General features: G+C 67.3%; 380 protein-coding genes, 4 tRNA genes and 30 pseudogenes (2 of these 414 only partly in view). 213 read left to right on the top strand and 201 right to left on the bottom strand.

All coding sequences use genetic code 11. The annotated features are described in order from the left end of the window. A protein-coding gene (locus DK389_RS09620; RefSeq protein ID WP_472436460.1) for an MYG1 family protein crosses the window boundary here: on the top strand, positions 1-504 show its 3' portion. The gene continues 216 nt to the left of window position 1, outside the view; the window shows 504 of its 720 coding nt (coding positions 217-720); the start codon falls outside the window, past its left edge; the stop codon is at positions 502-504. A 67-nt stretch (positions 505-571) separates the two neighbouring features. Here DK389_RS09620 and DK389_RS09615 read toward each other — a convergent pair whose 3' ends face one another. The 3 genes from DK389_RS09615 to DK389_RS09605 form a co-directional block, all read right to left on the bottom strand. Then, complete coding sequence (locus DK389_RS09615) at positions 572-823, bottom strand: hypothetical protein (RefSeq protein WP_109889142.1); 252 nt, start codon at positions 821-823, stop codon at positions 572-574. A 210-nt stretch (positions 824-1,033) separates the two neighbouring features. Continuing rightward, on the bottom strand, positions 1,034-1,612 hold the full coding sequence (locus tag DK389_RS09610) for a carboxymuconolactone decarboxylase family protein (protein WP_109889140.1): 579 nt from the start codon (positions 1,610-1,612) through the stop codon (positions 1,034-1,036). Then, positions 1,612-2,832, bottom strand: coding sequence for a YbfB/YjiJ family MFS transporter (locus DK389_RS09605; RefSeq protein WP_109889138.1), 1,221 nt, complete (start codon positions 2,830-2,832; stop codon positions 1,612-1,614). The genes DK389_RS09610 and DK389_RS09605 overlap by 1 nt, the downstream gene beginning before the upstream one ends. A gap of 77 nt (positions 2,833-2,909) precedes the next feature. Between DK389_RS09605 and DK389_RS09600 the strand changes: the two genes are divergently transcribed. From DK389_RS09600 to DK389_RS09590, 3 genes are all read left to right on the top strand, one after another. Next, positions 2,910-3,788, top strand: a complete 879-nt coding sequence (locus DK389_RS09600; protein ID WP_210206747.1) for a LysR family transcriptional regulator — start codon at positions 2,910-2,912, stop codon at positions 3,786-3,788. Positions 3,789-3,879: 91 nt separating this feature from the next. Continuing rightward, a complete protein-coding gene (locus DK389_RS09595; protein WP_109889134.1) occupies positions 3,880-4,071 on the top strand; it encodes a ComEA family DNA-binding protein in 192 nt (63 codons plus the stop codon). A 40-nt stretch (positions 4,072-4,111) separates the two neighbouring features. Continuing rightward, a complete protein-coding gene (locus DK389_RS09590; protein ID WP_109889132.1) occupies positions 4,112-4,603 on the top strand; it encodes a hypothetical protein in 492 nt (163 codons plus the stop codon). A gap of 96 nt (positions 4,604-4,699) precedes the next feature. Here the strand turns inward: DK389_RS09590 and groL (DK389_RS09585) are convergent, their stop codons facing one another. After that, a complete protein-coding gene (groL, locus tag DK389_RS09585) occupies positions 4,700-6,340 on the bottom strand; it encodes a chaperonin GroEL (protein ID WP_109889130.1) in 1,641 nt (546 codons plus the stop codon). A gap of 46 nt (positions 6,341-6,386) precedes the next feature. After that, on the bottom strand, positions 6,387-6,701 hold the full coding sequence (gene groES / locus DK389_RS09580; RefSeq protein ID WP_109889128.1) for a co-chaperone GroES: 315 nt from the start codon (positions 6,699-6,701) through the stop codon (positions 6,387-6,389). Positions 6,702-6,993: 292 nt separating this feature from the next. Between groES (DK389_RS09580) and DK389_RS09575 the strand changes: the two genes are divergently transcribed. From DK389_RS09575 to DK389_RS09560, 4 genes and pseudogenes are all read left to right on the top strand, one after another. After that, positions 6,994-7,266 carry an usg protein gene (locus DK389_RS09575; protein WP_109889126.1) on the top strand — a complete coding sequence of 91 codons (273 nt, stop codon included), beginning with the start codon at positions 6,994-6,996 and terminating at the stop codon, positions 7,264-7,266. Between the two features lie 295 nt (positions 7,267-7,561). Continuing rightward, positions 7,562-7,927 carry a hypothetical protein gene (locus DK389_RS09570; protein ID WP_109889124.1) on the top strand — a complete coding sequence of 122 codons (366 nt, stop codon included), beginning with the start codon at positions 7,562-7,564 and terminating at the stop codon, positions 7,925-7,927. Between the two features lie 170 nt (positions 7,928-8,097). Further along, positions 8,098-9,470 (top strand): annotated as a pseudogene (locus DK389_RS09565) (transposase). A gap of 639 nt (positions 9,471-10,109) precedes the next feature. Further along, a complete protein-coding gene (locus DK389_RS09560; RefSeq protein ID WP_109889122.1) occupies positions 10,110-11,393 on the top strand; it encodes a cation:proton antiporter in 1,284 nt (427 codons plus the stop codon). A gap of 160 nt (positions 11,394-11,553) precedes the next feature. Here the strand turns inward: DK389_RS09560 and DK389_RS09555 are convergent. Beyond that, positions 11,554-12,593: pseudogene (locus DK389_RS09555) on the bottom strand (YihY/virulence factor BrkB family protein). Between the two features lie 198 nt (positions 12,594-12,791). After that, complete coding sequence (locus tag DK389_RS09550; RefSeq protein ID WP_109889120.1) at positions 12,792-13,910, bottom strand: site-2 protease family protein; 1,119 nt, start codon at positions 13,908-13,910, stop codon at positions 12,792-12,794. Positions 13,911-14,232: 322 nt separating this feature from the next. Between DK389_RS09550 and DK389_RS09545 the strand changes: the two genes are divergently transcribed. The 5 genes from DK389_RS09545 (at position 14,233) to DK389_RS09525 (ending at position 18,835) form a co-directional block, all read left to right on the top strand. Beyond that, positions 14,233-14,676, top strand: a complete 444-nt coding sequence (locus DK389_RS09545; protein WP_109889118.1) for a low affinity iron permease family protein — start codon at positions 14,233-14,235, stop codon at positions 14,674-14,676. Between the two features lie 39 nt (positions 14,677-14,715). After that, entirely contained in the window at positions 14,716-15,573 is an 858-nt protein-coding gene (locus DK389_RS09540; protein WP_109896207.1) for a lipase/acyltransferase domain-containing protein, read from the top strand. Further along, positions 15,570-15,728: a hypothetical protein gene (locus DK389_RS32245; RefSeq protein WP_162560589.1), complete on the top strand. Its 159-nt coding sequence runs from the start codon at positions 15,570-15,572 to the stop codon at positions 15,726-15,728. Before DK389_RS09540 ends, DK389_RS32245 begins: the two co-directional genes overlap by 4 nt. A gap of 329 nt (positions 15,729-16,057) precedes the next feature. Beyond that, the gene (locus tag DK389_RS09535) at positions 16,058-17,209 is read left to right on the top strand and encodes a YihY/virulence factor BrkB family protein (protein WP_109889116.1); all 1,152 of its coding nucleotides are present in this window, start codon (positions 16,058-16,060) and stop codon (positions 17,207-17,209) included. 633 nt (positions 17,210-17,842) lie between these two features. After that, entirely contained in the window at positions 17,843-18,835 is a 993-nt protein-coding gene (locus DK389_RS09525; protein WP_109896205.1) for an NAD(P)/FAD-dependent oxidoreductase, read from the top strand. A gap of 79 nt (positions 18,836-18,914) precedes the next feature. Here DK389_RS09525 and DK389_RS09520 read toward each other — a convergent pair whose 3' ends face one another. The 3 genes from DK389_RS09520 to DK389_RS09510 form a co-directional block, all read right to left on the bottom strand. Beyond that, positions 18,915-19,730: an inositol monophosphatase family protein gene (locus tag DK389_RS09520; protein ID WP_162560588.1), complete on the bottom strand. Its 816-nt coding sequence runs from the start codon at positions 19,728-19,730 to the stop codon at positions 18,915-18,917. A 209-nt stretch (positions 19,731-19,939) separates the two neighbouring features. Further along, complete coding sequence (locus DK389_RS35220; protein ID WP_162560587.1) at positions 19,940-20,263, bottom strand: MmcQ/YjbR family DNA-binding protein; 324 nt, start codon at positions 20,261-20,263, stop codon at positions 19,940-19,942. 167 nt (positions 20,264-20,430) lie between these two features. Then, the gene (locus DK389_RS09510) at positions 20,431-20,997 is read right to left on the bottom strand and encodes a DUF1003 domain-containing protein (RefSeq protein WP_109889110.1); all 567 of its coding nucleotides are present in this window, start codon (positions 20,995-20,997) and stop codon (positions 20,431-20,433) included. 229 nt (positions 20,998-21,226) lie between these two features. Here DK389_RS09510 and DK389_RS09505 point away from each other — a divergent pair, with 229 nt between their 5' ends. From DK389_RS09505 to DK389_RS09490, 4 genes are all read left to right on the top strand, one after another. Further along, the gene (locus DK389_RS09505) at positions 21,227-22,090 is read left to right on the top strand and encodes an alpha/beta fold hydrolase (RefSeq protein WP_109889108.1); all 864 of its coding nucleotides are present in this window, start codon (positions 21,227-21,229) and stop codon (positions 22,088-22,090) included. A gap of 210 nt (positions 22,091-22,300) precedes the next feature. Further along, positions 22,301-22,912, top strand: a complete 612-nt coding sequence (locus DK389_RS09500; RefSeq protein ID WP_109889106.1) for a cysteine hydrolase family protein — start codon at positions 22,301-22,303, stop codon at positions 22,910-22,912. Between the two features lie 141 nt (positions 22,913-23,053). Continuing rightward, positions 23,054-23,485, top strand: a complete 432-nt coding sequence (locus DK389_RS34115; RefSeq protein WP_236960770.1) for an SGNH/GDSL hydrolase family protein — start codon at positions 23,054-23,056, stop codon at positions 23,483-23,485. Further along, a protein-coding gene (locus DK389_RS09490) for an IS5 family transposase (protein ID WP_109889104.1) occupies positions 23,424-24,229 on the top strand; the annotation gives its coding sequence in 2 pieces (ribosomal slippage) (positions 23,424-23,754 and positions 23,754-24,229; 807 coding nt in all). Before DK389_RS34115 ends, DK389_RS09490 begins: the two co-directional genes overlap by 62 nt. A gap of 102 nt (positions 24,230-24,331) precedes the next feature. On the opposite strand, the gene DK389_RS09485 is transcribed toward DK389_RS09490, so the two are convergent. Next, positions 24,332-25,585 carry an IS701 family transposase gene (locus DK389_RS09485; protein ID WP_109889102.1) on the bottom strand — a complete coding sequence of 418 codons (1,254 nt, stop codon included), beginning with the start codon at positions 25,583-25,585 and terminating at the stop codon, positions 24,332-24,334. Positions 25,586-25,637: 52 nt separating this feature from the next. On the opposite strand from DK389_RS09485, the gene DK389_RS09480 reads away from it, so the two are divergent. Next, entirely contained in the window at positions 25,638-25,961 is a 324-nt protein-coding gene (locus tag DK389_RS09480; RefSeq protein WP_236960769.1) for a hypothetical protein, read from the top strand. 63 nt (positions 25,962-26,024) lie between these two features. Further along, complete coding sequence (locus DK389_RS09475; RefSeq protein ID WP_418292019.1) at positions 26,025-26,324, top strand: hypothetical protein; 300 nt, start codon at positions 26,025-26,027, stop codon at positions 26,322-26,324. An 846-nt stretch (positions 26,325-27,170) separates the two neighbouring features. Here DK389_RS09475 and DK389_RS09470 read toward each other — a convergent pair. Then, entirely contained in the window at positions 27,171-28,067 is an 897-nt protein-coding gene (locus tag DK389_RS09470) for an NAD(P)H-hydrate dehydratase (RefSeq protein WP_109889098.1), read from the bottom strand. Continuing rightward, positions 28,064-28,828 carry a histidine phosphatase family protein gene (locus DK389_RS09465; RefSeq protein ID WP_109889097.1) on the bottom strand — a complete coding sequence of 255 codons (765 nt, stop codon included), beginning with the start codon at positions 28,826-28,828 and terminating at the stop codon, positions 28,064-28,066. The genes DK389_RS09470 and DK389_RS09465 overlap by 4 nt, the downstream gene beginning before the upstream one ends. Before the next feature lie 388 nt (positions 28,829-29,216). Here DK389_RS09465 and DK389_RS09460 point away from each other — a divergent pair. After that, positions 29,217-31,174, top strand: a pseudogene (locus DK389_RS09460) (AI-2E family transporter). Between the two features lie 102 nt (positions 31,175-31,276). Here DK389_RS09460 and DK389_RS09455 read toward each other — a convergent pair. From DK389_RS09455 to DK389_RS09445, 3 genes are read right to left on the bottom strand one after another with little or no spacing between them, the layout of a single operon-like run. After that, a complete protein-coding gene (locus DK389_RS09455; protein ID WP_162560400.1) occupies positions 31,277-31,687 on the bottom strand; it encodes a hypothetical protein in 411 nt (136 codons plus the stop codon). A gap of 5 nt (positions 31,688-31,692) precedes the next feature. Continuing rightward, positions 31,693-32,088 (bottom strand): phage holin family protein, encoded by a 396-nt coding sequence (locus DK389_RS09450; protein WP_109889093.1) that lies wholly within the window; start codon positions 32,086-32,088, stop codon positions 31,693-31,695. An 8-nt stretch (positions 32,089-32,096) separates the two neighbouring features. After that, positions 32,097-32,540, bottom strand: a complete 444-nt coding sequence (locus tag DK389_RS09445) for a hypothetical protein (protein ID WP_236960279.1) — start codon at positions 32,538-32,540, stop codon at positions 32,097-32,099. A 169-nt stretch (positions 32,541-32,709) separates the two neighbouring features. Here DK389_RS09445 and DK389_RS09440 point away from each other — a divergent pair, with 169 nt between their 5' ends. Then, the gene (locus tag DK389_RS09440) at positions 32,710-32,916 is read left to right on the top strand and encodes a DUF6582 domain-containing protein (RefSeq protein ID WP_109889090.1); all 207 of its coding nucleotides are present in this window, start codon (positions 32,710-32,712) and stop codon (positions 32,914-32,916) included. Between the two features lie 112 nt (positions 32,917-33,028). After that, entirely contained in the window at positions 33,029-33,487 is a 459-nt protein-coding gene (locus DK389_RS09435) for a Ros/MucR family transcriptional regulator (protein ID WP_109889088.1), read from the top strand. Between the two features lie 54 nt (positions 33,488-33,541). Here DK389_RS09435 and DK389_RS09430 read toward each other — a convergent pair whose 3' ends face one another. Both DK389_RS09430 and DK389_RS09425 read right to left on the bottom strand, forming a co-directional pair. Then, a complete protein-coding gene (locus DK389_RS09430; protein WP_109889086.1) occupies positions 33,542-33,823 on the bottom strand; it encodes a DUF2312 domain-containing protein in 282 nt (93 codons plus the stop codon). A gap of 86 nt (positions 33,824-33,909) precedes the next feature. Further along, positions 33,910-35,055 (bottom strand): competence protein CoiA family protein, encoded by a 1,146-nt coding sequence (locus DK389_RS09425; protein ID WP_109889085.1) that lies wholly within the window; start codon positions 35,053-35,055, stop codon positions 33,910-33,912. Positions 35,056-35,231: 176 nt separating this feature from the next. Here DK389_RS09425 and DK389_RS09420 point away from each other — a divergent pair, with 176 nt between their 5' ends. Next, positions 35,232-35,417 carry a hypothetical protein gene (locus tag DK389_RS09420; protein ID WP_109889083.1) on the top strand — a complete coding sequence of 62 codons (186 nt, stop codon included), beginning with the start codon at positions 35,232-35,234 and terminating at the stop codon, positions 35,415-35,417. A gap of 249 nt (positions 35,418-35,666) precedes the next feature. On the opposite strand, the gene DK389_RS09415 is transcribed toward DK389_RS09420, so the two are convergent. Next, positions 35,667-36,614, bottom strand: coding sequence for an alpha/beta hydrolase (locus DK389_RS09415; protein ID WP_236960767.1), 948 nt, complete (start codon positions 36,612-36,614; stop codon positions 35,667-35,669). An 805-nt stretch (positions 36,615-37,419) separates the two neighbouring features. On the opposite strand from DK389_RS09415, the gene DK389_RS09410 reads away from it, so the two are divergent. Next, entirely contained in the window at positions 37,420-37,809 is a 390-nt protein-coding gene (locus DK389_RS09410) for a hypothetical protein (RefSeq protein WP_109889081.1), read from the top strand. 704 nt (positions 37,810-38,513) lie between these two features. Then, positions 38,514-38,816 carry a hypothetical protein gene (locus DK389_RS09405; protein WP_162560586.1) on the top strand — a complete coding sequence of 101 codons (303 nt, stop codon included), beginning with the start codon at positions 38,514-38,516 and terminating at the stop codon, positions 38,814-38,816. 24 nt (positions 38,817-38,840) lie between these two features. Here the strand turns inward: DK389_RS09405 and DK389_RS09400 are convergent, their stop codons facing one another. Further along, complete coding sequence (locus DK389_RS09400; RefSeq protein WP_109889077.1) at positions 38,841-39,059, bottom strand: hypothetical protein; 219 nt, start codon at positions 39,057-39,059, stop codon at positions 38,841-38,843. 1,361 nt (positions 39,060-40,420) lie between these two features. Here DK389_RS09400 and DK389_RS09395 point away from each other — a divergent pair. Beyond that, positions 40,421-40,960, top strand: coding sequence for a hypothetical protein (locus DK389_RS09395; protein WP_109889075.1), 540 nt, complete (start codon positions 40,421-40,423; stop codon positions 40,958-40,960). A 105-nt stretch (positions 40,961-41,065) separates the two neighbouring features. On the opposite strand, the gene DK389_RS09390 is transcribed toward DK389_RS09395, so the two are convergent. Continuing rightward, positions 41,066-42,274 carry an IS256 family transposase gene (locus DK389_RS09390; protein WP_109896011.1) on the bottom strand — a complete coding sequence of 403 codons (1,209 nt, stop codon included), beginning with the start codon at positions 42,272-42,274 and terminating at the stop codon, positions 41,066-41,068. A 357-nt stretch (positions 42,275-42,631) separates the two neighbouring features. Further along, positions 42,632-42,973: pseudogene (locus DK389_RS09385) on the bottom strand (sigma factor-like helix-turn-helix DNA-binding protein); the annotation flags it as partial. Between the two features lie 64 nt (positions 42,974-43,037). Here DK389_RS09385 and DK389_RS09380 point away from each other — a divergent pair. Further along, a protein-coding gene (locus DK389_RS09380) for an IS3 family transposase (RefSeq protein WP_418291960.1) occupies positions 43,038-44,296 on the top strand; the annotation gives its coding sequence in 2 pieces (ribosomal slippage) (positions 43,038-43,380 and positions 43,380-44,296; 1,260 coding nt in all). 12 nt (positions 44,297-44,308) lie between these two features. Here DK389_RS09380 and DK389_RS09375 read toward each other — a convergent pair. Continuing rightward, positions 44,309-44,530: pseudogene (locus DK389_RS09375) on the bottom strand (sigma factor); the annotation flags it as partial. 52 nt (positions 44,531-44,582) lie between these two features. Between DK389_RS09375 and DK389_RS09370 the strand changes: the two are divergent. The 3 genes from DK389_RS09370 (at position 44,583) to DK389_RS09360 (ending at position 47,465) form a co-directional block, all read left to right on the top strand. Then, positions 44,583-45,392, top strand: coding sequence for an IS5 family transposase (locus tag DK389_RS09370; protein ID WP_109895009.1), 810 nt, complete (start codon positions 44,583-44,585; stop codon positions 45,390-45,392). A gap of 683 nt (positions 45,393-46,075) precedes the next feature. Beyond that, on the top strand, positions 46,076-46,336 hold the full coding sequence (locus DK389_RS09365) for a hypothetical protein (RefSeq protein ID WP_109889068.1): 261 nt from the start codon (positions 46,076-46,078) through the stop codon (positions 46,334-46,336). A 346-nt stretch (positions 46,337-46,682) separates the two neighbouring features. Continuing rightward, entirely contained in the window at positions 46,683-47,465 is a 783-nt protein-coding gene (locus DK389_RS09360) for a PAS domain-containing protein (protein WP_236960765.1), read from the top strand. 49 nt (positions 47,466-47,514) lie between these two features. Here the strand turns inward: DK389_RS09360 and DK389_RS09355 are convergent, their stop codons facing one another. Further along, on the bottom strand, positions 47,515-48,840 hold the full coding sequence (locus DK389_RS09355) for a polyhydroxyalkanoate depolymerase (protein ID WP_109889066.1): 1,326 nt from the start codon (positions 48,838-48,840) through the stop codon (positions 47,515-47,517). A gap of 918 nt (positions 48,841-49,758) precedes the next feature. On the opposite strand from DK389_RS09355, the gene DK389_RS09350 reads away from it, so the two are divergent. From DK389_RS09350 to DK389_RS09330, 5 genes are all read left to right on the top strand, one after another. Continuing rightward, positions 49,759-49,959, top strand: coding sequence for a transcriptional regulator (locus DK389_RS09350; protein WP_109889064.1), 201 nt, complete (start codon positions 49,759-49,761; stop codon positions 49,957-49,959). A 300-nt stretch (positions 49,960-50,259) separates the two neighbouring features. Beyond that, positions 50,260-50,565, top strand: a complete 306-nt coding sequence (locus DK389_RS35575; RefSeq protein WP_109889062.1) for a bifunctional DNA primase/polymerase — start codon at positions 50,260-50,262, stop codon at positions 50,563-50,565. Between the two features lie 258 nt (positions 50,566-50,823). Next, on the top strand, positions 50,824-51,399 hold the full coding sequence (locus DK389_RS09340) for a hypothetical protein (RefSeq protein ID WP_162560585.1): 576 nt from the start codon (positions 50,824-50,826) through the stop codon (positions 51,397-51,399). Then, positions 51,396-52,700, top strand: a complete 1,305-nt coding sequence (locus tag DK389_RS09335) for a DUF927 domain-containing protein (protein ID WP_162560584.1) — start codon at positions 51,396-51,398, stop codon at positions 52,698-52,700. The genes DK389_RS09340 and DK389_RS09335 overlap by 4 nt, the downstream gene beginning before the upstream one ends. Then, positions 52,679-53,173: a hypothetical protein gene (locus DK389_RS09330; RefSeq protein WP_109889057.1), complete on the top strand. Its 495-nt coding sequence runs from the start codon at positions 52,679-52,681 to the stop codon at positions 53,171-53,173. The genes DK389_RS09335 and DK389_RS09330 overlap by 22 nt, the downstream gene beginning before the upstream one ends. Positions 53,174-53,539: 366 nt before the next feature. On the opposite strand, the gene DK389_RS09325 is transcribed toward DK389_RS09330, so the two are convergent. From DK389_RS09325 to DK389_RS09315, 3 genes are all read right to left on the bottom strand, one after another. After that, positions 53,540-53,615 (bottom strand) — tRNA-Lys (locus tag DK389_RS09325). Positions 53,616-53,721: 106 nt separating this feature from the next. Further along, entirely contained in the window at positions 53,722-55,287 is a 1,566-nt protein-coding gene (locus tag DK389_RS09320; protein WP_109889055.1) for a 2-isopropylmalate synthase, read from the bottom strand. A 352-nt stretch (positions 55,288-55,639) separates the two neighbouring features. Beyond that, entirely contained in the window at positions 55,640-56,353 is a 714-nt protein-coding gene (locus DK389_RS09315; RefSeq protein ID WP_109889053.1) for a spermidine synthase, read from the bottom strand. A gap of 342 nt (positions 56,354-56,695) precedes the next feature. On the opposite strand from DK389_RS09315, the pseudogene DK389_RS09310 reads away from it, so the two are divergent. Both DK389_RS09310 and DK389_RS09305 read left to right on the top strand, forming a co-directional pair. Continuing rightward, a pseudogene (locus DK389_RS09310) lies at positions 56,696-57,174 on the top strand (SRPBCC family protein). 112 nt (positions 57,175-57,286) lie between these two features. Next, positions 57,287-57,622, top strand: a complete 336-nt coding sequence (locus tag DK389_RS09305) for a hypothetical protein (RefSeq protein WP_109889051.1) — start codon at positions 57,287-57,289, stop codon at positions 57,620-57,622. On the opposite strand, the gene DK389_RS09300 is transcribed toward DK389_RS09305, so the two are convergent. Together DK389_RS09300 and DK389_RS09295 are read right to left on the bottom strand one after the other, a co-directional pair. Further along, a complete protein-coding gene (locus tag DK389_RS09300; protein ID WP_109889049.1) occupies positions 57,613-58,335 on the bottom strand; it encodes an NUDIX hydrolase in 723 nt (240 codons plus the stop codon). The two genes, DK389_RS09305 and DK389_RS09300, sit on opposite strands and share 10 nt — an antisense overlap. Next, a pseudogene (locus DK389_RS09295) lies at positions 58,328-59,232 on the bottom strand (PhzF family phenazine biosynthesis protein). Before DK389_RS09295 ends, DK389_RS09300 begins: the two are co-directional and overlap by 8 nt. 195 nt (positions 59,233-59,427) lie before the next feature. On the opposite strand from DK389_RS09295, the gene DK389_RS09290 reads away from it, so the two are divergent. Then, the gene (locus DK389_RS09290) at positions 59,428-59,844 is read left to right on the top strand and encodes an EVE domain-containing protein (protein ID WP_109889047.1); all 417 of its coding nucleotides are present in this window, start codon (positions 59,428-59,430) and stop codon (positions 59,842-59,844) included. An 89-nt stretch (positions 59,845-59,933) separates the two neighbouring features. Beyond that, on the top strand, positions 59,934-60,548 hold the full coding sequence (locus DK389_RS09285) for a ParB-like protein (RefSeq protein WP_109889045.1): 615 nt from the start codon (positions 59,934-59,936) through the stop codon (positions 60,546-60,548). A gap of 6 nt (positions 60,549-60,554) precedes the next feature. Here DK389_RS09285 and DK389_RS09280 read toward each other — a convergent pair whose 3' ends face one another. After that, entirely contained in the window at positions 60,555-60,932 is a 378-nt protein-coding gene (locus DK389_RS09280; RefSeq protein ID WP_109889043.1) for a PRC-barrel domain-containing protein, read from the bottom strand. Between the two features lie 113 nt (positions 60,933-61,045). On the opposite strand from DK389_RS09280, the gene mepA reads away from it, so the two are divergent. Next, positions 61,046-61,978, top strand: a complete 933-nt coding sequence (mepA, locus tag DK389_RS09275; RefSeq protein WP_109889041.1) for a penicillin-insensitive murein endopeptidase — start codon at positions 61,046-61,048, stop codon at positions 61,976-61,978. A gap of 8 nt (positions 61,979-61,986) precedes the next feature. On the opposite strand, the gene DK389_RS09270 is transcribed toward mepA, so the two are convergent. Further along, positions 61,987-62,490: a TIGR00645 family protein gene (locus DK389_RS09270; protein WP_109889039.1), complete on the bottom strand. Its 504-nt coding sequence runs from the start codon at positions 62,488-62,490 to the stop codon at positions 61,987-61,989. 86 nt (positions 62,491-62,576) lie between these two features. Beyond that, positions 62,577-63,233, bottom strand: coding sequence for a peptide-methionine (S)-S-oxide reductase MsrA (gene msrA / locus DK389_RS09265; protein ID WP_109896197.1), 657 nt, complete (start codon positions 63,231-63,233; stop codon positions 62,577-62,579). Between the two features lie 308 nt (positions 63,234-63,541). Here msrA and DK389_RS09260 point away from each other — a divergent pair, with 308 nt between their 5' ends. Together DK389_RS09260 and DK389_RS09255 are read left to right on the top strand one after the other, a co-directional pair. After that, complete coding sequence (locus DK389_RS09260) at positions 63,542-64,636, top strand: histidine kinase dimerization/phosphoacceptor domain -containing protein (RefSeq protein ID WP_109889038.1); 1,095 nt, start codon at positions 63,542-63,544, stop codon at positions 64,634-64,636. Next, positions 64,633-65,154 (top strand): response regulator, encoded by a 522-nt coding sequence (locus tag DK389_RS09255; protein WP_109889036.1) that lies wholly within the window; start codon positions 64,633-64,635, stop codon positions 65,152-65,154. The genes DK389_RS09260 and DK389_RS09255 overlap by 4 nt, the downstream gene beginning before the upstream one ends. A gap of 3 nt (positions 65,155-65,157) precedes the next feature. Here the strand turns inward: DK389_RS09255 and DK389_RS09250 are convergent, their stop codons facing one another. Genes DK389_RS09250 through DK389_RS09230 form a run of 5 tightly spaced genes read right to left on the bottom strand, consistent with a single transcriptional unit; the run spans position 65,158 to position 72,410 of the window. Further along, positions 65,158-66,021 carry an efflux RND transporter periplasmic adaptor subunit gene (locus tag DK389_RS09250; RefSeq protein ID WP_109889034.1) on the bottom strand — a complete coding sequence of 288 codons (864 nt, stop codon included), beginning with the start codon at positions 66,019-66,021 and terminating at the stop codon, positions 65,158-65,160. A 10-nt stretch (positions 66,022-66,031) separates the two neighbouring features. Continuing rightward, on the bottom strand, positions 66,032-68,062 hold the full coding sequence (locus DK389_RS09245) for a preprotein translocase subunit SecA (RefSeq protein ID WP_109889032.1): 2,031 nt from the start codon (positions 68,060-68,062) through the stop codon (positions 66,032-66,034). Further along, positions 68,055-70,202, bottom strand: a complete 2,148-nt coding sequence (locus DK389_RS09240; RefSeq protein WP_109889030.1) for a PqqD family peptide modification chaperone — start codon at positions 70,200-70,202, stop codon at positions 68,055-68,057. The genes DK389_RS09245 and DK389_RS09240 overlap by 8 nt, the downstream gene beginning before the upstream one ends. Positions 70,203-70,209: 7 nt before the next feature. After that, positions 70,210-72,057: an efflux RND transporter periplasmic adaptor subunit gene (locus tag DK389_RS09235; protein ID WP_109889028.1), complete on the bottom strand. Its 1,848-nt coding sequence runs from the start codon at positions 72,055-72,057 to the stop codon at positions 70,210-70,212. Between the two features lie 44 nt (positions 72,058-72,101). Next, positions 72,102-72,410 carry a DUF3467 domain-containing protein gene (locus tag DK389_RS09230; protein WP_236960763.1) on the bottom strand — a complete coding sequence of 103 codons (309 nt, stop codon included), beginning with the start codon at positions 72,408-72,410 and terminating at the stop codon, positions 72,102-72,104. A 299-nt stretch (positions 72,411-72,709) separates the two neighbouring features. Between DK389_RS09230 and DK389_RS34110 the strand changes: the two genes are divergently transcribed. The 13 genes from DK389_RS34110 (at position 72,710) to DK389_RS09185 (ending at position 127,524) form a co-directional block, all read left to right on the top strand. Continuing rightward, positions 72,710-72,859 (top strand): hypothetical protein, encoded by a 150-nt coding sequence (locus DK389_RS34110; protein ID WP_236960761.1) that lies wholly within the window; start codon positions 72,710-72,712, stop codon positions 72,857-72,859. After that, on the top strand, positions 72,856-73,767 hold the full coding sequence (locus DK389_RS09225) for a methyltransferase (protein WP_236960760.1): 912 nt from the start codon (positions 72,856-72,858) through the stop codon (positions 73,765-73,767). Before DK389_RS34110 ends, DK389_RS09225 begins: the two co-directional genes overlap by 4 nt. Beyond that, positions 73,764-74,414, top strand: a complete 651-nt coding sequence (locus DK389_RS09220) for an AAA family ATPase (protein WP_109889026.1) — start codon at positions 73,764-73,766, stop codon at positions 74,412-74,414. Before DK389_RS09225 ends, DK389_RS09220 begins: the two co-directional genes overlap by 4 nt. Then, positions 74,411-76,825 (top strand): tryptophan 7-halogenase, encoded by a 2,415-nt coding sequence (locus DK389_RS09215; protein WP_109889024.1) that lies wholly within the window; start codon positions 74,411-74,413, stop codon positions 76,823-76,825. Before DK389_RS09220 ends, DK389_RS09215 begins: the two co-directional genes overlap by 4 nt. Beyond that, on the top strand, positions 76,822-77,694 hold the full coding sequence (locus DK389_RS09210; protein WP_109889022.1) for a hypothetical protein: 873 nt from the start codon (positions 76,822-76,824) through the stop codon (positions 77,692-77,694). Before DK389_RS09215 ends, DK389_RS09210 begins: the two co-directional genes overlap by 4 nt. An 8-nt stretch (positions 77,695-77,702) precedes the next feature. Further along, a complete protein-coding gene (locus tag DK389_RS09205; protein WP_109889020.1) occupies positions 77,703-78,620 on the top strand; it encodes a radical SAM protein in 918 nt (305 codons plus the stop codon). A gap of 490 nt (positions 78,621-79,110) precedes the next feature. Further along, the gene (locus DK389_RS09200) at positions 79,111-79,908 is read left to right on the top strand and encodes a SapC family protein (protein WP_109889018.1); all 798 of its coding nucleotides are present in this window, start codon (positions 79,111-79,113) and stop codon (positions 79,906-79,908) included. 191 nt (positions 79,909-80,099) lie between these two features. Beyond that, entirely contained in the window at positions 80,100-86,147 is a 6,048-nt protein-coding gene (locus tag DK389_RS34105; protein ID WP_236960759.1) for an LEPR-XLL domain-containing protein, read from the top strand. Continuing rightward, the gene (locus DK389_RS34100; RefSeq protein ID WP_236960758.1) at positions 86,144-98,515 is read left to right on the top strand and encodes a beta strand repeat-containing protein; all 12,372 of its coding nucleotides are present in this window, start codon (positions 86,144-86,146) and stop codon (positions 98,513-98,515) included. The genes DK389_RS34105 and DK389_RS34100 overlap by 4 nt, the downstream gene beginning before the upstream one ends. A 119-nt stretch (positions 98,516-98,634) precedes the next feature. Further along, complete coding sequence (locus DK389_RS34095; RefSeq protein ID WP_236960757.1) at positions 98,635-114,786, top strand: beta strand repeat-containing protein; 16,152 nt, start codon at positions 98,635-98,637, stop codon at positions 114,784-114,786. Beyond that, entirely contained in the window at positions 114,786-122,909 is an 8,124-nt protein-coding gene (locus DK389_RS34090) for a beta strand repeat-containing protein (protein WP_236960944.1), read from the top strand. Before DK389_RS34095 ends, DK389_RS34090 begins: the two co-directional genes overlap by 1 nt. 576 nt (positions 122,910-123,485) lie before the next feature. Next, positions 123,486-125,822, top strand: coding sequence for a TonB-dependent siderophore receptor (locus DK389_RS09190; RefSeq protein WP_109889017.1), 2,337 nt, complete (start codon positions 123,486-123,488; stop codon positions 125,820-125,822). A 10-nt stretch (positions 125,823-125,832) separates the two neighbouring features. Further along, positions 125,833-127,524 carry a PepSY-associated TM helix domain-containing protein gene (locus DK389_RS09185; RefSeq protein ID WP_109889015.1) on the top strand — a complete coding sequence of 564 codons (1,692 nt, stop codon included), beginning with the start codon at positions 125,833-125,835 and terminating at the stop codon, positions 127,522-127,524. Here the strand turns inward: DK389_RS09185 and DK389_RS09180 are convergent. Then, entirely contained in the window at positions 127,458-128,846 is a 1,389-nt protein-coding gene (locus DK389_RS09180; protein ID WP_109889013.1) for an aminotransferase-like domain-containing protein, read from the bottom strand. The genes DK389_RS09185 and DK389_RS09180 overlap by 67 nt on opposite strands. A gap of 197 nt (positions 128,847-129,043) precedes the next feature. Here DK389_RS09180 and DK389_RS09175 point away from each other — a divergent pair, with 197 nt between their 5' ends. The 5 genes from DK389_RS09175 (at position 129,044) to DK389_RS09160 (ending at position 132,256) form a co-directional block, all read left to right on the top strand. Next, positions 129,044-129,439, top strand: coding sequence for a DUF983 domain-containing protein (locus DK389_RS09175; RefSeq protein WP_109896193.1), 396 nt, complete (start codon positions 129,044-129,046; stop codon positions 129,437-129,439). A 113-nt stretch (positions 129,440-129,552) separates the two neighbouring features. Further along, positions 129,553-129,687, top strand: coding sequence for a hypothetical protein (locus tag DK389_RS34950; RefSeq protein ID WP_257791937.1), 135 nt, complete (start codon positions 129,553-129,555; stop codon positions 129,685-129,687). A gap of 81 nt (positions 129,688-129,768) precedes the next feature. After that, positions 129,769-130,932: an acyl-CoA dehydrogenase family protein gene (locus tag DK389_RS09170; RefSeq protein ID WP_109889011.1), complete on the top strand. Its 1,164-nt coding sequence runs from the start codon at positions 129,769-129,771 to the stop codon at positions 130,930-130,932. Beyond that, positions 130,932-131,669, top strand: coding sequence for a PIG-L deacetylase family protein (locus DK389_RS09165; protein WP_109889009.1), 738 nt, complete (start codon positions 130,932-130,934; stop codon positions 131,667-131,669). Before DK389_RS09170 ends, DK389_RS09165 begins: the two co-directional genes overlap by 1 nt. Next, entirely contained in the window at positions 131,666-132,256 is a 591-nt protein-coding gene (locus DK389_RS09160) for an SAM-dependent methyltransferase (protein ID WP_109889007.1), read from the top strand. The genes DK389_RS09165 and DK389_RS09160 overlap by 4 nt, the downstream gene beginning before the upstream one ends. On the opposite strand, the gene DK389_RS09155 is transcribed toward DK389_RS09160, so the two are convergent. Further along, complete coding sequence (locus DK389_RS09155) at positions 132,165-133,322, bottom strand: glycosyltransferase family 2 protein (protein WP_109889005.1); 1,158 nt, start codon at positions 133,320-133,322, stop codon at positions 132,165-132,167. The genes DK389_RS09160 and DK389_RS09155 overlap by 92 nt on opposite strands. A 478-nt stretch (positions 133,323-133,800) precedes the next feature. Here DK389_RS09155 and DK389_RS09150 point away from each other — a divergent pair, with 478 nt between their 5' ends. Continuing rightward, complete coding sequence (locus DK389_RS09150) at positions 133,801-134,019, top strand: DUF6894 family protein (protein ID WP_109889003.1); 219 nt, start codon at positions 133,801-133,803, stop codon at positions 134,017-134,019. A gap of 192 nt (positions 134,020-134,211) precedes the next feature. Here the strand turns inward: DK389_RS09150 and DK389_RS09145 are convergent. Together DK389_RS09145 and DK389_RS09140 are read right to left on the bottom strand one after the other, a co-directional pair. Next, a tRNA-Pro gene (locus DK389_RS09145) sits at positions 134,212-134,288 on the bottom strand. Between the two features lie 98 nt (positions 134,289-134,386). Continuing rightward, positions 134,387-135,130, bottom strand: a complete 744-nt coding sequence (locus DK389_RS09140) for a 4'-phosphopantetheinyl transferase family protein (RefSeq protein ID WP_236960756.1) — start codon at positions 135,128-135,130, stop codon at positions 134,387-134,389. Between the two features lie 163 nt (positions 135,131-135,293). On the opposite strand from DK389_RS09140, the gene DK389_RS09135 reads away from it, so the two are divergent. Further along, positions 135,294-136,604 (top strand): MFS transporter, encoded by a 1,311-nt coding sequence (locus tag DK389_RS09135; protein WP_109889001.1) that lies wholly within the window; start codon positions 135,294-135,296, stop codon positions 136,602-136,604. Between the two features lie 5 nt (positions 136,605-136,609). Here DK389_RS09135 and DK389_RS09130 read toward each other — a convergent pair whose 3' ends face one another. From DK389_RS09130 to DK389_RS09095, 8 genes and pseudogenes are all read right to left on the bottom strand, one after another. Continuing rightward, positions 136,610-136,837, bottom strand: coding sequence for a hypothetical protein (locus tag DK389_RS09130; protein WP_109888999.1), 228 nt, complete (start codon positions 136,835-136,837; stop codon positions 136,610-136,612). Between the two features lie 238 nt (positions 136,838-137,075). Next, positions 137,076-137,951 carry an RNA polymerase factor sigma-32 gene (locus DK389_RS09125; protein WP_109888997.1) on the bottom strand — a complete coding sequence of 292 codons (876 nt, stop codon included), beginning with the start codon at positions 137,949-137,951 and terminating at the stop codon, positions 137,076-137,078. Positions 137,952-138,386: 435 nt separating this feature from the next. Beyond that, entirely contained in the window at positions 138,387-138,983 is a 597-nt protein-coding gene (locus DK389_RS09120) for a CarD family transcriptional regulator (RefSeq protein ID WP_109888995.1), read from the bottom strand. Positions 138,984-139,457: 474 nt separating this feature from the next. Further along, positions 139,458-139,796: a ferredoxin FdxA gene (gene fdxA / locus DK389_RS09115; protein WP_109888993.1), complete on the bottom strand. Its 339-nt coding sequence runs from the start codon at positions 139,794-139,796 to the stop codon at positions 139,458-139,460. 269 nt (positions 139,797-140,065) lie between these two features. Then, positions 140,066-140,350 (bottom strand): RNA-binding S4 domain-containing protein, encoded by a 285-nt coding sequence (locus tag DK389_RS09110; protein ID WP_109888991.1) that lies wholly within the window; start codon positions 140,348-140,350, stop codon positions 140,066-140,068. Between the two features lie 22 nt (positions 140,351-140,372). Further along, positions 140,373-143,809 (bottom strand): annotated as a pseudogene (locus tag DK389_RS09105) (helicase-related protein). A gap of 75 nt (positions 143,810-143,884) precedes the next feature. Beyond that, positions 143,885-144,229: a hypothetical protein gene (locus DK389_RS09100; protein ID WP_109888989.1), complete on the bottom strand. Its 345-nt coding sequence runs from the start codon at positions 144,227-144,229 to the stop codon at positions 143,885-143,887. 11 nt (positions 144,230-144,240) lie between these two features. Then, the gene (locus tag DK389_RS09095) at positions 144,241-145,113 is read right to left on the bottom strand and encodes a DUF3108 domain-containing protein (RefSeq protein WP_109896189.1); all 873 of its coding nucleotides are present in this window, start codon (positions 145,111-145,113) and stop codon (positions 144,241-144,243) included. Between the two features lie 324 nt (positions 145,114-145,437). Here DK389_RS09095 and rpmB point away from each other — a divergent pair, with 324 nt between their 5' ends. From rpmB to DK389_RS09080, 3 genes are all read left to right on the top strand, one after another. Further along, on the top strand, positions 145,438-145,743 hold the full coding sequence (rpmB, locus tag DK389_RS09090) for a 50S ribosomal protein L28 (protein WP_109888987.1): 306 nt from the start codon (positions 145,438-145,440) through the stop codon (positions 145,741-145,743). Between the two features lie 352 nt (positions 145,744-146,095). Further along, positions 146,096-146,569, top strand: a complete 474-nt coding sequence (locus DK389_RS09085) for a nuclear transport factor 2 family protein (protein ID WP_109896187.1) — start codon at positions 146,096-146,098, stop codon at positions 146,567-146,569. 14 nt (positions 146,570-146,583) lie between these two features. Then, a complete protein-coding gene (locus tag DK389_RS09080) occupies positions 146,584-147,150 on the top strand; it encodes a TetR/AcrR family transcriptional regulator (protein WP_109888985.1) in 567 nt (188 codons plus the stop codon). On the opposite strand, the gene cobT is transcribed toward DK389_RS09080, so the two are convergent. From cobT to DK389_RS09060, 4 genes are all read right to left on the bottom strand, one after another. After that, complete coding sequence (gene cobT, locus DK389_RS09075; RefSeq protein WP_109888983.1) at positions 147,147-149,051, bottom strand: cobaltochelatase subunit CobT; 1,905 nt, start codon at positions 149,049-149,051, stop codon at positions 147,147-147,149. The genes DK389_RS09080 and cobT overlap by 4 nt on opposite strands. Positions 149,052-149,055: 4 nt before the next feature. Next, positions 149,056-149,550: a DUF29 domain-containing protein gene (locus DK389_RS09070; protein ID WP_109896185.1), complete on the bottom strand. Its 495-nt coding sequence runs from the start codon at positions 149,548-149,550 to the stop codon at positions 149,056-149,058. Between the two features lie 18 nt (positions 149,551-149,568). Further along, positions 149,569-150,552 (bottom strand): cobaltochelatase subunit CobS, encoded by a 984-nt coding sequence (gene cobS / locus DK389_RS09065; RefSeq protein ID WP_109888981.1) that lies wholly within the window; start codon positions 150,550-150,552, stop codon positions 149,569-149,571. Positions 150,553-150,796: 244 nt separating this feature from the next. Further along, positions 150,797-151,423: a DnaJ domain-containing protein gene (locus DK389_RS09060; RefSeq protein ID WP_109888979.1), complete on the bottom strand. Its 627-nt coding sequence runs from the start codon at positions 151,421-151,423 to the stop codon at positions 150,797-150,799. Positions 151,424-151,546: 123 nt separating this feature from the next. Here DK389_RS09060 and DK389_RS09055 point away from each other — a divergent pair, with 123 nt between their 5' ends. Together DK389_RS09055 and arfB are read left to right on the top strand one after the other, a co-directional pair. After that, positions 151,547-151,831: a BolA family protein gene (locus DK389_RS09055; protein ID WP_109888977.1), complete on the top strand. Its 285-nt coding sequence runs from the start codon at positions 151,547-151,549 to the stop codon at positions 151,829-151,831. A gap of 35 nt (positions 151,832-151,866) precedes the next feature. Further along, positions 151,867-152,288: pseudogene (gene arfB, locus DK389_RS09050) on the top strand (alternative ribosome rescue aminoacyl-tRNA hydrolase ArfB). 4 nt (positions 152,289-152,292) lie between these two features. Here the strand turns inward: arfB and DK389_RS09045 are convergent. Beyond that, a complete protein-coding gene (locus DK389_RS09045; protein WP_109888973.1) occupies positions 152,293-153,048 on the bottom strand; it encodes a YoaK family protein in 756 nt (251 codons plus the stop codon). Between the two features lie 111 nt (positions 153,049-153,159). After that, the gene (locus DK389_RS09040; protein WP_109888971.1) at positions 153,160-154,107 is read right to left on the bottom strand and encodes a class I SAM-dependent DNA methyltransferase; all 948 of its coding nucleotides are present in this window, start codon (positions 154,105-154,107) and stop codon (positions 153,160-153,162) included. Positions 154,108-154,151: 44 nt separating this feature from the next. Here DK389_RS09040 and DK389_RS09035 point away from each other — a divergent pair, with 44 nt between their 5' ends. From DK389_RS09035 to DK389_RS32240, 5 genes are all read left to right on the top strand, one after another. Beyond that, the gene (locus DK389_RS09035) at positions 154,152-155,195 is read left to right on the top strand and encodes a ligase-associated DNA damage response exonuclease (RefSeq protein WP_109888969.1); all 1,044 of its coding nucleotides are present in this window, start codon (positions 154,152-154,154) and stop codon (positions 155,193-155,195) included. Next, positions 155,192-157,045 carry a cisplatin damage response ATP-dependent DNA ligase gene (locus DK389_RS09030; protein WP_109888967.1) on the top strand — a complete coding sequence of 618 codons (1,854 nt, stop codon included), beginning with the start codon at positions 155,192-155,194 and terminating at the stop codon, positions 157,043-157,045. The genes DK389_RS09035 and DK389_RS09030 overlap by 4 nt, the downstream gene beginning before the upstream one ends. After that, a complete protein-coding gene (locus DK389_RS09025; RefSeq protein ID WP_109888965.1) occupies positions 157,042-157,509 on the top strand; it encodes a secondary thiamine-phosphate synthase enzyme YjbQ in 468 nt (155 codons plus the stop codon). Before DK389_RS09030 ends, DK389_RS09025 begins: the two co-directional genes overlap by 4 nt. Positions 157,510-157,813: 304 nt before the next feature. Then, positions 157,814-157,993 (top strand): hypothetical protein, encoded by a 180-nt coding sequence (locus tag DK389_RS09020; RefSeq protein WP_162560583.1) that lies wholly within the window; start codon positions 157,814-157,816, stop codon positions 157,991-157,993. Positions 157,994-158,079: 86 nt separating this feature from the next. Then, positions 158,080-158,238 carry a hypothetical protein gene (locus DK389_RS32240; RefSeq protein ID WP_162560582.1) on the top strand — a complete coding sequence of 53 codons (159 nt, stop codon included), beginning with the start codon at positions 158,080-158,082 and terminating at the stop codon, positions 158,236-158,238. A 121-nt stretch (positions 158,239-158,359) separates the two neighbouring features. Here DK389_RS32240 and DK389_RS09015 read toward each other — a convergent pair whose 3' ends face one another. Together DK389_RS09015 and DK389_RS09010 are read right to left on the bottom strand one after the other, a co-directional pair. Continuing rightward, the gene (locus DK389_RS09015; RefSeq protein WP_109888961.1) at positions 158,360-158,587 is read right to left on the bottom strand and encodes a hypothetical protein; all 228 of its coding nucleotides are present in this window, start codon (positions 158,585-158,587) and stop codon (positions 158,360-158,362) included. 175 nt (positions 158,588-158,762) lie between these two features. Beyond that, positions 158,763-159,209: a DMT family transporter gene (locus DK389_RS09010; protein WP_109888959.1), complete on the bottom strand. Its 447-nt coding sequence runs from the start codon at positions 159,207-159,209 to the stop codon at positions 158,763-158,765. A gap of 123 nt (positions 159,210-159,332) precedes the next feature. Here DK389_RS09010 and DK389_RS09005 point away from each other — a divergent pair, with 123 nt between their 5' ends. Next, positions 159,333-160,229, top strand: coding sequence for a LysR family transcriptional regulator (locus tag DK389_RS09005; RefSeq protein ID WP_109888958.1), 897 nt, complete (start codon positions 159,333-159,335; stop codon positions 160,227-160,229). 14 nt (positions 160,230-160,243) lie between these two features. Here the strand turns inward: DK389_RS09005 and DK389_RS09000 are convergent, their stop codons facing one another. Beyond that, positions 160,244-160,888, bottom strand: a complete 645-nt coding sequence (locus DK389_RS09000) for a DJ-1/PfpI family protein (RefSeq protein WP_418292049.1) — start codon at positions 160,886-160,888, stop codon at positions 160,244-160,246. A gap of 274 nt (positions 160,889-161,162) precedes the next feature. Here DK389_RS09000 and DK389_RS08995 point away from each other — a divergent pair, with 274 nt between their 5' ends. The 6 genes and pseudogenes from DK389_RS08995 (at position 161,163) to DK389_RS34070 (ending at position 166,873) form a co-directional block, all read left to right on the top strand. Then, complete coding sequence (locus tag DK389_RS08995) at positions 161,163-162,152, top strand: CobW family GTP-binding protein (protein WP_109888956.1); 990 nt, start codon at positions 161,163-161,165, stop codon at positions 162,150-162,152. Between the two features lie 115 nt (positions 162,153-162,267). Continuing rightward, positions 162,268-163,568 (top strand): annotated as a pseudogene (locus DK389_RS08990) (O-antigen ligase family protein). Positions 163,569-163,625: 57 nt separating this feature from the next. Beyond that, positions 163,626-164,552, top strand: a complete 927-nt coding sequence (locus DK389_RS34085) for a GAF domain-containing protein (RefSeq protein ID WP_236960754.1) — start codon at positions 163,626-163,628, stop codon at positions 164,550-164,552. Positions 164,553-164,870: 318 nt separating this feature from the next. Then, a complete protein-coding gene (locus DK389_RS34080; RefSeq protein WP_335645535.1) occupies positions 164,871-166,301 on the top strand; it encodes a PAS domain-containing hybrid sensor histidine kinase/response regulator in 1,431 nt (476 codons plus the stop codon). Then, positions 166,205-166,438, top strand: a pseudogene (locus tag DK389_RS34075) (response regulator); the annotation flags it as partial. The gene DK389_RS34080 and the pseudogene DK389_RS34075, both read left to right, overlap by 97 nt. 6 nt (positions 166,439-166,444) lie before the next feature. Beyond that, positions 166,445-166,873: an Hpt domain-containing protein gene (locus DK389_RS34070; protein WP_236960942.1), complete on the top strand. Its 429-nt coding sequence runs from the start codon at positions 166,445-166,447 to the stop codon at positions 166,871-166,873. A gap of 52 nt (positions 166,874-166,925) precedes the next feature. Here the strand turns inward: DK389_RS34070 and DK389_RS08980 are convergent, their stop codons facing one another. The 4 genes from DK389_RS08980 to maiA form a co-directional block, all read right to left on the bottom strand. Next, on the bottom strand, positions 166,926-167,252 hold the full coding sequence (locus DK389_RS08980) for a hypothetical protein (protein WP_109888954.1): 327 nt from the start codon (positions 167,250-167,252) through the stop codon (positions 166,926-166,928). A gap of 8 nt (positions 167,253-167,260) precedes the next feature. Then, a complete protein-coding gene (locus DK389_RS08975) occupies positions 167,261-167,572 on the bottom strand; it encodes an EthD family reductase (RefSeq protein ID WP_109888953.1) in 312 nt (103 codons plus the stop codon). Between the two features lie 81 nt (positions 167,573-167,653). Further along, positions 167,654-168,985 (bottom strand): NAD(P)/FAD-dependent oxidoreductase, encoded by a 1,332-nt coding sequence (locus DK389_RS08970; protein WP_109888951.1) that lies wholly within the window; start codon positions 168,983-168,985, stop codon positions 167,654-167,656. 103 nt (positions 168,986-169,088) lie between these two features. Beyond that, entirely contained in the window at positions 169,089-169,733 is a 645-nt protein-coding gene (gene maiA, locus DK389_RS08965) for a maleylacetoacetate isomerase (RefSeq protein WP_109888949.1), read from the bottom strand. A gap of 218 nt (positions 169,734-169,951) precedes the next feature. Between maiA and dgcN the strand changes: the two genes are divergently transcribed. The 3 genes from dgcN to DK389_RS08950 are packed head-to-tail and all read left to right on the top strand — an operon-like array spanning position 169,952 to position 172,337. After that, on the top strand, positions 169,952-170,977 hold the full coding sequence (gene dgcN, locus DK389_RS08960; RefSeq protein ID WP_109888947.1) for an N-acetyltransferase DgcN: 1,026 nt from the start codon (positions 169,952-169,954) through the stop codon (positions 170,975-170,977). Next, positions 170,974-171,969, top strand: a complete 996-nt coding sequence (dgcA, locus tag DK389_RS08955; protein ID WP_109888945.1) for an N-acetyl-D-Glu racemase DgcA — start codon at positions 170,974-170,976, stop codon at positions 171,967-171,969. The genes dgcN and dgcA overlap by 4 nt, the downstream gene beginning before the upstream one ends. 56 nt (positions 171,970-172,025) lie before the next feature. Then, complete coding sequence (locus tag DK389_RS08950) at positions 172,026-172,337, top strand: BrnA antitoxin family protein (RefSeq protein WP_109888943.1); 312 nt, start codon at positions 172,026-172,028, stop codon at positions 172,335-172,337. 67 nt (positions 172,338-172,404) lie between these two features. On the opposite strand, the gene DK389_RS08945 is transcribed toward DK389_RS08950, so the two are convergent. The 3 genes and pseudogenes from DK389_RS08945 to DK389_RS08935 form a co-directional block, all read right to left on the bottom strand. Next, positions 172,405-172,746: a DUF1491 family protein gene (locus tag DK389_RS08945; RefSeq protein ID WP_109888941.1), complete on the bottom strand. Its 342-nt coding sequence runs from the start codon at positions 172,744-172,746 to the stop codon at positions 172,405-172,407. An 89-nt stretch (positions 172,747-172,835) separates the two neighbouring features. Continuing rightward, on the bottom strand, positions 172,836-173,525 hold the full coding sequence (locus DK389_RS08940; protein ID WP_109888940.1) for a peptidoglycan-binding domain-containing protein: 690 nt from the start codon (positions 173,523-173,525) through the stop codon (positions 172,836-172,838). An 18-nt stretch (positions 173,526-173,543) separates the two neighbouring features. Beyond that, positions 173,544-175,471: pseudogene (locus DK389_RS08935) on the bottom strand (sensor histidine kinase). Positions 175,472-175,767: 296 nt separating this feature from the next. Between DK389_RS08935 and DK389_RS08930 the strand changes: the two are divergent. The 3 genes from DK389_RS08930 (at position 175,768) to DK389_RS34945 (ending at position 177,305) form a co-directional block, all read left to right on the top strand. Next, positions 175,768-176,058, top strand: coding sequence for a hypothetical protein (locus tag DK389_RS08930; protein WP_109896181.1), 291 nt, complete (start codon positions 175,768-175,770; stop codon positions 176,056-176,058). 81 nt (positions 176,059-176,139) lie between these two features. Continuing rightward, positions 176,140-177,186, top strand: a complete 1,047-nt coding sequence (gene cydB / locus DK389_RS08925) for a cytochrome d ubiquinol oxidase subunit II (RefSeq protein ID WP_109896179.1) — start codon at positions 176,140-176,142, stop codon at positions 177,184-177,186. Next, the gene (locus DK389_RS34945) at positions 177,183-177,305 is read left to right on the top strand and encodes a hypothetical protein (RefSeq protein ID WP_257791936.1); all 123 of its coding nucleotides are present in this window, start codon (positions 177,183-177,185) and stop codon (positions 177,303-177,305) included. Before cydB ends, DK389_RS34945 begins: the two co-directional genes overlap by 4 nt. A 4-nt stretch (positions 177,306-177,309) precedes the next feature. Here the strand turns inward: DK389_RS34945 and DK389_RS08920 are convergent, their stop codons facing one another. Then, positions 177,310-178,431 carry a DUF2336 domain-containing protein gene (locus DK389_RS08920; protein WP_109888938.1) on the bottom strand — a complete coding sequence of 374 codons (1,122 nt, stop codon included), beginning with the start codon at positions 178,429-178,431 and terminating at the stop codon, positions 177,310-177,312. A gap of 112 nt (positions 178,432-178,543) precedes the next feature. Further along, on the bottom strand, positions 178,544-180,175 hold the full coding sequence (locus tag DK389_RS08915; protein WP_109888936.1) for a heme biosynthesis protein HemY: 1,632 nt from the start codon (positions 180,173-180,175) through the stop codon (positions 178,544-178,546). Positions 180,176-181,585: 1,410 nt separating this feature from the next. Here DK389_RS08915 and DK389_RS35570 point away from each other — a divergent pair. Continuing rightward, positions 181,586-182,536, top strand: a complete 951-nt coding sequence (locus DK389_RS35570; protein WP_418292048.1) for a pentapeptide repeat-containing protein — start codon at positions 181,586-181,588, stop codon at positions 182,534-182,536. A 359-nt stretch (positions 182,537-182,895) separates the two neighbouring features. Here the strand turns inward: DK389_RS35570 and DK389_RS35565 are convergent. The 3 genes and pseudogenes from DK389_RS35565 to DK389_RS08895 all read right to left on the bottom strand — a co-directional run. Next, a pseudogene (locus tag DK389_RS35565) lies at positions 182,896-183,411 on the bottom strand (uroporphyrinogen-III synthase); the annotation flags it as partial. A 107-nt stretch (positions 183,412-183,518) separates the two neighbouring features. After that, complete coding sequence (locus DK389_RS08900) at positions 183,519-184,403, bottom strand: aldose 1-epimerase family protein (RefSeq protein WP_109888934.1); 885 nt, start codon at positions 184,401-184,403, stop codon at positions 183,519-183,521. Between the two features lie 83 nt (positions 184,404-184,486). Then, positions 184,487-184,786, bottom strand: a complete 300-nt coding sequence (locus DK389_RS08895; protein WP_109888932.1) for a hypothetical protein — start codon at positions 184,784-184,786, stop codon at positions 184,487-184,489. Between the two features lie 124 nt (positions 184,787-184,910). Between DK389_RS08895 and DK389_RS08890 the strand changes: the two genes are divergently transcribed. Further along, positions 184,911-185,291 carry a hypothetical protein gene (locus tag DK389_RS08890; RefSeq protein ID WP_109888931.1) on the top strand — a complete coding sequence of 127 codons (381 nt, stop codon included), beginning with the start codon at positions 184,911-184,913 and terminating at the stop codon, positions 185,289-185,291. Between the two features lie 127 nt (positions 185,292-185,418). Here DK389_RS08890 and DK389_RS34065 read toward each other — a convergent pair whose 3' ends face one another. Then, positions 185,419-185,742 carry a hypothetical protein gene (locus DK389_RS34065; RefSeq protein ID WP_236960753.1) on the bottom strand — a complete coding sequence of 108 codons (324 nt, stop codon included), beginning with the start codon at positions 185,740-185,742 and terminating at the stop codon, positions 185,419-185,421. Positions 185,743-185,849: 107 nt separating this feature from the next. On the opposite strand from DK389_RS34065, the gene DK389_RS08885 reads away from it, so the two are divergent. From DK389_RS08885 to DK389_RS08860, 5 genes and pseudogenes are all read left to right on the top strand, one after another. Beyond that, positions 185,850-186,878: an efflux RND transporter periplasmic adaptor subunit gene (locus tag DK389_RS08885; protein WP_236960752.1), complete on the top strand. Its 1,029-nt coding sequence runs from the start codon at positions 185,850-185,852 to the stop codon at positions 186,876-186,878. Between the two features lie 12 nt (positions 186,879-186,890). Then, positions 186,891-190,126: pseudogene (locus DK389_RS08880) on the top strand (efflux RND transporter permease subunit). Positions 190,127-190,178: 52 nt separating this feature from the next. Continuing rightward, the gene (locus tag DK389_RS08875; protein ID WP_109888929.1) at positions 190,179-190,391 is read left to right on the top strand and encodes a dodecin; all 213 of its coding nucleotides are present in this window, start codon (positions 190,179-190,181) and stop codon (positions 190,389-190,391) included. 302 nt (positions 190,392-190,693) lie between these two features. Then, positions 190,694-192,379 (top strand): methyl-accepting chemotaxis protein, encoded by a 1,686-nt coding sequence (locus tag DK389_RS08870; RefSeq protein ID WP_109888928.1) that lies wholly within the window; start codon positions 190,694-190,696, stop codon positions 192,377-192,379. Between the two features lie 252 nt (positions 192,380-192,631). Next, a complete protein-coding gene (locus tag DK389_RS08860; protein WP_109888926.1) occupies positions 192,632-192,850 on the top strand; it encodes a hypothetical protein in 219 nt (72 codons plus the stop codon). Positions 192,851-192,863: 13 nt separating this feature from the next. On the opposite strand, the gene DK389_RS08855 is transcribed toward DK389_RS08860, so the two are convergent. Beyond that, on the bottom strand, positions 192,864-193,799 hold the full coding sequence (locus DK389_RS08855; protein WP_109888924.1) for an alginate O-acetyltransferase AlgX-related protein: 936 nt from the start codon (positions 193,797-193,799) through the stop codon (positions 192,864-192,866). A gap of 75 nt (positions 193,800-193,874) precedes the next feature. Here DK389_RS08855 and DK389_RS08850 point away from each other — a divergent pair, with 75 nt between their 5' ends. The 4 genes from DK389_RS08850 to DK389_RS08835 all read left to right on the top strand — a co-directional run bounded on the left by DK389_RS08850 (position 193,875) and on the right by DK389_RS08835 (position 197,830). Beyond that, positions 193,875-194,999, top strand: a complete 1,125-nt coding sequence (locus DK389_RS08850) for an SPL family radical SAM protein (protein ID WP_109888922.1) — start codon at positions 193,875-193,877, stop codon at positions 194,997-194,999. A gap of 53 nt (positions 195,000-195,052) precedes the next feature. After that, on the top strand, positions 195,053-195,583 hold the full coding sequence (locus DK389_RS08845) for a 2'-5' RNA ligase family protein (protein WP_109888920.1): 531 nt from the start codon (positions 195,053-195,055) through the stop codon (positions 195,581-195,583). A 40-nt stretch (positions 195,584-195,623) separates the two neighbouring features. After that, positions 195,624-196,382 carry a phosphatase PAP2 family protein gene (locus DK389_RS08840; protein WP_109888918.1) on the top strand — a complete coding sequence of 253 codons (759 nt, stop codon included), beginning with the start codon at positions 195,624-195,626 and terminating at the stop codon, positions 196,380-196,382. Between the two features lie 128 nt (positions 196,383-196,510). Next, positions 196,511-197,830 carry a Gfo/Idh/MocA family protein gene (locus tag DK389_RS08835; RefSeq protein ID WP_109888916.1) on the top strand — a complete coding sequence of 440 codons (1,320 nt, stop codon included), beginning with the start codon at positions 196,511-196,513 and terminating at the stop codon, positions 197,828-197,830. A 74-nt stretch (positions 197,831-197,904) separates the two neighbouring features. On the opposite strand, the gene DK389_RS08830 is transcribed toward DK389_RS08835, so the two are convergent. Then, positions 197,905-198,891, bottom strand: a complete 987-nt coding sequence (locus tag DK389_RS08830) for a GlxA family transcriptional regulator (protein ID WP_109896177.1) — start codon at positions 198,889-198,891, stop codon at positions 197,905-197,907. A gap of 57 nt (positions 198,892-198,948) precedes the next feature. Between DK389_RS08830 and DK389_RS08825 the strand changes: the two genes are divergently transcribed. Then, on the top strand, positions 198,949-199,668 hold the full coding sequence (locus tag DK389_RS08825) for a DJ-1/PfpI family protein (RefSeq protein ID WP_109888914.1): 720 nt from the start codon (positions 198,949-198,951) through the stop codon (positions 199,666-199,668). A gap of 20 nt (positions 199,669-199,688) precedes the next feature. Here the strand turns inward: DK389_RS08825 and DK389_RS08820 are convergent, their stop codons facing one another. The 3 genes and pseudogenes from DK389_RS08820 to DK389_RS08810 all read right to left on the bottom strand — a co-directional run bounded on the left by DK389_RS08820 (position 199,689) and on the right by DK389_RS08810 (position 203,257). Further along, positions 199,689-201,089 (bottom strand): sensor histidine kinase, encoded by a 1,401-nt coding sequence (locus tag DK389_RS08820; protein ID WP_162560581.1) that lies wholly within the window; start codon positions 201,087-201,089, stop codon positions 199,689-199,691. A 93-nt stretch (positions 201,090-201,182) separates the two neighbouring features. After that, positions 201,183-201,596, bottom strand: a complete 414-nt coding sequence (locus tag DK389_RS08815; protein ID WP_162560986.1) for a response regulator — start codon at positions 201,594-201,596, stop codon at positions 201,183-201,185. A gap of 255 nt (positions 201,597-201,851) precedes the next feature. Beyond that, positions 201,852-203,257 (bottom strand): annotated as a pseudogene (locus DK389_RS08810) (TAXI family TRAP transporter solute-binding subunit). 152 nt (positions 203,258-203,409) lie between these two features. Between DK389_RS08810 and DK389_RS08805 the strand changes: the two are divergent. The 4 genes from DK389_RS08805 (at position 203,410) to DK389_RS08790 (ending at position 207,455) form a co-directional block, all read left to right on the top strand. Then, the gene (locus DK389_RS08805) at positions 203,410-204,060 is read left to right on the top strand and encodes a RecX family transcriptional regulator (protein ID WP_236960751.1); all 651 of its coding nucleotides are present in this window, start codon (positions 203,410-203,412) and stop codon (positions 204,058-204,060) included. After that, the gene (locus DK389_RS08800; protein ID WP_109888909.1) at positions 204,057-204,488 is read left to right on the top strand and encodes an OsmC family protein; all 432 of its coding nucleotides are present in this window, start codon (positions 204,057-204,059) and stop codon (positions 204,486-204,488) included. Before DK389_RS08805 ends, DK389_RS08800 begins: the two co-directional genes overlap by 4 nt. Positions 204,489-204,697: 209 nt before the next feature. Continuing rightward, positions 204,698-205,909 (top strand): putative DNA modification/repair radical SAM protein, encoded by a 1,212-nt coding sequence (locus DK389_RS08795; RefSeq protein WP_109888907.1) that lies wholly within the window; start codon positions 204,698-204,700, stop codon positions 205,907-205,909. 97 nt (positions 205,910-206,006) lie between these two features. After that, positions 206,007-207,455: a UdgX family uracil-DNA binding protein gene (locus tag DK389_RS08790; protein ID WP_236960941.1), complete on the top strand. Its 1,449-nt coding sequence runs from the start codon at positions 206,007-206,009 to the stop codon at positions 207,453-207,455. A gap of 201 nt (positions 207,456-207,656) precedes the next feature. Here the strand turns inward: DK389_RS08790 and DK389_RS35855 are convergent. Then, a pseudogene (locus DK389_RS35855) lies at positions 207,657-209,479 on the bottom strand (monovalent cation:proton antiporter-2 (CPA2) family protein). Between the two features lie 375 nt (positions 209,480-209,854). On the opposite strand from DK389_RS35855, the gene DK389_RS08780 reads away from it, so the two are divergent. Next, positions 209,855-211,015 carry a YihY/virulence factor BrkB family protein gene (locus tag DK389_RS08780; RefSeq protein ID WP_109888903.1) on the top strand — a complete coding sequence of 387 codons (1,161 nt, stop codon included), beginning with the start codon at positions 209,855-209,857 and terminating at the stop codon, positions 211,013-211,015. A 395-nt stretch (positions 211,016-211,410) separates the two neighbouring features. Here the strand turns inward: DK389_RS08780 and DK389_RS08775 are convergent, their stop codons facing one another. The 3 genes from DK389_RS08775 to cas1 all read right to left on the bottom strand — a co-directional run bounded on the left by DK389_RS08775 (position 211,411) and on the right by cas1 (position 218,953). Continuing rightward, positions 211,411-216,231, bottom strand: coding sequence for a beta strand repeat-containing protein (locus tag DK389_RS08775; protein WP_109888901.1), 4,821 nt, complete (start codon positions 216,229-216,231; stop codon positions 211,411-211,413). A gap of 802 nt (positions 216,232-217,033) precedes the next feature. After that, positions 217,034-217,615 carry a helix-turn-helix transcriptional regulator gene (locus tag DK389_RS32235; RefSeq protein ID WP_162560580.1) on the bottom strand — a complete coding sequence of 194 codons (582 nt, stop codon included), beginning with the start codon at positions 217,613-217,615 and terminating at the stop codon, positions 217,034-217,036. 270 nt (positions 217,616-217,885) lie between these two features. After that, on the bottom strand, positions 217,886-218,953 hold the full coding sequence (cas1, locus tag DK389_RS08765) for a CRISPR-associated endonuclease Cas1 (RefSeq protein WP_162560579.1): 1,068 nt from the start codon (positions 218,951-218,953) through the stop codon (positions 217,886-217,888). A 252-nt stretch (positions 218,954-219,205) separates the two neighbouring features. Here cas1 and DK389_RS32230 point away from each other — a divergent pair, with 252 nt between their 5' ends. Both DK389_RS32230 and DK389_RS08760 read left to right on the top strand, forming a co-directional pair. Beyond that, entirely contained in the window at positions 219,206-219,808 is a 603-nt protein-coding gene (locus DK389_RS32230; protein WP_162560578.1) for a hypothetical protein, read from the top strand. A 117-nt stretch (positions 219,809-219,925) separates the two neighbouring features. Then, entirely contained in the window at positions 219,926-220,483 is a 558-nt protein-coding gene (locus DK389_RS08760) for a hypothetical protein (protein WP_162560577.1), read from the top strand. Positions 220,484-220,499: 16 nt separating this feature from the next. Here the strand turns inward: DK389_RS08760 and DK389_RS08755 are convergent. After that, a protein-coding gene (locus tag DK389_RS08755; protein ID WP_109887384.1) for an IS630 family transposase occupies positions 220,500-221,560 on the bottom strand; the annotation gives its coding sequence in 2 pieces (ribosomal slippage) (positions 220,500-221,074 and positions 221,074-221,560; 1,062 coding nt in all). Between the two features lie 67 nt (positions 221,561-221,627). Continuing rightward, the gene (locus tag DK389_RS08750; protein ID WP_109888893.1) at positions 221,628-222,005 is read right to left on the bottom strand and encodes a hypothetical protein; all 378 of its coding nucleotides are present in this window, start codon (positions 222,003-222,005) and stop codon (positions 221,628-221,630) included. A 26-nt stretch (positions 222,006-222,031) separates the two neighbouring features. Between DK389_RS08750 and DK389_RS32225 the strand changes: the two genes are divergently transcribed. Continuing rightward, positions 222,032-222,184, top strand: a complete 153-nt coding sequence (locus DK389_RS32225; RefSeq protein ID WP_162560576.1) for a hypothetical protein — start codon at positions 222,032-222,034, stop codon at positions 222,182-222,184. A gap of 52 nt (positions 222,185-222,236) precedes the next feature. Here the strand turns inward: DK389_RS32225 and DK389_RS08745 are convergent. Together DK389_RS08745 and DK389_RS08740 are read right to left on the bottom strand one after the other, a co-directional pair. Beyond that, positions 222,237-223,588 (bottom strand): IS3 family transposase gene (locus DK389_RS08745; RefSeq protein ID WP_109889188.1). Its coding sequence is split into 2 segments (ribosomal slippage): positions 222,237-223,250 and positions 223,253-223,588, totalling 1,350 coding nucleotides; the frame shifts between segments, so codons are not numbered across the junction. Between the two features lie 126 nt (positions 223,589-223,714). Then, the gene (locus tag DK389_RS08740; protein ID WP_162560575.1) at positions 223,715-225,934 is read right to left on the bottom strand and encodes a TM0106 family RecB-like putative nuclease; all 2,220 of its coding nucleotides are present in this window, start codon (positions 225,932-225,934) and stop codon (positions 223,715-223,717) included. A 681-nt stretch (positions 225,935-226,615) separates the two neighbouring features. Here DK389_RS08740 and polA point away from each other — a divergent pair. Together polA and DK389_RS08730 are read left to right on the top strand one after the other, a co-directional pair. Continuing rightward, positions 226,616-229,756 carry a DNA polymerase I gene (polA, locus tag DK389_RS08735; RefSeq protein ID WP_109888889.1) on the top strand — a complete coding sequence of 1,047 codons (3,141 nt, stop codon included), beginning with the start codon at positions 226,616-226,618 and terminating at the stop codon, positions 229,754-229,756. A gap of 249 nt (positions 229,757-230,005) precedes the next feature. Beyond that, on the top strand, positions 230,006-230,809 hold the full coding sequence (locus DK389_RS08730; RefSeq protein ID WP_109888887.1) for a hypothetical protein: 804 nt from the start codon (positions 230,006-230,008) through the stop codon (positions 230,807-230,809). Between the two features lie 221 nt (positions 230,810-231,030). Here DK389_RS08730 and DK389_RS08725 read toward each other — a convergent pair. Beyond that, positions 231,031-231,627, bottom strand: a pseudogene (locus DK389_RS08725) (transposase); the annotation flags it as partial. A 207-nt stretch (positions 231,628-231,834) separates the two neighbouring features. Between DK389_RS08725 and trhO the strand changes: the two are divergent. Then, positions 231,835-232,587 (top strand): oxygen-dependent tRNA uridine(34) hydroxylase TrhO, encoded by a 753-nt coding sequence (trhO, locus tag DK389_RS08720; RefSeq protein ID WP_109888885.1) that lies wholly within the window; start codon positions 231,835-231,837, stop codon positions 232,585-232,587. Continuing rightward, positions 232,584-232,796 (top strand): SlyX family protein, encoded by a 213-nt coding sequence (locus DK389_RS08715; protein ID WP_109888883.1) that lies wholly within the window; start codon positions 232,584-232,586, stop codon positions 232,794-232,796. Before trhO ends, DK389_RS08715 begins: the two co-directional genes overlap by 4 nt. Positions 232,797-233,320: 524 nt before the next feature. Here the strand turns inward: DK389_RS08715 and DK389_RS08710 are convergent. Both DK389_RS08710 and DK389_RS08705 read right to left on the bottom strand, forming a co-directional pair. Beyond that, complete coding sequence (locus DK389_RS08710; RefSeq protein ID WP_109888881.1) at positions 233,321-234,760, bottom strand: NAD-dependent succinate-semialdehyde dehydrogenase; 1,440 nt, start codon at positions 234,758-234,760, stop codon at positions 233,321-233,323. Between the two features lie 116 nt (positions 234,761-234,876). Beyond that, on the bottom strand, positions 234,877-235,656 hold the full coding sequence (locus DK389_RS08705) for a class II glutamine amidotransferase (protein ID WP_109896173.1): 780 nt from the start codon (positions 235,654-235,656) through the stop codon (positions 234,877-234,879). A gap of 377 nt (positions 235,657-236,033) precedes the next feature. Between DK389_RS08705 and DK389_RS08700 the strand changes: the two genes are divergently transcribed. After that, positions 236,034-236,426: a response regulator gene (locus DK389_RS08700; protein WP_109888879.1), complete on the top strand. Its 393-nt coding sequence runs from the start codon at positions 236,034-236,036 to the stop codon at positions 236,424-236,426. A gap of 120 nt (positions 236,427-236,546) precedes the next feature. Here the strand turns inward: DK389_RS08700 and rpsU are convergent, their stop codons facing one another. Continuing rightward, a complete protein-coding gene (gene rpsU / locus DK389_RS08695) occupies positions 236,547-236,864 on the bottom strand; it encodes a 30S ribosomal protein S21 (protein ID WP_109888877.1) in 318 nt (105 codons plus the stop codon). A 251-nt stretch (positions 236,865-237,115) separates the two neighbouring features. Beyond that, a complete protein-coding gene (locus DK389_RS08690) occupies positions 237,116-238,330 on the bottom strand; it encodes a polyhydroxyalkanoate depolymerase (protein WP_109888875.1) in 1,215 nt (404 codons plus the stop codon). A 364-nt stretch (positions 238,331-238,694) separates the two neighbouring features. Here DK389_RS08690 and DK389_RS08685 point away from each other — a divergent pair, with 364 nt between their 5' ends. Further along, on the top strand, positions 238,695-239,351 hold the full coding sequence (locus tag DK389_RS08685; RefSeq protein ID WP_109888873.1) for a glutathione S-transferase family protein: 657 nt from the start codon (positions 238,695-238,697) through the stop codon (positions 239,349-239,351). Between the two features lie 51 nt (positions 239,352-239,402). Here the strand turns inward: DK389_RS08685 and DK389_RS08680 are convergent, their stop codons facing one another. Further along, positions 239,403-240,812 (bottom strand): ATP-binding protein, encoded by a 1,410-nt coding sequence (locus DK389_RS08680; protein ID WP_109888871.1) that lies wholly within the window; start codon positions 240,810-240,812, stop codon positions 239,403-239,405. Continuing rightward, entirely contained in the window at positions 240,809-241,531 is a 723-nt protein-coding gene (locus DK389_RS08675; RefSeq protein WP_109888869.1) for a response regulator, read from the bottom strand. Before DK389_RS08675 ends, DK389_RS08680 begins: the two co-directional genes overlap by 4 nt. A gap of 280 nt (positions 241,532-241,811) precedes the next feature. On the opposite strand from DK389_RS08675, the gene DK389_RS08670 reads away from it, so the two are divergent. The 5 genes from DK389_RS08670 (at position 241,812) to DK389_RS08650 (ending at position 245,213) form a co-directional block, all read left to right on the top strand. Then, complete coding sequence (locus DK389_RS08670; protein ID WP_109888867.1) at positions 241,812-242,090, top strand: accessory factor UbiK family protein; 279 nt, start codon at positions 241,812-241,814, stop codon at positions 242,088-242,090. Positions 242,091-242,413: 323 nt separating this feature from the next. Next, positions 242,414-242,923 (top strand): type III secretion system chaperone family protein, encoded by a 510-nt coding sequence (locus DK389_RS08665; RefSeq protein WP_109888865.1) that lies wholly within the window; start codon positions 242,414-242,416, stop codon positions 242,921-242,923. A gap of 12 nt (positions 242,924-242,935) precedes the next feature. Beyond that, entirely contained in the window at positions 242,936-243,757 is an 822-nt protein-coding gene (gene proC, locus DK389_RS08660) for a pyrroline-5-carboxylate reductase (RefSeq protein ID WP_109888863.1), read from the top strand. A gap of 96 nt (positions 243,758-243,853) precedes the next feature. Then, entirely contained in the window at positions 243,854-244,624 is a 771-nt protein-coding gene (locus tag DK389_RS08655) for a TetR/AcrR family transcriptional regulator (protein WP_194075178.1), read from the top strand. Between the two features lie 28 nt (positions 244,625-244,652). Continuing rightward, positions 244,653-245,213 (top strand): cytochrome b, encoded by a 561-nt coding sequence (locus DK389_RS08650; protein WP_109888861.1) that lies wholly within the window; start codon positions 244,653-244,655, stop codon positions 245,211-245,213. A 28-nt stretch (positions 245,214-245,241) separates the two neighbouring features. On the opposite strand, the gene DK389_RS08645 is transcribed toward DK389_RS08650, so the two are convergent. Next, positions 245,242-246,030, bottom strand: a complete 789-nt coding sequence (locus DK389_RS08645) for an AprI/Inh family metalloprotease inhibitor (protein WP_236960750.1) — start codon at positions 246,028-246,030, stop codon at positions 245,242-245,244. Next, positions 246,027-246,956, bottom strand: a complete 930-nt coding sequence (locus DK389_RS08640; RefSeq protein WP_109896169.1) for a 2-hydroxyacid dehydrogenase — start codon at positions 246,954-246,956, stop codon at positions 246,027-246,029. The genes DK389_RS08645 and DK389_RS08640 overlap by 4 nt, the downstream gene beginning before the upstream one ends. Positions 246,957-247,226: 270 nt before the next feature. On the opposite strand from DK389_RS08640, the pseudogene leuC reads away from it, so the two are divergent. The 5 genes and pseudogenes from leuC to istB all read left to right on the top strand — a co-directional run bounded on the left by leuC (position 247,227) and on the right by istB (position 251,878). Next, a pseudogene (gene leuC, locus DK389_RS08635) lies at positions 247,227-248,638 on the top strand (3-isopropylmalate dehydratase large subunit). A gap of 86 nt (positions 248,639-248,724) precedes the next feature. Continuing rightward, positions 248,725-248,809: transfer RNA gene (locus tag DK389_RS08630), tRNA-Leu, on the top strand. A gap of 110 nt (positions 248,810-248,919) precedes the next feature. Then, entirely contained in the window at positions 248,920-249,447 is a 528-nt protein-coding gene (locus DK389_RS08625) for a DUF6538 domain-containing protein (RefSeq protein ID WP_194075177.1), read from the top strand. A gap of 92 nt (positions 249,448-249,539) precedes the next feature. Then, entirely contained in the window at positions 249,540-251,039 is a 1,500-nt protein-coding gene (gene istA / locus DK389_RS08620; RefSeq protein WP_109888857.1) for an IS21 family transposase, read from the top strand. Continuing rightward, complete coding sequence (gene istB / locus DK389_RS08615; protein ID WP_109888855.1) at positions 251,036-251,878, top strand: IS21-like element helper ATPase IstB; 843 nt, start codon at positions 251,036-251,038, stop codon at positions 251,876-251,878. The genes istA and istB overlap by 4 nt, the downstream gene beginning before the upstream one ends. Positions 251,879-252,166: 288 nt before the next feature. Here the strand turns inward: istB and DK389_RS08610 are convergent, their stop codons facing one another. From DK389_RS08610 to DK389_RS33370, 7 genes and pseudogenes are all read right to left on the bottom strand, one after another. Then, complete coding sequence (locus DK389_RS08610) at positions 252,167-252,757, bottom strand: hypothetical protein (RefSeq protein WP_109888853.1); 591 nt, start codon at positions 252,755-252,757, stop codon at positions 252,167-252,169. 141 nt (positions 252,758-252,898) lie between these two features. Next, entirely contained in the window at positions 252,899-253,150 is a 252-nt protein-coding gene (locus DK389_RS35560) for a PilZ domain-containing protein (protein ID WP_109888851.1), read from the bottom strand. A 115-nt stretch (positions 253,151-253,265) separates the two neighbouring features. After that, positions 253,266-253,742: a Ros/MucR family transcriptional regulator gene (locus DK389_RS08600; protein ID WP_109888849.1), complete on the bottom strand. Its 477-nt coding sequence runs from the start codon at positions 253,740-253,742 to the stop codon at positions 253,266-253,268. A 137-nt stretch (positions 253,743-253,879) separates the two neighbouring features. Continuing rightward, positions 253,880-254,169 (bottom strand): annotated as a pseudogene (locus DK389_RS08595) (SOS response-associated peptidase family protein); the annotation flags it as partial. A gap of 32 nt (positions 254,170-254,201) precedes the next feature. Further along, positions 254,202-254,477 (bottom strand): hypothetical protein, encoded by a 276-nt coding sequence (locus DK389_RS08590; RefSeq protein ID WP_162560574.1) that lies wholly within the window; start codon positions 254,475-254,477, stop codon positions 254,202-254,204. 117 nt (positions 254,478-254,594) lie between these two features. Then, positions 254,595-254,717, bottom strand: coding sequence for a hypothetical protein (locus tag DK389_RS34940; protein ID WP_257791935.1), 123 nt, complete (start codon positions 254,715-254,717; stop codon positions 254,595-254,597). Between the two features lie 938 nt (positions 254,718-255,655). Then, entirely contained in the window at positions 255,656-255,823 is a 168-nt protein-coding gene (locus DK389_RS33370) for a hypothetical protein (RefSeq protein ID WP_194075176.1), read from the bottom strand. Positions 255,824-255,936: 113 nt separating this feature from the next. Here DK389_RS33370 and DK389_RS32220 point away from each other — a divergent pair, with 113 nt between their 5' ends. Both DK389_RS32220 and DK389_RS08570 read left to right on the top strand, forming a co-directional pair. Then, complete coding sequence (locus tag DK389_RS32220) at positions 255,937-256,365, top strand: hypothetical protein (protein ID WP_162560573.1); 429 nt, start codon at positions 255,937-255,939, stop codon at positions 256,363-256,365. 155 nt (positions 256,366-256,520) lie between these two features. Then, complete coding sequence (locus DK389_RS08570; RefSeq protein ID WP_109888839.1) at positions 256,521-256,736, top strand: hypothetical protein; 216 nt, start codon at positions 256,521-256,523, stop codon at positions 256,734-256,736. A gap of 43 nt (positions 256,737-256,779) precedes the next feature. Here the strand turns inward: DK389_RS08570 and DK389_RS08565 are convergent, their stop codons facing one another. Both DK389_RS08565 and DK389_RS08560 read right to left on the bottom strand, forming a co-directional pair. Further along, positions 256,780-257,142, bottom strand: a complete 363-nt coding sequence (locus DK389_RS08565) for a hypothetical protein (RefSeq protein ID WP_109888837.1) — start codon at positions 257,140-257,142, stop codon at positions 256,780-256,782. A 310-nt stretch (positions 257,143-257,452) separates the two neighbouring features. Further along, a complete protein-coding gene (locus DK389_RS08560; RefSeq protein ID WP_109888836.1) occupies positions 257,453-258,679 on the bottom strand; it encodes an IS701 family transposase in 1,227 nt (408 codons plus the stop codon). A 74-nt stretch (positions 258,680-258,753) separates the two neighbouring features. On the opposite strand from DK389_RS08560, the gene DK389_RS08555 reads away from it, so the two are divergent. Continuing rightward, positions 258,754-259,937, top strand: a protein-coding gene (locus tag DK389_RS08555) for an IS3 family transposase (protein ID WP_418291967.1) whose coding sequence is annotated in 2 segments (ribosomal slippage) — positions 258,754-259,048 and positions 259,048-259,937 — 1,185 coding nt in all. Because the reading frame shifts where the segments join, the coding sequence is not laid out codon by codon here. 114 nt (positions 259,938-260,051) lie between these two features. Here the strand turns inward: DK389_RS08555 and DK389_RS08550 are convergent. Then, positions 260,052-260,857, bottom strand: a protein-coding gene (locus DK389_RS08550) for an IS5 family transposase (protein WP_109888834.1) whose coding sequence is annotated in 2 segments (ribosomal slippage) — positions 260,052-260,527 and positions 260,527-260,857 — 807 coding nt in all. Because the reading frame shifts where the segments join, the coding sequence is not laid out codon by codon here. A gap of 1,559 nt (positions 260,858-262,416) precedes the next feature. Between DK389_RS08550 and DK389_RS08530 the strand changes: the two genes are divergently transcribed. The 4 genes and pseudogenes from DK389_RS08530 to DK389_RS08510 all read left to right on the top strand — a co-directional run. Then, on the top strand, positions 262,417-262,803 hold the full coding sequence (locus DK389_RS08530; protein ID WP_109888828.1) for a hypothetical protein: 387 nt from the start codon (positions 262,417-262,419) through the stop codon (positions 262,801-262,803). 116 nt (positions 262,804-262,919) lie between these two features. Continuing rightward, a complete protein-coding gene (locus tag DK389_RS08525; RefSeq protein WP_109888826.1) occupies positions 262,920-263,684 on the top strand; it encodes a Crp/Fnr family transcriptional regulator in 765 nt (254 codons plus the stop codon). A gap of 136 nt (positions 263,685-263,820) precedes the next feature. Further along, positions 263,821-264,063 (top strand): DUF6894 family protein, encoded by a 243-nt coding sequence (locus tag DK389_RS08520; protein WP_109888824.1) that lies wholly within the window; start codon positions 263,821-263,823, stop codon positions 264,061-264,063. A gap of 346 nt (positions 264,064-264,409) precedes the next feature. Then, a pseudogene (locus tag DK389_RS08510) lies at positions 264,410-264,598 on the top strand (integrase core domain-containing protein); the annotation flags it as partial. Positions 264,599-264,799: 201 nt separating this feature from the next. Here DK389_RS08510 and DK389_RS08505 read toward each other — a convergent pair. From DK389_RS08505 to DK389_RS08465, 9 genes are all read right to left on the bottom strand, one after another. Continuing rightward, positions 264,800-265,660, bottom strand: coding sequence for a transglutaminase family protein (locus DK389_RS08505; RefSeq protein WP_109896167.1), 861 nt, complete (start codon positions 265,658-265,660; stop codon positions 264,800-264,802). A gap of 10 nt (positions 265,661-265,670) precedes the next feature. Beyond that, entirely contained in the window at positions 265,671-266,624 is a 954-nt protein-coding gene (locus tag DK389_RS08500; protein WP_236960747.1) for an extracellular catalytic domain type 1 short-chain-length polyhydroxyalkanoate depolymerase, read from the bottom strand. Between the two features lie 43 nt (positions 266,625-266,667). Continuing rightward, the gene (locus tag DK389_RS08495; protein WP_109888820.1) at positions 266,668-267,021 is read right to left on the bottom strand and encodes a hypothetical protein; all 354 of its coding nucleotides are present in this window, start codon (positions 267,019-267,021) and stop codon (positions 266,668-266,670) included. A gap of 295 nt (positions 267,022-267,316) precedes the next feature. Next, positions 267,317-268,237 (bottom strand): fatty acid desaturase, encoded by a 921-nt coding sequence (locus DK389_RS08490; RefSeq protein ID WP_236960746.1) that lies wholly within the window; start codon positions 268,235-268,237, stop codon positions 267,317-267,319. Between the two features lie 176 nt (positions 268,238-268,413). Next, a complete protein-coding gene (locus DK389_RS08485; RefSeq protein ID WP_109888816.1) occupies positions 268,414-269,088 on the bottom strand; it encodes an HAD family hydrolase in 675 nt (224 codons plus the stop codon). Positions 269,089-269,099: 11 nt separating this feature from the next. After that, a complete protein-coding gene (locus DK389_RS08480; protein ID WP_109888814.1) occupies positions 269,100-270,074 on the bottom strand; it encodes an alpha/beta fold hydrolase in 975 nt (324 codons plus the stop codon). Positions 270,075-270,144: 70 nt separating this feature from the next. After that, positions 270,145-270,390, bottom strand: coding sequence for a hypothetical protein (locus tag DK389_RS08475; protein WP_109888812.1), 246 nt, complete (start codon positions 270,388-270,390; stop codon positions 270,145-270,147). Positions 270,391-270,520: 130 nt separating this feature from the next. Next, positions 270,521-271,120, bottom strand: coding sequence for a phasin family protein (locus DK389_RS08470; RefSeq protein WP_109888810.1), 600 nt, complete (start codon positions 271,118-271,120; stop codon positions 270,521-270,523). Positions 271,121-271,639: 519 nt separating this feature from the next. Continuing rightward, complete coding sequence (locus tag DK389_RS08465) at positions 271,640-272,140, bottom strand: response regulator (RefSeq protein ID WP_109888808.1); 501 nt, start codon at positions 272,138-272,140, stop codon at positions 271,640-271,642. A gap of 988 nt (positions 272,141-273,128) precedes the next feature. Between DK389_RS08465 and DK389_RS08460 the strand changes: the two genes are divergently transcribed. The 6 genes from DK389_RS08460 (at position 273,129) to DK389_RS08435 (ending at position 276,112) form a co-directional block, all read left to right on the top strand. Next, positions 273,129-273,338, top strand: coding sequence for a cold-shock protein (locus DK389_RS08460; protein ID WP_109888806.1), 210 nt, complete (start codon positions 273,129-273,131; stop codon positions 273,336-273,338). A 95-nt stretch (positions 273,339-273,433) separates the two neighbouring features. Further along, positions 273,434-273,802: a DUF6481 family protein gene (locus tag DK389_RS34040; protein WP_109888804.1), complete on the top strand. Its 369-nt coding sequence runs from the start codon at positions 273,434-273,436 to the stop codon at positions 273,800-273,802. A 43-nt stretch (positions 273,803-273,845) separates the two neighbouring features. After that, positions 273,846-274,046, top strand: a complete 201-nt coding sequence (locus DK389_RS08450) for a hypothetical protein (protein ID WP_109888802.1) — start codon at positions 273,846-273,848, stop codon at positions 274,044-274,046. An 85-nt stretch (positions 274,047-274,131) separates the two neighbouring features. Then, on the top strand, positions 274,132-274,380 hold the full coding sequence (locus DK389_RS08445) for a hypothetical protein (protein WP_236960745.1): 249 nt from the start codon (positions 274,132-274,134) through the stop codon (positions 274,378-274,380). A 204-nt stretch (positions 274,381-274,584) separates the two neighbouring features. Further along, the gene (locus DK389_RS08440; protein WP_109888800.1) at positions 274,585-275,868 is read left to right on the top strand and encodes a sensor histidine kinase; all 1,284 of its coding nucleotides are present in this window, start codon (positions 274,585-274,587) and stop codon (positions 275,866-275,868) included. Beyond that, positions 275,849-276,112 (top strand): hypothetical protein, encoded by a 264-nt coding sequence (locus DK389_RS08435; protein WP_109888798.1) that lies wholly within the window; start codon positions 275,849-275,851, stop codon positions 276,110-276,112. Before DK389_RS08440 ends, DK389_RS08435 begins: the two co-directional genes overlap by 20 nt. A 274-nt stretch (positions 276,113-276,386) precedes the next feature. Here the strand turns inward: DK389_RS08435 and DK389_RS32210 are convergent, their stop codons facing one another. Beyond that, positions 276,387-276,599, bottom strand: a complete 213-nt coding sequence (locus DK389_RS32210) for a hypothetical protein (protein ID WP_162560571.1) — start codon at positions 276,597-276,599, stop codon at positions 276,387-276,389. Between the two features lie 805 nt (positions 276,600-277,404). Between DK389_RS32210 and DK389_RS08430 the strand changes: the two genes are divergently transcribed. From DK389_RS08430 to DK389_RS35555, 3 genes are all read left to right on the top strand, one after another. Further along, positions 277,405-278,697, top strand: coding sequence for a polysaccharide biosynthesis/export family protein (locus DK389_RS08430; protein WP_109888796.1), 1,293 nt, complete (start codon positions 277,405-277,407; stop codon positions 278,695-278,697). A gap of 61 nt (positions 278,698-278,758) precedes the next feature. Next, on the top strand, positions 278,759-281,044 hold the full coding sequence (locus tag DK389_RS08425) for a polysaccharide biosynthesis tyrosine autokinase (protein WP_109888794.1): 2,286 nt from the start codon (positions 278,759-278,761) through the stop codon (positions 281,042-281,044). Positions 281,045-281,438: 394 nt separating this feature from the next. Next, positions 281,439-281,972, top strand: coding sequence for a methyltransferase domain-containing protein (locus tag DK389_RS35555; RefSeq protein ID WP_162560570.1), 534 nt, complete (start codon positions 281,439-281,441; stop codon positions 281,970-281,972). On the opposite strand, the gene asnB is transcribed toward DK389_RS35555, so the two are convergent. From asnB to DK389_RS32205, 9 genes are all read right to left on the bottom strand, one after another. Next, on the bottom strand, positions 281,918-283,840 hold the full coding sequence (gene asnB / locus DK389_RS08415; RefSeq protein ID WP_109888790.1) for an asparagine synthase (glutamine-hydrolyzing): 1,923 nt from the start codon (positions 283,838-283,840) through the stop codon (positions 281,918-281,920). The genes DK389_RS35555 and asnB overlap by 55 nt on opposite strands. Beyond that, positions 283,840-284,322: a glycosyltransferase gene (locus DK389_RS08410; RefSeq protein ID WP_109888788.1), complete on the bottom strand. Its 483-nt coding sequence runs from the start codon at positions 284,320-284,322 to the stop codon at positions 283,840-283,842. The genes asnB and DK389_RS08410 overlap by 1 nt, the downstream gene beginning before the upstream one ends. Beyond that, positions 284,319-285,557, bottom strand: a complete 1,239-nt coding sequence (locus DK389_RS08405) for an O-antigen ligase family protein (RefSeq protein WP_162560569.1) — start codon at positions 285,555-285,557, stop codon at positions 284,319-284,321. The genes DK389_RS08410 and DK389_RS08405 overlap by 4 nt, the downstream gene beginning before the upstream one ends. 13 nt (positions 285,558-285,570) lie before the next feature. Continuing rightward, positions 285,571-286,650, bottom strand: a complete 1,080-nt coding sequence (locus DK389_RS08400; protein ID WP_109888784.1) for a glycosyltransferase — start codon at positions 286,648-286,650, stop codon at positions 285,571-285,573. Next, complete coding sequence (locus tag DK389_RS08395) at positions 286,647-287,771, bottom strand: glycosyltransferase family 4 protein (RefSeq protein ID WP_109888782.1); 1,125 nt, start codon at positions 287,769-287,771, stop codon at positions 286,647-286,649. The genes DK389_RS08400 and DK389_RS08395 overlap by 4 nt, the downstream gene beginning before the upstream one ends. Before the next feature lie 3 nt (positions 287,772-287,774). Beyond that, positions 287,775-289,112, bottom strand: a complete 1,338-nt coding sequence (locus DK389_RS08390) for an oligosaccharide flippase family protein (protein WP_109888780.1) — start codon at positions 289,110-289,112, stop codon at positions 287,775-287,777. A gap of 367 nt (positions 289,113-289,479) precedes the next feature. Then, entirely contained in the window at positions 289,480-290,208 is a 729-nt protein-coding gene (locus DK389_RS08385; protein ID WP_109888779.1) for a sugar phosphate nucleotidyltransferase, read from the bottom strand. A gap of 381 nt (positions 290,209-290,589) precedes the next feature. After that, entirely contained in the window at positions 290,590-291,432 is an 843-nt protein-coding gene (locus DK389_RS08380) for a class I SAM-dependent methyltransferase (protein ID WP_162560568.1), read from the bottom strand. 269 nt (positions 291,433-291,701) lie between these two features. Further along, positions 291,702-292,787, bottom strand: a complete 1,086-nt coding sequence (locus tag DK389_RS32205; RefSeq protein ID WP_162560567.1) for a hypothetical protein — start codon at positions 292,785-292,787, stop codon at positions 291,702-291,704. 490 nt (positions 292,788-293,277) lie between these two features. Here DK389_RS32205 and DK389_RS08375 point away from each other — a divergent pair, with 490 nt between their 5' ends. From DK389_RS08375 to DK389_RS08360, 4 genes are all read left to right on the top strand, one after another. Beyond that, positions 293,278-294,063 carry a metallophosphoesterase family protein gene (locus tag DK389_RS08375; protein WP_162560566.1) on the top strand — a complete coding sequence of 262 codons (786 nt, stop codon included), beginning with the start codon at positions 293,278-293,280 and terminating at the stop codon, positions 294,061-294,063. Beyond that, entirely contained in the window at positions 294,054-295,043 is a 990-nt protein-coding gene (locus DK389_RS08370; protein WP_236960744.1) for a CDP-diacylglycerol diphosphatase, read from the top strand. The genes DK389_RS08375 and DK389_RS08370 overlap by 10 nt, the downstream gene beginning before the upstream one ends. Before the next feature lie 546 nt (positions 295,044-295,589). Beyond that, positions 295,590-297,359, top strand: coding sequence for a right-handed parallel beta-helix repeat-containing protein (locus DK389_RS35100; RefSeq protein WP_109888771.1), 1,770 nt, complete (start codon positions 295,590-295,592; stop codon positions 297,357-297,359). Positions 297,360-297,869: 510 nt separating this feature from the next. Continuing rightward, positions 297,870-298,103 carry a DUF6894 family protein gene (locus DK389_RS08360; protein ID WP_418292018.1) on the top strand — a complete coding sequence of 78 codons (234 nt, stop codon included), beginning with the start codon at positions 297,870-297,872 and terminating at the stop codon, positions 298,101-298,103. Between the two features lie 285 nt (positions 298,104-298,388). Here DK389_RS08360 and DK389_RS08355 read toward each other — a convergent pair whose 3' ends face one another. Next, entirely contained in the window at positions 298,389-299,402 is a 1,014-nt protein-coding gene (locus DK389_RS08355; protein ID WP_109888769.1) for an NAD-dependent epimerase/dehydratase family protein, read from the bottom strand. Positions 299,403-299,751: 349 nt separating this feature from the next. Between DK389_RS08355 and DK389_RS08350 the strand changes: the two genes are divergently transcribed. Next, positions 299,752-301,062 carry an NAD-dependent epimerase/dehydratase family protein gene (locus DK389_RS08350; protein ID WP_162560565.1) on the top strand — a complete coding sequence of 437 codons (1,311 nt, stop codon included), beginning with the start codon at positions 299,752-299,754 and terminating at the stop codon, positions 301,060-301,062. 116 nt (positions 301,063-301,178) lie between these two features. Here DK389_RS08350 and DK389_RS08345 read toward each other — a convergent pair whose 3' ends face one another. Then, complete coding sequence (locus DK389_RS08345; protein ID WP_210206744.1) at positions 301,179-302,315, bottom strand: polysaccharide deacetylase family protein; 1,137 nt, start codon at positions 302,313-302,315, stop codon at positions 301,179-301,181. Between the two features lie 288 nt (positions 302,316-302,603). Beyond that, positions 302,604-304,193, bottom strand: coding sequence for a glycosyltransferase family 4 protein (locus tag DK389_RS08340; RefSeq protein ID WP_109888763.1), 1,590 nt, complete (start codon positions 304,191-304,193; stop codon positions 302,604-302,606). A 286-nt stretch (positions 304,194-304,479) separates the two neighbouring features. Here DK389_RS08340 and DK389_RS08335 point away from each other — a divergent pair, with 286 nt between their 5' ends. The 3 genes from DK389_RS08335 to DK389_RS08325 all read left to right on the top strand — a co-directional run bounded on the left by DK389_RS08335 (position 304,480) and on the right by DK389_RS08325 (position 307,182). Then, a complete protein-coding gene (locus DK389_RS08335; RefSeq protein ID WP_109888761.1) occupies positions 304,480-305,220 on the top strand; it encodes a sugar phosphate nucleotidyltransferase in 741 nt (246 codons plus the stop codon). Between the two features lie 83 nt (positions 305,221-305,303). Beyond that, on the top strand, positions 305,304-306,446 hold the full coding sequence (locus DK389_RS08330) for a DegT/DnrJ/EryC1/StrS family aminotransferase (RefSeq protein WP_109888759.1): 1,143 nt from the start codon (positions 305,304-305,306) through the stop codon (positions 306,444-306,446). Then, entirely contained in the window at positions 306,427-307,182 is a 756-nt protein-coding gene (locus DK389_RS08325; protein WP_109888757.1) for a sugar transferase, read from the top strand. The genes DK389_RS08330 and DK389_RS08325 overlap by 20 nt, the downstream gene beginning before the upstream one ends. 203 nt (positions 307,183-307,385) lie before the next feature. Here the strand turns inward: DK389_RS08325 and DK389_RS08320 are convergent, their stop codons facing one another. Both DK389_RS08320 and DK389_RS08315 read right to left on the bottom strand, forming a co-directional pair. Beyond that, the gene (locus DK389_RS08320; RefSeq protein WP_109888755.1) at positions 307,386-308,759 is read right to left on the bottom strand and encodes a nucleotide sugar dehydrogenase; all 1,374 of its coding nucleotides are present in this window, start codon (positions 308,757-308,759) and stop codon (positions 307,386-307,388) included. Between the two features lie 439 nt (positions 308,760-309,198). Continuing rightward, complete coding sequence (locus tag DK389_RS08315) at positions 309,199-309,981, bottom strand: trypsin-like peptidase domain-containing protein (protein ID WP_236960740.1); 783 nt, start codon at positions 309,979-309,981, stop codon at positions 309,199-309,201. A gap of 422 nt (positions 309,982-310,403) precedes the next feature. On the opposite strand from DK389_RS08315, the pseudogene DK389_RS08310 reads away from it, so the two are divergent. The 14 genes and pseudogenes from DK389_RS08310 to DK389_RS08245 all read left to right on the top strand — a co-directional run bounded on the left by DK389_RS08310 (position 310,404) and on the right by DK389_RS08245 (position 322,516). Beyond that, a pseudogene (locus DK389_RS08310) lies at positions 310,404-312,286 on the top strand (methanol/ethanol family PQQ-dependent dehydrogenase). 140 nt (positions 312,287-312,426) lie between these two features. Next, positions 312,427-313,341, top strand: a complete 915-nt coding sequence (gene moxJ, locus DK389_RS08305) for a methanol oxidation system protein MoxJ (RefSeq protein ID WP_109888751.1) — start codon at positions 312,427-312,429, stop codon at positions 313,339-313,341. 45 nt (positions 313,342-313,386) lie between these two features. Continuing rightward, a complete protein-coding gene (moxG, locus tag DK389_RS08300; protein WP_109888749.1) occupies positions 313,387-313,980 on the top strand; it encodes a cytochrome c(L), periplasmic in 594 nt (197 codons plus the stop codon). 84 nt (positions 313,981-314,064) lie between these two features. Beyond that, complete coding sequence (locus DK389_RS08295; protein ID WP_109888747.1) at positions 314,065-314,355, top strand: methanol dehydrogenase [cytochrome c] subunit; 291 nt, start codon at positions 314,065-314,067, stop codon at positions 314,353-314,355. Between the two features lie 62 nt (positions 314,356-314,417). After that, positions 314,418-315,452: an AAA family ATPase gene (locus tag DK389_RS08290; RefSeq protein ID WP_109888746.1), complete on the top strand. Its 1,035-nt coding sequence runs from the start codon at positions 314,418-314,420 to the stop codon at positions 315,450-315,452. Positions 315,453-315,462: 10 nt separating this feature from the next. Continuing rightward, positions 315,463-316,305 (top strand): DUF58 domain-containing protein, encoded by an 843-nt coding sequence (locus DK389_RS08285; RefSeq protein WP_109888744.1) that lies wholly within the window; start codon positions 315,463-315,465, stop codon positions 316,303-316,305. A 6-nt stretch (positions 316,306-316,311) separates the two neighbouring features. Further along, entirely contained in the window at positions 316,312-317,217 is a 906-nt protein-coding gene (locus DK389_RS08280) for a nonribosomal peptide synthetase MxaA (protein ID WP_109888742.1), read from the top strand. Further along, positions 317,214-318,266 carry a vWA domain-containing protein gene (locus DK389_RS08275; RefSeq protein WP_236960739.1) on the top strand — a complete coding sequence of 351 codons (1,053 nt, stop codon included), beginning with the start codon at positions 317,214-317,216 and terminating at the stop codon, positions 318,264-318,266. Before DK389_RS08280 ends, DK389_RS08275 begins: the two co-directional genes overlap by 4 nt. Then, positions 318,263-318,852, top strand: a pseudogene (locus DK389_RS08270) (MxaK protein). The gene DK389_RS08275 and the pseudogene DK389_RS08270 overlap by 4 nt, the downstream one beginning before the upstream one ends. Next, positions 318,849-319,837 (top strand): annotated as a pseudogene (locus DK389_RS08265) (vWA domain-containing protein). The pseudogenes DK389_RS08270 and DK389_RS08265 overlap by 4 nt, the downstream one beginning before the upstream one ends. 6 nt (positions 319,838-319,843) lie before the next feature. After that, positions 319,844-320,377, top strand: a complete 534-nt coding sequence (locus DK389_RS08260; protein WP_109888738.1) for an SRPBCC family protein — start codon at positions 319,844-319,846, stop codon at positions 320,375-320,377. Next, positions 320,374-321,333 carry a YncE family protein gene (locus tag DK389_RS08255; protein ID WP_109888736.1) on the top strand — a complete coding sequence of 320 codons (960 nt, stop codon included), beginning with the start codon at positions 320,374-320,376 and terminating at the stop codon, positions 321,331-321,333. The genes DK389_RS08260 and DK389_RS08255 overlap by 4 nt, the downstream gene beginning before the upstream one ends. A gap of 5 nt (positions 321,334-321,338) precedes the next feature. Then, positions 321,339-321,854 carry a hypothetical protein gene (locus DK389_RS08250; RefSeq protein ID WP_236960738.1) on the top strand — a complete coding sequence of 172 codons (516 nt, stop codon included), beginning with the start codon at positions 321,339-321,341 and terminating at the stop codon, positions 321,852-321,854. Then, complete coding sequence (locus DK389_RS08245) at positions 321,851-322,516, top strand: response regulator transcription factor (RefSeq protein ID WP_109888733.1); 666 nt, start codon at positions 321,851-321,853, stop codon at positions 322,514-322,516. Before DK389_RS08250 ends, DK389_RS08245 begins: the two co-directional genes overlap by 4 nt. A gap of 75 nt (positions 322,517-322,591) precedes the next feature. On the opposite strand, the gene DK389_RS08240 is transcribed toward DK389_RS08245, so the two are convergent. Next, a complete protein-coding gene (locus DK389_RS08240; protein ID WP_109888731.1) occupies positions 322,592-322,849 on the bottom strand; it encodes a DUF6894 family protein in 258 nt (85 codons plus the stop codon). Between the two features lie 554 nt (positions 322,850-323,403). Here DK389_RS08240 and DK389_RS08235 point away from each other — a divergent pair. The 3 genes from DK389_RS08235 to DK389_RS08225 all read left to right on the top strand — a co-directional run bounded on the left by DK389_RS08235 (position 323,404) and on the right by DK389_RS08225 (position 326,018). Beyond that, positions 323,404-324,885, top strand: coding sequence for a methyl-accepting chemotaxis protein (locus DK389_RS08235; RefSeq protein WP_109896161.1), 1,482 nt, complete (start codon positions 323,404-323,406; stop codon positions 324,883-324,885). Between the two features lie 73 nt (positions 324,886-324,958). After that, positions 324,959-325,195 (top strand): hypothetical protein, encoded by a 237-nt coding sequence (locus tag DK389_RS08230; RefSeq protein WP_236960737.1) that lies wholly within the window; start codon positions 324,959-324,961, stop codon positions 325,193-325,195. A gap of 454 nt (positions 325,196-325,649) precedes the next feature. Next, complete coding sequence (locus DK389_RS08225; RefSeq protein WP_109888727.1) at positions 325,650-326,018, top strand: ATPase inhibitor subunit zeta; 369 nt, start codon at positions 325,650-325,652, stop codon at positions 326,016-326,018. A gap of 89 nt (positions 326,019-326,107) precedes the next feature. Here DK389_RS08225 and DK389_RS08220 read toward each other — a convergent pair whose 3' ends face one another. Next, a complete protein-coding gene (locus DK389_RS08220) occupies positions 326,108-326,362 on the bottom strand; it encodes a DUF6894 family protein (protein WP_109888725.1) in 255 nt (84 codons plus the stop codon). 1,198 nt (positions 326,363-327,560) lie between these two features. Here DK389_RS08220 and DK389_RS32200 point away from each other — a divergent pair. The 4 genes from DK389_RS32200 (at position 327,561) to DK389_RS08200 (ending at position 333,559) form a co-directional block, all read left to right on the top strand. Next, complete coding sequence (locus DK389_RS32200; protein WP_162560564.1) at positions 327,561-328,313, top strand: hypothetical protein; 753 nt, start codon at positions 327,561-327,563, stop codon at positions 328,311-328,313. A 387-nt stretch (positions 328,314-328,700) separates the two neighbouring features. Next, a complete protein-coding gene (locus DK389_RS08210) occupies positions 328,701-329,432 on the top strand; it encodes a hypothetical protein (RefSeq protein ID WP_162560563.1) in 732 nt (243 codons plus the stop codon). 86 nt (positions 329,433-329,518) lie between these two features. After that, on the top strand, positions 329,519-330,175 hold the full coding sequence (locus DK389_RS08205; RefSeq protein ID WP_109888721.1) for a hypothetical protein: 657 nt from the start codon (positions 329,519-329,521) through the stop codon (positions 330,173-330,175). Positions 330,176-330,187: 12 nt separating this feature from the next. Next, complete coding sequence (locus tag DK389_RS08200; protein WP_109888719.1) at positions 330,188-333,559, top strand: glycosyltransferase; 3,372 nt, start codon at positions 330,188-330,190, stop codon at positions 333,557-333,559. 120 nt (positions 333,560-333,679) lie between these two features. Here DK389_RS08200 and DK389_RS08195 read toward each other — a convergent pair whose 3' ends face one another. Both DK389_RS08195 and DK389_RS08190 read right to left on the bottom strand, forming a co-directional pair. After that, complete coding sequence (locus DK389_RS08195; protein ID WP_109888717.1) at positions 333,680-334,579, bottom strand: hypothetical protein; 900 nt, start codon at positions 334,577-334,579, stop codon at positions 333,680-333,682. A gap of 50 nt (positions 334,580-334,629) precedes the next feature. Then, positions 334,630-334,932: a hypothetical protein gene (locus DK389_RS08190; protein WP_109888715.1), complete on the bottom strand. Its 303-nt coding sequence runs from the start codon at positions 334,930-334,932 to the stop codon at positions 334,630-334,632. Between the two features lie 389 nt (positions 334,933-335,321). Here DK389_RS08190 and DK389_RS08185 point away from each other — a divergent pair, with 389 nt between their 5' ends. The 5 genes from DK389_RS08185 (at position 335,322) to DK389_RS08165 (ending at position 340,416) form a co-directional block, all read left to right on the top strand. After that, the gene (locus tag DK389_RS08185; protein WP_210206742.1) at positions 335,322-336,467 is read left to right on the top strand and encodes a GHMP family kinase ATP-binding protein; all 1,146 of its coding nucleotides are present in this window, start codon (positions 335,322-335,324) and stop codon (positions 336,465-336,467) included. A 237-nt stretch (positions 336,468-336,704) separates the two neighbouring features. Further along, positions 336,705-337,922 (top strand): HAD-IIIA family hydrolase, encoded by a 1,218-nt coding sequence (locus DK389_RS08180; RefSeq protein WP_109888714.1) that lies wholly within the window; start codon positions 336,705-336,707, stop codon positions 337,920-337,922. Positions 337,923-337,943: 21 nt separating this feature from the next. Then, positions 337,944-338,141, top strand: coding sequence for a hypothetical protein (locus DK389_RS08175; protein WP_109888712.1), 198 nt, complete (start codon positions 337,944-337,946; stop codon positions 338,139-338,141). Beyond that, complete coding sequence (locus tag DK389_RS08170; protein WP_236960936.1) at positions 338,117-339,499, top strand: AGE family epimerase/isomerase; 1,383 nt, start codon at positions 338,117-338,119, stop codon at positions 339,497-339,499. Before DK389_RS08175 ends, DK389_RS08170 begins: the two co-directional genes overlap by 25 nt. Positions 339,500-339,582: 83 nt before the next feature. Continuing rightward, the gene (locus tag DK389_RS08165; RefSeq protein WP_236960736.1) at positions 339,583-340,416 is read left to right on the top strand and encodes a hypothetical protein; all 834 of its coding nucleotides are present in this window, start codon (positions 339,583-339,585) and stop codon (positions 340,414-340,416) included. Between the two features lie 122 nt (positions 340,417-340,538). Here DK389_RS08165 and DK389_RS08160 read toward each other — a convergent pair. The 4 genes and pseudogenes from DK389_RS08160 to DK389_RS34025 all read right to left on the bottom strand — a co-directional run. After that, positions 340,539-340,615 (bottom strand) — tRNA-Arg (locus DK389_RS08160). A gap of 239 nt (positions 340,616-340,854) precedes the next feature. Continuing rightward, on the bottom strand, positions 340,855-341,733 hold the full coding sequence (locus DK389_RS32195) for a hypothetical protein (protein WP_162560562.1): 879 nt from the start codon (positions 341,731-341,733) through the stop codon (positions 340,855-340,857). 54 nt (positions 341,734-341,787) lie between these two features. After that, entirely contained in the window at positions 341,788-342,906 is a 1,119-nt protein-coding gene (locus tag DK389_RS34030; protein ID WP_236960735.1) for a 3'-5' exonuclease, read from the bottom strand. 118 nt (positions 342,907-343,024) lie between these two features. Further along, positions 343,025-343,765, bottom strand: a pseudogene (locus DK389_RS34025) (DNA helicase); the annotation flags it as partial. On the opposite strand from DK389_RS34025, the gene DK389_RS32190 reads away from it, so the two are divergent. Next, a complete protein-coding gene (locus tag DK389_RS32190; protein ID WP_162560399.1) occupies positions 343,764-344,006 on the top strand; it encodes a hypothetical protein in 243 nt (80 codons plus the stop codon). The pseudogene DK389_RS34025 and the gene DK389_RS32190 sit on opposite strands and share 2 nt — an antisense overlap. Before the next feature lie 457 nt (positions 344,007-344,463). Here the strand turns inward: DK389_RS32190 and DK389_RS08150 are convergent, their stop codons facing one another. The 5 genes and pseudogenes from DK389_RS08150 to DK389_RS08125 all read right to left on the bottom strand — a co-directional run bounded on the left by DK389_RS08150 (position 344,464) and on the right by DK389_RS08125 (position 354,433). Next, a complete protein-coding gene (locus DK389_RS08150) occupies positions 344,464-347,553 on the bottom strand; it encodes a site-specific DNA-methyltransferase (protein WP_236960734.1) in 3,090 nt (1,029 codons plus the stop codon). 163 nt (positions 347,554-347,716) lie between these two features. After that, a complete protein-coding gene (locus tag DK389_RS08145) occupies positions 347,717-350,755 on the bottom strand; it encodes a BPTD_3080 family restriction endonuclease (RefSeq protein ID WP_109888706.1) in 3,039 nt (1,012 codons plus the stop codon). Between the two features lie 1,280 nt (positions 350,756-352,035). Next, positions 352,036-352,410, bottom strand: a pseudogene (locus DK389_RS08140) (transposase); the annotation flags it as partial. 274 nt (positions 352,411-352,684) lie between these two features. Next, positions 352,685-354,109: pseudogene (locus DK389_RS35550) on the bottom strand (CRISPR-associated endonuclease Cas3''); the annotation flags it as partial. Positions 354,110-354,226: 117 nt separating this feature from the next. After that, positions 354,227-354,433 (bottom strand): DUF6494 family protein, encoded by a 207-nt coding sequence (locus DK389_RS08125; RefSeq protein WP_109888700.1) that lies wholly within the window; start codon positions 354,431-354,433, stop codon positions 354,227-354,229. Between the two features lie 878 nt (positions 354,434-355,311). Between DK389_RS08125 and DK389_RS08120 the strand changes: the two genes are divergently transcribed. Continuing rightward, positions 355,312-356,028 carry a hypothetical protein gene (locus DK389_RS08120; protein ID WP_109888698.1) on the top strand — a complete coding sequence of 239 codons (717 nt, stop codon included), beginning with the start codon at positions 355,312-355,314 and terminating at the stop codon, positions 356,026-356,028. A 91-nt stretch (positions 356,029-356,119) separates the two neighbouring features. Here DK389_RS08120 and DK389_RS08115 read toward each other — a convergent pair whose 3' ends face one another. The 3 genes from DK389_RS08115 to DK389_RS08110 form a co-directional block, all read right to left on the bottom strand. Continuing rightward, positions 356,120-357,103 (bottom strand): integrase, encoded by a 984-nt coding sequence (locus tag DK389_RS08115; RefSeq protein ID WP_194075175.1) that lies wholly within the window; start codon positions 357,101-357,103, stop codon positions 356,120-356,122. Positions 357,104-357,746: 643 nt separating this feature from the next. Continuing rightward, positions 357,747-358,043: a hypothetical protein gene (locus DK389_RS32175; protein ID WP_162560560.1), complete on the bottom strand. Its 297-nt coding sequence runs from the start codon at positions 358,041-358,043 to the stop codon at positions 357,747-357,749. Between the two features lie 361 nt (positions 358,044-358,404). Beyond that, positions 358,405-358,656: a DUF6894 family protein gene (locus tag DK389_RS08110; protein WP_109888697.1), complete on the bottom strand. Its 252-nt coding sequence runs from the start codon at positions 358,654-358,656 to the stop codon at positions 358,405-358,407. A gap of 98 nt (positions 358,657-358,754) precedes the next feature. Between DK389_RS08110 and DK389_RS08105 the strand changes: the two genes are divergently transcribed. Next, complete coding sequence (locus tag DK389_RS08105) at positions 358,755-359,210, top strand: LexA family protein (RefSeq protein WP_109888695.1); 456 nt, start codon at positions 358,755-358,757, stop codon at positions 359,208-359,210. After that, positions 359,207-360,508 carry a Y-family DNA polymerase gene (locus tag DK389_RS08100; RefSeq protein ID WP_109888693.1) on the top strand — a complete coding sequence of 434 codons (1,302 nt, stop codon included), beginning with the start codon at positions 359,207-359,209 and terminating at the stop codon, positions 360,506-360,508. The genes DK389_RS08105 and DK389_RS08100 overlap by 4 nt, the downstream gene beginning before the upstream one ends. 40 nt (positions 360,509-360,548) lie before the next feature. Here DK389_RS08100 and DK389_RS08095 read toward each other — a convergent pair whose 3' ends face one another. After that, positions 360,549-360,755: a hypothetical protein gene (locus DK389_RS08095; protein WP_109888691.1), complete on the bottom strand. Its 207-nt coding sequence runs from the start codon at positions 360,753-360,755 to the stop codon at positions 360,549-360,551. On the opposite strand from DK389_RS08095, the gene DK389_RS08090 reads away from it, so the two are divergent. Further along, positions 360,756-360,944, top strand: coding sequence for a hypothetical protein (locus tag DK389_RS08090; protein WP_109888690.1), 189 nt, complete (start codon positions 360,756-360,758; stop codon positions 360,942-360,944). It abuts the gene before it with no gap. A 65-nt stretch (positions 360,945-361,009) separates the two neighbouring features. On the opposite strand, the gene arsH is transcribed toward DK389_RS08090, so the two are convergent. Together arsH and DK389_RS08080 are read right to left on the bottom strand one after the other, a co-directional pair. After that, positions 361,010-361,771 carry an arsenical resistance protein ArsH gene (gene arsH, locus DK389_RS08085; RefSeq protein WP_109888688.1) on the bottom strand — a complete coding sequence of 254 codons (762 nt, stop codon included), beginning with the start codon at positions 361,769-361,771 and terminating at the stop codon, positions 361,010-361,012. Between the two features lie 60 nt (positions 361,772-361,831). Then, positions 361,832-362,032, bottom strand: a complete 201-nt coding sequence (locus DK389_RS08080; RefSeq protein WP_109896153.1) for a hypothetical protein — start codon at positions 362,030-362,032, stop codon at positions 361,832-361,834. 494 nt (positions 362,033-362,526) lie between these two features. Here DK389_RS08080 and DK389_RS08075 point away from each other — a divergent pair, with 494 nt between their 5' ends. Both DK389_RS08075 and DK389_RS08070 read left to right on the top strand, forming a co-directional pair. Then, positions 362,527-363,363 carry a GIY-YIG nuclease family protein gene (locus tag DK389_RS08075; protein WP_109888686.1) on the top strand — a complete coding sequence of 279 codons (837 nt, stop codon included), beginning with the start codon at positions 362,527-362,529 and terminating at the stop codon, positions 363,361-363,363. A 227-nt stretch (positions 363,364-363,590) separates the two neighbouring features. Beyond that, positions 363,591-364,733: a PDDEXK family nuclease gene (locus DK389_RS08070; protein ID WP_109888684.1), complete on the top strand. Its 1,143-nt coding sequence runs from the start codon at positions 363,591-363,593 to the stop codon at positions 364,731-364,733. Between the two features lie 69 nt (positions 364,734-364,802). On the opposite strand, the gene DK389_RS08065 is transcribed toward DK389_RS08070, so the two are convergent. Continuing rightward, positions 364,803-365,618 (bottom strand): bestrophin-like domain, encoded by an 816-nt coding sequence (locus DK389_RS08065; protein ID WP_109888683.1) that lies wholly within the window; start codon positions 365,616-365,618, stop codon positions 364,803-364,805. Positions 365,619-365,825: 207 nt separating this feature from the next. Between DK389_RS08065 and DK389_RS08060 the strand changes: the two genes are divergently transcribed. Then, a complete protein-coding gene (locus DK389_RS08060) occupies positions 365,826-366,818 on the top strand; it encodes a ribonuclease Z (RefSeq protein ID WP_210206740.1) in 993 nt (330 codons plus the stop codon). 237 nt (positions 366,819-367,055) lie between these two features. Beyond that, a complete protein-coding gene (locus tag DK389_RS08055; RefSeq protein WP_109888681.1) occupies positions 367,056-369,443 on the top strand; it encodes a sensor domain-containing diguanylate cyclase in 2,388 nt (795 codons plus the stop codon). A 114-nt stretch (positions 369,444-369,557) separates the two neighbouring features. On the opposite strand, the gene DK389_RS08050 is transcribed toward DK389_RS08055, so the two are convergent. Continuing rightward, positions 369,558-371,426, bottom strand: coding sequence for a monovalent cation:proton antiporter-2 (CPA2) family protein (locus DK389_RS08050; protein WP_109888679.1), 1,869 nt, complete (start codon positions 371,424-371,426; stop codon positions 369,558-369,560). Between the two features lie 261 nt (positions 371,427-371,687). On the opposite strand from DK389_RS08050, the gene DK389_RS08045 reads away from it, so the two are divergent. The 3 genes from DK389_RS08045 (at position 371,688) to DK389_RS08035 (ending at position 374,917) form a co-directional block, all read left to right on the top strand. Further along, positions 371,688-371,993, top strand: coding sequence for a hypothetical protein (locus DK389_RS08045; protein ID WP_109888677.1), 306 nt, complete (start codon positions 371,688-371,690; stop codon positions 371,991-371,993). A 148-nt stretch (positions 371,994-372,141) separates the two neighbouring features. Next, complete coding sequence (locus DK389_RS08040) at positions 372,142-373,677, top strand: DUF2252 domain-containing protein (protein ID WP_109896149.1); 1,536 nt, start codon at positions 372,142-372,144, stop codon at positions 373,675-373,677. Between the two features lie 76 nt (positions 373,678-373,753). Beyond that, on the top strand, positions 373,754-374,917 hold the full coding sequence (locus DK389_RS08035) for an extracellular catalytic domain type 2 short-chain-length polyhydroxyalkanoate depolymerase (protein ID WP_109888675.1): 1,164 nt from the start codon (positions 373,754-373,756) through the stop codon (positions 374,915-374,917). A 233-nt stretch (positions 374,918-375,150) separates the two neighbouring features. Here the strand turns inward: DK389_RS08035 and minE (DK389_RS08030) are convergent, their stop codons facing one another. The 6 genes from minE (DK389_RS08030) to DK389_RS08010 form a co-directional block, all read right to left on the bottom strand. Next, on the bottom strand, positions 375,151-375,420 hold the full coding sequence (minE, locus tag DK389_RS08030; protein WP_109888673.1) for a cell division topological specificity factor MinE: 270 nt from the start codon (positions 375,418-375,420) through the stop codon (positions 375,151-375,153). Further along, positions 375,417-376,232, bottom strand: a complete 816-nt coding sequence (gene minD, locus DK389_RS08025; RefSeq protein WP_109896147.1) for a septum site-determining protein MinD — start codon at positions 376,230-376,232, stop codon at positions 375,417-375,419. The genes minE (DK389_RS08030) and minD (DK389_RS08025) overlap by 4 nt, the downstream gene beginning before the upstream one ends. 368 nt (positions 376,233-376,600) lie before the next feature. Further along, positions 376,601-376,804: a hypothetical protein gene (locus DK389_RS08020; protein ID WP_109888672.1), complete on the bottom strand. Its 204-nt coding sequence runs from the start codon at positions 376,802-376,804 to the stop codon at positions 376,601-376,603. A gap of 110 nt (positions 376,805-376,914) precedes the next feature. Further along, positions 376,915-377,094: a hypothetical protein gene (locus tag DK389_RS32170; RefSeq protein WP_162560559.1), complete on the bottom strand. Its 180-nt coding sequence runs from the start codon at positions 377,092-377,094 to the stop codon at positions 376,915-376,917. Positions 377,095-377,234: 140 nt separating this feature from the next. Continuing rightward, the gene (locus tag DK389_RS08015; RefSeq protein ID WP_109896145.1) at positions 377,235-377,729 is read right to left on the bottom strand and encodes a DUF3280 domain-containing protein; all 495 of its coding nucleotides are present in this window, start codon (positions 377,727-377,729) and stop codon (positions 377,235-377,237) included. A 69-nt stretch (positions 377,730-377,798) separates the two neighbouring features. After that, positions 377,799-378,859, bottom strand: a protein-coding gene (locus DK389_RS08010) for an IS630 family transposase (protein WP_109887384.1) whose coding sequence is annotated in 2 segments (ribosomal slippage) — positions 377,799-378,373 and positions 378,373-378,859 — 1,062 coding nt in all. Because the reading frame shifts where the segments join, the coding sequence is not laid out codon by codon here. 258 nt (positions 378,860-379,117) lie between these two features. Between DK389_RS08010 and DK389_RS32165 the strand changes: the two genes are divergently transcribed. The 5 genes from DK389_RS32165 (at position 379,118) to DK389_RS35545 (ending at position 382,638) form a co-directional block, all read left to right on the top strand. Continuing rightward, positions 379,118-379,408, top strand: a complete 291-nt coding sequence (locus tag DK389_RS32165) for a hypothetical protein (RefSeq protein WP_162560558.1) — start codon at positions 379,118-379,120, stop codon at positions 379,406-379,408. 420 nt (positions 379,409-379,828) lie between these two features. After that, a complete protein-coding gene (locus DK389_RS08005; protein WP_162560557.1) occupies positions 379,829-380,296 on the top strand; it encodes a hypothetical protein in 468 nt (155 codons plus the stop codon). Continuing rightward, positions 380,268-380,813 carry a DUF6522 family protein gene (locus tag DK389_RS32160; protein ID WP_162560556.1) on the top strand — a complete coding sequence of 182 codons (546 nt, stop codon included), beginning with the start codon at positions 380,268-380,270 and terminating at the stop codon, positions 380,811-380,813. The genes DK389_RS08005 and DK389_RS32160 overlap by 29 nt, the downstream gene beginning before the upstream one ends. A 100-nt stretch (positions 380,814-380,913) precedes the next feature. Next, positions 380,914-382,191, top strand: coding sequence for an IS66 family transposase (tnpC, locus tag DK389_RS07995; protein ID WP_109888666.1), 1,278 nt, complete (start codon positions 380,914-380,916; stop codon positions 382,189-382,191). A gap of 99 nt (positions 382,192-382,290) precedes the next feature. Then, positions 382,291-382,638 (top strand): 4-fold beta flower protein, encoded by a 348-nt coding sequence (locus DK389_RS35545; protein ID WP_418292017.1) that lies wholly within the window; start codon positions 382,291-382,293, stop codon positions 382,636-382,638. A gap of 416 nt (positions 382,639-383,054) precedes the next feature. Here DK389_RS35545 and DK389_RS07990 read toward each other — a convergent pair whose 3' ends face one another. The 4 genes from DK389_RS07990 to DK389_RS07975 form a co-directional block, all read right to left on the bottom strand. Next, positions 383,055-383,900: a universal stress protein gene (locus tag DK389_RS07990; protein ID WP_109888664.1), complete on the bottom strand. Its 846-nt coding sequence runs from the start codon at positions 383,898-383,900 to the stop codon at positions 383,055-383,057. A gap of 57 nt (positions 383,901-383,957) precedes the next feature. Further along, on the bottom strand, positions 383,958-384,176 hold the full coding sequence (locus DK389_RS07985) for a hypothetical protein (RefSeq protein WP_109888662.1): 219 nt from the start codon (positions 384,174-384,176) through the stop codon (positions 383,958-383,960). 1,694 nt (positions 384,177-385,870) lie between these two features. Beyond that, positions 385,871-388,261 carry a caspase family protein gene (locus DK389_RS07980; protein WP_109888660.1) on the bottom strand — a complete coding sequence of 797 codons (2,391 nt, stop codon included), beginning with the start codon at positions 388,259-388,261 and terminating at the stop codon, positions 385,871-385,873. A 143-nt stretch (positions 388,262-388,404) separates the two neighbouring features. Further along, positions 388,405-388,686, bottom strand: coding sequence for a DUF72 domain-containing protein (locus tag DK389_RS07975; protein ID WP_236960730.1), 282 nt, complete (start codon positions 388,684-388,686; stop codon positions 388,405-388,407). Positions 388,687-388,841: 155 nt separating this feature from the next. Here DK389_RS07975 and DK389_RS07970 point away from each other — a divergent pair, with 155 nt between their 5' ends. Beyond that, on the top strand, positions 388,842-390,050 hold the full coding sequence (locus DK389_RS07970) for an IS256 family transposase (RefSeq protein ID WP_109896011.1): 1,209 nt from the start codon (positions 388,842-388,844) through the stop codon (positions 390,048-390,050). On the opposite strand, the gene DK389_RS07965 is transcribed toward DK389_RS07970, so the two are convergent. The 7 genes and pseudogenes from DK389_RS07965 to DK389_RS35540 all read right to left on the bottom strand — a co-directional run. After that, entirely contained in the window at positions 389,966-390,613 is a 648-nt protein-coding gene (locus tag DK389_RS07965) for a DUF72 domain-containing protein (protein ID WP_109888657.1), read from the bottom strand. The two genes, DK389_RS07970 and DK389_RS07965, sit on opposite strands and share 85 nt — an antisense overlap. Before the next feature lie 1,280 nt (positions 390,614-391,893). Continuing rightward, the gene (locus DK389_RS07955; RefSeq protein ID WP_162560555.1) at positions 391,894-392,628 is read right to left on the bottom strand and encodes a DUF7986 domain-containing protein; all 735 of its coding nucleotides are present in this window, start codon (positions 392,626-392,628) and stop codon (positions 391,894-391,896) included. Positions 392,629-392,986: 358 nt separating this feature from the next. Next, on the bottom strand, positions 392,987-393,199 hold the full coding sequence (locus DK389_RS07945) for a DUF6494 family protein (protein WP_109888653.1): 213 nt from the start codon (positions 393,197-393,199) through the stop codon (positions 392,987-392,989). 562 nt (positions 393,200-393,761) lie between these two features. After that, a complete protein-coding gene (locus tag DK389_RS07940) occupies positions 393,762-394,685 on the bottom strand; it encodes a hypothetical protein (protein WP_109888651.1) in 924 nt (307 codons plus the stop codon). 223 nt (positions 394,686-394,908) lie between these two features. Further along, positions 394,909-395,391, bottom strand: a complete 483-nt coding sequence (locus DK389_RS32155; protein ID WP_162560554.1) for a hypothetical protein — start codon at positions 395,389-395,391, stop codon at positions 394,909-394,911. Positions 395,392-395,721: 330 nt separating this feature from the next. Beyond that, complete coding sequence (locus DK389_RS07935; protein ID WP_194075174.1) at positions 395,722-396,705, bottom strand: integrase; 984 nt, start codon at positions 396,703-396,705, stop codon at positions 395,722-395,724. Positions 396,706-397,219: 514 nt separating this feature from the next. Beyond that, positions 397,220-397,432 (bottom strand): annotated as a pseudogene (locus DK389_RS35540) (DUF6894 family protein); the annotation flags it as partial. A 463-nt stretch (positions 397,433-397,895) separates the two neighbouring features. On the opposite strand from DK389_RS35540, the gene DK389_RS32150 reads away from it, so the two are divergent. The 4 genes from DK389_RS32150 (at position 397,896) to DK389_RS07925 (ending at position 400,235) form a co-directional block, all read left to right on the top strand. After that, on the top strand, positions 397,896-398,276 hold the full coding sequence (locus DK389_RS32150; RefSeq protein ID WP_162560553.1) for a hypothetical protein: 381 nt from the start codon (positions 397,896-397,898) through the stop codon (positions 398,274-398,276). Positions 398,277-398,326: 50 nt separating this feature from the next. Then, on the top strand, positions 398,327-398,857 hold the full coding sequence (locus DK389_RS32145) for an SRA domain-containing endonuclease (protein WP_162560552.1): 531 nt from the start codon (positions 398,327-398,329) through the stop codon (positions 398,855-398,857). Between the two features lie 57 nt (positions 398,858-398,914). Next, on the top strand, positions 398,915-399,754 hold the full coding sequence (locus DK389_RS07930; RefSeq protein ID WP_109888649.1) for an HNH endonuclease: 840 nt from the start codon (positions 398,915-398,917) through the stop codon (positions 399,752-399,754). Positions 399,755-399,818: 64 nt separating this feature from the next. Next, positions 399,819-400,235, top strand: coding sequence for a hypothetical protein (locus tag DK389_RS07925; RefSeq protein WP_109888647.1), 417 nt, complete (start codon positions 399,819-399,821; stop codon positions 400,233-400,235). A gap of 65 nt (positions 400,236-400,300) precedes the next feature. On the opposite strand, the pseudogene DK389_RS07920 reads toward DK389_RS07925, so the two are convergent. The 6 genes and pseudogenes from DK389_RS07920 to DK389_RS07895 all read right to left on the bottom strand — a co-directional run. Then, a pseudogene (locus tag DK389_RS07920) lies at positions 400,301-400,528 on the bottom strand (arsenical resistance protein ArsH); the annotation flags it as partial. A gap of 13 nt (positions 400,529-400,541) precedes the next feature. Further along, complete coding sequence (locus tag DK389_RS07915) at positions 400,542-400,742, bottom strand: hypothetical protein (RefSeq protein ID WP_109888645.1); 201 nt, start codon at positions 400,740-400,742, stop codon at positions 400,542-400,544. Positions 400,743-400,754: 12 nt separating this feature from the next. After that, entirely contained in the window at positions 400,755-400,991 is a 237-nt protein-coding gene (locus DK389_RS07910) for a hypothetical protein (RefSeq protein ID WP_109888644.1), read from the bottom strand. 381 nt (positions 400,992-401,372) lie between these two features. Next, a complete protein-coding gene (locus DK389_RS07905; RefSeq protein WP_109888642.1) occupies positions 401,373-402,089 on the bottom strand; it encodes a Crp/Fnr family transcriptional regulator in 717 nt (238 codons plus the stop codon). Positions 402,090-402,108: 19 nt separating this feature from the next. Beyond that, entirely contained in the window at positions 402,109-402,834 is a 726-nt protein-coding gene (locus DK389_RS07900; RefSeq protein ID WP_109888640.1) for a sigma-70 family RNA polymerase sigma factor, read from the bottom strand. Positions 402,835-404,353: 1,519 nt separating this feature from the next. Beyond that, positions 404,354-405,411, bottom strand: a protein-coding gene (locus DK389_RS07895; RefSeq protein ID WP_109888638.1) for an IS630 family transposase whose coding sequence is annotated in 2 segments (ribosomal slippage) — positions 404,354-404,919 and positions 404,919-405,411 — 1,059 coding nt in all. Because the reading frame shifts where the segments join, the coding sequence is not laid out codon by codon here. Positions 405,412-406,228: 817 nt separating this feature from the next. Here DK389_RS07895 and DK389_RS07885 point away from each other — a divergent pair. Beyond that, positions 406,229-406,957: a transporter substrate-binding domain-containing protein gene (locus DK389_RS07885; protein ID WP_109888636.1), complete on the top strand. Its 729-nt coding sequence runs from the start codon at positions 406,229-406,231 to the stop codon at positions 406,955-406,957. A gap of 352 nt (positions 406,958-407,309) precedes the next feature. Here DK389_RS07885 and minE (DK389_RS07880) read toward each other — a convergent pair whose 3' ends face one another. The 7 genes from minE (DK389_RS07880) to DK389_RS07855 form a co-directional block, all read right to left on the bottom strand. Continuing rightward, positions 407,310-407,579, bottom strand: a complete 270-nt coding sequence (gene minE, locus DK389_RS07880; protein WP_109888635.1) for a cell division topological specificity factor MinE — start codon at positions 407,577-407,579, stop codon at positions 407,310-407,312. Continuing rightward, positions 407,576-408,391 (bottom strand): septum site-determining protein MinD, encoded by an 816-nt coding sequence (gene minD, locus DK389_RS07875; RefSeq protein WP_109896139.1) that lies wholly within the window; start codon positions 408,389-408,391, stop codon positions 407,576-407,578. Before minD (DK389_RS07875) ends, minE (DK389_RS07880) begins: the two co-directional genes overlap by 4 nt. A gap of 203 nt (positions 408,392-408,594) precedes the next feature. After that, positions 408,595-409,587 (bottom strand): IS481 family transposase, encoded by a 993-nt coding sequence (locus DK389_RS07870; RefSeq protein WP_109888633.1) that lies wholly within the window; start codon positions 409,585-409,587, stop codon positions 408,595-408,597. A gap of 220 nt (positions 409,588-409,807) precedes the next feature. Continuing rightward, complete coding sequence (locus DK389_RS07865; protein WP_109888631.1) at positions 409,808-410,011, bottom strand: hypothetical protein; 204 nt, start codon at positions 410,009-410,011, stop codon at positions 409,808-409,810. A gap of 110 nt (positions 410,012-410,121) precedes the next feature. Beyond that, positions 410,122-410,301 carry a hypothetical protein gene (locus DK389_RS32140; RefSeq protein WP_162560551.1) on the bottom strand — a complete coding sequence of 60 codons (180 nt, stop codon included), beginning with the start codon at positions 410,299-410,301 and terminating at the stop codon, positions 410,122-410,124. A 140-nt stretch (positions 410,302-410,441) separates the two neighbouring features. Next, positions 410,442-410,936: a DUF3280 domain-containing protein gene (locus DK389_RS07860; RefSeq protein WP_109888630.1), complete on the bottom strand. Its 495-nt coding sequence runs from the start codon at positions 410,934-410,936 to the stop codon at positions 410,442-410,444. A 106-nt stretch (positions 410,937-411,042) separates the two neighbouring features. After that, positions 411,043-411,408, bottom strand: a complete 366-nt coding sequence (locus DK389_RS07855) for a hypothetical protein (RefSeq protein WP_162560550.1) — start codon at positions 411,406-411,408, stop codon at positions 411,043-411,045. Positions 411,409-411,762: 354 nt separating this feature from the next. On the opposite strand from DK389_RS07855, the gene DK389_RS07850 reads away from it, so the two are divergent. The 4 genes from DK389_RS07850 to DK389_RS07830 all read left to right on the top strand — a co-directional run bounded on the left by DK389_RS07850 (position 411,763) and on the right by DK389_RS07830 (position 417,778). Next, positions 411,763-412,890, top strand: a complete 1,128-nt coding sequence (locus DK389_RS07850; protein WP_109888626.1) for an alkene reductase — start codon at positions 411,763-411,765, stop codon at positions 412,888-412,890. A 1,336-nt stretch (positions 412,891-414,226) separates the two neighbouring features. Further along, a complete protein-coding gene (locus DK389_RS35210) occupies positions 414,227-414,532 on the top strand; it encodes a ribbon-helix-helix domain-containing protein (protein ID WP_335645531.1) in 306 nt (101 codons plus the stop codon). Further along, a complete protein-coding gene (locus DK389_RS07835; RefSeq protein ID WP_109888622.1) occupies positions 414,525-416,552 on the top strand; it encodes a GAF domain-containing hybrid sensor histidine kinase/response regulator in 2,028 nt (675 codons plus the stop codon). The genes DK389_RS35210 and DK389_RS07835 overlap by 8 nt, the downstream gene beginning before the upstream one ends. Before the next feature lie 227 nt (positions 416,553-416,779). After that, entirely contained in the window at positions 416,780-417,778 is a 999-nt protein-coding gene (locus DK389_RS07830; RefSeq protein ID WP_109888620.1) for an alpha/beta fold hydrolase, read from the top strand. Positions 417,779-418,370: 592 nt separating this feature from the next. Here the strand turns inward: DK389_RS07830 and DK389_RS07825 are convergent. The 3 genes and pseudogenes from DK389_RS07825 to groES (DK389_RS07815) all read right to left on the bottom strand — a co-directional run bounded on the left by DK389_RS07825 (position 418,371) and on the right by groES (DK389_RS07815) (position 421,321). Continuing rightward, positions 418,371-418,912 (bottom strand): annotated as a pseudogene (locus DK389_RS07825) (hypothetical protein). A 401-nt stretch (positions 418,913-419,313) separates the two neighbouring features. Then, positions 419,314-420,960 (bottom strand): chaperonin GroEL, encoded by a 1,647-nt coding sequence (gene groL / locus DK389_RS07820; protein WP_109888618.1) that lies wholly within the window; start codon positions 420,958-420,960, stop codon positions 419,314-419,316. A gap of 46 nt (positions 420,961-421,006) precedes the next feature. Then, a complete protein-coding gene (gene groES, locus DK389_RS07815; protein WP_109888616.1) occupies positions 421,007-421,321 on the bottom strand; it encodes a co-chaperone GroES in 315 nt (104 codons plus the stop codon). Positions 421,322-421,611: 290 nt separating this feature from the next. Here groES (DK389_RS07815) and DK389_RS07810 point away from each other — a divergent pair, with 290 nt between their 5' ends. The 4 genes from DK389_RS07810 (at position 421,612) to DK389_RS07795 (ending at position 425,945) form a co-directional block, all read left to right on the top strand. After that, positions 421,612-421,884, top strand: coding sequence for an usg protein (locus DK389_RS07810; RefSeq protein ID WP_109888614.1), 273 nt, complete (start codon positions 421,612-421,614; stop codon positions 421,882-421,884). A 440-nt stretch (positions 421,885-422,324) separates the two neighbouring features. Beyond that, the gene (locus tag DK389_RS07805) at positions 422,325-422,744 is read left to right on the top strand and encodes a CopG family transcriptional regulator (RefSeq protein WP_109888613.1); all 420 of its coding nucleotides are present in this window, start codon (positions 422,325-422,327) and stop codon (positions 422,742-422,744) included. Between the two features lie 74 nt (positions 422,745-422,818). Continuing rightward, on the top strand, positions 422,819-424,078 hold the full coding sequence (locus tag DK389_RS07800) for an extracellular catalytic domain type 1 short-chain-length polyhydroxyalkanoate depolymerase (RefSeq protein ID WP_109896135.1): 1,260 nt from the start codon (positions 422,819-422,821) through the stop codon (positions 424,076-424,078). Positions 424,079-424,514: 436 nt separating this feature from the next. After that, complete coding sequence (locus DK389_RS07795) at positions 424,515-425,945, top strand: amidase family protein (protein WP_210206738.1); 1,431 nt, start codon at positions 424,515-424,517, stop codon at positions 425,943-425,945. Positions 425,946-426,194: 249 nt separating this feature from the next. On the opposite strand, the gene DK389_RS32135 is transcribed toward DK389_RS07795, so the two are convergent. The 3 genes from DK389_RS32135 to DK389_RS07780 all read right to left on the bottom strand — a co-directional run bounded on the left by DK389_RS32135 (position 426,195) and on the right by DK389_RS07780 (position 428,649). Continuing rightward, entirely contained in the window at positions 426,195-426,380 is a 186-nt protein-coding gene (locus DK389_RS32135) for a phasin family protein (protein ID WP_162560549.1), read from the bottom strand. A gap of 714 nt (positions 426,381-427,094) precedes the next feature. Beyond that, entirely contained in the window at positions 427,095-427,454 is a 360-nt protein-coding gene (locus tag DK389_RS07785) for a phasin (RefSeq protein ID WP_109888608.1), read from the bottom strand. A 118-nt stretch (positions 427,455-427,572) separates the two neighbouring features. Further along, the gene (locus tag DK389_RS07780) at positions 427,573-428,649 is read right to left on the bottom strand and encodes a DUF2336 domain-containing protein (RefSeq protein WP_109888606.1); all 1,077 of its coding nucleotides are present in this window, start codon (positions 428,647-428,649) and stop codon (positions 427,573-427,575) included. A gap of 165 nt (positions 428,650-428,814) precedes the next feature. On the opposite strand from DK389_RS07780, the gene DK389_RS07775 reads away from it, so the two are divergent. From DK389_RS07775 to DK389_RS07765, 3 genes are all read left to right on the top strand, one after another. After that, positions 428,815-429,216, top strand: coding sequence for a response regulator (locus DK389_RS07775; protein WP_109888604.1), 402 nt, complete (start codon positions 428,815-428,817; stop codon positions 429,214-429,216). A gap of 175 nt (positions 429,217-429,391) precedes the next feature. Continuing rightward, positions 429,392-431,110 carry a putative bifunctional diguanylate cyclase/phosphodiesterase gene (locus DK389_RS07770; RefSeq protein WP_109888602.1) on the top strand — a complete coding sequence of 573 codons (1,719 nt, stop codon included), beginning with the start codon at positions 429,392-429,394 and terminating at the stop codon, positions 431,108-431,110. Positions 431,111-431,148: 38 nt separating this feature from the next. Continuing rightward, on the top strand, positions 431,149-432,075 hold the full coding sequence (locus tag DK389_RS07765; protein WP_109888600.1) for a BLUF domain-containing protein: 927 nt from the start codon (positions 431,149-431,151) through the stop codon (positions 432,073-432,075). 344 nt (positions 432,076-432,419) lie between these two features. Here DK389_RS07765 and nagA read toward each other — a convergent pair whose 3' ends face one another. The 3 genes from nagA to DK389_RS07750 all read right to left on the bottom strand — a co-directional run bounded on the left by nagA (position 432,420) and on the right by DK389_RS07750 (position 436,445). Then, positions 432,420-433,616, bottom strand: coding sequence for an N-acetylglucosamine-6-phosphate deacetylase (gene nagA / locus DK389_RS07760; RefSeq protein WP_236960727.1), 1,197 nt, complete (start codon positions 433,614-433,616; stop codon positions 432,420-432,422). A gap of 47 nt (positions 433,617-433,663) precedes the next feature. After that, complete coding sequence (locus DK389_RS07755) at positions 433,664-434,560, bottom strand: N-acetylmuramic acid 6-phosphate etherase (RefSeq protein ID WP_109888598.1); 897 nt, start codon at positions 434,558-434,560, stop codon at positions 433,664-433,666. 253 nt (positions 434,561-434,813) lie between these two features. Continuing rightward, entirely contained in the window at positions 434,814-436,445 is a 1,632-nt protein-coding gene (locus DK389_RS07750; RefSeq protein ID WP_109888597.1) for an alpha-D-glucose phosphate-specific phosphoglucomutase, read from the bottom strand. A gap of 1,014 nt (positions 436,446-437,459) precedes the next feature. Here DK389_RS07750 and DK389_RS07740 point away from each other — a divergent pair. The 3 genes from DK389_RS07740 to DK389_RS07730 all read left to right on the top strand — a co-directional run bounded on the left by DK389_RS07740 (position 437,460) and on the right by DK389_RS07730 (position 441,509). Beyond that, entirely contained in the window at positions 437,460-438,188 is a 729-nt protein-coding gene (locus tag DK389_RS07740; RefSeq protein ID WP_109888593.1) for a NepR family anti-sigma factor, read from the top strand. 371 nt (positions 438,189-438,559) lie between these two features. Then, positions 438,560-439,564 (top strand): patatin-like phospholipase family protein, encoded by a 1,005-nt coding sequence (locus DK389_RS07735; RefSeq protein ID WP_109888591.1) that lies wholly within the window; start codon positions 438,560-438,562, stop codon positions 439,562-439,564. A gap of 508 nt (positions 439,565-440,072) precedes the next feature. Then, positions 440,073-441,509, top strand: a complete 1,437-nt coding sequence (locus tag DK389_RS07730; protein WP_109888589.1) for a phospholipase D-like domain-containing protein — start codon at positions 440,073-440,075, stop codon at positions 441,507-441,509. Between the two features lie 18 nt (positions 441,510-441,527). On the opposite strand, the gene DK389_RS34930 is transcribed toward DK389_RS07730, so the two are convergent. The 5 genes from DK389_RS34930 to DK389_RS07710 all read right to left on the bottom strand — a co-directional run bounded on the left by DK389_RS34930 (position 441,528) and on the right by DK389_RS07710 (position 446,518). Next, a complete protein-coding gene (locus DK389_RS34930; protein WP_257791933.1) occupies positions 441,528-441,656 on the bottom strand; it encodes a hypothetical protein in 129 nt (42 codons plus the stop codon). Next, entirely contained in the window at positions 441,653-442,891 is a 1,239-nt protein-coding gene (locus tag DK389_RS07725; protein ID WP_109888587.1) for an MFS transporter, read from the bottom strand. Before DK389_RS07725 ends, DK389_RS34930 begins: the two co-directional genes overlap by 4 nt. Positions 442,892-443,111: 220 nt before the next feature. Next, positions 443,112-443,906, bottom strand: coding sequence for a DUF72 domain-containing protein (locus DK389_RS07720; RefSeq protein WP_109888585.1), 795 nt, complete (start codon positions 443,904-443,906; stop codon positions 443,112-443,114). A gap of 196 nt (positions 443,907-444,102) precedes the next feature. Continuing rightward, positions 444,103-445,983, bottom strand: a complete 1,881-nt coding sequence (locus DK389_RS07715) for a CHASE2 domain-containing protein (RefSeq protein ID WP_236960725.1) — start codon at positions 445,981-445,983, stop codon at positions 444,103-444,105. A gap of 7 nt (positions 445,984-445,990) precedes the next feature. Continuing rightward, complete coding sequence (locus DK389_RS07710; RefSeq protein WP_109888583.1) at positions 445,991-446,518, bottom strand: FecR domain-containing protein; 528 nt, start codon at positions 446,516-446,518, stop codon at positions 445,991-445,993. 383 nt (positions 446,519-446,901) lie between these two features. On the opposite strand from DK389_RS07710, the gene DK389_RS07705 reads away from it, so the two are divergent. The 4 genes and pseudogenes from DK389_RS07705 to DK389_RS07690 all read left to right on the top strand — a co-directional run bounded on the left by DK389_RS07705 (position 446,902) and on the right by DK389_RS07690 (position 451,938). Beyond that, positions 446,902-447,186 (top strand): hypothetical protein, encoded by a 285-nt coding sequence (locus DK389_RS07705; protein ID WP_162560548.1) that lies wholly within the window; start codon positions 446,902-446,904, stop codon positions 447,184-447,186. 140 nt (positions 447,187-447,326) lie between these two features. Further along, complete coding sequence (locus DK389_RS07700; protein WP_109888579.1) at positions 447,327-447,953, top strand: L,D-transpeptidase; 627 nt, start codon at positions 447,327-447,329, stop codon at positions 447,951-447,953. Positions 447,954-448,194: 241 nt separating this feature from the next. Continuing rightward, positions 448,195-451,463, top strand: a pseudogene (locus DK389_RS07695) (helicase-related protein). Positions 451,464-451,554: 91 nt separating this feature from the next. Continuing rightward, the gene (locus tag DK389_RS07690; protein ID WP_109888577.1) at positions 451,555-451,938 is read left to right on the top strand and encodes a nuclear transport factor 2 family protein; all 384 of its coding nucleotides are present in this window, start codon (positions 451,555-451,557) and stop codon (positions 451,936-451,938) included. Positions 451,939-451,986: 48 nt separating this feature from the next. Here the strand turns inward: DK389_RS07690 and DK389_RS07685 are convergent, their stop codons facing one another. The 5 genes from DK389_RS07685 to DK389_RS07665 all read right to left on the bottom strand — a co-directional run bounded on the left by DK389_RS07685 (position 451,987) and on the right by DK389_RS07665 (position 456,459). Next, positions 451,987-452,166 carry a hypothetical protein gene (locus DK389_RS07685; RefSeq protein WP_109896129.1) on the bottom strand — a complete coding sequence of 60 codons (180 nt, stop codon included), beginning with the start codon at positions 452,164-452,166 and terminating at the stop codon, positions 451,987-451,989. A gap of 199 nt (positions 452,167-452,365) precedes the next feature. Next, a complete protein-coding gene (locus DK389_RS07680; protein ID WP_109888575.1) occupies positions 452,366-452,923 on the bottom strand; it encodes a dihydrofolate reductase family protein in 558 nt (185 codons plus the stop codon). Between the two features lie 156 nt (positions 452,924-453,079). Next, positions 453,080-454,453 (bottom strand): transposase, encoded by a 1,374-nt coding sequence (locus DK389_RS07675; RefSeq protein WP_109887477.1) that lies wholly within the window; start codon positions 454,451-454,453, stop codon positions 453,080-453,082. Between the two features lie 129 nt (positions 454,454-454,582). Then, a complete protein-coding gene (locus DK389_RS07670) occupies positions 454,583-455,929 on the bottom strand; it encodes a PQQ-dependent sugar dehydrogenase (RefSeq protein ID WP_109896127.1) in 1,347 nt (448 codons plus the stop codon). 98 nt (positions 455,930-456,027) lie between these two features. Further along, positions 456,028-456,459 (bottom strand): hypothetical protein, encoded by a 432-nt coding sequence (locus DK389_RS07665; RefSeq protein ID WP_236960723.1) that lies wholly within the window; start codon positions 456,457-456,459, stop codon positions 456,028-456,030. Between the two features lie 361 nt (positions 456,460-456,820). Between DK389_RS07665 and DK389_RS07660 the strand changes: the two genes are divergently transcribed. Continuing rightward, positions 456,821-457,741, top strand: a complete 921-nt coding sequence (locus tag DK389_RS07660; protein ID WP_109888573.1) for a bestrophin family protein — start codon at positions 456,821-456,823, stop codon at positions 457,739-457,741. Positions 457,742-457,807: 66 nt separating this feature from the next. On the opposite strand, the gene DK389_RS07655 is transcribed toward DK389_RS07660, so the two are convergent. The 4 genes from DK389_RS07655 to DK389_RS07640 form a co-directional block, all read right to left on the bottom strand. Beyond that, positions 457,808-458,848 (bottom strand): alpha/beta fold hydrolase, encoded by a 1,041-nt coding sequence (locus DK389_RS07655; protein ID WP_236960721.1) that lies wholly within the window; start codon positions 458,846-458,848, stop codon positions 457,808-457,810. Positions 458,849-458,936: 88 nt separating this feature from the next. After that, a complete protein-coding gene (locus tag DK389_RS07650) occupies positions 458,937-459,539 on the bottom strand; it encodes an HAD family acid phosphatase (RefSeq protein ID WP_236960720.1) in 603 nt (200 codons plus the stop codon). Between the two features lie 270 nt (positions 459,540-459,809). Next, positions 459,810-461,006, bottom strand: a complete 1,197-nt coding sequence (locus tag DK389_RS07645; RefSeq protein ID WP_109888567.1) for an MFS transporter — start codon at positions 461,004-461,006, stop codon at positions 459,810-459,812. Positions 461,007-461,201: 195 nt separating this feature from the next. Continuing rightward, positions 461,202-461,373: the final stretch of a cytochrome P460 family protein gene (locus DK389_RS07640; protein WP_236960718.1), read on the bottom strand. Its footprint extends 326 nt past the window's final position; only the last 172 of its 498 coding nucleotides appear in the window; its start codon lies off the right edge, out of view — the gene reads right to left on this strand; it ends in the stop codon at positions 461,202-461,204.

Raw genomic sequence — 461,373 nt, 5'->3', positions numbered from 1 at the left:
GACCTGAATCCAGCCTGGGACACGCCCGCATTCGGTGATCGAACAGCCGAGGATACGGCCTTCCTGCAGGCAGCAAATCTGGTGCAAGCTGTTCTCACGCGGCGCATCGAGGCGGTGCGCGCGCGCCTTGCCGCTGAAGCTGCCGTTCTCGACGCTCATGCCCGGTCGACGGATCCGCGCGTGCTGGAGCTCGACCGGAAGATGCCTTGGGAAGGAGCGGTCTTCGCGCATGTGCTCCCCGTTCTCTACGCCGTGTATCCGGTCTCGAACGACAACTGGATGGTGGATGCCATGCCGCCGGAGCCTGGCTCGTTTGCTCAGCGCCTTCCGCTACCGGAGGCTTGGGCCGGCTTGCGCGACGCTGAACTGGCCCTGGCCAGCGGCGTGCCCGACGCCGTGTTCGCCCACTCTCGCCGCTTCGTTGGAGCAGCCCGTTCGCGCAAGGGGGCCTTGATGATGGCCCGCAGAGCCATCGAGATCGGGGGCAAACCGGCGAGCATCTGAGAAAGGGACCGTGGCCATCCCGGTCAAACAGAGAGAAGCGCACTCAGCGCCCGGTTGCAGCCCACCTTCAGCGCAGCTCGTAGCAGTTGACGACGACGCGTTGGCTCCTCGTCACATCGTACAGGGTGGAGCACTGCACGAGGTGCTTCACATCCGTCTTCCGGAACAGGATCAGAGAGGTTCGCACGTCGAGGTTCCCCGCATATCCCGCGATCTCCCAACCGTCACCGAGTAGGCGTTCGATCGTGATCGGCGCCTCAACAGCGGATGCGAGGCCGCCAAATGCGAGAACCATCAGAAGGCCGAGGGAGTACCGCATCGTGACCTCAAACCCTTAGGGATCGCGTCGAGTTTTCCGATGGCGGCGCACGGACAGCATCGAAGCCCTGTTAGCCTGCGCCGAAACCTGTCGGCTCGCCAAGCTGATCAGGTTCGGAGCGCGCGCGCGAACTCGATAACGGCTCGACTCGGCACGCCATCTGGCACTCGTAGATGGTGACGTGGTCTGCCTGCGGAATCAAAAGCTGGATCATGCAGGCCCTGGCGTGCGAGCCACGTTCATCAGCCAACACACCATCACGAAATAGCCGACCAGCGTCAGCAGCTCGACCGTTCCCGCCTCGCCCCAGGTCCGAAGGGCGTCTGCGTAGGTCTCGTCTTTCAAGCGATGCTGGCTGATGAGTTCGGCGGCGATGGTGCGCGCAAGCGCGAGGTCGCCCCGCATGTCGCCCGGTAGCGCCGTACCCCGCTCAATGGCGGCTAGGGCAATTGCGGGCACGCCGGCGGCCTCAGCCAATGGCAGGTGCATGTCCCACTCGAACACGTTGGACACCTCACGCGCCACCACGCAGATCGTCCACTCGCGCAACGCATCGTCGAGCGTCCCCGCGTAGCGCAGCGTCTCGCCGACCTTGGCCACCGCCTGCAGGAGCGGCGGGCGGTGCAATAGCGGCCGAAACGGGCCGTAGACGCCCCGGCGCGGGCCGTTGATCAGCTCGTCAGCAGCGGCCTGCTGGTCTGCATCGAGCGTGTCCGGTGGCCCCAGCCGTTCGGATAGACCAGCTTCCGGAAAGGCCGGGATGGCGGTGGCGGAACGGTTCGGGTTCATCAGACTTCCCTCAGGCTCTTGAACGAAGGTTCGGCATCGCGCCACAGCCACAGTGCAGTCAGCACCAGCAGCACCGTGGCCGCCCCGCCAGTCCAGCCCAGCGCATCCCAGCCAGCCCAGCGACCTGGACCGATCGCGCGGACGACCAGCGGACCTGCGATCTGTCCGGCAGCGAAGGCTGCGGTCATCTGGGCCAGAAGCGGGGTGGGATTGTCGGGCCGCGCTTCACGCGCCAGTAGCAAGCCAGCCATCGTGGCAACCATGAACGTGCCGCCGACCAGGACCGCCGACGCGGCAATTGCCCAGAGGGCCTGCACAGCCAGGGGCAGCGCGGTGCCGAGCGCCATGATGCCCTGGGCCAAGGCCCAGATCCGCTTGCGCGGCCAGGCCGGCAGCCAGCGTGCCACGGCCGCGACCGAGAGGGCAGCAGCCAAGCCGAACAGCGGCCAGGTCAGTCCGAACACGAGGGGATCTGGAGCCAGTTCGCGGGCCATGGCGGGCAGGAAGGTTGCCGGCACGATGTAGCCGAAACCGAAGGTGCCGTAGCACAGCACCAGCGGCAGGTGCCCACCGCGGCTGTCCGGCGCAACCGCCGTCGCCTCACGCGCCTCCATTCGGGGCGTGGCGGTACTCTGCCCCGCTGACTGAGCCCAGACGAGCAGCGCACCTGCCCCGGCGATCAGCCCCAGCTCCAGCCACAGCCAGTCCGCCCGCTGACGTCCGCCGAGCCAAGCCAGCACGCCGGCGAACGCAATGCCGAGGCCGACACCTGTGTAGATCCAGGCTCCCAGTTGCGTAACCTGACGCCTTGCGAGTTCGGCCAAGCACCAGCTGCTCGCGCAGACCAGCGCCCAGGCGCTGAACACGCCGGCCGCTGCGCGCAGCAGGACACCGGCAAAAGCACCGGGAATGGCATCAGCTCCTGCGGTCGCCAGGGTCGTCAGCGCCACGCCTACGAGGCTCAGCAGCAGGCCACGACGCGGGTTACCGGAGAACCAGGAGGCGGTCAGGGCGCCGACAAAGTAGCCGCCGTAGTTGGCAGCCGCCCACTCGGCGCCGGCTGCAGCGCTCAGAGTGCTGTCGCGCATCATCAACGGCATCAGTGGCGTGAAGGCGAAACGCCCGACGCCCATGGCGACGGCGAGAGCGACGATGCCGCTGCCAACGACCGGCCAAGCCGAGCGGGAGTGCGGCGGGAGGAATGGACGTGTGATGCTCATGGGACGAGCCAATCGAACACAGTCCGTTGTTCTTGAAAAATGAATTATTCTGACATATCATTCTCTCGATGAGAATGATGGATTTGGACGACCTCCACATCTTCCGCAGCGTGGTGCGGGAGGGCGGTGTGACGCGTGCGGCGAATCTGCTGCACCGTGTGCCGTCCAACGTGACGACCCGGATCAAGCAGTTCGAGGAGCGGCTGGGTGTAGCGCTGTTCCGCCGCCAAGGGCGAAGCCTGACCCTCACCGAGGCAGGCCGCACGCTTCTGGGCCACGCCGAGAAGCTGCTGCAAATGGCTGACATAGCTGAGCAGGAGATGCGCAGCGGCGTCGTGCGCGGTGTGCTGCGGCTGGGCTCTCTGGAAAGCGCGGCAGGCGCAAGGTTGCCGCCGATCCTGTCAGCCTTTCACGCACGGCACCCCAACGTCACGATCGAGCTGCAGACCGGCACGACCCGCGCGTTGCTGCGCCAGCTCGACCGCTTCGAGGTCGAGGCTGCCTTCGTGTCGGAGCCCTTCGAGAAGGGCAGCCTCTCTGCGCTTCCGGCCTTCGACGAGGAGCTGGTGCTGATCACCGCCAGGGGTGGTCCGACGATCCGCGAAGCTATCGCGCTACGTGGGCAAACACTGGTGGCGTTCCCGCATGGTTGCTCCTATCGCCAGCGCCTCATCGAGTGGCTGGCTGAAGGCGGCGTGTCGCCGGACCGTGTTCTGGAGATGAGTTCGTACCACGCCATCGTGGCGTGCGTGGCGGCTGGCACAGGGGCGGCGATCGTGCCGGCGGAGGTGCTTGATCAGGCTGTGTTGAGCACGGCCGTGAAGCGCCATCCGCTGCCCCCGCATCTGCGGGTCAATCGTACGCACCTCGTATGGTCCGGTGACGCCGGCGCGTCGTTGCAGGCCCTGATGGGGCTTTTGCCCAGCGCGGCCGCCAGTCAGGAGGCGATTGGGTGAAGATGCCAACGCTGCCCGTCCTATGAAGTCAGGACCGGAACGGGAGCAAGCCGCCGGCGTTGCGGTCGGACCATAGCTAGGGACGGGTCCGATGGTCGATCTCAACACGGCAACCGCCGAGGAGCTAGACAGCGTGCCTGCGCTGCAAGGCCACGGCTTTGAGATCGTGCGCTACCGGGAGGAGCGGGGCCAGTTCACCAGTCTGCGACAGCTCGATGAGGTGCCGGGTCTCAGTGGCAAAACAGACGGTACCGCGGATCAGGTCACAGTCTCGGAGAGCTAGGCCGCACACCAAGATACGAAACGGTTGTTGAGGACCGACAATGTTGAAGTCACCGTCGCTGTTGATCTTCGTCGCCGCCATGGCTAGTGCGCCGTCAGCGCAGGCGCTCGACCTGGACGAGATGAGAGTCCGCACAGCCTCCTTCGCGACCGACTACCTCCGGATCTGGTCGTCGGGCAATACGGCCCCAATTACGAGGGTGCCAGACATGTACGCTCGCACCGTTACGTTCTACGGTCGCCGCTATACGCAGGATCAGCTCATTGCGGAGAAGCGCCGAGCGATCCAGCGCTGGCCTTCTCGGCGCTATGTGCATCGTCCCGGCACGATGCAGGTCACCTGCAACCTGCCGGCTCAGAGATGTGTGACCCGCTCCACCATCGATTTCGAGGTTAGCAGTTATCCCCGTCACGCCGCGAAGCGCGGTTCGGCAAGGTTCGACCTTGGCATCAGCTTCGCCGATCGCGGCCCTCGGATTGTTCACGAAGGAGGAGGTAGTTCGAACACGCGGCGGTCTGGCCGAGGTGCCTGATTTGGCATTGGGCTCAGTCGTGCCGGCACATAGGTGCCCGAAAAGCAAAGGGCCGCCCAGAAGGCGGCCCTTGTCGTTGGTAATAGGGTGGGCGGATCAGAAATCCATGCCGCCCATACCGCCGCCTGGCATCGCGGGTGCGGGGCTCTCCTTCTTCGGCGCATCCGCCACCATCGCCTCGGTGGTGACCAGAAGGCCGGCGACCGAGGCCGCACCCTGCAGGGCCGTGCGCACGACCTTGGCCGGGTCGACGATGCCCGCCTGGAGCATGTCCACGTACTCTTCGGTCTGGGCGTTGAAGCCGTAGGTCTCAGAGCCCTCGTTGTCGGTGATCTTGCCGACCACGATGGAGCCCTCGACGCCCGCGTTCTGGGCGATCTGACGGACCGGAGCCTCAAGCGCCTTGAGGACGATCTTGATGCCGGCCGCCACGTCCGCGTTGTCGCTCGAGAGGGCGGAGACCGCCTTCTTGGCGCGCAGCAGCGCGGTGCCGCCGCCGGGGACGATGCCTTCCTCGACCGCGGCGCGGGTGGCATGCAGAGCATCCTCCACCCGGTCCTTCTTCTCCTTGACCTCGACCTCGGTCGAACCACCGACGCGGATGATCGCGACGCCACCCGCGAGCTTGGCCAGACGCTCTTGAAGCTTCTCGCGGTCGTAGTCCGAGGTGGTCTCCTCGATCTGCGCCTTGATCTGCCCGACGCGGGCCTCGATGTCCGACTTCTCGCCGGCGCCGTCGATGATCGTGGTGTTCTCCTTCTCGATGCGCACCCGCTTGGCGCGGCCGAGCATCTCAAGAGTGACGTTCTCAAGCTTGATGCCGAGATCTTCCGAGATGGTTTGTCCCTTAGTCAGGACTGCGATGTCCTCGAGCATGGCCTTGCGGCGATCACCGAAGCCCGGCGCCTTGACGGCCGCGACCTTGAGCCCGCCGCGCAGCTTGTTCACGACGAGGGTGGCCAGCGCCTCGCCCTCGATGTCCTCGGCGATGATGAGGAGCGGCTTGCCCGTCTGCACCACGGCCTCGAGAATAGGGAGGAGTGCTTGGAGTGAGGACAGCTTCTTCTCGTGGATGAGGATGTAGGGGTCATCCAGATCGGCGACCATCTTCTCCGCGTTCGTGATGAAGTAGGGAGAGAGGTAGCCGCGGTCGAACTGCATGCCCTCGACGACGTCGAGCTCGGTCACAGCAGTCTTGGCTTCTTCCGCCGTGATCACGCCCTCGTTGCCCACCTTCTGCATGGCCTCGGCGATCATCTCGCCGATCTCGGTGTCGCCGTTCGCCGAGATCGTGCCGACCTGGGCGATCTCCTCCGAGGAGGCGACCTTCCTGGCACGGCCGGTGATGTCCTTGACCGCAGCCGCAACAGCCTGGTCGATGCCGCGCTTCAGGTCCATCGGGTTCATGCCGGCGGCGACGTACTTGGCGCCCTCACGGACGATCGACGCGGCCAGCACGGTCGCGGTGGTGGTGCCATCGCCCGCCAGATCACTCGATTTCGAAGCCACCTCGCGCACCATCTGCGCGCCCATGTTCTCGAACTTGTCGGCGAGCTCGATCTCCTTGGCGACGGTGACGCCGTCCTTGGTGATGCGGGGAGCGCCGAAGCTCTTCTCGATCACGACGTTGCGGCCCTTCGGGCCGAGCGTCACCTTCACCGCGTCGGCGAGGATGTCGACGCCGCGCAGCATCTTCTCGCGAGCATCCGACGAAAACCGTACGTCCTTGGCAGCCATAATTGTCACTCCTCTCGACACATGACGAAATCGATAGACCCCTGGATCAGGCGGCCTGTTGCAGAGAGCCCCGGGCCTCGATCACGCCCATGATGTCGGATTCCTTGAGGATCAGGAGATCCTGACCGTCGATCTTGATCTCGGTGCCGGACCACTTGCCAAACAGCACGCGGTCGCCGGCCTTCACGTCGAGAGGCGTCACGCGGCCCTGCTCGTCGCGGGCGCCGGGCCCAACAGCAACGACCTCGCCCTCCTGCGGCTTCTCCTTGGCGGTATCCGGGATGATGATGCCGCCCTTCGTCTTCTCCTCCGCGTCGATGCGGCGGACAACAACTCGATCGTGCAACGGACGGAACGTCATACTTGTCTCCAGTGCGAGAGCTACGGGTCGAGAAGTTCGCCAGGCTCTCTGATGAGCTGCCCAGCTACGGCTGACTGGGGCGCGAGAGGCCCTCTGCGTCAGACCGCCGCGCAGGTTTTAGCACTCGTCCCATGAGAGTGCCAGGGCGGACTGATGAAGCTTGGCAGCAGTCAGGTTCCGCGAGCGCTAAGCGTCTGGCTCTGTTTGCGCTTCTCGATTTCTTCTTGGTGGCCGCGGCAACCTTCTTGCTTGTGGCAGCGTATCTGTTCAGACGTTCGAACGAGGTGCCGCGATGAGTGTTTCGACAGACTTTCGTCGCCAGCTCGAAGGCTACAGCCTGACGACCGCCGAGATCCTCTACCACCTGCCAGACCATCCGCACCTGCTGCAGAGCTTCGTCTGGCAGCATCACGATCTGTTCCCGGAGTTTCCCGAACTGCGGCGCTTCCTCGCGTTCTGGCAAGAGACGCTCGATGGGCCGCTCCACTCTGTGAAGGTGGCCCACAGCCGCCTGATCAAGCCCGCCGAGTTGAGAGCGATCGGTGCGGAATTCCACCTGCACTAACCGGGTACGGGCCGTCATTGGCGAGGCGCCGGATTTCTGGGTCATGCCCATGCGGGTGGTGAGCATCGAAGGAACATGCCGCTACGTGTTCGGTGCCGCTGTGTGGTGGTACGACCGATGCCGCATGGAGGGCGGCTCAGGGCCAGGTTCTCTGCGGCAGCGCCACCACGACTGAGGCGATCGGGCACCACGTGCCCTAGATCGAGAGCAGCTGGCACTTGGCCCGAGCGACGGCGAGGTCGTTGCGGATCGACCTCCTGACCGTGATATGCGGAGGGTCAGGAGGCGCGTCGCGATGGGAAGTTACAGGTCGGGCATCGGACGCGCCGTCGTGGCACTATGGCTGCTCACGCCGCAGCCGTCGTCGGCGGCTCCGGGCGAGGACTGCAGCCCCAGCAACATAAAGAAGAAGGAGCGCAGCCATAAGGCTGCCGCCGACGCGCAGTCGGCGATGTCGCGTGAACTCGAGAAGGCGAACAGGAAGGGGAGCGGCGCCGGTCTCTCGCCCGCGTTCTGCGAGGCCGTAAAGCGCCGGATCGCGGCCCTGCAGGCGAATGTGGATCTACTCACGGCGAACCCGGATTGCGTCGTCTCGGGCGATCTGGAGACGACCCGGAAGGAACTGGATCTGGAGCAGAGCACGGCCTCGCTCTGCAGGTAGGCTCCCTCTCGCCTGTTCCGACGGCGGGCCCCTGGCGAGACAGGTTCGCGGAGCGCTACACCGTCGGGAAGCAGACCGTCCGAATAGCGCCGATTGTGTTGAAAAACTCGGGTGTTGCGGCGGTAGTCGTGAGGTGATTCACTTCTGTCGAGAGACGGAGACCGAAGCAGATGATGGGACCTCGGCAAGTCGAGCAGGGTGCCCTGTTCTACGAGTTCTCGCTCGATACACATATCCCAGCCGACCATCTGCTGCGCGCCATCGACCGCTTCGTTGACCTGTCGGGTCTACGCGCGCACCTGCAGCCGTTCTACAGCTCGACGGGCCGGCCCTCGGTCGACCCCGAGTTGATGATCCGCATGCTGCTCATCGGCTACTGCTTCGGCATCCGATCCGAGCGCCGCCTGTGCGACGAGGTCCACCTCAATCTCGCCTATCGCTGGTTCTGCCGGCTCGGGCTCGACGGCCGGGTGCCGGACCATTCGACCTTCTCCAAGAACCGCCATGGCCGCTTCCGCGACAGCGACCTGCTGCGCTGCTTGTTCGAGACCGTGCTCGCCCGCTGCATCGCCGAGGGGCTCGTGGGCGGCGAGGGCTTCGCGGTCGACGCCAGCCTTATCAAGGCTGATGCCAACCGGCAGAAGGGTGTTGAGGGTACGAACGGCCTGCCACCCGAGAGCGTCAGCCGCGCCGCCCGGGAGTACCTGGCTGTGCTCGACGACGCCGCGTTCGGAGCTGCGACGCCGGTCGTGCCTAAGCTCGTTCCCCCGCCGACCCGGCCGCGCGCTGGACGGGTGCGGACGGTGGGCTGGCCTACTTCGCCTACGCGGCCAACTACCTGATCGACCTCGACCACGCGGTCATCGTGGACGTCGAGCCGACCACCGCGATCCGGCAGGCCGAGGTCACGGCCGCCAAGCGCATGATCGTGCGCTCGCGCGAGCGCTTCGACCTCTACCCGGCCCGGCTCGCCGGTGACAGCGGTTACGGCTCGGCCGCGATGCTGGGCTGGCTCGCCCACGAGCAGGGCATCGAGCCGCACATCCCCGTCTTCGATAAGTCCGAGCGCCGCGACGGCACCTTCAGCCGGTCGGCCTTCACCTACGACCCTGGCGCCGACGCCTACACCTGCCCGGCCGGCAAGCACCTGCGGCAACGCCAGAAGGTCTATCGGTCACCGCCCCCGCTCGTCGACGCAGACGGGATGCTGCGCTACCGCGCGAGCAAGTACGACTGCGAAGCTTGCGCGCTGAAGCCACGATGCTGCCCCAACGCATCCGCCCGCAAGATCCCACGCTCGATCCACGAGGGCGCCCGGCAGATGGCGCGCGACATCTGCGCCTCGGAGGCGGGCCGTACCTCGCGGCGTGAGCGCAAGAAGGTCGAGATGCTGTTTGCCCACCTTAAGCGGATCCTGCGGCTGGATCGGCTTCGGTTGCGGGGGCCAGACGGGGCCCGAGACGAGTTCCACCTCGCGGCCGCCGCCCAGAACCTACGGAAGCTGGCCAAGCTGATCCCGCTGGGGCAGCCGAGCCTAGCCTGACCGGCTGGCGGGAGCCCCCCGGCCAAGCACCCGGTCAAATCTCAATCCAGGCCAACCGCGAGTTTTTCAACGAAATCCGCCCATTGCCGTCATTCAGCCCGTCCAGGCGGCTTCTCAAAAGCGGCCATTCGCCGACCGAGCGTTTATGAAGCCTCCGAGTTCATACAGGCTGCGCTGTGCTCCAGCTTATGATGGAGCGGCAGCTAGTTTGGTGAGCACAGGGTCAGCGTGATCGGGCCCTCATGCTTCAGTAGCAGGTAATAGCGCCGCCGATTGACATAGTGTGATCTGAGCGGGGCTGTCCGCCGGGATCTCCGCTGCCAGCGCTGGACTGAGAGGCTCGCGGTAGAGCGGCCAAGCGAGAGAGCCAGATGGATGCAGCCCGCCGGATGCCGCCACCGCATCGGCGTAGTCCAGCATCAAGTCCTCAATCTCCGCCGGTCCGATCATGTTGCCTGCTTCAATCATGTTGCACTGCAATGGGTGAACCGGCCGGGTCAGGGGAGTGTTCCTGAGCCGGCATCATCTCCGACCATCTTTGATGGATGGCAGCATGAGAGAAGGGCGTGGCACGCGTTGGCCGTGCCGCCTCCTCGGCAGAGGCCGGAACGTGCGCAGCGAACCGAGGTTCGCTCTGGTATGAACACCTACGTTCTTATCCTTGCAGGCTTTGGCGCTCTGGTTCTGCTTACGGCTTGGCTGCCGATGGTGCTGCGGCAGATGCCGCTCTCGCTGCCCATCTGCTGCGTGGGCATCGGCGCAGCCCTGTCTGCCTTCCCAGAGATGCTGGGTGCCGTACCGCGGCCGCAGGAGCACCTGCATCTCGTCGAGAAGGTGACGGAGCTGATCGTCATCATCTCGCTCATGGGAGCCGGGCTGAAGCTCGACCGCGTGTTCGGCTGGCGGCCCTGGATGGTGACGTGGCGGCTTCTCGGCATCGCCATGCCGCTCACCATCCTGGCTCTCACTGCGCTCGCCTCAGCTCTGCTCGGCCTAGGCGTAGCCACGGCACTTCTGCTCGCAGCTGCCCTTGCGCCGACAGATCCGGTGCTGGCCAGCGATGTGCAGGTCGGGGCGCCGGGCGAAGGGCAGGAAGACGAGATGCGCTTTGCCCTGACCTCCGAGGCGGGACTGAACGATGGGTTCGCCTTTCCCTTCGTGCACCTCGCATTGGCCATGTCCGCGGCAAGCTTCGGTCTCCCGCAGCTGGGTCAGTGGTTTACCACGGCCGTGCTCTGGAAGATCATCGTGGGTGTCGGACTGGGCGCTCTGATCGGCTGGGCGCTCGGCTGGCTGACCTTCCACCTGCCCAACCCAGCCAAGCTCTCGCGCACCGGCGACGGCTTCGTCGCGCTCGGCATCACCTGCCTGACCTACGGCCTCGTCGAGATGGCGCAGGGCTACGGCTTCTTGGCGGTGTTCGTGGCGGCCGTGGCGCTGCGGGCGACGAAGCGCGGGCACGACTACCATCACAAGCTGCACAGCTTCGCCGAGGAGCTGGAGCGCTTGCTGATGATGGTGCTGCTGGTCGGGTTCGGAGGGGCACTGGCGGGCGGCGGCCTACTACGGGCGCTGTCCTGTGAGAGCGTTGCATTTGCCTTTCTCGCCCTGTTCGTCGTGCGGCCTCTGAGTGGCTGGCTCAGCCTGCTCGGGATGGAGCAGCCGGCCAGCGAGCGGGCGGTGATCAGCTTCTTCGGCATCCGCGGCTTGGGCACGATCTACTATCTGGCCTACGCGCTGGGGCACGCCACCTTCGAGCAGCCAGATCTGCTCTGGAGCACCGTGAGCCTGACGATCCTGATCTCGATCCTGCTGCACGGCGCCACGGTCACACCGGTGCTGCGCTACCTGGACCGCCGCAGTGGACGAGATACGGAGAGCGCTCAGCTCGACCTGTCACTCACGCCGCCAGCCAAGCTGTGATCGCGAGGCCGATCGCCTACGCGAGCGGCACGCCGGGACCGGCAAATCGGTACCTCCCGAACATGGATCGGATGAGCGCTCGTCGAGCGTCACAGGTGCTGCCTCTTCCGGCATGAGGACGAGTAGGCCTTGGCGGCCATGGTAGCATTGCGTCCGCGGCTCAGGACTGCGCGGGCCCAACCGTGTCAGCCGCATACGCCCGCCGAGATCCCAAGGGCTTCGGCCTGCCGGTCGTGCTGTCGCGCGCCGTCTGCCGTTCCATTTCGGCGTTCAGCTCAGCCCCGAGCAGCACGATGACCACCGACAGCCAGATCCAGGTCATGAACCCGACGCCCGCTCCCAGCGAGCCGTAAACTCGATTGTAGCTGTCGAAGCTCGCCACGTACCAGGAGAACAGAACCGAGGCGCAGACCCAGCACAGGGCCGCCGCAGCGCTGCCCCAGCTGACCCAACGCCACTTGGCCTCACGCCGGCTCGGACCGTACCGGTAGATCAGGGACAGCCCGAGGCTGACGATGACGAGCAAGGCCGGCCAGCGCGCAATCCGCAGCAGCGTATCCGTTGCTGAGCCGAAGCCAAGCCGGTCCAACACGACCGGCAGAACGACCACCATGGTGGTCGCGGAAAGCGCGAACAGCACCCCGCCGAGGGTGAACAGGAAGGTGGTCGCGTAGAAGCGGACCAGAGACCGCTTCTCCCGCTCCTTGTAGATGACGTTCAGCGCATCGAAGAGGGCGCTCACGCCCGAGTTGGCGCTCCAGAAAGCGATGAGGAGACTGAGAATCGAGGCGGTGCTGAGGGTGCCGCTGCTCTGGCGGGTGATGCGCACGAGCTGATCGTCCAAGAGTTCCAGCACCCCGTTCGGGAGCACACCCGCGAGCAGGCTGAGGTGCTGACCGATCGCGTTCGGGTCCGAGAACAGAGCGTAGAGCGAGACGATCGTCGCCAGGCCCGGAAAGGTCGCCAGAAGCGCGAAGAAAGCGACCCCGCCCGCTGTGGCAAGCACACGATCTTCGGGCAGGGACAGCACGATACGCCAGAGGATGTCGCGCCAGCCGGGGCCGGGATCTGCTCGGGCCGGACGGCGGTGCGACCTCGGCCGGGTTCATTGGCGCGTGCTTGGGCGAGGCTGATCGTCGTCTCGTCGGGCGTTCGCGTGCTGACGGACCGCCAGTCCTCACCCGCCTCGTCCTGGTTCATGAGGCGCCTCGCGCGATGCGCTGCCGTTTGGGTTCATCTTACGATCGGTGTGTGCAGGCAACGAGCCCCCTCTGCTGCCTTCTACAGCACCCTTCCGGCTCCGCACGCTTAGCGCCTATGCCGCCATTCAGGCGCGACGTTGTCGAGCATGCTGCGCGCGTGGTGTCCGCGCGCACCCTTCAGGTGAGACGCTCCTGATCACGCGGAGGACCGGATCCGTGGCACGATCGGCGAGCGTCGCTCAGGACGTGCGGCCAAGACCATCATCATCTCACCGATGTTCTCAGGCGTGATCAGGCCCACGAGCCGGCCTGTTCCATCTGTCACGCCGACTGCGGGCAGCTGCTTCTCCTGCATCAACCGCAGCGCATCCTCCAGCGGTTGGCGGTCCCGCACCGTCGGGATGTCGGAGCGCATCACCTCAGGCACCGGCGTCTCAGGGCCGCGCTCGCGCAGGGCGCGGATCATGTCATCTTGGGTGAGAACGCCCCGCAACTGCCCCGCACCGTCTACGACCGGAAATTCGTGCTGCGTCGTGGCGATGAGGCAGCGCACGGCATCCTCGACCACGCTGCCGGGCCGCAGGCTCTCGAAGCGCGTGATCATCGCGTCGGCGGCTAGCAGGCCTCGCGAGACCTGCTGCATCTGAACCGCATGTGCCTCGGAGGCGGCGCCAAGATAGACGAACAGCGCGATGAACATCAGCAGCGGATTGCCCCCGAGCAGCCCCCACAGGCCCAAGGCGAAGGCCAACGCCTGCCCCACTCGCGAGGCGATCTGCGTGCCTCGAGCATAGCCGAGACGGTGAGCGAGGATGGCGCGCAACACACGGCCGCCATCCATCGGGAAGGCCGGGATCAGGTTGAACACGACGAGGAAGAGGTTCACCCACAGCAGTCGCTCAAGCAAACTGACGCCGGGGTTGGCCACCTCTGTTCCGGCCTCCGATGCCAAGCCGCCGAGAGCCAGGAAGAGCAGCAGGGCGATGGCGATGTTCACCGCAGGTCCGGCAAGCGCTACGACGAGTTCCTGAGCGGGCTTTTCCGGGACGCGTTCCAGGCGCGCCACCCCGCCGATCGGCAGGAGCGTGATGTCGGGTGTCTGGATGCCGTAGCGGCGGGCCGCGAAGACGTGCCCGAATTCGTGCAGGAGCACACAGAGGAACAGGAGCACGATGTAGACGACGCTCTGCAGAGCGGCACCTTGCCCACCTCGGGCAAAGGCAGCCACGCCAATCCAGACGAGGAAGAGCAGGAACGTGATGTGGACGCGGATGACCGTGCCCTTCACCACGCCTATCGGAAGAGACCAGCCCATAGCGCCTCCTGGAGAGCCCCAACCTGCTCCAACGCGGTCCGACCTTGGAAGCGGAGGCTCAGGTCGAGAGCGAGGGGTCAGGAGTGCAACCGGAGCTGGCGCGTTGAGTTTCAAGGCCGCTACGTCGCAGGGCTCCAGCTGGAGCTGAGGGCAGCTGCTGCTCGACAGGCGTGATGGATCGCAGATCTAGCAGCGTTGGTTCAGGCGCCTGAAGCCGTTGTACCCAGGTAGGCCATCGGCCTTGCCGAGGATCTGATCGTGCAGCCTCGGCGTATATGCGGTGAGCGTCTCCAGCTGACGCCCACAAGCCGGAAGTCTCCTTATGGTCGCGTCACGTGCTTTCACCGCCTTCGCCAGCAAGGTGGCCAAATGGGCAGGGCATCCCGTCGCCTTCGCGCTCGGTGCGGCTACCGTCGTCATTTGGGCCGTGAGCGGACCCTACTTCCACTTCTCCGAGACCTGGCAGCTCGTGATCAACACAGGGACCACCATCGTGACCTTTCTGATGGTGTTCCTGATTCAGAACTCGCAGAACCGTGACGGGGCGGCCATCCAAGCCAAGCTCGACGAGTTGGTCCGAACCAGCGCCGCCCAGAACCGCTATATCGGTATCGAGAGCCTCAGCGAGGAAGAGCTCGACGAGCTGCGCCAGCGCTGCGAGACGCGAGCCCAGGCCGAGCGTCTCGACGACGCCAGGGAAGCCGCGGACGAGGCCGAGGTACGGGCCCGCGAGAAGGCCGCGCAGGCGGCGGAGCGTGTCGCATAGGAGTGGATCTGCAACGGCTTGGAATGCGAGCAGTTCGGTATGATCATCGGCATCCATGGTTTGGAGAACAAGCCGCCGCTCGACGAGAAGATGCATTGGTGGAAGGCGGCTATCCTTGAGGGACTGCGGCGCAACTGCGCGGTTGACCAGACGGAACTCGCATTCGAACTCGTCTACTGGGCCGATCTTCGCTACGACCGCCCTGTTCTTGCTGAGGAGAACAAGGAGCCGTACTTTCCCGACGCAGGGTCGGGGACGTTTCCCAGACAGGACCCGGACGAGGTCCAGCCCATCAACGCTGCCTTGGAGCAGGTCTACGAAGGGCTGGACTGGGTTCAGGCCAAGACGGGCGTCACTCCAGTCGACGACGTCATCCTAAAATTCCGGTTCGACGACCTCTGGCATTACCAATCCGAGACAGGTTTCGCGCAGGAAGTGCGTAAGCGCCTGACCGAGCGGATCAAGGCCGCTTCCGGGCAGCGGCTCCTGCTTGTGGCGCATTCGATGGGCTCGATCGTTGCCTATGATGTTCTGAGGATGCTCGAGCGGAATTCTCCCTCGATCCACATCGACCACTTTGTGACCCTCGGCTCGCCACTCGGGCTCGCTGAAGTGAAACTGAAGATCGCCGAGGAGCACGGATCTGTTCGCGTGCCCAAGAACGTCGGGCAGTGGACGAACCTGGCGGACCGGCGCGACGTGGCCACCGTGGCGGGTGCGCTGGCCCATGACTACGCTCCGCACGAGGGAACTGGCATCCGTGACGTTGCGGTTCTGAACGAGTACAGGCGGCCAAATGGCGAGGCCAATCACCACAAATCGTACGGCTACCTGCGGACGCCAGAACTCTCTGCGATAGCCATGGAGTTCACGACGATGTGCCCTGTCGGCACATGAGCATCGAGCAGGTTTGCCTTATCATCGCCCTCAACCTTCTCGCCGGCACTTTCATCGCGTGGCAGGCGCGCGCTCGTGAGAGGGTCTTGGGAAGTCTCATCCTGCTAGCAACAATCCTTCTCGGTTTCGCGATGCTGTGGCGATCCTTCACCTGACGCACCTGGACTGGTGCAGCAGCCCTCTCCCAGCTGCCGCCCTCTCAGGCCGCAACCTCCTCAGTCTGAGACACGCTGCCGGCCGATCAGGTCGAAGGGACGCGGGCGCTTCGAGAGCACTATCCATTTGCGACATGCGGCTACACCTGCCGGGACGCGGTCCACCCGATGCCGCCGCGGCCCTGCCGACGCTCGGGCTGAGTACGTCTTCGGCTGCAGGTGCCAGGACTTCCGTGGATGTCGGCAAGACTTTCTGGAAACGAATGGAGGGCGCGCACGTTGCCTCGTCGGCCGAGCCTTCCGCTTAGGCACCATCAGCAGGCTGGCGCATGACGGATACTATCAAGTCACCTCCGGATAACTCCTCCCCCGCGGCATCGACGGCCTGGACGATCTTTCTCGGCACTGCCCTGCTCGGTCTGGTGGCGCTACCCCGTCGGCGTACCTCGCTGTCGAGGGCCAGCAGTACGAACCGCCCGGGAGTGGAGGAAGGGCCGAAGACGCACGAGGGCTCTGACGCCGAGCGGGTTGCAGAAGCGGAAGCGGACCGGGGCCGCAAGGCTGAGACCCCGACCGAGATCCCAGCCAAGGGCTGGTGGGACATCGGCAAGCGTGTGCTTCAAGAGTTCGGCAACGACCGCGTGCTGCTGGTCGCAGCCGGCGTTACCTTCTACGCGATCCTCGCTCTCTTCCCGGCCATCGGCGCCCTGGTCTCGATCTACGGCCTCATTGCCGATCCTGAGACCATCAACGCGCAGCTCGCCAACCTCCAGGGCATTTTGCCGAGTGGTGCGCTCGACATCATCGGCGAGCAGGTCAAGCGGATCGCCGCCAAGGGCGGCGGCACCCTCGGCTTCACGGCAGCTTTTGGTATCCTCCTTTCGATCTGGAGTGCCAACGGCGGCATGAAGGCGATCTTCGACGCGCTCAACATCGTCTACGACGAAAAGGAAAAGCGGAACTTCTTCTGGCTGAACCTCCGTTCGCTCACCTTCACCGCCGGTGCGCTTCTGTTCGTGGTCCTAGCCCTTGTTGGCATCGTAGTGGTGCCGGCTGTTCTGAACTTCCTGAATCTCGGCTCGATGGAGTGGGTGATTGCCCTGCTGCGTTGGCCGATTCTGCTGCTGGTCGTGCTCGGAGGTCTTGCGCTGCTCTACCGCTACGGCCCGAGCCGCGATACAGCCCAGTGGCGTTGGGTGACATGGGGGAGCGGCGTGGCGGCCTTCCTCTGGATTGCCGTCTCGGCCCTTTTCTCGTGGTACGTGTCGAGCTTTGGCAAATACAACGAGACCTACGGCTCACTTGGCGCAATCATCGGCTTCATGACCTGGATCTGGATCTCGACCACGATCGTGCTGCTTGGTGCTGAGCTGAACGCCGAGATGGAGCATCAAACAGCCAAGGACACCACCACCGGGAAACCCCAGCCAATCGGCACACGGCGAGCGACGGCGGCTGACACCGTTGCAGCATCTGCCTGAGATAGCCAAGACTTCTCAAATGTTTGAGGCCACAAAGGGCGTGCTGCTCGGCTTGCAACGCCGAAGTGCGATGCACCGGACTCATAGCCGCGCACGTTGGGGCGCACCGTACCTCCGGCCGCAACCGTGGCGACCTGAAGGCCCGCACACGAGCCGAAGGACGAGGTGCCGGAGGCGAACACCGCACGCATGAACTCGACAGCACGCCGCGTCTGCGGCGTTTCCCCGTAGAGGTGGAGCGGTGATCCGGTCAGGAACACGCCGTCGTAGCCTGCCAGCGACGCTCCGGCAGAAAGTCCGGCACCGACATCCGCTGGCTTGATCCGGTCGCACTCCGCACCCGGTGCCAGGCTCAACAGCGTATCGAGGTAGGTCTCCCCCGAAGAGCGGCCGACACTCTCGCGGCGGCTCTCGCGTGCCTCGGGCGGCTCACTCTCGGCCACGAGGAACCGCAACACAGAACTGGAGGGAGGCACGTTCGCTGATCTCTTGCCGTGATGCAGGCGGATGGGGAGGCGCGAACCGGCCGCCACCAGCCGAAGTTCCAGACAGGGGCTCTGCGCCGCAGGGCGCCGGAACCAGCGCAGGTCATGGGCCGTCCTTTCAGGCGGGTGCTTCGGAACGGGTAGGATGATGACAGAGCCGTGGTCCAACGCGGTGGACGGGCCGCTCGACTGCGTGATCGTCGGTGGTGGCCCGGCTGGGCTGACAGCTGCGCTCTACCTGGCTCGCTTCGGGCGCCGCTTCCTCGTGGTGGATGCAGGCGACTCCCGCGCGTCCTGGATACCGACCAGTCACAACATCCCGGTCTTTGCCGAGGGCATCTCCGGGCAGGAGATCCTCAGCCGTCAACGCGAGCACATCGCGCGCTACGGCACCCCGGTCGTCAACGGCACCGTCACGGCGTTGCGCAAGGTCGAGAAAGGTTTTGCCGTCAGCTTCGAAGAAGGAGCGCGGGTTCGTATCTCACGTGAAGTGCGGGCGCGCCGGGTGCTGCTCGCAACGGGCGCGGACGACGTGGAGCCGGATCTGCCTGACCTGCCCGACGCGATCCGACGTGGGCTCGTTCGCTACTGCCCGATCTGTGATGGCTATGAGGCACGCGGCAAGCGCATCGCGGTGATCGGACATGGCGACAGGGGCCTGGGTGAGGCGGTGTTCGTGGCCCGCACCTACTCGCGCGACGTGACGCTGCTGACGCTAGGCCAAGGCATGAACCTCGATGCGGGCGAGCGTGAGCGTGTCGAGAAGCACGGCATCCAGGTTGTCCACGAGCCAGTCAGCAGCCTCGACATCGAGGGCGGCAGGATCACCGTGCTGCGCACGGCTGGCGGCGAGGAACACCGGTTCCAGGTGCTCTACTCAGCCCTCGGGCTGAAGCTTCGCTCCGAACTGGCTCTCGGCTTGGGCGCCAAACACGACGGGACGGGAGCCCTCATCGTCGACGAGCACAACCGCACGACGGTGGCGGGCCTCTACGCTGCTGGCGGCGTGGTGCGGGGGCTCGATCAGGTGGTGGTCGCGATGGGCCATGCGGCCATGGCGGCCACGGACATCCACAACCGCTGTGAGTTGCCGACCGAGGAAGAGGTTGGCGGAGCCGAAGGGCAGCCTGACCCCGTATGATCCGTGTCGCGGAGGGGAAGAGAGCTTGCGACGGGTTACGGCGCACCGATCAGCTTGGCCCGACGCCGGCTGGCCAGCGTCAGTAGGTCTGCGCCTGGTGGCTGAGCAAACCCTCCGGATCCGGAACACCCTCGATGAGCGCCGTCCAAACTTGATCCCAGATCTGTTCGCTCCGTGCGGCCAAGAGACCGAACCGCTTGGCTCCAGGCTGGAACGGATTGCGGTTCAGATACGCGGCATGACCGCCGCTCTCCTGGAGCAGGAGGATCCCGGCCGTGTGATCCCACGGCATGCTTCGCCAGAACAGCACGAAATCCTGCTGCCCCCGGAGGAGGGAGAGGTACTCCGCGCCCGTGCATTTGCAGCCTGGCGTCACCTGGCCGAGGGCGGGAAAGCGCTCCTCGATGGCGTGCCGCAGCCCGTCATCGAAATAGCGCGTCCAGGCCGCGCCGCGGAGATCGCGCAGCGCGGGAGCGGCCGCCGCTGCTCGCCCCACCGAGAGGCCCTCACCGCGGCCCGCGGCTATCAGGACGTCCTGGAGCGGGTCGAGGATCCAAGCCAGGACCGGCGAGCCGCGATACAGAAGCGCCACCATCATGGTGACTGGCTCCCGGCCTTCGACAAAATTCGCCGTGCCGTCGAGCGGGTCGATGAGCCAGGCCCATTCATCACCGAGGTGCATGAGCAGGCGGGGATCGGCCGCCGCCGCCTCCTCGCCGATCACCCGCGAGCTCGGAAAAAGCGTCGTGACGGCCTCAGCCAGCCGGCTCTCAACGTCGCGGTCGATCTGCGTGACGAGCGTGCCGGATGCCTTGCGTGAGACGTCCGCAAGGCCGGAGCCGCGAAAGCTCGGGACGACCAGCGAGCGCGCCGCATCGCGAAGCGCAGATGACACGGCCTCCCGAACGTCCGTCGGGAGCCGAGCGCGCCACGCATCATCTTGCCTGGCTACTGTCGCAAAGCCGGGCTGTCCTGACCTCTCAGCAGATTGGTCCATCTTAAATCCTCGCCCTTGTGTGCGGTTCTCTTGCGCGTTGAGCACACCGGCACCGCAAGCCATACGCACTGTAGCCGCCATCCCGTCTTTGTGGATTTCTGCCACTGCTAGGGACCGGCAGACCGTTGCTGCAGCCGCTTCGGCGCGCGCTCACGCCAAGACTGCCAGAGGATGCGCTGCAGGGTGCGTTCGTCGACATACGCGAGGTGAACCCGAAGCCGGAGGTGGCTTTGCCGACAGCCGGTGTCGGAGAACGTCCTCGGCTCGGCTTCGATCAGCATCTCACGCTCATCAGCGCAGACGCCGACCAGCAGTGAGACCCCGTCCTGATCAAGGCGCGCCAGGAGCTTGCGTCCAACCCGAAACGCAGGACCCTGGGCGGTGATGCGCTCCTCAACGCCAGGGAGTGAGCGTGCGGTGCGGCGCGACACCTCAGACCAGATCGACGGTTTCCTGACCCGGGAGGTCGGGCGCGGCAGCTGCGTTTTGCCTTCGTGATGCAGACCCGGTCGCGGCGCAGCTTGCAGAGGAGAAGTCTCCGCTGCAAGGACCTCAGTGCGTCGGCGGCCACCCGAACGAACAGAGATAGGAGGAAGCCTCACGAGCGGTCATTCCGCTCGATCTCATCGAGCACAGCGCCCGGTGCGACATCCTGCCGAAGGTCCTCAACCTCGTCGTCCGCCTCCGTCTCGATGCCGAGGTGGTCCGTGATCGCCGAGATCATGGTCACCAGCTTGGTCACCTCGTGCTCGGCCAGGAGGCTGATGTGGAGATCGAGATCGGCCCGCTTGTCAGCGGCGGCCGCCATGCGGTTCTGGCTGATCAGCACGAAGGTCGAGAGGAAGATCGCCTCGGCCGAGGCCGAAGTGCCGAGGATCACGAAGGACGCATCCCACTTCGGCAGCAGCGGCAGCAGGCCCGAGTTCACGAGGGTCCAGAAGCCGAACAGCACGACGTGCAGGTAGACGAAGGCCATGCTGCCGGTGAAGCGCGTGATCGCCTCGGCGACGCGCTCCTGCAGCGAGGCCCGTCGCTCCTCATGGCTGCGGCGCTCCTGGAGTGTCTGGATGTTGCGTGCGAGCGCAGGCGACAATCCAACTGGCTGGGGCGGTGGGAAGGTTGGCTTCGACGCGCGGCGCAGGTTCCGCTCAGTCTGAATGGCCATCTCGGTACGACTCGTCAGGGTACTTTTCCGTGCAACGTCCGGACGCGGGAGGTGATCCCATCCCAGGATCTGCCGCACGAGCCTGGTTTGGCGTGGACAGAGGAGATCGCCAGGCGGGGATAGCGCCAACTTGTGGAGATTGCCCAGGACGAGCAGGCGATCAGGGGCAGGATCCAGCCATCCGCCCGGGACGTTCACAAAGATCCTCTCCTGTCCGGCGTGTGCGGCGATGGGGCTTCGAAGCGAACCGAACCTCTCTCTTGTTCGCCTGCCAAACGTGTCCCTCAACGTCGCCTCAGCAGGGCCGAAGGAAGGACCGCTCACCGTCCTGCTGCACGGCTTCCCGGAGTTCTGGTTCGGCTGGCGTCACCAGATCGACGCGCTCGCCCAGGCAGGCTTGCACGTCGTCGCTCCCGACCAGCGCGGCTACAACCTCAGCAGCAAACCGGAGAGCATCAGCGCCTACCAGCTCGATCGCGTCGCTGACGACATCCTCGCCCTGGCCGACAGCTGCGGTGCCGGCTCGTTTCAGCTGGTCGGACATGACTGGGGCGGCATCGTCGGATGGCGGTTGGCTGCGCGATCACCCGAGCGCGTGCGCCGCCTCGTGATTCTGAACGCACCCCATCCAGACGTGCTCGCTGGCTACGCGCGCAGGCATCCGACCCAGGCCCTGCGGGTTCTCTACTTCGGTGCATTCCAAGTGCCCTGGCTGCCCGAGGCGGGGCTGCGGGCCGCCAACTACCTCGTCGTGCGCCAAGCGCTTCGCCTGACCAGTCGGTCGGGAACGTTCAGCACGGCCGAACTCGAGCGCTACCAAGAAGCCTGGGCACAGCCTGGCGCTCTCACGGGCATGCTGAACTGGTACCGCGCGTTGCGGCTGAAGCGTCGCTCGGAACTCGGGCCGATCCGCTCACCCACCTTGATCATCTGGGGCAAGAAGGATCCGGCTCTCAGCCCGCATTTGGCGACCGAGAGCCTTAAGCTGTGCGAGAACGGCCGGATCGAGTTGCTGCCAAGGGCAACACACTGGTTGCATCACGAGGAGCCGGCACAGGTGAACGGTAGCCTCACGGGCTTCCTGTCTCAGTGATGCCTCCACAATTGAAGCTTGACTCGATCAAATCAGAAAACAGGCGTTAGTGTATCTACCGGTATTTATTTGTTGTTCCTACTAAATACTTTGTTTAGGCTGCCATTAGTTCGATACCCGCCAACTTTGATCCATGTTTATCGCGGAACCCGCTCCCGGGGCGCCGGTTGAACATTCCACGGACATGTTTACACCTGGGACGGCCGCCGCATGGCAGGAAGCGACGAACTTCGTTTCGGAACATTGGGCGATAGCTGCGCGCATCTCTGTGTCGACATGCAGCGGATGTTTGCCGAGCACACCGACTGGTGCACGCCTTGGATGCCACGGGTCCTGCCCAAGGTGCAGCAGATCGTCGAGGCTCATCCGCGCCAGACCGTGTTCACCCGTTTCATCCCAGCCCAGGCGCCCGGCCAGGGTGAGGGCACGTGGAAGCGCTACTACGAGCGCTGGGCCTCGATGACGATCGAGCAACTCGGCCCGGATCGGATCGAGCTTGTGCCGGAACTCGCCCGGTTCGTGCCGCCGGCCGAGACGATCGACAAGCATGTCTACTCACCCTGGGTCGAGACAGACCTCCATGAACGCCTGCGGGCACGAGGCGTCGACACGCTTGTGGTCACGGGCGGCGAGACGGATGTCTGCGTGCTCGGCACCGTGCTCGGTGCCGTCGACCGCGGCTACCGCATCGTCATCGTCACGGACGGGCTCTGCAGCTCGTCGGACCAAGCACACGACGCGATGCTCACCCTCTATCACAGCCGCTACGGCCAGCAGGTGGAGACCGTCACGACCGACACCCTGCTCCAAAACTGGGTGTGATGAAGCGCCGTATCGGGAGAGCGGTCGCATGCCGATGCCCGTGCGGAGGGCCACATCTGCCGGCGCGGCCTGCTCGCGACAGGGGTGCTCCTGTCCCCTTCCTGCGTCCGGTCCGGGACGCTCACCGCACAAGGGAGATCCATGCCGCACGTCGTACTTCTCGGCGATTCCGTCTTCGACAATGCCGCCTATGTCGGTGGTGGGCCAGATGTCGTTCAGCAACTGCGGGCGGTGCTGCCAGCCGGCTGGCAGGCGAGCCTTCTCGCGGTCGACGGCAACGTCATCGCGGACGTGCCGCATCAGCTCGCCAGATGCCCCGACGATGCAAGCCATCTCGTGGTCAGCGTCGGCGGCAACGATGCGCTGCGAGCCTCCGCGGTGCTGGAGCGGACTGTCCGATCCGTGGCCGAGGCATTGGCTCTCCTGGTCGAAGTGCGGGATCGCTTCCAGGCCGAGTACGGCGCCATGCTAAGAGCCTCTAACAAAACCGGTTGTGGCGCGTTGAGGAGGGATGGCGAAACCGCTCCTTCCCGACGGCTTATGGGCCGTCATCGCCCCGCTGTTGCCGCCTGAGCCGCCCAAGCCGAAAGGTGGCCGCCCGCGGATGTCCGACCGCGCAGCGCTGACGGGCATCCTGTTTGTGCTGCGCTCGGGCACGCCCTGGGAGTTGCTGCCCCGCGAGATGGGCTGCGGCTCGGGTATGACCTGCTGGCGACGCCTGCGGGACTGGCAGAAGGCGGGGGTGTGGGACCGTCTGCAACAGGCGCTGCTCGACCGGCTGGGACGCCAGAACGGCATCGACTTCAGCCGCGCTTCGCTCGACAGCGCCTCGATTGCAGCCAAAAGGGGGGCTCGGCGACGGGCCCGAACCCGACCGATCGCGGCAAGCCGGGCACGAAGCGCCACGTCCTCACCGATGCGAAGGGCATCCCTCTCGCGCTGAGCCTCACAGGGGCCAACGTGCACGACAGCCGGATGCTGGAGACGGTCGTGGATGCCGTCCCGCCGATCCGCCAGTGCTGGGGGCGGCCGCGCAAACGCCCCGCCCGGCTGTATGCCGACAAGGCCTACGACCACCGCCGCTGCCGTCGGGCTCTTACCCGTCGGCGCATCCAGCACCGCATCGCCCGCCGCGGGATCGAGAGCAGTCAGCGTCTCGGGCGTCACAGGTGGGTGGTCGAGCGCACGCTCGCTTGGTTTGCCCAGTTCCGCCGCCTTGCCATTCGCTACGAGCGGCGGAGCGATATCCATCTCGCCTTCTCCACGCTGGCCGCAGCCCTCATCGTCTGGCGCTTCATCGAACGGTGGTTTTGTTAGACGCTCTAACATTACAGTTGCAGTTTCGTTCTGAGGTGCGCCTGTCGGGCGGCAGCTTGGTGGGCGCGCCGCCAGGCTGACCAAGCGAGCACGAGCGCGGGCTCAATGCGCCGCTGCGCCAGCCGCATCGCCACGCGCCGGATCTCCTGAATGGACCACGGCACCGGCGAGCTTGGCGATGAGCGGCGTTTTTGGGGGCGTTCCGTTGGCCAACCGGCGCACCCGCGCCAACATCGCAAAAGCCAGCATCACCAAGCTGACGTGCCGGTGCCAGCCGTGCCACGAACGGCTCTCGTTGTGGGCCAGCCCGAGCTCCGTCTTGGCGGTCTCGAACGCGTCCTCGATGGCCCAGCGTCGCCCCTCCACGGCCACCAGCGTCTGCACCGGCGTGCCGACCGGGCACCAAGTGGTGAAGTAGGAGAAGCTCCCGTCCGACAGGCTGCGCCGCACGAGCAGGCCGCGCGTCCACACGCTCTGATCAAGAGCGGCGTCGAGCGCATCCGCCGGCAGCGTGGCCAGCGGCAGGTAGGCCCAGTCGAACAGGCGCGGTCCCTTCGTGCCAGATCCGGCCGAGAGCCGGATCCAGTCTGTCTTGGAGAGATCCTTGGCGATCTCCTCGGCGGTGCCCGCGACGTCGAGGTTTTGGTCCCAGGACCAGAACCGATGCTGACCCGTGACACCGAGCACGTAGCCCTTGTACGCACGGCGCAGCGCCAGCTCGATCTCGCCAACCCCGTAGATGCTGTCAGCCGCAACCCACGCAAACGGCACCTCTGCCTTTATCGCCCGCTCGATCATGGCCAGCGCCAGCTGCGGCTTGGTGGCAAAGGTGATGGCCTCCGGCACATGCGCCGTCCGCCTTCGAGCCGGGTCTCCGGCCCAGGCTTTGGGCAGGTACAGCTGACGATCGATGAAGGCGTGGCCCTGATCCGAGACGTAGGCGGCAAACACCCCGATCTGGCAGTTGGTGATCTTGCCAGCTGAGCCTGTGTACTGCCGGCCCACACCGCACGAGGCTCTGCCCTGCTTCAAGAAGCCGGTCTCGTCGATCACCACCACCGCGTCAGGTGAGCCGAGCGTCTCGAGGACGTAGTCACGCACCACGTCCCGCAGCGCCTCCGCGTCCCAGTGCGTGCGACCGAGGACAGCCTGCTGGCGCCAGGGGCCTGGATCACCAGCAGCTTCAGCCCGCATCCAGCCGGTCTTGCGCCGCTCACCCCCAAGCAAGCCCTCCAGGAAGGCGTTGGCGGAGGCGGCGACGCTCGGGGCGGCAAACAGCGGGCGGATGCGCTGCTTGGCCTGCCGCAGTGTCGTCGACCAGAGCTCCAGCGTGGATTCGAGCGAGGTTGAGGACATCGCGCTCTCCCATCCGAAACCACTCAGATAGGAGCCTCACCCTGCAACTGTAATGCTAAGTACGGTGCAGGCGACGGGACGGCCGGCGGCCATCTGCACGATCTACGATCCGCGCTATCCCGACCCACAGCGGCGACGTCTGGCCGGAGCGGCCCTCTCGCTGCTCAACGACATCATCACGCGCGAGGCCTTCGCGCGCGGCCGCCCGCTGATCGACCTGCGCGTGCTCTGCGGCGAGGACGCGGATTTCGCCAACCCCATCGAGCCGTCCGTCGAGGGCGGGCGGAAGATCGCGAAGGCTGTCGCCGCTGCCCTGCAGGTGCGCCCCGAGCGGCCAGGCAGCCAAGTCCCAGGCAGCCAAGTCTTTGCTCACTGAGGAAACGGTAGCGATGCATTCCGACGGTCGCCCCATTCATCAAGCCGCACAATGCCCCAGCACGTGATCCAGATCCTCCTGCCCCTCTCCGACAACGAGGGCCAGCCCTTCTCCAGCTCCGAGTACGCACGCGTGCGGTCGGAACTCACCGAACGGTTCGGAGGCATGACGGCTTTCACCCGCGGGCCGGCGGAGGGCCTCTGGGAAGAGAACGGCAAGACGGCACGCGACGACATCGTGGTGTTCGAGGTCATGACGCGAGAGCTCGATTCTTCGTGGTGGGACCGGTACCGGCGCACCCTGGAAAACCGCTTCAAACAGGACAGCATTGTCGTCCGTGCTCAGGAGATCTTGCTGCTCTGATAGGCGCAGGGAGAACTGAGCGCGGTCCTCAACGCTCCCCTGTCTGACGGCCTGCGTGAAGCGCGGTGGTGGTCCTGGTTGAAGAAGAGCCGGACTTCCAGTCGGCAATGCCGGGTCTGCTGAGACAGGCTGGGTGCTCGGTTACGACGCCGACATCAAGGATCGAACACTGCACGTGCCTCAAGCCTCGGAGGCCTCGGCGCTCGTCACCGATGCGCGTTCCCGGCGAGATCGATGGAGGGGACCAAACAACCGGCGCACAGAACGCGAAGCCTTCGGCCTGAGCTCGCTCTCTTGCTGACGTTCGGGGGCTCGGACCACAGGGCCGATCCACTGCGAATGGCGCAGAATTCATCTACAAGCCAAACGTCGTGCCGAGCCTCGTTCGGGCATCACAGCGCCCCACAAGCACAGCTTGACCAGCGGCCGAGCGGGTCACACTGAGCAGCCGGGACGTGGGTGGCGGGTCAGGCTCCTGCGGGCCTCGCGACCACAACGTCAGCCCGCTTGGGGCGGCGATCACCCCCCGCCAATGCCGGTGATAACCTTTCCGGTGCCGTTGCACTCCGGGCAAGTCTTCGCCTCGAACTGACCAGAGCCCGCGCAGCGTGGGCACAGGTTCTCGCCCGTTCCGGGCGTTCCGGGCTGGGCTTCATCTCCGGGTTTGGTGGGCTGTGAACTCGTCATGTTTGCGCTCCTCGTCCAGGGTGGGGAGAACCGCCCGGTTTCAGCGATGTTCCTAGCGCTCACACCTGACGCGTACCTACCCGCACAACTGCTTCCCCCGTCTACTCAGGAGCTTGCCGCGCGACCGCGGGCCGCTTCCCCAGGCTGCATGGCGCCCTCTCATGGCGACCGGTGCGGCCCTGCTTCGTGGAGGATGGCGGGCACCTCATCGGCGATCTCCCGCGCCAGGAAGCCGACCGGCCCCACGCGCTCGGCCAGCCGCCGCCCCGCTTCTCCGTGCAGGAGAACGCCCCAGAGCGCGGCCGTCATCACTTCGGCTCCGCGCGCGAGAAGACCTGCGAGGATGCCCGACAGGGCGTCGCCAGAGCCAGAGGTCGCCAGCCCGACGCCGCCCCCGTTGTAGAACCACCGTTCGCCGGCGGGGCTCACGATCCAGCTCTTTGCGCCCTTCATGATCACGACGCAGCCCAGCAGGTCCGCTGCTCTGAGCGCCGCCGCCAGTGGATCGGCCTCGACAGCATCCCGGTCGATTCCGAGAAGCTGTGCCATCTCGCCGGCATGGGGCGTGATCACCGCTCGGCCACCGCATGAGCGAACCGCCTCGGCGCGGGCAGCGAGCCCGCAGAGGGCTCCCGCATCGAGCACGAAGGAGGTCGACGGCTCACCCCGCAGGACGGAGGAACAGAGTGCATCTGCGGCCTCGCCTGCGCTCAGACCAGGCCCGACCAGCACCGCTTCGCTGCGCTCCGCGAGCGCACATACGCGCTCCTCGGCCTGAGCCGGATCGATCTCCCCATCCTCCGTTTCAGCCAGCCCGATGACCCTGCCCTCCGGCACCGCGAGGGCCATTGCGAGCGCAGCACTCCGGACCGTTGCGATCCGGAGGCGACCTGCACCGGCCCGAAGTGCGGCGACACCGGCGAGAAGGGCGGCCCCGGGCACCTCGACGGAACCACCGAGCACCAGGACGGTGCCGCGCTGCTCCTTGCTACCCTCTTCCGGCATCGGGAGCGGCAAGGCCCGAAGGCTTTCCAGCGTGAGGTGGTTCTCAGTCATCGGTCTAACACGTTCGCGTCCGGCTCGGCCGTCACAGGGGCCCCGCCCTGTGCGACTGGTGCGACGAAGTTGTAGCGGACGAGCTTGAGCCCTCCGTTGAGGCCCTCCTCCGGTGCTGAGGCATATTCCGTCACGGAGCAGTTCGCGACCTCGGCCTGAGTGTCGATGGCGAGGATCTGCGTCTCGCTCATGTTCTCGAGCAAGTAGCGCAAACAGAGCACCACGACCTGATGGGCGACCAACAGCACTCGTTGTCCGTCATGGTGCAGCGAGATGGTGTCGAGCGCACTACGCAGCCGGAGGATGACGTCGCACCAGCTCTCTCCGGAGGGCGGCCGGTGATAGAACTTGCCGAGCCGAGCGCGCATGGCAGCCTGCTCGGGATACAGCTCCGCGACACCCGCGTGCGTGAGGCGGTCGAGGATCCCGAGTTCCTTCTCCCGCAGGCGCTCGTCGACGACGAACTCGGACGCGCGGTCGGCGAGCCCGCCGGCGTCCCGGATCAGCGCGGCCGTGCCCTGTGCACGCCGGTAAGGCGATGTCAGCACGACCTGCGGGCGCTCGCCGGACGGCATCGCGGCGAACCAGCGCCCGAGTGCCAGGGCCTGCTCTTCGCCGCGCGGACTGAGAGGCACATCGACGTCACGCTCGGCGATGTCGATGCGTGAATGCCCGGCGCCGTGTGCGACATTCCTGGCAACGTTGCCGGCACTCTCGCCATGACGGACGATCCAGATCCGGCTCGGCCAGCGTTGCTGCATCCAGGGTGTCCTCTCGCGGCGCGAGGGGTAACGTTCGCGGCGAGCGCAGGTTCGCTGTTGCCGACGACGTCACCGAACGACAGTCGAGGCGTCCCATCTGGGGGCCTCAACGAGCCGACAAGGACCAATACCCTTTGCAGAAGCGTCCGCTTTCCTTGGCAATCTACCCGAAAGCCGACTTTCTTCTCTCGGCCAGACCCGGCCGGCAGCTACGCGCCCATTGCCGTTATCCAACCGACCCAGGCGGCCTCTCGAAAGCGACAGTTCGAACGCAGATGCCAAGGGATCCAGAGGGATCCGTGGCGCGGCGGAGATGTCACCGAAATGCGGGCCTCCGCGTTGAGGGGAGACCCGGCATGGCCGGCACCCGTCTCAGCCGGATTCCACGATGGCAGCCACATCGACGCCCGCTCCGCGCCAGCCCGCACAGGTGCCGCCCCCGATCACCCCGGGCCTGCGCGGTCTCCTGACGCTCGCGGTCGGCGTCGTGGTCATCGCCGCCCTCTATTTCGGCCGCGAGGTCTTCATCCCCCTCGTGCTCGCCGTCCTCCTGAGCTTCGTCCTCGCGCCCGTCGTCAACATCCTGCGCCGCATCCGCTTCGGCCGGGTGCCCTCCGTCATCGTGGCGGTGCTGCTCGCGCTCAGCGTCATCCTCGGCATCGGGGCCGTCATCGGAACCCAGGTCGCGAGCCTCGCCGGCAACCTGCCGCAATATCAGGCCACGGTGCAGAAGAAGGCGGCCGGCCTCCAGGAGGGCTTCCTCGGGCGCGCCAACGCGCTGCTGCAGCGGATCAACCATCAGGTCCACGACGCGTCCCAGAAGGCGGCCGCCTCCGGCACCACCGCCGCAGCGCCGGCCGGCGGCGAGACGCCGAAGGCGCAGCTCGTGCGGGTGCAGGAGCCGGATCCGTCGCCCCTCACGCTCGCCCACAACATTCTGGGGCCGATCGTCGAGCCGCTGACCACGGTCGGCATCGTGCTCGTGGTGGTGATCTTCCTGCTCATGCAGCGCGAGGACCTGCGCAATCGCCTGATCCGCCTGTTCGGATCGAGCGACCTGCATCGCACGACGGTGGCGATGGACGATGCGGCGAGCAGGCTCGGAACGTACTTCCTGGCGCAGCTCGGCATGAACGCCGCCTTCGGCGTCCTGATCGGGCTCGGGCTCTGGTTCATCGGCGTGCCGAGCCCGATCCTCTGGGGCGTGTTCTCGGCGCTCATGCGCTTCGTGCCCTATATCGGCGCCTTCATCGCCGCCCTCTTCCCCCTCGCTCTGGCCGCCGCCGTCGATCCGGGCTGGTCGATGGTCCTCTGGACGGCCGGCCTGTTCCTGGTCGCCGAGCCGCTGTTCGGCCACGTGATCGAGCCGCTGCTGTACGGTCACTCGACCGGCCTGTCGCCCTTCGCCGTCATCGTCTCGACCCTGTTCTGGGGCTTCCTCTGGGGGCCGATCGGCCTGATCCTGGCCACGCCCTTCACGGTCTGCCTCGTGGTGCTCGGCCGCCATGTCGAGAGCCTGGAATTCTTCGACGTGCTGCTCGGCGACCGCCCGCCGCTGACGCCCGTCGAGAATTTCTACCAGCGGATGCTGGCCGGCGATCCGGACGAGGCGCGGGACCTCGGCGAGACGATGCTGAAGGAGCGCTCCCTCTCGTCCTATTACGACGAGGTCGCGTTGAAGGGCCTGCAGCTTGCCGCCAACGACTATGCGCGGGGCGTGGTGACGCCGGCGCAACTCGAGAACATCAAGACCTCCTGCCAGGGTCTCGTCGAGGATTTCGAGAGCCGACCGGACGCGGAGCCCTCCGCCGACGCCAGGGCGAGGAGCCATTCCGAGGTTCCGTCGCTGGCGGAGCAAGTGCACCCGAAGAACGAGGCCGTGCCGGGCCAAGCGCCGCCGGTCGAGGACCGTCCCGAGATCTGGCGCGGCGACGCTCCGGTGCTGTGCATCGCCGGCCGCGGCCCGCTCGACGAGGCGGCCTCATCCATCCTGGCGCAGCTTCTGCGCAAGCACGGGCTCGGCGCGCGCATCACCCCCACGAAGCGGTGTCCCGCGGGCGCATCCGCGACCTCGACCTGTCCGGGGTGGCGATGATCTGCATCTCCTACCTCGACATCACCGGCAGCCCGGCGCATCTGCGATATCTCCTGGAGCGTCTGCGCCAGCGCAGGCCCGGCATCCCGATCCTGGTCGGCCTCTGGCCGGTGGGGGAGCGCGTCCTGACCGACGCGGCCCTCGGTCGGGAACTCGGGGCGGACATCTACGTGTCGTCGCTGCGGGACGGTGTCGAGGCCTGCCTCAAGGCCGTCCGGGAGGCACCGCGCGAGCCTGCCGCGGCCGCCTGAGGCCAGCGTCGGACCACCCGTCAGCACCTTCATCGAGCTGCACGGTAGGCCGAAGCGCCACCCCCAGGAGTCTCGCTCAACAAGGGGTAATAGGCAGGCGCGCTACTTCGTGATCCTCACCGAGACAGGATCGCTGCCAGGGAAGCTCTCCTCCAGCGCGTCGTCGAGTCGCTCATGCAGCCGGTCCGGATGGTTCTCTGGCAACTCGCCATCGCGATCATGCGGGTGGGCAACCCCGGGCGTCGAGTACAGGCGCCTGCGGTCCGCGACGCGTGTCAGTGCATCGTAGACGAGAAACCCGAGCCCGGCGCCGACGAGGAGCGCAGGAACAGGATTTGCGCGCACGCTGTCGAGCAGGCGTTGACCGCTTTCCGTGAGCCTGATGCTCGTTTCGCGCAGGTCGTCCACGCTTCCGGTCAGGCCAGACGCATGGAGACGCGACTGAAGGTTGCCGAGGGTCTGATCGAGCTTCGTGCGGGTCGTCTCGACCTCGTGCTCCAGTTCGTCGGCCAACTTGCTCATTCGCCCATGCGCTCCGTGATGATGCGGGTGTCCTCGTGCACCTGACGCTCGGTCCGGATCGCCTCCAGGCCTGAGATCGAGGCCTTGCTGCGTCCCCACAGGGCAATGCCGATCGCAATAAGCGCGAATGCGCCCCCGACGATCAGGGCTGCCAGCGCATCCGAACTCAGCAGAACGGCCAAGCCCTTCACCAGAGCAAGGATCAGCACGAGGACGCCTGTCAGGGCGAACACACCGGCCGCGATGAAGAGGGCGAGCCCCAGGCCGAATTTCTCAACGCCCTCGCCCATCTCAGCGCGGAAGAGGGTGATCTCCTTGGAGACGAGCTCCTGCGTCTCGCGGATCGCGTCGCCGACCAGGGCCGGAATAGATTTGAGCCGAGCTTCCGTCATCGACGATCCTAGAGGTCGGGTGTCGGGAAGACGTCGGCCGGCACGACAGCCCGGGAGCGTGGGATCGGCCTGATCTCGGATGCCTTGAAGAAGCGGAAGAGCGCAAACCCGGTCAGGGCCGCCGCCGCGAAGGCAACCGCAGGACGGCGTCGGACGGCCGCCTCGACTTCGTCGTAGAGTTCGCTGACTGTGCGTCGGTTGATGTCCGCGGACAGCCCCTCGACGCCTTCGGCCGCGCTGTCGAAGAACGCTTTGACGTGCGGCGCGCCCTCGAAGCCTGCCCCACTGTTGCGGATGGCGTCCGCCACGTCCGAGACCGCCTTGGCCACGTCCTCCTTGCGCTTTGTGACGTAGCTGGCCGCTTGGCTTCTGACAGTACTGGCGAGATCGGGCTGCTGGTCTGCGTCCGAGTGAGCGGATCCCGGCCCGATCTCTTGCGCAACGTCGTCCATCAATTCACCTCGCGGCGCGCACTATGGTCAGAGCGCGAGAAGGAACGGCATGCGACGAAGGCGGTTCCAGCGGCGAGGAGCTCAGCCTTCGTTACGGGCGACGCGCTCATTCTCTGCCGAACGTCCAGCCAAGCGACGCGTTGACCAGAACTCAACGTCGGAGGCCGTCATGTCGAAGCTCACCAGCGACAAGCGGGAGGATCTGCCGAACAGTAAGTTCGCGCTGCCGGAGGGGCGCAAGTACCCGATCGAAGACAAAGCGCATGCGCGCAACGCCAAGGCGCGCGCCGCGCAGCAGGAAAAGGAAGGGAACCTCTCTGCTGCCGACAAGAAGAAGGTCGATGCGAAGGCTGATCGCGTCCTCAAAGGCAAATAGGCCGCAAAGCCGTTCGCGCCTTGGCAGTTCACGAAGCAAATTCGGTGCTTGATTTGGCTACTCAAATGATGATCTACGCCGCGCGAGGGCGCACGAACTATGGACTTACAACGTGATAGAAGACACTCAGGGGCTTGGCCCCGATTTCGTTGAGCTCGCCGCCGACATCGTCTCGGCCTACGTGTCCAACAATCCTCTGCCGGTCGCCGAACTGCCGGCCCTTCTCACCAGCGTGCACGCGGCGCTGAACGGCCTCGCGAACGGCACGTCTCAGGCCGCTGCCGAAGAGGTCGAGAAGGCCACGTCTTCGCAGATCCGCAAGTCGATCACGCCGGACGCGCTGATCTCGTTCATCGATGGTCGGCCGTACAAGACGCTCAAGCGGCATCTGGCCGGGCATGGCCTCGATCCGCATAGCTACCGCCAACGCTACGGCCTGCCCAACGACTATCCGATGGTGGCGGCCAGCTATGCCGCCCAGCGCTCGGAACTCGCCAAGGCGATCGGCCTCGGGCGCCCCGGCGCGATGGCGGGCGCTGAGAGCGCCCCGCGTCGTCGCAAGGCTGCCTGAGAGGACGTCGCTCGCCCTTCGCGAAGGGCGAGCCACTTACCCATACGCTGACGCTTACGCCGCCTGCGCCACGGGTGCGGGCGTGGGCGCGTCCATGGCACGGAGGTACACCTCGAGCAGGGTCTCGTGCTCGTCGCGCTCGTCCTGGTCGAGCTTCCGAAGCTTGAGGATCTCCTTGAGGATCTTCACGTCAAGACCTTCGCTCTTCGCTTCCAGGAAGATCTCCTTCTTGGCCTCCATGAGGTCCTTGATCTCTTCCTCGACCTTCTCGACGCGCTCGATGATCGAGCGGATGCGATCGCCGGCGACCCCAATGGTATCGGTTGTGTCGGTCATGGTTGCTCCTTCCTCAATCTGGATGGGCAACCTCGCCGAGGAGGGTAAGCGGTCGGTTAAGGTGGGGTCGGCTGATGGTGAAGCGGCTAAGGTTCCGCTTGATCAAGGCCCCGGTGACGGGCCTCCCGAACCTGTTGCAGCGCCTCACGCCGGACGAGCCACTGCTCACGCATCCCGGTGGGCACAAGAATGCCACGGCGTGACAGGATCATCGCCCAGGCTGCAATGGACGCATCTGGAGGCGCAAACGACGGCAGAGCCGCTTGCAGCGCTTCCACCTCGCCGGCCGAGAGCCGGCTGAAACGGGCACGCAGCCAGCCTCTCTCTCGGATCTGCTGCAGGGCTGTCTTGGTAGTGATGAACGTCGAGCCGCCTGTCAGGGCGCGGTCAAGGACGTACCCCAGAATAACAGCCTGCCAGTCATGCGGTGCGACGCGAAAGCAGCCCTGACCGGGAACTTCGACGCCGACCGCATGCGACAGGCCATCAGCCGCAACCCTGTCGTAAGCCAGGCTCCTGCTGCCAATGGTGCCCACTTCGCTACAAGCTGCCAGGTAGGCTCGCTGAAGTGCATGGATGGACCGGGGCAACGTTGACCCGGATGGGTTTGTGGCTGGCTCTGCCGAGCCCGCATAGAACTTCGGATTGTGCAGCCATCTGCGGGGAGCTTCGGTGAGGATGGCGTGCTCAAGCTCCTGGCGCGACCGGCCCATTTCTAGCCCAGACAGGTCGATCTCGACCGCTGCCAGACCTAAGCTCGCGATCTTCTCGATCTTGGCAGCGTCGCAGGCATTCGTGACGCAAAATTCGACCAGCAGGTCGCGATCCCCCCGCCGCGCGATCACGTCCGGGATGATGCTGCCAAGCCGCTGCTCCAGGAGTGCCGTATCGAAGCGGAAGCAGCCACCTGCGTAGCCGGCCTGCCTACCACCATCCGGCTGTAGAGGTGGAAGTACCAGCGCGAGCTGGCGAGCGAGCAGCTCCTTGGCGAACCGGTGCAGGGCTGTCTCGGGTCCGGTCTGGCAGGCACGCTCGTCTGCAGCGCGATGGTGCCCGAAATGGTGGCTGAGATGCTCGCCCTTGCGGGCCACCAGAAGTGCACTGCAGCCTGGACAGCGGCAGCGACAAGCGAGCCCTGAGGGAACCTCGGAGATGTGGGCCAGTGTACCATCGGGACGCTCGCCGAACAGCAGCCCGTCCGAGGTGCGCAGTGGCGTCGCGCACTCTCTCATGCTGCCTCGTCATGCATGAGCGCGCTCTCTGTCAAGCTTTTGCGGCATACGGATTCTGTCGTCACGCCTCTCCAAGCGTGCCGTTGAAGCGGCACAGGCTACGTTGGGCTGGCTCTAGCTCCCGCCTCTAGCTCTGCTTTCACCACTCCTCAACCACGTGGGGCGAGACTGCTCCCATGCTGAGCCTTTCGCCGCCTCGTCTTATGACGTTCCTGCTGTCCGTCGTCCTCATTGGGCTTGCGGTTGCGAGCCTCTACCTGAAGATCTCGACGATCGGACCGACTGTTGTGAAGTACCGGACGTGGTTCTGCATCGGCGCCTACGTTGTGCTGGCGCTCGGTGCGGTCTCACGAAGCTTGTGAGCACCCGATCGCGCGGCTGCCCAGCTGAACAGCGTTGTAGACGACCACGGGCCCGGCAGCGAACGTATGTGATAGCCTGGAAGTCCCCTGCCCTGCTCCGAAGACTAGGGGGCCGGCTTCACGTGTGCCGCCCCGATGGCGTCGGTTAGGTTGGCCTGAGCTCCTTCCTGCTGCAGGATTGAGCCTGGGATCACAACAGCGTCAGAGCAGGACTACCCTTTAACGACGTTTGCTGCACCCTCACCTCAATCAGGTGAGGATGCCGATCCATGAGAGCCACGCGCGGTACATATCAGGCCACATCATCTCGGGTGTGTCGGGCCGTCCCATCCCAAAGCCGTGGCCGCCGATTTTGAACTGGTGGCGCTCGACGGCCACGTCGGCGCTCAGACAGGCCGCCTCCAGAATGCCCGTATGGGCCGGTTTGCAGATCGGATCGTCCTCAGCGTCCACGAGGAACATCGGCGGACACCCCCGGTGCACATGTGTCTGGACCGACCACTCGTCCCGCGCCGCAGGGCTCGGGTGATCGCCGATGAGTTCATGGCAGGTCGACGTGTGATCGAGCGGCGGCCCCAGAGTGACGACCGGATAAATCAAGGCTGCGAAGTCAGGGCGAGCCGAGAACTCGTCGATCCGGTCGCTGGCAAGATACGAGTGGAAGTCCGCCCGCACGGCAGTCATGCCGGCAAGATGCCCTCCGGCTGAGAACCCCAAGGCACCCATGCGCTTGGGATCGAGATGGTACGTGTCAGCCAGGGACCGCATCACCCGCATGGCCCGCTGCGCATCCTGCAGGGGCGCCAGAGGACCGTTGTGCCAACCCTCGCGCGGCAGGCGGTAGATGAGGACGAACGCCGTTACCCCCTGCTCCGTCAGCCACTTTGCTGCGGGATGCGCCTCGTTGGCGGTGTCGATGTAGGTGTAGCCGCCGCCTCCTGCGACGAGCACGGCGGCGCCGTTCGGCGGGCTCGGCGTGGCGATCTCAAGGAAGGGGCTGCTGACGTTCGTGACCGCTCCCTGCGCGCTCACGCGAACGAGGCCGATGGGACCGCCACCACCGGGTGGCTCGCCCGGCCAAAGCTGCACGCGGTTCGGCGGCTCTTGTGCCGAAACCCGGTCGGTCAGCGCGGTAGCCGCCGCAGCCATCAGGAGCGTTCGGCGATCGAGCACGGCGATCTTACCTGTGGCGTGCATCTCACGATGCGAGATCGGCGACGCATGTTCAGACGAGATAACCGCCTCAAGGCGGCCTCGGATCGGGACCGTAGAATCTGAACCAGCGAACAGAACTGTGGGTCGGCAGCCCTGCGCTGAAATGACGGCGAACGAAGCCGCTGGCTCTGGTCGAGGCGGGCGAGGATCGCACGTCGATTGGCCTTGGCTGATGACTGCCTAACCGATTTCGGTTCGCCCGAACCGAGTTCGGCCCCGGCATGGTGATCGTGCCGTACACGCCGTCCGTCGCAACTGACGAACGGAGGGCCCCTCACGGTGCCACACATCACCCGAACCAATTTCCATGAGCTCCGCCTCGCTCTGCTCGCCGAGGAACCCGGCTGCATCTCACCCGCAGTGATCCTACGTGCGACCTGCAGCGTACCCCCGGCCCAGCCATCGTGCGCCGGCAACAGCACACCGCCCGCGGAGCCCCCCTCACGCCACACCCCGATTCGGTCCTTGTCCGGACCGAGCTCGGCATCGGCGTGCGGATCCCACGGTAAAGATCGCTCATCGCCGTCAGACGAGAGGACCGCCGGTGCCTCTCGTCACACGGACCAACTCTCAAGAACTCAGGCCGACCTTGCTGGCCGACGGGCTGGTCTCAGCCTCACCCATACCGCTCTCGGGCAGGATCTGCGCTCGCCGCCTGCAGATTCCGTGGGAGCTCACGGACGCACCGCGGAGATCTAACCGCTCCCCTCGCATCGGTGCGTCCGCATCCACTTTAATCTGCGACCCAACTCTCCCCGACTGCTGTTCAGAAGAGGCAACTGCTCGAATGACGACTAAAACGCAAATCCAGATCATAGATAAGAACCTGCTGCAGTCCGTAGCCGACGTTTATAGCGATGCAATCATGTACTTTGAATTCCGCGCGGAGGATGCTGGCAGAAATCATGAAAAGATGCTCGCAAAGATCGCAGTGAAGGAATTTGCTACCGGAAGAGATATGCTTGATATGCTGATCGACGAAGATGGAGATACCTTCCTAGTGCCCGAAGCGGCGGAAACTGTCACGAAAAGCCTCCTGAACTTCCAGGCGGCGCTCGACGGAAAGGAGTTCCCGCTGCTTTGGTGGCGCGTGACAGACGCAGTCCTCCGGAGCCAGACCGCCCCGTGCCTCTGTGAGAGCGAAGACGATCTCTGCCCTAAGCAAACTCTGCACTAGCAGCCTGCAATAGTCTGCGTGCAACGTCTAAAGCTGGGTAGGCGCCGTGTGCGCCTACGTTAATTCATGACATTCAGGAGCTGCGCAAGCTCAACTGGCGCCCTGATGAGCTTGCGCGAACACTGCTGGTCGGCTGACGCAGAGACCGTCGTGCTGCAAACCCGTCGAGCTGTAACAGTCTTGTCTCTCGACACCCACCCCTTTTGCCAACGGCCGGCTCCCGGGCGCTCGACTTGCGGTGAGGGGGTGTGCCAGTGGTAAAATTAGCTCTTTACGTGAGGAGTAATAAAAATATGGAGTTGCCTCAGTGAGGCATTCGCTTCAGCCGTATAGAACTTCCAATTAGCTATTAGCCTGCAGGTTCTCGGAAGCTGCTCATGGTCCGCATTGTCATCGCACTCACCGGCATCGTTCTTGCCGGGCCGGTCTTCGCCGAAGCTTTGCCCTTTCGTAGGGAGAAGGGGCAGAGCTGCCCGACGGGGTATCACGCCAGCGGGTCGTACTGTGCGCCACTCGCCAACGCTAAACCAGCCGTTCCTCGACGGGACGGGGAGATCTGCCCGACCGGCTGGCACGCATCGGGTAACGCGTGCGTCTCGTCCAGGTGATGCTCTGACGAGAACCGGCGCTGCTGTCGGGGGGACCGGCCACGAAACAAGATAGCGCCCTATGGGAGCCGCCCGCGTGCCAAGGAGAGAGATGCGGTGCGCATGCTCACCCTACCGGCCTCAACCTCGCCATCCACGCTTCTGTTCGTTAAGCTCGGCCGTATCAGCCACGGAGGGAAGCTGTTGCTATTCATCATTAGCGCGAGCACGCAGGACGGTCTCATCGCCTATCAGACCCGATCTCCCGGGACCGCACTGGAGCGGGCCAGGAGCTTGGAAAGTGTGCAGGCGCAGGACGTGCAGGTCAGCGATATGCATGGACGCATCTACGATCCCGATGCCTTCGACCGCTGCTTCGTTCGCTCCCAGGCGACCACCACGGTGGGTGAAGCCGCGTAAGCGGTGAGGCACTATACCGGCGAGTCAGCCCGGTGAGCCGTGGCCCAGCCTCAAGAGCGTTGCGATGCCATCGGCGGCCCAGGATGTTGTGACCGACGCAGCGTCAGAGCCGAAGGCCACGGCAGCGATGTGCATGCCGAGCACGGGCGCAAAAACCAGCAGCATCATGATGACAATGGCGGCGGCGCTGTGGTCGCGTCGCGCAGGCGCTGCCGCGCGCGAAATGTTGTGTGGGAGGGTCATGGCTCACCTTGTCTGACCAGCCGCCAGGGCTGGTCGCGGGCGAGCCGGATCAAACGATCAGGCGCGGATCACGCGGTCAGCCAGTGGCGGCAGGGGCGATCGACTACTGTCGTCGGGCATGGGGTTTGGAGGTTCCTATGGGGCCGCAGGGTCGCGCCGAGGCACGAGCGAACGGAAAGTTCGGATGATGGGGTGCAAGGCCATCTTCGTGACGGCTCAACGCCGGACGGCGCAGATTGGATGCACCGGCACGAAGATGGTCCACAGGACGCTGCGACGAACGTCGCCGAGTAGTGACTCTAGCTTCAGCAACTGGACGTTACGGCAGCGCGCGGCCAGCTGCTCGGGACGGGTGTTTCACAAAAGCAGGATGGGCAACCCACTGCGACTCGGAGGGAGCCGGTCTGAAGTCTCGGGTCAGCATGGGTAAAGGGGTCAGCAGTTCGGATGCTGAAAACGATGTGTAGGGGAAACGCGTGAGTTCGATCTTAAGCCATTAGCGGCAGCAGCGGGCTGCCAAGCTCGAAGAGGTGCGCCGCCTGGAGGAGCAGAGCCCCGAGGAGGCACACCTGATGAACCACGAAGCCAGGACGCATGTCGCACGGCTGCGGGCCTTCATCGCGTAGGGACGGGTGCGAGCGCTGGAGGCGGGCTCACACCCGCACAAGCCATGTGGTGAGCCTCGGTACCCCGGAAGCGATTAGTTGGACGACGAGGCGTCCTCGTCGGCTTCGACATCAACTGCACGGGTCGGTAGCCGAGCGACGTTTGTGCGCTCCGTTGAAGCAGTCCCGGCGTACATCAAGCAGCGAGGCGACTCAGCGGGCCGTTCAGCAGCCGCCGGATCAGCGGGTCGAACTTCGTCGGTAGCGGCTCACCTTCTGGCACTGGAAGCATATCACGCAGCCCAGAGGCGATGCCTTTGACGACACATCCGAGAGCTTGGCGGTCGAGATCAACGACTGGACGCTCGGCTGCGGTCGTCCTCGAACAAGCCGCTGCGCCTGAAGCAGTGTGAAGAGCATACATTACGCGCTCCTTGGGTTGCCCAACCCGGGGTGCAACTGAGCGGCGTCACGTGGAGAGAATGTGGCCAAGGAGCGAGCGGTCGCGCCATAATCGGCGGCGGTCTCGATTTCGGGGCAGTTTGTCAGCATCGGTACGATGCGCCGTTAGAGCAACGATACAAATCGTTCCTGCGGCCGGCAATGGGGCTCTGACGGTGTGCGGCTGGAGGCGGGAACGCAGATCCTGCCCTGGTTCGGCACCATGTCCATTCACATCAAACAGTCGTGAATGCTGCGGGATACTAGCCGAAAGCGCGAGCGTTGATCCTGGGGGCGGCTACAGGATCAGCCACCATGACGGACTTCTACCACATCCTGAATTGGACGCTGAAGCGCGGTTCACACACCTTCCCTGGACCAGAGGGCGGCACCTGCATCAACGAGGCCGCCATCGTGGCGTGCGGCTTCCCTTACCGACCGGTGCGCGCACCCACCGACATGCCGCTGTGCTTCTCGCGCCCGATCTGCCGATTGGCGCTGCATCTGAACGATGAGGCTGGCGACGTCGAGCGGCAGCGCCTCATTCCGTTCGTCACCCGGCTTGCCTGCGCGGACACACCCGAGATCGAGCGGGAACGAGCCGCCTACATCCGGGCACGCATCGACTTGGATGGCCGGCACATGCCGCATGTGTCGATGGATGAGGGTATCCGTGTTCTCGAAGGGGCGCTGGCCATCGGGCGGCAGGCGGACCCGCTTGCTCCTGATGTTGCCGCTGACCGGCTCAATGCTGCACGAGCGGACACAGCACCGGAAGCGAGCAAGCAAGCTTCCATCTCGCAGATGCTCAAGGTCTGGCTCGGCGTGCTAGAGAAAGAGCCTACTACGGTCTGAGATCAAGGTCGTCCCGTGCCGCCGTGTTGGCCCAACACGGTGGCCGGCAGGGGTTACGTCCGTCAATGAGGTGGACTTTCGGGGTGGAATTGGAGCCGCCATCGGTCAGGCAGCCTGTGGTGGAAGTGTCGTGACGCTCTCCTCGATCAACGCCGGAGCAAACCCGGCCATGCCCTCGATCTGCATATAGCGGTGCTGAAGCTGCCACTCGTCGTTGGCCTCCAGAAGCACCGCACCGATCAGGCGTTGGATCGAGTCCGTGTTGGGGAAGATGCCGACCACATCGGCGCGCCGCTTGATCTCCTTGTTGAGGCGTTCCAGCGGGTTCGTGCTGTGAAGCTTGGCCCGATGCTGGAGCGGGAAAGTCAGGTAGGCCAGCACGTCCTCGCACGTGGCCTCGATGAAGACCTTCAGCTTCGGCCAGCGGTTGTGCAGTTGCTCGCCCAGGTGCTGAAGGGCGGCCCGGGCGGCGTCCTGATCGGGCTGCTGGAAGGCGTGGCGCAGGCCGGCAGCCACCATGGTCTGCTGGGTCCGCGGCACGTAGGCCAGCGCGTTCCGGGTCCAGTGAACGCGGCAGCGTTGCCAGGTCGCCTTCAGCACCCGGCGGATGGCCGCCTTGAGCCCCTCGTGGGCATCCGAGATGACGAGCTGCACGCCCGAGAGCCCGCGCTTGACCAAGCTCCGCAGGAAGTCGGTCCAGAACACCTCGGCCTCACTGGGGCCGATGTGCAGGCCGACGATCTCGCGCCGGCCTTCGGTGTCCACCGCGACGGCGACTATGGCAGCGACAGAGACGATGCGACCGCCCTCGCGCACCTTCAGGTAGGTGGCATCGAGCCAGAGATAGGGCCACGCACCCGAGAGAGGGCGCGTCAGGAAGGCGTTCACGCGCTCGTCGATCTCCTTGCACAGCTTCGACACGGAGGACTTGGAGATGCCCGACAGACCCATGGCCTGCACCAAGTCGTCCACGCGCCGGGTCGAGACGCCGGCGATCCACGCCTCCTGGATCACGGCGACCAGCGCCTTCTCGACCGTGCGGCGCGGCTCCAGGAAGCCGGGGAAATAGCTGCCGGTCCGCAGCTTGGGGATCTTGAGGTTGAGTGAGCCGAGCCGTGTGTCGAGGCTGCGCTCGCGATAGCCGTTGCGGTAGGTGCTGCGTTCGCCTGTGCGCTCGTAGCGGCCCGCGCCGATCAGGCCCTCCACGTCGGCCTCCATCAGGATCTGCAGGACCGTCTCGGCCAACGAGCGCAGGAAGTTGCCGTCGTCAGCCTTCTGCAGCGCCTCGATCAGTGCCACTCTGTCGTCGGTCATCGGGTGCTCCCGGCTCAGGTTGAAGTCCGCAAACTCCACCTTAGCCGCCGGCCCGATGGCCACCCCAATCCCCACCGAAACGGTCCCGGAAATTACACCTCGTCCGTGGACGCTACCCCGGCAGGCTCTCGTCTGTCAGTGGGGCAGCGCGGGCATGCCCAGGAAGAAGCACGCGAAGAGCCAGCTAACGCGAACGATCGTGGTGTGCATGGCCGCCAGCCCTCCCTGTAGGATACTGTCCTACAGGAGCGAACATTACCGGAACATGGATGATGGGTAACGCTGCTTTCGAACTTCCGGTTGCGGTCCGTCACCCCTCGCAGGAACTGAGTGGCATCGAGGCGGGTGCAACCCGTATCACGCAGTCACCCTGCTCAAACGGCCATCCGCGAAGCCGAGTGGGTTGGACAGCAAGGCGCGTCCGCGGCTGACACGGCTTTTCACGGTTCCAACTTGGCAGCCAATCACCTCAGCGGCAGCCTCGTAGGTCATGTCATGGATGCTTACGAGGAGCAGGGCCTCGCGCTGGAGTGCAGGCAACTTCGCCACCTTGCCCCAAACATCCTGCAACTCGATCCGGTCCTCCTGATCAGCCAGGGCGGTTAGTCGCTCGGCTGCCGCGCCATCCGCATCCTCCACCTCGCGCTTGTGCTTACGGCACTCCGTGTAGAACTGATTGCGCAAGATCGTGAACATGAAGTAGCCCCCTAAATGACCGGACACGGGCTCACGCTTGTGGAAGTGTGTGCCTATGACCGATCCTATGGTGAGTTTTAACGATCCGCCCCGCGCCGAGCGCGTCGAGGTGATCACCTCCGTCCAGCGCCGGCGGCACTGGACCACGCAGGAGAAGGTGCGCCTCGTCGAGGAGACGTATCTGCCCGGCCAGTCTGTCTCGCTCGTCGCCCGCCGCCACGGGCTGAACGCCAACCAGCTGTTCACGTGGCGTCGGCTGATGGCGCGCGGCGCCCTCACGGCCGCCGGGGCCGGCGAGGAGGTGGTGCCAGCCTCCGAGCTTCGCGCTGCCCTGCAGCAGATCCGCGAGCTACAGCGGCTCCTGGGCAAGAAGACGCTGGAAACCGAGATCTTGCGCGAGGCGATGGAGCGGGTCGCCGCCCCCAAAAAGTTGCCGCTGCGCATGACCTCGTGGCTGGGGGACGGCCGGTGAGCGCGGTGGCTTCGGCTTTGGGCTTATCGCGCCCGCACCTCGCCTCCTCCCGGCAGACGGCCCCCGCCCGGAAGCCCATAGCGCGACGCGGTCGTCCGCCTGCACCCGACGCCGAGCTGCTCGGCGCGATCCAGGCGCTCATCGCGGATCTGCCGACCTACGGCTATCGGCGCGTCCACGCCCTCTTGCGCCGGCAGGCCGAGCGGGACGGCCGGCCTGCGCCGAACGTGAAGCGCGTCTACCGAGTCATGAAGGCGCACGACCTCCTGCTTCAGCGACACGCGGGCGGAGCCGAGACGCGCCGTCATGAGGGCAAGGTGGCGGTGGCCGTCCGCAACACGCGCTGGTGCTCGGACGGGCTAGAGATCGCGGCGGAGAACGGTGAGAGGGTGCGGGTCGCCTTCGCGCTCGACTGCTGTGACCGGGAGGCGATGAGCTACGTGGCAACCACGGCGGGCATCACGGGCGAGGACGTCCGCGACCTGATGGTGGCGGCCGTCGAGCATCGCTTCGGGCCAGTCAACCAGCTGCCGAGCCTGATCGAGTGGCTGACCGACAACGGCAGCTGCTACTTGGCCCGCGACACGCGCCGCTTCGCTCGCGACCTCGGATTGGTGCCGAAAACGACGCCGCTGGAGAGCCCTCAGAGTAATGGCATGGCCGAGGCGTTCGTGCGGACCTTGAAGCGCGACTACGTGCGCGTCTCGATCCTGCCGGATGCTGAAAGCGTGCTGCGCCAGCTTCCCGTTTGGCTGGCGCACTACAACGACCTTCACCCTCATCGCGCGCTGGGCTACCGCTCGCCGCGCGAGTTCATCGCCCGATCAACCCAGGAGACCGTGTCCGGTCTTTAGGGGGCAACAACAGAACAGCCACGCATTGAGGTTCGAACCGGGCACGAAGCGATGTTGGTTCGACCAAGCCTTGAGCAGCACCTCCTGCACGAGATCATCGGCTCGCGCCGCGTTTCCGGCCAGCAACATCGCGTATGACCGCAGAGCCGGAAGGGCAGCCAGGAGGTCATCGCGAAATGCCAGCGCTGCAACTTTCTGAGAGCCTGTTTGAGCACCTCCGCCGGCCGTCCCCATCTGTCTCATGAGCCAACATGAATTCCGCCTGGCGGGGCGGAGTGGAGAGCAGATGTGGACGGACCGACATCGGACGCGTCATGAGTCGCGCCTGAAGGACATGGTGTTGCAGGCTGGCTTGGACGAGGTGGCCTGTTTTCTGAAACGAGCCGATCCGCCGGGCCGTCCAGAAGCGACAGCGGCGCGTCAAGTGCTGGCCGGGATCGCTTGGCACCTGCGGACGGGCGGAGGTTGGCGGGCATTGCCGGCCGGCTTTCCGCCCTGGCGCACGGTCTATGGCTGGTTCCGGCGCTGGATCGAGAAGGGCCTGTTCGAGAGCCTGATGCGGGCTCTGGCGCGCCGTCAGCGGCGGCGTTGCGGACGTCGGCCCGATCCACGGCTGGCGGTCATCGACACGCAAAGCGTCAAGTGCATCGGGGTCCGCGGGCCGCGCGGCTACGATGGTGCCAAGAAGCTGGTCGGGCGCAAACGCGTGGCTCTGGTGGATGCCCAAGGGCACGTCCTGGCGCTGGCTGTCGTGCCCGCCAACGTGCAGGATCGCGACACGCTGCCGGCGCTGGATGCGGGCAAGCAGACGTGGCCCAGCCTGCGTCTGGCTCTCCTCGACGGTGCCTTCACGGCCGAGCGCTGCCAAGAATGGTGCAACCTCCACGGCATGCGCCACCGCGTGGTCGAGAAGCAGCCGGACCAGAAGGGCTTCGTCGTGCTGGAGCGGCGCTGGGTCGTAGAGAGAACCTTCGGCTGGCTCAGCCACTGGGGTGGCCTGCTCCGTGAGCGCGCTGGTCGCCTCGACGTTGCAACGGGACGCCTCGCCTGCGTCGCCAGCCTCATGGCCGCCAACGCCCTCAACAATCCCGCCTGAAAACAAGACCTCAAACAGGCTCTGAGTGCTCAGCGCGGTCTCAAGCTGCTCAATAAGGGCGAGAAGCCGCTGCGGCTGCTGCTCCGTTAGGAGGGTGCCATAGCAGGCCCGAAGCTGATTGCCGAGGTGGGCGCGCAGGGCTGCGGTCAGGCACACTCGCTGGTTCTGGTCTGGGCTGATCATGGGCACCTTTAAACGGCCAAGCTGAGGCTTGACCGTCCAACTCACCGGCAGCGTCGCCGTTCCTGCGGCTGCATACTGAATTCGAACATGGTTGCTGAAACACAGAGAAGCGCTTCAGAATATATAATTGCGCGCCATCTTTTGCTCTAGCCTCATGACCGCTCCGCTTCTGGCACGCGGGATCGAGAGACCCTCGAAAGGCCGCCGGACATCTTCCTGCAGCCATGGACGACTTCGTACATTGACGCTGGCGCGCAGGAATCGTCACGCGCCTGCAACAAAGGTTATAGAGGAACCCATCTCTGGTATACCAGATACACAGACAGTGTGAACACATGCGGCCTCGTCACAAACGTTGGCCTGCATCGTGCCGCAGCGCTGAAATCATCTCGCGCCAAGCAGACATCCCGCACAATGAGGGTGTCTCACCGAACGCTTCAAAGGCAGCCGATTAGTTGCCGCCTTACAGGGAGACGCGCCCCGTGCCAGGAACCACCCAGGTGAACGAGAATCTTCCGCCGCAGATCCAGAAGGCTCTGGCTGAGTGCATTGCTGGCGCTCAGATCGCCGAACGTAAGGCGAGCGACTACCTCAAGCTTTCACAGGGCGAAGCGGACGATTCGATCTACGAGGCATGCCGCTCGATGCACCGGTTCTATAGCTCCATGCACGAGTTCTTCCGCGAGGAGCAGATGGCGATCTCGGCGCTCCTGAAGCCTGATGGCAGAGCCCTACAGCCCCTCATGGCCACGGCTGCATGACGAGGCTGGATTTCCGTGCATTTGACTTATTGCGGTAAGGGTTTCCGCCACTTCACGGGATCAGTGTAGCTACGGCGCGGCTGTGTGAGGTAGGAGAGTCCGTACAAGGCGCGGAAGGAGCGCCTGGGCTGGCGTGAGCCGGTGGTGGTGTCGTGGAGCAACCGCCCCCGGAAGCTTCAAGGCCCAATTCCGCAGAGTTGGACGATCTGGAGTGTGGCGCGTCCCGCACCCCGACGAGCCGAGGCTGCCATTTTATAGGCAGATCCGGCTCCCAAGTTACTCGCGGCAGGGGGCAGCCGGTTGGTTGGTGAGCCTTTGGGCTCCCTGTCGTGGAGAGTTGACGATCGTGCCAGACGATGCCGCGTACGAACTCGATGCGCCGGACCCAGGCTGGGACTACGAGCCGTCGCGGGCTGAGTTGTTCAAGCAGATCACGTTTCCTGCCTACACGACCGACGCGGACGGCTGGCTGACCTACTACAACGAGGCGGCGGCCGATCTCTGGGGTTACCGACCCGAACTCGGCAAGACGCGCTGGTGTGGCTCCTGGCGGATCTTCACGACTGACGGCGCTCACCTGCCGCTCGACCAGTGCCCCATGGCCGTGGCGCTGAAGGAGGGGCGGGCCGTGCGCGGGGTGCAGGCTGTGTTGGAGCGGCCAGACGGGACGCTCATCCCGTTCATGCCGCATCCGACGCCGCTGCGCGACGCCTCAGGCGCGATCGTCGCTGGCTCCAACGTGCTCCTGCCGCTCACCGCGCAGGGCCGCGTACCGCCCCCCTTGGATTCTTCCGGCGACTGCTGGACGGAGGCACTGCCCGCGGATCTTCCCGACGGTCTTGAACTCGACGATCTGACGGGCTGCCTTCAGAGAACCTTGGCTGCGCAGGCTGATGTGGAGTTCGGCTTCCAGATTGACTGCGAGCGCCTGGAGGCATGGTCCGCGTCGGAAGCCGAGAAGGCACGCATCATCCGGCAGCTTGAGACGAAGCGGAAGAGGCAGCGTTTCCTGCTGAACAAGCGGCTCGACCAGCTACAGGAGCGGGCCAAGCGGCTCATGTCGCGGGAGAAGGCCGGCGAGGCAGCAGCCCTGAGGATGATGCCGGAATCTCCAGGCACGATCCACTGACATCGCCGACCGCGTGCACACCGTGACCGGCTGCGCCTCGTCGGCGTATCTACGGCTGCACCTCAGGTGAGGCACTGCTCCGCGACCGGGCTTCGCGCGCGATGAGCGCCGCTACGGGCAGTTCAGCCTGAGCTACGCCCGACCGCGGAGCAGCCACGTCGCCGAGCACAGACTCGCTCACAGTGGATACCGCGCTCGCGTTATGTTGCATGAACGCAGCGATCTTCGGCGCGATCTCGGCCCGGAAGCGCGAGCCGTTGAAGATGCCGTAATGCCCTGCCCCGATCTGGAGGTGGTAGGTCTTCTTCTCGGCCGGCAGGTTCGTGGCGAGATCCAGAGCCGCGCGCGTCTGGCCGATACCGGTGATGTCGTCCTTCTCCCCCTCGATCGCCATCAGGGCGCAGCGGCGGATCGCGCCGAGATCCACAGGCTCGTCCCGGTGCCGCATCAACCCACGCGCCATGGCGTGCTCGATGAAGACCGTCTCGATCGTCTGGAGGTAGAACTCCCCGGTGAGATCCATCACCGCCAGATACTCGTCGTAGAACTCCCGGTGCTTGGCGGCCGAGTCACCGTCGCCCTGCACGAGGTGGTTGAACATGTCCCAATGCGCCGTCTGGTGGCGGTTGAGGTTGATGCTGATGAAGCCGGCCAACTGGAGGAAGCCGGGGTAGACCTTGCGCCCATGGCCCGCGTGCGGCCACGGCACCGCGTGGATGCAGTGCTGCCGGAACCAGTCGATGCTGCGCTCTTGGGGCAGCTTGTTCACGACGGTCGGCGAATGGCGGGTGTCGATGGGGCCGCCGATCAGCACGGCCGATTGCGGCACCAGCGGGTGATCCTCGGCTTCCATGCGGGCGATCGCGGCGAGAACCGGCACGGACGGCTGGCAGACTGCCATGACGTGCAGGTCCGGCCCCAGCGCCTCGAACATGGCGATGCAGTAGTCGATGTAGTCGTCGAGGTCGAAGCGTCCGGCCGACAGCGGCACCTGCTTGGCGTCGGCCCAATCGGTGATGAACACCTGATGCGTGTCGAGGAACGCCGCCACCGTGCCGCGCAGGAGTGTTGCGTAGTGGCCCGACATGGGGGCCACGATCAGCATCTTCGGCTTTGCCGAGGGTGCACCGAAGGCAATGACGCGGCAGAACGGGCGCTCCCACACCACCCGCTCGGACGCGGGTAGGTCGAAGGTGGGTTTGGCGTAGCTGCGGGTGCCCCGCTCGAACAACTCGCAGGAGGCAGCGACGGCGCGGCTGGAGGGCGTGTAGGCGAATGGGCTGAACGGGTTCTGACAGGCTGTCTTGGCGACACCAGCTGCCATGCGTGCTGGCGTGAGCATCAGGTCACAGGCATCACGCATCAGGTACAGCATAAAGGCGTTCCCTTCGGCCCATTCCAGAGCAGACCATTTCTGCGATGGCCAACGCCCTGGAACTATGATGCGTTGCACAGAAGCGAGATGAATCGACCGCCTGCGTAATCAGCCACTATGGTGCACGATAGTTCCGCCTTGGCCATACTAACCTTCCGTTAAGGAAAACGATGGCTGGCGACCTGATGCGATCGCACCACAGCGATCACAGCGTTACTCGCTAATGCGGAGCTTCGGCCGCCAGACTCTCGAACCCGGCAAGGCTTCATGGGTGAACGGGCAGTCGAAAGCACCCACGCATCAGGCGCTTCGGAGAGGCCAGTAATGACCTGCCATCGCTGCATGACAACCTCTAGGCTTATCCCGCTCTGCCGCTCCCCCGCGCGCTCTGAACTGTTCCGGCGGCCTTACTCCAAGCCCGCCTTTTGCGCCTGCCAGTCTATCGTCAGAGCACTTGGGCATCGTGTGCATTTGCTAATTCCTAGGAATCCGACAGCTAATTTCTGTCATATCCAACAAGTAGATACCCGAAAATTCAAATCTAATTTCTGGCGCTGATATAAAGATCGTAACGTATCAAAACATTCGCTTGATCTGATCGTTAGAATGCTCATATTCTGCACTCGCCGTCCACCGGGCTGCCCGTCGTGGTCGACCTGAATGGCGGCCAGCTCGGCGCAGCTATGCCGGGATTAATCTGCCCTACCTAAACCCGGATTTGCCTATTCGGGACAGCATTTTGCACTACTGGTTTTACGAGTCCGGAGACCGGATTAGTTCTTGACTGCAAGAGTCGCTGACGGACCGAGAACAAGCAAAAAGGTTCGGCAGAGTAGCCGCCCGCGCTTCGGTTGTGAGAAGGGGGCGAGAAAGGATCTACGGCACCGGGCGGGTTAATGGTGCCCAGGAGACTCAACGATGAAGAGTTCTGACGTTTACCTTACGGCACGCCAAGTTCGGGAGCGCTACGGCAGCTGTTCAGATATGGCCTTGTGGCGCTGGCTTCAGGACGAAGCAATGCAGTTTCCTCGCCCTCTTGTTATCAGCGGCCGTCGCTTCTGGAAGCTTGTTGACCTCGAACACTTCGAGGAGAGGCAGGCGACCAAGCAGATGGGTTAATGTCGAACTCGGATCACCGCAGTGACGGATGCTCGCTCGTGGTTACTGAGTGAGCTGCGGGAACTGCCCTCGTCTGCACGATCGACATCCTGAAAATATTTCTGCTCCAGGGGCATTCACTGCTCACGGAGTCCTTCGGCCGCAGCGCCGTGCTTGGAGTAGCCGTCGCTGCCAGTGGCTACGCTCGACTTGAGAGATCCACTATGACTGTCAGCAAGCGATTGTCCGAAGCATTGCGCCTCACTGGCTACGGCCTGAGCGTGTTCCCGCTGCAGGGCATGCGGGTCGGCCCCTCCCGGCATGCTGGTTTGCATCTGCGGCTCATCGAAGTGCCTAAGCCCTGGCAAGCACCTGCTGGCCCGCCTCGCACCGAACGGGCTCAAAAACGCAATCACCAGCGAGCACAGTGTGACGAGTTGGTTCGCCCAGGCGCCGCTTGCCAACGTAGGGCTCGCAACGGAGCCTGTTGTGGTTCTCAATGTGGATCCGCGTCACGGCGGTGACGAGAGCCGTTTAAGGCCCTGCGGATTCGGGGGCACGGCTCGCGCAGTACAAGCGCAAGTCCCTCGGCAACCGCCGACAAGCCATTCTTCTAAGTCACCCTGATAAAAAACAGCCCGCACGAGGCCTGCTCGGGCGAGGCTAAAGGACTGCTTGCAATGAAATGTTCTACAGCAAGGCGCCGTTCGCGCCAAGCGCGCTCCTGCGCGCCGCCGCACCCGTCCAACTTGGCTCGCCAGCAGGATCTGCCTGCTCAACCAGCCGCTCGCTCAATTTCCTGGCAAGCTGCTGTCAACCCAGCACACGCGCTCGTACCGTCAGAGCGGCCCAGCCTCTCTCGGGAGACATGCAGTGACTAGCGCGATGACGCCGCAGCGCATCGCCGGCACCTTCGAGACTTGTCGCCCGATGCAGCCGTCTGATGTGAGGTGCCTCGCCAGCCACGGTGTTCGTCCCGAAGTCCTCCATCAGCCGGATGCGCCGTTTCGCAAGGGCTACGTCGCTTGGCTGGCCGAGAAGCGCTTCATCTTCGAGGCACAACTGACAGGCAGCCACGTCAAGGTTGGCGGCGAGCGCGCCCTGCTGATCCTGGTCATCGGGTTTGGCGGTCAGCCCGTCGACATCGCGGCCTGGGATCCCGGCTCGGGGCGCCTCGCCACGTGGTTGGATAAGGCCTGGGCCTTGGGCCAGGACATGCAGTTCCGGCTCCGCTGTCAACCAGCCGAGCCTCTGCCGATCCGGCGCGACGCGCTCAGCTGGCTCAAGGCAGACCGGCACGGGCTCGTGCTGATCCGTTCGCGGCTTGCGACCGAACACCTCCGCGGGGCCGGCCCTCTGCTCGCCGAAGACGTCGCGCATGGCCGCGCTTTGAAGAAGGAGCTCGCCAGCCCCACGCCCACCATCCTCATCCCCATGCCTGCTGCATGGAGCGCGTCATGACCGCGTACATCAACCTCGACGATTTCGGCGACGCTTCGCCAGAGGACGAGTCGGAAACTACGATCCAAGACAGCGGTGTCGTCTGGCCGCCGGGCTACAGCCTAAGGTCCGACGGGCTCTGGTACGAACCCGGCGAGGACAAGAACGCCCTGCAACTCTCCGGCCCTTTCTACGTGCTTGGGCTCGCGCGTGACCCGGACGGGCAGGGCTGGTCCATTGCACTCACCTGGACTGACCCCGATGGGCGCCCGCACCGGGCCTTCGTGCCGCGTGCCGATCTGCTCGGGACCGGCGTCGATGCTCTGCGCCCGCTCGTTGCTTCGGGGCTCATCATCGCGCAGGACCCCGGCCGCATCAGGCTGTTCAAACAGGCACTCGCGCAGCTAGAGTGCCGAGCCCGCGTGCGGCTGGTGAAGAGCGCCGGCTGGCACGGTGCGGCTTTCGTGCTGCCGAACAGGACGATCGGCAGCGCGGCCGACGAAACGATTGTCTTCGACGGGCAGGCCGGCGCCGCGCGCTACGCGACGAACGGCACGCTGCGGGATTGGATCAAACAGGTAGCAGCTCCCGCCACCGCCAACTCGCGCTTGGTGTTGGCGCTCTCGACTGCGTTCGCAGGCCCTCTCAACGATCTCCTCCAGTGGGAGGGTGGCGGCGTACACCTCGTCGGCTCTTCCTCGTCCGGCAAGAGCACAGCCCTGGTCGCTGCAGGCAGCGTCTGGGGTGGCGGAGGGCGGGCCGGGTTCGTCCACACGTGGCGCGCCACCGGCAACGGGCTGGAGAGCATTGCGCGCTCGCATTCGGGCACGCTCTTGGCGCTGGACGAGCTCGGCGAGATCGATCCTCGCGAGGCCGCCAAGACGATCTACATGCTGGGCAATGGGGTCTCGAAGATCCGCGCGACGCGGGAGGCCGACACGCGGCCCCGGGCAGAGTGGCGGGCGATGCTGCTGTCGGCCGGCGAGATCGGGCTGGCCGACAAGATTGTGGAGGCTGGGGGCGGGCGAAGGCCGGGCCACAAGTGCGGCTCGCCGACGTGCCGGCGGATGCTGGGGTCGGTCTCGGCTTGTTCGAGTGCACTCACAGCCTGGAGCCTGCCGAGTTCGCCAAGACCAGCAAGGAATCGGCACTGCAGATCTACGGTACAGCAGGGCCCGCATTCGTTGAGGCTCTCGCCTGCGACCCGGCCGCGGCCGAGCACTCTGCCCGGGCCGATATCAAGGCGATCACGGCGCGCCTGCTGGCAGCCTGCCCCGAGCCTCATGGTGAGATTATCCGAGTGGCCGAGCGCTTCGCCTTGATCGCCGCCGCGGGCGAAATGGCGCGCGAGAAACTCGGCCTTCCCTGGCCAAAGGGCGAGGCAGTGCGCGCTGCAACCGTCTGCTTCAACGGTTGGTGCGCCGCACGCGGCGGCCATGGGTCTGGCGAGGTTCTGGCGGCTCTTCAGGCGATCCGTTCAGCCATTCAGCGGCACGGCGAGGCGCGCTTCCGGGAGGCGAAACGCGATCCGGGGCTGCCGCCGATCCGCGATCTGCTGGGCTACCGGTTCGAGCGTGATGGCGAGCACTTGTACGGCTTCACGACCACTGGCTGGGCCGACACGCTGCAGGGCATCGGGAATCCGCGCATAATCGTTGGGGCCCTGTACGAGCGCGGCTATCTCTTTTGCCGCTCGGACCCAAACCATCGCTTTGTCGTGAAGATCGATGGCCAATCGGTTGCAACTTACGCCGTGCGTTACTCGGTCCTGTTCGACGAGGCCGCGGCCGATTAACAGTGCGCCGTCTCCGTCACGGCGTGAGCATCTGCCTGCTCCAATCCTTGTGACCGGTGTGACTCGTGTGACCGTCGGAATATCAACGGGTTGCCGGTCACGCCATCGCCTCTCCGCATGCGACCCGTGTGACCGATGTCCGCTCAACCCCGGGCGCGGTCACACGGCGGCAGAATGCTCCTGCGGCTCGTGTGACCGTGAAATGTAAACTGGATCAGCCGCATAGCGCGCTCAGTCACACGGTCACACGTATGAGGTGCGGCGAGGAGTCGCCTCCAACGGGCTATAACAGTGCGAAAAGTTACCTGAGACGTTACCTAAAACGTCCGCAAGCCTGCCGCTAACCTGCTAAGTCCTTGAAAAGATTGGTGGGCGCACTAGGGTTCGAACCTAGGACCCGCTGATTAAGAGTCAGCTGCTCTACCAACTGAGCTATGCGCCCTCATCGCTTTGCAGCGATCCGCCGGGGCCACCAGTCCGCGGCGAGGTGGGGCTGATACCAAGGGGGCCGGGGGCTGTCCACCCCCGGCCCGCAAGATTCTTGAGCTCTATTCGGCCGCCGCATGCTGGGCATGCAGGCGCACCGCCGCCGCCGAGAGCTTGTTCAGCGCCGAGAGGTAGGCCTTGGCGGAGGCCACCAGCGTGTCCGGGTCGGCGCCGCGGGCGGTCATGGAGCGCTCGCCCGCCTTGAGGCGCACCGAGACTTCGGCCTGCGCGTCCGTGCCCTCGGTCACGGCGTGGACTTGGTAGAGTTCGAGTTGCGCCTCGTGCGGGACCAGCGCCTTGATGCAGTTGAACACCGCGTCGACCGGGCCGTTGCCGTCCGCCTCCTCGGTGAAGGTGCGCCCGTCCATGTCGATCTTCATGGTGGCGCGCTGCGGCCCGCGGGTGCCGGCGATGACTGAGAGCGAGACGAGGCGGATGCGGTCATGGGCGGTGGCGAGGTTCTCGTCCACCAGCGCCTCGATGTCCTCGTCGTAGACATGCTTCTTGCGGTCGGCGAGCGCCTTGAAGCGATCGAAGACGTCTTGGAACTGGTTCTCGGCCAGATGCAGTCCGAGCTCGTCGAGCTTTGAGCGGAAGGCGGCCCGGCCCGAGTGCTTGCCCATCACCAGCGAGGTCTTGCTGACGCCGACCGAGGCCGGGGTCATGATCTCGTAGGTCTCGGTGTGCTTCAGCATCCCGTCCTGGTGGATGCCGCTCTCGTGGGCGAAGGCGTTCCGGCCGACGATGGCCTTGTTGTACTGCACAGGGAAGTTCGTCGCGTGGGAGACGAGCTTCGAGGCGCGGGTCAGCATCGTCGACTCGACGCCGGTCTCGTAGGGCATCACGTCGCCGCGGGTGCGGATCGCCATGACGATCTCCTCCAGCGCCGCGTTGCCCGCCCGTTCGCCGATGCCGTTGACCGTGCACTCGACCTGCCGCGCGCCGCCCTCGACGCCGGCCAGCGAGTTGGCGATGGCGAGGCCGAGATCGTCGTGGCAATGCACCGAGAAGATGGCCTTGTCGGCATTCGGCACGCGCGAGCGCACCGCCTCGAACATGGCGCGGTATTCGGACGGCGTGGCGTAGCCCACCGTGTCCGGCAGGTTGATCGTGGTGGCGCCCGAGCGGATCGCCGCCTCGACGCAGCGGCAGAGGTAATCGATCGGCGTGCGCGTCGCGTCCATGGCCGACCATTCCACGTCCTCGACGAGGTCGCGCGCCTGGGCCACCGTCTTCAGGATGATCTCCAGCACCTCGTCCTGGCTCTTGCGCATCTGGTGCGCGAGGTGGATCGGCGAGGTGGAGACGAAGGTGTGGATGCGGCCGCGATGCGCGTGGCCGACCGCTTCGCCCGCCCGCGCGATATCGGCCGGGATGGCGCGGGCGAGTCCCGCGATGGTGGCACGCTTCGAGCGGCGGGCGATCTCGGCCACCGCCTCGAAATCGCCGTTCGAGGCGATGGGGAAGCCCGCCTCGATGATGTCGACGCCCATCGCGTCGAGGAGTTCGGCCACCGCGAGCTTCTCGTCGAGCGTCATGGTGGCGCCGGGGCATTGCTCGCCGTCGCGCAGCGTCGTGTCGAAGATGAGAACGCGGTCCTTGGCCGAGCCGGTCTGGGTCGTGGTCATCGGTGTCTCGCTTACCCTGTCGCGGCGCGCCCCGTCTCCAGCGGTCGGCGGCGCCATCAAGCCTGTCGTCGTGGTGCGCATCCCCTGAGAGCCCAGGCGCGCGCCCGGACGGCCCTCAGGGGCGGGTAAGGAGAAGGTGGACGAGACGCGCGCGCGACCGCGACGCTGCACGGGCAGCGCGGATGGTCAGGCACGCGGAGCCGGCTCGGGCCAAGGCTCGTCTCTCCTCGCGGGGCACGACGGGCGGACGCGATTCGCCCGTCAGGGCGGGTACGGTCCGGGGGTTGACGTACGTATCCTTCGCGCGGGTGAAACACAAGCGAGGGTGCAGGCGCGCCGAACGCAGGCCGCTTCAGCGCGCCGCCTTCCGGGCTGGAGGGTTCGCACCCGCCTCCCGGCGCTCCGCGATCCAGAGCACGTGGCGCCGCCCGCTCGTGCCGCCGTTCGCGCGGACGCGGAGCTCGTCGACGGAGAAGCCCGACCGTTGCAGGCGGGATTTGAAGTGTCGGTCCGGGCCGCCCGACCAGACGCCCAGGAGGCCGCCCGGCCGAAGGGCGTAATGGGCGCGCTTGAGGCCCCAGGAATCGTACAGGCGGTCGTTCTCGCGCCTCACCATCCCCTCGGGCCCGTTGTCGACGTCCAGCAGGATCGCGTCGTACTGGCCGGGACCCGACTGGATGAGACGGTTCACGTCCGCCTCCACCAGCTCGACGCGCGGGTCGTCGAGGCTGCCCCCGAACAGGTGCGCGAGCGGGCCGCGCGCCCAGGAGGTCACGGCCGGCACCAGTTCCGCGACGACGACGCGTGCCTCAGGCCCCAGGTCCTTCAGGGCCGCGCGCAGCGTGAAGCCCATGCCCAGGCCGCCGATCAGGATCCTGGCGCGCGGGCGGTCGCGCAGCCGCTCGCAGGTGATCGCAGCGAGCGCCTCCTCCGATCCCCGGAGCCGGTTGTTCATCAGTTCGATCGTCCCGACCACGATCGAGTACTCGTCACCGCGGCGCATGAGGCGCAGCGGGACGCTCTCGCCCGGTATGGCGCCGGTATCGAGATGGACCCATGGGATCACTGACGAACTCCGTTCGACTCGAGAGAAGGCTCGCGCCAAGCACCGGCCGCTTCGGCGCAAGGGGGGACACCTAGCCCGCGCCCGCTCGGCACGCCAGGGCCGGGTTCCGGTCAGCCCGCTCCCGGCCGGCGCTCTCCGGCCCCCGACACGCGGTTCCGAGCGCGTTTCGGGCAATCCCGCTCCGGATCGAGACAGGATCGATCGATCGTGACCGGGTAGGGCCACCTCCGCCATTGCCGAAGCGCCGGCGCCGCCTAGCTTCGCGCCGAACCCGGCAAGGATTCGGCGTTCCTTCGCCCGGCGAGGCCTCGCCCCACCACATCACCTCGGATGGAGACACCCATGACGCGCCACACCCTGCGGCTCGCCCTCGCCGCCCTCGTCGTCGGCACCGCGGCGCCCGCCCTCGCGCTCGACGTGCAGAAGACGACCACGATCGCGGCGCCCCCGCCAAGGTCTGGCAGACGATCGGCGATTTCTGCGGCATCGGCACTTGGCATCCGGCGGTCGAGACCTGCACCCCGTCCGAGAAGGATGGCAAGGCGATCCGCACCCTCAAGCTGAAGGGCGGCGGCGCGATCGTCGAGGAGCAGACCTCGCGAGACGACAAGGTGATGTCCTACAGCTACGCGATCCTGGAGAGCCCGCTGCCCGTCTCCGACTACACGTCGACCCTCGCGGTCGCCCCCGAGGGATCGGGCTCGAAGGTCACCTGGAACGGCAGCTTCTCGGCCAAGGGCGTGCCGGATTCGGTCGCCAAGGATGTGATCGAGGGCATCTACGACGGCGGATTGAAGGGGATCGCCGAGAAGGCGAAGTAGGGGAGCCCGATGCGCGGCGGCGATTGACCGGTCCCGGCGCCTCGGCGCACAACCCCCGGCAGCGCCAAGCTCGGCCGTCCGGGCCCAGCGGCGCGAACCGGGATGCCTCGCCGTGACAGCGTACCGCCTCAGCCACACCCTTCTCGCCGTCGCATTTCTTGGCGGCCTTGCCGGCGCCTGCCAGCCGAAGGCGACGGCGCCCGTCACCGCGACCGCCGCGGCGCCCCCGGCCGTCACCGTGCCGCCGGCCGGGCCGGGCTGCGGACCGAACATCGCCCGGACCCAGGCGGTGGTCGACAGCGACGTCGCCACCGGCAACCTCAATCCGCCGGTCGGCGCCCGCTTCAGCGCCGACCTCGCCCGCGCCTCGGCCGCCTGCGGCGCCGGCCGCGAGAGCGAGGCGCTGAGCCTGCTCGCCGCTGCCAAGACCCGCTACGGCTACCGCTGATCCGCGAAGGCGTCGGCGAGGAAGGCCCGCACGAAGCCCGGCATCCGGGCCCGGTCGACGTCGCCGGGTCCGCGGGCAATGACGATGCGGGCGAGTTCGGGCTCGGCCTCCCCGGCGCGATGGCACTCCATGCGTGCCCGCAGGTCCTCCGCATCCTCCGGGAACGGGACGGGCCGCAGGAAGGCGAACTGCCCCTCGCCCTTGAGCAGGACCCATTCCTCCGCGAGGCCGTCCGGCAGGGAGAGGCCCGTCTCCTCGCGCAGCTCCCGCGCGGCCGAGCCCGCGAGGTCGACGGCCTCGCCCCGCACGTCGTCGCGGTCGGGCGTGCCGCAGGGGAAGTAGATCTGACCGCCATTCGCCGTATGCGGGCCCATCTCGCCGAGGAGCACGGAGCCGTCGCGGGCCACCGGCACGATGGCCGCGAAGGCGTTGGCCACCCGCGCGTCCGGCGAGCCGGCGTCACGGAAGGCGATGAAACGGGAATAACGCGTCTCGAAGAGCTGCGCCTCGCAATGCCCGTCCACGATCGAGAGGCCGCAGGCGAGGAGCACCGGCCCGTCGAACAGGCCGGTCCGTTCAGCGAGGCGCCGCCGCCAATTCTCCGCGATCATCTCTGCATGGTCCTCGGCCCAGGCCCAATCGAAGGGCACGAGGCGGGCCGAGACGCTACGCAGGCGGGAGAGGCGGAAGCCGAGCGGTGCCGCCTCAAGCAAGGAGCATCCCCTCGCTGACGACGATGGCCGCCCCGCCGATCTCGACCGAGCGGAGAGCTCCCTCCGCGACGTCGAGTTGAAGCGCGATCTCGCTCGGGCGGCCCATGGCGAGGCCCTGGCGGATGACGACGTCGTGCTCGCCGGTGCCCAGAGGCTCGAACTGCATCAGCACGCCCGCGAAGGCGGCCGCCGCCGAGCCCGTCGCCGGGTCCTCGGGCACGCCGAGATGGGGGGCGAACATCCGCGCCTGGTAGCGCTGCCCGAGCCCTTCCGGGTCCGGCGCGTAGAGGTAGAGCGCACTCGCCTCGCCGAGGTCGGCCAGCGCGGCGGCCTCGACCCGTGCCGCATCGAGGCGCTCGCGCGAGGCGAGCGGCACGAAGGTGAAGGGTACGCCCGCGTCGTGGCGGCTGGGCAGGTGGGCGGAGAAGCCGATGTCGCCCGCCACGAGGCCGAGGGCGGCGGCGAGGGCGGCGGGCTCCGGCCCGTCGCCGAGGAAGGCCGGCAGGCTCGGCACCTTGAAGCGGGCGCGGCCGCGGCCCTCGCCCGCTTCGACCACGCAGGGCACGATGCCGACGCCCTCCTCAAGCCCGAAGGCCACCGCGTCGGCGAGCGCCGCGGCGGCGCGCCCGTCCTCCAGGGCGAGCAGCACCGCGGTCCCCACGGTCGGGTGCCCGGCGAACGGCAATTCGCGGGTCGGGGTGAAGATGCGCAGGGCGGCCCGGTGGCGCGCCTCTGCCGGGGGCAGCACGAACACCGTCTCCGACAGGTTGAACTCCGGGCGATGCGCTGCATCGCCGCCCCGTCGAGGCCGTCCGCGTCGAGCACGACTGCGAGGGGATTGCCGGCGAAGGGCTCGTGCGTGAACACGTCGAGGGTGACGAACCGGCGTCGGGTCATGGGCTCATGTCCGTGTCTCGAAGGGAGCGGGACGCGAACGCCCAGGCGGCTGCGGACGTTCGCGGACACGGATCCGAAGCGCAAGGTCGGGACGCCTCGAAAACCCGCCGAACGCTCCCCATCCGTCCCGCGCAGCACCCTGTGAGGCTTGGCCGAAAGAATGTAAGCACGCCGCGACCGTCTCGGGGAATCTCCATGGCATACTGGCTCTTCAAATCCGAACCTGCGACCTGGTCCTGGGAGCAGCAGGTCGCGGCGGGGGAGGGCGGCACCTACTGGAACGGCGTGCGCAATCACCTCGCCAAGCAGCAGATGATGGCGATGCAGGTGGGCGAGCGGGGCTTCTTCTACCACTCGAACGACGGCAAGGCGGTGGTCGGCATCGTCGAGGTGATCCGGCCCTATTACCCGGACCACACCGACGCGAGCGGGCGCTTCGGGATGGTGGACGTCCGCGCACTCGAGCCGATGCCGCGTCCTGTCACCCTCGACGCCATCAAGGCGGAGGAGGGGCTCACGGACATGGTTCTCGTCAACAATTCGCGGCTCTCGGTCCAGCCGGTGACGGAAGCCGAGTGGCGGCTCGTGCGCGCGATGGGCGGGCTCGGCTGAACACGCAAGCGTGACCGACACCCGCTTCCGTCGGGGCGCGGGCGGGTGTTTCTGAGGGCCGACCAGTGCAATCAGCCCGAGTGCCCGCCATGGCGATCCGCGAACCGATCCTGAAGCCCGTCCCGATCGCCGAGCTGCGCCCGACGCAGATCACGGTCGGCTACCGGGAGGTCGAGGAGAAGCGCCGGCGCTGGCGCGAGCACGACACGGACAAGAAGGCCGAATTTCTCGGCGCCCACATGATCCCGACCCTGCTCGGCCCGAAGAAGCGCCACTACGTCATCGATCACCACCACCTCGGCCGCGCCCTCCAGCTCGAAGGCGTCGAGACCGTGCTCGTCACCGTGGTGGCCGACCTTCACAAGCTCGACAAGGACGCGTTCTGGACGGTCTGCGACCATCGGGCCTGGTCCCATCCCTACGATGCGGAGGGCGTGCGGGTCGGCTTCGACGACATTCCCAAGACGGTGGCCGATCTCGTCGACGACCCCTATCGCAGCCTCGCGGGCGAGCTGCGACGGGCCGGGGGCTTCGCCAAGGATACGACGCCGTTCAGCGAGTTCCTGTGGGCGGACTTCCTGCGCCGCCGCGTCAAGGCGAAGCGCATCCGAACCGATTTCTCGGCGGCCCTCGAGGAGGCGATGGCCCTCGCGAAATCTCAGGAGGCCGGCTACCTGCCCGGCTGGTGCGGCCCGGTGGAGTAACCCGGCTCACACGCCCCAGTAGGGCGCCGCGTTGTAATAGCGGTGGACGTGCTCCTCCCAGGCGCGATCCTCGGACGGGTCCGTGCCCTCTGGCGTGCGGGGCGGCGCACTGCGGAGCTGCTCCTCCGTCACGTCGACCACGTAAGCGTCGAAATCCGGCACGAAGCGCAGCACGCTCCACGGCAGGGTGTGATAGCCCCCGCCGAGCCCCAGGAACCCGCCGAAGCTCATCACCGCGTAGGCGACGCGCCCCGATGCCTTGTCGAGCATCAGGCGCTCGATGCGGCCGACCCGCTCGCCGTCCGGCCGCCGCACGTCGGTGCCGATCACCCGGTCGCTGGCGATCAGGCTGCGGGGGCCGTCGTCCAAGGTTGCATCGGTCACAGTCTGTTCCTCCCAGTTGAAAACGCCCGAAAAACGCCCTGGGCCGCGGCGACGTTCCGGCGCGACCCGCAGGCCCTCGACGCGGGGCCGCCCGACCGGATAGCTTGCCTCCCATGCCGAAACAGCCGCGCTTGCCCCGCCTCGCCATCGTCCTCGCGATTCTCGCGTCAGCCTCCGCCGCCGCGGCCCAGGACAAGGGCAGCGTGAACCCGAAACCGCTGCCGCCGCTCGCGGATCCCGACGCCCCGACGGTCCCGGCCAAGGAATTGTTCGGCCGCGCGGCGACCCCGGCGCCCGGACCCGCCCGGCCCTACGGCTCCTACGCCAAGGGCTGCTTCTCCGGCGGCGAGGCGCTGCCCGTCGACGGCGCGACGTGGCAGGTGATGCGCCTCTCCCGCAACCGCATGTGGGGCACGCCCCACCTCGTCGATTTCGTGGAGCGGCTCGCCGGCAAGGCGCCGAAGGTCGGCTGGTCCGGCCTTCTCGTTGGCGACATGTCCCAGCCCCGGGGCGGCCCGATGCTGACGGGCCACGCCTCGCACCAGCTCGGCCTCGACGCCGACGTCTGGCTGACGCCGATGCCGGGTCACCGCATGAGCCGGCTGGAGCGCGAGGAGACCTCGGCGACCGACATGGTCCGCTCCGACCGTCTCGACATCGACCCCCAGGTCTGGACGCCGGCCCATATGCGGCTGATCCGCCTCACGGCTCAGCAGCCGGAGGTGGCGCGGATCTTCGTCAACGCGGCGATCAAGAAGGCGCTCTGCCGGGAGGCGGGAGGAGACCGCGGCTGGCTCACCAAGGTGCGCCCGATGTACGGGCACAATTACCACTACCATATCCGCCTCGCCTGCCCGGCGGGCGCGGAGGCTTGCGATGATCAGGCCCCGCCGCCCGGCGGCGACGGCTGCGGCGACGAGCTCGCCTACTGGTTCAGCGACGCGGTGCTCCACCCGAAGCCGCCGAAGGTGAAGCCGAAGCCGAAGCCCCCGATGACGCTCGCCGCCCTCCCGGCGGCCTGCCGCAGCGTCCTCAAGGCGCGCTGAGCCTCGCCCTACTTGTCGTGATGGCCGGCCGCGACCCGGTCGGTCAGCGCCATCAAGAGGCCCGAGACCACGAACACCATGTGGAGGCCGACGAGCCAGCCGAGCTCGCGGTCGGAGCTGGCCTTGATGTCCATGAAGGCCTTGAGGAGCTGGATCGCCGAGATCGCCACGATCGAGGACATCAGCTTGAGCTTCAGCCCCGTGAAGTCGATCGTGCCCATCCACTCGGGCCAGTCCTTATGATCCGAGTGGTCGAACTTCGAGACGAAGTTCTCGTAGCCCGAGAACATCACGATGATCAGGAGCGAGGCGGTGAACGACAGGTCCACCAGCGTCAGCACGCCGAGGATCGTCTGCGACTCGTTCGAGTCGAGGGCGTGCAGGATGAAGTGCGCGAGCTCCTGCAGGAGCTTGACGAGGAGCACGAACAGCCCGATCGCCAGCGCCGCGTAGAACGGGGCGAGCAGCCACCGGCACGCGAAAAGAGCCCGCTCGAACGTCCGCTCCAGCATCTGCGCTTGTCTCCCGCTTCAAAGGTGGCGGGCGGTGTCGCACGGGCGCGCGACACCGGCAAGACGAAGCGTGAGCGGAAGGGGCGTCAGGCGGCGACGCCCGTACCGATGGGGCAGGAGACGCCGGTGCCGCCGAGACCGCAATACCCACCCGGATTCTTGGCGAGGTACTGCTGGTGGTAGCCTTCGGCGAAGTAGAAGCACTCCAGCGGCTGGATCTCGGTGGTCACGTCGCCGTAGCCCTTCGCCTTCAGTGCCTCGGCATAGGCCGCCCGCACACGCTTGGCGATCTCCTCCTGCGCCGGCTCCGTGACGTAGATGCCGGAGCGGTACTGGGTGCCGACGTCGTTGCCCTGACGGTACCCTTGAGTCGGGTCGTGGCTCTCGAAGAAAGTCTTGATCAGGGATTCGAGGGGCAGCACGGCGGGATCGAACACGACGAGCACCACCTCGTTGTGGCCGGTCCGCCCGGTGCAGACCTCCTCGTAGGTCGGGTTCGGCGTGGAGCCGGCGGCATAGCCCACCGCCGTCACGTAGACGCCCTCGGGCAGCTGCCAGAACTTGCGCTCGGCGCCCCAGAAGCAGCCGAGACCGAGGACGATCGATTGCAGGCCCTCGGGATAGGGACCCTTGAGCGGCCGCCCGTTGACGAAATGAGTCTCGGCGGTGGGGATCGGATCGGCCCGGCCGGGCAACGCATCGGCAGGGCTCGGCATCTCGGCGCGCTTGCGGAACAGGAACATCATCACTCCTCTCGGGCCAGGCCTCGCAGGAAATCCTGGTCTGATATGGGGTCGCGGCGAGGCGGGCGGTAGCGGGCGCGACCGCGCGACCACGCAGGTGCGCGGCGCTCGATCTTCGAAGATCGGCTCGGGCCGCTATCATGGTCTTTGCATGATTATCCTTGTTGTTGTCACAGGGATTATCTACAGTTGTATGAATTTAGGCGCCATCGGATAAGTCATGACTTGACTGGTCTGGGGCGTACGTTAGCGTCGACCATCCCGGTGCTGGACCGGCTTCGGGAAGATTGGGATCGGTCGGGGGAGACATGGGGAACGGCGACGTCTCGCACTTCGCGGACCGCACGCGTACGGAATTCGGCGAGATCGATCCGTTCAGCGCGATCATCCGGACGACGCAGTTGCCCATGATCGTCACCGACCCGCGCCGGCACGACAACCCGATCGTCTTCGCGAACCCGGCCTTCCTCCGGATGACGGGCTACGAGCGCTTCGAGGTGACCGGACGCAATTGCCGCTTCCTGCAGGGGCCCGACACCTGCCCGAAGGCGGTCGCCCGGGTGCGCGAGGCGATCCGTGCCGAACGGGCCGTCGAGATCGACCTCCTCAATTATCGCAAGGACGGCACGACCTTCTACAATGCGCTCCACCTGAACCCGGTGCACGCCAAGACCGGCGAGCTGCAGTTCTTCTTCGCCGCCCAGCTCGACGTGACGGAACGGTACCGGCTGGTGCGGGAGCGCGAGACGGCGAACGCGGCGCTCCGCGAGGCGCTCGCCGTGAAGACCACCCTGATCCACGAGATCGACCATCGGGTGAAGAACAACCTGCAGATGATCGCGGCTATGATCGTCCTGCAGAGCCAGCGCATCGCCGACCCGGCCACGCGCGCCTCGATGATGGATACCCTACAGCGGGTCGAGGCGCTCAGCACCGTGCATCGGCGCCTGCACCAATCGGAGAGCGTGTCGCGCTACGACGTCGCCGATTTCGTGCGCGACCTGATCGGCGACCTCGTCGGCGCCAGCGGGCGCGACGATATCGCGGTTCGGCTCGACCTCGTCGCGGTGGTGATCCCGGCCGAGAAGTCCGTGGCCCTCGCCCTGCTGCTCAACGAGATCGTGACCAACATCCTCAAGCACGCCTTCGCCGGCGACCGGCCCGGCACCATCGCGATCCGCATCGCGCGGGACGACGAGATCCGGATCGTCGTAGAGGATGACGGTGTCGGGATGCCGGAGGACGGAGCAGCGAAGGATTCTTTCGGGCAGTCGCTGATGCGCACCCTGGCGCGGCAGCTCGGCGCCCGCCTCGCCGTCGAGCGAGCATCGAACTCCGGCACCCGGGTAATTCTGACGATGCCGGCCGAGGCTTCCACGACCGTGAGCGTCCGTTCCCCATGACGCGCTGCCGGTCTCTACGCATCTTCGTGGTCGAGGACGAGGCACTCATTCTGATGCAGCTGGAGGCGCTGCTCGCAGGGGCTGGCCACCGCGTCGTCGCGACCGCGATGTCCGGCACCGAGGCATTGGGCCTGATCCCGACGCTGGAGGCGGATCTGGCCCTCGTCGATCTGCGCCTGTGCGACGGAGAGACCGGCCTCGCGGTCGGCCGCTCTCTCGCACGGGCCGTGCAGATCCCCGTGATCTTCGTGACGGCGAACGAGCGGCGGGCTCGGTTCGGAGACGATTTCTATGGCGGAGGAACCGGGAACAACGATCGCTGCGCCGAGGACGCGGGCGTCCTCGGCGTGATCGCCAAGCCTTACACGCTGAACGGCCTGCAGGCCGCTCTGGCCTTCCTGGAGGAAGCGCTGCTCGACCCGCCGCCGAGGTTGAGCCCACCGGCGGGCCTGTCGGTCACCCCGGCCTATGCCGCCCGCTGGCAGGCGAAGGTCGGCATCATGGCCCCGACGCGATAGGGCTCACCGCTCGCCGGGCGGCAGCGCCGTTGCCACCGGGCCGCCCGGAGCGAGGGGGAAGGCGACCTTGCAGCGCTGGCCGCCCGGCAGCTTGTGGTCCGGGTTCGGCAGCTCCAGGCGCACGCCGAACGTGCCGCTCGCCGCGTCGAAGACGTGATCGACCACGGTGACCTTGGCCTGGTAGCTGCCGCCGATCGGCTCGTCGAGGTCGACCGTCGCGGCCTGACCGAGCTTGATCTCGCCCCAGCGCGGCACCGGCAGGTAGGCTTCGACGTAGAGCGGGTCGAGCTGCACGAGGGTGTAGATCGCGCTGTCCTGCCGGGCGAATTCGCCCGCCGACATCAGGCGCTCGGTGACGAGGCCGGTGATCGGGCTGCGGATCAGGCGCAGTTCCAGCTGCGCCTGCGCCCGTTGCAGCTCGATGCCGGCGAGGCCGTGCTTGAGGATCTCGGTCTGGAGATCGCGCTTGCCGATCTCGTAATCCGCCTCGACCTGATCGAGCTTCTCCTGCGTGACGATGCCCTTGGCGAGCTGGCTCTGCCGGTCCTGGCGCCGCTTGTAGAGCTCGACGCGGGTGCGCTGCGCCTCGATGCCGGCCGAGGATTCGGCCTGCGCCCGGGCGAGGGCCACGTTCGCCTCCTCCACGCTCGCGTCGAGGCGGGCGATGACGTCGCCGGCCTTGACGGTGTCGCCGCGGTTGACCGGCACGCTCTTCAGGATGCCGACCGTGGCGCTGCCGATCTTCAGCTTCTGGGCCGGCTCGACGACGCAGTCGACCCGGGTGACCTGCGCCTCGGCCGCGCCCGCGGCGGCGATCAGGCCGAGGGCGAGGAGGCCGCGGCGGATCGGCGCGTTCGGTGTGGTCATCGTGCGGTCCTCATTCGGAATGGCCGGCAAAGGCCAGGATGCGGTCCTGCATCTGGTCTGAGCGGAGAAGGTCGGCGCGCATGCGCGCGTGGAGGCGTTCGGTCCGTCCCTGTGCGCCGCGCAGCAGGAGGCTGCCGAGCCGCTCGGCCCGGCGGGCACCGAGGAAGGAGGCGGCGAGCACCAGGGTGGGGCGGAGGAGCCCGCGCGGGATCGCGTCGCCGTCGAGGAGCGGATCGTCGAGGGAGAGGATCGCCTGGAAGCAGCCGGGCTCGCCCTGGCGGCCACTGCGCCCCGCGAGCTGGTCGTCGATCCGGCGGGCGTCCTGGCGCTCGACCATGATCACGTGGAGGCCGCCGGCTTCGGCGACGCCCGGCCCGAGCTTGATGTCGGTGCCGCGCCCGGCCATGTTCGTCGCGATCGTGATGCGGCCGGCCTGGCCGGCTTCGGCGACGATCGCGGCCTCCGCCCCGTCCTGGGCGGCGCTCAGCACCGTGTGGGGCAGGGCCGCCGCCGTCAGATGGGCGCTCGCCCTGGCCGAGGCCGCCACCGAGCGGGTGCCGACGAGCACCGGGCAGCCGCGTGCGTGCAGCTCCGCGATCCGCACCGTGACGTGGCGCCACTTCGCTGCGTCGTCCGGCAGAACCGCGTCCGGCAGATGGCGCCGCTGCACGGGGCGGTGGGTCGGGATCCGGACGACGGGCAGGCGGTAGACGCTCCAGAACTCGGCGACGACGCCCGTCGTCGTGCCGGTCATGCCCGAGAGCCGCCGGTAGCGCCTGAAGAAGCGCTGGTAGGTCATACGGGCGAGCGTCGAGCGGCCTTGCGAGAGGGCGCAGCCCTCCTTGTGCTCGATCATCTGGTGGAGGCCGTCGCTCCAGGCCCGGTCGGGCATGACGCGGCCCGTGTTGGCGTCGACGATGACGACCTTGCCCTCACGCAGGATGTAGTGCTCGTCGCGCAGGAACAGGTGGAGGGCCGAGAGCGCCTGCCGGACCAGTTCCTCGCGAGTGACGCGGCCCCGCCAGGCCGGCCCATCCCCGGCCACCAGATCCGCGGTCCGCGCGCGGCCGGCCTCGGTGAGGAGCACGCGGCGCTCGCTCTGGTCGATCAGGTAGTCGCGCGGGCTGTCGAGGAGCGCGGCCACCGCCATCGCCCGGGACAGGGTTTCGGGACCGAACTGCGTGCCGGCCGCGGCCGAGATGATGAGGGGGGTGCGCGCCTCGTCGATCAGCACGCTGTCGGCCTCATCCACGATCGCGAAGTGCAGGCCGCGCAGGCGCAGTTGCCCGAGGCGCCCGCCGCCGGCATGCAGGCTCTCGAGCTTGAGGCGGACGTCGCTCGCCCGCTGGCCCAGCGCGATGCGGTCCCGCAGGTAATCGAAGGCGAGATCCTTGTTGGTGCAGTAGGTGATGTCGCAGGCATAGGCCGCCGCGCGCTCGGGCAGCTCCTGCTTCTCCTTGACGATCCCGACGCTGAGGCCGAGGGCCGCGTAGAGCGGGCGCATCGTCTCGGCGTCCCGCTCGGCGAGGTAGTCGTTCACGGTGACGACGTGGACGGGAAGGCCCGCCAGAGCCGCTGCACCGGCGGCGAGCGTCGCGGTGAGAGTCTTGCCCTCGCCGGTGGCCATCTGGGCGATGCGCCCGTCGAGGAGGGCCGCCGCCCCCATCAGCTGGACGCCGTAATGGCGCTGGCCGCTGACCCGGCCCGACATCTCGCGGATCAGGGCGAAGGCCCGAGCGATGTCGGCGTCGCGGAAGCGTTCGCGCCCCCGCAAGCGGCCGGCCACGGCCCGGATCTCCCCATCGAGCGCCTCGCGGGAGAGCGAGGCGACGGCCTCCTCCTGGGCCAGCGCGGTGTCCGCGATGCGGGCGTAGCGGCGGGCGCCGACGCGGGAGAGCCCCGCCCGCGCGAGGCCGACGATCCGCGCTACCGCCTGATCGAGGCTCGTCGCCTTCGGGTTCGGGCGCTCGGCATAGGCGCGGGCTCGCGGCAGCGACCGGCCCGCCGGGGCGGATGCGGGCAGGGGCAGGGCGTCAGACACGGAACTGGCTCAGGAAGACCTGCCGCAGGCCGCGCAGCAGGCGCCAGGCGATGGCCTCGTGGCCGTGGTCGAAGCGCACGTAGACGCGCTCCCCGAGGACGTCGAGGGGCAGGCCGCCAGCGAGCTGCACGTCGAAGATGAAGATGCTCTGGAGCGCCACCGGCTTCTGCGGATTGCTCGCATCGACCGCGATGGTGCCGCCGCCCTGCGTTGTCAGGGCGAGGCTCGGGATGTCCTGCTGGGCGGCCGGCACCTCGCGGGCGACGGCGCCGAGGCGAACGGTCTCGGGCGCCTCGGCGAGGCGCGCCGCGACCGCGCGGGTTCGGCTGCGGATGAGGTCGACGTCGGCCTGCGGCACCACCACGCGCACCACGGGATCGTCGGCGGCCAGCACGTAGCCGATGCGCTCGCCGCGGCGCAGGTAGCGGCCCGGTAGGTCGACGGCGCCCGGCACGATCAGGCGTCCCGCATGCTCGGCGCGCACGGTCAGGTCGGCCCGGCGGTCCCGGAACACCCGCAGACTCTCCTGCGTGCTGGCGATCTGCTCTTGGAGGATCTGGGCCTGGACGCGGTCGCCGAGGCGGGCCGCGTCGTAGCGCAGGCGCAGTTCGGCGAGCTGCGCCTCGAGCACGGCGACGCGGCTGTCGAGACTCGGATCCTCCAGCACGGCCACCCCCTCGCCCGGCCCGGTTTCCCGACCGGGTGCCACGAGGAGCTCCGTCAGGATGCCGTCGGTGCGGGCGCGCAGCTGCGTATCGTCCGGCACCCAGACGACGCCCTGCGCCATCGTCGCGTAGGGCAGCGGGATCGCGAAGAGGACGGCGAGGATGGCCGCCGCAGCGCCGCCGGTGACGAGGATCGCGCGGCGCCGGCGCCCGTTGAGCTTCGGGTCGGCCAGGATGAACTTGATCCCCTTCACGAGGGGGTCGATCACGATCCCGGTGACGGCGAGGATCGCCAGGAGCACGCCGAAGATGAAGTACTGCGTCGCCACGAAGGTCGCGATCGCGAGCGAGACGGTGGTGCGGTAGAGGAAGGCGCTCACCGCGTAGAAGGTCATCCAGGCCCGCTCACCGGGAGCCGTCACCGGGCTCTCGGCGCCCTCGATCTTCAGGACGTAGCGCTCGATCAGGTAGAAGACGTAGCGGTTCGCCCGGGACCCCAGATTCGGGATCTCGATGAGGTCGGCGAGGATGTAGTAGCCGTCGAAGCGCAGCAGCGGGTTTCCGTTGAAGACGAGCGTCGAGACGCTGCCGATCACCATCACGTTGAAGGCCGCCGCCCGTACGAGGCCGGGCTCGGCAAGCGACCAGACGATCGCGGCGGCGGCGGCCAGGAACAGCTCCACGAAGATCCCGGCGGAGGCGACCATCATCCGCTGCCACTTGCTGGCGAAGGCGGCCGAGGAGGAGGCGTCGACGTAGGGAGCCGGCAGCAGCACGAGCAGCATGATGCCGACCTCGTGCACCTCGCCGCCCCAGGCCTTGGCCGCGCAGGCGTGGCCGGCCTCGTGCAGGGCCTTGATGACGGGGTAGAGGCACATCATCAGCGCGACGTTCTGCGCCGAGAGCATCTGGTTGGCGACGTCGCCGGTGAGCTGGTTCCAGTTGAGCACGGCCAGGACGGCGCCGCTGATCAGCACCGCGAGCCAGACGCCGAAGCCCCAGGGCGTGAAGAAGGGCCGGTAGAGCGGCGCCAGCCGGTCGAGGGCGGCGTCGGGGTCGAACAGCGGGAAGCGCAGGGCGAGCGGATTCTTCACCCGGGCGATCAGGGTGCGGCGAGCGGTGGATTCCGAGCGGTCGGCCAGTTCGCCCAGATCCGGCGGCAGGTCGCCCTGCAGGAGGTCGGACCCGTGGAGCTGCGAGATCAGGCGGATCGCGTCGTCCTGGGTCGGCGGGTCGTCCTCGTTGCGCCGGGACACCTGCTCCCAGATCTCGTGCAGGGTCCGGCGTCCGTCCATCAGGCAGACGATGAGGTTCGCGGCCGGGGAGAGCCGGTGGAACCGTCCGGTCTGGTGGTCCTGCAGGATGTACCAGACCTCGCCGCGGAAGCGCTGGCGGTGGATCTCGGCATGGCGGCGCAGTCGCGGCTTCAGGCCCGCGACCCGGTACCAGGACTGGCTGAAGAGGGACTGCCCCATCGCCCCCTCACGGCCACCAGTGCCAGAGCGCCAGCCGCGCCCAGTCGACCACCGGGCGCGCCCAGATCCAGGCGAGCAGGCGCCGGTCGACATCGACCTTGGCGATGCCCTCCATCCCCGGCCGCAGGCGGGTCGAGCCGTCCGTGATGCGGCCTTCGACCCGGAACAGGTTGCGGCCGTTCCGCGCCTCCGCCACCGGCGTGATGGTCTGGATGGTCAGGGCCTGCGGCTGGTCGGGCAGCGAGGAGGCGAGCATCTGGCCGGTCTGGCCCTCGCGCAGATCCGCGATCAGGCGCTCGTCGACGCTCAGCACGACGCGGTAGGCGTCGAGCGGCGCGATCTCGAACAGCACCTGCCCGCGGCTGATCGCGCCGCCGATCGCCTGCGAGAGATCGCCCGAGACGATCAGCCCGTCGAAGGGCGCCGTGAATTTCGCCCGCGCCAATTGCTCGTCGATGAGGCGGATCTGCGCGTCCGCCTGGTCGATCTGGCTCTTGACCACGTTGATCGTGGCCGGCTGGCGGGTGGCGAGGGCCTTGTCGTACTCGTAGGTGCGCTGCTGGCGCTCCGTCACCCAGCGCAGGCGCTCCAGGGCGAGGTCGCGGTCCTCCAGCGTCGCGAGGAGGTCCCCTTTCCGCACCGTGTCGCCGGCCCGGACCTGCGCGGCCTTCAGGTAACCGTCGTAGGAGGCGACGACCGAGCGGCGCACCAGCCCCTCGACGCGGGCATCCGCCGTGACGCGGTAATCGGCCTTTATCAGCGAAAGGGCGGCGACGGCGGCGACGAGCGCGGCCAGGCCGAGCTTCAGCCCGGTCCGGTTGGGCCCGACGATCCGGCGCACGAGCCCGGCCGCGGAATCGGCGGCCTTCACCGCGAGCCAGCGGTCGTTCTGGCGCTTCTCCTCCAGAACCGGGCCGATCGCCGCGCAGGTCGCCGCGATCAGCTCGACGGTCTCGGGCAGGAAGGGCTGGTCGCCCGGCCGCTCCAGGGTGACCGCGCCGACGAAGCGGTCGTCGACGAGCAGCGGCACGGTCAGCACGCGCCCGTCATGCTGCAGGCGGGCGAGGTCGGCATGCGCCGTCGTGACGAAGACCTCGCCCGGCGGCGGCGGGAACAGGATCAGGCTGCGCTGGTCCACCGCCTCGTTCATGCAGGCGCCGAGCCGACGCACGAGGTTCATCTCGCGGCCGAACTGGGCCGAGTGCGAGATGCCCGCGACCCGGGCGACGCCCCGCCGCATGAAGCCGATCGCGACGCGCTGGCAGGAGAAGGTGATGGCGAGGTCGGTGACGGCGGCCATGCAGGCGCCGCGGAAGCGCGACTGCTCCAGCACGCCCGCGAGCAGGTCGAGGGCGGCGCGGGAGCGGGCGAGCCCCTGCCGGTCCCGGCGCCCGATCACCTCGCTCTGCTTGGCGACGAGCCAGGCGGCTCCCCATTGCACCTGCCGGATCGCACCGCGCAACTCGTCCCTGTCCCGCGTCTCGACCGCGAAGGCCGCGACCGCGAAGGCCGCTCCGTCCGCCAGGAGGGGCAGCGCGATGGCGGCGCGCGAGGGGCCGTCCTCCGTCTCGTGCACCACGGGACGGTTCTCGCGCAGGGCGGTGGCCGCCGCCTCGCGCAGAAGGCCCTCCGACTCCGCACCCGCGACCGCCAGGGGGGCGAGGTCCTGCGGCGCCAGCACGCAGCCGTCAGAGGCTGCCGGGAGCATCCGGACCTGGAGCGTCAGCCACGCCTGCGTCGCCTCGGCCAGGGTGACGGCCGTCTGGAGGCGCTGCCATAGGGCTGGCTCAAGGATCGACAGCCGGCCGTCCGCCTGGGACGCCGATGGGACCTCCGCCGCCAAACGCTCGCTCATGGCTCGCCGCCCGCCCTGCCGGACCTGTGCTGAGTGGTGTGTGGTCAGCCTTCGAGGTCGAGGCGTCCGTGGCGGGACTCGTACTCGGCGAGCACCCCGCCGAGCACCGAGAGCAGGCGCTTGGCGGCCAGCGGCGTCAGGATGATGCGGTTCGAGAGATCGACCACGACGTTCGCCGTCTCGGCGACGTTCCAGGTCCGGTTCGTGCCGAAGAAGAGATCGACCTGCTCGCGGGTGCCCTGGACGTTGACCACGTTGGCGAAGTGGGTCGCCATCCCGTCCTCGCGCCATTCGATCGCGCGGACTTGATCGGCGGCCTTCGCGTCGGCCCCGGTCCCCATCGTGTCGCTCACGGCGTCCCCCATTCGGAGCGGCGGAACCCGGGGTGCCTCCGGCCCCGCTTCGTGGCGGGACAGTGATGCGCCCAAGTCACCGTCAATGTCTTTCTTGAATAAAAGCGCCCGTCATCGAGCGCCTTGCCTTCGTTGCATATCGACTTCATGTTGCTTTGCAAGTGTCGCAGAGCAACAGGATCAGTGCTATCCCCGTGCTCCGTGCCGACGAATCAGGATTGGAATGTGGCGCGAACGATCAGCGTCGAGGATTTTTTGTTGATCCAGCGTCTCACGCCAGCATTCGCGAATCGGTGTCGATGAACGCGCCGCGTCGGGCGCCCGCGGCGGTGGAGACAGGCTTCCCGCTTGTCGAGCGGTTTCTCGAACACGAGATCGAGGCGCGCGCCCTCGGATTCGCCCTCGATCGCGGCCTGATCGACCGTCTCGCCCGCGGCCCCTCCCGATGATCGCCCTCGCCGATCGCGCAGGGCTCCCGCCGGAGCGGCTCGCCATGCTCGTCGGCCTGCTTGCCGCGTCCGGCGTGCTGGAGGAGCAGGCGGAGGGCGTGACGCTCGCCGCGGATTTCCGGGCGGTGCTGCCGGCCCGCGACCTGATCGAGGCGAAGCTCGCCTTCGCCGCCGCCGCGGCGGAGGATCTGCGCACCCTCTTCCCCGCCTTCGTCGGCGACATGCCGGCCTTCATGGGGCGCTCGCGCACCTTCGAGCTGTTCCGCTACGACCGCTGCTTCGACCTGACGCCGGAGAATCTCGCCGCGACCCGGCGCTGGGTCTCCTACACGACCTGCCTCACCCGCTACGAGGCCGGCCCCTGCCTCGACCGAATCGACCTGACCCGCCATCGGCGCCTGCTCGATCTCGGCGGCAACAGCGGCGAGTTCGCGGCGCACGCCTGTGCCCGGGCCCCTCATCTTTCCGCGACGGTGGTCGACCTGCCCGTGGTCTGCGCGCTCGGCCGGGAGAACCTCGCGGGCCGGGCGGAGGGTGCGCGCACCGCCTTCCACCCTTGCGACATGCGCCGCGATGCCCTGCCGACGGGGCATGATCTGATGACCTTCAAGTCGGTCCTGCACGATTGGCCCCCCGAGGAGGCGCGCGCTCTGCTGATTCGCGCAGGCGCCGTTCTGGAACCGGGCGGCCGCCTCGTGATCTTCGAGCGGGCGCCGCTGCCGAGGCGTGGGCGGAGGGCGGATTTCGCGTCCGCGCCGAACCTCGTCTTCGAGCCCTTCTTCCGCCCGGCCGATCTCTACCGCGAGGTCCTGCAGGGCCTCGGATTTTCGGAGATCACGGCGGGCCTTGTCGCGCTCGAGACGCCCTTCCACCTGATCGAGGCCCGCAAGCCGGGGCCGCGTCCGTGAGCGGGCCGGCCTTCGTCGTCGCCGTCGCCGGACCGCCCGGCAGCGGCAAGACCAGCCTCACCGAGGCGCTGTGCCGCCATCTCGGCGGTGCGCCGATCGTCTCCTACGACGCCTACGAGCGCATCACCGACTGGCCGCCGGACAGGGTCGCCGATTGGCTGCGACGCGGCGCCCCTCTGGCCGAGGTTCCGCTGCCGGGGCTGGCAACCGACCTCGCCGCCCTCAGGCGCGGCGAGGCCGTGCCGGACCGCGCCCGCGGCGGCACCCTGCGCCTCGGGCGCGCGGAGCCCCGGATCGCGCTGTTCGACACGCTGCTCGGGCGTGCTCACGCGGGCACGGGCGCCTTCATCGACCTTCTGATCTGGCTCGACGTGCCCCTCGACGTGGCGCTCGCGCGCAAGCTCCGCAGCTTCACCGCGGAGGCGCTGCGGGATCCGCGGGCGGGACCGCCCCTGCTCACCGCCCTCGACGCCTATCTCGGCCGCTACGAGACCCTGCTGCGGCCGACCTACGCGATCCAGCGGGAGCGCGTGCGCCCGGGCGCGGATCTCGTTCTGCCGGCGGCTCCCCTTGCCGACCTCCTCGCCGCGGCGCTACCCGCCCTGGCCCGCGCCATGCCGCGAGCGGCAGCCGAGATCCCGCGATGATGCGCCCGTCCTCCGACACCTCAGCCCCGCGCGTCGTCGTCGTCGTCGGGGGCGGCCTCACCGGCTGGATGTCCGCGGCCTACCTGCGCCGCGTCCTGCGCCGGCTCGGCTCGCCGGTGACCCTGGTGGCTGGCGCCGGCACGCCGGCGCCCGGTGCCCTCGCGACGCGCCCCGTCTTCACCCGCTTCCTGCGCGGCTTCGCGATCGACGAGGCCATCTTCATGCGCCGCTGCGGCGCGACCTACGCGCTCGCCAACCGCTACGACGACTGGTTCGAGGCGGGCGCCGGCCACTGGCACCCCTACGGCGAGTGCGGGCCGCGCATCGACGGCCTCGACATCTTCCATCCCTGGCTGAAGGAGCGGCTGGAGGGCGGCACGGCGGGGCCTTACGCGGATTACGCCCCGCAGACGCACATGGCGGCGGCAGGCCTGGGACCGGCGCCGGACACGGGCGGCTCGTCGGTGACCGAGGCGGGCAGCTACGGCTATCATCTCGACCGCGCCGCCCTCGTCCGCTTCTTCCGCGAGATCGCGCTGTCGGAAGGGGTGCGCGCGGTGCCGGGCCGCGCGGTCTCGGCCGAGACCGGGCCGCTCGGCGACGTCGCGGCCATCGCGGTCGAGGGCGGCGCGCGGATCGCCGGCGACATCTTCGTCGATTGCACGGGCGAGGCGGCCTTCCTCATCGGCGGCACCCTCGGCGAGGCCTGGATCGAGGATCCGGCGGCAGGGGCCTGCGACCGGCTCGCGAGCGTGTCGCGGCCGCCCGACCCCGCGCGGCCGTCCTTCGCCGCCTATGCCGGCACGCGAGAGGGCTGGACCCAGCGGCTGCCGCTCGCGGGCCGCACCGAGATCGCGCTCGCCTACCGGGCGGAGCTGACGAGCCAGGAGGACGCCGAGGCGGCGCTTCGCGGGCTTGCCGGGGCCGGTCCCGACGGTGCGGTGCGCCACCGCGTCCTGCGGGCCGGCCGCCGCCGGGCGCCCTGGCTGCGCAACGTCGTCGGGATCGGCGGGTCCGTCCGGGAGTCCGGTCCCCTCGGAGGCTTCGAGGTCGACCTGATCCCCTGCGCGCTGGAGGCCTTCGTGGAGCACCTGCCCCGCGGCGAGGGCGTGGCGATCCTGCGCCAGGGCTACGCGCGGCGGATGGCGGATCTCGCCGACGAGGCGTCCGGAGCGGTCGCCCTGCACTTCGCCCTCGGCCGCCGTCCGGAGCCGTTCTGGGCGGCGGCCCGCCGCGCGCCCCTGCCCGACGCCCTCGCCGATCGCCTCGACCTCTACGAGATCGGCGGGCGGGTCGCGGTGCCGGAGGCGCGCCTCTTCGGCGAGAGCGACCATTACCGGCTGCTGGCGGGGGCCGATCTCCTCCCGCGGCGGGCCTTCGCGCCGGTGGACCTTGCGGATCCGCGCGGCCTCGGGACGTTCCTCGCCGGGATCCGGGCCCGGGCCGAGCAGCTGGCCGGGACGATGGCGCCCCACGCGCTCCTGCTGGAGCGGCTGCACGGCCCCGTCGAGACTCCCCGCCCGGACGCCCGCCTCGCGCCCGCGAACCGCGCCGCGACGGGGCCGGCGGCCCTGCGCCGGACGCCGGAGGGCGCCCGCGTCGCCGACCTCGTCGCCGCCCTCGGCCAGCCCTTCGGCTACGAGCGCTCGGTGAAGGCCTCCGCGGGCACGCTCCAGTCCGACCGCTTCCTGATGAGCCTGCACCGGACGAGCCTCGGCCCGGAGCCCGGCCCCGTTCTCAAGGGGCTCGCGGCCAAGCTCGGCCTCGGGCCTGCCGAGCGGGCCGAGGCCGCCGCCCACATCGCGGAGGCCGACCTCCTCCATCTCGGATACGAGGACGGCCCGTCCGGGCCGCTCTACAAGCTCTACGTCGAATGGTCGGCCCGCACGGACGCCGCCTGGGCGCGCGAGGACGAGGGGGAGGGCGAGCCGCTCCTCGTCCACCGCGCCTACAAGTGGGATCCGCTCCGGCCCGGGCCGGCGATCGTCACCCTCTACCACTGGCCGCGGGTGCGCGGCCCCGACGAGATCGCCGCGCGGCTCGCCCGGATCGGCGCCGGCGAGGCGGGCTGGGGCGAGGCCGGCCCCCGCGTGCTCGGCGTGGCGCAGGCCCTCCTCGAGCTGGCGCGGGCGAGCGGGCGCGGCGCGCCCCACTACCTGGAGGCCCGCGAGGCACCGGGGCCGCGGCTCTCCTACGACCTCAACCTCTACGCCTGCGGCCTCACCGTGGGTGCGGCCGAGAATCTGCTGCTTGCGGCCTTCGCCGATCTCGGAGTTCCGGGTGCGGAGGCCGCCGCCATCCTCGCCGAGCGCCGCGACGAGGCCCTCGGGCACGTCGCGGGCGGCGTCGGGCGGGACGGGCGGCCCTTCCTCACGCTCTATTCCGGCGTCGCCGCAGGATCGGAGCGGTGAGGCTTGATCCCGCCCGCGTCGAGCTCGCCGCACCCGGCGACCGCTACGCCGATTACTGCCTGTGGGACTACGAACCCCTGGGGCCGACCACCGGCCGCCTGCGCCAATCGACCCTGCTCTGGCACTCCCTCGCGAGCGCCGGCGCGCATCCGCGCCTCTTCGCCATCTGCGATGCCCTGCGCGACGGCCTCGGGCCCGGGCACAGCGTCTGGGGCGCCAAGCGGCGTGGGGACGTCACCACCTGGGAATTCTACTTCTACGACTATGCTCGGCTCGACCGCGCGGTCTCGATCGCGCGGGTGCTGGCGATCCTCGCACCCTTCGCGAACTCGGATCTCACCGGCCTGGAGGCGCGCCCCTACTTCATGTTCTCGCTCGACCTCGACGAGGCCCTGGCGCGGGGCGAGCGCGACCTCGACCAGATCAATGTCTACGTCGGCAATCCCGGCAGCAGCGTCTCCTCGGGCCTCTCCTACGCCCTGACCCGCGAGGGCCTGCGCTTCGACAACCTCTACAGCTTCTTCGACGCGGCCACCGAGCGCGAGGCGATCCGCGCGAAGACCGCCTGCTCGGCCCATCTCGACCTGCCCGGCCTCGATCTCGACGCGATTCTCTGGCCTGAACTGATGGGCTGCCGCACCGTCGTCGTCGCCAACAAGCGCCTGTGCGAGGGCGTCTACTTCTCGCGGATCGGAATCGACCCGTTGATCCTCGCCCTCGAACGGCTCGCCTACCCGGAAGACCTCGTCGCCTTCCTGCGGGATGAGCGGCGGCGGCTCTCGCACCTGCTCTTCGACGTCGGAATCGACTACGCCGTGGTCGACGGGCGCCCGCGGGTGACGAAGAGCGCCTATTACGGATTGCTGTGAGGCCGCGGATGGGACGCTACGACCACGCGGCCTACGTCTCCCTGACGATGGAGTTCCGCTGCAATCTCAAGTGCGTGCACTGCATGATCGAGGGGACGATGGACCGGCTCGCGCCGGAATCCGATGCCCATTTCGAGGCGGTGCTCGCGCAGAACGCGCGGGAGCGGCGCTGGAACGGCCTGATCCTCACCGGATCCGAGATCACCCTGAGACGGGACCTGCCGGACCTCGCCCGCCGCGCCCGGGCGAGCGGCTTCGAGCACGTGCGCATCCAGACCCACGGCATGCATCTCGGCCAGGCGAGCTTCTGCCGGCGCCTCGTCGAGGCCGGCGTCGATGAGTTCTTCGTCTCGATCGCCGGCTCGGACGCCGAGAGCCACGACGGCCTCACCCTCGTGCCGGGCTCCTTCGAGCGGGCCCTCCGCGGGCTCGAGACCCTCGACGCGATGGAGGGGATCGCGACGCTCACGAATACCGTGGTGACGGCCAGGAGCTACCGCCTCCTGCCCGGGATCGTGGAGCGGCTCGCCCACCTCAAGCGCCTGACCCAGATGGAATTCTGGGTCTACTTCCCGATGGCCGAGCGCGACGAGAAGGATCTCGTGGCCTCCCACGCGGTGCTGCTGCCCTACCTACGCGAGGCCGTCCTGCGCGCCCGCGCCCTCGGCCGGGCCGTCGAGATCAAGAACTTCCCCGAATGCCTTCTCGGCGATCTCGGCGACGCGCTCGTCAACGGCCAGCCGGAACTGCACATCGACCCCGATTTCTGGCGGGAGTTCGAGCGCAACGGCTTCTACCAGTGCGTCCACCGCGACGCCTGCGCCTCGCGGGAATGCCTCGGGCTCAACACGGCCTACATCGCCAAGTTCGGAACGGAGGCGGACCTCCTGCGGCCGATGCGCGGACGGCGCCGGGCCGCGATCTGAGCGAGGCGGCCCGGCGTGCCGCAATCCGCCTGCGGCCGGGCGCCTGCCGGCGGCGCCCCGCGCTGCATCGGTTCCCGGCCGGAAAACCTCCGCACCTGGGGCGCCCCGGTATTCATCCGCAAGGCGGTCGTTTTCAGGTCACGGGGCCGATCGGCGCGTGCTTGGGCGGGTTAAGGACTGGTGGAGATGGCCTGAAAGCCACCAAAATCACGCCTCGCCATTGGCGCGGCCTGAATTCCCGGCCGCGAATACGCTGAAACGAGGCGCGGATCGGCTACGAACCGGCGATCATTTTTCAATGTACTGGCAGACAAAGGCCACGCTTTCGAGCGCCTTTGATTTACCTCAACTGTGCCTTTCAGAATACGACGTCCGGTGTGAGACGCAGGATCAATACGAAACGCACCGACCGCCTCCGCAACGTGCGACCGCCTTGTTATCAAGCGTACGGAACGATGCGGGAATCGCACATCCATCCCCTGGGGGAACCATGACCAAACAACTTCTCATTTACGAGCGCGCGGTGCCGGTGACGCGGCAGCGCCACGGATCCTGGTCCGTCAAGGCCGGCGCCACCTTCGACTTCGCGCGGGGCGTCAATTCCGTGCCGCTGATGGTGGCCGAGTTCGGCAACGCCTCGGCCGAGTACACGATCGTGTTCGGCGGCGCCGCCGACGAGATCATCCCGGTGGCCCTCCTCGGCATCCGCGACAACGAGAACCTCTACGTCAACGACACCGGCGCCTGGGCGGGCAACTACGTTCCGGCCTTCCTGCGCCGCTATCCGTTCGTGTTCTCCAGCGACAACGCGAACGATGCCGACGCCACCTTCACCCTGTGCGTGGACGAGGAGTTCGCCGGCTGCAACGACGAGGGCCGCGGCGAGCGCCTGTTCGACGCCGACGGCGAGCGCACCCAGTACCTCCAGAACGTGCTGGGCTTCCTCCAGGCCTATCAGGTGCAGTTCCAGCGCACGAAGATCTTCGTGAAGCGGCTGCAGGACCTCGACCTCCTGGAGCCGATGCAGGCGCAATTCACCCTGCGCACGGGCCAGCGCTCGACGCTGTCGGGCTTCAGCGTGGTCAACCGCGAGCGCCTGAAGGCGCTGCCGGCCGACCGGCTCGCCGAGCTGATGCAGGCTGACGAGCTGGAGCTGGTCTACCAGCACCTCGCCTCGCTGCGGAACCTGACCCCGATCGCCGAGCGGATCGGGGGCGGAGCCGCCGCCGAAGCGCCCGATACGGCCCCGGCCGCGCCGGCCGACTTCGAGACGTCGGGCAACGCCTGACGCGACTTCGCCCCGGCCGCTCCTCGCGGCCGGGGCGAAGCCTCTCCAGCCAAGGACCGTCGCGCCGGGGGGAGCGACGGACCCGTCATCTGACCTTGTGACCGAGTAACCCCGGCAGCCCTTCGGCGTGCCGGGTTCTTGCGCCTCGTGCACGCCACCGTGGCGCGCGCTCTTCGGCTGGAGAAAGTGGGATGGCTTTTCCGTTCAAGTCGGAAGGCTTCTGGGGGCCGCTGTTTCGCCGCCGCAACCGGCCGAAGCCGGCCGAGGACGCGGCGCGCGCCAAGCGTCCCACCAAGCGCCAGCTCGTCATGCGCCTCAAGGCGAAGACGGACCGGATGCTCTACCGCGACCGGCTGATCTTCGATCCGCTGGAGCCGCGCGTCCTCCTCAACTCGGACATCACCTACACAGTGCCGTCCGACCCGCCGACGCAGGAGCATCAGCTCCTCGTCAAGCTCGTGCAGGAAACCCAGGGCGCGAACCAGTCTGCCACCACGATCCAGCGTATCCAGATTCTCGACTTCACAAACGGCCGAGAGGGTAGCGTCCTCCACACCTTCGGCGACGTCGCCTCGTTCAGCACCTTCACGATCCAGGGCTCGGCCGCGAACAAGGACGTCATCACCGTCGATGTCGCCACCTTCGACGTCCTGCCGGACGGACGCCGCCCGACGCTCGCCGTCAGCGATACCAGCGCCGTCGACGGGGACGGCATTGTCCTGCGCAACGGCACTGGCGCGCGCTTCGCGCTGACGGGCTCCGACGCGGGCACGATCGCGGCCGGCAAGTTCACGGGCAGCTTCTCGGGCGTCGCGAATCTCACCGGCGCCTCGGCTGCCGCCGACACGCTAGCGATCGGCTCAGGCGGCAGCCTCAGCGGCGTCTTCTCGGGCGGCAAGGGGTCCCTGCAGCTCGACCTCTCGGGCATTGTGGCGGGCGACCTCGACGCGACGCTCGCGGCGCGCACCGGCGGCTATACCCTCGGCCAGACGGCCGGCTCCTCGGCCGCGGCCTTCGCGAGCCTCGCCTTCACGGCGCCGACCACGAATTTCGGCGTGCTCCTCGGCGCCGGCAACGACACGCTGCACCTCTCCACCCTGCCGCCCGGCACCAGCTTCAGCCTCAGCGCCGGCGCCGGCAACGACGCCCTCGTGTTCGACACGAACCTCACGGCCACGACGGGCAGCCTCGCGGTGAGCTTCGACGGCGGCACGGGCGACGACCGCATCGATCTCTCGGCCGACGTCAAGGCGCAGGCCGGGGACATCGGGATCACCTTCCGCGGCGGCTCGGGCGATAACAGCCTCGTGGTCGCGCAGGGCAAGACGATCCAGGCGAGCGGCGCGGTCACCCTCGCGACGGATGCGACGGTGAGTCCGGTTCTCGTCACGAGCAACGGCGACCGCGCGGCCAGCGCCGTCGCGCGGATGGGCGTGACGATCAACCAGGGCGCCGTCATCGGGGGCACCTCGGTCTCGATCGCGGTGCGCAGCAGCATCACGGTCGCCGACGCGGCGCCCATCAACACCCAGACGCTCTCCGTCTCGACCACGGGCGGCGCCCGGATCACCCTCGACGGCACGGTCACGGCGCTCGCGGGCGCCGCCGAGCTGACCACCGACGTCGAGAACAGCGTCACGCTCCGCTCGGCGCTCTCCTCGCAGCTCAAGCGCATCACCCCGACGCAGACCAACATCTCGGCCATCGCGGTCGGCGCGACGGGCGCGGTCAACGGCGGCACGATCAAGCTCGCGTCGACCACGCGTGCCACGGTCGACGTCAAGGCGGTCGGCCTCGTCCTGCCCGGCGCCGGCACCTTCATGGACACGGCGAAGCGCACGGGCGACACGCTCAAGGGCATCGTCACCGGCGAGAGCAGCCTGTCGGACGTGTTCACGCCGGCCGAGCTCGCCGTCGAGGGCGTGATCAAGAAGGCCGAGACCACCGTCACCAACACCACGCAGGTCACCGTCGACAAGGATGCGCGCCTCACGCAGACCGGTGCGGCGACGCTGCCGGGCAGCGACCCGGCCGTCGCGGTCCGGCTCGCGGCGACCGACACCACCACCGTGACGACGAAGCTCGTCGCGGCCGACAACGCCAACATCCCGATCCTCAGCGACATCCTCAACCTGTTCGCGCTCACCGGGAACCAGACCGTCACCCGCACGACGAGCGTCGATGTCGGGGTGGCGGCGAACGGCACCCTGCCGACGGCCGCCCCCCTCGCGACCGACCCGGCCGTGATCACGGCGGAGGGCGGCGTCGCGCTCCAGGCGGAGAACCGCGGCAAGCTGCTCGTGAAGATCGGCGCCGCCACCGAGGCGCCCGACGATCCGGTCAACCCGACCAAAGCGCTCGCCGGCGACGGCGAGGACGACGGCTCGCTCGCCGCGCCGGTCAAGGCCGGCGCCGCCCTGATCACCGCCAACGACACCGTGCGCGTCGCCGTGCGCGGCGTCGCCGTCACGGGCGCCTCGCTGCTGGCCGTCGCCACCAACAGCACCGAGATCGAGGCCCGGGCGATCCAGGCGCGCAACCTGCTCACCGGCGCGACCAGCGCGACGGCCGAGAAGGCCCGCCTCTCGGCGGGTGCCGGCAGCATCACCGTCACCGCCATGGACGCCACGGTGGCCCGCGCCATCGCCGTGCCGACCGACATCACGACGCTCGACCAGCAGGTCGATTCGGCCGTCGTCAGCCAGGGCGCGGTCGCGATCGGCCGCGGCTCGGCCATCAACACGGCGGAGCGCGACGTCACCGCCGCCCTCACGGATTCCATCGTGGCCGGCGAGACCGGCGTCACCCTGACGGCCGAGAACGCCCTCGACCTGACCACCACGGCGCAGGCGTCGAGCGCGCCGAGCAAGTTCGGCGTCGCCGGCTCGCTCGCCGCGAACGTCGTGCTCGGCAGCACCACGGCCACGATCACCCGCGGCAGCGTCGCGGCGGCGTCGGGCGACGTCACCGTCAGCGCGGGCGACGTCTCGAAGATCGATTCGCGCGTCGAGACCACCGTCGAGGGCGGTTCGAAGGGCGGCGGCACCGCGATCGGCGGCGCGGCGGCCTTCAACGTCGTCGGCTACGGCCTGACCGGCATCGCGACGAGCGCCATCGCCGACAAGATCGTCGGCACCGCCCTCGACGCAGTGCTCGGCACGGGCTTTTTCACCGTGCTCGCCACGCAGTCGATCGTGGCGCGGATCAGTGCTGCGAACGTCACCGCCTCGGGCGCGGTCGGCGTCAACGCGGCGAGCGCCGGCACCGTCAACGCCACGGTCAGCAACACCGTGACCGTTCGCACGCCGGAGCAGAATGCCGCCGCAGCGATCAAGAACCGGGACAAGGGCGTCGCTATCGACAAGGCGCGGGCGCTTGCCGGCAAGACGCCCCTCAAGACGGTGGCCGGCAGCGGCACCACGACGAGCGCGGGCTCGCGCAGCTTCGGCGGCCTCATCTCGACGAACCGGATGGCGCGCTCGGCGACCGCCGAGATCGTCTCCGCCGCCACCATCACGGCCGGCGGGGAAGTCGGTGCTCGGGCCGCCGACACCTCGACCATCAACGCCAACGTCAAGCTCGTCTCCTCGGGTCAGGCGTCGAGCGACGGCGGCCTCAAGAAGCAGGCCCAGATCCAGTCCGACTACCAGGCGAGCAGCGCGACGCCGGTGGCGATCAAGCTCGGCCAGCGCGTCGCGCTGACCTTCCCGGACGCGATTCCGACCATCCCCGTCCTCGACAAGGTCAAGGGGGCGCTGCCGACCTCGACGACCGCCGCGCAATCCGGCCAAAAGCCCGCCGCCAGCCCCGCGACCCGGGTCATCCAGCCCGGCAGCGTGGTGCTCGTCAGCGAGGGTCATCCCGCCGGCAAGGGCGAGGTCGGCTCCTATTACCGCTACGTCCCCGCCACCGCCTCCGCGGCGCTCAACCTCGCCACCACCGATTTCACGGTCGCGGGCACCTGGCAGAAGATCGGCCCGAAGGACGCGATCTACGCCTGGATGGGCGCGGACAAGACCGTTGCCGATCTCGACCTGCGCAGTGCGAACTACGCCGACCTCGACCTCTGGCGCCGCGTCGGCGACGGCGAGGGCGCCACCAGCGGCACCGGTGCGGCGAAGGCCGGCGGCTCCGGCGCCACGGCGGCCGGCGGCATCGTCGTGCGAAACGAGATCCGGGGCGGGGCGAGCGCGAGCATCACCGGCTCGACCGTGACGGCGGGCAGCGTCGCCGTCTCGGCCGAGCGCGCCGCGACGATCACCGCGAAGGCCGACGCAACCGTCGAGGCCATCGCCACGATCAAGGAGCAGACCGGCACGGCCACGGACGGCACCGCCGGCACCGGCACGGCGAGCACCGTGCCCGGTCAGACCTCGGCCTTCGACAAGCCTGCCGGCGCCACTGCCCAGAACACGCGCGCGACCGCGCTCGCCATCAACGGCGTCATCGCCACCAACACGATCCTGTCGACCGCCGAGGCGCGCATCGCGAACGCGTCCATCACGACGACGGGCGGCGACGGCTCCGTCTCGGTGACGGCGAAGACCGAGGGCTCGATCGAGGCGAAGGTCGCCGCGCAGATCACCGCGGCCTCCCAGGGCGCCGCCGGCGAGTCCGATCCGACCGGCGTCGCCGACGCGGGCGCCACCGACACCGGGACGACGGGTGGCACCGGCACGACGGGCGGCACCGGCACGACGGGCGGAATGGGATCGACTGGCGGCACCGGTCTCGCCACGCCGCCGAGCACCACGGCGCGGGCGGCGGGCATCCAGCTCGCTTTCAACGCGATCGGCTACGAGAGCAGCAACCTCGCCTTCGACACGATCAACGCCCTGGTCGGGACCAATCTCGGCAGCGCCTCGTCGGCCCAGGCCGTCGCCGAGATCACGAACAGCACGGTCGCGGCCTCCGGTGCCATCACCGTCGCAGCGGAGTCCTCCGGCGCCATCGCGGCCGAGCTCGGCAACGAGGTCAGCGCCTCGGCGAAGGCCGCCAGCGCCGACGCGCTCGCCGTCTCCGGCCTCGTCGCGATGAACCGCGTCAGCGGGGCGGCCCGCGCCACGATCGATGCGCAGGGCAGGACCGTCGCCGGGACGGACGTCTCGGTCACGGCGAAGGATACCGTCTCGATCGAGGCCGAGACCACGGTCGGCGCCTCCGCCAAGGCCGTGAAGACAGGCTCCGTCACCGGCGTCGAGCGCAGCGCGGAATCGCTGCTCGCCGAGTACACCTACACCACCGCCTCGGGCTCGCGGGCGATCAAGTTCGGCGAGAAGATCCGCCTCAGTGACACTTGGACCCCGACCGGCACCGGCGTGGGCGAGAAGGGCGCGGTCTACCAGTACATGGGGACCGACAGCGCGACGCCGCTGAACCTCGGCGACACGACGCGCGACTTCTCAGATTTCTCGGTCTGGAAGAAGCTCGACGCGGCCAACGTCGTGCCCGGTGGCACAACGGGCTCGAAGCCCAAGGTCGGCAAGATCGATTCGAAGGGCTTCGGCGCCATCTTCGCGCGCAACGCCGTGCAGGGCCAGGCCGAGGCGAAGATCGTCAACACGGCCATCGAGGCGCGCGGCGACGTCACGGTCTCGGCCGATTCCGCGGCCTCGATCCAGGCGACCGATGCCAGCGAGGTCGAGGGCGGCACCGCGGCCGGCGGCGTCCTCGTCTCGAACAGCGTGCTCAACGGCGCCACCGCCTTCATCGCCGACAGCACCATCGACGGCGGCACGGTCGCGGGCGCGAAGACCGCGTCGGGCGGCGCCGTCACAGTCAGCGCCGTCAATGCCTCCGAGATCGAGGCGACGGCCGAGGGCGCGGTCGCGGGCGAGACCACGGCACTCGGCTTCACGCTCGCCTTCAACACGGTCGGGTTCGCGCAGGACAACCCGCTCTTCATGGCCGTCGACACCATCGTCGGCGACCCGCTGATCGCCACCGCCACGAAGTCCGAGCAGCCGGTGGGCGCGAAGGCCTACATCACCGGCACCACGGTGCTGGCCGAGGGCGACGTCTCGGTCACGGCCGAGAGCGAGGCCAAGATCACGGCCGAGGTCGGCAACGAGGTCGCCCAGGCCGACGCCGAGGATACCGAGCACGCGGCCGAGACCGGCGCGCGCGGCATCTCGGCCGGCGCCGTGCTCGCCTCGAACAAGGTGAGCGGCCGGGCCGAGGCCTATATCGGCGCCCCGACCGAGGCGGCGCAGGCCCGGCCCAGCCCGCCGCGAACGTGACCTCAACGGGGGGCAGCGTCACCGTCTCGGCGACGAACCACGCCGCGATCGAGGCCGACAGCGCGATGATCGGCTCGTCGTCCGTCTCCGGCACCGTGGCAGCGCTCGCCAAGAAGGCCGCCGAGACCGCGCTGACGATCTACGACTACACGACGAAGTCGGGCACCAAGGACCTGAAGACCGGCGACCGGGTGCGGCTGGCCGCCGACTACGCGGTGGGGACCGGCGCGAACGCGGCCATCGCCGGGCGGGTCTACATCTTCATCGGCACGTCGCGCAGCGTGAACCTCGGAACCTCCAATTACGGGGACACGACCCTCTGGTTCGCGGTCGCCGAGGGCGCCAGCGTCGTGACGAAGCCGGCGCCCGCGGGCACCACGGCCACGACGACCAACACCACGACGAACGCGGCCGGCACCGCCGAGACGACGACCGTCACGACGCCGGAGGGCACGACGTCGGTGACGCGCCTCAAGGCGCGCTACTCGTCCCTCGACGGCTACCAGTTCATGCGCACCGGCCAGACGGTGCGTTTCTCCCCGAACGACACCAACACCAAGGGCGTCGCGGGGACGATCTACATCTATCGCGGGCCGGACAACGCCAAGGTCACGCTCCAGGGCGAGGATTACCTCAGCGACAACTGGATCCCGGCCCCGGCCCGGACGGTGCTGCCGGCGCTCGACAAGGTGGCCGACCCGGCTCCCCCGGCGACGCCCGCGACGCCGCCCGCTTCGGGCACCACCGCCCCGACGGCCCGCACGCCCGCCTCCTCCTCGAAGGCGTTCGGCGGCCTCATCGTCTTCAACGAGGTGAATGGCGGCGCCAGCGCCCGCATCACCGACGCCACCGTGACGGCGCACGCCGACCTCTCCGTCCTCGCCAAGGACGCGGCCGACATCGCCGCCACGATCGTCAGCACGGTCACGGCCTCGGGCGGCGCTTCCTTCCAGGCGAAGACCGGCACGGCCGGGACCACCAGCGGCGGCGCGGGCGGCGGGACGCTGATCGCGGCCAACGGCATCGCGGCGACGAACGTCGTGCGCGGCGGCGCGGGCGCGAGCGTGCTGCGCTCGACGATCGAGGCGACCACGGGCGACCTCGCCGTCGAGGCGGAGAACGAGGCGGGCGTGGATGCGCGCCTGCGCGCGGCCTCCACCACCTCCGGCGGAACCGAGGGCGGCGTCTCGGCCGCGGTGACCCTCGCCTTCAACTCGGTGGGCTACGAGACCCAGAATCTGCTGTTCAACACGATCGACGCGCTGATCGGCTCGCCGACCCTCTCGAACGCCTTCGGCGGCGAGGTCGGCTCCGGCGCCAAGGCGACGATCGTGCAATCCTCGGCCAAGGCCGGGGGCGACCTCACGGTCGCGGCGACCTCGTCGGCCAAGATCAACGCCACGATCAGCAACGCGGCCCTGTCCTCGACCGACTCGATGAAGGGCTCGGGCGGCACGGGCTTCGGCCTCGTGCTCTCCTCGAACAAGGTGAGCGGCAGCGCGCTCGCGCGCATCGACAACACCGGCGCGACGGGCCGGACGGTCGAGGCGGGGGGCGCCCTCTCGGTGACGGCGCAGGATGCCGCCGGCATCACCTCGAACGCGCAGATCGTGACGAGCTCCACCGTGGTGAAGACCGATGGCGGCGCGGTCACGAACCAGTCGAAGCTCAACAAGTTCCTGCCGTCCGACTTCTCGACGAACCCGAACGAGACGCAGTCGGCAACGCTGCAATCGAACCTGATCAAGAACCGCAAGGATCTCCTGCCCGCCGAGGTGACGGCGCTGGAGGACAAGATCGCGGCGCAGGTCGAGCGGGTGAAGCAACTCGTCATCGAGGCGCGCTCGCAAGTGGAGCGGGCCACCGCCTCGCTGGAGCGCGCCCAGGCCGAGCTCAAGGCGAAATCCGACGCGGCGACCCAGCTCCGCGCGGTCTACAAGGCTCTCACCGACGCGATGGAGGCGCTGGCGGATCCCGCCAACACCAAGATCCCGGCCAACGACACGACGACGCTGCGAGCCCGCCTGCTCGCGGCGGCCGACGAACTGAAGAAGGTCGCCGCGACGGACATCCTGAAGCCGGAGACCGATGCCCTGCGCGATGCGGCCTACCGCGTCGCCGCCGAGGCCGCGGCCCGCGGCTATCTCGACGACGCGGCGCTCCGCAAGAGCAGCAACGCGGCCCAGAAGGCGGTCGGCGACACGATCGGGCGCGTCGTCGGCATCGAGAAGCTGACGCTGGCCGCCGGCGAGAAGATCGTCGCGCTGAAGGAGGGGCTCGATGCGTTCCTGAAGCCGCTCGGCATCAGCACCGCCGATTTCGTGACCCTGGATTTCACGGCCCTCGGCCAGCCGCCGAAGACCGCCAACCTCCAGACCGTCACCTTCGGCACGCGGGTGCGCATCGCCGACGGCTACGCCAAGCCGACCTACCAGATCACCACCACCGAGCGGGTCACGATCAAGACCGGCGACACGATCCAGACGGCGGACGGCGCGGTCTACAAGTACGTCGCCGCCGCGACCCTGACCGACAAGCAGCCGAGCACCGTCGACGTCATCGCGAAGACCGCCGGCAAGGCGGATTGGGTCAAGATCGCGAGCAAGGCGAGCGACTACAAGGCGGGCGACATCTACGTCTACATGGGCGCGTCGACGAACCCGGACGGCACGCCGGTCAAGATCGACCTCGCCGCCACCGACTTCACCGACAAGCTGCTCTGGAAGCGCGCGCTCGACTCGAACTTCATCCCCGACGGACTGAAGCTGCCGGGCACCACGAGCACCGGCACCGGAACTGGCACGCCCGCCATGCCGGCGGCGCCCGCCGCGGCGACGCCTGCCACCACGACCGACGCGCCGACCGGCGACCCCTCCGCTGCCAATCCGGGCGCCGCGCAGCCGCAATCGGCCGCCGCCCTCGCGATCGGCGGCCTCGTCGTGCTCAACAGCGTGCACGGCGACGCGACCGCGCAGATCGTCGCCACCACCGCGACCTCGGGCACGGGCGCGATCACCGTCTCCGCCAAGGAGACAGCGACCATCACCGCCACCGCCGACAGCGCGGCGACGGTGAAGTCGGCGAGTTCCTACAAGCCGACGAACGGCCAGCCCGCCCCGGCCGCCGGCAGCACGCCCACGGCGGACCCGGCCGCCGGCACGCCGGCGATCGGCACCAAGACGCAGACGAAGAGCCTCGCGCTCGGCGGCGTCATCGCCACGAACAGCGTGCTCGGCGCCGCCGACGCCGCGATCCTCGACAGCACGGTCACGGGCGGCGGCGGCCTCTCCGTCACGGCCGACAACACGGCTACGATCCAGGCGACCAACAAGACCGCGACGTCGAGCGATCAGGGCGCGGTCTCGATCACCCTCGCCTTCAACACGATCGGCTGGAAGGAGCAGAACGTCCTGTTCCGCGCCGCCGACACGATCACCGGCCAGCCGCTGATCGCGCAGGGCCTCAACAACGACGACACGCCGTCCGGGGCCACCGCCCGGGTCCTGCGCACGGGCGTCGCCACGGGCGCGGGGAGCGCGCTCACCGTCTCGGCTACGTCCAGTGCGACGATCGAGGCCAAGATCACCAACAAGGCCAGCGCCGCGAACGCGGTGCTGAAGGACGCAAGCGCCTACGCGGTCGGCGTCGCGCTCACCGGCAACATGGTGAATGCCCGCGCGCTCGCGACCCTCGACAATTCCACGACCGCGAAGACGGTCGATGCCGGCGGCGCGATCACGATCTCGGCGACGGGCGCCGGCAGGATCGACTCGCAGAACAGCCTGTCCTCGCTCGCGAGCCTCACGAAGCCGAGCGTGCTCGAGGACTTCGCCAACAAGATCCTCGACGACTACACCTACACCACCAAGTCGGGCACCAAGACCGTCAAGTTCGGCGACATCGTCTTCGCCAAGGAGAACGGCCAGGAGAAGCGCTACGTCTATTTCGGCGCGACGAAGAGCGTCAATCTCGCGACCGAGATCTTCAGCGAGGCTAATTCCTGGCGCGAGAACAACCTCAAGGAGTTCGTGAAATTCCTGCCGCCGGGCGTTCTCAACCTCGGCGAGAGCAAGGACACGGGCGGCTCCGCGACGGCTCCGGCGCAGGGCTCGACCTCGGCCGGCAGCACCGCGGCCTCGAAGCCCTACGCGGCGGCGGCGAGCGGCATCCTCGTCTCGAACGACGTGCGCAGCACCGCCGCGGCGAGCCTCGTCAACGCGGCGGTGATCCAGGCGGGCGACGTCGCGGTGACGGCCGCGCAGACGGGCTCAATCGGGACGAGCGTGACGAGCAAGGTCGAGTCGAAGCTGAAGCCCGGCACCAAGCCCGGCACCAAGGAATCGGTCGCAATCGGCGCCGTCATCGCGGCGAACGTCGTCACGGGATCGAGCCTCGCGACGATCACCGGCTCGAAGCTCGGCGATGCCGCGACGGGCAAGACGGTCGGCAACGTCACGGTCGAGGCCAGGAACACCGGCAGCATCAAGGCCACCGTCGACAGCACGGTGGAATCGAGCGGCACCGCGGTCGGCGTCACGGCGGCCTTCAACAAGATCGGCACGTCGAGCCAGAACGTGCTTTTCGACCTCTCGGACGCGATCCTCGGCACCGACCTCGGCACCGTGATCCAGGGGGCCAACACCTTCGAGGCGACGGCCTCGATCTCCGGTCAGCCGATCAACGCCACCGGCACGGTGACGGTGGCGGCGCAGTCGAAGGCGACGATCGACGCCCGGATCGAGAACGCCGTCACCACGGTCGGCGCCCAGGTCACGAGCGTCGGCGCGGTCGTGGCGCTGAACTTCGCCCGCCTCTCGACCTCGGCCACCATCGCCGACGTGGCGAGCCTCAGGGCGGCCGGCGGCGTCGCGGTCTCCGCGACGAGCGAGTCGCGCATCGACGCGGTCGTCACGGCTCCCGTGACGGCGGTGGCCTACCGGATGCCGCCGACGGACCCGGCGAGCGGCGGATCCACGGGCGGGACCTCCGGCGGCACGACGGGTGGCACGGGCGGCACCGGCACCGAATCCGGCAAGACGATCGCGGTCGCGCTCAGCGTCGCCCGCAACACCATCGCCGAGGAGGCGCTCGTCGCCGGGATCGACCGGGTCGGCGACCTCACCGCCAGCGCCGGCAACGTGACCGTCGCGGCCAAGAGCGACGCGACCATCAATGCCAAGGCGACGGCGACCGCGATTGCGGTGCTGCTCAGCACCGAGGACGGCAAGAACCTCGGCTTCGCGGGCGGCGGCGCGCTCGGCTTCAACACGATCCTCGGCGGCGTCGACGCGCACATCGCGGACAGCAAGATCACCGCCTCGGGCACCCTGGCTCCGAGCCAGGACGGGACGGGCGGCAGCGGCGGCATCTCCGTGTCCGCGCGCAGCGATTCCGACATCACCGCCGAGACGGCGGCCGCGGCGGCCGCGGTCATCGTCGGCAAGGGCGCCTCGCAGGCGGTCGCCATCGGCGTGACCCTCGCCTTCAACATGATCGGCTTCTACGGCAGCGGCCTGCCGACCGGCGCGAACTTCAAGGACGGCACCGGCCGCTCCCTCGACGTGCGGGCGAGCGTGGCGCGGTCGCGCCTCACGGCCGGCCGCAAGGTCGCGGTCGAGGCGGAATCCGCCGAATCGATCATCGCGAAGACCACGGCGGCGGCTGTGGCGGTCGGCGTCTCGACGGGCGGCGGCAGCGGCGGCACCGATCAGAATCTCGCCCTCTCGGGCGGCGGCCTCTATGTCGGCAACAAGATCGTCACGGCAACCTCGGCGATCATCGACGGCACCGGCAGCACCGACGACGCGGTGAGCTCGGGCGCGGGCGGCGTCACCGTCGCGGCCAAGGACAAGGCGATCATCCGGGCGACCTCGGTGGCGCTCGCGGTCTCGGCCAACCTGTCGGCCGATTCCAGCAATTCGAGCACGAAGCCGACGGTGTCGATCGGCGCCGCGCTCGCCGACAACGAGATCCAGAGCGACGTCACCGCACGCATCACGCAGGTCGCGAACGTCTCGGGCTCCGGCGCCGTCTCGGTCTCCGCCGCGCGCGAGGCCAAGATCTTCGCGCAGACCTTCGCGGCCTCGGTCGCCGCGCAGGTCAGCTCGCAGGGCCAGGGCGTCGCCGTCGCGGGCGGCGGGGCGCTCGCCCTCAACAATGTGGGCGGCTCGACGGTCGCCGAGATCCTCGCCTCCAAGGTCGGCGACGGCACCACCGATGCCGCGAAGGTCGGCAGCCTCACCGTGGCGGCGAGCGACATCGCCGAGATCGCCGCGCTGACCGGCGCGACCTCGATCGCGCTCGCCGGCACCAGCGGCGACAAGGCGACCGGCGTCGCCATCGGCGCCTCCGTCTCGAACAACGTGGTCGGCTCCGCGGCCGCCGTGCGCGCCACGCTCTCCGGCACGCCGGTGCGCGCCGCGGGCGCGGTGAGCGTCAGCGCCACGTCGAAGGAGACCGTCGACGCCACCACCGTCGCCGTCTCGGTCGGCCTGTCGGGCAGCACCAGCGGCAGCGCGACCTCGGTGAGCCTCGGCGGCTCGGTCGCCCGCAACGTCATCGACGTCGCGACCGTCGCCGAGATCGTCAATGCCGGCGTGATCGATGCCGGCAGCCTGTCGGTCACGGCCCTCAACGAGTCCGGCATCAAGGCCAATGTCGGTGCGGCCTCCATCGCGGCCGGCCTTGGCCAGGGCGGGGCGATCACGGTCGCCCTCGCCGCGAGCGTGGCGCTCAACAGCGTCACCGGCAACGTCAGCGCCTCGGTGCAGAACGCGCAGGTGACGACCCGCAGCGGCGGCGTCACCGTGACGGCCGACCGCAAGGGCCGGATCGAGACCCTCGCCGCGGCCGCCAGCGTGGCGGTGGGCGTCAGCAGCGGCGGCAAGGGCGTCGGCGTGTCCGGCGCCGGCGTCGGCGCCGTCAACACGATCAACAGCAGCACGACGGCCTCCGTGCAGGGCGCCTCCATCGATGCGGCCGGCGCGGTGACGGTGGCGGCCTCAAGCCTCGCCACCATCAAGGCGGACGTCGTCGCCGCGGCGGCCTCGGTCGGCGTCAGCGGCGGCGGGTCCGGCGGCGCGGGCGCGCTCGGCATCGCCATCGCCTACAACGAGATCGGCCGCTGGACCGCCTACGATGCGGCCACCAATACGATCAGCGAGACGCCCGCGATGAGCTCGCGCGCCGACGTCTCGGCGACGCTCTCGAACACCTCCGTCGCGGCGACGGGCGCCCTCGCGGTGACGGCCGCGAGCCAGAACACGATCACCGCCAACATCGCGGCGATCGCGGTCGGCGCCACCGTCTCCAGCTCGAATGCCGTCGCCTTCAGCATCGGCGGCACCTTCGCCATGAACAATATCGGCCTCGCCACCGCGGCGCTGGTCGACGGCGACAGGACCGGCACGGGGATCGGCCTGTCGGCCGCGGGCGCGACGGTGACCGCTCAGGACACCTCCGCCATCTCGGCCACCGCCCTCTCGGCGAGCCTCGCCCTCGCAGCCTCGCCCTCGAACGCGGTCTCCATCGCGGTCGGCGGCAGCATCGCCCTCAACAGCATCGCCAACGACGTCTCGGCGGTGGTGCGCAACATCGACCGGACGCTGCAGACGAGCGGCGCCATCCTGGTCAGCGCCAAGTCGGCGGGTTCGATCAAGGCGAACGCGGCCTCGGCGGCGATCAGCATCGGGGCCGGCGCCTCGAACGGCGTCGCGATCAGCGCCGCGATCACCTACGCGCGCAACGTCATCACCACGAGCACCCGCGCCCAGGCCGCCGAGAGCGTGCTCAAGACCACCGGCACCGGCGACGTCTCGGTGAAGGCCGAGGCCTCGGCGACGATCGAGGCGAAGATCCTGGCCGCCGCGCTGGCTGTGGGCGTCGGCGGCTCGAACGGCGTCGGGGTCGGCGTCGGCGCGGCCATCGCCGAGAACCGCATCGGCACCTGGACTCCGTCCGGCACGGACGGCTCGACCTCCTACGCGCTCGCCATAAACGGCGGCACCGTGACCGAGGCCTCGCTCACCCGCGTCGCCGTCGATGCCAAGGGCGCGCTCACCGTCGACGCGCTCTCGAAGAACGCCATCACGGCCGACATCGCCGCGCTCTCGGCGGCGCTCGCGGGCGGCGGCTCGAACGGCGTCGGCGTCAGCGCCGGCGCGACCGCCGTCATCAACGCCATCGGTGTCTCGACCCGCGCCTTCATCGAGGGCAACGGCGTCGTGGGCAGCGCCATCGCCAGCAACGCGATCACGGCCGGCGCCGTCACGGTGCAGGCGCAGGACACGTCGAGCATCGTCGCGAACGCGCTGACCGCGGCGGTCTCCGCCTCGCTCGGCGGCACGGCCGGCGTCTCGGTCTCGATCGGCTTCGCGCTCGCGCTCAACACGATCAACGCCGCCGCCCAGGCCTACATGCAGAACGTCGGCAACGGCGTCGCCGCGGCGGGCGCTCTGCTCGTCAACGCCCGAAATGCGTCCACCATCCGGGCGAACACGACGGCCGCGGCGGTGAGCCTCGGCGGCGGCGGCACGGCCGGCGTCGCGGTGGCGGGCGGCGGCGCCTTCGCCTTCAACACGATCCGCTCGGTGACGAGCGCGATCGTCGATGCGAGCCCGATCACGCAGAGCGGCAGCGTCACCATCACGGCGGCGGGCACGTCGCAGATCGAGGCGCGGGTGCTCGCGGCGAGCGCCGCGGTCGCCCTCGGCGGCTCGGCGGGCGTCGGCGTGGCGCTGGGCGCCTCGGCGGCCGCCAACCAGATCGGCGGCTGGACCTCGACCGGCACGGGCAAGGACCGGGTCGACACGGCGGTGGACGGCCAGGGCTCGCTCGTCGAGGCGCGCCTGCGCAACGGCGGCGTCACGACGGCGGGCGCCCTCAAGGTCGAGGCGACCTCGACCCAGTCCATCACCGCGCAGGTCGCGGCGGCGGCGGCCTCGATCGGCGGCGGCGGCGCGGCGGGCGTCGGCGTCTCGGCGGCGGGCGTCGTGGTGACGAACGCCATCGCGGTCTCGACCCGCGCCACGATCGATGGCGCCGGGACCGGCATCACGGCGGGCTCCATCACGGTCAACGCGGCGGATTCCTCGACGATCGACGCCTTCGCGGGCTCGGCCTCGCTCGCCGGTTCCGGCGGCGGCTCGGCCGGCGTCTCGGTCGCGGTCGGCTTCACCATCGCGCTCAACAGCATCGCGGGCGCGGTCGAGGCGAGCATCGCCAACGCGGCCGCCCTCATCCAGACGAGCGCGGCCGGCATCTCGGTCACCGCCTCGCGGGCGGGCCGGATCAACGCGGCGGCGGCGGCGGCGGCGATCAGCCTCGCGGGCGGCGGCGCGGCGGGCGTCGGCGTCTCGGGCGGCGGCGCCTTCGCCTCGAACAGCATCCGCGGCACGGTCAACGCCACGGTCGATTCGAGCCGCATCACCAGTGCGGCCGGACTCACGGTGACGGCGACCGCCACGTCGCAGATCACGGCGATCGTCTCGGCGGCGGCCGCCTCGGGCGGCGGCGGCGGGGCCGCGGGCGTCGGCGTCGCCCTCGGCGTCGGCGGCGCGGAGAACCGGATCGGCCGCTGGACCACGAGCGGCACGGACGGGAACCGCAAGGACACGCTCGCCGCCGACGCGATGGCGGTCGAGGCCGCGGTCAAGAACGCGACCCTCGACATCGCGGGCGCGCTCGCCGTCGAGGCGACCTCCAACCAGACCATCTCGGCGACCGTCGTCGCGGCCGCGGCCGCGATCCAGGGCGGCGGTGCGGCCGGCGTCTCGGGCAGCGGCGCTGGCGCGGTGACCGCGAATGCGATCGGCGTCGTCACCCGCGCGACGATCGACGGCGACGGCACCGGCGGCATCCAGGCCGGCAGCGTCAGCGTCAAGGCGAGCGACACCTCCGCCATCACGGCGGCGACCGGCGCGGCCGCCCTCTCGGCGGCGGGCGGCGGGGCCGCGGGCGTCTCGGTCGCGGTCGGCTTCGCGCTGGCGCTCAACACCATCGCGGGCACAGTCGAGGCCGCGATCCGCAACGCGGATACCGGCCTGACCACCCGCAGCGGCGGCGTCTCGGTGAGCGCCACCAGCAACGGCCGCATCAAGGCCGTCTCGGCGGCGGCGGCCCTCTCGGTGGGCGGCGGCGGCGCGGCCGGCGTCTCGGTGAGCAGCGGCGGCGCGGGCGCCGCCAACGTCATCACGACGAAGACCAACGCCCTCGTCTCGGGCAGCACGCTCACCGTGCGGGGCGGCGCCTCCAGCGTCACGGCCTCGGCCACCTCGGACATCCAGGCCCTGATCGTCGCGGCGGCCGCCGCGGCGGGCGGCGGCGGGGCGGCCGGCGTCGGCGTCTCGGTCGGCGTCGGCATCGCGGTCAACGTCATCGGCGCGGGCAACGAGGTCCAGGCCTCCCTCGGCACCACGAGCGCCGACGCGGACGGCGCGCTCTCCGTCACCGCCACCGCGCGGCAGACCATCAAGGCGGACGTCGCGGCGGTCTCGGCCTCGGTCCAGGGCGCCGGTGCGGCCGCCGTCAGCGTGGCGGGTGCGGGCGTCGGCGCCAGCAACGTCATCGCGGTCGCGACCCGCGCCACGATCGACGGGGACGGTGCCACGGGCATCCGGGCGAGTGCGGTCTCGGTGACGGCGCAGGACAATTCGGAGATCACCGCCACCGTCGCCGCCGCCGGCATCGCGGGCAGCGGCGCGGGCGTTGCGGCGGTCGGCGTGACGATCGCAGCCTCGAACGCCACCAACACGATCGGCAACGCGGTGGAGGCGACGATCCGCAACGCGGATACCGGCCTCACCGCGACGAGCGGCGACGTCTCGGTCGGCGCGACGAGCGGCGGCTTCATCAAGGCCGTCGCCGCGGCGGCGACGGTGAGCCTCGGCGGCGCCGGCATCGCCAACGTGCAGATCTCCGGCGGCGGCGCCTCGGCGCTCAACATCATCACCACGCGAACCCGCGCGGCGATCGAGAAGGCGACCGGGCAGGGCGCGAACAACAAGGTCACGGGCGCGGCGGCCGTGCGCGTCACCGCGACGAGCACGCAGGCGATCGACGCCAACGTCACCTCCCTCGCCGTCGCGGGCGGCGGCGCGGGCGTGGCCAGCGTCCCCGTGGCGATCGGCCTCGCGGGCGCCCAGAACATCATCGGCGACTGGCAGACGAAGGGCTCGGACGGCAAGAATCTCGCCCAGCCGGCGCTGCGCGCGAACGGCAGCGCCGCCGTCGAGGCCGTGATCTCCGGCACGACGGTCGACGCGCAGGGCAGTGTCGCGGTCGGCGCGACCTCGGCCAGCACCATCAACGCGATCGTCGCGGCGGGTGCCGCCGTGGCGACCGGCGCCACGGTCGGCGTCGGCGTCGCGGGCTCGGGCAGCTACTCGGGCAACGCCATCAGCATCGCCACCAAGGCGTCGATCGAGGGCGCCACGACGCGCGTGACCGCGGGCGACGTCTCGGTTCGCGCCCAGGACCGGGCCGTGATCTCGGTCGATGTCGGCACGGCGGCCATCGCCGCCGCGGGCGGCGCGGTCGGCGTGGGCGGCGCGATCGGCGTCGCCACGGCGCTCAACGTCATCGACAGCGCCCTCACGGCGCAGATCGACTCGGCGGGCGTCACCACCCGCACGGGCGGCATCGCGGTCGAGGCGCTGGTGCCGTCCGACGATTCGGCGACCCCGGGCTTCGAGGGCTCGACCATCAACGCCAAGGTCGCCGCGGCCTCGGCCGCTCTCGCGGGCGGCGGCGTCGGCGTGGCGGTCTCGGGCGGCGGCGCCGTCGCGACGAACCTGATCGGCGGCTCGACCCGGGCGACGCTCAACAATGCCAGCCTCGACGCCAAGACCGACGTTTCGGTGAGTGCGGCCAACAGCAGCCGCATCAACGCCGAGGTCGCCGCGATCGCGGCCGGCGCCAGCATCGGCGGCGTCGCCGTGGCGGCGAGCATCGGCACCGGCGTGGCGATCAACCTGATCGGTACGGGCTCGGGCAGCACCTCGGTGCCGGCGCTGGCCATCGAGGCCCTGTCGACGAACAGCGGGATCAAGGCCGGCGGCAACCTCGCCGTGCAGGCGACCTCCGGCCAGCGCATCGACGCCTCGATCAAGGCCGGCTCGGTGGCCGTCTCCGGCGGCGCGATCGGCGTCAGCCTCGCGGGCTCGGGCGCCGGCACCACGAACCGCGTCGCCGCGCAGGTGAATGCGGGGATCGACGGGGACGGCACCGGCATCTCGGCGGGCGACGTCACTGTCGCGGCGCGCGACACCTCGACGCTCACGGTCGATACCGGCGCGGCCTCGATCGCGGCCTCGTTCGGCATCACGGGGGCGCCTCGGTCTCCGTCGCGGTCGCGGCGGCGAGCAACCTGATCGCCAACGGCGTCGCGGCCTTCATCCGCAACGCCAATGACGGGCTCACGGCCCGCGGCGCGGTCAGCGTCACGGCGACCGAGGCCGCGAGCCTGACGAGCCGGGCGCGCACCGCCGCGATGGCCGCGAACTTCTCGCCCGTCGGCTTCAGCTTCGCGGGCGGCGGTGCCGGCACCGGCGACACGGTTCAGAGCAGCACCAGCGCCACCATCTCCAGCAGCCTCGTCACCGCATCCGGCGACGTCGCCATCCGCGCGACCGACACCACGAATGTCGATTCGCAGGTGCTCGGCATCAGCGTGGCGGGCGGCATCTTCGCGCTCGCGGCGGGCGGCTCCGTCGCCAATGTCAGCGTCCGCCCCGTGGTCAGCGCCACGCTCGTGGGCAGCACGCTCAGCGCCGACGATCTCCTGATCAGCGCGACCGCCACGCCCACCGCCTACGCCAAGGCCACCGGCATCAACGCCGGCACGGCCGCCGTCGGCGCGTCGACCGCCCTGGCGAACGTCGCCGCCCAGGTCAGCGCCTACACCAGGTCGAGCAGCGTGACGGCCAACACCGTCTCGGTCCTGGCCAGCCTCGCCAAGGGCGCGAACCCGACCGCGGAGGCCGACGCGAACGGCTCGGTCGGCGGCCTCATCGGCATCAACGCCACGGTCACCGGCGTGACCAACGAGAGCGCCGTCGCGGCCACCTTCGACACCGGGACGATCCTGAGGATCGCGGGCGCGGTCTCGCTCGCGGCGGCCGCCGCGACGCAGCAGCGCGCGGATTCGAACAGCGCCACCGCCGGCCTCGTGGCCGCGGGCGCCACGGTGTCGCGCGCGCGCTCGGCGACCACCACGAGCGCCACGATCGCCACCACGAACGCGATCAGCGCCGGCTCCCTCTCGGTTTCCGCCAACGGCACCGACGACAACCTCGCCGTCGCCACCGCCGGCTCGGGCGGCCTGATCTCGGGGGCGGCGGCTCTGGCCGACACCCGGACGGAGGGCAGCACCACGGCGACCGTGGGCGCCCGGGCGAACATCGATCTCGTCACGGGCCGCGCCGGCACGGGCCTGTTCTACCTCTCAGCCGACCACACGGCGCGGACGAACGGTCAGGTCCTCACGAACAGCTACGGCGCGCTCGCGGGCAGCGGCGCGGTCGTCACCAACACCGTGTCCCACGCGGCGACCGCCAATTTCGGGGCCGGCGCGAAGGTGCTCGCCTACGACATCACGGCGAATGCCCGGAACGCGGTGCTGAAGCCGCTGCTCGCGGACGCCAACATCTCGGGCAGCACCGGCGGCCTCGTCAGCGGCGCGGGCGCCAGCAGCAGCACGATCCTCGACCTCACGACGGCGGTGAACGTCGCGAGCAACGGCTCCGACCGGACCAAGCTCGAGACGACGGGCTACGCCAACGGCTACGGCGGCATCACCCTGTCGGCCCTCAACGTGGTCGACGTCTCCGACAAGGTGGTGCTCAAGACCGGCGGCGCCCTGTCGGGCGCGGGCGCGACCTCGACGCTGAGCGGCGCCTGGAATGCCGGCCGCGGCACGAACGGGCTCGACGCCCGAGTCACCATCGGCGACAGCGCGGAGCTCCTGACGCTCGGCACCTTCCTCGCCACGGCCAACGCCAAGGTAAGGGGCGCGATCGTCGTCAATTCCGAGACCTACGGCGCGGCGACCGTGGCGGTCGGCGGCACCGACATCAACCTGAAGCCCAACAACGCGGTCACGGTGGGCGGCGGCACGCTGATCCGCGCCTACGGCGACGTGAATCTCGTGGCGGGCGTGCAGGCCGACACGCGCGACGATTCTTACGACCTCTCCGCGCGCACCGACACCTTCGCGGGCAGCGCCATCCCGATCCAGTCGATCGCCTCCAACATCGATCTGCGCCAGACGAACACCGTCACGGTGCGGTCCAGCGCGCTGATCGAGACCGGCGGCGACGCGAACCTCTACACCAACTGGACCGGCGTCGCGGGCACCGATTCCAAGGCCAAGGGCACCAACTGGACGACCGCGGTGGCGGGCGCCGTCGACAATCTGCTCGGCGGCAGCGGCCAGGCGGTCCAGTCGGGCGACGCTCACAGCCAGTCGATCGGCCGCGTCGTCATGGACGGCACGATCCGCACCGGCATCCTCAGCGACCTCAAGATCGTCCTGCACGACCTCTCGAAGACGGACGGGCAGGTCACCGGCAGCTACCAGATCACGCTGCCGAACGGCCAGAAGCAGACGATCATCACCGGGCAGACCCCGGGCACGACGGTGCTGACGGGCACGATCTACGTCGGCGGCAAGGCCATCAAGGCAGACGGCACGCTCGACGAGACGGGCGGCAGCCCGAACACCTTCACCCTGGCGCAGCCAACCGGCGGCAACACCAACTCGCTCACGGCGCCGCGGCTGCCGATCACGATCTCGCTCGGCTTCGAATTGCAGCGGGTCGCCCTGATCGACGCGATGACCGACGCGCAGGCCAAGGCCAACCAGTACAAGAACGATGCGGGCCTGCAGAAATTCTACCGCGACGAGGTGATCCGCATCGCCGGGGTCCTCGAGGCCAAGGGGCTCGCCGAGATCTTCCGGGACGCCCAGGGCAACATCACCGGCGTCGGCGCCGCGCGGCAGCAGGTTCAGATCATCACGATCGGCGCCTTCCAGGCGGGCTCGGGCCGCATCGCGGTCCAGGCCGACGAGCTGACCGGGGCGGGCTCCTTCGAGGCCAAGGCCTCGACCAAGGTCGAGATCGTCAACGAGTCGACCGCGACCCTGCGGATCGGCGGCATCCGGATGCCGGAATCGAGCGGCGGCCTGTTCCTGAACGGCGAGAACGTCTCGCTGAAGAACACCCTCGCCGCGAACCGCGCCGACATCGCCGAGGTCGCCCGGACCAACGCCCAGAAGGACGGCAACACGCCGGTCGCCCCGGGCTTCTCGCGCATCGATTCCGGCGGCGACTTCGCCAACGCGGCGTCGAGCATCATCAACATCACCAACACCCGCGGCACCTACTTCGTCGCGGAGACCAACTTCACGATCCCCGCGCCCGCGATCATCATCAGTGGCGACATCATCGCGCCAAACGCGGAATACTCGCCGAAGACCCAGAGCGGCGGCGACTACTTCCAGGACGCGCGGATCATCGTCCGCAGGAGCAACGTCCAGAGCGGCGGCAGCGCCTCGATCACCGGCGGAATCTCGGACAAGTCGGTCGTCGAGCTGGCGGGCACACCCTACTCGCAGGTCAAGGGCGCCTTCGTCGGCAACGGCTTCCAGGCGTCCGATCCGGCCAGGATCACGGATCTCCTCGACAACAAGTCGTCGACCCCGAGCCTCTACGCCGACCAGATCACGATCAGCGCGCAGTACGTCAACATCAACGGCCTCATCCAGAGCGGCCGGTCCGACTACACGCTGAACGTCGACGCGACGGCGATCGCCGAGATCGAGCGCAAGCTCGCCCGGCCGACCGCCGCGTTCATGCAGATCGACGCCCTGACGAAGGACGGCTTCACGACGCTCCTCGACGTGGCCAACCAGCGCCTCGTCGTGCAGGAACTCTACGCCAACGGCGGCTTCATCTCGGTCACCGGCACGATCCTCAACACCGGCATCGGCACCGGCGAGCTGAAGGCGCTGTCGGGCTACTCGAACATCACGATCAACAACGGCTCGCGGTTCGACATCGTCCTCAACCGCCTGGACAACAGCAGCCGCGGCGCCGGCAAGGTCGAGATCAACGACCTCTCCTATGCCTCGGATGCGGCGGGGATCCGCTACCGGAAGACGATCTACCAGGCGAGCAAGAACGCCCAGAACCAGGATACCGTCGAGACGACGAGCTACACGATCTACAACGACGTGAACCGGGCGCCCGTGGTCGTCAGCCCGACCAGCGCGGCGACCGGCCGCTCCAGCACCTACGACCCGATGGCGAAGTGGCGCTACGCCTACGCGGTCGGGCAGACGGAGCGGGAGATCCAGCGCACGGTCACCGGCACCTCGTCCTGGGCCGGCATCGACGCCCTGGCGAAGGACCCGGCGACCATCACGGGCTTCCAGACGATCTCCATCGGCGAGCCGCGGATGCTGGCGGAGGGCACCTATTACTACCTCGACGTCAGCAACAGCGCCCAGGGCAAGGACTACGTCTTCTCCGGCGTGAAGGTCGTCGACCAGGGCCCGTTTTCCGAGCCGAGGAAGGGCGAGAGCTGGAGCACCAGCACCTGGTACGGCAAGAAGACCTACTACCAGGAGTGGCTGCGCGAGCAGCCGCAGGAGCGGACCGCCTCGGCCAACATCCGCGCCGACCGGACCATCAACGTCAGCTTCTTCGGCGCGGATACCGGAAACATCCTGATCAACTCGACCGGGGCCGGCCGCGTCCTCATCAAGGGCGGGATCGTCAACACCTCCGGCACCACGACGATCCTGTCGAACACCTCGATCGAGCAGATCGCCGACACCGCCTCCGTGCAGGGCGTGAACGTGGTTCTCACCGCGGCCGGCAGCATCGGCACCGGGACCGCGAAGGTCGCGCTCGACGCGAACAAGAACCTCGTCCTGACCCCCGGGGCCGGCGCTCAGGCGCTCACCGTCGTCCTCAACGACCAGAACGGGACCTCGCCCTCGCTGACCGCGACCACGACGAGCGGTTCCGTCTACATCAAGGGCACCGGCTCCGCGGGCCTCGCCGTCGCCTCGGTGACGGCGGGCAACGGGAACGACGTGACCCTCGTCTCGAACGCCGGCATCACGGTGGCCGGCGGCAAGGCGGGCACCATCACGGGCGGCATCCTGACCCTCGTCGCCAAGGGCGGCGACGTCGGCAAGGGCGCGGCCGCGCTCAATCTCGCCGCCGGCCAGACCCTGCGCGACCGGGTCGACATCCAGGCCGACCAGGGCGACGTGTCGATCCGCCAGGGAACCGGGGACCTGCGCCTCAACAGCCTGCGGGCCGCGGGCGACGTGCGCATCGCGGTCACCGGGGGCAGCCTGCTCAACGTCAACAACGTGGTCGTGCGCGACGAGCGCAAGGCGGACGAACTCATCAACGGCGTCTGGAAGGACCTCGCCCTGACCGGGGCCGATGCCGACCGGAAGTACCAGGAGACCCTCGAGGCCTACGAGAGCACCCGCGAGCGCGACTACAACGCCTACTGGTCCTACCGGAACCAGCAGCCGAACCCGGCCGTCTACGATTCCGGCTTCCAGATCAAGCTGAACGAGGCCAGCGGCGAGCTCGCCTACTTCAAGGCCCTGTTCGAGGCGCAGGCGCGCGACGAGGCCGCGAAGGCGGGCCGCACGATCAGCAACGCCGAGGTGACGCAGTACGTCAGCAACGCGGTCGCGGCGACCGAGGTGACGCGCACCCTCCAGTACCACACGTTGCACAACCAGTACGGCACGCTCGGCGACGTCTACTACACCGATCTCGACGCGGCCTACGCGACCTACTGGGCCTTCCGGAGCCAGCAGGGCGGCAGTGCCTATGACGGCGCCTACCAGGTGCAGGCGTCGGCCGGGGACGTGGCCGCGATCACGGCCGCGGTGCGCATCGGCGCCCTCGCGGGCGATGCGATCAACGCCCACGTCGATGCCCAGGTCGCGACCGCCAACGCGACCCGCATCGCGCAGGGCAAGGCCAAGCTCTCGGGCGCCGAGCTGGCCGAGTTCCGGGCGCAAGCCACGATCGACGTCGTCGCGGCCGCGACCCGCACCACCGCGATCGCCAACGACCCGCTCACGGCCTATGTCGACGCCCAGGTCGCGCGGCTCGAAGCGTCCAGGACCGTCGATTACAACAACCTGAAGTTGACGTTTGCCGGCCTCGATCTCACGAAGATCACCGATTTCAGCGCCCAGTACGGGCGCTACTGGGAATTGCGGGATTCCGTCCTCGGTGGCGTGCCGACCCTCAGCGGGCAGCAACTCGCCGCCCTGCGGGCGCAGTTCGTCGCCGACGACACCGGCAAGACGCTGACGGGCGCGGCCCTCGACACCTACGTCGAGACAAGGGTCAAGGCGGTCGCCGACGGCCTCACGACCGAGTACGGCGCCCTCTCGGCGGTCTTCTCCGGCTTCGGCGACCACTACGTCGAGAAGCTTCCGGCCGCCTTCGCGCTCTTCAGCGCCTACCGGGCGGCCGCGGATGCCGGCGGCACGGTGCGCATCACCGGCACCGAGCTGACCGCGCTCCGGGGACAGCTCACCAAGGACGCCCTCTCGCAATCGCTCGGCGAGGCCGCCCTGCGCTCCGCCACCTCCGTCAAGGTCGCCGCGGCCGAGGCGGCGCTGAAGACCGCCTACGCGAGCCTCCATGCCCGCTTCGGCAGCGTTGCCGACGCGAGCCTCGTCGCGGATGGGGACAAGGCGGATTACGAGACCTACTGGAGCTACCGGAACCAGCAGGCCGACCCGTCGGTCTTCAACGCCAGCTTCAGCCCGCGGCTCGCGGGCCAGGCCCTCACCGACGCCGTGGCCAAGGCCCGGATCGAGGCCCAGACCGAGAACGCCACCTCGACGGCGATCACCGCGGCGGTCAACGCGAAGGTCGCGGCCCGCTCCGCCGAGCTCACCGCGCAGTACGCCGCCCTCAACGCCTTCTTCAACGCGCTGCCGGCGGCCGGCACCGGCAAGGTGCTGACGGCGAGCCAGCAGACCAACCCGCACTTCTTCATCGATCAGGCGACGGCCGACGCGATCAACGGCGGCATCAAGCGCTGGACGCAGGCCGAGCTCCTGAACGCCGTCGGCCAGGGCCTCCTGAAGGAGACCACCAGCACGGTCGTCGACATCCAGGACCCGATCATCAAGGGCCGCACCGTCACGATCGAGACCGGCGGCAACGTCGGCTCGATCAGCGACGCGACGCTGGTCGACCTCAGCCTGAAGGCAGCCCTGACGCGCGACCAGCAGATCGACCTCGCCGCCGCCGAGCGCAGCGACATCGTCTTCCTGACGGCCAAGCCGGTGACCGCCGACGTGGTCTTCTCGGGCAACACCGTCACCCGCACGGACGGCAAAGCCTGGGACGCGGGCATCTTCGCCTCGGGCGGCACGCTCTACATCGCGGGCCTGACCGCGAACGCCTCCGCCGAGTCGACGACCGTCTTCAAGATCACCGGCCTGTCCGGCGGCGTGCTCACCGTCGACAACGCCTTCACGGCGGGCGCCGGCCGCGGCCTCAGCTTCGGCGTCAGCGTCGCGGTGAGCGGCGAGGCGCCCCGCGCGACGGCCGACGTGGCCTTCGACCGCCTGAAGGCGGCGCCGACCGCCCTCACCGTCACCTTCTCGAACGACACGGGCGCCAACCAGGGCGTGCTGACCCGGACCGACGGGCAGGCCTGGGGCGCCGCCTACGCGGTTGGCGACACGCTCTACATCGCGGGCGACACGGCCAATACCAGCGCGGCCGCGACCAGCGTCTACCGCATCGCCTCGGTGAGCGGCTCGGTCATTCGGCTCGCGGTGGGGCAGCTCTTCGTGGACGAGACGGCCAAGGCCGTGAATGTCGGCGTGCGCTCGACCACCGCCAGCGGCGTCTCGGTGATCACGCGGGCCGCCGGCAGCTTCCTGCAGGACGGCTTCACGGACGGCATGAAGATCGGGGTCGCGGGTACGTTCGGGGTGCAGACCCTCAACGCCACCAGTGCGACCAGCGGCTACACGATCCGCAGCGCGAGCGCCTCGACCCTCGTGTTCGACGGGCCGGTGCTCAGCACCGAGAGCCAGCGCAGCATCGTCCTGTTCCAGTCGGCGACCGACCCGAACAACCCGTTCTCGAAGATCACCACCCTGCTCATCCAGAAGCGGAAGGCCGTGGTGCTGCAGAGCACCGGCGACCTGAACGTCACGGCGGGCGGCCAGATCTTCGTCACCGCCCCGGGCGCGGTGACCATCGGCAAGGTCGAGTCGACGGCCGGCAAGGAGATCCGCCTCAAGTCGGCGGGCGGCCTCGTCAACGGCGGCACGGCGAGCGCGACCAACATCAAGGGCGGCGACATCGTGCTGGAGGGCGGCGACGGCGCCGTCGGCACCGCGCAGAAGGCGATCGGCATCGACCTGCAGGGCGCGGGCGCACTGACCGTCCGCACGTCCCAGGACGTCTTCGTCACGGAGCGCAGCGGCGACCTCAACCTCGAATCCGCCTTCTCGCAGAGCGGCAACGTCACGCTGGTCGCGACCTCGGGCAGCATCCGCGACGGCGTCGGCACCGACACCAACAAGATCGTGGCTCGGGACGTCACCTTGCGGGCGACGGGGGCGATCGGCACGAAGACCGACGCGATCGAGGTGAAGCTCACCGGGAACATTCGCGCGAGCGCCACCGGCGACGTCGTGCTGACCGAGACCGGCACCAGCCTGAAAGTGCTCGCCATCACGACGCAGGGCGACGTGGTGCTGCGCGCCAACGCCTCGATCCTCGACGCGGGCGATCTGACGAACCCGCGCGACATCGATTCCGGCATCGACGCCGCGGCGGCCGCCCGCGGCAACCCCAACGCCAATGTCAGCGCCCGCTCCGTGACGCTGCTCGCCGGCGACGGGATCGGCACCGCCGACGACACCTTCGAGTTCAACAGCAACGCCGACGCCACCACGACCGGCACCGTCACCCTGAATGCCGGCCTCGGCAACATCTACGCTCTGGAGACCACGGGCGCCCTCTACCTCGCCACGGTCGGCACGGCTAGGGACCGCACCGCCTTCATCGAGACGCGCGCCGGCGACATCCTCAACGGCTCGACCGACTACAACGAGACCACGGGCGGCACCTCGAACCTGAGTTCCGGCAAGGCCTTCCTCGTCTCCTCGGGCAGCATCGGCAGCGCGACGAAGCGCATCGTGGCCAACATGCGCAGCCTCAGCGGCGACGCCTATGGCGGCCTCGAAGGGCGCGCCATCTCGGGCGACATCTGGCTCTGGAACATCGGCGGCCTGCGCGTCGGCGGCGTCACCAACGCCGCCACCGGCCTCCAGGCGGCCGGCAAGATCGGCCTGCGCACCTCGAGCCCGCTCACCATCGACAAGGACATCATCTCGGGCGGCGACATCCTCGAGCAGGCGGGCGAGACCAACGCGACGGGCGACGACCTGACCGTGAAGTCCGGCGTCACGATCTTCTCGACGGGCGGCACCGTCACCCTCAACGCGGGCGACAACCTCACCGTCGAGGCGGGCGCGGTCGTCAAGGCGGCGGGCGCCATCATCCTGCGCGCCGATTACAGCGCCAGCGGCACGCCCGACAACACGGGCGCGACGATCGACCTGAAGGGCACCTTCGTCGGCGCCTCGATCTCGGTCGAGGGCGGCGCCAGCGGCGACACGCTCCGCCTCGACGGCACCTTCCAAACCGGCACGCGCACCATCACCAGCGACGGCACGGCGGCCGGCACCACCGAGGGCACGCTCACCCGCAGCGGCACGCTCACGCTCGACGCCAAGGGCGGCGACAACACCGTGACCCTCGCGGGCACCTACAGCACCGGGGCGATGAGCCTCGGCGCGGGCGCCGGCAAGGATGCCGCGACGCTGGCCGGCAGCTACACGCTCGACAGCCTCACCCTCGACGCGGGCGCGGGCGAGAACGTGCTGAGCCTCGGCGGCACCTACGATGCGGGCGGCGCCATCGCGCTCCGCACCGGCGGGGACAAGGACACGTTCGACCTGCAGGGCAGCTACAAGGCCGGCTCGATGGAGATCACGGCCGGCGCCGGTGCCGGCCGCAACGACCTGACGCTGACCGGCACCTACCGGATCACGAACGCCTTCACGATCACGGGCGGATCCGGCATCGACGTGCTGACCGACGCGAGAGGCCCCCAGCGGGCCGACGTGACGGCGAGGGACCTGACGATCGCCCTCGGCGACGGGGCGAACACCGCGACCCTGTCCGGCACCTACGGCGTCACGGGCCTCCTCGCGCTCCGCACGGGCGCGGGCGACGACACGGTCGATCTGCAGGGCAGCTACGATGCCGGCGCGATGGAGATCGCGGCGGGCGAGGGCGGCAACGGCCTGACGCTGACCGGCCTCTACCGGATCACGAACGCCTTCACGATCAGTGCCGGCTCGGGCGCGGACGTGCTGACCGATTCCCGGACCGTCGCGGGCGTCACCACCCGCGCCACCGTGACGGCGAAGGATCTGACGATCGACCTCGGCGACGGGGTGAATTCTCCGACCCTGTCCGGCAGCTACGACGTCTCGCGGGCGATGAGCCTCAGGACGGGCAGCGGCAACGACGCGATCACCCTCGCGGGCGGGATCAAGGCCGGCTCGTTCACCCTCGATGCGGGCGAGGGCGCGAACACCATCACCCTGTCCGGCAGCTACGACGTGACGGGCCTCCTCGCGATCCGCTCGGGCGCGAGCCGCGACGTGATCGACCTGCAGGGCAGCTACAAGGCCGGCTCGATGGAGATCACGGCCGGCGCCGGCAACAACGACCTGACGCTGACCGGCACCTACCGGATCACGGATGCGTTCACGATCACCGGCACGGCGGGCGACGACGCGCTGACAGACGTGCGCGTCAACGGAGGTGCGTCCGAGCGCGCCGACATCGCGGCGAAGTCCCTGACGGTCGGGCTCGGCGAGGGCGCCAACCGGGCGACGCTCGTCGGCCGGTACCGCGTCACCGACGCCTACACGCTCACCGCGGGCGCCGGCGCCGACGTGCTCACCGACGCCCGCATCGTGGGCGCCACAGTCGCGGATTCCGCCGACGTCGCGGCCGGCTCGATCGCGATCGATCTCGGGAACGGCGCGAACCGCGTCACGCTCGCCGGCAGCCACGCCGCGAGCGGCGCGTTCAGCCTCGCCACGGGCACGGGCGACGACATCGTGACCGACGCCGTGGAGAGCGGCGGCGCCGTTCTGAAGGCGGCGGTCCTCAGCGGCGGCACGCTCAGCCTGAACCTCGGCGCGGGCGAGAACGTCCTGACGCTCCTCGGCACCACCATCGCCGGGACCACCCTTGCGCTGACGAGCCTCGGCGGGCGCGACCGCTTCGCCCTGCGCGGCCGGATGCAGTCGGCCACGACCGAGATCCGTCTCGGCGCCGGCGACGACCGCCTCGACATGGCGCTCGTTTCGATCGCCGGGAACACCGCGATCTACGGCGAGGACGGTGCCGACACGATCGTCGTCGACCGGCTGCCCTCGCTCACCAGCGTGACCGGCACCCGCACCGATACCCTCGACATCGACGGCGGCCAGGACACCGACACGGTCCGCGTCCAGGTGAGCGGCACCTCCCGCTACCGCATCAACGTCCACGATTCGGGCGACGCGGACCGCGGCGTCGACACGCTGACGATCCTCGGCACCGCCGGGAACGACCAGTTCCTGATGCGCCGCAATTTCGTGGCCCTGGTCCATCCGGAAGCCGACGGCAGCTACACGAACACCGCCGTCGAGCGGATCAACTACGACATGAGCGTCAACGGGCGCGTCATCGTCGAGGGCGGCGACGGGAACGACCGCTTCACGATGGACGACAACGCCGCGCTGATGACGATCGACGGCGGGGCCGGCGACGACTTCTTCCAGGTCGGCCAGGTCTTCGGGTCGCTGCGCGACGTGGCGAACGGCCTCCTCGCCGAGGACGCCTTCGAGACGACGAAGCTTGATTTCGGCGGCTACCTGTCGCGCGGCATCTCGATCCCGACCGTGATCTACGGCGGCGTCGGCAACGACACCTTCCAGATCTACTCGAACAGGGCGGACCTGCGCCTCGAGGGCGAGGACGGCGACGACACCTTCATCGTGCGCGCCTTCGCGCTGTCCCGCGAGAACAAGATCAAGCTCAACGCCGGCGCCGGCGACGACAAGATCGAGTACAACATCAACGCGCCACTCGACATCGACGGCGGCGCCGGGTTCAACAAGATCGTCGCACTCGGCACCGAGTTCGCCGACACCTTCGTGGTCACGAGCGACGGCATCTACGGGGCGGGCCTCGCGATCCGCTTCGCCAACGTCCAGGCGATCGAGGTCGACGGCCTGGAGGGCGACGACACCTTCTACGTGCTCTCGACGCCCGCGGGCGTGGTCACCACGCTCATCGGCGGCCTCGGCAGCGACACGTTCAACGTGGCGGGCGACGTCAGCGGCGAGGTGATCGCCCGCGACGCCAAGGGCAACTCGGCCGTCATCAACCACACGGTGAAGAGCGACGACGCGCGCTTCGACGGCCTGTTCGTGCAGGGCATCAACGCGTCCGTCTCGGCCGCGGATTCGGGCGCCGTCAGCGATGGGCCCGGCCTCACGCTGCGCGAGGACAGCGCGGTCACCGCGCCGAACGCGCCCGGCAGCCGCGTCGGCACCTATCAGGTCGTGCCGCCCACGCCGAAATCGACGGCGCTGCGCTCCAGCGACCGGGCCGTGATCACGGTCTCGGCGGCGCAGGCCTCCGCGCAGGCACGCGCGCTCAGGAGCATCGACGGGACGCCCGGCAACGCCGGCACCGTCGAGGTCTCGGCGGACGGGACCACATGGTCCGACATGCTGACGCTGACCTTCACCGCGGTGGCGGATGGCAGCGGCGGCTACGCGTGGAGCCCGCAACAGACGGTCTACGTGCGCGCCAAGTCCGACACCGCGGTCGAGGGCGACCAGCGCGTGGCGGTCGGCCACTCCGTGGTCAGCACCAACGCCGAGGTCAACGGCACCTTCCTGCGCAACGCCCTCGTCACGGTGATCGACGACGACAAGCCGGGCCTGATCATCACCGAGAGCAACGGCAGCACCGCCGTGCTCGAAGGCGACAAGCCCCAGCAGAAGGACAGCTACACCGTCGCCCTCAACAACCAGCCCGAGGCCGGCGAGGAGGTGCGCGTCACGCTCGTCGTGCCGAGCACCGAGCTGGCCTTCGCGGACGCCAACGGCGTCGCGCTGCCGAAGGACGCGCAGGGCTGGGCCTACCTCACCTTCACGGCGGCGAACTGGAACCAGGCGCAGACCGTGCTGGTCTCCTCGCCCGCCGACACGAAGGCCGAGAACCGCTTCGTGGCCGACATCACCCACGTGGTGACGAGCCATGTCGGCGGCGCCAACGGGCCGGAGGGCGTCTTCAAGGCTGCCCTCGTCGGCACGCCGATCGTCCGCGTGCAGGTGACGGACGGGAACACCGCGGGCGTCCTCGTGACGCCGGCCTCGGGCGGCGTCGCCGTGACGCCGAGCCAGGATTCCCACTACGACATGGTCCTGACGACGGCGCCGACGAAGCCCGTCACCGTCACCCTCGTCGGCGACGGCCAGACCCTCACGTCGAGCGCCGATCCGCGCTTCACGGCGGCGAACGGCTCGAACCCGGCCACCGTCACCTTCGACGCTACGAACTACGACCAGCCGATCCGCATCACCGTGAAGCGGAACCCCTCCGCCTCGCAGACGACCTCGGACGTCAAGACCTTCTCGCGCCAGCCGCACGACCTCAGCCGCATCGAGGGTCCGCTGGTGCTGGAGGGCGGCGTCGGCCCCGAGAGCCGCTCGCTGACCCCGGCGATCGTGCTGCCCGGCGAGCTGAGCCCGGCCGTCAAGCGCGAGATCGTCGACGACGGCCTGCCGGACTTCGACAAGGTGACGCTCTACAACGACACGACGCTCGTCGGCGTGTCGGGCACCGTGAGCGCCGACCACATCGACGGCTTCGGCATGTCGCAGAGTGACATCACCGTGGCCGCGAGCGGCAGCAACCCCGCCCGCACCTTCGAGGGCGGCGTCACCTACCGTGGCATGCGCTCAGTGGAGCTGCTCCTCGGTGCCGGCGCCGACACCGTGACCGTCACCGGCACGGCCGTCGCCACGATCACGGCGATGCACGGGGGCGGCGGGGCCGACACCATGACGGTGACCGGCTCGCAGGGCATTCTCGCCCTGTTCGGCGACACCACGGCCGATCGCAGCCGCTACAATTCGAGCCCGACGAACCCGACCGGCCGCGCCTTCGGCTTCCTCGACGAGGGGGCGACCGGGCCGGACGGCCAGCCGGTGAACCTGAACGACCGCATCGACGCCTCGGGCGCGACCGGCCTCGTCATCATCGACGGCGGCGCCGGCAACGACACGCTGATCGGCGGACAGGGCCGCAACATCATCGCGGGCGGCACCGGCAACGACACGATCACGGGCGGCCCCGCGGCCGACATCATCGTCGGCGATTCGAGCTTCAACCTCGACGACGTGCTGCGCATCGTCACGATCGCCGACCCCGCCATCGCGGAGGCCCGGGCGGCCGGCACCGACACGATCGACGCCAAGGGCGGATCGAACATCATCCTGGGCGACCACGGCCAGATCCATCAGGACGGCTCGGCCACCGCGCAGATCGCCCTCGAAGGCAGTCACGTCGTCAGCCGGGTCGTCTCGACCTATACCGGCGTCGGCGGGAACGACGTGATCTCGGCCACCGACGGCGACAACATCATCGTCGGCGGCTTCGGCTCGGACCGGATCACGGCGGGCGCCGGCAACCACGTCATCCTCGGCGACAACGGCGAGGCCCTGTTCACGAACGGCGTCCTGACGAGCCTCAAGAGCATCGCGGGCAGCGTCGGCGGCGACGACACGATCACGGCGGCCGACGGCAGCACCACCGTCATCGGCGGCGCGGGCAAGGACGGCATCAGCGTCGGCGCGGGCACGCAGGTGATCCTCGGCGACACGGGCGAGGCGAGCTTCGTGCCCGGCACGCGCACGATCGGCGGCGTCACCGTCGCCGTGCCCGTGCTGACCGCCATCAAGACGGCGGACGACGAGGCGGCGATCGGCGGCGACGACACGATCACGGTGAAGGACGGCAACGTCACGGTGATCGGCGGCGCCGGCGCCGACACGATCACCCTCGGAGCGGGCACGCAGGTGGTGCTCGGCGATTCCGGCTCGGCCACCTTCGCGAACGGCCAGATCGCGACCGTGACCTCGATCGCGACGAATATCGGCGGCGACGACGTCATCGAAGCCAAGGACGGCGACACCACGATCATCGGCGGTTTCGGCGCCGACACGATCACGGTGGGTGCGGGCAACCACGTCATCCTGGGCGACAACGGCAAGGCCGTGTTCGCCGCGGGCAAGCTCGCGACGATCGAGAGCATCGACCCCGGCATCGGCGGGTCCGACACGATCACCGCGGCGGACGGCAACGTCACCGCCATCGGCGGCGCGGGTGGCGACACGATCAAGCTCGGCAAGGGCCGTCAGGTCGTGCTCGGCGATTCCGGCTCGGCCGCCTTCACGAACGGCGTGATCGACAGCATCACGTCCGTCGCGACGAACATCGGCGGCAACGACACGATCGAGGCGAAGGACGGCGACACCACGATCATCGGCGGCGCGGGAGCCGACACGATCACGGTGGGCGCGGGCAACCACGTCATCCTGGGCGATTCCGGCCAGGCGCTCTTCGCGGCGGGCGTGCTCGCGACGATCGAGAGCATCGACCCCGGCATCGGCGGGTCCGACACGATCATCGCGGCGGACGGCAACGTCACCGCCATCGGCGGCGCGGGCGGTGACACGATCACCCTGGGCAAGGGCACGCAGGTGGTGCTCGGCGATTCCGGCAAGGCCGAATTCACGGCCGGGATCATCGCCAGCATCGTCTCGGTCGCCACCGACATCGGCGGCAACGACACGATCACGGCCAAGGACGGCGACGTCACCATCCTGGGCGGCGCCGGCAGCGATTCCATCACGGTGGGCGCGGGCAACCACGTCATCCTGGGCGATTCCGGCCGGGCCACCTTCCGCAACGGCCGCGCCCAGCGGGTCGAGTCGATCACCCCGGAGATCGGCGGCGACGACGTCATCGAGGGCAAGGACGGCGACGACACCATCATCGGCGGCGCAGGCGCCGACAGGATCACGACGGGGGCGGGCAACCACGTCATCCTCGGCGATTCGGGCGAGGCCGACTTCACCGTCACGGTCGTGGGCGCCACCACGACGAGCCTGCTTGCGCGCATCGCCACGACTGCGCCGAGCATCGGCGGGGCCGATCAGATCAGCTTCGGCTCGGGCACGAACGTCGTGCTCGGGGGGCCGCCGGCGACACCATTACGGGGGCCGACCAGGGCGCCGTGGTGCTCGGCGACAACGGCACCGTCACCTTCGACGCCGCGGGCAAGATCCTGCGCGCGATCTCGACCGACACCACGATCGGCGGCGACGACACCATCACCATCGGCAACGGCGACAACGTCGTCCTCGGCGGCACCGGCTTCGACACGATCACCATCGGCAACGGCACCAACGTCGTGATGGGCGATTCGGGCCAGGCCGATTTCGAGGCGGGCATCATCGTCGAGATCGCGAGCATCAGCCCGGAGGTCGGCGACAAGGACACGATCAAGCTCGGCCGCGGCCGCAACGTGGTCGTCGGCGGCGCCGGCGGCGACGCGATCACGGCGGGCGACGGCGCGAACGTGGTGATCGGCGATGCCGGCCACGCCAAGCTGACGCCGGCCGGCCTGCCGATCCTCGTCGAGACGACCTACGACAACGTCGCGGGCGACGACACGATCACGCTCGGCAACGGCGACAGCGTGGTGCTCGGCGGCTCGGGCAATGACACGATCCAGGCCGGGACGGGCCGCAGCGTGGTGCTCGGCGACAACGGCCGGGCCGATTTCGACGCGGCCGGCCGCGTCACGCAGGCGGTGACCACCGCCCCGAATGCGGGCGGGCGCGACCTGATCACGCTGGGCAGCGGCGGCAGCGTCGTGATCGGCGGCGTGGGAGCCGACGAGATCCGCACGGGCTCGGGCGCGGACGTGATCGTCGGCGACAACGGCAACGCCGTGTTCCTCAACGGCATCCTCACCTTCATCGAGACGCTCGATTCGAGCCTCGGCCTCGCCGACCTGATCGACGCGGGCGAGGGAGCCAACGTCGTGATGGGCGGCGTCGGCGGCGACGACATCACCACGGGCTCGGGCGCGGACGTGATCGTCGGCGACGACGGTCAGGCGAGCTTCACGCTCGGAATCCTCACCCGCATCACCACCAAGAACGAGGGCGTGGCGGGCGACGACGTGATCCGCGCGGGCGACGGCGCCAACGTGGTGCTCGGCGGCTCGGGCAGCGACCGCATCACCACCGGCACCGGCGCGGACGTCGTGTTCGGCGACAACGGAGCGGTCGACTTCGTGAACGGCATCCGCGCGGAGGCTCTGAGCGAGCGCGCCGGCGGGGGCGGGCGCGACACCATCGTGACGGGCTCCGGCGCCGACCTCGTCGTCGGCGGCCTCGGCGCCGATACGATCGACGCGGGCAAGGACGACACCGACGACGACATCGTCTTCGGCGACGACGCCCACATCACCTTCGACGCGCAGGGCCGCGTCAGCCTCGCCGAGACGATCGACCCGACGCTCGGCGGCGACGACGAGATCGAGGTGGGCGCCGGCAACAACATCGTCCTCGGCGGCGCGGGCTCCGACCGGATCGTCTCGGGCGCGGGCGCCGACGTGGTGTTCGGCGACAACGGCGCGGTGACCTTCGCGGGCGGAATCCGTCTCGAGGCGATCAGCGACCGCAACGGCGGCGCGGGCGACACGATCGAGACCGGCGCCGGCGCCGACCTCGTGATCGGCGGCCTCGGCGCGGACACGATCGACGCGGGCGCGACCGACACCGACGCCGACATCGTCTTCGGCGACGACGGCCACGTCACCTTCGACGCCATCGGCCGCGTGAAGCGGGCCGAGAGCATCGATCCGACCTTCGGCGGCGACGACATCATCCGGGTCGGCGGCGGCGACAACGTCGTCATCGCGGGCACCGGAGACGACACCGTGACGGCGCTCGGTGGATCCGACGTGGTGATCGGCGATGCCGGCTACGCGGTCTTCTCCGCGGGCGTGCGGGTCGAGTTCGCCTCGACCGACACCGCGGTCGGCGGCAACGACACGATCGATGCGGGCGACGGCGACAACCTCGTCATCGGCGGCTCGGGCAGCGACACCATCACCACCGGCGCGGGCGCCGACGTGGTGCTCGGCGACAACGGGCTCGCCCTGTTCGAACGCGGCGTGCGGGCCCGCATCACCAGCGACCGCAACGGCGGCGCGCGCGACCGCATCGCCACCGGGGCTGGCGCCGACGTGGTTCTCGGCGGCCTCGGCTCCGACACGATCGATGCCGGCAGGACCGACGCGGATGCCGACATCGTCTTCGGCGACGACGGTAACGTCACGTTCGACGCGCAGGGCCGCGTGAAGCGGGCCGAGAGCCTCGACCCCGGCTTCGGCGGCGACGACGAGATCGAGGTCGGCGGCGGCGACAACGTCGTCATCGCGGGCACCGGCGCCGACATCGTGACCGCGCTCGGCGGGTCCGACGTGGTGATCGGCGACGACGGCTACGCGCTGTTCGAGGCCGGCTTACGCGTCGAGTTCGCCTCGACCGACCCGAACGACGGCGGCAACGACCGGATCGATGCAGGCAACGGCGACAACATCATCATCGGCGGCGTCGGCGCGGACACGCTGATCTCGGGCTCCGGTGCCGACATCGTGCTCGGCGACAACGGCGTCATCCGGTTCGAGGCCGGCCTCGTTCGCGAGGTCTACACGACCGACGAGCGCATCGGCTCGGGCGACGTCATCAAGGCCGGCGACGGGGCGAACATCGTGCTGGGCGGTGCCGGCCGCGACGCGATCACCACCGGCTCCGGCGCGGACGTGATCCTCGGCGACCACGGCGAGGCCGGCTTCACCGGCGGCCGCCTGACCCGGATCGCCTCCCTCTATCCGACCCGCGGCGACGACGACACGATCCTCGCCGGCGACGGCGACAACACGATCATCGGTGGCACCGGCCGCGATGAGATCCGGGCGGGCTCGGGCGCCGACGTGGCGCTCGGCGACAGCGGCCTCGCCACGTTCCAGGCGGACGGCAAGCGCATCCTCGTCCGCTCCACGGACGTCGAGACGGGCGACGCCGACACGATCGACCTCGGCGACGGCGACAACGTCGTGATCGCGGGCGCGGCCGGCGACACGGTGACCACGGGCGCCGGCTCGGACGTGATCCTCGGCGATCACGGCACGATCAGCTACGACGCGGCGGGCCGGATCGCGCAGGTCCTGTCGACCGATACGTCGATCGGCGGCAACGACACGATCAAGGCCGGCGACGGCACGGACGTGGTGGTGGCCGGCTTCGGCGCCGACAGCGTCACGGCGGGCGACGGTGCCAAGATCGTGCTCGGCGACAATGGCCAGATCGACTTCGCGGCGGGCGTGATCACCCTCGCCCAGACCCTCGACGCGCGCATCGGCGACGCCGACGTGATCAAGCTCGGCCATGGCCGCAAGCTGGTGATGGGCGGGGCCGGCTCCGACACGGTCGAGGGCCTGACAGGCGATTCCGTGGTGCTCGGCGATGCCGGCTTCGTCCGGTTCGCGAACGGCAACCCGGTCCGTGCCGAGACCTCGGACGTCGAGGTCGCGGGCAACGACACGGTCACCCTCGGCGACGGCAACGGCCTCGTCATGGGCGGCTCGGGCGCCGACACGATCACGCTCGGCAACGGCCGCTCGGTGGTGCTGGGCGACAACGGCACGGTCGATCTCGACGGAGAGGTGCGCGCCACCGAGATCACCGCGACGGCGCCGGATGTCGGCGGCCGCGACGTGATCGTGGTGGGCGACGGCGGCAGCGTGGTCCTCGGCGGGTTCGGCTCGGACCAGATCACGACCGGCTCGGGCTCGGACATCGTGCTCGGCGACAACGGCGCGGTGACGCTGTCGGCCCTGGTCCCGGTCTACGTCCGCACGACCTCTCCGGCGATCGGCGGGGCCGACGAGATCCGGGCGGGCGCCGGCGACAACGTGGTGCTCGGCGGCGCGGATGCCGACACGATCGTCACGGGGGCGGGCCGCGACGCGGTGCTCGGCGACAACGGCGAGCTGCGCTTCGACGCGCAGGGTCGCTACAGCCGGATCACCACGACGGAATCGGCGATCGGCGGCGACGACCGCATTGAGGCTGGCGACGGCGACAACCTCGTCTTCGGCGGCGCCGCCTCCGACACGGTCACGACCGGCCTCGGCGCCGATCTCATCCTCGGCGACAGCGGCGAGGCGACGTTCACGGAGGGCCGGCTCGTCCTCCTGCGCAGCCTCGACGCGGGCATCGGCGGCAAGGACACGATCCAGGGTGGCGCGGGCGACAACGTCGTCCTCGGCGGAGCGGACGCCGACACGATCACGGTCGGCGGCGGCCGCGACTTGGTGCTCGGCGACAGCGGCCTCGTCCGCTACGACGCGCAGGGCCGCCTCGCGCAGGTGCTCTCGACCGACACCGCGATCGGCGGCGACGACCGGATCGAGGCGGGCGACGGTGCCAACCTCGTCCTCGGCGGCGCGGGCGCGGATTTCGTGACGACGGGCTCCGGGGACGATCTCGTCCTCGGCGACAGCGGCGAGATCGTGTTCGCCGGCGGCGTCATCGCCTCGGCCGTCACCCTCGACGCGGCCTCGGGCGGCGGCGACGTGATCAGCGCGGGCGCGGGCGACAACCTCGTCATGGGCGGCCTCGGCGGCGACCGGATCACCACCGGCGGCGGCGCGGACGCGATCCTCGGCGACCACGGCCGGGCGGTCTTCACCGGCGGTCTCCTCGTCGTCCTCGAGACGATCGATCCGAGCGCGGGCGGCGACGACGAGATCACGGCCGGCGACGGCGACAACCTCGTCTTCGGCGGCGTCGGTGCGGACCGCATCGTCACGGGGGCCGGGGCCGACATGATCCTCGGCGACAACGGGCGCGCCGATCTCGACGTGGCGGATACCCGCTCCGTCCTGCGCCGCGTCCGCACGACCGACCCGCTCCTGGGCGGCAACGACGCGATCGATGCGGGCGAGGGCAACGACTACGCGGCCGGCGGCACCGGCGCCGACGTGATCCTCGGCGGCGGCGGGCACGACGTGCTCTTCGGCGACCACATGCTGTACGACCGGGCCCTGCCGGCGAACCAGCGCGCCGTCTCGATCTTCACCGCGGCCACGGACGGCGGCGGCAACGACCGGATCGAGGGCGGCGCGGGCGACGACTTCCTGTACGGCCAGCAGGGCGACGACGTCCTCCTCGGCGGCGCGGGCGACGACGACATCACCGGCGGCCACAACGTGCTCGGCGGCGCGGACGGCAGCGATACGATCGAGGGCGGCGCGGGCGCCGACGTGGTGCTCGGCGACAACGGCATCATCACCCGCAACGTCCTCGTCGACGACGTGAAGGCCGTGGCCTGGCAGATGAACCCCGGCACCTTCGCCGACACGGTCCGGCGCGACGTGATGCGCTTCGACCTGATCGACTTCGTCGGCGGCAACGACCTGATCGACGGCGGCGCGGGCGACGACCGGCTGTTCGGCCAGATCGGCGACGACCGGATCCTCGGCGGCGACGGTTCCGACGAGATCGTGGGCGGCCTCGGTCGCGACACGATCGACGGCGGCGCCGGGCTCGACATCCTCCTCGGCGACGAGGGCCGGATCGTGCGCGCCTACGCACAGGACGGATCGGCGGTCCTCAATAGCGACGGCACCTGGCACCGGGACGTGGTGCTGGAGGAGATCGGCACGGTCACGGCGAGCATCGCCACCGACTCGCGCGCTCGCGCCGAGACGCCCGGCCTGTCCGACATCCTGACGGCCGCGGATCTCCTGCTCGCGGTCGCCGGCTACGATGCCGCGGGTGGGCGCGTGCTGCACGGGGACAACGGGGCCTGGAGCACGGGCGTGCTCGCCGTCTCCCTGGCGGCAGCCGACGACGATGTGATCGATGGCGGGGCGGGCAACGACATCCTGTTCGGCCAGCGGGGCAACGACACCCTGCGCGGCGGGACGGGCGACGACCTGATCTTCGGCGACCGCGCGTCGAACCTTGCCGAGACGGTCTCCGACCAGCCGGCGATCGTGAACGCCGTCCGGCTGATCGGGGCCGCGGCGGGCACCGGCCTCGTCCTGCCTCTGGGCGGAGAGGTCGTGGTCCCGGCCGCCAACCTCCTGCCCTCGATGCTCGCCGCGGGCGCGCCGCGCATCGAGGTCTATCCCGCCCTCGCGGGCGCGGCGGCCGACATCGCCGGCTCCGGCCCGATCCGGCGCGCGGACGGCACCAGTCTGACCGCGTTCGCCTCGATCGTGCCGAGCCTCCTCAACGCGCGCGGCGTGCTCGCGGGCAACGACACGATCGACGGCGGCGACGGCAACGACGCGATCTACGGCGACAGCGGCGAGACCTACGCTCTCGACGTGACGGCCTACGCCACCCTCAACGGCCGGATCGATGCGGTCTCGGGCGCGATGCAGGACCTGCTGAACGTCTTCCAGGACCTCAGCCGCGGCGTCGACATGCAGAACGCCGCCCTCGGCCGGCCCTCGGCCGCCGAGTTCCGCTACGGCAACGACACCATCACGGGCGGGGCGGGCAGCGACCTCATCGTCGGCGATGCCGGGCGCACGATCGTGCGCGGGACGGGGCCGCTGCGCGACCTCTCGATGGCGGCCGCGACCGCGCTCAACGGGTTCCTCGACGACATGCAGAGGGTGATCGGCGACCTCGCCCTCACCGCCCGCTTCGCCGAGGCGCAGACCGCGGCGACCCTCGAGGTCCTCGCCGGCCAGCCGGCCGGAAGCGTCGCCGCCAACCTGCCCGACCGGATGCGGGTGACCCACCGCATCGCGATCGGCAACGACGTCATCGACGGCGGCGCGGACGGCGACGTGGTGGTGGGCGACAACCTCGTCCTGCTGCAATCCGGCGCGGGCCGGATGCTCGCCAGCCACGATCCGGCTCAGTCGGGCTCCGCCTTCGCGGTCGAGGCCGAGATGAGTCGCCAGTGGATGGAGCAGAACGCGCGGCGCGCGGACCACGCCTACCGCGACCACGGCACGGACCCGCTCACCGCGGCCCTCGGCTGGATCGTGGCCGCGAACGCGCCGAACTGGAGCCTCGAACTCGGCAACGACCGGATCTCGGGCGGCGGCGGCAACGACACCCTCGTCGGCGACACGGCCCTGATCCAGGTGCCCGTCGCGGGTGACCCCGCGACGCCGGCCTCGCTTGCCCTCGACCGCGCCCAGGCGACCGGCCGCATCATGGCGGGGGCCGCGGGCTCGCTCTGGGACGGAAACGCCTACGGCTGGGGTGTCGGCGCCTACGGCGGCGCCTCGAACGCCTACGGCTGGGGCTGGAACGGTTTCGGCTGGAACGCCGGCGCCCAGGCCTGGAACGGTTACGGCTGGGGCGCGGGCGCCTTCGGCTGGAACGGCTACGGGGCGGGCCTCGGCGCCTGGACGGGGGCGGCCTGGACAGGCGCGGCCTGGAACTGGGCGAACGGGAGCGCCGCAGCCGGATTCGGCTGGAACCTCGGCACGAGCACGGTCGGGCGCGACGTCATCGCGGGCGGCGAGGGGGACAACCGGATCTTCGCCTCCACCGCCACGCTGGTGCCCGCCCTCGACGCGGCGGGCCGGGTGATCGGCCCGAACGCGCTCACGGCGCTCCTGCCCGGCGACATCGGCTTGGCGCAGGGCGTGTTCAACCCGGGCCAGTATGCGGCCAGCGTCGGCACGCTCTCGACCGCGGGCGCGCCGAGCTACAGCCTCAACTTCGGCTACGGCGTGCCCTTCGCCGGACGTTGGGGCGGCCCCGCGCTCGCCGCCTACGGCGCGAACTACCTCGCGCCGAACGGCACCGTTCTGCCCTGGGGCTGGGCCGGCTCCTTCGTGCCGGGATACGCCTACGCGGCGCCGGATGCCCGAGCCGCCTACGCTTGGAACGCCGCTTCGCTCGGGGGCGTGTACACCTACCCGTTCTGGCCGGGCTCGCCCGCCCTGTCGCCATACTGGAACGGCGGCTGGTCGATCTGGGGAGCGACGGCGTGGGGCGCGTCGTCCTGGCCCGCGGCCTTCGCCGGCCGGTTCGGCTGGCCGGCCGCCGCGCCGGGCTGGGGTCTGCCCACCCTCCCGGGCCTCCCGAATTCGGGCGGCGACGAGGTCACGGGCGGCAACGGCGCCATCTATGCCGGCGTGCACAAGCGGATTGTGTACTGGACCTTCGATGCGGGCGTGACCCTGCCGGCCCTCGGCGCGGCGACCGCCGACACGCTGACGGCCCAGGCGCGGGCGGGCCGCCCGTCCCTGATCCAGGCGGTCACGCACCGGCCCGTCCTCGCCGACGAGGTGATCCGCTCGATCACGGGCGGCGACATCGTCCTGCGCGCGACCCCGGCGCAGGCCGCCGCCGCGCAGCCCCGCTACCGGACGTGGCTGTTCGACGAGGCGAAGGGCAGCCTGGTCACGCAGACGCCGGAGGAGGACGACATCCTCTTCCTCGCGAGCCGACCGGCGAGCCCGACGGATCGTCCGCGATAGAACCGGACGGAGGCGTGCGCGAGACCGCACGCCTCCTGGAAGGAGGGCCGGGCGTGCGGCGTGAGCCGTAGCGCGCGCGGGAACTCCGCGAACCGATGACGGGCAGCAGGCACGTCCGGGCCGAGCCCGGCCTGTGCGCCGTGCGCGGCAGGCCGTCGGTCATGGCCCGCGCAGGCGCGTCCCGGTGTCGTTCGGGGCGCCGCGCGCCGCCGTGAGAGATGCCGATCGCGGCCCGGGCAGCGGCGCGCGCCGCACCTGTTGCTTCTGGGTGACAATTCACGATCGAAGTTGCTTGGTGCCGACCGTGTCGCCGGGCGCCAAGTGCTGCGGATTCAACCCGTCCGCCCCCGTCATGCGGCCCGCGCGCCAGGGCGTACAATGCCGTTGAGCAGCGATTCCGGGCACAATCAGAAGACGGGCCTAATCCTATCTAGACCAATTCCAAAGCAGTTTAGACGTATTCCATAAGATAACGCTTGGCATATTTTATTCGACCGCTATCAACGCAAGCACATCGCGAGTCTTGCCGCTATCGGCAGAAATATTATGCGATGCGTTTGTGTTGAGGATCGCGAGATGGGTCGGTACAGGCAGGATAGCGCACGGCGCGAGATCAGGCAGTCTTTGCAGGGATCGCTGGCTATTCTGTTGCTCTCGACGACCTGTAGCGTCGTGCCGAGCGCCGTCTCGGCGCAGGTTGCCGCGACGGACGTCGAGCTGGCCGAACTGAACGTCACGGGTCTGGGGGGCGCCCGGAGCCTCGGCGAGGGCCTCTACGGGCCGGGCGGAGCGACCGGTCCGGTGCCCGGCTACTTGGCCAGCCGCAGCACGGTCGGCACCAAGACCGACACCCCGATCCTGGAGACGGCGCAGTCGGTCTCGGTGATCGGCCGCCAGCAGATCGAGGATCAGAACGCCCTCACCATCAACCAGGCCCTGCGCTACACGCCGAGCGTCACCACCGAGCAGCGCGGCGGCGCCGGCTCGACCCGGCTGGAGCAGTTCTACATCCGCGGCTTCACCGCACCGCTCTTCCTCGACGGCCTCGCCCTGCCCGGAAGCCGCGACGCGTTCCCGACCGTCGATCCGTTCCGCCTCGAGCGCGTCGACATCATCAAGGGGCCGGCCTCGGTGCTCTACGGGCAGTCGGGCCCGGGCGGCATCGTCAACCTCGTCTCCAAGGTTCCGCAATTCGTCCGCCACGGCGAGATCTTCATCCAGGGCGGCGGCTTCAGCGAGGTGCGCGGCGGCTTCGACGTCGGTGGGCCGATCCCATCCGACGGCGGGCCTCTAGCCGACCAGTTCGCCTACCGCATCATCGGCCTCGGCTGGAACGGCGACGGGCCGGCCGAGACGACGCGGGTGGAGCGCGCCTTCATCAACCCGAGCCTGACTTGGCGGCCCTCGACCGACACGCAGCTCACCATCATCGGCAATTACCAGCGCGACCCGTTCTCCGGCTTCTACGGCGGCTTCCCGGCGGTGGGCACCGTGTTTCCGCGCAACTTCGGCAACGGCGTGATCGGGCGCCTGCCGGCCGACTTCTACGACGGCGACCGCAATTTCGAGCGCTCGGACCGGACGCAGGGCTCGATCAGCTACCTGTTCGACCACCGCATCAACGAGCACCTGCGCTTCCACTCGGCGGCCCGCTACCTGTACACGCAGGGCGATTATCGCAGCGTCTTCACGGCCTTCAACGACTCGAACGGGCCCTTCACGAGCGGCCCTCTGATCGCCCGCTCCCGCGGCGGCACCAACGTCCAGATCGACGCCTTCACGATCGACAACAATTTCGTCGCCAATTTCGACACCGGCATCTTCGCCCACACCGCGCTCCTCGGCGTCGATCACCGAAGCTTTGAGACGAGGACGCTCTCCGGCCCGTTCCCGGCCGCGCCGCCGCTGAACGCGCTCGCGCCGGACTACAACATGAACATCCCGTTCCCGGCCTTCACCGCGGACGCGCGCATCACCGCCGAGCAGACCGGCGTCTACTTCCAGGACCAGGTGAAGTTCGACCGGCTGGTGCTGACGCTCGGCGGCCGCTACGACATCGCCCGCCAGTTCGGCCCGACCCGGACGCTGGCCACAGGCGCCGTCGCCAACCAGGACGTGCCCGCCGACGCCTTCACCGGCCGGGCGAGCCTGCTCTATCTCTTCGACAGCGGCGTCGCGCCCTACGTCTCCTACAGCGAGGCGTTCGAGCCCATCGTCAACGGGCGCATCTTCGACCCGGCCTTCGGCACGGCCGGGCGCATCCCGACTCCGATCTCCAGCAACCAGTACGAGGCCGGCATCAAGTACCAGCCGCCCGGCACTGACATCCTGCTCACCACCGCCTTCTTCGACATCCGGCGCTCGAACGCCACGAACACCGACCCGGTCAATCCCGGCTTCGTCGTGCAGGCCGGCGAGGTCGGCGTGCAGGGCGTCGAGTTCGAGGCGCGGGCGAACGTGGCGACGGGCCTCACGCTCATCGGCGGCTTCTCGCTCCTCGACATCCGCAACACCCAGGACATCGGCACCACCCTGAACGACCTGACGGGCCGGCAGGTGCCGCTCCTCGGGCGCCGGCCGGTGCAGGTGCCGGACCAGACCGCCTCGCTGTTCGTCGATTACCGCTTCACGGAAGGCCCGCTCATCGGGCTGGGCCTCGGCGGCGGCGTGCGCTATCTCGGCCCCTCCTGGGGCGACCCGGCCAACACCTTCAAGGTTCCGGAGAGCGTGCTCGTCGACGCGGTCGTCTCCTACGACCTGAAGCATCTCGACGCGACGCTGCAAGGCTTCACCATGCAGATTAACGCCCAGAACCTCCTCGACGAGCGCTACGTGACCGGCTGCTTCGCCTATTCCGGCTGCTATCTCGGGCTGCCGCGCACGGTCTACGCGACCCTGCGCTACCGCTGGTAGGAAGCGGCCGATGCGCAAGGGCTTCCGCCAGTCGATGGCGTGGCTGCACGCCTGGTCCGGCCTCGTGGTCGGCTGGGTGCTGTTCGCGGTCTTCGTCACGGGGACCGCGAGCTACTACCGCACCGAGATCTCGGCCTGGATGCGGCCGGAACTGCGCCGCGACGCGGCGTTCGCGCCCGAGGCGATGGCGGCGGCTGAGCGCGGCGTCGCGCATCTGCGGATCCATGCGGGCGAGGCGCGGGCCTGGTTCATCGGCCTGCCGACCACCGAGCGGCCGCTGATCGAGCTGTTCTGGCGGACGGGGCCGGGCCGGCCGCCGGGCCACGTCCTGCTCGACCCCGAGACCGGCGCGCCCTCGGGCGTCCGCGACACGCGGGGCGGCGACTTCCTCTACCGCTTCCACTTCGAGCTCAACATGCCCCCGCTCTGGGGCCGCTGGATCGTCGGCCTCTGCGCCATGATCATGCTGGTGGCGCTCGTCTCCGGCATCGTCACGCACCGGCGCATCTTCGCGGATTTCTTCACCTTCCGGCGGGACAAATCGGCCCAGCGCGGCTGGCTCGACGCGCACAACGTCACCGGCGTGCTGGCGCTGCCCTTCCACCTGATGATCACCTACACCGGCGTCGTCACGCTGATGCTGATGTACGTGCCCTGGGGCGTGAACACGGCCTACAAGGGCGATGCGCAACGCTTCTTCGCCGAGTCCGGCCAGATCACGGCGCCGCGCCAGCCCACCGGCCGGCCCGGCACCCTCGCCCCCGTCGGGCCGATGGTGCTGCGGGCGATGGAGACGGTCCCCGAACCGCTGGAGCGCCTCTCTGTCGTCAACCCGAAGGACGCCAACGCCTCGGTGGTGGCCGTGTTCGAGGAGCCGCACGGCCTCTCGCACGAGCATCCCCAGGTCGCCTTCGACGGCACCACGGGCGAGGTCGTGGAGATCCGCGCCGGCGGCCTGAAGCCCGCCTCGAAGACCTTCACGGCGATGGTGGGCCTGCACGAGGCGCATTTCGCGGGCGCGATCCTGCGGTTGCTGTTCTTCCTGTGCGGACTCGCCGGCTGCGCGATGGTGGCGACGGGGCTCGTGCTCTGGACGGTCGCGCGCGCGCCGAAGACCGGCGCGCGGCCCGGCCTCGGCCTCCGGCTCGTCCAGGGCCTCAACGTCGCGACCGTGGCCGGCCTGCCGGCAGCGGTCGCCGCCTACTTCCTGGCGAACCGCCTCCTGCCGGTCGGGCTCGCGGAGCGGGGGGCCTGGGAGGTCTGGGCCTTCTTCGCCGTCTGGCTCCTCGTCGGCCTCGTCGCCCCTTTCCGGCCGCAAAAGCGGGCGTGGCCCGAGATGCTGAGCGCGGCTGCGATCCTGTACGCGGCCGTCTGCGCCGCGGATGTGGTGCGCATCGTGCGCGAGGGACCCGCACCGGTCGAGACGCTTTTCCTGGCCTTCGACGCCAGCATGCTCGCCCTTTCCGCGCTCCTGCTCGTCGCCGCGCGCAAGGCCGCGCTCTACGACGGGTTGCCTCGGCGCAAGGAGGCGCGCCGCGCCGCGGCCGGGGCGGGACCGCTTCGCGGTGCAGGAGCCCGGAGAGTGAGCGGGTTCGACGGGTCGGAGCAGGCCGTCCCGTCGAACCCGTATCCCGGTCAGACGATGGTGGAGATCGCGCCGGGCGGGTGTGCCAGGAGGTTCGCCAGCAGGCTGAGGCCGTAGCGCAGCGCCTCGCCGTCCGGCGCGGCCCCCAGGGAGACACGGATCGCCTCCGGCGCCGGACCGACCGAGAAGGCGTCGCTGAGGACCACGGACACCCCGAGCTGCCGCGCATGCGCGCCGAACTCCCCACGCCGCCACGGTGCGGGCAGCCGGAGCCAGAGGTGCTGCCCGGCCGGATGGGCCAGGACATCGAGATCGCCCAGCATCTCCCGCGCGATGTCCTGCCGCCGTCCGTTCTCCCGGCGGATTGCCCCGACGACGTCGTCGAGGTCCCCCGCGCGGATCCAATCGGATGCGAGCGCGGCCGCGAGCGGCGAGGCCATCAAACTGATGGCGCGCAACTCCGCCGCGAGCCGGACCGCCTCGTTGGTTCCCGGCGCCGCGACGTAGGCGATGCGCAGGCCGGGACTGGCGCATTTCGACAGGGTTGCGATGTGCCACGTGATCTCGCCGGCGAGCGCCGCCAGGGGGCGCGGCGCGTCGAGGGGGAGCGCGCCGTAGGCATCATCCTCGATGATCGCGACTTGATGGGAGCGCGCGATCTCGACGATCTCGGCGCGCCGGGCGGGCGGCAGCGTCGCGGTCGTCGGGTTGTCGAGCGTCGGCACGACGTACAGGGCGCGGGGCCGGTGGGCACGGCAGGCGTCGAGCAGGGCCTCCGGGACGAGGCCCTCGGCGTCGGACGCAACCGGCACCAGCCGCGCGCCCCGGCGCTCGGCCGCCATGCGCAGGCCCGGATAGGTCAGGGCGGGGACGCAGAGGGCGTCACCGGGCTTCAGCGTGACGGAGAGGATCGCGGCCAGCGCCGCCTGCGCACCCGCCCCCACGAGGACGCGCTGGACCGGCACGGGACCGAGCCGCCGCCCCAGCCATTCCGCGGCCGCGGCCCGGTCGGGCATGGTCCCGGCACTGTCCTGATACTGCATCCGGTCGAGGAAGCCTCGGGCGCCGGTGAGGCGCGCCAGGGCCTCCTCCATCCGCTCCGCGAGCCGCGCCTCCACCGGCTGCGGCGGCATGTTCATGCTGAAATCGACGCTGCCCGACCTCTCCGCCGCGCCCGGATTCCGGGGCGCGGGGGCGGGGCCGCGAACGAAGCTGCCACGGCCTACCGCGGCATCGATCAATCCGGCCCGGCGCGCCTCGTTGAAGGCGCGGGTCACCGTCGTCAGATCGACGTCGAGGAGCTTGGCCAAGGTCCGTTGCGGGGGCAGGCGCGTACCCGGGGCGAGCCGCCCGCTGCGGATGTCGCCGGCCAGCGCCCTCACGATGGCCCGGTATTTCGGCCCGGCCTCCGCCGTGATTGTAGGCACCCAGGATTCCATCGTTGACCCCTGGCAATCCGTCAATGTATGCATACATTGCGCTCGAAAGCAGCCAAAGGCCGCTTTTAGAAGCGGCGACCAGAGAGCTGCTTCAGCGCCTGCACCGCAGATTGTATGGATGTTTAAAACATACATTGATGCGATGCAAGGAGGCCCGCCATCGGGCGGTGCGTTTCCGGGTCGGAGGATAGGGGATGATGCAGAGATCGACGGATCAGTCGCTGATGTCGGTGGGCCTCCGCTGCCGCTGCCCGCGCTGCGGGGAGGGGCGCCTGTTCGACGGGTTCATCACCCTGAAGCCCCGCTGCGAGGCGTGCGGGCTCGATTACGGCTTCGCCGACCCGGCCGACGGGCCCGCCTTCTTCATCATGATGACGATGGCCTTCCCGGTCACCGCCTTTGGGATCTGGCTGGAGCTGACCTACGATCCACCGCTCTGGATCCACGCGGTGATCACGCTGCCACTGCTGCTCCTCGCCTGCGTGCCGATCATCCGGCCGCTGAAGGGGCTCTTCATCGCGAGCCAGTACATCAACAAGGCCGAGGAGGGACGTTTCGCCGTCCCGAGTGCCCGACCGGACAGGCGGGCCTGACCGGGGCCGCGCCCCGGCTTTCCGTCTGACCCGATGTCGCCCTCGGGGCGCGCCCGGGCCGAACCTGGCGCGGTCTCACGCGTTGCGTGTCCGAGTTCTGTTGGAGATGGACGATGGACGCCAAGTGGATGACGCTGCCGGAGATCGCTCTGGAGCGTCGCATCACGCTGCGGGAGGCCGAGGAACTGGTCGCGCAGCGGAAATGCCCGACGGTCTTCAAGACCGACACCACGCTCTACCTCATCTGACGTGAAACGGATCATGTTGCATCTGGCGCCCGCCCGGCCCGGCCGCGGCGGGCTTCGTCCTGTCTGAGCCCGGGAGGCGGCATGCACGGCACGTGGCCGGATCTCACGGAATCGGACGGGACGGCCCGCTCGATCGTCGCGGCGGCACGGCAGGCGGCGGCAGCGGCGGCGGACCGCGCACCCGCGACGGATCGCGACGACGGCTTCCCGGTGGACGATGTCGCGAATCTCGGGCGTCTCGGCCTGCTCGCCGCACCTCTGCCGCGCGCGTCGGGCGGCGTCGGCCTCGGCGAGGCCGAGGCGGCCGCGACCCTGCTGGAGGTGCTGCGCCTCGTCGGCTACGGCAGCCTCGCGCTCGGGCGGATCTACGAGGGGCACGTCAACGCGCTGCAACTCGTCCTGCGCTACGGCACGGCGGACCAGCACGCGCGCCTGTTCGCGGACAGCCGCAACGGCCACCTGTTCGGCGTCTGGAACACGGAAAGCCGCGAGGGCCTCGCCCTCGTCCAGACGGCGGACGGCCGCGCCCTGCGCGGCGGCAAGACCTTCGCCTCGGGCGCCGGCTTCGTGAGCCGCGCCCTCGTCACCGCCTGCCCGGCGCCGGGCGAGCCGCCGCTGATGCTCGTCGTCGCCCTCGACGGGGCGGGGCGCGCCGATCTCTCGGCCTGGCGCGCGCACGGGATGCGGGCCTCGGCGACCGGCACGGTCGACCTGACCGGATTGCCGGTCGCGCAGGCCGACATCCTCGGCGGCCCGGACGATTACCACGCCGAGCCGCATTTCTCCGGCGGCGCCTGGCGCTTCGCGGCCGTGCAGCTCGGCGGGATCGAGGCGGTGCTCGACGCGTGGCGAAATCACCTGCGCCGGACCGGCCGGGGCGAGGATCCCCACCAACTCGCCCGCCTCGGCGCGGGCGCGGGCGCCGCCGAGACGGCGCGGCTCTGGGTCGCCCGGGCCGCGGAGCGCGTCGCGGCGGGGGCGGAGGAGCCGGCACGCACCGTCGCCTACGTCAATCTCGCCCGGCTCGCCGTCGAGCGGGCGGGACTCGACGTGCTGGAGATGGCGCAGCGCTCGGTCGGGCTGCAGGGCTTCCTGCGCGACCACCCGCTGGAGCGGTTGGGGCGGGATCTCGCCACCTACCTTAGGCAGCCCGCGCCCGACCGGGCCCTGACGCTCGCGGCCCGCCACGTGCTCGACGAATCCCGCCCCGCGGGCGATCTCTGGGCCGCGGGGCCCGGCACCTGATGCGGGCCGACGCCTTCCTCGCGGCGGCCGAAGCCCTGCCGTTCGGCCGCTTCGACGATCTCGCGGGTGCCGGCGGCCTCGTCGTCGTGGCGCCCCATCCCGACGACGAGAGCCTCGGCTGCGGCGGCCTCATCGCGGAGGCGCGCGCCGCGGGGCGCGCCCTGCGGCTCATCGTGGTGAGCGACGGCGCCGGGTCCCATCCGAATTCGCGGGCCTACCCCCCGGAAAGTCTCACCGCCCTGCGGGAGCGCGAGACGGTCGAGGCCGCGTCCATCCTGAGGCTCGGACCCGAGCACATCACCTTCCTGCGCCTGCCGGACGGGGCCGTGCCATCCTCCGGTCCCGACGCGGAGAATGCCGCGAGGGCGATCGCCGGGGTGGCGGCGTCGTGTGCGGCGGGCGGGATCGTGGTGACGTGGCGGCACGATCCGCATTGCGACCACGCGGCCTCGGCGGCCATCGTCGCGCTGGCGCGCCCGCTCTGCCCCGGTCTGCGCGTCCACGCCTACCCGGTCTGGGGTTGGTCCCTGCCGCCGGACACCGAGATCGCGGACGAGCCCCGGGGCCTGCGCCTCGACGTCTCCGCCCATCGCGCCGCGAAGGAGCGGGCGATCCGGGCGCATGGCTCGCAGGTGACCGACCTGATCGACGACGATCCGGAGGGGTTCCGATTGCCGCCCGAGATGATTGCCCGCTTCCTGGGCTCCCACGAGATCTTCCTGGAGGTCGCGGCGTGAGCCGCCGCACCGCGTCCCTGCCGCCCGCCTATTTCGAGGCGCTCTACGCGGCCGATCCGGACCCCTGGCGCTTCGCGACGAGCGATTACGAGCGGGATAAATATGCCGCCACCCTCGCCGCACTGCCGCGGCCCCGCTACGCAAGCGCGCTCGAAATCGGCTGCTCGATCGGCGTCCTCACGCGCTCCCTCGGCGAACGCTGCGAGGCGCTGCTCGCCGTCGACGTGGCCCCGAGCGCCCTTGAGGCGGCTCGTGCCGCCTGCGCCGGGCAGCCCCACATCCACGTCGCGCGGTGCCGCGTGCCGGACGAGTGGCCCGACGGCACCTTCGACCTGATCCTCCTCTCGGAGGTGGTCTACTACCTCGATCGGGCGGACCTCGCCGCCTTGGTCGAGCGGGTGCGCGCTGCTCTGGCGCCGGGCGGCGACCTCCTCCTCGTGCACTGGACGGGCGAGACGGACTATCCGCTGACCGGAGACGAGGCGGCCGAGAGCGTCATCCGGTGCTCGGCTGGGTTTGCGCGGGTGCAGCATCAGGAACGGGCGGAGCGATACCGGCTGGACCTGCTGCGGCGCGCAAGCGGCTGACGAGGCGCAGGCCGGCCAGCACGGTGCGGGCGAGGGCGATGTGGCGCGCCAGCGCGTGCGGCCGCAGAGGCCGGGCGGCGAGGCGCGGACTCGCCGCTTCGAACGCGGCCCGGACCTGCCCGAAGCAGGGCAGCGCCGCGATCCGTCCCGCCTCCTCGGGCCGGATGCCCATCGCCTCGGCCCAGCGCCCGATCGAGCCCAGGCGTCCCCCGGCGTGGAGGCGGCGCAGGCGACGGCGCAGGGCGAGGCGCAGGAGGGCGCGCGGCACGGCTTCGAGGCGGTCGTCGCAAGGGGAATCCGGCGCGGCGCAGCGCAGGCGCATCGTGTCGGCAGCGCCTCCCGGTGCGCGTCCGTCGAGACGCCCCGAGGTTTCCACGACGATTCCGGGATCGTGCCGCACCCGGAAGTCCCGCGCCTGCAGGGCCGCGACGAGGGCCCGGTCCTCGCCAAGGGCCAGCGGCGGCAGGCCGCCGACCTGCCGATAGGCCGAGAGCCGCACCGCCAGCGTCGCGCCGGATTCCGTCGCGTGCCGCGGCCAGGGATCGTGCGGCTCCGGGTCGAGCCGCGCCGCGATCTCGGTGAGCAGGGCCTCGTAGGCGCCTTCGAGCCGGCCGCGGGCGTGCAGGCAATCGGGCAGGGCGGCGGCCTCCGCCGGATCGAGGGCGATGCACCCGGCCACCGCGTCGGCCCCGGCCTCGATCCCGTCGCAGCACCGGGCCACCCAGTCCGGGCCGACCCGGCTGTCGGCGTCGGTGGTGAGGATCACGCCTTCACCCTCGCCCTCGGACTCGAGCCACGACGCGGCGGCCTCCATCGCCGCGCGCCGGGCCGAGCCGGCCGTCGCCTGGGCGAGGTCCCGCCGGATCACCCGGAGCGGGAAGGGGAGGGCCGGGCGCAGCGCCTCGACGAGCCTGTCGGTTCCGTCGCGGCAATTGTTGAGGAACAGGAGAACCCCGTAGCCGCCGGCCGTGATCCCCGTCTGGACCGCGAGGGCCTGCAGGCAGGAACCGATCCGCTCGACCTCGTCGCGCGCCGGGATGGCGACGACCGCGCGCAAATTCGTCATCGGATCAGGCGAGGCCCGGCCGTGCGGCGCGAGCGCGAGGGCCGCACGCCGTCGGGTGGGCAGCCGAGGGGCAAGAATACCATCTGTGATTGCTGGTTTCGCTGACACAACCGCGAGGCAACGGAGCACCCCCGGACGATGTTCCCATCCCGGCCGTGCGGCCAAACGGCCGGCAGCGAAAGGGGGGCGCGCCCTTGGACGGGGCGCGCCCGGAGTTGGTTCGCGGTCTCGGGATACGAACTGCGGCTGCCGTAGCGTGACGCGCCGTCATGATCAGTAGCGGCGCGGCCACAGCCGGACGCCGCCGCCTGTCACGCAACCGTCACGGTGCACGCGCGGGCATCGTGTCCTGAGCGCCGCGTGGCGGGTGTGGGCCGCGAGGGTATCCCCGCCCGCCGCCAGGGGCCGGCCTGTTAAGTTTCCGTTAACCTTTGCGGCCCACCAATTGCCCTGGGTGCTTCGCGGCGGATCGGGCAACATGGCTCAGCGCTTCCACTTCGACCTGACGGACGGCTTTCGCACCCTGCACGACAGGGCCGGAACCCTGGCCCCGGACGTCGATCGTGCCCTGGTCCAGGCCCTGATGGCGATCAAGGAATTGCGCGAGAGCGGCGAGCTCGCGACCCTCGGCGACGGCTGGCAGATGATCGTGCGCGACACGAGCGGCACCGTGCGGCAGGTCTTCCTGATCCAATGAGGCGCCGACAGCCGCGGGCATGAGCCTAGTCTCCCGCCGCTCGATCCGCGACCCGAACGGCACCTGCGCGATCCCGAGGCGCCGGATGCGACCCATCCCGACACGACCCGGAAGAGAGAAGGGATTTCCCTTCACCGGCGCGGCATGACCGGCCGCCGATGGGTGCGAGGATGAGGTGAGAGGCGGGAATTTTGGTCGGAGTGGCAGGATTTGAACCTGCGACCCCCACGTCCCGAACGTGGTGCGCTACCAGACTGCGCTACACTCCGAAGGCCGGCGTCTCCGCCAGCGAGCGGGCTTATAGCCGGGGCTCTCCCGGGCCGCAAGCAAATCATTGCCGAGCCTGCACCCGATCACGGGGACGCCGTCAGAGGAGTCGATGCGGCCAGCCGGACGGCAGGGCCCGCAGGTCGAGCATGGCCCCGGCGCCCGCGAGCGCGGCGGCGCCGACCGTGCCGCCGCCGGGCTCGAGATGATGGAGCGACCACGCCTCCGCCGCTCCCGGCTCGCCCGCGAGGCGCAGCAGGGAAGCGGGCGCGGGCGGCAGCGAGACGCTGAAGCGCGCGAGCGGCATGGCGAGCCCGGTGCCAACGGCCTTCACGAAGGCCTCCTTGCGGGTCCAGCAGGCCATGAAGGCGGGCATCAGGTCGGAGGCGGGCAGGGCGGCGAGGGCGGCGACTTCGTCGGGGGCGAAGGTGGTCCGCGCTACACGGCCCGCATCCGGCATCGGGCGCAGGGCCTCGACATCGACGCCGATCCAGCCGCGCGGCGACAGCCCCACGAGCGCCCGCGCGCCCGAGTGGGAGAGGTTGAAATCGAGCCCCGGCCCATCCGCGAGCGCCGGCTTGCCGCCGGGCAGCGCCGTGAAGGCGAGGTCGGCGGGGGCGCGTCCGCAGGCCCGGCCGAGGATCAGGCGCAGAGCCCCATGGCTCGCGACGTAGCGGTCCCGGTCGACCGGCCGCAGGAAGCGGGCCGCCCGCGCCCGCTCCTCCCCGGACAGGATCCCGGCGCAGGCCGCGAGCGCCGCGTCCGACAGGGCGAGATCGACGCACCAGACGGTGGCTGCGCGGAGCGGGCCCGGCTCGGCCGTGATCCAGTCTCCGCCGCTCACGCGCGGTTCCGGCGGCCGCGCGCGCCGTGCCTCATGGCCCGCGGCCTCGGGATCGGGGCATCATGCCGGCGCGGCGTCGGGGGAACGGCATGCGGTGGCTCGGGGAGGGGCGGGGCGCGAGGATCGGCGAACACGCCGCTGCCCGCAAGCGCCGGGGCGCGGCATGAGCGGCGGCACGGCCGCGCGCCCGTCCGGCGCGAAGCTCCGGCTGCCGACACTGCGGGACCGCGGCGCCCGCTACGGCGTGTTCTTCGCCACCTACCTCTACCAGGGGCTCGTGGCGGGCTTCTCCCTGACGGCGCTCGCCAACCATCTCGCCGGGCTCGGCGTGCCCGCCTCCGAGGTCGGCCTCCACTTCGCCGTCGCGGGCCTGCCCTGGACGCTGCAGCCGATCCTGTGGGGGCCGCTGGTCGATCGGGCGATCCGCGCCCGCATGGGCCGGCGCCGGGTCTGGAGCGTCGTCGCGATCCTCGGCGGCCAGGCCTCCCTCGCGGCCCTGCTGCTCCTGCCGGGGCCGGAGGCGCTCGGGGCCCTCGGGATGGTCTTCCTCGTGCACAGCCTGTTCGCGGCGCTCCTCGACACCGCCTGCGACCGTCTCGTCATGGACCACGTGCCCGAGGCGGAGCTCGGCCGGATGAGCGCCTGCACCCGCGGCGGCTTCGTCGTCGGCACGAGCCTCGGCGCCGCCCTGTTCGGCTGGATGCTCGCGGCCCACGGCTTCCCCGCGAGCGTGCGCCTGCTCCTCGTCCTCAGCCTCTGCGCGGCCCTGCCGGCGCTGCTGGTGCGCGAGGTGCCCGGCGACGCGTTCCTGTCGTTCGCCCGGAAGGCGGCCAAGGCGGGCGCGGGGCCCATCCCGCTCCGCCGCTTCCTCCGGCGTCTCGGCCTCGGGCTCGCCCGGAGGCGGGCGCTGCGGCTCCTCGGCTTGTGCTTCGCCTTGGACGGCGCGCTCGCCCTGTTCGAGCTGCGCTTCGGCATCGATCTGGTGCAGGGATACGGCTGGGATGCGGCCGCGCTGTCGCGCCTGCAGGCGGCGCTTGCCCTGGTCGGCGGGACGCTCGGCGCCCTCGCCATCGGCCTGTGGTCGGACCGGGCAGGCCCGCTGCGGGCTCTGCGCAGCCTCTGCCTCGCGAGCGCTGCCGCCTTCCTCCTCGCCGGTGCCCTGATCGCGGCGGGGCTCGCGGGGCCGGCGGGACCGGTCATCCTCGGGCTGACCAACGTGCTGCCCGGCCTGCTCGTCGTCGCCCTGGTGCCGGCCTTGATGCGGGCGAGCCGGGGGCGCGTCGGCGCGGCGACGGAGTTCGAGGTCTACATGGCGACGATGAATCTCGGATCCGTCGCGGGCGCAGCCACCTCAGGCTTCCTCGCGCCGGTGCTGCCGCTCGCCGCCGTGGCGGGCTTCTGCGCCGTCGTGCTGGGGGGATGCGCCCTGCTCGCGGGGCGGCCGCACCTGATCCTGCGGCAGCGGCCCGGCTGAGAGCCTCAGGCCGCCGTCTTTCTCCCGCCCTGCGCCGGTGATCTCCGGCCCGGATCGCGTACGAGGCAGAGGGCGAGATAGGCGAGTTCGGCTGCGGCGACGCCTGCGTAGAACAGGGCGAGCCCCGTGTACCAGGGCAGGCTGTGGCGCAGGGTTGCGACGGCCGCGATCACGGCGACGACGAAGGCCAGGAGGATCAGGGCCGCGAGGGGCCGTGCAGAGGGCTGCAGCATTCCCAATGCTTGGATCGCCACGTTTCCGATGCGACCGAGCATAGCGCGCCACAGGGGCGGAACGTAGACGCCCAGGGTTGCAAATCCGCAGGTTTTGCCGGTTCTGTCCTATTCAGTACAACTTCTGATAAGTTCAGGTCCCGGCGTGGCGAATGCATCACGCCTGCAGCGACCGGCCACAAAAATCTCCGCGACCATTGGCGCGCCGCCGCCCCGCGCCCTGCGCGGGTCGGTGAATTCAACCGGCGTAGACGCTGCTCGCCGTTTGCGGGAACTTCTCCGCCAGGGCCCGGCGCAGCTTCTCCAAGGCGCGGTTCTCGATCTGGCGGACCCGCTCCTTCGAGATCCCGAGCCGGTGCCCCAGTGCCTCCAGCGTCGCCTGATCCTCGGCGAGGCGGCGCTCCTGCAGGATTCGGAGCTCGCGCTCGGACAGCACGGTCAGCGCCTGCTGCAGCCAGATCAGGCGCCGCTCGCCGTCGACGGTCGCCGAGACGGTCTCGTCGGGCAGCGCCGCTCCGTCGACGAGGAAGTCCATCCGCTCGGAGGAGGCTTCGCTCTCCTCGCCGACCGGCGCGTTCAGCGACATGTCGGGGCCGGACAGGCGGGCATCCATCAGCGCCACGTCCTCGCGGGAGACGCCGATGGCGGTGGCGATGCGCCGGTGGATCTCGTCGCCGACGCGCTCCTCTGTCGATTGCATGAGGCGGGCGCGCAGGCGGCGCAGGTTGAAGAACAGAGCCTTCTGGGCCGAGCTGGTGCCGCCGCGGACGATCGACCAGTTGCGCAGGATGTAGTCCTGGATCGAGGCGCGGATCCACCACGTGGCGTAGGTGGAGAAGCGGACCTCCCGCTCCGGCTCGAAGCGGGCTGCGGCCTCCATCAGGCCGACATGACCCTCCTGAACGAGGTCGGCCATGGGCAGGCCGTAATGCCGGAAGCGGCCGGCCAGGGCGATGACGAGGCGCATATGCGCGGAGATCAGGCGGTGCAGGGCGCGCTCGTCGCGCTTATCCTTCCAGCGCAGGGCGAGGCCGCGTTCCTCGTCGCGCGCGAGGAAGGGCGCCTCCATGGCAGTCCGAATGAACTGCCGCCGGATCCCTGCAATTTCCGCCATCCCCGCCTCCGCCTCTTGGTTCGAGTGCTGTTACGGCAGGGGTCGCACCCGAGACGCCGGACGGCGCCTGCAAGGACCCACGCCAGGCAACCGACAACGGAAGCACCGGCGCGAAGGTTCCGTCCCTCGCGATGAAGATGGGCGTGTGGGACCAAATTCCGCTCGCGACGCCGCTCACCCCGGCCGCACGTTCGATCCCGCGCATGATCTAGGGCAGGGATGACGGGACGACGACAGGTCCGTCCGGATATTGCGGGCCGTCCGTCCGATGCGGACGAAGGAACATCCCCAAGAGGCCAGAAGACATGCGGCCGAAACCTGGGGCCAAGAAACCCCGGGGCCAAGAAACCCCGGGGCCAAGAAACCCCGGGGCCAAGAAAAAGGCCCGGTGCGCGCGCACCGGACCTCGAATGCTCCATCCGGGAAGTGGGCGCCTCAGGCGGCCTCTTCCTGCAGGTCGTCACCTTCCGAATCCGCGTCCGATTCCGCCTCGACCTCGTTCTTGGCGCGGCGGGGCGACTTGGCGAGGCTCTGCTCGATGAGCTTGAGGGCCTCGGTCTCGGTGATGCGGTTGACCGAGGAGATCTCGCGCACGACGCGGTCGAGGGCGGCTTCGTAGAGCTGGCGCTCGCTGTAGGATTGCTCGGGCTGCGCGTCGGAGCGGTAGAGGTCGCGCACCACCTCGGTCACCGACAGCAGGTCGCCGGAATTGATCTTGGCCTCGTATTCCTGGGCCCGGCGCGACCACATGGTGCGCTTGATGCGGGCGCGGCCGGTCAGCACGTCGAGGGCCTTCTTGACGACATCCGGCTCGGCGAGCTTGCGCATGCCGACGCTGTTGGCCTTCGCGGTGGGGACGCGCAGGACCATCTTGTCCTTCTCGAACGAGACGACGAACAGCTCCAGCTTGTAGCCGGCGATCTCCTGCTCCTCGATCGCGATGATGCGACCGACACCGTGAGCCGGATACACGACCGCTTCGCCGGTCTTGAAGCCTTGGCGGGCTGCCGTCGTCTTCTTGGCTGTGGTCATGCGAGAAGGGCCTCCAAACAGGGCACGGGCGCGAGAATTGCCGCGCCAAATCGATTCTCCGGGGTGGGACACCCGGCCTGAGCCGCCAACCGCACGACCGCACGGGCCACCGGTTCCCTGGCGCGGCCGAACACACGGACCACGACGAGACCGGCCACCGAAAGCAGGGCGCCTTCAGCGGTCGATCGCATGCAACCCCGTTTCCATGGAACGCCTTGGAACCGCGTCTGGCGGAAGAGGGAGCACGTCAGGCACGAGCGACGGCAGGCCTATTGTGTATCACAATCCGGCCGCCGAATCAAAGGATTGCCGACTGAGGCGCACGAGCGCGCGCTCCCTGCACCGAGTTGTGCACGGAGAGAAGCGAGTGGGCAGGATGCCCTCGGAATGCCTGCTTTGCGTGCGGCGCAGACGTGCCGGCGCGGCCCTTAGCACCGCGCTCGCAACCCGCTCTCGGGCGGGGCGGCCGGCGGCTCAGTCGCCCGTGCCGGGGCTTGCGGAGAAATGCGCCTCGAACTTGTCGGCGATGCCGTCCCATTCCTTGGCGTCGGCGGGCGCATCCTTCTTCTGCGTGATGTTGGGCCAGCGCTTGGCGTAGTCGGCGTTGACCCTGAGCCAGGTCTCGAGGCTCGGCTCGGTGTCGGGCTTGATCGCCTCGGCCGGGCATTCGGGCTCGCAGACGCCGCAGTCGATGCACTCGTCGGGATGGATGACGAGCATGTTCTCACCCTCGTAGAAGCAATCCACGGGGCAGACCTCGACGCAGTCCATGTACTTGCACTTGATGCAATTGTCGGTGACGACGTAGGTCATGGTCCGCTTTTCGTCCTCGATCCGCTTCGGTGGGGCGGGTTGCGGGGCCGCTCGCCCCGTCCGCAGCCTTCGCGCCCGATCCGCGGATGCTTGTGCTGATGCGTTCCGTCCGGAGCCTGGAAACCCCGATTTCGAACGGCTCTAGCCTCTGGGCGGTGTGCTGACAAGCGTGCAGGCGCCGCATCGCACCCAAGGAGCGCCTGTGTCGCCCACCCGCCATAGACCGGCGGCGTCCCACCCATGAATTCCTCGCCGCGGCGACGAAACTCCTAGCCCTGCTCGGGCGGAGCGTCCGCGAGATCGACGTAGAGGCGGCGCGCCTCGGGCGCCGGGCCCCGCCGCTCGCCGAGATCCGCCACACGGACCAGGGCCGTGACATGCGTGGCCGCCACCGTGATCACGTCGCCGACGGCGAGTCCCTTGGCCGGGGCCTCGGCGCGCTTGCCGTTCACACGGACATGGCCCTCGGCCACGAGGCGGGCGGCGAGGGAGCGCGTCTTGGCGAAGCGGGCGAACCACAGCCACTTGTCGAGCCGCTGCCGCTCCGCCTTCATGCCGGGCGCATCCTCCCCGCGTTCAGCGCTTCCCGCTGTCGCCGGATTCGAGCTGCGCCTTCAGGGCGGCGAGCTTGGCGAAGGGCGAATCCGGATCGGGTGCCCGCTCGCGGCGCGGCGGCCGCTGGTCCTCGCGCGGCCCGGCATGCCGGCCTTCGTCGCGACGCTCGGGCCGGCCGCGGCCGCCCTCGAAACGGTCGCGGCGTCCGCCGCCATCGCCGCCGCGGCGACCCTCGCGATCGCCTTGCGGCCGGTTGCGGCCTTCGGCCCCCTGCGCGCGCTGGCGATCCGGTCCGCGGCCGCCGTCCCGACGGCCCTCGCCGTCGGTCCGTCCGGCGCCCTGGCCGGCGCCCTGGCCGGCCTCGCGCCCGCGCCCCTGTTGTCCGCGCGGCCGGTTCTGGCGCTGGTGGGCGGGCCGCTGGTGACGGTGCAGGTGCCACACCTCGATCGTCGCGGGCTCGGCCGCCTCGGCGGCGGGAGCGGGCTCGGCGGACGCCTCGGCGGGAATTTCGGCAGCCAGTTCGGGCTCAGGCGCGGTCTCGGCCGGAGCGGGCCCTGCGCTCGCCGTCTCCTCGGAGGCGGGCTCCCCGGTCCCGGCCGCTTCGACGGGGGCCGCGTCTGCCGCCTCCTCGGGCACCGCGGACTCGGCAACCTCGACGATCTCGGTGGTCTCGACGACGTCGGTGGTCTCGGCGACGTCGGGGCCCGCCGTCGCGGCCGCGGGCTCCGCTTCGCCGTCCGTCGCGGCCGGCTCGGGTTCCGCGGGCGCGGCGTCCGCCGTCTCGGGCGTGCCCTCCGCGGGCGCATTCGCTGCGGCCTCGGCCTCGGAGGCCGGACCCTCGGCCGCGTCGATACTCTCGGCCGCCTCGCTCTCCGCCGCGGCCGCGGCGAGCGTCTCGGCGCCCGGCGCCTCGGACGTCGCCTCGGCCGACTGCGCCGCGACCGGGCGAACCGGCTCGGTCGAGGCGGCCGGCAGGAGCGGCACGGTGATCGCCGGGCCCGGCCGGGTCTCGGCGACGTAGCCGAGCGACTTCAGGATGGAGGCGAAATCCTCGCCCGAGCAGCCGACGAGGGAGGTCATGCCGACGGTGCCGACGAAGCCGTCCCCGTCCGCGGTGCCGGCCGGCGGCTCGCCCGGCGTCGTGCCGGGGCGGTAGGCGATGGCGGGGCGGATCAGGTCGGCGAGCCGCTCCAGGATGTCGACGCGCACGGCGCGCTCGCCGCAGACGCGGAAGCCCGCCGCCCGGTAGAGGCCCTTGGCGATCTCGGCGTTCACCTTGATCGAGGTGCGGCCGGAGCCGGCCAGATGCGCGATCTCGTCGAGGCCGGGCTGCTCGAGGCCGCCGTTGCGCAGGGCCCAAAGCTGCGCCGCGAGGGTCCGCGGGGCGGGCTTCAGGAGGGCCGGCAGGAAGATGTGGTAGGCGCCGAAGCGTACGCCGTGGCGGCGGAGCGTCGCGCGGCCATCCTGGTCGAGGCTGCGCATCTCGTGCGTCACCTTCGCGCGCTCCAGGACGCCGAGCGACTCGACCACTTGGTAGCCGATGCCCTTGGCAAGCCCCGTCAGGTCGGCGGCGGTCTCGATCTCCAGGAGCGGCCCGAGGAGGCGCACCACGTGCGCCTTCAGCCACGCGTTGAGGCGCGCCTCGACCTTGTCGCGGGCGGAGCCCGTGAGCTGCTCGTCGGCGATCAGGCGCAGGCGCGGCTCGAACAGCTTGTCGCCCGGCACGAGCTTCGCCACCGGATCGCCGGTCCAGCGGATCACGCCCTCGTGGCTGAGGACGAGAGAGGAATCGGCCGCGGCCGCGAAGCGCTCGGCGCGCGCCTCGATCTCGCCGCCGAGGGCCTTCTCGGCGGCGCTGCGCAGGGTCTTGGCCTCGTGTCCCTCGGCGCCCGGGTCCGGCACGAACTGGAAGCCGTGAAGATGGCCGACATGCTGTCCCTCGACGGTCACGTCCCCGCCGGGGGAAATCTGGGCTTCCAACATCGTATTCTCTCTCAGGCGCCGCATCAGGACGCTGGTGCGCCTGTCGACGAAGCGGCTCGCGAGGCGCTCGTGCAGGGCGTCGGACAGCCTGTCCTCTACCCGACGCGTCTCGCCCTGCCAATGTTCCGGGTCGACGAGCCAGTCGGGTCTGTTGGCCACGAAGGTCCAGGTCCGCCCCTGGGCGATCCGCTGGGACAGGGCGTCGATGTCCCCGTCCGTCCGGTCGATCATGGCGACGTGGCGGGCGAACCAATCGTTGGGGATGCGCCCCGCCATGCCCCGCATCAGGAACCTGTAGAGCTGCGCCACGAGGTCCGCGTGCGTCTGCGGGTGGACCTTGCGGTAATCGGGCACGCCGCAGACGTCCCAGAGGCGCTGCACGGATTTCGCGCCGGTCGCCATGTCGCGGATGTCGTCCTCGCGCATCAGGATCTCGAGCGCCTGCTGGTCCTCGCCCATCGGCGCGCGGGTGAGCCCGTTCTCGCGCGGGTGCTCGTCGAGGGCCTCGCGCAGGGTGTCGAGGCTGTGGAAGCCGAGATCGGGGTTGCGCCATTGCAGCATCCGCACCGGCTCGAAGCTGTGGGTCTCGATCGCCTCGATCATCTCCGCGTCGAAGGGGGGCATCGACCCGTCGAGCCGAAGGTGCCGTCCGAGAGGTGGCGCCCGGCCCGTCCCGCGATCTGCCCCATCTCGGCGGGCGTGAGCCTGCGGAAGCGGGTGCCGTCGTATTTCCAGTTGGCGGCGAAGGCCACGTGGTCGACGTCGAGGTTGAGCCCCATGCCGACCGCGTCGGTGGCCACGAGGTAATCGACGTCGCCCGACTGGTAGAGCTCGACCTGCGCGTTGCGCGTCCGGGGCGAGAGCGCGCCGAGCACCACCGCCGCGCCGCCGCGCTGGCGCCGGATCAGCTCGGCGATGGCGTAGACCTCCTCGGCCGAGAAGGCGACGATGGCGGTGCGGCGCGGCAGGCGCGAGAGCTTCTTCTCCCCCGCGAAGCTGAGCTGCGAGAGGCGCGGGCGGGTCGTCGTGCGCACGCCCGGAACCAGCGCCTCCACCAGCGGCTGGATGGTCGCGGAGCCGATCAGCAGCGTCTCCTCGCGCCCGCGCTGGTAGAGCAGGCGGTCGGTGAAGACGTGGCCGCGGTCCATGTCGGCGGCGAGCTGGATCTCGTCGATGGCCACGAAGGCGACGTCGAGATCGCGCGGCATCGCCTCGATGGTGGAGATCCAGTAGCGCGGCCGGTCCGGCTTGATCTTCTCCTCGCCGGTGACGAGGGCGACCTTCTCGGGGCCGACGCGGGCGACGACCCGCAGGTAGACCTCGCGGGCGAGGAGCCGCAGCGGCAGGCCGATCATGCCGGTCGGGTGCGCGAGCATCCGCTCGATCGCCAGATGGGTCTTGCCGGTGTTGGTCGGCCCGAGCACCGCCGTGACGCCGCGCGCGCGGGCCTGCGGAGGAAGGGAGCGGCGATTCATCAGGGCGGGGCGGTCCTGCGGCGGGTCGGCCGGTGGTGCGCCGTGGGCGTCGGGAAGGATGTGCGGGATGCCCGCTCAGTAGCCCCGGTGGCGGAGGGCGGGCGGGCGCGCCCCGCGCGGAGGCAGACCTTCATATGGGGCCGTGCCCTGCGATCCGCCACTCCCCTCGGTCCCCGTCTGGCCGTTCCCCGAGAGGCCCGGGACGCCGTAGATCTCGACGTTCACGGACGGGCGCGGGCCCTGCAGGTCGGCGCAGAGCGTGTCGGGCGTCGCCGTGAGCGGGCCGCGGCGCGGGGGCCGCCCCTCGGTCACCTGTGCGGAGGAATAGGCGTTGCCGCCGCAGGAATGGCCCGCCTCGTGCGGCGCGGCCGAGGCGGGCAGCGCCAGCAGCGCCGCCAGCAGGCCGAGGGCGACGCGCATGGCCGAGGGCCCTACGGCTGTGCGCCGAGGCTCGCGACGGCGGCCGTCTCGGCCGGCACCGCGGCGGTGGCGGAGCGCGTCCAGCGCGTCGCCTCGATGATGTTGGTGCCGACCGTGGTGCGCACCGAGATCCGCATCGGCAGCAGGACCCGCGTCCCCTCGACGGGGGCGAGCCAGACCGACATGTCGCGGTTCTCCTCCATGAAGCGCACCCCCGGCCGGTCCGGCCGGTGGCCCGCGATCGCCTGGTAGCGGGCGTTGCAGACGAGGACGGGGCCAGAATAGCCCGGCTTCTCGACCGCGCGGGTCTCAGCGTAGCTCAGCACCACGTTGAAGCGGGTTGCGCCGTCGAAGACCGGCAGTGTGCGGTTGCAATTCTCGGGGTCGGTGAGGTCTCCCTGCGCGCGGGCCGGCATCAGCAGGGCGCTCGCCGGGTCCATCACGCCGCGCCTGTTGGCCGCGGTGACGGGTACCCGGTCGCCCATGTCGACGAGGGGGGGCGTCACCTCGGACTGGGTGACGTTGCCGCGCGAGAGCGCCATGCGCACCGCGATACCGGAATTCGACGTGCGGGTGGCGATCGCGAAGGCGTTCGGCTGCGGGCCGGCGCTGAGGAGCCCGCTGGAGCGGGCCGAGCCCATGCCGCCGGTGATGGCGCCGACGAGGCCGGTCAACGTCGCCGACACGTCCATGCGGTAGCGCTGGCCCTCGATGGCGCCGGAGAGATGCGCGGTGCCGATCGGGAGGCCGGCGAGGTTGACGCCGTAATCGACGGTGACGGTGGCGGGGGCGGATTTCGGCGCGCGCGGGCGCGCCTCGGCGGGCGCGAGGCCCGCGGCGGCGAGGAGGCAGAGGGCGGCCGCAGCGCGGCGGCGGGCCGGCATCGACGGAATGGAGGGCGTGGCGAACATGGTCCGGACTCAGAATCCCCAACGCTCGGGCCGGCGCGGGCTTGACCCTCGGCACGACGGAAGCGTTATCCCTCCCGCATGGTTAACAGAGCGTTCGGCGACCGCCAGTGCCGGGAAGGGCACACGGGGCGCGGCTTTCGCCTTGACGGCGCGCGGCCCGATCGCCTATAGGCTCGCGCCTTCAACAGGACTCCGCTGGACCTGGAATCACGCTTGGGCGAGGCCCGCGGCGAGTGCCGCGCCGGCTGTCACGGTCCGAGTTCTGACCGCCCACGGAACGATACGGGATTGTTTGCTATGTCGCGCCGCTGCGAACTCACGGGCAAGGCCGTGCAGGTCGGTCACCTCGTGAGCCACTCGAACCGCAAGACCAAGTGCCGGTTCCTGCCGAACCTGTGCAACGTCACCCTCACCTCGGACGCCCTCAACCGCCGCGTCCGCCTGCGCGTCACGGCGCACGCCCTGCGCTCGGTCGAGCACCGCGGCGGCCTCGACGGGTTCCTCGTGAAGGCCCGCGAGATCGAGCTGTCGCAGACGGCCCGCCTTCTGAAGCGCGAGATCCAGAAGAAGCTCGCCGAGACCGAGACCCAGGCCGCCGCCTGACCCCGCACCGGCCCGAGGCCGGCAGCACGATCTCCGATTTCTCAGAAGGCCGCCGCACGCGAACCCGTGCGGCGGCCTTCTGCCGTTCCGACGCTTGCCGGACCACCTCTCCCGTTCGGGAGAGGTCGGGTGCGTGAGCGCACCGGGTGAGGGATGCGACCTCTCCGGAGAAACCTGAACCCCTCACCCTGTCCCTCTTGGAACTGGAGGGGACCTGCGCTCGGACCGACGACCGCCCGCCCGCACCCGCACGAAGTCGGCACCGCCAGCCGATCGACATTGACAGCGCGGCCTCGCCACTTTACCGATCGGTACACACCGATCCGATCGGTCAACTTTGGACGAGGCCACCATGTCCGAGACGCGCCCCCCGCTGCCGCCCTTCACGCAGGACAGCGCCATCCAGAAGGTCCGTGCCGCCGAGGACGGCTGGAACGGGCGCAACCCCGAGAAGGTCTCCCTCGCCTACACGATCGACAGCCGCTGGCGGAACCGCTCGGAGATCTTCCAGGGGCGTTCCGCGATCGTCGAGTTCCTGACGCGCAAGTGGGAGCGCGAGCACGAGTACCGGCTGATCAAGGAGATCTGGGCCCATAGCGGCGACCGGATCGCGGTGCGCTTCGCCTACGAGTTCCACGATGCGGCGGGAGACTGGTTCCGAGCCTACGGCAACGAGAACTGGGAGTTCGACGGGAACGGCCTGATGCGGGTGCGCCACGCCAGCATCAACGACCTCGCCATCCGCGATTCCGAGCGCAAGTTCCACTGGGACCGGTCCGGCCCGCGCCCGGCCGACCATCCGGGCCTGACCGACCTCGGCCTCTGACCCCGGGTGGACGCGTGACCCGCACCGTCAACGAGCGCGCCGACGCCGTCGCCGCGCTGGCCGAGATCTTCCGCGAGTTCGGTTACGAGGGCGCGAGCCTGTCGCTGATCGGCGCCCGCACCGGCCTCGGGAAGGGCAGCCTTTACCATTTCTTCCCCGGAGGTAAGGAGGAGATGGCAGCGTCCGTGCTCGCGGAGATTGACGGCTGGTTCGCGCGCGCGGTCTTCGCGCCCCTGCGGGAGGATCCGGATCCGGCGGCCGCGATCCGCCGGATGTTCCGGGAGACGGACGCCTATTTCCGCTCGGGCCGGCGAGTCTGCCTCGTCGGCGCCTTCGCGCTGGGCGACGTGCGCGACCGCTTCGCCGCCCGCATCGCCACCTACTTCGCGGCCTGGCGCGACGCCCTGGCGGATGCGCTGCGCCGGGCGGGCCGCGCTGAGGGGAGCGCGGCGGAGGAGGCCGAGCACGTCGTCTCGGCGATCCAGGGCGCCCTCGTCATGGCCCGGGCGGTCGACGACCCGGCCGTGTTCGTGCGGGCCCTCGCCCGGCTCGAGGCCGGGCTCGGCCTCGCCGAACCCTAGCGGCGACCGCCCGCAGCCCGGATCGGCGCGCGCACGGGCGGCGCGCCGTCCTCCTCGAACAGCTCAGCGAGCTTCTCCGTCATGGCGCCGCCGAGTTCCTCCGCGTCGATGATGGTGACGGCGCGCCGGTAATAGCGCGTGACGTCGTGGCCGATGCCGATGGCGAGGAGTTCCACGGGCGAGCGGGTCTCGATGTCCTCGATCATCCAGCGCAGGTGTCGCTCGAGATAGTTGCCGGCATTGACCGAGAGCGTCGAATCGTCGACCGGGGCGCCGTCCGAGATGACCATCAGGATCTTGCGCTGCTCGGGCCGGCCGAGCAGGCGCTTGTGCGCCCAGTCCAGCGCCTCGCCGTCGATGTTCTCCTTGAGCAGACCCTCGCGCATCATCAGCCCGAGGTTCTTGCGGGCCCGGCGCCAGGGGGCGTCGGCCGACTTGTAGACGATGTGGCGCAGGTCGTTGAGGCGTCCCGGCGAGGCGGGCTTGCCGGCCGCGAGCCACGCCTCGCGCGACTGGCCGCCCTTCCAGGCGCGGGTGGTGAAGCCGAGGATCTCGACCTTCACGCCGCAGCGCTCCAGCGTCCGCGCCAGGATGTCGGCGCAGGTCGCCGCGACCGTGATCGGTCGCCCGCGCATCGAGCCGGAATTGTCGAGGAGCAGGGTCACGACCGTATCGCGGAAGTTCGTGTCCTTCTCCTGCTTGAAGGAGAGGGGCTGGAACGGGTCGATCACGACGCGCACGAGGCGGGCCGGGTCGAGCTGGCCCTCCTCCAGGTCGAAGTCCCAGGCGCGGTTCTGCTTGGCGAGCAGCCGCCGCTGCAGACGGTTGGCGAGGCGCCCGACGACGCCCTGGAGATGGGCGAGCTGCTTGTCGAGATAGGTGCGCAGGCGCGCGAGCTCGTCCGCGTCGCAGAGATCCTCCGCATGGATGATCTCGTCGAAGCGCGGGTTGAACACCTTGTAGTCCGGCCCGCGCGGCTCGTTGGCCTTCTGGCTCGGCGGCCGCCAGGATTCGGAGGCCTCCTCCGACTCGGCGTCCTGCGAATCCTCCGGCAACTCGCCGGACGGCGCGTCGGCGGATTCGGTCGCGCCCTCCTCGATGTCGTCGGAGGCTTCCTCCGTCGACTCGACCTCGGCGCGGTCGCCCTGGCTCTGCTCCTCGGCCTCGCCCTCCTGCGGGCTCTGCTCGTCGTCCTGGGCCTCGTTCTCGTCCTCGTTCTCCTCGTCCTCCGGGTCGAAGGGCGTCTCGTCCGCCATGTCGAGGGAGGAGAGCAGGTCGCGCACGGAGCGGGCGAAGGCGCGCTGGTTCTCCAGCGAGCCGAGCAGGCCGTCGAGGTCCTTGCCGGCCTTGTCCTCGATGTGCGGGCGCCAGAGCTCGACGATCTTGCGGGCGGCGGGCGGGGGCGCCTGTCCGGTCAGGCGCTCGCGCACCATCAGGGCGACGGCGTCCTCCATCGGCGCGTCGGCCCGGTCGGTGATCTGCTCGTACTTGCCGCCGCGGTGATAGCGGTCCTCCAGCATCGCCGTGATGTTGCTGGCCACGCCCGCCATCCGGCGCGAGCCGATCGCCTCGACGCGGGCCTGCTCCACGGCGTCGTAGACGGCGCGCGCCGCGGCGTTCTCGGGTGCCAGGCGGCGGTGGACGGCGGAATCGTGGCAGCCGAGCCGCAGCGCCATCGCGTCCGCGTTGCCGCGCAGGACCGCGACGTCCCCGGCCGAGAGCTTGCGGGGCGGCTCGGGCAGGCGCGCCTTGTCGCCGGTCAGCGCCGGCCGGTCGGTGGCGTAGGTCACCTCGACCTCGGAGCGCCGCGCGATGGCGCGCAGGCACCCGGCGACGGAGCGCTTCAGGGGTTCGGCGACGGGCTCGCGGCGCTCGCCGGGCTTGCGGTTCGAGATGGACATGCGGCTAGCGATCGGCCTCGAACGCGAAGGGGCGGTTCAGGATGTCGTCCCAGGCATAGGGACAATCCGCCGGCAGGGCGGCCGGCGGGCGCCTCATCTGCCGGGCGGCGCCGAGGCGGGCGAGGCGGAAGGCGTCGCGCCGCACCTCGTCGAGGCTCGATTTGAGGCCGGGACTCTTTCGCAAATGGATGAGCGCGCGCTCGCGATGCTCGGCGCTGCTGAGGGCCCAGCTCCGACTGCGCCGCTCGGGCTGGTGATCCCATTTCAGCATGTGAAGGAGGAGGATCTCGACGGCACTCTGGAGCCGGTAATACTCGCTCAAGCCCACGTCGCTCAGCTCCTCGGCGATGTTGTCGAGGTCGAGCGCCTCCACCCGCCCGGAGCGGAGCAGGGCCACCTGTTCTTGGACCCAGGTGTAGTGGTCGTCCCCGTAGCGCGTCCGACCCTCGGCAAGCGGAGTCGCCGGGGCGTCCTCGCGCGTCGGGACCGGGTGCGCCATCGCGTCCTCCATGCGGCCTCAGCTCAGCGCGACGTTGACGGCGCTCTCCGGCAGCTCCTTGCCGAAGGCCCGCTGGTAGAACTCGGCGACGAGTGGCCGCTCCAGCTCGTCGCACTTGTTGAGGAAGGTGACCCGGAAGGCGAAGCCGATGTCGCGGAAGATGTCGGCGTTCTCCGCCCAGGTGATCACCGTGCGGGGGCTCATCACGGTCGAGAGGTCGCCGTTCATGAAGGCGTTGCGGGTGAGGTCCGCCACGCGCACCATGCGGTTGACCGTGTCGCGGCCCTGCTCGCCCTTGTAGTGGACCGCCTTGGAGAGGACGATGTCCACCTCGCGGTCGTGGGGCAGGTAGTTCAGGGTCGTGACGATCGACCAGCGGTCCATCTGGCCCTGGTTGATCTGCTGCGTGCCGTGATAGAGGCCGGACGTGTCGCCGAGGCCGACCGTGTTGGCGGTCGCGAACAGGCGGAAGGCCGGGTGGGGGCGGATCACCCGCTTCTGGTCGAGGAGCGTCAGGCGTCCCGACAGTTCCAGCACGCGCTGGATCACGAACATCACGTCGGGGCGGCCCGCATCGTACTCGTCGAAGACGAGGGCGACGTTGTTCTGCAGCGCCCAGGGCAGGATGCCGTCCTGGAAGGCGGTGACCTGCTTGCCGTCCTGCAGGACGATCGCGTCCTTGCCGACGAGATCGATGCGCGAGACGTGGCTGTCGAGGTTGATCCGGACGCAGGGCCAGTTCAGCCGGGCCGCGACCTGCTCGATATGGGTCGACTTGCCGGTGCCGTGGTAGCCCGTGATCATCACGCGGCGGTTGCGGGCGAAGCCCGCCAGGATCGCCAGCGTGGTCTCGCGGTCGAAGATGTAATCCGCGTCGAGATCGGGCACGTGCTCGTCCATCTCGGAGAAGGCCGGCACCTTGAGGTCGATGTCGATGCCGAAGACCTCGCGCACGGAAACGGTCCGGTCGGGCAGCGAGGCGGGCGTGTCGTCAGAAAGCATACGGGACCTCGTCGGGGCGGGCGCCGGCGGGTGAAGCGCGGAACCTCGCGGATGTCTCACGGCTCGGGCCCGCCGGACTCTCGCGGCAGACGGGCCTCCGGCCTTCCTTAATCATCGGCGCCGCACGGCGCCACTAGGCTTGCGAGCCCCGCATATAGGGTGTCGCGGGCCGTTTGGCGCCTCCCCCGCACGCAGGGCAGGGCTCAGGATCGGTTCGGTGCGTGCATCCTTCGTGCCGGACGGCTCAGCAGAGCCCCGCCGCCCGCAAGGTGTCGTGCGCCCGGATGATGTCGCGCAGGCGCTCCTCGAAGGAGCGGTCGCCGCCGTTGGCGTCCGGGTGGAAGCGCTTCACCAGCACCTTGTACTGAGCCTTGATGGCGGCCGCGTCCGCAGCCTCGTCGAGGCCGAGCACGTCGAGGGCCTTGCGCACGGCGCCCGAGTGGCGCGGGCGCTGCGGCTCCGCCTTGGCCCGCCGCGCGGTCTCGCCGACGCCCTCCGCCCGCAGGATGCCCAGCGGATCGACATAGGCCCAGTCCCGCTGCGGCTCGCCCTTGCGCTTGGTCCCCTCCGCCGCCCCGTTCGCGCCCATCGCCCAGGTCGGGCGATGCCCGATGATCGCGTCCTTCTGGTAGGCCTGGACGGCGGCGTCGTTCATCCCGTCGAAGTAATTGTAGGCGGCGTTGTAGGCCCGCACGTGGTCGATGCAGAAGCGCCAGTACTGGCCCTCGGCCTTGCGGCCCTTGGGCGCCCGGTACAGGCCCGGATGGGTGCAGCCCGGCGTCTCGCAGGCCTGCGCCTGCTCGGCCGTCTTCGGCTCGTCGCAGGACGGCTTGATGCGGATGCTGTCGAACAGGCGCGAGTTGAGATCCATGACAGGGCGATTATGAGGGGGCGGACCGGAGACACAAGGGCGGCGGGCCTGATGACGCATGCGATCATCGGGGCTTGACGCGCCGTCCGGGAAACCGAGTCACCTCCGAAGCGGGAGAGACGGATGCCCGAGGGCGGCACGTTGAAGAACTGGATCGCGGAAACGCTCGCCGCGGAACTCGCGCCGACGCATCTCGACGTGGTCGACGAATCCCACCTTCACGCCGGCCACGCGGGCTGGCGCGAATCGGGCGAGACGCATTTCCGCCTCGACGTTGTCTCGGCGGCCTTCGAGGGGAAGAGCCGGGTCGAGCGCCACCGGCTCGTCAACGGATTGCTGGATGGCGCATTCAAGCGCGGCCTGCACGCGCTGGCAGTGCGGGCGCGCACGCCCGGCGAAGCGGCCTGACCGGACGGGATTCGCATGTCCGGGAGATGGTGATCGTGGCCCTGCAATGCACCCCCACATCGCCATCGACGAGGCGGAGCTGGAGGAGAGCTTCGTGCGCGCCTCCGGGCCCGGCGGCCAGAACGTCAACAAGCTCTCGACCGCGGTGCAATTGCGCTTCGACGTGCGCCGCTCGGCCTCGCTGCCCGACGCGGTGGCGGTGCGCCTGATGCGGATGGCCGGGCGGCGGCTCACGGCCGAGGGCGTGCTCGTCATCGCGGCGCAGCGCTTCCGCACGCAGGAGCGCAACCGGGCCGACGCCCGCGAGCGCCTCGCCGCGATGGTGGCGGAGGCCGCCGTCCCGCCGACGCCGCGCCGGGCGACGCGGCCCACGCTCGCCTCGAAGAAGCGCCGCCTCGAATCGAAGGCGCGCCGCGGCGCCGTGAAGAGCCTGCGCCGGAGCGGCCCGGAGGAGTGAAGGATCAGGCCCGCGTGACGACGTGGAGCGGCTCGGCGCTCGGCGCCGCGTCGGGCGCCGGGGAATTGCCGGCGATCAGGTGACTGCCGGGCCTGGCCAGCGCCACGATGATCGCGATCACGGCGAGCAGGGCCGCGAGCGCCGCCGGGAACAGGAAGGCGCTCTCGCCGTAGCGGATCTGGAGGGCGCCCCCAATCACGGCGCCGGTGCTCAGCGCTCCCCAGAGCGGGGCCTGGATCCAGAAGGACGGGTTCGGCTTGTGCAGGATGAGGTTCGCGAGCCCCGTGCCGAACCGGACGACCGCGCCGGTGACGTAGGTCAGGGCGATGCTGTTGCCGTTGGCGTCCTGCAGGGTCGCGTTCTGAAGTCCCAGGGCCATCACGATCGGGTAGGCGTGCAGCGGGAAGGAGAAGGTGCCCCAGGGGCTGACGAGGCCGATCGCCAGGAGCGCCGCCTCGATCGAGAGCAGCACCGGCAGCCGCCAGGGCCCGACCCAGGCCGCGATCAGGGTGCCGAGGAAGGCGCCGAAGCAGAAGATCAGGATCGTGGTGCAGACGCGGGCGGTGTTCTCCCAGTCGAAGGTCGAGACCGATACGCCGAACCGGGTCGTGTTGCCCGACATGAACGACATGAACAGCTGCGAGTACTCGAGGAAGCCGATCGAGTCCGCGCAGCCCGCAAGGCCGGCCAGCGCGAGGGCGAGCGGAACCCGCGTCTTCGCGCTCGCGGGAAACGACTTGTCCACGGGCTTGTCTGCCATCGATGTCCTCGCGCGCCGACCGCCCTCGGCGGGAGGCCTCCGGAAACGGCTAAGCCGCTTAACCGGCGAGGCTCCGCGAGGTTGCGGCGGCGCAGCGAAATCCGGAAAGCCTCACGCAACCGTGTCCCGGCGCCCGAGCACGACGATGCGGCCCGGCACGCCCCGCCCGTTCTGGCAGCGGATCTCGGCCTCGGTGACGAGGAGGGGCGCGAGGCCCGCGGCCGCGGCGGCGGCGAGCAGGGCCGAATCCGCGTGGGCGTAGCGCCCGTCCTCGCCGATCACGACGCCCGCGCCCGGATGCGACTGGACCGTGAAGGCGGCGAGCCCCGCCGCGGCGAGGGCGTGCGCGGTCGATGCGAGGATCGGCCCGAGGTCACCGAGATAGATGAAGACGTCGGCCGCGACGACGAGGTCGATCGATCCCGGGCCCGCCTCCGCGAGGCAATCGGTCAGGTCCCCCGCGACGAGGCGGTGATAGAGGCCGCGCCGCTCGGCCCGCGCCAGCATCCCGGGCGAGAGGTCGACGCCGGCGAGGTGGTCGAAGCGGCCCGCGAGCGCCGCGCCCATCAGCCCCGTCCCGCAGCCGAGATCGAGCACGCGGGCGAAGTGCCGCCCCGGCCCGGCGACCCGGTCGAGGGCGTCCCGCAGCATCTCGGGGCCGCGATAGCCGAGATCGCCGACGAGGTGGCGCTCGAAGCGCGCGGCGTATCCGTCGAACAGGGCGCGCACGTAGGCCGGGGAGATCGCGGCGAGCCGGTCGCCGTGCCCGAGCTGGGCGAGGTGCAGCCGGCTGCCGAGCCGGTCCTCCGGGTCGAGGTCGAGGGCGGCGGCGTAGGCCCGCAGCGCGCCCTGAAGGTCGCGTTCCGCCCCGCCGCCCCGGTGCAGCGCCTCCCGCGCCCGGCCGAGCAGCAGCCAGGCCGGCGCGTAGCGGGGGGCGAGGTCGAGGGCCTGCTCGGCCATCTCGGCGGCGCCCGCGGCGTCGCCCTCCGCGAGGCAGGCTTCGGCGTAGGCGTAGCGGCGGTCGGCGAGGAGGTCGCCGGAGGAGGTCTGAGGCGGCATGCGTGGTGAGCGTGGCGGATCCGGCGCCCTATATAGCCGGGCCCATGCCGTTACGCGCCAGCGATCTCCTCACCCTCACCCGCGAAGGGCTCTACTGCCCCCTCGGCCGCTTCCACGTCGATCCGACCTGGCCGGTGCCGCGGGCGCTCATCACCCACGGCCACGCCGACCACGCCCGCTCCGGCCACGGCAGCGTGCTGGCGACGCCGGAGACCCTGCGCATCATGGCCGTGCGCTACGGCGAGGATTTCTGCGGCACCCGGCAGGAGGCGCGCCTCGGCGAGGCGATCCGCGTCGGCGCCGTCACCGTGCGCTTCGCGCCCGCCGGCCACGTCCTCGGCTCGGCGCAGATCGCGATCGAGGCCGCGGGCGTGCGGGTCGTCGTCTCGGGCGATTACAAGCGGGCGCGCGACCCGACCTGCCTGCCCTTCGAGCCCGTCCCCTGCGACGTCTTCATCACGGAGGCGACGTTTGGCCTGCCCGTCTTCCGGATGCCGGACACGGGCGAGGAGGTTGCCAAGCTCCTCGCGTCGGTCGCCCTGTTCCCGGAGCGCGCCCACATCGTCGGCGCCTACGCACTGGGCAAGGCGCAGCGCGTCATGGCCCTCCTGCGGGAGGCGGGCTACGACCGGCCGATCTACCTGCACGGCGCCATGGAGAAGCTGACCGAGCTCTACAAGCGCGAGGGCATCGCGCTCGGCGAGACCCCGAAGGTGGTGGCGGCCGAGCGGGCTCAGCTCCACGGTGCCATCGTGCTCTGCCCGCCCTCGGCGATCCAGGACCTCTGGTCGCGCAAGTTCCCGGATCCGGTCACCTCCTTCGCCTCGGGCTGGATGCGGGTGCGGGCCCGCGCCCGCCAGAAGGGCGTCGAGCTGCCCCTCGTCATCTCGGACCATTCGGACTGGCCGGACCTCTGCCGCACGATCCTCGAGACCGGGGCCGAGGAGGTCTGGGTCACCCACGGGCAGGAGGACGCCCTCGTCCACTGGTGCGGGCTTCAGGGCATCCGGGCGAAGCCCCTGCACCTGCTCGGCTACGGCGACGACGAGACCGAGGCGGCGCCAGAGTCCGCGGAGACGGCCGCGTGAACGACTTCGCCCACCTCCTCGACCGCCTCGCCTACGAGCCGCGCCGCAACGCCAAGCTGCGCCTCCTGCAGGATTACTTCGCGAACACGCCCGACCCGGAGCGCGGCTACGCGCTCGCCGCCATGACCGGAGGACTCACCTTCCGCGAGGCGAAGCCCGCCCTCATCCGCGGCCTCGTGGAGGAGCGCGTCGATCCGACCCTGTTCCGCCTCTCGCACAATTACGTGGGCGACCTCGCCGAGACGGCCTCGCTGATCTGGCCGGGGCCGGCAGATGCGGCCGGATCGGCCGCAGGCCACCTCTCCCGTCCGGGAGAGGTCGGTTTCGCGGGACGCGGACCGGGTGAGGGATGCGCCGTATCCGGAGACGCCGCACCCCTCACCCCGGCCCGCTCCCGAACGGGAGAGGGGGGCCGCGGCGAGCCCGGCCCCGGCCACAACAATCCGCCTCCCCACGTGCCGACCCTCGCCGAGGTGGTCGAGACGCTGGCCGCGACCCGCAAGGTCGATCTGCCGCGCCACCTCGCCACCTGGCTCGACGCCCTCGACGAGACCGGGCGCTGGGCCCTCCTCAAGCTCGTGACGGGCAACCTGCGCGTCGGCGTCTCGGCGCGGCTCGCCAAGACGGCCATCGGGGCGCTCGGCGGGCACGAGGCCGACGCCGTCGAGGAGGTCTGGCACGGGCTGGAGCCGCCCTACGAGACGCTGTTCGCCTGGGTCGAGGGGCGGGGGGAGCGGCCCGAGACCCTGAACCCGGCCCCGTTCCGGCCGCCCATGCTCTCGCATCCGATCGAGGAGGAGAGCGATTTCGAAAAGCTGGAGCCGGAGGGCTTCTCGGGCGAGTGGAAGTGGGACGGCATCCGCGTCCAGCTCGTCGGCGGGCGCGACCGGGCGGGCGTCCAGGTCACCCGCATCTATTCCCGCACGGGGGAGGACATCTCCGGCGCCTTCCCCGACCTCACCGAGGCGATCACCTTCACGGGCGCCCTCGACGGCGAGCTGCTGATCCTGCGCGGGGGCCGGGTGCAGAGCTTCAACGTCCTGCAGCAGCGCCTCAACCGCAAGGCGGTGACGGGCAAGCTCCTCGAGGAGTTCCCGGCGCATGTGCGGGCCTACGACCTGCTCGCGGCGGAGGGCGAGGACCTGCGCCCGCTGCCTTTCGCCGAGCGCCGCGCCCGGCTCGAAGCCTTCGTGGCCCGCCTCGACCACGCCCGCATCGACATCTCGCCCCTCGTTCCCTTCGCCACCTGGGAGGACCTCGCCGCCGCTCGCGCCGACCCGGCCTCGGTGGGGGCGGGCGAGGATGCCGACGCCATCGAGGGCGTGATGCTCAAGCGCCGCAACAGCGCCTACCTCCCCGGCCGGCCGAAGGGGCCCTGGTGGAAGTGGAAGCGCGAGCCCCACCTCGTCGACGCGGTGATGATGTACGCCCAGCGCGGCCACGGGAAGCGCTCGTCCTTCTACTCGGACTACACGTTCGGCGTCTGGCGGGAGCGGCCGGAGGGCGGCCAGGAGCTGGTGCCGGTGGGTAAGGCCTATCACGGCTTCACCGACGTGGAGCTCGGCAAGCTCGACCGCTACGTCCGCAACCACACGACGAAGCGCTTCGGCCCGGTCCGGGAGGTCGAGTACGGCCCCGACCGGGGCCTCGTGCTCGAGATCGCCTTCGAGGGGGTGCAGCGCTCGACGCGGCACAAATCCGGAGTGGCCATGCGGTTTCCCCGCGTCAGCCGCATCCGCTGGGACAAGCCGGCCGCCGAGGCCGACCGGATCGAGCTTCTGGAGCGGATCCTGGCGCGCGGCGAGCGCGAGATCGCGCCGGGCGCCACGCTCATCGGGGAGGAGACATGAGGCAGGGCCGCATCGGAGGACTCGCGGATTTCTCGGCCGGAGAGGTCCGGAGGCAGGCGGGCGCGGCGCTCACCATCGCGACGCCGGGCCAGGGCTTCACGGACTTCACCGGGGCGGTGGCCGATTTCCTCTCCCGCAGCGGCGTGACAGAGGGAGTCATGGCAGTGTTCTGCCGCCACACCTCGGCCTCGCTGACGATCCAGGAGAACGCGGACCCGGACGTCCAGGCCGACCTGATGACGGCCCTCGACGGGCTCGCCCCGCGCCACGCCGGCTACGTTCACGGCGCCGAGGGGCCGGACGACATGCCGGCCCATATCCGCACGATGCTGACGGATGCGGCGCTGACGATCCCCGTCCGGGACGGCCGGCTCGTCCTCGGCACGTGGCAGGGGATCTACCTGATCGAGCATCGCGACCGCCCGCATCGGCGCGAGATCCGGCTGCACGTGATCGGTGCGTGACCCGCCCCGGCAATCGCGACGCTTCAGGGTCGCGGCCGGTGCGGGCTCGCGAGATGCGCGGAGGCGCTCGCCGCGATCCCCGGCGGAAGGATCCTGGACGCCAGGTTCCGGCGGCCGTTCATCGGCCGGACAATCCAGCTTGCCGCCGCGCACGCGACACGAGACGCGCCGCGAGAAATTCCCGCCGCGCCTTCACGTCAGCGTGAACCATTTTCGATCTGCGCGATTAGCCTGGGTTAAGAGCAGCCTCCTGCTCCCCCTGTCCGTCATGACGAGGCTCCTGTGGCCCGACACCTGCGAGATCATGATCAAGAGTGACCCTCATCCGCCCTCGCTCGGCTCGGCCTTCGACGCCGTGTTGCACGGCGTCGCGCAGGGCCTCCAGGGCATGTTTCCGCCCGTCGAGCACGCGCGCCCGCCAGCGCTCGACGACGATCAATCGCAGGAGCCCGACGACGTCACGGTCGAGCCCGCGCACGACTGAGAGCCCCGTCGGCAGCCGCACCGCGCTCGCGGCGATGGGATCAAAGGGACCTGCGTCGCCGTTGGGTTCGAACGGAGGATGCCACCATGGAAATCTCACCTTTCGCGCGCCTCGACCGGGTTCGCCTGCCTGACGGACGCGTCGGCGCGGTCGTCGGCGTCTGGAATCTCGGGGAAGCCTACGACGTGCACGTCGGCGACGCCCTTGAGACGTGGTCCGCCGACGATCTGGCGCCGGCCGACTAGGCAAAGGTCCATCCGCCACCTCCCGTTCCGGGCGCCGTCGTGCGCCCGGAACGGGGCGAGGGCATCCCCGCGAGGTTTCCGTCTGATCGAGCGCCGCGGGCGATCGGGGTCTTCAGCCGCGTCAGTTGCTGCCCGGGTAGCGGGGCTCGCCGCACGGCTTGTGCGGGTGGGAGCCGGCCTCCAGCGCCCGCACCCGACCCTGCGCGATGTAGGCGCGCAGGCGCGCCACATGCGCGACGGCCTCGTGCGCCATGCCGCCCGGCCCCTCCGGAGCATGCGCGGCGAGGCGCCGCACCTCCGCCAGCTTAGCGTCCCGCTGCTGCCGCTCGAACTCCAGAATGGCGCTCATCCCTCTCCCTCTCCTGTCGGCCGAACGGGCCGCTCCTGCCGTTTCAAGGGTGCATAGCCGAATACGTTCCTGCTCGCGCTCCGGGCGAACCCTCCGGCGAGCAGCATCCGACGCAATCCACAGCCGCCTTGCCACAGCCGCCTTGCCACAGCCGCCTTGGGCGCCAGGCCAGGCTTCAGCGCCGGATCAGGATCACCCCGCCGATCAGGAGGGCGACGCCGAGGAGCCGCGGCGGATCGAGCGCGCGCTGCGCGAGGCCGAGCCAGCCGAAATGATCGACGGTGACCGAGGCGAGCATCTGCCCGGTGACGAGGAGCGCGATGAACGTCGCGGCCCCGAGCTGCGGCACGAGAAGGATGGCGAGGCCGATGAAGATCGCGCCGAACAGGCCGCCGCTCCAGGCCCACCAGGGGATGCGCGCCGCCACGCTCGCGGAGGGGAGAGGGTCACGCAGGGCGAGCGCCAGCAGCGCCATGCAGGCGACCCCGACGAGGTAGCTCGTGAAGCCCGACCATGCGGCCGAGTTCAGGGCCGTCCGGAGGTTCGCGTTCAGCACCTGCTGCACGACGATGCTGACGCCTGCGAGGATTGCGAGGGCGAGGGAGAGCAGGGTGGGGAGCATCGGGTTCCCTGTCGGGTTGCGTTCGCCGCGGCGCCCGGCACGCGCCGGTCCAGCGCGCCTTGACAAGCATCGCCGGCCCATGCCGTCAAATGCCGCATCGTTCGATCTCCATGCAGATCCGGCATGCTGAGCCCGGCCCATCTCGACCTGTTCCGCGCCGTGCTGCGCCACGGCGGCATGACGCGGGCCGCCGCCGCGCTCGGCATCGGCCAGCCCCATGTCAGCCGCGCGATCGCGCAGCTCGAGGCGGATCTCGGCTTCCGCCTGTTCGTGCGCGGCCACGGCAGCGCCGTGCCGACGCGGGAGGGGGAGGCCTTCGCGCGCGAGGTCGAGCAGACCTATGCCGGGCTCGATCACCTCCGCCACGCGGCCCGTCAGATCCGCGAGCTCGGCACCGGGCCGCTGCGGGTCGCCTGCCAGCCCTCGCTCGCCGCCCGCCTGCTGCCGCGCGCCGTCCGGCGCCTCGGCGCCGAGAGGCCGGGCGTCCGCATCGCCGTCCACGTGCCGAGTCCCGACACGATCTGGTCGTGGGCCGCCTCGGGGCAGTGCGACCTCGGCCTCGTGCGGCCGCGCTCCGGCTACGCGAGCGTGACGGCCGAGCCCTTTCTCACGGTCGATGCGGTCTGCGCGCTGCCGCGGCGGCACCCTTTGGCGGCCAAACGCACGATCACGGTGCAGGATCTCGCGGGCGAGCCGCTGATCGGAGGCACACCAGGCGTGTTTCAGGAGGCGGTCGAGGAGCGGTTCGCGCGGGCCGGGATCGAGCCCCGCTTCGCCCTGACCGCCCAGTACACGGCCGCGCGCTGCGGGCTCGTGGCGGAGGGGCTCGGCCTCGCCATCGTCGATCCGGTGCCGGCCCGCGAACTCGGATCCCTGCCGATCGTGCTGCGCGCGTTCGCGCCGCGCCTGCCGATCGAGACGCTGCTGGTCCGGCCGGCGGGACGGCCGCCCGGGACCCTCGCGGAGCGCCTCGTCGTCCACCTGAACGCGGAGCGCGACGCGCTCCTCTCCGGAGGGTGAGCGGCGGCCCCGCCTCAGGGGCCCGCGACCGCCCGCGCGGCGGCCTCGGACTCCGCCGCGAGGGTGGCGAGGATCGCCGTCGCCGCCCGCGTCACGGCCGGGCCCGCCGCCTCGGGCGTGCCGGACCGGAAGGCGGGGGCGGGCGCGTATTCGGCCACGAGCTGGCTCGTGCGCGCGTAATCCTCCCCCCGCAGGCGCGCCGCGAGGGCGAGGGCGAGGTCGAGCCCGGCCGAGACGCCCGCGGCGGTCACGCGGTCGCGGTCGAACACCACGCGCTCCGCCGCCGGCACGGCGCCGAGCAGCGGCAGCACCCGGTCGCGCACGCACCAATGCGAGGTGGCCCGGTAGCCCCGCAGCAGGCCGGCCGCGCCGAGGATCAGCGAGCCCGTGCACACGCTGGCGACCCAGCGGGCGCGGGCCGCCCGCGCCCGCAGGAAGTCCAGGGTCGCGGCGTCCCGCATCTGGGCCGGGGTGCCGTCGCCGCCCGGCACCAGCAGCACGTCGAGATCCTCGGGGCAGCCGGAGAAGCCGGTCGTGGCCAGGAGGCTGACGCCGGTGTCGCTGGCGACCGGCCCGGCGGACGCGGCGACGAGGTGGAGGCTGCCGGGGGCGAGGCCGGCGAGCAGCGCCTGCGGGCCGATCACGTCGAGGGCGGTCATGCCGGGAAACAGCAGGATCGCGACGCGCACGGGCGCTCCGTCCGGGGCGCGGCGGGCTCGGGCCCGGCGAGGCTCCAGCCCGGCCGCGGGACGAGCAGGCCCCCGGCGGCGAGGAGAGCGGCGGCGGCGTCGCGTCTGCTGATCACGGGCAGGCTCCCTGCGGTGCGGCCCGGCCCGGCACGCCTTCCATCCGGACCGGCTGACACAATATAACAGCTCTGCCCAGCCCGACCCGCGCGTTCGCAGGGCGCGCCTCCTGCACCGAAGAGCTGCCATGTCCGACGTCGCGACCGAGTCCGCCGCCAGCGCCAAGATCCCCGTGACCGTGCTCACCGGCTATCTCGGCGCCGGCAAGACGACCCTCCTCAACCGGATCCTCACGGAGAACCACGGCAAGCGCTACGCCGTCATCGTCAACGAGTTCGGCGAGATCGGCATCGACAACGACCTCGTGGTGGGCGCCGACGAGGAAGTGTTCGAGATGAACAACGGCTGCGTCTGCTGCACCGTCCGGGGCGACCTGATCCGCATCATGGACGGGCTCGTGAAGCGGCGCGGCAAGTTCGACGCGATCATCGTCGAGACCACGGGGCTTGCCGACCCGGCCCCCGTCGCCCAGACCTTCTTCGTCGACCAGGACGTGGGCGACGCCGCCCGCCTCGATGCGGTGGTGACGGTGGCCGACGCCAAATGGCTGTCCGACCGCCTGAAGGACGCGCCCGAGGCCAAGAACCAGATCGCCTTCGCGGACGTGATCCTGCTCAACAAGTCCGACCTCGTCGCGCCCGCCGACCTCGACCGGGTCGAGGGCGAGATCCGCGCCATCAACCCCTATGCCGAACTCCACCGCACCCAGAATTGCGCGGTGCCCCTCGAGGCCGTTCTGGAGCGCAACGCCTTCGACCTTGGCCGCATCCTCGACGTGGAGCCCGAATTCCTAGAGGAGGGCCACCACCATCACCACGATTCCGAGATCCAATCGATCTCGGCGAAGGTCGACGGCCCGGTCGACCCCGAGACGTTCATGCCCTGGATCTCGAACCTGACCCAGGAGCAGGGGCCGGACATCCTGCGCTGCAAGGGCATCGTGGCCTTCCCGAACGAGCCGAAGCGCTTCGTCTTCCAGGGCGTCCACATGATCCTCGACGGCGACGTCCAGGGCGATTGGGGGGCCGACGAGGCCCGCGTCTCACGTGTCGTCTTCATCGGCCGCAACCTCGACGCCGAGGCGATCCGGGAGGGGTTCCTGGCCTGCAGGGCGTGAGCGGCGCGCCCTCCTCCCCGCGGAGAGGGGAGGGCCGTCAGCCGAATATCAACCCTTTCCGGCCAAGCTCCCCTGAGCCGGGCCGGCGTATCGGGCCCGCGGAGTCGCGTGCCCCATGGCGTCCACCCTCGCCCCGCCGGCCGCCGGCGCGATCCTCGCCGGCCCTCCGAGCGCCGGGGCCCTCTCCACCCGCGGCGCCTGGGCGGGCGTGCCTGTCCTCGCCGCCCTGCGGGGTCTCGCGGGCGCCCTGCTCGCAGCCTTCATCTTCTTCGCCTGCTTCGCCTTCTCGGAGACCTCGCCCTACGACGTGGTGGCGATCCCGACCATGCTGCTCTGGGCCTGCCTCGGCCTGCGCCTGCACCGGGGCGTGCTGCCGCTCGCGTCCCTCCTCCTCCTCTATCTCGTCGCCATCGCCGCCGCGCTGATCCCCTATCTCAACGAGCCGGTGCCCCTCACCTGGACGATCCAGCTCGCCTATCTCGTCGCCACCTGCCTGTTCTTCGCGATGCTGTTCGCGGACGAGACGACGGCCCGCATGGAGCTGGCGCTGAAGGCCTACACCGCGAGCTGCGTGTTCTCGGCCTCGCTCGGCATCGTCGGCTACCTCGACCTCCTCGGCATCGAGGACCTGTTCTACAAGTACGGCCGGGCGTCTGGCACCTTCCAGGACCCGAACGTGTTCGGCTCCTTTCTCACCCTCGGCGCCCTCTACCTGATGCACGGCCTGCTCACGGGCAGCGTGCGGCGCCCGGTCGTGGCGCTCGCGGCCCTGCTCGTCGTCCTGGCGGGCATCTTCCTCTCGTTCTCCGCGGCTCCTGGGGCGGCAGCGCGGTCGCGGTCGGCGTCATGGTCGCCTCCGTCTACGCGGGCGCTCCGCGCCTGCGCCGCCGCATCGTCGGCCTGACGCTGCTCACCGCGCTCCTCGGGATCGTGGCGATCCTGGCGCTCCTCTCCGTCGACCACGTGGCGCAGATGTTCGAGACGCGCGCCGCCATGACCCAGTCCTACGACGAGGGCGAGACCGGCCGCTTCGGCAACCAGCTCCGCGGCCTGAACATGCTCGTCGCGATGCCGATGGGGATGGGGCCGATGCACTGGCGCCTGACCTTCGGGCTGGAGCCGCACAATTCCTACATCGGCAGCTTCGCCAACGGCGGCTGGCTCGGCGGCACCGTCTTCATCGGCCTCGTCCTCGCGACGGGCTTCGTGGGGTTCCGGCTGATGCGGCTGGATTCGCCTCACCGGGCCCATGCCCAGATCGTCTGGCCGGCCCTCCTGATGTTCTTCGTCCAGGCCGTCCAGATCGACATCGAGAAGTGGCGCCACGTCTACATGATGCTCGGCATGGTCTGGGCGCTGGAGGCGGCGCGCCTGCGCTGGCACGCGGATCGCGTTTCTCGCGCACGTGTGTGCTGATTTCCGCCGCAGGTCCCGGCACAGGATGCGCGTTCGGAGACCAGAGTGATTCGGGGCGTGAGGGTGGAGACGCGGTTGCACGGCGAGGCGGAGCGCCTCGCGGCCCTGCACGAATTGCAGATCCTCGACACGCCCCCGGAGGCGCATTTCGAGGCCGTCTGCCGCACCGCCGAGCGCCTGTTCGGGGTCAGCGCGGCCTACGTCTCGCTCATCGACGCCGACCGGATGTGGCTGAAGACCGAATGCGATCTGGTCCCGGGCGAGGTGCCCCGCGCCACGAGCGTCTGCCACCACACGATCCAGACCGATGCGGTCCTCGCCGTCCCGGATCTGCAGGGCGATCCGCGCTTTCGCGACAACCGGCTGATCCGCGAGAGAAACCTGCGCTTCTACGCCGGCGCGCCCCTGATCCTCTCCGAGGGCATCCGGGTCGGCGCTCTCTGTATCCTCGATCCGGAGCCCCGGGACTTCCCGGACGCGGATGCCGCCGCGCTCGCCGACCTCGCCGCGATCGTCGTGGCGCATCTGCGCCTGCACGGGACGAATGCCCGACACCGCGCGGAGGTCGAGGCCCGCCTCGCCCACGAGGCGCTGATCGCCGAGCAGGCCGGCGAGATCGCGCGGCGCGAGCAGGTGCAGGCCAACGCGAACCGGCTCCTGACCATGGCCGAGCAACTCGCCAATATCGGCCATTGGCGGGTCGATCTGCCCGACGGCCAGCCCGTCTGGTCGGAGGGGCTCTACCGCATCACCGGCCGCGACCCGGGCAGCGCGCCGCCCCATCTCTCGGTCTTCGCCGAACTCTATCACCCGGACGAGCGGGCTCGCCTCGTCGCCCTGGTGGAGGGCGCCATCGCGCGGGGGAGGATTTCGCGTTCGAGGCGCGGATCCGGCGACCGGACGGGACCTGCCGCAACGTGGTCGTGCGCGGCACCTGCCGGGCGGACGCCACCGGCGCCACCGAGAGCCTGTTCGGCATCCTGATCGACGTCACCGAGCGGCGCCGCGCGGAAGCCGAGCTGCGCCGGAGCGACACCCGCTACCGCAGCCTCGCCGACACGCTGCCGCTCCTCGTCTGGACGATGCGCTCGGCGGACGGGGAGGCGACCTACGCCAATCCCTGCTTCGAGGCCTATTACGGCCCCCTCGGCACGGCCCGCACCGACCGGATCGCCCGCAACCACCCGGAGGACGCGTCGGCCATGGAGGCCGCGTGGCGCCGCGCCGTCGCCACGGGGAGGGGTTCTCGGGCAGTGGCGCCTGCGCCGGCACGACGGCGCCTACCGCTGGCACAAGCTCGCCATGACGCCGGTGCACCACCAGGGCGAGGAAGGGGCCGCGGTCGAGTGGCTCGGCACCGCCCTCGACATCGACGACATCGTGACCGCCCGGATTGCCGAGGAGGCGGCGCAGGATCTCCTGCACATCGCCCTCGAGGCCGCCGATGCCGGCACCTGGGACTGGGACATGCACGCCGGCGTCAGCGTCCTGTCGCCCGAGAGCCTGCGGATGTACGGGCTGCCCGATCTGGGGCGGGCGCGCGGGCTCACCACCGCCGAATGGACCGCCCTGCTGCACCCGGACGACGCGCCGCAAGCCTGGGATGCGATCCGCCGCGCCATCGACACCCGCACCACCTACGCCACCGAGTACCGGGTCGGCGAGCGCTGGATCTACGCCCGCGGCCGCACCCTGTTCGACGCGCACGACCAGCCCTACCGCATGGTCGGGCTGCATCTCGACATCACCGAGCGCAGGAACGCGGAGGCGGCTTTGCGCGCCGCCACGGCGGAGGCCGAGCGGGCGAGCGCGGCCAAGAGCGAGTTCCTCGCGGCGATGAGCCACGAGATCCGCACGCCGCTGAACGGCATCCTCGGCTACGCCGACCTCCTGCTCGACGAGCCGAATCTCAGCGCGGAGAGCCGGCGGCGCCTGGAACTCGTGCAGGATTCCGGGACCGCGCTCCTCACCGTCGTCAACGACATCCTCGACTTCTCGAAGATCGAGGCCGGCCAACTCACCCTCGATCCCGTGCCCTTCCCGCTCCTGCCCCTGATCGACAGCACGGTCTCGATCGTGCGGGGCGGCGCCCTCAAGAGCGGGCTCCGGATCGAGGCCCATTTCGATCTCGCCCTGCCGCACTACGTCGTCGGCGATCCGCAGCGCCTGCGGCAGGTCCTGCTCAACCTCCTCAACAACGCGGTGAAGTTCACGCCCGCCGGCTCCGTCGCCCTCAAGGTGCGCCACGGCGGCGGCGGGCCGGCGGGCGAGAGCCTGCGCTTCGAGGTGACGGATACGGGCATCGGCATCGCGCCCGCGCATCAGGGCCGCCTGTTCAAGCGCTTCAGCCAGGTCGACGGCTCGATCAGCCGCCGCTTCGGAGGCACCGGCCTCGGCCTCGTGATCTGCCGCCACATCGTGACGCTGATGGGCGGCGAGATCGGCGTCCAGAGCCGCGAGGGGGCGGGCTCCACCTTCTGGTTCACCCTGACGCTGCCGCGCAGCGACGCGGCCCGGGCGAGACGGCCCAGCACGCCGCGCACGCGGCGCCCGCCCGGGAGGCGGCGCCGCTGCGCATCCTCCTCGTCGAGGACGTGCCCATCAACCGGGAGCTGGCCCGCTCGGTCCTCGAGGCGCAGGGATTCTCGGTCGAGGTGGCCGGGGACGGCGCGGAGGCGGTGGCCGCCGTGGAGGCGGAATTCACGGCCGGCACGGGCTACGATCTCGTCCTGATGGACGTGCAGATGCCGGGCATGGACGGCCTGACCGCGACGCGCCGGATCCGGACGCTTCCCTCGCCCGCCCGCGGCGTGCCCATCGTCGCGATGACGGCGAACGTCCTGCCCCAGCAGATCGCGGCGCTGCGCGAGGCGGGCATGGACGACCATGTCGGCAAGCCGTTCCGCCGGGCCGACCTGCTCGCGACCATCGCCCGCTGGGCCGGTCCCGGCCGGCGCGCGGACGAGCCGGACCCCGCCGAGGCGGCGCGGCCCGACCGGAGCGCGCTCGCCGCGCTGGAGGAGAATATCGGCCCGGTCCGCCTCAACGGCCTCTTGTCGCTGCTCGCGGGCGAACTCGGCGAGCGCTTCCGCCCGGGCGAGACCGACCGCGCCCAGATCGCCCATGACGCCCACGCCATGGTCTCGGCGGCCGGCGTCCTCGGCTTCACCGGGCTCTCGGCTTTGTGCCGGGAGATCGAGGCGGCGGCCAATTCCGGCGCCGACCTGTCCGCCTCGCTCAGCCGCCTGGAGACCCTGCGGACGGCGACCCTCGCCGCGATCCGCGACCTGCAGGCGGCCGCCTGAGGAGATTCCGGCGCCTGTCCCGCGCTCCTTGCGCCCGGGACAGAAGGGTGGATCAGCCGGCCGCGGGCCCCGGGGCCGTCTCGTCCTCCTCCGGTTCCGGATCGGCCGTCCAGGCCGTCGCGAAGGCGGCGAGGTGCTGCGCGTTCGCGAAGGCCAGCACCGTCACCGTGCGCTCGGCCGGCACGCCGCCGGGATAGGGCGCGAGCAGGACCGTCTCCCGCGAGAGGCGGGCGCCGGGCGCCCGCTCCGCGATCCAGGCGTCCGCCTCCGGGTTCAGATGCTCCGCGTCGGCGAGCGCCCGGGAATCGGGGCGCAGCACGATGATGGTGGAGCCCAGCGCGGGGTTGCGCTCCTGGATCTGCTTGATGATGTCGATCATGCCCGCGTCTATTCCGGGAAGTCGTTGAGCTGCACCACCGGCTGCACGTCGGTGAATTTCGGGATGTCGCCGAAGATCTCGTCCCCGTGCCGGTCGACCGCCGCCTTGAAGGCCTCTTCCGAGTCGAAGGTGAGGAGCGCCATCACCTGATAGGGGGCGGGTTTCCCGTCCGGGGTGCCGGTGCCGCGCACGATCTTGGCCTCGTGCAGGCCGAGCGGCCGCCAGCGCTCGCGCACCAGCGGCATGTGGTGGCCGAGATAGTAACCCATGTCGAAGGTCGTGCCGGCGCCGCCCGGATACATGACGCTGATCAGGATCATGGTCGTTTCCTCGTGGTCGCGCCGGTCCGTGCCGGCGCGCTCACGACAGATAGGGCGGGACGAAGAGGGGGAGGAGCGCGCTCAGTGCAGCTTCACCCGCGGCTCGGTGCGCCGGGTCAGGGCGCGGGCCAGCGCGTCGAGGGCGGTCTTCCAGGTGCCGTGCAGCGCCTGCTCATGCATCTTGTAGAGCGAGCGGTACATCATCCGGGCGAACAGCCCGGCGATGAACATGTTCTTCCCCTGGATGAAGCCCATCAGGTTGCCGACCGTCGAGTACTCGCCGAGCGACACGAGCGAGCCGAAATCCCGGTACTTGAAGGGCGGCAGCGCCCGGCCGGCCATCTTGTTCGGGATCTGCTTGATCAGGTAGCTCGCCTGCTGGTGGGCGGCCTGGGCGCGCGGCGGGATCGGGGTGTCGGAGCCGGGCTCCACGAGGTAGGCGCAGTCGCCGATCGCGAAGATGTCCGGGTCGCGCGTCGTCTGCAGGGTCGGCGTCACGACGAGCTGGTTGGTGCGCGTGGTCTCGAGGCCGCCGATCTCGTGGAGGAAGGGCGGCGCCTTCACGCCGGCCGCCCAGACCACGAGCTCGGAGGGGATGAAGCCGCCGTCGGCGAGCTGCACCCCGTCCGCCCGCACCTCGGTGACGCGGGCGTTCGTGCGCACCTCCACGCCGATCTTGCTGAGGAGGGTCATCACCTCGCCCGAGAGCCGGGCGGGCACCGCGGGCAGGATCCGCTCGGCCGCCTCGACCAGGGTGATCTTGAGGTCCTTGGCCGGGTCGATCCGGTCGAGGCCCGTCGAGGCGACCTGGCGGGTGGTGCGGTGGAGCTCGGCGGCGAGTTCGGTGCCCGTCGCGCCGGCGCCGATCACGGTGACGTGGAGCTGGCCTGGCCGCACCGGCCCGGTCTGCGTGTGGGCCCGCAGCATCGCGTTGATCAGGCGCTGCTGGAAGCGGATCGCCTGGTCCTGCGTGTCGAGGGCGATGGCGTGCTCCTTCACCCCCGGCGTCCCGAAATCGTTGGTGGTCGAGCCCACCGCCATCACCAGCGTGTCGTAGGCGATCGACCGCACGGGCGTGACCTCGCGCCCCTCAGCGTCGAGGCTCGCCGCGAGCTGGATCGTGCGGCTGCCCCGGTCGAGCCCCGTCATCTCGCCGATCCGGTAGCGGAAATGGTGCTCGTGGGCGTGGTGCAGGTAGTCGACGGCGTGGTGGCCGACGTCGAGGCTGCCCGCCGCCACCTCGTGCAGGAGCGGCTTCCAGATGTGGGTCCGCGCCCGGTCGACCAGGGTGACGTGCGCCTTGCGGCGCCGGCCCAGCTTCTCGCCGAGCTTCGTCGCGAGCTGGAGCCCGGCGGCGCCCCCGCCGACGACCACGATCCGGTGCAGCCCAACCTCGTTCTCGCCCGGTACCATACGCTCTCCCGTCCCCTCTGCGCGGCCGTCGCGGCCGCGCCGCCAACGCGGTGCCAGCCTAGGCACGAGTTTGAGAAAAATTCCAATCCCGCGGCGTCGCGCCTCAGGCCGGTGCGCCCGGCTGGCGCAGCGGGTGGGCCTTCGCGAAGGCGTCCTCGGCGAGGCAGGCCTCGGCGATGCGCCGCACCGTCGGGTAGGGCTCCTGCGCGACGCCGAAGATGCCCGTGCCCACCCAGAGGCTCACGAGGCAGAGATCGGCGTGGCTGACCCGGTCGCCTTGGCAGTAGCGACCGGTGCCGTCCTCGGTCGAGAGGCGGGTCTCCAGGACCGTCAGCCCCGTCTCGAAGGCGTGGCGCACGAAGCCCATCATCCGCTCCTTGGGCAGATCGTAGGCCTGCATCAGGTAATTGCGCACTCGCGGCACGTAGAGCGGGTGGGTGTCGCAGGCGACGACCTGCGCCAGCGAGCGCGCCCGGGCGCGGGCGCGGGGCTCCTCCGGGAGCAGCGGCACCGCGGGATGCGTCTCCTCCAGGTAGTCGAGGATCGCCAGCGACTGCGTCAGCGGCGGCCCCTCGCCGTCGAACAGGGCCGGCACCGCCCCCTGCGGGTTGATCCTGCGGAAGTCCGGCGCGTGCTGCTCGCCCGCGTCGAGGTCGATGAAGGTTTCCTCGTAGGGGATGCCCTTGAGGTTGAGCGCGATCCGCACCCGGAAGGCGGCGGCCGAGCGCCAGTTGCCGTACATCTTCATGCGGGATCGCGATCTCCACCGGCGCCCGGGATCCGGGACGTTTCGGCAGGTCCGGATTGCCATCTTGCCGCCCGCGGCTCAAGCGGCGCGCGCGCGAATCTGCGTTTCCGCCCCGCTCCACCCGGACGGGCTGGCCGGCAACCTGCATTGGCCTTCGCGCGCCGATCCCGCATAGAGGCGGGGACGCCGCCGCGGGCGTCCTCGGGCGAGCGAGACCGATGCAGATCGACACCCCCTACCTGATGTTCCTCGGCGACGTGCCGGACCATCTGGCCGCCAAGACCGCCTACGGCATCGCCGATTGGCGCCCGGATTGGTGCGTCGGGCAATTGCGCCTGCCCGGCTGCGCGGCCGATCTCGATATCCCGGACCTGACGCTCGCCGAGGCCGTGGAGCGCGGCTGCCGCACGATGGTGATCGGCGTCGTCAACGCGGGCGGGGTCCTGCCCGATCACTGGGTGGCCGAGATCGTCGCGGCGCTCGAAGCCGGCCTCGACGTGGCGAGCGGCCTGCACGTGCGCCTCGGCTCCGTCCCGGCCATCGCGGCGGCCGCGAAGGCCCGCGGCCGCCGCCTCCACGACGTGCGCCACACCACCGAGAGCTTCGCCACCGGCAAGGGCACGAAGCGGCCGGGCCTGCGCCTGCTCACCGTCGGCACGGACTGCTCGGTGGGGAAGAAGTACACGGTCCTGGCGCTGGAGCGCGGCATGCGCGCCCGCGGCCTCGACGCGGAGTTCCGCGCCACCGGGCAGACGGGCGTCTTCATCTCGGGCCGTGGCGCCGCGATCGACGCGGTGGTGGCCGATTTCATCTCGGGTGCCGTCGAGTGGATCTCGCCCGCCGCCGACCCGAACCACTGGGACTTGATCGAGGGACAGGGCTCCCTGTTCCACCCCTCCTTCGCGGGCGTCAGCCTCGGGCTGTTGCACGGGGCGCAGCCGGACGCCTTCGTGGTCTGCCACGAGCCGACGCGCACGACGATGCGCGGCGTCGAGCATCCGCTGCCGACGATCGCCGCGGTGATCGACATGACGATCCGGCTCGGCCGGTTGACCAATCCCGGCATCCGCCCGGTCGGCATCGCCGTGAACACGCAGGCCCTGTCCGAGGACGAGGCGCGCCGCACCCTGGACGCGATCGCGGCCGAGCACGATCTTCCGGCAACGGACCCAGTGCGCTTCGGGGTCGACGGCCTCGTCGACCGCCTCGTCGCCGAATTTCCCGCCGCAGGAGCGTCCGCTTGAGCCGCCGCCTCTCCGTCGCCGTCGAGCGCTTCCCGATCGCGGGGGCCTTCACCATCGCCCGCGGCAGCCGCACCGAGGCCGTGGTGGTGGTGGCGAGCCTCGCCTGCGAGGAGGGCGAGCGGACCGTCACGGGCCGGGGCGAGTGCGTCCCTTATGCCCGCTACGGCGAGACGCCCGAGAGCGTCGCCGACCTTCTCGCGGCGCAGGCCGAGGCGGTGGCCGCCGGCCTCACCCGCACGGACCTCATGGAGCGGATGCCGGCGGGCGCGGCGCGCAACGCCCTCGACTGCGCCCTGTTCGATCTCGAGGCGAAGCTCGCCGGACGCCCGGCCTGGGAGATCGCGGGCCTCCCGGCGCCGGCGCCCGCCACCACCGCCTATACGCTTAGCCTCGGCAGCCCGGAGAGCATGGAGGCGGCCGCTCGCGCCGCGTCGTACCGGCCCCTCCTCAAGGTGAAGCTCGGCGGCGAGGGCGACCCGGAGCGGATCGCCGCCGTGCGCCGGGGCGCGCCGGATGCCCGCCTGATCGTCGATGCCAACGAGGCGTGGCGCGAGGCGACCTTCGCGGCGAACCTCGCGGCCTGCATCGAGGCCCGTGTCGGCCTGATCGAGCAGCCCCTGCCCGCGGGCGAGGACGATCTCCTCGCCCGGATACAGCGCCCGATCCCGATCTGCGCCGACGAGAGCCTGCACGATCGCGCCGGCCTCGACGCGGTGGCCGAGCGCTACGACGCCATCAACATCAAGCTCGACAAGACGGGCGGGCTCACCGAGGCGGTGATGCTCGCCCACGAGGCGCGGGCGCGCGGCCTCGCCCTGATGGTCGGCTGCATGGTCGGCACCTCGCTCGCCATGGCGCCCGCCATGCTGCTCGCCCACCACGCGGCCTATGTCGACCTCGACGGCCCCCTGCTGCTCGCCCGCGACCGGGAGCCCGGCCTCGTCTTCGAGGGCAGCACGATCCATCCGCCGCAAGCCGAGCTGTGGGGGTAAGGAGCGTTGGAGGTTCAGCCTGCGCCGGGCTGGTCGCGCTGAGAGGAGGTTGTACGTTGATCGAACGTGATCGTTTGCCGCCGACGCTCATTGACACTGAGGAGGCCGCACTTCGGGCTGGTATCGCGTCGGATCCCGATAATCCGGAATGGATCGAGGGCGACTTCCGGCGCGCGAGACCCGTTGCCGACGTCTTTCCCGATCGGGCGGCGAGGCTGCGCAAAACACAGGACGCGCCGATACAGCAACGGGTAGGCCTGGCCATCGATCGGGATGTGCTCGATCGCTTCAGGGCAACCGGCCCCGACTGGAAGAAGCGGATGAATGCCATCCCGCACGAGGCGGCCGAAGACCTGCCCACCGCCTGAATTCTGCTAACGGATTCGGTTCACGTTCCTCATCCCCCGTCAGTCGGCTTGAGCCACTACTGGTTGATCACTCCGCCAGATCCAGGAAATGCCGGCCCGCCCGGTCGTCGATCTCGATGATCCAGAGGTCCCCGTCGAAGCGGGCCTCCCGGGCGAGGCGCTCCTCGACGGCGGGGGGCTCTGCGCCCGCCAGGAGCGGCGCGAAGCGCCGGTCGCCCGAGGTCTCGGCGTCGAACAGGGCCTGGGGCGCCGGGCCGTAGAGGTCGGCCGTGCCGTCGAGGCGGTCGACCTTCACGAAGATCGCGCCGGCCTCGGCCGCGCCGCGGCGGCGCAGCACCGCCGGGATGCCCGCGACGTCGAGGCGCCGGATCTGGGCCGAGACGAAGAAATCGGAGCGCAGGCGCGGCATGGTCTCCCTCGCGAAAGGCGATCGGCAGAGCCTCCCGCATGCGCGAGGCGGCGCGTCCTGGCAACCGCAGGATCGCCCGCGAACGAGGCTCAGCCCGGAGGCAATCCGGATCGCGCGGCGAGTTCGCGCAGGGTGCGGCCTGCGGCCTCGCCCTTCACCGGCAGCTTGCGGTCGCGCTCGAACTTCTCGATCGCCGCTCGGGTGTTCGTGCCCATCATCCCGTCCGCCTTCAACGGGCCGTAGCCGAGCTTCAGCAGGGCGCGCTGCGCCTGCATGACCGAGCGGTCCGCCTTCGCGTCGGCTTTGGGGGACACCGAGGCGGTGGTGGTCTCGTCCGAGCGGATCAGGTCGCCGATCGGGTCGCGCTTCGGCGCGGCCTCGGCGGCCTTCGCCGCGGCGCGCGGCGCCTCCTTCGGCGTCTCGGCGGCGGCGAGGGCCTTGTCCGGGGCGGGCCTCTCGGCCGGAGCCGCCCTCTTGGCGGGCGCTTCCGCCCGCGTCGCGACCTTCGGCAGGATCGGCGCGGGGTGGCGGCCCTGCTGCAGGCCGAGCGCGTTCACCGCGACGTAGGCCGCGGCGGCGATCGCGGCGAGCGAGCCCGCCATCTCGCCCGGATGGCGCCGGCAGAGGCCGCCGAGCCCGCGGGCGAAGGCAGAGAGCGCGGCGCGCATCTCGCCGGGCGGCGGCGGGCTCCCGGCGCGGCGGCGGGCGCCGGCCGGAGGCCGGGTTTCGCCGGCGACGATGATCTCGCGGGTGTCCCGCGGTCTCGGGCTGTCGCGCATCCTGTCCTCGTCCCTCGCTCAACCCGCTCGCCGCAGCGGGGGCGCCACCCGGCCGACCGCCTCGGGAAGGCCGATCGCCTCCGCCGGCGCCGGCCCGGTCTCGAACAGGCCGAGCGGCAGCCGCACCAGGGCGGCCTCGGCCCGGACCGGCACCCGGCGGCGGACCGCGGTGGTGATGGGCGCGGGCGCCCCGCCCGGATTGCCGCGGCGGCAATCGCGCGGCAGCGTCACGGTGACGGTGGTGCCCTCGCCCTCGGCGCTCTCGATGGCGATGGTGCCGCCGTGCAGGCCGACGAGACCCTGCACCACGGAGAGGCCGAGGCCGGTGCCCTCGTGGGCTCGCTTGTAGCCGCCGCCGCCCGCCTGGAAGAACGGGGTGCCGAGATGCGGCAGGTCCGCCTCGCGGATGCCGGCGCCGGTGTCGCTGACGACGACCTGGAGCTGCTGGCCGCTCGGGCGCAAGCCCACCTCGACCCGGCCGCCGGCCCCGGTGAACTTCACGGCGTTGGAGATCAGGTTGATCATCATCTGCCGGCAGGCGCGCGGGTCGGCGGTGATCTCGGTGACCCCGGCGGCGCTGCTGCGGACGATCGTCACGCCCACCGCGTCGGCCTTGAGCTGCATCAGGTCGCAGCAGGTCCGCAGGAGGGCGGCGGCGTCGATCGTCTCGGGCTGGTAGTCGAAATTGCCACTCTGGATGCGGCTCATGTCGAGCAGGGTGTTGACGACGTCGAGGAGGTGCTGGCCGGACGCGCCGATGATGCCCGCATATTCCCGCGCCCGCTCCGGCCCGAGCGCCACCGCGCCCTCGCCGGAGAGCACCTCGGAGAAGCCGATGATGGCGTTGAGCGGCGTGCGCAGCTCGTGGCTGACATTGGCGAGGAAGCGGCTCTTGACCGCGTCGGCGCGCTCGGCCTCGGCCCGGGCGCGCTCCAGCTCCGCCGCGTGGCGGCGGTGCTCGGAGACGTCGCGGGTGACGGCGACCACGGTCGGCGGGCTTCCCGCCTCCTCGCCCGCGATGCGGTGGGCGCGCATCTCGGCGTGGATCATCCGGGCGCCGTCCTCGCGGACCGCGCCGGGCTCCAGGTGCAGGCGGAAGGGGACGGTCGCGGGCCGGCCGAGGACGGCCACGTCGCTGATCGCCTGCAGGAAGGCGGGCCGGTCGGCGACGTGGACCCGGTCGAGCAGGCCGTGGCCGCGCAGGCGCAGGGCGTCGGTGCCGACGAAGCGCGCGGCCGAGGCGCTCGCCTCCAGCACGCGGCCGTTGCAATCGTGCCAGGTCACGAGGTCGTCGATCGCCGAGAGCAGCATCCGGTCGCGGGCCTCGTTGTCGCGCATCCGCGCGCGCCACTTGCCCTCGTTGCGCATGTGCTCCAGCGCCTGCGCCGCCACATGGCCGATCGCCGTGATGGCGAAGACCGGCATCGCGATCTCGGCCGACCAGCCGACCGTCGGGCCCCGGCCGCGAAGCCGCCGCCGAAGGCGACCGCGAGGGCGCCGAGCATGGCGAGGATGGCCGCCGCCGCCGTCGCCCGGCGCGAGCCGGAGACCACCGCCTCCAGCGGGACCGCTACGAGCCAGATCGCGGCGGCCGAGTTCGCGCCGCCGGTCATGCCGGCCACGCACACGACGAGCCCGGTCAGCCCGGCGGAGGAGAGGGCGTGCGCGCTCCAGAGCGAGCCGGTGCGCGACAGGAGAAGGGCGGAGAAGAGCGGCAGGAACAGGCTTGCGATAGCGAGCGCCTCGATGCCGGACGGGACGCCGCGCCAGAGGAGGTAGGGCGGCAGCGCCGCCATCATCACCGCGCCGGTCGCGAGCCGGGAGACGAGGAACCGCTCGTGCCGGAAGCGCACGCCGGGATCGTCGATCACCGACTCGTGGACGAGGCCGGCGAGGCGCGCGTCGACGAGCGAGGTCAGGGCTGTGTGGATACGCAATACAGGCACGCGCAGCGCGTAATAGCCGTCCCGGCCTTTCCGCGCCCCTTCGCTCAACTTCACACGACTGAGCCAGACGTTCGCAGAGGCGGCTTAAGCGAGTGTTGCGGGAGACCCACCGAACCTCCGCGGATGCTTTCCGCAAGGTAACCGCCCGCGCCGCGCGGCCGCCCCGAAACGGGGAGGGGGCCGCCCGTTCACCATGCGGGCGGATTCTCCGGGCGCCTTGAGCCCCGCTTCACCAATCGCGGCAAACCATGCGCGTGGACGGGCCGCGGATGCGGCCGGGCGAGGAGGCCGCTGCCATGTCGTTCCTTCTGCGCGCCGCGCTGGTGATCGGCACGCTCTCCTACTTCGCCCTGCGCAAGGACGGGGCGGCGCCGGTCCCGCCCGCGGCCGCCCCGCTCGCCGGCTCCGTGCCCGCGCTCGCCGAGGCTCTGCCCGCCGCCTTCCAGGCGCTGCCGGCCGAGGCCCGCGAGCGGATCGCCCGCGAGGGGCTCGCCGAATTGTCGCGTCGCCTGTCCGTGCCGCCCTCGCAGGACACCCTCGCGGAGGCCGACCGGCGCCCGGCCTGGCGCGGCGCGGAGGCGCGCTGAGACGCGTCCGCCATCTTGGCGGATCCGCGCCCGCGCGTTTAGGGTTGCCCCGAGGCGATGCCGGAGCGGGGCGAGGTGGGCATGTTCGGGTTCGGCATGGAGTACGAGGGCGCGGCCTTCTGGTTGCCCCTGGTCTGGTCGGCCCTGCTGGCGCTCGCGGTCGCCATGTACGTGGTGATCGACGGGTTCGATCTCGGCGTCGGCATCCTCTTCACCGCGGCCGAGCGGGGCAATTGGCGGGACCGGATGATGCTCTCGGTCGCCCCGATCTGGGACGGCAACGAGACCTGGCTGGTGCTCGGCGGCGGCGGCCTGTTCGCGGTGTTCAGCGTCGCCTACGCCATCCTCCTGCCCGCGCTCTACCTGCCGCTGATCCTGATGCTGATCGCCCTGATCTTCCGCGGCGTCGCCTTCGAGTTCCGCTTCAAGGCCAACAAGTCGCAGCCGATCTGGGACTACGCCTTCCATTACGGCTCGCTGGTCGCGACCTTCGCGCAGGGCATGGTGCTCGGCGCCTTCGTCCAGGGCTTCCGCGTCGAGGGGCGCGGCTATACCGGCGGCACCTTCGACTGGCTCACCCCCTTCAGCGTGATGACGGGGATCGGCCTCGTCTGCGGCTACGGGCTCCTCGGCGCCACGTGGTGCGTGATGAAGACCTCGGGCGAGCTCGAGATCTGGTCCCGCCGCAAGAGCAAGCAGTTCCTGGCCGGCACCATCCTGTCGATGGCGATCGTCTCCGCCTGGGTGCCCTATCTCGGCCTCGACATCCAGTGGCGCTGGTTCTCCTGGCCGAACCTGCTCTACGTGGCGCCCGTGCCCGTGGTCACGGCCTTCGTCTGCTGGCGCATCTTCCAGACCCTCGACGAGGGCCGGGAGGTCGCGCCCTTCCTCCTCTCGATCGCCCTGTTCCTGCTCGGCTTCCTCGGGCTCGCCATCAGCCTGTTCCCCTACATCGTGCCGCCGAAATTCACGATCTGGCAGGCGGCGAACGCGGTGAGCGCCCTGCAATTCGCCCTGATCGGCTATTCCGTGGTGATGCCGCTGACCCTGGCCTACACGGCCTACGCCTACTGGGTCTTCCGCGGAAAGGTCGCCGAGGACATCCAGTCCGGCGGCTACGGGCATTGAGCGCGGCGCGCCCGCGGGGGAAGGGGAGCCGGGCCCTCTGGTTCGTGGCCTTCTACGCCGCGAGCCTCCTCGTCTTCACCGGGCTCGTCTATCTCCTGCGCGCGATCGTGCGGGGGTAGGCGCTCACGAGCTCTTGCGCACCCGTCCCGGCAGGGCGGGGCGCAGCGGCGCGCGCTCGGCCGCGGCCGGCCGGGCCTTGCCCGAATCCGGCGCGTGGTAGGGCCGGTGGGCGTCGGGCGCGGCGGCCCGGTCCTTGAGGGGCGCGTCGAGGATGTCCGAGAGGAGGTCGCGGGCGGCGGCGCGGGGGACGGTGCGGAACAGGCGCACCAGCTCGAAGACGCGCTCGGCCGAGCGCGCCACGGTCTCGTTGAGCGTCAGGAAGACGTAGACCGCCTCCTCCTCGTGGAGATCGGCCGCGCGGAGCGCCAGCGTCAGCAGGTCGTAGCGGCTCGCCGGATCGGGGGCGGCCGCGAGGAAGTTCGCGGGCAGGCCGAGGAGGTCGCCCAGCGCCGCGACGAAGCCGCCGACATCCTGGCTGGCCGACAGGCCGGTCAGGATGGCGCCGGCCTCGCGGGGCGGGGGCGGGCAGGGGCGCAGGGCGGCGGTGGCCGCGACCGCCGCCGCGATGGCTTCCCGGCGCGGGGCGTCGGCGTGCAGGTAGAGCGGCGCCACCTCGGCCGGGGCGAGATCGGGCCGGGCGAGGAGCGCCGCGGCGAGGTCCGGGTTCTTGCGCGCCCGGCCCAGCAGGCGGGCCACGGCCTCTCCGGAGAGCGGGGTGCCGGTGTTCTGCGCGAGCGCGAGGTCGACGGCGGGGTCGGCGCGCCCGGCGAGGTCGGTGGCCGTGGCGCGGCCGAGATCGGTGCGGGCGGCGAGCGCCGGCCCCATGTCGGTGCCGTCGGCCTCCGCCGCCTCGATCAGCGGCGTCGTCAGGCGCGGCACCCGCGCCACCACGATGTCCCGCACCGCGCCGCCGCGGCGGGCGAGGCTGAGGAGCACCGGCTCCGGCGTCTCGGGGAAGGGGGCGAGCTTGCGCGCGACGATGGCGGCGGTGTCGTCGTCGACGGTGGGGATCAGGCCGCAGGCCAGGGACGCGAACGCCTCGGTCGCCGCCCGGTCCCGCCGCGCCGCCTGCAGGAACAGGTCTGTCTGAACCCGCAGGACCACGGGTTTCAGGTCGAGATGCTCGATGCGCGACAGTTCGATGAGCCCGGACAGGTCCGGCGCATCGTCGGCGGATGAGGGCATGGCACTTCGGGTACGCGGAACTAGAGTAACCGAAGGCTAAGCGCGTTGCGTGAATCGACCTTTAAGCCCTGGCGCGGGGCGGCGTCCCGCCCTGCGCCAGACTGGGCCGGCCTCAGCCGAAGCGGCGGGCCTTCGCCTCGGCCTCCTCGGGGCCGGCGCCGGGATCGTCGGGGGAGCGCGGCAGCGGCAGCACGACGGGATTCGGCGTGCCGGCAGCGAGCGGCGCGGCGATCTCCGGCTTCGGGCCAGCCGGCTTCGCAGCGTCGGCCCTGGCCAGTTCGGCCTTCGCCGCCGCGGGGGTGCCCGCCGCCGCGGCGGGCGCCGGTGCGGCCGCCGCGGGCGGCGCGATCGGCGCGGCCGGACGGCTCTCGCCGCGGTCGTCGAGGTCGCCCGTCACGTCGTCGCCCTTGAACGCATCCTTGCCCTCGCCCGTGCCATCCCCCTTGGCGGGGCCGGCCAGCAATTCCGTCGGCGCCTTCCACTCGAAGGCGTCGAGGCGCCCGCTCACCGGCGAGATCGGCGCCCAGGTCTCGGAAGCGATCCCGTCCGCGATCCAGAGCGGGTCGCGGGGCGCGTGGGCGGCCCGGCCCAGCCACTCGCGGGCGCGGCCGGAGCCGGCGCCGTGCTCGGCCTCCTCGATCCGGGCCATCATCAGGCAGGCCCGCACGGTCGGGCGGTCGTTGAGGAGCGGCTGCAGCGCCTCGCGGGCCTGCCCGAACTCGCGCGCCTCGTAGGCGGTCTGGGCCAGGGCGAGGCGCGCCTCCGGGTGCCAGGTCGAGAGCTTGGCGAGCGTCTCGGCGCGCGACAGCCGGTCGCGCACGGAATCGCCCGTGCGCAGGTTCAGGTAGACCTTGGCGAGATCCGGGTGCGGGTTCGCCTTCCAGGCGGCCTCGACGATCTTGGCGGCCTTGCGCAGCTCGCCGGTGCGGGCGAGGAGCCGGCCGGCGATGGCGGCGGCGGGGACGAGGTCGGGCGCGAGCTTGACGGCCTTCAGCGCGCGCTCGGTCGCGATCTCGGGCTCGCCCGCCTCGCGGGTCTGGGCCGAGGCGGTGAGCAGCACGGCGCGCTGGCGGCGGGCGGAGGTCTTCTCGATCAGGCCGAGCGAGGAGCGCCGCTCCACGGTCTCGAGGGCGCCGGCCCAGTCGCCGTCGGCGCATTGCGCCTCCAGCACGGCCTCGTTCGCCCAGGTGACGCTCGGCGCGAGGCGCGCGGCCTCGGTGGCGTAGGCGCGGGCGGCGGTCTCGTCCTCGCGGCGGCGGGCCTCGACGAACAGGCCGCGCAGGCCGAGCACCCGCGTCTCGGGATCGTTCACCATGCGCTGGAAGGCCTGCTCGGCGGCTTCCCGGTCGCCGGAGATCTGAGCGGCCTGCGCCTTCAGGAGCAGGGCCAGCGGCTCGGCCCCGAGCAGGCGCTCGGCGTCGCCCGCGTGGCGGCGGGCGGCCAGCGGATCGCCGGAGCCGACCGCGACCATGCCGCGGGAGAGGGCCGTGAAGCCCTTGGCCCGGCGCCGCTCCCGCGAGCCGCGCACGACGCTGCCCGGGAGGCTGATCACGCCCCGGACGATGGCCCAGATGAAGCCGATCACCAGGGCGGCGATCAGCACGCCGACGAGGGCGATGGCGAGGCTGGTGGCCACCTCGTAGCCGTTCCAGACGATGGTGACCGTGCCGGGCCTGTCGGCGATCCAGACCGCCCCGAAGGCGGCGAGGGCTAGCAGGGCCAGGAAGGCGAGGGCGCGCCACATGGGATCGGGAACTCCTGTCAGGCGCCTGCGAGAGGCTCGTCAACGCGTGGAACACGGGTGAGGCCGGCTCCGGCCGGCCTCACGGAGAGGGAGGCCTCAGCGGCCGGCCTCGGGCGGGGCGGCCGGGGGCGCAGCAGGGGCCGGAAGCCCTTGAAGGCATCGGAGAGGAGCGCCTGCGCCCCCTGCGCGGCGGCGGCCCGGGCCTTCAGCTTCGTGGCGAAGCCGCCGGCCTGGGCGCGCGCGTCCTCCGGCATCGCGTCGAAGGCCTGGACGGCCTCCCGCAGCGCGCCCCGGTCGAGGGCGGCCTGGACCTTGGCGGCGGGGTCGCCGCCCGACCCCTCGGCCGCCGGGGCGTCGACCTTCCGCACCTGGATGATCGAATCCGCCATGCTGAGGAAGCGCTGCTTCAGGTCGCCGGTCTCCGCGACGTCCTTCGCCTCGGCCGAGCGGCGGCTCGCCGCGATCTTCTGGGCGATCGGCCGGAACTCGGCGGCGAGTTCGGCCGCGCTCGGGGCGCCCCCCTCGGCGAAGGGGCTCAGCGCGTCGAGGCGGCTCGCATCCCCCGTCTCGAGCTTGCGCAGCACGGCCAGCGGCTCCGAATAGGGCGCGCCCGTGTTGAGGGCTGTGGCGATCCGGTCGGCCGTGACGACGCGCAGGGCCGCCTGAACGGTCGTGGCCTCGGCGCGCTGCGCGACCGCCTTGTCGAGGGCGGCGAGCCGGTCATGCTGCTCCTGCAACTGCCGCTCCAGGCCCTTGGCGGTCTCCTGCGCCTGAACCCTGCCGGCCTCTGACGCCTGCTGGGCCGCCTGGGTCGCGGTCTGCACGGCCTCGGTCGCCGCCTTGACGCGGGCGTCGAGCGCCTGCTGGAGGCCGTCGATCCGCTGGCCGATCGCCTGGTCGGCCTCCGCGTTCGCCTTGATGCGGGACTCGACGTCCGCCTGGAGGGCGGCGAGCTTGGGCGCCAGATCGGCGCCCGCCGCCGGCTTTGCCTCGGGCCGCTCCTCGAGCGTCTTCACGCGGGCATCGAGCGCGGCGAGCTGCGGGTTGCCATCGCCCGCCTGCTGCGCCGTCACCTTGGAATCGCCCGGCTGATCCCGGCCCGGCTCCTCCTGCAGGGCCGAGACGCGCTGGTCGAGGCTGTCGAGCCGCGCGATCAGGTCGGCCGGGACGGAGGCCTGCCCGCTCCCCGCGGGCGCGCCTTCCGCTGCGGGCGCGGCCGGCGCGGTTCCGTCGCGGGCGAGAGCCTGCTTGGCGGTCGCCTCCGCGTTGCGCACCGCCTCGGGCAGCGGCTTCAGCGCGGCTTCGTTCGCGGCGACGCGCTTCTCCAGCCCGGCGATCGCGTCGCGGGGGGCGAGCCCGGCCAGGCGCTGATCGAGGGCGGCATTCTGCTGCTGCGCGCCCCGGTTCGGGATGATGCCCGATTGCTCCACCGCGAGCAGGAGCCCGGCGCCGACCACGCCGCCGAGCAGGCTGGCCGCCAGGAGCGAGCCGAAGCCCGCGCCGCCGCGCGCCGGCTCGGGCGTGGGGGCGACCCTGGGGGCGACCGTCGCGGGGCCGGTCGCGGAACCCGTCGCCGGCCTGTCGGCGCTCGACGCGCCGGCTCCCGCGGCGGCGGCCCCGGCGGGCGTGCCGGCGGAGGGCTTGGCCGGCTCCGGCTCGGGCACGCGCTTCGCCTTCAGGTCGAGGATCGGGCCGTCGGTGATCTTCTCGCCGGGCTTGCCGCCCGGCGCGGCATTGCCCGCGAAGCCCGAGCGCGGCGGCTCGGACTTGCCGGCGTCGGACTTGCCGGGCTCGGACTTGCCGGGCTCGGTCTTGATCGGTTCGGGCTTCGCCGGGTCGGTCGAGGCCATGCCGGGCTTCGGCGCGTCGGCCTTCAGCGGATCGACCTTGCCGGCCTCCACCTTGGTCGGCTCGGACTTGCCCGGCTCGGACTTGCCCGGCTCGGACTTGCCCGGCTCGGACTTGCCCGGCTCGGACTTGCCCAGTTCGAACTTGCCCGGCTCCACCTTGCCGGGTTCGGGTTTGCCGGGCTCCGGCTTCGACGCGCCCGGCGCCGCGTCCGGGGCCGGACCGGCAGCGATCGGCTTCCCGGGTTCGGCGGCCGGCGTCGCGGGCTTCGGGGGGGCAGCGGCCGCGGGGCCGGAGCGGGTCGGGTCGGGCGTGCCGGCGGCGGGCTTCGGGGCATCCCCCGGCTTCACGCCCGGGACCGGGCTCGTCCCCGGACCAGGCCCCTTGGCCGGCTCGAACTTCGCCGCGCCGGGCTTGCCCGCATCCGGCTTCACGGCGGGGCCGGCGCCTGGCTTGCCCGCTTCCGGTGCGCCGGCCTTGAGACCATCCTTGGAACCGTCCTTGGGGCCCTGAGGGGATCCCGGGGTCGGACCCGAAGACGGCCCGCTGCCGGGACGGTTGGCGTCGCTCGAGGGTGGTTTCACGGCCCTTCTTCTCCCTTCTCGGCGCCCGGCGCCGCCCGTTCCGCGAGCCGGGGCGCGGGTGGCGCCGCCGGTCCGGTCGAGGCGGGCAGGCCGGTGCGCCGCGCCGCTGCGGCCCTCTTCGTGGCCGCGATGTCGGTCCCTCCTAGCACCGCGAGGCTCGCCGGGGCGAGACCCGTTGCCGGGACGGATGTCAGAACGTGTCAGCGAGCCCCGCGAGGAGGTCGTCCTCCGGGGGCGCGCAGCGACGAAATGGGCCGTGACCCCGCAGGCTTCCAGGGCCGCGGCCACATCTGCCGACAGGCAGTAATGCCTGAGGTCGCGGAAAGCTCCGCCGTGGCCGCCTGCCGCGGCCAGTCCGTACGCCACCTCCGCGCTGCGGCGGGAATAGTGGAGGGCCGCATCGAGCCGCCCGTCCGCGAGGGCGTCCGCCACCGGTGCGGGCAGCCACGCCACCGCTTCGGCCGCGTAGGCGACGAGGATCGCGACCCCGTAGCCGGCGGCGGCGAGCGAGGCGGCGGGCTCGGCCTTGCGGTCCTCGCCCGCCGCGAACAGCAGGCGGCTGCCCGGCGCAAATTGCGCCCGAACCCGCTCGGCGAGCGCAGCGGCGTCCCCGTCCGCCGCCTCGACCGGTCCGAGCCCGGCCGCGCGGGCCGCGCCCGCCGTGCGGTCGCCGACCGCCAGGACGGGAAGGCCGCGCAAGGTCTCCGCCCCCGGTGTCCGGCCCAGCGCCTCGGCCCCGTTGGCGCTCGTCAGAAGGATCGCGTCCGGCCGGCCCGGCGGCAGGGGCGCGCCGGTGGGCCTCACGGCGAGGACGGGCGCGACGACGGGCGCGTGCCCGAGTTCCACGAGGCGCCGCCCGGTCCGCGCGGCGCCGGGCTCGGGGCGCGACACCCAGATCCGCACGGGGCCGCTCAGCCCGCGCCTTCGAGGTCGAGGCGGACGGCGTGGCGCGCGCGCCCGCCCGGCGCGAGGCTGCGCTGGGAATCGCGCGTGGCGATCTCGCCCGAGAAGCCGGCCCAGTCGGCGTGGCCCGTCCAGCATTCGAGGGAGAGGAACGGCGCGGTCGGCTTCGTCCAGATCGCGAGGTGCGGGAAATCCTCGACGCTCATGCGGATCGCCGTCCCTCCGGGCCCGGTGAAGCGGAGCCAGCGGCTCCGCGCGTTCCGGAACACCAGGGCCTCCGAGAACATCGCGGGGTCGAGGGGCAGGCGGCGCCCGTCGAGGGGAACGCTCCGCTCGTCGCGCACGAGCAGGCCGCCGGCCCCCACTTCCGGCGCGCGCGGGGTCTCCTCCGCCTCGAATTCCACCGCGTAGCCGCCGCCCGCCGCGCGGGTGCCGCCCGCGAAAGGCCAGGGGAAGGCGGGGTGGAAGCCGATTGCGTAGGGCAGCGGCACCGCGCCGGGATTCTCGACCGAGACCGTGACATCGAGCCCCGCCGGCCGGATCCGGGTGGTGATGTCGAGGCGGAAGGCGAAGGGGTAGTGCGCGCGGGTCTCCTCCGAATCAGTCAGCCGCAGCGTCACGGCCTCGCCGCTGCGATCCGCGACCGCGAAGGGAAGATCGCGGGCGAAGCCGTGCTGCGCCATCGGGTAGTCGCGGCCCCCGGTCCGGATGACGCCGCCCGCGGAGGCGCCGACCACGGGGAAGAGCCAGGGCGCGCTCCGGTTCCAGTGCTCGGGATCGCCGCTCCACAGGTAGTCCCGCCCGCCGACCCGCCAGGAGACCGGCTCCGCGCCGTGCAGGGCGATCCGCGCCGTGCTGCCGTCCGAGGCGCCGAGTTCGATGACGTCGCTCATGTCCCAAACCCCCGTTCCGGCCCGTCGCGCGGGCGCGACAGGTCTCGCAGGGGCCGGGCGCCGGCACAAGCGCGGCGCTGCCCTCAGCCGAGCCTGCGCAGCGCGTCGGGATCGACCGGGCCGTCCCGGGCCTCGAAGCGCAAGGCCCCGTCCCGCTGCGAGACGCCGCCGATCCGGTGCTCGCCGCTGTCGTAGGTGGCGATCCGCCCGTCCCGCTCGACGAGGAGACGCCGCGCCTCGGGGAAGAACGCGTAGCGCAGCCCGTCCTGCGCGCCGCTGGAGGCGGGCGCGCCGAGGTTCTGCGGCCACCACGCCTCACCGCCGGACATGGGTTCCATCGGCTCCATCGGCTTCATGGGTTCCATCGGCTTCATGGGTTCCATCGTCCGCCTCCGCCTGACCGGGGCAGACGCGGGACGGGACGGTTGGTTGCCGCGGAGGGACGCGTTTCGCTCGGGCGCGACCTGCGCTAGAAGGGGAGCGGAGCAGCAGGATTCCGCAGGACCCGTGAGGCCGGCACCCACGCGCATCACCTCGGCAGGCGCCCGCATCGCGGTCGGCGCCCACTGGCGGCTGGCGCGCTGCCTCCTCGCGCTCCTGGCGATCCTGGCCCTGTCGGTGCCCGCCCTCGAGGGGAGCGCCGAGGCCGCGACCCACCACGCGCTGGCCGAGCATGTCAGCCTCGACCTGCCGGATCCCGGCTTCGACGCGCATCCCGATGGGGGCCTCGTCCACCATTGCGCGCATTGCGCCTGCCATCAGGCGGTGACGTCGGCCCCGGCCGAGCCCGCTCCCTGCGCCGCCGCGGCCGAGATCCGCTTCCCCGCCCGCGCCGAGACCGGCCCGGCCCGCGCCGCCGCCCCGCCCCGCAGACCGCCCCGCGCCTGAATCCCGAGGCGGCCTGACCGCCGCCCGCGACGGCGTGCGCCTCCGCGCGCCGTCGCCGACACCTGTCCGCGCCCTGCTCTGCTCGGGGGGACGGACCCTGCCGCGCCTCGCGGCGTCACGGGATTCCTCAGCCATGTTTCGCATCCTCGCGGTTCCGGCCGCCCTCGCCGCGGGCGTCGCGGCGGGCCTCGTCGCGCCCGATCTCTCGCCCGCCCTCCGCGACGCCGCCGCGCCGGTCCTCGCCCGCCTCGGCGGCGCGCCCGCCGCGGATCGGCCCGCGGACCGCGACAGCGGAGGCCACGATCACGCGGATCACGGCCACGAGGGACATGATCACGCAAGCCGTGATCACGCGAGGCACGACCGTGAAGGCCGCGACCACGCGGATCACGGCCATAAGGGGCATGACCACGCCGGCCACGATCACGCGGCCGGGGCGGATCACAAGCACGGCGGGGAGCGGGAGGAGGGCGTCGTGGCCCTGAGCGCGGCGCAGATCGAGGCCGCCGGCATCCGCGTCGTGGAAGCCGCCCCGGCCGCCTCGCGCGCAGCCTCAGCGTGCCGGGGATCGTGGTGCCGGACGGGGAGCGGGTCGCCCGCGTCGCCGCCAAGGTCGTGGGCACCGTGGCGGAATTGCGCAAGCGCCTCGGCGAGCCCGTCGAGAAGGGCGAGGTCGTGGCCGTGCTCGACAGCCGCGAGGTGGCCGAGGCCAAGAACGACTACATCGCCGCCCTCGTCGGGCAGGAGCTGCAGGAGACCCTGTTCGAGCGCGACCACGCCCTCTGGGACAAGAAGATCTCGGCCGAGCAGCAATTCCTGCGCGCCCGCACCGGCCTCGTCGAGGCGCGGCTCAAGGTCGATCTCGCCCGCCAGAAGCTCTCGGCGCTCGGCGTGCCGGATGCGGACGTCGCGGCGCTCGCCGACAACCCGGTCCCCGGCAAGCCCGGGCCCGGCGAGGACGAGCACACGGTGGGCCTGCGCCGCGCGCCGCGCTTCGGCCTCCAGCGCTACGAATTGCGCGCGCCGATCGGGGGGCAGGTCATCGAGCGCCGGGTCGATCTCGGCGCGCCGGTCAACGACGAGGGCCAGGAGAAGGAGATCTACACGATCGCCGACCTCTCCCGGGTCTGGGTCGAGCTCGCGGTGCCGGTCTCCGATCTCGGCGGCGTGGCGCCCGGCCAGGCGGTCTCGCTCGGGCGCGCCGGCGAGCCCGGCACGCCGGGCCGGATCGTCTTCGTGAGCCCGATGCTCGATCGCGACACCCGCGCCGCCAAGGTCGTCGCCGCTCTGGAGAATCCGGATCTCGCCTGGCGGCCGGGCGCCTTCGCGAACGTGCGCATCGCGCTCGCCGGGGAGGCGGCCCCGGTCCTCGTGCCGAAGGCGGCGCTGCAGAGCGTCGAGGGCGAGACGGTGGTGTTTGTGGCCCGTGCCGGGGGCTTCGAGAAGCGTCCCGTGACGCTCGGGCAGAGCGACGGGCAGGCGGTTTCCATCCTGTCGGGAGTATCGGCCGGCGAGTCGGTCGCCGCCGAGAACAGCTTCGTGCTGAAGGCCGAGCTCGGCAAGGCCGAGGCCGAGCACAGCCACTGAGGGAGGCGCGCCATGATCAACCGCATCGTCGCGGGCGCCATCGCCCATCGCTGGCTGGTGCTGCTGGCCTCCCTCGGGCTCGCCGCCCTCGGCCTCGTCGCAGCCGCGCGGCTGCCCATCGACGCCGTGCCCGACATCACGAACAATCAGGTGCAGGTGAACGCGCTGGCGCCCCAGCTCTCGCCCGCCGATATCGAGGCCCAGGTGACCTACCCGCTGGAGACGGCGCTCGCCGGTATCCGGGGGCTCGAGGTCACCCGCTCGCTGTCGCGCAACGGGTTTGCCCAGCTCACCGCAATCTTCAGCGAGGCGACGGACCTCTACTTCGCTCGCCAGCAGGTGAGCGAGCGCCTCGCCGAAGCCAGGGAGCGGATGCCCCCGGGCACGGAGCTGCGCCTCGGGCCGATCGCGACGGGCCTCGGCGAGGTGACGATGTGGAGCCTCGCCTTCGCCCTGCCGCACCGGACGGCCGAGCCCGGCCGGCCCGGCTTCCGGGCGGACGGCAGCTACCTGACGCCGGAGGGCGAGGTGCTGGCCCCCGGCTTCCAGCAGGCCGCCTACCTGCGCACGGTGCAGGACTGGATCGTGGCGCCCCAGCTCCGCACGGTGCCGGGCGTCGCCGGTATCGACGTCATCGGCGGCTACCGCAAGGAATACCGGGTCGAGCCGGATCCGGCGAAGCTCGTCGGCCTCGGCCTCGGCTTCGCCGACCTCGCCGACGCCATCTCGGGCAACAACCAGAACCGGGGCGCCGCCTATATCGAGCGCAACGGCGAGGGCCTCGTCGTGCGCGCGAACGGGCGCGTCGAGAGCCCGGAGGAGATCGGCCGCATCGTCGTCGCCACCCGCAACGGCGTGCCCGTGCGCGTCGCGGACGTGGCGCGGGTCGGGATCGGGCGGGAGATCCGCACCGGCTCGGCGAGCGCGGACGGGGCGGAGGCCGTGATCGGCACCGCGCTCATGCGCATCGGCGAGAACAGCCGCACGGTGGCGGGCGCGGTCGATGCGCGGCTGAAGGAGATCGCCCGCACCCTGCCGCCGGGGATCGCGCTGCGCACGGTGCTCGACCGCTCGCAGCTCGTGGACGCCACCATCCGCACCGTGGCGACGAACCTCGCCGAGGGTGCGCTCCTCGTGGTGGCGGTGCTGTTCCTCCTTCTCGGCAACGTCCGGGCCGCGATCATCGCGGCGCTGGTGATCCCGCTCGCCATGCTGATGACGGTCGTCGGCATGGTCGAGACCCGGGTGAGCGCCAACCTGATGAGCCTCGGCGCCCTCGATTTCGGCCTCATCGTCGACGGCGCCGTGATCATCACCGAGAATGCGCTCCGCCGTCTCGCCGAGGCGCAGGGCGCGCTCGGGCGCCCCTTGCGCGAGGCGGAGCGCCTCGAGGCGGTGCGGCTCTCCGCCGAGGAGATGATCCGCCCGACCGTCTACGGGCAGGCGATCATCATCCTGGTCTACGTGCCGCTCCTCACCTTCACGGGCATCGAGGGCAAGATGTTCGCGCCGATGGCGGTGACGGTGATCCTCGCCCTCGTCTCGGCCTTCGTGCTCTCCCTCACCTTCGTGCCGGCCCTGATCGCGATCCTGATCCGGGCCGGGTCGCGGAGCGGGAGAACCGCTTGGTGCGGGCGCTCACGACGCTCTACCGGCCCCTCCTCGGAGGCGCCCTGCGCTGGCCTCTGGCCGTGATCGCGGCGGCGGGGCTCCTCGTCGCCGGCAGCCTCATGCTGGCCGGGCGGCTCGGCCAGGAATTCATGCCCCAGCTCGACGAGGGCAACATCGCGCTCCACGCGATGCGCATCCCCTCGACCGCGCTCGGCCAGTCGCAGGCCATGCAGATCGGCGTCGAGAAGGCGGTCTCCGCCCTGCCGCAGGTGGCCTTCGTCTTCTCGAAGACGGGCACCGCCGAGATCGCCTCCGACCCGATGTCACCGAACGTCTCGGACACCTTCGTGATGCTGAAAGCCCGCGCCGAGTGGCCGGACCCGGCCCTGCCGAAGGCGGAGCTCGTCGCCCGCATCGAGGCGGCGGTCGAGGCGCTGCCCGGCAACGCCTACGAGTTCACGCAGCCGATCCAGATGCGCTTCAACGAACTCCTGGCCGGCACCCGCGGCGACCTCGCCGTGAAGATCTTCGGCGAGCGCTTCGAGACGATGCTGCCGGTGGCTGGCCGCGTCGCGGCGGCGCTTCGCGCCACCCCCGGCGCCGAGGACGTGAAGGTGGAGCAGGCGGTGGGGCTGCCGGTGCTCGATATCCGCATCGACAAGGGGGAGATCGCGCGGCTGGGCCTGAGCCACCGGGCCGTGCAGGACGTGATCGGGGCGGCGATCGGCGGCCACGAGGCCGGCACGCTGTTCGAGGGGGACCGGCGCTTCCCCATCGTCGTGCGCCTCGCCGACGATCCGCGCGCCGACCTCGACATCCTCGGGGCGCTGCCCGTGCCGCTGCCGCGCGGCGGGGGCGAGCGCGCCGCCACGGTGCCCCTGCGCCAAGTTGCGGATTTCGCGGTGACGGAGGGGCCGAACCAGATCTCCCGCGACAACGGCAAGCGGCGCGTCGTCGTGACCGCCAACGTGCGCGGGCGCGACATCGCCTCCGTCGTGGCCGAGGCGCAGGCGCGCGTCGCCGGCGTGGCGCTGCCCGCCGGCGCCTGGATCACCTGGGGCGGGCAGTTCGAGAACCTCGCGGGCGTGCGCCAGCGCCTCGCCATCGTGGTCCCGGCCTGCTTCCTCGTGATCCTCGTCCTGCTCTACGGGGCGCTGGGCTCGGTGCGCGACGCGCTCCTCGTGTTCAGCGCGGTCCCGCTCGCGCTGACGGGCGGCGTCGCGGCACTCTGGCTCAGGGAGATGCCCCTCTCGGTGCCGGCCGCGGTGGGCTTCATCGCGCTCTCGGGCGTCGCCGTGCTGAACGGCCTCGTGATGCTCACCCGCGTCCGCCAGGAGCGGGAGGCGGGCCTGCCCCTTGCGGGCGCGATCCGCGCGGGCGCGCTGGCGCGGCTCCGGCCCGTGGTGATGACCGCCCTCGTCGCGTCCCTCGGCTTCGTGCCGATGGCGCTCGCCACCGGCACCGGGGCCGAGGTGCAGCGCCCGCTCGCCACCGTCGTCATCGGCGGGCTGATCAGCGCCACCCTGCTCACTCTCCTCGTGCTGCCGGCCCTGTACCGGCTGTTCGGGGCGGCGGGCCGGGCCGCGGAAGCCGGAGCGCCGGCCTGGCCGGCCGAGGCGGGGCAGCGGCGGGCTTGAGCCCGCCCGCCTTCGGGCACACACTGCCTTCTTCCCGCGTGAGGAGGCTCGGATGTCGGAGCACGTCTACAAGGTGGTTGAACTCGTCGGCTCCTCGACGGAATCGATCGAGGACGCGATCCAGGGTGCCATCACCCGCGCGAGCCAGACGGTTCGCAATCTCCGCTGGTTCGAGGTTCTGGAGACCCGCGGGCAGGTCGCGGATGGGAAGGTCCAGCATTACCAAGTGACGCTGAAGGTCGGCTTCACGATGGAGAGCGCCTGACGGCCCGGCTCTCCCGACGCGGCCATAGTCCGGGCGAAACCCGGCCGCGGCCTTCACGGAGGCTTGCCGGGTTCGCGGGCGGCGTCAGGTCATCCGCCGTGCTCTGCGCCCCGTGCCTCTCGGGATGCGGGGCGTTCGCACGGCCCTGCGCCCTTCGACCTGCGCGACGCAATGGAGCGGTCCTTTGACCTCGACCGTTGCTTTCGCAACCTTCAATTGCAAAATCTGTTCAAGATTAACTCACCCTTATCGATCGACGCCGCATTCAAAATACGCCTCTTGAGAATGCGCGGTCCTCCCCTATGCGTCTGTCCCTGAAAGTCGTCCTGATCGGCTCCATCGGCCTGCTCGGCTTGGCTGCGGCCGGGCAGGGCGCCGTCAACGTCGCCAAGCTCTCCTCGATCCGGCAGGACGTGCACGAGGTCGCGGCCAACTGGCTGCCCTCGGTCACCGCGATCCAGGAGATCAGCACGGGCACCCGCGAGATCCGCGTGAAGATCTACCGCTACGTCGTCGCCTCCGAGACGCCGCAGGCGCTCGCCGACAACGGCAAGGCCCTCGACGACAGCCACCGCAGCCTCGACGCCCTGCGGCGCACCTACGAGCCGCTGATCTCCTCGTCCGAGGAGCGCGCGCTCTACGACGCGTTCCAGGCGAGCTGGAAGCGCTACGTCGACCAGGAGACCCAGGCGCGCGGCCTGATGGATGCCGGCCGCAAGGCGGAGGCGCTCGCCCTGGTGACGAGTTCCGAGATGGCCCGCCTCAACAAGGACGCGATGCAGGCGCTCGCCCGCAGCGTCGATCTCAACAAGAAGGGCGCGGCCGAGAACAGCGCCGCCGCCGTTCAGGCGATCGGCTCGGCGACGGTGGCGGCCTACGTGGCGACGGCCCTGTCCGTCGTCGTCGGCCTCGCGGCGGGCCTGTTCAGCCTGCTCGGCGTCGCCCGGCCGATCGAGCGGATGACCCGCGCGATGAGCCGGCTCGCGGGCGGCGACGCGGCCGCCGAGATCCCGGCCAAGGGCCGCCGCGACGAGATCGGCGACATGGCCGCCGCCGTGCAGGTCTTCAAGGACAACCTGATCCGCACCCGCCAGCTGGAGGAGGAGACGGCGCTCGCCCGTGCCGGCGCCGAGGCGCAGCGCAAGGCGGCGATGCGCGAGATGGCCGACGGGTTCGAGCGCGCGGTGAGCGGCATCGTCGGCACCGTGACCGCGGCGGCGACCGAGCTGCAGGCCACCGCCCAGACCATGACGACGACCGCCTCCGAGACGGCCGGCCAGTCCGGCACCGTCGCGGCGGCCGCCGAGGAGGCCGCCTCGAACGTCAACACCGTCGCGGCGGCGGCCGAGGAGCTCGGCTCGTCGGTGGCCGAGATCGGCCGGCAGGTCTCGGGCTCGGCCAACCTCGCCCAGCTCGCCGCCAGCGAGGCCGGGCAGACGAGCGCCCTGGTGCAGGAGCTGAGCGCGGCCGCGACCCGCATCGGCGACGTGGTGGCGATGATCTCGACGATCGCCGGGCAGACCAACCTGCTGGCGCTGAACGCCACGATCGAGGCGGCGCGGGCCGGGGAGGCCGGCCGCGGCTTCGCGGTGGTGGCGGCCGAGGTGAAGGAACTCGCCAACCAGACGGCGCGGGCGACCGAGGAGATCTCGGGCCAGATCGCCCGCATCCAGGGTTCGACCGACCAGGCTGTCGGGGCGATCGGCGGCATCGCGAGCCGGATCCAGGAGATCAGCGCGGTCGCGACCACGATCGCGGCGGCTGTGGAGCAGCAGGGCGCGGCGACGCAGGAGATCGTCCGCAACATCACGCAGGCCGCCACCGGCACCGGCGAGGTGACGAGCAACATCGCGGGCGTCGCCCAGGCCGCCGAGGAGACGGGCGCGGCGGCGACCCAGGTGCTCGGCGCGGCCTCCGACCTGTCGCGCCAGTCCGAGCACCTGAACGCGGAGGTCTCGCGCTTCCTCGCCACGGTGCGCGCCGCCTGACCCCGGGGGCTCTCCGCGACTGAGGCCGTTTGGACACAACCTCAAGTGTATTCAGTTCGGGCGCTTGTGCCCGGCCAAGCTTGGCTTAGCGTGGGGCTGCCCGTCCGCAGCTTCAGGCGGGCAACCTCCATCTCGGGTGCGCCGGCGACGGCGCTCCCTTTTTTTGTCTCGTGCGCTGCGGGGGCCCGGAGCCGGACCCGGGCCTAGGGCGTTCCGGGCTCTGGATCGTTTCTTGCTGGGTGCGCCGCCACGATGTCGATATCCCTCGCCCTGCCTCTCTCGGAAGCCGCCCTGTTCACGGCGGGCTGCGCCGTCATCCACGCCCAGCGGGCGCGGGCGGAGCAGGTGACGGCGGCGCTGGCCTGCATCGTGGTGCTGCTGTCCTTCGCGCTGGGCGTCGCGAGCCTGCCCGAGAACCTGATGCAGGAGCAGGCGCCGGTGGTGTTCAACCCCGATTCGGCGATCGACTGACGGGTCGATCCCCTCAGGCGGCCTTCGCGGAGGGCGGGGGTGCCTTCGCGCCCCGGCGCCGGCCGGTCACCACGTCGTAATCGTCCTTCGGCAGCCGGGCGAGGAAGCGCTCGGCGAGCTCGGCGACGATGATGTCGGGGCGGACCGCCTCGATATAGGTCCAGTCGAAGGCCGACGACCAGACGAAATGGACCTCGGCGAAGCTCTCGGCGAAGAGCCCGGTGAGCAGGATCGGCGCGAAATGCGCGTAGGAATCGCCGAACAGGATCACCCGGCGCGGGTCGATGCCCGGCGCCGCGTTCCGGTAGATCACGTGCGCGCCGGTGTGGAGTTCCGCGCCCCGGCCCTCCGCCTCGTGCGTCTCCACGAGGGGATTGGCGTAGGCGCGCACGGCGTGGCTCTGGAGCACCCAGTGGGCCACCACCTCGCTCGGCTGCTCGGGCAGCTTCGCGCCGAGGTCCCGCACCCGGTCGAGCTCGAAGCGCGGGCGCGCGCCGATGTCGGGCGGCGCCACGGCGCCGAGCGCCCGCATCAACTCCCGGTAGGCGAGGAGGCAGCCGTCCACGGTCCAGTGCGTGTCGGTGCGCTGGTAGAGCGGCACCGGCCCGTCGCGGGCGGCGCGGAACGGGGTCAGGAGGTCGACGTAGCCGGGCAGGCCCATCAGCCGGCGGGCGAGGATCCGGGTCGAGGCGCGGCCCGGATCGTAGGGCAGGTCCCGGGTCAGGTTGTCGTAGACCGAGAGCTTCTCGGGCACGAAGGTGTGCACGCAGCGGATGCCGAGCCGCGTGGCCCGCGCGGTCCGCGCCTCGATCAGCCGCGCCCAGGAGCGCAGCAGCCACCAGCGCCGCGGGCCCCTTCCGTACTGGTCCATGACACGGTTGCTGCCCCCCGTGAGGAAGAGCCAGCCGTCGCGCCCGACATGGACGGTTTCCCAACGTTTCCGGAACATGGCGCGTCTTTAGCGGCTCCGGTGCGGCCGCGATACTGCGGGGGAGCCGGGCCGCGCCCGCCCGCGTTGGCCGGCATGGACAGCCTCGATCTCCGGCCGCCGGACGCCCCGGCCTCCCCGCCGCGCGACCGCGCGCCCCGGCCCGCCCGCCTCTGGCGACCGCGGCGCGTCCTCGTCACCCCGGCGGCCCTGGAGCACGCCCACGGCCGCGCCATGCTGGCCCGCCTCGAAGGGCTCGGCCTGCCCGTCGAGCGGCTGTCCGCGAACCGCCTCACGGGCCTGCGGCAGGCCGATGCGCGCCGGGCCTACGCGGAGGCCAAGGCGACGCTCGCCCTCGTCGTCGCGCCGCCGACGAAGCTGAGGCTGCAGCCGATCCCGCCCTCGGCCGACTGGCGCTTCGACCTCGCCGAGGGCTGCCCGGCCCATTGCCAGTATTGCTACCTCGCGGGCTCGCTCTCCGGCCCGCCGGTGACGCGGGTCTACGCCAATCTCGACGCGATCCTCGGAAACCTCGCGGCTTATGCGGGACGCGGCTCCGTCACCTCGGCCTCGGAGGCGCGGGCGGGAGAGGGCACCACCTTCGAGGCGTCCTGCTACACCGATCCCCTCGGGATCGAGCACCTGACGGGCTCGCTCTCGGCCGCGATCCGGCATTTCGGGGCCTGGGAGGCGCCGGTGCAGCTGCGCGCCACCACGAAATTCGCCGCGGTCGAGTCCCTGCTCGGCCTGCCCCACAACCGGCGCACCCGCCTGCGCTTCTCGGTGAACGCCGCCCCGGCCGCCCGCTACGAGGGCGGCACCGCACCGCTCGCCGACCGGTTCGCCGCGATGGGCGCGCTCGCGCGGGCGGGCTATCCGGTCGGGCTCACCATCGCGCCGATCCTCGCCTTCGCGGGCTGGCGCGAGGCCTACGCCGCGCTGTTCGCGGACGCCGCGCGGGCGCTCGCCGGGGTCAGCGATCTCGACCTGACGGCGGAACTCATCACGCACCGCTTCACCCCGGGCTCCAAGGCGGTGCTGGAGGGCTGGTATCCGGGCTCCGACCTGCCGATGGACGAGGCCGCGCGCAGCCGCAAGCTGACCAAGTTCGGCGGCGTGAAGTACGTCTTCCCGCGCGACCTGATGGCGGAGATGCGCGGGATCCTGACGCACGACCTGGCGCGGGCGCTTCCCGGGGCGCGGGTGCTGTACTGGACCTGAGGCGGAGCCCGGCCGGCCCTGGATCTCCCGCCCGGCCGCGCCATTTCGGCCCGATGCACTGCTCCGGCGACACGACCGACCCGCTCATCCTCACGCTCGCCCTCGACGCGGACACCTTCGCGCGGTTCGACGGCCTGCGGCGGCGCCATTTCCCGGAGCGCCTCAACCACATCCCGGCCCACGTCACCCTGTTCCACCACCTGCCGGGCCCCGAGGAGCGCGGCGTGACCGAGGCGGTCGCGGCGCTCGTTCGGACGGTGGCGGCCCCCGAGGTGGCGGTGACGGGCCTGCGCTTCCTCGGCCGCGGCGTCGCCTTCAGCCTGGAATCGGAGGCGCTCACGGGCCTTCGGGCGCGCCTCGCCAAGGCGTTCGAGGGGCACCTCACCGCCCAGGATCGGCAGGGCTGGCGGCCGCACGTCACCGTCCAGAACAAGGTGGAGCCGGAGGCCGCCCGCGCGCTCCACGCGGAGCTCGAACAGGGCTTCCGCCCGTTCCGCTTCACCGCCCCCGGCCTCATCCTGTGGCGCTACCTGGGCGGCCCCTGGGCCGAGCGGGCCCGGTTCGATTTCGGAGTGTACACGTGAGCGTCCCCGCACCCGTCCACGCATCCGGGAGGGCTGCCCCATGAAGGCGCTCCACGCCGCCCGCGGGAACCCGCTCTTCGGCAGGGCCATGGGGGTGTGGCTGCGCCTGCGCCTCAACGAGGTCGGGCCGCTCGCCGCGCTCCTCACGCTGAGCCTCCTCGGCTTCGGCTTCTTCGCGCTCGCCGACGCGGTGGGCGAGGGCTCGACCGCGGCCCTCGACCGCAAGATCCTGCTGGCGCTGCGCAACCCGGCCGACCTCGCCGACCCGATCGGCCCGCGCTGGCTCGAGGAGACCATGCGCGACATCACGGGTCTCGGCAGCGTCTTCACCATCGTGTTCGTGACGGTGGCGGTGACCGCCTATCTCGCCCTCGCGGGCAAGCGGCGCATCGCCGTCTTCGTGGTCGCGGCGGTGGGCGGGGGCGAGATCGTCTCGACGGTCCTGAAGCTGTTCTACCACCGGCCGCGGCCGGACCTCGTGCCGCACGGGATGGAGGTGTTCACGGCGAGCTTCCCGAGCGGGCACGCCATGATGTCGGCCATCGCCTACCTGACGCTCGCCACGCTCCTCGCCCGCGTCGATCCGCACCGGCGGGTCAAGGCGCTGGTCCTCACCCTCGGCATCGTCATGACCCTCTGCGTCGGCGTCAGCCGGGTCTATCTTGGCGTCCACTGGCCGAGCGACGTGCTGGCCGGCTGGTGCGTCGGCGCCGCCTGGGCGGCCCTGTGCTGGTTCGTCGCACTCCAGCTCCAGCGTCGCGGCGAGGTCGAGGCACCGGACCCGCCCCCGCCCGCCTGAGCCGCGGAACACTCCCTCCGAGGCTGGCGTTCGCACCGGTACGGGGCCCCGCACGCGGGGCTCGCGCCGCCGATCCCGCGGGATCGACCCGGCCCCCGCGATCCCATCCTCGGCGAGAGACAGGCTCCATGGCGGACGACGACATCCATCTGTCCCGGCGCAACCTCCTGCGGGCGGGCGGCGCCACGCTGACGGGCGCGGCGCTGGCCATGGCCGGCCCCGTCTCGGCGGCGCAGAACCCGCCGGGCGGCCCCGCCGTGCCGGCCGACACGGGGGCGGTCCAGGGCGGCCGCATCGTCTTCCCGAACTGGCGCGGCGCGGGCGACCGTACGCCCCCGCCGCCGCCCGCGCCAATGCCGCTCGAGAAGCGCGTCGGCTTCTGCCTCGTCGGCCTCGGCCGGCTGAGCCTGGAGGAGCTGCTGCCGGCCTTCGCCGAGAGCAAGAAGGCGCGGGTCGTCGCGCTGATGTCGGGCTCGCCCGACAAGGCGAAGCTCGTCGCGCAGCAATACGGGATTCCCGCGGACGCGGTCTACGGCTACGGCGAGTGGGACAGGCTGAAGGGGAACGCGGCCGTGCAGGCGGTCTACATCGTGACGCCGAACGCGGTTCACCGCGACCAGGTGGTCGCGGCGGCCGGCGCCGGCAAGCACGTGCTCTGCGAGAAGCCGATGGCGAATTCGGCGGCCGAGGCCCGCGACATGATCGCCGCCTGCGAGCGGGCGAACGTGAGGCTGATGATCGCCTATCGCTGCCAGTACGAGCCCTACAACCGAGAGGTGGCGCGCCTCGCGCGCTCCGGCGCGTTCGGCAAGCCGCGCCTGATCCAGGCGTTCAACGGCCAGACCACCGGCCTGCCCGAGCAATGGCGCCTCAAGAAGGCACTCGCGGGCGGCGGCGCGCTGCCCGACATCGGCATCTACTGCCTCAACACCACTCGGGCCCTCCTCGGCGAGGAGCCCGTCTCCGTGCAGGCGCAGGTCTTCTCGCCGCCGGAGGATTCCAAATTCGCCGAGGTCGAGGAGACGGTCAGCTTCACGCTCCAATTCCCCTCGGGCGTCATCGCCCAGTGCCTGACGAGCTACGGCGTGCACGAGGCGCGCAAGCTCTCCGTGCACACGCCCGCGGCCGACATCGAGCTGCAGAACGCCTTCGCCTACGAGGGCCAGCGCCTCGTCATCTCTCACAAGGACGGCAAGCAGCAATCCCGCGACAACCGGGTCCTGGCGCAGAAGAACCAGTTCGCCCTGGAAATCGACCATTTCGCCTGCTGCGTGATCGAGAACCGCCGCCCGCGCACGCCCGGCGAGGAGGGCCTGCAGGACCATGTCCTGATGGAGGCGATCTACGAAGCCGCCCGCACCGGCGCTCCGGTCAAGGTCGGCCCGCCCCCGGGCGCGGGCGGCGGGCTCGACGTGACCCGCGGGCCGGAGCTCGACGAGGCGGGGTAGATTGCGGTCCGTTGCCTTTTCGGCAGGGATGACAGGCAGTCCGCTCTCGCCGCCGAGCGCGAGTCGGGTGAGGCTCAGGCGCCCCCGGAGAACCGCGCGCGGTAATCCTGCGGGCTGACCGCGAGCTGGCGCAGGAAGCCGCGCCGCAGGGTCTCCTCCGAGCCGAAGCCACAGCGCGCCGCGACCTGCTTGACCGGCAAGCTCGTGTCCGTGAGGAGCCGGCGGGCCGCCTCGATGCGCAGCTCCTCGACGGCCTCGGCCGGCGTGCGCCCGGTGGCCGCGCGGTAGCGGCGGGCGAAACTCCGCAGGCTCATCCCGGCCCGCGCGGCGAGTCGCGGCACCGAGAGGTCGGCGGCGAGGTTTTCGGCCATGAAGGCGTGGAGGGGGCCGAAGCGGTCGTCCGCTCCCTGGAGATCGAGGGCTGCCGAGAACTGGGCCTGCCCGCCCGGCCGCTTCAGGAAGACGACGAGGTGGCGCGCGACCGCCAGCGCCGCGGTGCGGCCGAGATCGGCCTCGACCAGGGCGAGGGCGAGGTCGATCCCCGCCGTCACGCCCGCCGAGGTCCAGACGGAGCCGTCGCGCACGAAGATCGGGTCCGCCTCCACACGCACCGCCGGGTAGCGCGCTGCGAGCCGCTGGCAGCAGCCCCAATGCGTCACGGCCCGGCGTCCATCGAGCAGGCCGGCCTCCGCCAGCAGGAAGGCGCCGGTGCAGACGGAGACGACCCGCTCGGCCGAGGCGGCCCGCCGCACCACCCAGTCCCGCAGCGAGGCCCGCTCCGCGGCGGCGAAGATGCCGGTCCCGCCCGGGATCAGCAGAGTGCCGAGCGGCGCCCCCGGCTCCGGCAGGGGGTCGGTCGCGAGGCTGATTCCGGCCGAGGCCGCGACCGGCCCGCCGCCCTCGGAGACGATCCGCGTCGCGTAGGCGTCCGTCCCGGTCAGGTCGTTGGCGCTGGCAAAGACCTGCAGCGGTCCCGCCGCGTCCAGAACCTGCAGGTCCGGGAAGGCGAGGACCTCGACGCTGCGCCGGCGCTTTGGCTGAAACCGAGGGGTGATTGGCATCTCGGCCGTAGCATCGCCCGCTAAGCTCGCAACGTCCATCCCGCGAGGCGCAAGCTCATGACCGACACCGTTCCCGCCCGAAGCCCGGAGGACCGCCCTCCCGTGGAGATCGGCTTCCTTCTCTTCCCGGGCGTGCAGCAGCTCGACCTGACCGGCCCCTACGAGGTGTTCGCGACGCTGCCCGGCACCCGGGTCCACCTCGTCGCGAGCCGGCCCGGCCCGGTCCGGAGCGTGACCGGCCTTCCGCTGACGCCGACCGCCACCTTCGCCGACTGCCCGCCTCTCGACGTGATCTGCGTGCCCGGCGGGCTCGGCATGCTGGCGCACCTCGACGACGCCGAAGCCCTCGCCTTCGTCCGGCGGCAGGCGGAGGGGGCTCGTTTCGTCACGTCGGTCTGCACGGGCGCGCTGGTGCTCGGCGCCGCCGGCCTCCTCCGCGGGCGTCGGGCCACGACCCACTGGGCGCTTCACGACGCCCTGGCGGCCTTCGGGGCCATTCCGGTGGCCGAGCGGGTGGTGCGGGACGGCAATGTCGTCACCGGCGGCGGCATCACGGCCGGGATCGACTTCGCGCTGGCCTTGGCGGTCGAGCTCACCGACCCCGTCGACGCCGAGGCGGTGGGCCTCCTCCTCGAATACGCCCCGTCCCCGCCCTTCGCCTCGGGCCGGCCGGAGACGGCCTCTGCCGCGGTCCTCGCCCGCTGCGCGGCGTGGATGGCGGAGGACCGGGCGGGGGCGGAGGCGCGCATCGCCGCGGCCGCGAGACGGGTGGCCTGAGCGCGGCGCCCGCGCTCTCCTCAGCTCGCCCGCAGGGCCTCCAGCGGCGCGTCGAGGGTGAGCGTCACGCCTGTCGGCGGGTAGGCGAGGCGCACCTGCGCCCCGAGCCCGTCCGCGAGGCTGCGCTCGATCAGGCGGGAGCCGAAGCCGCGCCGGCTCGGGGCCCGCACGGGCGGGCCGCCGACCTCCTCCCAGCGGAAGCTGAGCCGCGGCTCCGCCCCGTTCGCCAGCTGCTCCCACCCCACCGCGACGTGCCCCTCCGGCGTCGAGAGGGCGCCGTACTTCGCCGCGTTGGTGCCGAGTTCGTGCAGGACGAGGGCGACCGAGAGGGCGGATTTCGGACCGAGCATCACGTCTGGCCCCGAGAGCCGGAACCGCGCGGCGTCGCCGTGGCCGTGGAGGCGGGCCGTGCCCTCGACGAGCGTGCGCAGGCTCGCCTCGCTCCAGCTGCCCTGGAGCAGGAGGTCGTGGGCCTGGGCAAGCGCCAGGAGGCGCGCCGTCACCACCTCGCGGGCCTCGGCCAGGGTCGCTTCCCCGCGCAGGGTCTGCAGGCAGATCGCCTGGACCAGCGTGAGCGTGTTCTTCACCCGGTGGGCGAGTTCCAGCATCAGCAGGCGCTGGCGCTCCTCGGCGAGCTTGCGGTCGGTGATGTCGACGGAGGCGCCCGCGAAGCGGACCGGCCGCCCGGTCCCGTCCCGCACGAGGCGCCCGCGGGCCAGGATCCAGCGCACGCCGCCCTCCGGCTGGAGGATGCGGTACTCGCACGAGAACTCGTCGGCGCCGGCGAAGGTGCGGTCGAGGGCCGCCTGGAAGGCCGGCACGTCGTCCGGGTGGAAGTTCTTGACGTAGGCGGCGAGCGGCGCGCCGCTTGCGGCCGCCTCGGGATCGACCGTGTAGATGCGGGCGAAGTTCGCGTCGGCGTAGACGAGGTCGGCGACGAGGTCCCAGTCCCAGGTGCCGATCATGCCGGCGGCGCCGAGCGCGAGGTTGAGGCGCTCCTGGCTCGCGGCGAGGCGCTGCTCGGCCTCCGCCTTCTCCCGGCGCAGCCGCTCCTGCGCGAGCGCGGCCTCGATCGCCTCGCCGAGGAGCTCGCGGAAATGGCCGGCGACGTCCTTCAGGACGTAGTCGGCGGCGCCGGCCTTGAGGGCCGCGACGGCGATCCGCAGATCGTCCGAGCCGGTGACGTAGATCACGGGCGGCGGCGCCGGCAGGGCGCGGATGCGCGCGAGGATGTCGAGGCCGGTCTCGCCGGGCAGGTGATGGTCGAGGGCGACGGCGTCGATACCGCCCTCCGCGATGCGGGCGAGCCCGGCGCTGCCGTCGCCCGCGTGCTCCACGGCGCAGTCGCGCGCCCGCAGCGCCCGCGCCACGAGGCGGACGAGCCCGGCATCGTCGTCGATGTAGAGGATACGCAGGGCCACCGCGGGCTTCAGTCTCCATCGGCAAGCCGGACGGCCGGGCACGCGCGATGCCGATTCCTCGCACGCCATTGAAGCCGCAAAAGGGCAGCCGGATCAGGGGGTCTCGGGCACCTGCATCACCGAGAAGAACAGGCCGAGCTGGCGGATCGCGTTGGCGAATCCCTCGTAGTTCACGGGCTTCGTCACGTAGACGTTGCAGCCGAGATCGTAGCAGCGCTGGATCTCCCGCTGGTCGTCGGTGGTGGTGAGCACCACCACGGGCGAGCGGCGCAGGTGCTCGTTGCCCTTCACCTTGGCCAGGATGTCGATGCCCGTCATGTCCGGAAGGTTGAGATCGAGCAGGATGAGCAGCGAGCGCCCGGCCTGGACCCGGCCCGAGCCGTCCGGCCCGAGCAGGTAGGCCAGCGCCGCGGTGCCGTCGCGGAAGGCCGTGATCTCGTTGTTGACGCCGGCGCGGCGGATGTTGCGCTCGATCAGGCGGGCATGCCCCTCGTCGTCCTCGATCATCACGATGTGGACGGGGTTCACGCCGCGCTCCCTCGATTCCGGGTCGGGCAAGTCTTGGGCGGGCAAGTCGGGGTCGGGCAAGTCTTGGTCATGCATGGGACTTCCGCGATCCGGGCCGGCCTCCTGTATCAGGATCGGGAAGCGGCGCAAATGCGGCCCGACCTACGGCACGGGCACGACCCTCACCCGGTCGGCTTGCGCCGACTCGACCTCTCCCGGACGGGAGAGGTGGGGCGCATCCGAACCGGGGCGGTCCTACTCCGCCGCCGGCAGGTTGAGGGAGAGGAGCCGCGCCGTGCGGGCCCGCGCGCCGGAGCGCGTCTCGGCCTCGGCCGCGCCGAGCTGGCGGCGGGCGTCGCCGATCGCGGCATGGACCGCATCGACGGCGAGGATGAGGGCGCTCACCGTCCGGTTGTCGATCGTGCGCTCGCGGGCGTAGCGGACCACGTCGGCCACGAGCTCGTCCGTCTCGATCGCGATGGCGTCGAGCTCGGGCGCGCTCGTCGCGGCCCGCACCTCCCGCAGGATGTCGAGGAGCCGGTCGAGCACCACGTCGATCCGCTCGCGGCGCTTGCGGGCCAGCCGCTGGCCGAGCCACGCGATGCCGGAGCCGATCGTGCCGCCGAAGAAGGCGAACAGGTAGATGTAATCCTCGTAGCGGTCGAGGAAGGTCTGCTGCTCGCGCTCGAAATAATCGACCGCGCCGGGGTGGTTCGGCAGCCGGGCCGAGGTCGCCGCGACGGTCGTGTCGAAGTCGGGCGCCTTCATCAGCTTGGCGATCGGCGCCGAGGCCGCGAGCTTGGAGCGCCACTCGAACAGGTGCTGGGTGGCGGAGGCCACGGCGACGCGGCTGACCGCGCCGCGCGCCATCAGCCGGTAGGAGGCGCCCACCGTCTTCACCTCCTCGTCCGGGCGCTTCGGCCGGCCGCCGAAGGTGCCGGCGGGAATCGTGACCGCCTGCAATTCGGGGAAGCGCGTCAGGATCGCCTCGCCGTCCGGCACCGAGACGAGGTCGATCTTGCGGTCGGGCGCTCCGAGCTCGACCGCGCGCACCGTCTGGCCCGCGACCTTCGAGGCCGGGTTGGCGATGACGGCCACCGCATCGACCCGCTTCTCGGCGATGGCCGCGGTGACCTCGGAGGGCTTCAGCTGCACGAGGGCGACCCGGCCGGGGTTCAGCTCGGGCTCGGCATTCTCGACGCTCGCGGTGGCGAGGTCGTAGAAGGCGAGCAGGTTCGTCAGGAAGGGCAGGTCGGCGTTGTGGCGCACCACGATGCCGAGGCGCTTGCGGGCGAGATCGGGGAAGCTGTCGATCTCGCTGGCCTCGGGGGCGGCGATGACGAGGGCCTCGTCGTGCAGGATCGCCAGCGTCAGCCCGTTCTCCGGCATGTGGACGTCGGGCCGCACCACGGCGAGGTCGGCCTTGCCCGCCTGGAGCGCGGCGGCGCTGTCGCGCACGTCGTCGTAGGGGACGATCTTGAGGCGCACGTCCTCGCGGCCGCGGGCCAGCGCGTTGGCGTAGGCCTCCATCAGGGCGGCCTCGGCGCCGTCGCGGGGCCGACCGCGACGCTGAGGGTGGTGGGGCGCGACAGGTAGACGACGGCCGCCGCGGTGGCGGCGAGCCCGAGGGCGAGCAGGACGAGGAGCCACTCGCGTCTCACGAGGAGCGCGGGCAGCGCGGCCCGCTTCCCTCTGCGTTTCGTGCTTTCCATGACCCAGTCATGAATCGTAATCCTGTCCGAAAGGTGAAGAACCGGTGACTCCGCCAAACGTTGCGCCGCCTCAAAATCGTGATGCAAGGCCCGCGCCGCCGGTGACGGCGGCCTGGCTCGAGCGGGCGGCCCTCCATTATCTCGAGCGCTACAGCGCCTCGACCGAGATGCTGCGCCGGACCCTGCGGCGGCGCGTCGAGAAGCGTACCCGCGCCCGCGGCGAGGCGGCCGAGACCTTCGCGCCGATGGTCGAGGAGACCGTGGCGCGCGCCGCCCGCGCCGGCCTCGTGGACGATGCCCGCTTCACCGCCGCCCGCCTCGCGACGCTCCGCCGCCGCGGCGCCTCGGCGCGGGGCGCGGCCGCCAAGCTCGCCGCCAAGGGCGTCCCCCGCGACACGATCGCGGCGGCGATGGAGGCCGAGCGCGAGGCCGCCTCCGAGGGCGAGCCGGAGGGGGTGGAGGAGGAGGCCGCGCGCGCCTACGCCAAGCGCCGCCGCCTCGGGCCCTTCCGGCGGCCGGACGCCCGGGCGGCCCATCGCGACCGGGACCTCGCCGCGCTCGCCCGGGCGGGCTTTCCCTACGACCTCGCCCGCCGGATCGTCGATGCGGAGGAGGAGCCGGGGAGGACGCCGCCTGAGAACGGTCGCGGGCGCTGGATTTCGGCCAAGGCCGCTCCACCTCGGGATGGCAGCCGGGCCATCTTCGTCCCGCGCATCCCGCGCGGCGCCCGCCACGACAGGACATCCCGATGATCAACCGCAAGGCGCACGCCGTCTGGCAGGGCAACGGCAAGGAGGGGAAGGGCCGCATCACGACCGGGTCGGGCGTGCTCTCGGACCAGCCCTACGGCTTCAACACCCGCTTCGAGGACAAGCCCGGCACCAACCCCGAGGAGCTGATCGCGGCCGCGCATGCGGGCTGCTTCACGATGGCGCTCGCCTTCCAGCTCCAGGAAGCGGGCCTCGCCGCCACCGAGATGACGACGGAATCGGTCGTGACGCTGGAGAAGGACGGCGCCGGGTTCAAGGTGACGAAGTCGGCCCTCACGCTGACCGCCACGATCCCCGGCATCGACCAGGCGAAATTCGACGAACTCGCCCACGCCGCCGAGACCGGCTGCCCGATCTCGAAGGTGCTGAACGCCGAGATCACCCTCAAGGCCACGCTGAATCAGGGCTGAGCCGCCCGACCTCTCCCGTCCGGGAGAGGTCGAGTCGGTGTCAGCCGACCGGGTGAGGGGTGCGACCTGTCCGGAGGGACCTGTATCCCTCACCCCAACCCTTCCCGAACGGGAGAGGGGGCCGCCTGTGGCGGGGTGCGGCGCCACGGCGCGGGACGGCGCCGCCCCGCTCCTTGAACAAACCGCGAACGAACGGCATCTTGTCCCGCATGGACGAGACGCTTGCCAAGAAGCTGCGCATCCTGGCCGATGCCGCGAAGTACGATGCCTCCTGCGCCTCGTCCGGAGCGCCCAAGCGGGCGGCGGGCAAGGACGGGCTCGGGTCCACGACGGGCGCCGGCATCTGCCACGCCTACACGCCGGACGGGCGCTGCATCTCGCTCCTGAAGATCCTGCTGACCAATTACTGCCTGTTCGACTGCGCCTATTGCGTGAACCGCCGCTCCTCGAACGTGCGCCGGGCGAAGTTCTCCGTCGACGAGGTCGTGACGCTCACGGTCGAGTTCTACAAGCGCAACTATATCGAGGGCTTGTTCCTCTCGTCCGGCATCATCAAGTCGCCGGACCACACGATGGAACTCCTGACCCGCGTCGCGAAGAAGCTCCGCCGCGAGCACGGCTTCCGCGGCTACATCCACCTGAAGTCGATTCCCGAGGCGAGCCCGTGGCTGATCGAGGAGGCGGGCCTCTACGCCGACCGTCTCTCGATCAACCTCGAACTGCCGACCGAGGCGAGCCTGGAGCGCCTCGCGCCCGAGAAGGACGGCGCCTCGATCCAGGGCGCGATGGAGCAGATCGGCAGCCGCATCACCGAGGCCAAGGCCGAGCGCCGCCGCTTCTCGCCGGCCGGCCAGTCGACGCAGGTGATCGTGGGCGCGGATTCGACCTCCGACGAGGCGCTGATCCGCAAGAGCGCCCATCTCTACGGCACGTTCGGCCTGAAGCGCGTCTACTACTCGGCCTTCAGCCCGATTCCCGACGGCTCGACCATCCTGCCCCTGAAGGCGCCCCCGCTCCAGCGCGAGCACCGGCTCTACCAAGCGGACTGGCTGATCCGGTACTACGAATTCAGCCCCGACGACGTGGCCGAGGCGACCGAGGGCGGGATGTTTCCCCTCGACGTCGATCCGAAGCTCGCCTGGGCGCTGAAGAACCGGCACCATTTCCCCGTCGACGTGAACCGGGCCGACCGGGAGATGTTGCTGCGGGTGCCCGGCCTCGGGGCACGGGCGGTGGACAAGATCGTCAAGGCGCGCCGCCACACGAGCCTGCGCCTCGACGACGTCGCCCGTCTCACCTCGGGCCTAAAGCGCGCCCGCCCCTTCCTGATCGCGGCCGATTACCGCCCGACCGCGCTGACCGACCGCCTCGACCTGCGCGCGCGCCTCGTGGAGCCCGCCGCGCAGCTGAGCCTGTTCTGAGATGGCCGGGCCGGAACCGCGACGGACCCCCTCTCCCGTCCGGGGGAGGGCCGGGGTGAGGGACATCGGTGCATCCGGAGCGCTCGCCCCCCTCACCCTGCCCCTCCCGGAACGAGAGGGGACCCGCGCCGTCTCGTTGCGCCCCGGCGCCGATCTCGACGGGTTCCGGGCGGCCGTGCGCGGGCTCGTCGCCGAGGGCGTGCCGCCGGAGCGCGTCGTCTGGTCCTCGGCCGAGGAGCCGGCGGGCCTGTTCGGGGCAGCGCCGCCGGCGTCCTCGGAGGCGCCGGTGGCGCTGCCGCGGGCCGCGGCCGCCCTCGTGCCGATGGTGGTGCCCCACCGGGACCCCGAGCGCTACGCCCTGCTCTACGCCCTGATCTGGCGCCTCCGAGCAGGCGAGCGCGACCTCCTCGAGGTGGCGAGCGACCCGCTCGTCCACCGGCTCAATCTGATGCGGAAGGCGATCGCCCGCGACCTGCACAAGATGCACGCCTTCCTGCGCTTCCGGCGGGTGCCGGAGGCGGGAACCGAGCGCTTCGTCGCCTGGTTCGAGCCGGAGCACCATATCCTGGAGGCCGCCGCGCCCTTCTTCGTGGACCGGTTCCGGTCGCTCGCCTGGACGATCCTCACGCCGGAGGGCTCGGCGCACTGGGACGGGGACACGCTGCGGTTCGGCCCGCCCGGCCGGCGCGAGGACGTGCCGCCGGGCGACGGGTTCGAGGCGGGCTGGCGGGACTATTACGAGAGCACGTTCAACCCGGCGCGCACCAACCTGCGCGCCATGCGGGCGGAGATGCCGAAGAAGTATTGGCACAACATGCCCGAGACCGCCGCGATCCCCGCGCTGATCCGTCAGGCCTCGTCCCGCACCACCGCGATGATCGAGAGGGAGCCGCAGATGCCCACGAAGCGCCAGCCCGCCCGCGCGCTCGCCGCGATGGCGGACCAGGATCCCGCCTCCCTGGAGGAACTCAACGGCATCATCCGGCGCTCGGAGCCGCTGGTGCCGGGCGCGACCCAGGCCGTCCTGGGGGAGGGGCCGGTCGGCGCGGCGATCGCCTTCGTCGGAGAGCAGCCGGGCGACCAGGAGGACCGGCAGGGTCGGCCCTTCGTCGGGCCCGCGGGCCAGCTCCTGTCCCGGGCGATGGCGGAGGCGGGGATCGACCGGTCGGCCGCCTACCTCACGAATGCGGTCAAGCACTTCAAGTTCGAGGAGCGCGGCAAGCGCCGCATTCACCAGAAGCCGACGGCGGGCGAGGTCAGCCACTATCGCTGGTGGCTCGACCGGGAGCTCGACTTCGTCGCCCCGAAGCTCGTCGTGGCGCTGGGCGCGACCGCGGTTCTGGCGCTGACCGGAAAGGCGATCCCGATCACCCGGGCGCGCGGCCCCTTCCGCTTCGAGCGCCTCGACAACCGCTTCCAGGGCTTCATCACGGTCCACCCCTCCTACCTGCTGCGCCTGCCGGACGAGGCGAAGGCAGAGGCCTACGCGGCGTTCCTCGACGACCTGCGCCGGGTCGAGGCGCTGGGGCGGGAGCTCGCGGGGTGAGGACGAACCCAGGATGCTGATCGTCGGGGCGCTTCCCCACCTCTCCCGTCCGGGAGAGGTCGAGTCCGCGGGAGGACGCGGATCGGGTGAGGGGTGCGACCTCTCCGGAAACCTCGCATCCCTCACCCCAACCCTCTCCCGCACGGGAGAGGGGGCGCGGCGGCCTCGCGATGGCAGGGCCGGGTCGATCTCAGGGTGCCCTCACGCCTCCGCCGCGTCGGCCTCCTTGTGCGGGCGCAGTTCCGGGGCCACCGGCCCGGCCTCGATCTCGGCGTCAGGCTCGGCCCGGCTCTGCTGGCGGCTCGAATCCACGAAGAGGCGGGCCTCGCCTTCCTTCACGCCGAGGCTGCGCAGGGCGTAGAGCGTCATGCCGAGGGCGAGCTCCCGCTCGCCCATCAGGACGAGGCCGACCTTCTGCTCCTCCAGGCGGCGGCGCTCGGCATCGCTGTGGGTGCGGATGAGCGTGTCGATCCGCGGATTGGCGCCGCGCGCGATCTCCACGAGCCGGGCGGTGTTGTGCGAATCCGGCGTCGCGAGCACGAGAAGGTGGGCGCTGCCGATGTCGGCGGCTTCCAGGATGCCGGGCGCGGTGGCGTCGCCGAAGATCGCGTCGAGGCCCTGCTCGCGCAATTCGAGCACCCGGCGCCGGTCGCGGTCCACCACCACGTAGGGCAGGTCCCAGGCCTGGAGCGCCTTGCCGATGCTGCTGCCGACGCGCCCGTAGCCGATCACCACCGCGTGGCCGCGCCGCGGCGCCGTCTCGAGCGCCATGGCGACCTCGCCCGCGCCCTTGCGCTCGAAGCGGGCGGCGAGCTCCGGCCGGTCCGCGAGCGCCCGCTCGATCCGCGCGACGAGCCCGAAGAAGAGCGGGTTCAGGGTGATCGACAGGAGCGCGCCGCCCAGGATGAGGTCGCGGCCCTCCGTCGGCAGGAGCTTGAGCGACAGGCCGAGGCTGACGAGGATGAAGGAGAACTCGCCGATCTGCGCGAGGCTTGCCGCGATGGTCAGCGCCGTGCCGACCGGGTGGCGGAAGGCCAGCACGATCGCCACCGCCGCGAGAGACTTCCCGAGCAGGATGATGCCGAGCACGGCCAGCACCGAGAGCGGCTCGCGGATCAGGATGGCGGGGTCGAACAGCATCCCGACCGAGACGAAGAACAGGACCGCGAAGGCGTCCTGCAGGGGCAGGGAATCGGCCGCGGCCTGGTGGCTGAGGTCGGATTCGGCGAGCACCATCCCGGCGAAGAAGGCGCCGAGCGCGAAGGAGACGCCGAACAGCTCCGCCGAGCCGAAGGCGATGCCGAGGGCCAGCGCCAGCACCGCGAGGGTGAAGAGCTCCCGGGAGCCGGTGCGCGCCGCCTGGTCGAGGAGCCAGGGCACGAAGCGGCGCCCGCCGATCAGCATCAGGCTCGCGAAGACCGCGACCTTGGCGAGCGTCAGCCCCAGCGTGAGCCAGAGGTTGCCGCCCCCGCCGTGATGGCCGCCGCCCTCGCTGCCCCCGAGCGAGGGAGCGAGCGCCGGCAGCAGCACGAGGGCCAGCACCATCGCCAGATCCTCGACGATGAGCCAGCCCACGGCGATCCGGCCCTTGTCGCTGTCGAGGAGGGCGCGCTCCTCCAAGGCCCGCAAGAGCACGACGGTGCTCGCCACCGACAGGGCGAGGCCGAAGACGAGGCCGGCCCGAGGCTCCAGCCCCATGCGAGGGCGAGGCCGCCGCCCATCGCGGTGGCGACCGCGATCTGCACCACGGCGCCCGGCAGCGCGATGGCGCGCACCGCCATCAGGTCCTTGATCGAGAAGTGCAGGCCGACGCCGAACATCAGCAGGATCACGCCGATCTCGGCGAGCTGGCCCGCGAGTTCGCTGTTGCCGACGAAGCCCGGCGTGTAGGGGCCGACGAGGACGCCCGCCAGCAGGTAGCCGACGAGCGGCGGCAGCTTGAGGCGCTGTGCCACCATCCCGCAGACGAAGGCCAGCACGAGGCCCAAGGCGATGATGGCGATCAGCTCGGTCGCGTGCGGCACGGGTGTCCGGTCTCCTGTGGCGATCGTCGGGCGCAGGGCCCGGGACGCGACGGCTTTGCGGGGATAGCGCTTCGTAGCCGAGCTTGGCGTCGAAATCCGTGCCGCAGGGCACCCGATGTGCCGAACCGCACGGAAAAATCGACGCGGTGCGACGTCGCCCATCCCGAGAATCGGTCTTCCCCAGGACAACGCTCCGGAGCGGTCTCGTTTCGCCCGCCGCGCGAACGAGTTTCGCGGCGCCTTCGGGATGGGGTGCAGATCTCGCTGCCCAGCGGCCCAGATCTCACCGCGAAGACCGAACACGTTTGCGTGAAACCGCCCCGCAGGAATCTCGTTGTTGCGCTGGATCACGCGTCAGATCGAGGACGGCAGACGATGGTTACGCGACACGACGCGGCGGCGGGCGCCGACAACCTTGAGCGTCGGAACTCGACGGTGTGGACGGTGGCGCTCGCAACCGCGCTCCTCGGCCTCGTCGCTCTGCCGCGGCGCCGATCCGGACCCGTGCGGACGGAATCCGGCCGTTCGGCGGACGGGCCGCGCGAAACGTCCGATTCCCACGAGGGCCGGGACGCGCACCGCGTCGCCGCGACCGAGAAGAGCCGGGGGCGGCACGCCACCACGCCCTCCGAGATCCCGGCCAGCGGCTGGAAGGACATCGCCTTCCGAGTCTTCCACGACGTCAGCGAGAACCGCCTCGTCTCGGTCGCGGCAGGCGTCACCTTCTACGTCCTCCTGGCGATCTTCCCGGCGGTCGCCGCCCTCGTTTCCTGCTACGGGCTGGTGGCGGATGTCTCCACCATCAACCAGCACCTCGCGAGCCTGCAGGGCGTGATGCCCCAGGGCGCGATCGACATCATCGGCGAGCAGGTGAAGCGCATCGCCGAGAAGGGCGACACGACGCTCGGCCTCACCTTCTTCACCGGCCTGCTGCTCTCGATCTGGAGCGCCAACGGCGGCATGAAGGCGGTCTTCGACGCGCTCAACATCGTCTACGAGGAGCGGGAGACGCGCAGCTTCCTCTGGCTGAACCTGCGCTCGCTCACGTTCACGGCGGGCGCGCTCCTGTTCATCGTCCTGGCGCTCGTCGGCATCGTGGTGCTGCCGGTGGTCTTCAACACGATCGGGCTCTCGGCGGATGCGTGGTACATCGCGCTCCTGCGCTGGCCGGTCCTGCTCGTGGCCGTCCTCCTCGGCCTCGCGCTCCTCTACCGCTACGGCCCGAGCCGGGACGCGCCGCGCTGGCGCTGGGTGACCTGGGGCAGCGCCGTCGCCGCCGTGCTCTGGCTCGCCGCCTCGCTCGGCTTCTCGTGGTACGTGTCGAATTTCGGCAAGTACAACGAGACCTACGGGTCGCTGGGTGCCGCGATCGGCTTCATGACCTGGATCTGGATCTCGACGATCATCGTGCTGGTGGGGGCCGAGATCAACGCCGAGATGGAGCACCAGACCGCGAAGGACACCACGGTCGGCAAGCCGCAGCCGCTGGGCACCCGGCGGGCGCGCATGGCCGATACGGTGGGGGCCGCGACCTGAGGCAGCCACGATCCGCGGGCGGGCCCCGCGCTCCGCATGTTCCTGTCGGCGCGCGACGGCCCCTCTCCCGTTCGGGAGGGGGTATAGAGAAGCGAGCGGCACTAGACCATTTTCGACTGCAGTTTCAACGAGAGGGTGTGAACCTGTCATTCGCGAAGAGGGTTACAAGAGCGACAGATGCGATCACCGGGAGGATCAGATTTCGCCGGAAGAGTTAATGGAACTAATGCAGAGGCATATCAAAATATTTTGCCACTATGATTTCTTTTATATTTTGGATGTTATGACATGGGCGGGGCTAGGCTTAATGCTTGGTGCCCCGCCCTCCTCCTATCATAAGAACAGAATGTCGTCGTGCCCAACACCTTTGAGCAAATCGAGACTCGTGACGCCAACTATGCGAATTGTTTCAGCTTGATCCGCGCCACCGTGTTGCGCGTCCGGTATGATCTTGTAAGTATCCGTGCTTCCCACTCTGGTGAGCGTTCCGTTGCCGAATCCCTCGAACTGTAGGTGATCGCCAATAACTTTTCCGGCTCCTTGGAAATCGAGAACTTTGTCACCATTCGCCTCGCCCTTCCGGAATACGAATGTGTCGTTTCCACCGAGACCGGTGAGAGTATCAAGTCCGCCCCCCCATTGAGGATGTTTGCTGCAAAATTACCTACAATGATGTTCGCGAGAACATTACCCGTGCCATTGATCGCGGCCGATCCTGTGAGGGTGAGATTCTCGACGTTATCTGCAAGCTGATAGCTCGCGCTAGCCAACACGTTATCGGCTCCCTGACCCATTTGCTCGAAAATAAAATCTTCGCTGCTGTCGACTATATAGACGTCGTTGCCTAAGCCGCCGTACATTTTGTCGGCGCCTGCCTTGCCGTCGAGCACATCACTCCCTGAACTGCCAGTGATGGTATTAGCCAGCGCATTGCCCGAACCAGAAAACCCGCCACCGCCAGTGAATACAAGGTTCTCGACATTGGCACTAAGTGTGTAGACGGCGAGTGTCGTCTTGACCGTATCGTTTCCGGCGTTGACGGCCTCTGTTACTACGTCACCGATGTTATCCACGATATAGGTATCATTACCTTGGCCGCCAGCCATTTTGTCGGCACCGGCTTTTCCATCCAATATGTCATCGCCTGATGTGCCGACTAAGTTGTCTGCCTTCGGCGTGCCATCGATAGTTTTTCCTACCAATGTGTTGATTGCTACATCCACCTGACCGGCGGTGCCCTGATTGCCTGCAAGATCGTTGTAGGTGCCGGCCGCTATTGCAATACTGCCAAGTCCAGAGTAATTCGTCGCGGGCGTGAACAGGGTAGTGAAAGTATCCCCGTCAATGGGTGTAAATGCAGAAATTTGGCCATGATTTAGAATGATGTCGCCGCTCCCGAATCCAATTACAGTTTCGCTAAACTGGAAAGTTACAAGCGAGGTCTCTCCGACCGTAAGCTGAGAATCGGCCGCGGAAATGGTAACTGTGGGCGCTATATTATCAACCGGAATTGTGCCGTTGGTGACGGCTTGGTTGCTGAACGAGGCGGCGTCGTTGCCGGCCGCATCCTGCACGGCATTGGCATCGTCGCCTGAGCTTGGGTCGGCGTACGCGACCGTGACGGTCTGGCCGTGGCCGACGGCCGAGGCGAGAGTCAGCGTGACCGTCTTGGCGGCTGCGTCGGCGCTGACGCTGCTGACAGGGATGGCACTACCACCAGCCGTGACCGTGAAGGCGCCGCCGGCCGGCAGGTGTGTGGCGTCGAGCGCCTCATCGTAGGTCAACACCAAGCTGGTGCCGTTCACGCTGGCCGATTGCAGCACGGGCCGGTGCGCGTCGACGGCGTCGTTGGCTTGGCTGATCGGCGCGGTGAAGGCAGTGCTCTCGTTGCCGGCCGTGTCCTTCAGGACCAAGCTGACCGGCAGATCGGCACCGGCAGCCACGTCGGTGGCACCTTCGGTGACCGTGAACTGAGCCGTGTAGCTGGTGTCGCTGACTTTCTGCAGGTTTGTCAGGGCGAAGCCTGCCACGGTACCGGAAACCAGGCTGTAGGTGTCAGCGTCCGCCGCCACCGTAATGGCGAGGGTGCCGATGCTGCCGATCTTGAGCGGACTGTCGGGCAGCGCCACGCTGCTGATCACCGGCGCCGTGGTGTCGGCTGTGCCGTTGGTGACGGCTTGGTTGCTGAACGAGGCGGCGTCGTTGCCGGCCGCATCCTGCACGGCATTGGCATCGTCGCCTGAGCTTGGGTCGGCGTACGCGACCGTGACGGTCTGGCCGTGGCCGACGGCCGAGGCGAGAGTCAGCGTGACCGTCTTGGCGGCTGCGTCGGCGCTGACGCTGCTGACAGGGATGGCACTACCACCAGCCGTGACCGTGAAGGCGCCGCCGGCCGGCAGGTGTGTGGCGTCGAGCGCCTCATCGTAGGTCAACACCAAGCTGGTGCCGTTCACGCTGGCCGATTGCAGCACGGGCCGGTGCGCGTCGACGGCGTCGTTGGCTTGGCTGATCGGCGCGGTGAAGGCAGTGCTCTCGTTGCCGGCCGTGTCCTTCAGGACCAAGCTGACCGGCAGATCGGCACCGGCAGCCACGTCGGTGGCACCTTCGGTGACCGTGAACTGAGCCGTGTAGCTGGTGTCGCTGACTTTCTGCAGGTTTGTCAGGGCGAAGCCTGCCACGGTACCGGAAACCAGGCTGTAGGTGTCAGCGTCCGCCGCCACCGTAATGGCGAGGGTGCCGATGCTGCCGATCTTGAGCGGACTGTCGGGCAGCGCCACGCTGCTGATCACCGGCGCCGTGGTGTCGGCTGTGCCGTTGGTGACGGCTTGGTTGCTGAACGAGGCGGCGTCGTTGCCGGCCGCATCCTGCACGGCATTGGCATCGTCGCCTGAGCTTGGGTCGGCGTACGCGACCGTGACGGTCTGGCCGTGGCCGACGGCCGAGGCGAGAGTCAGCGTGACCGTCTTGGCGGCTGCGTCGGCGCTGACGCTGCTGACAGGGATGGCACTACCACCAGCCGTGACCGTGAAGGCGCCGCCGGCCGGCAGGTGTGTGGCGTCGAGCGCCTCATCGTAGGTCAACACCAAGCTGGTGCCGTTCACGCTGGCCGATTGCAGCACGGGCCGGTGCGCGTCGACGGCGTCGTTGGCTTGGCTGATCGGCGCGGTGAAGGCAGTGCTCTCGTTGCCGGCCGTGTCCTTCAGGACCAAGCTGACCGGCAGATCGGCACCGGCAGCCACGTCGGTGGCACCTTCGGTGACCGTGAACTGAGCCGTGTAGCTGGTGTCGCTGACTTTCTGCAGGTTTGTCAGGGCGAAGCCTGCCACGGTACCGGAAACCAGGCTGTAGGTGTCAGCGTCCGCCGCCACCGTAATGGCGAGGGTGCCGATGCTGCCGATCTTGAGCGGACTGTCGGGCAGCGCCACGCTGCTGATCACCGGCGCCGTGGTGTCGGCTGTGCCGTTGGTGACGGCTTGGTTGCTGAACGAGGCGGCGTCGTTGCCGGCCGCATCCTGCACGGCATTGGCATCGTCGCCTGAGCTTGGGTCGGCGTACGCGACCGTGACGGTCTGGCCGTGGCCGACGGCCGAGGCGAGAGTCAGCGTGACCGTCTTGGCGGCTGCGTCGGCGCTGACGCTGCTGACAGGGATGGCACTACCACCAGCCGTGACCGTGAAGGCGCCGCCGGCCGGCAGGTGTGTGGCGTCGAGCGCCTCATCGTAGGTCAACACCAAGCTGGTGCCGTTCACAACCGAGTACAGAAGTGAGGGGTGAACGGAATCGATCTTCACGCCAGTGTTGATGCCGCTAGCAGAAGAAATCGTGGCAGTATCCAGGCTCAGAGACGGTGTAGAAGAGTTATATATTACCGATATTTTTCCCTCGTTAGCGCCGACAGTTGTCATATCTGTACGGCCGTCTTTATTGAAATCTGCAAATAAAATATCGCTTGGATTAGTCGTACCGGTGCTGAAGCTATTTGTAGTTCTTGAAAATGTCCCTTGGCCATTGTTAATAAAAATCGCAACGTTGTTGCTGGTACCATTGCTCAATGTTGCAGCAATGTCTGCAAATCCATCGCCGTTTACGTCCGCACTTGCGGCGGATATTACGGGAGCACCAGCACTATAGCTAGTTGCCGGCTGCGCAAACGTGCCACCTCCGCTGTTGAGCAAAATTGAAAAGCTATTACCCAACGAATTAGAGATGATCAGGTCAGGGCGATTATCTCCGTTTATGTCAGCAACGGCAATCGAATTTGGGATAGACCCAGTGCTATACCCAGATGCTTGAGCAAAGGTTCCGTTAGATGCGCCAAGAAGAACAGATATATTATTTCCGGTAAAATTTCCCGTTATGACATCACTCCGTCCATCCCCATTAACGTCGGCGACCGCGAGTGAGGTTGGACGTCCGCCCGCATCGTAGCTCGTCGGAGGTTGGACGAATGTTCCATTACCTGAATTCAATAAAACCGCTATTTTACCCGAAGTGTTAATTGCACCAACGATGTCTGTGCGGCCGTCATTATTAACGTCGATCGTCGCTACTGCCGATGGACTGCCGCCTACAGAGTACAGTGTCGGAGCAGAAAACGCGTTATTACCAGAATTGGTTATTACGGCAATGGCACCATCGCCATTCGATGTTATGATATCCAGTTTTCCATCTAAATTAACGTCTGCAGTTGTTACATCCGAGATGCCTACACCAAAAGGATTATTGCTGACGTTATACGATAGCGGCGTCTGAGAAAATGCACCATTCGCTGAGCCCAATAAAACAAATACATTCCGCGCTGTGCCACTGCCATTTGCGGCTATCAAATCTAACCATCCATCGCCGTTGATATCTGCAGCGGTTTCTGAACGTGGCGACCCGCCTACATTGTAGGAATTTGCGGGCTGCAAGAATTCTATGGTCGGTGTAGTCCCGATACTCGCCCTATTCGCAAGGAACCCGACAATTTGCAAGCTTTCTACATCTTCTCCACTAGCTACGGTGTAGGTGAAATTCAAAGAGCCGTCTTGCGCCTGGCCAGTATAGGCAGCGGTTGCGTTGTTGTTCAGGAGCAGAGTCGGAGTGCCAAACCCAGACGTTGAAACCTGTACTCGCGCACTTGTGTGCAGGCTGATTGTCAAGGATTCTCCGTCTTTAAGTGCCGTGCCTGGCGCCAGAGAAGTTGTCACTGCACTAAATGAAACAGTGTCACTCATTTGAAGCCTCCAATCCCGAAACTTTTTTGAGATTTATCGAACTATTAACGTCCGTTACTGCGCAAAAACCTACTCGCTGAACCTATAGTCTCAAATATATACTTAGATAGTCCGTCGGATATCTCTGTAGACTCGATACAAGACTTGCAATACACCTGCTCGCCGCGGCGCTGAAGTCGCACCCCAAATGCATCGTGCCAGTTATGCAGTTTTAGCCGATCGGCCGAAATCTGCAGGGGTGATTTCAGCCAATATATATCGCCGGGTCGATATTTGGTATTTCAGCTCAATGCGCCGAGGAAAGGTCTACGTTCTCAAATGCGTAACACCGGGTTCGGGCGGGGCCCATTACCTAAATGAAGTAAGAATCTAGAATTTTGTACTCGGCTCGCTTTCGTACGCATGCCGCGGCTACAGGCGGAGGCTCATTGTGTTGAGCGTGCGTTCTGAGGATTGCGAGTGGTCAGCTCTCTCTGTGGAGCATACTTCATCTGGGGGTTGCCCCTCCTAAGCAGAGGTATAAAGCTTGCACCGGCGCCATCTTACGTAGGCTATGCGCATTGTTGTGCGGAGCGACCTATGGATCCCTGCTGTGAGTGGCATCCCATCCACACGGCCCCGTGCGACGGGACCGCCGTACTCGTGTTCCATCCTGCGTGGGACATGATGAAAGTGGGAATTTGCTTTGATAAAAGCTGTGCTTGGCAGCAGCCGTGTGGCGATCAGTTGCAAACACCCAAGTATTGGACCGTGCTTCCGTCGCTTCCAATAGAGGAGCAATGTGATGCAACTTAAGGTCAGCTCAGGGCAGGATAGCCAGCCGCACGAGAAGCGCAACAAGTTCCGATTGGCGATGTGTGTTGGTCTTCGCGAACACAGTGTTAAGTTGTTTACGGATCGTATTGACGCTAACCTGGGCCGCTTCAGCGACTTCGTCCGGACTTCTGCCGCACGCAATCTCGACAGCTAGGCGTGCTTCTGACGGAGTGAGTTGAAAGACCTGTCTCAAAACTTCAGGTGATGGGCGTGGATTAATGTCTAGATCAACAAGTACTATCAATCGGTGTAGCTCTTCTGCCACGTTTGAATGGATGCGCATGGCACGGACGATGAGAGGGCGGCTTCCATCTTTGTCCGACCGCCCAATCGCGATCCATCCGTTTTCACTTAACCCGCCATCGGCGCCGTGATGCTGCTGCAGCAATTGGGTAAGAGCATAGCAATATGCACCCAGATCTGTGGTATCTGCCTCGGGTGACCTATACCGAGCTAGGATTTTTTCTGCGGTATTGTTCAAGCGCAGCACTTGTTCAGCTCGATTCAGCAGAAGGCCGCCGTAACCCATACTATCGAGAGCGTCGAGTAGGGGTTTGCCAAGCGGCACAGTTGCCTCCAGCTTAAATCGCTGTAGATTATGGCTCGCTTCCTTCCACCGTAGTCAAGACCGATTCTAATAAGTGATGCGTTTGCGCACCAGCGTACAAACTCGATACAAGCTATTTGAGAGAATGGATTTTTTGTGCTGGTAGTCGGAAGCGCCAAACCGCTCGGCTAATGGTGCTGTTGCACACTGGAAAGCAAAAACTAGCTGTAAATCGGCGACACGCATCCATGGGCAGCGGGGATGCGCACATTGCTCTTGGTGCAACTCTAGTCAATTAAGTGCTGCGCTCTGCCCAACGGCCTGCAGGACGCTCCGTGCAAGTTGTGGATTGAGGCGGCAACAACCATTTGGTTTAATTGCAAAGTCGGCTGGGTGAAGCTCGTTCGCAAGAGCAAAACTGATGATTGCGCGATCTACCAGCGGCCGAATCGGCTCGACCAGATCCAGCGCAAAGGCCGGTCCGTCTCGGTACTCGTGGTGCATGATGCCAAACGTCGGATCGTAGCCATCAGCCAGTGCCGTGAGCTTCACCTGCCCGATAGCCACGGCGTACCCATAGTTCAGCATGGCGTTGATCGGATGCGTCGCGTGCCGGTTCTTCGCCAGCTTGCTCTGCCGCTGCGACGAGCGCGAACCCAGCGTCAGCCATGTGTCGGGAAAAGGGCGCCGTTTGCACGTCTTCCATTGCAGCGGCACGCCCTGCCACGCGCCGAAGTACGCGGCAGCTGCCACACCCTCCATGCCGCGAAGCTTTGCCACAGTAGTCACAACATTGCCGGTCAGTGTGGCTGACACGCGTGCCAACGTATCAATTGCAGCGTCGCGCGCCTCTGATGCGGGGATCACAGCCTGCAGCGCTTGCTGGCAGTTCTCGACCTTCTCGCGAATCAGCGCCGTCGCAAATGCAACGCGTGCGCATTCATCGTCGCGCGTGGCACGCTGCCACGCCACCTTCTCTCGATCCGCGCTGTAGCCGCTGCCACCTGCCACGGTAACCACATCGCCGGTCCAACTGATTCGCAGCAGAGGCACGTCCTGGTCAGCAAGCCAATCGAGGACGTCGAAGGTCAGGTGCCCGCTGCCATCGAGCACGATGATGCGTACCGGACGGGTGAGATCGCCTCGGAAATAGCGAAACGTCTCCTGCTCCTGCGGGTAGTGCGTGAAGCCGTTCTTGATTGCGAGGCTGCCGTTCTCGACACGCAGCGATATGCCGTGCCCGCATAGAATGAGTGTGTCCGTGGAACGCTCGCGGCGTTTGGGTGTGACCGGTGATGGTGTTTTCTCAAGCCAAAACGAGCTCCGTTGTTGCCAGTCGACAGCCTTGATTGAAGACATTTGACTGCGATCCCTGCGAACCATTCATTAGGACGGATTCTGAATCGTGGCCGCAGAAGGTGCAATGCCATTCGGAGACGGAGGTGTTCATGAGCAATGACGGACGCACCGCAGATGGTCACGCCATCCCAGCTCATCAGCGCAATGAGCATCGGCGGCCCCGTATCAGTTCAGCCATCACTGCGCATACGGATTCTTGGCCGTTCGCAATAGAACTGATTGCGAATGGTCCCTCAGCAGCGCTCGACTTGCATGAGCTATGACGAACTGTGGCGAAACGGTCACCCCCTCAGTTGGGCATGGTTCCATCTCGGCGACGAGGAGTTGAAAGAGCAATACCGCGATGCCGGGCAGAAGCCCGCGCAAACAGAATGGCTGACCTCAATGATGAGGAATGATCTTCAATATGCACTGCAGAGAGGTGAATTTGTTGCAATCGGTGTACGAATGCCTTTTACAATCGATACTCGGCCATCCCTGTTACCTTTTACTATATTCGATCATTTCGAGCAGATTGACTGGGAAGCGTCGACTGTCCGCAATCATGGCATGGAGTTCGCTTCTGTACGGATATCAGCGCTACTAGACCTGCAAGAGGATGCTGCACCTCCAATCAGCAGTCCCGTCAAGTCGAAGTCAGGACGGCCTTCTGTGCAACCGCTCCTCCGCGAAATAGTGCGAGAATTGGCCAGCGATCCGCATTTTGGCAGCTTGCTGGCGAAAGAGCGTATCGCGCAAGTCGGAGAGAAGGCCCGAAAGCAAGCCCCAAATCAGTTTCGATCTGAGAGGCAACCAGCGAGACAGACCATCATCGAAGCTCTACGAGCTGAGGGCTTCTGGGCCTCCAAGAGCTAGGTCTAAAAAAGTCTAAAAATTCGCTAAGTCCATAAAGACATTATTGTTCTGGCGTTGCATCGTTTTTCGCCGTCTCCTCAGCTCCTGCCAGCGGTGCTCACTGGTGTGGAGTAGGCAATGGCACGAGATTACAAGGCCGAGTATCGCCGCCGGATCGCTCGCGGCACCTCTGCAGGGCTCAGTCGGTCACAAGCACGCGGCCACGCCAGATCCGGTGAATCGTCGATAAAGCAAGTGTCGGCGCGGGACACAGCGCGCCTGCGCAAAGGGGTAAGGAGCTTCCTCAAGCACGGTAGTATTACCGGTGCCGCCAAGGGCGCTGGCGTATCGGCGGAGCGCCTTCGTCGCGAGCTGTACGAGCAGCGCATTGCTCAGCGCGAGGGACGACGCGTCAGCCGGCTGGTCCGAGAGATAAGTATCATCTCGCGCGGTCGAGAACGCACCATCAAGGTCGGCTTTGAGGCTGCCTCCCTGATCGGCACGTACCTCAATGCTGTCGCTGAGCTCCTCAATACCAACGACATAGCACCGCTTGCGCCGTTCGTCGGCGTGTCTGTCGCCGATCTCAGCGGCAAACAGTACCCCTTCGAGACAGATCCACACGTCCTCTACGAACTGAGCCTGACCAGGACGGGCACGTTCGAGCAGGTCTACCGCCTCACCACCATCATCTAATACCAATCGGTGGTGATCATAACTGATAGGCCCAGTCACGCAGGCCGATGGACATGATCTTCCAAGGCTGGTCGATGAACCGGTTCCAGACCTGACAGCACTGCTCGACAATGTCCTCGTAGGACGAGAAGACGCGGTCGCCGAGCCAGTTGTCGCGCAGGAACTGCCAGACATTCTCGACCGGGTTGAGTTCCGGGGCGCAGGCTGGCAGCGGCAGCAGGGTGATGTTGGCGGGCACGACGAGGTCGTGGGCGACGTGCCAGCCCGCCCCATCGAGGATCAGCACGGCGTGGGCGCCTTCCTCGACGCTGCAGCTGATCTCCCTGAGGTGCTCGTTCATCGCCGCGGTATCGCATCTCGGCATGATGAGGCCGGCACCCTTGCCCTTCTCGGGACAGATCGCTCCGAAGATGTAGGCGTGGGCCGTGCGTTGGTCCTTGGGCGCCGAGGGCCGGCTGCCGCGGCGCGCCCAGCGGCGGGGCAGCGTGTTCTTCTGGCCGACCCGAGCCTCGTCTGACCACCACACCTCGATGGCCGCGCCAGCCGGCAGCCGGGCTCGGATCGCCCTCACCTCGGCTGGCAAGTTTTTTTGAAGGCTGCCAGTGCGGCCGGGTCCTGCTCATGATGGCGCGGGCGTGCCGACAGCTTGCGGAAGCCGAGTTGTTTCACCGTGCGGCCCACCGTGCTCTCGTCCAGGCTCACGCCGAAGCTGGCGTAGATCCAGGCGGCGAGATCCTTCAGCCGCCAGCGCACCACGCCGTGTCGATCCGGGTCCGGCCCGCTCTCGACGATCTGCGCCAGCGCTTGACGCTGCGCATCGCTCAACTTGGCTGGGTTGCCCGGGGCCTTGCGGTTGATCAGCCCGGCCGGGCCAGCTGCGTTGAAGGCGAGCACCCAATCGCGCACCGTCTGCAACCCTACCACCCCGATCCGAGCCGCATCCGTGCGGCTGCCGCCCTCGTAGATCTCGGCCAGCGCCAGCAGCCGGCGGCTCTGGCCCGCGTCTCGGCTGGCCTTGGCCAGACGTCGAAGATCGTCGGCGTTGAAATCCTCACGCAGAGCAACCGCAGCGGACATGGCAAACCCTCCCGGTTTGCCTCATCGAACCAGATCCGCCGCCGATACGAAACCTCGTGAGTCGCTATCACCGTCGACCGGTATAAAAGGAGCCGTCATCATGCGGACGGACGAACTCGCGCGCGAGCGCCGTAAGCAACGACGCTTGGAACGCTTTGGCACGTCCACGCCACGCTGTGCCGTATGTGGCAACGACGATGTGCGGTGCTTGGAGGCTCACCATGTGGCAGGGAGGCAGCACGATCCGCTCACGGTCGTGCTTTGCGCGAATCACCATCGCATCGTGACGGACGAGCAGAAGGATCACCCGCCTCCGCGTCTTGGCGGTGACGAGCTTCTCGAGAGCGTCGGCCGCTTCCTCCTGGGCCTTGCCGACTTGTTGCGCCTGATCGTCGAGCGTCTGGCCACATTCGGAGAAACTCTGATCGAGCGGGCGCGCACCCATGCTGCTCCTGCGAGTGAGGTGCGGTCATGATCGACGCTGATCTCTCGACCACCCCAGTGGATCACCTGCCCATTGCCCTCCGGGCCTATGCTGAACCAGCAGCCTCGGAGAAGAAGGGAGCTGGACGCGTGCAGCGTCCCTCGGAGTGGGTGCTGATTGTCCGTCGTCAGATGATTTGAGACGATCTGGGACGCTCAGGAACGGAGGCTCTGGTCCACCTGGGTTGAGAGGTTAGGCAGCCCGCGCGTGGTGGCGCAAGCGGCGGTCGATGAGGGTCTGACGCTTGATCTGCGCCCGCTCGCGCAGGATGCCCTCGCCGCGGCCGAGATAGACGTCAGCGGGGGTGAGATTGCCCAGGCTCTCGTGAGCTCGGACGTGGTTGTAGTGCTCCACGAAGGCGGCAACCCGGGCCTCCAACTCGCCCGGCAGGTAGGCGTGTTCGAGCAGGATGCGGTTCTTGAGCGTCTGGTGCCAGCGCTCGATCTTGCCCTGCGTCTGGGGATGGCGCGGCGCACCGCGGATGTGGGTCATGCCTCGGCTGCCAAGCCATGTCGCCAAGTCACCCGCGACGTAGCTCGATCCGTTGTCGGTCAGCAGCCGCGGGCGATGCGCCACCGGCACCTGATCGAGCCCGGCCGCGGTCAGCGCCAGATCGAGCGTGGCGGTGACGTCGCTGGCCTGCATCGTGGCGCAGAGCTTCCAGGCCACGATGAAGCGCGAGAAGTCGTCCAGCACCGTCGACAGGTAGTACCAGCCCCAGCCGACAACCTTCAGGTAGGTGAAGTCGGTCTGCCAGAGCTGGTTGGGCGCCGTGGTCTTGTCGCGGAACGCGTCGGCGGCCTTGACGACGATGTAAGCGGGGCTGGTGATCAGGTCCTGGGCCTTGAGCAGGCGGTAGACGCTGGCTTCCGAGACGAAGTAGCGCCGCTCGTCGGTGAAGCGCACCGCCAGTTCGCGTGGGCTGAGTTCCGGCTCCTCCAGCGCGAGGGCGACGATCTGCTCGCGGATCTCTGTCGGTAGACGGTTCCAGACCCGGCTGGGCCGGGATGGTCGGTCAGCCAATGCCTCGGGACCGCCTCTCAGGTAGGCGTCGTACCAGCGGTAGAACGTCGATCGGGTGATGCCGAGCTTCTCCAGGGTGCGGCGCACCGGCAGGTGGGATTGCTCAACCAGCCGGATGATCTCCAGCTTCTCAGGGGCTGGGTACCTCATGCCTCGTCGTCCCCAGCCCCGCTCATGCTTTTTTTGAGCAGGCGGTTCTCCAGGAGGAGATCGGCCACAACCTCCTTCAGCGCGCCCGCCTCGCGGCGCAGCTCCTTGACTTCGTCTGCTGTCGCCGCCCGCGCCGTGTCGCCCGCCAGCCGCTTCTTACCGGCTTCCAGGAACTCCTTGGACCAGCCGTAGTACATCGAGCTGGCGATGCCCTCGCGCCGACACAGCTCGGCGATACTGTCCTCGCCGCGCAGGCCCTCCAGCACGATGCGGATCTTCTCCTCGGCCGAGAACTGCCGGCGGGTGGCCCGGCGGATGTCTTTGATCACCGCGTCTGCCGGCTTGCGTGCCAGTCCGGATGTCTGCTTCATCGTCGTGCCTCAGGACTACGATGAACCAGCCATCCTCCGTTCGTGAAGGGCCTCGATGTGTCTCAGGAGCGCTGACGGCGGACAGCTGCTCGTCGACCGCCATCAGAGCAGATTAGCACGCCGCGCTCACACCGGCGTGGTGCCAGCCGAACGGTTACCTTTGAAATCGCGCAGGAAATCCCGGACGACGCCGGCCTCACGTGATGGGGCAGGGACATACGCAACTTCAGCGTGATTCGTAAAAACCCAGACGTAGTGTACCTTGCCGCTTATTCGGACTTGAGTCTCGTCCGCATTGACGAGTCCTCCGCAGCAGATTCGGCGAAGAATGCTTTCATATACCGGCAGGTACCGCTGCGCGCAGCTGGTCTTTATGTTGCTCACCGCGTTGATTGGCATCTTCAGGCCAAACAGCGCATCCATGTTTCGAGCTACTGCTCGGATTGAGTTTCGAAGCTCGATGAGCTGGTAGACTACATATGCCTGCAGATTCGGGCCGTACTTTCCCTCCCGCGGCAGCTCGATCACGCCATGTTTGCAGTTCCAACACTGATACCGCATGAAGTTTTCTTGGACCGTCCAAAGTCTGACACCAAAGCGTGAAAACCGCAGATCGCAAGTAACCCTGCTACGTAGACCGTTTTTGTGGAACTTCCCTGCCCCACATTTTGGGCAGGCCGTCGGCCGGGCTTCTTGAGCGCGAACCGTCTTGTTGATGTGAGCATCGGCTTTATTGCAAGGAAGCCGGCGCCCGGGGCCGGCCCGTGCAGTTTTTCTTCTAAATGAGCGCAAGTAGACTTTGTCTCGCTGGTAATCCCAATAGGCGGCTTCGTTGATGCGCTGGAATTCCGGAAGGGCGTACGTCAACGGACCAAACCGAAGTGGATAGCTCCGTTCAAGTCCTTCCACGTTCACACTGTCAGTCTCAGAATCTGCCGATTGCTTCTCCAAAAGTAATTTATAAAGCCGTTCCGTCAGCATTTGGGTGGCTTGGCAGTCCTCTGCATTGTAAGCCAGCAAACGCTCTCTGAGCACTGGATTGCGGGTCCGCTCCCATCCGCTTCGCCAAACTAAGCTATTTGCTCCGGAGGCTTCTGGATCAGACCATTTACAGCCCAGGTATTTCCCAATTTCTTTCAACCCGTTCGAGTAAGTAGGGAAATAGACATGCGCATAAATAAGAGTTACCAAGTTGACCGCGCGAGACAGGAGGCCTTCAACAAAATCGCTGTCTTCTAAATCGCTGCAATAGCGAACCTTCATCCGCCGGAGGAACTGGGTCTCGTAGCTGCCATAATGAATGAGGCAGGGATTCCCAATCTGTTTGAGAGCGCTCAGGCATGAATTCCACATCTCCCGCTCGCCGACTTCGTTGTCTGCCCAAAAAGACCGTTGGACCTCTTGCTTGCCGGATGAGTATCGAAGGCCGACCAAATAGTAGAAAGTTCGATCCGGGATACCCTCAACGTCCATGTAAACCATAATTCCGGCAGGTGAGAGGGTTGGGGTCCCGACAATGTGGATGCGGCCCGTACGGACAGCCAGAGCCTTCAGGGCAGGGTCGTGCTTCAGATTGGTATTTGAGGCACTTCGCCTCCGGCGTGGCGGCCGGAAGGTATAAGATAACTGCGCTACGGAAGAGATGCCCTTTTGCATCATCTTCTTGCGCGTCTTGCCCCCGATGGTTGGCAGTAGACTTAGATCGTCGCTTGCAATCGCCAACTCGCGGCACCGCGTCTGAAATTCGCATGTCGGGCAATATCTATTGAGCTCGAGGGCAGGCGGCGTTGCAGCCGACAGAACCGCTCCGGCTGCCTTGAGAGCGCTGCGTGCCCTCACGAGCAACTTTGCGATATGCACACTCTGCTCAACGCAGTTCGAGCCACGGATGATCTTACCTGTTGACGGTGTCTGACCGACAACCTCGGAGGTTGCAAGTGTGTCAAAGGCCAGCGCGAGTTTGTCCGTGTAGGTCGTCTTTTCGTTTAGAGTAAAACGAATGGGACGGTAGATGATGCGTGCTCGTGCGACCGCGCCTGGCAATCGCTCCAACGCATCCGGATGCGCGGCACCCCACGTGAAGGGAATCTCTGGACCAATGATCAAGCTGTAAATACCAGCTCGGAGAATTTCAGGCGTAGGTGTTCCGACGAATACCTCGTGCGGCGGAATGCCGGCTCGCAACCGTTCCAATGCACACAGCCTGATTTCAGATTCAAGGGACCGCCGGAGAGCTTCAGTGTCGGACGTGATGCCTTTAGCGCCTTGTTGCAGCAAGTAGGCCTTGGTTGCGCACTCCAAGAACGCAGCAAACTTGCGGCCGGTAATCGCCTTGTTCATCAGCATGATAGGCGTCTCCGTTCTCATGAACGGCCTAATAGCTAACATTATATATAATACTTTGGCTATACAAAGTAGACCGAGATGCTTGACGTATCGGGTGTCCGATCCGGATTATATGCGCGGCTTTTCGAGCGATATATAGTAAGCAGACGCTTCGTATTACCAATGATGCAGCGTACTCTTCATTCCATATCCAGATTTTAAGCCCTCACAGAAGTATCCTCGGATCATGCTTTGCCGGCGTCCATGCTGGGCAAGATAATCAAGCCGCCGACCAGTGCTCTGGGCTGATAGGGGCCGAGGCTAGTTTAGCAAGCGATGGCGGCTGCCGACCATCCCTCGTTCCAAATCCGAGCGGCAACGGTCATCCAGCTCCTGGCATTCGATGAACGTCAATTTTGAGATCTATCGCCTGAAAACGGCTGCTGCAAAGCTATCGAGTTGCAATATTTATCGCGGCAATCGAGGTGCGCCGGACGGTGGTGCGGTCAAACCTGGCCTACGTCCGTGTCTTTCTCTATACCCCCTCCCGTTCGGGAGAGGGTCGGGGTGAGGGGGCGACCTGTCCGGGAAGACCTGTATCCCTCACCCGGTGCGCTCACGCGCACTCGACCTCTCCCGGACGGGAGAGGTGGGGGCCCGGCACCCTCGACGAAACGCCGTTTTTCCCGCAGACCATCGCGCATGACGAACGCCGCCTCCGCACCCTCCACGGTCGCCTCCGACAGCCCCCCCGTCGGCCCCGGCGATCAGGTTCTCCTGGTCGACGGCTCCTCCTTCATCTTCCGCGCCTATTTCCAGTCGATAAACCAGCCGGAGCGCTACAATTTCCGACCCTCGGACGGGCTGCCGACCGGGGCCGTGCGGCTGTTCTGCGCCAAGATCGCCCAGTTCGTGCAGGAGGGGGCGGCGGGGGTCTGCCCGACCCATCTCGGCATCGTATTCGACAAGTCGGAGGGCTCGTTCCGCAAGGAGATGTTCCCCGACTACAAGGGCCACCGCCCCGACGCGCCGGACGACTTGAAGCGCCAGATGCCGCTGATGCGCGAGGCCGTGCGCGCCTTCGGCCTGCACGCCGTCGAGCTGGAGCGCTACGAGGCGGACGACCTCATCGCCACCTATTCACGGCAGGCGGAGGCGCGGGGCGCCGGCGTCATCATCGTCTCCTCCGACAAGGACCTGATGCAGCTCGTCGGGCCCCTCGTGCGGTTCTACGACTTCGAATCGGGCGCCAAGGGCAAGCCCGGCTACCGGCCCGAGCGCAACCTCGATGTCGAGGCCATCATCGCCAAGTGGGAGGGGCTGCAGCCCGGCCAGATCGGCGACGCGCTGGCGCTGATCGGCGACACCTCGGACAACGTGCCGGGCGTGCCCGGCATCGGTCTCAAGACCGCCGCGGCGCTGATCAAGGAATTCGGCAGCCTGGAGGCGCTGCTCGAACGCGCGGGCGAGATCAAGCAGCCCAAGCGCCGGGAGACGCTGCTCGCCAACGTCGATCAGGCCCGCCTCTCGCGGCAGCTCGTGGCGCTGATGGAGGACGTGCCCGTCCCCGTCCCCCTCGATGACCTGCGCCTGCCGAAGCCCGACCCGGAGAGGCTCGTCGGCTTCCTCAAGGCGATGGAGTTCAACACGCTGACGCGCCGCATCGCCCAGATGCTCCACGTCGACCCCGAGGCGGTGAAGCCGGACCCGAGCCTGCTCCCCGGCGGTGCGCCCCACGCCTATGCCAACGCGAATGGCGGCAGCGACGCGCTGCCCTTCTTCGGCGACGTGCCGCCCGATCCGGAGGCCGCCGCCGGCGGGCTCGACCGGCCGGAGGGCGCGGGGCCCCCCGAGGTCGATCCCTTCGCCGACCTGAACCTGCCGGACGCCGCGCCGAAGCCGCGCGCCGCGCCCGAGCCCGGCCCCTCGAACCTCGTGGCCGCCCGCGCCGCGGAGGCCGTGAAGCCCTTCGACACGGCGTCCTACGAGACGATCCTGTCGCTGGAGCAGCTCGACGCCTGGATCGCCGAGGCCGAGGAGGCGGGCGTCCTCGCGGTCGACACCGAGACCGACGACCTCGACGCCAACCGCGCCGGCCTCGTCGGAGTCTCGCTCGCCGTCGCGCCGGGCCGGGCCGCCTACATTCCGCTCGCCCACCGCAAGGACGCGAAGGCCGGCGACCTCTTCGGCGACGGTGCGGAGGCCGGCGGCGACGGGCTGCTGCCCGAGCAGCTCGACCTCGCCGCGGCGCTGGAGCGCCTCAAGCCGCTCCTCGAGAACCCGGGCGTGCTCAAGGTCGGCCAGAACCTGAAATACGACTGGCTGGTCCTGTCCCGCTACGGCATCGAGGTCGGGCCCTTCGACGACACGATGCTGATCTCCTACGTGCTCGACGCCGGCAAGGGCGGGCACGGCATGGACGAGCTCGCCCGCCGCCATCTCGGCCACCAGCCCATCACCTTCTCGGACGTGGCCGGCACGGGCCGGGCCAAGGTCACCTTCGACAAGGTGGCGCTCGACAAGGCGACCGCCTACGCGGCCGAGGACGCCGACGTGACCCTGCGGCTCTGGCGGATGATGAAGCCCCGCCTCGTCGCCGAGCGGCGGGTCGCCGTCTACGAGACGCTGGAGCGCCCGCTGCTCCCCGTCGTCGCCCGCATGGAGCGCCAGGGCATCCGGGTCGACCGCAACATGCTGAGCCGGCTCTCGGGCGATTTCGCCCAGATCCTGGCGCGGCTCGAGGAGGAGATCCAGGAGGATGCGGGGGAGAAGTTCTCCGTCTCCTCGCCGAAGCAGATCGGCGACATCCTGTTCGGCAAGATGGGCCTGCCCGGCGCCAAGAAGACGCCTTCGGGCCAGTGGGCGACGCCCGCGACGCTCCTCGAAGAACTCGCGCAAGGCGGCCACGAGCTTCCGAAGAAGATCCTCGAATACCGCCAGCTCTCGAAGCTGAAATCGACCTACACGGATTCGCTGCAGGAGCACGCCGACCGCCGGACCGACCGGGTCCACACCTCGTTCTCGCTCGCCGCCACCACGACGGGCCGGCTCTCCTCCTCGGACCCGAACCTGCAGAACATCCCGATCCGGACGGAAGAGGGCCGGCGCATCCGCCGCGCCTTCGTGGCGGCCGAGGGCAACAAGCTGATCTCGGCCGATTACTCGCAGATCGAGTTGCGGCTGCTCGCCCACATCGCCGACATCCCGCAATTGCGCCAGGCCTTCGAGGACGGCATCGACATCCACGCGGCGACGGCCTCGGCGATGTTCGGCGTGCCGCTCACCGAGATGACGCCGGACCTGCGGCGGCGGGCCAAGACCATCAATTTCGGCATCATCTACGGCATCTCGGCCTTCGGCCTCGCCGATCGCCTCGGCATCCCGCAACAGGAGGCTTCGGCCTTCATCAAGCAGTATTTCGAGCGCTTCCCCGGCATCCGCGCCTACATCGACGACACCAAGCGCTTCTGCCGGGACAAGGGCTACGTGACGACCCTGTTCGGCCGCGTCTGCCACTACCCGCAGATCCGCTCGAACAACCCGCAGGAGCGGGCGAGCGTCGAGCGCCAGGCGATCAACGCCCCGATCCAGGGCACGGCGGCCGACATCATCCGCCGGGCCATGACGCGGATGGAGGGCGCGCTGGCGGCGGAAAAACTCAACGTGCGCATGCTCCTGCAGGTGCACGACGAGCTCGTCTTCGAGGCGCCGGAGGACGAGGTGGAGCGGGCGCTACCCGTGATCTCACGGGTGATGGAAGAGGCCCCGCACCCGGCGATCACGCTCCGGGTGCCGCTGGCCGTGGAGGCGCGGGCGGCGGGGAACTGGGAGGAGGCGCATTGAGGCAGGGACGCGGTGTTCCGGGCTCGTGATGTCTTGCTGAGGAGGTGCCTGCTTCGGGTGGAAAGCGGACATGCGGCTTCAAACTCATTGGACAATTGTGGGAGGGGGTGACAGGCTTGTTCGACATCGTCTATTTTTAGCTGCATGGACAGGAACGAGGTCTGGCGGCGGCAAGACGACTTTCGGATGTTAGCACAAAGCTCCGCTGAGCGAGCACGAACGCTGCTTGCTGGGAATGATGGCCGGTCGGTGACTTATGCCGCCCTTGAGCTTCGGTTCGGTCTCGAAGCCCTGATCTACGCCCACGCGATCAACTATTTGGACGAGCTTGGCGACCCGAGGCGGTTAGACTGGCAAGCCCCCAAGCTGCTTGAACAGCTAATTGACATCGATCCGTTCGCGGACAGCACCGTGTTCCTTCGTGCGGTGAACCCAACAACGGGCGAGCGACACGACGTTGGGATCGAGCGACGGCTTGATCTGAAGAAACTGAAAAAGCGCTACTACAAGCTCGGCAACGCCCTTCACGCGCCTTCAATCGCCAGCATGGCCGCTGATGAGCGAAAGGACATGACGGAGTGGCGAAGCTACTGCCAAGAGATCATCGCCGTCATCGACGAAGTGCTTGCATCTAACGCTACGGTCACGGGAGGCACGCACTACCAGATATTCCAGATGAACTGCTCATGCGGCACGGTTGTCAAACGTCGCACCGATGCGCTCTTCGTCCATCGTGACGATCACACAAAAGGAGCCCCATCGATTAAGGTGCGATGCTCTAACTGCGTCCAGTCGGCGGAGGTGTCCCTGAACGAAACGGGAGATAAATTCGAGGTTTCCCTTGATCTGCTCGCCTACGATTGCCCCTACGAGGGATGCGGCAAGCAGAACAGCATATGGGAACGTGAGCTTGTGGATGGGAAGGGGATGGACTGCGAGCATTGCGGCGGCCACATCCTCATGTCCACAATGATCCGGCCTGTTGTCGCCCGAAAGCTGGGCGGGCCTGCGAGCGCGAGGTCGGGTTACGGTCGAAAGCGGCCGCAAGTGTGAGCATGCAACACCGGCAAGTGGTCTTCAGAACCAGCCTCTCGCTCGAAAATCCCGACCCTCTCAGACCAGCAAATCTCGCGCGTTCGGCGGTAATGGAAAGCTGTATCCGTCACCGGATCTCTCCCGGACGAAGCCGTCCCGAAACACGCCGCCATCCACCTCTCCCGTCCGGGAGAGGTGGAATCGGCGCAAGCCGACCGGGTGAGCGACTGTCTTGCGGGTCAAGGTGATTTGGTCTGCCATGGTGTCTGGGTCCGCAGCATGGCGTTGAGGATGGTCAGCAGCTTTCGTGCGGTGGCGACGATGGCGACGATCTTGGGCTTGCCGCTGGCCACGAGCCTGTCGCGGAAGGCCTTGAGGGCCGGGTTGTGACGGGCGCCGACGAGGGCGCCCATGAACAGGGCGGCGCGCACGCTGGCTCTGCCGCCGCCGATGAAGCTCTTGCCGCGCCATCGGCCTGACTGGCGGGTGAAGGGGGCCAGACCCGCCAGCGCGGCGATCTGGCGGCGATCGAGCGTGCCGAGTTCGGGCATCTCGGCCAGCAGCGTGCGGGCGATCACCGGCCCGATCCCGGGCACGGAGGTGAGAAGCGCCTCCTTGGTGCGCCAAGCGGACGCGCCGCGCACCGCCCCGTCGATGTCGCCGTCCAGGCTGGCCAGTTCTTTCTCCAAGGCCTTGATCAGGCGCTGGATGCTCTTGCGGATCCGCGCGGGTGCGCGGGTCTCTCGCTGGCGCTCGGCACCGATCATCGCCACGATCTGGCGGCGGCGCGCCACCGGCTCACCCACGGGCTTGGCGTCCCTCGGGGTTGTCGGTCTCCCGCCGGCCACCGCTCCAAAATGCTTACCAGAGGACGGCCCGGACAAGTTACAAGGGGTGCGAGGCTTCCGGACAGGTCGCATCCCTCACCCCAACCCTCTCCCGAACGGGAGAGGGGGCGCGGCGCGTCTCGCTCGCCCGTGTCCTCCTGCCCGTGGCCTCCTGCCCGTGTCCTCCCGCGCGATCCCCTGCTAAACCCCCTCGCGATGCCCCACACCGTCGTCGCCCTCTACCGATTCACGCCGCTCCCCGACGCGGACAGGCTCGTCGCGCCGCTCCAGGCGTTCTGCGACGGGCTCGCGCTCACCGGCACGCTGCTCCTCGCCCGGGAGGGGATCAACGGCACGGTGGCGGGCGAGGCGGTAGCCATCGACGCGTTCCTCGCGGAACTGCGCACCGGCCCGCTCCTCGGCGGGCGGCTCGACGGGCTCGAATGCAAGCTGTCGCGGGCGGACAGCCCACCCTTCCGGCGCATGAAGGTGAAGCTGAAGCCCGAGATCGTCACCTTCGATGCCGGCGCCACCGACCCGACCGGCGATGTCGGCGCTCCCGTCGCGCCGGAGGATTGGAACGCGCTCCTCGACCGGCCCGGCCTGGTGCTCGTCGACACCCGCAACCGCTTCGAGGTGGCGCTCGGCACCTTTCACGGCGCCGAGGATCCGGGTCTGGCGCGCTTCTCCGATTTCCGGGCCTACGCCGACGCCCTCGACCCGGCGGATGAGCCCGACATCGCCCTGTTCTGCACCGGAGGCATCCGCTGCGAGAAGGCCGGCGCCTATCTCAAGGCGCGGGGCTTCCGGAACGTCCACCTGCTCCGGGGCGGCATCCTGAAATATTTGGAGACCGTGCCCGAGGCCGAGAGCCGCTGGCGGGGCGACTGCTTCGTCTTCGACGGCCGCATCGCCCTGGGCCACGGCCTGGAGGAGCGGGGCGACCACCCGCCGGAGGCCCTGCGATGAGCGACGACGGCGCCCGCATCGACCGGCTGGAGATGCGCCTCACCGAGCAGGACCGCGCGATCGAGGACCTGAACCGCACGATCACCGAGCAGTGGCGGATCATCGACCGGCTGACGCGCCAGGTCGCGGTGCTGACCGAGCATGTCGAGGAGGCAGCCGCCCGCAGCGATCCCCGCGGCGCCCCCGAGCCGCCTCCGCCGCATTACTGAGGCGGGCGGACGGGCATTCGTGCCCACTTTGTTCTTGACAGAATTCCTAAAATCTGCTTTCAATCCCGCACCTGCCGCCATCCAGCAGGGAGCCTGCCCGGTGGCCGACCGGGCGGGCCTGGGCGGCAGGGCGGTCCCGCGCCGGCGGCTTCGGTCGCCGCCGTCCCGGGCACGCTCGCGACGCGGGGTCGGCGGTTCGGGTTCGCGCCCGGCCGGCGGCTCCGGGAGAACCGGTGCCGGGCACCACTACGAGGCCCGGTGCGGCGACGGAGGTCCGATCAGGGACCGCACGAGATACGCGGCCTGAAGCCGGAGTCGACGCGCGTGTAGGAAGAACCGCGACGCGAAGGCGGCCTCAAGGCCCGGAAGGGCCGGAGGCCGTGGGGCGCCGGGGGATCGGCATCCGCAGCGCAACACCATCCTGGGTCCCGCGGCGTCCCGCGTCCCCTCCTCGATCCCGACGCTCCCGGCGCGCGACGCTCCGGGGCGCCGCTGACGCGAGCGCCGGTTCGCCGGCCGCGGGCTCAGCCGCCCGCCTGCGTCACGAACTTCGTCACCAGATAGCCCTCCAGAGCCTCGGCGCCGCCCTCGCTGCCGTAGCCCGAATCCTTCACGCCCCCGAAGGGCGTCTCGGGCACCGCGAGGCCGTGGTGGTTGATGCCGAGCATGCCGCTCTCGATCCGCGCCGCGACCTTGGCGGCGCGCGCGGCCGAGCTCGTATAGGCGTAGGCCGCGAGCCCGTAGGGCAGGCGGTTCGCCTCGGCGAGCGCCGCCTCGTCGTCCGAGAAGCGCTGCACGGCGGCGACCGGCCCGAACGGCTCCTCGTTCATCAGGCGGGCCGAGAGCGGCACGTCGGTCAGCACGGTCGGCTCGAAGAAATTGCCGCGGTTGCCGATGCGCTTGCCGCCGGTGCGCAGGCCAGCCCCCTGCGCCGTGGCGTCGGCCACGAGGCTCTCCATCGCCTCGAGGCGCCGCCCGTGGATCAGCGGGCCCATCCGCGTCTCGGGGTCGAGCCCGTCGCCGACCGTCAGCCCCTCGGCGAAGGCCGTGAAGCCGTCGAGGAAGCGGTCGAACACGCTCTCGTGGACGAGGAAGCGGGTCGGCGCCACGCAGACCTGGCCGGCATTGCGGAACTTGTTGGTGCCGAGCACCGAGACCGCCTTCTCGACGTCGGCATCCTCGAACACGATGGCCGGGGCGTGGCCGCCGAGTTCCATCGTCACCCGCTTCATATGGCGGCCGGCGAGCGCGGCGAGTTCCTTGCCCACCGCCGTCGAGCCCGTGAACGAGATCTTCCGGATGACCGGATGCGGGATCAGGTAGGCGGAGATCGCGGCCGGGTCCCCGAAGACGAGGGAGAGCGCGTCGCCCGGCACCCCGGCATCGAGATAGGCCCGCACCAGCGCGGCGCAGGAGGCCGGCGTGTCCTCGGGCCCTTTCAGGATCACGGAGCAGCCGGTGCAGAGGGCCGCCGCGATCTTGCGCACCGCCTGGTTGAGGGGGAAGTTCCAGGGCGTGAAGCAGGCGACCGGCCCGACCGGCTCGCGCAGCACGAGCTGCATCACGCCGTCCTGGCGGGCCGGGACGACCCGGCCGTAGGTGCGCTTGCCTTCTTCCGCGAACCAGTCGGTGACGTCGGCGGCGACCTGCGTCTCGAGGCGGGCCTCGGCGAGCGGCTTGCCCTGTTCCAGCGTCATGGTGTGGGCGATGTCCTCGGCCCGCTCCCGCAGGAGGTCTGCGGCGCGGCGCAGGACCTTGGCCCGCTCGATCGGCGCCACCTTGCGCCAGGAAGCGAAGCCCCGCTCGGCCGCCGCCAGGGCCTCGTCGAGGTCGGCCTGCGTCGCCACGGCGTGCTGGCCCAGCGTCTCGCCGGTGGCCGGGTTCAGAACCGGGCGCTGCTCGCCCTCCGCGCCGCCCCGCCAGCGCCCCGCGATCTGGAGTTCGACGTCCGCGTAACCGCCCATGGCAACCCACCCTGCTCGGCCGGCGTGCCTGCCGGCAGGGGTCTTTTAGGCGGCCGCCACCAGGGGGCCAACCCTCGGGGGGCCAACCCTCGGGAGGGCCGGGCCTCAGGCGGCGATCATCTCCGGCAGCGCCTCGGCCCCTCGGCGAGGGTGATCTCGCCGCGGCGGGCCCGGAGCGTGCCGCCCTTCGGCACCACCCGCCAGCCCTCGCGGCAGCCGTCGATCGGCTCGGAGACGACGACGAGGCCGGTCTCGCTCTGGCGATAATAGAGGCTCGGCGGGCGCCCGTCGCATGCCCAGCGGTAGGCGGTCAGCCACTCGCCGTCGGTCAGGAGCGCCGTGAAGCGCAGGGGCTCGCTGATGCCGGCCGCCCGCATCAGGCCGCGCACCGTGGCCAGCGTCTCGGCCATGGCGCGGATCGGGTCCTGTTCCAGCCCGTTCGCGAGCGCCAGGAGGAAGAGCGCCTCGGAATCGGTGGTGCCCCGGCGCCCGTCGTAGAGCGCATCGGGGATCAGGGCCTCCAGCCGCCGCTTGATGCGGTGATAGCCGCCGATCTGCCCGTTGTGCATGAACATATGCCGCCCGTGCACGAAGGGGTGGCAGTTCGCCCGGCTGGTGACGGTGCCGGTGGCAGCGCGGACATGGGCGAAGAAGGTCCGGGCCCGCACCTGCCGGCAGAGGTTCACGAGGTTCTCGTCGGACCAGGCCGGGGAGACGTCGCGGTAGATGCCGGGCTCGGCCCGCTCGCCGTACCAGCCGATGCCGAAGCCGTCGCCGTTGGTCTCGGTCTTCGCCTCGGCGGCGTGGAGCGACTGGTGCACCAGCGAGTGCGTCGGCGCGCAGACCAGATCGGACAGGAATTCCGGTTCACCGCTGTAGGCGAGGAAGCGGCACATGGCGACGAACACCCCCTGACGAACGCGTGGGTCGGGCTCAGGAACGGCCAAGCAAGCGCCGTTCCGTTTCGGGCCTCAGCGTTCGCACAACCGTAACATTCGATCCGCTGCGGTGAACAGTTGGTTAATGCACCGCAGCATCGAGCCCGGTGGGGCTAGCCTGCAACTCAGGTCGCCACGTGGCGCCGGCATGGCACGTCCGGGGCGCCGGCTTCCGGGATGGCCCTGCGTGCAAAATTAGACAATGCGACGGAAATAATCCCGACTCTTGCCCGTTGATCGAGGCCAGCGCAGCATGGGCGGATGGGAATCAGCAGCCCAGTCGCGGCGTGCGCGTATCCCGAGGCATCATCAACAACCTGAGAAGAGGAGGCTTCATGGGCCAAGCTCTGCCCCCATGCCCCGTCGCCCTCGTGGTCGAGGACGACTCGGCCGTGCGCGATCTCGCCGCCGCCGTCCTGGAGGAGACGGATCTCGCCGTCATCGCCTGCGAGAGCGCGGAGGCGGCGATTTCCGTGCTGGAGCGGACGGACCTCACCGTCGCCCTGCTCTTCGCCGACGTGCGCCTGCCGGGCCGCATGGACGGGATCTCGCTCGCCCGCACGGTCGAGAGCCGCTGGCCGGATGTCCGCGTCATCGTCACCTCGGGCTACAACGAGGGCCGCAACGCCCGCCTGCCGTCCGGCGCCGTCTTCATGCAGAAGCCCTGGCGGGCCCTCGACGTGCTGGTCCAGGCCGAGCACGCGACGGAGGCCGCGCGGGCGGCCTGAAGGCGGGCCGCCCGACGAGGGGCGGCCTGAACGAAAAGGCCCGCGCCGCAGGGCGGCCGGGCCTCATCGAGAGGTCGGTCTTGGAGGATCGGGCGGGCCGCCGCGACGGCCCGCACCGGATCAGGCGGTCGCGTTGCCCGCGTTCGGCGCCTGCTGCTGCGGAGCGGCGCCGGTCGAGGGCAGGCCCGGACGGCGCGGACCGGCACCGAAGCGGGGCTTCGGCTTCGGGGCCGCGATCAGGCCCTCGCGGATGGCGGTCTTGCGGGCCTGCTTGCGGGCCCGGCGGACGGCCTCGGCCTTCTCGCGCGCCTTGCGGACGGAGGGCTTCTCGTAGGCCTTGCGCTGCTTCATCTCGCGGAAGATGCCTTCACGCTGCATCTTCTTCTTGAGAACGCGGAGCGCCTGATCGACGTTGTTGTCGCGAACGAGTACCTGCAACGGTCTTGATCCTCTAGAACATCTGTTTTCGGGCGTCGCCGGGATCGAGGCCGGGGCTTCACCAGGAAATCGACAAACGCCCCTGTCCCGGGAGGCACCCGGGAGGGACGTCGATCGAACGGACTCGAATCGGCGCGTAAATGCACACCTGACCCGATCCCTTACACGAAGCGCGGGCGACTTCCAACCGGGCAGGCGGCCGAGGGTGCGGGAGGCGGCGGGCGCTGCAGCGCTGCCACAGGCCGGCCGTCTCAGCTGTGCGACTGGATGAAGTTGCGCACCAGCGGGTAGGTCTGCGTCTCCCACTTGCGGCCGGAGAACACCCCGTAATGGCCGACGCCGGCCTGGAGGTGGTGGCTCTTCATGTGGGGAGGCAGGCCGGTGCAGAGGTCGTGGGCGGCCATGGTCTGGCCGACGGCGCAGATGTCGTCGCGCTCGCCCTCGACGGTCATCAGGGCGGTGCGCCGGACGGCGCGCATGTCGATCGGCTCACCGCGATAGGTGAGCTCGTTCTTGGCGAGCGTGTAATCCTGGAAGACCATCTGCACGGTCTCGAGGTAGAATTCCGCCGGCAGGTCGAGCACCGCGAAGTACTCGTCGTAGAAGGTCTCGATCGCCTGCGCCTTGTCGATCTCGCCGTTGGCGAGGTGCCAGAACAGGTCCGCATGGCCCTGCATGTGGCGCTTGGCGTTCATCGACACGAAGGCCGAGACCTGCACGAAGCCGGGATAGACCCGGCGGCCGGCACCCTTGTGGCGCCGGGGCACGGTCGAGATCAGGTTCTTCTCGAACCACTCGATCGGCTTCGAGGTGGCGAGCGCGTTCACCCCGGTCGGGCTGATGCGGCAATCGACCGGGCCGGCCATCAGCGTCATGGAGCGGGGCGTGGCGGGGTTTCGGGTCTGCGCCATCACGGCGGCGGCGGCCAGGGTCTGCACCGCCGGCTGGCAGACCGCCACCATGTGCGATCCCTCGCCCATCGTCTCCAGGAACTGGACGAGGTGGTCGACGTAATCGTCGAAGCCGAAGCGGCCGGCCGAGAGCGGCACGTCGCGGGCGTTGTGCCAGTCCGTGATGTAGACGTCGTGATCCGGCAGCAGGGTGCGCACCGTGCCGCGCAGGAGCGTGGCGAAGTGGCCCGAGAGGGGGGCCACCACCAGCACCTTCGGCTGCGGGGCGTCGATGTCCTTGCGGAAGCGCAGCAGCGTGCCGAAGGGCGTGGCCGTGACCGGCTCCTCGATCACCGGCACGTCGCGGTTGCCGACGCGAACGCCGGAGATCCCGAAAGCGGGCCGCGCGAAGGTCAGCCCGGCGCGCATCATCATGCGGGCGCCCGCCGCCCACCACGAGACCGGCTCGCGGTGGCCCGCACGGGTCCAGGGCGAGATCGCATCGTGCAGGACGCGGCCCCAGGCGCGGGTCTGTTCCGCGAGGTCGGCCTGCACCTCGAACGCGTCGTACAGCATGGGGCGGGCTCTCGTGCGGGATCGGCCCTCGGAGAGAGCGGTCACGGCCGTGGAGGAGGGCAGCCACGCCACTGTGCGCTGCATGTTCATTGCGCGCCAAGGATTAGCCGGGCGCGAAAGGGCCGCAACCGGCAAAAAGTACGAAGCTGCAGGCTGTTGTTCCGCTGCATCACCTGAAGACGGATTGCAGAAGCCATGCCAGACGGCGATCCTCCTCCGTGACGGCGCGCGAGGGCGGACGGCGCGCGGATGTCAAGCTGGACAAACGTCGACCGCTGGCCCGCGCCCTCGCGTCAAGCTTGAGCACGGCACGAGTCTTGATTCGCCCGGTCCGAAGGAAACGATGCGCCCGAGGGAAGACGCGATGGAAGCGGCGACGCTGACGATCTCAAGCCGGAACTACTCGTCGTGGTCGCTGCGCGGCTGGCTGATCTGCCGGATGGCTGGCCTCGATTTCGAGCCGGAAGTCCTGTCGGGACAGGACGCCTCGACCCGGGCGGAGCTCCTGCACCTCTCGCCCTCCTTCCTCGTGCCGCGCCTCGCCCACGGCCGGGTCGCGGTGTGGGATACGCTCGCCATCGCGCAGTATCTCAACGAGATCTGCCCCGACGCCGAGCTCCTGCCGAGGGACGTGGCGGCCCGCGCCCACTGCCTCTCCATCGCGGGCGAGATGCATGGCGGCTTCATCAACCTGCGCTCGGCGCTGCCGATGAACCTCAAGGCGCATCATCCGAACTTCAAGATCTTCAACGGCGCCAAGGGCGACATCGAGCGGATCGTGGCGATCTTCGACGAGTGCCTGACGCGCTACGAGGGCCCCTACCTCTTCGGCGAGGCGCCGACGCTCGCCGACGCCATGTACGCGCCGGTCTGCACGCGCTTCCGCACCTACGACGTGGCGCTGCCCCCTCGCGCCAACGCCTACCGCGACACCATCCTGTCCTGGCCCCTCATGGTCGAGTGGACGGAGGCCGCCATGAACGAGCCCGAGGAGATCGAGGAACTCGACATGGAGTTCTGAAGACCTGCCGGGCCCGGCCGTCGAGGGGCAGGGCCGGGGCCTGCCGCCGCCTCACTCCGCCGCGAGGGGCGGCGCGGCGGGGGGCGCGGGCGCGGCCGGCGCATTCTGGGTGGTGGCGGGCAGCTCGAAGCGGGCGCAGAGGCCGCCTTCGGGTCGGTTCGTGAGGCTCAGCCGGCCCCGATGCGCTTCGGCGATGGCGAGGACGATGGAGAGGCCGAGGCCGAAGCCGCTCGCCTCGTTGAGGTTCCGCGCCCGGTCGCCCCGCACGAAGGGCTGCAGCATCGCCTCGCGCTCCGCCTCCGGGATTCCGGGACCCGCGTCGCAGACATCGACCGCTGCGCCGCGGGGGCCGCTGTCCATCCGCAGCACGGCCGCGCCGCCGTACTTCACCGCGTTCTCGACGAGGTTCGTCAGCGCCCGCTGCAATTCGTCCGGCCGGCCGCGCACCAGCAGGTGCCGGGCGTGCTCGACCCGGACGTCGGCCCCGATGTCGCTGAACCCGTCGCAGACCGTCTGCACCACGGAGGCGAGATCGACGAGCACCATCTGGCCCGTCTCGCCGCCCTGGCCGTCGCGGACGTAGGAGAGGGCCGCCTCGACGAGGCCGTTCATCTGGTCGAGGTCGCGCAGCGTCATCGTGCGGGCGTGCTCGTCCTCGATGAACTCCGCCCGCAGCCGCAGGCGGGTGATCGGCGTGCGCAGGTCGTGGCTGATGGCGGCGAGCATCTGGGTGCGGTCGTCGAGGAGCCGGCGCACCCGCTCCCGCATCCGCTCCAGGGCACGGGAGACCGCCAGCACCTCCTCCGGGCCCCGCCGGGGCAGGGAGACGATGTCGTTGCGCGCCCCGAAGGCCTCGGCCGCGCCGGCGAGCCGCGCGAGCGGCGCCGTCAGCGCCCGCGCCGCCCAGACGCAGAGGAGCGCGAGGGTCAGGCCGAGGAAGACCACGGTGAAGATGATGGCCCCCTGCCGCGGCGAGCGCAGCGGCTCGTCCGGCAGGCTCGCCTGGAGGACCGCCCCGGACGGGGTGACGAGACCGAGCCGCAGGGCGTCGCGCTTGGCGTCCTTCGGCGCCAGATCGACGACGGCGAGGGGGCGTCCGAACCCGTCGCGCAGGCGCCCGACGATCGGATGGTCGTCGAGATCGTCCGCGCCCTCGGTCGGGACGCGGCCGTCCCAGGGGGCGATCCGCAGGTTCGGGAGGGAGCGGGCGGCGTTGCGCAGCAGCGCCTCGCGCTCGGCCGGCTCGGCGGCTTCGAGCAGGCGGGCGACGGTGGCGAGGCGGTTGGCCGCGACGCCCGGATGGTCGTCCGGCCGCCAGGGTTCCCGCAGGAGCACGAAGGCCAGCGTCGCCACGACATGCGCCACCGCGATCGCGGCGACGACGAGGAGCGCGATCTGCCCCGCGACGCTGCGGGGGCGCAGGCGTGCCATCAGCCGCGTCAGCAGGGCCGGTGCGGTCATGACCGGGTCACCTCCGGGGTGAACAGGTAGCCCCCGGAGCGGATGGTACGGATAATCTCGGGATTGCGCGAATCCTGCTCGATCTTCTGGCGGATCCGGCTGATGAGCACGTCGATGCTGCGCTCGAACGGGCCGGCGGCGCGCCCCTGCGTCAGGTCGAGGAGCTGGTCGCGGGAGAGGACCCGGCCCGGCCTCAGGCAGAGGGCGTGCAGGAGGTCGAACTCCGCCCCCGTGACGGCGATGCGCGCGCCCTCCGGGCTCAGCACCTGCCGGAGCGAGATGTCGAGCGTCCAGCCGGCGAAATGGAGGCGGCGCGCGCCGTCGTCGCCCGCCGTCTCGGTCGCGGCGCCCCGGCGCAGGATGGCGCGGATGCGCGCGAGCAGCTCCCGCGGGTTGAAGGGCTTGGCGAGATAATCGTCGGCGCCGAGTTCCAGGCCGATGATCCGGTCGATCTCCTCCGACTTTGCCGTCAGCATCAGAATCGGGATCGACGAGGAGCGCCGCAGCCGCTTGCAGAGGCTCAGGCCGTCCTCGCCGGGCAGCATCAGGTCGAGGACGATGAGATCGACCCGCGCGTCCGAGAGGACGCGATCCATCTCGCGGCCGTCCCCGGCGAGGCTGACGCGGCACTCGTTGGCGCGCAGGTAGCGGGCGACGAGGGAACTGATCTCCCGGTCGTCCTCGACGAGGAGAATGTGGGGCGTGGGCGTCGTCGTCATCGGCCGGTTCGACTGGGCAATTTCATGGCGCTTTATGCCTTGCGCGGCCGAGCCTCCGGAACCGGGTGCCGGGCGCAAAATTGTAACGGCCTGTTTCCGGAGGCAGCCGGCCTGGCGCCACGCGTTGTGGAAAGCGGCGCCGCGGGGCCCGCGCGGATTGCCGCCGAGTCCGCGGATTCCTATGTCCCGTTGAGGCGCCGAATCGGAGCGGCGCCGGACCATCCGCGCAGCCAGGGGCGCGTGCCGGGCTCGCGGCATCGCTCGATTCCGGGAGACGACGATGCAGACCTCCAACCGCCTGTTCGACGATTTCGCCCGCCTGATGACCGATGCGGCCGGCGCCGCGCAGGGCGTGCGCCGGGAGGCGGAGGGCGTCGTGAAGGCGCAGTTCGAGCGCCTGATCCGGGACATGGACATCGCCTCGCGGGAGGAGGTCGACGTGTTGCGCGACCTCGTCACGACGCTTCGCGCCCAGAACGACGGACTCGCCGCGCGGGTGGCCGCGCTCGAGGCCAAGCTCGGGCCGGACGCGACGGCCGGCACCACCGAGTCAGTCTGACGCAGGCGCCGTCCGGGGCTCGGCAAGGGTGCCAAACGGACCTGTCCACCGCCTCGGGTTTGTGCACAGGAAGCAGCGGTGGATAGGCCCTTTCCTGTTCACCGGTCGCGATGGCCGCTTTGAAACGCGAGTCCGGCGCGGTCTATAGTCAGGGACGCACTGATTCGCCTGATTCGCCGAAGACCATGAACGCCTAAGCTTTCGCCGCCCTGCGCTGGACCTTTTCTGGTCGGCTCTCACCTTGTCGCGGCGTGCTTGGACGCTCCGGTTTCTTGTTCTCACCCTGTCGCTGCGGCCCCCACGGGCCGGCAGCCCGGATCGCCATGACCCAGCTCCACGTCGACACCGAAGATCACGACCGGCTCGAGCATCCGCTCGACGTGGTGGAGCGGCTCGCCTCCCTGCGCGACTGGATCTTCGACCGGGCCGAGACGGACGAGATGTCGGTCTCGGTGGCGGGCCGCTGGACGGATTACCACGTGGCCTTCACCTGGATCGAGGACATGGAGGCCCTGCACGTCGCCTGCGCCTTCGATCTCAAGGTGCCCGAGCGGCGCCGTCAGGAAGTTCTCAAGCTGGTCTCCCTCGTCAACGAGCAGCTCTGGATCGGCCATTTCGACCTGTGGTCGACGGACAACGTGGTGATGTTCCGCCACGCCCTGCTGCTGGCCGGCGGCGTCGCGCCGACCCATCCGCAATGCGGCATGATGCTGAAATCGGCCGTCGAAGCCTGCGAGCGCTATTTCCAGGCCTTCCAGTTCGTGCTTTGGGCCGGCAAGCCGGCGCGGGAAGCCCTCGACGCCGTGCTCTTCGAGACCGAGGGCGAAGCGTAGGGTCGCGGCACCATGTCCGAGACGCCGAACCTGCCCGCATCGCTGACCCTCGTCGGCGCCGGCAAGATGGGGGGCGCCATGCTCGCCGGCTGGCTGGCGGGCGGCCTCGACCCGCGGCGCACCGCGATCGTGGAGGCCGCACCCTCGCCCGAGATCGTTGAACTCTGCGCCGCCCGCGGCCTCGCGCTCAACCCGGCCGCGCCGCCTGTTTCCGAGGCCGTCGTGCTCGCGATCAAGCCGCAGGGCCTTGCCGCGACCGCGCCGGACCTCGGCCCCCTGATCGGTCCCGATACGCTCGTCGTCTCGATCCTCGCCGGAAAGACCATCGCCGACCTGAAGGCGCGGCTGCCGGGCGCGCGCGCCGTGGTGCGCGCCATGCCGAACCTGCCCGCCAGCATCGGGCGGGGGGCGACGGGAGCGGCGGCGAGCCCGGAGGTGACGCCGCGGCAGCGCGACCGCGCGGACGCCCTCTTGCGGGCGGCCGGTCTTGTCGAGTGGCTCGACGACGAGGCGCTCATCGACGCGGTGACGGCGGTGTCCGGATCGGGGCCGGCCTACGTCTTCCTGCTGGCCGAGGCGCTGGCCGAGGCCGGCGTCAGTGCCGGTCTGCCCGCGGAGATCGCGGCCCGCCTGGCGCGCGCGACCGTGGCCGGCGCGGGCGCACTGCTCGACGCGGAGGCGACCGAGGCCGCGCAGCTGAGGCGCAACGTGACCTCTCCCGGCGGCACCACGGCGGCGGCCCTCGACGTGCTGATGCGGGCCGACGGGATGCCGGCCCTCCTGCGGGAGGCGGTCGCCGCCGCCAAGCGCCGGGCGGGCGAGCTCGCCGGCTGAGTGCGCCGCCGCGCGGCGTTTTTTCTTCCCCGCTCGGGGTCCCCATCGGAAAATGGCGCTTACATAGAGGGCACGACCGACGAGGAGCGGGACGCGATGGAGAAGTCCGGAAGCCCGAAGGGCAGGAGCGCGAAGGCGGCTGCGGCGAAGGCCGGCGGACCGGAGGCACCGAAACTGCCGCCGCGCGAGGCCGCCGTCGAGGCCCTGATGCGGCTGGCCGCGGAACAGCCCTGGAACGACATCGAGCTCGGCGACATCGCCCGGGAGGCCAATCTGAGCCTTGCCGAGATGCGCGACCTCTTCCCCTCGAAGGGGGCCGTCCTCGGCGGTCTCTCCCGCCTGATCGATCGGACGGTGTTGGAGGGCGACACGTCCGACCTCGCGGACGAGCCGGCCCGCGAGCGCCTGTTCGACGTGCTGATGCGCCGGCTCGACGCCATGGCGCCCTACAAGTCGGCCCTGCGGCGGATCTCGTACGCGCTTCGCGGCGACCCGCTCGCGATGATCGCCCTCAACGGCGTCGCCCTCAACTCGCACCGCTACATGCTGGCCGCTGCCGGCATCGATACGGAGGGTCCGCTCGGGCGCCTGAAGCTGCAGGGCACGGTGATCGCCTTCTCCCGCGTGGTCGAGACCTGGCTCGACGACGACGACCCGTCGCTCGCCCGCACGATGGCCCGCCTTGACCGCGAGATCCGCAACGGCGAGCGCGTGATGGAGCGCGCCGAGGATCTGCGCCGGCTCTCGGCGCCCCTGCGGGCGCTCGGCCGCTCGTTCCTCGAGCGCCGCCCGCGCCGCAACGAGCGCGATACGCGCAACGAGGATGACGGCAACCCGCTCGGAGGCGATCCGGCGGCAGCGATCTGAAGCCGCTGCGCGGCGGGGGAGGGGACGGATGGCCGACACCGCGCGACCGGCGCGCCTGCGCTACACCGCGACGCAGCAGGCGCTGCACTGGATCACCGCCGCCCTGGTGCTCGCCGTGCTGCCGCTGGCCTGGATTGCCGAGAGCCTCGCCCGCGACGCACCGGCCAAGGGCACGATGTTCGTGCTGCACAAGTCGGTGGGGCTGACGATCCTCGCCATCGTGATCGCCCGGATCGTCTGGCGGATGATCCACCCGGCGCCCCCGCATCCCGCCACGCCGGCGGCCCTGACCATTCTCGGGCGGCTCAACCACGGGCTGCTCTACGCGATCTTCCTAGTGATGCCCGTGAGCGGCTACCTGCTGAGCGCGCTCGCGGGCCGGGACACGCCGTATTTCTGGCTCTTCACCGTTCCGGGCCTCGCCAAGGACGAGGCGCTGCAGCCGATCTTTAAGCAGGTCCACCTCGTCGGGCAGTGGGCGGTCTACGCCCTCGTCGTGCTCCACGTGCTGGCGACCGCTTGGCATGTCGCCATCCGCCGCGACGGCCTGCACGAGCGCATGCTGCCGGCTCAGAAGCCGCAGGCATAAGGGAGCGGGAGCCGGAAACGAGGCGGCCTCAGGGGCCCTCGATCTTCCGCAACAGGAAGGTCGTGCCGGTCTCGGGGTCGCGGCGCCACCGGCCGTCGCCCATGGGCACCAGATTCACGACGTGGCCGCGCTTGGCCACCAAGGTGAGGCGGCCCGAGGCGTAGCGCCACGTCACCGGGTCGAAGATCGCGAGACCGTTGTCGCGGCAGCCGTCGAGGACGTGCACCGGCGCCGCCGCGCCGTCTCGCGGCGCGAGGGAGAGGCGGCACACATCCTGGTCCTGATAGCGGTCGAGGGCATAGACGCCCGGGGCCGGTCCCGGCTCCGACGCTGTCGGTTCGGCAGTACTGGTCGGCGGTGCCGCTCCGGCCTCCGCGGCCGGGCCGGAAGCGGCGGGCTCCGGCGGGCGCATCGCCTGGATCTGCAGCGGCACGAGGCTGTAGGCCTCGCCGGTCTCGGCCTTTGCGAGGAGGCTTCTCTGGTCGGGCCGCCGGGCGAACATCAGGACGGGCCGCAGGTTGCGGTCGACGAGACGCATCGTGCCGTCCGTGAAGAGCCAGCCGGCGATGCCGTTCATGATCGGCAGCGCCTTGCGGCAGCCGGCGGGGAAGAACAGGCGGCGGCCCGCCTCGCCGCTCTCGCCGGTCAGCGTCATCACGCAGCGGCGCGTGCTGCCGTCGCGGGAGAGGTCCCAGGTGCCCGGCACGCCGCTGGCCGTCTCGGGGAGGCTCGCCACGAACAGCTCCGGGGGCGGCGGCGTCTCCTGGGCCCGCGCGGCGCCGGTCGCGAGGAGCAGGGCGGCGAGGACGCGCCTCACGGCTGCCCGCTCCAGGGCGTCTCGGGCACCGGCGTGAGCGGCCCCTTGCCGGCGAACCACGCCGTGAGATTGTCCACGATCAGCTGCCCCATCGCGGCGCGGGTGTGCACGGATCCCGAGCCGACATGCGGCAGCAGGACGACGTGATCCATCGCCGTCAGCGCGTCCGGCACGTGCGGTTCGCCGGCGAACACGTCGAGCCCCGCCCCGAGGATCGTGCCCGATCGCAGGGCCGCGATCAGCGCCGCCTCGTCGACGAGGCTGCCGCGGGCGACGTTGACGACGATGCCCTGGGGCCCGAGCGCCTCCAGCACCGCGGCGTTCACGATGCCCCGCGTCTCGGGTCCGCCCGGTGCGACGATCATCAGCACGTCCGAGGCCCGTGCAAGGTCGGGGAGCGAGGCGTGATAGGCGTAGGGCACGTCCTGAGGCGAGCGTCCGTGATAGGCGATGTCGACGCCGAAACCCTCGAGACGGCGGGCGATCGCGCGGCCGATCCGCCCGAGGCCGAGGATGCCGACGGTACGGTTTCGCAGGGTGGCGGTGAGCGGGAACGATTTTTCCGGCCAGCGCCCGGCCCGCAGGTAGCGGTCGGCCTGAGGGATCTGGCGGAGCGTGGCGAGGAGGAGGCCGAGCGCGAGGTCGGCGACCTCGTCCGAGAGCACGTCCGGCGTGTTCGTGACCACAATGCCGCGGCTTCGCGCGGCGCCGACGTCGATCGTGTCGTAGCCGACGCCGAAGCTCGCCACGATCTCAAGGTTCGGCAGGCGGGCGAGGAGGTCCGCATCGACCGGCGCGTGCGCGTTGACCGCCATGGCCCGGATCCGCGGCCCCACCTCCGCGAGGAACCCGTCCCGCGCCGGGGCCTCGTCGAGACGGTGCAGGACGAAGTCCCGCTGCAGACCCTCCATGACGAGGGGTTGCATCGGGCGAAGGAGGAGGAGGTCGGGGCGCAACGGCTGAGGCTCGGAACTTGCAAAAACCGCCGCCGCGAGGCGGACGTGATCAGATCATATAGCGGCCGTGAGCGGTCCCGTCAGGCGGCGCCGAGGGGCCGATCGGGCCTCATGCGGGCTCTTCCGGGCTGCCATCCGCCCGGGTCCGGGCCCTGCCACTTCCGAAACGGGCTCGGCGACATTACTAAGAAGGACCGTTCCGGCAACCGGACGAGATCCACACCAGACGCGACCTGTACCATGAGCGCCCCCCGCACCCTCTACGACAAGATCTGGGACGACCACGTCGTCGATGTCGAGCCGGACGGCACCAGCCTCCTCTACATCGACCGCCACCTCGTGCACGAGGTGACGAGCCCTCAGGCCTTCGAGGGGCTTCGCGTGGCCGGCCGCAGGGTGCGCCACCCGGAGAAGACGCTGGCGGTCGTCGACCACAACGTCCAGACCTCGGACCGCCGCTTCGGCATCGAGGATCCCGAGAGCCGCACGCAGCTCGAGGCGCTGGCCGAGAACGTGCGCGACTTCGGCATCGAGTTCTACGACGCCCTCGACCGGCGTCAGGGCATCGTCCACATCATCGGACCCGAGCAGGGTTTCACGCTGCCCGGCCAGACCATCGTCTGCGGCGATTCCCACACCTCGACGCACGGCGCCTTCGGCGCACTCGCGCACGGCATCGGCACCTCCGAGGTGGAGCATGTGCTGGCCACCCAGACGCTCCTGCAGCGCAAGGCGAAGAACATGCGCGTCACCGTCGACGGCACGCTGCCGCCGGGCGTGACGGCCAAGGACATCATCCTGGCGATCATCGGTGAGATCGGCACTGCGGGCGGCACCGGCCACGTGATCGAGTATGCGGGTGAGGCAATCCGCGCCCTCTCGATGGAGGGGCGGATGACGATCTGCAACATGTCGATCGAAGGTGGCGCGCGCGCCGGGATGGTGGCTCCCGACGAGACCACCTACGCCTACGTCAAGGACCGCCCGAAGGCCCCCGCGGGGAGGCCTTCGACCGCGCGCGCTGCTACTGGGAGAGCCTCCTGACCGATGACGGCGCCCGTTTCGACCGCGAGGTGCGTCTCGATGCGGCGAACCTTCCGCCGCTGGTGAGCTGGGGCACGAGCCCGGAGGACGTGATCTCCGTGCAGGGCCGCGTGCCGGACCCGTCCGGCATCAGCGACGAGAACAAGCGCCAGTCGAAGGAGAAGGCGCTGGCCTATATGGGTCTCCAGCCCGGCACCAAGATCACCGACATCACACTCGACCGCGTCTTCATCGGCTCCTGCACGAACGGCCGCATCGAGGATCTGCGCACCGTCGCCAAGATCGTGGAGGGGCGCACGATTCATCCGGGCGTCTCGGCGATGGTCGTGCCGGGCTCCGGTCTCGTGAAGGCTCAGGCCGAGGCGGAAGGGATCGACCGCATCCTGAAGGCCGCCGGCTTCGATTGGCGCGAGCCCGGCTGCTCGATGTGCCTCGGCATGAACCCGGACAAGCTGCGCCCCGAGGAGCGCTGCGCCTCGACCTCGAACCGCAATTTCGAGGGCCGCCAGGGCCCCCGCGGGCGCACGCACCTCGTCTCGCCCGCGATGGCGGCGGCGGCGGCCGTCGCCGGCCGCTTCGTCGACATCCGCGAGTGGCCGAGCGCCTGAACGTACGAAGCGGGGCGGAATCCCGATTGACGATTCCGCCTCCGCCCCCTAAACGATCGCCAACGCCGACCGCACGCGGTCGACGGGCCCAGGTGGCGGAATTGGTAGACGCGCTGGTTTCAGGTACCAGTCTCGCAAGAGGTGAAGGTTCGAGTCCTTTCCTGGGCACCATCAGCCACCTAAAGCGCTGATCCGCAAAAAGCATTTGATCCTGAAGGGTTTGCGCTGCATCTGACTGTTCAACAGATGCGTTCAACATGCCCCTTCAGATGCCCCGCCCCATGAAGCGCAAGGGCACTTCCTTCCATCAGTTCGTCCAACGCATCCCGGCCGATGTGGCCGCGAAAGTCCGTGGGATGAAGCTGGCCATTCCAGTAGGCGAGGGGGTCGCAAACCTCATCATCTCCGAGAAGGCCAAGGACATTCGCACCTCTCTTCGCACCCGCGATCCACAGGAGGCGAAGTCACGTCAGGCAGCGGCTGTGGCTTACCTTGAAGGTCTCTGGCGCTCCGTTCGTGAAGGCCCTCGCAGGCTCACCCACAAGGAAACGGTGGCCTTGGCCGGTGAGGTCTACCGTGCGTGGACAGAGCCTCTGGAGGACAATCCTGGCCCAGTCGAGCGGTGGGTTCGTGCAGAGGTAGAGAACCTGCGTGCGGAGTTCGGCCGGCGCGGTCGCGCGGCTCTCATGATCCTGCCTGACGACGAGCGCAGCATCAGGAGCATCGAGGAGCGTGTGGGAGGCTTCTCAGACGCGCTGGTTGCGAAGCGCGGGCTTCTGATCGACGCTGAGAGCTGTGTAGGGCGGTGACAAAACCATCCACTGGAGCGTCAGCGTGGTGCTGATGCGGGCGGTGCAAAAGCCGGCCAGTGGAGAAGCTTCTCTTTCGAGAGGAGCTGGGGATGTTTGCCGTGGAAGTCTACGCGGCCGTTCGGCAGTTCGTGTTCATCGAGGGCAACTCTCGGCGTGAGGCGGCTCGGGTCTTCGGGCTGAGCCGAGAGACGATCGCCAAGATGTGCCGGTTCTCTCTGCCGCCGGGCTACACGCGCGCGAAGCCGGTCGAGAAGCCGAAGCTCGGACCTCTTCTCCCGGTGATCGCGGCGATCCTGGAGGCGGACCGGACTGCACCGGTGAAGCAGCGGCACACGGCCAAGCGGATCTTCGAGCGTCTGCGCGACGAGCACGGCTATGCCGGCGGCTACACGGTGGTGAAGGACCATGTCCGGATCTGCCGGGCGCAGGGGCGGGAGACCTTCGTGCCACTCGCCCATCCGCCCGGCCACGCCCAGGTCGACTTCGGCGAGGCGGTGGCCACGATCGGCGGCGTGCGGTGCAAGATCCATTTCTTCTGCCTGGACCTGCCGCACTCCGACGCCTGCTTTGTGAAGGCGTATCCACGGGAGACGACGGAAGCCTTCCTCGACGGCCATGTCGCCGCCTTTGCCTTCTTCGGCGGCGTGCCGCTGTCGATTCTGTACGACAACACCAAGATCGCGGTGGCCAAGATCTGCGGCGACGGAAAGCGCGAGCGCACCCGCGCCTTCACCGAGTTGGTGAGCCACTCCCTGTTCCGGGATCGCTTCGGTCGTCCGGGCAAAGGCAACGACAAGGGTAAGGTCGAAGGGCTGGTCAAGTTCGCCCGGTCCAACTTCATGACCCCGGCCCCGGAGGCCGCTTCGTTCGAGGCGCTGAACGCCGATCTGGAGCGCCGCTGCCGGGCACGGCAGGATGAGCGAGCTGGTCGGCGGCCTGAGAGCATCGGCACGCGGCTCCTGGCCGACCGCGCGGGCCTGCGGGCCCTGCCGGAGGTGCCGCTGGAGCCGTGCGAGAAGCGGGCGGCACGCGTCTCCTCGACGGCGCTGGTGCGCTACCATGGTAACGACTACTCGGTGCCCGCGGCCTACGGCTTCCGGGACGTGCTGGTGAAGGGCTTCGTCGACGAGGTCGTGATCCTGTGCGGCGGGATCGAGATCGCCCGGCACGCGCGCAGCTACGGCACCGGCATCTTCGTGTCCCAGCCGCTGCACTACCTCGCGCTGATCGAGACCAAGCCGAACGCCCTCGATCAGGCGGCGGCTCTCCAGGGCTGGGATCTGCCCGAGATGTTCCAGCATCTGCGCCACCTCCTGGAAGCGCGCATGGGCAACCGGGGCAAGCGCGAGTTCATCCAGGTGCTGCGCCTGATGGAGGCGATGCCCCAGGCCGTGGTGGCCGCAGCCGTCACGGAGGCGATCCGGCTCGGGGCGCCGGGCTTCGACGCGGTCAAGCTGATCGCGCTCGCCCGGCTCGAACGCCGACCGCCCCGGCTCGACTTGGCAGCCTATCCGCATCTGCCCAGAACCACGGTGAGGACCACCGTGGCGGCTGACTACGCGGTGTTGGTGCCAGAGGTGGCAGCATGAGCCCGGCGCGTGACGAGACCACGCCGGGCGTCCTGCTCGCTCACCATCTCAAGCAACTCAAGCTGCCCACCGTGCTGCGCGAGTATGACAAGGTCGCCCGCGAGTGCGCTCAGAGCGGTCTCGACCACCCGCGCTACCTGCTGCGGCTGGTCGAGTTAGAACTGATCGACCGCGAGCGGCGCATGGTCGAGCGCCGGATCCGGGCGGCCCGCTTCCCGGCGGTGAAGAGCCTCGACACCTTCGACTTTGCCGCCATCCCGAGGCTGAACAAGATGCTCGTGCTGGAACTGGCGCGCTGCGGCTACATCCTCGGCCGGGAGAACGTGATCGCGCTCGGTAACTCGGGCACCGGCAAGACCCACATCGCCTTGGCTCTCGGCCTGGCGGCCTGCCAGAAGGGCTTCCCGGTCACGTTCACCACTGCGGCCTCGCTGGTCAACCAGCTCCGGGAGGCGCGCGACGAGCGCCGCCTGCTCAGGCTTCAGCGCGAGCTGGCCGCGGTGAAGCTCCTCATCGTCGACGAACTCGGCTACGTGCCGCTGTCGTCGACAGGGGCGGAGTTGCTGTTTGAGGTTTTCTCGCAGCGCTACGAGCGCGGCTCGACCGTGGTGACCTCGAACCTGCCGTTCGAGGACTGGACGTCGGTTCTGGGCTCGGAGCGGCTGACCGGTGCGTTGCTCGACCGGCTGACCCACCACGTCAGCATCTTGAGCCTGAATGGCGACAGCTACCGCCTCAAAGCCTCCCGCATCCGGCGCAGCCGTCTCGGCGCGGCGGAGCAAAACCAGGCCAGCGCCAATCCCTATGATCCCGAGACGGGCGAGGTCCTGCCGACCTGAAGCCTGACGATCAACGACGAAGGCTGAAGAGGCTCGCTCCGGCGCCGTCAGCGTTCAGCCGACCTGCCGCCAGTGGCCTGGTTTTGCTCCGCCACGGCGGCCTGGAATTGAACCGCCCTTTACACCATCAGCTTCCCGCTCTTGCGGATCGCCTAGCCGAACTGCCCTTCGGGCTTTGTGAGCGGCGCAACCTCGATTGCGTATGGGTGGGGCACTTCATCGGCATGGAAGGTCTACGTCATCCTCAGTCTGTGAGAGCCACCGCTTCGTCGTATAGTGCTGACATATCTAGCGGACCTCCCCGTGTTCGGCGCAGCGGGTCCGATAGCGTGACCATGGCCCTTCGGCTGACGGGCAGCCACAGGTCTCGCACACCTGCAGGGAGCGCGACCACGTCCGCTCCGTCACCTCGGCCGCAACATCGAAGTCGGTCTCCAGCCAATCGGCCTTGGGACCGATGATCAGGTGCAGACCCGCGCAGTGCTCGCGCGCCACCCGCACGAGGACGTCACGGTCCTTCACTGCGGCCAACGCCTCGTCGAGGATCCCCCGCCAGCCGGCGCCGACCCACACCTGGGCGTCGTCGGCGAGCAGTCGTGGGTGATGCTCACGGATCTCTGCTGCATCCACACGCGCCATCTTTGGAGGCATCAGCTTGCTGTCCACCGCTGCTCGGCCAGCCGCGATGATCTGCTTGGCAGTGGCCTCATCGAGATCCTTGCCGAGATCCACCAGCGTGGAGATCTCTTTCGTGAGCCGCGCCCCTTCGGGCGTGTCTCGTCCGACAGATCGCCGCTGCTCGATGCGCTTGCCCATCTCGTTGCGGAGGATGTCACGGGCGAGACCGAACAGGATGGCAGGCGGGATGGTGGGGTCCATCACCGCCCTCTCGCAGCCCGCGAGCGCCACAGTCAAGCGGACGGACAGGCGCTGTTTGGACGCGCTGCCGGTGCCTTCCCCTAAGCTAACGGCGCTGAGCAGGATGCCAAATGGCCGGACCGTTATGCCGACGATGAGCAGCTACACGAAGGCGACGCCGACCTCCGCCCCGCGCCGCCACACGACGCTGACTGTCCGAGCTTTCCGCACCCCAAACGTGAGTTCGAAGCGTTCCGGCAGCAACCCGATCGAGGTGAAGGCCAGCTTCGCGCCGGTGTCCGAATGATCCACGACGGTGCAGGCGACCTGTCGACCGCTCGTGAAGGTAGCTGTCCCCGGTAGATTGGCGGTGGTGCGTACGGATCGGCGTCGTTCTTGCCCAGCAATTAGCATCCGGCTTGCTCTCAGATCGGCTTTGCCGGCTGATGCCTACGCCGCCGAACGTTGAGGATCGGTAGCTATCACCGATCCTCGAGTACGCAGTGGAGCGCCAGGTAGAGTCGCCCCTTCAGGCCGCCTTGCGGCGCCCGCGGCTCGTCGGAGCTTCGGCAGTCTCACCCTCAGTGGCACGTGCGCCCGGGCGGCCGAGGCCGATGGACTTGGCAAGCTCGGAGCGCTGGGCGGCGTAGCTGGCGCACACCATCGGATAGTCGTTGGGCAGCCCGAAGCGCTGGCGGTAGCTGTGCGGATCAAGCCCATGTCCGGTCAGGTGCCGCTTCAGCGTCTTGTACGATCGGCCATCGATGAACGAGATCAGGGCGTCCGGCGTGATCGACTTACGGATCTGCGAAGGCGTGGCCTTCTCGACCTCTTCCTCAGCGGCCTGAGGCGCGCCGCTCGTGAGGCCGGTCAGCGCCACGTGCACGCTGGTGAGGAGAGCCGGCAACTCAGCGACCGGCAGAGGATTGTTGGACACGTAGGCCGAGACGATGTCAGCTGCGAGCCCAACGAAGTCGGGGCTCTGCCCCTCAGTATTTTCTGTCACGTTGTAAGTCCATGGTTCATGCGCCCTCACGCGGCGTAGATCATCATATGCGCAAGCAAATCAAGGGCTGGCGCGCAGAAACAATCAGCAAGGCTCCTTTCCGGGGCGGACTGCTCGTGCAGTCCTACGTCTGCCGTTCAACCTTCATCCTTGCGGGCGCCCCGCGCGACGACCTTCATCATCTCATCAGGCAGAGGGCGCTGCAGCTCCAGAGCTTCCTCGGTCGGTGCCTCAAGCCAGATGCGCCACTCGTCCTCGGTGATCAGCAGCACCGGCATCGCTTTCGGATGTACAGAGCCGACCACGCCGGTCGCCTCCGTCGTCAGGAAGCTGTAGAGCCGGTGCTCTTCCTCGACCGGCTCGTCTCGCTTCGGGCCGCGCACGCCTGTCCCCGGCGCCAAATGCCAGCAGAGGCGAACAGCGTCCGCTGGTCGGCCATCGGAAACCACAGACAGGGTTTCAGAACGCGCTACGAAGCCTAGCCACGCCGCGCCGGTAGTCGTCGAGCGTCATTTGGTCGATCGCCTTGCCGGCAGATCCCCGCACAGACCCTACCAAGTCCAAGTTGTGCAACTCGCCGCTTGCGAAAAGAAGGCCGTCGTCAGTCCAGTATTGAATCTCTTCCAGACCTTCGACGCGCCCCTCCCAGGGGTGAGAGTGACCACCTCGTGCGAGAACGGGGCCGGCGATACGGCCGTCGCGTGTGCGATAGGAAAGACCGGTGCGCATCTTCATCTTGTACCAGACGCTATCCTCGATCAGGGCGCACAAGGGCGGGTGGTAGAGTGGGTGATCAGAGCCTGCCTGCCCCTGACTGCTCAGGCAAAGACCGCGACGTGCTCAACCGGCCGCTCACACGCCGATCATTTCCTCCTGCACGCCATTGAGATAGCCGGTGAGCCGAAGGGCAATCGCGAGGTCCGCGCATTGAATCCAGATTGCGGTCGGCAGAGCGACGCGTTCGAGGTTGCGCAAAATGGACTCCCCAGAGAGCGCAGCTTCCCTCTCCTGCGAGTGAGCCAGGACGCGTGCTCCGCTTGGAGTTGCGATCATGACGGAAATTGTAACCATAGAGACCTAACAGCGCGCAGGAGGCATCGTTGCTGGAGCAAGCCTGCGGCTTTCTCGACCTCAGCAACTCAGCCGCGCGAGAAGGCGGTGACGTGAATTGGCGCGATTCAATCGTCCTCATCTTTGGGTGGTGGAACGTAGTAGATATTGATCGCCTTCCAAAACGCAGCACGCTCTTCCGGCGTTCGGGAGGCTAGGGCAGCTTGGAGATCGGCGAGCCCAACCTGCGCAGCTCTCTCGCGCTGGTTAGCGTCCAGGAGGTCGAAAACTTCACACACTGCGTTCTCCCGGTGGTGGAGCGCTCCCCGCTCGCGGCTCGCTCTGCGCTGACCCTACCGACGAAAACCCCGCTAGCCGTGAGCCTGCGGGGCTTCAGTCGAGTTGGGATGCGCCGTTCAGATGTTACTGGCCACCGCTGCCATTACCCCCGCTGCCGGAACTGCCTTGCGGCACGGCGCGCGAAGGCTGGCCAGCATTCCCACCTGCGGCTGAGTCCGTCGTGATGGTCTCAGCGCCTGTCGCGCTTGGCGCAATGATTACGCCACGACCAGACCCAGTATTGCTTGACTGTCCCTGAACGACAGTCCCCGTGGCGCTTGGCGCCCGCGCGTCTGGTAAGCCTTGAGCGAGTGCCGAGCATGTGAACGACAGCGACAAAGCCGCGGCAACTACTAATTTGTTCATGAAATCTCCTTGCCGAACGCAGTCCGGCATCTGGAGGTTCAACGTGGCGAATGTCTGATGGTTGCTGCCGGAACATGCGGCATCCTTGGCACAACATAAAGGGCCCGCTGCGGCGAACCGGGCGGGCCTCAATCACCGCACCCATCCGTAGCGCGATCTTATTGACCGCCACCGGAGCCACCGCCGCCTGCTGAATTGGATCGCGGCTTGTTGTTCTCCTCGGCGTTTCCGGAAGCTGCCGACGCACTTTCGGCCGGCCGGCCCTGAGCGAGGACGCGGCCAGCGCACACGAGCGCCAGCGTCGTCATTGTTGCGAGCTTCTTCATGTTTCCTCCGTGCCCGGATCTTTGGGCGTCTCGGCGACACCAAGTGGTCCGTTGAAGTTGTGTCCCGCCGCTCGATCGCGTGCCATGGCTTGGAGTTGAGCGTTCCTCATTCTATGATGCAGCGCCAGAAAACGGGCGCGTCGCGCATTATGAGCACCGGACGCTTCGCCCTCATGGCGATCGGCGCCGCCGGGTCGCGTCAGCGCGAAATATTCCTCGGATTCGAGACGCGTGAGGCCGGCATAGATGGTGTGACCGCACGCGTCTTCCGAGAGACAGCGCATCTCGCGAAGATGCGCCAGTTCAGCCGGATCAAATTCCATGGTGATGTGGGACTATTTCTGCGGGGCTGGCCGCTTGGACTGGAACTGCGTCCGCTGATACTGCTTCCCTTTCTTCGGGTCGGGCTTGTCGACCAACATGCGTTTCACGCGCTCGTTGAAATCTACCGCCGAAATCGCCTGAGCAGCGCCATTGTTCGTGGAATGAGCCATGATGGCCTCCCCGTCGTCACCCAGTGCACGGGATTGCGCGGAGGGTAGCTTGTAGATGGGGCGTCTGTAGGCCGATTGCGAACTCATCGATGATGAAGACACCGGCCGCCCCGTAGCGTGAACGAACGGCGCCGGGACGGCGAGGCATGAGTCGATCGCCATTGCCGCACGTTGCCCTTCGCTTATCAGGACGGAGAACGGCCTTGTCTGCGATGAAAATTCTCGCCAGCGTTTCCACGGAGGAGGTGCCCGGCGGATACCAGCTCACGATGGAGACCGACGACCGCCAAGTCATTCGCCTGTTCGCGACCGAGAACCAGGTGAGCGACCTTGCCGACGAACTCGACGAGCTTCTCGACGACGATGAGGTCGAGTTCACCCCGGAACAGAAGCATGCTGGCGAGGAGCAGTTGTCCTGAGGGGATGGGCTCGCGTCATGCAGGTCTTGGGCCTGCGGGCCGTTCAGGTCAGCGGACCCAACGGGGCGAGACGATCCAGAACAACCTGGCGTTCCTGCAGCACCCGTAATCCTCTTCGGACCGTCCGAGCCAGCAGGATCAGTTTGACCTGCTGGACCAGCAGAGCCGGCAGACCCCTGGGTGCTGGACGGTCCTTGATCTCCCCGATCTCCATCAGGGCCCTTCGGATCTGCCACACCAGCGGCGCCAGTCGAGTCCCGAGAACTTGTCGCGCCAGCTGGCCCTTGTGGGCCCGGTGTGCAGGGTTCGCCTGATAGGCTCGGTGGACCCGCTGCACCTGGCATTCCTGCCGATCCAGGAGGGTCCGCAGGTCTGCTGTCTCCCTGATGTTCGGCAACCCCTGCATCGTCTCGCTTACCCTACTGCCGCGTAGCACTGCCGAGCTAACGTTGCCTCGGGGCCATTGTTCAGCTGGTGAGCAGGCACACAAAAGAAAGCCGCCCAGCTGGGCCGGGCGGGCTGAAGATGAACATCCGCGTGCCCAACAGGCTCAAGGGGGGAAAAGACTAAAAAGCCTAGCTGCGGACCGTGCTCCGAACATGAGAAGTCCCGCGAGCCCTTAGCATTACAGTTGCAGTTTCGTTCTGAGGTGCGCCTGTCGGGCGGCAGCTTGGTGGGCGCGCCGCCAGGCTGACCAAGCGAGCACGAGCGCGGGCTCAATGCGCCGCTGCGCCAGCCGCATCGCCACGCGCCGGATCTCCTGAATGGACCACGGCACCGGCGAGCTTGGCGATGAGCGGCGTTTTTGGGGGCGTTCCGTTGGCCAACCGGCGCACCCGCGCCAACATCGCAAAAGCCAGCATCACCAAGCTGACGTGCCGGTGCCAGCCGTGCCACGAACGGCTCTCGTTGTGGGCCAGCCCGAGCTCCGTCTTGGCGGTCTCGAACGCGTCCTCGATGGCCCAGCGTCGCCCCTCCACGGCCACCAGCGTCTGCACCGGCGTGCCGACCGGGCACCAAGTGGTGAAGTAGGAGAAGCTCCCGTCCGACAGGCTGCGCCGCACGAGCAGGCCGCGCGTCCACACGCTCTGATCAAGAGCGGCGTCGAGCGCATCCGCCGGCAGCGTGGCCAGCGGCAGGTAGGCCCAGTCGAACAGGCGCGGTCCCTTCGTGCCAGATCCGGCCGAGAGCCGGATCCAGTCTGTCTTGGAGAGATCCTTGGCGATCTCCTCGGCGGTGCCCGCGACGTCGAGGTTTTGGTCCCAGGACCAGAACCGATGCTGACCCGTGACACCGAGCACGTAGCCCTTGTACGCACGGCGCAGCGCCAGCTCGATCTCGCCAACCCCGTAGATGCTGTCAGCCGCAACCCACGCAAACGGCACCTCTGCCTTTATCGCCCGCTCGATCATGGCCAGCGCCAGCTGCGGCTTGGTGGCAAAGGTGATGGCCTCCGGCACATGCGCCGTCCGCCTTCGAGCCGGGTCTCCGGCCCAGGCTTTGGGCAGGTACAGCTGACGATCGATGAAGGCGTGGCCCTGATCCGAGACGTAGGCGGCAAACACCCCGATCTGGCAGTTGGTGATCTTGCCAGCTGAGCCTGTGTACTGCCGGCCCACACCGCACGAGGCTCTGCCCTGCTTCAAGAAGCCGGTCTCGTCGATCACCACCACCGCGTCAGGTGAGCCGAGCGTCTCGAGGACGTAGTCACGCACCACGTCCCGCAGCGCCTCCGCGTCCCAGTGCGTGCGACCGAGGACAGCCTGCTGGCGCCAGGGGCCTGGATCACCAGCAGCTTCAGCCCGCATCCAGCCGGTCTTGCGCCGCTCACCCCCAAGCAAGCCCTCCAGGAAGGCGTTGGCGGAGGCGGCGACGCTCGGGGCGGCAAACAGCGGGCGGATGCGCTGCTTGGCCTGCCGCAGTGTCGTCGACCAGAGCTCCAGCGTGGATTCGAGTGATCTTCCTCTGAATGAGTGGACACCTCTGCTACGCTCCTACGGGGGCTGGAAGGTGTCTGATGGGGACAACGAAACGAACGTTCACGCCTGAGTTCAAGCGTGAGGCCGTGGCCCTTCTGGAGAGCAGCGGCCGGCCGCAGATGCAGATCGCAGCCGAGCTTGGCATCCAGCCCTCGATGCTGCGGGCCTGGCGCGCGAGCCTACAGGACAGCCCGCCACGTGTGGTCGGCAGTGGGCCTACGCCTGTGGCGGCTTCGCCTCTGACCTCACCGGCCGATCAGGCCGCCGAGATCGCTCGCCTGCGGCGCGAACTCGATCGCACGCGCATGGAGCGCGACATACTAAAAAAAGCCATCGGCATCTTCGCGGAGGTGCCGAAATGACGTTTCGCTTCATCGAGCAGCATGGAAGCATCTGGCCGGTGCGTCTCATGTGCCGCGTGCTCGGGGTCTCGGCCAGTGGGTATTATGCCTGGCGCTCCCGGCCTGAGAGCCGCCGCGCCCAGGAGAACCGTACCTTGCTGGCGGACGTGCGACGCCTGCAGGAACAGCACAAGAGCCGCTACGGCTCACCGCGGATGCATGCCGCTCTGCGCGCGGAGGGACGCGGCGTCAGCCGAGGCCGCATCGAGCGGCTGATGCGCCGACACGGCATCCGGGCTCTGGCAGGCCGCCGCTATCGCCCGTGCACCACCGACAGCAATCATCCCCTGCCGCTCGCTCCCAACCTCCTGCAGCAGACCTTCGTGGCGGCAGCCCCCAACCGCGTCTGGCTAGCCGACATCACCTACCTGGCGACTGGCGAGGGCTGGCTCTACCTCGCGGCCGTGCTGGATCTGGCCACCCGCAAGCTCGTGGGATGGGCCATGCGCGAGCACATGCGCATCGAGTTGACCCTGGCCGCGTTGATGATGGCCACCCAGCGGCAACGGCCAGCTGCCGGGCTCATCTGTCATTCGGATCGCGGGAGCCAATACGCTGCGGCAGCTTACGGCGAGCAACTCGCCGTCGTAGGGGCGGTCGCCTCGATGAGCCGGACAGGATGCTGCTTCGACAATGCCCCGATGGAAAGCTTCTTCCACACACTCAAGGTCGAACTCGTCCATCAGCGCCGATGGGCAACCCGCGACGAGGCACGTCGCGACCTGTTCGCCTACATCGAGGGCTACTACAACCGACAGCGCCTCCACTCCGCCCTCGGCTACCGTACGCCTGAGCAAGCTGAGCAGCGCTGGGCAACGTAACCTCCGTGTCCACTGAAACAGGGGAGGATCACGAGCGAGGTTGAGGACATCGCGCTCTCCCATCCGAAACCACTCAGATAGGAGCCTCACCCTGCAACTGTAATGTTAGAGCGTCTAACAAAACCATCGTTCGATGAAGCGCCAGACGATGAGGGCTGCGGCCAGCGTGGAGAAGGCGAGATGGATATCTCTCCGCCGCTCGTAGCGAATGGCAAGGCGGCGGAACTGGGCAAACCAGGCCAGCGTCCTCTCGACCACCCACCTGTGACGCCCGAGACGCTGACTGCTCTCGATGCCGCGGCGGGCGATGCGGTGCTGGATGCGCCGGCGGGTAAGAGCCCGACGGCAGCGGCGGTGGTCGTAAGCCTTATCGGCATACAGCCGGGCGGGGCGTTTGCGCGGTCGTCCCCAGCACTGGCGGATCGGCGGGACGGCATCCACGACCTCCTCCAGCATCCGGCTGTCGTGCACGTTGGCCCCTGTGAGGCTCAGCGCGAGAGGGATGCCCTTCGCATCGGTGAGGACGTGGCGCTTCGTGCCCGGCTTGCCGCGATCAGTCGGGTTCGGGCCCGTCGCCGAGCCCCCCTTTTGGCGGCAATCGAGGCGCTGTCGAGCGAAGCGCGACTGAAGTCGATGCCGTTCTGGCGTCCCAGCCGGTCGAGCAGCGCCTGTTGCAGACGGTCCCACACTCCAGCCTTCTGCCAGTCGCGCAGGCGTCGCCAGCAGGTCATGCCCGAGCCGCAGCCCATCTCGCGCGGCAGCAGCTCCCAAGGCGTGCCCGAGCGCAACACGAACAAGATGCCGGTCAGCGCTACGCGGTCGGATGTTCGAGGGCGCCCACCCTTAGGCTTGGCCGGTTCAGGCGGCAGCAGCGGGGCGATCACGGCCCATAAGCCGTCGGGAAGGAGCGGTTTCGCCATCTCCTCTCAACGCGCCGCAACCGGTTTTGTTAGAGGCTCTTAGGTCACGGGGGACAAGCGTCACTCGGCTCATTCACTGGAGCATTGGCAACCCATTCCAAGATCCTGTCCAACCTCCGGAAGCTATGCTCGACCTCTCGGAACGGTGGAGGGCGCTACAATGAGTGCGGATGCCCGAGCAGTGCCGCTAGCATCGCCGAGATCGTGAAGGGTTACACGAAAACCGCTGGCCTCAATGTCTCGACCTTTGGGGCGCACTCGTTCCGGACCGGCTACATCACGACGGCGGCCGAGCGCGGCGGCGATCTCGCCCTCATCATGAGCAGAGTGGACATCGCGACTCGCGCGCGGCGCTGGGCTACATCTTTCGGGCGAACGCCTTCAAGGGTCACTCAGGGAGCGGGTTTCTGTAGGTCAGCCGAGCTGCTCTAGGACGATCTTACGCAATTCTTCGCGGGTGAGACCGCAGGGCTGCGGCTTCCAAACAGAATTGGAGATAGCCGGCTTGGCGCCAGCTAAAGAGCGCGACTGTGCCGCCGTGGGCTTCAGTTCAGTAGTGATGTGCATGCGAAATCCATAGGCCGCTACGGCAGAAGCCGTCGGTCGGCGCGTGTGTTCAGGAGTGTCGCAGCTAGAAGCGAGCGACAGGTGCGCTGCGGATAGGGCAGCGATCAAACTTTGAAAAAGACGGGAAACCGGGCTCGGCGCTCGATCGAGAGCGGGCCGAATGGATCTGGTCCGATACCCCTTATTTAACCAAACATTGTGGTCTTTTGAAGGCGCCTTACTTCTGCTGATACTACTCACCCCAGAACAGCGGCTGTCTGCCCGAGGTCCTCGACGGGCAGAAGTTCTTCAGTGACAGACGCGATAGGCCCTGCGCCCCACGACCGGTGGCTGGGCGGCCAGCTCTGAAGCTCTGTCGACATCAGGTCGTCGGGGCTGGGCTGTGCGTCGGCATACTCCGACAGCATGTCCTCGATTTCTGCTGGCCCGATCATACCCGCTCCTCTGCGGCCATGTTGCACCGCACAAGAAAAACGTTGCTGCCGGCTTTATCGTTCCGCGGCAGTGCCAGAGCGGTCGTCCAGAAAACCTAAAGCGCCTGACTGTTACAACGTCAGAATTGACGTTTCAGCGTTTGGCCTTCGTCCATTTCCGGCTGTCCAACGCCTTGAAGGATCGCTCGGGTAGCGAGTTCCTGCGAGCATTACTTCCTATAACATTTGGCGTTGCCAGAGATGATGTGGGCGGGGAGGGTTTCCTCATCCAAAAGGAGCTCTGCCGTGGTGCATCCAGTTCGGCTTGCGCAGATCGATGAGCAGTTCGCCGCCGCAGATGAGCCTTGGGCGCGCGAAGTTCGGGGCCTTCACGGCGGCAACCCATACTTCCACCGCGACAAGCCAAGCGGGCGTGGCGAGCCAGATAGCGCCTTGCGCTCAGCATACGAGGCACGCGAGCGCGCCTTTGCAGCTTGGTGCTCTGCACGCGGGCTCGACGCAGCAACGCGCTCGCGCGAAGATGAAGAGCTTGCTCATCAGCTTGCGTGAGGATCAGACATGACGGATGATCCAGAAGCTGCAGCGGTGCTGCACCAGCGGGCAACTTTAGCTGAAGACGCGGCTGACGCTCTGCTGGAAGCTATCGCAGAGAATGAAGCGGCAGGCTCTATTTTCAGTGCCGTGAGCGATGGCGGAAATCTCACCACGTGGCGCGAGCCCGGAAGAACCCGGTTCGGACCCGATTTCAGCTGTCCCGTCGGCAACTCGATCGACGCGGATCATTGGGCAGATCTGCACCGGTTCGGTGAGGACATCTACGAGGCCGGAGGGCTGGATGCCTTGGATGAGGCCATCATGCACATCGTCCAGTTGGCTCCAGCCCAGGCAGACTGGCGAGCAAAAGTGCTGGAGAGTGTCTGGTTTGACGTCGGGCGTACGGCATAGCTTCGACGAAGAAATGCGTGCTTCCAGCTTTGGCATATGGCGCGGCTGGGTTTCTGCCAGCTTGTCAGAGGGACTGGCAGTTTGACCTCAGCGTCCTATGGCTATCTAGCTGGCGGATGGCCGATTTCGCATCCAGCCCATCATGCCTACGGCCAGCGTCGAACCCGCTGATCCTGAAGCTCGAACACGGGGCCGCTCTCTCAGCGGCAGACAAGGTTACACTGGAGGAATTGTGCGCCCGAACACGCGAGGTCGAGGCGCGGCAGGATCTCATCCAGGAAGGTGAGCGGCCGGAGGTGGTCCACCTCGTCATGAGCGGACTGGCCTGTCGCTACAAAGTCCTGCCGGACGGCAAGCGCCAGATCCTGGCCTTCCTGATCCCAGGCGACTTCTGCGATCTGCACGTCGCCATCCTCGGCTTCATGGATCACAGCATCTGCACGCTGAGCCGGTGCACGATGGTGGCGATCTCAAGCGAGAGCATTGCGGAACTGACCTTGAACCATCCCCGCATCACCCGCGCCTTGTGGTGGGCGACGCTGGTCGATGAGGGCATCCTGCGCGAATGGCTCACCGGCATGGGCCAGCGCTCCTCAGAAGCTCAGACAGCCCACCTCTTCTGCGAGCTGCTGGTGCGCCTTCAGGCTGTCGGACTTGCGGAACCAAACAGCTGTTACCTTCCACTGACGCAGAACGAGCTGGCCGACGCGCTGGGGATCTCGCCCGTTCACATGAACCGCACCCTGCAGCAGCTGCGCGCGGATGGCCTGATCACTCTGGCCAAGGGCGTGCTGACGGTTCCGGATGTTGCCCGTCTACAAGCCTTCGCTCACTTTAATTCGAACTACCTGCATCTTCTGCGCCGAACTGGGCAGGCGTGAGGATCGCGGGCCACTCCGGCGAATTGCGTGGCTATGTGGCTGAGCAGGGCCTAAGGTGGCTCACCGCTGATCCGATCCCTGGCAATCAGCCGCTGAGAGAGGCGTGTGCTCCCGCCGATGACCTGCGGAGAGCCATGTGGCACGCTACTTCTTCGACATTCACAACAGCAAGTTCTCGTCGCGCGACACCCGCGGGCAGGAGTGTGTGGGCCCGGACGCGGTGAGCGAGTGCGCGCTGAGGCTGCTCTGCGACGTGGCGAGGGAACGTCCGCTCGAACACATGCACAGCCGCCTTGGTGCGACGGTGCGCGACGAGAGCGATGATGTCGTGCTCACGGCGACCGTCACCTTGTCGACCACATGGCTGGACGCTGCCTGATTGGCGGGGTTGAGGTCGCGTGTCCTGACGCGCCAATCAACTCGCTGGTCTACGTGGCTGCGAGCGAGATCGTGGGCGCTATCGACGGGCTGGCTGAGACCGTCACAAGCGACCGCAAGCACTTCCACCTGACGCAGCCGCCGACGCCCGGCGGGAGTGACCTGACCGGCTGGCTTTGGACCGGGCTGATTGCGAGGATCAGCCAGGACCGGAGGAGCTGGAGATGAGGCGAGGACAGAGGCCGAGTGCCGAGCAGGTGGTACTGACGCTGCGCCAGATCGAGGTGCAGACAGCCCAGGGGCAAGAGCATCGCCGTTGCCTGCAAAGAGGCGGGCATCTGCGAGCAGAGCTACGCGACGAGTGCCTGCGCCAAGAGATCTTCTACTCGCTCAAAGAGGCACAAGCTGTGATCGGGCTTTGGCACACCAGCTCCAACCGCGTCCGGCCGCATTCGTCGCTGGGCTACCGGCCGCCCGCGCCCGTCAGCTTCCCGGAGCTGGCCTTCCGCCGACCCATGGCCGCTACCATGCAGTAGCCTCGCAACTGGCACGGTCCAAAATGCCGGTCAGGTCAATATCGCTCCTCGGCGGCTATGTTGCGTCGCACAATGAAAACGGGTGTGTTGGCTAATGGGTTCCTCGCCTGCGTCATAGTGGACGCTGAGGGAGCTTGAAGCCTTTCCGCCGGCTGTTGAAGGCCAGGGTTGTTGTCTGCCAGAAGCGGCCCCAGCGCTGCGTCAGTCGGCAATCTGGACAGCGACGGACATATCCAGGAAGGCATCGGCGGGCCCGATGAAGCTGCCCATCACCGGCATGGCCTGGCGGATGTCGCGCGCCACGGCGACCGGGATGAGGTTCGCACCGCCCACGCTGCAGTTCGTTGGATCGAAGGTGACCCAGCCTGCGCTGGGCAGGTAGACCTCGCTCCAGGCATGGGTAGAACCGGCATCGGCCGAGCCGAGCAGTGCGCGCGTGGGGTCATGGAGATAGCCCGAGACGACCCGTGCACCGAAGCCGAGACTACGGACCGCCTCAACGAAGAGCGTGGCAAGATCCCGGCAGGAGCCCAGACCCGACGATAAGGTTTGGTCCGGCGACTGTGTGCCCTCGTCCTCCCGGGCCTGGTAGGTGATGCCACCACCCACACCGGCATTGATGTCCTTGAGGAGCGAGAGGGTGTCGGTGGGGTAGCCCGCAACGAATCCCTGGGCCCATCTCTGCAGGCGCTCCCCATCAGGGTACTGCCGCACGGTGAGTGCTCCAAGGTCCGTCCACTCGTCGTCAGAGTACCGGAAGGGAAACGAGATGGCCGAAGCGGCGATGTCGAAGACCGGATAGGTGAGTGCCAAAATCTCGACGTGCGCGACGCTGTCGATGACGAGCGTGTCGGACGGTGTTCCGAAGGTGACTGTCGCGACCGCGTTCCCGGCAACGTCGTTGGCCCAGCTCACAGCCGCATCCGGCGTCACCATGATCTCGCTCGACAGGAGCCTCAGGTCCCGGGCCTCCCTCGGGCGGAGCATCAGCCGGTGTGGCCCCAGCCCGACCGGCTGCCTGTAGCGGTAGGTCGTCCGGTGATGGATGCGTAGATCGACCAAGGGACGCTCCTCAGGAACCGCTTCGGTCTGGTTCATCCAGGAAGGCAGTCAGTGTCGTCGCGCTCCGCCGCTCTTCGCGTGGGACATGAAGAACCGTAGTATCTCGCGACTGGCATCGGGACCTGTCGGATCGGTGTGGGAGCCGGCTGGGTGGCCGCCAGCCCAGGCGTGACCGGCGCCGTGCAGGACCCCATTGCTCCGACGACCACACACCGCCCGGTTCGGTCAGGACGGTCTGGGTGTAGGCCACTCCGCCGCTGGAGCGACCCTCGATGGTGGCAATGGTCAGGTCCACATCGGGTTGCGCCTGGGCGATAGCTTGTTCTCCGTTGACCGGTGAGACGGTCGTGTCGCGATCTCCGTGGAAGACGATGGTCGGCACCGAACGCGTTGCTTGCCTTGGCCGGAGCAAGGCGCCTCGCCGCATGGCGGACAAAGCTTCAGACATCGAGCCGGCCGAACCGAACGCCAGCCCGGAGTGGATCCCGACGGCCGCGTAGATGTCCGGGTACGTCATCGCCATGACCGCGGCGGCTGCGCCACCCGAGGACAGTCCGGCGACGTAGACCCGTGTCGGATCGATGTTGAACTCACTCACAATTTCACACGTAAGGCCGGCGAGAATGGACGGTTCGCCTCGGTCGCGTCTCTGGTGCTCGTCCTTGAACCAGTTCCAGCTCTTGGCGATGTTGGCCGATCTTGGCTGGTCCGGATAGGCAACGAAGAAACCTTGCTCCTCCGCCAACCGGTCCATTCCCGTGCCGATGGCGAAGTCGCGCGATGACTGCGAGCAGCCATGCAGCATCACCACTAGAGGAAGAGGGGCTCCCTCATATCCAGACGGAACGAACACGTCGTAGGCTCGGCTCCCGGCCGTATTGCCGAACCGGCGTGCCAGGGCGCGGGGTCGGTCGATGGCTTGCCCCAGCATCTCTGTCGAGGCGATCCCGAGCTGTCTGCTCATCACTGTGCTTTCGTGGGGGGCTACCTGCTGCGATGGGGTGAGGCTACGGCAGAGCGCCAATCATCCCCTTGGCCTCGGTCATGGTGTTCTCGCAGGCGCGCTTGTCGCCCCGCCTGTCTTCGTCGCCCGCGCGGATGATGAGGGTTCTGGCCCCTGCCACGCGGTCGGCCGTTGAGATCATGTCGGGGTCGCTCGGGGCGCCGAGGCGAACGGCCTGCACGCCCCGGGGTGAGCCGGTCTGAAGGGTATGACCCGCCTGCAGGCCGGTGACTTCGACGGCGCCGGCACTGTCGAGGCGGCGCTCGATCGTCCCGATTTGCTCGGCGCAGGAGGAGGCCATCGTCGGAAATGGTGCGAGGGCCAGAGCGAGGGCCGTGAGAGTGGCTGCGAAGCGCATCGGGAAAGAACTTTCAGTCAGGTGGCAGCACCGCAGCTTCGCCCGACGAGCGAACACCCGATGCCGTCCCTCACCGATCGATGCGAGGGTAGCTCTCACACAACGGGCCGCGCTCCCTTACGTTGCACTGCAACACGAAACGCGGGGCAGGTACGCGTTTACGAGTTCGGCCATGCGCTCCGAGTTGGTGCTCAGTTATCGAGCGTGCAGCACTTCGCCAGGAAGTGCACCTGGTAGGAGCGCATCCTGGACGAGGTTTGGCTCTGCTCGACCAATGTGATGATCCTGGCCGCTCTCAGGCTGGCTGGAGCGTGCGCAGGCGTGAGAACCCGACGAGCTTGCGGGCATCCTCGTCCCAGAGTGCCAGCCCGACGCAACCTAGGCTGTCGCGCAGCGTCAGTCGGCCCACCTGTCCGAGCAGCGCGTGGCCGTCCAGGCATTCCTGAAGCCGGTAGTTCGGGATGCGGCTGTTCAGGTGATGGACGTGATGCAGGCCGACGTTGCCGGTGAACCATTGCAGAACGCGCGGCAGGACATAGTACGAACTGCCGCCGAGTGCCGCGCGGTGGAAATCCCAGGCCTCTGCCTCCTCCCAGACGGTCTCCTCGTATTGGTGCTGGACATAGAACAGCCAGCCGCCGATCCAGGCGGCGACGCTGATCACCGGCAGGAACACCCACAGCACCGACCCGATCCCGCCAGTCGCGAACGCGAGCGCGGCCATCACGGCGACCAGGAAGATGTCGAGAGCCAGCACGTCCCGCCAAGCCATGAGCCACGGCAGGCCCACGCCGGACGGAAGCCGCTGCAGGACGAGGAAGTTGAGAGGCGAACCAAGTACGATCAGGATGAGCGGGTTGCGATAGAGGCGGTATCGAAGCCGGCCCAGGCGCGACAGGGCGAGGTACTCACGCACGGTCAGGGTGTGAACGTCTCCTGTTCCGCGGCGGCTCAGGTCACCGGTGGAGGCGTGGTGCAGGGCGTGCGCCCGCTTCCAGCTGTCGTAGGGTGTCACCGTCAAAATGCTCAGAGCACGCCCGAGCCAATCGTTGGCGGCGCGGGAGGGCAGGAACGAGCCGTGCCCGCAATCGTGCTGTATGATGAACAGCCGGACGAGGAGGCCTCCAGCCGGCACCGCGAGCGGCAACATAAAGAGCTCGTAACCGTTCGCGGCTATGCAGAGCATGAAGGTGCAGAGCGCCAGGTACGGCAGCAAGGTGTTAGCGATCTGCCACCGGGCAAGCCTACGAACAGGCTCACGATAGGACGCGCAGTGGCGGGCAACTTCGCGCGCGGTCGCTGCGGCGTGCTCCCGGTCTGACCCACAATCGTGCGGACCGCTCATCGGATTGCCGTCATGGCAAGGCGGTGTTGCCATCCGGGTTCTCGAAATCAGCGTCTTCCTCCTACTTCATCGAGGTGTTTGAGCAGATCGGCCGGGTCCTCATAGACCCGCACGGCCCCGGACCGCTCCAGCTCGTCCGCTCCGTAACCACCCGAAAGCAGGCCGACACCGAGCCCACGGCAGCGACGTGTCGCCAGCATGTCCCAGATCGAGTCTCCCACGATCACGGCCGTCTCGATCGCCTTGCCGAGCCTCTCAGCGGCGGCCAGGAAGAGATCTGGGTCGGGCTTGGCGTACTTCACCATATCGCGCGTCACCACCGGTACGTGGTCGGGATCGACGTCTAGGGCTGCCAGGTTCACTCGGGCCGTCTCCATACGGCCGCTCGTGGCGATAGCCCAGGGGATGCCGGCCTCGTTGAGATTGGCCAGAAGCGCGCGTGCGCCGGGCAGTGGACGGATCTGCGAGGACAATCGTCCGTACGCTTTGGCATGCAGGCGACCCAGGCGCGCGATGCGCTCCTCACTGATTTCCTGTCCCGTTTCTCGCAGAAGCTGGTTCGTGAAGAGGCCGCCGCTCATGCCGATCTTGCGGTGGATCCGCCAGACGGACAAAGGGATCCCCTCCTGGTCAAGCGCTTGGCTCCAAGCGAGCACGTGCTGGTAGACGCTATCGACGAGAGTGCCGTCCAAATCGAACAGGAAGCAGGCCTCGACACGCATTGATCTCTCCCTCACGCAGCCGCGGCACGCGCGTGCATTGTGGCAAGCTCCACAGCTCGAACGACCTGTTCGGGCGCGAGGTGATGGATCATGTGCCCCATGCCCGGTACGACGATGAATTCGCTGTCAGGCAAATCACTGTGCAGCCGCTCAGACTGGCGGCCGACATCTGCGATCTGATCGTCCGCACCCGCGACGATCACGACGGGTAGCTTCAGGTCGCGATAGTGCTCCTGAAGCTCGACCGTGACGGGCGTCATCAGCGCCGCGTCCTCAGCAGAGGCTCGCAGCTGTGAGGGGCGCAACATCAGCTCCTTCGGGAACTCTCGGTCGAAGCGCTCCGGCACTGAGGCCGGCGCGAACATGGCCTTGATTAGGCCCGGCAGAAGGAGCCGGGAGATCACGGGCGAGATCGTGTAGCGCATCGCATCTCCGACCACGGGGATCGCAGGTGGCGAGAACAGGACCACGTCGGCGCGCAGGGTCGGGTAGTAGTATCCCGAAGCTAAGACGAGACCGCGCACGAGCTGAGGAGCCTGCAGCGCCAGGGCGACCGCGACCAAGGTGCCCCACGAATGCCCCAGCACCACAGCCTGCGAGACACCGAGCTGTTGTAGCGCCTTCTGGAACAGCGTTGCATGCGCTCGCGGCGTCCAGAGCGCCCGCGGTCGCTCGCTGTACCCGTAGCCGGGACGATCGATGATGATGACACGATAGCGCTTGGCGAGTTCATCGACGATGCCGCTGACCAAGAAGTCCTGGATCATCGTTCCGTTGCCGTGAATGAGCACCAGGGGCTCACCCTGCCCACGCTCGACGTAATGCAGGCGCACGCCATCGACCGTCAGGAAGCTGCCAATGGGCGGATGGCGCTGCTCCGCCCCACGCGCTTTCGAGACAGCGTAGAGCGCCGACGCGCCAAGGGCGGCCGCGGACCCGAGCAGGGCCGGCACCAGCCAACTACGTGTCGTGGAACGCTGTGTCATGACGTGAGCCTTGTGTCTTGGAGGGCAGCCTCGGCCGGCCAGGCGGCGAAGGTGGTGAGAGCATTCCGCTCTAGGCGGCGGTCAGCCGCTTGGTGTTGGCTGCGACATGCTCGCGGTAGCGAGCGACCACCGTCTCGCAGGAGCCGCCCGTCATCAGCGTTCCGGATGCTTCGATGAAGGCGCTGACCTTCTCGTTCACCATCTGATGAGCTTCGGCGCAGCCCTCAGCGCCGCCCCAGGCGAGCTTCATGAACCGCAGCTCAACGACCTTCTGAGCCTCTAAGGCCAGCAGGGCGACAGCAAAAGGGTTGTACATGGTGCGCTCCGCGCCGCGAGGCGCCGGAGCCCGTGCGACCGAGGAAAAGAGAAGGGGCGGCCGAAGCGACCGCCCCCTGGCTTGTGATGAACCCTGGATCATTGTGCCCGGGGTCTGATGCTTTCGCAGCTCAGCGGACGAGGGTCGGGCTCTGAGCGACACTGGCGAACGCCTTGCTCGCCTCCTCGACGGCGCGCGCCGAGGTCTCCGTGATGGAGCGGCTGTCCTGCACGATGTGCTGCAAGCTCTCGCGGGCCAGCTCACTCTGGATCGCGGCGAACTCCTGGACCGACTTGGCCCGGGTCAGCTTGTTCACCCCATCGAGGTTGCGCTGCCACTGCCGCTGACCAAGCTCGAACCAGTGGCGCGAGGCGTCCTGGAAGGCTTGTGTCAGAACCGTGCCGCAGCGTGCGACCGCTTCCATGTTCTGTTTTGACTGGCGAGCGAGACGCTCGCTGTCCTCTCCAGTAAAGCCCAGCGTCTTCGTGAAGCGCTCGGTGGCCTCACGCGCTTGCTGAGACGTCGTCTCGACGCTCCGCTGCACGATTCTCTTGGTGTTCTCAGCCGCCTGCTGCTGCAGATCGGCCATCTTGTTCGCGCCGTCGCGAGCAGCATCCGCGAACTGCTTGCCCTGCTCGGCGGACCTGTCGATGGTCGCCTTGGCCGTGTCAGCAGCCTTGCCGCTCTGATCGGACTGCTTGTTCTGGTTGGAATTCTGGTTGAACGCCATGGTAGCTTCCTTCCCTACAAATTGTGGTTTCGAGGTGATTATACCTAAGACAAAAGGTAATTCATCTTAGCTGGCGAGGCGAATTTCTGAAATTTTCGCACTGCACCTAAGTCGTGTTCAGAGATTTTATTTCAAGATCGACAGAACGATTTTGGCATGATTTATTTTGTGACGAATTTCATCAAGCGTCATGCCCCCGTGCAAGCTCCTGATTGCGTTGCACAATGTCGGGGCTGCCCAAGAAAACAGGCTGGCGACAGATGGAGCCGGGGCATGATTGGAACTGCCTCTCGGAGACGCTTCAGAAGGCGGCCTGCATTGGAGAGTATCGCGGCAGAGATCGATGCCGAGGCGGCCTGTCGGGTCGGAATGGTCCCCGATAGCGGGGAACGACACGGTGCTGTTTGCAGTAGTCAGGGCCGCAGCATGCTTCTCCTGTGCTGAAGCCGCTACTTGCGTGCTCCTGAGAAGTACTTCGACACCCCGCGTCTTGCGGGACCGCAAAGCGCGGGCGGTAGTTCAGCTCTTGGCGGGCTCCGCCAGAAGGCCGGCGATACTCCCGCCTCCGATTGCTCCACTGGCCGGGCTCTGCATGATGATCCCCGCCGGGAGCGCGGGCGCGCCCTGAGCGGCCTCGGCATCTTGCCCGAGCAGACTCTCGATTTCGCGGATCAACATCGATGGCCGGTACGGCTTGGAGACAAAGCGTTCACCCAACGGAAGGTCGCCGGGGTCCGGGCACATCTTACCAGAGGTGAGGAGGATGGCGATGGCGGGCCAGCGCTCGTGAACCAGACGAGCAAGCCAGAGCCCGTCGATGTCGCCCGGCATGTTCCAATCGGTGAACAGCACCTGCACGTCGGCTCGGGCCTCCAGCAAGGTCATGGCCTCTTGGGCATCATGTGCCTCGAACGGCCGGAAGCCTGCGTCCGACAGTATGTCAGTGGCGATCATCTGGACCAGGAACTCGTCTTCGACGACGAGTATCCCGTGGAGCCTGTTGTCTGCGTTGGAAACCATCACTGCACCTCGACGCCCAGGACGTGACCTTCGTCAGGTCGAGGGCTTCTGAGGCCCTCTGGCGCGGCGATGATGGTCGCCGGACGGACAGCCCCAGCGATGGACTGAATGTAGAACAGATCGCGATCGGGCACGCAATCACGCAATCACGCAACGTTGAGGCGTGTCATAATAATCGAGCTTCGGAGGTTCCGGAAGCAGTCCCGAAAACCCTCCTTAATGGCTGATTTACGAGAGATACAGGAGAGCCTCCGCCGCATGATCGTCGCGTATAAATAAATTGCCTGCGCTGCGACCGCTGCCTGGCTTTGTCAGACAGCGTTGCATGCAATCAACTCGGATTGCTGAAGGGCTCCTGAGAAGCCAATGGTGCTATCGCTGCCGGCCTCGGCTCTCCTCCAAAGCGATCGGATAGGATCCGCGCTTGAGCCGGCGGTATCCCATACTCTTCAGTAAGATCTGTCATAAGTTGAGACAGCTCTTCTGGGGTGAAATTCTTCCCGCGCACTGACGCAACCAGCGCGTCTGTCGCGGCCATCATTCTAAGGCTATGCTTGATCTGGACCATGGAAGGCATAGGAACCCTGCGGCCGAATTTCATTGAGCGTTGCATTGCAATTTTCCGCCTCTCGGATGTAGGGGCACGGGCCTCAAACTCGCACGTAGGGCACGGGCCTCAAAGAAGTGAACTGCCTATAAGAAGCTCTCTGCTTTGAGTGCTTGTCAGGGAGAAATTTCGCAAAAATGACAGCGTTCCATATCGTCCCGCGGATAATATTTTTATCTTTCTCTGAAACCGCTTCCACTCGGTTGTAAATGTCTGCCTGATGGCGTAGATATGAGGTCTCGGACTTCGGCCAGATATCCGGCCGTGCCGCTCAGATGGGCGCGCGATCTGCATTTCTTCCTTATTTCGACAACGAGCGACCGGGCGCGTTATTGCATGCGCTTGTCATATCTTATTGCCTAGCAAGATACGGAAACACCTATGAGCATCGGCACCGTAAAGTGGTTCAACGGAACCAAGGGTTTCGGCTTCATCCAACCTGAGGACGGCAGCAAGGACGTGTTCGTCCACATCTCGGCCGTCGAGCGCGCCGGCATGCAGACCCTCGATGAAGGCCAGAAGGTCTCCTACGAGATCGAGACGGATCGCCGCTCGGGGAAGCAGGCGGCTGGAAGCCTGCAGGCTGCGTGAGGTCTCCTCAACGTTGACCATCATCGAAGCCGCTCCGCCTGGAGCGGCTTTTCATTTCTCTCAGCATGGGCGCTCAGCCGCGGTGTGCATAAGGAATGTACGTGGGTCAATTCAAAGCCAACCAGCTCGTTGATCGTCTTGAGGCCGCTGCCAAGGCGCGGCAGGCTACGATAGCTCGGTTCCGGGCATGCCCGTCCGCCGATGACCCAATTGTTCTCGCACGGCAGTCAGCGCGGCGAGCGGTCATCCAAGCCCGAGAGGTTCGGGTCAACGAGCGGGAGATAGCTCGTCTCGCAACTGAGGCTCAGCGCGAGGCTGAGGCGCTTGCTGTGCGGGAGCGTGAGGCGACCGAAGCTGCCCGCCAGGCCGCCGAGAAGGCGGAACGGCAAGCCGCGCTGGCGGCCGAGCAGAAGGCGGCGCGTGATGCGCGCTTCGCAGCCCGCAAGGCTAGAGTGCGGCGATAGCGCGGCCGCGCATCGCGACGTAGCTCAATCAGGAGGATTGTAGATGTCTCACAAGTTCAAGATCGGTCAGCGGGTTCGGCAGGCCCGGCAGTACGGCTCCGTTGATAACGGGAGTGCTGTCAGCAGCATCTTCGAGATCGTGCGGCTCATGCCGGAGGAGCGTTCGGGCGAGCCAGCGTACCGAGTGAGATCGGCGGCCGGCGAGCGCGCTGTGCTGGAAGGCGAGCTCACCCTCGCCTCCTGACCGGAGCGCAGCCAGGCCAGAGGTGCTTGGTGCAGCGGGCTGGCCTGGAAAATCCGCTAAACTTGCGTAACGCCGAGGAGGTGTTGTGGATCTGAGCGTGAATCCCACTGCCAATGAGATGGAATGGGAGTTGATCGATCTGCTCGGCCGCTCAATGGGGTGCATCAGGCAGACCGCTCCGAACGCGTTCACCATCCATCCGGAGGGGCATGCACTGACCACAATGGCGGGGATCAGGCTGGGCCCGCACGCCGCCCTCGATGTCGCACTGGCAGAGATCGAGAGGCATACTCGCGGTGTCTGCCGCCGCAATCCGGGGGAAGACGGGGCCTAGGGGCGTGTTGTTCAGCGGCGTACTCCGCCGCGTCACAGCACGGAGGCCAGGTCCAGCCCTTACGTCCCAAGCATGCGTGAGCCAGCCGGCGGCCTAGAGGGTTGCGGCACGCTCACGAAGCAGCGGACGAGTACCAGAACGGCCGTGCCTCGGTCGGCCGTTCAGGAAATCAAGCAGGATACTGATCTTGCCCGAGGGTGTGGCATGAACGAATTTCAGCACGGCTTGGCCGGCACCCCGGAGCGGACGTTGGCAGAACGGCATGTCGACGCGATCCGCCAGCATGGTGGGATCTTTGTCGACGCGGTGCGCCTGACCCGCATGCCGATGCTGGTCACGGACGCCACCCTGCCGGGCAATCCGGTCATCTTTGCCAATCAGGCCTTTATCAGCCTCTCCGGCTATCCACTGGAGGAGTTGCTCGGGCAGGATCCGCACTTCATGAACGGTCGGGAGACCGATCCGTTGGCAATCCAGCAGTACGAGGCCGCAATCCGCACAGGCCACGACACGAACCTGGAACTCCTGCAGTACCGCAAGGACAGCACCACCTTCCGTGCGATGCTGTTTGCCAGTCCTCTCGACGACGGCCAGGGCACCGTCACCAACCACTTTCTCTCCTACCTCGACATCACCCGCCGCTTCGAGGCCGAAAGGGACCTGCAGGCTCTAACGGCAGAGCTGGAGCAGCGCGTGCAAGTGCGGACCCGCGAGTTGGAGGCGGTGAACGAGCGGCTGACGAAGTTAGCGGCGGAGCGCGAGATGCTGCTGGTCGAGGTCAACCACCGGGCCAAGAACAGTCTCTCGATCGCTGCGGCGCTCTTGAGCCTGCAGGGGCGACGCCAGGCCGACCCGGCGGTGCAGGCGCTGTTTGCCGAGACTCAGGAGCGGCTCAATGCGATGGCGCAGGCGCACGACCTGCTGAGCAAGTCGGAGAGCGTGCAGCAGGTTGATGTCGGCAGCTACGTGGCCGACCTCTGCGCTGCGCTGGAGGCAATCATTCCAAGCGACGAGCGCATCCGCTTGGACGCCAAGGCCGAAGACGGCATCTTTGTCAGCGCGGACCAGGCCATTCCTCTGGGTCTGGCGCTGACCGAGCTGGTCACCAACGCCGTGAAATACGCGTTCCCATCGCCCCGCTCCGGCACGATCCTGGCGCAGGTGCGGCGGCCTCAACCGGGCTGGATCGAGCTGCTGATCCAAGACAATGGGATCGGCATGGCGGGCGTGCGCGAGGGCTCGCTGGGCTACGGTCTGGTGCGCTCGCTGGTGCAGCAGATCGAGGGCGACATCGATATCCGCAGTGAAGCTGGCGTGACTGTGACGATCTCGTTCCCGGACCTGTCACGAGGGGGGCGGAAGGTTAGAGAGGGCGTGCCGGTTCAGACCATATGGATCCGCGTGCGGAGAGCAGGAGCGGTCATCGCCATCCGCGGTCAGCATCTATTTCCATGCGAGGAGCATGCTCATGGACCCTGCCATTGGTGAGCGCGCAGCCGCTGCTCTCGATGCCTATTGGGTGAGGGTCGGTCTGCCTCCGGATCAGGATACTGCCACGCGCGCACATGCGGCGATCCGGAACCGGCTGTCGAACGGCGACTACGATCAGAACTGGCAGGCGCTGTTCGAGGATGCGATGGCTGATATCGGCTGCTCCGTCGATTGGGACGGGCAGGCGGTGCGCAGTATCACGGTTTGGGGCAGGCCGTCGGTCGCGCGCGGCGAGCGCTGAGACCCGCTGCGATGCGCTGAGCTCAGAGTCGCGTTGCCTGCCTCGTCTCACCGCCCTGGGCTACTGCAATGGCCGCTTCGGAGATGCTCTCTGGCTGGCTGAATGGCGCCCATGGGAGCAGAGCCGGCCTTCCGCATTTCAGCGACCGCCCGACGCAGGCAAGCCCTCGTCTCCAAAGAAGTAGCGATGTTGATCATCAACTTCGTTCTCTCGACTCCGGGCCACAGAACCGGTACACAAACCTCTGCCGGTGACCCGCTCGCCGCTTGTAATATCAATGGCTTAGGCGAGGGCTGGCTGAGTCCTTTCCTGGGCACCAATCGCTGAAATCGCCTTTGATTTCATTGCGGTTTTCCTCCTGAAGCTCCCACCGGTTCGACGAGCCGCAAAAAGTGGAGCACGCCCCAAGCCGCTCCAGATCGATCAGGTGCATGGCATCACGGGCAAGCCGCTTCTGCTCGGCTTTGCAGGTGTCATGCTCGGCCATTGTGGAGCAGTCGACGGGGCGATCGCCTCGACGCCCCCGCCGGCAGACAAATCCGCTGCGGTGATCGTCCCGACTTGGGCGACGATCCCGAGAGCAACGGTGGCAGCGAGCAGGATTCCGTGCGCGAACATCGGTACCCTCGCGCTATCGGACGATCGGCAGGACCGCATCGCACGGTGCGTGAAAGGCGCTCGCGATACTCGGTCTTCTGGCGCTCCGGCGTGCATCACGCCGGCCGATTGTCCGATGATCAGCCCACCTGTCCCAGGCTGAATGCATTCCTGGCGCGTGCCGCAGGATCTCGCCTCCGGCGGCCCATGCTTGGGGCCGGGGTCCGCTCCGATCCTGCCGGATGAAGCGAAGTCTCAGTACGCCTAATACCTATGGACGAGAAAATCGCCCATGATAAGTCGTACCCATTTATCTCCCTGGTTCAGGCGGGTCCTCTTTTCGTATAAGGCTGTGCACCTCTGGAGCGGGTCACGATCATGTCGGATCAGCACAGCAAGATCGATGGGTCGTCGACAGTCAGTCGAGAGGCGACATTAGCATTCTCGCCGTACTTTCGTGCGGGCCGCGGGAATGGTTCGAGCCCGCCCAAGACGATCTTCTTCAGTCCGTATTTTCCCACCCGGATCACGGATCCAGCGGGCGAACGCCAACTCAGTCGCCAGGCCACGGTCCCGTCCGAGTAGGTCCCACGTGCTCGCGTCAGTCGCTGCCTCCGACCAGCCGAACGTCCGCATGCGCCCTCGCAGTTCGTGGGATTGATCGTGACCCGGAATGTCCAGACGAATTGCTGCCCATGGGCGCACCGATGAGCCGTCGTAGCCTCAGAGCGCGGAGCCTTGCGTACCGGATCTTCCTGGCGTCGATTCTCGGCGCTGCGTCCGGCTCTGCCTCGGCTGAGTATGTCGTGGACAGCGGAGACGTGATCGAAGTCTCCGTGTTCGGCATCAACGACCTGCGCCAACGCGGCGCCGTCAACGTGGATGGAGAATTGTCCGTTCCCATGGTGGGACATCTGAAAGTCGCCGGACGTACCTTGTCGGACATTCGATCGACCATTCAGAGCCTGCTCGGCAGCAAGGAGTTCAGGCATCGCGCGGCTGACGGGCGGGAGGACATCGCACTCCGTCCGGAGCAGATCTCCGTCGATATCATCGAGTACAGGCCGCTTTTCGTCAGCGGCGACGTCTCACGGCCGGGATCGCAGACCTACCGTCCGAAGATGACGGTTCGAGCCGCCATAGCGCTCGCCGGGGGCTTCGACGCGATGCGATTCCGCATCAAGGACCCGTTCCTCGAAGCCGTCGACTTGCGAGCCGAATACCAGACACTCTGGACGGATTTCGCCCGAGAGCGGGCCCAGCGCTGGCGCGTTCAGGCGGAACTGGATGGCAAGCCGCAGGAAGATCTGAATATCGCCATACAGCCTGTCCCGAAGGATGTTCTCGACGAGATCGCGCGCTCGACCCAGAACCAGAAGAAATCGGATGACACGACCTACCAGAATGAGTTGTCGTTTCTTCGACGCATGCAGCAGGAGGCCGATAAGCATCTCGTCCTGTCGATCGAGCAGCAGATGCGAGACCAAGAAGCCGAGCGTATCGAGAACGACAATATGGACAAGACGAAGGATCTATATCAAAAGAGCATCGTTCCCGCGAACAGGCTCGTCGAGCAACAGCGCCTGTCCATCCTCGCGGCGACGCGGGTTCTGCAGACCTCGACGCAAGTCGCCCAATCCCGGAAGGACCGCGAGGACGCGAACCGTAGGATCGGGCGCCTGGATGACGAACGGCGGACCAACCTGCTCGCGAAGTTGCAGGAATCCACGATCAAGCTCGATGCAATTCGCAACAAGATCCAGGCCGTCGGGGAGAAGCTCGTCTATACTGGGGTCGTTCGGTCCCAACTCGTTCACGGGCCCAGCAGCAAGCCTGAAATAACGATCTACCGGAAGAACGATCAGGGCATCTCACAATCGATCGCGGCGGACGAGGATGCCGAGCTGATGCCTGGTGATGTCGTCGACGTTCGACTTCGCGCGGCGTCCGATGTCGACAAGCTCGTTCGAGGCGCCAATGGGCAGTAGCTCGCCACCACAGTGATCAACCTGCAACTTTCTGCGAAGATGAGGCGCAACGGCGGCCGTTATGCTCAAGCGAACACCCACCGTTCATTATCCGGGAGCGTCTGTTCCGCACCTGCGTCCGGCCGACGCCGGCGGCGCGTTTCACCCGCTTAGCCTGTTGAAATTCGCGCGCCGTCAGGCGCTCGTCATCGCATCGGTGTTGCTCATCGCTCTCGGAATCGCGACGACCTACATCCTGCTCGCTTCCCCTATCTATCTCGGGAAGTCGAGCCTTCTGCTCGATACCCGGCGACTGCAAATCTTCCAGCAGCAATCGTTCGTGAGCGAAGTCAATTTCGATCAGCCGGTGGTCGATAGTCAGATCGAGATCGTGAAGTCCGAGGCGATCGCCCGCAGCGTCGTCGAAAATCTCAGGCTCGACGACGATCCCGAATTCACCGGCCAGCCCTCCCGTCTCGTCGGTTTTATCAAGAGCGCGCTGCCGAACTGGCTTCTCGTGAGGCTGGCCGAGCGCAACGCGCCGAGCGCCACCAACGCGGCGGACGAGCGCCTGCAGGCAGCGATCCGTCACCTCCGGACAAACCTCGTCGTGCAACGCGTCCGCTTGACGTACGTCATCGATATCGGGTTCGCGTCGCGCGATGCCGCTAAGGCTGTCGCGGTCGCGAACGCGGTCGCCGAAGCTTTCATTGCCGATCAGACGCAGACGAAGCAGAGCACCACCAAGCGGGCGGCGGCTTGGTTGCAGGAGCGCATGATCGAGCTCCGCGAGCAAGCCGTCGTGGCGGACAGGGCCGTTCAGGATTTCAAGACGAAAAACAACATCGTGCAAATTGGCGGAACGTCCCTCGACGAGCAGAAGCTCACGCAACTGACGACCCAGCTCGTCACCGCTCGGGAGCAGACAGCGGACACCCGCGCGAAGGTCGAGCGCGTGACTGAAATGCTGGCCAGCCGGACGCCCGACGCGATCCTCTCGGCCACTCTGCAGAACGACGTCATGAACCGCCTGCGTCAGCAATACGTCGATCTTTCGCGGCAGGAAGCCTATTACATGCCGCGGCTCGGTGCCGAACATGAAGTGCTGATCAATCTGCACAAGGAGATGCGCCAGATCGAAGAGGCGGCGAGAAGCGAGTTGAAGCGTATCGCGGAAGGATACCAGAGCGATCTCCGCCTTGCCCAAGCGCGCGAGGAAGCCGCCGAGACCCGATTGAGCGAGCAGACGAAGCGAGAGGCCGGCACGAGGCAGGAGCACGGCGCCCTCAAGGTGCTTGAGAGTACCGCGAAATCCTATCAGGCCCTCCACGATGCCTTCCTGCAGCGCTTCATGGAGGCGACGCAGCAGCAGAATTTCGCGAGTACGGAGGCCCGCGTCATCACGGCTGCCACGCGCGCCGAGAAGGTCGCGCCCAAGCCTGCCCTCGTGCTGACGTTGGCGACGGTGCTCGGATTGGGCGCCGCACTGGGCCTGGGCTATCTCCGTGAGCGCATCGAGAGCGTGGTTCGCACGCCGCGGGAGCTGGAAGACGCCCTCGGAGTCGCCTGCCTCGGGATCTTGCCTGTCATCGAGTCCGGACGCGTCCGCGCGCCACGTGCCGACGTGGTGTTCTCGGCGCCTCAGGAGAGCAATGACCGGATTCTCTGCCAGGATCCGGGTGTCGCACGCCAAGTGCTCCTGACGCCGTTTTCCCGGTTCGCCGAGACCATTCGCCGTATCAAGGTCGCCGCCGACACGACCAGCGTGAGTCGTGACGTCTTGGTTCTCGGCGTGGTCTCAGCCGTCTCGCGGGAAGGCAAGAGCACCCTGTCGGCCAACCTGGCTCACTTGCTGTCGAATGCCGGAGCATCGACGTTGCTGATCGACGGCGACTTGCGCAATCCCTCTCTGTCCAAGGCTCTGGCGCCGAACGCGCAGGGCGGCCTGATCGAAGCGCTTCGTGGCACACCGATCGAAGACCTCGTGTGGCACGACGCGACCACCGGTCTCGATTTTCTGCCCGCGTTCCTTGAGAATCCGATCGCGCACACGAGCGATCTGCTTGCGTCCCCCGGGATGGCCAACTTGGTGAAGGAGGCGAGGTCTCGCTACGAATACATCGTCATCGACTTTCCGCCTCTCGGGCCGGTCGTCGATGCGAAGGCGGCGAGCTACCTCGTCGACTTCTTCGTTCTCGTCGTCGAATGGGGACGCACGCCGCCCGAGATCGTGGCCGAGGCCCTCGAATCCGCGGAGCCGGTACAGAGCCGGATTCTCGGCGCCGTCCTCAACAAGGTCGATCCCAGAGCGCTCAAGAAAATCGACACCAACACCGAGCGATACTACCAGCAATACGACAAGGTTTGAGGTTCACAGCAGGCAGAATGCCGCCGCATCGTCGAGCATTGGAAATGTTCCCCGCGGCAATCGATCACCATCGCTCCCCGTGCGCGACGGCAGCTTCAATGATTGGTGCTTGAACCACGGACGGCCTTGCATCGTAAAGCCGTTTCCGGTTGGCCGAATGTCGGCCTCGAACGCGTATCATCGGCTGGAATTGGAGATCGCGCCGAACCCGGCCGATCAGAGGCATATCTTGCCGTCTGTAGGACCGGACCAACACCGTATCCTCGACCTCGGGTGCGGAATGCGACAGTCGCTGATGGCGCTGCAGCCCGATGCGACGGGCATACGCTGAGGCATCGACGTTGATTTCGACGCCATCGCGCTCGGCTAGACGTCGGCGACCGAAAATATCCGTTTGCTCGTTGGTGTCGGCGAGGATCTACCATTTCCGAGCGAGTATTTCGACTTGGTCTTCTCGCGGGTCGCAATGCCCCACATGTTGCTGCCGAGAGCGGTTCCGGAGATCGCACGCGTTCACCGCGCCGGTGGTGAGCTCTGGTGCGTGCTGCATCCGCCTTGGATGCTGCTCGATCGAGTCTGGGACAAACTTAGAAGACTGGACTTGAAGGGGCTGGCCTACCGCCTGTCCATTGCACCGAACAGTGTCTTGCTGTGCGCCTTCGGCCGGCAGATGCGTGGGATGGGTCTGTGCGAGACGGTGCAGACCGAAGGCCGGATACGGCGAGTGATGGCGAACGCCGGACTGCGAAGCATTCCGGTCGAGCGATCGCGTTTCATGGCCGTCGGGGCGATCAAGATGTGCGGCCCCCCGGTTCCGCCCCGCGATCGGGGGACCTCCGTTGACGACGACCACCGTCCCGGAGACCCGCGCAATCAGGCGTGGCTGTCCAGCCAAGCTTCGAACATCAGCACGTCCCAGAGCAAGTAATGCCAGCGCCGGCGGCCTTGCTTGTGCTCGTTCCACAAGGCACGGATGGGTGCCGGGTCCAGGAAGCCTTCGCGGCGAAGGCGCTCCTCGGACAGAAGATCTTCCGCCCAGTCCCTCAGGGGGCCGCCGAGCCAATGCTCGATCGGGACGCCGAAGCCCATCTTGGGTCGCTCCACGAGCTCGCGAGGCACATAGCGATCCAGCAGCGACCTCAGCACACGCTTGCCCGTGTTGTCGCGCAATTTCCACTCGGGAGGGAGCTTCCAGGCCTCCTCGACCACCCGATGATCCAGGAATGGCACGCGCGCTTCCAGGCTGACCGCCATACTCGCCCGGTCGACTTTCACGAGAATGTCGTCCGGAAGGTAGGTCTGCATGTCGGTGAGCATCATCCTGTCGACCATCGTCGCGCCCGGCCCGCCGAGTTCCGCGGACGATCCGCCCATCTGCCGACGCGTGCCGATCACGACGGATTCGGGCTCGCGCCAGTGTGATACGAGGCTGCGGTAGTAGTCTCGCTCCGAGGCGACCCGCATCACCTGGGCCAGCTTCGGCAGCCGGTCGGCCAGATGCGTCACCTTGAGCCTCGCGGGCAGCACGCTTTCGGCCACGGCCGAGATCGGTCCCGGAAAGCGCGACATCGCTTCGGCCAATATGCGGCGGGCGGGCAGAGGCAGCCGAGAGAGCAGCCTCCAGGTCCGCAGCCCGTCCACGTAGCGTGTGTAGCCGCCGAACAGCTCGTCGCCGCCGTCGCCGGACAAGCTCACCGTGACGTGTTCCCGTGTCAGCTTCGAGAGCAGGAAGGTGGGGATCTGCGACGAGTCGGCGAACGGCTCGTCCCATATCGCGGGCAATTGCGGCACCAGAGCCAGGGCGTCCTCCGGTGTCACCGTCAGTTCCGTGTGATCCGTGCCCAGATGAGAGGCGACGGCGCGGGCATGTTCGGCCTCATTGTAGGCCGTCTCCGCGAAACCGACCGTGAAGGTGCGGACCGGGGAACCGCTCTGCGCCTGCATCAGCGCCGCGATCAGTGTCGAGTCGATGCCCCCCGACAGGAAGGCACCGAGGGGTACATCCGCGGCCATGCGGATCCGTACGGAACTCCGCAGAAGGTCGTGCAGCCGATGTTCGATATCCGCCGGGTGCTCATGCCGGATGGCCAATCCGGCCCGCGCCACCGAGGCGATGTCCCAATATGCGACGCTGGTCGGCAGGGGAGCGAGCGGGTCGGAGATCTCGACGAGATGCGCCGGGCTGAGTTTGAAGACGCCGCGATAGATCGATCGCGGGGCCGGCACGTAATTGTACTGCAGGAAACTGGCGACGGAATCGCGGTCGATCTCCGGGTGCCAGTCCGGATGGGCCCCGAAGGCCTTCAGTTCCGATCCGAAGAACAGGGTCGAGCCGCAGCGGCCGTAATAGAGCGGCTTCTCGCCCATGCGGTCGCGCGCGAGCGTGAGCGTGCGCGTCGACCGTCGCCAGATCGCCAGCGCGAACATCCCGTTCGTGCGCTCGAGGGCACCGCGGACTCCCCACAAGCCGAGCGCGGCCGCGAGTGTCTCCGTGTCCGAGTGACCGCGCCATCGCGGCGCCTGACCGCCCTGTTCCATCTCGCAACGGATGTCGAGATGATTGTAGATCTCGCCGTTGAAGGCGACGACGTAATCCCCGCATGGCGACGTCATCGGCTGAGCGCCGGCAGAGGACAGGTCCAGGATCGCGAGGCGCCGATGACCGACGGCGATGCCGGCAGCGGGATCGATCCAGCTGCCGGACCCATCGGGACCCCGATGCGCGATCCGAGCGGCCATCCGCTCGACGAGACCGCTCTCCGCGTTCGGTCCCCAATATCCAACGATACCGCACATCACGCGTTTCCTCGGTTGGGGATCAATGCCTCGTAGAGCGCCCCGTACGCGCTGACCACGTGGTCCAGAATGTAGTGATCGAAGATGCGGGCGCGGGCTGCCTCGCCGCGGCCCCTGCGGTCCCCGGCGAGACCCGCTGCGAGCATCGCGTCCACGAGCGCGACGGGATCCTCCCGGGGCACCATCCAGCCGGTTCCTCCGAGGATCTCGGCCGCATCTCCGACGTCCTTCGCAACGACAGGCACACCGGCCGCCATCGCTTCGCCGACGCAGTTGGGAAAGGCCTCCGCCTGCGACGAGAGCACATCGACATCGAACGCGTGCATCGATCGAACGGCATCGGCCCGATCTCCAAGCGCGACCAGCCGAACCAGCGCGCGCTCGGCGCCGCCGGTCACCAAGCTGGTGATCACGTGCAGAATGCGCCGCTTCGCGTCGGGACTGACGAAATCGGTGACGGGCCGCGCTGCTTCGGACTTCATGGCCAGGATCTCAGGCCTTCGGGCATGCCGGTCTCGCGAGATCCGACCGCGACGTGCCGGTGAACTTCCTCGCCCTCAGACGTGACGGCAAGCACCAGCACCAGCGCGAAGCCCGGCACGTCCAGCATATTGTGGGAGAAGAAGCTCGCGAATGCGAACAGGACGACAAGAAGGCGGGCGTTGCCCGTCGCCCCGGCCAGTGCCACGCCGAGGAGTGCACAATAGATTGCGAACCCGACCAGACCCATCTCGGCAAGGAACATCACGTACGTGTTGTGCGTGCTGACCTGAAAATCCCACTCGAAGGTGTATCCGAGCCCGCGACCCAGAATCGGAGCCGAGTAGAATGTCTGCAGCCCGCGCTCGAGGGCTGCCTGGCGCTCGAGAGCGGAGGCGTCATCGAGGTTGGCACCGTAGGCACCGAGCCGCACAACCGTATTGGGATCGAGGTACGCGGCCAGATTGGTCGTTGCCACGAAATCGTAGAGGCCGCCGGTGGCGTACAGCACGAACATGAAGGCCAGACACGCGCCGACCGCGCCGACGAAGATGAAGCGGCGGCGGCCCCCACCGAAATGACCCAACAACGCCTGCCCGCTCAGGCCGATGATGAGCATCATCCACGCGGCGCGCGAGAATGTCATGAATGCGCCGGGCGTGACGACTGCCCAGAGCAGGTAGTTCATCTGAATCCGGGATGGCGAGGTTGCAACGACCGCCAGCGCGACCAGCATGAAGCCCGTGTCGTTGGGATTGAGATAGAACCCGGCTCCCCGGCCAGGAACCGTCGAGAACGTCGGAACGAAGAAATCGAAGATCGCCATACCCGACCCGAACAGGGCCGCGACCAGACAGGCGAACCGAAGGGTCTCTGCCGCGCCTCGGCGACGAAACAAAGGCACGCACACAACCATGAAGGCGACCGGCTTCCACAGCGTCACGAGCCTCAGAATCGTGTTGTCGCTCTGACTGGAATACAGGTACGCCGCTGCGACCCAGACCACGTAGACGCCCAGCAGGATGATGAAGCGGGCCTGCGCGCGCGTCAGGGCAAACGAGTAGCCGTCGCCGGACGCCAAGTCCGTCACCGCGCAGGCGAACAGGATCGCGAGGCAGAGGACCTGCCCGTAGAGCGGAGGGATTCCGTAGGCCAAGTCGATGGCCTGATCGCAGAAGCTGACGAGATAGGCGAGCACGATGCCAACGATCAGATTGATCGGCTGAAGGGCGGTCATGCGGGCACGCCTCTCAAGCAGGAGAGCCATTGATCCGCAATCCGCGCGATGGCGTGCTGCTCTCGCGCGTCGATCGCGGCCGAAGCGGCACCGGGCCAAGCCTTGCCGAGCAACATGCGAAGGTCCGCCGCGAAGCGTGTCGCGTCGGTGTCGCGCGGAGCGAGGACGCCGTTGACACCCGGGCAACGAGGTTGCGTACACCCGTCAGGCAGTCGATCGCTGCGACCGGCACACCGCTCACGACGGCTTCCAAGAGGGCGTTCGGATATCCTTCGAATGACGACGTGAGTGCGAAGGCTTCAGCCTGTCCGAACCACTCCGCCATGTTGCCGATCTGACCCGGCATCGACACACGGTCCGCGATCCCGAGCCTCTTCGCCTCACCTTCGAGGAGGGCCCGCGACGGGCCCTCGCCGGCGATGACGAGGTGCCAGTCCCGCGTCACGTCACCCGCGCGCGCGAACGCTTCGAGAAGGAGGTCGAAGCGCTTCTCCGGCGACAATCGGCCGACCGACAGAAGCAGACGTCGGCCAGGAGGTACGATCGCCGAGGGCAGAACGACGGGCCTCGCCTCCGGGATCGGCCAGATCACCGGATTCGGTATCACAAAGCCGCGGGCGGATGGGAGCTGCTCGGCCAGCCACCGCGCCCCGTCATCGGTTTGCATGACGACGACGTCAGCAAAGCGGTAGAGGCCCCGTCGTGCGCATTCGTATGTCGGCGTGAGGGGGTAGGCAGGTGGGTAGGTTCGCTCGCTCACCACCAGGGGAATCGAAAGGCCGATCCGCGCCAGGATGGCAGCGACATTCACGTTGCTCAGGAACGAGATCGCTCCATCGAAGTCGCCGTCGAGCATGATCCGGCGCAACGCGAGCAATCGCCGGAGGCGGCCGCAGGTCGCCTCTCCAGGTCCTCCATCGAGCGAACGCAGCGTCACTTCGGGGCTCAGCGCGAATGCGGGTTCGACGTAACGACCATAGGTCGTGACTAGCGTGACGGAATGGCCCTCTGCCGCCCAGTGGTTCGCGAGCAGCGTCATGACGCGCTCGGCGCCGCCGCTGCCCAGCGTGCTCAGAAGCAGAAGAAGCTTCATCGGCGCACGTCCAGATCGGTGAACAGCGCTTCCCAGCGCGCCGCGATCGCCGCGATCTCGAATCTCCCGGCTCCTGCGATCGCGCGCGCCCTCAGGACGGCGCGCGCCGCAGGTTGATCCATCAAAGTCCCGAGTGACTCGGTCAGCGCGGAAAAGTCGTTCGGCGCAACCAGGATCCCGTCCTCATCGTGCGTCAAGATCGTCGACGGGCCCGTCGGGCAGTCGAACGCGACGCAGGGCGCGCCGCCACAGTAAGCTTCGAGAAGGGCGTTGGGAAAACCCTCGAAACTCGACGACAGGACGAACAGGTCGGCGCGCGCGATCCAGGGCTCGACGTTGGCGATGCGCCCCACGAGGTGAATGCGTTCCGCGCAGGCACTGGCAGCGCGGCACGCCTCAAGCCGCTCTCGCTCCTCACCCTGCCCGAGGATCACCAGATGCCAATCCGACCGGGTTCTGGCGAGCTCTCCGAAGGCGCGTATCAATTCGGCGAATTGCTTCTGCGGCGCCAGCCGTCCGATGGAGAGCAGCACGCGACTCTGCGGCGATAGCAGCGATGACGGCGGAACTTCCGGGCCGGCCCGTCCGCCCTGAAGGATCGGATTGTGGATGACTTCGACGCGCCGGGCGAAACTTTTGGAGCGGAGCCAATCGGCGGTTTGCTCCGTCTGGGCCACCACGGCGTCGAGGCGAGCGTAAGCCAGGGGACGGGCCATCCGCCAGAGGGAGGACATGTCTGAGAACGGAGGATAGATGCGCTCCGTGCCGATCCGGATCGCGCCGCGGGGCGCGTCAGCCAATGCGAGGAGAATCGACGGCGTGCTCATCATGCCGATCACGACATCCGGACGTCGTGATCGCACCACCGAGCCGATGGCGCCGATGCGCCGCTGGTTGGCGACCAAGCCTGCGACAAACGACGACGAGCGCGTATTCAAGCCCAGCGGTTCGATCGACACTCTGCTGTCGACCACGTAAGCCCGTCCGTCGCTCTCATCGGCGGCACCCAGAAGGACAATCGTAACCTCGTGTCGCGCGTCGACCCAATGGTTGGCCAACGCCACGGTCACACGCTCCGCGCCTCCTCCAGCCAGCGAATAGATAATGAACATGATCCGCATGCGTCACAGCTCGAAGAAGCGCCGCGCGTAGAGGCGCATGAGCAAGTGGTAGGCCGCTACACTCAGTGCAGTCGCCACGGAAACACCGATGACACCGAAATTGAGACCCAACAGCATTGCGGTGCCGATATTAAGGATGGCTGTCAGCCAAGTAATTTGCGACAGCGCCTTCTCGTGCCCTGTCATGGATAGAAGCATGCCGATCGGACCACAGGCCGCGTTGACGAGATAGCCTACAGAGATGATGACAAGAACCGGCTGTGCGACAGCGTAGGCCCTGCCAAACAACAAAGCCAATATTTCGTCGCCAACGAGGGCAAATAAGATGACGATCAGCAGATTAAATACAAACGTTATGGCTTGTATAGCCCTGAATATCTGCCGGACCCGGGCCGAATCCCCATCCAAGTGGAATTTCGCTATATATGGCGATGCGACGTTCTGAATGACCTGAAGCGCGAAAGTACTTACGATCGCGCTCTGCGTTCCGATCCGGTAGAGGGCAACATCCGTCGATGATCCGATGATCCCCACGACGACCGTGTCGATCTGCGCGTTCAGCAGCAAAGCGATATTGGCGATCAGAAAGGGCAATCCGGCGCGTCCGAGCGCCAGCATGCTTGATCGAGAACGACGTTCGGAACGCGCTCGCGCTGGCGACCCGCGCTTCAGCCAAACCGCCGCACAGAGGGCCGCCGAGGCGTTCGCTGCGATCTGAAAGGCGAGAGCGTTCTCGGCTGTCGGTTGTGCAAATTGAAGGCTCAGGATGGTCGCGCCACCGAGCATGACGACAGGTGCAATGACGAACTCGACGACCTGGGCTCGGACAAGCTCGCGCTTGCCGATGAGCGCAGCTGCTAGGATGCGGGACAGCGTACCCAGCGGGAGGAGGATAGTGATCGTCAACAGGGCCACGCGCTCACTGCCCCGGTCGAAGAACAGCGGGACGTTCAGCACCAGACCGATGAGGGCGGCGACAGAGAGGCTGCTCGTCATGGCGAGAAGAACAGCGTCGCGGATGACGGGACTCTGATCGGTGCTGGCAGTTCCTGGATCCGCGCGAGCGACCTCGCGCACGAGAAGCGTGGGCAGGCCGAGTTCAACGAAGGTTCTGATGGCCAGTGCGGACGCGATAACCAAGCTGTAGATGCCGAACTGATCCATACCGAGCGACCGCGCGAGCAGCGCTGTCGCGATCAGTGCAATCACCCGATTGGCAGCCGACAAGATCAGTCCCGACGTCGAGCCACTGATGAGCGCCCGCGCAGTGTCGCTTCGGGAGCGCCACAGGTGCAGGAGACCTGACGCCATCATTGCCGGTCTGCCGATCAAGGTGCGCATAGTCCTGAAGGAGCAGAGAGCGGCCTGCCTTCGAGGGAGACCGCACCGGAAGCGAATCCGGGAGACGTCTTGCTCCTAATGCCAGCTTTTCGAGTTCCCCCCCTCAGTGAGAGAGCTTTCATCGATGAAGCAGAATGCGCAGCTCGGGCTTTTCCGTGCGTCCATACATCCGAGACTGCGCAAGCTTCGACGCGAGATTTCGTCCCGGTTGAGACGCGTGTGATAACTCCCGAGATCGCGGTGTCCCTCAAAACAGATTGCATGATGCCATGTGCGGGTGGCATGAGTTCGATCTTTCCAATTGCCATAGTACAGACGGCGCGTTTCATCAGTTACAGACTGGACACGAAGCTTTCCTGTGCGACGTCTACTTGAGCTGGATCCAAAATGTTTCCTTGAGGGGGAGTGGCTTAACCCATGGTAGAGCCTGGGCATCCCGAAAATCATCGAGGCGTCCGATGTCGAGCCAGAAGCCGTCATGACGAAACGAGCAGACATGCGCCTGATGAGCGAGAAGCCGAAGGACCAAGTCGTCGAAACCGAAGGGCATCTCGCGCGGAACGTGTCTGATCACGTCAGGGTTCAGACAGTACACGCCCATACTGACAGAGTGCGTGAGGGATGGCTTTTCGCGAAAGCTCTCGATCCAGGTATTGGGCGCGCCGTCCAAGACCCCGTAGTCGAGTTTCGTCTGGCGCGCGACGGTCGCGATCGTGACGGCCGCATCCATCTCATGGTGGAAGGCGATCATACGTTCGAGATTCAGATCCGTGAGGATGTCGCCGTTCAATACGATGAAGGGCTCATCCAGAACCTCGCGCAACAACGACAAGGAGCCGATCGTGCCGAGCGGTCCGGCCTCTTCGGTGTACGTGATGTCGACACCCCATTTCGACCCATCGCCGAAGAATGTCTTGATCAAACAACCCAGGTATCCGGTGGTGATGATGATCTCGGAGATACCGTTCCGGCGGACCCAGCCGATCAGGAGTTCCAGCACCGGTTGGGAACCAACCGGCATCAAAGGCTTCGGAAGCACCATGGCGTACGGCATGAGGCGGCTGCCGAATCCTCCGCACTGGATCACCGCTTTCATGAACCGGTCCCACCCATGCGACGGAACAGCAGAGTGCTCTTCTCTGCCAGTTACGTCCAAGGCAGGAAAATCACCATAACCCAACGGTATGGTAACAAAGTATTAAGCCTAAATTCCAGCAATTATCGAGTCTCGGCAGGGCGATTTGTCCGATTCTTGCGGATATAAATTAGTATTGAGTAATCATAACACTTTAGATTGCCGCGCTTGCGAAATGTTACAGTCTAAGCGTCCTCACGAACGGCAAATTTCTCGAGCTTAACGTAGCAATATTTCCTATTTCAGATATGCAGACAGTCCCAGCGAGGCCTTTGATTGCCTGGAACCGCAGAGAAGTTGGGCTGTATGAGGAGCATAGTATTTGCGAGCAGTACAGCTATATCACGTCCGTCGGAACAGGTATTCGTCACACCCCGAGGCAAGAAGGCCGTGGCGTTTGCCAGGGGCAAGATTCTGACGCACGAGCTCAAAGCCAAGATCGGAAACGAACGATCGGATCTCTTCAGGCGTCGCGGACTCGTATGGGTAGCCGCCGAGCCAATCGTGGACATCGTGGCCCTTGTCCATGCCGCGAGCGTTGTACTGCTTCGCGAGCGTGAAGGGATTGCGTCGCGTGGCCAGTGCAGTAATGGTGAAGTGCCACACGCTATAGATTGCTCGAATACAGGCTTGCACGAAGCCGGGGGCATGCGCGTAGAAGGCTTTCTCAGCACGCCAAAAGCCGCACAGGGAGGTCTTTGCGTAAATCGCGATGGCGAACAATCCGCCGGGCTTGACGCGCATCGCTGCTTCGCGAATGGCGCGCCACATGTCGCCGGTGTGGTGAAGCACGCCCCAGCTATAGACGACATCGTACTGATTTTGAGGAAGATCGAAAACGCTGACGACTCTGGCTGTCCAATCAACGTTTGAATCAAGCAACCTTGCCTGCAACAAGGATCTGGTAGCTGCCGTGGAATTTTCGTCGATGTCAGTCGCCATGATCGACGCGACGCCCAGTCGAGCGGCAGCGAGCGATGACAGGCCCGATCCGCTTCCAATGTCGAGGAACGACTTGTTAGCCAAATCGCCGCGTCCGAGCAGGCGTAGCAGGTCTGTTTCAGCCGCGGCTATGCGCTGGTCGTCGATCAACTTGACGAAAGACTGCCAGTTTTCACCGAACGCGAAATGCGTTTCCGCATTAAGCAAGTGACTCATCATTCCCTCGCCAGCGGCCAGCTTCACGCAAATCCCGATTCGGGCGCAGAATAATCCATCCCCAGACGCTTCATAGGTGCATCCCTACGTGAGTTTGCCGGCGTACCCTCGAGCTTCGACCAAGTGCCCAGAACGCGAGAGGGGATGTGCGCTCGATGCTGGCCCCGCAAGCTGCGCCCAGGTGTCCTATAGGCGGCAACGGCCGGTGCCGGCTGACGGCTGGGTGCGTGGACTTGTCTCCGCAAAGCCGATCTCGATCGTCAAAAGGCGATGTGAATTTCGAAGATGCAATCCTTTTACACAGGTTCTGTATCAAACACGGCCTCAATTTTTCGGCCCCCGATTCCAGTCCCGCTCGCGGTCACATTTCGCCACTGCGACGGAGAGGACTTGACCGGTTGGTCGTCGCGCGGATCGTAGATTGTGAAGGCAGCGTCGCGTCCCCCGACCAGATCCACAGCTTGCGGATCGACCACGAGATCCACGGCAACATCCTGCACAAGCCCCACGACGCCGGAAGGAGGGCTTTGCACGAAATGGATGAGAGTGCCCCATTTCAGTTCACCGGCGATGCGCGCACGTATCCGTATATTCGAAGTGTCACGTTTATACCTATGCACGACGATACAGCCGTCGGAGCCAACACCATTGCTGTCGCCACGGATCGAAAGATCGGCGCGATGACCCGTCACTCCATAGCAAAAATATGCCCGGCGGCAATTGGAAGCTTCCATCGTACAACTGACGTTGTCAGCGTTCTCTTGAAAGCAGGCGCCATAATAGCAGTCGTTCGCCACGACATCATTGAGAGCGATCCCGCTGACCCTGCCGCGCGGACTCGTCCCACTGCAGATGCAAAGGGCGACTGTTGAATCCGCTTTGAGCTTCGTCATCGCGATGTCGGTGGACGGACCTGAATCCCCATTGAGGTAGATCAGGACCGCACCTTGCCAATCAATTCGCGGTCGAAATCCGAAGTCTCGAAGCTGCAGATCGGAAATACGAATACGCTGGGAGTTCTGCACGAGGAAGATCGAAGTGATGCCGGTAACCGTCTCGCACGACAGTCGCGCATTGTTTCCAACGATCGACACGCCGTTCGCGCGGTTCAAGAGGAACGGCGGGGCATCGGGATGAACCGGCCCTAGCTTGTACGTCTTGTTCGCGCCGAAAACGAAATTTCCTCCGCCACGCTGGTCCCAAGCCGCGAACGCCTTCTGTAGAACCTGTCGATCGGGCATGTATTCGCGGCGAAAACTTTCGACCTCGACATCACGTTGAAGGGACAGGGGCGTTTCCCCGGCACGCACCGCGAATGGTGCGCCGAAAACGAGCGCACAGACCTCGCGGCGGAGCAAAGCGGGGCGATACGGTCTACTCATCGAGCGTCACGCGTCGGTCGGGAATTCGAGCATAAGCTTGCGTTGTCTCTCTGGCTATGGAGTGTCGGCGGGAGTACCCTCCGTAGCGTTCGCCGGGCCGAGGTCAGATTGATCCCTTTGATCGCAGACAAATGTCGACAGGGCGGATCAGGGCGTGTCCTTTCGGCGAAACTCGAGCCGAAGATCATCAGGATCGTGTGGCTCGGTGCCCATGGAAGTCTTTCGATCGGCCTTCCTTGACCCTCATACGCTCACATCGAGGATCGATCCCGGATTCGCCACGATGGGCGAGACAACACTTCCGGGACGGACGGATATCGGCGACCATGGATCGCGAAGCGTCGACGAAGCGCACACGGTTACGTAAGGTTCCAAGACACGCGGGGTCAGGACAGCTCTTTCGGCGTCGACAGGTTTGGCTGCACGACCAATGGAGAGGGGGGCACGGTCTTGAGCGACATGCCCGCGCTTCGAACGGAGAGAGGCATTGGTGGCGGGTCTCCGTGCAAGATGGTTCCAAAGACGCGCTCGCGAGCAATGCCGCTCCGTTCCAGACAAATGCCGGGTCTATGTGATCGGTGATATCCACGGCTGTGCAGAACTGCTCAGCCGGATTTTAAACTTCATCACGGCGGATCTCAAGGATCGCCCGATTGAGGAACCGTGGGTCGTTCTGCTCGGCGATTATGTCGACCGCGGGCTCGGGAGCCGCGTGGTCCTCGACATTCTCACGACGGCCCCCCTTCCAGCACGTTGCATTCCTCTTCGTGGCAATCACGAGCAGATGTTGCTCGATTTTCTTGTCGAACCCCATCGAGGGATCGACTGGATCCGAAACGGCGGTCTCGAAACACTGCATTCCTATGGCATCGATGTCCGCCCTCTCCACTCTTGGGGCGGATACGCTGAGATTGCAGCGGCCCTACGCGCGAGGCTGCCGCCTCTCCATTTGGGATTTCTTGAGCGCACGATGCCACGTTGCGAGATCGGGGATTATTTCTTTTGTCACGCGGGCGTTCGTCCCGGCGTGCCGCTCAAGGAACAATCCGACGTCGATCTGCTGTGGATCAGAGATCCGTTTCTCTCAGCGAAATGTGATTTTGGAAAAATGATCGTTCATGGTCATACTCCCGTCGATCAACCCTCAGTTCTTCACAATCGGATCAATATCGATACCGGAGCTTATATCTCCGGAAAGCTCACCTGCCTCATCCTCGAAGATTCTCGAACGACGTTCGTCAGCACAAATTCTTCCCGCCGAGATGCATGGCCCTGAAATCTGGCCGGATCGAACGATGCGCCGATACGCCTGTCGGGTGGTCGCTTTGCGAGCGGGCCGAACGCCGCGAGCTCGCAGGACGCCACGAAGAATTGCGGCGTCCTTCGATCCATCGCGAGCCTTTTTGGCTCTGTACCGTCCGGCATGAGGGCAAAATGTCTGTGTGCGAACTGCACCGCATCGAAGGCCGGGGATACAGACTTTTGCGAGGACGTTCGATGCGCCGCCTGGTCGTGCTAGCCATGCTGCTCAGCGCCGTCGCGACCCCAGTCGCCGCTGAGGCGGGGCGGCAGGTTCTTTGGGTTGCCATACAGGCCTGCGTTCTCGCCAAGCGTACCACCGGCCGCCCATTCCCTTGTCTTGCAGTCGATCTCGGCACGGACGACAGGCCGGGCACGGCCGTGCTTCGAGCCCCGGGACAGCCGACTCACACGGTTGTCGTGCCGACGAGCCACATCGTCGGGCTTGAGGCTCCCGAGCTGCAGCATGAGGAGGGCAAGGCTTACTGGCGCGCGGCGCTAGCGGCGCGGCACCATGTGTCGGATGCTCTCAAAGGCTCCGAGTCGCCGGGGGACATTGCCCTAGCAGTGAATTCAAGGGGCGGCCGTAGCCAGGATCAGCTGCACATCCACCTCGACTGCGTGAGGCCGAGCGTGCGCGCGGCGTTGCGTGTGTATGCCCGTGGCATCCACCGGACTTGGGCTGCGATGCCGATCGCCCTTCAGGGCACCCGCTTTTTCGCCATGAGGATCGAGCCGGACGAACTCGAGAGTATCAACCCGTTCGCTGCCATTGCCCAGCTCCCCGGGCGTCGTCCCGACCTCGCTCAAACGAGCTTCGCCGCGATCAATGTATCCGGCGACGATCTGCCCGCATCTCTCATCTTGCTGGCCTACCGCGCCAAGGATGCGCACGCGGAGAAATTGCTCGACCACGCCTGCTCCGGCGCTGCCAAGCCAGCCGCAGCCATCCCCTGAAGCTCCGCAAGGCGGGCGACGGATCCGGCGCCACGGGTGCACAGACTGGCGTACTGCCAAGCATGATTCGGCGGGCCATCACCTGCCTATCTCGCACCCTCGTCCCGGCACGAGCATGGGAATGTAGGCCTTGTGGTGATCCGTCCTGAACTTGCCGCTTAGGTACGTATCGATACGGTTTATTGCATAGATAATAGCAAACCGTACAGTTTCATGCATAAAAACTGTACGGTATCTCGCAAAATTCCGGCACGCGCCACATTGTAGCCCGATTCAACCTCTGTATCGAAACGCATAGCTTCGCCGCGATGGAAATCGATTTCAGGCAGATTTTCCTGAGCTGAGCTTAGGTTAGAGCCGGCGTACGACCGATAAAAAGTCCTGGCATCTACTGTATATCGGTCATTCAGTTTTAGCCGAATACATCATAGTGCGCGTATATTATTCGTCTTTACGGCGATGCGATTGTTCGCGCGCAATCTGTACATATTCTATGTCGCTATATAAATATTTGCGACTAAGAACTTGTCGACAGAAGGAAATCTGATGACGATTTACTATGTATCTCCTACCGGAGCGAACGGCGCGTCTGGAACGATCAACGATCCGCTTGCGACGCTTCAAGCAGCACATGATCAGGCGAAACCCGGCGATACGATCTACCTGCGCGGAGGCACATACCAGTTGAAATCAGGTATTCACCTGACGAATGACGGCACCGCCGACAAGCCGATCACGATCGAAAATTATCAGCAAGAAGATGTCATCATCAATGCCGGATCCGCTTCCGGATACGCTTTCACCTTGGATGGCGCCTCGTACAATCACATCAAGGGCCTGGAAATCGCGAATGGTGGCGAAGGTGGCGTGCTCCTCACCGGCGCATCGAACAACAACGTGCTCGAGCAACTGGATGTTCACGGGAGTGGCTGGTCATCTGAGTGGGATGGAAAAGGTTTCAATGTATTCGGCTCGAGCGCGAACAACCTTCTCCTCAACAACGATTCTCACGACAACCATGATCTGAGGGGCGATAACGCGGACGGCTTCCAGATCGCCACGACGGGTACGGGCAACGTGCTGCAGGGCAACCGCGCCTGGAACAATTCCGACGACGGTTTCGACCTGTTCAATGTGCAGGATGGGACCAAGGTCGGCGCTGTCACCCTCGACGACAATCTCGCTTGGCACAATGGATACAGCGCGAGCGGGGCGCACACTGGCAATGGCAGCGGGTTCAAGCTGGGCGGCACGCGCCCCGGAGCGGGCGGCGACTCCGGTGGCCACACCGTCACGAATAACGTGGCCTGGGACAACGCCGGCACCGGTTTCGATGAGAACTCGGCAAGCAAGCCTCTGAAGCTTTCCAACAACACCGCGTATGACAACGGCACGAACTATTATTTTGAGAACAGCGGCAATGTCCTAAGTGACAACCTCTCTGCCGGGACCGGCAACGTCTCGGTGGCTGGAACGGAGAACCACAACTCCTGGAACATGACGCAATCCGTCGGCGCCTCCGCCTTCGTCTCCGTCGATGCGAGTGCGATGACCGGCGAGCGCGGTTCCGATGGCGCGCTCCCGGCCTCTGATTTCCTCAAGTTGTCGAGCGGCAGTCAGCTCGCCGGCACTGGCGCGGATATGGGGGCCCACACAGGCGGCGCAGCTTCGAGCGGCGGTGCGCCGGCCCCGAGCGAGGACTCGGCTTCGCCGCTGCCGACTCCGACCCCGGTGCCGAATCCGGCACCGACTCCGGTGCCGGCGACGCCGGGCACGCCGATCGTGGAGACGGGCGCGGCCAGCGGTTCGGGTACGCACTCAGACGGGGCCGACGCTGGGTCCGGTGATCCCGCGACCTCCGCTCCGGTCACCACTCCGTCGAACGAGACGTCCAACTCCGGCGCGGACGGTGAGACCGGTACGGGAACTCCGGTTCCTCAGGCCACGACGCCCACGTCGCCGGAGAGCACGACACCCACTTCGCCAGGGGGCACGTCGACCGGATCGACGGAGAACGATGGCACCGTGACCGCGCCCGCAGGTGGACATCACGGCAACGGTCATTATTGGGGCTCGCACGGCTTCGAGTTCGACCCGGCCACCCTTGCTCAGGTCGGCAATACCGCGCGGGCCGTGCTCGATCATTGGATGGATCAATGGGGCCGGGATCGCGGCGGCAGCGATTCCGACGGAGGTCACGGACATTGCGGTGGCGCCAATGCGGCGGCCGGCACCGATGTCGCAGCCATCCAGACCGATGCGGCGAGCCACACGAACAGCCTCTGGCATCACGAGTCAGGTTGGCACTTCGCCTGATCCAGCCGACGGCCGGATAGACGGCATCATCAGCACAGCGGGCAGGCGCCATCGGCGCCTGCCCGCACGCGTTCCGCGCACCTTGCTCCGGTGGCTGTCCAGGTGAAATGCCGATACCGTTCCCGGGTGGGACTGGCGCCCATTCACTCGAATACTGATCCTCTGCTTCAGGGATGTCTTCGATCGGGACGAGGCACTGCCGCAGCCGTTGTGCCACGACTTGGAAGGTCGGTGCAGCCGACTTGGCGACCGGGTCGCGCGAGAGGCCACGGCTGCTTCATCGACTGGGATGCTCGCCGAGCCTCCTCCGCAGGTGCGCGGGCCGCCTCTTCGGGAGTTGCATAGTTCGAATGCGCACGCGATCACCCCGTCGCGATCCGGTAGCCCTTTTTTGCTCGCCCGATACGCCACAAAATCTGCGTCAACTCATTTACATCAACAGAACAATAGACATGAATTGGAATCAACAGAAACAATAATTGTTAGATTTTCGTCCGATTACCTAAACATATGTTGCAAGATCATATGCCGCAGCGATACTATTTCCGCTTAGTCAGCGCTGAAGGCTCCGTGGAGGATCCCACGGGAGTGATGGCTGCCAACCTGAGCCAAGCGCAGGTCAATGCGTTGGCCGCGATCGCTGAACTTCGGGCTGCCGGTGAACTGACGGAGCGGTCGGGTTCGTGGACCCTGGAGATCAGAGATCATCAGGGCACGCTGCTGCGCTGCCTGCGCCTCGATTGAGATTGCGGGCGGCGCGCGGACATACGCTTCCCGTTACGTATGAATGCGCCCCTCGCGCGCACAGTCCGCGTGAGCAAGGGTGCGTTGCAAAGCATCGGCGCGCCCTGTCAATCGGGCACCCGTATTGCAGCGGAAGCTTGCGCGGTCTCACCCTCGGCGAATCGGCTTCAATTCAGTGGCCGATCCGCACTTCGAGCGCGTCGCCAAATGGCGCGATGACATCTCCGCACGTTCGACCGTGCCTGCGCAGCCCGCCGAGAGATGGCTCCCCTTGTGACGCTCCCGTCATCGATCGCCGAAATGATACTCGCGGTACCAATCAACGAAGGCTCGCACGCCCGTCTCCACGTTCGTAGAGGGACGATATCCGGTCAGCTCCTGCAGCAGCGATGTGTCGGCGAAGGTCTCCGGCACATCACCCTTCTGCATGGGCTGATCGATGCAAACCGCCTCGCGGCCAACGTTTGCCTCGATCGCCCGGAGGAAGGTCAACAGGCCGACCGGCTGGCTGTTGCCGATGTTCACGACGCGGAATGGGGCGGCCGGGCTGGTTCCCAGCGATGTGGACGACGCCTCGCCCGCCTTGTGATCGGGCACGCAGGGCATCAGACGAACGATCGCTTCGACGAGATCGTCGACGAAGGTAAAGTCACGGCGCATGTCACCGCCATTGTATAGGTCGAGTGGCGAACCTTCGAAGATGGCCTTCGTAAACTTGTAGAGAGCCATGTCCGGCCGGCCCCAGGGGCCGTACACGCTGAAAAATCGAACAATGGTGATGGGTTGGCCCCACAGATGCGCGTAACAATGCGCGATGTCCTCAACAGCCTTCTTCGTCGCCGCGTAGAGCGTCAGCGGATAATCGCTTCGATCGGTCTCCGCGAAGGGCATCTTGCGATTCGCCCCGTAGACTGAACTCGTCGATGCGAAGATTGCGTGCCGGACAGGCTTCTCCCGCAGGCACTCCAGAAGATTGTAGCTCCCAATGACGTTGGCATCGATGTAGGCCCGCGGGTTCTCGAGGCTGTAGCGGACGCCGGCCTGAGCGGCGAGGTGGATGACCGCATCGAATGGTGGCCCGTCGAACAATTCCTTGAGCCGCTCGCCGTCCGCGAGGTCGAACTCGCAGCGTTCGAAGCCCCGCATCTCGCTCAACATATCGTGGCGACGCCGCTTGAGCACAGGGTCGTAATACGTCGTCATGGCATCGACGCCGACCACCTCGGCGCCGTCGCGAAGGAGCGCCCGCGAGACGTGAAATCCGACGAAACCCGCTGATCCGGTGACGAGAACGCGCATAGACCGCCTCTTCCCTGGAGAAAACAAGCATCCCGCGTCCGTGCGGCTTCGATCCGATGGCGAGGATGGGACAGTGTCAGATGGCGACGATGCGTCGAGCCGCGATTCCCGCGCCAGGAGGCCCGACGTTGAAGCGTCTCGCACCGCGCTGAGGCCATCCACTCTCGACAGATCGCTCACATTTGCGTGTGTTTCGTCCTGGAGATGTGTGATTCGTTGATTTCGGCGGGCTTGCGTCCAAGCCAAAGCTGGTGCGTACAGTGTTCTTTGAGCATTGTCATGTAAATTACTACCCTCGTACTAGTCCTAATTTTTCACGCGGCCGAGTTTAAAAGCGACTACATACGATTTGAGCGAACTCTATCGCGCGAGCGTCGTGGACGATGATCGATGCAGGCGACGTGGTCACCCGCCTGCAGAATACGCGGGGACTTCGCGTTTCCGTTTCCACCACGTTTCATCGCAACGGCAGTGGGCGCGCGGAATCGACGGCATTCTGAAGGAGCAGCGTATTGTCATGCATTCTGAAGCCATCACGAACGGACGCTTCGATTTCACGCCGCAGCCGGATCCGCGAGCGAATGGCAACGCCGCAGTTCCGGCCGCGGCATTCGAGCGCGAGGACGAGAGGGTCACGGAAGTCTTCGGAAGCGGTCGGAATCGCCGCATCCTGCTGATCGGCGGCGGCGGATACATTGGCGTGCCGGTCTCAACCGAGTTGCTGCGCAGCGGATTCCGTGTCCGAAGCATCGACAACTTCGTCTACGGACATCAGGCCAGCGTCTCGGGCCTTCTTCTGAACCCCGGCTACGAGATGTCGGTCGCGGATCTCTGCGATCAAATTGCCCTCCGCACAGCTCTCGAAGACGTGACGGATGTCGTCGTTCTGGCAGGCTTGGTCGGCGATCCGATCACCCGGAAATATCCCGATTGTTCACGAAAGATCAACATCGATGGCATTCAACGATGTTTCGAAATATTTGACACTTGCAAGCTGAACAAAGTAATATTCATCTCGACTTGCTCAAACTACGGCGTGGTTGCGGGCGATGCGCTGGCCACTGAGCAGACTGAATTGCGGCCGCTCTCCCTCTACGCGGAAGCGAAAGTCGCGGCGGAAGCGGCGCTGATGGAGAGGGGACGCGGCGACTATCATCCGACCGTGCTGCGCTTCGCGACCGCATTCGGGGCCGCGCCGCGGATGCGGTTCGATCTGAGCGTGAACGAATTCACACGAGATCTGTTTCTCGGCCAATCGGAACTAGATGTCTACGATCCCGACACTTGGCGCCCGTACTGCCATGTTCGTGACTTTGCACGGTTGATCGATCTGGTGCTGCGGGCTCCGGCCGAGCGCGTCTCCCACAAGATCTTCAACGCAGGTGGTGAGCGCAACAACAAGACCAAGCGGCAGATCATCGAACACATTCTCGAACGCCTTCCCGACCGCAGGGTGCGTTACCGCGATCATGGTGGCGATCCCCGCAATTACAGGGTCGATTTCAGTCGCGTCAGTCGAGAGCTGGGTTTCGAGCCGCAACACTCGGTGTCGGACGGCATTGATGAGATCATCGCCCTGATCCAGGCCGGGTTCTTCAACGATGTTGACATGCGGCGAAACTATTACGGCAATTATCACCTCGACCACGCCGATGGCTGAGCGGACAGGCTGAGCGATCGCGCGGAGTGTGCCCGCCGAAGGGTGCCCTCCTGTAGCGGCAAGGCCTTCGCCTCGTCTGATACGTCCTCCCCCTGGCTTGCCCCGAGGCGGGCTGTTCAGGCGAACCGCAATCCTTGCGTCGGCTGGGGCGCCGGCAACCGCGCCAGCGACGCGGTCTCTGCCATGGTGCGGCTTTCCATCCCGTAAGTGTCCCGCAATCTCGCGAAATGCGAGAGGATTTGATCCAGCACAGCCAGATTCTCCGCGAGGTCCGTGCCGAAATTCTCGGGATGCCACCAAAGATGGAAGATTTCGTCGCGGCGCGCGGCGTTTGTCATTGCCTGCCTGATCCGGCGAAGGCGCAGAGGCTCCAAGAGCCGCAGGCGCCGCGACCAAGGCCGCAGGAACATGCTCGCCGGCACCGCGACCGGGAGACGGCCGTCATCATCCGCCGAAATCACGTAGCTCTGGTGTCCGGACAGGTTGAGATACGCGTCGGCCAGTCGGGCGGCGCGGATCCATATCCTCTGCCGTCCATCCGGGCGGGCGCGATACATCCAGCCGCGCTGATTGCTGCGATAAACAGTCAGCCCGAATTCGCGGCAGATCGACAGGTAGGCCGGGTTGTACTGATTTCTCGGAAAGACCAGGGACGTCAAGGTGATGTCGAAGGACGAGGCGGCCTGTACGGCAGCCCTGAGATCGTCCCGGAACTCATCGGCGGTCTGCCCAGCCTCCAGGGCGTAGTAGTGGGAGAACGTGTGGGTTCCGATCTCCTGTCCCGGGCAATCCTGGATCCGGCGCACGAGCGATCCGGCGAAGTGGTAAGGATCGTCCTGCTCCGTCGAGCCGATCGCGTCGAGCGTGGGATAGGGCGAGAGATGCGCATTCTCGTAGCGCGGCTTCGCAGCCGGCACGGCTGCCATCATCTCGTCCTTCGCGTCGAAGAACAGCAGGCCGACGGTCGCCCAAGTTGCTCGAATACCCTGGGCAGCAAACCTGTCGAGCATCTCGCCGACTGCGCGGCGGCCTCCGAGAAGGTTCGCCTGATCGTGCGCGAGGATGCGCTTGTCGCGAACGCCCCAGAACAGCTCAAAATCCAACGAGATGACGAACGTTCCGCCCATCCAGGGCTCCTTGATCTGCGAAAATCGTTCACGTTCCCGGTCAGCCGCGACCGGGGACACATCGCCGGCGCCGAGATGGCCATTTCGTCCGCAGCGCGGATCCGCCTCGCAGGTGCGGAATTGCACCGAGCCAGTCGCGTGATCCCGTGCCGCACCGCCTCGGTGCAGGGGCCTTCTCAGTCAACGATCGAGTGGTTCCCCCTAATCCCGAATAATACGAAAGGATTATCGGGACTCAAGCCGAACGTCCTCTCAGTCGGATGTGACCAGCGCAAGATGGCCGCAGGGCGAATAGCTTGGCGGCTGCGGTCCGCACGACACCGGTGCGTGATTCGCAACGCGCTCCCCGCGCCCTCGACGATTCAGCCCTTCCACTCGACTTGCCCATTGGGCCACGGTCAGCGCGGCCTGGGTTCAGGCGATGCCGAAGCGCACAGCCAGCATCCTCAAGCCACGATGTGATCGCATGTCGCGCATCCTTCCACGCAGTCGCGCGTCCTGCGGTGTCGGATACTCGGATCGAACCTCGATCCGCCGCGCCGGACTGTATCTCTGGACCGGCGGACGAGGCGGATGCCTCTCGAAAATTGCTGCGCGGCGAGGCCGATCTCGCCGATCCAGGAATGCTCGGTCAGGGCTCCTGCACGACGCTGCGCCCCACGCGGTCGGCTTCGGACAACGCGGGCCGAACGGGGGCTTCGTCCTCCGCGGCCGGTGGCCGCGTATGCGGGCTTGCCTGGGCCTGATCGGCTGCGAACCAGGGGGTAGGGCTTCCCCGGTCCAGTCTTGTCGCGAAACGGCGGAGTCCGGGCCGGCATCGGCGAGCGCGGCCTCATGCTCCGTGACAGGGGCGTCCTGGATGACGTCGCGATAGAGGCGGATATACGCCTGGGTCGTGCCGGCGAGATCGAATTCTCGGCGCACCATTTCGGCGCCCTGTCGTCCCATCGTTCGGGCCAGTTCGGGATCGTCGAGCAGCGTCAGGATCTGCGCGGCCAGAAACCCGGGATCGCGCGGAGGGATCAGCAGGCCGTTGAAGTGCGACCGGACGACGGCCATGCATCCCGGCATGTTGGTCGTGATGATCGGAAGGCCGGCGAGCGAAGCCTCCAGCAGGACGCGGGGGAGTCCCTCGCGGAATTCCGTCGGCAGAACGAAGAGATCCGCTGCTCCGAGCAACGCGGGAATGTCGTCACGCGGACCGAGCCAAGTCACGTAGTCCGCGTGTCCGGCGATCTCCTCCGCCGGTATGGCGAAGCGTCCAGCTTCCTCTAACGGTCCGACAAGCAGAAAATGGACATCCTGCCGCACTTTGTGCACGAGATCGGCTGCCGCCAGCAGCGTTGCGATGCCCTTCAGCCGGGTCATCCGCGTGACGGTGATGACGACTCGAGCCGAGCGCAGGCCGAGCGCCGCACGGATCGCCTCCGGATTCTCAGCCTGCCGACGCGCCGCGTCGAAGCGCGCCACGTCGACACCCGATCCGCCGATGATCCGCGCAGTTTCGCGTCGGGCCATGCGGTGCTGCACGAAGTATTCCTGGTCTTCCGAATTCTGGAACACGGTCAAATCGGTCTGCGGGTCCGCGACGCGCTGGAGCGAGCGGTAAACGGGGCGCAGCATCCAGGCGGACAGCGAGTTTGCCGAGAAGATCCAACCCATCCCGTTGATCGTGCGCACGAGCCGGAAGCCGCCTGCCCGGCGCTTCGCGAGGGCGACGAGCAGATTGGGCTTCGTGTCGAAGGTCTGGACGAGGTCCGGCCGGACGTCGCGGATGATGCGGACGAGCGCTCCGATGGCCCGGAGGTCGTGCCGCGGGCTCAAGCTGCGTCGAAAGTCATAGCGATGGTAGGGAATGCCCATCTCGGCGAAGGGAGCGGGGTTCCCGCTTCCCGCCGCGACGGCGTCGAAGCCGGCGTCTCGCAATCCGAGCAGGAATGGGATGCGCAGTTGGTGGTCGTCGCCACCAATGCACAGCAGGCGGGGCTTCGGACGCAGACTCATCACTCACCGTACGGGCCCGCGCAGAGCCGATCTCTCATCCATCGCGGACAGCCGCGGACGAAGCTTTCCAAGGAAAGCGGCCGTTTCCATCCCCTTCCTGCAGAAGCACCGCCAGCGGCAGCAATCTATCAGTTGGTCCAAATTTAATCGCAGGATTGTCTGAGTAAATAAGGAAACTAGTCGTATATCGGCGTATTCATCCTTTTGGCTTATTGCGCCCGAACGGCCAAGCGATAAAATCCGACGGGAAAAACTGCGGCTTGTGTTCCTGTTTTGAGGGCCACCCATGAAAGCAGTGATCCAATGTGGCGGACGAGGGAGCCGCCTCATGCCCTACACGATGGTGCTCCCGAAGCCGCTCATGCCGGTTGGCTCGCGCCCGGTCCTGGAGCTGTTGATCGGCTGGCTATGCCGCAACGGGATCTCCGAAGTGATTATCACGACCGGATACCTTGGATGCTTGATCAAGACCTTGTTCGGTGACGGTTCGAAGTGGGGCATCGACATCACCTATACCGACGAGGTCGAGCCTCTCGGCACGATCGGACCCCTGTCCCTCCTGCGCGACGTCCTCGACGAGCCCTTCGTCGTGATGAACGGCGACGTGCTGACCGACCTCAACTTGGCGCGGATGATCGATTTCCACGCCCGGATGGATGCCAGCGTCACGATCGCGACGATCGCCCGACAGACGAAGCTCGATTTCGGCGTTCTCGAAGGGCCCCCGAACGGCCGGATCCAGGGCTTTCGCGAGAAGCCCTGCCTGACCCACCACGTCAGCATGGGCGTCTACTTCCTCCAGCCTGACGTGATCCGACACATACCGCGCGGAATGCCGTTCGGTTTCGATGACCTGATCCTCCGGCTCCTGTCGCTCAAAGCCAAGGTGGTCTCGTATCGCCACGACGGGCTGTGGCTCGATATCGGCCGTGTCGAAGACTTCAAGAAAGCTCAGGAACTTCCTTGGAACGACCTCCCGCCGGCTTACGAGGCGATCCAGGAATTCGCCGAGGCCGCTCTGGTGTGATGCAGGTGCGGACGTCGCAGGCCGCCCCGGGCGTCCGGTGCGGCGGACGGTGACGACCAAAATCAACAACCGCTGGGGGGACGATGCTGCGCGTATCCGAACCGATTCTCGGTGCCGAGGAACGATCCGCCCTCGTCGACGTCATCGACAGCGGCTGGATCACCATGGGCCCGCGCGTTGAGGCATTCGAGGCCGCGTTCGCGCGGGCGCATGATGCGTCCCACGCCATCGCCGTCAATTCGTGCACGAGCGGCCTTCATCTCAGCTTAGCGGCGCTCGGAATCGGGCCGGGCGACGAGGTGCTCGTCCCCTCCCTGACCTTTGTGGCGACCGCAAACAGCATCCTCTACACGGGAGCGACGCCCGTCTTCGTCGATATCGCGTCCTTGGAAATGCCGCTCCTGTGCGCCGCGGACGCGGCGGCGAAGGTGACGCCCCGCACCAAGGCCGTTCTGCTCGTACACTTCGCCGGTTACGTGCTCGATCGCGAACTTTGGACCGCCTTCGCCCGCGAGCATGACCTGATCCTGATCGAGGATGCCGCGCACGCGGCAGGCGTGCGATCGGCAGGCACGTTCGGAGCGGCCGCCATCTTCAGCTTCTACGGCAACAAGAACATGACGACCGCCGAGGGCGGCATGATCCTCGTCGCGGATGAATCGCTCGCCGAACGCATGCGTCGGCTCCGCGCGCACGGCCTCACCTCGACGGGCTACGAGCGCATGGCGGTCCGCGCCTCGACCTACGACGTCCCGATGCTGGGTTTCAACTATCGGATGGACGAGTTGCGGGCGGCCCTGGGCATGGTGCAACTGCGGTCGTTGTTTGACTGGAACGAGAAACGCCGCCGCCTGACCCAAGCCTATCACGAGATCCTCCGGGCGCAGGGAGACACCGTCGTCCTTCCCTTCGCGCGGGAATTTGGGGCGCGAGGCGTGGAATCCTCCCATCACATCCTGCCGGTGCTTCTGCCGCCCGACGCTCCGAGGCCGGCCGTGATGCGGCGGATGATCGAGGACGAAATCCAGACGACCATCCATTATCCCCCCTGCCATCACCTCAGCTACTACGAGCGAACGCTGCCCGGCATCCTCCTTCCGAAGACGGAGGAGTTCGGCCGACGCGAACTGACGCTTCCACTCTATCCCGGCATGACGATCGACGATGTCGAGCGTGTATGCGTGAGCCTGCAGGGTGCCGTCCGCTATGCCCGCCACGAAGCTTGAGGCGCCGACGATGCGACCGGCGCAAGCGAATTTCGCTGCCGAGGTTCCGATGGCTCGGCTCGCTGGCCGACGGCTGATCGACGTCGGCATGGCCGCCTGCGGCCTGATCCTGCTCGCGCCCCTCTTGTGCCTGATCGCGTGCGCGATCGTCGCGGAATCGCGCGGGCCGATCTTGTTCTCGCAGTTGCGGCTCGGACAGGGCGGACGACCCTTCCGCATCTATAAGTTCCGCAAGTTCGATGAGAGGCGAACAGCGAATGGACTCGCCATCACGCTGCGGAAAGATCCGCGCATGACCCGCGTCGGTCGACTTCTGCAGGCGACGAAACTCGACGAGCTTCCGCAATTGTGGAACGTCCTTACGGGAGACATGACGATCGTCGGACCCCGCCCCGAATCCTTGGCCTATGCGGATTGCTTCACAGATCGATGGGCCGACCTGCTGAAACACACGCCTGGCATATTCGGTCCGAACCAAGTGATATTCCGCCACGAAGACGGCATCTTTTCTGCAACATTAGATCCAGATCGTTTTTACCGTTCGATCATGTTTCCACTGAAGGCGGCAATCGATCTGGAATATTTCGACCGCCGCACCTATATGACGGATACGAAGTGCTTCATCGGCGCTCTGCTGGCAATATTTGGGGTCGCTCCGACCCGATATCTCTATTTGCTGCGGCCGCCGGCACAGACGCGCCAACCTGATCTGACGAGGTCCGTCAGGTCAGCGTGAATCGGAGCTTTTCCCTAACGTGCGCCCACCCGTTTCCGCAGATCAAACGACCTGTGGGGCGGGTCCAATCCTGAACTGCTCCGGTCAAGTGGTCGGAGACAATGCGCGGACCGAAGCGCCTCGATCGCGCGAGCGCCACGGCCAGTCGGGCCAGCGCCTCGGGAACCCAACCCGGGCCACGGGCTCCAGGGGCAAAGGGATCGTCAGGCCTTGATGACGTTGCCAGCGGTCACGCCATGACGCTCACAGGCGTTGCGCGTATCCACGATCAGCGGAACACTGCGGCAGAGCTCGGCATAGTCAACGCTGTCGTGGTCCGTAGCCACGAGCGCCACGTCGAACGAAGACAGGATCGACCGTTTCCACTTCACGCTCTTGCGGTCGCTCAGCTCCGGGTATTCGCGCGTTCGCGGGATGACCGGGATATAGGGGTCGAAGTAGTGCGTCTGCGCTCCGCGCCCATCAAGGATACGCATGAGTTTCAAGGACGCGCTTTCGCGAATGTCGTCCACATTCTTCTTGTAGGACATTCCGACCAGCAGGATCCGGGCATCCCTCAGGCCGCGCCCCGTCCGCCTGTCGAAGGCGTCCGCCAGCTTTTCGACAACGTAGTGTGGCATCGCAGTATTGATCTCTCCAGCGAGCTCAATGAACCGCGTCGAGATCTCGTGCTCACGTGCCTTCCACGTCAGGTAGAACGGATCGATCGGGATGCAGTGCCCTCCGAGGCCGGGCCCGGGATAGAACGGCATGTAGCCGAACGGCTTGGTGCTCGCAGCGCTGATCACCTCCCACACGTCGATGCCGAGCGCGCTATAGACAACCTTGAGCTCGTTCATGAGAGCGATGTTGACCGCGCGGAAGATGTTCTCCGTCAGCTTCACAGCTTCCGCCGTGCGGCTGGAGGAGACGGGAATGGTTCGCTCAACCACCTGATCGTAGAAAGCCTTGATCAGTCGGCGGGAACTCGGATCGTCGGCTCCCACGACTTTGGGGATCCTCTGCGTCCCGAAATCGCAATTCCCGGGATCCTCGCGTTCGGGGGAAAAGCCGAGGAAGAAATCCGTACCGCAGGTCAGGCGGGAGCGCTCGAGGATCGTGCGTACGATCTCCGATGTCGTCCCAGGCCACGTTGTCGATTCGAGGACGATCAATTGGTCCCGCCGCACGTGGGCGGAGAGCGCCTCGCATGTTCGCTCGACGAATGTCAGATCCGGCTCCCGGTTGGCCGTGAGCGGGGTCGGGACGCAGATGACGATGACGTCCATCGAGGCGGCTTGAGAAAAGTCGGTCGTCGCTGCCAAGCGGCCCGCTGAGACGGCCTTCGCGACCGTCTCGCTCGTGATGTGGACCAGATAGCTGACGCCGGCGTTCAGTTTCCGGACCTTCTCGTCGTCGACATCGAATCCGAGCACTTCGAAGCCCGCCGTCCAGGCGGCCAAGGCTAGCGGCATGCCGACGTAGCCCATTCCAACGATGCCGACGCGCGCCTGCCGGGTGGAGAGTAAGGTGTGGAGATGATCGATGCGGCCCACCTCGGCGTCGCCGGCATTGGGCTGTTCCAGAATATCGAGCATCCGAGCGCTCCCCACGTCGTGACGACTTGTTGCGGATTGCAGTCTTCCCCAGTCAACAGAGTGTCGGCGATCGCGAAAAAAGTGTAAATCGCTACTAAAAGGATTAAACCTTTTGCGCTAGAGCGGTTTCGAATTCATCGACTGCCCATCTTCTTGGGGCCACGACGGTGGCGCGTCATCCCCGGAGGTATCGGTCGCGCGGGGGACGATGGGTCAGGGTCCCGCCACGATGCGCTCGGCAGCCATGCTTTGCCAAGCCTCGTGGTGGAAGAGCGCTGCGAATCGGTGAGGATGTCGGCTCGCCCGCGGCGAGCGCCTGCAGCACGCGTTCGCTGCCTTCGGAAGGTCCGCCTCGTTTCGAGGGGCGGCAGTCGGTGCGTTGGCCCGCGGCTCACCGATGCCGGCCTCGACGGATCTGCACGCCTTGCGTCGTGCGCGCTCACGGCTGGATGCGCGAGGGGGTCCCGTTCCCCGCGGCTTCGCGGAGCGCTGCGAGAAGGCGCCCCTCGAACAGAAGCGCGGACCCGTAGTGGAACTCGACGTCGAACGGGCGGCGCGAGTTCATCGAGAGGGACGCGCTCTGCAGCGCGATCATCCGGCCGGACGCGTCGAACAGACCCGAGCCCGAACCACCGTAGCCGTTGTTGCAATCGTGCCGGACCCTGCGGATTGCATCCTCCTCCGGCGGGTCGATCTGATGGATCAGGCAGGCTTCGAGGCTGCTGCCGCCGCGGAAGTTCTCGTGCCCGGCGGGGGAGACCATCGTCACGGGCAGGCTCGCCGGTCCGACCGGCAGGTCCGGCACCTGGGGGATCGGCTGGGGCTCCGCACCCTCGACCGGCTCGGCAAGGCGCAGGAGCGCCCAGTCGTCGGTGATGTGCAGGCTCCGGGCGCCCGGGGCAGTGCCGAGCCGGAGCGAGCCCGTCACGAAATCGTAATTGCGGCCACCGATCTGGAAGTAGCAATCCGCCACCTCGCGCGTCACGTCGAGGCGCCGATCGCGGAAATTGTGCGCGTTGAGCACAACGAGATCGGGCGCTCCGACGAGCCAGGCGGCCGCGGCCTTCTGGGACACGCCGTCGGGCCGCCGGCAATAGAGGACGCCCGCCCCGGGGTAGCGCGCGTGATCGCCGCCGCCCATCTCGCGTCGCGTGTCCTGCGGGTAGAGTGCCGCTTCGCGGATCCTCTGGGTTGCGCCCGACGGCGCGGCAAAGAGAAGCATCAGGGCCAGCGCGGCGCCCGCTCCTTCGCCCGCGCTCCAACGCCGTCGCCCGCAACCTCTCAGCATCGGCCAGCCCCCTGCGGGCCGTCCTTGCCTCTCGCAAGAGGACCGTCCGCAGGGAGTTGTTCCGTGGTCGGCGAGGCGGTCAAGTTTCGTCGTAGTCGCTACTCAAAGATCTGCCGACGATTGCCGATTGCTCCCAACCAAAAATGACCGACCGTCTAAAGACAAGCCCCGCATTCCCTGCCTAGAAACGAAGGTGGCTGAAGCAGTAATAAGTTATTCATAAGACACGATCTTTCATATTTTCTTATGAATGCTTTGAGGCGGCAGCGATCCTGAGACCTGCTTCACGCCCACGAACGAGGTTCCGCGAGGCCGAAAGGTCGAGAGACGGAATGGCAAGGCTAGGAGACGCGAGAATGAGCAGGCTTCTGAGTTCGGTCTCGGTGCTCGCCGTGATGGCGCTGGCACCGATCGGGATGGCGGGCAGCGCCGCCGCCAACGACAAGCTCGTCGACATGGCGAAGAGCGAAGACAATTGGGTGATGCCCGGGAAGAACTACGACTCGAACAATTACAGCGAGTTGACGCAGGTTAACAAGGACAACGTCAAGAATCTCAAGCCGGCCTGGAGCTTCTCGACGGGCCTACTCAACGGCCACGAGGGCGCGCCGCTGATCGTGGACGGTAAGATGTACGTCCACACGTCCTTCCCGAACAACACCTTCGCCCTCGATCTCGACGATCCGGTCAAGATCCTCTGGCAGGACAAGCCGAAGCAGAACCCCGCCGCACGCGCCGTCGCCTGTTGCGATCTCGTCAACCGCGGCCTCGCCTACTGGCCAGGCGACGGCAAGACCCCGTCGCTAATCCTCAAGACGCAGCTCGACGGCCACGTGGTGGCGCTCAACGCGCAGACCGGCGAGACGGTCTGGAAGGTCGAGAATTCCGACATCAAGGTCGGCTCGACGCTGACCATCGCCCCTACGTGGTCAAGGACAAGGTGATCATCGGCTCGTCGGGCGCCGAGCTCGGCGTGCGCGGCTACTTGACCGCCTACGACGTCAAGACCGGCGAGCAGAAGTGGCGCGCCTACGCGACGGGTCCGGATGCCGATCTGCTCCTGGCCTCCGACTTCAACATCAAGAACGCCCATTACGGCCAGAAGGGCCTCGGCACCGCCACCTGGGAGGGCGACGCCTGGAAGATCGGCGGCGGCACCAACTGGGGCTGGTACGCCTACGACCCGGGCACGAACCTGATCTACTTCGGCACCGGCAACCCGGCGCCGTGGAACGAGACCATGCGACCCGGCGACAACAAGTGGACGATGACGATCTTCGGCCGCGACGCCGACACAGGCGAGGCCAAGTTCGGATACCAGAAGACGCCTCACGACGAGTGGGACTACGCCGGCGTGAACGTGATGATGCTGTCCGAGCAGAAGGACAAGGACGGGAAGATGAGGAAGCTCCTCACCCACCCGGACCGCAACGGCATCGTCTACACCCTCGACCGGACCGACGGCTCGCTGGTCTCGGCCAACAAGATCGACGACACCGTCAACGTCTTCAAGTCGGTGGACCTGAAGAGTGGCCAGCCGGTGCGCGATCCCGAGTACGGCACCCGCATGGACCACCTCGCCAAGGACATCTGTCCCTCGGCGATGGGCTACCACAACCAGGGCCACGATTCGTACGATCCGAAGCGTCAGGCCTTCTTCATGGGCATCAACCACATCTGCATGGATTGGGAGCCCTTCATGCTGCCATACCGGGCGGGTCAGTTCTTCGTGGGCGCCACGCTGAACATGTATCCGGGCCCGAAGGGTGACCGGCAGAACTACGAGGGACTTGGCCAGATCAAGAGCTACAACGCAATCACGGGCAAGTTCAACTGGGAGAAGATGGAGCGCTTCGCCGTGTGGGGCGGGACGACGGCGACAGCCGGCAACATCGTCCTCTACGGAACGCTCGACGGCTTCATCAAGGCTCGCGACTCCGACAACGGCGACCTGCTCTGGAAGCACAAGCTGCCGTCGGGCGCGATCGGCTACCCGATCACTTACAACCACAAGGGCACGCAGTTCGTCGCCATCTACTACGGCGTCGGCGGCTGGCCGGGCGTGGGCCTGGTGTTCGATCTCGCCGACCCGACCGCCGGCCTCGGCGCGGTGGGCGCGTTCAAGAAGCTCGCCAACTACACCCAGATGGGCGGCGGCGTGGTGGTCTTCTCCCTCGACGGAAAGGGTCCCTACGATGACCCGAATGTCGGCGAGTACGAGCGTCAAGCCTCGAAGTAAGGCCCGAAGGCCGTAAAGAGCCGCCCCGCCGGCCCGACCGGCGGGGCGGCCGTCCCTCCCAGCGCGAGACGAAGCCGTCAAATGGGCACGCCATGCCCCGGCCGCCGCGCCACGATGAATCTCAGAGGAAACGAAGTTCCATGGCGCGCGTCACCCGACGACACCGCGCGGCCGCACCGGCCGCTCTCCTCATCGCCCTCGGCCTCGCCGGGCCCGCATCCGCGCAGGAGCCCCAGGCCCAGGAACAGCGAGTCAAGGAACAGCAGGCCAAAGACGGTGTCGCCGCGCAGATCGCGGATCCGGGCACCCTACGCATCTGCGCCGCCGAGCAGGCGCCGCTCTCGATCAAGGACGGCTCGGGCTTGGAGAACCGCATCGCGACCGCAGTCGCCGAAGCGATGGGGCGCAAACCCGTCTTCGTCTGGTCTGGCAAGCCGGCGATCTACCTCGTGCGCGATGGGCTCGACAAGAAGACCTGCGACGTCGTCGTCGGCCTCGACTCCGACGATCCGCGGGTGCTGACCACGAAGCCCTATTACCGCTCGGGCTACGTCTTCCTGACGAAGGCGGAGGGCGGCCTCGACGTGAAGTCCTGGGCCGATCCGCGCCTCAAGGACGTCGGCCACATGGTGGTCGGCTTCGGCACCCCCGGCGAGGCGATGCTCAAGGACATCGGCCGCTACGAGGAGGACATGGCCTACCTCTACTCGCTCGTGAACTTCCGTGCACCGCGCAACCAGTACACCCAGATCGACCCGGCCCGGATGGTGAACGAGGTGGCGAGTGGCAAGGCCGATGTCGGCGTCGCATTCGCCCCCGACGTCGCCCGCTACGTGCGGGATTCGCAGACGCCGCTGCGCATGACGCCGGTGCCCGACGACACGGTGCGCAGCGACGGCCAGCGCGTGCCCCAGAGCTTCGACCAGGCCATGGGCGTGCGGAAGGGTGACGAGGCCCTGCGCGACGGCCTCAACGCGGCGCTCGCCAAGGCCAAGCCTCAGATCGACGTCATCCTGAAGCAGGAGGGCGTGCCCGTGATGGCCCCCTCGCACTGACGTGCCGTGGCCCCGTCCGCAGCGTTCCCTCAGAGTTTGAAGAGCATGATCAACAGAACACGGGGCGTCGCCGCCCTTCTCGGCCTCGCCTTCGCCACGGCCGGCCTCGCCGCGCTCGCTCAGCCGAGCGCCGGCCCGCAGACCGGCATCGTCTTCCGCAACACGGTGACCGGCGAGACCCTCGACATCGGCCAGGGCAAGGAGGGCGGCCGCGACACGGACGCCGTCAAGACCTTCCTCCAGACGGGGAAGAACCCCTACATCGACGACAAATCCTGCCTGCGCAACGGCGAGAGTCTGTTCGCCACCTCCTGCTCGGGCTGCCACGGGCACCTCGCCGAGGGCAAACTCGGGCCTGGCCTCAACGACAATTACTGGACCTACCCCGCCAACACCGAGGACACGGGCCTGTTCGCCACGATCTTCGGCGGCGCCAACGGGATGATGGGACCGCACAACGAGAACCTCAATCCCGACGAGATCCTGCAAGTCGTCACTTGGATCCGGCACCTCTACACCGGTCCGGTGCGTGATGCGGTGTGGCTGAACGATGAGCAGAAGAAGACCTACAAGCCATACAAGGAAGGAGAGACCTTTCCCAAGGACGTGAAGGGCCAGTGCAAGCCGCTGGACAACTAGTCCGAGGGGAAGTTCGCGCCGCGCTCAACGGAACACGACGGCGCCAGCGCGGCGCGGGAGCGCCGCAAGACTGGAGGAAACATCATGCGGACATTCGTTTACGCGGCTCTACTCGGCGCGGGCGCCCTCGTCGCCCTGCCAGCCCTCGCCTATGACGGCACCAAGTGCAAGGCGCCCGGCAATTGCTGGGAGCCCAAGCCCGGCTTCCCGGAGAAGATCGCCGGATCGAAATACGACCCGAAGCACGATCCGAAGGAACTCAACAAGCAGGCCGAGTCAATCAAAGGCATGGAAGAGCGCAACAAGAAGCGCATCGAGAATGCCAAGAAGACCGGCAAGTTCGAGTACGACGTGGCCAAGATCTCCGCGAACTGAGCGCTCCGCCCGGCGGCCCCCTCCCGCCAGGGGAGGGGGCACGCGACACGAGTTCCCGAGCCATGAACGACATTCGCCGCGGCGACGCGATGCTCACCGACTGGCGCGCGGCGGCCACCCGCTTCGAGCGGGCCGTTGCTGGTGCGGTCCTCGGCCAGGACCGCGCGATCCGCCTCGTCACCATCGCGATCTTCGCGCGCGGGCACGTGCTGCTGGAGGGCGATGTCGGCGTCGGCAAGACGACCCTGCTGCGTGCGGTCGCCCGGGCGATGGGCGGCGCCTACGAGCGGATCGAAGGCACCGTCGACCTGATGCCGACGGACCTCGTCTACCACACCTACCTCGCCGAGGACGGGCGCCCGCGGGTCGAGCCGGGGCCGGTTCTGCGCGCGTCGGAAGATCTCGCGATCTTCTTCTTCAACGAGATCAACCGGGCACGGCCTCAGGTCCACGCCCTTCTGCTGCGCCTGATGGCCGAGCGCAGCCTCGCCGCCTTCAACCGCGAATACCGGTTCCCGCATCTTCAGGTCTTCGCCGACCGCAATCGGGTCGAGCGGGAGGAGACCTTCGAACTGCCGGCTGCCGCCCGCGACCGTTTCCTTATGGAGATCCCGGTCGAGGCCCCGCGCGATGCCGAGACACGGCGCGCCCTCGTCTTCGACCCGCGCTTCCACGACACCGACACGCTGATCGCGGAGGCGGAGCCGAACCTCCTCGACCCGTCGGCGCTCGCCGGCATCGCCTCCGCGATCCAGCACGGGGTCCGCGCGAGCGGGGCGATCGAGGCCTACGTCATCGCTCTCTGGGAGGCGCTCCTGCGCCCGCACGCCGCCGGCATCCGGCTGCCTGCCGTCGACGACATGGCCGGGCTCGTCCAGGGTGGGGCCTCGCCGCGCGGCGTCGCCGCGCTCGTGCGCGCCGCACGGGTGCGCGCGTGGCTCGAGGGCCGCGACTGGCTGGTGCCGGAGGACGTGCGGGCGGTCTTCCCCGAGGTGATGGCCCATCGCGTCTTCCTGGAGCCGGTGTACGAGCTGCGCCGCTCCGCGATCGTGCCGGATCTCTGCAGGGCGGTGTTCGAGACGGTGCCGGCGCCGTGAGGCGGTACGCATGAGCGCGGACATCATCTACCTCCCGCGCTGGCGCGCCCGCGGGCCCCAGGCCGGGGCGCACCGAGCCCGCGACACCGGCGGGCTCGGCACCTTCAAGGATCAGGTGCCCTTCCTGCGGCTGCCGGACGCGCGCCGCATCGACCTGCGCGCGACGCTCCGCGACCCTTTCGAAGGCGTGCATGTGCGCCGATTCGAGGCGCGGATGGCGGTCGAGGTCTGGGCCCTGGTCGATCTCTCCGCCTCGATGCGCTTCCGCGGCGCGACCGGCCGCATGGAACTCGTCGGCGCCCTCTGCCAGGGGCTCGCGGCCTCGACCACGCGCATCGGCGACGCCTTCGGCCTGATCGCCTGCGACGGCGCGATCCGCGAGGATCTGTCGCTCATCGCGACGCGGAGGCGGGCGAGCGCCGCCGAGGCCGCCGCGCGCATCGCCGGGGCACGCCCCGCAGGACGCAGCGCCGCCGGGCTCCTCGCGGCGGCGGCCCGCATCGCCGGCCGACCGAAGCTCGTCTTCCTGATCTCGGATTTCCGCTGGCCCGAGGCGCTCATGGAGCAGGTCTTCGCGGCGCTGAGCTTCCACGACGTCGTGCCGGTGATCCTCGCCGACAGCCGCGAGGCCGAGGCTCTGCCGGAATGGGGCCTCCTGGAGCTGGAGGATCTCGAAGGGGCAGGAACCCGGCTCGTGCTCCTGCGCCCGTCGCTGCGCCGCCGCTGGCTGGCGCAGGAGGGCGAGCGCATGGCCCGCCTCGGCCGTCTCGCCCGCCGCAACGGCCGTGCGCCCTTCCGGCTCGCCGACCGGTTCGATCCCGAGGCACTGAGCCGGCATCTAATGGGAGCCTGAAGCGCCGTGCGCCGCATCCTCTGCCTGATCGCCTGCCTGATCGCCGCCCCAGCCGCCGCGCAGGTTCGCAGCGTCGAGGTGCGCACGCCGCGCCCCTTCGGCCATTTCCTCGGCGATCTCGTGCAGGTGACCGTGGAGATCGAGGCGGAGCCGGGCTTCGCCCTGCAATCCGCTTCTCTGCCGACCCCCGGTCCAGTGACCTACTGGCTCGATCTGCGCGCGGTCGAGCCAGAGACGGTCGGCACGCGCCACCGCCTGCGCCTGACCTACCAGAACTTCTACGCGGCCATCGATGCCCGCAGCCTGGAGGTGCCGGGCTTCCCCCTCGTTCTCGCCAGCGACGGCCCGCACGGGGCCACGACCGCGAGCGCGCAGGTGCCCGGCTGGAATCTCGGCGTCTCGCCCCTGCGCGAAGTCCAGCCACCGCGCCGCGCAGACCCGGCCGAGTACCTGCGGCCGGATGGGCGCGGGCCGCGCCTCCGGCCCGAGCCGATGCGGGATGCGAGCCTCGCGCTGGCGGTCCTGGCCGTCGCCGCTCTCGGCCTCCTCGCCCGCGACCGGGCCTGGTGGCCGTTCCACGCGCGGCCCGCCCGCGCCTTCGCGCGGCCTGCTCGGCGCCTCGCCGCGCTGGCACGGGGACCGCAGACCGATGAGGCCTACCGCGAGGGCCTCATGGCGCTACACCGCGGCCTCGACGCAGCGGCCGGGCAGCGACTGCTCGCCGACGACCTGCCGACCTTCCTCGCCCGCCACGCGGCCTACCGGGGGCAGGGAGAGGGGCTCGGCCGCTTCTTCGCGGCCTCTCGGCTCGCCTTCTTCGGCGGCGCGACCGAGGCCGCCCGGACGCGGCTGCCGCTCGCCGAGGTCTCGGCGACGGCGCGGCGCCTCGCAGAGGCGGAGCGTGCGGCGTGAGCGCGTTCCTCGACCTGATCGAGCGCTATGGAGCGGAGCGGCCGGCTCTGCTCTGGCTGCTGCCGCTGTCGATCCTGCCCCTCGTCGCGGCGCCCCGGCGCCGGACACCCCTGCCGAGCCTCGCCGCCGTGCCCGACGACCCGGTCTCGCGCGGGCTCGACTGGGTTTTGCGGGCGGCGGGCTGCCTCGCCCTCGCTGGGCTCGTTCTCGGGATCGCCGGCCCCTACCGGAACGGTGCCGAGGTGACGCGCACCGGCATCGGCGCCGAGATCTCGATGCTGATCGACCGCTCGGGCAGCATGAACGAGACCTTCGCCGGGCGCCAACCGTCCGGTGCGGAGGAATCGAAGGCCGCCGCTTCCCGCCGGATCCTCGGGGAGTTCGTAGGCAGCCGCGCGCATGACCTCTTCGCGGTGACGGGCTTCTCGACAGCGCCGATGCTCGTCCTGCCGATGACCGACCGGCACGACGTGGTGCGCGCCGCGGTGCGGGCCATCGACCGGCCGGGCCTCGACTACACCAATGTCGGCCGTGGCCTCGCCATGGCGCTCGGCCAGTTCGGGAACGGGCCCGGCAGCGCCTCGCGCGTGCTGCTCCTCGTCTCGGACGGGGCCGCGGTGATCGACCCGCGCGTGCAGGATGCGCTGCGCGCGGCCTTCGCCAAGGTCCGTCCCAACCTCTACTGGCTGTTCCTGCGCACGAAGGGCTCGCCCGGTATCGCCGACCGGCCGGCGGGCGAGGACACGCCGCAGGCCGCGCCAGAGCGCCACCTCGACCTGTTCTTCCGCAGCCTCGGCGTGCCCTACCGGGCGTTCGAGGCGGAAGGGCCGGAGGCGGTCTCCGCCGCGATCCGCCAGATCGATGGGCTGGAGCGCGACCCGATCCCCTACATAGAGCGCCGTCCGCGCCGGGACCTGACCAGCGCCGCCTACGCCGCCGCGCTCCTCGGCCTCCTCCTCCTCGTCATGAGCAAGCTCGCGGAAGCCGATCTCGGTTGCGCGCCGGCGCTCGCCGCGGGGCGCGCGCGAGAGAGGAGGATCGCCGCATGATCCGTCGCCTCGCCACGACGCTCGCGGCGGCCCTCGCCCGCGCCCGCTCACCGCTCCTCGCTGTCCTGCCGGTCGTTCTGCTCGGCGGAGCGCTCGCCGCCGGGATCTCGGCATGGCGGATGGAGCGGGCGAATGCCGGGATCGCCGCCATCGAGGCCGGGCGCGACCTGCCCGTCGCGGTGGACGCGCCCGCGCCCCTGCTTCTCGCCCGCATCCTCCAGCTCGCCCGGCGCGGCGGGACGGAGGAGGCCGAGAGCCTGATCGACGCGCTCGCCATCGAGGGCGAACCGGCCCTCGTCGCGCGCGCGCGCTACGCGCTCGCCAATGCCCGGCTGCGTCGCGCCTTCACGCACATCGAACGCAGCGAGCTCGATCTCGCCGGCCCCTGATCAACCTCGCCCGCCACGATTACCGACGCGCCCTCCAGCTGCGGCCGGATTTCTGGGACGCGAAGTTCAACCTCGACGCGGCCTCGCGCCTGATCCGCGACTTTCCCGAATTCGACCGCCAGATCGGCGACGAGATGAAGGCGGAGCCGAAGAAGATCTGGACCGACATTCCGGGCCAGCCGCGGGGAGCGCCGTGAGGTTCGGCCTCCCCTGGCGCAGGAACCTCGGCGGGCGCCGCTTCCAGGCGCTGGCCGCCGCCGGCCTCCTCGCGCTCGCCACCTTCCTGGTGCCCCCGCTGCGGCTCTCCCGCGACGGAGTGCGGCTGCTGGCCGTGGTCGACATCACCGGCAGCATGAATGTGCGCGACTACGCGGCCGAGGGGCGCCCCGAGAGCCGGCTCGAGGCGGCGAAGGCCGCGCTGCGCCGCCTCGTCGCCGGGCTGCCCTGCGGCTCGCAGGTGGCGCTCGGCCTCTTCACGGAGCGGCGCCCCTTCCTTCTGTTCGAGCCCGTCGAGGTCTGCGCCGACTTCGCCCCCCTCGACGGGGCGATCGCCGGGCTCGACTGGCGCATGGCCTGGGAGGCCGACAGCCGCGTCGCGGCCGGGCTCTACCGCGCCGTTGCGATGGCGGGCGACCTCGACGCCGACCTCGTCTTCGTCACAGACGGGCAGGAGGCGCCGCCGCTCCCCGCCTCCGGGACGCCGCCCTTCGACGGACGCGTCGGCGCCGTGCGCGGCCTGATCGTCGGGGCGGGCGGCTACGCGCTCTCGCCGATCCCGAAATTCAACGATCGCGGCCGCGAGGCCGGCTTCTACGCCGAGGCCGACGTGCAGCAGGAGAACCGGTTCGGCCCGCCCCGGCGGATGCGGAGTCCCGCGAGGGCTACAACCCGAGGAACGCGCCCTTCGGCAACGCGGCGGCGCGCGGCACCGAGCATCTCTCGTCGGTGCGCGAGGGACACCTGAAGGATCTCGCCGCCCGCACCGGGCTCACCTACGCGCATCTCGACGGGCCGGCCTCCCTCGCCGGGCCGCTCGCCGCTGCGGCGACGCCGCGCCCTGTCCCCGGACGCCTGGACCTGCGGCCCTTCCTCGGGGCAGCGGCCCTCATCCTCGTGCTCGCGGCCTACGCCGCCGGGCCGCTCTGCGCCCGCCACGGGCGCCTCACCCTCCGAAAGGCTTGATCCCGCATGCGGTCGTTCCTCCCGACCTTCGTCCTCGCTCTCGCAGTGACCGGGGCGCTCGCCCACGGCCCGACGCCGCAGAAGGTCGATCAGTCCGTCACCGTCGCGGCCAGCCCGGCCGCCGTCTGGAAGGTGCTGGGCGACTTCCCGGGCATCGGCGCATGGCACCCGGACGTCGCCAAGAGCGAGGGCAGCGGCGGCAATGGGGAGGGCGCGACCCGCAACGTCACGCTCAAGAGCGGCGGCACCCTGCAGGAGAGCCTTGACGAGTGGAAGGCGGACGCGATGACCTACTCCTACCGGATGGGAGAGCCCGACGTGAAGGCCCTGCCGGTCTCGTCCTACTCCGCCACCGTGACGGTGGTGCCGGACGGCGCGGGCGCGAAGGTCTCGTGGATCGGCCGCTTCTACCGTGGTGACACCGGCAACGAGCCGCCGGATGAACTGAGCGACAAGGCCGGTCGTACCGCGATGAACCGTTACTTCGCGGACGGCCTGAAGGGCCTCAAGGCGAAGGTCGAGGGGACAGGCGCGCCGTGACGTCCGAATCCGCCCGGGCGGCGGCGTTCGTCGCGGCCTGCCTCTGTCTCCCGACCGGGCTCGGCCGTGCCGAGACCGCGATCTACGTCGCGAGCCAGGAGGCCGGCGCGGTGACCCGCGTCGACGGCGGGCCCGGCTCCGGTCCGGTGACCCTCGGCGCCGGGCCGGCCGGACTCGCGGCCGCTCCCGACCGCACGCTCTACCTCACCCATCCGGAGTCCGCCGCGATCACGGCGGTCGGACCGGACGGCCGGGTCCTGCGGCGTCTGCCGTTCCGCGGCCAGCCCTTCGGGATCGCCGTCTCGGCGGACGGGATGCACCTGTTCGTCGGTGACTGGAAGGCCAACACCGTCAGCCGGGTCGACGCGCAGAGCGGCGCCGTCGAGGCCGCGACCGGCGTCGGGCGGGAGCCCGCGGGGCTGGTGGTCGATGCGGCGGGCCGCGTCTTCGTGGCCGAGCGCGGGGGTGATTCCGTTTCCGTCCTCGACGGGAGCACGCTGGAGCGGCGCGCCGGCCTCCCGGTGGGCCGCGCCCCCTTCGCCCTGGCGCTGTCGCCGGACGGGGACCGGCTCTATGTCGGCAACGTTCGCAGCAACGATCTCACGGTGATCGATGCGCGCGCCATCACCGTGCTCGCGACCGTCCCGGCCGGCCGGAGCCCCTACGGCGTGGCGACGAGCCGCGACGGCGGCGAGATCCTTGTGACGAACCAGGAATCGGGCAGCGTCTCGATCCTCGATCGCTCCCTCGCCCTGCGCGGAGAGATCCCGGTCGGCCGTTACCCGGAGGGTGTCGCGGTGGCGGGTCATCGCGCCTACGTGGCGAACTGGTTCTCGAACGACGTCTCAGTGATCGATCTCGGCGCGCGTCGCGAGATCGAGCGCCGCAAGGTGCCGGAGGGCCCCCGCGCCGTCGTCGCCGTTCCCGTCCCCAGGGGCGGGGAGGCGGGCCGTTGAGGCGGGTGCCCGCAGGCCTTATGGGCCTCCTCGGTCTCGCCGCGCTCCTCGTCGGCTGCGGCAAGGAGGAGGAGGCCGAGCGCGAGCCGGAAGCGGTCGTGGCCACCCAGGATGAGGGCAGCGGATTGCCGGAGACGGCGTGGCTCGCACCGACCGACCGGACCGAGCCCGCCCTGTGGCTCGCGCGGCGCGTCTCGGTCGAAGCGGGAAAGCCCGACGAGGCCGCGCTCACGGGCCTGCGGCGCGCGCTCGGCGAGGCGAAGCCGCATTTCCTGGAAGATCAGCGCATGATCGCCAACCGAACGGCGCAGCTCGAGACGATGCTCGCGGAGATCGGCCAGCCCGAGGACCCCGCCACCCTCATCGCCGGCCTGACCCGGGTTGCGGCGGCGGGCGGCCGGCGGCAGCTCTACGGCGAGATGTGCCAGCATTACGTCACCGTGCGCCGCGCGGGCCTCGGCCGCGACGAAGCTCTGGCGCGGCTCGTCGAACGCTACGGCGCGCAGGACCGGCCGCGATGACCGGCGTTCTCATCGTCGACGACCATCCGATCGTGCTGCAGGGCTTCCGGCGCATGGTGGAGGATGCGGGCGTCGAGATGATCTTCGAGGCGGGGGATCCGGTCTCGGGCTACCGCTTGTTCCACCGCATCCGCCCGCAGGTCTCGGTGGTCGACCTCGCCTTCCGCGGCAGCGGGTTGGCGGGCCTCTCGCTGATCCGCCGGATGCGTGCGCTGGAGCCGCGCGCGCGGATCCTCGCCCTCAGCCTGAACCGGGATCCCGTCATCGTCGCCCGGACGCTCCAGGTCGGCGCCACCGGATACGCCCTCAAGGACATGCCGGCGGACGCCTTCGTCGAGGCGTTCAAGGCTGTGTCGGAGGGCCGGAACTATCTGCCGCACGCGATCGCGCAGGACATCGCGCTCCTCCACGCCGCGCCGTGCCAGCCGCCCGCGGCCGAATTGACTGCCCGCGAGATCCAGATCCTGATCCTGCTCGGCGAAGGCAAGACCTACCAGGGGATCGCCGACATCCTCACCATCGGCTATCGGAGCGTGGTGAACGCCTGTGCGGCTCTGAGAGGCAAGTTCCGCGTGTCGACCCAGGCCGATCTGGTGCGGATCTCGCTGGACTACCGGCATGACAGGCCCGTCCGGAGGAGCGTCGGCCTGCACGGAGCGTGAGCGGGCGTCCGCCTGCCGACGGGGTCTGTTTCGTCCCCATCGATCGAGGATGCGCGCGGATCGGGTGAGAAGCGATCAGCCGAACGGCTCGGTGCCGAGCTCTCCCCATTCGCCGACGATGTTCAGGGTCGCGGTGAACACGATCCGGTTCGCTTCGTCGCGCACGGTCGCGCTCAGACGCTTGCCTCCGTCCGTCAGCGGCGCGTCTCCCGCGATCTGGGTGAGGATGTAGGAGGCGCGATGACCCGCATTCTCACGATCGGCGAGATCCTCGCCGACCGTGTCACTGATGGTCAGATCATCCTCGTGTAAATCGAAAAAGTATCGCCCCATACGCGCATCCTCGAATTTTCATTTTGAGTTCAGGATGCATGCGTCGGCGCAGGCAAGCAACGGGGGCGCAGGCCGATGCAGTAATGTCGCGAATTGTACTTATCGATGTCGTGGCGCTGCAACGGAGCCTGCATCGAGCACTTTGGCGAGGTCGTTCAGAAACTTAGGTGGCACCACCTGTTTCCGACTTCGAATGTCCCGGTCAGGTGCGTTGGACTAAAGTACAATCCGGACCCGCGACCGGGGCCGCGCGGTGCCGCACCGACAGCGGCGATCGTCGAGTGTTCGGCCGTCGCCGTGGAGCCGCCATCGACCGGCGGCCGCGCGCTTCGTGTTCCGTTGAATCAGGAGAAGCCGCCTCCTCGTGCTTCAGGGAAGCGGCAACATTGTCCGCCTCACCCGCGCACGTCATTGCCGCGCACAATCTTTAACGCGGCGTTATGAATTGCGACGCAACTCATGATCGTACAAGCGGGACCTAATCGCACCTTAGGTGGCCCAGGCGCGGTCCTGCACGCTGTTCACGGGCGCGGATGACAGGTGACCTCTCCATGATGTTCGGGGGATTGAGCAAGGCCGCGGCCGAGCAGGGCGCAAAGCTCGCGGCCCTCGACCGCGCGCAGGGCGTCATCGAGTTCGATCTCGACGGCCATGTGCTGAATGCCAACGACAACTTCCTGAAGGTCGTCGGCTACGCCCTGGACGAGGTGCGGGGCCGCCACCACAGCCTGTTCGTCGATCCGGCCTACCGGGATAGCGAAGCGTACCGGACGTTCTGGGCGAGCCTCCGCCGAGGCGAGTTTCAGGCCGCGCAGTACAGGCGCCTGGGCAAGAACGGCCGCGAGGTCTGGATCGAAGCCTCGTACAACCCGCTCTTCGACCGAACCGGCAAACCCTACAGAATCGTCAAGTTCGCCACCGACATCACGCGGCAGAAGGCGGAGGATGCGGATCGGCAGGGGCAGATCGATGCGATCCGCAAGTCTCAGGGCGTCATCGCCTTCGATCTCGACGGCCACGTGCTGGACGCCAACGAGAACTTCCTGAAGGTCGTCGGCTACACGCTGCCCGAGATCGTCGGCCGGCATCACCGCCTGTTCGTCGAACCCGCCCTGACCGAGGCGCCGGCCTACGCCGCGTTCTGGGAAAGGCTGCGAGCGGGCGAATTCCAGGCCGGCCAGTTCAGGCGCGTCGGCAAGGACGGCCGGGCGATCTGGATCGAAGCGTCCTACAACCCGATCCTCGACGCGAGCGGCCGCCCCTACAAGGTGGTGAAATTTGCCACCGACGTGACGGCGCAGGTGAAACTCCTCGCAGACCTCAACCTCCTGATCGAGCGGAATTTCGGCGCCATCGACGGCGCCGTGCGGTGCTCGGATCGCGAGGCCGACGAGGCCGCGCAGGCCGCGGGCAGCACCGTCGGGACCGTGCAGACGATGGCCGCGGCCGCCGAGGAACTGGCGGCGTCCGTCAGCGAGATCTCCGCGGGCATGGCGAAGTCGCGCGCCGCCACGGACGCGGCGCACGCGCAGGTCGCCTCCGCGGCGGAGCAGACCGAGCGTCTTTCGGAGGCCGCGATCGCCATGGGCGGCATCGTCAAGCTGATCCAGGCCATCGCCGGCCAGATCAACCTCCTCGCGCTCAATGCCACGATCGAGAGTGCGCGTGCCGGGGAAGCCGGGCGCGGCTTCGCGGTCGTGGCGCAGGAGGTGAAGAGCCTCGCCAACCAAGCGGCTTGCGCAACCGAGCGGATCTCCGCCGAGATCGACGGCGTCCAAGCGATCTCGCGCCAGGTTGCGGAGGCTCTCGGCGCCATCCAGGGTTCGGTCGGGACGATGCGGGACCACGTCGTCGGCGCGGCCGCGGCGGTCGAGGAGCAGAGCGTCGTCACGCGCGACATGTCGGCGAACATGCAGGACGCGGCGCGGGCCGTCGCCGCGATCTCGCACAACATCCTGTCGATCTCGGGCTCGATCGCGCAGGTGTCGAGGGCGGTCGAGACCACGAAGGATGCGGCGCGCGTGCTCGCTCGGTGAGCGCGGCGCGGAGGTTCCACGGATCACGGACCGTCGCCGTTCGTTGATAGCGATGAGGGCCGGAGAGCATCGCGTGACCCCTGCCACGATCGCCATGAACAACGAGGTGCTGCGGCTCGGGTCCGAACGCCTCCTGAGGCAATTGCATTCGGAAGGCCTGCGCTACCGGCTGTGGGTGACCGGTACGGCGCGGGGAAGCACGGTCCATCTGCGCATCCCGGAACTCGGGCCCGAGATGCGAGCCCGGATCATCCGCGTGCTGCAGGGTCGGGGCGCACGCCTCGACATTGAGGACGCGCGCGTGGCGTGAGACGCGGTGGGGCGTCGGAGGTGGACCCTCGGTCGAGAGACTGCGTGGCCCGTGGCGGCGGGGCCGGAAACACAAGCGGCGACCCGGGCGCGGATGGGCCCAGATCGCCTCTCGAGGAAGGCTGCCCCGGTGTTGAGACGGTGACCGGCAGCCCATGACGCCTCGCTACAGGCGCATGGTTAACGAAAGCTTGATGCGACCCTTGGCTGGGTCGCTTCGTCGTGACGACACCGCGAGTTCCCGGCCGCTGCCGAGCCTGGCGCCGGTATGCGCGCGAAGGATTCCAGTCACACCGTACTTCGCACCGCTGATCATCAGGCTGGCGGATGTGTTCGAAAGCGGACGGGGCTAATCCCGCGTCCGTTTTGCCGAATGTCGCCGTGGATTTCTAACAAATGTCGTTGTGGAAATATCTGTCGATGTTGAGCCTGATCGCCGTCGACGGAGAAAATGGATGCTGAGGTCTTTCGAGGAGCGTGAGCGGGTGGCCGAAATGCTGTTCGCCCGCGCTGAGGAGATGCACTTCGTCACGCACTGCTACGCTGTCAGGGCACTCGCCGCCTTCGCCTTCGGGAGGCTGGGAGTCGATAGCCAGACGTCCGAAGCCTATGCCCGCTTGCTGATCGCGGCGGTGATCGAGGGTCTGGACGACGAGGCATTGCTGATGCGCGTCCAGGGCGATCTCGCGGCCAACGGCGTGTCGGCGACGCTCGACGAATTGCGTGGCGCCCTGATGGGCGCCGCTGCCCAGGCCGCGAGCGCGGCCGGACTGGTCGTGGCGCAGTTGTCGCGACGGCCGCGGCTCCGGGCGGCGATGTCCTGACCCCTACGCGCTCCATCGATCGAGACGGACCCGCCGATCCGGCGTCGCCCTGCCGGCGGCGTACGGGGCGACGAGACGCGACGGGAACCTTAGCGGGATGGCGATCCGACGTGCTTCCATTCTCCCTTCAGGATCAGGTCGGCCGTGTAGAGTGTCGTCCCGCTCTGATCGCGCACGGTGACGCAGAAGCGTCGGGAGTCACCGTCGGGAATCTTCTCGCGCGCCATGTCCGGCAGCATCATCATCGCTGCGTCGCGCGCGGCCATCGCGTCGGGGAATTCCTGTCCCTCCTCGTCTCGCAGGTGAAACTCGTCGTCGTTCGAGTCGATGAAGAACCGTGGCATGCGCGATCCCGTTGAAGCGCGACAATAACCCGAGTTGCATGTCATGTTCCAGCACAATCCGAGGCGGCGAACGGTGGCTGCGCGGCTGGTGTCGCTGATCGCCGGCCCAACCGGGCATCGCAAGCTTGGCTTGTCGCTTGCGGTGAATCGGAAAGCTGGGCAGCCATTGTGCCGAATTGGAGCGGCAAGTGGGCGCCCCAGCAGGAGTGCCGCCCGTGGCCGTTCCAACTCGTCTCGCCTCCTCGTCCCAGATCGAGATCGAACCGCGCGCGCTGGCGCGCGCCCGTGCCATCGCCGACGCCCACCGCTTTCGGGCGCTGGCCCGCTCGGCGCTCCGCGACGGCGCGCCGATGGCCGAGCTTCGATCATCGAACGCCCGAGCCGCGGCCCGCCGGTTGCTCGCTCACGCGCGCACGCTCGCCTTGTCTGCACAGGGCGAGGCGACGACAGAACTCGTGCCGTCCAGGCCGTCTCGGGACCAAGGCGCAGCGGCAGTCGCTTCAGAACGAAGCAGGCCGAGATGCGACGGATATGCGCCGGCGTAAGTCACCCGGCTCTCTCCGCGATGTCCGCGGGGATCCGCTGCGCGATCGATCCACTCACGATCGGATTGGATCGACGTTCGGGAGACTCATCGAGAATTGGCGTTCCAGCGTGCAGGCGGAGATTCGCGCGCCAGGGTGCCCTCTGAGGCCGCCCGGTCTCGAATTCTTGTCGCGTCTGTCTCGGTCGGGACCAACGGTGCCCGGACATTCGGGAGCGGATTTCGGTCGAGCTCTCGTGCTGGATCGCCTGGATTCGGCACGCGCAACGGGCTGAGGCTCGGATCCTGCTCCCCAGTTTCGGGTACGCACGGGAGAAGGCTGATCGTACGGGCAGCGGTGAGCCGCGCCGTCGATCGTCGCGCGGCACCGATCGTGTAGACAATTAACCGGGATGATGGGCAGAAGGAGGAAGGATCGGACACCTATATCCAACACACGCTTTCCCTGCCAAAATATGCAACTGAAAATAACTAACCTTCGTACAATTTCTCTCTAAAACTGCATGCTGCAGCCGGATGAAAACGACGCCGAGATTTGGATTTGTTGCAATGTCTGAATTACCGGGCTTGTCATCGCGAGTGAAATATTGAACATGATGCGAGGTGCTGGCCGGCCCACTCGATGATGGGAATATCCCGCTTCGGAAGAATCGCATGATCTTCATGAGGAAAAATCGGTTTCGATTGTTCGATGAAGATTACTATCTGCGGACGTATCCCGATGTGAGAACCTCCGGCGCGAGCCCATACCGGCACTTCCTTCGAACGGGTGTCCGGGAACGAAGGAATCCCTGTGCGGTCTTCGATACCGCATACTATTTGAATCAGGTCGAGCTCCGATCTGGTGACCCGACCGAGCATTATCAGACATTCGGCATCAGGATGGGGGCGGAGCCACATCCGACCTTCGACCGAGATTGGTACCTAGCGAACAATCCCGACGTCGCTGCGGACGGAATGGATCCCCTGTGGCATTTCTTCCGCTATGGCCGGGTCGAGGGGCGAAAGCCCGGCCCCGCATGGCGCACGCATTTTGCCGGCGCCAAACGCCCGCTCTGGAGCTTGGCCGGGCAGAGATCGACATGCAATTCGCTTCGGGTTCAGTTCGGATGCGCCAATTCAGATCGCGGTGCGGCCCGTCACCCGACATACGGGTTCGCAATCTACATGTCGGATTCGCAACTGGAAAAGTTCAGCCGAGAGCGGGGCAATTATCAGGAGCATCTACGGGCCGAAGCCGGGCTGAAACCGAACGTCGTCATCCTTCTCTCGAACGCCCATCTTTCATCGAATTCGAACGATGAACTACGGACCAATTATGATTCTGCAAAAATATTTGCGCTTGAAGCAGCCAGTTCCGCGCCATCTTTTCGTTTTGATACCGGATCATTGTTGTTAAAATTTTGAAACTGACTGGTGGCAAGTCGTTTATTCACGTCGATCCTTGTTTGTCGGATGATCGGCCGAACATTCGCATTGGCTTGGTTGGCGCAGGATCTGCGCCGACGACGGACGCAGTACGTAGCGTCACTGTTGGCACGCTGAGCGCGAACCCCTGGTAAGGCGGCCAAGCGCAAGGCCATGCGACCGTCCCACTCCATCTTGCTCAACCACAAGTTTTGGCTGACAGCCGGCCCGCTGTCGCTATAGATCGCGAATATTTGAGTGGCAGATCTCATCACAGCAAAATGACAAGCTTGTACATATAATTCCTTCATGCAATAATGACGCAAAATACAGACGCTTAAGATGATTTATGTCAAAATTGGACGTTAAGCGACAATTATAAAACTGATGATGCGCTCGGTACGTGAAAATCTGTCTCGAAAATTGAGCGGACGATTTGATGAGCATCGAATGCCCTCGTCTGCTCGTGGATCCGGGTCGGGCGAGGTCGCAACAGATGCATCCTTATCATCTGAACGCATCGGCTTGTGTCACAAGCTGTCCTACGGAAGTGCCATTACGCGCCCAGAGGATCTGAAATATTGGACCCAAGCGCTTGAAAGGCACAACGGGAACTTCTCGCTTCTCCTAGAGGAAATGGGGCGCTCGCGCAGATTCGACGCCACCGAGATCTTCTGCGCCATGTTTTATGACATGAGCATCGATATCTCGGCGCGCACACGCCCGGCGGCGCTCGTGGTCAGCCTGTTCATTCACGCCTCCGGGCGATTCCCGCCTGTCGATGCGGTCATCGACATCTTATCGCTCTGCTCCCTCCAAGACGTCAGGATGACCGAGGTCATCGACACAGTCGCGAAGCGCAGCGGTGCTGCACCGCGGCAATTGAAGAGGGCCATCCGACCCTATTTGTTGTCGGGTTCAGGTCCGCTCGATCGAATCAAGCTTCATCTTGCGAACTTCAATCTACCGATCAGAAGGGCCGATGCGATGGCGGATCTGGCGTCTCTACGCCTCTTCATGCGCAACGCGTCCTTGTCGCATGATGTAGCCCAGCTGCAATCGACCCTTCTTCATATGTCCACAGCAATCCCGGCAATTTTGCCGCAGAAGCCAGTTTGAAGACGGGCCCGAGTCTCGCGAGAGCGAAGAATTGATCGACGATCTTGAGGTCGGCGCCGAACAGGCTGTGAGGACAAGCGGGATCGATGAACAAGCCGTTGAACATCATGGCGTTGTCATTTTTCCCATCCCTCCTTCCGAGCTCGAGCGGCGGAGAGATTGGTCTCTACGGCTTGTTGAACGCACTGAGCCGCGACCACAACGTGCTGCTGCTGTCGTCCGCGGAAGTCGCTGAGGCGCCTCCACGGACCTACTATCACAATCAGCGGTTCCGGGAGATCCGCATTCCGAAAGATATGCGGTTCCATGCGCTCTGGTCGAAGCATAGCGCCGCGGCGGCGCACGCCGACGTCTCGAATGTCTGTGTCGCGCAGTTCGGAGAGGTCGCCACAGCATTTCACGAAACGTACATCGCTCATTATGAATGGGCCGACGTCATCATGCACGACGGACCTTATACGACGACGTACGACCTGTTTCTAGGTCTCGACGACAAGGTGCGGTTCTATAATTCCCAGAATGTCGAGAAGGATTTCGTCAGAACGCAGTATCCCCCCGAGGCCGCGGGCGGGCTCTACGAATACGTGGCCGAACTGGAGCGCAAGCTCCTGCGAAGCGCCGACGTGGTGGGCGCCTGCTCGTCGGAGGACATGTGCGCCTTCGAACCTGATCTTCGCGCTTCGACCGAGCGATGCCTCGTCTACCGGGCCGTCGATCTGGAGCGCATCGCGGGGAAGACCTGATCGGATGATCCCATGCGGGTGGTATTCGGCGGTTCGAAGCATCCGCCGAACACGGAGGCGGCGAATTTCATCGTCGAGAGCTTGGCCCCTCGCTTCTTGGATATAAAGTTCGACATCTTCGGCGGCTGTCTTGCCGCCCGGGAATATGGTTCGAACCTCACCGCGCACGGCATCATTTCCGACGCGGAGCGCCACGCCTTGCTGGTGCGTGCCCATGTTGCGCTGAATCCCATCAGGTCGGGCAGCGGCGTCAACCTCAAGATCCTGGAGAGCGCAGCCTACGGGTTGGCGATCATCTCGACGCCGTTCGGCTTGCGAGGAACGGCCCTGCAGGACGGCATCGATTGTCTTGTCGGAGACGGCGAGGCGTTCGCCGATGCCTTGAGCGGGTTGCAGCAATCGCGGGCGCTTTGCGAGACGCTCGGGCTCGCCGCGCGCGGGACGGTCGAGACCCGTCACCGGTGGGCGGCGACGGCGGAAACGGTGGCCGCGGCCTTGCACCGGGCAAAATCCGCGGCCGATCTGCGGCCGCGGCGCGCGACCATCCTCGCGGTCAACGACTACGATGTCGCGCGATCGGTGGGCGGCGGTGCCTCGCGCATTCAGCAGATCTACGCGCGCTTGGCGGAGACACACCGCGCTGTCGTGCTGACGTTCTCGAACGACGGGTCCCTCACGTCCGAATGGAAGCAGGGAGTCTTCTACTGCCGGGTGCCCAAGACGGACGCGCATCTCGCCGAGGAACGGCGCATCAATGCGATCTTTCATATTTCGGCCGACGATACGACGGCGTCACGATTCGTCCGTGAGAACAAACTCATGGTCGCTCTGTTTGACCATCTGGCGAGCGCTGCCGCACGTGTCGTCTTCGAGCATCCCTACATGGCCCCTCTGGCGGAGGGGGGCAGGGTCAATTTCGTCTACGCCGCACACAATTGGGAATTCGATCTCAAAGATCGGACGCTCCAGTACCATCCGGAGCGGGCGAGCATCCTGAAAGTGGCGGCGCGCGTCGAGGCTTTCTGTGCTGAACACGCCGATCTGATCATTTCGGTGTCGGAGGAAGATCTCGCCGGTATCGTGCGCGCGAGCATCTCGCGCGGCGCTCTGGCGGGGCCCGGGAGCGTCGTCATCCGGAACGGAGGCGAAGAACCTGTCCCGCGCGGCCGGTTGAGCGATCTCCCTGTCGCGCGACCCTTCATGGTTTTCCTGGGATCGGCCCATCCCCCGAACATCGACGCGGCCCGCTTCATCGTTGACCAACTCGCTCCCGCTCTCCCGAGCGTCGATTTCCGGATCATCGGCTCGGTCTGCGATTGCCTGTCGGCGCCCCCACCGAACGTCGTGCTGCACGGCATCGTCGACCGCGAGGAGAAGTCGCGTCTCCTCCACGGAGCCAGGATCGCGCTCAATCCCGTCACGGAGGGCAGCGGTTCGAACGTGAAGATAACGGAGTATCTCGGTCACGGCGTGCCGATCGTTTCGACACCGTTCGGCGCCCGCGGCTTCGATGCGGAGATGCGCGAATTCGTGACCCTCGTCCCACGCGAAGATTTCGCCGAGCGCTGCCGGGAGCTGATCGACCACCGCTGCGATCTTGCCAAGCGCGATGCTTCGATCGCCTATTTCCACCAGAACTTGTCTCTCACCTACCTGGCCCAGCGTTTCGACGAATGCCTTCAGGATCTGGGGCGGCCGAAGCGGCGGGTTCTCGCTGTCCTGACCCGCTACAATGATCCGCCACTGGGAGGAGCCGAGGTTCATATGCTCGAACTCGTGAAGGCGCTGTCGCGGGACGGTCGCTATCACGTCGACGTCGTGGCGCCGGACATGGCGCGGATCGCCGATCAAGCGCGGTTTCTCTCCGCTTTCGGTGAGGGCAACACCACATCGGTCCCGACGGGTCTCGAACGCGTGTACTGGGCTCGGTTTCCCCTGGACGATTCGACCGAGTCGGAGGAAGACCTCAAGTATCGGATGGCAACTCGCAACTGGGACGCGCAGATGCTGCTCGACGAAGCGAAGGTCAGGCATCTGTCCCGCGGCTCGACCGAGGTCGGGCTCGGCTGGGGATGGCACGATCCGGAATCGTGGTCGGGGCGACCGGTTCGGTGGGCGGGTTACCAGACGTCGCTGCACGCCGCCCGCTCCGGCACCGTTCTTCTGCGCGGGACGGCGCCGTCGCGAACGCATCTGCGGTTTCTGAACGAGCGTGACGACCTCATTCTGCAGACGACCGTCACGGGGAGCTTCGACCTCGCGCTGGATGCGAGCCGCAGCACGTGGGTCAAGATTCTGGCCTCGGCGGAACGTGTTGCGGCCGACCGCGATCCGCGTCCGCGCGCGTACGCGGTTGATTTCATCCGGATTGGGGATCGCGTCATCGATCTCGGCAAGAATGCCTGGACGTTCGATGATCCGGCGGAGGCGATCGACTTCTATGACGCCAGCCGTCACATCCGGGCGGATTTCGGTGCCGATCTGGGAGCGTCGCGCGGTCCGTTCTGCGAGAGCCTCAAGGCGTGGATCGACGCGTCCGTCAGCGATTATGATCTGGTCATCACTCACAATCCTGTGCTCAAGCACGTCGGCGACACCGTTGCCAGCGCGAAATCGGCCGGTATTCCCACGATCCTGATACCCCATCTGCATCTCGATGATGAGTATTATCATTTTCCCGATATTCTCGGTGCGGTTCGGGATGCGACCTTATCGCTCGTGTCTCCAAGCAGTCTCTGCGGGTTCTTCTATTCGCGGGGCATCCACAACGTCCGATACCTGCCGGCGGGCGCCGCGTTTGAGGAGCCGGATCAGGAATCGCTCGCCGAGTTCCGGGATCTCTACGAGTCCGAGGTGCCCTTTTTCCTCGTTCTCGGGCGAAAGAACGCGACGAAGAACTACCGATCCGTCATCGAGGCCGTCGAGATCTTGAACAGGCGGCAGCGCGTCAACGTGGTGATGATCGGCGCCGACGAGGACGGGATGCCTGTTCAGCACGGCTCGGCGCGGTATCTCGGCTGGCAATCGACCGGCGTTGCGGCGGCCGCGCTGCGATCATGCCTCGGGCTAGTTACGATGAGCCGCAGTGAAAGCTTCGGGATCGTCATCGCCGAAGCGTGGCTCGCGGGCGCGCCGGTGGTCGCCCATCGCAATTGCGCGGCCTTCCGTGACCTGATCGTCGATGACGTGAATGGCTTGCTGGCGGAAGACGGCGACCTCGCGCTCGTCCTTCAGCGGCTGATCGATGAGCCGGGGCTGGCTGACCGGCTCGCCGCATCCGGGCGCTCCGAGGCCGAGCGATACCGCTGGAAGTCTGTCGGCGAGCGCTTCGTGGCCCACTGCGACGAGGTCATCGACGGTCGAATGGCGAGGCCGCCTGGGTGAGGAGCGGCACCGTCCGGCCTCTCGACGGCCCGCTGTCCCGCTGCCATGGCGCCTGACGATGATCGCTGCCGGGAAACCGATCGAGCGCGATCCGTCCGGGTCTTTCGAGGCTGCGGACGTCTACGCGTCCCTGGTGCCGGACCCCGCTTCCCCACGCTCCGCCTCCGAAGAATCCGCCATCGCGTGCTCCCCGGCCGCGGCGGACTCGGCCCTCACGGTTGCCGCCTCCTGCGGCGCGTCCAGGATGTCGGGGAGTGCCGATACTGGATCCGGGTGCTCCGATCCGGTCTCGGCGGTCGAAATTGCCGGTTCAGGCCCGTCTGACTCAACCGTCGCAGCGTCCGTGCCGACCGCTGGTTGGCTGACATCGTCATGCGTCGACAGCTCGATAGGCTCGCCCCCGATCGATGCCTGCTTGTCCGCCTGCGCCGCTGGATCACGACATGCCTCGGCCAATGCGAGCAGCGAATAATCCCCTTGCCTCAGAAGGGCTTTCAGCGGCTCGCCATGATGCGTCGACGCGCTGTCGCGTTGCTGCATGTCGTGGTGATAAGCCTTCAGCAGGATGTCGAGCCGGACCCGGAAGGGGGCGACCGCCAGCATGGGTAGGAGGGCCGGCTTGCGCAGGCGCGGGCGGTTCACCTGCTCGTAGATCGTCCTGGCATCGGCTACGCGGTCGCAGAAGCTGGTGCCGATCCCCACGAGCGCCGAGAAATCTCGCCACTTGAAGGGAATGTCGACGAAGCCCGTGTCCAGATAGCCGAACGGAACATCGTAGGCGCAGGCCACGATCGCGGCGTGGAGCGAGCCGGCCAGCACGAAGGACGAAGAGGCGATCGCATCGATGAGATCGAAGACGGCGCGCTCCGTGCGCGCGATGTTCGGTCGAACGATCAGGTCGGCTCCGGTCCGCCGGAGAAGATCCGCATCGCGGCAGGTATCCAGGAAATGCGGTACGCAGATCGTCTTGCTGCGGTGATCGTCCCGGACGGTCGGGGTGTGGACGATCGGAGCGATCAATCCGGGGTCGCCGAGCGGGGTGTCGGCCGGCAGGCCGAGGACATCCCGGGTCAGGGGCCACGAACGCCGTAGGCCGCGAGCCTCTCCCGCGATTCGTTGCTCACCCCGGCTTCCGTGCGAGCGCCGCAGCACCAGAAGCCGATCGTCCTGTCGGGCTCTCCACCGGGGCGAGCGAGATCCTGATTGATGTCCCAATCGGCGATCACACTGCCCAGCATCCTGTAACTGCAATGGTCTCGGACCGGCTGCGTGAAGATGGCTTTGCTGATGATGTATCCCAGGAAATCGCCGAAATTCTGAGTGTCATCGTCCTTGAGCCACCAGTTAATCCTGCCGCCATCCTGAAGATCCATATCGCGTTCCCGGCACACATTCTGAGATGGTCTGCTGGCTCCCACCCTGCCGATCGATGTCAGGTTTCGATGCCGAGCGCGCGAATCTGATCTGAATTGCGATGTCGAGTCCACGCACATTTGCGAATGGAGACGGGTCGGGTGGCGAGGCCTCATCTGGTCGAGCGGTCACGGGCGCGCCCTGATCCACTCTCGGGATCATGTCAGCCTCAAGGACAGGCCGGCTCCGCGCCGGCGCGATTTCGTCCGCGGCATGCGCGCGTCTCGCTGCCGGTGCCCGACCGCTCCCTAAGCTGTGCTGGGCCTCTGGCGGACCCCTCCGTTGAGTTGATTCAGTTCAAAGCGCAGGCAACGGTGTCGGAATTTGATAATTTTGCGATGCTTGATCTTTGGAAAAAGCGATTGATTTTCTAAAAACAGATGAGACAATTGTCGAGCACGCAATCTATAGAAGTAGATGCGAAATCAGTAAAAGCAATTTCGGGTTGATCATGATCGCTGCCAAGGACATTCGTAAGACGCGTGCCCGCGCGCCCCTGCGACTTGGTCTGGCCGGCGGTGGGACGGATCTCTCGCCCTATTGCGATCAGTTCGGCGGCGCGATCCTCAATGTCACGATCGGCCGCTACGCCTTCGCGTCGATCCTCCCGCGCGAGGATGGGCTGGTGGTGTTCGAGGCCGACGACATCGGCGAGCGGGACGTTTTCGAGGAGGGGGACCCGATCGACCGAGGCCTGGTTCTCCATCGCGGCGTCTATCAGCGCTTCATCAGCCAGTTCAACGATGGCGTCCGGATCCCCGTCACGATCCGGACCACGGTGGATGCGCCAGCCGGATCGGGTCTCGGGTCTTCCTCCGCCCTAGTCGTCGCCCTTGTCGACGGAATGCGGGACGTGCTGGAGGCGCCGCTCGGCCAATACGACGTCGCGCATCTGGCCTGGGAGATCGAGCGGCTCGACGTCGGGCTTTCCGGCGGGCGCCAGGATCAGTACGCCGCCGCCTTCGGGGGCGTGAACTTCATCGAATTCCTCAGCAGCGATCAGGTCATCGTGAATCCGCTCCGGTTGTCGGGGGCGATCTACCGGGAATTCGAGAGCTCGATCGTCATCTGCTTCTCCGGGTTGTCGCGCCGGTCGGCGGCCATCATCGACCGGCAGACGTTGGGCATCCTCACGGCGAGCGCCGCGACCCTCGGCGCCCTGCACCAGCTCAAGGTCGATGCCCTGGCGATGAAGCGGGCGCTGACCGTGGGCGATATCGACCTGATGGCGGAAATCCTGGGCCATTCTTGGACGGCGAAGCAGGCGACGGCGTCCGGCGTCTCGACGGACACGATCGACCGGCTCTTCGAGACGGCGCGGGCCCACGGCGCCCTGGCCGGCAAGATCTCGGGGGCGGGCGGCGGCGGGTTCGCCTTCTTCCTCGTCCACCCCGAACACCGGTTCCGCCTCATCGAGGCCTTGAACGCGGCCGGAGGCCAGGCGAGTCCAGTACAATTGACCTCGGTCGGGTCGGAAGTCTGGCGGTTCCGATAATGTTTCAGAGATGTTCAGTAAAAAATATGGATACAGGCCCCGCAAAAATTCGATGATAAAGCTAATGAGTCCTGTGAATATGGATCTTGATTGAAAGTCTTGTGTGGCATCGCGTCTCGTGTTCGGTCGATAGCTCACCGCCCCGGCCGATACAGTTGAAAATGGATGCGGGACTGTCGTCCGTGATGGTGCGGGCGAACGGACGGCTCCGTCTGATCTTGATGAGGGACAGGGCGCATGCGCCTCCGACAAGCCGCCATCCTCTGCGGCGGCCTCGGCAGCCGCCTCGGCGATCTCACGCGGGACACGCCCAAGCCGCTGCTTCCGGTGGGCGACCGGCCCTTCCTGGAGATCCTCGTCCAGGATCTCACCCGGTACGGCATCGAGGAGATTCTGCTCCTCGCCTCCTATCGCTTCGAGTGCGTCGAGGCGTTCGCCGGGACGTTGCCGGCGCGTCTGGGTCGGCCCGTCACCGTGACCCTGTCGATCGAGCCGGAGCGCGCCGGAACGGCGGGAGCGCTGCTCCACGCCCGCGACAGGCTCGACGACGAATTCGTCCTGCTCAACGGCGACACGCTGTTCGACGTCGACCTGATCGCTCTTCGAAATCTCCGCGGCCGCACGCCGGCCGTGACGGCAGCGGTCGCGCTCCGGGAAGGCGCGAGATCCGGCCGCTACGATACGGTCGAGCTGTCGGGAGACCGCGTCGCGCGCTTCGGCGGGGCGGCCGCGCAGGACGGCCCGGCCCTGATCAACGGCGGTGTCTACGCGATGGGCCGGTCCATCCTCGAGGACCTGCCCTCGCACGGCTCGCTCGAACGCGACGTGCTGCCGCGTCTCGCACGGGACGGCCAGCTCCGCGGTCTCGCGGCCGAAGGCTTCTTCCTCGACATCGGCCTCCCCGCCGACTTCGCCAAGGCTCAGACCCTGATCCCGGCCCATCGGCGCAGGCCGGCGGCCTTCCTGGATCGCGACGGCGTGCTCAACTACGATTTCGGCCATGTCGGCACGGTTGACCGCTTCGTGTGGGTGGACGGCGCGCCCGAAGCGATCCGGATGCTCAACGCCGCGGGCTACCACGTCTTCGTCGTGACGAACCAGGCGGGGATCGCGAAGGGGTTCTACACGGAGGCGGCGTATCATCGCCTCGGCCGTCACATCCGCGACGAATTGGCGGCCGTCGGCGCCCGGATCGACGATGAGCGCCACTGTCCCGACCATCCCGAGGCCGAGCTCGCGCGCTATCGGCGCGTGTCGAACCGGCGCAAGCCGTCGCCCGGCATGCTGCTCGAACTGCTCGACACCTGGCCGGTCGATGTCGCGCGGAGCTTCCTGATCGGCGACGGCACGTCGGACCTCCTGGCGGCCGAGGCTGCGGGAATCCGGGGCCACCTCTTCGAAGGAGGCCGGCTCGATGACTTCGTGCGGCGCCTTCTCGCCGCCGATGCGGCCTGAGAGCGGGACCTCGAGCGCGGCATGTCGGGGTCCACGGCCACCTTCGAGCAACTCCGCGACTGGCTGTTCCGCGATGCCCTGCCGCTGTGGTCCGCGATCGGGACGGACCGCGTCAACGGGGGCTTCCATGAGCGGCTGACCCCGGCGGGGCGCCGACGGACGATCCCCGGCGGGCCCGGGTCGTCGGACGCCAGATCTACGCCTTCGCCACCGCCGTGAGGCTCGGGTGGACGGGAGAGGGGCGGGGCCTCGTCCGCCACGGCCTTGATGCTCTTCAGCGCCATCACATCACGGATACGGGCGAGGTCTTGCCCCTGGTCGCGGCCGACGGCCGGCCGTTGTCGCGGGCGTTCGATCTGTACGACCAGGCCTTCGTCCTGTTCGGGCTGGCGGCGGCCGCCGCGATCGGGGAACGTGTCGAGACGGTGGTCCCCCTGGCGGCCCGCCTGCGCGACCGCATGATCGCCGGCTGGAAGCACCCGGAGGCCGGCTTCGAGGAGGCGCGGCCACGCCGGCTGCCGCTCCGATCGAATCCGCACATGCACCTCTTCGAGGCATGCCTCGCCTGGGCCGAGCAGGGGGGCGACGCGGCGTGGCGGAATCTCGCGGACGAGATCGCCGAACTCTGCCTCAGGCGTTTCCGGGATCCCGAGACCGGCGCGCTGCGCGAGCATTTCGACGGCGCTTGGCGCAGGATCGACGCCGACGGCCTCGAGGTCGTCGAGCCGGGCCACCAAGCGGAATGGGCCTGGCTGCTCACGCGCTGGGGCCTGTCCCGAGGCCGCGCGGACGCGCTCGCGGCCGCACGAAGGCTCACCGACATCCTCGAGGGGTACGGCATCTCCTCCAGGCAGGGCTTGGCCGTCAACGCGCTGAACGGCGATCTCTCCCTGCGCGATCCGCTGCTGAGGCTTTGGCCGCAGACGGAGCGGATCAAGGCGTGGATCGCCCGGCACTGGCTCGCCGAAGACTCTGCGGCGGCATCGGCGTGCGACGCGCAAATCGCCGAACTCGGGCGTCAGCTCTTCCGATACGCCGATCATCCCGTCCGCGGCTCGTGGTGGGAGAACCTCGACGCGTCCGGCCGCCCAGTGTCGGAGCCGGCTCGCGCCAGCAGCCTCTATCACCTCACCTGCGCCATTGCTGAGCTTGCGCCGGCCGGGTCGGTCCCGACGGCCGGGCCCAGGTCTTCGAGCGCGCACACCCCGGAAATCACCCCGGCGCCCGGGGAGGCGCAACGATTGCGAGCCCCGATTTCGAATGACGCGCGCGTCGTCGCATCGGCCGCGAGGACCGCAAGGTCCGCTTCCGGCGGCTGCGATCGCGGCGTCGAGGTTCGGCGCGATCGCTGCTGCGGCCTCACGCGTGCCGGCAAGGGCGACACCGAACATTGTCCGAGAGCGCGCAGCGCAGGGAACTTTGCGATGCCGACGAATTCGCGCGCGATACGGCAGAGTAGTGACGGAAATCGTCCGCCCCGGCGATTTCGTTCGGTACAGAAGAGGACCGTGAATATGCTGTCGCAACTGAGGCCGACATGCTGTGCGCCATCTCATGCTCGTGCAGCAAACATGTAATTTCAACCTTTGACCTACGTTAAGGCAGGTTCTATTACTTCGCCTGATCGACCCTGATTCGTTCGCCCTCGACGTGGGGGATCATGGCCGTGGATCAGCACCCGGCTTCACGCCTGGATCCGGACGAGGCGGCGGCCGTCGAGATGGCCCTCGGCGCTCTGATCGCGGATGGCAGCGTGCGGCTGTCCGAGCGCAACCGTCGCTTCCTGTCGTTCATCGTGACCGAGACGCTCGCGGGCCGGGGCGCACGCATCAAGGCCTACGCGATCGGTGTCGACGTGTTCGGGCGCAGCAGGAGCTTCGACCCGGACCGCGATCCGATCGTCCGGATCGAGGCGACGCGGATGCGGGCGGCGCTGGCCGCCTATTACGACGGCGTCGGCGCGCAGGACGGGGTCAGGATCATCCTGCGTCCCGGTTCCTACGTTCCCACCTTCGCGTTCCGGAGATCCCCGGCGGCCCTGGCGCGGCCTGCCGCGGCCATTGGCGCCACGCCCGTTCCCACCGGACGACCGGTCGTGGATGAGAGGGCCGGCGTGATCGTCGTCGTCACGCACCGGACCGACCGGCGCGATCGCTGCTCGATGATGCGGGGCGAGATCTACGTCGAGGCGGTCGTGAAGGCCGTCGCCGGGCGGGGCATCCGGGTATTCCTGACACCGCCGGTCGACCGCAGCGGCACCGCGCAGGCGATCCGCGGACTGATCCACCGGCCGGGCGTGGTGTACGCGCTGGACATGGCCGTCCATGGGATCGCCGAGGGCCGACGCTATTCCTGGTCGTTGTCCGATTTCCGCAACGGCGAGATCAAGGACTCGGATTTCTGCGATCAGGCCGACGAGACCCTGCCTGTCGGCGCGCGGATCGACGCGCTCGCGGAGGTGGTTACCCGCAGGATCGCGGCCTCAGCCGTCTGAGACCGCCGCAACACCCATTGTCGATGGCCGAGAGGCGCGCCTCTCACAGACCAGCGCGCGGCTCCTGCCGGGCCCGTTGCGCCACCACGGCCGAAACGTCATGTATTTCAGAGGCTTGGGAATGGCGCACCCGACACGATTCGAACGTGTGACCTTTGCCTTCGGAGGGCAACGCTCTATCCAGCTGAGCTACGGGTGCTGACCGTGGCGGATTCACTAGCCGATGCGGGGCGGGGCGCAACGGGGCGTGAACGGGTTTGCGCTCAAAGGGATCCTTACGTGGCCCTCCTCAGGCAAAGGTCACACATTCGAATCGTGTCGGTTGCGCTGGGCAGAGGGGGGAAGGCGGTCAGAGCGCTGACAGTGTGCCCCGGAGGCGGACGGTGTGTGAGCAGAGGAGCCGCTCGTGCGCCGGCAATGTTTTGCCGGCGATCAGGGTCAGTAGCCTTCTACGAAGAGCGCCAGCCCCACACCCCAGCTTGTCCAGCGTCCTCCGAGGTGCTCAGCGCCGGGCATTTTGCCGTAGCGCTCAGGTGCAGCGTTCAGTGCGTCGCGCATATGCCGGATCAGCCGAGAACCAGCGCGTTGGGCAATCCATTTCTGCTCGAGCGTGTTAGCGAATGCCCATCCGGGCGGTAGCTGTAGCCCCATTCGTTCCCCGCCTCGACCGCGAATCTGCCGCAGATCGTGCCGTAGCTGGGCGACGGTGGAATCGGGCAGGCGCGCCTCAGCAGCATCGACGAGCTTACGGATCGCGTTGGCTACCCTGCTATCCCAAATCACTTGAGGGCTTCCGGCGGTGTTGTGATCGTGATCCAAATGGGCAGTGGCGAAGGCTGCGACCTTGGTCCAACCGCTGCTCCAGGGAGCATCTTTTGTGTGCTCGATCGCAATGTGCACTCCCGTGGCACGGAGTGCGGCAGCGAAGACGGCCTGCACGGCCCTTGAGTCGATAGCTGATCGGCTTGGGACACCTCCCCAGGAAAACACGCGGCTCGTCAGATCGACGGCCCGCTGCTGGTCCTCATACTCCCACGTCGCACCGCCTGTGAGAACGTGGCTCAGATCACGGCTATCAGACAGGATTGCCGATAAGCTGTTCTGGAGCTCACGATAGCCGTCGCCTTTCCAATGGTAGGCAAGAACACGGTCAGGCCAGGGCAATCCGACTGACGGCAAAGCCCGCGGACGCCAGACGTTGCCCCGTCGGTGCTCGGAAATTTTATCAGACGATACTATCGACCAGGGCTCGAGAACTTCGCACAGGGTCGCCGCAGCTGACTCCAAGTCCGAGTCTTTCAGAAAATCATCATTCATAGGGATGTCGCTGATGCATTCAGGGGACCGCAAAATGTCTAGTCAGACACGATATTATCTGAGGTCATCCAGAAACTCGGATCCAGGGCGCACGCCTGTGATCAGCAGCCGATCGCGCGCGCGGGTGCTGGCGACGTAGAGGAGGTGCCGCTCGGTCTCGTAGACCTCCTCCAGCTCTGCCTCATCGCTGACTGTGTCGATGCGCTCCTGCAGCGGGAGAACACCGTCATCGCAGGCGAGCACGACCACGGCCTTAAACTCCAGACCCTTCGCCAGGTGCATCGTGCCGACGATCACGCTCTCTCCGGCCACGCTCGATGCGTCGCCGGGTTCGACGGGCACGAGGCCGGCCGCGTGGGCGACGGCACGGGCGCGGTCCAGTTGGGCACGGCTACGCACGAAGAGGCCGATCTCCTCAGGCAGAACGCCGTCCGCTCGGGCCGCTTCGAGGAAGCGGAGGATCGTGTCGCGCTCTGCCGTCTCATCCTCCAGCTTCAGCACCTGGGGTTGCGGCCCGTCGAAGACCGAGACGGTGCCCTTCCGCGTCTCCTCGCGCCCGTCCATGTCATGGACGGCTCCGGGCAGGAGGCGATCGGCCGCCTCCCGGATCTGGTGGGAGGTGCGATAGTTGACCTTAAGCGTGGTCGAGCGCCCGCGCACATCGACGCCGAGCGCCTTCCACGAGAAGGGTGGCTGGAAGATGCGCTGACCGAGATCGCCCGCGAAGAAGAGGCGGTCCTCTCCCTCGGGCGCGAGAGCGCGAAGGAGACGCAGTTCCGGCACGCCCAGGTCTTGGGCTTCGTCCACGACGATGTGACTGAACGGCTTGGTCGATCGCGCATCGTAGTGCACGGCGAGCCCACCGAAGACTTGCGCCCAGGTGGCAAGACCCTGACTTGCGAGACTGGCGCGGGCGGCCATGAAGATCGGCCAGAGCGCGGCGCGCTGCTTGACGCCGAGGCGGCTGCGGCGGCCGGGGCGCGGAGTGTCGGCGTAGGCCGCTTCGTTGGCGACCTGCCAGGCATCCACCACGTGCCGGAATTCGCTCGTCAGGAAGCGTTCGGACCAGATGTCGGTCCCGTCTGCAGCGTGGACCAGGGCGGCCTGGATCTGCGCGAGCGATGCGATTCGGGGACGGCGTGCATGGACGAGCTGGTGCAGTTCCTCGGCCAAGCCCTCCCAGGGTGCGACAGTAATGCGCGCCCCGCGCTCCGGGCTCGGCAGCGACGAGGAGATCCACCTTGCGCTGAAGCGCGTCCGCCAGCGGTTTCGAGAAGGTGGTGAGCAGCACCCGCGCCTCAGGGTCGGATCGGGCCAAGCGCACGGCACGGTGCAGCGCCACGACAGTCTTGCCTGTTCCGGCCGAGCCCGCGACGCGCGCAGGCCCGCTGTAGCTGCGTGCGATCACCCCGGCCTGCGAGGGGTGCAGGAACACAGACCAGCGCTCCCAGGGCGCCTCAAGGGCGGCGCGCAACGCATCGACGTTCTCGATGACGCGGAAGCGGCGCTGCGCGTCCGGATGCGCGAAGGGGTCGGCGGCTTCGCTTGGTGCGGGCTTCGGCAAGCGTCCCGTCGCGGCGTATTCGAGGAGCCCTTCGGCAGCCTCGGCCGGCAGGTGTGCCGCGAGTTCGAAGAAGCGTGTCTCAGTGGCCGCGCGAACCGGCTCGATCCAGTCCTCAGGCAGACCAATCGACAGCAGGTCCTCGTCCGACAGACCTGCGAACAAAACCGGCTCCGGCGCCGGCCGTTCGGGAACCGCCGGCCTGAAGAGGGCCGGCGCGTTTTCTTCGACCCGCTCGCGCGACTCGACGATCTGCACGGCGCCGGTGCGCGGATGCGCTTCGATCCGCCGCCGCTCGGCCCAGGCATAAGCCTTGTCGTGATGGTCGACGTAGGCGAGCAGCAGGCTCGCGGCTGTCTTGTGCACGATGATGCGGATGTCACGGTTGACCCGCACCGACCAGAAGTTCGGGTCTTTTGACGCCTCGATGCGGTGGAACTGCAGGCCCGGCCCCGCGGGATCAAGCTGCATGTCGAAGGCCGAAGTCTTGACCGCCTTCTGCTCCTGGGCGGGCAGACGGGCGAGAGAAGCAGTGAACGTGTCGGCGATGCGGAAATCCAAGGGTTCAGCCTCCGCCATGCCCGGATCGATCGACGCTACGACAGCGGATGACGAGCCGATCGAATATCAAATCGTCGAGGGATGCACGCAGCTGGGCACCGAACTTGGACAGATCTGGATCTTGAATGGCGCCCGCCCGCAGCAACGTTAGATGGGGCTGGTAGCTCCGCGCCCCAAATGCGCTGGTCCGACGTGTGCTCGGCGGCCTTCTGCCAAGCACGGTCTCGGTCTCAAAGCCGAGGAACCGCGATCGCAAGTGCTCGATCGGCGACGCCGCGCCTTCCGCTCTGCGTATGCGGACCCCGACTGCCGTTCTAGTCGGGTCAATCTCGGCCCGCGGATTCTCACCCCCAGGGGCCATCGCCATCGCTCGCAGTTCTGAGGCCGGAACAGAAATGTTGATCGGCTCGATTGCATCCTCCACCCCGGCGATCGGTCTGCGCGCATGATAGACGGTGACGTGGAGGTTCTTGCGGACGAGCCGGGATGGAATCCCAACTTCTGCGATGCAGACGGAGCGGAGTTTCTGCTCGCAGAATGGGGATAGGAAGATCATTGCCCAGATTGAGGGATGTGCGGGCTGTCCAGCATGGGATGATCGGCTCACCTCACACCCCATAAACCTTCATCACCTCGTCGCCGAAGTGGTTGATCACCTTCACGGCGATCCGCCCCGTCGTCGGCCGCGCGAAGGGCCGGCTCGTCGACCGGTAGAGGGTCGCCCAGGCGGCCTCGTCGATCTCGGCCCTCAGCGCGGTCTTCAGCGACTTGTAGGGATCGTTGGCGCCGAGGAAGTAGGCATGACGGACGAAGAAGTTCTCCTCGTCGTAGTCGGTGTCGATAAACCATGCGGCGATGCCGGAGGTGTCGTCGGAGCGCACGTCGCCGGTATTGGGGTCAAACACGTCGATGCCTTTGACCTCCACCTCGAGTTCGTCTCCATCAAGGCGGCGAACTTCAATGTCGGGCTCCCCAAAGACCACAAACAGGTTGCCCTTACCTGTCGCCTTGAGGTCGTCGGCCATGTGCAGGTCGGGGTTCATCTTAGCCTGCAGGATCGTGATGGGCCCGAGTCGCGTCAGGTCGCTTGCGTGCGCGTCGTAGGCAAAGGCGCAAGCCACCAGCACGTCGAAGCGCGCTTCTGCCGCCTCGCGCGCCGCTGCGACGAGGTCGGGCCGCGAGAGCATGCCAAATTCGGGCCCGATCAGGATCGCGGCGCGGCGCTCGACGCCGCTCTGCTCCTCGCCCTCGAAGAATCGCCCCTCGGCCCCAATAAAGCGTCCGGGCCAGGGTTGGAGCAGGGTGAAGCGTATCCGATCGGCGCGATTGCGCCCCTGCACGCCCGCGGCCGCGAGGTTCTCCAGCACCAATGCGGAGAAGTCCTGCGCGGGAGCCGTAGCGGCATTGCGCGGGCGGCGCCCATCTAGAGCCTCGAACTCCTCGTCGAGGCCGAGGGCATCACTAGGAATGACGCGGTGGGGGGAGAGGCTTTCCACCGTGAAGGGGCCCGCGACCCGAACCTTGCCCGCGTCAGCGTAGGGCCGATCAAATAGCATCTCTACGTCAGCGGCACGCCCAATCGAGGCATCGATCTCGCGCTGGCGGGCGATCCGCGCCTCCCACCACGCGGCGTGGACCGGGACCGCGTCGGGGTAGTATTTGGCGAAATCGTCTACTGGACGCTCGGGCAAGGTTTCAAGAGTGTAATCCCATTCCCACTCGGCATTCATACGGTCGATCGCGCCTTGCCGCACCTTCAGGGGCTGCTTGGAATCCATCGCCTTCGCATGCAGAGCCTGGAACTCGGCGTCCCATGGACGTTCCGGCTCCGGCGGAATCTGCCACTCCTCCCAATCAGTTCCCAGAAGCGCGTTCAGCTGCTCGCGTAGCGGCTCCAGCGTGACCTGCCATTTGTCCCAAATCACGTCAATTTCAGCGTTGTTGGCAATCGACTTCAGGGTGACGTGCGGCGCGCGCTCGCACACAAAGCCCTGGCGGATGTCTCCGAGACTCGCAGCCATCGGTTGCGGACGTCCTGAGACCGCCTGCTCCTTCGCCCGACCCTCAGGGCTGTCAGCGAGCAGGTAGTAGGGGTAGCGCGCACTCATCAGGCGTGTGCGGGCAAGCGCCAGGGCTACGCGGCTCGTATCGATCGTGATCCAGCGCCGACCCCACTGTTCTGATACCGTAGCGGTTGTTCCAGAGCCACAGGTAGGATCGAGAACGAGGTCGCCAGGATCGGTCGCCATCAGTATGCAGCGCTCGATGACTTTTGGATTGGTTTGGACCACGTAAGTCTTCTGTTCAGCGAATCCGCTGGTCCTGAGATCGCTCCAAACGTGGTGAATGGGTCTTTGATCAAAATCCTTGAAAAGACGCTTATAGCGGAGTGTCTTGCCAAGGCCGAGAAGACGGTAAGCTTTCGCCAATCGAGACATTCCCTGCGTGTTTGTTTTCCAGCCTCCCTTGCTCGGGGAATAATTTGCGCCGCACCATTCAACTCTCATGCGAGTTGTCTCGGCCCCTGTCTGAGAAGTAAGGTTATCGTGCGCTAAAATGGACCAGCCGGGTGGTATCGTCCGGTTGTTCCGCTTCTCCTCATGACTCATCTGTCTGACAGAGCCGCAGTCGGGAGATTGAACAAAGGTATACTGAGACGCCCCCTCCTCGCCAAATTGGCGCTGTAGAAATAACTGCCGATATTTAACCGATTTTAAGTCCCGCGCATACCAGATGACGAAGTCGGCAACTGATGCAAGCACCTTCGTGCCAATTGCAGGACTTCCGGCCCCGGAAGTTTTCAAGACAGTTATCAATGAAACGAAGTTATCTGATCCAAACACCTCGTCCATGACCGCGCGCACACGGTGAACGTTCTCGTCACCAATTTGCACGAAAACTGAGCCGCTTTCAGTCAAGAGTTCGCGCATAACCGATAGTCGATCGCGCAAGTAGGTCAGATACGAATGAACGCCGTCCTTCCAAGTATCTCGAAAAGCCTTTATTTGTTCGGGCTCACGCGAGATGTCGTTTTGCTTCCCATCCTTGACGTCGCGAGACTGTGTAGAAACCTGCCAGTTCGAATTAAACTTGATGCCGTAAGGCGGATCAAAGTAAATGCACTGGATTTTTCCCTTCAATGCTTCTCGCTCAGCAAGAGATGCCATTACTTGCAGAGAATCCCCCAAGATCATGCGATTTGACCAGTGTTGGTCGTGCCGATAGAACTCAGTTCGGGCTTCTGCAGGTAGTTCATCGAAGTCGGAGAATAGATCGGGTATTCCCTCACCGAAATGCTGCGGGCTAGCGCGGCGCAAATCCTCGACGATGGCTTTCGGGTGCACCTTCTCCTGAATGTAGATCGGAGGTGCTTGGACGATAAGGTCAGACCAATCTTGCTGATCTTTGCCGCGCCAGACGAGTTGTGAATCACCAATCGCCACACTTCCCGTCTTCACTAGAGCGTCGACTTGCTCCGAGGTGAGGCGAATGCGAACGCCGTTCCAGACAATTTGTGGATCTAGGTCGGGGTCGCGCTCGCAATGCTGGCCAGTCTGCAGTGGTCGGGCGCGCTTGTAGGCAGCCGGCGCCGCGCTAGTTAATGTCTCGTCGGCTTCTGCGAAGGACTGTAACTCGGCTGTTGGAATGTTCTTCCGCGAGGCCTCGTCATGAAGCAGGGTCTCAACGGCCTTCTGCACGGCAGGTCTTGAGCCTCTGACCATTAGTTCACAATCCTTGCACGGCGCTTTGATCGGGTGAGAAGTCGTGATTGCGAAGATGGCTGCCGAACCCGGTGGTCAGCAGGTGGACGCGAGCGACGCAGCCTCGATGCCCGCCCTACGACTGCGGAACTCGCGACCGTCACGCGATGACAGCATCGCGGATGAGGCCATTAACGAGCTGATCAAATGCGGACTCAATCGCGAAAACGTCTCGGAATTCGGCAAACGCCCAACGCCCATAGCGGCCAAGCGCGTTGACGCCTGGCACCCAGGAGTTTTCTATTGTTGCGGCCTTTAGCTGCGCGTCTGAGCCGCGGAAGCCCTTGGTCTCCAGAACCAGGTTGAGCGCTTCTGGGCTTCCGTCAGCGAGTTGGACCAAAAAGTCGGGCAGGTAGCGGCGTGGGACAGCGCCATCGCGGTAAGGCACCTCGAACCCTAGACCCTGGTTCTTCACATAGGCTAATACGCGCGGGTGGCTCTCCAGCACGCGGGCGAGCTCGGCCTCCCAGTCGCTGTCTAAAACGACGTGGCTGATCTGGCACTTGCCTGGGTCGGTCTCCCATACATCCTTCGTCGTGGTAAAGTTAACGAACCGGGTCGATCCCACAGGATTATAAGGATCAATCACCGCTTTAATCCGGCTTTGGCCCGGCGCCGCTCGCTGGCAGGCTAGAAAGATACGTTCGACTGCCTGCTCGGCGAGAGCCGGGTAGAGCACGGCAGCTCTCGGCACGCCCTTAGCCTCGAGATAGCCGCCCTCGAGCCACTCACGGGTAATGCGTTGCGCCTGCCCGAACAAGTGAACCGGCAAGTCTCCATCGGGATCACGCAAGCGAGATTCCAACAGGCGCTTGGCTAGCTTGAAGGACAGCTCGCTTGGCCGCATCGTCCTGAAAGAATCTTCTGCGTTGAGCGTCACTTGTTCGCCGACGATGCCGGCCATTAGCACCTTAGCCGGCCCGACGATTTCTGGCGTCAAGCTCAGGCGGCTGTCTTCGGAAAAGGCGGCGGTGATGCGCTCGTTCGGCAGGTCGAATCGGTAACCCTCGACCCGAGGGAATTCGATCTCCAGTCTGGCTCGCTCGCGCAGCGCGTGAACTCGCACGGTCCTACGCGGAGCGGCCGGAGTCGAGACCACTGGCTCGGCGGTGAAGGAGAACGGAATGCCGAGGATATCGGCATACTCAACATTGAACAGACCCTCGTCGTTCAACTCGTAGGACTGGCGGCGCAGGCCGCGCCCGACGACCTGCTCACAGAGGAGTTGCGTGCCGAAGGCGCGCACACCGAGAATGTGAGTGACAGTGTTAGCGTCCCAGCCTTCCGTCAGCATAGACACTGAGACGACGCAGCGGATGCGCTCGCCGAGACGGCCTTTGCGTCCGACTGTGTTCATCACCTCGCGCAGCAGATCAGCATCCGAGGTCTCGCTTGCTGTGGCCGCATCAACACCGCGCTCGATACGTTCGCGCTTGAACTGCTCGATCTCAGGGGCAGCCATCTCGCGGAACGCGGAATCCAAAGCCTCCCCTGACTCTAGCTGCTCACTGTCGATCAGCAGGGTGTTGGGGCGCGCAAGACGCTGCCGGTTTTCGTCGTAGTTCCGAAACATTTTTAGATGACCGATGTTGCGAACCTCCGGTTCGCCGTCCGCGCCCTGCCGCTCAAAGCCCGCGATCCATTCATAGACGAGCTTTGACGTCGCGGTGTTGTTGCACACCACGATGAAAACGGGCGGCACATCGATGCCGGCGCGTTCCCAGGCCTCCGAAGTCTTCTCGTAGTGGGCGTATAGCGCATAGAGCGCGGTCTGCAGTTGGGTTGGGAAGACGTGGGAAAGCGGGTCAAGCGTGCCGCCCCTGCCCACTCCCTTTTTCGGCATGGCCTTGCCGATGTGCTCCCAGAGATTGCGATAAAGTGGGACTTCCTGTCCTGGAAGATTGTCCGCTATTGGCACACGTGGCAGCTTAACGATGCCGCATTCAATCGCGTCGATCAGCGAGAAATCACTGACTGTCCAGGGAAACAAGGTGCCCTCGAGGTAGCCAGAACCTCGCAGAAAGAAAGGCGTAGCAGACAGGTCGTAGACTGCACGCACGCCAACCTTGCGCGCGAGAGCCTCGATGCCAGAGATCCAGAGCCGCGCGGCCTCCGCGTTGCGCTTTGCCTCCTCACGGTCCTCAGCAGCGGTAGTCTCTTCGTCGTCGGCGCCTGGCTTCTCGCGGTAGCAGTGATGCGCCTCGTCATTGATGACGACTACGTTTTTAAGTCGTAGGAGCTCGCCGCAGGCGCGCTGGAGCATCGCGCCCTCGGACTCGATCGTATCGATTGCTTCGCCTCGTCCTTGCAGGAGCAAGCGACCAACTTTCGAAACATCCGAAGTCTCGCGCCGCCTGAAGGCGTGGTAATTTGTAAGGACTATCTTGGCTTGGCCAAGGTCAAATAACATATCAGACGGAACTAGCTCGCGTTTGGAGTAATAGGCTTCAGGATCGCCTGGCATTAGCACGCGCAGGCGGTCGCGAATTGTTATGCCTGGCGTCACAATGAGGAAGCCCTTAGTGAAACTTTTAACATTCGGACTGCGCACTGCGTTAATGGCTTGCCACGCAATTAGCATCGCCATCACGGTCGTCTTGCCGGCGCCCGTTGCCATCTTAAGAGCGAGGCGCAGGAGCCCGGGATTTGCGCTCTCGTTAGAACCTTCGACGTTGCGCCAGAGATGTGCATATTGCCGCTGGCGAGCCGCGACTTCTGTAAGCCAGATAATTGTCTCTGCTGCTTCAACCTGACAGAAAAACGGTCGCGGTCCATGAAATTCATGATGGCGCCAGTGCTGTAGCAGCCGCTGAGTCGCCGGAGTTACACCCCAATCGGCTGGGTTCTTGAGGGCGCGCCAAGAAGCTACGTGACCACGAATCTCGTTGATCATTGACGTCAGAGCATAAGCCTGACTGTCGGTCGAGAGGCCGCGCTCATCACTAAGCGTGAGACTACCCTGCCTAGCTCTGCCCCTCTGCTTCTTCGGCTTTGGAACAGGCGTGATCAGTGCCGACCGACGGCGCCCGTGGATTGGCTCCTGATTGAGCGGTTGCCCATCATCGTCCAGTGCGTGGTGGCGAGTAGGAGCGGAGTAGGGCGAGTTGAGGATCGGCCGCTCGAAAAATGGCTTCGTCACTCGCCCCCCTTGTGCACCCTGTGCCCAACATTTTCGGGACCATAGTGCCCAACTTGAGGTGATGGGAGGCGCTCTTACTCGGACCTTCTGCGATTTGGGCCATCCGTGGCTCTGTCGCAACTCATCGGCCGCGGCTGCCGCTTGCATCCGTATGTCCGACCGTCTGCCGATGCGTCTCTGCCTGGACAGAACGATGAGATTGGCTGCATATTGCGCGCTTTGCCGCCCTTTTGCACGTCTATTCAGTTGAGGCTCGCCAGTGAACCGGCGCACCAGAAAGAAACCAGAGCGCAGCGAGGAGATCAGGTTTCTCCTTAAGCAGTGTGAGGTTGTGCCTTTCGGAGTGGCCCGGAGCCTTCAATTCGGCGGAAGTTCAGGATTTGAACCGCAATCGAATGGTAGGGAGGATCGATTTAGTTCTGTCAGTTCGCGGCCTGCTGCATTCCCGCTTTGGCGGAACACAACAGATGAACTCAAGGCGATCTACTACGAGCGGGCTCTCTCAGAATCCTCAGAAACTCTCAGGTTTTATTTGCGACCTTCTCCTGCAGTTCTTGCAATAGCAACTCTGCGGGAAGAAACTCTCATGAAATTTCTGCAGGAACGTATAGCGCGCCATTTACGGCATAAGCTGGGGCAGCCTACTGGCTACTGGTTTGCGATTGAAGCCTTGAGCGGCACGAGAGCGCAACTGTGTGGTGCTTTAAGCAGAGATGGGCATGACCTAGATGCCATTCGCGGAGCCCTCGTGGGCGTCAGCCGGGTGGAGAGGGCGGCGCCAGAGCCAAATGCTTTCGAAATCTCTTCTATTCCCTACGGTCCTGAATGGACTAGTTATTCGGTTGCGGGAGCCGAATTGGCGAGAGAACGGTTTAAGTGCAAAGTGCTGAGTGCAAGTTTCGCAGTTCGGCGCCGTGCGGAGAGGCTTTATGAAGGCGACTGCGACGCTTGTCACGGCCGGTTCAAACCGGTTTATTTTACAAGTAAGTCTACACCGGGGCCATCTAGGCATCCTAATTCTAGCAATACAAAGTTCTAGTAATTGATACATTGCTCAGGGCCGGTTCATCTGCGCGGATGTTGAAGAAAGACGCGAAATTTAACGCTGCGATTGAAGCGCTCTGCTGCCAGCTGGACGAGTTAATTCACGTCAAGGATAGAGTGTGCTCAGTCATCAACTCTCCGAGGCAGCGATGAGCGCCACGTTTCTGTCGGGCCGCCAGATCGTCATCTCATGCTGTGCGCCGATCGTGATGCCCTAACATTAGAGCGACATCCGATCAGTTTGCGTCGTAGCCAGCAGAGGCGAGGTAGGCTCGACACTCAGCCGGGGCGAAGCGATCCAGGCTTTGCGCAACGGCTTCCCAGAGGTCTGGGATGGTTCGCGCCGCTGCACTGCGCAGGAGTGCTTTCAGCTTTGCGAAGGCCAGCTCGATGGGGTTGAAGTCCGGCGAGTAGGCCGGGAGGTAGAGAAGCCGGGCTCCCACGGCCTCGATCCGCTCGCGGATACCGCGGACCTTGTGGGCCGGCAGGTTGTCGAGCACGACCGTGTCGCCGGGCTGAAGCGTTGGGGCGAGCACGTCCGCCACGTAGGTGCGGAAGGCCTGCCCGCTCATCGCGCCATCGAGCAGCCAGGGTGCGGTGATGCCGCTGGTGTGCCGCCGAGAGCGCGAGCTCGGCGATCGCGCCGGGGCTGTCCATCAGCGGTCTGGGATCAAACGAGATCCTCTTCTGGTAGGTTGGCTCTGACGCAATGACGGAGCGGTGGCGCTCCTGTTGGCCCTCCGCCCAGGTGAGAGCTGGGTAGGGGACAGCCACCGCCTCTTGGAGCGATGGCGCAGGCGTCTGCAGCAGGCGTGCGCGGCAAGCCGAGCCCAACGTTGCCGACAGCAGAAGGGCATGCCCGCCGGCGGCGAGGTGGTCACGCAGCAAGGTCGTGAGCAGCGCCTCCCCGTAGCGGTCTGAAGCGTGAACCTCGTCGACCACAAGGAGCTGCCGCAGAAGGGCAGTCCCGCGCAGGTGTGCGTGACGCACACTCAAGGCTGCGAGCAGGGCCTGATCGATGGTGCCGACGGCGATCGGGGCTGCGAGGAAGCGCTTCGGGTGCTCAGCCGCCCAGCGCGCGAGCCGATCCTCGTTGGTCTGAGGATCGTCATTCCATTGGACGACAAAGTCCGGCAGTAAGCGTCCCTCAGCGTCATCGGCACGGATCTGACCAGGCACTGCGAGCACCACCGCTGGCCGGTCTGCCCCTGAGAAGACACGGTCGCGGAAGTGCCGAACCCTGTCGAAGATCTGCGTAGCAGCGACACGGGTCGGCAGAGCGAAGTAGAGGCCGTCGACAGCCCCCTGGTTGAGCAAGTTGGCGAAGCGCCAGAGGGCAGCCTCGGTTTTGCCGGATCCCGTCTCGGACTCGATGACGATCAGGTTCGCGGTTGGTTCAGCCACGATCGCTTGAACCGGCCGCGGCTTCGGCACGCCGAACACAGACGCGAAGCTCAGGGTTCGGCCGCGTATCTCGCTACGGAGGGGCCGTGGATCGAGACCGAGCTGACGCGCCAGGTCCGCGGCCTTGGCGCGCGCGAGGACAATGCGCCCGGAACTTTCTCCAGAGTCATAGGGGAAGGACATGGCGTCCGAGCCAATCCAGTCCGCCAACATGAGCAGCCCCGCGAAGGCATGCTGAAACGCTGGTGCCTCCGGTAGAGCCGGCCCGTCCTCAAACGCGGGTGCGAACCAGTCATCGAGGGCGGCCCGCATGGGAGCCAAGTTCGCGATGGGATCGCTATCGGGGCGAGCCTCCCAGTGGTTCCGGCAATCTGGTGGGCTCTCGGCCCTCCAGGGGCGCCCATGATGCGCAAATAGGGTAGCGAACAGAGGGATGGGGTCCTGCGCGAACCAGCCCATTAGGCGATCAAGACCGAGCTGGTCTGACAAACGCTGGCAGGCCTTCTAGGCAGCCGGACCTTCGCCGTGAAAGACCCATGCGAGCTGATCGATGTGCCCGACCGGAAGCGCCCCTAATTCAAGGCGGGCCTGGAAGCCGCGATTAGCTTTGCCGATGTCATGAAGGAATGACAGGGCAGCCAGCCGCGTGATCGTTACGGGGTCAAGCTCGCGCCAGCCAGCAGTTGTGGCTAAGCGCTGCTGCAGAGTCGGTATCTGTAGGAGCGCCTCGACGACCGCAGCGACGTCGGCCGAATGGCCAACGAGGGAGTGCCACGCCGCAATGCCTTCGTCGCCGCGCTGCAGCTTGGCCCATAGCGAGATCAAGTTCGACGCCTTCCGTGTCCGCGAAGCATCCAGGAGCGTCTCGGCGCTCAGCGCAAGCGTCTCCTCGCCAACTGCGAACATCTTCCCCAGCTATAGCGCGCGTCCATCCCAGAGCTGCGATGCCACGGCGTGTTGACTTGTGTATTTCAATATCGCCTCTATTTAGACAGTCGTTTGCTGGCTTGAACACTTCTGATGCTACGATGGGGAGCCATCATCAAGTGCGATCGTCCGCTCAATGACGTGCTCGAGCGGCGCATTTTCGGCCGTGAGCGTCATGCGTAGCTTCAGCGTGCCGCCCTCCACGAGACCCTCGCGGGCCACCCGCTCGATCTCGCGCTGGGAGGTGACGCCCACCTCCTTCAGGAACTTGCGCAACTCGATGTTGAAGCGATCCTCGTCCATAGCGTTTCCTCCACGTGTGGTGTGCTCGACGTCAACTCGCTGAGCCGGCGTTCAGTGCGGCGATCGTTTCGGCGCGCATGTCGGTCGTGGTGCTCCGCGCGAGGCTGGCAGAAGGATGCTCGCGCCAGATGGCCTCTCAGATTCGCGAGGTTGATCGCTGGCGGGCATCTTGGCTGTTTCCGCTCAAAAGGGGTCGGCGGAGAAGCCGATGCCGCTGTGTGACTCTCTGAGGCGATTTCCCGTGAATCAAAGCCGGGGGCGACCGGGATTTCCAGGCGTGACACTAAGGGCTGCTGGTCTCGGGCTCGCCGGGAGCGCGCAGCGCGACCGGGAACTGCCCGACTCTACAGACGCCGTTGTTTGGAGGTTGGACCCCACGAATCCGAGCCGGGTAAGGGAAAGCTTCAGCCGAGTTGCCTGCCTCAGTCATACCTCCGGGAGGGTTCTCTCGACCGGCGGTTGGGGAGCGCAGCGACCCAAAACGCCCCGCGCCTCGGCGCGGTAAATAGAGATTCCAGGTATAGGAATCTAAGAAACATATATCTTGCGATTTGCTTCAAGCCTGCCGGGGGCTAAGCGCCTGAAGAGCCTTCGGTTTCCGAGAAGAGGGTCGCGCAAGCTCGTCAAAGCAGGGTCACGCAGGCACCCGGCTGAAAATCCGGCCGCAGAACGGTAGGTCGAGCTCGTCCGGGCACCTCCCGCGGCCATCACTCGCCGAGGATCTACCCCCTCAAAATCCGGGTTCCCTGTCCCAGAGCTCGGCATCACGGGCTGCGGCCCTCTCCGGCCGCTCTGGCCATGCCGTTTCTTATCGCTGCAGACTTCCTGGGCGCATGCCGCCTTCGGCCGGCTATAACGTTCGGCAGAAGGAGTGGGCCATGCTGGACAACCATACTGAGGCAGACGACGAAAGCGACTTCGCGCGTAATCGCAGCACCGGCCTGCCGGGGGATTTTCGCGCTGTCGCGCACTTCCTCTCGGAGCAGGAACTCGAGGACATTCTGTCGAGCTCATCGACGCCGATGGAGTCGCGGATGCGTGCTTGGGGCGAGGCTCTGGCCCGCATGGCTGAATGTCAGGAAAGCCAACATCATCAAGTCGATGATCGATCGCCCGCGCTAGTTGGGACGCTGCAGGCGATACAAGCTTGGCACGAAAAGCAGGCGCGGCAGAAGGCGCAGGCAGAAGCGTTTGCCGCTTTCATCAAGGCCGAGAAGCAGCGCAAGCGGCGCGCAGCGAAGAAGGTTCTGCCGCCGGATCCGCTGGAGGCGATCGAGAAGGAGTTCAGGGAGCGCCTGGACAGTCTGAACCGCGTGGTCTTCTCCAAACTCCGACACAAGCGCTTGGAGCAGATACGAGGCCGCGAGCTCCACTACGCCTTGATCTGGAAGGCGCAGCAGCTCGCCCGGCTGAAGTATGGGGCTAAGGCGAGCGCGGACCGGGTCGCCGAGGAGGCTAAGCCGCTGTTAGGCGACCCTACCTTCAACCGTCACAAGGCCCGCACTGCACTTCAGGTGATCGGGCGCCTGGAAGATGCAGGGCATCCGTGGCGCTGCTTCAAGGCGGTGTCCGCAAGCTCTGCCCCCACCGCGTGACATGCCTCTCGGGGGCTGCAGGAGATCTGAAGGGACCTCCTGCAGCCGCATGCGGTCCAGCGATCGTCAAAAAAATCAAGGCTTTGTCAGCTCAGCCTAACCGCTCGGCCAAATCGGTCGCACGCAGGTGGGTATAGCGCTGCAGCATTCGGAGTTCGCGGTGGCCCGAGATCGAAGCGACCTCGGCCACGTTGAAGCCCTTCTCGAAGAGGCGCGATACCGCCTCGTGCCGTAGATCGTGCAGGTGCAGATCCTGAAGGCTCACACGGCGCGTCAGGCGCTCCCACGCGAGCCGCACGGCGTTCGGGGCAGCAGTGAACACTGTGGCGCTCTCGCCCATCTGGAGACCTCTGAGCGTCTCGACGGCACGTGCGGAAAGCGGCACGTCACGGCTGGTGCCGTTCTTCGTCATCGGTAGGTGCGCGACGCGCGTGTCGAGGTCGATGTGCTGCCAGCGGAGCGACAGCAGCTCGCCGCGCCGCATGCCGGTCTCGATGGCGAGGATGATCAGCGGCCGCAAGTAGCGCACCCGGCCCTTGTCTGCGGCCGCGAGCAGGAGCTGCTCCTCACCGCCCTCGAGGCGGCGTGTGCGGCCGCGGGGAGGGGAGGGACGCCGGACGAGCTTACAGGGGTTCACGGCCAAGTGGATGCCCCACTCGCGTCGCGCCGTGTCGATGGCGTGGCTGATCGTGTTGAGCTCGCGGATAACCGTCGCTGGTGCGACCGCTTTCAGCCGCTCATCGCGGTAGGTGGCGAGGTCGGCGGTGGAGAGCAGCGCCAGCGTGCGGAAGCAGATCGGCCGCCGTAGAATGGCGCTGATACGCGAGGTCTCGGAGGCATGGCTGCGCTTGTTCGGCGAGACCTCATCGCGGTAGCGCACGAGGACCTGCGCCAGCGTCGTGTTCTCGGCCGGGCGCGTGTCCGGCAGGGCGCCATTGCGGTCGAGCTCGGCTTCGAGGCTGCGCGCCCAGCGCTCGGCGTCAGCCTTGGTGTCGAAGCTCTTCGAGCGCGGCTGCATGCCCTTGCGGCGCACCGCGGCCTGCCAGCGTCCCCGCAGCTTCCTGATCGTTGCCATCGTGTGCTCGTGTCCTGTGATCCTGTTGAAGCTGGACCATCAGAGGACATCGGTGCAGGGCCGCAAAGGAGTTTTCCTGGCGTAACAGGCATGAGGTAAAAATAAAAATCTTGGCCGTTTTCCTTGTGCTTCCTTTGAACTTGGTTTGCCTTCAAGCGATTCACGCATTGAGCTTCCGTTGAGGTGAGTTGCTCCAGAGGATGGTTGCTTGTTGCCTCTTGATGGGCATGCCGGTTCCTCTCCGATGATGATCGTTCGTCGGATTTCACAACAGCTGTAGCAGGTTGATCGCAAGCATCAGCGGTAGTCGCGGCAGGGTGTAAGCGCTGTCAGCTCAGAGCCCAAGGGGAAGATCGCGCGTGTGATGCGAGCAGGGCGTTTCGCTCGCCGATGCGCCTATTTTCGACGGATCCGCCGGCGTGCGGATCACCCAAGGACGTGCTTGGGATGTCGAGGGGCCCAGGGTGCTAGCCTTTCTATGTTCGTCGCCCACGCTGGGACTTCATGTCGGAACAAGGCGCTCCTATCGTTGCCGGTGTGCGCGAAGCGCAAACGTCGAGATAGTTGGACGATGGAGCTCGGCTGCCAGCGTTGGCCAGCAGCCGAGGTGATTTTCGGTGTGAAGGAGAGGGTTATTTCTGAGTTAGTGCGGATCGATCCCAGATAATACCTTTGTTATGTTTGCCTCAACAAAGTCCGCATGGGATGCGAGTTTGCGCTTTGACTCAACAATATTTGTAATAAGTTTTGCGGTTTCCTCTAGACTGCCGCATAGTTCTCTTATATTCCGCGCAACTTCCAGCAAGGCTTTGATCGCTACGCTGTCATAGCTATCTTCATCGGTATGAAAGCTCCTGAAAGAGCTCACAAAACCATGAGCAAATTCCAAAGAGGCGACGAGCTCATCTTCTCTGCGGGAAGGGAAATCAAAATCTGACATGCTCTGTCCTTTTGAGCAGGTTTGACAGCTGGTTAATTCTGCTCGGCCAGCGTTGTTCCATGTCATCGCGAAAAATCTAAAGTATAGCAGCGATTTAGCGATTTAAAGATCAGAGTTTGTTAGGTGGTGTAAGGAGTTGCGTGGGGCTTCGTCTCTTAACAAATCTGCCCAGGGCCAGCCGCGGCGGCGTTGAACCCCAGCATCGCTACACGCGATCTCAGGCGGGATGAACGTTCAGCCTACTGATCGGCGGGAGCGAACCTCCAGATGCCGATCACCCAAGGAGATAATGTGGGTGGTGGTAGACCCAGAAAGCAGGGCCTCGGACTTGCTCGCGGCATTCTGGGACTTCTCGTCTCAGTCAGGCTGCGTGTTGCGCCTTTGTTTGGATGTCCGCAAACGCCAGAATCAGGACGCGGCGGCCCCTGCCGTCGTGCACGTCGACTATCCAGCCTGACCAGTCGAACCGGCCGCCGCAGCTGGCCATGGCATCGAGTGCCACGCCGACAGCGTGCTCCCAGATCCGTAGGTCGTTCCTCAGCACGACGCCGTCAAGGTCGAACAGCGCCTCACGCCCATCGGTGCAGTGGAAGTGATAGCGCCCTCTGGCCATCCACAGCTCTCCACAAGCTCGAACGCGAACGCCTCCGCGCCGATTGACCCGGAGCCTGCGCCCTGTTTGTTCTACGTTTGTTCTAGGCGGGGAGCATCATGAGCGTCTATCGGGTCGGTGGGCTAGCCGCAGATGCTCAGGGACTTATCCACATCCCGATCATGGGCCCGAGCCTCTGCGCCGGCTTTCCCTCGCCTGCCGACGACTTCCTGGAAGGGGCGCTCGAGTTGCCGCGCTGGCTCGCGCCGAACCCACCGGCCACCTTCGCCTGGAACATCTCGGGCGACAGCATGCGAGGTGCGGGCATCTTCGATCGCGACCTCGCCGTTGTGGATCGCAGCCTCAAGGCCGGCCACGGCAGCGTGGTGGTGGCGGCGATCAATGGCGAGATGTCGATCAAGCGCCTCCTCATCGATGGCAACGTGGCGCGTCTCTCCTTCGACAACCCGGATCTACCAGCCTTCGCGGTCGAAGAGCTGACCCATGGCGAGATCTGGGGTGTGGTGCGCTTCACGATCCGTTGGCACATTGCACGCACTGGGCTCGTGCGATGAGCCGAGCCATTGCCCTGATCGACGGCAACTCGTTCTACTGCTCCTGCGAGCGGGTGTTCGACCCCAAGCTCGCCGGCGTGCCCGTCATCGTGCTCTCGAACAACGATGGCTGCGCGATCGCCCGCACGGCCGAGGCCAAGGCGCTCGGGATCCGCATGGGTGAGCCCTACTTCAAGATCCGGGATATGTGCCGCCGCCAGGGCGTGCGGGTGTTCTCCTCGAACTACACGCTCTACGGCGACATGTCGGCCCGCACCAACGCGGTCTACCGCGACTTCGCGCGTGCGGTGGAGATCTACTCGATCGACGAGAGCTTCCTCGATCTCTCGGACGTGCGAGAGCGTGAGCGGCTGGAACTTGCCCGGGATCTGCGCGCGACCGTGCGGGCCTGGACCGGCATTCCGACCTGCGTCGGCATCGGCCCGACCAAGACGCTGGCCAAGCTGGCCAACCACATCGCCAAGAGCATTCCCGAGCTGGGCGGCGTCTGTGACCTCTCGGACGAGGATGAGCGTGCCGCTTGGCTCTGCCGAGTGCATGTCGGTGAGGTCTGGGGGATCGGGCGCGCCTCGCTCGCCAAGCTCGAGGCCATGGGCGTGGACAGCGTGGCGGACTTGCGTGACCTCGATCCGCGGCCGGTGCGCAAGGCCATGACGGTGGTGGGTGAGCGCATCATCCACGAGCTGCGGGGGCTCGCCTGCTTGCCGCTGGAGCTGCTGCCGGCACAGCGCAAGGGCTGCGCGGTCACACGCTCGTTCTCCACTCGCATCGAGGACCGCGCCACGCTGGAGCAGGCCGTCTCGGCGCATGCGACGCGTCTCGGCGAGAAGCTGCGGCGCGGCGGCTTGGGGACGTCGCACCTGACGGTCTTCTATCACACGAGCGAGCACGACCGGGGCGAGCCGATGCGCTCGGTCTCGACCACCGTGACGCTGCCCGAGGCGACGAACGACACCCTGACTTTGATCAAGGCTGCGCGCCTTGGGGTGGCGAAGACCTGGCGTGAACCGGGTGAGCGACCGTGGCGCTACAGCAAGGCCGGTGTGGTCACGACTGACCTGATGCTGCTGGAGGGCAGCCCGCGTGCACTGATCGGCCGAATGGATCGGGAGCGTGCGGCTGCCTTGATGGCGGCGATGGACGCCTGCAACGCTCGGTTCGGCCGCGGCAGCGTGGTGCCGGCATGGGCAGGCCTCGAGAAGGAGCGCGCCTGGAGCACGAAGTTCGAGATGCGCACACCGCGCTACACCACACAGGTCAGCGAACTGCCCACGGCTTATGCTTACAGCGCTACGTAGGTTGACGTGTCACCATCCAGCCGGCCGAGGCAGGAAGTCGTCACTCCTTGAACACCGGATAATGAACATCGCCGGCAAAGACCTTGCCGGTGTAGGACGGCACGGTGAGCGTGACCAGGTGGAACAGGGGCTTGGTCACGCTAACGGAATTGGGGGCAGCCGCTTTATAACCGATCCAGACAGCCTCAGTCATGAGGATCGGCGCCGTCCTTGGATTGCGAACAAAGGTCTCATCACGGATCAGCATGTGTCGCTCGACCGGCTGACCCGCGAGTTCATCCGCACGGAGCTCGGCTTCCGGTTCCTCGCGGTGCCGAGTCCGGCCGAGGCGTTCTTGATTGAGCGGCGCCTCCAGAGGGGTGAGTGGGGTGCGGGGCAGCCCATCCTGAACCCGCTCCCTCCACCAGCTGCAGCATCGAGGACGGTCGATCTGTAGGATCGCTCAGGATGCCTGCTGGCGCGCTCCGCATCTTCTCGCAGAGGCCCCTCGCACTCAGAGTGTTACAAGGACGATCCCGAGCGCTTCACGAACCCGATGTCGGCGGCCGCCGCCTTCAGCCGGTCTGGCTCCCGCTCCTTGCGCTCGCTGTAGCGGTCCACGAGGTAGTCGGCCCGCTCGCGAGTCAGCAGCGTGAACTTCATCAGCTCCTCGCAGACGTCCACTACGCGGTCGTAGAGCGGCCCCGGCTTCATCCGGCCGCTGTCGTCGAACTCCTTGTAGGCCATCGGCACCGAGGACTGGTTCGGGATCGTGATCATCCGCATCCAGCGCCCGAGCACGCGCAAGGAGTTCACGGCGTTGAACGACTGCGAGCCGCCCGACACCTGCATGATAGCCAGCGTTCGGCCCTGCGTCGGCCGCACCGAGCCCTCGCTGAGCGGCAACCAGTCGATCTGGCTCTTCATCACGCCGGTCAGGTTGCCGTGCCGCTCCGGCGAGACCCAGACGTGGCCCTCCGACCAGAGCGAGAGCTGCCGCAGCTCCTGCACCTTCGGATGATCGGCCGTTGTGTCGTCGGGCAGGGGCAAGCCGTGGGCGTGAAAGATCCGCACCTCGCCGCCCATCGCCTCGAGGAGACGCGCGGCCTCGTAGGCTAGGAACCGGCTGAACGAGCGTTCCCGCAGCGAGCCGTAGAGGATCAGGAAGCGCGGCGTGTGGGTGAAGGGTGTGGCGGCATGCACGCGATCGCTCGTCGGCGCCTCGAAGTGCGCCTCGCTGACGTTCGGTAGGCCATCGGTGAAGGGCTGGTCGGGGTTGTTCACGGGCTCGCCGTCATCTACGTGGTCGCTGCCTTGTGGCGAGCCCGCTGGACGCGCGGGTGATCAGCGCCGCTTGCTCATGTTCATCGACATCTTCTCGCAGCAGCAGCCGCCCTTGCCCTTCTTCATGCTGCCGTGGCCCATCGCCATGCCGGGCTTGCCGCACATCATCCCGCCCTTGCCGCTGCCGCAGCAGCTCATGGCCATCGCCGGAGCCGCGGTGAGCAGCATCAGGGTAGCCGTGGTCACAACGAGCTTCTTCATGATCTCCTCCTTGAGGCCGAAGGACTTCATACCAGCCTGGTGCTGAGATTCAGCTGTGGCGAAGTGCTAGCGGGCTTGTGCCTGCTCTAACGGTCACGAGGTAGACCGCCCGCTCGCGGGTCAGCAGCTCGAGGCCAAAAAGAAAAATTTGGCCCCTACGGACTTGTCATTAAGTTGCCTTGCTTCGCCCTCCAGGCATCGTCGCATTGACGTAGAGTCTGCTCCTCGTTGCCGCAGCTCACCCTCTACGCCGCTGCTGCGCGGACAGGCGTCAGGATCGCTTCAGAGCCTCACCGGCTGGCTCTGAGAGCGCGCCGCGTGTTGACTAGCGCTTCGAGAAGACGGCCATCCTGGAGGCTCTCAGCCGAGCTCGCGTCGGGATCCCAGGAGGGAAACGCAGCGAGCCGTGAGCAGGACGATCCGCTCGCCGGTGACACGATTTAGCGATTTCTGGGTGTATTGGGCCCGCCAAACCGCCAAGCTCGAGTGCCTACATGCCCCTGCTGTTCAACACGCTTTTGCACCAGGTCGGCATCGCACCTGGTGATGTGCGGCTGCTCCGCCATCAGGACAGCCGCGCAACGAAGGGGCGGACGCCATATGCGCTCTGGCGCAACGACCGGCCGGCGTTCGAACGGTATCAATCGCTCCACGGCACCCGAAATCGCCAAGTTCTGAGCTCGCGGCCTCTCTGGGCGTCGTTTGTGGGCACACCGGCTCGCGAGACACTGTTCGTCGGGCTCTACCGGATCTGCGGTCTCGAGGCTCTCCCGGTTGACACGCCTGAGCCCACCAACGACCGGATCCTTAAAGCCGGTGAGCACGACCTCTACGAGCTGCAGCCGGACGATCGGCTATCTGATCTCGCCGGCAAGGTCGTCATCGAGTGGGGCTTAGGCGCGCGTTCGTGGGCGCAACGGGCCGACCGGCAGGATAAGGTCGTTCTCGAGCTCCGCACCGAGTTCAAGGAACCGGAGTTCCCGGGCCACCTGGCGTTCATCAAGCCGCTGTCGGAAATCGACGTTCTGCCGGAGAGCTGGAAGGTGGCTCTGGGCGCTGCGAAGGGCGTCTACCTGCTGACCTGCCCAAAGACGCATGAGGTCTACGTCGGCTCGGCAACCGGGGTTGGTGGCTTTCTCAGCCGGTGGCAGGAGTATGCTCGCACCGGGCACGGCGGCAACGTGCGCCTGAAGACCCGCGAGCCCTCGAACTACCAAGTGTGCGTTCTCCAGGTTGCCGGGTCTGACGCGAGCGATCAGGAGATCATCGACATGGAGACCCGGTGGAAGCTCAAGCTCCAGAGCCGGGAGATGGGACTCAACGCCAACTAGCTTTCTCGCTGGCTCGTGCCTGCTGGTGCGATGAGGCGGGACCCAAGGAGGTGATCCAGATCCAAGCCGACCCAGGAGCCATGCCCATCGAGAAGCACGCGATCGTCTGGGACTTCGTGCCTCCCGAGGGCGGCGGTAGCGAAAAGCCAGAACCGTGCTCTCCAGGAACCAGCGCCGCCTCGCGGGCCATGCCATAGCCACGCTCGCGATCAACGATCACGGCAGCCATGAGCGACGGTATCTACATCGTCCGGAACGACAACACCCTCGTGGAGATGCGCTCGAGCGCCTTCGAGAGCGAGGATCTCCTCCAAGAACTTCTCGCCACCCATCCCAGCTTGATCGCCGGCGACGCCATTGACCCCACGAACCCGCGGCGTTGGCTCCTGATCGCGCGTGAGCAGGCTGTGCCGGGTGAGGAAGGTGGGTTTGGACGCTGGTCGCTCGACCACCTCTTCGTCGACCAGGACGGCGTGCCGACCCTCGTCGAGGTCAAGCGCGCCAGCGACACGCGAGGGCGGCGCGAGGTCGTCGCCCAGATGCTGGATTATGCCGCGAACGGCGTCGTCTACTGGCCCACCGACGCCATCAGGCAGCAGTTCGAGCGCACGTGCACTGCGAGCGAGCGCGATGCAGACGAGGCGCTACGTGAGCATCTTGGACGCCCTGACGCCGATCTGGAGGAGTTCTGGCGCAGCGTCGACGTGAACCTGCGGGCAGGGCGCATTCGCATGGTGTTCGTCGCGGACGTGATCTACCCGGAACTGAAGCGGATCGTTGAGTTCCTGAATGCGCAGATGAACCCAGCCGAGGTTCTCGCGCTCGAGATCAAGCACTACACCGGACAGGGCTTGCGCACACTGGTGCCGCGGCTGATCGGGCGCACCGCGGAAGCCGAGCGCCGCAAGGGATCGAGAGGCTCAACTAGCCCTCGTCCGGAACTCACGCATGAGCAGTGGTTTGCTCAATTCGCTGAGGAGCGCGGACCCGGTGAAGCAGGAGCCGCACAGGCGGTCTATGACTGGTGGGTTGCACAGGGCGCGAAGTTCGTCGTTTCGGATGCGCAGAATCCCACACTAATCGCCAAGCTCATACATGCCCAAGGAGAGTGTTGGTCGGCGAAAATCAAGCCTAGCGGACAAGTTGTGACTTATCTGCGCTGGCTTGTGTGGAGCCCGCCCTTTGACAAGGTCGAAGCGCGGCGCGAGATCGTCGAAGCCCTCGAACGCACCTTTGGCCAGCGCTACGGCGAGAAGGCAGCTAGCGGCGAGCCTTCTGTGCCGCTCACCTTGCTTCAGGAGCCTGAAGCACGTGAGAAGCTGTTCGCGATCTGGCAGTCGCTCGTCGATCGGATCCGGGCTGGTGCATAGTATCTGATTGGGCCGTCAGTGCGGGCCGCACCCCCGCACAGTCCGCTGAGACTGGCCCAGTCGTGAAGATCACGGCTCGACCGTGCGGAGCTCTGCCGGACTCGCGGCCGCAGCGGGTGGAGGCGGCTTCGCGCGCGCATGGGCGACCATCACTGCATGGGCGGCCTTGAGCGGGTCAGCCTTCAGCGCCAATGGCCCGTCGAAGGGACGCTCGTGAATGGCGATCACGCCCAACGTCGTGATCATCGCGGCGGAGAAGATCGCGAGTGTAGTAGCCTGGGCATAGGGCCGCTCCCAGTGGACGAGGCCGATCGTTGTCAGCGTCAGCACCGCGAGCACCATCAGCGTCACCCATTTGCTCTCGTCGCTACGGGCGGCACTCAGTGCGAGACGTTCGCTGCGGGCTGAGCGCAGCTGCATCGCGGTGTCGAGCAGCGCCACGTGCACGACCTGGCCCGCCTCGTCCGCCATGCGCGGGTCTGATGCTGTCTGGAGCAAGCGACTCAACGCCTCGCCGGCCGCAGGCGAGGCTGCGCCTGTATCGGCCATCATGGGCCACTCGTCGTCGATGACGGCCTCCAGATAGGCACGCAGCGCTGCCCGCAGTCTGCTCATGTCTGGCGCCGAGGCGATGCTCAGATCATGGATGGTGAGCGCGTGAGCGCGCTCGGCCTGCACAACGCGCCCGGCCAGCCGCTGACGCTCCCAGGCGTCATTGGCCACAAAGCCGGTCAGCAGTGCGAGCAGCACCGAGACTGCAGCGATGTAAGGCGGCGCGATCCCGGTTCCGAGCCGGCGGACCAGCGGTGCCGTCCAAGCCATGTTGGTCAGAAGGCTCAAGGCCACGCAGACGGTAGAGAAGCTCGCGACCAGAAAGCCGAACATCCCCCAGACCGGTTGATCGAGCCAGTAGTGAGGATCATGGCAGGGTCTCGGCAGATCAGTCGTTGCGGCGTTCGCTCTTCCGAACCTGCCGCCGCAAACCCTCCGATTCCGTGAAGGCTGCCGGTCTGCCTCGCACGTTCCGACGGTGGTCTGACCTGATGTCGAACGCGCCTGCCGCTTGCCGCGTTGGCGAGCGTGAGCCACCTCGTGCAGCCCCGCCTCATCAACGACCCGTTCTCGGATCCCGGCGTCTTCGTCGATTTTCGCTTCGGTCGTCGCGCTCTGCTGTTCGATCTCGGCGAAGTTGCCGCCCTGTCGGCGCGCGAACTGATGCGCGTGAGCGACGCTCTCGTCTCACACGCCCACATGGACCATCTCGCCGGTTTCGATCGCTTGCTGCGCGTCTGTCTGCACCGGCCGCAGCCGCTGCGCCTGGTCGGACCAGATGGCTTCATCGCGCGCATCGCACACCGCCTGCACGGCTACAGCTGGAACCTTCTCGGCGCGCATTCACCCGACTTCCGCCTGTGCGTCGTCGAGTTCGCCGACGGGCGGCTGCGCGCCGCAGCCGAGTTCCGCGCGCAGGAACAGTTCCGTGAGCAGCGGATCGAGCCGCCCGATCTTGGGCCGGGCATAGTGCTTGCCGAGGAGGAGTTCCGCATCGAGGCGGCGGTGCTCGACCACGGCATACCCTCGCTGGCCTTCGCGCTCGTGGAGCCAGCGCGCGTGAATGTCTGGCAGGGCGCGCTGGAGCGGCTCGGCCTCGTGCCGGGCCCCTGGCTTGCTGAGGCGAAACGCGCCGTGCGCCGCAGCTTGCCATCCGACACACCGGTGCCGGTCGGCGAGGGACGGACGCTGCCCCTCGGCGAGCTCGCTGCGCAAGCGTTTCGGGTCGGGCCCGGGCAGAAGGTCGCCTATGTCACCGATGCAGCCGACACGATCGACAATGCCGCCCGGATTCTCACTTTAGCTGGGAAGGCGGACACGTTGTTCATCGAGGCGGTGTTCCTGGAGGCTGATCGGGCAGTCGCGGAGCGCACGCGCCATCTCACGGCTGCGCGAGGCGGTGCACTGGCTCGGCAGGCGGGTGTGCGGCAGGCCGTGCCGTTCCACCATTCCGCGCGTTATGCCGACTGCCAAGACGCACTTATCGACGAGTTTTGCGCCGCATTCACACACAATAAGAGTATTGACGCTTAGCAAGCTGCTCGCCCTTGAGTGGACTGAGCCTCAGAGCCGGCCTAAGCCCCGTTGATTGCCCGGCTTGCTGAGCCGCAGCGAATTTGCGCCCGATTTAATAGCAGGCATGCCGGAGCGAAGCGCGCAAACTTTATTAAGCCCGTTACAATTTGAGAGGTCGGGCTGACCTCGGCTTAATGTTCGAGTCAAACGCATCGCATACACTAGAAACTCTAAGTTATGTAATGGCTCGGTTTCATGCTCAAGGTTGTTGGCTGCTTTGTTGCCGCACATGATCCCTGGCTTGTCACTCTGGCGGCTGCCATTTGCACGCTGGCGGCGGGGACAGCTGTTGGGCTTCTGCGTCACGCCTGTAAAGCCGCCCGGAATCTGAGAGCAGCCTGGCTCTGTGTTGCGGCGGTAGCTGGAGGAGCCGGCATCTGGGCCACCCACTTCGTCGCCATGCTGGCCTTCGAGCCCGGGCTTCCGAGTGGCTACAATGTGGGTTTGACGGTCCTCTCCCTCGTCTTCGCGATTGCTCTGACGGGTATCGGTCTCGCCGTATCGCTCATTGCCGCCCTCCCGCTCGCGCCCGCCCTCGGCGGCGCGATTCTCGGGGGCGGCATCGCCGCCATGCATTACACCGGGATGACGGCCTTCGAGGTGCCCGGACATATCCGGTGGGACCCGGTTCTCGTCGCAGCCTCGCTCATCATCGGCACCGTGCTCGGGAGCGTCGCCCTGTCGGTCGCCCTCGGGCGGGACGGAGTCCGGGGCCGCGTCGCCGGGGGCTTGCTGCTGCTCGCCGCCATCTGCAGCCACCACTTCACCGCCATGGGCGCGGTCACGATCACGCCGGATCCGACCATCGTCATCTCGGAGACCGCGATCCCGGCCCGCTGGCTCGCCGTCGGCACCGCCCTGGCGAGCGTGACCATCCTGCTTCTCGCCTGCGCGGCCCTCGCCCTCGACATCCGCGACCGCCGCCACGCCGTGCAGGAGCAGGAGCGCCTGCGCAGCCTCGCCAACGCGGCCGTGGAGGGTCTCGTCGTGTGCCGGGGCGATACCATCGTGAGTGCCAACGACAGCTTCGGCAAACTCGTCGGCGTCCCCGCCTCGGAACTACCGGAGCGTGCCCTGTCCGGCTTCATTCCGGATGGTAAGGCACGATTAGCCTTAGCTGGTCAGTTCGATCAGCCAATCGAGGCCGAGCTGTCTCAGGCTGCGGGTGGCACGATTCCGGTGGAGCTGATCATGCGGCCGGTGACCTACGGCAACCAGCCTCACTACGCCGTCGCGGTGCGGGACCTGCGCGCCCGCCGCCGGGCCGAGGCGCAGATCCAGTTCCTCGCCCACCACGACGCCCTGACCGGCCTCGCGAACCGGACGAGCTTCAACCAGCGCCTCGAGCAGGAACTGAAACTCGCCGCGGCCACGGGCGGCAAGCTGGCCCTGCTCTGCCTCGATCTCGATCGCTTCAAGGAGGTCAACGACCTGTTCGGCCACGCGGCCGGCGACGCCATGCTGGTCACCGTAGCCCGCACCGTGAGCAACGCGCTCGACGAGACGCAGATGATGGCCCGGCTCGGCGGCGACGAGTTTGCGATCCTGATGCCCTGCGACCACGCCGTCGCGGCCGGTCGCCTCGCCGAGCGGATCCTGGAGGCCCTGCGCAGCGGCAACGCCGACGCGGCCGGACCCATCGTCGCCACCAGCGTCGGCATCGCACTCTACCCCGACGACGCCACCGAGCGGGCCATGCTCCTGAGCTACGCCGACACCGCCCTCTACCGGGCGAAATCGGAGGGCCGGGGCACCTACCGCTTCTTCGAGGCGAAGATGGGCGCGCAGGTGCGGGAGCGCCGCCTCCTCGAGCACGACCTGCGCCACGCCGTCGCCCGCGGCGAGATGCACCTCGTCTACCAGCCTCAGACCGATGTCCGGAACGGGTCCGTGACCGGGTTCGAGGTTCTCCTGCGCTGGCTGCACCCCGAGCGCGGCGCGATCTCGCCCGCGGTCTTCATCCCGATCGCCGAGGAGAGCGGCGTCATCCTGCAGATCGGCGAGTGGGTGCTGCGGGAAGCCTGCCGGGAGGCCGCGACCTGGACCAATCCCCTCACGGTAGCCGTCAACGTCTCGGCCGTTCAGATCCACGCGCCGCACTTCGTGCAGCTCGTTCACGAGAGCCTGTTCCGGACGGGGCTGAAGCCGGATCGGCTCGAGGTCGAGATCACCGAGACGGCGCTGATCCGCGATCCGTCCCGGGCTCAGTCGACGCTGCGCCAGCTCAAGGCGCTCGGCGTGCGGATCGCCATGGACGATTTCGGCACCGGATACTCGTCTGTATCGAACCTGCGCGCCTATCCGTTCGACAAGATCAAGATCGACGGCTCCTTCATCCGGTCGGTGGATGCCAACGAGCAGACGGCCGCCATCGTGCGCTCGGTTCTGGGCCTGGGGCGCGGCCTCGGGCTGCCGGTCCTCGCCGAGGGCGTGGAGACGGATGCCGAGCTTCGCTTCCTCGCCGCCGAGGATTGCCAGGCGGCACAGGGCTACCTGATGGGACGGCCGGCCGCGATCGAGCAGTTCGCGCGCTTCACGCACGGTAATCAGTTAAAGCCGGATCAATCAGTGGCCGCCGCGTAGGTCGAGCTTTGCCCTCACGACTCAATGTGCAGCTCGGAGAGCACGAAGCGCGCGATCGATGCCCTGAACTGATCCTAGCTGCACTCTAGAGCGTGGTGCTGTATGGACTTAAGCTCAAGGTGTCGGTGGCTCGTCATCGTGCTGGTGACGCAGTTCGGGTGCCCCCTTGTCTGGCTCTGAGATCACTGACGACGCGACCTGGCTCTCCGTCCGACTGGTGTCAACGAACAGGCGGGCCTCGCCTTCCTTCACGCCGAGGCTGCGCAACGCGTAGAGCGTCATGCCGAGCGCGAGCTCCCGCTCGCCCATCAAGACGAGGCCGACCTTATCTTCCTCAAGGTGCCGGCGCTCGGCGTCGCTGTGAGTGCGCACCACCGTGTCAATCTTCGGATTAGCCTCTCGCGCGATCTCGACGAGCCGCCGTGCCTGGTGGGCGTCAGGCGTTGCAATGACGAGTAGGCTCGCCTTGCTGATGTCAGCCGCCTCCAGAATGCCAGGGGCCGTGGCGTCGCCGAACACGGCTTGAATGCCTTCCGCGCGCAGATCCAAGACCCGGCGCCGGTCGCGGTCCACCACCACGTAGGGCAAGTCCCAGGTCTGCAGTGCCTGGATGATACTGCTGCCGACCCGGCCGTAGCCGACCACCACGGCGTGACTACGCTGGCGGGTGGATCTGGTGGTGATAGGAGGTGCCGCCACCCCTTTGCGTTCGAAGCGCGCGGCGAGATCCGGCCGGTCGGCGAGCGCCCGCTCGATCCGCCCGACGAGGGCGAAGAAGAGCGGGTTGAGGGTGATCGAGAGGAGCGCCCCGCCGAGGATGAGGTCGCGCCCCTCCGCCGGCAGCAGCTTCAAGGACAGGCCGAGGCTGACGAGGATGAAGGAGAACTCGCCGATCTGCGCGAGGCTCGCCGCGATGGTGAGCGCCGTCCCGACCGGGTGGCGGAAGGCCAGCACGATCGCGACCGCCGCGAGCGACTTGCCGAGCAGGATGATGCCGAGGACGGCGAGCACCGAGAGTGGTTCGCGGATCAGGATGAAGGGGTCGAACAGCATCCCGACCGAGACGAAGAACAGCACCGCGAAGGCGTCCTGCAGGGGCAGGGAATCGGCCGCGGCCTGGTGGCTGAGGTCGGATTCGGCGAGCACCATGCCGGCGAAGAAGGCGCCGAGCGCGAAGGACACGCCGAACAGCTCCGCCGAGCCGAAGGCGATGCCGAGCGCCAGCGCCAGCACCGCGAGGGTGAACAGCTCGCGCGAGCCCGTGCGGGCCGCCTGGTCGAGGAGCCAGGGCACGAAGCGGCGCCCGCCGATCAGCATCAGGCTCGCGAACACCGCGACCTTGGCGAGGGTGAGGGCGAGGGTGAGCCACAGGTCGTCGGCGCCGAGGCCGACGAGGTGGCCGAGGGCCTCCGTGGCGGCGTGGGCGGCCCCGTGCTCGGCCTCCTTGCCCTCGCCCCCGAGGGAGGGCGCGAGCGCGGGCAGCAGCACGAGGGCCAGCACCATCGCGAGGTCCTCGACGATGAGCCAGCCCACCGCGATCCGGCCCTTGTCGCTGTCGAGGAGGCCGCGCTCCTCCAGCGCCCGCAGCAGCACGACCGTGCTCGCCACCGACAGGGCGAGGCCGAAGACGAGGCCCGCCCCGAGGCTCCAGCCCCAGGCCAGGGAGAGCCCGGCGCCCATGGCGGTCGCCACCGCGATCTGCACGACGGCGCCCGGCAGCGCGATGCCGCGCACCGCCATCAGGTCCTTGATCGAGAAGTGCAGGCCGACCCCGAACATCAGCAGGATCACGCCGATCTCGGCGAGCTGGCCCGCGAGCTCGCTGTTGCCGACGAAGCCCGGCGTGTAGGGACCGACGAGGACGCCCGCCAGCAGGTAGCCGACCAGCGGCGGCAGCCGGAGGCGCTGCGCCACCATCCCGCAGACGAAGGCCAGCACGAGGCCGAGGGCGATGATGGCGATCAGCTCGGTCGCGTGCGGCACGGTCGTCCGGTCTCCAGCAAGGTGGGGTGTTCTCTCGCAGATCTAGGTTGAGACGTCTTGCTGATGAAGTCGGCCGGGATCGAAGGATGTGATCGGGATCCGGCTGGACCCATGGTCCATGTCGTTCAGCAACTGCACGATTATCTGAGGCTTCGTATTCCTGAGCGGCGACGTTCCCGCATTAACGGCCATGAGGCAACGCTCAGGCCGCCAGGGCGATTTAACGGTTCCAAGCCAGAGCCGACTTCAGGACACAGCACCATGCAGGACATCGTCGCCGCCTTGATCTCCTTCTTCCTCATCGATCCTCTGCAAGCAAAGGTAGTCGAGACGCTCACCGCCGCTCGCGTGCCGCAGGCCGTTCTCGCCGAGGTCACCACATGCGCTAGAGAGGCGCGTCCAATCATTGTCGACCGCGCGACGAGTGATCCTGGGTGGGCCGTATCGAGCATCGTGCGCGTTTGGATCGGGAGTGTCCGGCCGGAGGCGCTCCTTGCAGACACCGCACCAGCATGCAGACCCGCGATTGAGGCTGCACGTCCGTTTTTGACGGGCAAAGAGGCGTGAGCTTTCTCAGCGACGGGATTTCTGCGCCGTTGGCACAGCAGGGGTGCCGCTTCCGCTCGTGTCTTCGACCACGCACGCCTTGGTCTGCAGTCCGTGATAGCGTCGCTGTGCACTCGCTCCCTAGTAAACTGATCGCGTGAGGGTGGAGATGTCGCGCGCGCCAACGCCGTCCGAAGAAACACAGTCCCTTTCACCCGCCGGAGACTTGCTTCCGCAGCACGCTGCTGCCGCTGAACCAGTGGGCAAGGAAGGGGCTGCTGAGAGACTGATCCTCGAGCCCTTAGCCGATGTTCCTCACATCAACCTGCGTGAACGTCAGGCGTCCTGGGAGACGCGACTTTCCTCAGGTCGCAGCCTGAGGGAAAGCACCCCACATCACCTACACGGCGAGTGGAAGGCCCCAGGCGACAGGCCGGATCCCGTCGATCTGATCGAGCGGGCGCATGCCGGACGACAAGCTCAGCTCGTCCCGCTTCGTGTGGCACGAATGGCCCGATCGCCCTTCGCGTTCCTCCGCGGTGCTGCTGCGGTCATGGCCTGCGACCTGGCATCCACACCCTGCAGCGGCATCAGGGTGATCATCGATGGTGATGCTCACGTCTCGAACTTCGGTCTCTTCGGTAGCCCGCAGCACGACATCGTGCTCGACCTCAACGACTTTGACGAGGTCACAGTAGGACCTTGGGAGTGGGATCTGAAGCGTCTGACTGCAAGTATTGAAGTGGCAGCGCGCGAGATCGGGGTCGACAGCCACATCCGGCGTCGCTCTGTTTCGGCAGCAGTCAGTGGCTATCAAAACAAGATGATTGACCTTGCGTCGCAGGGTTCACTAGATGTTTGGCGCTACTCTGCAAGGGCTGATCGAGCTGATCTTTGTGGATTGGAGCCTGACGCGGAATCTAGAGATTTGCTTCTGAGATCTGCCGAGAAGGCCCGTAGGAACAATAATCAGAGCCTTCTGGCGCGCGCTGGCAACACACGGATTCGGGATGGCTGGCGGTTCAAGGAGGAGCCGCCCATTCTTACCCATATCGATGCCGAAACGCGTGACGCCGTAATTGCTGGGCTTGAGCGCTATGCCGAAACGCTCCCACGCGAGCGCCGCTTCATGCTGAGCCGGTATCACGTCGTTGACGTTGCACATCGGGTGGTCGGTATCGGAAGTGTCGGAACACGCACTTACGTCGCGCTCCTGTGCGGCAACTCAGATCAGGATGCTCTCTTTCTCCAAGTCAAAGAGGCCGTAGAGCCAGCACATGCTCCCTACGTATTTGGGATGCCAAAGGTCTACCGAGAGCATGAAGGTGAGCGCGTGGTTTATGGGCAGCGCCTTCTGCAAGCTGCTGGCGATCCATTGCTTGGTTGGACCTCGATTTCAGGCCGACCCTTCTATGTGCGTCAGATGAGAAACATGAAGGGGGATATTCCAATCGGTAGCATGTCAGAGCCGTCACTTGTCTACTTCTCAAGAGTGTATGGAGCGCTGCTTGCGCGTGCTCATGCGCGAACCGGTGATGCCGCCGCGATCGCTGGCTATAGCGGTGGCGATGACGACGGCGAACTTGCAAATGCTTTTGCGGATTGGGCGAGGGCGTATGCAGATCAGACTGAGGCAGATCACCAAGCATTTCGTGCTGCCATCCAGGCCGGCCGGCTAAAGGCGGAGGAAGATCTCAACCTCTGATGACACCTGCGATCGCAGCTACAGCAAGCAGTCGTAGACATTGGTAGACGGGGCGTTGATTGGAAGCTTAGCAGTGATGTGGCGCTTGCAAATCGGCACAATCGCGTTGGCGGGTCTCGTCGGCCTCATCCTTGAAGGCGCAATTGCGCGTGCTGGGCACGACCTTGTTCCCGAACCGCCGCCAACATCAACCGTTCAAAGGCTTCAGGCGCTTCCTGGCCTGCAGCAGAACTCTGTCACTGTTTCAGGAGTATCTTCCGGCGGCTTCTTTGCTCACCAGTTCCACGTGGCCTACTCCAAGCTGGTCGACGGTGCGGGCATCATCGCAGGCGGCCCCTATGGCTGTGCGGAGCACATCCTCAATCCTTACTGGTGGTTCGCGGATGTGCCCCTGGATCGAGGTTCTGCAGCCACGGTTGCCTGCACGCACTATCTCGGCAGCCGTTACTTCGGGCTTCGTCCGCCGTCACCCAGGGCAGACGATTCGGCGAGCTTCGTGCAACAGGCTCACCAGCAGGGGCTCATTGACGATCCGAAAAATCTAACCTCCAGTCGTGTCTGGCTTTTTCACGGAAGGGGAGACGAAATCGTCCCACAGAGCACTATGGCCGCTCTCCACGATCTCTATCGGCTCCTTGGTGTCCCCTCCTCGCAGCTATCATCGGACATGAATGAGCATGGGCGCTCCGCGAGCCACGGCGTCCCAGTCGCCAAGTTTGAGGGGTCGAGCAGGTTCCCGGTCAGGCTCTGCAAGGAACACGCACCACCGTTTGTGATTGAGTGCGGCTATGAGGCCGCCGAGCAGCTTCTCAAGCATCTATACCCTGGGCAGATCGGAAACGCCTCTAAGGAACCCCACGGAGACGGAAATCTGATCGGATTTGATCAGAGCGAGTTCTTTGTAGGGCTATCTGACCACATCAGCCTTCACGGCGTGGGATACATCTACGTTCCGAAGAGCTGCGAGCGGGAGGAGTGTCGCCTCCACGTGGCATTTCATGGCTGTCGACAGACTGCCGATGAGATCCATGACGACTTCATCAGAGACGCTGGCTACAATCGCTGGGCTGCGACCAATAACATCGTGATGCTCTACCCTCAGATTGCGGTCAGCAGAATCAACCCAAACGGCTGCTGGGATTGGTGGGGCTACACAGGGGAAGGCTATTTCGGCCAGAATGGTCGCCAGATGAGAGCCGTGCGAGCGATAATCGCTCGAGTCTTAGGGGCGGAGAGATAGCCGCGCCGGGCTTCTACTCGGCTTAGGTTTGGTCGGTGAGCATCCCAGGATGTGGTTCGAATCCAGGTGGGCCCAGGATGGATGCCCTTCGGCTCCTGCGCGGTCCTCTGGGACTTCGTGCTCCTTTGCGCTGACGTAACGAAGACGAAAAGCCATGCTATCTGGGCCGAGCGCTCCGCCGGGATAACTGCATTCTCGGTCCAGAGTGCGCATAGGCGAATTGCTGGCTCGGGTCAGGCCGCCTTGCGCATTCCGACGGCTATGGTTGGGAGCTCGATGTTGATGTCCAGTGTCGAGACACCTTCGCGCTGCTCAGCCTTGATCGAGACTTTGTCTCGCTCGATCGCGGCGTGCTTGGCGATCACGGCGAGGATCTCCTCGCGCAGCGTCACAACGAGGTCGGAGCGCCCGTTGTCGGCCCGCTCGTGGGCGATGATCAGCTGAAGGCGCTCGCGCGCCACCGGCGCGGAGCCGCGCCGGGAGAAGAGGCTGAGAAGGCTCATGCCGCCCTCCGTGTGAAGATCTTGCCGAAGAAGGACTTGCGGTCGCTGGGAACGCTCATCGGCACCGTCTCGCCGTTCAGGCGGCGAACCGCGTCGGAGTAGGCGCGGGCGGGCGCCGAGAGCGGGTTGTTGAGGGTCACCGGGCAGCCGACGTTCGAGGCGCGCAGCACCTCCTCGCTCTCCGGGATGATGGCGAGCAGCGGGATCGAGAGGATCTCGAGCACGTCGTCCACCTTCAGCATGTCGCCGCGGTCGGCCCGGTTGGGGTCGTAGCGGGTCAGGATGAGGTGCTTGTCGATGCTCTCGCCCTTCTCGGCCCGGATGGTCTTCGAGTCGAGCAGGCCGATGATGCGGTCGGAGTCGCGCACCGAGGAGACCTCGGGGTTCGTCACCACCACGGCGACGTCCGCGTGGCGCATGGCCAGCGTCGCACCGCGCTCGATGCCGGCGGGCGAGTCGCAGATCACCCAGTCGAACTTCTCGCGCAATTCCTCCATGACCCGGGCGACGCCCGCGTCGGTGAGGGCGTCCTTGTCGCGGGTCTGGGAGGCCGGCAGCAGCGAGAGGCTGTCGAGCCGCTTGTCGCGGATCAGCGCCTGCGGCAGCTTGGCGTCGCCGTTGACCACGTTGATGAGGTCATACACGACGCGGCGCTCCGCCCCCATGACGAGGTCGAGGTTGCGCAGGCCGACATCGAAATCGACGACGCAGACGCTCTCGCCGCTCTGCGCGATGGCCGCACCCAGGGCCGCGGTGGTCGTCGTCTTGCCGACGCCGCCCTTGCCCGATGTGACGACGAGAACCTTGGACATCATAACTACCCTTGCGATGTAGACTTCAGCTTAAGCCGCGAGCCTCGTCACCAGGGCCGCCAGTCGGACGGAGTAATCTCGAGGAGATCTCAGTGGGCGCGTATTATAGTTAACAGAGCGTTAAGGCAGCCTTGCCCATGACAGTTTAGCTGCCGCTTCCGAAGCGTATCCTGTCCGACGTTCCACCTGGCGTGAGCGCTGCGTTAGCCGCAGACTTGCCCGAATTTTCAATCCACCGGGTTGTGATGCCAGTGCTGATCGGCGCCCCTTCTCGGTAGCTGCTGCGAGCTCAGATTTGCTTGAGCGATCTCTTTTTGCGCCGTGAGGCACGAGATCAAAGGCGGAGCCAGGCCGACGAGTGTGCCGCGTCAGGGTTCGCGACGCTGGGAATGCTCCCGAAACTCGAAGCGGGGCAGCGGTTCCGCGTTCGGGTTGTGGAAGCGAAAGTCGTCCATGCCGATCATCAAGGAGCGCCCGTCTGGGAGCGTGACCGTCATCCGCATGTCGGCCTCGAAGGTAAGCTTGGCCTCTGGGTGGAAGAACGGGCCGTAGATCTCCTTGAGAGCGTCCATGCTCGCATCCTCAGTGCGATTTACAATCAGCCATGCTGCGTCGACTGGGCCTCGTTCCAGCAGCGAGCAGTGATCTCGGTCTCGGATCTTAATTGCGCGACAGCCTGATCTTACACGCGGCGGTTGACCGCCCCAGGAAGTTTATGCGTCCGGTGCACACGGAGCGATGCGCGCAGGAAAGTCGAGCAATTCTCAGCCTCGTCGAGGCTGAGCCCGAACGCAACCGGCTTATCTCCCCAGAACACCGCGTGCGTTCCATGTCCTTCAGGCTTCACCATGATCTTCGACATGATGCCTCCTCCCGAGCTGCGCCCACTTGGCAACGGTATCACTCGCCAGCGCTCGCCCGATCAACCGCTCGAACCGGCAGATGGTTCGGTTCGCACTCGATCACGCAAGCGACAGTTCGCTTGTTTGCGGCATGCCCGCTCTATCGCGGGGGCGGGAGGTTGTTCTTCACGAGATACCTCAGCCCGCGATCGAACGAGGTGTCGTTGTTGCCTCTGATGTCGACGCTGTAGGCCTGCTCGGGTTTTGTGACTCGCAGATCCTTCACGTAGACGTTGATGTTGAGGATTAGGTTGGACACCTTCTGGATCTCACCGGTGATCACGACATCCGCGCCAAGCTTCTTGGCGTAGTCCTCAGCACAGCCATTGCAGTGACGCAAGTCAGGGCCCTTGGCGACCTCCGCCTTAACTCCTTCCGTCGAGACGATCTGGTATCGGCCGCTGTCCTTCAGCAGGGAGCGCAGCAGGTCGCTCAGAGGACCGAGGCGTGCCCGGTCAGCATCGGTTGGACCCAGAGCACCTTGGTCGGCAAGTTGGAAGTCGAACACGGCAGCTTTCGGTGGCTCGGCGTGAGCGGCCGTGGAAGCAAGTAGCACGACGACGAGAGCCGTAAATCGCCAGTGTTCGACCTTCATGAGCATTCCTTCCCGAATAGCGCTTGGGAGGGGAACGCATGACGAGGAGGTAATACCAATCGGTGGTGATCATAACTGATAGGCCCAGTCACGCAGGCCGATGGACATGATCTTCCAAGGCTGGTCGATGAACCGGTTCCAGACCTGACAGCACTGCTCGACAATGTCCTCGTAGGACGAGAAGACGCGGTCGCCGAGCCAGTTGTCGCGCAGGAACTGCCAGACATTCTCGACCGGGTTGAGTTCCGGGGCGCAGGCTGGCAGCGGCAGCAGGGTGATGTTGGCGGGCACGACGAGGTCGTGGGCGACGTGCCAGCCCGCCCCATCGAGGATCAGCACGGCGTGGGCGCCTTCCTCGACGCTGCAGCTGATCTCCCTGAGGTGCTCGTTCATCGCCGCGGTATCGCATCTCGGCATGATGAGGCCGGCACCCTTGCCCTTCTCGGGACAGATCGCTCCGAAGATGTAGGCGTGGGCCGTGCGTTGGTCCTTGGGCGCCGAGGGCCGGCTGCCGCGGCGCGCCCAGCGGCGGGGCAGCGTGTTCTTCTGGCCGACCCGAGCCTCGTCTGACCACCACACCTCGATGGCCGCGCCAGCCGGCAGCCGGGCTCGGATCGCCCTCACCTCGGCTGGCAAGTTTTTTTGAAGGCTGCCAGTGCGGCCGGGTCCTGCTCATGATGGCGCGGGCGTGCCGACAGCTTGCGGAAGCCGAGTTGTTTCACCGTGCGGCCCACCGTGCTCTCGTCCAGGCTCACGCCGAAGCTGGCGTAGATCCAGGCGGCGAGATCCTTCAGCCGCCAGCGCACCACGCCGTGTCGATCCGGGTCCGGCCCGCTCTCGACGATCTGCGCCAGCGCTTGACGCTGCGCATCGCTCAACTTGGCTGGGTTGCCCGGGGCCTTGCGGTTGATCAGCCCGGCCGGGCCAGCTGCGTTGAAGGCGAGCACCCAATCGCGCACCGTCTGCAACCCTACCACCCCGATCCGAGCCGCATCCGTGCGGCTGCCGCCCTCGTAGATCTCGGCCAGCGCCAGCAGCCGGCGGCTCTGGCCCGCGTCTCGGCTGGCCTTGGCCAGACGTCGAAGATCGTCGGCGTTGAAATCCTCACGCAGAGCAACCGCAGCGGACATGGCAAACCCTCCCGGTTTGCCTCATCGAACCAGATCCGCCGCCGATACGAAACCTCGTGAGTCGCTATCACCGTCGACCGGTATAAGTCACTGTGAGCAGCCATCCATGTGCGAGCAGTCCGCGTCCAGACTCGCACAATGAGGCGTCAGGCAGGAGCTGAGCGAGCCCGCCAGAGAGCTCGCAATGCCCGCAAAGGAAGCGTTAGACCTTTGAGGACGGCATAAATTCCCAACACCATGAGGGCTGAGAGAAGTGCCATGAGCGTGTTGATCAAGAAATATATCTCCCCCAGTGAGTGGGCAGCATTAACTAGAAGGAAAAGCTTCGAGAGTGCTTTGCGGATCAGCTGCCTCAAAACTGGCGAGACTAAGACCTCAGTTCAGATAATCTGCGCGACGCGGCAGGACAGCCGGCAAGGCGGTCGCTCTCCAGGAATGCTCAAGCTTGAGCAGCCGCTCGACCTCGAACGGCCCAAGATCGGCGTGAATGCGAGCACCTTCGTCTGCCTGAGTTTGCCGCCTAAGCCTTGCTGTGCCCCCATGCAGTAGCGGCACACCGGCGCTGATATCCCAACCTTCGAAAGCCAGCGCGAGCGGAATCCCAGGATGTGGTCCGAACACTGGTGGGCCCAGGGTCCATGCCCTTCGGCCGAGGGGAGGTTCACTGGGACTTCGCGTCCGTTAAGGGGCCTGGCATGATCGCCGGTGACGCAGTTGCCCCAAGAGCCCGCGGGTATGACTTTTGAGCGCGCGTGGACATGCCGTGCCCGTGTATGGTCGGCGGATCGGAACGTTGGATGCCGGATCACCGGCTTGTTGGCCCAGGTGGAGCGCCGACGCTGATCAAGGTGAAACTTACGGAACACTCGCGTTCTTAGGGCCAGCCATGCCACAGCCTAGAGCACGCCGCCCTAGTTCCGCGTGGTGTAGGGCGACCTTTTCTGATATCAGAGAGTATCAGGAGAAAATATGCCCAATAAAGCTAAGCTGTCTGCTTCGGCTTCTTCGAGCCATTCAGCCACATCTCTCTCGCTCAGCGGTTTGGAAGAGCGGCCTGAGGAGCCATTCCACCTTGCAAGCGAGAGGCAGACTGCCCGAGCAGCGCAGAAGGAGACGAGGACAAGGGCCGATGATGCTTTCGGTCGTGCTGACGACGTGATCGCAGTGGAGCACGACAAGCACATGGCCGAGATGAGGAAGGGCAAGCGTGGACGCCTGTCCCCTGGCTCTGAGACAGTCGGATTCCACGCGCGCATCCGGCCGGAGATTGCTGAGACGCTTCAGAAAATTGTCGCCCGCGATCGCTGTGCTCTTGGTTCCCTCCTTGAGCGCATGGTCGAGCTGTATGAGCGCGATCGCCTGATGCAAGCCCGCGAGCGCGGTTTGCAGCGAGACGGCGAGGGCGACGATGCGTTCATCGCGCGAGTCTTCCCTTAAGGACTATGCCCGGTTTGGGATCTTGCCGCATGATCATGCCGAACGGGCTGGCATGTCGTTGGGGAGCCGCGTCCCTCATGCAGCCTGCGCCAGCCAGTCAAGTGAGCGCGATGAACAACGCCGCGTTTGCTCACGTATCCAAGATACGCAGGCCCGTTTTGGAAAGTCGATAAGACGGCTGGTCCGGTTTTTCCATACAGATGCAAATCGATGTGTTAAGATCTTTCTCAGCCCTGCATCTGCGGCCGAGCTGATAGAGGGTCTAGTGATGCATTTCGATTTGGACGAACGCGGCGACTGGATCGTCGATTTTCACGAACTTGCGGTCAAGTTTGGCAGCTCGCCAGGTTATCTTCAGCATCAGATCAAGCTTGGCATCCTTAAGGGGTTCCTTGAGGCAGGGAGCGGTGAAAACGCTGGGAGATCCAGGATAACTGTCCGGGCCGGCGAGTCCGCCTGGCAAGGCATTTCCGACAACACTGGCTTCCTAGTCAGCGAAACTATGCTGCCGGAGTAATTACCCACGCGGTTTGAGCGCCAGGTTCGAAGGACGTGCGGCGGCGCGGGGGTCGTGCGGGGGCCTTGTGCGGGGCCGGTTTGGCTGATTCGTTCGTGGGATGGGCCGCAGCGATCTCGAACGTCTGAGCCGGGAAGAACTGATCGAGCTGGTGCTGCGGCTGCAGCGCCCGCAGAAGACCTCGCGCACCTCCTCAAAGCCGCCGTCCACCGACCGCAAGGAGCGGCGGGAGCAGGCCAAGCCCGGCGGAGCCAAGCCCGGTCACGAGGGCCATAGCCGTGTGCTGAGCGAGGATCCCGACGCGGTCGTCGATCATCGTCCGGATCGGTGCGCGTGCTGCGGCGGCGCCTTGCACGGGGACCTTCCCGCCGAGGTCGTGAGCGTGTCCGAGCGGATCGAGTTGCCCGCCGTGGCGCCGGTGGTGACCCGGCATCGGCGGCTGGCCGTGCAGTGCCCGTCCTGCGGGGGGCGCGGCGTCGCGCCGGTGCCGCAGGCCGCGCGGGGCACGCCGTTTGGTCCGCGGCTGCACGCGGTGGCGACGTATCTGAAGACCTTCCAGGCTCTGTCCTACGAGCGGCTGCAGGCGGCGCTGTCGGATCTGTTCGGCCTGACGCTCAGTCAGGGCGGGCTGATGAACCTGCTCCGCCGCGCGCAGGCGCGCTTTCGGCCCGGCCGCGAGGCCGCCGTCGCAAAGCTGCGCCGTGCCGAGGTCGTCGCCTCGGACGAGACCGGGGTGCGCATCGAGGGCTCGAACTCCTATCACTGGGTCTTCCACTCGACGGACGCGGTGGTGCACACAGCCTCGCCGACGCGCGGCGCCGTCGTGGTGCGGGAGATGATGGACGGGCACCGGCCCGCGGTCTGGATCTCCGACCGCTACACCGCTCAGCAGGGTCATGGCGTCCGCCACCAGACCTGCCTGGCGCATCTCGCCCGCGACGTGGCCTACGCCGTCGAGGTGAGCGCCGATCCGGTGCCACTGCGCCTCCAGTTCTGGCTGCAGGCCGTGTTCGCCCTGGCCGAGCGCGTCACCGATCTGGCCGCCTCGACGCTCGCGGCCAAACGGCGGGCGCTGGAGCGGCGGCTTTCCGACATCCTGTCCGCCCCGAGCCGCTGTGACCTGACCTACGAACTGCAGGCCAGGATTGGTCGGGCCCGCGATCAACTCCTGGTCTTCCTCGATCATCCCGGCACGGTCGCGGTCACAAACAACGGCTGCGAGCGCCTGCTCCGTCCCGCCGTCGTGCAACGGAAGATGACCAATGGCTACCGTGCGATGTGGGCCGCTACCGGCGAGGCCGACATCCGCACCGTCGTCGACACCGCCCGCCTCTCCGGCGCCAGCCCGTTCGCGACGATCCTCGCCACCGTCGCCTGAACGGCGCCCCCATCAGAGGCGTGGGTAATTACCTGCCGGACGCATAGTAGCATCTATGTCCACGGGTTCGCTGCAAGCAAAGCGCAGGACTGAGGAGCGATGATCGAATTTTTCGATGACCAGGGCAGAGCTACTGCCTTTTGCGACGGGCGGACTATCTATCTCTGGGAGGGACGCGCGGTAGCCTACCTTCTCGATGACAGAGTATTTTCATTCTCCGGCCGCTTCATTGGCTGGCTCACAGATGGCTGGATTATCGACGGACAGGGTCATTGCCTGCTGTTCGAGTCTGATGCCATTCGCGGTCCAGGAAAGCCGTCGCGCAAAGGCGGCTCCTTAAAAGCCACCCCTCAATCCGCGCCACTCAGAAGCTCACGGCAAGCAGTTCCCGCGCGTCCCCCTGGGTCCGCAGAGTGGTCCGACTCAACATTCACTGACTTGCTGTGAAACCTGTTCGAAGCCGTCACGCTCGGCGATCAAGTGCCCCGCAAAGTTTGTGCGTTCGGTGCACACGAAGCGATGCGCGCAGGAAGGCCGAGTAGTTCTCCGCCTCATCAAGACTGAGACCAAACGCAACCGGTCTATCTCCTCGGAAGACTGCGTGAGTGCCGTTTCTTTCCGGCTTCACCATGATCTTCAACATGATGCCTCCTCCCGAGCTGCGCCCGCTGGGCAAGGTTTCCGGCCAGGACGCAGAAGGACGCTGCTCGCAAGCGCCTGACCGCTTAACCGCCCAACTGGGCATCTGGTTCGTTCCAGTGTCCAACTGGCCAGAGGCCTCGATGTCCATCAGAAGCAAGCCGACCTCTGTGAGACTTTGGTTTCGTTCCGCCTCCTTGCGAGGTGCGCTCGGGAGCTCAACGTCAGTGCGCCATGAGCACCGGCAGCTTCGCGTGATGAAGGATGTGGCTGGTTGCACCACCGAAGAACATCTGCCGCAATCGGCTCTGCGTGTAGGCACCCTTGACCAAGAGATCGCAGCCCAGCGCTCCTGCTTCCATCAGGAAGACTTGGCCTGAGGTGAGCTCGGTTTCTGCTACCGTTCGGCCTCGCGCCGGGACGCCTTCCTCCTTCAGGGCACTCGCAAGCTCGCGTGCGGATGGACCGGGGACCCTGCTGCCTTCGACCTCCACAACGATTACCCGCTTCGCTTGGCGGAGAAGTGGCATGGCAAGTGCGGTCGCGCGCGCTGTCTCCGTCGAGCCGTTCCAGGCAATCAGGATTCTCTCGCCCAGGGTCGTCGGAGGGTGTGGTGGGCTGAGTAAGAGGGGCCGGCCACTCTCAAACAGAATGGCCTCGAAGCTTGCCATACCCAGGCTGGCTTTGCTCACTGCAGGGCGTCCGACCACGGTCGCACTGAACAACCGTGCACGCTGGCTCAGGGCGTAATCGCCCATCAGCGGGCCCGACTGCCATCGATAGCGCGGCCCGGCATTTGACCTAACCTCTTCGCTGATGCCGCGCGCGTCCATTGCCGCCGCGAACGTCGCTCTGAGGGAGAGCTCTTCTGCCTGCAGCCGCTCAGCCCAACTCGCCTCCTGACCACCTGGCCACGACGTATCTCCACTAAAGTTCACTTGGTCCGCGAGAGCAGGAAGAACGCACGCACCTAGGACGAGACTGTCGAAGTGCTTTGCGGCGAGGAACGCAGTCGCCACAATAGCCTCAAGCCCTTCACTTCCTACAACTGGGACGAACAACGTCTTCATCGCGCATATCGGAAGTTGTCCGCCTCTCGGGCGAGGTGGGCTGTCTTGCTGCGCTTCCTAGCGGCTGGGGTAGAGCTGATTGATCGCTACGCAGATGGCTTCGAGGAGCGCTGGATCCGTGGGATATAGATCAGTCGCCAAAATCGTGTGGCCCCGGGTGTCCTCGATCGAGTCTCTCTTCGCGCTGAGATGCCAGGGCCGCGGGTGTTTGCTGATGGCCGCCCAATACTGCTGGGTGCTGCCGGTGCTCATCGAGTAGCCGTTCATGTTGCTCATGGCCGACCTCCCTTCGACAGAGTCCAGATGACCCGGTCTGACTCACTTGTGAAACTATACCAGATACGGCGGTTGGGGTCCGAGCGTTCCGCGCTACTTGTCTCCTCTGGCTGGATGTTTGAGACTTCGGCTTCCTCGATGCGCGAGTCCTACCGTGTGGCGCAGCTGGAGGACTATGAAGCACACGCCGATGAATGACTTTACTGGTCAGGCTTCGTCCTCTCGCTACCCGGTGTCACGTCAGCATCGGCCGCCCCCATACCAATGCCGGTTCCCATTTTGTCAGCGCCAGGAGTTTGGCGGGATCCAGCTCCCCGTCCGGTAGGTAGCCCTTGCGAATCCTCGATCTTCTCGCTGTTATTTACCGGATTGCTGGGCTGGTTCATTTCGTCCCCAGCTTGGCTCGCAAGTATAGTTTGAGTCAGCCCGGCGCTGGAGAGCGCCAGGATGACGAAGGTGGTTTTGAGAATGGCTCGGAGGTGCACGGCAGAAGCCTCGATCACGCCTCGGTGCTAAGGCAACGTTCTTGCTCGCCAATGAGTTCGGCACCCAGGTTCCGCGGTCCGTTGCGGCCCTTTTGCGCCGGCAAAACGCAATTTGGCGCCCTCAAGCGACCGGGGATTGCCTAACCTATTGTAGTGATTGAAGGCACTTGTCGCGTTGCAGAGCAGGGTCCTCCGCCTTCGGAGGGCAACGCTCTATCCAGCTGAGCTACGGGTGCTGACCGTGGCGGATTCACTAGCCGATGCGGGGCGGGGGCGCAACGGGGCGCGGCAGGGTTTGCGCTCAAAGGGAAATCCGCGCCGCCCTCGTCAGGCAAAGGGTCACACGTTCGAATCCTGTCGGGTGCGCAGGGTTAGAGAGGGGAGGGCGGTCAGAGCGCCGGCAGTGTGCCCGGATGCGGACGGTGTGCGAGCATAGGGGCCGCTCGTGCGCCGGCAATGTGTGGCCTACAGGTCTGACTTGAGTGGGTCCCCGCGCGGGCGGGGAGGCGACGACGTGATGCGGAAGGTCACCACCTTCAAGGGTTCATCCCCGCGTAGGCGGGGGAGTCTCGGGGTCGCTCTCAAACCCGGCTGTTCGGTAGGGTTCATCCCCGCGTTGGCGAGGAGTCGTCGCCTTGATGAGCTGCCGGCACTCCGGGTCGGGTTCATCCCCGCGTGGGCGGGGGAGCCTGAGTGCAGCGTCCCGTGACTGCACCGTTGGTGGGTTTATCCCCGCGTGAGCGGGGAAGCTCTCGGCCATGTGCGTGACGACGATATCCTCGGGGGTTCATCCCCACTTTGGCGGGGAAGCCTTCATCTGGGTCTCGGAGCCGAACTCGCGGATCGGTAAATCCCCGCGTAGACGGGGAGCCTACTCAAGGTCCTCAGCCGCCTTGGTAGGGTCGGGTTCATCCCCGGATGGGCGGGGGAGCCTCGGCGAACTCGGCTTCACGCGTCGAGGTGAGGGGTTCATCCCCGCGTGGGTGGGGGCGTGACCTTTTCGTTTTTGTGAGTGATCTGGCCGGGTTCATCCCCGCGTGGGCGGGGGAGCCGACTTCGCCGACGTGGCGGCTGGCGAGTGGACGGGTTCATCCCCGCGTGTGCGGGCGAGCCGCGTCGGCTAGCTCGATCTGCGGTTTGATCCAGGGGGCATCCCGGCGTTGGCGGGGGAGCCTTGGCCCCTTCACGGGACATCCAATGCCAGTCGGCTCAGCGACACGCTTGCCCTGGCGGACAATGATGAGGGCCGCCACGCGGTGGCGGCGCAGAAGGTGGGGCGTGCATCGGCTGACGCGCCGCTTGCATAGCTTGGTGTTGTGCCGCTCGCTGCGCGGCCTGCTGCTGAATCATCTGCTGACGCGCGATCTGCATTTGCTGGTGCTGCGCAGCGCGCTGTGCGGATTGTTGCTGCGCCATTTGTTGCTGACGGGCGGCCTGCATCGCCTGCTGGCGTTGCTGGGCCGCTTGGTGCTGCTGCCGCCCGACCTCCATCTCTCGCCGCTGGTTAGCCGCCTGCTGCGCTTGGCGCTGAATCAATTGCTGCTGGCGAGCAACCTGCATGTCCTGCTGGCGCTGTGTCGCGGCCCGGTGGGCCTGCTGAACTTGGGCCTGCCGCTGATGCTCGGCTGCCTGCTGCTCATGCTGTCGGGCAAGTTGCTCCTGGCGGAGTTGGGCTATCCCGGAGCTTTGGCCGGAAGGCTGCATCCTAGGATCTGCAGGCCGGCCGGATTGGTGCGATAGGGGTAAGCCGTTGGCTGCGGGCGGCTGCTGTCCGAGCGGGAGCCGATTCAAGTTCATCGGGTCGTTCGGACCCCGTCCCGGCAGTCCTGATTGGCTCGCCTGCTGTGGCAGGGGCTGACCATTCATCCCAGGCAGCGCCTGCGCTCTGAACGATTGTTCGTGCCCACCTGCACGTCCGACCTGCTGCGGAGCCGGTGCCCCGACTTGCCCATGTCCAGACATGGTCCGTGATCCCGCTTGGCTTATTCCGGGCTGAACCGGACTCGCTGCTGTGGGGATCTGGCTTGGGCTGGCATGCAGCGCAGCCTTCTGTGCCACGGATGGCGGAAGAGCGACGCGCGCGATCGAAGCACCTGCGGCTGCTCCCAGGACCGCGCCGGCTCCCATGGCTGTCGGAGATGCCTGATCCGGCGAACGCAGTGCGTTGCGCGCATGGATCTGCTCGGCCGCCGGCCTGACGTGGATGTTCTGGTAAAGGATGTTGTTGGGCGGCGGCGCGATGTAGGCCGGCGCGTTGACATAAGCCGGCACCGGGACGAAGGCCGGTGTCGGCAATGCATAGACCTCAACCGGCGGTGGCGGAGGTGGCAGGGTCACGATGTAAGTCGGCGGCGGCAGGAAGACCACGGGCGGTGGCGGAGGCGCTGGCAGTTCGTAGATGGGATCGTCGAGGTAAAGAGCACCGCGCTCAACGTAGACGACCTCATCCGGCGGAGGCGGTGGCAGATCGTAGTCAAGCATCGCGAAGCGTGGCGGAGGCTCCAGAGACGCGGCGAGGCGGGTCAAGCGACGTCGGGCATCCCAAGCGTGCGGGCCACGCGGGTAACGGCTCAGATAGGACCAGTAGGCATCGGGCGTATTGGCGAGCCAGGTGCGCCGCCAGGTGACCGCCTCTCGGCGCGCCGCGATGAGGGCCCGCACGCGTCGTGCCATGCCGTCACGTGGAAAGGCCGTGACGAATTCCTGATAGCTCGCCAGGTCATCCCGCTCGAGGCAGATCGCGTAGGCCTGCGAGGGGCTGAGTTCGCGCAGCGGACGCGCTCGCAGTGCCGCAATCTGCTCCGGTCGCACATTGACGGGGGCATCTGAGGCACGCTCGAAGAACATGAAACCGGTCTCAATCCGGGAGACGTGCCAGGGCACCTCTGCCCCTTTGGTCAATTCATCGACACGAAGACGCACGCGCTCGAAGAGCGGACCGGGTTGCAAGCCGCCCTCGCGCATCATCTCAGTGAGCGCGCGCGCATAAGCACCATAAGCCTCAGTCCCGTTGAGGCCGACGGTGCTGGGCGCGGCGTTGTAGGCGATCAGGGTTCCGGGATCCGCTTCTGAGAGCGCGAGGCCGCCAGCGAGCGGATCGCCAGAGGTGACAAAAGGTGTCTTGCGAGAGGCATCCAGCACGACGAAGCGCGCCTTCAGCGGGAGGGCCGCCAGGCTTCTCACGTAATCCGAGATCCGCAATGCACGGACCGCGACGTCTGCGGCGGTGCCAATCCGTGCATCAACGGGTGTGAAGTAGTTCTCGCCCTCGAGCTGCAGGCCATAACCAGCGAGATAGAGGAAGGCGACCGTGCTCGGGCCTGAGGCGGCAGCCTTGTCGACGAACTCGCGCAGAGCGCGTCTCAGCGAATCTTCGTCGAGGTCGCGTGCGCCGACGACGTCGAACCCTGCAGCCTGCAAGGTCTGGGCGACAAGGCCTGCATCATTGGCAGCTGTCGCCAGCGGAGCTGCTGGGTAAGCCGCATTGCCAATGACGAGCGCGATACGCTTCTCCGGTTGCTGTGCCCCTGCGGGCCCAGATGCCAAGGCCAGCGTGAGCAGTGCCGCAAGGGCAATGAGTGTGCGCAGAAATTCGCGCATATTGCAGGCTCCTCCCGGCCTTGCGGCCCGAGCCATGTCAGACTCGGTCTCGTGAACCCGCACTGAACCTGAGCTTTGCGGCGATTTACTGATGGGCGGTCGGCTTCCTCGGCGGAGGGCACTTGCCCACTTTGAACAGAGGGTCACACATCCGAATTTCGTCGAGTGCGCGGAGAAGGCTGGGTGAGATTCGACCCTACGGCGGGTGGACCGGTAACGTGGCCACCATTGTGTCTTCTCAGGCGATCCACGGTCGCGAGCGCGTCACCCGTCGCAGCAAAATCCGCCGTGTTGTCGAAGATGCACCAGGTCGGCATCGCGTCTCTTTTTGCGACTGCGAGCCGCACCGCTATCGCATCGAGCGTGACCGGCTTGTAGGCCGAGTAGTAGATCCGCGGAGATCCGTGCAGACGATAGTAGGTCAAGCCGCACCATCCGCCTGGCTTGCTCGCCTGAGGAACGGGTAGCGTCCACGGACGAGGTGTAATTTCCGGGACCGTTTCGGTGGGGATTGGGGTGGCCATCGGGGCCGGCGGCTAAGGTGGAGTTTGCGGACTTCAACCTGAGCCGGGAGCACCCGATGACCGACGACAGAGTGGCACTGATCGAGGCGCTGCAGAAGGCTGACGACGGCAACTTCCTGCGCTCGTTGGCCGAGACGGTCCTGCAGATCCTGATGGAGGCCGACGTGGAGGGCCTGATCGGCGCGGGCCGCTACGAGCGCACAGGCGAACGCAGCACCTACCGCAACGGCTATCGCGAGCGCAGCCTCGACACACGGCTCGGCTCACTCAACCTGAAGATCCCCAAGCTGCGGACCGGCAGCTACTTCCCCGGCTTCCTGGAGCCGCGCCGCACGGTCGAGAAGGCGCTGGTCGCCGTGATCCAGGAGGCGTGGATCGCCGGCGTCTCGACCCGGCGCGTGGACGACTTGGTGCAGGCCATGGGTCTGTCGGGCATCTCCAAGTCCTCCGTGTCGAAGCTGTGCAAGGAGATCGACGAGCGCGTGAACGCCTTCCTGACGCGCCCTCTCTCGGGTGCGTGGCCCTATCTCTGGCTCGATGCCACCTACCTGAAGGTGCGCGAGGGCGGTCGCATCGTCTCTGTCGCTGCCATAGTCGCCGTCGCGGTGGACACCGAAGGCCGGCGCGAGATCGTCGGCCTGCACATCGGCCCCAGTGAGGCCGAGGTGTTCTGGACCGACTTCCTGCGGAGCTTGGTCAAGCGCGGGCTCTCGGGCGTGCAGCTCGTCATCTCGGATGCCCACGAGGGGCTCAAGGCGGCCATCCGCCGGGTGCTGAAGGCGACCTGGCAACGCTGCCGCGTTCACTGGACCCGGAACGCGCTGGCCTACGTGCCGCGGACCCAGCAGACCATGGTGGCTGCCGGCCTGCGCCACGCCTTCCAGCAGCCCGATCAGGACGCCGCCCGGGCCGCCCTTCAGCACCTGGGCGAGCAACTGCACAACCGCTGGCCGAAGCTGAAGGTCTTCATCGAGGCCACGTGCGAGGACGTGCTGGCCTACCTGACTTTCCCGCTCCAGCATCGGGCCAAGCTTCACAGCACGAACCCGCTGGAACGCCTCAACAAGGAGATCAAGCGGCGCGCCGATGTGGTCGGCATCTTCCCCAACACGGACTCGATCCAACGCCTGATCGGTGCGGTGCTTCTGGAGGCCAACGACGAGTGGCAGCTTCAGCACCGCTATATGCAGATCGAGGGCATGGCCGGGTTTGCTCCGGCGTTGATCGAGGAGAGCGTCACGACACTTCCACCACAGGCTGCCTGACCGATGGCGGCTCCAATTCCACCCCGAAAGTCCACCTCATTGACGGACGTAACCTGAGGAACGGGTGCCGGATCTGCTGCGACCCGGGCGATGCGCAGGTCTGCCAGGACTGCTTCGACGTTGGGCACAAACCAACTCGCGTGCCGAGGCTCGCAGACGATGCTGCCTGGGACGGCACGCCTGAGACGCTGCAAGAACGCGCCGGCGGTCTCTGCATGGAAGGGCAAGCTCGGCGGCAGTTGCAGCAGGAGCGGGCCGAGCTTCGGCCCTAGGCCGGCGACCTCACCGAGGAACTGCGCGAGCGGCTCGTAGGCATTCTCAAGGCGCCGCTCGTGCGTGATCGTGCGCGGGATCTTCACGGCAAAACGGAACTGGTCGGGCACGGCCGCTGCCCACCGCTCGTAGGTTGAGACACGGTGCGGTCGGTAGAAGGACGTGTTGATCTCTACGGCGTCGAAGCGCTGTGCATATCGCGCGAGATGACTCCCTGACGCCGGAAATTGGTCAGCGTAGGCCTTCGGCACGTTCCAGCCAGCTGTTCCAACAGCGACGACGCTCTGCAACTAGCTCCTCCCAGAACGCGAATTAGATGATGCGCACCGGCAGGCGAAGAACAGCCTGCCGGCCAAGCGGCGCAGGGGTATACTTGCGCCGCACCCCGACATGTTGGTCATCACGAGGGGTGCGCGAGCATCTTTCCTCTCGATAGAAATGTAGCATGTGCGCTGCGAGTGTGGCCGCGGGTCTGCTTGCCGCTAGCTAGTATGGAGCCACTGCTTCAGGTGCAGGCTGGATCGGCCGCTGCTGGTCTGAACGCGCTGTATTCGGGGCGGAGCGTGGAGCGCTGACGGCCTTTGCTCCTGGAGGCCCTGCTGGTCCCCGAGGGCCGGGCGGACCAGGCGGGCCTGCTGGTCCTCGCGGACCTGCCTTTCCGGGAGGGCCTGGAGTGCCGATTGGACCGGGCTCGCCAGGAGGCCCCGGTGGCCCAGCGGGTCCAGCCTCACCCTGCAATCCTTGCGGCCCTGGTGCTCCCGGCTCGCCTTTCGGCCCAGGTGGTCCCTGCAGTCCGACAGGTCCGGGAGCGCCGTCTGCTCCAGCTGGACCGACTGGCCCTGCCTCGCCAGCAACGCCTTTCTCGCCAGACTGCCCCGCCGATCCAGCCGGGCCTGCAGGTCCGATCTGACCGGGAGAACCCTGGGGCCAGAGGATCCTATAGATCCAGCTGGACCTGCAGGTCCGGACGGGCCTGCGGGTCCAGGGGGTCCCGGAGGGCCGGGTGGCCCTTGTGGACCAGCAACCTCGGTCTGAGGCGCTGCTGCTGTATCGCCCTTGTCGCCCTTGTCGCCCTTGTCGCCCTTCGCTCCCTGCTGACCGCACTCGCCGACGACGGCGCTGCGCTCCTGTCGCGCGGTTCGCAGCGTCACGATGCAGCTGGCGGGATGATAGACGACGCGGAACTCGAAGTTGCCCTTGCTGTCTGTGCGCCTCGGAAACTGGCCGTCGAGTGTGATCTCAGTATCCGGCTCGTCGACTGAGCCCAGCACCCAAAGCTCCCCGGCTGTGATCTTGGCCGCGAGGATCTGCACCTCTGCCAAAGCTGGCGCTGAAGCAATGCAGACGAGCGCTGTGACAAGGCCTCGTGGGCGAACGCGCACTTAGAACTCCAATGGCTGGTAACTTCGCCAGCCTCGCCAACAGCTTGTCAGTTTTCGCGATGCTGTGGAAGCGGCTCGGCATCGCACAGGCGAGTTAGATCGTTGCTGTGGCCGGTAGGGATGGGCACTTGGCCCTGGCAGTTGAGGTGCCAATCCTGGGCCGCTGACAGCATGGCCGGATTGGCGGCTCACGAGCGACGAGTGCGCCGCGTTCCTAGCTTTGAGACTGACGGCTGCGTGAGGATGTCGGACATCATCGCGTCGAGCATGCCCTGCGCGATGCCATCCTCAACGGCGCCCGCGACGGCCGACCGAGCGATATCATCTCCATAGAGCGCCGCAGCCAGAGAGTAGCGAACTGGCAACGGCTGACCGCGTGCTGCTGCCGAGCTGCAAAATGCAGAGGCCTCACCATCCGGCTGCACAACGATGCCAAAGCCGGCATGAAACGGGCCAGCATCGAATACCCGCATGGCGATCACGAGACCCTCGGGCGCAGATGCCTCCAGGTTCTCGTCCATCAGCCAGATGCGCCGATCAGGTGTGAGCAGGTCCTCCAACTTGACACCACCGTTCTCGTGCCAACCAGATACGCGGAAGATTGAGAAGAACGCTGAACTCAGGCGGCGCACAAGGTCTCGGTCGGCCGGATCCAGAGTGTCGGCACGTTTGGTGATGAATCCGTCGATGACACGGCGCCCACGTTGGTTGGGCTCGAACAGAGCGACGTCGCAGAGCATGGCGAAAGTTTCTTCGTCATCGAGTTGTTGCTGGTCGATTAAGTCGAGGTGCTTGCCAGCCCGATCGAAGTCGGACTTCCTGCAATGCTTCACGGCCTCAGCAAGCACTCTCTGGATCGAGGTGCGGATCGGACGGTAGCATGCAAGGACCGCATCGCGGCTCGGTGTTGTTGCCTTGGTCAAGGTTGGCCTCCGAGTTCGAGAGAGGTTCTCGCATGAGTGCCATCCGAGGCAGGCTGCGCGGCAAGTGGCGTATCAACGAAGCCGGCGCGTGGGGCAGCGACTACCTCGATCTCGTCGAGCCTATCTTCATCCCCCGACCAGCCGGGTATCGGTAGCGAGTTTCGCTTCGAGGTGATCGCTGCGTCTCTAAACTGCGCCTCCACTCAGGCCTATGTCGGCTTCGATTTCCACGGCTCCGACGAGGGCACAGAGATCTGGGGCGAAGGCTAGGCTGCGATGGATGGGTCGGATCCGATCCATGGTGAGATCGCGTTTCACGACGGCAACGAGGCGACGTTCAAAATGCGACGCTGGTAAGTCAGCTCAAGCTTCCCTGGCCATCACCCAGGGAGATCTCCCGCTCGACGACATGTTGGAGCGGAACATTCTCGGCCGTGAGCGTCATGCGGAGCTTCAGCGTGCCGCCCTTCACGAGACCCTCGCGCGCCACCCGCTCGATCTCGCGCTGGGAGGTGACGCCGACCTCCTTCAGGAACTTGCGCAATTCGATGTTGAAGCGGTCCTCGTCCATGGTGTCTCCTCCACGTGTGGTCTGATCAGTCGTCAACTCGCAGAGCGGGCGATCAGCGCCACGATCGTATCGGGGCGCATGCCGGCCGTGGTGCCCCCGCGTAGGGCTGGCGAAAGGAGGCCGGCGCTGGATGGCCTCCCAGATTCGCGAGGTTGGCCGCTGGCGGGCATCTTGGCTGTTTCCGCTCAAGGGGAGCCGCAGAAGCTGCTGCCGCTGAGTGACTCTCTGAGGCGATTTTCGTCGGGGACGTCCTGGGGCTCGCCCGAGGGCATCCGCGGCGGCACACTTGGATGCGGAACTCGCGTCGGCCGGGAGCGCGCAGCGCGACCGGTGCCTCGTTGAATGAGGAGACACCCTGCCACGCTGCCGGTGTCCTGCAGGCGAGAGGGCGCAGCCCGCGAGCGGTGGGCCGGAGGGTAGACCACCCAGAGCTCCGAATGTAACGCGTTCCATAGATTAATATACATCTAGAAGAAGATAATTATATTTATGGAACGCGTTACACTTGAGTCACTCCCGGGTAGGGCGGCTCCGGTGCGCTGTGAGGCCTGCCACTTCAACATCATAGGCCGCGGCAGCCCGTTTGGGGTCCCGGGCTGGGAGCGGCTACAGCCTTCTTGGCACGGTATCGTGCGACACGGTCTCGTCCTTGAGCGCGCTTCTCATCATCGCGCGGGCGCTCGGTCCCATACATGGCGACGGTCTGCTCGCGGATCTGGGCTTCTGCCCGACTGCACGCCTCCCGCGCTTGACATGCGATGCAGATCGGCGAGGCTTCTGAGTGCGCGTGAGGCAGGCCGAAGCACGAGGGCCAGAAGGCACTTTCCGGAAGCGGCTCCATCGGTTCCGCGCTCATGTCTGCGCCTTCTCGTCGGACCTGCTCCATCTGGTAGGGGCTGAACTCTGCCTCTGCGTGATCTACCGGAAGCACGCGCTGCTCGAAGCAGGCCCGAGCGATCGCATGGTTTGATGCTAAGCGCGCCTTCAGGTTAGTGACCATCCAGTCTTGGTGCTCGATCTGCGCGGGCAAGCCGCGGAAGCTCTCGAGTCTGTATTGAGGGAGGTAGGAGATCATGGGAAATGAGCTGCATCGCTCCTCCCAGCGTTCCCGCACCACAGCGATATTTCGCTCGTCATAGAGCTGGTTGGGCCGAGGCGGTCGTCGCACACCCCGCCGAAATGCCGCCTCCATAGCTTCGCGAATGAAGAAGTCGTAGGGCAAGCCCAATCCATCGGCGATCTGCCGAGCACCCCAGGTGCCATTGAACTCACGGCCGTTGGACAGTAGGCCTGCTAGAGGGGCCCCTCGCTTCAGGTGGGCTTTCTCAACGTCAAAATGTCTGCCCCACATCTCCCGGTAGATTTCCTGGTAAATGTTGTGGAAGGCTTGCGTAGCTTCGATCGCAGACAAGAAGCGGTAGTCGAACCACTTCTTCGAGCTGACCTCACGCTCATCAACCAGGCGCTCTGCCTCCAGGAAGCTCATGACTTTTAGCAGATCCGCGGACCAAAGTTCTTTGGCTGGTTCCGCAACTGAGTGTGCGGGCAAAGCTCGAGCTTTCGATGATGGCTGCATCTTTGTTCGCGTCAGTAAAGTTGACAGTGGTAGTCTGCTCTTCAGCATTCGAGGCGCTCAGCTTGAATCCAGCGGATGCGGTAGCAAGCGGCGCAGGAAGTTACGTGCTGCTGGCCGAACTGTGCGCGGGCGGCTAATCCCCTTCTGGCTGTGAAATTTTTTTGCTCGAACCGGATTGATCAGCTAGTCGGGCCACAACCTTATCTTCCAAGGCCGACTGGCGAGCATCTGCTGCAGCCGATCGCTGGCGGCTCTTACGCCAAAGCGATACAGCGACAGGTTCGTAGACCGGACGGATCTCTTCGTCGGACCAGTCAAAGGCAGGCATATCGTCCAGGATTGTTCTCGCGGCAATGTCTAATCTGAGTTCCATGATGTATGACATCGCTGAAAGATATATGGTAGTCATCCGGTTGGGTGAATAGTTCCGAATTACTGATGAGGCGTCAATTCTGTGTATGAGGTTCAAGAATCGGCCGAGCCCTCGGTCAAGCGTCTCAACGGACGTTGTGATCTCAGATGCGCCAGGACTCTCATTTTTGATAATGTAGCGCTTTAGATATCGCGCTTCTTCATAGGTAAACACTTTCGCACCTTCGAACGGGTAAGATTTCATTGCCGGCAGCCTATGTGTTGGGATCAACTTTCGCCAGGCGTGAGCGCAAAGCAGGACTGACTTCCAAGCGTGCGCCTGCCACGCCTGGTAAGTGCCGCTGACCGATGAAGCTGCGTTCGCAGCGGGCGTCGCGGGCCCTGCCGTCTGATTTGAGATAGTTAAAGGCGCGCGCCGATGCCGTGAACGCCGCCAAGCGCATGCAAAACGTGCGCATCATGCAGCGGAGGAATTTGACTTTCGGCACCGCAGCCCTAGCGAGCGCGGGGAAATGCAATCAAATTTGATTGTTCGTCCAGCTGCGGCACGAGGGATACTATGGATTGTTTGACCTCATTGCAAGCGCTTGGCGAGGTCAGTCGCGCGCAGGTGCGTGTAGCGCGTGAGCATCCGGAGCTCGCGGTGCCCGGAGATTGATGCGACCTCGGCCACGTTCAGGCCCTTCTCGAACAGCCGCGAGACCGCCTCGTGCCGCAAATCGTGCAGACGCAGATCTTTGAGACCCACACGGCGCATCAGGCGCTCCCACGCGAGCCGCACCGCGTTCGGGGCGGCAGTGAACACGGTAGCGCTCTCGCCGGTCTGGAGGCCTCTGAGCGTCTGTATGGCATGCGAAGAGAGCGGCACGTCCCGGCTCGTTCCGTTCTTCGTCAGCGGTAGGTGCGCCACCCGCTTCTCGAGATCGATGTGCTCCCAACGCAGCGACAGCAGCTCGCCCCGCCGCATGCCGGTCTCGATGGCGAGGATGATCAGCGGGCGCAGATAGCGCACACGGCCGGCATCAGCTGCGGCGAGCAGGATCTGCTCCTCGTTGCCCTCAAGGCGCCGTGTGCGGCCTCGAGGAGGGGAGGGGCGCCGGACGAGCTTGCACGGGTTCTGAGCCAGGTGAATGCCCCACTCGCGCCGGGCGGTGTCGATGGCGTGCGAGATCGTGCTCAACTCCCTGATCGCTGTCGCGGGCCCAACCACCTTCAGGCGCTCATCGCGATAGGCGGCGAGGTCAGCGGTGGAGAGGAGCGCCAACGTGCGGTGGCAGATCGGCCGGCGCAGGAGGGCGTTGATGCGCGAGATCTCCGACACGTGGCTGCGCTTCTTTGGCGACACCTCGTCCCTGTAACGCGTGAGGATTTGCGCCAGGGTGGAGTTCTCGGCCGGACGCGTGTCGGGCAGGGCGCCGTTTCGATCGAGCTCTGCCTCAAGGCTGCGCGCCCAGCGCTCTGCGTCAGCCTTGGTGTCGAAGCTCTTGGAGCGCGGCTGCATGCCCTTGCGGCGCACCGCGGCCTGCCAGCGTCCCCGCAGTTTCCTGATCGTCGCCATCCTGCCTCTGCTTCCTGTAATCCTGTTCAAGCTGGACCATCAGAGGACATCGGTGCAGGGCCGCAAAGGAGTTTTCCCGTCGCTGAGAGGCAGGAGACAAAAATAAAATTCCTGATCGTTTTCCTTGTGCTTCCTTTGAGCTTAATTTGCCTTCGTGCGATTCTCGCATTGAGCTTTCGTTGAGATGATTTGCTCCAGAGTGATGTTGCTTACCGCCTCCTGATGGACATGCTGATTCCCCCCCGAGGATGATCGTTCTCCAGATTTCCTAATGGCTGCAGCAGTTTGTTTGTCGGCATCAGCTGTGGATGCGGCAGGGTGTGCGCGCTGTCAGTTCGGAACCCAAGGAGAAGATCGCGCGTGCGACGCGAGCAGGGCGATTTGTTCGCCGATGCGCCTACTTTCGACTGAGCTGGTGGTGTGCCGATCACCCAAGGACGTGATCTGGACGGTGATGGACCCAGGAAGCAGGGCCTCGGAATAGCTCACGGTCCTCTGGGACCTCCTCTCCTGGTCAGGCTACTTGCGCCTTCGCTTGAATGTCCGCGAAGGCCAGCATCAGGACGCGGCGGACCCTGCCGTCGTGCGCGTCGACCATCCAGCCTGACCACTCGAACTGGCCGCCGCAGCTGGCCATGGCATCGAGTGCCACGCTGACAGCGTGCTTCCAGATCCGTGCCTCGTTCCTGAGCGCGACGCCCTCGAGGTCGAACAGCGCCTCACGCCCATCGGTGCAGTGTGAGTCTCAGGAGCGCCCACGAGGCGCACCAGCCGAATTTCTGCGCGTCTGTGCAGGTTTACGGCTCTTCGAGCTGGCGGCCGCCCTCGAGCCTCCTAGCGGGCCCTCATCGGAATCTCAGGAGGAAAACAATAGGAGCGTGAGAGCAGGACGATCCACTCGCCGGTGACACGATTTAACTAGCTCGCAGTGTATTGGGGCCGCGAAACCGCCAAGCTCGAGCGCCTGCATGCCCCTGCTCTTTAACACTGCGCTCCTCAAGATAAGCCTGAGCTGAGTCTGAATGCGCACGCAGGATGAAGCTTCGGCTCGCATCAAGCCGAAACGCTTTACCTGTGACGTATGTGGGGTAAAGTGGGGTGAGTAAGCCCACTCCACATTCGCGGCAGGCATGTTTAACACTTCCAGCTCTCGCGAGCTCCGGGACGAGCTGACAGAAATCCTGGCTGGCATGGATGAGAACATCCGCTTCGAGAAGGCGCTTCGGGCTCGGCTCGCTGCCGTCATCGCTCTGCTTGAGACCGGCGGGTCAATGGCAGAAGCTCACAGCGTTGTTTGTTCGTCTGCCGATGCTGGGAGCGCTTTGCGGGGGGCTGAATGCCAGGAACGCGATCCATTCAGCGCGATCAGCGCCCCGACCGAACGCGCTGCACTGAGAATCATCGCAGCCGAGCCGTTTATGCCGCTTGATCAAGTTGCTGAGCGAGTCCGCGAGCTTATTCCAGGGGCAAGGACCACCGGACGGAGTATCAGCAGCTATCTTCGCGATGCTCGTCGCGACCCCATAAAGCGACGATTGCTCCCGAAAAACCGCCAGACTGGGCGTGATTGATGCTCGCATCTAAAATAATCTGTTATTGATAGTGGGCTCAGGAGCAGAAAATGACTTGGGATTGTGATCATCAGGGCGAGCGGTTTGTCTACGAAGAAGGCGGAGTTTTTCCTCGCAGTCTTGTGCATGAACGTTTTGGCACACATCCAGGAAAAGGCATCTGGGTCAATAATTCAAGCAAAACGATTGTCGCCTACGATACGGTGACCCGGCTCGAGTGTGGCTATGAAAATCGTCGAGATGGCGACATATTCCTGTATTATGGGATGGGCCCAAAGGGGAATATGGATATAAATGCCCGAGAAAATCAGTCAATAATTAAGAGCCGCCAGTCTGGACACGAGCTTGTCATGTTCAGCGAGATTAATCGCGGTGAAATGATGTTTGTTGGGAAATTCGTATGTCTATTTTACAGGCATGGAGTAAAAGCGTTAGACATCGTTGCGAATGAGCGTGATGCAATAGTCTTTGAATTTACCCCACAATTTGGCATAGAAAAATTTCGGGATCTCTGTCCGCCCCGAAGCTGCTCCGATCCTGCAAAGCGCGGCGGATGGAAACGCATTGCGACACCTCTGTAATTGTAGATCGCTCGCTGAAGCATTGGGCGCCCCTGCTAGTATAAAGATGATGAGCCGATGCCCTGGGGTCCTTTTTATGAGCAGCGGGTCTACAACCGCCGCCGAGATATCCACGCCGTCTTTGGTGGACAGCAGCAGGGCGGCATCTGCACGCCCAGCCAGCACCCCGTCATCATCGTGTTCACTGGCTCGAGCGGAGAGCAGCATGGCTACGCTGATGGCTGGTCGCCTGAGGGCGTGTTTCGCTACTTCGGCGAGGGCCAGGTCGGGGACATGGTGTTCGAGCGTGGCAACCGCGCGATCCGTGACCACCTCGTTAACGGCAAGGACCTGCTGGTCTTTCAGACCCGCGGCCGGGAAGGAGTGCGCTTCCTCGGCCAGTTTGAGTGCGCCGGCTACAGCACCGAGTCTGCTCCCGACCGGGAGGGCAACCAGCGCTCCGCGATCGTCTTCGAGCTCATCCCTGCCGACGCCAGCGACAAGCCGGCCGAGGCCGACGACCAGCCGATCGTGGAGGTCGAGCTCGAGGTCGATCTGACTGGTCTGCGCACGCGTGCCTTGGAGGCTGCCCGGTCGACGCCGCAGGTCGCTGGCGCTGCGGCTCGCCGAAGCCTCTACCAGCGCTCGGCAATTGTTCGCCGCTACGTTCTCGCCCGAGCGGCCGGGGTCTGCGAGAGCTGCAACGAGCCCGCACCCTTCATCACCTTGCAGGGCGAGCCCTACCTCGAGCCCCATCACACCCGCCGCCTCAGCGACGGCGGCCCAGACGACCCCCGGTTCGTGGGTGCGGTCTGCCCAGACTGCCACCGCGAGATCCACCACGGACAGCATGGGCGTGCGAAGAACGAGGCCCTGATCGAGACGATCAGCCGGAAGGAAGCTGTCACCGGTGCATGACGTCTTCGAACTCTCTGATGGTCCCCTGCACTGGTTCTCGGGTTGGCCCGTGAGGGGCATGCCTATGGCCGGCTCAATCGTCTACACGATCTGGAACCGCGCCGGCGCCTTCGTCTACGTCGGCATGGCCGGCCGGAGCACGTCGACCTCGACCAAGAGCAAGGGACCGCTCGGACGCCTCGAGAGCCACGCCAACGGCCGCCGGAGCGGTGACCAGTTCAACGTCTACGTCTGCGATCGCTTCGTGCTGCCGCGCGTGCACAACCGCATCGCCCAGATCGCCGAGGGCACGCTGTCGCTCGACCGGCTAACCCGCGAGTTCATCCGCACGGAGCTCGGCTTCCGGTTCCTCGCGGTGCCGAGTCCGGCCGAGGCGTTCTTGATTGAGCGGCGCCTCCAGAGGGGTGAGTGGGGTGCGGGGCAGCCCATCCTGAACCCGCTCCCTCCACCAGCTGCAGCATCGAGGACGGTCGATCTGTAGGATCGCTCAGGATGCCTGCTGGCGCGCTCCGCATCTTCTCGCAGAGGCCCCTCGCACTCAGAGTGTTACAAGGACGATCCCGAGCGCTTTACGAACCCGATGTCGGCTGCCACCGCCTTGAGCCGGTCTGGCTCCCGCTCCTTGCGCTCGCTGTAGCGGTCCACGAGGTAGCCGGCCCGCTCGCGAGTCAGCAGCGTGAACTTCATCAACTCCTCACAGACATCCACCACGCGGTCGTAGAGTGGCCCCGGCTTCATGCTGCCGGCGTCGTCGAACTCCTTGTGAGCCATCGGCTGTCACCGCGCCTCAGCGGCTGTCGCGCAACAGAGCCGCTGCTTCCTGGAGAGCGGCCAATCCTTCGGTGCGGGCCTCTACCTCGCTGGCCAGCGAGTAGCAGGATTGCCGCACGACATGGTCGCGGTCGCGGATGAACCAGCAAAAGCGGCCAGGATCGTTCGCGGAGGGCTCCACCTCCAGGATGAGGGGAGCCGCACTATCCGCCGCCATCGCCATCGTCTCCTATGTGGCTGATTGATCGGTGTCGGCCGAGGGCGGGCAGTCGGGAAACGGCTGCCAATCCGTGAAGGCGTCAGCCGCGTAGCTGTGCCCGCAGGAGGCGACGTGCCAAGGGCGGGCATCGCCGAAGCGCGTCGGGTCCCAGCGGATCACGGCGCGCGTGTCGGGCTCGTGTCGGTCGATGGCGACGATCCACCGGCCGTCCTGCGGGGCCCGATCCATGGATCGCCAACTGGCCATGACACGCTCCTGCCCTGTCGTGCTCGACGAGCAGGAACGCTTAAGGTCTCAGAACCGTTTCAGGCTCTCTTCAGGCGCACCGCCTGCTGATGAGGCTCAGGTGGCCGCCGACGATGGTTGCTGTCCGATGGCCCGCGTCGCCAAACTCATCGTCACGCCGAAGGGGCTTTGTCGCGTCTCGCTCACGAGCTCAAGGCCGCCTCGATCAGCCCACATCTCGTGCCGGAATGAGCCGCAGCTTCATGCCCTCGCCCGGCTCATCGAGAGCATCTGCCCTCCGCCCTCTGGCCGGGGCATGCCGCGCAAACTCCGCGCTGCTCTGAAGCGTTCTATCGAAACGCTCGCCTAGCGCAGAGCACGAGAGGGGACGAGACGCCCTGATCAGGCAGCCCTGGCAGCACGCAGATCCAGGTATCCAGGGTCGAACCCAGCGAAGGCCTGCAGCCGCTCCACATCGGGGATGGTCAGCGCGGACTTGCTCCAGACGATCAGATCGTCCGCCCGCAACCCCTGAAGCACGCGGTTGATGTGGACCTGCGAGATGCCCATCGCGTCCGCCAGATCCGCCTGCGAGATTGCCAGCTCGAAGCTGTTCTCGTCCGCAAGTCCCACAACCTGCAGGCAGACCAGCAGCTCGCGGAAGTGATGGGCCAAGCGCCTGTCCGCCGGCCGGCTGTCGTTCACCAGCCACTCCCGGGCCCGGCTCAGCTCCATCAGGGCAAGCCAGCGCATCGCGCGAGCAATGCCGGGATGCGTCTCGATCAGTTCCGCGAGCCTTGCGCGCGGGATGTCGGCCACTGAGCAGTGTGTGAGAGCGCCCAGCCGCATGTCTCGTGTGGAGGGCCCGCAGGTGTGCATGCGGCAGAGGTCGCCTGGCACGGCGAAGGAGACGATCCGGCGGCTGCCCTGCCGGAGCGTCCTGTAGCGCCCGGCGATGCCGCTCGTGACGAGGTAGACGCGATCCGTGTTGTCGTAGACCGCGATGTCGTGCCGCGCGGAAACGGAGCGCCGGTTGAGCGTGAGCGTCTCCAGGGCGGAACGCTCGGCCTGCGACAGGGCCGCGCTGTGCTCCAGCTTGCGGATGAGGGGATGGCTCACAGCTGCAGGCGGCATCGGGTCATGCGGTGAGCCGCGCTGATGGCATATCGAGCGATCCGGTCAGGAACGCCCGCGCACGGCTGACCCGGCTTTTGACGGTCCCGACCTGACAGCCAACGAGCTCGGCCGCCGCCTCGTAGGTCAGGCCCTGCGCGCCGACGAGCAGCAGGGCCTCACGCTGGAGCGGCGGGAGCTTGGCGAGCACGGCCGAGACCTTCTGTAGCTCAATCCCATGCTCCTGAGCGGCCGGCGCTGTCAGCTGCCCTGCCATAACACCATCAACGTCCTCGACCTCGCGCTTGCGCTTGCGGCACTCGGTGTAGAACTGGTTGCGCAGGATCGTGAAAGCCCACGCCTTGAAGTTGCTGCCGGGCACGAAGCGGTGCTGGTTGGCCCACGCTCTGACCAGCGTCTCCTGCACAAGGTCCTCCGCGCGCGAGGGGTCTGCGATCAAGGAGAAGGCGAAGGCTCGCAGGTCCGGCAAAGCGGCCAGAAGGTCGTTGCGGAACTGGGATGCGAATGCGTCGCCGCGCGCGGTGAGCGCAGCATCGAACTGCGCGATTAGGTCGAGATGGCGCTGGGGTTGCGCCTCAGCCAGGATCGAGCCGTAGAACGCCTGCAGCTGATGCCCGAGGTAATCGCGCACAGGCGCCGGCAAGCTCGCATCGGCGTGGTGAACGTCAGGGCTGCCAGACGCGGAGGCTGGCGGGCTTCTAGGCGCGGCGCGGAGCGTGTCAGGTTTCATGGGTTTCGTGCTCCCCTGGCGAAGTCGTGACCGTGACGCCCAGGAGTTTCCAGAACATGCAGGCGGGAGCTTCTGGCATGCCAAGCCTGAACCGTGCCTAACGAAAGGCTACGCTTTGCCGCAAAGCCCTGGTGAAAAAGGCAAAGCTTCGTCAACGCTAGCTGAGCTGGCCGTTGGGCAGTGACGGCACGCGGCGCCGCAGCCGGCTCAAGCTGCGATGCCTAGATCTGCTCTGGGAGGCACTGGGTCGGGCAGACCGCGGCGGTAGATCAGCGCCACGGCATGCCAGAAGGCGGCACTATCTCCGCCCCGCTGAGCAATGCTCTCGTCAATCCGCTCCCGCGCATCCCGAGCGAGAGCCTCGACCTGAGCGGGTGGCACTTCGAGCTCGTCCATTGCTGCCTCGCGGATGTTAATCGCTGTTACATCAACGTGACCTGCATGCGTTTGCTCCCGCAGCTGATTCCGTGGGCCTGTATTCCAGCCAGTAGCTCACGGAACGCTCCATCTACACCCGATCATCTCTCCGCGATTCCGCGAAGCCAACATGAAAGCTGCGATCCTCAGCCTCCGCACGACAGGCGGCGCTGGGCACAAGCCGAAAGGACCGTTTGGTGATGTTACGCAAACCTCTATCATCAGCCTCGCGCGAGATTTTGCGCGGACCCAACGACACTCAGGGCACCACAAGCTTGCACTCGACCCGAGATATCCAACCAAAATAGCCCTCGGGCAAACTCGCCAACCTTCCACTGACCGCAAACATGAGCCTACATTCTCAACGATCGAAGGAGGCTTTGCGACGAATGATACCTCTGCCAGCGAAAACTATGCAGCAGCTAATCGCTCTCGCGGCACTGTGGTTGGTCTCCTTTTTCTTGATCAACCCAGTTCTGGCACAGGACAGCTGCAACCGTTGTATTCAGCATGTAGGACAAGGTCCGAGCAGTTGGGGCCCAGGTCTCTACAAGCACGACTTCCGAAATACCTGTAATCGCAGTGTCTACGTTTACCCGCGAGGTGCTACAACCGGGAGCACAGTTGCGAGTGCAAACGGAGAGTTTTCTCTCGACTGCAGCCGTAGACCTGGCCAGCAGTGTTCTGTGTCAGTGACTTCGAGTTGCGCCGGAGCCAGCGCTCGACCGCAGTCACCCTCACATCCTTCGCGATCAATGGATCGGCCATCGAGTTCCCGAGGTAGCTCCACTAGCTCATCAACTCGGGAGAGAGCCGGAACTACTCGTTATGGTCCAGGTCTATGCCCTAGAAATGATCCATACATTACTTCCTTAATGGATCAATACAGCGGCCATACTGACTGTGAAATGAGAAAGTGGCTGGATAGCCACGGTGTATTTTGCGGAAATATTAGATGTTAACATTGTTGAGGCAACGTTGGGCGCCGAAGCGGTGATCAGTTCAACGTCTACGTCTGCGACCGCTTCGTGCTGCCGCGCGTGCACAACCGCATCGCCGAGGGCAAGCTGTCGCTCGACCAGCTCATACCAAGTCTCACTGATCAGCACTCATGAGCCCAGGTGCGTCGGCCGATGGAGACGATGTGCCAGGGCTCATCAATGAGCCTGTTCCAGGCATGGCAGCAGTGATCGACGATGTCGTCGTAGGAGCCGAAGATCCGGTTGCCGAGCCAGTTTTGGCGTAGAAACTGCCAGATGGCCTCGACCGGGTTCAGCTCAGGCGAGCGCGCCGGCAGCGGCATGAGGGTGAGATTGCCCGGCACGACAAGCTTCTTGGTGAGATGCCAGCCTGCTTGATCGAGCAGCAGGACGGCGTGAGCGCCCGGTGTGACATGCTGGGCGATCTCGGAGAGATGATGGTTCATCGCCTCGGTGGTGCAGCGTGGCATGACGAGACCGGCGCCCTTAGCGAGTGCAGGGCAGAGCGCTCCGAAGATGTAGGCGGATTCGGTACGCTGATCCTTCGGAGCTGCCGGCCGTGTGCCGCGGCGTGCCCATCGCCGGGTGATGGTGTTCTTCTGGCCGACACGGGCCTCATCTGAGAACCAGATCTCTATCGGCTTGCCGCCGGTTGCCTGCGCGATCTCTGCCAGATGGGCCGGGAAGTCTTTTTAAAAACCTCCGCCGCCTGCAGATCCTGGGCGTGGTGGCGAGGCCGCGCCGAGAGCTTACGGAAGCCCATGGCGCGCAGGACGCGGCTCAGCGTCTGCTCGGAAACCGAGACACCGTGGTCCTCACACAGGATCTGGGCCAGATCGACCAGGCGCCAGCGCACCACACCGTGGGCAGCTGGCGTCGGGCCTTGCTCCACCATGGCCCGCAGCGCCTCGCATTGGGCCGCATTCAGGCGCGGGCGCGCACCGGGCGCTTTGCCGTCGATCAGGCCGTCAGGTCCCCGTGTGTTGAAGGCCAGCACCCAATCGCGCACGGTCTGCAGCCCGACCCCGCCGATCTGCGCCGCCTCCGAGCGCGATCGGCCGGCATAGATGGCTGAGAGTGCCAGGAGACGGCGTGTCTGGGCTGGAGTCCGTGAGGTCTTGGCGAGCGCGCGCAGCCTCGGCGCATCGAAATCTGACCGGAGCGGCACGGGAGCGGCCATCACATCCTCCTCGGGCAACCACGCCCAGAGAAGGAATCACACCCGGGTTCGCTGGGCTACTCACCCCACGTGAGTCACCCTCACCGAGGACTGGTATCACACGCGAGTTCATCCGCACTGAGCTCGGCTTCCGGTTCCTCCCGGTGCCGAGCCCGGTCGAAGGCTTCTCCATCGAGCGACAGCTGCAGCGGGGCGAATGGGAGGCCGGGCAGCCAATCCTGAAGCCGTTGCCGACCACCAGCTCGGCCTTGGTTGAAAAATGAATATCGGGGCGTTTTGATTTGACGTCCGTTTGAACTCGGCTTGACCAGATCCGATTGACGCATTGCCGGCGGCCCCAACTCCTGTTGACCACTAGCAGCGCCATGCCCGCGCTCAGCGAGGATGTGGCTCAGGATCACCTACGAGGCGCACCGGCTAGATTTCTGAGAGCCCACGCGGAGTTATGGCGCTCTGGAGAGGCGGTCGTCGTGGAGCCGCCTCGCGGGGCTTCGTCGGGATCCCAGGAGGAAACCGCAACGAGCGTGAGAGCAGGACGATGCGCTCGTCGGTGAAGCGATTTAGCGATTTCCCGACAGCATCCACTAGCATGCGCACGAAGGCCGATCTGAGCCTGCGCAGTCTTTCGACTGTTGCCTACTGCGCCTCGATCGACAAGAATCGCAACCAGGTCGAGCGGCTCTGGGTCGCCTGAAGGAATGGCATGCTATCGCAACGTGCTACGAGAAGACCGCCTTAAGCTTCATGGGTGTTCTATCGCTCGAAGCCGCTCTCGACTTGCCCATGACCTAACAGGCCGTAAGCGGCGCGAGGTGCTATGGACCGGTTTCAATCGAACGGGCGGCTGATCGCGGGCGTTTCCTTCGATATCCCCGGAATGGGCTACAAGAATCCTCAGACTGCCGCCATCACGGGGTTCGAGGCGGATCTTGCGAGGGCTGTGGGCGAGACGATTTTCGGCTCGGCGGACCGTGTCGATTTCTTCCAGGTCACGGACGCAGAACGAATCCAGTTTCTGCAGGCGGGCCGCGTCGATTTGGTCCTGTCCCAGTTGACGATCACGCCAGATCGCGCCGAGCAGGTGGATTTCTCCACGCCCTATTGCGTGACGCGAGAGGGGCTTCTCGTTCCGAAGGGGAGCTCCATCGGCCTTTTCGAGGACCTGAAGGGTAAGCGCGTCGCTGTGACCGACGGCTCGGTTTCGCTGCGTAGGATGCGCGCGGCGCTTCCCTCTCTCCCCGGCGCCACGCTTGTCATCACACCCCTCAGTGCCGGAAACCTCGACGCGGTCGACAAGGGTGAAGCCGACGCGGCATCGAACGACATGATCAACCTAACCATGGTGCGGGCTGGCTCGGTCCATCCGGAGCGCTATTCGATCATCGACATCGGGGACAGATTCGACCCAAAGCCCTTCGGTGTGGCCGTCAAGAAGGGGCATCGCACCCTTCTCGGCCTCCTCAACCAGGCGATCGAGAGCCTCAAGGCTGACGGTGGAATTGACCGCATGCTCGACAACGCTCTCGCAAGCCTCGCTCGCCGCTAAGCGTTGCAAAGCGGCCGCTCGGGGTGGCGTTCACAAGTCCTTTTCGACCAGCCCGTGACCGGGACGGCTCAATATTCACCCGATGGCCCGAGATTCCTTCAGCGGCCAGCGCCTGTGTAGGCATTTCGCCAAATCGCCCATGCCGGTGCAGTCAGGCGTCATCTCAGGGTGTATCTCGGATCCAGGTGGGCCCAGGATCCATGCCCGTCGGCTGCAGCGCCGTCCTCTGGGACTTCGCGTTCGTCGCGGCTGACGTAACGAAGACGAAAAACCGTGCTCTCTGAGTCGAGCGCTCCGCCGGGGCAACCGCATTCTCGGCCCAGAGTGCGCGTAGGCGAAATGCTTGCTCGGGTCAGGCCGCCTTGCGCATTCCGGCGGTTATGTTTGGGAGCTCGATGTTGATGTCCAGTGTCGAGACACCTTCGCGCTGCTCAGTCTTGATCGAGACCTTGTCTTGCTCGATCGCGGCGTGCTTGGCGATCATGGCGAGGATCTCCTCGCGCAGCGTGTCGACCAAGTGTGAGCGGCCGACCTCCGCCCGCTCGTGAGCAAGGATCACCTGAAGGCGATCGCGGGCCACCGGTGCAGTGCTGCGTCGGCGCAGGAGGCTCAGGATGTTCATGCGGCCCTCCGATTAAAGAACTTGCTCAGGAACGACTTTCTGTCAGCTGGGATGCTCATCGGCACCGTCTCGCCGTTGAGTCGGCGGACCGCGTCGGTGTAGGCGCGGGCGGGCGCCGAGAGCGGGTTGTTGAGGGTCACCGGGCAGCCGACGTTCGAGGCGCGCAGCACTTCCTCGCTCTCCGGGATGATGGCGAGCAGCGGGATCGAGAGGATCTCGAGCACGTCGTCCACCTTCAGCATGTCGCCGCGGTCGGCCCGGGTGGGGTCGTAGCGAGTCAGGATGAGGTGCTTGTCGATGGTCTCGCCCTTCTCGGCCCGGATCGTCTTCGAGTCGAGCAGGCCGATGATGCGGTCGGAGTCGCGCACCGAGGAGACCTCGGGGTTCGTCACCACCACGGCGACGTCCGCGTGGCGCATGGCCAGCGTCGCACCGCGCTCGATGCCGGCGGGCGAGTCGCAGATCACCCAGTCGAACTTCTCGCGCAATTCCTCCATGACCCGGGCGACGCCCGCGTCGGTGAGCGCGTCCTTGTCGCGGGTCTGGGAGGCCGGCAGCAGCGAGAGGCTGTCGAGCCGCTTGTCGCGGATCAGCGCCTGCGGCAGCTTGGCGTCGCCGTTGACCACGTTGATGAGGTCGTAGACGACCCGACGCTCGGCCCCCATGACGAGGTCGAGATTGCGCAGGCCGACGTCGAAGTCGACGACGCAGACGCTCTTGCCGCTCTGCGCGATGGCGGCACCGAGCGCCGCCGTGGTGGTCGTCTTACCGACGCCGCCCTTGCCCGATGTGACGACGAGAACCTTGGACATCATAGCTACCCTTGTGATGTAGACGTCGGCCTAGGCCGCGAGCCTCGTCACCAGGGCCGCCAGTCGGACGGAGTAATCTCGAGGAGATCTCAGTGGGCGCGTATCATGGTTAACAGAGCGTTAAATCCTCGTTGACCATGACCGTTTATCTGCCGCTTCCAAGACGTATCCTGCCCGACCTTCCATCTGGCACGAGCGCTGCGTTAGCTGTTTGGTCCCGGGATTTGGTGGTGCGGGTTCTGGGTGAACCTAGAGGGCTCCTCCGTCCAAGCTTTGCAGATAGCTTCGTAGGGCGTGAGGCCGCGTAGCGTCTTGAGGCGGCGGGCGAAGTTATAGGCGGCCACGAAGTCGGCGAGGTGCTGCCGAAGCTGACTGTGGCTGTCGTAGTAGAAGCGCTTGACGGTGGCGTCCTTGATCGTGCGGTTCATCCGCTCAACTTGACCATTCGTCCAGGGATGGCGCGGCTTCGTGAGACGGTGCTCGATGTTGAGGTCGGCGCAGGCGCCCTCAAAGGAGTGGCAGCGGAACAGCACCTTCTCGGCGCGCATCGCTCTGATCTCTTCCGGCGTCCAAGTGTTCCCGGACGGCTCGGTGAAATGCGTGCCGTTGTCGGTGAGCACCGTGTGGATCTTGTAGGGAACGGCGGCAGCAAGGGCCCGCAGGAAGTTGCCGGCGACCCGGCGCGTGGCCTTCTCGTGCAACTCGGCGAAGGCGAACTTGGAGGTCCGGTCGATCGCCACAAGCAGGTAGAGTCGGCCTTCTTTGGTGTGCACCTCGGCGATATCGATGTGGAAGTAGCCGAGCGGGTAGCGCTTGAATTTTGCACGTAGCGGCTTGTCGCCATCCACTTCGGGGAGCCGCGAGATGCCATGGCGCTGCAGGCACCGGTGCAGGCTTGAGCGTGTAAGGTGCGGGATCGTCGGCTGCAGGGCGTAGAGGCAGTCGTCGAGTGGCAGCAGGGTGTGCCGGCGAAAGGCGACGATCACCGCCTCGTTCTCGGCCGTCAGCACCGTAGACCGGTGTTCCGTTGGCCCCGTCTTCCGGTCAGCCACCGAGGACCGCTTCTTCCACTTCGCGACGGTCTTCGGGTTGACGCCGTAACGGGCCGCCAACGCCCTCAGGCTCGCTTGACTATGCTGTATCGCTCGACGGACTGCCGCTGTCGTCGTGGCGCTCCCGTGCTGAACCTGGCCCATAGCGCGTCCTTCCACTCTCGTGAGAAAACTGCACCATCAAACCCTGGGATCAAACAGTTAGCCGGGGACACGTTCGGACTTCAAGGCCGTAGATCGCGGTGCTAGTGCGGATCGGCGCCGCTTCGCGGAGGCTACCACGGGTCAGCGTTGCTAGACCCATCACCAATTGCGGCGAGAAGCACAAGATCAAAGGCGGAGCCAGGCGGGCGATTGTGCCGCGTCAGGGATCGCGGCGTTGGGAATGCTCTCGAAACTCGAAGCGGGGCAGCGGTTCCGCGTTCGGGTTGTGGAAGCGGAAGTCATCCATCCCGATCATCAAGGAGCGCCCGTCTGGGAGCGTGACCGTCATCCGCATGTCGGCCTCGAAAGTAAGCTTTGCCTCTGAGTGGAAGAACGGGCCGTAGATCTCCTTGAGAGCGTCCATGCTCGCATCCTCAGTGCGATTTACAATCAGCCATGCTGGGTAGACTGGGCCTCGTTCCAGCAACGGGCAGTAATCTCGGTCCCGGACCTTAGCTGCCCGAAAGCCTGATCTTACACGCGGCGATTGAGCGCCCCAGGAAGTTTATGCGTCCGATGCACACGGAGCGATGCACGCAGGAAGGTCGAGTAATTCTCTGCCTCGTCGAGGCTGAGCCCAAACGCAACCGGTTTGTCTCCCCAGAAAACCGCGTGAGTGCCATCTCCTTCAGGCTTCACCATGATCTTCAACATGATGCCTCCTCCTGAGGTGCGCCCACCTGGCAACGGTATCGCTCGCGAGCGCCCGCCCAATCAACCGCTCAAATCGGCAGATGGTTCGGTCCGCATTCGAACACGCAATCGGCAGTTCGCTTGTTTGCGGCATGCCCGCTCTATCGCCGGGGCGGAAGGTTGTTTTTCACGAGATATTTCGGTCCACGATCGAACGAGGTGTCGTTGTTGCCGCGGACGTCGACGCTGTAGGCTTGCTCGGGTTTGCTGTTTTTCAGATCTTTCAGGTAGACGTTGATGTTGAGGATCAGATTAGACACCTTCTGGATCTCGCCTGTGATCACGACATCCGCTCCGAGCTTCCTGGCGTAGTCCTCAGCGAAGCCGTTGCAGTGGCGCAGGTCAGGGCCTTTGGCCACCTCGGCCTTCACTGCTTCGGTCGAGACGATCTGGTATCGGCCGCTCTCCGTCAGTAGGAAGCGCAGGATGTCACTCAGGGGAGCGAGGCGTGCCTGGTCAGCGTCGGTTGGGCCCAGCGCACCTTGATCGGCAAGTTGGAAGTCGAAGACGGCAGCCTTCGGTGGCCCGGCATGAGCGGCTGTAGAAGCAAGTAGCGCGACGACAAGAGCCGTAGATCGCCAGTGTCCGATCTTCATAAGCGTTCCTTCCCGAATACCCTTCGAGAGGGGAACGAATGACGACGAGGTAATGCACTGTATGCAGCCATCCATTCGTGAGCAGCCCGAATTCGGGCACTCACGATCAGGCTTCAGGCTGGAGCTGAACGGGTCCGCCAGAGAGCTCGCAACGCTCGCAAGGGCAGCGAGGTCCCTTGAAGACGGCGTAAGCCCCTAACACAATGAGGGCTGAGAGAAGTGCCAAGAGCGTGTTGATCAAGAGCTTCGTCTTCTCCAGTGAGCGGGCGGCCTGAATCGAAAGGCCGAGCCACCACGTGTGTCTGCGGATCAGCTGCCCCAAACCAGGCGAGACTAAGACTCTTGCACAGATAATCTGCACGAAGCAGGAGGGCAGCCAGATGACGATCGGTTGCGAATGCTCAAGCTTGACGAGCTCCCTGACATTGCCGACAAAGATCAGCGCGCTAACCAAGCGACGCGGAGCATACATGCTCAGCATCCCGACTTATTGGTCTCCACGACGAGTGCGCGAGCGTCTTTCCCTCGATGAGGGGCCGCATGTGCGTCGGCACTGTGGCCGCCAAAGGGACCTCTGATCGGCCTCAGTGTAAGCGCTGCGCATTCGCGAGAGCCGCCCGATGTCGTGCTTGCGGGTCGGCCATGGCTGATCGAGTGAGGGATACTTCTGCAGCGCGTGCCGGTTGTTCGGGGCCGGGCCGGAAAGCTCCAACACGGCTCGAGCACTCGGGCTCCCGCCGAGCGCGCTAGCCAAGCCCAGTCTGGCTCTCGTGCTGCGCCCCCCGCTGCACGCCCATGTGACTCGACTTCGATGGAGACTCGCGGTTTGTCCAAAGATCCCCTGTTCATACCCATTCGCATCGGTGCTCTCGCTCTGGAACACCGGATTGTTATGGCGCCGCTGACCCGCATGCGGTCGCGCCAGCCCGGCGACGTGCCACAAGCCCTCAACGCCACATACTACGGCCAGCGAGCCAGCCAGGGTGGGCTCATCATCGCGGAAGCGACCGACGTGTCGCAACAGGCCCGCGGCTATCCGGGAGCACCTGGCGTCCACTCGGCAGAGCAAATTGCCGGTTGGCGCCTCGTTACCGATGCGGTGCATGCCAAGGGTGGGCTGATCGTCCTGCAGATCTGGCACACGGGGCGCATCTCCCATTCGTCGATGCAGCCGGGCGGGGCGCGTCCTGTCGCGCCCTCTGCCGAGCCCGCCCCCGGCAACCACCTGGATGCGCACTTCAATCCTGTGCCCTTCGAGGAGCCGCGTGCGCTCACGCTGGACGAGATTCCCGGCATCGTGGCGCAGTTCCGTCAAGCGGCGCTGAATGCCCGTGAGGCGGGCTTCGATGGCGTCGAGATCCACTCAGCGAATGGCTACCTAATCGACCAGTTCCTGCAGGACGGGACCAACCGACGAACCGATCGCTATGGCGGCGCGATCGAGAACCGGGCGCGGCTCCTCCTGGAGATCGTCGATGCGATAGCTGCAGCCTGGAGCGCCGATCGCATCGGCGTGCGTCTCTCGCCCTGGGGGTCATTCAACGGGATGAAGGATTCCGATCCAGGTGCACTGTTCGACTACGTGACCTCCCAGCTCGGAGAGCGACATCCGGCTTACATCCACGTTGTCGAGCCACGGGCAGACCAGAACAGCGATACCAATGCCCTCGATCCCGATGCGCCCGACGCTGCCTCACGGTTCAAGATGAGATTTGGCGGTCCTCTCATCGCGGCCGGCGGCTTCACCGCCGAGACCGCTCGCAAGGTGATCGCGCGTGGCGATGCGGACGCTGTGGCGTTCGGGCGGCAGTTCATCGCCAACCCAGACCTGCCGGAGCGAATTCGTGCCGGCGCTTCCCTTAACAGCTACGATCGCTCGACCTTCTATGGCGGCGATGCTCGGGGCTACATCGATTATCCAGCGCTTGAGAGCCAAGGACAGGACGCCGCCTGATCTAACTCCTGCCCACAATCGAGCGTCGAGCCCCATTGCAAGAGCGGCTCCTGCGGCTGCGGAGTGCAGCGAAGGCTGCGGCCAAAAGGCAAGGGAGATCCGCGCAGTCTTCCCCGGCAAAGGTCACACATTCCAATCGTAACGGGCACGCGGAGAAGGTCGAAGACGGGGAGAGGCTGCGCATGCGCCGGCGGTGTGGCCGCGGGTCTGGCTTGCCGCCGGCTAATATGGAGCCACGGCTTCAGGTGCAGGAGCAGGCTGGATAGGCCGCTGCTGGTCTGAACGCGTGGAGTTCGGGACAACGCGCGGAGCGCTGACAGCCTTTGCTCCTGGAGGACCTGCCGGTCCCCGAGGGCCGGGCGGACCAGGCGGGCCTGCTGGTCCCCGCGGACCTGCTTTTCCGGGTGGGCCTGGCGGGCCGATCGAACCAGCCTCACCGGGAGGCCCCGGCGGTCCAGCAGGTCCAGCCTCACCCTGCAATCCTTGCGCCCCTTGCGGACCGGGCGCACCTGGCTCGCCTTTCGGTCCAGGTGGTCCCTGCAGTCCGACAGGCCCAGGACCGCCGTCTGTTCCAGCTGGACCGACGGACCCTGCCTCGCCAGGATTGCCCTTTTCTCCGGGCTGCCCGACCGGTCCGATCTGGCCGGGAGATCCCTGCAGGCCAGAAGGTCCTATAGATCCAGGCGGACCTGCTGGACCGGGTGGACCTGCGGGTCCAGGCGGCCCGGGAGGGCCAGGTGGACCTTGCGGTCCGGCAGCCGCGGTCTGAGACGCTACTGCTGTATCGCCCTTGTCGCCCTTCGCTCCCTGCTGACCGCACTCGCCGACAACGGCGCTGCGCTCCTGTCGCGCCGTTCGCAGCGTCACGATGCAGCTGGCAGGATGGTAGACGACGCGGAACTCGAAATTGCCCTTGCTGTCTGTGCGCCTTGGAAACTTGTCGTCGAGGGTAATCTCAGACTCCGGCTCATCGACTGAGCCCAGCACCCAGAGCTCGCCGGCTGTGATCTTGGCTGCCAGGATCTGCACCTCAGCCAAAGCTGCGATTGGAGCAAGACAAATGAGTATTGCGATAAAATCCCGTGAGAACGCGCGCACTCAGAACTCCGACGATTGGCGCCATATTCGGCCTCTTCAACAGCTTGTCAGTTTTGCTGAAGCGGTGGAAGCGAGTTGGCGTCAGAGCGTGCGGATGTGAACGCATATTGCATCTTCCGGGCTGCTAGGCTCCTTAAGACGCACGAGGACCACAGATTGAGGCAGGCTGATCTCACCGATCTACAGCCTGTCGGACAAGCTGTGCGTTTCGCGCAGCGCTCGTTTTGTCCGTTGGGGTATGCGCTTGCAGACAAGTGCTATGCTGCAGGGCAGATGCTTGTTTGCCCTGTGGAGCAGTGTGGGGGTGTTTCAGATGCGACACCCTCGCAACAGCGTGCTACGCTGCGGGATGGCTGCAAAGCACTCCCGTCACATCGCACTCACCGGCCCTCTCGCCGAATACGTCGAGACTCAGATCGCCCGAGGTGAATATGCCTCCGTAAGCGAGATGGTCCGGGCCGCCCTCCGTCTGTTGATGGAGCGTGACCGAGCGGCAGCTCGCCCCAACCTTCCGGCCCCTCAGACTTCGTCAGCCGATGAATAGGCCTGCGCCTGATCTCCACGTAGGTCACGACTTCCAAGCCGACCTTGCGGCCATCGACAGCATCGAGGTGGTGCCGACGATCTTGGAGACCGTCTGCCGTGCGACAGGCATGGGCTTCGCCGCAGTGGCTCGTGTCACGGACGATCGCTGGGTTGCCTGCCAAGTGCGTGACGGGATTGCATTCGGACTGCCGCCCGGCGGTGAGTTGGAGGTCGCGACGACGATCTGCCGCGAGGTCCGGCGTGACGGAGTTGCTGTCGTCATCGACCATGTCGCTGAAGACGAGGTCTACTGCGGCCATCCAACTCCGGCGCGTTATGGCTTCCAGAGCTACATCTCGATGCCCATCGTGCTGCCAGACGGCACCTTCTGGGGCACGCTCTGCGCCATCGATCCGCAGCCGGCTCGCCTGAACACGCCTGGCACCATCGGCATGTTCAAGGCATTCGCTGACCTGATCGCCTTTCACCTCGATGCGCAGCAGCGCGTGAGCGTCAGCGCTGTCGAGCGTGATCAGGCTTGGCGCCTGTCGCAAGATCTCCTCGTCATCGTCACCGCCGAGGGCGTGCTTCAGGCTGCCAACGCAGCTTGGACGAGGATCCTCGGTTGGCAGGAACATGAACTCGTCGGCAGGAGCTTCGCAGATTTTGCGCATCCTCTCGAGATTGAGAACCTGACCGCCATCCGCAGCTGCATCACCGAGAAGCCGCTGACGGACCCTTGCGAGATCCGGGTGCGGCACAAGGACGGCAGCTATCGTTGGTTCGCGTGGACGGGGGCCTTCGAGGGCGGGAAGATCTACGCGAACGGCCGTGACGTCACCACCCATCGTGAGCAAGCGGAGGCTCTTGCCCGAGCGGAAGAGGCATTGCGACAATCTCAAAAGCTTGAGGCGGTAGGCCAGCTCACGGGAGGTGTGGCGCACGACTTCAACAACCTCCTGACCATCATCCGCTCATCTGTCGAATTCCTCCGGCGCCCCGATCTGCCGGAGGAGCGTCGTAAGCGCTACATGGATGCGGTCTCAGACACTGTCCAGCGCGCTGCCAAGCTGACCAGCCAGCTTCTCGCCTTCGCCCGCAGGCAAGCTCTCCAGCCTGAAGTGTTCGAGGTCGGAACCTGTTTGCGTGCCGTGGCCGAGATGCTCGATCCGATCATGGGCGCGCGCATCCGCATCGTGACCGAGGTGCCCGATACCCTCTGCTACGTGCGGGCGGACCTGAGCCAGTTCGAGACCGCCCTCGTCAACATGGCGGTGAATGCCCGTGACGCGATGGAGGGCGAGGGCACGCTGACGGTGCACCTTTCCTGCCACGATGGGATGCCGCCCATCCGCCACCACTCGGGTGCGTCAGGGCCCTTTGCGGCGGTGTCGCTGACCGACACAGGCTCCGGCATCGAGCCAAGTCAGATCAGCCGCATCTTCGAGCCCTTCTTCACGACAAAGGAGATCGGCCGCGGCACAGGCTTGGGTTTGTCGCAGGTGTTTGGCTTTGCCAAGCAGTCCGGCGGCGATGTGGATGTCGCGAGCAAGCTCGGTCAGGGCACCACGTTCACGCTCTACCTGCCTGAAGCTGAGGCCGAGGTCACACAGGAGCCCGAGGAGGAGCTCAGTCCATCAGCGGACGGCTCTGGGCAGCGGGTGCTCGTTGTAGAAGACAACTTGGAGGTGGGCCGGTTCGCAACACAGATCCTGGAGGATCTTGGGTATGTCACGACCTGGGCCCACAACGCTCCTGAGGCGCTGAAAGTGCTTGGCACCGCTGGAGCGGTGTTCGATGCGGTGTTCTCGGACGTGGTGATGCCGGGCATGGATGGCGTTCATCTTGCCCGTGAGATCCGGCGCCTCCATCCCGGTCTGCCGGTCGTGCTGACGAGCGGCTACAGCCACGTGCTGGCGAAAGAGGGCCCGGACGGCTTCGAGCTTCTGCAAAAGCCCTATTCGGTCGAGGCGTTGTCGCACATCCTTCGCCGGGCAACAGGCAAGACGAAGCGCAGACGCCTTTCGAAGCAGAGCTAAGCCAGCCAATTGCTGCAATCTCGGACTCCGAGATTTGGACCGGCGCCGAGACTGCTAGAGCACCGGTCCGAATAAAGCATGTCCGCTCAGGTATCACTCCACGGACATTGGTTTCAATTTCGGGATCGGCAGCCCTGGGCGGATTGAGCGTCATCGGGCCTTCGTCAATGTCATCGGCGGAACAAGCCGCAGAACCTCGGCTTGACCCCAGCATCAAGCGAGGATGCATGCACGACGACAGGGCTCACAACTTCAGGCCACGCACCAACGGGCGGAACTGGTTGGCTCCCGGCCTGATCGGATCCGCGGCCGCTCTGGGAGCCGCGGCTCTCTACACGGTGGCGAAGACGCGTGAGGCGGAGCATCGCTACCCGCCCATCGGTCGCTTCATGAGCGTGAACGGGGTGCGCCTGCACTACATCGAGCGTGGGCAAGGCGAGCCCGTGGTGCTCATCCACGGCAACGGCACCCTGGCCGAGGACTTTGTCATCAGCGGCATCGTCGACGAGCTTGCCAAACGCTATCGCGTGATCATCATCGACCGGCCAGGCTACGGCTACAGTGAACGCCCGCGGGGGCTGTGGACGCCGCGCGCTCACGCAACCCTCTTCCAGACGGCCCTGGAGCGGCTTGGCGTCTCCCGGGCCGTGGTGCTCGGGCACTCCTGGGGCAGCTTGGTTGCGGTAGCTCTGGCGCTGCAAGCGCCGCAAATCGCCCGCAGCCTCGTCCTGGCATCCGGCTACTACTACCCGACGCTGCGGGCCGACGTGCTGCTGTTCTCCCCACCTGCCATCCCGGTGGTCGGAGACGTGATGCGCTACACGGTTTCGCCCTTGCTTGGGCGCGTCCTGTTGCCTGGCTTGAGCAAGGCCATGTTCGCACCAGTCGAGGTGCCAGAGCGGTTCGATCTGCTGTTCCCGAAAGCGCTGATGCTCCGCCCCTCGCAGTTGCGAGCATCGGCCGAGGACGCGGCCCTGATGACGCCCGTCACCGTGGAGCTTCGAGAGCACTACCGCAAGCTGAGGCTGCCGGTGGTGATCATCACGGGCGCAGATGATCAGATCGCGGATGTCGGCCGTCAGTCGGAGCGGCTGCACCGCGAGTTGCCGGACAGCGAGTTCATCGTCGTTCCGGGCATGGGGCACATGATCCACCACCTTGCGCCCAAGCGGGTGATTGGAGCCATTGATCGTGCTTCAGAGAGGTCAAAAGCAAGGCCGGCTTGAAGTGCAACTGGCCGCATCATGGGGCAGCTGTCCCTTGAGCGCTCGATCTCAAGTCATCATAGCGCAGTGACGCGGCCCGCCTGCAAACTGATCGCGCTCGCCTCGTCTGCGGTGAGTGCCTCATCGCGCGCACTCACTACGCACCCGGGCCCAACCCGCATTCGAACGAGCTCGAGGGCAGCTTCAGCGCTCGTCGAAAGCACGGCCCACCGCTTAATGACCCGCTCTTTGCCTGCGAGGCGGGGTGACTCACTCGTCACGATGAAGGCCTTGACATTGAGCGGGCCTGAGATCGGAGGGACTCGAGCTCCTATGTCGACTGCCGGGCCGTGCTGGTCGACGAGTCCCGAGGCACATTCCAGGCTGACGCCGGACTGGATCCAAGGACATGCTTCGGATCCAGCTGGACCCAGGGTCTATGCCCTTTGAGCAGCATGCGGCTTTCTGGGACTTCGCCTCCTCAGAAGCCGATGGGGCAGACAGCTGAAGCCGTGCTCTCCGGGAATCAGCGTCACCTCACGCGATGCCCACGCCACCACGACCAGTTTCAAAGGCCTGACCGAGGAGTCTGATGAACCCGCGCGGGTTGATCCTACGCTGCAGTCTCGCTCTGCCCCAATTTGCTGAGCCATCCTTTCAGCTTCGCAGGTAGGAACTGCGCGCGGACCACTGTGTGCTCTGAGGCGGACTCGCGCGCCGCATCCAGCCGCTCAATGGCATCCTCGCTTGCGAGCGGGTCTGCCTGCCGGCCGATGGCAAGCGCTCCTTCGAGAACCCTGATGCCTTCATCGAGGGAGACGCGAATGGGCAGAGGGCCGTCGAGGTTGATGCGCGAGCGGATATAGGCCTCACGCTCCGCTTCAACCTCTGGCGTGTCGGCGCAGGCGAGCCGAGTGACGAACGGAAGCAGGCGCTGGCGCTGCACGTCGTTCGCTTCGTCGTTCAGGTGAAGTGCGAGACGGCAAATTGGCCGCGAGAAGCACGGCGGCATCGCGAGATGCGATTTGATTGGGCGGTAGGGATAGCCGTGCGCGACGACGGCCGCTTCGTTGATACAGGTGCCACCGTCAGGCCCGGAAACGGATGTGAGCCGCGCTTAAGCGTCCAGTTCAGGATGTGGTCGAAGTTGCTCATGTGGCGACCTCGTCAGATTTTAAAACCTAAGCTCCTCCTGCAAGTGCGACTGTGTCAACAGTCGCCATAGCTCAAAAAGTCGTCCCTATTATGGCTCAGCTTGAACAGCTGCCCATCTCTTAGGCAAAAGACCTGGGCGGCCCGTTAAAGCAGCTGCCACGCTTCACATTGTTGGACATCTCTGACGGAATGCTCAGCCGAGATCCTGGCGGCTTGAGGATCGTAAGATCGACAGCTTTTGCTTGAAGTAGCCCGGCCTGCAAATCAGCCAAGGTTTGCAGCTGTGGCAAAGTCGCCGGCGCACCCCAGGCAATTGGGACTTGGTGTCACTTTGAGGCGGTCGAGATGCGGGCAACAAAAAGGGCTGCCCGAAGGCAGCCCTCGTTGCGAATGGTGGGGGCTCAGAAATCCATACCGCCCATGCCACCCATGCCACCACCGCCCGGCATCGGAGGAGGAGGCTCCTTCTTCGGGGCGTCCGCGACCATCGCCTCGGTGGTGACGAGGAGGCCGGCGACGGAGGCCGCGTCTTGGAGGGCAGCGCGCACGACCTTCACCGGATCGACGATGCCGGCCTGAACCAGATCAACGTATTGCTCTGTCTGAGCATCAAAGCCGAAGCTCGCCGAGTTGTTCTCGGTGATCTTCCCCACGACGATCGAGCCCTCAACGCCAGCATTCTCAGCGATCTGACGGACCGGGGCCTCGAGCGCCTTGAGGACGATGTTGATCCCCGCCTGCACATCGGGATTGTCGCTCTTCAGCCCCTGCGCGGCAGCTCTGGCACGCAGCAGCGCCGTGCCGCCGCCGGGGACGATGCCTTCCTCGACCGCCGCGCGAGTGGCATGCATCGCGTCGTCGACGCGATCCTTCTTCTCCTTGACCTCGACCTCGGTCGAACCACCGACGCGGATCACCGCGACGCCGCCCGCGAGCTTGGCCAGACGCTCCTGGAGCTTCTCGCGGTCGTAGTCCGAGGTGGTCTCCTCGATCTGCGCCTTGATCTGCGCAATCCGGCCGTCGATGTCAGCCTTGGTGCCCGCACCGTCGACGATCGTGGTGTTCTCCTTCTCGATGCGGACGCGCTTGGCGCGGCCGAGCATCGGAAGGGTCACGTTCTCGAGCTTGATGCCGAGATCTTCCGAAATGGTCTGCCCCTTGGTCAGGACTGCGATGTCCTCGAGCATGGCCTTGCGGCGATCACCGAAGCCCGGCGCCTTGACGGCCGCGACCTTGAGGCCGCCGCGCAGCTTGTTCACGACGAGGGTCGCGAGCGCCTCGCCCTCGATGTCCTCGGCGATGATGAGGAGCGGCTTGCCGGTCTGCACCACGGCCTCGAGGACCGGGAGCATCGCCTGCAGCGAGGAGAGCTTCTTCTCGTGGATCAGGATGTAGGGGTCGTCGAGCTCGGCAATCATCTTCTCCGCGTTCGTGATGAAGTAGGGAGACAGGTAGCCGCGGTCGAACTGCATGCCCTCGACCACGTCGAGCTCGGTCTCGGCGGTCTTCGCCTCCTCGACCGTGATCACGCCCTCGTTGCCCACCTTCTCCATTGCGGCAGCCAACATGCGGCCGATCTCGGCATCACCGTTGGCGGAGATCGTGCCGATCTGAGCGATCTCGTCGTTCTTGGTGATCTTGCGCGCGCCCTTCTTCAGGTCCTCGACGACAACCGAGACCGCCTGGTCGATGCCGCGCTTCAGATCCATTGGGTTGACGCCAGCCGCGACATACTTGGCGCCCTCGCGGACGATCGCCTGAGCGAGCACGGTCGCGGTGGTGGTGCCGTCACCCGCGATGTCGTTGGTCTTCGAGGCCACTTCGCGCACCATCTGGGCGCCCATGTTCTCGAAGCGGTCGGCGAGCTCGATCTCCTTGGCGACGGTCACGCCGTCCTTGGTGATGCGCGGCGCGCCGAAGCTCTTCTCGATCACGACGTTGCGGCCCTTGGGGCCCAGCGTCACCTTGACCGCATTGGCCAGGATGTCGACGCCACGAAGCATCTTCTCGCGAGCGTCTGCGGAGAAGCGGACTTCTTTTGCTGCCATGTTTGTCACTCCTCAAAAGACATGACGATGTAGGCAAGCCCCGGGATCAGGCGGCCTGCTGCAGAGAGCCCTGGGCCTCAATCACGCCCATGATGTCGGACTCCTTCATGATCAGGAGATCCTGACCATCGATCCGGACTTCCGTGCCGGACCACTTGCCGAACAGCACGCGATCGCCGGCCTTCAAGTCGAGAGGCGTCACGCGGCCCTGCTCGTCGCGGACTCCAGGCCCAACGGCGACGATCTCGCCCTCCTGCGGCTTCTCCTTGGCGGTATCCGGGATGATGATGCCGCCCTTCGACTTCTCCTCCGCCTCGATGCGGCGGACAACGACTCGATCGTGCAACGGACGGAACGTCATGCAATGCCTCCAGCGCGAGTGCTGCACTCATGAACCATCGGGCACTTGGACAAGCCGCCCGACGGCCGGCAAGCTGGGAGCGATAGCGGGACTTCGCAAGAGATCTCGAGGACATTTTTTGGCACTCGTAGCAGTTAGGTGCCAAGCTCGACCGTGTCGCTTGGCAGCAGGCAGGCATGGCGAGTGCTAAGACGCTGTGAACACAGAGTATTCTGTGGGTCCCCCTTGATCGATAGGAAGGCTTGCGTCAGCCTGCGGTAATCGTTCAGCACGATCGAGCGAGGTTCCGAATGTCCGTGTCGCCAGCCTTCCGCCGCCAGCTGGAAGGCTACAGCCTGACCACCGCCGAGATCCTCTATCACCTGCCCGATCACCCGCATCTGCTGCAGAGCTTCGTCTGGCAGCACCACGACCTATTTCCGGAGTTTCCAGAATTGCGCCGCTTCCTTGCGTTCTGGCAGGAGACACTCGATGGGCCACTTCACTCTGTGAAAGTAGCCCACAGCCGCCTGATCAAGCCCGCCGAGCTGCGAGCCATCGACGGAGAATTCCGGCTTCACTGAGTCGCGCGGCAGCCCGGGCGAGTGGGCCCAGCCAGACCGCTTCGCGGAAGTTCAATGCAGCCGCCCTGGTCCAGGGCGTCGGACCCCGCAAGAAGGGCGGCACGGCACCACCTGCGGCTAAGAGGCGATCCTCCTCCGCGCTGGTCGCCTCGTCCACGGTGCGATCCACGGTTGCGACGCCGCTCATCCGTTGTCTCACCGCCTCAGCGCAGGCGTGCGCCTTCCCAGGCTCGTCGAAGATGAGCACCAGTCGGGCCTCGATCGTCGTGCCGACGCGCTCGAAGGGGAGGACGATGTCGGCTCAGGTCAGCACCGCCTCGCGGTAAGAACTGCGCATCTGAGCAGGCTGGGAAAAGAGATCCCTGTCAGGCACGCTCTTGCGATTCACCATCCCGAACCCATCTTCAGACCATCCAGCGGGATGGCGATAGGGATTTCTGGTGGCAAGCAACATACAGGAGCTGCGGCCGAAGGGTGCCGACAGCGAGAAGATTACGGTCAACCTAGGCTTCGTCGATCTCGGTCGCGTGGACCTGATGGTGCGCGACGGGTTCTATGCCAACCGCGCTGACTTCATCCGCACGGCTGTGCGCAACCAGCTTGAGCGGCAGGACGAGGCCGTCCGCCAATCGGTGGCGCGGCGCCAGCTCAGTCTCGGCCTATCGCACTTCACACAGCGAGATCTGGAGGCGGCGCGGGATGCCGGAGCTCCGCTTCACATCCAGGTTCTCGGTCTCGCGAGCATTGCTGAGGATGTCACCCCGGAGCTCGCCCGGGCTGCCATCGGCTCAGTCGAGGTTCTCGGAGCTTTTCAGGCGAGTCCGGCTGTGAAGGCCGCTCTCGCCGACCGCACAGCCTGAACCTTCGACCTATCCAGCCACTGCAAGACCACGCTCACGCCCAATTCGGCTTGGGCGAACGAGGAATTATGATCATGAACGCGTTCAGCAAGATCGACATGGGTAAGGTGACCCGTCTCACCCGGGCCGGCAAACTCACTGAAGCCATGGCGCTGCTTCAGGGCCGCGCAGTCCCGGACACAGCTCACGGCGGGTCGGACAGCGAGGCGCAAAAGGGCGGTTGGAGAGCCAAGCGCGCAGGGCCGACGATCGACATGGTCGCTCCCTCAGCCCCGGGCGGCGCCTGGACGGCGGCGGGTCACGGGTGGGCGCAGGCCGCCAGGGCGTCAGCGCCTCGCGAGCAGGCCGCGGGTTTTCCCGATCTCGCCGAGACGATGCACGCCTTCCGCGACCGTCTCGCTGAATCGGGCCCGCGGGCTGGTCTCGGCGAAGGCCTCCGGTCCAAGCGGCAGACATCGGTTCCTGTGCCGGATGGTGCGCGCTTCGAGGAGCGGACCTTCTCGAACGATGCGGGAAGCCGCACCTACAAGGTGTTCGTCCCCAGTGGCTACACCGGCCAGGCGCTTCCAGTCGTGGTCATGCTGCACGGCTGCACTCAGGACCCAGACGATTTTGCCGCGGGCACACGGATGAACGAACTGGCCGAGGAGCAGACCTTCCTCGTCGTGTATCCACGCCAGCCCCAAACAGCCAACATGCAGAAGTGCTGGAACTGGTTCAACACGAGTGACCAGCGGCGTGAGGGCGGAGAGCCCTCGCTGATTGCCGGCATTGCGCTTGCCGTTGTTGAGGAGTTCTCAGCCGACCGAGCGCGGGTTTACGTGGCTGGTCTCTCGGCGGGCGGCGCTGCGGCTGCCATCATGGCAGCCACCTATCCGGACCTGTTCGCCGCAGTTGGCATCCACTCCGGGTTGGCCTGCGGTGCAGCCAAGGACATGCCGTCGGCCTTTGCTGCGATGAGCGGAGGCGGTGCCGTTCGGCCGAGAGGGAACGGACCGATCGTGCCGACCATCGTCTTCCACGGTGACAGTGATCGAACGGTCAACCCCATCAACGGCGATCAAGTGATCGCTCAGGCGAGGCCCAGAGCCGCGCTGAATACGAAAGTAACGTCCGGCAAGACGTCTGGTGGGATGGCCTATACACGGACCGTTCAAGCTGATGATAGCGGGTGTGATGTCCTTGAGCAGTGGCTTCTGCATGGCGCGGGACACGCTTGGTCAGGCGGCAGCACGGCCGGCACTTACACGGACCCGCGTGGTCCCGATGCCAGCCGAGAGATGATGCGCTTCTTCCTGGCGCACACGAACACATCGGCTGCGACCCACCATTGAGCCCCAGGTAAATGTCTCAAGCTGAGGCTCGGGCAGGGGACTGCGGCCACTGCCCGAGCTTCGTCCATCGCGGCTTCATGTTCCCGCGGCGCACCGCGATCCCGCGAAGCCAACATGAAAGCTGCGATCCTCAGCCTCCGCACGACAGGCGGCGCTGAGCACAAGCCGAAAGGACGCCCTGAAGTGCGGAACCGGCGGAAATCCGCATTGCAAACTCTGCCCTTGCGGCTCTACGCTTCGAGGCAAGAGCATAATGAATGCGGTTCCGGGGGGCAGGCTGGCCTTGAAGGATCCATCTGTCATGCGAGCTATATTGCGTAGTCGCTTCAGTGTAGCCGTTGGTCTCGCCTTGAGTTTGCATGCTTATCACGCCTCTGCGGAAGGCGATTCGAGACTGAAATTGCAAGAGGCGACTGTCGCAGATGTTCAGTCTGCGATGAAAGACGGCAAGTTGACTGCACGTCAGCTCGTCGATTTCTATCTCGCGAGGATCGACGCCTATGATAAGAAGGGCCCGGCGCTTAACGCGGTCATTCTCGTCAACCCGAAAGCACGCGAGATCGCTGACGACTTGGACGCGAAGTTCAAAGCCTCAGGTCCGGTCGGCCCGCTTCATGGTGTCCCCGTTCTGCTCAAGGATAATACCAACACGGCCGACATGCCGACGACAGGTGGGTCGCTGAGCCTTGAAGGCTACGTGCCGCCCGAGGATGCGACCATCGTCAAGAAGCTGAAGGCGGCAGGCGCGATCATCATCGCCAAGACCAACCTTCATGAGTTCGCCGTCTGGGGTGAGACCATCAGCTCACTCGGCGGACAGACGCGCAATCCCTACGATCTTACCCGGACGCCCGGCGGCTCCAGTGGCGGCACGGGTGCGGGTCTCGCAGCCAACTTCGGCCTGGTCGGCATCGGCACGGACACCATCAATTCGATCCGCTCGCCAGCGTCGGCCAACAGCCTCGTCGGCATCCGGCCAACCGTCGGATTGGTCAGCCGAACCGGCATCATTCCATATTCGTTCGTGCAGGACGCTGCCGGCCCTCTCGCGCGCACCCTGACAGATGCCGTCAAGACGTTGAACGTGTTGGTGGGCTACGACGCTGGCGATCCCGCAACTGCCTGGAACGCCGGTCATGTCGAGAAGGATTACACCACGTTCTTGAAGGCGGACGGGCTGAAAGGTGCCCGCATCGGCATCGTAGAGACGCTGTTCGGTAAAGAGCCTGTGCACCAGGACGTGAACAATGTCACGCGGGAAGCCATTCGCCGCATGGAGGAAGCCGGAGCGACGATGGTGTCCATCCGCGATCCCATGCTCGACACCAACAAACTGGTGACCGGGGTCAGCGTGCATCTCTACGATCTGAAGCCTGACCTGAACAGCTACCTGTCCGACCCGAAGGCGAACGCGCCGGTCAAATCCTTGGAGGAGATCATCGCATCCGGTAAGTTCTCGCCGAATATCGGCGATGAGATCCGAAAGTCCCAAGGGCTCGACCGGGACAGTGCCGAATACAAGGATCGCCTCTTCATACGGGCGAAGCTGCGCGATCGCGTGATGCAGATCATGGCCGAGAATCAGCTCGACGCATTGGTCTACCCCCACCAGCAGCGCCTAGTTGTGCCGATTGGAGCACGCCAAGTGGAGCGCAATGGCATTTTGGGCTCCGCGACGGGTTTCCCGGCGATCACCGTGCCGGGCGGCTTCTCTCCGCCTAGCGAGAGTGCGCCGATTGGCGTTCCGGTTGGAGTCGAGCTTCTGGGCCGACCGTGGGACGAGGCGACACTGATCCGGCTTGCCTACAGCTTCGAGCAGGCCACGAAGTTCCGCCGACCGCCTGAGAGCACCCCTCCTATTCAATAGGTGTATCGTTCTCCTTCTCTAAAGCGCGGGATATCGGTGCCGGAAACCCGCGGCCTTCTGTGGATTGGGTTTCGTTGGCCCAGGCGAGCGGGATCCAAGGATGTGCTTCGGGTTTAGGTAAGCCCAAGGTCCAAGCCCTTCGGCTGCCGCGTGGCTCCCTGGGACTTCGTGCTGCTTCGAGTTGACCGCGGGGCGGAAAACAAAAAGCGCCGCCCGAAGGCGACCCGCGTTGTGAATATTGGGGCGGCTCTATTGCTTCTTCTTCGCCCCAGTCGTGAGGCCAGCCAAATCCTGCCCGAGGCTCAGCGCAGCATTGAGTGTGCGGCTCATCTCCTGCGCCTGGAGTGCCAGCGCATCAGTCGGGGACTTCGCACTGCTCAGAGCGCGGAAGTGGGCGACAGCAGCCTCGCTCTCTTTGCGCAGATAGGACCACACGGTCACGTTCGCCTGGACGGCTGCGCGGGTAACATTGAGCGGGCCAGCAAACGCCTCAGCCTGAGCTGGGGCGCGGCCTCTCCAGCCGCTTGCAGGTTGAGCTCCTTTTCCTTGGGCAGCTGCTTCCGAAGAGGCTGAAGTCGGAGGCTGGTTGCTCCTCGTGGGCGGAGCGGCGCCCGCGCCGGTCTGCGTGCGCCCGAGAGCCGCTTCAGACTGTTCCGGTCGCGTGCTCGCGGCGCGCCGCGGTTCGGCGTGTGCTGGCTCCAAGTCACTTGGTTCCGTGCTCTTGCTAGGCGCGGGTTCCCGAGCACTCTCATCTCGCGCTGGGCGTTGCGCCGCTTGGTCTACCGCTTTGCTTGACACCGATGCTGCAGATGTCGCTGGCTGGGCTTGGATTGCGCTCGGTGAGACTCCTGCCACGAGCTTATTCGGAGCAGGTGCAGAAGCCTCAGTGGGCGAGTGCAGGGCAGCCTTAATCGTCTCGGCCACGCTGGCCGGTGCCGAAGGCCCATCCTTGTTCAAGGCGTGATCCGTAGCCGCTGACGTAGGACCTGCTGGGAGCTTGCCCCTGTGCCCGGCCCCAGCAGTGCGGCCTGTCTGCTTCATGTCCAACAAGGACGGCCGTCCGCGTCGCGCCATTGCTCGCTATCTCCGAGTAGCAGTGCCTCCCCCGCACCCTACGATCAGCGCGGGGGAGGGGGTGATCAGCTGCGATCAGGCCTTGGCAGGTTGGATCGTGCCGACGAGGTCCTTGGCCTGGTTCTGCATGGCAGCAAACTGCGTGCGGACATACTCCGCCTGGAGCTGCAGGGCCTCCTGCGCATCACGCGCACGCACCAGCTTCTGCGCCAGGTCGAAGGCAGCCGCGACGTTCTGCTCAGTGAAGTCGAGGCCACGCGAGAAGGCAGCGCTGGCGGGCAGCTCAGTCGTCTTTGTGGACGCCTGGAAGCTCTCGGCTGCCTTGCGGGTGTTCTGCAGGATGGTGGCGACGGCGTTGCGGGCCTGCTCGACGCTCTTCTCGGCGAAGTCGCGCATCTCGGCCGGAACCTCGAAGCTCGGCTGGGTGGTCGTCATGATGTCCCCTCAAACTCAACACGGGCGCCAAATCATTCTGAGCGCCGCGGCGTCTCCATGTTGCAATGCACAATCTCCGTCAAGGCGGGCAGCACGCTAAAGTCGTGCGCATTGGCGCTCAGGCGGCGCTCGGCTGCTCCAGCTTGTCGCGGGCCGCGGTGAAGCGGATCACGCGCTGCGCCGTCGCGACGGAGAGGTCCTGGAAGGCCTGGAAGGCGCTCTGCAGCGCCTCCGTGTTCGGCGTGCCCTCCGGGCGGCTCGCGAGGAGGAGCTTCAGCGTCTTCCAGCCGAAGCGGACCGAGCGCACCAGGAACAGGAGCGGGTCGGTGGTCGGCGCAGCGTGCGCGTTGAGGGCGATCGCCGAGGGAACGCCCGCGAGCCGGGCCAGCGCCACCAGCGCGTAGGTGGTCTCGCCGGAGGTCAGCCAAGTCTGCACGGTTGCTTCATCGAGGCCAGCCTTCGCCTGCCTGGCGACGGCCACTTCGGCCGGAGTGAAGTCTGCAGGAACCGCTGTCAGAGCCGTTGCAACGGCGAGGGTCGCCTGCGCGGCGGCATTCTCGCCGAATTCCGCCGCCAGGGCTTGGCGGGCGCGCTCGCGGGCGATGGCGACGAGTTGCGCGCGCTGCGCCTCCGGCACGTCGGAGCGCTTCGTCAGCACGCGGCCCAGCTCCGAATCCTGCTGGGCCCGCGTCGTCAGGATCTGGAAGCCGCCGGCCGAGAACCGGGCGCCCTGGTTGCCCGCGACGCTGCGCACCACCTGCTCGTTGCCCCGCGAGACGATGACGTCGGTGACGCGCTCGGCCAGCGTGCTGCGGCGAGAGAGGGCCATCAGGTGCTGCTGCCCGGCACCGCTCGCGATCTGGACGAGGTCGCTCTCGTCGAGGCGGTTCGAGCGTTCGAGCACGGGCCCGGCCACCTCCGCGGAGGGATCGTAGGCGAGGTTGCGCACCACCCGGCGCGGGGCATTGGCCACGTCCGCGAGGTGCGCCGACAATTCGGCTCGGGCGCGGGTCTCGATGTCGCGCGAGAGGCGCAGGATCACCTCGTCGAAGGCGCCGATCTGATCCTCGCTGAGCCGCGGCGCCTGCGCCGTGAACAGGCCCGTCATCTGGCGCAGCATGCTGACGCGCTTGGCCGGGTCGCCACTCGCAATGGCGCCCTCGACATCAGAAACGACAGAATGCAGCGCGAGCACCAGAGCCTCCCGTTCGAAGGCATCTGACCTAATGCGCCAGCCTTTCCACACCGTGAAGGCGGTTTCCCCTGAGCTGCCGAAGCCAAGGCGACATGCCCTGTTGAGGGCATCTTAACTCTTCGTGGGGAGTGTGCCTGCATCCCGCAGTGCTGCCGCCGAGCGCGTATGAACGCCTTTAATGATCTTCGGGCGCTTGTTGTTGATGATCAAAGCATGATGGCCGAGTTGCTCAAGAGCATCCTGGGCAAGCTGGGCTTTGTCGACGTCGCCGTCGCGGAGAGCGGAGCGGAGGCGTTGGAGCGGCTGCGCTCGGAGCGGTTCCATCTTGTTTTGGCTGATCTCAAGATGGAGCCGATGAGCGGGCTGCGGCTTGTTCAATTCATACGAGCGGATGCCGCGCTCAAGGACACCTGTGTGTTGATGGCAACTGCCAGTCGCGACATCGCCAGTGCGGCAAGCGCGAAGCACGTCGGCGTCGATGATTATCTGCTCAAGCCCTTCACGCCCGCAACGCTTCGCGCACGTTTGGAGAAGTTGATGCCTCTGCTCCGCCGGGCAGACGGCTAGTAGACTGGATGCCGACTTGCTGCTCTGAGTTGGCCCGTGCTTGAAGCTGTCGTTAACCCTACGGCGGCCTGCTTCTCATATCTTACACAGAAACTTAGGAAAGGCATGATGTCGTAGAGCTCCGGATTGGTGCCGCCGAGGCCGCACATTGTGCGCATCACTGAGCTAGTTACACATGCTGGCAGATCTGCCCATTCGTCGTTCAACAACACAGACAAATTCTGCTCATTTGGCGGTGCAGGCAGGAACATCATCGGGAAGGCTTGTTCATTGCCTCAACAGCATCCAGCTCGCGGCGATATTTTTCGACTCGGGTGGTCGCGTCAGCCTTTGCACTGAGTCCGCCCAGCGTTTGCTGGCAAACTTGGGCATTGCACGGTCGGCTGCTGCATCCGTTCTGCAGTTACTGCTCGCCCTAAGAAGGGCGACCGCTCCATCTCGCCGTGAACTCTTCCAGCAGTTGCGCCGCGCAGTGGATGAGCAGGCGCATGCCGCATTCGAGATAACATTTCAGAATCAGATGGTTCGAGCCGAGCTTCATCCTGTCGAAGGAGAGGGATGGGCACTCACCGGCGAAGACGTAAGTGCGCGCAGGGCCGCCGAGGCGAGCGCCGCAGATATGGCGCGCCTCGATCCGTTGACCGGACTGCCAAATAGGTTGCTGCTTCGTGAGCGTCTGGATCAGGCGCTTGCTCGCTTGCGGCGCGGTGAGGAGGCCTGCGCTCTGCTGCTGGTCGATCTCGACCGCTTCAAGCCGGTCAACGACACGCTCGGTCACCCGGTCGGCGACGCCCTCCTCGTGAAGGTGGCCGAGCGCCTGCGCTCGACAGTGCGGCCGACCGACACTGTCGCTCGCATAGGTGGCGACGAGTTCGTCGTCCTTCAGACCGCAATTAGGGAGCCGGCGGACACACAGGCACTCGCACGCCGCCTCGTCGACCTGATCGGCCGGACTTACATGGTCGACGGCCACCTCCTGACCATCGGCGCCAGCGTCGGCGTGGCTTTCGCGCCCGCCGACGGGCAGGACGCCGACCGACTCCTGAAGAACGCGGACCTCGCGCTCTACCGGGCCAAGCTCGACGGGCGCGGCACATTCCGCTTCTTCGAGCCCGAGATGGACGCGCGCATGCAAGCGCGCCGCCAGCTCGAACTCGACATGCGGCAGGCGCTCGCCCGCCGCGAGTTCCAGCTCCACTACCAGCCGCAGCTCAACCTGAAGACGAACCAGCTCACAGGCTGCGAGGCGCTGATCCGCTGGCGCCATCCCGAGCGCGGGATGGTATCACCGCTCGACTTCATCCCGCTCGCGGAGGAGATCGGGCTGATCGTGCCGATCGGCGAGTGGGTGATGCGCCAGGCCTGCCGTGACGCGGTGAGTTGGCCGGCGCCGCTCTCGGTGGCCGTCAATGTCTCGCCGGCGCAGTTCAAAAGCGACCGGCTCGTGGAGATGATTGTGTCGGCGCTGGCAACGTCCGGCCTGCCAGCCGCGCGCCTCGAGGTCGAGATCACCGAGGGCGTGCTGCTGCAGGAGAGCGAGAAGACCCTGCAGACGCTGCACCGCCTGCGCGACCTCGGCGTGCGGGTCTCAATGGACGATTTCGGCACCGGCTACTCGTCCTTGAGCTATCTTCGCTCGTTCCCCTTCGACAAGATCAAGATCGACCGCTCCTTCGTGAAGGATTTGGCGGTGAAGCCAGACGGGAATGCAATCATCCGTGCGATCGCTGGGCTGGGTCAGAGTCTTGGCATGACCACGATTGCAGAGGGTGTGGAGACTCCGGAGCAGATGGAGCGCATCCGCGAAGAAGGCTGCACGGATGTGCAGGGCTATCTAGTTAGTCGACCGGTGCCGGCCGATGAGATCGTGCGGCTGATCGGCAGCTGCCAGTAGAACTTATCATCCACTCAAGAATGTCGGGGCATTCCGCTATGGGCGACCTATACCGCCTCGTTTATGCCAGCAAGAACTTGCTGCAAGGATTGGAGGTCGAGGCTGCAGCGGCTATCACGCAGATCCTTGAGTCATCCCAGCGCAACAATGCGGCGGTTGATGTCACGGGCGCACTGATGTTCAACGGTGGCGCCTTTGCGCAGGTTCTCGAGGGGCCGCGCCGGGGGGTCGAGGACACGTTCGAGCGGATTCAGCGTGATCTGCGCCATGGCGATGTGACGGTGCTGCAATGCGGCCCAGTCGAGAGCCGCGGCTTCGCGAACTGGTCCATGGCCTTTGTCGGCCAGTCTGCACGGGGACAAGCGCAATTTAGCAAGCTGGCTGCCGAGAGCGGTTTTGATCTGTCGCGGCTAGACGGCGATGCGGTCTTCTCCATGCTGCACAGCCTCGTTTTGGACGAAGAGGGAGTGGTCACCTCAAGCCCTTCCCTTCCGTCAGACGCGGTGGACGCACCTCGAAGCTCAGTCGCCGTCGACATCGATCAGGTGCGGGCAGAACTCGAGGAGCTCCGCCCCAATCGTGCTTTGCTCGAGAAGCTTCCGGCGATTGCGATCCGAAAGGATATCCCGCTCGTGGCTTCAAAATCAGTTGCAACGGGAGTGAGAGGCACGAAGCGTGCACCGCGAGGTTCATCCGAGGTCGCCCTCGCCGTGCTCAAAGCGGCTTTGGCGAGCGAGCGACAGTGCACGACCGAACTGCGCAACGAAATTGACGAGCTGCGTGTGGCTTTGGCTGCAAGCCATGACTGCCTTGATGGCATTCGGGAGGAGCGTGGCCTCTGGGTGAAGCGCGCAAGGCTCCTTGCAGCCGCTCTATGTCAGGAGGCGGAGCAGGTCGTCGTCGCAACGTGCAACACGGATCAGGCTCCGCCGACAGCTGCGGACAACGCGCGTTCTGCCGCATAACTCGCGGTCTGACGGCAGTGAGATTAGAGCAGGCCAGTGCATGTCGAGCCTGACGTTTCGGCGAAACCGCCGAAGCTCCACATGCTCGGCGGTCCATTGCTGTCACTTTTAGCTCAGCTTGTGGGGGCGGGGACGTTAGCCAGAATCTGATCGGCCTGTGCGATGAGGTGGCCCTGGTTGATGCCTTGGATCGTCGCTCGCGTTACCCCGCTCGTGCCATGCGGCTGATCGGTAACGTGCCAGTCCACGTAACATCTTAAGCAAAAACTCTTGGTATCTCTTTAGTCTAACTGCCAAGCTTCGCTCTGCTGAACCGTCCACTCTGCCGCTGCCGCCAGTGAGTTTTACGGGTGTGGACTCCAGCCGGAGGAGACCCAATCTCCGCGAATGCACGTGCCGAGGACATTCAGCTCGCTGTCGAGAGCAACGAGATCCGCGGCATGAGCGGGCACCGCTCTGCCGATTTGCGCGTCGAGTTGAAGAAAGCATGCGGGTGTCAGCGACCCCATCGTCAGCGCCTCTGCCAGCGACGCGCCGCCGTGTGTCGTCATGTGCCGAACAGCCTTGGCCATCGTCAGTGCTGATCCGGCGAGTGTTCCGTTCGCGCTGGCGAGGCGGTCACCCTCTCGATAGATCGTTTGGCCGAACAGAGTGAAGGTTGGGCATGCGTCCCGTTCACCCACGGGCGGCATGGCATCTGTCACGAGCAGCAGACGCGCTGTTCCCATCATACGTCGCGCCACCTTGAGCGACGCGTCTCCGACATGGTGACCATCTGCAATGATGCCAGCGAAGGCACGGTCGTCGGTGAACGCCACACCGACGGCGCCAGACGCTCGAGGGCCGAGCTGCGACATCGCGTTGAAGAGGTGCGTGAAGCCGGTGAGACCTTCCTCGAGTGCTTCTCGGATGGCGGATCCATCATCTGCTGTGTGCCCTGCGCTCACGCGTGCACCCCGGGCGACGAGTGCTGCCACCGTGCCGGGCGGCACGACCTCTGGCGCGAGCGTGACAAGCGTGATGCCGCGATCGCCAAGGCTGGTGAGCAGCTCTATGTCCCCTGGCATAAGCTGCGTGAGGCGTTCAGGATCATGGATGCCTGGCCTCTGAGGGCTGAGAAGCGGGCCCTCCAGGTGAATGCCCAAGATGCCAGGCACACCCGCTGCGATGGCGGCAGAGACTGCATCGATCGCGGCCTGGATCGCCGGGCGCGTGTCGCTGATCAAAGTTGGCAGAAGCGCAGTCGTTCCGCCGACATCACGATGGGCTGCGGCGATGCGCGCTATGGCAGCTGCACTGGGATCATCATTCAGAAGAATCCCCCCGCCGCCGTTGACCTGCACGTCAACGAAGCCCGGGGCCAGGATCGCACCTGCTGGCAGTCGGATCTGGCGAACGGCGGGCGAGGTGACCGATGTCACGTCTGAAATTCGACCGCTGCGCACGACCACGCTGCAGTTGCGGTGGAACTCCTCGCCGTCGAAGACACGCTCTGCGGCGATTACTAGATCGGGCAGCACCGAGGCCTCAGCGTCCTTCACTGCATCACCATCACCTTGATCAAACTGTCAGAGCTTCAGGATTCAACTCACGGTCGCGCCCCTAGATCGGCAGCTGCGATGGCGGCTCGCAGGTTTCCTTCGTGCCGATCCAACAATTCTTCTGCCCCCGAACGACCAGCACCCATGGCGATCAATATCGCGAGCTTGATGTCGCCGCCAGCTTCCGCACTTGCCCGAGCCGCAGCACCCTCATCGCAACCTGCAATCTGAGCCACCATAGCGACCCCCCGGCTGCGCAGCTTCTTGTTCGTCGGACGCATTGAGATCATTCGGCCCCGGTAAACTCGGCCGAGGCGGATCATGACCAATGTTGAGAGCAGGTTGAGAACAACCTTCTGGGCCGTGCCTGCCTTCATTCGGGTAGAGCCGGCGACCACCTCCTCACCTGTCGCTACCAGGATTGGGTAGCTGCAATGCTGCAGGATAGGCGTATTAGGATTGTTCGCTACGCCTACGGTGACTGCTCCGCGTGCGCGGGCGCTCTCGAGCGCGGCGAGCGTGAAAGGTGTTGCCCCGCTGGCAGAAAGGCCAATGACGACATCGTCTGGGCGGATCTTCGCTCGCTCGATCCACGCACTTGCTTCCGCGGCCGAGTCCTCCGCGCCTTCGACAGCCTGAAGAATGGCGCCATCTCCGCCTGCTATAGCGAAGCCGATCCGCTCCTCTGGCCAGTCAAAGGTGGGGGGTAGCTCCACCCCATCCTGCACGCCAATCCGAGCCGAGGTGCCCGCGCCGACATAAAGGAGACGTCCATTTTGGCGAAGACCAGCCTCCGCAGCTTCAGCGGCAGCTGCGATTGCATGAAGCGCTGGGCCTATTGCAGCGACAGCCGCAAGCTGGCTCTCCCAAAGCGCGTGAAGAACGTCGCTGCTTCCCCACGCATCGAGATCTGCATAGCGGGGGCTGGCGCTCTCAGTGTTCATCCGTTCACGTCCTCCTTCCGAGCCTGCTTTCACGCACCTCGCGGCTGCCGGCACAGCCTGCTGAAGGGCCCGGGTTTGGTGAACGAGGATGCGGTCGGAAGGCTCCTCAAGGCGGGGCACAACGTTCGCCCGCCTGATCCCGGCCGGGCGCCTGAGGTGAAATAGGCCCAAGGGACCGCCTCCCCCGAACTGCCGAGCTAGGTTGCTGCGCCTTTGCAAAGAGGCGGCCAAGCTCCGGCGGAAACGGGAAACATCACGTAATCACACTCGGTTCGTTCCGGTCGGTGAAAGCCTCAATCTGGGCGATTTCCCGAGCTGCATCTACAACCGGCGCGAGCACATCTGCCGGAGGCAGCTCGAGGCGTTCACGATCGTTTTCATAGCGCTCGATGTAAACGCGCAAGGTTGCGCCCGAGGTGCCAGTGCCAGACAGCCGAAATACAACACGTGCACCCTCCTGAAAGGTGATTCGCACGCCTTGATGCTCAGTCATTGAAGCATCAACGGGATCGACGTAGCGGAAATCATCGGCCGCGGCGACAGAAAGCTCGCCGACACGCTGCCCCGGAAGGCAGACGAGCTTGTCCCGCAAGTGGCTCATCAGCCGTTCAGCAGCAACAGAATCAACCTCCTCGTAATCGTGGCGCGTGTAGTAATCTCGGCCGAACTTGGCCCAATGCTCTCGGACAATGTCTTGTGCGCGCTTGCCCGTCGCGGCTAGGATGTTCAGCCAGAGCAATACCGCCCAAAGTCCATCCTTCTCTCGAACGTGATTTGAGCTTGTCCCTGCGCTCTCCTCACCGCACAAGGTGATGAGTCCAGCATCCAGAAGGTTGCCGAAGAACTTCCATCCAGTCGGTGTCTCATAGGCGTGGATGCCGAGTGTAGCGGCAACTCGATCGACCGCGCGGCTCGTTGGCATGGAGCGCGCGACACCAACAACGCCTGCCGCGTATCCCGGCGCGCGATGCGCATGTGCGGCAAGGATCGCGAGACTATCGCTTGGAGTGACGAACAGATGTGGTGCGACGATCATGTTGCGGTCGCCGTCCCCATCCGATGCGGCGCCAAAATCTGGCGCATTGGCGGAGTGCATCAGGTCGAATAGCGCGCGAGCATGAACAGGGTTCGGGTCAGGGTGATGACCACCAAAATCTGCCTTCGGGACACCGTTGATAACTGTGCCTACAGGGGCGCCTAACTCACCTTCAAGTATCGCCCTAGCGTAGGGGCCCGTAACAGCGTGCATCGCGTCGAATTGCAGCCGGAACCCTCCGGCAAACATGCGCGCAATCGCGCTGAAATCGATGAGTTCACGCATCAGGGATACGTAATCAGCTGTCGGATCAACAACTTCGACAAGCATGTCGCCGATGCGCTGAATGCCGGTCTGATGCAGTTCTAGGTCGGCCGTGTCGATCAAGCGGTATTCGGTTATATTTCGAGTTTCCTCAAAGATCGCGCTCGTGATGCTCTCAGGGGCTGGCCCACCGTTCGCCGTGTTTAATTTGATCCCGAAATCACCCTCTGGTCCACCGGGATTGTGGCTAGCAGAGAGCACGATCCCGCCAATTGCGCCATGTTTGCGGATGATGCACGACGCGGCTGGTGTCGAGAGCAGTCCCCATTGTCCGACTAGAGCACGGGCAAATCCATTCGCAGCAGCCATCTTAAGCGTGGTTTGCACCACCTGTTGATTAAGGAAGCGGCCGTCACCTCCCACAACAAGCGTGCTTCCATCGCGATTCGGAACAGAGTTGAATATCGACTGGATGAAATTTTCAACATAGTGCTGCTGCTGAAAGACGGCAACTTTCTTGCGAAGCCCAGATGTGCCAGGTCTCTGGTCAGAAAACGGAGTCGTTGGCACCTTCTTCAGCCGCATGGTTATTTTCTCCGTTATCGAGCACCTCAGCCGAGGAGGCATGTGCAATTAGCCGCGATGTAAGCTCAAACTTTACTATTAGCCCTGCGCTAAATCTGATCCGTCTCCCCTCGTTCTGATTTTTGCATGGCTTCTAGCGTTTCGGAAGAGGGGCTCAGCTTCTGCGGAAATGGTAGAACTGGTTAGGATCCCAGGATGTGTTCCGGATGCAGGTGAGCCCAGGATCTATGGCCTTTGGCTCCTGCGTGGTTCTCTGGGACTTCGTGCCGCAAAAGGGCGGTAGGAGGAAAGCGAAGCTGAGTTCTTCAGAGGCCGCGCTGCGCCCGACACATGCGGTAGCCACGCTCTCGACCCGCGAACGCGGCATCTTCATCGTCTGGAACAACAGCCCGGGCTTGAGGCGCCCACTTTGCTGAGGTCTTGCAGCACGCAAGCGCCGACTTGGACAGCTTCGACACCATGCTGACCTCAATGACGAGGCCAGGGAAGCGCCTACTCAGGTGACCCAGCCCAAGGTGGCGGCCTAGGCTTATGTGTCACCCTCAATTCTGCACCGGACAGTTCACCCTCACAGCGCAAGAGCGTTGCTCCGCAGGCTGCCATCAGCGCTCGCAGCTCCTCAACACTTGCCTCTGCTTCCGCGAGGGTCTGAAATCCGCCGCGACGATACACGGAGCTGGGGCCCAGAACGGCCACGATTTCGAACAGTCCTCGCGGGCAATCGAGAATGCTGTAGGTCACTGGGCGGGCCATCGCCCTGTCTCCGCTCACCGCTAGGCGAAGGCCGGAACGCAGATGGTAAGCTTAAGGATCCCGCTTTCATTTGCCGCGATTTATTCATCCGCCAGTCAGCGGTTCTGGCATACCTTCGGCCACGGCGTTGGGCGCGAACTTTACTACGTAGTTCGCGCAGTGGGTGCTGCTGCGCCGCAAGCTGACGTGTCAGGCCACGAGCCATATTCATCAGCACAGCTGGATTGCTCGAGCGGCGCGGAGAGAAGTGAGCCAAAGACCATGCTGTTAGCTGGTGGCCGCCATCCAGGTGATCTGGACCGTGCTGGCGGACTCGAACCACCCACAGCAGCTAGCGCCGAGCGCGTCAGCCTCCCCGCAGCCGTGCGGGATCACCTTGGCAGTCGGCTGCAGGCAGTCTACCGAACGCTGGCAACTGGCCAGCTGCCGCAGCGCTTGTTGGACCTGCTGCAGCAGCTCGACAGCGTGCTTGCGGGCCAAGAGACAGCAGGCGCGGCGGCCTTCCGCCAAGGTCTGACCGCCGCGCTCCCGGGCTTGCGCGCGTTCGCTCTGTCGCTCGTCGGGGACATCACGCGCGCGGATGATCTCGTGCAGGAGACGCTGCTGAAGGCCTGGGCAGCTCAAGACCGCTTCGTGCCGGGCACGAACTTGATGGCTTGGCTGTGCACCATTCTGCGCAACCAGTTCTACACGGAGTGCCGCAAGCGCAAGCGGGAGGTGGAGGATGCAGACGGAGCCATGGCAGCTCGGCTGATCACACCAGCTGCCCAGGAGCACGGCTCGGATCTGCAGGTGGTCTGGGCGCACATGGCCAAGTTGCCGCCGCTCCAGCGGGAGGCGCTGCTGCTCGTTGGTGCGAAGGGCCTGACCTACGAGGCGGCCGCCGAAGTAATGGACTGTCAGGTGGGCACCGTTAAAAGCCGTGTCAGCCGCGCCCGCACGCTCCTAGCGAGCAGCCTCAGATCAGCGACACGTCAGCCGGCACGCTGACCTCGGCTCGTCATTAGCGGCACCCAAGGATGTGATCCTGATCCAGGTGAGCGCAGGGTCCATGCCCTTCACCCACTGTGCGGTTCTCTGGGACTTCGTTGAGCGAGCCGAACTGTGCATCTGGCACGACTGCGGGCTGGTAACGCGTCGAACGGTAGGGCATCACGCCCGAGCCCCTTCGTTGAGCGGACGCCAAGTGGGGGCAGTATTTTGCGACGCCTACTGCTCCCAACACCGAGTCTCGTTGCGCTAACCTGTCTTTGGCGCATTCTTGCGCCTGCTCTTTAAGGCTACCAACAAATATCCAGAGCGTGTTGGTGTGGAATTAGGCAAGTCTGTGCCATGATCTTCCTGAGCAAGGTGAGGACGGTATGGGCGTCGACTGGTTCGGACGAGACATTGCCCAGCCGGTGCTGGAACCGCCAGATGAGCTTCTCGTCCAGTCGAGCGCGAGACCTCTCCGGCTCGGCCTTGCCCTCGGTTCGGGCGCGGCACGGGGTTGGGCGCATATCGGCGTTCTGCAGGCGCTGCTCGATGCCGGGATCGCGCCCGACATCATCGCCGGGTGCTCCGTCGGTGCCGTCGTTGGGGGCTGCCACGCAGCGGGCAAACTCGACGCGGTCGAGGGCTTCGCCCGCTCTCTGACGAAGCGGCGCATCCTCGGTTTGCTCGATGTTCAACTTGCCGGCGCGGGTCTCATTGGCGGCGAGCGACTGCGTCTCCTTCTGGAGCGCGATCTCGGGCCCCTCACAATTGACGATCTGAAGCTGCGCTTCGCCGCTGTTTCAACGGAGATCGCGACGGGCCACGAAGTCTGGCTGACGCAAGGCTCACTCGTCGATGCGATCCGGGCGTCCTACGCGCTTCCGGGCATCTTCGAGCCCGTTGAATCGGGTGGGCGCGTGCTGATGGACGGCGCGCTCGTGAACCCGATTCCGGTGACGCTTGCGCGGGCGCTGGGGGCCGACGTCGTAATCTGCGTGAACCTCAACGGTGATCCACGATCGCGCGGAACGGTCATTCCGACCCACGGTAGCGACCGCGATCCGCAGCCGCCAGCCCCGATGGCGACGGGCTGGTGGTCCAGGCTTCAAGCGCGGCGCCGGATGTCAGAGGCGCTTCACGCGCGGCCGGCGATCCGGGTCAGGCGTCCTGCCTCGATCCTGACCGACGCCTTCAACATCGCCCAGGATCGCATCGCGCGGTCCCGGCTGGCGGGTGATCCGCCAGACCTGATGATCTCGCCTCGGCTGGCCGAGATTGGCCTGTTCGAGTTCCACCGAGCCGCGGAGACGATCAGCCTGGGACGCGCCGCGACGAACAAGCTTCTCCCCGAGATCCAGGAGGTCTTAGCCGTTCACGCGGCGAATCATTGAGGCCTCGTGCCCGCGGTCCGTTGCGGCCCTTGTGCGCCGGCAAAACGCAATTTAGCGCCCTCAAGCGATCAAGCTTTGGCTAACCTATTGCAGTAATTGGAGGCACTTAGCGTGTCGGAGAGCTGGGTCCTCCGCCTTCGGAGGGCAACGCTCTATCCAGCTGAGCTACGGGTGCTGACCGTGGCGGATTCACTAGCCGATGCGGGGCGGGGGCGCAACGGGGCGCGGCAGGGTTTGCGCCTGCGGGGCGCTCCGCAGCGCCACGCGAGGCGCACGCCGTGCGACCGGTCGCGTCGGCCGGCCGGGTCGGCCTCGGTGCGGCGGACCATTCGCGGCCCGCGATCGAGACCGCTGCGCGGCCGGATCAGGCGGGCGGTGTTCGGCGCAGCCGGGGCGCGATCGTTCCCCGATCTCGCCAACCTCGGATCTCGCAGACCTCTAGGCAAGCCTGACGGCTTCCTCTCAAGTGTCGGTTGCCCGGGCCCGGGTGTCGAGATCAGGAACGGCCGTGGAAGACGCTCTTCGCTCCTGGCTGGTGTCGTCGGCCGCCATCCGATCGGACATCCTCGCCCTGCTCGGCTTCGGCCTGGCCGTCGCGGCCATGATCCACGCCCTGCTGCACAAGCGGGAGGTCGGGGCGGCCATCAGCTGGATCGGCCTCGTCTGGCTCTCGCCGATCCTGGGCACCGTCCTGTACGTCCTCCTCGGCGTCAACCGGGTCTCGCGCCGGGCGCGCCAGCTCAGCGCGAGCCCCTCCCGTCAGGCGGACGAGGCGCCGAGCCACGCTTCCCCGGTGCGGCCGCCCTTCGCGTCCCTCGATCATGCCGTCCGGCAGATCACCCGTCTGCCGATCCGCGCGGGCAACGCCGTGCAGGTGCTGCGCAACGGCGACGAGGCCTACCCGGCGATGCTGGCGGCGATCGGCGCCGCGGAGCGCTCCGTGGCGCTCTCGAGCTACATCTTCCGCGACGATGGGATCGGCGGCGCATTCCTCGATGCCCTCGTGGCGGCCCGGTCGCGGGGGGCCGAGGTTCGGGTGATCATCGACGGCATCGGCAGCGGCTACTTCTCGCATCGGATCTACCGACGGGCGCGCCGGGCCGGCGTGCCGGTCGGCCTGTTCATGCACTCGGCCCTGCCGTGGCGCATGCCGTTCCTGAACCTGCGCACCCACAAGAAGCTTCTGATCGTCGACGGGGCGACGGCCTTCACGGGCGGGATCAACATCGCCGACGAGAACCGCGTGGCCCTGCAGCCGCCCGATCCCGTCCGCGACACGCATTTCCGGATCGCCGGACCCGTGGTCGAGCAGCTCACGATGGCCTTCGCGAGCGACTGGGCCTTCGTCAGGGGCGAGGAGCTTGAGGGCGAGTGGTGGTTTCCCGCGATCGCGCCGGCGGGCTGGAGCCTGGCGCGCGTCGTCACGTCGGGGCCCGACGCCGACATCGAGAAGATCGAGCTCGTGATGCTGCAGGCAATGATCTGCGCCCGGCGCAGTATCCGCCTCGCGACACCCTATTTCCTGCCGAACGAGGTGCTGGCCAGCGTCCTCTCGCTCGCGGCCGTGCGGGGCCTGTCGGTCGACGTCATCATTCCGCGGGTGAGCAATCATCGCCTCGTCGACTGGGCGACGCGCGCGCATGTCGATCCGTTGCTGGCGAGCGGCGTGCGGATCTGGCTGAACGAGCCCCCCTTCGATCATTCCAAGATGCTGGTCGTCGACGAGGAATGGAGCTTCGTCGGCAGCGCGAACTGGGACATGCGCAGCTTCCGCCTCAACTTCGAGCTGAATGTCGAGATCTACGATGCCGGCTTGGCGGACGCGCTCGGCCGATCCATGGAGCGCACGATGACGGCGCGCCTGACGCAGGCGGATCTCGCGCGGCGCTCGATCCCCGCCAAGCTGCGCGACGCCGGCGCCCGGCTGTTCCTGCCCTACCTCTGAGGAGCGACCCGAAGGGGATCACGGGCCTTCATCGGCCGTGCGCGGCAGGCTGCGGGCCAGGGCGGCGCCCGCGAGCGCCGCGGCCGCCACGAGGCCCAGCACGCCCGCGAGACCCGCCAGCGGGTAGAGGATCGCGCCCCCGGTCACCCGAAGCTGCCGCCGAGGAAGGTGCAGGCGTTGATCAGGCCCGAGCTCTGTCCCGCGGCCTCGGGCGGCAGCGCCGCGAGGGCGAGGTGCGGGGCGGTGGCGTAGGGCACGGCGAGGCCGGCACCGAACAGGAACAGGCCGACGGCCAGGATCGCCTCCGAGCGGAGATGCGCCGCCGCTACGATCGCCCCGCAGGCGAGGGCGACCACGACGAGGGCACCCGAGAGCGCGCCGGCCGAACCGAGCCGGCGCACCGCGCGCGGCGCGAGCCGGGACAGGGCGAACAGGCCGACGCTCAGCGGCAGCAGCATCAGCCCGGCGCCGACCGGCGTCAGCCCGAGCCCCGCTTCGCCCTGGGCATCGATGTTGAAGTAGAGCAGCGTCGACAGGATGCAGAACATGGCGACCGCCCCGATCGCGGCCGCCCGCAGGAAGAGCGGGGATCGCCGGATCCCGGCGAGGTCCACGAACGGATCGGCGGCGCGCCGCTCCACGCGCACGAACAGGGCGGAGGCCGCGGCCGCCGCGGCGAGCGGGACGGCGACGTGAAGCGGCGCCTGCCCCGCACGCGGCAGGCCGTTCAGGGCAAGGACGGCCGAGACCATCAGGGTCGCGAGCAGGGCGAAGCCGGCCGCATCGAGGTGGGACGGGCGCTGGGCTGCCGGCGGTGCCTCCGCTCGGGCGGTCGAGAGCGCGATCGCGGCGGCGGCGAGGGCGAGCGCGGTGCAGACGAACACGCTGCGCCAGCCGAGGAGGTGGGTGGCCGCGCCGCCGACGAGGGGCCCGAGACTGAATCCCAGCATCAGCGCGCCCGCCCAGGCACTCAGGGCGGCGCTCCGCCGGGAGGGATCGGCCGCCTGCCCGATGCACGCGAGCGTCGCGGGCACGGCGAACGCCGCGCCGAGCCCCTGCGCGGCGCGGCCCGCCAGGAGCGTTGCGGGCCCCGTCGCCAGGGCGATCACCGCCGAGGCGGCGCCGAAGAGGATGAGGCCCGCCAGGGCGACGCGCCGGGCACCGACCCAGTCCGAAGCCCGGCCGCCCAGGATGATGCAGGCGGCGGAGGCGAGGAGGTAGCTGTTCACCGCCCAGGTCACCGCCTCGGAATCGAGGGCGAGATCCGCGCGCATGGTCGGCAGCGCGGCCATGATCGCCGTGCCGTTGACGCCGACGGCGAGCATGCCGAGGCAGCAGGCCAGGGGAATGCGGGCGTCCAGGGCAGCTTCGGCCGCGCTCATACGGACGCTCCGGGGCTCGGTCCGCTGAGGAGCGGCGACACATCAGGCCCGGCGTGGTTCACGTCCGGATGGTTCCTCAGCCCTGCGACCGGGGTGCGAGCCGGCATGGCCCGCGCCTCTGGATGGCTAGGAATGCCGAGGCCGGCCACGACCGTCGAGCCGAAAACGCGCCGAGACCAGGTCGGTCCCCTACCCGACACTCCCAGGGGTCGGGTCGGCATCACCGGGGCAGAGGCTCGTCAGCGGCGCGATCCTCGACCCCTGCGCGCGGTCCGGCATCCCGCATCATGCGTTCCAGCGTCATGAACGCGTCACCCGTGGCCGCAAAATCCGCCGTGTTGTCGAAGATGCACCAGCTCGGCACGCCGTCCCTCGCCTCGGCCCTGAGACGCTCCGCCAGCGCGTCGAGCGCACCCGGCGCGTAGGCCGAGTGGTAGATCCGCGGTGACCCGTGCAGGCGACGATAGGCCAATCCGCGCCAGCCGCCAGGCTCGCTGGCTTGCGGCACCGGTGCCGGATCGGCAGCGACCCGGGCGATGCGCAGATCCGCCAGGAGCGCGTCGACGTCGGGCGCAAACCAGCTCACATGCCGCGGCTCGCAGACGATGCTTCCCGGAACGGCATGCCTGAGGCGCTGCAGGAACCCGCCGCCTGTCCCGGCCTGAAAGGGAAGGCTCGGCGGCAGTTGCAGCAGGAGCGGGCCCAGCTTCGGTCCGAGCCCGGCGACCTCGCCGAGGAATCGCGCGAGCGGCGCGTCGGCGTTCTCGAGGCGTCGCTCGTGCGTGATCGCGCGCGGGACCTTCACCGCGAAGCGGAACGGCTCGGGCACGGCCGCGGCCCAGCGCTCGTAGGTCGCGACACGATGCGGCCGGTAGAACGACGTGTTGATCTCGACCGCATCGAAGCGCTGTGCATAGCGTTCGAGATGGCTCCCGCCCGTCGGAAACCGGCTGGCATAGGCCTTCGGCACGTTCCAGCCGGCGGTTCCAACGGCAGCGACGCTCGGCAATCCCATTCCTCGCTGGTCAGAGGCGATGTTCCGGCGGGACCGCACCGGATGCCGGACGGGGAATGGCCGCGCCGGCACCCGGTTCCGCGCTGCGCAACATGCCCGGTCCATCGAGACAGGCCGCCGGTGACCGGCCGGTGCCGGACGGCAGGACCTGCGGCCGCGTCGACGCTGTAGCGGTCCTGCTTCTCGGCGCTGCCGCTCAAGGATTGGCGGCGGTCGTCGCCGCGTCGCGATTGCACCAGCGGAAGGCGACCGTCAGCTTCTGCTCGCGGCCGCGGATCGAGACGGTGCGGCGGCCCTCGAAACCGGCGGCCGCGACGCTCTCGGGCCCCGCCGCGGCGAGGAGGTCGTCGCTCACCACCAAGGCGGCCCCGAGGCCCTTGCCGACCTCCATCAGGCGGCTCGCGAGGTTGACGCTGTCCCCCGTCGCGGTGATCTGCTGATGGTCGCTGGCTCCGAGGCGCGACACCACCACCGTGCCGTCGTGAACCCCGACCCGCAGGTCGCCCCGGCCGCCGAAGGCGGGCTCGCCGGCGAGCCAGGCGCGGATCGCGGGGACCAGGTCGAGGGCGGCGGCGAGAGCCCGCCGGGCATCGTCGGGGCTCGGGTCCGCAAGGCCGAACACGCACATCGCGCCGTCCCCCATGAAGGTGACGACGAGACCGCCGTGGCGGCTGATCCGCGCCTCGACCAGGGCGTGGAAGCCCTTCAGGAGGCTCTGCGTCCGCAAGGGGCCGAGGCGCTCGCTGACTCCGGTGAAGCCGGCGAGGTCGAGGAACAGGATCGCCGCCCTCTGCACGAGCGGCTCGGCGAGGAAGCCCGGATCGGCGGCGAGCCGCGCGGCGAGTCGGGGCGGGTGGAAGGCGCGCAGCGCCCGCTCGGCCCGCGCATGGGCGTCGGCGTCGCGGCGATCGAGGACGAGGCGCCCGCCGAGCCCGAAGCCGATCACCGGCACCATCGCCGCCAGGGGCAGCGCGGTGGCGAGCCAGAATCCCTGCGAGAAGGCCGCCACCGTGGCGGCCACCCACGCGAGCGCCAGCAACCCGATGAGCCCCACCGCGACGGCCGGCGGGGCGAGGACGAGAAGGAGCGCGCTGCCGAGGGCGAGGACGAGCGCGGCCGCCGCGTCGATCCGGCGCTGGGCCTCCCCGCGCACGAGCCCGTCCCCGGACAGGAGATGCGCGAGGCCGGTGGCGAGCACCTCGACGCCGGGCAGGACCGGATCGTAGGGCGTCGCGTAGGTGTCGCCGGTCCCGAACGCCGTGGTGCCGACGAGGACGACGCGCCCCCCGACGAGGTCGGCCGTCCGCTCGCCGCGCAGCAGGGCGGCGGCGCTGATCGTGCGGAGGGTGCCGCGCGGCCCGTAGAACCGGAACGGGATGCTCAGCCCGAGATCGAGCCGCGAGACGGCCGGGCCGATCGTGATCCGGTCTGGCCTGAGGATCGGCTCCGCACCCGATGCCTGCGCGGCCAGCCGGAGCGGCAGCGAGGGCAGGAGGTTCCCGTTGTCCGCGACGAGGAGCGGCAGGTGGCGCGGCGTCCCGTTGTGGTCCGCGGCGATGTTGGTCAGGCCGAAGCCCGTTCCGGTGCCGAAGCGATCGTGCGGCCGCAGCACCCGCTCGGCGGCGGGCAGGCGCGCGCCCTCCGACCGCGCCACCCCCTCCGGCCCCTGCGGGAACACGGCCGCGCCGGCCAGCACCGCGCGCGCCTCGGCCAGAGCGGCGCCCAGCGCGGCATCGTCCTCCGGCTGGCGCGGGTCGAGGAGCAGGAGGTCGATGCCGAGGGCGCGCGGGTTGCGGTCGTGGATGGCGCGCACCAGCCGCGCCAGCGCCGCGCGCGGCACGGGAAAGCCGCCGGCTTCCGCGATTGCCGCGTCGTCGATCCCGACGATGACGACCGGATCGGGGGCGGCCTGCGGCCCGGCGAGGTGGAAGCGCAGGTCGAGGAGCGCGTTCTCGACCCGGTCGAGCGGCGTCGCGCGTCCGTCGCGGTGCCAGGCGGCGAGCTGCAGGGCCGTGCCCAGGGCGATGGCGACGAGCAGGGCGGCGTGGACGAGCCGGACGGCAGGGAGCCGGCGCACGGGCCGGTCAGGGCCGGAAGCGCGCGAGGAGCGCGGCGGCCCGTGCCGCGGACCAGCGCTTCACGACGAGCGGATTCTGGCCCGGCTTCACGTCGACGCCGTCGCCGGCCCCGAGCTCGACCGGGCGGCCTCCGGGCCGGCGAACCGCGACGCGGCCCGTCTCGACGAAGACCGAGGTCTGCTCCTCGGTCACGTCGACCGCCCAGACGGTGCCGCGCACCACCGCGACCGCGTGGGGCGTCCGGATCTGGAACCCGCCGCGGCCCGGCGGCGCCTGGATCAGCGTGCCCTTCGCGTCGAGGCGCGCCGCCTCCGGGATGCCGTCGCGGTTGCGATCGGACAGGGAGAGGGCGGAGCCCGGCTCGGTTCTGATGACGAGCCCGTCGCGGCAGGTCAGCACCTGCCCCGGCGGGTCGGATCTCTGCGCCAGGATGCAACCCTGGGTCTGCGCTGACACCGGCCCGCCGATCAGCGCGACGGCGAAGGCTGCGACGCGGGTGAACGAACCCGCGATGCGCGGTGTGCACGTTGCCATTCCCGTTCTCCGTCGAGACCTACGGCGGCGTGAAGCGCCTGCCGGTCGTCGGCACGTTCGATCGGCCGGAGATCCGCCCGCGGGAAGGGTGAGCAATCCGAAGGGATTCTGCAAATGTCGGCGGCGCGCTCGCGACGCTCGTCGCGGTGCCGACGCGCAGGGACGCTCGCACGACCGTCACGGGGTCGGCGCGGCACGGCAGACGCGTCCCCGCCTTCATCCCTCCCGTGGCGGCACAGGTCCGACCGGAGCGTCCGATTGCTGCTCCCCTGCGCGGCAGGATCAGCGGGAGGGCCGCGCTTGCTTGCGGCATCGACGGAACCGAGCCGGCCGCCCAGGCATCTCCGTCCTCTGAGGACGCGAGCTTCCGGTGACGGATGATGATGGGATGGCAACCGATCGAGACGGCCCCGACGGAGGAGGGCTGCAGGGTTCTTCTCTTCGACGGGCGGGACCAGTTCGTCGGGATCCTCACGCGATACAGCCACAAGGGACAGTGGCGCCTCTGGACGGGCGACAAGCCGGTACCCTGGGACGGCGCGCCCCCGACGCATTGGTTGCCCCTGGGCCCGCGGCCTGCGCAGGCGGAGCGCGCGGAGGCGAGCCCCGAGCCCGGTGCGGCGGCCGCGGAACCGTCCCCGGGCGAGGAATGCGCGGGCGGGCGATGAGGTCGCCCGGAGACGCCTCGCGCCGACGGTGCCGCACCATTCCCGAGGTTGACCACAGCCGTTTGCAGCACAGGTGGAACTTCGGATGATGCACGGCGTAGCTTCCCTGAAGCGTCGCCGTTATCCGTCGTGAGTGCGAAATGCGTATCCGAATCCTGGGTGCGGTCTCCGGCCTTCTCATGCTGGCCGCAACATCGGTTCCAGCGACGGCGGACGTTCGCATCACCATCGATAAGCTGTCTCAGAGAATGTCCGTCTCGGTCGACGGACAGCCGCTCTACTATTGGCGCGTCTCGACGGGCCTTCCGGGGCACGCCACGCCGGGTGGTTCCTTCCGGGTGCTGCGGACCGAGCGCGTCTACTTCTCGCGCAAGTACGACAACGCGCCGATGCCCAACGCCATCTTCTTCACGGCGGTCGGTCACGCGATTCACGGAACCAACCATGTCCGTCGGCTCGGCCGCGCCGCGTCGCACGGTTGCGTCCGCCTGGCACCGGGGAATGCCGCCACCCTGTTCGCTCTCGTCAGGGCCGAAGGGATCGGCAACACGCGCATCACGATCGGTGGCGGCGAGCCCCTGGTCGCGGGCACTCGGAATCGCGGCTTCCAGGCCGCCAGGGTCCGCCGCCCCTACGAGCCGGGCTACGCGATCCCGGCACGGCTCCAGCCTCGACCCTTCGGATACGAGGAGGACGACGGGGCGTATCGCTCCGATCCCTCGCCGTACGGCTACGGCCCGGGCCTTCCCCTCGACGATCTCGAGTAGGGCCGCGTAGGCCGCAGGCCGGCGCAGGCACCGCCTGCCATCGGCCCGGCCGCCGCGTCGCACCTTCGCAGGGTCGCGTCCTCGCGCAAGCCCTCGCCGCGCGCGAGACCGGGCCGGTGATGGGCCCGCGATCGATCGACCGAAGATGCGTCGGAGGCCGCGGCGATGTCGAAGCGGAGCCCGGGGCGTCGCGCCGCGTTCACCGCAGCCAATGCAACCAGAAATCGAGTTCGGAGCGTCGATGGCCAAGCGAAAGACGAGGGCGGACCGGGACGCCGATGCCGCCGCGCCGGTCGCGCCCCTCGTGCCGACGGGGGCGCTCGCCGTCGCGCTCCTCGGCCTCGCGGGATCGGCCGCGCCCCTGATCCACGTGGCGCGCGACGCCCAGCATCTCGGCACGCTCGCCGCGATCCTGCGGGCGCTGGCTCCCGAATGCGACGTGGCGGTCTATCCCGAATGGGATTGCCTGCCCGGCGACCGCGTCTCGCCGTCGCGGGGCACGATGGGCACGCGCGCCGGCGTCCTGCGCTGGCTCACCGACGGCGATGCCCTGCCGGATCTCGTCCTCACCACGGCCCCGGCGCTCCTCCAGCGCGTGCCGCCGCCGGAGACCTGGGCCTCGGCGCGCGTCGAGATCCGGGTCGGCGACGCGTTCGACCCGGACGGGATGACGACGGCGCTGCGGCGCCTCGGCTACATCCTCGACGACCGGGTCGACGAGCCCGGCGAGGTCGCGGTCTGGGGGCGGACCGTCGACGTGTTCCCCGCCGCGGCCGAGCGGCCCTGCCGCATCGAGCACGAGGCCGGGCACGTCATGTCGATCCGCTCCTACGATCCGGTCTCGCAGCGCTCGCTCGTCGCGTCGCAGTGTCTCGTCATCGATCCGGCGAGCGAGATCATCCGGGCGCCCGACGCGGACAGGCCGGAGCCGTTCACCGGCCAGGAGCACCGCCTGCCGGATTTCTACCCCGCGCTCAGCACCCTCCTCGACTACGTCCCGGAGGCCCGGCTCGTGGTCGAGGCGGGGGCCGAGGAGCGGGTGGCCGCCTTCTTCGAGCAGGTCGGGGAGGCGGGCGAGGCCGTGCGGCCGGGCCTCTATCTCGCCCGGGGGAGTGGGCGGCGCTGCGCGAGGCGCGGGCGCTGGCGGAGGCCGTCGCGGACGGCCAGGAATCCGTCGCCGGGCCGGTCTTCGTCCGCGAGCGGCGGCCGGGGGCCGCCTTCGCCAAGGCCCTCGCCGGCGCGGTCGAGTCCGGGGCGCGCGTCGTCCTCACCGGGCCGCGGCACCCCCTGCGCCGCCTGGTGCGCGAGGCCGACCGGGCGACCGGACGACGCGTGCGCCTCATCGATGCGTGGGCCGAGGCCGTGGCGGCCGAGCCCGGCGAGATCCTGGCGATCGAGGCGCCGGTCGAGGCGGGCTTCCGGGTCCCGCAAGCCGACGTCACATTCGTGGCCGCCGCCGACCTCTTCGGGACCCTCGGCGCGCCGGGGGCCCGGCCGGCCGCCATCCTGCCGATCGGCGAGGTGGACCTGCGGATCGGGGACGTCGCCGTCGATCGCGAGCACGGCCTCTGCGTGTTCGAGGGGCTGGAGACGGTCGGCACCGGCGACGGCGCGGGCGAGGAGGCCCTGCGGCTGCGCTTTGCCGACGATTCCATCCTGATGGTGCCGGTGTCCCAGGCCGACCGGATCTGGCGCTACGGCCCGGAGCCTGAGGCCGTCTCGCTCGACCGGCTCGACGGCGGCACCTGGGGACGGCGGCGCCTGGAGGCCGAGGCGACGCTCGCCCGGACCGCCCGGGTGATGGTGAGGACCGCCCAGGAGCGGCGCGAGAGGGCCGCCCCTCGGATTGCGGCGCCGGACCGGCAGATGGAGCGCTTCGCAGCCGGCTTCGGGCACACGCTGACGGCCGATCAGGCCCGCGCCGTCGAGGCGTCGCTCGCCGATCTCGCCGGGACGCGCCTGATGGACCGGCTGGTCTGCGGCGATGTCGGCTTCGGCAAGACCGAGGTGGCGCTGCGGGCCGCTGCGGCCGCGATCTTCGCGGGGCGGCAGGTGGCGGTGATGGCGCCGACCACCGTGCTGGTGCGCCAGCACGTCGAGACCTTCCGGCGCCGCTTCGCCCGTTTCGGCGTCGAGGTGGCCCAATTGTCCCGCCTCGTCTCCCCGGCCGAGGCGAAGCGGGTCCGGCAACGGATCGCGGACGGCTCCGTGCGCCTCGTCGTCGGCACCCAGGCGCTCGCGGGCCGGGGCGTGCGCTTCCACGATCTCGGCCTCACGATCATCGACGAGGAGCAGCGCTTCGGCGCCAAGCTGAAGGCCGGCCTGCGCAAGGCCGCCGAGAACTGCCACGTCCTCACCCTGAGCGCGACGCCGATCCCGCGCACCCTGCAGGCCGCGCTGGTGGGGCTGCAGGAACTGAGCGTGATCGCGACGCCGCCCGCGGTGCGCCAGCCGATCCGCACGGTGATCGGCCCATTCGACCCCGATCTCGTCCGGGCCGCCCTGCAGCGCGAGCACCGGCGCGGCGGCCAGAGCTTCGTGGTCTGTCCCCGGATCGAGGATCTCGGTCCCCTGGCCGAGACGCTGCGCGCCCTGGTGCCGGAACTCGGGATCGTCACGGCGCACGGCAACCTGAAGCCCTCCGCGATGGACGAGGTCTTCGTGCGCTTCGCGGAGGGCGAGGGCGACGTGCTCCTGGCCACCAGCATCATCGAGAGCGGCCTCGACGTGCCGCGCGCCAACACCATGCTCGTCTGGGACGCGGAGCGCTTCGGGCTCGCGCAGCTCCATCAATTGCGGGGCCGGGTCGGGCGCGGGCAGCGGCGCGGGCTCGTCCACCTGTTCGGCCGGCCGGAGAGGCCGTTCTCGGCCGCCGCCGAGAAGCGCCTGCGGACGCTGGAGGCGCTCGACCGGCTCGGGGCGGGCTTCGCGATCAGCGCCCGCGACCTCGACCTGCGCGGGGCGGGCGACCTCGTCGGCGAGAGCCAGGCGGGCCACGTCAAGCTGGTCGGCCTCGGCCTCTACCAGCATCTCCTCCACCTCGCCCTGCGCGCCGCGAAGGGTGAGGCGGTCGAGGATTGGAGCCCCGAGATCCGGATCGGGCTCGGCGGCCGCCTGCCCGCCGATTACGTGCCCGAGCCCGAGATCCGTCTGAGCCTCTACACCCGCCTGCTGCGGCTGCGCGGGGCGGAGGAGGTCGAGGCCCTGCGCGACGAGGTCGAGGACCGGTTCGGCCGGCTCCCCGAGCCGGTCGAGGCGCTGTTCACCCGGGCGCGGCTGCGGGTCGGCTGCGCCGGCCTCGGCATCGCGCGCTTCACGGCTGGGCCGCAGGCGCTGGCGGCCGATTTCCGGCCGGGCCACCGGCTGCCGGACCCGGACACGGTGCCGGACCTTGCGGTGAACGGCGCGCGCGTCATCCTACGCCGCGCGAGCGAGGATCCGGTCGAGCGGGGCGCGCTCGCCGACGCATTCCTGCGCCGGCTTCAGGACGCGCGCGAGGCCGGTCGGTGACGGGCCATTGTCCCGCCGTCCGCCGATTCTCGGGGATCGGGCGTCCGGGAATCGGAGGGCCAGGACGGGGCTCGGACGTTCGGGGAGCAGCATGACCGACCTTGCGCAGAACAAGGCGAACGTGATCGCCTTCTACGAGCTGATGTTCAACGATTGCCGGCCGCGCGATGCGGTCGAGCGCTATGTCGGCGACGCGTACATCCAGCACAACCCGCACGTGGCGACCGGCAAGGACGGCTTCATCGCCTATTTCGAGCGCATGGCGCGCGAGTGGCCGGGCAAGCGGGTCGAGGTGAAGCGGGCCATTGCCGAGGGCGATCTGGTCGTGCTGCACTGTTTCCAGCACTGGCCGGGCAGCCACGACTACGCGGCCATCGATATCTTCCGGCTCGATGATCGCGGCAGGATCGTCGAGCACTGGGACGTGCTCCAGGTCCTGCCCGAAACCTCGGCCAACCCGAACGGGATGTTCTGAGCGCAGCGAGCGCCCCGCCGCCCTCGGGAACCGTGTCCCCTTCGGGCGCTACCCGTGCCGCAGCATCGCGAGGACGGCGTGGATGAGGGTCGCGCCGCCGATCGGCGCGATGAGCAGGAGCAGGAGGTTCACGGCGATCAGCCACAGGAGCACGCGCTCCTGGCGCTTGGTGAGCCGGGGCTTGCGGGGCGGCTCCCAGGACGGTTTCCAGCCTCCCTCGGCGTACATCGGCGGCTCCGGCTCGATCTCGGTCGGCCCCACTCTAGCGGCCGGCGCCCGTCGTGCCAGTGGCACGGGGTCGACGCGCGTCGCCAGACGAGAGACCCCTGAGGTCGGACGCGCTCCAGCAGCGGGCGCAAGCCGTCGGATTCCGCCCCCTCGTCGCCGAGATCCGACACTTGGTACCCGCTCGCGAAGTCCGCTGACGTCAGCGTTCGCGGCGGTAATGCAGGGCGACCGCGCCATTGCGGAGCGGCGTCGCCGAGACCAGCTCGAGCCGTCGCGTGTTGGGCAGCCCGCCCTGGTACAGGGTCGGGCCGTGGCCAGCGATCCTGGGATGGACGAGGAGCTTGTACTCATCGATCAGATCCAGCCGGTCCAGCTCGGTCGCGAGTTTGCCGCTACCGAGGAGCACGCCCGCCGGAGTCGCGTCCTTGAGCCTCTGCACGCCTGTTCGCAGGTCGTCGGCCATGTGGTGGCTGTTGGTCCACGGGAAGGCCTTCCGCGTCGAGGACACCACGTATTTCGGCTTGGCCTCCAGCTTGACCGCCCATTCGCGGATCGCCGGCGGCGCCTCCACGTCTCCGCGAGCGACCGCGGGCCAGTAGCCCTCCATCATCTCGTAGGTGATGCGGCCCCACAGCATCGCCCCGCCCTCGTCCAAGAGGCGGGTGAAGAACGCGTGCGTCTCGTCGTCAGCGATTCCCTCCCTGTGGTCGACGCAGCCGTCCAGGGTGACGTTGATGCTGAAGGTCAGTAATCCCATGCGGCGAGCCTACGCCATATGCTCGAGAAGACGTAGGGCCATCGGCTCGCGGTCGATGTTCAACGTCCGCTACGGGTCGATTTCGTTGAAAAACTCGCGGTTGGCCTGGATTGAGATTTGACCGGGTGCTTGGCCGGGGGGGCTCCCGCCAGCCGGTCAGGCTAGGCTCGGCTGCCCCAGCGGGATCAGCTTGGCCAGCTTCCATAGGTTCTGGGCGGCGGCCGCGAGGTGGAACTCGTCTCGGGCCCCGTCTGGCCCCCGCAACCGAAGCCGATCCAGCCGCAGGATCCGCTTAAGGTGGGCAAACAGCATCTCGACCTTCTTGCGCTCACGCCGCGAGGTACGGCCCGCCTCCGAGGCGCAGATGTCGCGCGCCATCTGCCGGGCGCCCTCGTGGATCGAGCGTGGGATCTTGCGGGCGGATGCGTTGGGGCAGCATCGTGGCTTCAGCGCGCAAGCTTCGCAGTCGTACTTGCTCGCGCGGTAGCGCAGCATCCCGTCTGCGTCGACGAGCGGGGGCGGTGACCGATAGACCTTCTGGCGTTGCCGCAGGTGCTTGCCGGCCGGGCAGGTGTAGGCGTCGGCGCCAGGGTCGTAGGTGAAGGCCGACCGGCTGAAGGTGCCGTCGCGGCGCTCGGACTTATCGAAGACGGGGATGTGCGGCTCGATGCCCTGCTCGTGGGCGAGCCAGCCCAGCATCGCGGCCGAGCCGTAACCGCTGTCACCGGCGAGCCGGGCCGGGTAGAGGTCGAAGCGCTCGCGCGAGCGCACGATCATGCGCTTGGCGGCCGTGACCTCGGCCTGCCGGATCGCGGTGGTCGGCTCGACGTCCACGATGACCGCGTGGTCGAGGTCGATCAGGTAGTTGGCCGCGTAGGCGAAGTAGGCCAGCCCACCGTCCGCACCCGTCCAGCGCGCGGCCGGGTCGGCGGGGGAAACGAGCTTAGGCACGACCGGCGTCGCAGCTCCGAACGCGGCGTCGTCGAGCACAGCCAGGTACTCCCGGGCGGCGCGGCTGACGCTCTCGGGTGGCAGGCCGTTCGTACCCTCAACACCCTTCTGCCGGTTGGCATCAGCCTTGATAAGGCTGGCGTCGACCGCGAAGCCCTCGCCGCCCACGAGCCCCTCGGCGATGCAGCGGGCGAGCACGGTCTCGAACAAGCAGCGCAGCAGGTCGCTGTCGCGGAAGCGGCCATGGCGGTTCTTGGAGAAGGTCGAATGGTCCGGCACCCGGCCGTCGAGCCCGAGCCGGCAGAACCAGCGATAGGCGAGATTGAGGTGGACCTCGTCGCACAGGCGGCGCTCGGATCGGATGCCGAAGCAGTAGCCGATGAGCAGCATGCGGATCATCAACTCGGGGTCGACCGAGGGCCGGCCCGTCGAGCTGTAGAACGGCTGCAGGTGCGCGCGTAGACCCGACAGGTCAACGAAGCGGTCGATGGCGCGCAGCAGATGGTCGGCTGGGATATGTGTATCGAGCGAGAACTCGTAGAACAGGGCACCCTGCTCGACTTGCCGAGGTCCCATCATCTGCTTCGGTCTCCGTCTCTCGACAGAAGTGAATCACCTCACGACTACCGCCGCAACACCCGAGTTTTTCAACACAATCGGTCGCAAACAGCCCCTCGCGGGTGGGCACCAAGTGTCGAGTTCCGCCCCCTAGTACCGCTCACTGCCCGCGCTCACCCGCCACACCGTCTTGCCGACGTCGTCCGACACGAGGAGCGCGCCCGACTTGTCGAGGATCACCCCGACCGGGCGCCCCTGCGCCTTCTCGTCGGCGTTGAGGAAGCCGGTGAGCGCGTCGACGGGCTGGCCGGCGGGCTTGCCGTCCTTGAAGGGGACGTAGATCACCTTGTAGCCGCTCTTCGGGCGGCGGTTCCAGGAGCCGTGCTGGGCCACGAACAGGCCGCTGCGCCACGCCTCGGGCAGCTTCGAATCCATCGCGAAGGCGATGCCGAGCGAGGCGGTGTGGGTGCCCACCGCATAGTCGGGCGTCAGCGCCTTGGCGACGAGATCGGGGCGAGGCGGCTGCACCCGCTCGTCGACGTGCTGGCCCCAATAGGCCCAGGGCCATCCGTAGAAGCCGCCCTCCTGCACCGAGGTCACGTAATCGGGCACGAGGTCGCTGCCGATCTCGTCGCGCTCGTTGACCGCGGTCCAGAGCTTGCCCGTCGACGGCTCGAAGGCGAGGCCGTTCGGGTTGCGCAGGCCCGTCGCGTATTCGCGCATCTGCTTCGTCGCGACCGTGTATTCCCAGATCGCGGCGCGGCCCTTCTCCAGGTCGAGGCCGTTCTCGCCGACGTTGCTGTTCGAGCCCACCGTCACGAAGAGCTTCTGGCCGTCCGGGCTCGCGATGACGTTCTTGGTCCAGTGGTGGTTGATGCCGGCGGGCAGGTCGGCGACCTTCTCGGGCGTCGCCGTGATCTCCGTCTGGCCCGGCTGGTAGGGCACCTTCACGAGGGCGTCGGCGTTCGCCACGTAGAGGTCGCCGCCGACGAGCGCCATGCCGAAGGGCGAGTGCAGCCCCTTCAGGAAGACGTGCCGCTCCTCCGCTACGCCGTCGCCGTCCTTGTCGCGCAGGAGCACGATGCGGTCGGGGCTCTTCACGCCCGCGCCGGCGAAGCCCTTGACCTTGTCGGCCACCCAGTCGGCGACGCCCGTGGACGGGTCGTCGGTCTGCGGCTTGTTGGCCTCGGCCACCAGCACGTCGCCGTTCGGCAGCAGGTAGAGCCAGCGCGGATGGTCGAAGCCGTCCGCGAAGGCCGCGACCTGCAGCCCGGCCGCGGCCTGCGGCTTGGCGCCCTTCTCCCAGCGCGCGACGCGGGCGATGTTGACGGTCGGCATCAGGGTCGGGTTGGGCGCCGGCAGCGTCGGGCTCGCGCCCTGGCCCGCCGACGCGTCGAGGGTCGCGTGCTCCGGATAGACGATGAAGCGGACGAAGGCCGCTCCGCCGAGGAGCAGGACGGCCAGAGCCGCGAGGCCGAGCTTGGAGCGGGTTCGCATGACATCCATCCGGCTTTCGCGCCCGGTCCGGACGCGCATCGCCACGATAAGTGCCGAGACGGCGTTTGGCTCCCTCGGGGAGCCGGCCGGGGCGACGCTCAGCGCAGCGGCAGCAGGATGTTGGAGCCGGCGATCAAGCGCCCCGTCCGGTCGTAGAGCGGCGTCGGGTAGGGCATGAACGGCTGGCGCGAGCCGTCCGGCCGCTCCAGCACGGCCTGGACGCCGCGCACCGGGCGCCCCTCCTTGAGCGCGACGGCCATCGGGCACCGGTCGAGGGGGAGGGGGGCGCCGTCGGTCGTGAAGATGCGCCAGGACCCGCACCACCGGGCCGTGCCCAGCGTCGGGCGGTAGCCCCACAGGGCCGCCGCGGCCTCGTTGTAATAGGTGAGCCACCCCTGCGCGTCGGTCGTGTAGAGCGGGGACCGGAGGGACCTGAACAGCTCCTCGCGGGCCGGCTCGTAGTTCCAGTCCGTGTCGGGGGCGTCGATCACATACTCGGAGCCGGGGAAGGTCACGATTCTCTCACGCATCACGAAACGCAGCTGCCGATAGCGTGGTGCATAAAAGATGGCGTTAACAAATGAGCGACACAGGTCCATTTCGCCCGTATTCGAGAGGGCCGAGGTGAATTTGTGTCAGATTTGTAAAAGCTTGGGTCCGTGTTTCGGTGGGCGCAACCTATTTGCGCGACTGCAATCGTTTCAATGGCCTGTGCGAGAACGTGCGAGCGAGCCTGAAGCGTATCATGAACATTGGTCGCCTAACCGTGAAAGTGAGACTGTGCCCGCGCCGCCCGTCGCGGTGCACCGGTTTTGCTCGAACCGGCATGGCGCCGAGGAACTCCTTCTGTCAGGGCGTCAGCCCGACGCCCGTGTGTGAGGCCGAGGCCAGATGATCGTCCGCCCCCGTCCGGGTCCGTTCGCCATTCTCTTCACGCTGCACGGCTCGATCCTGCCGCAGGTGGCGCCGAAGATCCTGTTCGTCACCCTCGTCGCCTGCCTCGTGGTCGCGGCGGAGCAGCACTTGCCGGATCTCCTCGCCCTCCATGCCGGCGTCGCGCCGTTCACGCTGGTGGGCCTCGCCCTCTCGATCTTCCTGAGCTTCCGCAACAACGCCTGCTACGAGCGCTGGTGGGAGGCGCGCAAGCAATGGGGCCTGCTCGTCGTCGCCGTGCGCGGCCTCGCGCGCACCACACTGGCGCTCCTGCCCGAGCCCGAGCAGGCGGCGCGGCGGCGGCGGGTCCTGCGGCGCCTCGCCGGTTTCGCCCACGCCCTCCACGCCGCCCTCCGCTCGGCCGATCCGCGCGCGGCGGCGGCGCCCTGGCTGCCCGAGGACGAGGCGGCCGCGCTGGCGGCCCGCCCGGACCCGGCGGACGCGGTGCTGCGCGCCCTCGCCGCGGATCTCGGCGAGGCGTGCCGGGCCGGCGCGATCAGCGACGTGCTCTACGGCGTCTTCGAGGCCAAGCTCGCGGCGCTCTCCGAGATCCAGGCGGCCTGCGAGCGCATCAAGGGCACGCCGCTGCCCTTCGCCTACACGCTCCTGATCTACCGGACCTCGTGGCTCTACTGCGCCCTTCTGCCCTTCGGTCTCGCCACTTCGCTCGGCTGGATGACGCCCCTGGTGACGGCGCTCGTCGCCTACACGTTCTTCGGCCTCGACGCGCTCGGCGACGAATTGGAGGAGCCCTTCGGCCTGGAGGCGAACGACCTGCCCCTGAACGCGCTCCTGCAGACCGTCGACGGCATCGTCCTCGACGCCCTCGGCGAGCCCGTGCCGCAATCCGTCCGGCCGGAGCGGTTCCTGCTGCAATGACCGCCGGGCGCGGCCCCAGGTCCGGCGCGGCCCCAGGTCCGGCGCGGCCCCAGGTCCGGCGCAGGCTCAGGTCCAGCGCAGACTCTTGCCCGTCGACGCCATCAGGGCATCCACCGCCTGCCCGATCTTAGCCTGGGCCGCGTAATGGACCATGTGGCCGAGCCCGGGTAGGATCGTCAGGGTGCTGCCCGCCACCGCCCGGTGCAGGCGCTCGGATTGCTCGGCGGGATCGACGATCGCGTCCGCGTCGCCGCTCAGGATCGCGACCGGCAGGCGCAGGTCGGCGTAGCGCGCCTGCAGCAGCCCGGCCGCCGCGTTCATGGTGGCGGTGTCCTCGGCGCTGGCGCGGCTCTGGGTCGGGTGGATCGAGATCCCGACCGGGAACCGGGCCGTGAAGCGGGCCGGCACGGGCTGCGGCTTGAAGACGTGGCGGAAGACGTGCGGCGCGAGGAGATGCCCGACCGTGGCGGGCGTCAGCGAGCGGACGGCGTCGCCCACGCCCGGGATGGCGAGCGGCGCGATCATCGTCACGTCGGCGCGCCGGGCCGGGAAGTAGAACCCCGACAGGAGGACGAGCCCGCGCAGCGCCCGCCATTCCTCGGCGGCCAGGGCGAGCGAGACGAGCGTGCCCCAGGAATGGCCGACGATGACGGGGCGCTCGACGTTGAGCGCCTCCAGCGCGCGGTGGACGAGCCGCGCCTGGGCCGAGGCCGTCCAGACGCGATGCCGCGGCCGCTCGGTGTGGCCGAAGCCCGGACGGTCGATCGCGATCACCCGGTAGCTTTTCGCGAGCCGGTCGACGAGGCCGCTGATGACGAAATCCTCCGCCATCGTCCCGTTGCCGTGGATCAGCACGACGGGGCGCCCCTTGCCGCGCGCGATGTAGTGGACGCGCAGGCCGTCGACCGTGACGAAGCGGCCCGGCACCCGGGTTGCCGGCTCCTCCGCGAGTGCCTTCACCGCCTTGCGGGCCTCGCGGACCGTCTTCCGACCCTCGCGGGCCGCGGCCTCGCTGAGCTTGGCCGACGATTTGAGGATCTTCGTGAGGCCGGTGGAGAACCGGCGCACCGCGCGTCGCGTGGCTCGCCGGCTTACGAGTGGGGACACGGGCGGGACTCCGGGCAGGGGGCTCGGCCGCCTTAGCAGCAGGTCAGTGCGGCGGAAGCGCGACGGTCCGGCTGTCGGGGAGGGCGCGTCACGGGATGCGGTAGAACGGGTTCGGCAGGAGGAAGGCGCGCTCGGCATGCCCTCCGGCGAGGTCCGAGGGCTGGTCGCCGACATTGGCGATGATGGTGTAGCCGGCCGCCTCGATCGCGGCGCGGCGGGGCGCCTTGAAATCCGCCGCGGAGGCGTAGCGGCTCCCGAAGGCCGGCATGTCGAGGTCCGCGTGATCGCCGTATCCCTGCTCCTTCAGGTTGCGCTCCGTCGCGCTGCGCTGCGGCTCGTCGCGCCCGGTGATGAAGAACACCGCCACGCCGCTCGCCCGCGCCAGGTTGTAGAGGCTGAAGGTGGGGGCGAGCGCCGGGCTGCGGCCCATCAGGTCCCAGTTTACCCAGCCGCAGGGGCCCTCCGGCAGCGCCTCGCAGGGGCCGCCGAAGACGCGGCCGAAATCGTCGGCCCGGATGATCTCCCAGTTCGACAGGGCGGTGTCGTCGATGTCGAGGACGAGGGCGGGACGCGCCACGGCCGGCGCCCGCTCGCGGATCCAGGCGCCGGCCTGCGCCGCCACTGCGGCGAGGTCGCGGGCGTAGCGCCCCGATTCGTGATAGGCGGTGGCCGCGCGCTTGGCATCGCCCACATTGGCGGGCTCGTCCGGCGGGGCGGCCGGGACGGATGGGGGCGGCGCCTCGGCCCGCGGAGCCTCGGCGCGGGCGCTCGCGGCCGCGAGGAGCGCGAGGCAGGCGAGCGCGGCGGCTCCGGCGCGGGGCGATCGTTCCAGGGCGGCCTCCTCGGATGGGCGGATTGCGGGACGGGGCCGTCCGGCTCACGGGGTCCGGCGCGGGGCCCGATCGTAGCCGGAATCCGGCCGCCCCGGATCGTACGCCCGGCGACACTCCGGGCCGGCCCGTCAGGCGCCCGGGGCCGGCCGCGCGAGGAGGTGCGCGCTGGCGAAGCCGAGGGCCAGGATCACGGCGGCGCAGGCCGCGAGCGAGCCGAACTGGCCGAGCGTCTGGAGCGCCCCGCCGAGGATCGCGACGCCGAGGGCCTGGCCGCAGAAGAACGAGAAGGCGTGGAGGGCGACCGCCGAGGCGCGGGCCTGCGGCGCGACCTCGGTGACCTGAACCTGGAAGGTGTTGTGGAGCATGTAGAAGCCGAAGCCGAGGGCGAGCAGCGCCGCGGCGTCAACCTGCCAGCTTCCGGCGAGCCCCACCACGACGAGCGCGCCCGCGCAGACCGCCCCGCCGCCGATGAGCATCCGCGTCATCCCGAGGAAGCGCAGCACCTGCGCGACGAGGAGCGCGTAGGCGAGGCCGCCGGCCGCGAACCCCGCGAGGGCGAGGCCGGCTTCCCGCGGCCCGCCCTCGCCCCGCGCCTCGATCAGCGGAGCCAGGTGGGGGAAGATCCCGAAGACCGCGATCGCTTCGACGAACACCGCCGAGAACAGGACCCGGGCGCGGGGGTTGCCCAGGATCGCCCGGTAGCGGGACGCGGCCTTACGGAGGGCGAGCCGGCGGGCGGGCGCCGCGGCCGCGCGCTCGAAGCCGAGGAGCGCGGCGGCGCAGCCGACGGCCGCCACAGCCGCCGTGATCGCGAAGACGCCGCGCCAGCCCACCGGCCCCTCGATCAGCCCCGCGAAGGTCGACCCGGCGAGCTGGCCCAGGATCACGGCGACGAGGAAGCGGCCGATCGCCACCTGCCGCCGCTGCATCGGCACCCGGTCGCCCATCAGCGCGAGGGCGAGGGGCACGACGCCGCCCGCCGCCGCGCCGGCCGCGACGCGCAGGCCGAACAGGAGGGGGAGATCGGCCGTGAGGGCGCAGCCGGCGAGCGCCACGGCCAGGATCCCGAGGCAGACCGTCATCACCCGCTCCTTGCCGAGCGCGTCGCCGACAGGTCCGAGGATCGGCTGGATCAGCGCGTAGGGCAGGGCGAAGGCCGTCGAGAGCAGCGCCACCCGGTGCGGATCGCTGCCGAGGTCGCGGGCGAGCACGCCGACGAGGGGCTCCACCGAGCGCCCGGCGAAGGTGCTGGCGAAGCCGGCGACGGAGAGCACGGCGAGGAGCCGCGTGATCGGGGACGGCGCGGCATTGCGGGCTGATGTCATTCGCTGGCTGGCACGCGTGAGGGCCCGGACCCGCGTGGTCGGGGCGAGGCTTGGTAGCCATCCGGGACGGCGGATCGCAACCCGGATCGGATCGCCCGGCGTCCGGCTTCGCGCGGCGCGATCGGCTGCGGTTTCGAGGGCGGGGATCGCGCTCGGGCCCCCGCCCGTGGTGGCGTGCGGCCCGCCGCCGGGCTCTCAGGGCGTGTAGCGCGTGAAGACGAAATCGTCCGCCTTGTTCGCGCGCGCATGGCAGGGGAAGCAGGTCTCCATCAGCGCCTTGCTGCGATTGGGCTTGCCGTCCTCGAACTGGCCGTAGCCCCAGCCGCCCGTCTCGGCGTATTTCCGGGAATCCTTGACGCTGAACTGG

Source organism: Methylobacterium durans (genome assembly GCF_003173715.1).
Classification (GTDB): Bacteria; Pseudomonadota; Alphaproteobacteria; order Rhizobiales; family Beijerinckiaceae; genus Methylobacterium; species Methylobacterium durans.
This window is presented reverse-complemented; position numbering and strand designations above follow the sequence as displayed.

Excerpts from the sequence above, each read along its gene's own strand:
- DK389_RS09615 (WP_109889142.1), bottom strand. The coding sequence starts at position 823 with ATGCGGTACTCCCTCGGCCTTCTGATGGTTCTCGCATTTGGCGGCCTC.
- DK389_RS09610 (WP_109889140.1), bottom strand. The coding sequence starts at position 1,612 with ATGAACCCGAACCGTTCCGCCACCGCCATCCCGGCCTTTCCGGAAGCT.
- DK389_RS09605 (WP_109889138.1), bottom strand. The coding sequence starts at position 2,832 with ATGAGCATCACACGTCCATTCCTCCCGCCGCACTCCCGCTCGGCTTGG.
- DK389_RS09600 (WP_210206747.1), top strand. The coding sequence starts at position 2,910 with ATGGATTTGGACGACCTCCACATCTTCCGCAGCGTGGTGCGGGAGGGC.
- DK389_RS09595 (WP_109889134.1), top strand. The coding sequence starts at position 3,880 with ATGGTCGATCTCAACACGGCAACCGCCGAGGAGCTAGACAGCGTGCCT.
- DK389_RS09590 (WP_109889132.1), top strand. The coding sequence starts at position 4,112 with ATGTTGAAGTCACCGTCGCTGTTGATCTTCGTCGCCGCCATGGCTAGT.
- groL (WP_109889130.1), bottom strand. The coding sequence starts at position 6,340 with ATGGCTGCCAAGGACGTACGGTTTTCGTCGGATGCTCGCGAGAAGATG.
- groES (WP_109889128.1), bottom strand. The coding sequence starts at position 6,701 with ATGACGTTCCGTCCGTTGCACGATCGAGTTGTTGTCCGCCGCATCGAC.
- DK389_RS09575 (WP_109889126.1), top strand. The coding sequence starts at position 6,994 with ATGAGTGTTTCGACAGACTTTCGTCGCCAGCTCGAAGGCTACAGCCTG.
- DK389_RS09570 (WP_109889124.1), top strand. The coding sequence starts at position 7,562 with ATGGGAAGTTACAGGTCGGGCATCGGACGCGCCGTCGTGGCACTATGG.
- DK389_RS09560 (WP_109889122.1), top strand. The coding sequence starts at position 10,110 with ATGAACACCTACGTTCTTATCCTTGCAGGCTTTGGCGCTCTGGTTCTG.
- DK389_RS09550 (WP_109889120.1), bottom strand. The coding sequence starts at position 13,910 with ATGGGCTGGTCTCTTCCGATAGGCGTGGTGAAGGGCACGGTCATCCGC.
- DK389_RS09545 (WP_109889118.1), top strand. The coding sequence starts at position 14,233 with ATGGTCGCGTCACGTGCTTTCACCGCCTTCGCCAGCAAGGTGGCCAAA.
- DK389_RS09540 (WP_109896207.1), top strand. The coding sequence starts at position 14,716 with ATGATCATCGGCATCCATGGTTTGGAGAACAAGCCGCCGCTCGACGAG.
- DK389_RS32245 (WP_162560589.1), top strand. The coding sequence starts at position 15,570 with ATGAGCATCGAGCAGGTTTGCCTTATCATCGCCCTCAACCTTCTCGCC.
- DK389_RS09535 (WP_109889116.1), top strand. The coding sequence starts at position 16,058 with ATGACGGATACTATCAAGTCACCTCCGGATAACTCCTCCCCCGCGGCA.
- DK389_RS09525 (WP_109896205.1), top strand. The coding sequence starts at position 17,843 with ATGACAGAGCCGTGGTCCAACGCGGTGGACGGGCCGCTCGACTGCGTG.
- DK389_RS09510 (WP_109889110.1), bottom strand. The coding sequence starts at position 20,997 with ATGGCCATTCAGACTGAGCGGAACCTGCGCCGCGCGTCGAAGCCAACC.
- DK389_RS09505 (WP_109889108.1), top strand. The coding sequence starts at position 21,227 with ATGGGGCTTCGAAGCGAACCGAACCTCTCTCTTGTTCGCCTGCCAAAC.
- DK389_RS09500 (WP_109889106.1), top strand. The coding sequence starts at position 22,301 with ATGGCAGGAAGCGACGAACTTCGTTTCGGAACATTGGGCGATAGCTGC.
- DK389_RS34115 (WP_236960770.1), top strand. The coding sequence starts at position 23,054 with ATGCCGCACGTCGTACTTCTCGGCGATTCCGTCTTCGACAATGCCGCC.
- DK389_RS09485 (WP_109889102.1), bottom strand. The coding sequence starts at position 25,585 with ATGTCCTCAACCTCGCTCGAATCCACGCTGGAGCTCTGGTCGACGACA.
- DK389_RS09480 (WP_236960769.1), top strand. The coding sequence starts at position 25,638 with ATGCTAAGTACGGTGCAGGCGACGGGACGGCCGGCGGCCATCTGCACG.
- DK389_RS09470 (WP_109889098.1), bottom strand. The coding sequence starts at position 28,067 with ATGACTGAGAACCACCTCACGCTGGAAAGCCTTCGGGCCTTGCCGCTC.
- DK389_RS09465 (WP_109889097.1), bottom strand. The coding sequence starts at position 28,828 with ATGCAGCAACGCTGGCCGAGCCGGATCTGGATCGTCCGTCATGGCGAG.
- DK389_RS09450 (WP_109889093.1), bottom strand. The coding sequence starts at position 32,088 with ATGACGGAAGCTCGGCTCAAATCTATTCCGGCCCTGGTCGGCGACGCG.
- DK389_RS09445 (WP_236960279.1), bottom strand. The coding sequence starts at position 32,540 with ATGGACGACGTTGCGCAAGAGATCGGGCCGGGATCCGCTCACTCGGAC.
- DK389_RS09440 (WP_109889090.1), top strand. The coding sequence starts at position 32,710 with ATGTCGAAGCTCACCAGCGACAAGCGGGAGGATCTGCCGAACAGTAAG.
- DK389_RS09430 (WP_109889086.1), bottom strand. The coding sequence starts at position 33,823 with ATGACCGACACAACCGATACCATTGGGGTCGCCGGCGATCGCATCCGC.
- DK389_RS09425 (WP_109889085.1), bottom strand. The coding sequence starts at position 35,055 with ATGAGAGAGTGCGCGACGCCACTGCGCACCTCGGACGGGCTGCTGTTC.
- DK389_RS09420 (WP_109889083.1), top strand. The coding sequence starts at position 35,232 with ATGCTGAGCCTTTCGCCGCCTCGTCTTATGACGTTCCTGCTGTCCGTC.
- DK389_RS09415 (WP_236960767.1), bottom strand. The coding sequence starts at position 36,614 with ATGCACGCCACAGGTAAGATCGCCGTGCTCGATCGCCGAACGCTCCTG.
- DK389_RS09410 (WP_109889081.1), top strand. The coding sequence starts at position 37,420 with ATGACGACTAAAACGCAAATCCAGATCATAGATAAGAACCTGCTGCAG.
- DK389_RS09400 (WP_109889077.1), bottom strand. The coding sequence starts at position 39,059 with ATGACCCTCCCACACAACATTTCGCGCGCGGCAGCGCCTGCGCGACGC.
- DK389_RS09395 (WP_109889075.1), top strand. The coding sequence starts at position 40,421 with ATGACGGACTTCTACCACATCCTGAATTGGACGCTGAAGCGCGGTTCA.
- DK389_RS09390 (WP_109896011.1), bottom strand. The coding sequence starts at position 42,274 with ATGACCGACGACAGAGTGGCACTGATCGAGGCGCTGCAGAAGGCTGAC.
- DK389_RS09370 (WP_109895009.1), top strand. The coding sequence starts at position 44,583 with ATGTGGACGGACCGACATCGGACGCGTCATGAGTCGCGCCTGAAGGAC.
- DK389_RS09355 (WP_109889066.1), bottom strand. The coding sequence starts at position 48,840 with ATGCTGTACCTGATGCGTGATGCCTGTGACCTGATGCTCACGCCAGCA.
- DK389_RS09350 (WP_109889064.1), top strand. The coding sequence starts at position 49,759 with ATGAAGAGTTCTGACGTTTACCTTACGGCACGCCAAGTTCGGGAGCGC.
- DK389_RS35575 (WP_109889062.1), top strand. The coding sequence starts at position 50,260 with ATGCTGGTTTGCATCTGCGGCTCATCGAAGTGCCTAAGCCCTGGCAAG.
- DK389_RS09340 (WP_162560585.1), top strand. The coding sequence starts at position 50,824 with ATGACGCCGCAGCGCATCGCCGGCACCTTCGAGACTTGTCGCCCGATG.
- DK389_RS09335 (WP_162560584.1), top strand. The coding sequence starts at position 51,396 with ATGACCGCGTACATCAACCTCGACGATTTCGGCGACGCTTCGCCAGAG.
- DK389_RS09320 (WP_109889055.1), bottom strand. The coding sequence starts at position 55,287 with ATGACCACGACCCAGACCGGCTCGGCCAAGGACCGCGTTCTCATCTTC.
- DK389_RS09290 (WP_109889047.1), top strand. The coding sequence starts at position 59,428 with ATGGCATACTGGCTCTTCAAATCCGAACCTGCGACCTGGTCCTGGGAG.
- DK389_RS09285 (WP_109889045.1), top strand. The coding sequence starts at position 59,934 with ATGGCGATCCGCGAACCGATCCTGAAGCCCGTCCCGATCGCCGAGCTG.
- mepA (WP_109889041.1), top strand. The coding sequence starts at position 61,046 with ATGCCGAAACAGCCGCGCTTGCCCCGCCTCGCCATCGTCCTCGCGATT.
- DK389_RS09270 (WP_109889039.1), bottom strand. The coding sequence starts at position 62,490 with ATGCTGGAGCGGACGTTCGAGCGGGCTCTTTTCGCGTGCCGGTGGCTG.
- msrA (WP_109896197.1), bottom strand. The coding sequence starts at position 63,233 with ATGTTCCTGTTCCGCAAGCGCGCCGAGATGCCGAGCCCTGCCGATGCG.
- DK389_RS09260 (WP_109889038.1), top strand. The coding sequence starts at position 63,542 with ATGGGGAACGGCGACGTCTCGCACTTCGCGGACCGCACGCGTACGGAA.
- DK389_RS09255 (WP_109889036.1), top strand. The coding sequence starts at position 64,633 with ATGACGCGCTGCCGGTCTCTACGCATCTTCGTGGTCGAGGACGAGGCA.
- DK389_RS09250 (WP_109889034.1), bottom strand. The coding sequence starts at position 66,021 with ATGACCACACCGAACGCGCCGATCCGCCGCGGCCTCCTCGCCCTCGGC.
- DK389_RS09240 (WP_109889030.1), bottom strand. The coding sequence starts at position 70,202 with ATGGGGCAGTCCCTCTTCAGCCAGTCCTGGTACCGGGTCGCGGGCCTG.
- DK389_RS09235 (WP_109889028.1), bottom strand. The coding sequence starts at position 72,057 with ATGAGCGAGCGTTTGGCGGCGGAGGTCCCATCGGCGTCCCAGGCGGAC.
- DK389_RS34110 (WP_236960761.1), top strand. The coding sequence starts at position 72,710 with ATGAACGCGCCGCGTCGGGCGCCCGCGGCGGTGGAGACAGGCTTCCCG.
- DK389_RS09225 (WP_236960760.1), top strand. The coding sequence starts at position 72,856 with ATGATCGCCCTCGCCGATCGCGCAGGGCTCCCGCCGGAGCGGCTCGCC.
- DK389_RS09215 (WP_109889024.1), top strand. The coding sequence starts at position 74,411 with ATGATGCGCCCGTCCTCCGACACCTCAGCCCCGCGCGTCGTCGTCGTC.
- DK389_RS09205 (WP_109889020.1), top strand. The coding sequence starts at position 77,703 with ATGGGACGCTACGACCACGCGGCCTACGTCTCCCTGACGATGGAGTTC.
- DK389_RS09200 (WP_109889018.1), top strand. The coding sequence starts at position 79,111 with ATGACCAAACAACTTCTCATTTACGAGCGCGCGGTGCCGGTGACGCGG.
- DK389_RS34105 (WP_236960759.1), top strand. The coding sequence starts at position 80,100 with ATGGCTTTTCCGTTCAAGTCGGAAGGCTTCTGGGGGCCGCTGTTTCGC.
- DK389_RS34095 (WP_236960757.1), top strand. The coding sequence starts at position 98,635 with ATGGCCGCGAACTTCTCGCCCGTCGGCTTCAGCTTCGCGGGCGGCGGT.
- DK389_RS34090 (WP_236960944.1), top strand. The coding sequence starts at position 114,786 with ATGGGCGATTCGGGCCAGGCCGATTTCGAGGCGGGCATCATCGTCGAG.
- DK389_RS09190 (WP_109889017.1), top strand. The coding sequence starts at position 123,486 with ATGGGTCGGTACAGGCAGGATAGCGCACGGCGCGAGATCAGGCAGTCT.
- DK389_RS09185 (WP_109889015.1), top strand. The coding sequence starts at position 125,833 with ATGCGCAAGGGCTTCCGCCAGTCGATGGCGTGGCTGCACGCCTGGTCC.
- DK389_RS09180 (WP_109889013.1), bottom strand. The coding sequence starts at position 128,846 with ATGGAATCCTGGGTGCCTACAATCACGGCGGAGGCCGGGCCGAAATAC.
- DK389_RS09175 (WP_109896193.1), top strand. The coding sequence starts at position 129,044 with ATGCAGAGATCGACGGATCAGTCGCTGATGTCGGTGGGCCTCCGCTGC.
- DK389_RS34950 (WP_257791937.1), top strand. The coding sequence starts at position 129,553 with ATGGACGCCAAGTGGATGACGCTGCCGGAGATCGCTCTGGAGCGTCGC.
- DK389_RS09170 (WP_109889011.1), top strand. The coding sequence starts at position 129,769 with ATGCACGGCACGTGGCCGGATCTCACGGAATCGGACGGGACGGCCCGC.
- DK389_RS09165 (WP_109889009.1), top strand. The coding sequence starts at position 130,932 with ATGCGGGCCGACGCCTTCCTCGCGGCGGCCGAAGCCCTGCCGTTCGGC.
- DK389_RS09155 (WP_109889005.1), bottom strand. The coding sequence starts at position 133,322 with ATGACGAATTTGCGCGCGGTCGTCGCCATCCCGGCGCGCGACGAGGTC.
- DK389_RS09150 (WP_109889003.1), top strand. The coding sequence starts at position 133,801 with ATGGCTCAGCGCTTCCACTTCGACCTGACGGACGGCTTTCGCACCCTG.
- DK389_RS09135 (WP_109889001.1), top strand. The coding sequence starts at position 135,294 with ATGAGCGGCGGCACGGCCGCGCGCCCGTCCGGCGCGAAGCTCCGGCTG.
- DK389_RS09130 (WP_109888999.1), bottom strand. The coding sequence starts at position 136,837 with ATGCTGCAGCCCTCTGCACGGCCCCTCGCGGCCCTGATCCTCCTGGCC.
- DK389_RS09125 (WP_109888997.1), bottom strand. The coding sequence starts at position 137,951 with ATGGCGGAAATTGCAGGGATCCGGCGGCAGTTCATTCGGACTGCCATG.
- DK389_RS09120 (WP_109888995.1), bottom strand. The coding sequence starts at position 138,983 with ATGACCACAGCCAAGAAGACGACGGCAGCCCGCCAAGGCTTCAAGACC.
- fdxA (WP_109888993.1), bottom strand. The coding sequence starts at position 139,796 with ATGACCTACGTCGTCACCGACAATTGCATCAAGTGCAAGTACATGGAC.
- DK389_RS09110 (WP_109888991.1), bottom strand. The coding sequence starts at position 140,350 with ATGAAGGCGGAGCGGCAGCGGCTCGACAAGTGGCTGTGGTTCGCCCGC.
- DK389_RS09100 (WP_109888989.1), bottom strand. The coding sequence starts at position 144,229 with ATGCGCGTCGCCCTCGGCCTGCTGGCGGCGCTGCTGGCGCTGCCCGCC.
- DK389_RS09095 (WP_109896189.1), bottom strand. The coding sequence starts at position 145,113 with ATGCCGGCCCGCCGCCGCGCTGCGGCCGCCCTCTGCCTCCTCGCCGCC.
- rpmB (WP_109888987.1), top strand. The coding sequence starts at position 145,438 with ATGTCGCGCCGCTGCGAACTCACGGGCAAGGCCGTGCAGGTCGGTCAC.
- DK389_RS09085 (WP_109896187.1), top strand. The coding sequence starts at position 146,096 with ATGTCCGAGACGCGCCCCCCGCTGCCGCCCTTCACGCAGGACAGCGCC.
- cobT (WP_109888983.1), bottom strand. The coding sequence starts at position 149,051 with ATGTCCATCTCGAACCGCAAGCCCGGCGAGCGCCGCGAGCCCGTCGCC.
- DK389_RS09070 (WP_109896185.1), bottom strand. The coding sequence starts at position 149,550 with ATGGCGCACCCGGTCCCGACGCGCGAGGACGCCCCGGCGACTCCGCTT.
- cobS (WP_109888981.1), bottom strand. The coding sequence starts at position 150,552 with ATGCTTTCTGACGACACGCCCGCCTCGCTGCCCGACCGGACCGTTTCC.
- DK389_RS09060 (WP_109888979.1), bottom strand. The coding sequence starts at position 151,423 with ATGGATCTCAACTCGCGCCTGTTCGACAGCATCCGCATCAAGCCGTCC.
- DK389_RS09055 (WP_109888977.1), top strand. The coding sequence starts at position 151,547 with ATGCCCGAGGGCGGCACGTTGAAGAACTGGATCGCGGAAACGCTCGCC.
- DK389_RS09045 (WP_109888973.1), bottom strand. The coding sequence starts at position 153,048 with ATGGCAGACAAGCCCGTGGACAAGTCGTTTCCCGCGAGCGCGAAGACG.
- DK389_RS09040 (WP_109888971.1), bottom strand. The coding sequence starts at position 154,107 with ATGCCGCCTCAGACCTCCTCCGGCGACCTCCTCGCCGACCGCCGCTAC.
- DK389_RS09035 (WP_109888969.1), top strand. The coding sequence starts at position 154,152 with ATGCCGTTACGCGCCAGCGATCTCCTCACCCTCACCCGCGAAGGGCTC.
- DK389_RS09025 (WP_109888965.1), top strand. The coding sequence starts at position 157,042 with ATGAGGCAGGGCCGCATCGGAGGACTCGCGGATTTCTCGGCCGGAGAG.
- DK389_RS09020 (WP_162560583.1), top strand. The coding sequence starts at position 157,814 with ATGATCAAGAGTGACCCTCATCCGCCCTCGCTCGGCTCGGCCTTCGAC.
- DK389_RS32240 (WP_162560582.1), top strand. The coding sequence starts at position 158,080 with ATGGAAATCTCACCTTTCGCGCGCCTCGACCGGGTTCGCCTGCCTGAC.
- DK389_RS09015 (WP_109888961.1), bottom strand. The coding sequence starts at position 158,587 with ATGAGCGCCATTCTGGAGTTCGAGCGGCAGCAGCGGGACGCTAAGCTG.
- DK389_RS09010 (WP_109888959.1), bottom strand. The coding sequence starts at position 159,209 with ATGCTCCCCACCCTGCTCTCCCTCGCCCTCGCAATCCTCGCAGGCGTC.
- DK389_RS09005 (WP_109888958.1), top strand. The coding sequence starts at position 159,333 with ATGCTGAGCCCGGCCCATCTCGACCTGTTCCGCGCCGTGCTGCGCCAC.
- DK389_RS09000 (WP_418292049.1), bottom strand. The coding sequence starts at position 160,888 with ATGACCGCCCTCGACGTGATCGGCCCGCAGGCGCTGCTCGCCGGCCTC.
- DK389_RS08995 (WP_109888956.1), top strand. The coding sequence starts at position 161,163 with ATGTCCGACGTCGCGACCGAGTCCGCCGCCAGCGCCAAGATCCCCGTG.
- DK389_RS34080 (WP_335645535.1), top strand. The coding sequence starts at position 164,871 with ATGACGCCGGTGCACCACCAGGGCGAGGAAGGGGCCGCGGTCGAGTGG.
- DK389_RS34070 (WP_236960942.1), top strand. The coding sequence starts at position 166,445 with ATGGACGACCATGTCGGCAAGCCGTTCCGCCGGGCCGACCTGCTCGCG.
- DK389_RS08980 (WP_109888954.1), bottom strand. The coding sequence starts at position 167,252 with ATGATCGACATCATCAAGCAGATCCAGGAGCGCAACCCCGCGCTGGGC.
- DK389_RS08975 (WP_109888953.1), bottom strand. The coding sequence starts at position 167,572 with ATGATCCTGATCAGCGTCATGTATCCGGGCGGCGCCGGCACGACCTTC.
- DK389_RS08970 (WP_109888951.1), bottom strand. The coding sequence starts at position 168,985 with ATGGTACCGGGCGAGAACGAGGTTGGGCTGCACCGGATCGTGGTCGTC.
- maiA (WP_109888949.1), bottom strand. The coding sequence starts at position 169,733 with ATGAAGATGTACGGCAACTGGCGCTCGGCCGCCGCCTTCCGGGTGCGG.
- dgcN (WP_109888947.1), top strand. The coding sequence starts at position 169,952 with ATGCAGATCGACACCCCCTACCTGATGTTCCTCGGCGACGTGCCGGAC.
- DK389_RS08945 (WP_109888941.1), bottom strand. The coding sequence starts at position 172,746 with ATGCCGCGCCTGCGCTCCGATTTCTTCGTCTCGGCCCAGATCCGGCGC.
- DK389_RS08940 (WP_109888940.1), bottom strand. The coding sequence starts at position 173,525 with ATGCGCGACAGCCCGAGACCGCGGGACACCCGCGAGATCATCGTCGCC.
- DK389_RS08930 (WP_109896181.1), top strand. The coding sequence starts at position 175,768 with ATGTCGTTCCTTCTGCGCGCCGCGCTGGTGATCGGCACGCTCTCCTAC.
- cydB (WP_109896179.1), top strand. The coding sequence starts at position 176,140 with ATGTTCGGGTTCGGCATGGAGTACGAGGGCGCGGCCTTCTGGTTGCCC.
- DK389_RS08920 (WP_109888938.1), bottom strand. The coding sequence starts at position 178,431 with ATGCCCTCATCCGCCGACGATGCGCCGGACCTGTCCGGGCTCATCGAA.
- DK389_RS08915 (WP_109888936.1), bottom strand. The coding sequence starts at position 180,175 with ATGTGGCGCGCCCTCGCCTTCCTGGCCCTGCTAGCCCTCGCCGCCTTC.
- DK389_RS35570 (WP_418292048.1), top strand. The coding sequence starts at position 181,586 with ATGATGCCCGATTGCTCCACCGCGAGCAGGAGCCCGGCGCCGACCACG.
- DK389_RS08900 (WP_109888934.1), bottom strand. The coding sequence starts at position 184,403 with ATGAGCGACGTCATCGAACTCGGCGCCTCGGACGGCAGCACGGCGCGG.
- DK389_RS08895 (WP_109888932.1), bottom strand. The coding sequence starts at position 184,786 with ATGGAACCCATGAAGCCGATGGAACCCATGAAGCCGATGGAGCCGATG.
- DK389_RS08875 (WP_109888929.1), top strand. The coding sequence starts at position 190,179 with ATGTCGGAGCACGTCTACAAGGTGGTTGAACTCGTCGGCTCCTCGACG.
- DK389_RS08870 (WP_109888928.1), top strand. The coding sequence starts at position 190,694 with ATGCGTCTGTCCCTGAAAGTCGTCCTGATCGGCTCCATCGGCCTGCTC.
- DK389_RS08860 (WP_109888926.1), top strand. The coding sequence starts at position 192,632 with ATGTCGATATCCCTCGCCCTGCCTCTCTCGGAAGCCGCCCTGTTCACG.
- DK389_RS08855 (WP_109888924.1), bottom strand. The coding sequence starts at position 193,799 with ATGTTCCGGAAACGTTGGGAAACCGTCCATGTCGGGCGCGACGGCTGG.
- DK389_RS08850 (WP_109888922.1), top strand. The coding sequence starts at position 193,875 with ATGGACAGCCTCGATCTCCGGCCGCCGGACGCCCCGGCCTCCCCGCCG.
- DK389_RS08845 (WP_109888920.1), top strand. The coding sequence starts at position 195,053 with ATGCACTGCTCCGGCGACACGACCGACCCGCTCATCCTCACGCTCGCC.
- DK389_RS08840 (WP_109888918.1), top strand. The coding sequence starts at position 195,624 with ATGAAGGCGCTCCACGCCGCCCGCGGGAACCCGCTCTTCGGCAGGGCC.
- DK389_RS08835 (WP_109888916.1), top strand. The coding sequence starts at position 196,511 with ATGGCGGACGACGACATCCATCTGTCCCGGCGCAACCTCCTGCGGGCG.
- DK389_RS08830 (WP_109896177.1), bottom strand. The coding sequence starts at position 198,891 with ATGCCAATCACCCCTCGGTTTCAGCCAAAGCGCCGGCGCAGCGTCGAG.
- DK389_RS08825 (WP_109888914.1), top strand. The coding sequence starts at position 198,949 with ATGACCGACACCGTTCCCGCCCGAAGCCCGGAGGACCGCCCTCCCGTG.
- DK389_RS08815 (WP_162560986.1), bottom strand. The coding sequence starts at position 201,596 with ATGATCGAGGACGACGAGGGGCATGCCCGCCTGATCGAGCGCAACATC.
- DK389_RS08800 (WP_109888909.1), top strand. The coding sequence starts at position 204,057 with ATGATCAACCGCAAGGCGCACGCCGTCTGGCAGGGCAACGGCAAGGAG.
- DK389_RS08795 (WP_109888907.1), top strand. The coding sequence starts at position 204,698 with ATGGACGAGACGCTTGCCAAGAAGCTGCGCATCCTGGCCGATGCCGCG.
- DK389_RS08780 (WP_109888903.1), top strand. The coding sequence starts at position 209,855 with ATGGTTACGCGACACGACGCGGCGGCGGGCGCCGACAACCTTGAGCGT.
- DK389_RS08775 (WP_109888901.1), bottom strand. The coding sequence starts at position 216,231 with ATGAGTGACACTGTTTCATTTAGTGCAGTGACAACTTCTCTGGCGCCA.
- cas1 (WP_162560579.1), bottom strand. The coding sequence starts at position 218,953 with ATGTCTTCAATCAAGGCTGTCGACTGGCAACAACGGAGCTCGTTTTGG.
- DK389_RS32230 (WP_162560578.1), top strand. The coding sequence starts at position 219,206 with ATGAGCTATGACGAACTGTGGCGAAACGGTCACCCCCTCAGTTGGGCA.
- DK389_RS08760 (WP_162560577.1), top strand. The coding sequence starts at position 219,926 with ATGGCACGAGATTACAAGGCCGAGTATCGCCGCCGGATCGCTCGCGGC.
- DK389_RS08750 (WP_109888893.1), bottom strand. The coding sequence starts at position 222,005 with ATGGGTGCGCGCCCGCTCGATCAGAGTTTCTCCGAATGTGGCCAGACG.
- DK389_RS32225 (WP_162560576.1), top strand. The coding sequence starts at position 222,032 with ATGATCGACGCTGATCTCTCGACCACCCCAGTGGATCACCTGCCCATT.
- DK389_RS08740 (WP_162560575.1), bottom strand. The coding sequence starts at position 225,934 with ATGCTGATGAACAAGGCGATTACCGGCCGCAAGTTTGCTGCGTTCTTG.
- polA (WP_109888889.1), top strand. The coding sequence starts at position 226,616 with ATGACGAACGCCGCCTCCGCACCCTCCACGGTCGCCTCCGACAGCCCC.
- trhO (WP_109888885.1), top strand. The coding sequence starts at position 231,835 with ATGCCCCACACCGTCGTCGCCCTCTACCGATTCACGCCGCTCCCCGAC.
- DK389_RS08715 (WP_109888883.1), top strand. The coding sequence starts at position 232,584 with ATGAGCGACGACGGCGCCCGCATCGACCGGCTGGAGATGCGCCTCACC.
- DK389_RS08710 (WP_109888881.1), bottom strand. The coding sequence starts at position 234,760 with ATGGGCGGTTACGCGGACGTCGAACTCCAGATCGCGGGGCGCTGGCGG.
- DK389_RS08705 (WP_109896173.1), bottom strand. The coding sequence starts at position 235,656 with ATGTGCCGCTTCCTCGCCTACAGCGGTGAACCGGAATTCCTGTCCGAT.
- DK389_RS08700 (WP_109888879.1), top strand. The coding sequence starts at position 236,034 with ATGGGCCAAGCTCTGCCCCCATGCCCCGTCGCCCTCGTGGTCGAGGAC.
- DK389_RS08690 (WP_109888875.1), bottom strand. The coding sequence starts at position 238,330 with ATGCTGTACGACGCGTTCGAGGTGCAGGCCGACCTCGCGGAACAGACC.
- DK389_RS08685 (WP_109888873.1), top strand. The coding sequence starts at position 238,695 with ATGGAAGCGGCGACGCTGACGATCTCAAGCCGGAACTACTCGTCGTGG.
- DK389_RS08680 (WP_109888871.1), bottom strand. The coding sequence starts at position 240,812 with ATGACCGCACCGGCCCTGCTGACGCGGCTGATGGCACGCCTGCGCCCC.
- DK389_RS08675 (WP_109888869.1), bottom strand. The coding sequence starts at position 241,531 with ATGACGACGACGCCCACGCCCCACATTCTCCTCGTCGAGGACGACCGG.
- DK389_RS08670 (WP_109888867.1), top strand. The coding sequence starts at position 241,812 with ATGCAGACCTCCAACCGCCTGTTCGACGATTTCGCCCGCCTGATGACC.
- DK389_RS08665 (WP_109888865.1), top strand. The coding sequence starts at position 242,414 with ATGACCCAGCTCCACGTCGACACCGAAGATCACGACCGGCTCGAGCAT.
- proC (WP_109888863.1), top strand. The coding sequence starts at position 242,936 with ATGTCCGAGACGCCGAACCTGCCCGCATCGCTGACCCTCGTCGGCGCC.
- DK389_RS08655 (WP_194075178.1), top strand. The coding sequence starts at position 243,854 with ATGGAGAAGTCCGGAAGCCCGAAGGGCAGGAGCGCGAAGGCGGCTGCG.
- DK389_RS08650 (WP_109888861.1), top strand. The coding sequence starts at position 244,653 with ATGGCCGACACCGCGCGACCGGCGCGCCTGCGCTACACCGCGACGCAG.
- DK389_RS08640 (WP_109896169.1), bottom strand. The coding sequence starts at position 246,956 with ATGCAACCCCTCGTCATGGAGGGTCTGCAGCGGGACTTCGTCCTGCAC.
- DK389_RS08625 (WP_194075177.1), top strand. The coding sequence starts at position 248,920 with ATGAAGCGCAAGGGCACTTCCTTCCATCAGTTCGTCCAACGCATCCCG.
- istA (WP_109888857.1), top strand. The coding sequence starts at position 249,540 with ATGTTTGCCGTGGAAGTCTACGCGGCCGTTCGGCAGTTCGTGTTCATC.
- istB (WP_109888855.1), top strand. The coding sequence starts at position 251,036 with ATGAGCCCGGCGCGTGACGAGACCACGCCGGGCGTCCTGCTCGCTCAC.
- DK389_RS08610 (WP_109888853.1), bottom strand. The coding sequence starts at position 252,757 with ATGGACCCCACCATCCCGCCTGCCATCCTGTTCGGTCTCGCCCGTGAC.
- DK389_RS35560 (WP_109888851.1), bottom strand. The coding sequence starts at position 253,150 with ATGCTAATTGCTGGGCAAGAACGACGCCGATCCGTACGCACCACCGCC.
- DK389_RS08590 (WP_162560574.1), bottom strand. The coding sequence starts at position 254,477 with ATGAAGATGCGCACCGGTCTTTCCTATCGCACACGCGACGGCCGTATC.
- DK389_RS33370 (WP_194075176.1), bottom strand. The coding sequence starts at position 255,823 with ATGAAGAAGCTCGCAACAATGACGACGCTGGCGCTCGTGTGCGCTGGC.
- DK389_RS32220 (WP_162560573.1), top strand. The coding sequence starts at position 255,937 with ATGATGCAGCGCCAGAAAACGGGCGCGTCGCGCATTATGAGCACCGGA.
- DK389_RS08565 (WP_109888837.1), bottom strand. The coding sequence starts at position 257,142 with ATGCAGGGGTTGCCGAACATCAGGGAGACAGCAGACCTGCGGACCCTC.
- DK389_RS08530 (WP_109888828.1), top strand. The coding sequence starts at position 262,417 with ATGACGGATGATCCAGAAGCTGCAGCGGTGCTGCACCAGCGGGCAACT.
- DK389_RS08525 (WP_109888826.1), top strand. The coding sequence starts at position 262,920 with ATGGCCGATTTCGCATCCAGCCCATCATGCCTACGGCCAGCGTCGAAC.
- DK389_RS08500 (WP_236960747.1), bottom strand. The coding sequence starts at position 266,624 with ATGAGCAGACAGCTCGGGATCGCCTCGACAGAGATGCTGGGGCAAGCC.
- DK389_RS08495 (WP_109888820.1), bottom strand. The coding sequence starts at position 267,021 with ATGCGCTTCGCAGCCACTCTCACGGCCCTCGCTCTGGCCCTCGCACCA.
- DK389_RS08485 (WP_109888816.1), bottom strand. The coding sequence starts at position 269,088 with ATGCGTGTCGAGGCCTGCTTCCTGTTCGATTTGGACGGCACTCTCGTC.
- DK389_RS08480 (WP_109888814.1), bottom strand. The coding sequence starts at position 270,074 with ATGACACAGCGTTCCACGACACGTAGTTGGCTGGTGCCGGCCCTGCTC.
- DK389_RS08475 (WP_109888812.1), bottom strand. The coding sequence starts at position 270,390 with ATGTACAACCCTTTTGCTGTCGCCCTGCTGGCCTTAGAGGCTCAGAAG.
- DK389_RS08470 (WP_109888810.1), bottom strand. The coding sequence starts at position 271,120 with ATGGCGTTCAACCAGAATTCCAACCAGAACAAGCAGTCCGATCAGAGC.
- DK389_RS08465 (WP_109888808.1), bottom strand. The coding sequence starts at position 272,140 with ATGGTTTCCAACGCAGACAACAGGCTCCACGGGATACTCGTCGTCGAA.
- DK389_RS08460 (WP_109888806.1), top strand. The coding sequence starts at position 273,129 with ATGAGCATCGGCACCGTAAAGTGGTTCAACGGAACCAAGGGTTTCGGC.
- DK389_RS34040 (WP_109888804.1), top strand. The coding sequence starts at position 273,434 with ATGTACGTGGGTCAATTCAAAGCCAACCAGCTCGTTGATCGTCTTGAG.
- DK389_RS08450 (WP_109888802.1), top strand. The coding sequence starts at position 273,846 with ATGTCTCACAAGTTCAAGATCGGTCAGCGGGTTCGGCAGGCCCGGCAG.
- DK389_RS08440 (WP_109888800.1), top strand. The coding sequence starts at position 274,585 with ATGAACGAATTTCAGCACGGCTTGGCCGGCACCCCGGAGCGGACGTTG.
- DK389_RS08435 (WP_109888798.1), top strand. The coding sequence starts at position 275,849 with ATGGACCCTGCCATTGGTGAGCGCGCAGCCGCTGCTCTCGATGCCTAT.
- DK389_RS32210 (WP_162560571.1), bottom strand. The coding sequence starts at position 276,599 with ATGGCCGAGCATGACACCTGCAAAGCCGAGCAGAAGCGGCTTGCCCGT.
- DK389_RS08430 (WP_109888796.1), top strand. The coding sequence starts at position 277,405 with ATGGGCGCACCGATGAGCCGTCGTAGCCTCAGAGCGCGGAGCCTTGCG.
- DK389_RS08425 (WP_109888794.1), top strand. The coding sequence starts at position 278,759 with ATGCTCAAGCGAACACCCACCGTTCATTATCCGGGAGCGTCTGTTCCG.
- asnB (WP_109888790.1), bottom strand. The coding sequence starts at position 283,840 with ATGTGCGGTATCGTTGGATATTGGGGACCGAACGCGGAGAGCGGTCTC.
- DK389_RS08410 (WP_109888788.1), bottom strand. The coding sequence starts at position 284,322 with ATGAAGTCCGAAGCAGCGCGGCCCGTCACCGATTTCGTCAGTCCCGAC.
- DK389_RS08405 (WP_162560569.1), bottom strand. The coding sequence starts at position 285,557 with ATGACCGCCCTTCAGCCGATCAATCTGATCGTTGGCATCGTGCTCGCC.
- DK389_RS08400 (WP_109888784.1), bottom strand. The coding sequence starts at position 286,650 with ATGAAGCTTCTTCTGCTTCTGAGCACGCTGGGCAGCGGCGGCGCCGAG.
- DK389_RS08395 (WP_109888782.1), bottom strand. The coding sequence starts at position 287,771 with ATGCGGATCATGTTCATTATCTATTCGCTGGCTGGAGGAGGCGCGGAG.
- DK389_RS08390 (WP_109888780.1), bottom strand. The coding sequence starts at position 289,112 with ATGCGCACCTTGATCGGCAGACCGGCAATGATGGCGTCAGGTCTCCTG.
- DK389_RS08385 (WP_109888779.1), bottom strand. The coding sequence starts at position 290,208 with ATGAAAGCGGTGATCCAGTGCGGAGGATTCGGCAGCCGCCTCATGCCG.
- DK389_RS32205 (WP_162560567.1), bottom strand. The coding sequence starts at position 292,787 with ATGAGTAGACCGTATCGCCCCGCTTTGCTCCGCCGCGAGGTCTGTGCG.
- DK389_RS08370 (WP_236960744.1), top strand. The coding sequence starts at position 294,054 with ATGGCCCTGAAATCTGGCCGGATCGAACGATGCGCCGATACGCCTGTC.
- DK389_RS35100 (WP_109888771.1), top strand. The coding sequence starts at position 295,590 with ATGACGATTTACTATGTATCTCCTACCGGAGCGAACGGCGCGTCTGGA.
- DK389_RS08360 (WP_418292018.1), top strand. The coding sequence starts at position 297,870 with ATGTTGCAAGATCATATGCCGCAGCGATACTATTTCCGCTTAGTCAGC.
- DK389_RS08355 (WP_109888769.1), bottom strand. The coding sequence starts at position 299,402 with ATGCGCGTTCTCGTCACCGGATCAGCGGGTTTCGTCGGATTTCACGTC.
- DK389_RS08340 (WP_109888763.1), bottom strand. The coding sequence starts at position 304,193 with ATGAGTCTGCGTCCGAAGCCCCGCCTGCTGTGCATTGGTGGCGACGAC.
- DK389_RS08335 (WP_109888761.1), top strand. The coding sequence starts at position 304,480 with ATGAAAGCAGTGATCCAATGTGGCGGACGAGGGAGCCGCCTCATGCCC.
- DK389_RS08330 (WP_109888759.1), top strand. The coding sequence starts at position 305,304 with ATGCTGCGCGTATCCGAACCGATTCTCGGTGCCGAGGAACGATCCGCC.
- DK389_RS08325 (WP_109888757.1), top strand. The coding sequence starts at position 306,427 with ATGCCCGCCACGAAGCTTGAGGCGCCGACGATGCGACCGGCGCAAGCG.
- DK389_RS08320 (WP_109888755.1), bottom strand. The coding sequence starts at position 308,759 with ATGCTCGATATTCTGGAACAGCCCAATGCCGGCGACGCCGAGGTGGGC.
- DK389_RS08315 (WP_236960740.1), bottom strand. The coding sequence starts at position 309,981 with ATGCTTCTCTTTGCCGCGCCGTCGGGCGCAACCCAGAGGATCCGCGAA.
- moxJ (WP_109888751.1), top strand. The coding sequence starts at position 312,427 with ATGGCGCGCGTCACCCGACGACACCGCGCGGCCGCACCGGCCGCTCTC.
- moxG (WP_109888749.1), top strand. The coding sequence starts at position 313,387 with ATGATCAACAGAACACGGGGCGTCGCCGCCCTTCTCGGCCTCGCCTTC.
- DK389_RS08295 (WP_109888747.1), top strand. The coding sequence starts at position 314,065 with ATGCGGACATTCGTTTACGCGGCTCTACTCGGCGCGGGCGCCCTCGTC.
- DK389_RS08290 (WP_109888746.1), top strand. The coding sequence starts at position 314,418 with ATGAACGACATTCGCCGCGGCGACGCGATGCTCACCGACTGGCGCGCG.
- DK389_RS08285 (WP_109888744.1), top strand. The coding sequence starts at position 315,463 with ATGAGCGCGGACATCATCTACCTCCCGCGCTGGCGCGCCCGCGGGCCC.
- DK389_RS08260 (WP_109888738.1), top strand. The coding sequence starts at position 319,844 with ATGCGGTCGTTCCTCCCGACCTTCGTCCTCGCTCTCGCAGTGACCGGG.
- DK389_RS08245 (WP_109888733.1), top strand. The coding sequence starts at position 321,851 with ATGACCGGCGTTCTCATCGTCGACGACCATCCGATCGTGCTGCAGGGC.
- DK389_RS08240 (WP_109888731.1), bottom strand. The coding sequence starts at position 322,849 with ATGGGGCGATACTTTTTCGATTTACACGAGGATGATCTGACCATCAGT.
- DK389_RS08235 (WP_109896161.1), top strand. The coding sequence starts at position 323,404 with ATGTTCGGGGGATTGAGCAAGGCCGCGGCCGAGCAGGGCGCAAAGCTC.
- DK389_RS08225 (WP_109888727.1), top strand. The coding sequence starts at position 325,650 with ATGCTGAGGTCTTTCGAGGAGCGTGAGCGGGTGGCCGAAATGCTGTTC.
- DK389_RS08220 (WP_109888725.1), bottom strand. The coding sequence starts at position 326,362 with ATGCCACGGTTCTTCATCGACTCGAACGACGACGAGTTTCACCTGCGA.
- DK389_RS32200 (WP_162560564.1), top strand. The coding sequence starts at position 327,561 with ATGATCTTCATGAGGAAAAATCGGTTTCGATTGTTCGATGAAGATTAC.
- DK389_RS08210 (WP_162560563.1), top strand. The coding sequence starts at position 328,701 with ATGATGCGCTCGGTACGTGAAAATCTGTCTCGAAAATTGAGCGGACGA.
- DK389_RS08205 (WP_109888721.1), top strand. The coding sequence starts at position 329,519 with ATGAACAAGCCGTTGAACATCATGGCGTTGTCATTTTTCCCATCCCTC.
- DK389_RS08200 (WP_109888719.1), top strand. The coding sequence starts at position 330,188 with ATGCGGGTGGTATTCGGCGGTTCGAAGCATCCGCCGAACACGGAGGCG.
- DK389_RS08190 (WP_109888715.1), bottom strand. The coding sequence starts at position 334,932 with ATGGATCTTCAGGATGGCGGCAGGATTAACTGGTGGCTCAAGGACGAT.
- DK389_RS08180 (WP_109888714.1), top strand. The coding sequence starts at position 336,705 with ATGCGCCTCCGACAAGCCGCCATCCTCTGCGGCGGCCTCGGCAGCCGC.
- DK389_RS08175 (WP_109888712.1), top strand. The coding sequence starts at position 337,944 with ATGTCGGGGTCCACGGCCACCTTCGAGCAACTCCGCGACTGGCTGTTC.
- DK389_RS08165 (WP_236960736.1), top strand. The coding sequence starts at position 339,583 with ATGGCCGTGGATCAGCACCCGGCTTCACGCCTGGATCCGGACGAGGCG.
- DK389_RS32195 (WP_162560562.1), bottom strand. The coding sequence starts at position 341,733 with ATGAATGATGATTTTCTGAAAGACTCGGACTTGGAGTCAGCTGCGGCG.
- DK389_RS32190 (WP_162560399.1), top strand. The coding sequence starts at position 343,764 with ATGTCGAAGGCCGAAGTCTTGACCGCCTTCTGCTCCTGGGCGGGCAGA.
- DK389_RS08125 (WP_109888700.1), bottom strand. The coding sequence starts at position 354,433 with ATGGACGAGGATCGCTTCAACATCGAGTTGCGCAAGTTCCTGAAGGAG.
- DK389_RS08120 (WP_109888698.1), top strand. The coding sequence starts at position 355,312 with ATGCTGGACAACCATACTGAGGCAGACGACGAAAGCGACTTCGCGCGT.
- DK389_RS08115 (WP_194075175.1), bottom strand. The coding sequence starts at position 357,103 with ATGGCAACGATCAGGAAGCTGCGGGGACGCTGGCAGGCCGCGGTGCGC.
- DK389_RS32175 (WP_162560560.1), bottom strand. The coding sequence starts at position 358,043 with ATGTCAGATTTTGATTTCCCTTCCCGCAGAGAAGATGAGCTCGTCGCC.
- DK389_RS08110 (WP_109888697.1), bottom strand. The coding sequence starts at position 358,656 with ATGGCCAGAGGGCGCTATCACTTCCACTGCACCGATGGGCGTGAGGCG.
- DK389_RS08105 (WP_109888695.1), top strand. The coding sequence starts at position 358,755 with ATGAGCGTCTATCGGGTCGGTGGGCTAGCCGCAGATGCTCAGGGACTT.
- DK389_RS08100 (WP_109888693.1), top strand. The coding sequence starts at position 359,207 with ATGAGCCGAGCCATTGCCCTGATCGACGGCAACTCGTTCTACTGCTCC.
- DK389_RS08095 (WP_109888691.1), bottom strand. The coding sequence starts at position 360,755 with ATGCTGATCCGTGATGAGACCTTTGTTCGCAATCCAAGGACGGCGCCG.
- DK389_RS08080 (WP_109896153.1), bottom strand. The coding sequence starts at position 362,032 with ATGAAGAAGCTCGTTGTGACCACGGCTACCCTGATGCTGCTCACCGCG.
- DK389_RS08075 (WP_109888686.1), top strand. The coding sequence starts at position 362,527 with ATGCCCCTGCTGTTCAACACGCTTTTGCACCAGGTCGGCATCGCACCT.
- DK389_RS08070 (WP_109888684.1), top strand. The coding sequence starts at position 363,591 with ATGAGCGACGGTATCTACATCGTCCGGAACGACAACACCCTCGTGGAG.
- DK389_RS08065 (WP_109888683.1), bottom strand. The coding sequence starts at position 365,618 with ATGTTCGGCTTTCTGGTCGCGAGCTTCTCTACCGTCTGCGTGGCCTTG.
- DK389_RS08055 (WP_109888681.1), top strand. The coding sequence starts at position 367,056 with ATGCTCAAGGTTGTTGGCTGCTTTGTTGCCGCACATGATCCCTGGCTT.
- DK389_RS08045 (WP_109888677.1), top strand. The coding sequence starts at position 371,688 with ATGCAGGACATCGTCGCCGCCTTGATCTCCTTCTTCCTCATCGATCCT.
- DK389_RS08040 (WP_109896149.1), top strand. The coding sequence starts at position 372,142 with ATGTCGCGCGCGCCAACGCCGTCCGAAGAAACACAGTCCCTTTCACCC.
- DK389_RS08035 (WP_109888675.1), top strand. The coding sequence starts at position 373,754 with ATGTGGCGCTTGCAAATCGGCACAATCGCGTTGGCGGGTCTCGTCGGC.
- minE (WP_109888673.1), bottom strand. The coding sequence starts at position 375,420 with ATGAGCCTTCTCAGCCTCTTCTCCCGGCGCGGCTCCGCGCCGGTGGCG.
- minD (WP_109896147.1), bottom strand. The coding sequence starts at position 376,232 with ATGTCCAAGGTTCTCGTCGTCACATCGGGCAAGGGCGGCGTCGGCAAG.
- DK389_RS08020 (WP_109888672.1), bottom strand. The coding sequence starts at position 376,804 with ATGGACGCTCTCAAGGAGATCTACGGCCCGTTCTTCCACCCAGAGGCC.
- DK389_RS32170 (WP_162560559.1), bottom strand. The coding sequence starts at position 377,094 with ATGTCGAAGATCATGGTGAAGCCTGAAGGACATGGAACGCACGCGGTG.
- DK389_RS08015 (WP_109896145.1), bottom strand. The coding sequence starts at position 377,729 with ATGAAGGTCGAACACTGGCGATTTACGGCTCTCGTCGTCGTGCTACTT.
- DK389_RS32165 (WP_162560558.1), top strand. The coding sequence starts at position 379,118 with ATGAGCGTGTTGATCAAGAAATATATCTCCCCCAGTGAGTGGGCAGCA.
- DK389_RS08005 (WP_162560557.1), top strand. The coding sequence starts at position 379,829 with ATGCCCAATAAAGCTAAGCTGTCTGCTTCGGCTTCTTCGAGCCATTCA.
- DK389_RS32160 (WP_162560556.1), top strand. The coding sequence starts at position 380,268 with ATGCGTTCATCGCGCGAGTCTTCCCTTAAGGACTATGCCCGGTTTGGG.
- tnpC (WP_109888666.1), top strand. The coding sequence starts at position 380,914 with ATGGGCCGCAGCGATCTCGAACGTCTGAGCCGGGAAGAACTGATCGAG.
- DK389_RS35545 (WP_418292017.1), top strand. The coding sequence starts at position 382,291 with ATGATCGAATTTTTCGATGACCAGGGCAGAGCTACTGCCTTTTGCGAC.
- DK389_RS07990 (WP_109888664.1), bottom strand. The coding sequence starts at position 383,900 with ATGAAGACGTTGTTCGTCCCAGTTGTAGGAAGTGAAGGGCTTGAGGCT.
- DK389_RS07985 (WP_109888662.1), bottom strand. The coding sequence starts at position 384,176 with ATGAGCAACATGAACGGCTACTCGATGAGCACCGGCAGCACCCAGCAG.
- DK389_RS07980 (WP_109888660.1), bottom strand. The coding sequence starts at position 388,261 with ATGCGCGAATTTCTGCGCACACTCATTGCCCTTGCGGCACTGCTCACG.
- DK389_RS07970 (WP_109896011.1), top strand. The coding sequence starts at position 388,842 with ATGACCGACGACAGAGTGGCACTGATCGAGGCGCTGCAGAAGGCTGAC.
- DK389_RS07945 (WP_109888653.1), bottom strand. The coding sequence starts at position 393,199 with ATGGACGAGGACCGCTTCAACATCGAATTGCGCAAGTTCCTGAAGGAG.
- DK389_RS07940 (WP_109888651.1), bottom strand. The coding sequence starts at position 394,685 with ATGAGCTTCCTGGAGGCAGAGCGCCTGGTTGATGAGCGTGAGGTCAGC.
- DK389_RS32155 (WP_162560554.1), bottom strand. The coding sequence starts at position 395,391 with ATGAAATCTTACCCGTTCGAAGGTGCGAAAGTGTTTACCTATGAAGAA.
- DK389_RS07935 (WP_194075174.1), bottom strand. The coding sequence starts at position 396,705 with ATGGCGACGATCAGGAAACTGCGGGGACGCTGGCAGGCCGCGGTGCGC.
- DK389_RS32150 (WP_162560553.1), top strand. The coding sequence starts at position 397,896 with ATGGATGAGAACATCCGCTTCGAGAAGGCGCTTCGGGCTCGGCTCGCT.
- DK389_RS32145 (WP_162560552.1), top strand. The coding sequence starts at position 398,327 with ATGACTTGGGATTGTGATCATCAGGGCGAGCGGTTTGTCTACGAAGAA.
- DK389_RS07930 (WP_109888649.1), top strand. The coding sequence starts at position 398,915 with ATGCCCTGGGGTCCTTTTTATGAGCAGCGGGTCTACAACCGCCGCCGA.
- DK389_RS07925 (WP_109888647.1), top strand. The coding sequence starts at position 399,819 with ATGGCCGGCTCAATCGTCTACACGATCTGGAACCGCGCCGGCGCCTTC.
- DK389_RS07915 (WP_109888645.1), bottom strand. The coding sequence starts at position 400,742 with ATGGCGGCGGATAGTGCGGCTCCCCTCATCCTGGAGGTGGAGCCCTCC.
- DK389_RS07910 (WP_109888644.1), bottom strand. The coding sequence starts at position 400,991 with ATGGCCAGTTGGCGATCCATGGATCGGGCCCCGCAGGACGGCCGGTGG.
- DK389_RS07900 (WP_109888640.1), bottom strand. The coding sequence starts at position 402,834 with ATGAAACCTGACACGCTCCGCGCCGCGCCTAGAAGCCCGCCAGCCTCC.
- DK389_RS07885 (WP_109888636.1), top strand. The coding sequence starts at position 406,229 with ATGGACCGGTTTCAATCGAACGGGCGGCTGATCGCGGGCGTTTCCTTC.
- minE (WP_109888635.1), bottom strand. The coding sequence starts at position 407,579 with ATGAACATCCTGAGCCTCCTGCGCCGACGCAGCACTGCACCGGTGGCC.
- minD (WP_109896139.1), bottom strand. The coding sequence starts at position 408,391 with ATGTCCAAGGTTCTCGTCGTCACATCGGGCAAGGGCGGCGTCGGTAAG.
- DK389_RS07870 (WP_109888633.1), bottom strand. The coding sequence starts at position 409,587 with ATGGGCCAGGTTCAGCACGGGAGCGCCACGACGACAGCGGCAGTCCGT.
- DK389_RS07865 (WP_109888631.1), bottom strand. The coding sequence starts at position 410,011 with ATGGACGCTCTCAAGGAGATCTACGGCCCGTTCTTCCACTCAGAGGCA.
- DK389_RS32140 (WP_162560551.1), bottom strand. The coding sequence starts at position 410,301 with ATGTTGAAGATCATGGTGAAGCCTGAAGGAGATGGCACTCACGCGGTT.
- DK389_RS07860 (WP_109888630.1), bottom strand. The coding sequence starts at position 410,936 with ATGAAGATCGGACACTGGCGATCTACGGCTCTTGTCGTCGCGCTACTT.
- DK389_RS07855 (WP_162560550.1), bottom strand. The coding sequence starts at position 411,408 with ATGTATGCTCCGCGTCGCTTGGTTAGCGCGCTGATCTTTGTCGGCAAT.
- DK389_RS35210 (WP_335645531.1), top strand. The coding sequence starts at position 414,227 with ATGCGCTTGCAGACAAGTGCTATGCTGCAGGGCAGATGCTTGTTTGCC.
- DK389_RS07835 (WP_109888622.1), top strand. The coding sequence starts at position 414,525 with ATGAATAGGCCTGCGCCTGATCTCCACGTAGGTCACGACTTCCAAGCC.
- DK389_RS07830 (WP_109888620.1), top strand. The coding sequence starts at position 416,780 with ATGCACGACGACAGGGCTCACAACTTCAGGCCACGCACCAACGGGCGG.
- groL (WP_109888618.1), bottom strand. The coding sequence starts at position 420,960 with ATGGCAGCAAAAGAAGTCCGCTTCTCCGCAGACGCTCGCGAGAAGATG.
- groES (WP_109888616.1), bottom strand. The coding sequence starts at position 421,321 with ATGACGTTCCGTCCGTTGCACGATCGAGTCGTTGTCCGCCGCATCGAG.
- DK389_RS07810 (WP_109888614.1), top strand. The coding sequence starts at position 421,612 with ATGTCCGTGTCGCCAGCCTTCCGCCGCCAGCTGGAAGGCTACAGCCTG.
- DK389_RS07800 (WP_109896135.1), top strand. The coding sequence starts at position 422,819 with ATGAACGCGTTCAGCAAGATCGACATGGGTAAGGTGACCCGTCTCACC.
- DK389_RS07795 (WP_210206738.1), top strand. The coding sequence starts at position 424,515 with ATGAAAGACGGCAAGTTGACTGCACGTCAGCTCGTCGATTTCTATCTC.
- DK389_RS07785 (WP_109888608.1), bottom strand. The coding sequence starts at position 427,454 with ATGACGACCACCCAGCCGAGCTTCGAGGTTCCGGCCGAGATGCGCGAC.
- DK389_RS07775 (WP_109888604.1), top strand. The coding sequence starts at position 428,815 with ATGAACGCCTTTAATGATCTTCGGGCGCTTGTTGTTGATGATCAAAGC.
- DK389_RS07770 (WP_109888602.1), top strand. The coding sequence starts at position 429,392 with ATGCTGGCAGATCTGCCCATTCGTCGTTCAACAACACAGACAAATTCT.
- DK389_RS07765 (WP_109888600.1), top strand. The coding sequence starts at position 431,149 with ATGGGCGACCTATACCGCCTCGTTTATGCCAGCAAGAACTTGCTGCAA.
- DK389_RS07755 (WP_109888598.1), bottom strand. The coding sequence starts at position 434,560 with ATGAACACTGAGAGCGCCAGCCCCCGCTATGCAGATCTCGATGCGTGG.
- DK389_RS07750 (WP_109888597.1), bottom strand. The coding sequence starts at position 436,445 with ATGCGGCTGAAGAAGGTGCCAACGACTCCGTTTTCTGACCAGAGACCT.
- DK389_RS07740 (WP_109888593.1), top strand. The coding sequence starts at position 437,460 with ATGCTGTTAGCTGGTGGCCGCCATCCAGGTGATCTGGACCGTGCTGGC.
- DK389_RS07735 (WP_109888591.1), top strand. The coding sequence starts at position 438,560 with ATGGGCGTCGACTGGTTCGGACGAGACATTGCCCAGCCGGTGCTGGAA.
- DK389_RS07725 (WP_109888587.1), bottom strand. The coding sequence starts at position 442,891 with ATGAGCGCGGCCGAAGCTGCCCTGGACGCCCGCATTCCCCTGGCCTGC.
- DK389_RS07720 (WP_109888585.1), bottom strand. The coding sequence starts at position 443,906 with ATGGGATTGCCGAGCGTCGCTGCCGTTGGAACCGCCGGCTGGAACGTG.
- DK389_RS07710 (WP_109888583.1), bottom strand. The coding sequence starts at position 446,518 with ATGGCAACGTGCACACCGCGCATCGCGGGTTCGTTCACCCGCGTCGCA.
- DK389_RS07705 (WP_162560548.1), top strand. The coding sequence starts at position 446,902 with ATGGGATGGCAACCGATCGAGACGGCCCCGACGGAGGAGGGCTGCAGG.
- DK389_RS07700 (WP_109888579.1), top strand. The coding sequence starts at position 447,327 with ATGCGTATCCGAATCCTGGGTGCGGTCTCCGGCCTTCTCATGCTGGCC.
- DK389_RS07690 (WP_109888577.1), top strand. The coding sequence starts at position 451,555 with ATGACCGACCTTGCGCAGAACAAGGCGAACGTGATCGCCTTCTACGAG.
- DK389_RS07685 (WP_109896129.1), bottom strand. The coding sequence starts at position 452,166 with ATGTACGCCGAGGGAGGCTGGAAACCGTCCTGGGAGCCGCCCCGCAAG.
- DK389_RS07680 (WP_109888575.1), bottom strand. The coding sequence starts at position 452,923 with ATGGGATTACTGACCTTCAGCATCAACGTCACCCTGGACGGCTGCGTC.
- DK389_RS07675 (WP_109887477.1), bottom strand. The coding sequence starts at position 454,453 with ATGATGGGACCTCGGCAAGTCGAGCAGGGTGCCCTGTTCTACGAGTTC.
- DK389_RS07670 (WP_109896127.1), bottom strand. The coding sequence starts at position 455,929 with ATGCGAACCCGCTCCAAGCTCGGCCTCGCGGCTCTGGCCGTCCTGCTC.
- DK389_RS07665 (WP_236960723.1), bottom strand. The coding sequence starts at position 456,459 with ATGCGTGAGAGAATCGTGACCTTCCCCGGCTCCGAGTATGTGATCGAC.
- DK389_RS07660 (WP_109888573.1), top strand. The coding sequence starts at position 456,821 with ATGATCGTCCGCCCCCGTCCGGGTCCGTTCGCCATTCTCTTCACGCTG.
- DK389_RS07645 (WP_109888567.1), bottom strand. The coding sequence starts at position 461,006 with ATGACATCAGCCCGCAATGCCGCGCCGTCCCCGATCACGCGGCTCCTC.